The sequence below is a fragment of the Thermococcus sp. JdF3 genome (assembly GCF_012027495.1).
In the GTDB taxonomy this organism is placed as follows: Archaea; Methanobacteriota_B; Thermococci; order Thermococcales; family Thermococcaceae; genus Thermococcus.
Window position 1 is genome coordinate 1 of sequence record NZ_SNUK01000001.1, and the last position, 444,691, is coordinate 444,691.

The following is a 444,691-nucleotide window of genomic DNA, read 5'->3' on the forward strand; positions in this document are numbered from 1 at the left end:
TTCTTATCCTCGATGAACCCATGACCGGCCTCGACCCGACGGGGATAGCGGAGTTCAAGGAGATTATTAGAGAGCAGAAAAAGGCCGGGAGGACGGTGTTCTTCTCAAGCCACATTCTCGCGCACGTGGAAGAGGTTTGCGACACGGTTGGGGTAATAGTGAAGGGTAAGCTCCGCGTCGAGGACAACCTCGACAGCATCAAGCGGGAGTTCCTCAGGAAGGCTGGCTACACGATAGTTATTGAAACGAACAGGCCTGTGGACTGGAGTTCAGCGGAATTGAGCGTGAGTCCGCTCGGTGAGAATAAGTACCGCGTTGTTGCTTCGAGGGACGTTAGGGAGGAGCTTCATGACTTTGTGGCGAACCAGGGCGCGAAGATTCTAACAATGCAGGTCAAGGAGCCAAGCCTCGAAGAAATATTCCTCAAACTCGTCGGGTAGCCTTTGTTCCAATTTTTCTCGAGGTGATCCCATGGGCCGGGCTATCTCCCGCGCGCTCCTCAACTACCTGATAAACGGCCTAGGCGCATCGACCTCCCTCACCAGGAATCTCGCCTACATGGCCTTCCCGCTGGTGAGGGGCTTCGTCGTTCAGGAGAAGGTCAGGGAGCACGTTGCCGCCACCAGGGCCCTTGGGGCCGGCGACCTCCACATTCTCAGGAGGCATATCCTGAAGCCTGTAATTCCCTACGCCCTGAGCCACTTCAGCCTCCTGTTCCCAGGGTGGTCGCGCTCGTGGCGATACCAGTTCTCTGGCCGGCACGGTTCGTCCTTGGAATTTCATAAACTTTTTATGGTTTATTTTTAACCACTACTATGGGGAAGGGATTGAGCATGTACTGGATTGTTCGTCTGTACCTTAAAAGACTGGCAAACATCACATCTATCCTCTTTGTACTTGGGCTTGTTTACTATTCCCTCTCCCCCTCCACAACACCCGCCATGACGTACTCGCTGTTCATCTTCATTCTCGCTTTCCCGCTCTCTTCGATGGCCTTCAAAAACACCGTTTTTGAACTTAAGAACCCCGTATCGAGGATTGAATATTCCCTCGCCATGATGGTTTCATACCTTATTGCCCTTCTGATCCCTCTTGTTCCCCTTGCCCTCTCCAAACACTTTTTGAGCGCCGTTCTCGTAGTGGTTTCCGGAGTTTCCGCAGGTCTTTTCTTCGGGAGTATGGGTCTCGGCCCAAAACTCTCCCTGGCGCCGCCGATTCTGTTCATTCTCACTTTTGTCTCGCTCCTGAGACTCCCGCCACTCCTCTCGACCTGGAATCCACTCCTTTCCTCCTACCGCGGTGTTTCCTATCAGCTAATTTCAATTAGCATTTACTCCTCGCTCTACTTTGTCGTGATGAAAAAACGTGAATGGAGGGCTTGAAATGTGGCTGATTGGCTTGGAATTCAGGAAGTACCTGCACTCGAAGACCCTCTACGGCCTCCTTCTCATAGCGGTTCTCTACACCGTGAGCTTCTTCAGCGACCCGGACAAAGTCCTGACACCCGAGATGGTGGTGGGTAACTACACCTTCTTCATGGCCCTTTTCGGGGGAATTCTGATAGCGTTCCATGCGACTGAGATTCCGAGAGAGCCCCTCGTCCTGTCAAAGCCCGTTAGAAGGTTCTCGGCACTTCTCCAGCACTTTGGGGCGGTTGCGCTGCTCTCGGTGCTCTTTTCAGTAATCGCCATGCCCATCGAGTGGCACTACTACCCAAACGCCCACGCCGTTGAGCTCTCCGCCGTAGTTCTAATTCTCTTCCTTCTCGGCGTTTCTGCATTCTCCCTTCTGCCCGCTATTTTCCTCGGCAGGGAGCTTAGGATTCTCTGGTCGGTCGGAGTGGTGTTTCTCTTCTTGGGTGCGATGGCTGGGATATCCTCGCCAAACCTCGCCGAGAAGCTCCTCCTGCCTGTGCTTTCCCTCAGCGATGCCTTCCTGGACGGAACGCTGTCCTACAGCGATGCACTGACGGCAATTGCTTCGGTTGGGATTTACGTGGCCATCTCGGTTGCAGTGTTCGGCAAGAAGGATTTGCGGTGAGAAAAATGCGACTTGAAATCCAACAGCAGGGTCTTTGCCCGTTCTCTTCGTTTTGAAGGAGGAATACTCTCAAACTTAAAAACGTTTTGCAAACTTTAAGTTAAAAACCCGCTATTGGTTACAATTATCCGTGCAGAATAAACGGTGGTTTTTGGCCCCTTTCGTCACGATGGTGCTTCTGAGCGTGGGTTTCGCCCTGCTGTGGGAGGATGAGACTTCAGAGGGGGTGCTGGCATAATGGAGAACGGAAGAACGAAGAATGAGAGAATCAGATGGCTATCATCGTTGAGGTCATCTGGATCTCGGTCATCTTCCTTATCTTCTCGGTTATGAACTGGTCAAGGTCCTTGAGCGTGTCGGTTTCGACCTTTACGACAAGGTCGTACTCCCCGTAAACCACGTAGGCCTCCTTAACCTCCGGCATGGCCAGAAGCTTCTCCATAACTTCCCTTTCCTTTCCAGCGGCCGTCACCATCAAAATAAAAGCCGTCACCATGGCTATCACCAAAAGTATTTTATCTTCGGAGTATTTAAGCTTATCGAGGCATATGTTCGACCACTTGATAAGCGAAGCTCAATTGGGGCGGTTTTACTCCCGCCTGAAATCGCTTGGATTCGAGAAAATTCGACCCTACGCCAAGGGAACCACGAGTCTCATCTTCTGCGCCCGGTTGGATGAAAAAAACGTCATAATAAAGCTCCAGCGGCCGGACTCCCCGAGGCAGAACTTCGCCAGGGAGGCCGAAATTATCCGCGCGGTGGAGCCATTCGGAATAACCCCCCCGCTCGTGGCTTACGGCGTCTTTGAGGGCCTTGAGTACCTCGTCCGGGAGTTCGCAGAGGGGGAGGTAATCTTCCACGCGGACCTCGAAAAGCGACACATCTTTGAGATAGTTGAGAAAACTGCCCTGCTCGACAGGCTCGGTCTCGACCACGGCCAAATTCAGGGGGGAAAGCACGTAATAGTCGGCGAGAGGGTCTGGCTGATAGATTTCGAAAAGTCCGGCTGGAGGAAGCCGAAGAACCTCACCTCCGCGATGGCAATGGTGTTCCTGAACGACAACCACATCTCGCGCCGGGTTCGGAAGAAATTCGGGGTGGACCGGGCATTCCTGGGGGAGATGAGGGAGGAGGTACGAAACTATAAGAGAACCGGAAGGCTCTCAGGTCTTCTGGGCCTTCTTTCTAGACTTTAGCCTGTCTGCGTAGAGGGCCAGGAGGGGTATCGCCACCGCCATCGCTATCAGGCCCATCCTCGGATCCCAGAAGTAGTCAAAGACCAGTATCACGGCTACGGCTATCGCCATCATCAGGAAGAGGTCCCTGTCGAAGAGCCTGGACTTTGACAGGATGTTCTGCTGCCGGGTGACGTACGCGAGGTAGAGGGGTATCCCGACGGCGGCTATTGTCACCCCTGCGTAGGTTCTGAATGCCACGGAGATGAATATTCCCAGACCGAGTATTATTCCAACCCCCTGCTCCTCCCTCATGCTTCCACCTGACCCCCGCTATCGGTGATGACCTTTTAAACCTTCTCGCGTTTGTTACTGCGCACGATAGTTAAGTTTATATACTTTGGTGTCCATGATAGGCCGGTGATAGCGTTATGAGCAACATCGAATGGGATGAGAAGACCTTTTCTAGGTTTGCGTACCTGGGTGACCCGAGGGTGCGGGGGAGCTCCGTCGCCTACGTTCTCACCAAGGCCAACCTGCAGGAGGACAAATACGAGAGCACGGTGGTCGTTGAGGATCTTGAGACGGGGGCGAGGCGCTTCATCGAGAACGCCTCCATGCCGAGGATCTCGCCGGATGGAAAGAAACTCGCTTTCACGCGTCCCAACGGGGAGAAGAAGGCAACGGAGATATGGGTGGCAGACGTTCAGACTCTGAGCGCCAAGAGGGTTTTAACCATCAAGAACGTCCGCTCTGTGGAGTGGAACGACGACTCCAGGAGACTTTTAGTTGTGGGCTTCAAGAGGAGGGACGATGAGGATTTCGTCTTCGACGACGATGTTCCGGTCTGGTTCGACAGCATGGGGTTCTTCGACGGTGAGAAGACGACCTTCTGGGTCCTCGACACGGAGAGCGAGGAGATACTCGAGCAGTTCGAGAAGCCGCGGTTTTCGAGCGGAATCTGGCACGGCGATTCCATAGTCGTCAACGTCCCGCACAGGGAAGGTTCCAAGCCGGCACTCTTCAAGTTCTGGGACATCTACCTCTGGAAGGACGGAAGCGAGGAGAAGCTCTTCGAGCGCGTTTCTTTTGAGGCCATCGACTCCGACGGGGAAAGGATACTCCTGAGGGGCAAGGGGGAGAAGAGGTTCATCAGCGAGCACGGGTGGCTCTACATCTACGACGGCGAGCTCAGGCCCGTTTATGAGGGTCCGCTGGACGTCTACGACGCCAAGCTGGACGGGGGGAAGGTCTACTTCCTGACCCCCGATGCCGGCAGGGTGAACCTCTGGCTCTGGGACGGGAAGGCCGAGAGAATCGTTGCCGGCGACCACTGGGTCTACGGCTTCGACGTCCACGATGGCAGGGCAGTTCTGCTGATAGCGACCGCGACAAGGGTCGCCGAGCTCTACCTCTACGACGGCGAGCTGAAGCAGCTCACCGACTACAACGGGCCGATATTCGCCAGACTCAGGACCTTTGAGCCGAGGCACTTCCGCTTTAAGAGCAAGGACCTTGAGATAGACGGCTGGTATATTAAGCCGGAACTCAAGGATGACGAGAAGGCCCCGGTGATAGTCTTCGTCCACGGCGGGCCCAAGGGCATGTACGGGCACCGCTTCGTCTACGAGATGCAGCTGATGGCGAGCAGGGGGTATTACATAGTCTTCGTGAACCCGCGCGGCAGCGACGGCTACGACGAGGACTTCGCGCTCCGCGTTCTGGAGAGAACCGGTCTGGAGGATTTCGAGGACATAATGGCCGGAATAGAGGAGTTCTTCAGGCTCGAACCCCAGGCGGACAGGGAGAGGGTTGGCATAACGGGCATAAGCTACGGCGGCTACATGACCAACTGGGCGCTGACTCAGTCGGACCTCTTCAAGGCAGGGATAAGCGAGAACGGCATAAGCTACTGGCTTACCAGCTACGCCTTCTCGGACATCGGCCTCTGGTACGACCTTGAGGTTATAGGCCCGAACCCGCTCGAAAACGAGAACTACCGCAAGCTGAGTCCACTCTTCCACGCGGAGAACGTCAAGGCGCCGATACTCCTCATCCACTCGCTGGAGGACTACCGCTGCCCCCTCGACCAGAGCCTGATGTTCTACAACGTGCTCAAGGACATGGGCAAGGAGGCCTACATAGCCGTCTTCAGGCGTGGGCCGCACGGTCACAGCGTCCGCGGAAGTCCAAGGCACAGGGCCAAGCGCTACAGGCTCTTCATCGAGTTCTTTGAGAGGAAGCTGAGGAAGTACGAGGAAGGGTTTGATGTTGAGAAGATACTCAAGGAGGGCTAAGGCCTCTTTCTTTGAGCTTTTCTTTCAGCCTCTTTTCGCTTCCCCGGAAGTAGAAGAGGCACCACCCGTCTCTGCAGGCGATTTTGAACTCTCCATCAACGTCGTCGATGTCTCCTTTTAGTTGGGCTACCCCGACGAAGCAGCTCTTATCCCGCCAGATTTCGGGTTTCTCCGGCTTTAGAAGCCCCATGTAAAGGGCCTCTCTCATCGTCCAGAACTCGAAGGCGCAGCTGACGGTTCCGGAGCGGTGGTTGTGCTCTATGAGCTTCACCAGGAACCTGAGGTAGTCCCCGTCCCCGGGCAGGTGGTCCGGGTCGGGGAGGCTCCGGAGGATCTCTGGCGGCACGGGCTTTCCGTCCGCGTAGAGCCTCGCGGCGGTGTGGAACGGAACCCACCCGTCCACCGTCTCGATCAGCCTCACCCCCTCCCCCTCCGCCTCGGGCAGGAGTTCATCGAGGCGGCTGAACCCGGCATGAACGCCGAGCAGAATGCTCTCTCCGAGGTACTTTCCGAAGCAGTCCATGGGCATTCTCACTACCCTTTCGAAGAAGTAGTTCCTCTCGAAGGCCTCCGCAACGGCTTCAAAGGCCCGGAGGTTGCCCCGGTGAAGCACCCTGCTGGCCGAGACGACGAGCAGGGGGTGGAGCAGGTGCCTCCTCCTGTCCGTGACTATTACCGTCTTCACGGCCCGTCTTTTGAGTGAGGCCTTAAATTATTTTCCCCGGTCGTAACGTTCCACCTTATTCAAACCTGGTTACTCCTGTCCCGTTTTGACACGAAAGCGTTAAAAAGAGCATCCATCAACTGGGTTGCTACGTCAAATAATCCGGAGGTCTGCTCATGTCGGGAAAGAAGGGTGAGAAAAAGCTCTACTACCACGGCTTGAAGGAGCAGAAGAAGCTCGACGTTTCGAGGCTCAAATACCTCTCGATTCTAATCTCCGTCATCGGCGTTGCCGTTCTGCTCGTTGCCGCCCAGAGCGCCCAGGCACCGCTCGTCAGGGTGAGCGACGTCTACGGCAACTACCTGATGAACTACGCCGTCGTCAGGATAAACGGAACGGTCGTTACGGTTCCCTACGTCTCCCAGACCGGCGGAAAGCTTGGCCTCACCTTCACGGTGGACGACGGAACGGGGCAGATCGACGTCCGCGTTTACTCCCCGCTCGCCGACGAGATGATACGGAAGGGTCTCGTTCCCTTCCCCGGCGACGAGGTGACGGCCGAGGTTCAGCTCCGCGTGAGGGAAACCTACACCTACTCGATGCTTCAGTACCTCGACGGCCTGAATTTCCGCTCGAAACTCTACTCCGATAATCCGCCCATCGTCAAGTCCCTCAACGCCAACATGAGCGGCTCCTACGTGGCCGTCGAGGGCATCGTCACCGGGTTCTCCAACGTCAGTTCCGGGTACCTGATGACCGTCGATACCGGGGATTCCCTCGTTTCGGTGCTCGTTCCGAGGGTTCTGCTCGTCTTCAACAACCTCTCCGTCAAGGTCGGTGATACTCTCTACGCCCCGGGAATAGTCTACCTCTACAAGGGCACCTCACCGGAGATAGTCGTCAGGAACATCACCCGGCTGTCGATTACTCCCATCGAGGAGGCGCCGCTGGTGCCCATAGGCGAGGCACCCAACTATCAGGGAATGGTCATGGCCGTTGAGGGGACGCCCGCCGGAATAACCTATGAGAACGGCCGCTACGTGCTGACCATCACCGACGGCCGGGACTACCTCGACGCCCTCGTGCCGCGTGAAGTCCTCGCGAACCTCAACCCCTTCAACGCCTCCAGCGAGAGCACGGTCAAGGTTGCGGGAAGAATGGGGGACGACGGCAGGCTCGTCGCGGCTTACCTTGAAGTCGTCAGGCCGGTGAAGCCCGAGTTCAGGCCGATGGGGACGCTGACCACCGACATGCGCGGCTCGTTGGTGGCGGTGAAGGGCAACATCGAGGAGGTCGATAGAATAGGCTCGAACCTCAAGCTCGTCATCGACGACGGAACCGGAAGGCTGGACGTCTTCATACCCTCGGCCACCCTCGCCGAGCTGTCGAACGAGACGATGGCTCAGCTTAAGGTCGGCCTTGGGGTCGAGGTCGCCGGCTACCTCGAGGAGTACCGCGGAAAGCTCGAGGTGGTCGTTTACACCGGAGGTGGAATAAAGGCCCTCGGAGAGCCGCTCCCACCGGAGGAGATAGAGCTCCCGAAGGTCACCGCGGCTCAGCTCGCTGACTATGAGGGCCAGCTCGTGGACTTCGTCGGCTCCCTTGAGGGGGTGACCTACGCAAACGGCGCCTACTACCTCACCGTGGACGGCGTTAAGGCTTCGCTCCCGAGGGAGGCCCTGCTGAACATCAACCCGCTCGAGGCCGGAACCGGGAGTCAGGTCACGGTCAGGGGCCTGGTCGAGAGCTCAAGCCTCGTGAAGGGCGAGAACCTCACCGTTGAGGTGCCGATAGCCCCGATTCCTCTCAAGCCCGACGAGGTTACCCCCGAGATGGAGGGCCAGCTCGTCGCGGTCGTTGGTAAAGTAACCGACATGGCCAACCTCAGCGGCAACCTCAAGATAGTCGTCGGCAACCTTCCGGTCTTCGTGCCGAGGACGACCGCCAACGAGCTAACCTACGTCCCGGCCAAGGGCGACCTGGTGCAGATTGGAGGATACGTTGAAATCTACCGCGACGAGCCGGAGGTGGTGCTCTTCAACCCGGCCTCAATCGAGAAGATTGAGCAGGCTGGGCCCGTTGAGGGTACCGTCTCCGACCTGAAGACCGCAATGGAACCCCTCCTCCTGACGGTTACGTGGGACTCAATTGCCTACCAGAAACCCGACTACGCCTTGACTTTCCACGACTCCACCGGAAGCGCAACCCTGCTTGCCGAGCGCTCCCTCCTGCCCAACCCGCTGAGCGCGGGAACCGGGAGCGAGCTGAGAATCGTAGCGGATCCGCTCTCCGGCAGGATAACCGCGCTGAACGTCACGAGGGCCAAGCCGTCACCGCTGGTCAGGACCGGCTCGGTGGACCTCTCGATGAAGGGCAAAACCATAACCGTGAACGGAACGGTTTCGAGCCTCTTCACCCTCGGAAGCAACCTTAAGCTTACCGTAGATGACGGAAGCGGCGGAATAGCGGTCTTCATACCCGGCGGCGCCAACCTGAGCCTCGAGAAGGGTCAGAGCGTCACCATAGCCGGCTACGTGGACGAGTACGACGGCGAGGCTGAGGTTATAGTCTACGACCTCGATGCCGTGGTTATCGGGGAGGAACCCGTGGAGGGGATAGAGGAGATAACCGTCTCGGAGCTTTCCGGCGCCACCGGAAGGGGGAACCTCACCGTCACCTGGGACGGGCTGAGCTACGACAATGGCTACGTCATGAAGGTCCACGACGACACCGGAAGCGCTGAGCTCTCGGTTTCGAGGGAGCTCCTTCCGGACCCGAGGGAAGCGGGAACTGGAAGCACGCTGAGGATAACCTACGACGCCGACGCCGGTGAGGTGGTCTCGATAACCGTCGTTGGAGCGGTTCCGGCGGAGGAATTAAGGACGGGCGACGTCACCCTCGACCTCCTCGGGAAGACCGTGGTCGTTGAGGGAACCATCACGGACGTCTACACCGGCAGCACCTTCGTCAAGCTGACCATCGACGACGGAAGCGGGGAGCTGGTGGTCTTCATACCGAAGAGCGTGGTAGGGGACTTAACCTTCAGCGAGGGCCAGACGGTCAGGGTTGCCGGCTACGTCGCCGAGTACAAGGGGGTCGTCGAGGTGATCCCCTACAGGGCCGACTGCATCGAGGTGAGGTGATGGCCATGGTTCCCCTTTCAGACCTTTTAATCTGGTCCCTCGCGGGGGTGCTCTTCGGCGCCCTCATCTCCTGGATTCCGGGCTTCCACATATTCAACATAATGGCCCTGCTCGTTGCCGTCTTCGGCGTTGGCGAGCTGATGCCCGTCCAGGCCTTCCCCTTCTTCGCCATCGGCGCCATAGTCGCCTACGCCTACGTGAGCGCGATATCGAGCGTCTACTTCAGCGTCGCCGACGAGAGCGCCGTCTTCCTCCTCTTCCCGACTCAGCGCTACCTCCTCCTCGGCAGGGGCCACGAGGCGGTCCTGCTCTACCTCATCGGAGCGGTGGCGGGAACCCTCTTCCTCGTCCTTGGGGCCCTCTTCCTCTTCCCCAGGGTTCTCCCGCCCATCTACCAGGCCACGAGTCCGTACATCACTTACTTCCTCGTCGCCATAGTGGTCTTCATGTTCATGAGCGAGTGGCCCAAGGAGGGCGACCGCGGAAGAACACCCGCTGAGAGGCTCTGGCTGGCCTGGAGACAGATACTCGGCGGAATCCTGGTGTTCTTCCTCTCCGGCCTCCTGGGCTTCATAGTGATGAACACCAACCTCCTGCCGACGACGAGCGCCTACACCCGCCTTACCCCGATGTTCATAGGCTTCTTCGGAATGTCCTGGGTGATACTCAACATACTCTCCAACCCGCCGATGCTCGAGCAGGTTCCCGACGACAGGGTCGAGAGCAGCCTCTACAACACCCTCAAGGCCAGCTTCGGCGGCGCCCTCGGAGGAACAATAGCGGCCGTTTACCCGATAATCACCGGTGGAATGGGAGCTTTGATAGCGGGCCACATGACGAGCCAGCGCGGAGACGACGCCTTCATCATAAGCCAGGGCGTGAACAGGGTCATCTACTACGTCGGAGCCTTCACGCTCCTCTTCCTGCCCCAGCTGAGGCTCACGAGGGGAGCAGCGGCGTGGCTCGTCAGCTCCATCTACACCCCCAAGAGCTACGCGGAGTACCTGGCCGCGATAGGTGCCATACTGCTCAGCGCGGGCATAAGCTTCCTCTTCACCTATTACCTCTCCAGGTTCATGGCGAGGAGCTTCAACGTCGTCCACATCAAGAAGCTCTCCTACGTGGTTGCAGTGACGCTCGTCGTGATAAGCTACCTCCTCACCGGCCCGATGGGACTGGCGGTGCTCTTCGTATCGACGGCGATAGGCCTGATGGCGGCTGCCTTCAACACCAGGAGGAGCTACTGCCTCGGCGGACTCATCCTGCCCGTGCTCATCAGCATGACGGGCCACACCGGCTACTTCATGCACCTGCTCGGACTGGGGTGATGGAAGATGAGGGGATTCACCCACTACATCTCGGGCCTCGCGGCGGCGACCTTCTTCGCCGCCCTCGTCGGTGACCTTAGGCTGGGCATACTCATTCCGGTCATCGCGGCTGCTGCCGCTTACTTCCCCGACTTCGTGGACTTTAAGTTCGGAAAGTTCCTGGCCAGGAGGGACTACGAGATAGACCCCGCCCCCTGGGACGAGAAGAAGCACTACGCGCCGAAGCTCGTCAAGGTAAGCGAGCTGAGCGAGGAAAACCGCTACCAGTTCTTTGCCATCGAGGGAACGGTGAAGGATATACTCGCCAGGGGCTCCGGGAAGGTCTCCTACAAGGTCCTCCGCGAGGACGGAAGCGAGGAGACCGTCACGGAGGAGTACAACAGCATAGTCTTCACCCTCAACGACGGAACGGGGAAGATAACCGTCGAGGCCTTCGGCGACGACTACGAGTTCTTCGAGGAGGAGTTCGGAAAGATTGAGGAGGGCAAGAAGCTGCTTGTCTTCGGCTACGTCGATGTCGGAGAGGAGGGCCTCAAGCTCGTCGTCAGCGATGCCCCCCACCCGCAGGGCATAGCGGACACCATAGCGAGGGCCATCGAGGAGGCCTATCGCGAGGGCGAGAGGATAGTCAAGATACACAACATTCGCCTGCCCGGCGACGTTTACAGGCGCTTCCTGGTCCACCTCGATCCGCCCAAGAGGGAAGTCCGCGTCGAGATGGGGCCGATAGTAACCCCGGGCGGTGTCGCGATAGGCGGTGACGTTCCTGAGTACAGGAAGTACGGCGTGGCCAAGGTGAGCGTGCCCTTCATCAAGACCTACCCCAAGCCCACGAGGATAGACTCCTTTTCGGGCCCGGAGATAGCCTTCAGGAGGGCCCAGTTCAGGGGCAAGACGGTCGTCAAGGACAGGTTCCTGCCCTGGCACCACGGCTTCAGTCACTCCCTCACGATGGGCATGATAATAGGCCTCGTCGTCTTCGCTTTCTTCAAGCTGATCGGCTACGAGCACGCCACCGAGCTCGCACTCGCTTCGATGATAGGTCAGTGGCTCCACGTCTTCGAGGACCAGCTCGGCTTCATGGGGAGCAACCTGCTCCCGCCGATAACCAAGGACGTCGTTCCGGGCTTCAAGCTCGGCGAGAGCGGTAGTGGGCTTACCAACTTCTCAACGGCCTGGCTGATGATAGCCTTTATGATATGGAACTTCAACCGCTTCACCGACCCGAGGCCGATACCGATGAGCGACGCCAAGCTGCTGCTCCTCCTGGCCTGGCCGTCGATAATAGGCTTTGGAATAGCGATAGTCAAGAGCTTCAGGCTTAGAAGGGAGATCTCCGAGCTCATGGACTACTACACGAACCTCGAAGCCTTTGAGGAGATGGAGGAGGTCGGAGGGATTTAATTCTTCCCTCTTTTGTTTTCCGGTTTTCTCGCCACAACTCCAAGCGCTTCCTCCACCCTTCTAACCCCGACGAAGCCCGCTCTCCTCAGCCTCTCCATGACGCCCCTCTGCAGGTCCTTCCTCCGGTACTTCTTCCCGGGGTTGCCGACGTAGTGGAACAGCCTTCCGCCGGGTTTGAGAACCCTGAACAGCTCGCCGTAGAACTCCTCCGAGTAGAGCTGGCCCGCTAAAGAAAAGCGCGGCGGGTCGTGGATAACCACATCGAAGCTCTCGTCCTTGAACTTCTTCACGACCTCGAAAGCGTCGCCCTGAATCACCTGCACCTTCCCGCCGGTGAAGAGCTCCCTGCTCCAGGGGTTTATCCTCGCGAGCTCGAGCACGTTCGGGTCCTTCTCGATTGTTATGACGTATGCCCCTCTCTTTGAGGCTTCTATGGCCGTGTAGCCGAGTCCCATGCAGGTGTCGAGAACCGTTTCGCCCTCTTTCGGCTTTACCGCGTTCACCTTGTTCCTCGTGTCCTGGAGGGGGTTCACTTCCTTTGTCCTGTGCATTCTGATGCCGTTTATCTCAATCGTGGGCGGAATCGTCGGGACGAGCTTGTAGTAGTGCTCACCAGCTATGGCGGCTTTGTAAACGCCGTCCCTCACGAAGTAAACGCTCCCCTCGTCCCTCGCGATTTTCTCTGTGGTCTCCTTCGAGACTCGCGTTCCGTCGGGAAAGATGAACTCGTCGCCCTCCCCTTTTATCTCCCACGTCCTGTTGGTTTTTCTAAGGTCGAGGTTGAGCCTCGCTCCGCCCTCCGCGAAGAGCAGTCTTCTCGCGTCTCTCGCGGTCAGAAAGTAGAGTTCGTCCATAACTCCCACCGTGCAGTGCTGGGGACGGGGGGATAAAAACCTAACCCACGACCCGCTCAAAGACGCGCTCGAAGTTTTCGAAGGTTATCGCTTTAACCTCTTTCTCGCTGAGGGTCTCCGAGAGACTCTCTATCAGGTGTGGTATCCTCGATTCGTCCTCGAAGCCATCAACGTTCCTCCCGCTCCAGCCACGGAGGTAGTAAACGAAGTCGAAGCCGAGGCCAACGTGGCGGTAGCCGGCCAGGTCGACCAGGTACGTTATGTGCTCCACGTACCCCTCCAGCGTTGCCCGCTCCCGGTGGATAAAGCTCGGGATGGCAACTGCACCTATAACGCCGTCCCTCTCTGCTATCGCCTTTATCTGCTCATCCGTCAGGTTCCGCGGATGGTCGCACAGCCTCCTAGCGTTGGAGTGGGACGCTATTACCGGGAACGAAGTCACATCGAGGGCGTCCCAGAAGCCCCTGTCGTTGATGTGGCTGAGGTCGAGCACTATGCCAAGCTCCTCGGCCTTTCCGACGACCTCGACGCCGAAGTTGGTAAGCCCTCCGCCGGTTCTCTCAAAGACCCCGTCAGCTATGGCGTTTCTCAGGCTCCAGGTTAGAGTTAGAACTCTGAGACCGAGGCGGTGGAAGACCTCGAGGAGGTCGAGGCTCTCTCCGATGGGTTCCCCTCCTTCCAGGCCGAGCCAGAGGGCGACCTTTCTGTCTCCGATGGCATTTTTCATTCCATCGACGGTTGTGACCAGCTCAAAGCGCTCGCTCTCCCCGACGTCCTTAAGCAGGGAGTTCAGGACCTCAAAACCGTAGGCCGTTGCGTCTCCCCTTTTCTCCGGCCGCGTCCAGATGGCCATAACCCTGGCCCTAACCCAGGGACCGAAGAACCTCTCGAAGTTCCTCTCCAGCACAGGGCTCCTTCCGTTCATCCTCTCGTCGTGGATGAGCGTTGGCAGGTCTGAGTGGGCGTCGAATATCACAGCTTGCCCCCCCTCAGCGTCTCGATTTCAATGAGAGCTTCTTCCCTCACCTGGGGGTCCGGGATGTTGATTGCAAGTTTTTCGGCACTGTCGACATCTTCGTTGAGGGCCAGTTCGATGGCTATTGCCTTCATTGCCTCGCTCTTCTTTCGAATGTCCTTTATCTTTATGGCGAACGCCAGTGCCCTCTTGAGGCTTCCCAGCGCTGTGAGCAGTTTTGCTATCTGCTGAACGTTCGCCTCGGTGAAATGCGGATTCTGACAGCTCTCAAAGGCCTTATCCACAACGTCAAGGTACTCCGGGTTGTTCACCCTTTTCATCCACAGTGCTATCTCAAGTGCCCCTATGAGTCTAACTACGCCGCTGTAGTTTCTGTCCAGGATTGCCAGCGCGTAGTGATTCTTGCCCTCCAGGAGCGCCCGCCGAATCTGGGGGAGGCCAACGTCGTAGACGGTTTTCGTTAGCTCTATTTTCTTTTCAACTATGGCTGCCTGCTGGTTAACGTTGAGCTTATCGAATATATCAAAGGACATCTCGTAAAATTTTAGTGCTCTGCTGGAGGGTACGCTGTCTCCCGCCTTTTCCAGAAGTTCTGCAATCTTCAGCAGACAGTCTACTTTGAGGCGGTACGCCATTTCCGCGTTAATGGTGCTGTCAAAAGCGAGGTTAAAAACCTCCAGAGCCTGCTCCGAGTATCCAGAGAGGGCCATATGGTACGCAAGGAATGCCAGGGCTATTCCCTTCTCCGTGGTATCTTTCACCCCGTCCAGCTCCTCTATGGCGCTGTTAAAAAAGTCCGCCGCCTCATCATGATACTCCATTCTCCCTAGGGCGGAGGCTATCATCGAGTACCCCATAGCCCTGTCCGTTGGGTTATCCATTTTTTGTACTATGTACGTAGCATCATCAATTATGGTGGGTATCCAATCCGCCGGTCCTCCTTTGGAGTGTATCGTAATGGCCATCTGGGTCATGGCGTCCACTTTGTCCAGCGGGTCGTTGAGCTTTTCTATCTTATCCAGTGCCTCCTCATAGTAGCCCCGTTCTATCAGGGGAATAACATCCTCAAGCGTCGTCATACTAACTCTTTAATTCGCTCTAAATCCTTATAAATATTTGTTGATTATCCTGGGTGAGGAGTTATGCTGACGATAGCCCTGTACAACACCTACGACCCCAAGAGGCTCCATGAGGCCCACCTGCGCGCCATAGCCCGGGCTGGACCCATAGCGCATGCCTACGGCTTTCACCTGGCCCTGGTGGGCTTCCCCTTCGAGGGCAGGCCGGTCGATGTGGCGGAGGAGATAAGCGGCCACACCACGATAGGCGAGGGGGGCAGGTACCTCATGGAACTGGCGGAGGGGAACCGCTTTCACCTTCTGGACTTTCCCAGGCGGGGCTTCCCGCCGCAGTTCGGAACGCCCGTTGCCACCACCAGGAAGCCCGGTGCTGAGAAGGAGATAACGCCCATTGAGCTCGCCGAACGCGCCCTCCGCGGTGAGAGCTTTCTCCTCCTGGTGGGCCTTGGACGGCACGGCCTCCCCAAGGAAATCTTTAAGACCGCCCGCCACCACATGGACATAACTGGAAAAAGGGTGAGCCTCGAAACGTGCACCGCCATCGGTGCCATTCCCGCGAGGATAAGCACCCTCATGGAGGCTCTGAGATGGAAGACGGGTGGAAGAAAGATCTAGCATGGGTGCTGATAGCGGTCATAGTTGTCTTCATCTTCCAGTTCGGCCTTAAGGTTGCGCTCCACACTGACTCCCCCCTCGTCATAGTCGTTAGCGGCTCGATGGAGCCCGTCTTCTACCGCGGGGACGTCGTCCTGCTGAAGGGGATAAGCGAGGAGAACATCAACGATGTTCACATCAACGACGTCATCGTTTACAAGCGTCCCGGCTACGAGTATCCCATCATCCATCGCGTTAGGGAGATAAGCGAGGTGAACCTCGGCGGTAAGACCGAGAAGTGCTTCCTCACATGGGGCGACAACAACTGGGCGCCCGACCCCGAATACCCGACCCCCTACGGTATGGTGCCGTGCGTCCCGGCCTACGCCGTCGAGGACAAGGCCCTGCTGGTGCTCCCGAAGATAGGCCTCATTCCCCTTGAAATCAGGGAGAACCTGGGCCTGGGATGATGTGAGGGTAGGTGGCCGAGCGGTGCGATGAGGAACTAATCGGCCCCTGACCGGGAACTTTGCTCGGCGGAGGCGTGATCTAAATTCGTTTTTATTTTGTTAGAACATCCCTGACCTCCTCCCTGCCGTGAGGGGCGAGGGTTCCAGCGAATTAACCCCTCGCTAATGACGGGGAGGTTTGCGGGCCCATCGCCTACTCCCGTCGCCGGTTTCAGTTCAGCCCGCAGGCCCGGTCTCGGGCCCGTTACCCCTACCAGCAAGACCGGATTGGGGTTATCGCCAAGAGGCCACCCGACGGGTTTGAATCGCCCAACGGTGGACTTTGAAAGACGCCTTACGGCGTCAACCACTCCAAGATGGAGTGGTAACGTAAACCCCTCGTCTCATTGGGTTGTTCTTAGGTGGCCTCTTCGAGGCCGTGTTACTTGCAAGAGTTTAAAAGGGTTTCGGCATTCCAACGCACTTGGATATTTATTGCATCCCACCGCGGACGGCGAGGCTTTCAAAAGAAAAATGTAACCGCCGGGACTGGGGAGATGCCTCAGTTTTTCACCTCCACCTTAAACTCCCGCGCCTTTCTCTTCATTCTCCACTCCTCGATCTTCCTCACGAACGGGCAGCGGGAGCGCCAGCGCCAGTAGGCCCTTTTCAGTCCATCCAGCATTTTCATCGACCTAATACCCCCTTTTAATCTCCTCGAAGTACTCCAGGAGCGTCTCCGCTATTTCCTGGGACTCGATCCTAACGCTCACCTCGTGGTTCCAGTCCAGCGCGGCCTCGCTCCAGTTGTGACTTCCGATGTAAACCACCCCGCCGTCTATCACCACCATCTTGGTGTGGAGGGTTACCGCGGGGGAATCAAAGACCACGTCGACCCCGTTGGAGCGGAGGTAGTCGTAGGCCTTCCTGTTATCCTCGATGCTGTTTTCGAGTATCACGTGGACGCTCACGCCCCTCTTCCTGGCCTCCACCAGCGCCCTTATCAGGTCGTTGGCGTGATCGTAGCTATCGTTGGGATCGTACTTCATCAGGAACATAGTGACGTAAACGCTCTCCCGCGCACCCCGTATGTCCTCGATGAGGCTCCTGTAATACGCGTCGTCCACCAGCAGCTTCACAGGAGGAACGTTCTCCTCCCTTTTTGACTTCTCCAGCAGGCAGTCGCGGTACTTCGCGCTGAGCTCCTCCAGGCTCTCACTCGTCCTGTTCAGCGTCGCGTTCAAAAGCCTCAGGTTCTCCAGGCAGGCTGTTAAGTTTTTCCTTAGCTCCGTTTCGGCACCCTGGTTTACGATGTACTCAGTCTCAGTTACGGTGACGGTTTTCGTGATGGTCTCGGTTCTCTCCACCGGTACCGTCTTTTCGGTGGTGGCGGTTCCGACTGTTGAGGTGCTCCCGAGACAGCCCGCCACCGCGAGCATCGCTGCCACCAGTATGGCCGCTAGGTACACTTTTGATCGCATGAAGGGCCATAGGAAGCACCGCCTTAAAGCTTTAGCGGGTGAAACCTTTTAACGTCCCCGCCGTATCCCCTATGGTTGGGATGATGAGTCTGGAGCCCCCTGATCGGTGAGGAGGTTTCGCGGGGCTGACCGGGATGATAAGGGAACGCCTCTGTCGGGAGTACCTTGAGGAAATCGACCGGCTGGAGCGCTCGCTCCGGGAGCTGGAGGAGGAGCTTATAGAGCTGAGGATGCAGCTGAACCTCAAGGTGGACGAGGCCAACCGTCTGGCGATAGAGAATGCGAGCTTAAGGCACAGGGTTGAGATGATGGAGCGGCGCGAGAAACGGCTGGTCGAATTTCTCCGGAAGTTGAAGATCCCCCTGATATACATCGACGAGGAGCGGTTCGAGGACGTTGATGTGGACCTCGGTCCCGATTCGAAGGACTGAGGAAAACCTTAATAGCCCAACTTCCTTTTCTACTTCAGTTTAAGAGGTGAGGCTAATGAGCATGGACATGACCACGAGGATGTTTAAGGAAGAGGGGTGGATAAGAAAGCGGTGCCCCAAGTGCGGAAAGTTCTTCTGGACGCTCGACCCGGACAGGAAGACCTGCGGTGACCCGCCGTGTGACGAGTACTCCTTCATCGGAAAGCCTGGAATCCCGAAGAAGTACAGCCTGGAGGAAATGAGGGAGGCGTTCCTGAGCTTCTTTGAGAGAAAGGGCCACGGGAGGGTAAAGCGCTTCCCGGTTCTCCCCCGCTGGCGTGATGACGTTCTCCTCGTCGGGGCTTCGATCATGGACTTCCAGCCATGGGTCATAAGCGGTGAAGCGGACCCGCCGGCCAACCCTCTCACGATAAGCCAGCCGTCGATTCGCTTCACCGACATAGACAACGTCGGAATCACGGGCAGGCACTTCACGATATTCGAGATGATGGCGCACCACGCCTTCAACTACCCTGGCAGGCCGGTTTACTGGATGGACGAGACCGTTGAGCTTGCCTTTGAGTTCTTCACCCGGGAGCTTGGGATGAAGCCAGAAGACATAACCTTCAAGGAGAACCCCTGGGCCGGCGGAGGAAACGCGGGCCCGGCCTTCGAGGTGCTCTACCGCGGTCTTGAGGTTGCTACCCTGGTTTTCATGCAGTATAAGAAGGCGCCAAAGGACGCCGACCCGGCTCAGGTTGTGGAGATCAAGGGCGACTACTACGTCCCGATGGAGACGAGGGTCGTTGACACCGGATATGGCCTTGAGAGGCTCGTCTGGATGAGCCACGGGACGCCTACCGCCTACGACGCCGTCCTCGGCTACGTGGTGGAGCCGCTCAAGAAGATGGCAGGGGTTGAAAAGATAGACGAGAGAATTCTGATGGAGAACTCCCGCCTGGCGGGTATGTTCGACATCGAGGACATGGGCGACCTGAGGTACCTCCGCGAGCAGGTGGCCAAACGCGTCGGAATCAGCGTTGAGGAGCTTACAAAGGCTGTGAGGCCCTACGAGCTGATATACGCGGTGGCCGACCACACCAAGGCTTTAACCTTCATGCTCGCCGACGGCGTTATCCCGTCCAACGTCAAGGCGGGCTACCTCGCGAGGCTCCTGATAAGGAAGAGCATAAGGCACCTCCGTGAGCTCGGCCTCGAGGTCCCGCTGGCGGAGATAGTGGCCATGCACATCAGGGAGCTCTCGCCGACCTATCCCGAGTTCAAGGAGATGGAGGACGTCATTCTCGACATCGTCAACGTCGAGGAGAGGCGCTACCAGGAGACCCTCAGGCGCGGAAGCGACCTCGTGAAGCGAGAGGTGGCCAAGCTCAAGAAGGCCGGCAGGGATGAGATTCCGCTCGAAAGGCTCCTCCTGTTCTACGAGAGCCACGGACTGACGCCGGAGATCGTCGCGGAGGTGGCGCAGAAGGAGGGAATCAGGGTCGAGATCCCCGACAACTTCTACACGCTGGTCGCTAAGGAAGCGGAGAGGGCAGAGAAGAAGGCCGCCGCTGAATACGCCGTTGACTTCGAACTGGTCAAGGATCTCCCTGACACGAGGACGCTCTACTACGAGGATCCGTTCATGAGGGAGTTCGATGCCGAGGTTCTCAAGGTCATAGACGACTGGGTGGTGCTCAACCAGACCGCCTTCTATCCGGAGGGCGGCGGCCAGCCGTGCGACCTCGGTGAGCTCGAAGTTGAGGGGGAGAAGGTCGAGGTCAGGGACGTTCAGAAGATAGGCAAGGTCATCCTCCACAGGGTCGAGAGGCCGGAGCTCTTCAGGCCCGGTGCGAAGGTTCACGGAAGGATTGACTGGGACAGGAGAATCCAGCACATGCGCCACCACACCGGAACCCACGTCCTCATGGGTGCCCTCGTAAGGGTTCTCGGAAAGCACGTCTGGCAGGCCGGTTCACAGCTCCACACTGACTGGGCCAGGCTGGACATAAGCCACTACAAGCGCATAAGTGAGGATGAGCTCAGGGAGATTGAGAGGCTCGCCAACAGGGCCGTCATGGAGAACAGGAAGGTGACCTGGGAGTGGCTTCCGAGGACCGAGGCCGAGATGAAGTACGGCTTCCGCCTCTACCAGGGCGGTGTCGTTCCGGGAAGGACTATTAGGGTCCTTAAGATTGAGGACTGGGACGTCCAGGCCTGCGGTGGAACGCACCTGCCCAACACCGGCCTAATCGGTCCGATCAAGATTCTGAGAACCGAGCGTATACAGGACGGTGTTGAGAGGATAATCTTCGCCGCCGGAGAGGCCGCGGTTGACTGGATGCAGGAGACCGAGAGGCTTCTCAAGAGAACCGCCGAGACCTTCCGCGTCCCGCCCGAGAAGGTGCCGGAGACGGCCGAGCGCTTCTTCAGCGAGTGGAAGGAGGCAAGAAAGGAGGTCGAGAAGCTCAGGAAGGAGCTGGCCAAGCTCCTCGTCTACGAGCTCGAGGGGAAGGTCGAGAAGGTTGGGGAGGTTGAGTTCATCGGAGCCGTCGTTGAGGGCGCGATGGACGACCTCCGCGAGGCGGCCAACAAGCTCAGGAAGGAGAAGCGCGTCGTCGTCCTCATCAGCAGGGAGGGCCACTTCGTCGTTGCCGTTGGCGACGGCCTGGACGTAAAGGCCGGGGAGCTGGCCAGGGCAGTAACCTCAGTCGCCGGCGGTGGCGGTGGCGGAAGGAAGGAGCTCGCCCAGGGCAGGGTGAAGAACCCGCTGAAGGCGGAGGAGGCGATAGAGGAGGTTAAGAGAAGTCTCGGCTGAGCCCCCGTTCTTTCTTCCCTTCTTTTATCAGGGGAGTGATTTGCATCAAGGTCAAAACCCTCACCCGACAGGTCGTTGCTCTCTGCGGGGAACTGGGCCTTAGAGCCGTTCCGGAATACCGAACGCCCGACGGCACGAGGATAGACATAGCGATTCTTGATGGTGAGCGAAAGCTCCTCGCGATAGAGCTTGAGGCCTCCTTCAAGTGGTTCCCACAGAGGGTGCTCTACGATGTGGTCAAGGCCCACCGAGCGGGTTTCCCGGAGCTCTGGGTTGTCACACCCTTCCGAGGCAACCCTGGGTGGGTTCGGGGGTACGCTGAGGAGCTCGGGCTGACCCTCAGGATAATGGGAGAAGAGGAGGCAATTTCAAGGCTCAAGACTTGCTCTCCTTGCGGTACTTGATGTATATGACGTCCTCCGCATGCCACATGGGTATCTTGTCGCCGGTTATCAGTATTTCAGCCTGGCCCTTCTGGTAAACTATCTCCCTGGTAAGCTCCGGTGGGAGCTGGAACTGTACGTAAACTTCACCGGGGAGGCTGTCCTTCTCGACCTGGATTCTGAATTCGTCGCTGCCCCTGTAGCTCATATCTCCGTAGCGCACTAGGTATGAGGTTCCCTTGGGAAACGCTATCTTCAGCTCAAAGGAGTCCACGTGAGGCTCTATTCTCATGGTGAACAATCCGACGCCGTCCTTCGTTACGAATGTGACGCTTTGATTGTCAGTGTAAAATACCTCTTTGTACTCTATACTGGCGGGTGGTATCTGGGCAGTGTGGAACGCGTAGGCCACCAGGGCTACAGTGATGACCGCCATGATTACCAGTGCCTTGTTCACGAGTATCCCCCTCCATAAGACTCTTCCGGAAGGTTATTAACACTTTTGTGTAGGTGTTTACGAGGGCAAAATGAAACGTGTCGGTTTCAAAGCCCAGTCGGCTCGTCTATGAAGATAACCTCCACGTCAAACTTTTCTCTGAGGACCCGCATCAGAGCCTTGACTCCGAGAGTCTCGGTCTTGTAGTGGCCGGCGACGAGGACGCTCTGGGGCAGATCGATGGCCGTTAGATAATCCGCGTGGGTGAATTCGCCCGTTACGAGCAGGTCGATTCCCTTTCTGTGCGCCTCCTCAAGTGCGAAGGCCCCGGCGCCGCTCACGGCACCGACAGTTTTTATCTCCCTCTCCCCGAACTCGTAGGTTCTGACGGTCGTGCCGAGCTTCTCGGCGATTATCTGCGCCACCTTCTCGATCGACTGCAGCTCGTCGAACTCCCCATAGAAACCCACGCTCAGCCCCCTGTACTCGCCGAAGGGGCCCCTGGGCTCAATGCCGAGGAGGCGGAGCAGTTCGACGTTGTTGCCGACCCCGGGGTGGGCGTCGAGGGGCAGGTGGGCGGCGTAGAGGTTTATCCCGCTCTCCATGAGGGCCTTCAGGCGTCTGTAGTGTATCCCGGTGATGTATCCGAGGCCGCCCCATATCATGCCGTGGTGGACCACCATCATGTCGGCTCCGGCCTTTGCGGCCCTCTCGATTGTTCTTAGAGTGGTATCAACTGCAAAGGCGACCCTTTCGACCTCCGCCTTCCCCTCCACCTGGAGGCCGTTGCTCGACTTGTCGGGGTAAGCCTGAACGTTGAGGTATTCGTCAAGGAACGCCACCAGCTCGTCGCGGTTCATTCTTTTCCCCCCAGCATGTTTTTTATCGCGTTCTCATCCAGGGCTATAACGTTTCCGAATGTTTCATCTTCCCCCTGTGGGTTTATAATCTCTAATGTGTAGGACCTTTTCTTGTGCGTTTTCCTTTTGTTTTGAAGAAACTGTTAACCCGAGTTCCTTTCGATGAAGTTCATCCTGCCTCTGTTTTTAATAACTTCTTGAAATACTCCGGAAGTTATATAAATCCTTGATCCTTCGTGTCACCGTGTGGGAAGGAAGCTTTATAGTCGATTTATGGGATAGGATTTTTAGAGTACTCTCCAAGATATCTTGGTTCTACTTGGTTAAACGTTTTTATTTTGGAGGAAAAGTTACCCATGATTTCGTTGATAAATGGGTGCTCTCTAATACAATACTGTCTCTTCTGGGTGTTTTTGTCATTTATCTCGCACCTCTGCGCTGGATTGTTTATGTTCTCCTCGTCTACGGCTCAGTTCGTATCTTTGAGGTTATCGTATACCAAGTCAATGTTCTTCTCTTTGATCCATATAGGGCCTACAAGAGAGGTCGTGAGTACTCAATAAAGTCTCCTGTTCGAACGGTCGTACTTCTTCTTCACAACCTCCTTGAGATAATAGCGTGGTACGCTGTTATTTACATGGGTATTGTTGTCCTGAGCAATGGAACTTTAACTCATGGCCCAGGATTTTACTTTATGGGTAGTGCACTTTGCATGACAACGTTTGATCCCGCCATTAGTTCTGAAATATCCTCTGGAACTACCGTATCCCTTGTTAGAACCATCGCCTTCTTTGAAGTTGAAACAGGAGTAATCATGACGGTTATTTCCCTTGCACGATTCTTGGGCCTTCTTCCGGATGTCTCACCAAAATCAAAATTCAAAGGATAACGGCAAACCCTTTTAAAACCGAGCCTCAACTCCAGCCGAGAGGTGTTGAGATGGGTGAGGGTGAGTTTAGGAAGGCCGTTGAAGAACTCGCGAGACTGGTTATGTCAGGTGAGATAAAGAGTAAGGAGGAGCTCAACCGCTGGAAGATCAAGGTCTCGCGTAAGTATCATCTCTCAAAGATTCCCGGTAACTCGGACATCCTCAGGGCCATCCCGGAGGACAGGCGCGAGGAGTTCAGGGATCTGCTCAAGCGAAAGCCGACGAGGACGATAAGCGGCGTTGCGGTAGTGGCCATGATGACCAAGCCCTTCCCGTGCCCACACGGGCGCTGCATCTACTGTCCGGGCGGTCCGAGCGTTGGCTCTCCCCAGAGCTACACCGGAAGGGAGCCCTCTGCCCTGAGGGCCGTTCAGAGCGCCTACCATCCGTACATCATCATGATGCGTCGCCTAAAGCAGCTCACCGACATAGGCCACGACGTGGACAAGGTCGAGGTCATAATCCAGGGCGGAACATTCCCGGCCGTTGATCTGGACTATCAGGAGTGGTTCGTCAAGTGCGCCTTCAAAGCGATGAACGACTTCCCGCACTTCAGGGAGGTAGAAAACCTTGAGGAGAAGCTCGTCAGGCTGATAGTCCACAGTGATGAGTCCGTCTTGGAGGAGGATCCGAAGTTCAAGGAGGCCTGGGAGAAAACCCACGCAAAGCCCTACTACTACCTCGAAGACGAGCAGAGGAGGAACGAGAGGGCTAAGGTCAGAATGGTCGGGCTTACGATAGAAACGCGCCCCGACTGGGCCTTTGAGAGGCACATAGACAGGATGCTGAAACTCGGAACGACGAGGGTTGAGCTCGGCGTTCAGACGGTATTCAACTTCATCCACGAGAGGACCAGAAGGGGACACGGCGTCGAGGAGATAGTCAGGGCCACCCAGCTTTTGCGCGACGCGGGCCTTAAAATCAACTACCACATAATGCCGGGCCTGCCGGGAAGCAACTTCGAGAGGGACCTCTACACCTTCCGCGCCATCTTCGAGGATCCCCGCTTCCGCCCGGACATGCTGAAGGTGTATCCCACCCTGGTTACGGCAGATGCGCCGCTCTACCGCTGGTGGAAGGAGGGTAAATACCGCCCCTACCGCACGGAGGAGGCGGTGGAACTTCTCGTCGAGGCCTACAGGTTCTTCCCGAAGTGGGTTCGCGTGATGAGAATCCAGCGCGATATACCGGTTCAGCTCATCGTTGATGGGGTCAGGCACTCCAATCTGGGCCAGCTCGTCTTCAACGAACTCGTAAAGCGCGGGGTAAGGCCGAGGGAGATCAGGTTTAGAGAAGTCGGCCACATGATGGAGAAGTTCGGGGTTCAGCCCGAGGTCGAGCACATAAAGCTCCTCCGCGAGGACTACGATGCCGCCGGGGGAAGGGAGATATTCCTGAGCTTCGAGGACACAAAGAACGACGTTCTTATCGGCTTCATCCGCCTCAGGATTCCGAGTGAAAAGGCCCACAGGAAGGAGATAAACTGCTGTCCCTCCTCGATAGTCAGGGAGCTCCACGTTTATGGCCCTCTCGTCCCGATTGGGGGCAAGCCCAGGTACGAGTGGCAGCACAGGGGCTACGGAAGGGAACTGCTGGCGGAGGCCGAGAGGATAGCGAGAGAGGAGTTCGACGTGAAGAAGATGCTCGTTATAAGCGGCGTCGGTGTTAGGAACTACTACAGGAAGTTCGGCTACCGGAAGAACGGGCCCTACGTCGCCAAGAGGCTCGATAGGGGCTATGCGGACTTTGAGACGGGAGGCCACTTCGATGGACACCTGAACACATAGAAATGGAAAGAGGGATCAGCGCCTTCCGTATCTCCTCAGCAGGAGCCCCAGCACCAGGAGCGCTCCGAGGATTATGGCCAGCCCCAGGTACGTCTGACCGCTTCCCTTGCTCACGGTAACCCTGATGCTCGCTTCCTTAGTTTTCTGGTCGCTGATGGCGTTGACGGTGATGAGATAGTCCCCGGCATCCACGTTCTCGGGAACCGCCACCTCAATTGTGAACTCTACCTCGTCATCCCTCCCCAGGGAAGGCACTTTCCGCGGCTCCACCTTTACGTTCCATCCCTTGGGAGCCTTGACCTCCAGCCTGACATTGGTCAGCGGACTGGTGCCCGTGTTATATGCCCTGACCGTGGTTTTCGCCTCGTCTCCAGCGTCCACCTTCAAACTGTACCTTTCTAGAGTCACCGTCAGTCCGTAGCTGCCGGTCAGTTTTGCCGTGAGGTTTATCTCCCGCTCTTCCCCGCTCCCAGTTGAGACCACACGGAGGGTTGAACGGTACGTTCCGAGCTCCGCCGTGTCGGGGGGTATCAGGAGCACGTAAAACTGCTTTTCTTCCCCGGACCTGACGTATGCGCTGGTTATCCCCGTGCGTGAGGCCGGATCTTCCACCACCATTCCGCCCCAGTTCTGGGGCACACTTAGGCTCAGTGAGTACGTATCGTCCTCTGTTCCAAGATTCTTTAGAACCACGGTGTAGGTGAAGCTTCTCCCGAGCACCTGACTCTTCGACGGCTCAGGAACACTGATGTCCATGTAGTAAGGCAGTCTGCGCATGCTCACATAGAGCTCCTTTCTCCTGCCGGCCTTTATCTCAACGTTTTTCTCGACCTTGCGGTAGGATTCCTTTGAGATCCTCACTGTGTAGTGTCCCTCTGGAGCTTCGATTGAGGCGGTCCCATCGGAAAGTGTCTTTGCTTCCGTCACAGTCTTCCCGTCCCGAAGGAGCTCCACCTTGGCACCGGCCACGTAGGTTCCTGAGCCTTCATCCGTGACCTTGACTGAGAGGGTGCCGTTTTCACCGGCGTGGGTTTTGTTCACGTAGACTCCAAGCGTCTCCTCTGCATTCCCGGCCTTCACTTTAATTTCATACTCGCCGACGGATGCGTCGCTGGGCACGCTGACGACTACCTCTACCAGGGCCTCTCCTGAAACCTTAACTGCCCTCACAGGCTGTCCATCGGCCATGAATTTCGCATTCCAGCTCTCGGGGACTTCTGCGCTTAGCGGCAGTATGACGGGCGTTGAAGAACTTATGTGGAGCTGGAAGGACACCTTTTCACCGGCTTCAACTTCCTTTGCCGGATAGTTGCAGTAAATATCCACTCCACTCGCCTCAACGGTAACGATGAGCCTCAACTCGCTCTCCCCAGCGTGAAGGGTTACCGGGAATTTACCGGTTCTCCGGGAGGTTTTGACAGCAACGGTCACCTGGGTGCTCTCTCCCTGTTGGAGGTAAACTCCATTGATTTCCGAATCTCCTGCTGTTATCTTGGTATCCCATCCTGCAGGGGCATCTATGGAGAGGGGAATAAAGGCGTCCTTTCCCCTGTTCTTTATGGTTATGGTGAAGGTAACCTGTCCCCCGGGTTTGGTTATCTTGCTGGGGAACTGGGTTTCCAGTGCTATGTTGTCGGGGGGACTTTCTACGCGGATATCGTCGCCGGAGAGTATGATATGAACCGCACCCTCCCCTGGCTTAAGGCTGCCCGCCGTCATGTTCAGGCCTTCCGTAACCTTCACAGTGTCCCCGAATGAGAGAACATACGTGGTTCCGTTTATCCTGAAGGCGGCTTTCCCATCGCTTGAAAAGTCCGCGAACTCTATGGGGATCCCGTTGACCGTTACGCTCTGCCCCACGTGAAGGGTTAGGCTGATGGTTTCAGCGGACGCCGCGGGGACGGCCAGAAGGAGGAAAAAAAGGACCGCCGTGAGGGCCTTCTTCATCTCCATCACCTTATTTCCGCCCGTACGAATCCAAGATACGCCGCGACAAAGCCTATTATCAGATACGCCAGCAGGAAGACGATTTCCCTCTTGGCGAAGGACAGGCTCTCGGCCAGACTGTACGTTGGCTGTTCGGGGCCCTCAATTCCCGGGGAATACATCGCGTCCTCCCAGGACTGTGCGTGGGGATTGAGCACGTACACCGATATCTGCTGGAAGTCCGCCCTTGGGGACAGGCTGTTGACAGTTTCAACGATGTTAAAGTATTTCTTGCTCCACTCCTGTATCAGTTCGTCGTACTCCTCCCACAGCTTTTCCTGTGCCTGCAGTTCCTCCAGGGTCACGTTCTCGGAATAGTCCATGAACGCTTCCTGTGGGGGCTGGGGCTTTGGTCCCGCCATATGATTCGCCACGATCGGCGCCAGGGATTCAAACACCACCGTGACGGCCAGGAAGAGAACCAGGGCGTACATCAGGGCGCTGCCGCTGGACTTGGAGTGTGCCGAAAACGCAACGGCTATCCCGAAGAACACCAGCAGGTACAGGTAGGCGAAAAAGAAGTACACCGCCAGTCTGGTGATTGAAGTGCCGTCCACTGTGACCCCCATCCACATCAGCGTTCCTAGAACGACGAGGAACGTTATTACCACCGCCACCGCCAGTGTCATGGCGCCCCCGAGGAGTTTTCCTAGTATCACCTGATCCCTGTAGACCGGATGGCCCATGAGGACCTTGAGAGTCCTGTTCTCCTTCTCACGGGTTATCGCGTCAAAACCGAGTGCGAGGGCGAATATTCCCCCGATGAGTCCCAGGTAATATGTGACCCCCCACATGACGTCGTAGACCTTTGGACTTTCCCCTTCCATGCCCTGCCACGTCATCATGCCTGTCTTTACCTGTGCCAGTGCGAGCAGGGTTATGAGAAGCAAAAATCCAAACAGAACCAGAAAACGCCTGCTGGTCATATAGTCACGGAACTCCTTGCTCGCTATTGCCCCTATCATTCTTCCTCCCTCCCGTAAACCAGCTCGAGGAAGACCTCCTCCAGCGTTGGTTCATGCAGGTGAACATCGATGACGGTGTAGCCCATGCCCGTTAGTTCCTCTACCAGCTCCTCTCTGATGTCCCTGGATGCGTAGACGGTCAGTCTGTTGCTTCCCGCTTTGCGCCACTCTATCACTTCTGTGTTCAGGTCATTAAGAACGAGCGGCTGCTTTGTTTCCACCGTTATAAAGACCCTTCCCTCAATGAATTTCCGCTTTATCTCCTCCTGGCTGCCGCTTATGAGGAGTTTTCCCCCGGATATTATCCCTATCTCATCGCTTACCTCCTCGACCTCCGAGAGGATGTGGGATGAGAAGAATACCGTCTTTCCATCTTTCTTCAATCTGCGTATCAGTTCCCTCATTTCCACAGCGCCCCTGGGGTCAAGACCGTTGGTCGGTTCATCGAGGAAGAGAACCTCCGGGTCGTTTAGAAGAGCCTGGGCCAGCAGAAGGCGCTGCTTCATACCGGTGGAGAATCCCCCCACCTTTCTGTCCGCGGCGTCTTCGAGTCCCACAAGCTCGAGCAGTTCCCTTGCCCTTCTCCTGGCATCTTCTTTGGGAATCCTGTAGAATTTGGATATGTACATGAGGTTATCGAAGGCCGTCAGATTGGGGTAGAGTCCGCCCTCCGCGGGCATGAACCCGCTTATCCTTTTGACCTCCACCGGTTTTTCCTGAACGTCTATTCCTGCCACGTAGGCCCTGCCCTCCGTTGGCTGAATGAGGCCCAGGAGGAGAAGTATCGTCGTTGTTTTTCCCGCCCCATTTGGTCCCAGAAATCCGTAGACAGTCCCTTTTTTCACGGTTAGGTTCAGGCGATCCACGGCGGCAATGCCGTCATAAACTTTCGTGAGGTTTTCAGTTTCGATTATGTTCATCTTAATCACCCAACATAGTGGAAAGTTCACTTTAATATAAGCGTTTTGGTTTGGATGGGTGAAGGTAAACAATACTTATTTCGTGCGTTGTTTTTGTGATGCGTTGATTTGCTTTAGTGTTTCTCCTCAGCGCTGGGATAAAACCTTTTCAGTTCAGTAAACCTTTTAAGCACCGCTGAACAAGTATGGACCGGGGTGTGTTTGAATGGAGAAGGGTGGTAAACCCCGGATATCATATGAGACAACCTTCAGGATGAAGGTTCTCATCCTGACCCTCATCTTTGGAATCGCTATATTCATGATAGTCTATTACCCCATCATCTCCCACCAGGTCGACCCGTTTAAAGTGGAGTCCCCCAGGGGTCAGGTACTGCTTGCCCGGAACCTCTCCATTGCGGGAGTTACCTATACGAACGCAGTTCCGTTCACTGCCGAGAACAACGCCCTCGTCCTTGGGGGAAGCGATGAGCTGGACGATACCCTCACGATTACCGTGTCCACACCGCAGTGGTGCGTTGACCTGTGGGCGTGGGGAGGCTCGGCCAAGGGCTGGGTGAGGAAGTACGATTGTGCGGAGGAGCTTCAGCTGAGCAAGTACGCCTTCAATAGGGTTCCAACCCATGAGGCTAAGGAGATAGCCACATGGAACCTGGAGCCGGGCTATATCATCGTCTTCCACAAAAGCGGTCCGGTTCAGAAATATGAGTTCGTCAACTTCACCGTGACTTACGGGGGAGAGACAGATTGGGGAGCCTTCAAAGTGTCTGTTAAAAGCTCGTGAGGTGGTTTTTTATGAAACTCTCCTACGAAACCTCTTTTCGTCTTAAGGTTCTTCTCATAGCATCGCTATTCGGGCTGGTGATATTCTACATCGTGTACTATCCGATAATATCTTACAACCCGGTGCCGTACGGGGTTGCCTCGCCCAAGGGGCAGCTGCTGGTTATGGAGAACATGACGTTCGGCGATATGAGCTGGAAGAACGCCGTCGATCTTTACAACAACCTGGTTCTGAAGGGTGACGAGGACTACGGGGACTACGTGACTCTTGAGCTCAAGACCCCCGGCTGGTGCATGGACGTGGTCGTGTGGAGCGGGACTGCATATACGAGGAAGGCGGAATGCGTTAGGAAGGTCACGATATCCAAGTACACCTTCCGCATACCCCCCGGCTCCTACTGGTACCTCGACGGCTCCTATCACCTGATACTCTACAAGCCTGAAGGCGCTCCAGAGAACTACGAGCTGGTGAACTTCACCGTCACCTACGGCCCGAAGTCCGATTGGGGGGCCTTTAAGGCGACCTATCCAAAGGACTGATGGTCAAAAGAAGGGAACAGGAAAAGGAAGCGGTTTTGTTCTTTATCGTTTCTTTCGCTTTCCTGGCTCATGCCTGAGCCTCTGGCTTGTTCTTCATCGACCTCGCCCCGAGGGACAGTGCTATGAAGCTCGCACCGGCGACTATAAGCTCGATAGCCACGAAGATTCCTATGACCCACGGGCTCCATTCGGGCCAGTTGGCGAGTATCATGACTCCTATGAAGAAGTCGATGACGCCCGAGAACACCACTATGCCCCCGCCTTCGGTCTTGAAGCCCATGAGAACCTTAACGATACCGAAGATGAAGTACGCGCCGCCCAGTATGAACGTCAGGATCTGGGCCGAGAGGAGGGGCTCCTCCAGCATTGCCGCTCCGGCCAGGATGTAAAGGGCCGCCAGTAGAAGCTGGAGCATCCGCGTTCCTCCGCTCTCACCGCGGGTGAAGATGGCAACGGCTATGAGGATGACGCCACCGATTATCAGGAAAACCCCAAAGACCGCGATGCTGGCAAGGGTGACGAACGGGAGTATGCCGAGACCGACGATACCGAGAACGAGCAGAACGATTCCCAGGACCAGATACCACTGCCAGTGCGCCATCAGGCTGGCCACCTGCTTCCTGGCCATCTCTTCCCTGTACTCATCCGGGGTCATAGGCTTATTCTCCTCATCCCCGGCGGGTTCTTTAATCTCATCCATGGGTATTACCTCCAAACTCCTTTTTGCAAATGTAGTGTACATTTCAAACTCATAAAAACCTTTCGTCGAATAGTTTTCGGGAACATCCGGTGCATTTTTAACTGCTTTTTTGAATGGGATTATATGAGGTTCAAACCCAAACCCTTCAGGGAACCGGTACCCTTCAGGTGTCTCTACTGCCTCGACTGCTGCAGGGGGAGGCACGTCTATCTAACTCTAAATGATATAGAGAGAATAGCGAGGGCGGGTCACGACCCCCAGGACTTCGTGACATTCTCCGTTGAGGGGGACAAAATACGCTTCGTCCTCGCGGTGAGGGAGTGGGACCTGGGCTGCTTCTTCCACGACCCGGAGACCGGAAAGTGCCGTGTTCACGATGCGAACCCGATAATCTGCCGCATCTATCCGTTCATGGTCTCCCGCAGGCCCCTCGGTGTTGATGGAGAGATGCCCTTTGAGTACATGGGTCAGAGGCTGTGGCTCTACTACGACGAGAGCTGCCCGGGAATAAACGCGGAGGAGCCGGAAATAACTATAACGCCGGAGGAGATAGCTGAGCTGGGTCTTAGGTTCGAGGAAGAATTCCTGGGAACGGACATGGCGGGGTTCGCCGAGCTGCTCGATAAACTCGAAAGCTGACTCCTTTCCGCCCTGATGGGCGGGGCTTTCGGGGGAGGAAAAGTAAATATACATGTCTGGACGAACGTCTATTATGGCCGACTGGAAGTCCCACCTGCTGCCCGCTCTCTTTCTCCTTCATGGGGGGATTAACCTGATGTTCTACGGCTTTCCAGCGGTTATGTTCTCGGCGGTCATTCCTGCGAGCCTATACGGAAAGCTGGCCTGGGCTCTGCCCTTCCTTATACTCGGCTACTTTGCCCTCGGGATACTGGCTCTCTACCACCTCTTGATCCATAACGTCCGTAGGGGAAAGCTCCTTGGACTTTTGTATTTCGGCGCCGGGGCGCTGGGTTCGGCCGTGGTTCTCTCGGAGTCCCTTCACGAGATGCCCCTGCTTCCTGCCATTTTTGCTCTCTGGCTGGCGCTGTCCCTCCTCGGAATGCTCCTTCTTTTCCGTGGAATCGGGGTTTCGTGGAAGCTTTCGCTCGTGGCGATGACCCTCCTTGGCATATCTGCACTCGTCAGCGCCTCTACCGCACAGTGGGTCGTTGAGGACTACTACGCTCACGTCCACATAGGGGAAATTCCCGAGAACGCCACCGTTATTGTAGCCTACCCCGAAAACGTCAGTCCCCCGAACGGGACGGGCTAAGCTTTTAAGCTCGGTATCGAGGCTGGAATCATGGAGAGGGAACTCAGATACAGACGCGCCTCCTCGTGGGAGTACGATTTAATCCTCCGCGAGGCCGAGAAGTACGGCGAGCTCAGGCACCACTTCTTTGCCGTGGTTGAGGGGAAGTTCCGCGACGTCTACGCGGTAAACGAAACCCTCTGGGGGGAGCTTGAGAGACTTGAACTCAGGCCCTACGCCTACGGAACCTTCATCGGCACGATAAAGGTGGACAGAAACCTGGTCGAAAAGTTCTACCCCAACGTCGAGTTCTTCTACTTCGTTGACGTTCTGAAGAACTACGCCGTTCTAACACCCAGGGCCGGCTTTCTCTTCACGACAGGTAAGGATGTTCCCAGGAGCGGCGTAAGGAGGTACGACTGGCAGGGTACGAAGAAGCTGGTGATTTACGATGATAACGGCGTTGTTCTGGGCATTGGCAGGATAAACCCGGAGAGCAGGGGGAAGTTCCTGCTGAACGTGACCGACATAGGGGAGTTTCTGAGGAGAAAAAGATGGTCCCGCGTTTTTCATAAATTATAACTTCTTTGACGAATAAATATTTTTGTTTGCTGGAGAACTTTATATACTTTTGGCTATCTACAATACAATGAACACCTTGGATGGGGGTGGCACATACGAAAAAGCTCGTAAAACTAAGCTTGCTCCCCTGTCTCGTGAGTTTGGTTTCCATAGCCAGTGTGTCCGCGTGGACCTCAAAGACCGTCATCCCGTCGTCTGGATGCCGGAGAATGTACGACCACGATGCGGATACCCCTCAGTGGAGCCAAGATGAGTGGGTCTGGGCCAGCGTCTCTGGATGGCTGAACATCTGCGACGGAAGAATAACCGTCGATACTTCAACCGTGAAACATGTTGCGGACTGGTCCGGTGTCAAGGTGGACAGGTCCGGGGTACAGAGATACAGGGGAGCCAGGGTTTCTTTCACAAAGATACCCTACGAGAGGTATAACGGCGAGAGGGGAGTGGCTTTTGCATTGATTCCCCACTTCTACAAGCACTGACCTGGGTGACGTCGGGTGCGGACTAAAATAATGCTAACCTTGTATGTTTTGATTTTTTATCTGGGGGCCACTACAGTATCGGCCACAGCCCCAGCCTGGCTCACACCCGGGACTTACGCGACCTACGCGGTCGTCGTTCCGAAGGACGCGAGGTTCGGGATAAACAGCGTCATGGTCAAGCTTGACATGCTCAACGAGTGCTCCTTTGAGGCGCTCTATCCCTACCTCGTCAAGGCGGAGGGGCGGAACGTCTCGCGGGACGAGAACTACGTTACCGCCCTCTGGCCAACCGGAACCTCTTACCTCACCTTCAGGGTTCTCTCCGTGGACAACGACACGGCCAAAATCCTCGTCAGGCTTGAGCTCCACGACGTGGCGATTGAAAGGCCCGACCTCGCGAACGCGAGCGTGCTCGTGCTTTCCGAGGTTCTCACCCTCGACCTGAGAACCGGCATGTACGTTCGCAACGGCACGCCCGCCGGCAGGCCGAGTTTTTTCATCAACCCCTCCAATCCGCCGGACCCCGGCGCCGTCCTCCTGAACGTCACTGTTCCGGAAGGGGGAACCTGGCTGATGACGGTCAAAAACCTTAGCTACTCCCGCTACCGGGGCTTTGAAGTCCTGACACACCTGCGCACCTTCCATCCACCCTTCATCTACCTCGAATCCGACGTGGTGCAGTTCAACCTCCACGGCCCGGACTACAGCTTCTCCGGAGGCACGGCCTTTTCGGCCCTCTACGACCCCTCAACCGGTTTGATGATAGCGTCCGACATGTCCTCAACCCCTCCCGAACTCGTTCTCATGGGCGTGGTTGGCTCCACGATGGAGGACGTGAACGCCTCGCGGGCCCTCCGCAAACTCCTCGCCGAGAACTCCAACAGGCGCTGGCTCCAGGGCTGGAACCTCTACGCGACCAACGTGGAGTTTCAGGATGAACATCCCTTCGAGAGGCCCGGCAGTCCCCTCGTGTACTACTTTGCCCTCTCCGTCCTCATAGCCATCGCGGTCGGCATCAGGGACTTTTGGAGGTGGGTTCGATGAAAATCCTCCGCTGGGAGCTCGAAGACCCGCTCAACCTGGCGGTTTTCGCCTTCGGCTTCCTCCTCATTGGAACTTCCCTCTTCCTCAGGGGAATTCGGGTCTCAAATCACTTCATGGTATCCCCGCCGAGCGAGGACCTCATCAGGACTTTCTCCTGGAGAGCCATGGGCATCAGCGTTCCCCTCCTGTCCGATGAAGTTTACACCGCTTTTATGCTAACTGCAGTTCTCCTCTCCTCGCTCGTCCTGCGGAACGACAGGGACACGCGCTTTGCCCTCTCGCTCTACTCCCTCCCCGTAGAGAGAAAGAGGCTGGTTCTCTCCAAGGTTCTGGCGGTTTTCATAGTGCTCTTCACGGCCTCCTTCCTCCCGTTCATTCTGACGGTCACCTACATCTTCGGCGACACCGGGAACTTCCTTCTCACGGCCTTCCTCTCAAAGGGCCTGCTCCCCCTCTACCTGCTCTACTGGGCTTTGGCCGTTCTCTACGCGGTCGCGGTTTCCTCCCTTGTGGCGTTGATCTCTCCCAACACCTTCGTCTCAATAATGGCCGGGCTCGCCCTTCTTTACGTCCCGTACTCCCTGGGAGCATCTTCCCTGCCTCCGGCGGTTCTCAACACGGCGATATTCCACGCCTACACTTCAGGCGTTTCCCCTTCCGGCTGGCTCTCCGAGCTGGTCTCGTCCGCTTTCCTCTCCTGCGTTCTCCTCCCCGTTTTCCTCATCGCCCTGGCTCTCTACCTCGCGGAAAGGAGGGATGTCAGGTGAGGTTCATCAGGCTCATCCTCTTCCTCGTCGCGGCCTTCACGCTGGTGACGCTCGCCGTTCAGCACGTTGAGCTCTCAAAGCCCTACTCGGACTTCGCAGTGGAGGCATCGTGTGCTGTCGTCCCTTCCGCAAGGGTTCTTGTCCTCAACATGAACGGTCAGGGCAACTACTCGGTGGCTTTCTACGACCCGGTCGAGGGCAGGGTCATCTACTCCTCCTCCCTCCCTGGCCCGGGGAGGGCGGTCGTGGAGTTCAACCATTCCGGCCCCTACTGCGTTCTCGTTTCCTCGGAGGCACCGGCTTCCGTGGCAATCTCCGGCCGGGAGGGCTACCCGTCTTCGAGGGCCCTATCAATTGAGTACCTCGTGGGCGGCACCTCGGCGCTCCTCTTCGCCCTCCTGGGGGTGAGGAGATGATAATCCGTGCAAAGCACCTCACGAAGCGCTTCGGCCACGTAATCGCGCTCGACTCGGTGAGCGTTGGAATCGGCGAGGGCGTCACCCTGATCCTCGGGCCCAACGGTGGGGGCAAGAGCACGTTCCTGAACCTCTGCGCCGGAACTTACAGGCCGACGGCCGGGACGGTCAGGGTGTTCGGTGGCGACCCGTGGGCCGATGAGAAGGTTAGGGCAAGGTTCGGCGTCTCCTTCGACCCGCCGGCCCTTCCGAGACATAGAACGGGCCGCGAGTGGCTTGAGTTCCTGGCCGAAATCCGCGGGGGTTCAATCTCCGATATCGTTGAGGCTTTCTCCCTTGGGGGCTTTCTCGAGAGGAGGATTTCAACTTACTCGGCCGGCATGGCGAAGCGCCTGAGCATAGCCTCGGCCTTCGTTGGGGAGCCGGAGCTCGTTCTGCTGGATGAGCCGCTCGCGAACCTTGACTTTGACGCGATACCCGAAATTGCCGGCCTGCTGAGGCGTTTTGCCTCCGAGGGCGTCTCGATGGTTGCCGTTTCCCACATATGGAAGCCCTTCGTCGAGTTCGCCGACAGGGCAGTCGTTATAGCTGGAGGGGAGGTGAAGCTCGATGGTGATGTTGAGGAGGTTGTTTCTGCTCTCAGTCTTATTTAGCATGCTGTTCGTGCCTTTCGCGTCCCCAACGCCGGTTCTCTTTGAATTTGGTGGTCAAGTAAAGGTTGGGGATTTAAACGCGACTGCTCCGACCGTGCTGAACCTGAGCGCCGGCAGGTGGCCGGTTGAGCTGTCCGTCGGGAACGTCACCTTCATCTTTAACCTGAGCGTTGGCGATGCGCCCCTCGTGGTGGAGGTGAACGGGTCCCTTCTGAACGAATCCCTGGGCGGCTTCTCGACCGCGACCGTTTTCTTGGGGGGAAGAAAAGTCCCCACGCCGGAGTCCGAGGAAACACCATGTATACCTGCCCCCAACTGGACCGCTGGGGAAGGTGTGGACTCAGCGATGGGGCCATCAAAGCCCGTCCCGATGGAAACGGTTCTCTTCGCATCGTGCCGCGTGAGGGACTACCTCCTCCTTCCCAGCGGCCTTCCGGTGGTTGCCGAGTACGCAGGAGTTAAAAAATACTGCCTCGTCAAAATTTCGGCAAGTGAAGGCGGCTGGAGCTCCTACGGCGGCTGCTCCCGCCGGCCCATTGGGAGCGCGGTGGTTCCTCTCCCCGTGAGAATCCTCTCGAGACCGGCCAACGCCACCGTTTACGTCAACGACTTTCACCTTTTCGGGGAGTGGTTTACCCCGATGAGGCTCTACCTTCCATTTACCTCCGAGCTGAGCTCGTACAACGTCTCGCTCGGCGCCAACGGCTACCCCTTTGTCTCCGGCGTCGTGGTTTCCGCCGGGGGGAACATCACCCTTCACGCTGACCTCTCAGCGCTGTCGCGGGCGGTTTCGGTTCATCCGGAGGCCGGAACCCTCAAAGTCTCGACGAGGCCCTCCAACGCAAGTCTGGCGATTTTTGCGGGAAATCGGAAGGTTTTCTCCGGCAGGAGTCCGCTCAGGCTGGCCCTTCCTGCGGGTACCTATACCGTCAGCGCTTCCCTCGCCGGCTACGGAGGCGTCGTGAAGAACGTGACGGTTCCGGCCAACGGAAGCGTCTCGCTGAACCTGACCCTTAGCCCCCTGCCGGCTGAGCTCAACGTTGCCACGGTTCCTCCGGGAGCGGAGGTGAGGGTCGGGAACAGAACGTGCACCTCTCCCTGCTCCCTGAACCTGACTGCCGGTGTTTACAACGTTTCGGCCTCCCTTCGGGGCTACCTTCCAAATTCCACTCTTGTTCTACTGTCCCCGGGGGATTTACGGAACATTTCACTGCGGCTCGTACGGAGGCCTATCCTCAGAATCCTAACGTCGCCAGCAGGTGCCACCGTCACGGTTGGCGAAAAGAGGTGTGTCACACCCTGCAACATCTCCCTGATACCGGGTAACTACAGTGTGACCGTGGAGAAAGAAGGTTACGAGAAAGTCTTTCTCATGGTTTCCCTTCACGTTGGTGACGTGACCATGGTTAATGTTTCCCTGAGGGAAAGGCTTCCCCTCACGTCGTCATCCGAAACGGCCTCTCATGAAACCACCGGGACGGTGCCACGGTCTGTGGGGGGAGATTGGGAACCAGTGCTGGCAGTTCTTGCATTGCTAATTGTTGCGGCTCTGTTTATTAAAATACGGAGGGGAGGCTAATCCTGAGTCGGAACAGTTCCCTAATTCCCCGTAACTTTTTTAAGGTCATGCCCCCATGAACTAATTGATAACAAAAAGTAACTAAAGGGGGTGATGCCCGATGGTGGGGAGGGTGAGAACGGGCATCCCCGGGATGGACGAGGTTCTCCACGGAGGGATTCCGGAGAGGAACGTGGTTCTTCTCAGCGGCGGGCCGGGGACAGGAAAGACCATATTCAGCCAGCAGTTTCTGTGGAGCGGGCTTCAGAACGGCGAGCCCGGCATATACGTAGCACTGGAGGAGCACCCGGTTCAGGTTAGGCAGAATATGGCCGGGTTCGGCTGGGACGTGCGGAAGTACGAGGGGGAAGGCCTGTTTGCGATGGTGGACGCGTTCACAGCGGGTGTGGGAAAGAGCAGGGAGTACGGGAGGTACATCGTCCACGACCTGACGGATATCAGAGAGTTCATAGACGTCCTGAGAACGGCTATCAAGGACATCGGCGCCAGGAGAGTGGTGATAGACTCCGTCACTACCCTCTACATTAACAAGCCCGCGATGGCAAGGAGCGTGGTCATGCAGCTCAAGCGCGTTCTGGCAGGCCTCGGAGTTACGGGCATACTCGTGAGCCAGATAAGCGTTGGTGAGCGCGGCTTTGGAGGGCCGGGCGTTGAGCACGGTGTTGATGGCATAATAAGGCTCGACCTCGACGAGATTGACGGCGAGCTGAAGCGCTCGCTGATAGTCTGGAAGATGCGCGGAACTAGTCACAGCATGAGGAGGCACCCCTTCGAGATAACGGACAGGGGAATCGTCGTTTACCCGGACAGGGTTCTCATGAGGAAAACAGTTGTGGAGCTCGATTAAAAACGGGAGGGGGTGAGAGAATGGAGGTCCCGCTGAACCCCCTCGGGAGGGAGGAGATACACAGGCTTGAGAGCGTGCTCCTATTCGCTACCCTCTTCAGACCGGAGGTCATAGGGCTGATTAAGGATCCGGCAGAGAGGCTGACCTGGGTGGACAGCCTTGCCGTTGCCGCTGGAGCCATAGCGAGGGAGAAGGCGGGAATGACAGTAAGTGAAATCGCGGAGGAACTCGGCAGGACTGAGGCAACGATAAGGAAGCACCTAAAGGGCGAGACCAAGGCCGGTCAGCTCGTCAGGGAGACCTACGAGCTCATAAAGCGGGGCAGGCTCGACGAACTGGTCAGAAACATTGAGGTCCTTGCCGAAGGCGGCCGACCGGCTGGGCTTGAGGAGTGTGAGAAGCTTAGGAGGGAGAACGAGGAGCTTAGGGAGCGAATCATGGCCCTTGAGGAAAAGAACCGCGAGCTGGTTGCGAAGCTCGAGAACGTCAAGAGAATACTGGACGATGCATTGGACAGGGTAAAAGATATAGAAAAGCTTCTATGAGGCCTCTTATCCCTTCCCGTTCTTTCTGAGGGCCTCTTCCCACGTCATTATCATGTGGGTGTAGGTGTCGTCGTCCTCCTCTATTCCGCGCTTTATCTCCGAGACGTGGGCGTATTTGGCCTTGAACTGCTCGAGTATGTAATCGACGGCCTTCTCCGGGTCGGCCTTGGTGCCGCAGGTGTAGACGTCCAGGGCGGCATAGCCCCTCTCTGGCCAGGTGTGGACCGAGATGTGGCTTTCAGCGACTATGACGACGCCGCTGACGCCGGTCGGCGAGAATTTGAAGAAGTAGCTTGACTTGACCTCCATGTTGCCCACTTTAGCCGCGTCGAGGAATATCTGCCTTATTCTGTCAGCGTCACCTAGAACCTCAGGATCGCAACCGGCGGCCTCAACAACGTAGTGGAACCCGATGGTCTCTATCTCGCTCATGGTCTCTCACCTCTTGTTGCTCCTATTACGTACCCTTTTTAAAGTTAAGCCCTTGAGCGGGGAACTATGGGCGGGCCGTTCTGCCGTTGAACTGCTCTGAATTGGCCTGGAATGCATTGAACTGCTAAATTCTGGCTGTTATCGAAATTTTCCGAAAGCTCCTGGGGGATTGGGCTTAGTCCCGATTTGAAGGCTATTTCATGAATTAAGCCCCCTCTCCGCCCCCGTTTGGTCTGCTCATCGCTGGCCATTTTCAGGCATGAACCACTAATTTTAAAACTCATGCTTCCAACTAACGACAAGTTTTGCAAAAACTAACGACGGGGTGAAGCTATGTCGAAGCCTAAAACCAAGGGGAAGCCCACGGCCGGCGATGCCGTCAGGGCGAAGAAACAAAAAAGATTGAGCGTTTTGGCTCAGATGGAATACAGGAAGATGATCCTGTACCCACTGATGGTATTCCTAGTAGCTCTGATCCTTCTCGCGGTTAACTTCCCCACGCTTGGAATAGACCTCCAGGGTGGTGTGGTCGTCACCGCCTATGGAATCGATGCGAACCCCGATGAGCTCGCCAAGACCCTGAGCGCCCAGCTTGGGGCTGACGTGAGAGTCGAGAGCTTCACCAGCGTTGATACCAGCGGCATCAGGGTCTACGCTCCCGTCGGTACCGATCCAGCGGAGATAATAATGATACTGAAGCACGACTATCCAAACGCGGAGTACACCCACAGTGAGGTTCAGCCCACCTTCGGTAAAATCGCCCAGCAGCAGGGCATCAGGGCCCTTGTCTTCGCGTTCCTTGCAATGGCGGTGGTGGTCTTCCTGTTCTTCAGGAACCTCGTGCCGTCAATGACGATAATATTTTCCGCCCTCTCGGACATGGCAATAGCCGTCGCCCTCATGGGGCTCTTTGGCATCGAGCTGACAACGGCCACGATAGCGGCTCTGCTCATGCTCATAGGTTACACCGTTGACAGCAACATCCTCCTGACCACCAAACTCCTCCGGAGGAAGGAGGACACGCTTGACGAGGCGTATCTCAGCGCGGTCTCCACAGGATTCACGATGAGCACCACCACCCTCGGTGCCCTGCTCGTGCTCTGGATCATATCCACCAGCCAGACCATCGACAACATAGCCATCGTCCTCATCTTCGGTCTGCTCGCCGACTTCATGAACACATGGGTTCTTAACGCCGGCGTGCTGAAGTGGTACCTCTCAAACCCGGCAAGGGGTGGTAGCGAATGAAGAGACGAACCAGGAACCTTCTCCTCAACTGGAGGATAATCCTGCTCACCCTGTTCCTCGTGGGCTCCGTGGCTACTCTGGCCTTCAAACCCCTGACGTATGGAATCGATATATCCGGTGGTGTTGCCCTCGTCGCCCAGACGGAGCACCCCGTTGACAGTGATACGATGCAGCTCGTCGTCAGCTCGCTCCAGAAGAGGCTCAACACCCTTGGATTGAGGGACATCACCGTCGAGGCGCAGGGAGACCAGATAGTGCTTATCAAGGTCGCTAACGTGAGCACTGCGGAGGAAGCCAACCAGATAAAGTCCGTCATCGAGAGTCAGGGTGTATTCTACATGGAGTTCACCGGGACCGTGTTCGGAACCGGCGAGGACGTTGAGTACGTTGGAATATATCAGATAAAACCCGACAACAGCTGGGCCGTTCCGTTCAGGATCTCGAAATCCGCCGCCGAGAAATTTGCCGAGCTCGCCTACGGTAAGAAGGGCTGGCCGGTTGACATGTTCCTCGATCCCCCTGTTGACTCCCTGATGGTGGTTCCTGACTCGGTCTACAGGCTCATGAACAGCACGGACTTCAACGCCGAGGCCCCGGACGCCCCGACCCTCATGGAGAGGGTTGGCAGGGCCTTCAACGTAACCGTCGTCGCCTACGCCAACCAGAGTGCCGATGAGATAGCCAAACTCGCGGAGGACAAGGATAAGATAGTTCTCGTCGATGTCCCGCAGGACCTGCAGACCCAGCTCGAGGGAATGAACCTCACGGTTCGCTACGTTCCGAGGGCCCCCGGTGAGAGCGATCACTCCCTCGTGGTCAGGGTTCTCGGGCTCTACGGCCCCTACTCCTTAGGGGAGGGCCTCACGGTCGGTGAACCCCAGCAGGATGTTCAGATCACAGGAACCGCCCCTGACAGGCTCACGGCCGAGCAGGAGGCCAGCACCATCTACACCGTCCTCAAGAGCGGCTCGCTCCCGGTCAAGCTCAACGTCGTCGGCATGGAGTTCATATCCCCGCGCCTCGGTGAGAACTTCAGGACGCAGGCCCTCTACGCCGGCCTCGCCGCCCTGATAGCGGTGCTCCTGATCGTGTACTTCCACTACAGGAACTGGAGGATTGCCGTCCCCATCGCGAGCACCAGCCTCTTTGAGGTTGTAATAATCCTCGGCTTCGCCGCGCTGATAAACTGGAACCTCGACCTCCCGAGCATCGCGGGTATCATCGCGGCGATTGGTACCGGCGTCGATCAGCAGATAGTCATAACCGACGAGCTGCTCAGCGGCGAGAGGAGCACCAGGATAACCCGGCGCGCCAGCGTCCTCAGGAGAATGGGAAGGGCGTTCTTCGTCATCTTCGCCTCCGCGGCAACCACTATAGCGGCCATGAGCTTCCTGCTGGTGTACTTCGTCGGAACGCTCAAGGGCTTCGCCTTCACCACGATACTCGGCGTCCTCATCGGAATCCTCGTCACCAGGCCTGCCTACGCCGAGATGGCAAAATACCTGCTCGGTGAGGACTGATGTTCGTCGTGATAATGGGTGCCGGAAGGGTCGGCTTCCTCGTCGCCAAGATGCTCGAGGAGGACGGCCACGACGTCACCATAATCGAGATGGACAAGGCGAGGGCCAAGGAGCTCTCCCTCCTCATCAACGGCCTGGTTATCGAGGGCGACGCGACCGACCCGAAGACCCTCGAGGAGGCCAACATCAAGCAGGCGGACGCCTTCGCGGCGCTGACCGGCAAGGACGACGCCAATCTGCTGGCCTGCATACTGGCAAAGCACCTGAACCCCAAGGTGAAAACCTCCCTCAGGCTGGGGAACCCCAAGAACAGGCGCATCTTCGAGGAGGTAACCGACCTCAAGCGCTACTTCGACTTCGTCATCAGCCCCGAGGAAATAGCGGCGGAGTACATAAGCAGGAACATAGTCACGCCGGGCTTTGATCGCGTCCTCTTCCCGAAGGAGGGCGCCGAGATAGTCCGTTTCACCATCGACGAAAACAGCGAGATAGCGGGCAAGTACGTCCGCGACCTCAAACTGCCCAGGGACGCCCTCATGATAGCCGTTTACGACGAGAAGGGCAACCTGATAATTCCGTCCGGCGACACGAAGCTCCCCGAGCGGGGTCAGGTCATAGTCTTCGCCAAGAACAGCATACTGGACAGCGTGAAGGGTCTCCTCGAGAGGAGAAAACCAGACAATGAAAGTTAATATGACATTTTTTTCAACTTTCATGTCCACTTCTGTTCTTTCCTCGTCATATCTTTGGTGTGGGGGCCAAAAACTATTTAAACCGGTTAGGGAAGCCAAAAGCGACGTGTGAGGAAACCTGTTTTCAGGGTCATTGGGGGGCTAATCATGGAGGACGTCATCAAGCAGATTGTTGATGCAGAGAAGCAGGCCGAGGCACGCATTGAGAAGGCCAAGGAGGACGCCAGGGAGATAGTGCTTAAGGCCCGTGAGGAGGCCAAGCTTCTCGAGATGGAGATCATCCAGAACGCTGAGACTCAGGCCGAAGCCCTCGTTGAGAAGGCCCGCGCCGAAGGCGAGGAGGAGGCCAAAAAGGTTCTCGAGCAGGGAAACGTTGAGATAGAGGAGCTTAAGGTGAAGGCCACCAACAACTTTGAGAGGGCCATCTCGGCTGGTATAGCACTCGTGAGAGGGAGCTGACGATGTTCAAGCCTGAAGAGATGGTCAAAATAGAGGTCATCACGCTCAACCGCTATAAGGACAGTCTTCTCACCTATCTCCACGAGAACGGCGTGATCGAGATAAGGGAGCTCAGCGTTGACGTGGCTCAGAAGGACTCGCCGAACGAGTACCACAGGAAGGCCGCCTCGTACAGCATAACCATATCCAGGCTCGTCGATTTTCTCAAGGCGTATAAGAAGCAGACCGGTGGGGGCATAAGGGAGTTCATCTTCCCGAGTGAGAGGGCGAAGAAGAAGTACCGGTACGAGGGAGTGGAGAGGCTCATCAAGGACGTTGAGGCGTTCCTGGCCACGGTCGAGCCCGAGATAAAGGCGGTTGAGGGCAAGATAACCTCCACCCAGACCGAGATCGAGAGGATAAAGAACGACATCGCGATTCTTGAGCTGCTCTCGGCAATTAACCTCGACGTGTCCTACCTCAAATCGACGGACATGCTTGAAATCGTAGTCGGCACCGTGGACAGGAACAAGTTCAGGCCCCTCGTTGAGGAGGTCGAGAAGGCCACGGAGGGAAGGGCCGTCGTTGTCTCCAAGGAGTTCAAGGACAAGATTCTGGCGGTCTTCGCTTTCCTCAAGCGCGACTACGAGAAGGCCAACCCGATACTCGCCAAGTATTCCCTTGAGAGGCTCGAGGTTCCCGCGGGGGAGGGAACACCGAGGGAGCTCATAGCGGTTTACGAGGAAAAGCTCCGCGCCAAGGAGAAAGAGCTCGAGAGCGCCAGGAAGGACGCCGAGATGCTGGCAGAGAAGTACTACGACGACGTCGTCTTCTACCAGGAGCTGATGGAGAACGAGCGTGACAAATCCACGGTGCTTCCGATGCTCGCCAGAACCAACATGACGTTCGCCCTCGTCGGCTGGCTCCCCAGGGCCGATGTCCCCAGGGTTCTCGAGGGAATAAAGAGGGTTACCGAGAACAAGGCCTACATCAACGTCCGCGAGCCGAGTGCGGAGGAGCTTGACGAGATTCCGATAAAGCTCAGGAACCCCGGATGGGCCAGGCCCTTCGAGATGCTCACCGAGATGTACGGCGTTCCCAAGTACGACGAGATAGACCCGACTCCGATAATAACCTTCACGTACTCGTTCTTCTTCGGATTCATGCTCACCGACTTCATGTACGGTCTCATCATAGCCATAATCGCGGCGCTCCTCGTCAAGGGACACAAAAAGTTCAACGACGGCACCTACAAGTTCTCCTACACCCTGCTCATCAGTTCGTTCTTCACCATGATAATGGGTGCCCTCTTCGGCAGCTACTTCGGCAACGCCCTCGACCTGGCCGGCTTCACCGTCCCGCGCGTCTGGGACACCTTCCAGGACGCCCTCGTGGTGCTCCAGCTCGCCCTGGCGATAGGCATAGCCCACCTCTTCCTGGGCTACACCCTTGGCTTCGTGGTCAAGTTCAAGAACGGCGACAGGAAGGGGGCGGTGCTCGATCAGTTCTCATGGATGCTCATAATACTTGGAATAGTCACCCTAGTGCTCGGAAGCGGCAGCCCGAGCGCCGGAACGGTTGGCAAGGCCCTCTTCGGATTCGGCCTGGTGCTCTTCGCGATAGGGGAGATAGTCAACAACGGCGGGCTGGCGGTGCTGCTGATAATCTCGGACTTCTTCGGCTTCGTGGGAAGCTGGCTCAGCTACGCGAGGCTGATGGCGCTGGCCCTGGCGACGGCAGGAATAGCAATGGTCATCAACATCCTCGTGCAGATGGTCTGGGGCATAAGCATAGGCCCCGTTCCGATAGGAATGGTCATAGGTCTCATACTCTTTGCCGGCGGCCAGCTGTTTTCGGTCGCCATCAACGCCCTCGGAGCGTTCGTCCACTCGCTCCGTCTCCAGTACGTTGAATTTTTCGGTACGTTCTATTCAGGTGAAGGTAAACCCTTCGAGCCCTTCAGGGCAAAAAGAGAAGTTTCCGAGTTGGAGTTTGAAGCTTGAGGAGGTGTATGGAAGATGGACCCGATAGTTTACGTATCCCTTGGAGCCGCCCTTGCGGCCGGTCTCGCCGGAGCCGCTTCGGCCTTCGGTGTTGGTATAGCAGGTGCAGCAGCGGCAGGAGTCGTCGCCGAGGATGAGAAGAACTTCAAGAACGCCCTCATCCTTGAGGGTCTGCCAATGACCCAGAGTATATACGGCCTCATTACCCTGTTCCTCATCCTGATGGTCTCGGGAATCCTCGGTGGCGGCTTCAAGTTCACCGACCCGACCAACATGGACAACATCGTTAAGAGCGCCATACTCCTCGGTGCCGGTCTCGTGGTTGGCCTCACCGGCCTCTCGGCCATCCCGCAGGGTATCATCGCCAGCGCCGGTATCGGTGCCGTCGCCAAGAACCCGAAGACCTTCACCCAGGGAATCATCTTCGCCGCTATGGCCGAGACCATGGCCATCTTCGGTCTCGTCGGAGCCCTGATCATGATAGTTACCGGAGTCGGCTTCTGACTCCGTCCAAAACTTTCTTTATGGCAGCGAGGAGGAAGGAGGATGGATGGAGCAGAGCTGATCATTCAGGAGATAAACAGGGAAGCGGAGCAGAAGATACAGTACATCCTCAGTGAGGCCCAGAAGGAAGCGGAGCAGATCAGGGAGGAAGCGAGGAAGAGGGCCGAGGCCAGGGCAGAGTGGATAATGAGGAAGGCCCAGACTCAGGCAGAGATAGAGAAGCAGAGGATAATAGCCAACGCCCGCCTCGAGGTCAGGAAAAAGAGGCTCGCCGTTCAGGAGGAGCTCATCCAGGAGGTCATTACCGCGCTTCGTGAGAGGCTTGCGGAGCTTCCCGACGAGGAGTACTTCCCGATGCTCGTTGACCTTGCGGTTCAGGCGGTTGGGGAGCTCGGTTCCGAGAGCGTCGTCGTTCGCTCCAACGAGAGGACTCTGAAGCTCCTCTCAGAGAGGGCCGATGAGTTCAGAAAAGCCCTCGGCGAGAGGCTCGGCAGGGAGATTGAGGTGAGCCTCGGGGAGCCGGTCGGCACCATAGGCGGCCTCGTCGTTGAGACCCCCGACGGCGCCGTCAGGGTTGACAATACCTTCGAGGCCAGGATAGAGAGGTTTGAAGGCGAGCTCAGGGCGGAAATAGCCAAGGCTCTCTTCGGGTGAGGGCGATGGAACCAGGAGCGGTGAGCGGAATACTGGACACTACCCTTGCAGTGGTGTTCACGTGGGTAGGATACAAAACGGCCAGGATAATCTGGAAGTACACCCCCTACTCTTATCCCAACGCCAGGATAAGGGCGATGGAGGCGAAGCTCCTCACCGAGCAGAGGTTCAACGAGCTGGCGGAGAGCAGGACGCTCCAGAACTTCGTCGTCGGTCTTGAGGACACCGACTACAGGGATTACTTCGCCGATCTCTCCAGCTACGACGTTGAATCCATAGAGAGGGCCCTGGAGAGAGCCCTGGCCGGAACCTATGAGCTGATGATTAAAATCCTCCCGAAGAGGTCCGCCCCCTTCTTCAGGCTCATGCTTGAGGAGTGGGACGTCAGGAACGTGGCGAGCGTCGTTAAGGCCAAGCTGGCAGGAGAGCCGGCGGCGGACTACGTCATCGAAATCGGAACCATGCTCCCGAAGATCAAGGCCATCGCAGGGGCCAAGACCATGGAGGAGATACTCGTCGTGCTCGAGGGCACCCCCTACGAGGAGCCCTACCAGAAGCTCATCCTCGGGGAGATAACCCCCAGGGAGTTTGAGACCGAGCTCTACAGGATGCACTACGGCAAGCTGCTCAGCTACGCCCTCTCCAGGAAGGAGGATGAACGCATAATCCTTGAGGAGTTCGTCAGGCTGAGGATAGACAGACTGAACATCCTCACAGTCCTGAGGGCGAAGGCTGCAGGAATGTCTGCAGAGGACATCAGGCCCATGATCATCTCCGGTGGAAGCGTCAGGCTCGACCCGCTCCTGCACGTGGACGACCTCGGCATGGCGCTGGCGGAGCTGGACTCCACCAAATACGGCCAGGTCATCAGGGACGTCAGGGAGGATGTCGAGAGGGATCTGAGCGTCCTCGAGAGGGCCCTCGAGAGGCACATCCTCACGCGGGTGAACGAGCTCAACAGGTTCTACCCGCTCAGCGTGGCCGCACCGCTCGGCTACGTCCTCCAGAAGGAGCGTGAGGTCAGGAAGCTCAGGGCCATAGCCAAGCTCATCAGCGACGGCCTCGAGCCCGAGAGGATAAAGGAGATGGCGGGTGATGCCGCATGAAGATAGCCGTGCTCGGGGACAGGGACACGGCGCTGGGGTTCAGACTCGCCGGCGCCCATGAGGTTTATTCCTTTGAGGACACGCCTCTGGAGATTGAGAGGCTCAGGAACAAGCTCAGGGAGCTTATCGAGAGGGGCGACGTGGGAATAATACTCATAACGGAGAGGTTCGCCCAGAAGGTTGAGATACCCGAGGTTACGCTTCCGATCATCCTTCAGGTGCCGGACAAGTCCGGCTCTAAGCTGGGAGAAGAGGCAATTAAGGAGATAGTTAGGAGGGCAATTGGTGTTGAGCTGAAGAGGTGAAAGGAAATGGGAAGGATAATTCGTGTTACGGGTCCCCTGGTCGTCGCCGACGATATGAAGGGCTCCAAGATGTACGAGGTCGTTCGCGTCGGCGAAATGGGTCTCATCGGAGAAATCATCCGCCTTGAGGGTGACAGGGCCGTTATCCAGGTCTACGAGGAGACTGCAGGTATAAAGCCCGGCGAGCCGGTTGAGGGAACCGGTGCCTCGCTGAGCGTTGAGCTCGGCCCGGGACTTCTTACTGCAATGTACGATGGTATTCAGAGGCCTCTTGAGGCCCTCCGGGACCTCAGCGGAGACTTCATAGCCAGAGGTCTCACCGCCCCGGCCCTTCCGAGGGACAAGAAGTGGCACTTCACGCCCAGGGTCAAGGTCGGCGACAGGGTCGTTGGCGGCGACGTGCTCGGCGTCGTTCCCGAGACGAGCATCATCGAGCACAAGATCCTCGTTCCCCCGTGGGTGGAGGGTGAGATAGTCGAGATAGCAGGGGAGGGTGACTACACCGTCGAGGAGGTCATTGCGAAGGTCAAGAAGCCCGATGGAACCATCGAGGAGCTCAAGATGTACCACCGCTGGCCGGTTCGTGTTAAGAGGCCCTACAAGAACAAGCTCCCGCCGGAGGTTCCGCTCATCACCGGACAGAGGACCATAGACACCTTCTTCAGCCAGGCCAAGGGTGGAACCGCCGCCATTCCCGGTCCGTTCGGAAGCGGAAAGACCGTTACCCAGCACCAGCTCGCCAAGTGGAGTGACGCCCAGATCGTCGTTTACATAGGTTGCGGCGAGCGCGGAAACGAGATGACCGACGTCCTTGAGGAGTTCCCGAAGCTCAAGGACCCGAAGACCGGAAAGCCGCTCATGGAGAGGACCGTTCTCATAGCCAACACCTCGAACATGCCGGTCGCGGCGCGTGAGGCTTCCATCTACACCGGAATCACCATAGCCGAGTACTTCCGCGACCAGGGCTACGACGTGGCCCTGATGGCAGACTCCACCTCGAGATGGGCCGAGGCTCTCCGTGAGATTTCGGGTCGTCTCGAGGAGATGCCGGGTGAGGAGGGTTACCCGGCCTACCTCGCGAGCAAGATTGCAGAGTTCTACGAGCGTGCCGGCCGTGTCGTGACCCTCGGAAGCGAGGAGAGGATTGGAAGCGTTTCGGTCATAGGTGCAGTTTCGCCGCCCGGTGGAGACTTCAGCGAGCCGGTCGTTCAGAACACCCTCCGTGTCGTCAAGGTCTTCTGGGCGCTCGACGCAGACCTTGCTCGTAGGAGGCACTTCCCGGCCATCAACTGGCTCAGGAGCTACTCGCTCTACGTCGACGCTATCAAGGACTGGTGGCACCAGAACGTTGATCCGGAATGGAAGGCCATGCGCGACAGGGCCATGGAACTCCTCCAGAAGGAGGCCGAGCTCCAGGAGATCGTCAGGATCGTCGGTCCGGACGCCCTCCCGGACAGGGAGAAGGCGGTGCTCATCGTCACCAGGATGATACGTGAGGACTTCCTCCAGCAGGACGCCTTCGACGAGGTTGACACCTACTGCCCGCCGAGGAAGCAGGTCACCATGCTCAGGGTTATCCTCAACTTCTACGACAAGACCATGGAGGCCGTGGACAGGGGCGTTCCTGTTGACGAGATAGCCAAGCTCCCCGTCAGGGAAAAGATAGGTCGTATGAAGTACGAGCCCGAGCTTGAGAACGTCAGGGCTCTCATGGATGAGACGAACGCTCAGTTTGAGGAGCTCTTCAAGAGGTACGGGGCGTGATGTCGATGCCGGGAATGGAGTACTCAACCGTTAGCAAGATTTACGGACCGCTCATGATCGTCGAGGGTGTCAAGGGCGTCGCCTACGGTGAGGTCGTTGAGATAGAGACCGAGGGCGGAGAGAAGAGGAAGGGACAGGTCCTCGAGGCAAGGGAGAACCTTGCCATCGTCCAGGTCTTCGAGGGAACGAGAGACCTCGACGTCAAAACGACCCGCGTCCGCTTCACCGGAGAGACCCTCAAGGTTCCGGTCAGCATGGACATGCTCGGAAGGGTCTTCAACGGTATCGGAAAGCCGATCGACGGCGGACCGGAGATCATCCCGGAGGACAGGCGCGACGTCCACGGTGCTCCCCTCAACCCGGTTGCTCGTGCCTATCCGAGGGACTTCATCCAGACCGGTGTCTCGGCCATAGATGGAATGAACACCCTCATCCGCGGCCAGAAGCTGCCCATCTTCAGCGGTTCCGGTCTTCCGCACAACATGCTCGCGGCTCAGATAGCGAGGCAGGCAAAGGTCCTCGGTGAGGAGGAGCAGTTCGCCGTCGTCTTCGCGGCCATGGGTATCACCTACGAGGAAGCCAACTTCTTCAAGAAGAGCTTCGAGGAGACCGGTGCGATAGAGAGGGCAGTCCTGTTCCTCAACCTCGCGGACGACCCGGCCATCGAGCGTATCATCACCCCGCGTATGGCGCTGACGGTTGCCGAGTACCTCGCCTTCGACTACGACATGCAGGTGCTCGTCATCCTCACGGACATGACCAACTACGCCGAGGCCCTGCGTGAGATTTCCGCCGCCCGTGAAGAGGTTCCGGGCAGGCGCGGTTATCCGGGTTACATGTACACCGACCTGGCCACCATCTACGAGCGTGCCGGTCGTGTCAGGGGCAGGAAGGGTTCCATCACCCAGGTGCCCATCCTGACGATGCCGGACGACGACATAACCCACCCGATTCCCGACCTGACCGGATACATCACCGAGGGTCAGATAGTCCTCAGCAGGGACCTCCACAGGAAGGGTATCTACCCGCCCATTGATGTCCTTCCGTCGCTCAGCCGTCTGATGAAGGACGGTATCGGTAAGGGCATGACCAGGGACGACCACCCGCAGCTCAGCCAGCAGCTCTACGCCGCCTACGCGGAGGGCAGGTCGCTCAGGGACCTCGTCGCCGTCGTTGGTGAAGAGGCCCTCAGCGAGACCGACAGGAAGTACCTCAAGTTCGCCGAGCGCTTCGAGAAGGAGTTCGTCGCCCAGCGCTACGACGAGGACAGGAGCATCGAGGAGACCCTCGACCTCGGCTGGGAGCTCCTCGCCGAGCTTCCGGAGGGAGAGCTCAAGCGTGTCAGGAAGGAGTACATCCTCAAGTACCACCCCAAGTACAGAAAGAGGGAGGGCTGACCTCCCTTCAACCCTTAGGTGGTCGAGATGGCAGAGCTGCTCAACGTCAAGCCCACCCGTATGGAGCTCCTGAACCTCAAGAGGCGCATCAAGCTGGCCAAGAAGGGTCACAAGCTCCTCAAGGACAAGCAGGATGCGCTCATCATGGAGTTCTTCACGATATACGATGAGGCGCTCCGGCTCAGGGAGGAGCTTGGGAGGAAAATGGACGAGGCCTTCAGAGCCCTTCAGGCGGCGGAGATAGACATGGGAATGCTCCGTCTCAAGGAGATAAGCCTCAGCGTCGAGCCCAACAGGGAGGTCGAGATAAAGCGGAGGAACGTCATGGGCGTCCCGGTTCCCCTCATAGAGGCGGACTCCTTCAGAAGGAACACGAACGAGCGCGGCTACGCCTTTGTCTCCAGCTCCGCCAAGGTCGACCTCGCCGCCGAGAAGTTCGAGGAGGTTCTCGACCTGGCCGTCCGCCTCGCCGAGGTTGAGGAGACACTCAAGAGGCTCGCGAGGGAGATAGAGGTCACAAAGAGGCGCGTTAATGCCCTCGAATACATCATAATCCCCCGCATGGAGGCCACGGTGAAGTTCATCAAGCAGCGTCTCGACGAGATGGAGCGCGAGAACTTCTTCAGGCTCAAGAGGGTTAAGGCCCTCATCGAGGCCAGGACCCGGGCAGAGGGCTTCTGATGCTTTTTTATCCCATTCGTTTATGTAGGTAGCTGTGTAGGCAAATTGCTTAAATATTACCTCTTCGTAGTTCTCTTCCGGTGGTGGGGATGGGAGAGTACTTTATAGAACCCGGGCTTGATCCAAGGAAGGACCACGTTCTCTACCGTGATGATGAGCACCTCGTCGTCTATCTTGGAACCCAGGAGGGAGGAGAAGACGTTGATGTCAACAGCTATCTCATAGTAAGCAGAGGGAAGGGGATCCTCATAGACCCCGGAGGGTACAAGATTTTTTCGAAGGTTCTTGCCAACGCTTCCAAGTACATAGACCCGAGGGACATCGAGTACGTTTACATCTGTCACCAGGACCCCGATGTTGCGGGAAGCCTTCCCCTCTGGAGGGAGGTCAGCAACGCGCGGATAATAACCCACTGGCTCTGGACGAGGTTCCTGCCTCACTTTGGCTTTGAGGATGCTAGGGCCGTTACACACGAACTGCCCGACGAGGGAGAGTCGATTGCCTTTGGTGCAACGACCCTCGAGTTCATCCCCGCTCACTTCCTCCACAGTCCGGGCCACTTTACCATATACGACAGGAGGAGCAAGTTCCTCTTTAGCGGGGACATAGGCATAGCAATTCTCGATGATCCATACATCGTTGTTGAGAGCATGGAGCGGCATATACAGGCGATGAAACCAGTCCACGAGAGGCTGATGCCGACGAGCAGGGCCATAAAAGCCTGGCTCGATCGCGTCAGCTACCTTGACGTCGAGGCAATACTGCCACAGCATGGGGCGATTATACCGAAGAAGTTCATACCACGCTTTTACGACTTCCTGAGAAACCTCAAATGCGGTGTTGACCTCTACCGCTGAGGTGGTACCATGAACGTCAGAAGCATCGAGAAGGCATCGAGCGCGCTGGCCCAGTCCGTCCGTATAAAGACGTCCAGCCGGGAGTCCAGCAAAATCATAAACGAGCTGGCGGAGGAAATAAGCGGTCAGTTTATAGACAACAACATGGTGATAATTGAGAACATCGAGAAGCTATCCCAGGTGATGAAGGAGCTTGAAAGGTTTCAGGAGGAGTTTCTGCCTTTCTTCCAGCGCTTTGAGGTCTTTGCCAGAGAGTTCAATACCCTGGTTGAGAACCTTGAGTACGTTTCGAGGATAAGTGACTCGATAGCGGGTGTCGCCAAGCAAACGAACCTCGTTGCCCTCAATGCATCGATAGAAGCTGCCCGTGCTGGTGAAGCGGGTAGGGGCTTCGCCGTCGTCGCCGACGAGATTAGGAAGATGGCGGTTCAAACGATGAACCTCGCCAAGGAGATCAAAGACTTCAACACCCGCGTTATGGGCCAGCTCGAAACCCTCAGGGATGCCCTGGCAGTCATGGATAGGATCCGGGAGGGAACCGAAATACTCGGCAGGGACATCGAGACTATAGTGGAGATAAGCTCCGTTCTCGATGAGATTTCCAGGGAGCAGGAGGAAATAGTCAACGATATCAGACGGCTCAAAGGGATAGCCCTGGCCTTGAGGAAGTTCGCCGATATGCAGGACAGGTACAACAAAGAACTCGCTTCCCTCCTTCGGATGATGGTTAGTGAGTATGCAAAGGAGCAGGGGGAATTGGGTGAATCGTGAGGTGCTGGTTATGACAGAAAAGCTTTACTATTTGGATCCATATGTTAGGGAGACCACCGCGAAGATCGTTGAGGTTAAGAATTTGGGCAACGGTCTCGTGGAGGTTCTTCTGGACAGAACGATTTTCTACCCTGAAGGCGGGGGCCAGCCCTCCGATCGGGGACTCATAGAGGGAGACGGCTTTGTTATAGAGATTGCAAGGGTTAAAGAGCGGAAAGAAATCTGGCATGAGGGAACCCTCATCGGAAGGCTTCCGGGGGAAGGCGAGGAGGTACGGCTCAGATTGGACTGGGAGTGGAGATACGAGAACATGAAAAACCACACCGGCCAGCACATCTTATCGGCTGTTCTCAAGAGGCTTTACAACCTCGACACGACCGGATTTCAGATCTTCGAGAACTACAACAAGATTGAGGTGAACGGTGAACTCGACTGGGGGATGGTAACTGCTGCTGAAATAGAGGCAAACGGGATAATCTCGGAGGGAATTCCTGTCACGGTTGATGAGTTCAAGTACCTGCCGGATGATATAGCGGAGACCCTGAGGAAGCACGTGAGCAAGGTGACGGACAGGGTTCGGATAGTCACTATTGGGGACATTGACAGAACCCCCTGCGGAGGAACGCACGTGGAAAACACCTCCGAGATTGGCCTCATAAAGGTGCTTCGTTTCTATAAGAAGTCCCGGGACCTCTGGCGCATCGAGTTCGTCTGCGGGAACAGGGCTCTAAAACACCTGAACAGGCTTCTTGAAGATTACTGGAGGGCCCTGGACGAGATGCCCAACAAGAACCGCCCGCTGGTCGAGCGCGTGGGGGAGCTGAAGACTGAGATAGAACGGCTTGAAAGGGAGAAGGAGGGCCTTAGGAGGGAACTCTGGAGGTGGAAGGCCAGGGCGCTCCTGGAAGAGGCCAGGGAAATCGGTGGGGTGAGGGTGGTCTCGTACGTTGAGGACGCCCCCATGAAGGACGCCCAGGCCTTCGTGGTGTACCTCGTGGACAAGAATCCGAACACGGTGGCCCTGGTGGCCGGGGAGAACTACGTGATATTTGCCAAGAACGAGAACGTTGGGGCGGTCTCAATGAAGGAACTGCTCGGGGAGGTTCTGTCAGAGGCCGGTGGCGGCGGAGGTGGCAGTGAAGTGCTCGCGAGGGGGGGCGGCTTTGCAGCATCGCCGGGGGAGGTTCTGGAGCTGGCCCTTGAAAAATTGAGGGGGAAGCTTTCCCCCTGAACTCTACCCCCTCGACAGGAACCTCTCCTCCAGCTCACGGTTTATCAGGACGAAGGCGAGGGCGAATACCACGAGGGCGAGGCCGATTGGCACTATCATCCACCAGGCCATGCTGTATATCGCGTTCTGGCTGAGCACCATTCCCAGCATCGTTCCCCAGTTGAATCCGGGTGCGACCCTGAAGAAGCCCAGTATCGATATCAGCGCGATGACCTTGGGTGCGAAGAGCGAGAGCTGGTAGATTGAGTATGGCCCGACTATCCTCAGTATGTGCCTCCGGAGTATCCACTTCCTGTCGGCGCCCAGACTTTCGGCCGCGGCCACGTACTCCTTGTTGAGCTCTGTCCTGACTATAGCCCCCACGTTCCTGGCTATCTTCCCGAAGAGCAGAAACGCCAGCGCCGGCACGAAGGCCCACATGGGTATCGTTATCCTGGCGTTGTAGGACACGCTCCCGGTCAGGGGTATGAGGGCTATCATGAAGGGTATGACTGGGATTATTGTGGAGAGCTTCGATATGGAATCCACGGCCGTTCCGGCTTTTCCCCTAAGTGAGGCGGCGAGGCCGGCGAGCGTTCCAAGGGCCACAGCCACCACCGCCGTGAGGTAGACGAGGATTACCGTCTGCCTCGCCCCCCACAGGAATGCCGCACCGACGTCCCTGCCGTAGGTGTCGGTTCCCAGGATACCGTAGGTGGCTCCCACTATTTTGACCGTTGAGTTGATTGCTCCCTCAACGGTTATCGTGTAAACCCCGTGCTCCGGAACGACCTCTCCGCTCCGGTTCACGAAGAACAGCGGCTTCAGGCCCATTCTAAAGGCCGTGTCCTCCATTCTGAACTCCACTCCCCTGTCTTCAGCTATCTCCATCAGCACCTGCCACTGATAGGCGAGGGAGACTTCATCGGAGGTTCCCCTGTAGAACTGGTAGCTCTCCCCTGAGGGCGTCGTCACCGTTACCGTCACGGGCCTTCCCTCGGTTCTGTTGAACTTCACTATTATATCCTGGGGTGGCTTTGAGTACCTGAAGTCGTACTCGAAGGTCTGAAGGCCAGGCTGACTCTTTACAGGGGCCAGTTCCTCCGTTGGAGGCAGGCTCTTTCCGAAGAGGTTCACCCACGAGGGCGGAACGAGCTTGGGGTTGTCCTTCCAGTAGAGGCCGTTGTACCAGTTCTCTATCTTCTCCTCGTTCACGAAGTAGGGGGCGATGAACGCTGCGATGGTGTATATCACGATGATGGCCACTCCCAGCCTGAGCTTGCTGGTTCTCATTGCCTCTCCCCTCCCGAGCGCGGGTCCAGGTAGAGGTACAGGCCCTCCATCACCACGGCGTTGATGAAGTAGAACAGCATCATAACCGCCGTCGCGAAGAACAGGATCTCGGGTGCATAGGCAAAACCGAACCCGTCCCCAATGCGGGTCAGCCCGAATGAAATCGCCATCAGATAGCCGAGGCCGTGTATGTTGAATATAACCTCGATGAGCATCATTCCTGTCAGTATCTCCAGGAAGTTGTACGTCGTGAATGTCAGGAACGCCGGTAAAGCGGTTCTGAGGAGTTTGCGCATTATCCTCCCCTCTGGCAGTCCCCTCGCGACGTCGTAGAGCACGTGGTCGCCGTTGCGCTCGTTCACTATCATGTTCCTGACGTTGAACGCGTACTCCCACAGGCTCGAGAACACCAGCGTGAGCACCGGAAGGGCCAGGGCCCTGAGGTAGGTGCTCGTGGATAGGGTTCCGTGCACCTCCGCCCAGTTGATGGTGCCCTCGAAGTTGATGGGGAACAGGGAGAGCTTCCAGTAGAAGAGGAACAGGAACACCACGCCTATGAACCAGGAGGGCATGGCCGAGAGGGTTGGGGCCAGGACGGAGACCACCTTATCGATCCACCCCCGGTAGTAGCCTGCCCTCAGCCCCAGGAAAAGCCCTACCGCGAGGAGGAAGACCTCGGTCAGCACGAGGAGGGCGAAGCTCTTGACGACGAAGGTCTCCAGGCTCTCCCCCCTCACCTCCGGCGGGTCCCTCAGGAACTTCCATGTGGCGGAGAAGTAGCCGCCTATAGTGTCCAGCAGGCTACTGTCGTTTTTCGGGTAGAACTTGTAGACCTTTCCGAGGTCGTTCCTTTCAATCCGCAGTTCTCCACCCGCTATGATGGTTCCGACCACGAGAAGGGCGAGGAACAGGATTAAAAGATTCCTCGTGATTATCCTGGCAACGGCTCCGGCTTTAGCCATGTTCCCACCCGGAAGTGACATCGATGTACTCTTTAAAACATTTACGAACCTGAGTAATTTTCGTCCGGTAGAAGAAGGAAATATAAATCAACGGTTCCCGGAAAATTAAAGCGTCACTCCGGGAAGAGCGTATCAAGCCCCAATTTCCGGTATACGAACTTTTTCTGCTCCGCGGGTACCACAGGCCTTGAGGTTTCCTTCTCCGCCTTCTCCCTGTCCATGAGGCCGTAGCGAACCAGGGCGGCTATTCTGCGGTGCTCGAAGCTATGGCCGTGCTTCTCCCAGTAGCGCTCCAGGGCCGGACCGAGGACGAGGCAGTTGGTGGTGTAGCCAGGCAGCTCGGGGAACTCGAAGGGGAGCCTCTCCAGGATTTCAAGCCTCTCCTTCTCGGTCATCATGGAGAGGAGTCTTATCTGGGTCACCCCGCCGCTCATGAGCCTGTACGAGTGGTGGCCGAAGGGAAGCTCGTGGCCGGTGATGATGTACTTATAGCCGTTTTTGAGGGCGTACTTCCTCAGCTTCTCCATCGTTCTCCTGGAGCAGCGTCTGCAGGGCGATTCTGCCTTGAGAAGGGCCTCGCGGAAGATGTCGGAGTAGTCGTAGCGGAGAACCTTGAACGGAACGCCCAGCGCTCTGGCGGTTCTTTCAGCGTTCTCTATGGCCTCCCTTGCCATCAGGCCGTGGTCTATCATCACCGCCTCCAGCTTCGGGACCTTGTAGACCCCCTTTGCCAGATAGAGCGCCACGGTACTGTCCTTTCCGCCGGAGTAGGCAACGATTGCCCTGTCCACGTTCCTCATAATCTCCTCGAGCTCGGCGCGGATCCTTTCCCGGTCCACGGGGTGTCTCAGGTAAACCTGGCACTCCCTGCACACGGGCTTTCCGTCGATTACGTCTATCTTTGCCGTCCTCTCGTCGTGAATGCAGATTGAGCACTTGAGCATGATTGGAAGGGAGGGAAAGTTCTTAAAAGCTTTATCTGGGCAGTTTTGGCACCTTGGACTTGAGCTTCCCCGTGGTGTCCTTCGCCCTCTTCACGGTCTCGTCTGTCTTTTTCTTGCCCTTCTTCGTCGCGAAGAAGCCCACCGTGGCTATGGCATTCTGGAGGAGTATCCCTCTGTTGTTTCTGGCGATGAACCAGCCGAAGAGCAGACCGAATGCCAATCCGGAGAACCAGAGCGAGAGAATGAAGGTGTTGGCGCTCATACCGTTTGGACTGAGGGTTACGGAGAAAGCCTTGTAGGCGAGGGCAAAGGCGACGACGAAGATCGTTTCGAGCAGTATCGACAGCTTGGTCGCCATTCCGATTATTCCCAGAACCGTGCTGTCCTCGGTGTACTCCTCTATGACCCTCTGGTCGTGGAGGCCGTAGACTAGAGTCCTGGTTATGTTGGCCCCGCTCCTGAAGGCGAGGAAACCGAAGAAGGCCGCGCTCCAGCTGGCCCCCCAGAGCTTCCAGAACGCCCAGGCTCCAACGGCTATCCAGACAAGGGTGTAGAGTCTCTCGATGCCCTTCTTCTCGTTCTCAGGAACCTCGAGGCGGAGAACCTTCCTCCAGGCCATTCCCGTCAGGCTTCCAAAGGCCCGCATCAGCATCAGGGATAGGTTGATGAAGAGAAATGCCGTCAGGAAGAGGAATGCAAAGAGCTCCCGCAGCACGGGGTATCCCCCCTGTCCCTCTGGTTTTATTTTGCTCAGCACTTATTTAACGCTTCCCCTCAGCGCTTCAGGAACTCCTCCTCTATCTTCCTGCTCAGCGACACGAAGGAGAGCGCCAGAAGGCCTATGGAAACGCCCACCGGAACCACCTGCCACCACGCCAGCCTGTAGGTTGCTCCCTCCCTTATCGTCTGGCTCATTATGGTGCCCCAGTTGAAGCCCGGCACGATGTTGAAGAAGCCCAGGAGAGTTATGAACGCTATCGTTCCGGGGACGGCCAGGGCGAACTGGTAGATGGCGTAGGGCACCAGAACCCTTGAGACGTGCTTCCGGAGAATCCAGAGGGAACTCCCGCCGAGCGCCTTGGCCGATTCGACGTACTCCTTTCTGAGCTCCTCCTCGACCATCGAGCGGACGTTCCTCGAGACGTTTCCCATCATGAGAACTCCTACGATAAGGGCTATTGCGAGGGGGCTGGCCTTGATGACGTAGTTCTCGTCTATCGCCGCCACCAGGACCACCGCGGACACCGCCACCGGAAGAACCGGGGTTACCGTCACGAGCCGTGAGATGAAATCCGCTATCCTACCCACCCAGCTGGAGAGGACGCTCAGCGTTCCCAGAATCAGGGCCAGACCAACCGTTGCGAGGGAGCCGAGGATAGCTATGGTTATGGTTTCTCTCATTCCCCATATGAAGCCGGTCCAGACGTCTCTCCCGACGGTGTCGGTTCCCAGGAAGCCGTAGCTCTTTCCGAGCACCCTTATCTTCGGCTCTTTCTCCGGACCTTCGACCACTATCAGGTACCGCCCCTTCAGGAATTCCGGGTGATCCAGGCAGTCTTCGGTGGGCTTCGAGAATATTATGTTAAAGGCATCGTGGAACAGCAGGTTCCCGCCTTCGGGCGTCACGTTGCACTTCTCCTCGGCTATTCTGACGAACACGCCGGGGTTCTTGGAGAAGTGTATCTCACCGAAAACGTAGCCGTCCCAGAGGACGTATTCCCGCCCGTCTGGTCCGATTATCTTTATCCTCATCACTCCCGTCGAGTTCGGAATGAAGATTATGTCCGAGGGTGCGGAGGAGTAGTGGAAGTCGTAGGTGAAGACGAACTCTCCGGCCTGACGCTCCCCCTGGAGCCACTCCGTCCTCGGCAATCCTGCAAGCTCGCCGTACCATTCCGGGGGAACGCCTATCGGGTTAAGACGCCAGTAGCCCAGGTTGTCCCAGTTCTCAACGTCCTCGCGGTTCAGGGTGAGGGGGCCGATGATGGAGACGATGAGGAAGGAGACGATTATCACCACCGCCGCCGGGGTCGAGATGTTTCTCTCAAACATTCCGCCTCACCCTGGGGTCGAGCTTCAGGTAGAGGGCCTCCATAACCGTCGAGTTGATGAAGTATAGCAGAACCATGACGAGGGCGACGAAGAATATGTACCTGCCGTTGAAGGTGAACGTCTGTGTTATCTCGCCGCTGGGTGACGGGTGGTAGTTCTTTCCAGCGGAGCAGGCGAAGACGTAGCCTATGCCGTTCACGTTGAAGAGCTTCTCGACGGCCATCGCGTTTATCAGGAGGCTGAGGAAGTTGTAGCTTGTAAAGGTTAGGAAAGATGGAAGGACTGTTCTGAGGAGTTTTTTCATGATCCTTTTGTCGGGAAGGCCCTTGAGCACGTCCGCGAAGAAGTGCTCCTCGTGGGTTTCCCTCTTCACCAGGGTTCTCACGTTGAAAGCGTATATGACGACGTTGGCGAAGGTCAGCGTCAGGACCGGGAGGAGAAGGGCGTTCAGATAGGTGAAAACGCTTATCTCCCCGGTCGCCTTGGCGCGGGCGATGTAGTTCATGTAGTCTATCGTGGAAAGATCCAGCCGCCACCAGAGCGTCCACAGGAGAAATATTGCCCAGAACCAGCCGGGAATTGCGGAGAATATCGGTGCCAGTGTGGAAAGAACCTTGTCCCACCGGCCTCCCCGATAGCCAGCCTTCAAGCCCCAGTAGAGGCCCAGCAGGAACACCATGGCCATAGTCAGGAGGAGAACGATGAAGGTCGTCAGGATAGCCTTTTCCGGCGTCGTCATGAAGACCTCCTCGAAACTCTCCCTGGGGCTGGGGTTGTATATCCTGGCCTCCATGTCGCCCTGCTTCGCGACGATGACCGTTCCGTTCTTCCTGCTGAAGAGTGCGAACGAAAAGTTGGCGTACTCGTAGGTTTTTTCCAGGCTTTCTCTTATCCCCATCTTCCCTTCCACGGGAACGCCGAGCTTGTTCATCTCGATCGAGTTTATCTTGTGCTCGGCCTGGGCGATTAGGACACCCGTGATGACGAGAACAATTATTAGCAGTGTTACGTTCTCCAGGACTTTACCAATGAATCTCATTCCTGGAGCACCGTGGTAAAATACTCACCTCGCTTAAAAAGCTTTCCATCTGTGAATAAACCGAAAAATTTGGGCGTGTTTGGACATTTGATGTAAAAATAGTGATTGAGGTCATATTTTTCTTTTGAAAGCCTCGCCCCCATGTCAGGGCTGTCAGGCTCTCTCCCTCTTCATCGCCGGTGCGACGTCCCTGGCAACGCGCCTCGCGCTGAACAGCGTCAATGGATCCATCGTCCTGTAGATTGCGAGCTGACAGCCGCTTATGCGGACGTCTATGTACTTCTTTGCCTCCATCGCGGCCTTCAGGTAGTCCCTTACGCTCTCGGCCCGCTCGAAGTCGAGGCCGGCCTTTCTCAACCGCTCGACGTTCAGCTCGTGAATCGTGAGGGGCTGGAGCATCATCTCGTCTATTCCGAGGGAAGCCGCAAGCTCTGCTATCTTCGGTATGTCCTCGTTGTTTATGCCGGGCATGAATATAGTCCTCACAGCCGAGCGGACGCTCTTATCTCTTCCGACTATCCTCAAGGCGTTTACAACCGCATCGAAGGTGTCGGCGTTGGTAATTTTGAGGTGCTTTTCCCTCGTTGATGCATCGAGGCTTATCATCACGAGGTCGAAGTCGAGCTTCTCCCACAGCTCCTCGGTGAGAAGGGAACCGTTCGTCTGAAGATCGAGCCTCGCCTCGGGAAAGCGCTCGCGGAGTATCTTGTTCACTTCAACTATGCGCGGGCTTATGAGCGGCTCGCCGTACTGTGAAACGGTTATGGCGTATGGCCTCTCCCAGCCGTAGTAGCCGGGCTTTGGGGCCTTTCCGAGCTTCACCGCGACGTTTGAGTAGCAGAATATGCAGTCGTGGTTGCACGCCGGCGTGAGCTCGTAGCTCGGGTGGTGAACGGGATTGGGGTTGCTCAGATCGAGCCCCTGGCAGCCCTGACAGTGGGTGGGGAACTTCAAATCCATCACGAACTTCTTTAACAGCCTCGCCTCCTCGTTCTCGAGGATTTGCGGCTCCACTCCCATGCTCCTCGCGAACTCCTCCCAGCTCATCTTCTTCATTCTCTCACCGGCCGAAACAGAGAAAAGGGGTTTAAAAACCTGATTGGTCAGAGCAGTCCCCTGAGCTGGAAGCCGTCGAAAACCGGCCCGTCGCGGCAGACGAGGTACTTTCCAAGGTTGCAGGAGCCGCAGACACCGATTCCACACTTCATGTAGCGCTCCGCCGAAACCTGGACGTTCCTGTGGTCCATAACCCCCAGCACCGCTTTGAGCATCGGCTCCGGGCCGCAGGCGTAGACTTGGTCGAACTCGTTCTTTCTCTCCGCCAGCACGTCCGTTGGGAAGCCCTTTCTGCCAGCGGAGCCGTCATCGGTCGTGATTACCACTTCGTCCACGTAGTTCTCGATGTCCATCAGTGCCAGCTCCTCTCTGCTTCTTGCCCCGTAGAGGAGTGTTATCCTCTCAAATCTGCGCCGGTGCTGTTTTGCGAAGGCGTAGAGTGGTGGAATCCCTATGCCGCCGCCGATCAGGGCTATCTTCTCTCCCCTTGGCTCGAAGCCCCTGCCGTACGGCCCGCGGATCCAGAGGTGGTCTCCCTCAGCCAGCTCGAAGAGCCTCGACGTGAAGGGGCCAACGCGCTTGACGACTATCAAGTCCCTCCAGGCCAGGCTGAAGGGTTTTTCCCCGACTCCCGGGAGCCATGTCATTATGAACTGTCCGGCGGTAAATTCGAGCCTCTTATCGAAGCGGAAGGCTTTAACGTCCCTGGCAGCGTCCCAAACTTCCCTAAGTGTTACCCTTTCCAGCATTTATCCTGACCCCCTCCGGCTTTCCCACGATTTCATCTTCCTCCATAACAACCCTTCCTCTGAGAAGGGTCATCAATACCTTTCCCTTCAGCTTTCTTCCCTCCCACGGGCTCCATTTTGCCTTCGTGTAGAAGTCCTCCGGTTTAACCGTCCACTCCCTCTTGAGGTCCACCACGGTGAAGTCCGCGTCCTTTCCCACCTCAAACCCCTTGTTCCTTATTCCAAATATTCTAATTGGATTCGTGTGCATCTTTTCAACGATGTCGGAAAGCTCGAGCATTCCCCTGTTCACGGCGTCGAGGAGAAGCGCCACCTCCGTTTCCAGTCCCGGTATCCCCGCCGCCCCCGATTCCTTGTCCTCCGGCGTGTGGGGTGCGTGGTCGCTGGCTATGAGTGGAATGCGGGAAAAGTTCCTCCAGAGTGCCCTCCTATGTTCTTCGTCCCTCAGCGGAGGATAAACCCTGAGGAGCGGGTTCCCCTCGAAGTCCTTTCTCGTCAGAAAGAGATGGTGGGGAGTAACCTCGAAGCTTACCCACGGAAGGTTTCTCCGCAGTATCGCCTCGATTCCACCAGTAGTTGATACATGGCAGACGTTGAGGGGCTTCCCCAGCTTTTCTGCCGCGTTCAATGCCCTTTTTATTGCCCTGATTTCGGCTTCCGGCGGTCTTTCGGGATTTTGGGCGATAATTTCGGCGTCCTCCGCGTGGACGCTAACGATGCTTGGAGCGCAGGAGTAATCCCCTTCAAAATCCTCCGAAAAGACTCCCCCCGTTGAGGCCCCCATGAAGATTTTGTAGAAGTCCGCACCGGCCTTCACAGCATCCCCGCAGTTGTTTCTTATCAGAAAGCCCAGGGCGTAGTCAGCGTATGCGGTCCCCTCGAACAGTGCTTTCCTCCGTTCAAATGTCTTAACGTCCAAGACGGGCGGCTGGGTGTTGGGCATGTCGAAGACCGTGGTTATTCCCCCGTGAACCGCCGCCATCGTGCCAGTTTCGACAGTTTCTTTTTTTCTTTGGTCAAAATCCCTCAGGTGGACGTGCACGTCTATCAAGCCAGGGAGTATGACCTTTCCACGACCAATTTGAATGGTTTCTTCTCCCTTCAGCTCGCCCGTTGAGACGCGCAGGATCCTGCCGCCAGAAACCCCTATGCTCCCTTCTATCAGTTTCCCACCCGTCAGGAACTTCCCTTTCAGAACCAGGTCGTACATAGTGCCCGCTTGGGGGTGGATGCGTTGGCATTTTAAGTTTTTTGCCTCTCTCTGGGAGGGGGTGTCCTTCAAAAAGGCGGCTAACGATTTTTTGGGCTTTCTCCACGTTTGTGTGATCTTCTTTAGAAATTTTGTCTGATTTGCTGTTTTTTAGTGGTAGTACGTGGGTGTGCGATGGCACAATTGGCGCGAGGCCGTGTGATGGCTGTATTGAGGCTGATTGGCTCCATGTCCTCTTGTTTTCACCGGCGTTACTTTTACAAGAACGTAACCCTTAAATAGGCTTTCAATGTATATCCTCATGCCATTATACACCACATATGGCAATATTGCCAAAAAGTGAAGGAGGCAGTGGAGTATGAAGAAGGCTTTGGGATTGTTTATTATGGGCTTGATGTTGTTTAGTTTGTTTGCCGTCCACTCCGTCAGCGCGGCGGACTATACCCCGAAGGACATACCGCTGAACAGCGACGAGGCCAAGGCCCGCTTTAAGGCAGACCTCCAGTGGTACCTCAAGTACGGTCACTTTGTCATCAGCAACGGTCCGTACATCCTCTCGATGTACTCTCCCGAGAACCTTTACCTCAAACTTGAGAAGTTTAATGGAAAGAGGACTGTTTTCAATGACGACCCCAAGCTCCCGAAGGACGGTTACGCCGATGTTATCGAGTACCAGGGTGTCCAGAACGAGGAGACCATAATTCTCCAGGTCGCCAAGGGCGAGTTCGACGTTGGTCTCTTCGCCTTCGGTGCCAACAAGTACCAGGGTCTTGGAAGCGACGTCCTCGCCAACCTTAACCTCTACAAGAGCGCCAGCTCCTCCGTCGAGCTGAGCATCAACCCGTACAAGGACCCAGACCAGGACGCCCCGATCGTCACCGTCGGTGACAACGTTTACTTCAACCCGTTCGCCATCAGGAAGGTCAGGTTCGCCATGAACTGGCTCATCAGCAGGAACTACATCATCCAGAACATCTACCAGGGTAGCGGTGCCCCGGCCCTCAGCGGTATCACCCGAGCGACCCGGCCGCCAAGTACTTCGATCCCGTCTACGAGGCGCTCCACCTCACCGCCGACGGAAACGAGGACCTCGCCCTCAAGATGATAAGCGACGCCATGCAGGAGGCCGCCCAGCAGGTCGCCGCTGCCGGCCACACCCTCGAGAAGAAGGATGACGGCTTCTGGTACTTCGACGGTCAGCCGGTTGAGGTTAAGTTCGTTATCCGTACCGAGGACGAGAGGAAGGACATAGGCCTTTACATCTCCGACCTCCTCGAGAAGAAGGTCGGATTCAAGGTTGACAGGATGCTCCTCGACAGGCAGAAGGCGAGCGAGATCGTCTTCAGGAAGCCGATCAGCACCTACGAGTGGAACCTCTACACCGGTGGTTGGGGTGCCGGTGGTCTTGGAAGCATGTACCCCGACTGGCAGATCTACTACTGGTACTCCCCGCTTGGCTACTACCCGAACTTCAACGACCCGAGGCACCAGCCCGACGTCACCGTTGAGGACGCCCTCAAGTACATCGGTGACGGCAGCGTTACCGCCGGCCTGCAGAAGCTCGACACCAAGTACTACACCAGCGAGGAGAGCCTCGGCCCGATACTCAAGTGGACCACCAAGGAGATCGGTTACCTCCTCCTCATGACCCAGTACACCGACCCGGCCACCAACACCACCATAGTCCTCAACAACGCCGACCAGTACTGGGACCTCCAGAAGATCGGTATCACCATGGGTATCATGGACAGCGTCAGGATCTTCCTCGTTGAGAACTGGGAGTTCTACCCGGTTAACAAGGAGAGGGTTACCGACATCGTCAGTGACGACAGCATTGGTATCGCCAGCAGGTGGAGCCTCATGAGTGCCAAGACTCCGGACAAGCACCTCAAGGTTGCCCAGTTCGCTTCAACCGGTGCCCTCTTCATGAGCGCCATCAACCCGGTTGGAGGTATCACCGACGTTTACAGCACCAGGCTCTGGAACCTCATACACGACACCGGCGGTACCACCAACTTCGACGGTATCTACGTCCCGTACAGATGCAAGTGGACCCTTGAGAGGGGTGAGTTCACCGTTCCGGACGATGCCGTCATCTACAACCAGACCCAGGGCTGGATTGCCGCCCACGCCGGCGAGACCGCCAAGGTTAAGGTCACCGTCACCTGTGACATGGGTGACTGGCAGAACGGCGTGAAGATGACCGTTGATGACATCAAGTACTACATCGCCTTCTACTACGCCTGGGCATACAAGGACACCCCGGACGACCCGTACTACGACAGCGCCCTGAGTGACACTGCCGCCACCTACCAGACCTACCTCGGCTTCCAGTTCACCGACAACGGCTACGTGGTTTACGGTACCTACGTCCACCCGTTCGCCGATGACATTACCGCGAGCAACTACATCCTCTACCCGAGCATGCCGTGGGAGATGTACTGGGCCATGGGTGAGCTCGTCGCCAACGGCGACGCCTACGACGCCAGCAGCAAGTACTCCTTCAGCAGCAGCGGTGAGGGACTCCTCCAGCTCGACCTCCTCACCAAGCAGCACGTCGATGACCTCGCCAAGGTCATCCTCAAGATCTCCGGCCTCACCTGGGACGACATAACCAGCACCACGACCACCACCGAGACCGGCCCGAGCGTTACCACCCCAACAACCCCGACAACCTCGACTGAGACCTCAACCGGAGGCGGCAACACCACCACCTACGTCGTCGTTGGCCTGGTGATAATCGTCATCGCCGCGGCCGCCTGGTACTTCACCAAGAAGAAGTGAAGTAGTTTCGTTCTTTCCCCTATTTTTTGAATTTTACCTGCGTTTTTGACGGTTCTTTCCAGGCTCCATAGTGCACTTCTATGAAAATGTGCACATCTATGCAGTAAGATATATAAAGTCAGTTTTACAATGTTGAAAAAGATACATTAAACACGAGCAACCTACGTGGGGGTGAAAAAATGGGATATCTAAAGTACTTGGTGTTTAGAATTCTGAACGCCATCCTTGTTCTGCTGATTGTGACGTTTATTATCTCGGCACTCTTTGTTAAGGTTGCGGAACAGAGCAACCTGGCAAAGATGAACGATGAAATGATGCAATGGGACAGGACCACAGGTCAGAATATCCTGAGAACGCAGGGCCAGGACGCCTATGAAAAGGCGAAGGCCGAGCACGAGCAGTTCCTTCGTGAGAAATACGAGCTCAACCTTCCGTACTGGCAGAAGGTCTACAACAAGGCCATACGTACGCTGAAGCTTGATTTTGGAACCACCACCACGCCTATCTTCGGAACCAACAACGTCTCCGACATCATCAAGGTTGCCGTTCCGAGGAGCATCCTGCTCTTCACGACCGCGACGATAATAGTTATCATCCTGGGTATCTTCCTTGGAGTCAGAGCCGCCAGGCACGCCGGCAGTGTTTTCGACAGGGGTCTGTCCATCTTCGCACTGCTCACATACAGTCTGCCGATGTGGTGGACCGGAATGATGTTCCTTCTGATCTTCGCCTTCAAGCTCGGCTGGTTCCCGCTCAGCTCGATGTTTGACCCTCAACTCACCGGCTGGGAGCACGTTAAGGACGTTATCTACAAGCTCGCCCTTCCTGTAATCACCTACGTCTTCGTTGCCTTCGGCGGCTGGGCATGGACAACCAGGAACATCATGATAGGCACCCTCCAGGAGGACTTCATAATGGCCGCCAGGGCCAAGGGTGTCCCTGAGCACAAGATCATCTACGGTCACGCCCTCCGCGCCGCGGCTCCGCCGATAGTTACCATGATTATCTTTTCACTCCTCGGTTCGCTCGGCGGTGCCATCATCAGTGAGCTCGTCTTCAACTACCCGGGAATGGGCAGACTCTACTGGGTCGCCCTTCAGCAGAACGAGACCAACCTCCTCATAGGCCTGACGTACTTCTTCACAGTACTCTACCTTGCGGGAGTCGTCCTCGCCGACATGGTCTACGGATTCCTCGACCCGCGTGTCAAGGTCGGTGCTTCCTCCAAGATGTGAGGTGATTCACGATGAGATGGGTCGACGTCAAAGAAGGATTTAAGGAATTCCTTGAAGAGTTTAAGAGGGAGAAGACCGGTATAGCCGGCGTCCTTCTCCTCATCCTCCTCGTCCTCGTCGCGCTTACAGCCCCGTATACAACAATACCGGACCTCCCTGATAAGTGGAGGAGCTCAGCTTACTGGGAGGACAACCCCAAGAACGTTCCGCCGACCTGGTACAACATGTTCACCTCCCAGAAGCTCGTTCCTCAGGTATCTTACTACGGCGATGAGCTCTCGATCACCCACCCGAGCAACACTGAAATCCTGATCGAGGCCCCTTACAGCTTTTCGAAGGGCTACTACCTCGGCCCGCAGGGAATCATCATAAGGAACATAAACGTGACCCTGAACATGCCGTCCGAGGCTCCGACGTACAGCCTGTACCTTGAGAGGCCCGATGGAAAGACCGTTCCCCTCGTGGACAACAAGCCCCTCACGAGTTCCACCACCATAGCCGTCGGTAGGGACGCGGCGATCTCCGCCAACATCTACGTCTGGCTCGTGAACGTCACCGAGGGCAGGGAGCTTGACCCGTTCCAGGCCCAGATGGACCCGATAGTCATCATGAACATCAACACCCTCGTGTCCGCGGCCTTTGCCAAGGTTGAGCCTGGAATGAAGGCTGAGGACATCATAAACAACCCCGAGCCCCTCTGGGGCGACTACAAGCTCGTCCTCAAGATCGACAACCCTGCCCCCGACCAGAACAAGGTCGTCATCGATGACATAAAGATCACCTTCCTCGGAAGGAGCTACGGAACCATGGGTACCGACTACCTTGGAAGGGACCTCTGGGCAGGCATCATCTGGGGTAGCAGGGTCTCGCTCGTCATAGGTATACTCGTCTCCGTCCTCAGCACCGTCATAGGTCTTGTCTACGGAGTTACAAGTGCGTACCTCGGTGGAAACGCCGACGAGTTCATGATGCGTATCAACGAGATCTTCGCCTCAATACCGAGCCTGCCGATACTCATCCTCATCGGTGCCACGGTGGGACACGTGACCCTAATGTTCATAGTCCTGCTGCTGGTCATCTTTGGATGGATGGGAATAGCGAGGATCGCGAGAAGTATGGCCCTCCAGATCAAGGAGCAGACCTACATCGAGGCCGCCAAGGCCCTCGGTGCCGGCAACGGAAGGATCATCTTCAAGCACATACTGCCGCAGCTCCTGCCCTACGCGTTCGCCGTCATAGCCCTCAGCGTTCCGGGTGCGGTTATCGCCGAGGCTTCCCTGAGCTTCCTCGGTATCGGAGACCCGACGGCTGTTACGTGGGGACAGATACTCAACGCGGCTCAGGCGCAGGCGGCGACGACTAAGGGCTACTGGTGGTGGGTTCTCCCGCCCGGGCTCGGTATAGCTGTCGTCGGCCTGACCTTCGTCCTCATAGGTACGGCCCTCGATAAGATACTCAACCCGAGGCTCAGGAAGCTGTGAGGTGGTATAAATGGCCAAGAACGTACTCGAAGTTAAGAACCTCAAGATGTATTACTTCACCAACAAGGGTGTCGTCAAGGCCGTCGATGACCTCACCTTCAACCTCAGGAAGGGCGAGGTGCTGGGACTTGCCGGTGAGAGCGGATGCGGCAAGTCCTCCCTCGGTTTTACCCTTATGGGAATGCCCACCGCACCGGGTAAGATAGTCGGAGGCAGCATCAAAATCGATGGCAGGGAGATAGTCGGTCTCCCCGAGGACGTCCTCAGGAAGGAGGTCCGCTGGCAGAAGATAGCCATGATATTCCAGGGTGCCATGAACGCCCTCAACCCGGTTTACACCGTCGGTCACCAGATGATCGAGCCGCTCCTCCTCCACAAGGGCATGAGCAAGGACGATGCCATTGACAGGGCCCAGAAGTACCTTGAGCTCGTGGGTCTTGACCCTGAGATCGTCTACCGCTACCCCCACGAGCTCTCTGGAGGTATGAAGCAGCGTGTCATCATAGCCTCTGCCCTCCTGCTTGAGCCCGAGGTGGTCATAGCCGATGAGCCGACAACGGCCCTCGATGTCGTTGTCCAGGCCCAGATCATCAACCTCCTGAAGAGGCTCAAGAAGGAGCTCGGTCTCTCCATGATATTCATCACCCACGACCTCAGCATCCTCGCCGAGATCAGCGACCGCGTTGCCATCATGTACGCGGGCAAGATCGTCGAGATTGGAGACAGCGAGAAGATCTACTACGAGCCGGCCCACCCGTACACCCAGAAGCTCCTCTCAGCTATACCGAGGCTCCACGAGGACATTGAGAGGCTTGAGTTCATTCCGGGACAGCCGCCCAACCTCATCAACCCGCCGAAGGGATGCCGCTTCAACCCGAGGTGCCCATACGTTATGCAGGTCTGTAAGGAGCAGGAGCCCGAGCTGAAGGAAGTTGATAAGGACCACTACGCCGCATGCTGGCTGCTGTGAGGTGTGAGAAATGGCCGAGCCGGTACTTAAAGTTGAAAACCTCAAGAAGTACTTCCCCATCAAGAGAGGCTTCGTGGACACCATCAAGGGTGCCCCGCAGAAGAAGGTTCACGCCGTTGACGGCATAAGCTTCGAGATATACAAGCAGCAGGTCTTCGCCCTGGTTGGTGAGAGCGGCTGTGGTAAATCAACCACCGGAAAGCTCATCGTCAAGCTCCTCGAGCCGACGGACGGAAGGATATACCTCGAGGGCAACGACGTCACCCACGTCAAGACCAAGGAGGAGATACTCAACTACCGCAGGCACGTGCAGATGATATTCCAGGACCCGTTCAGTTCAATGAACCCGCGCTTCAGGATATTCGACATCCTCGAGGAGCCGCTGCTCATACACGGCATAGGCGAGACCAAGGCCGAGCGCGAGGAGCTCATCTACAAGGCCCTCGAGATGGTCAAGATAACCCCGCCAGAGGACTACGTCGGCAGATTCCCGCACATGCTCTCCGGTGGTCAGAGGCAGCGTGTGGCGATAGCAAGGGCCCTCATCCTCAACCCGACCTTCGTCGTCGCCGATGAGCCTGTCTCGATGCTTGACGTGTCCATCCGTGCTGAGGTCCTCGAGCTGATGAAGGAGCTCAAGGAGAAGATGGGCGTCACCTACCTATACATCACCCACGACATGTCCACCGCCAGGTACTTCGCCGACTGGATGGCGGTCATGTACCTGGGTAGGATAGTCGAGATGGGACCGGTCGAGAAGGTCATCGACAACCCGCTCCACCCGTACACAAGGGCACTGCTCTCCGCCGTTCCGGAGCCCAAACCGGAGCGCAGGAACGTCATCAAGGAGCTGCCCATCAAGGGTGAGGTTCCCAACGCCGTTGATATACCGCCCGGATGCCGCTTCCACCCGAGGTGCATCTACGCCCAGAAGGGACTCTGCGACGCCAAGCACCCGCAGCTCGTCGAGTACGAGCACAACCACTTTGCGGAGTGCCACCTCGTTGGCAAGTACTGATCTTCTTCTTTTCTTTACTCTGGGTGATGCCTATGGGAACGTTCAGGGATGCCATGGAGTACCCTCTTCTCAGGGCTGGCCTGATAATGCTCGTCCTCGCCCTCGTTATATCCGCGGCGGGTTTCTACCGCGTTGGCAAGGTCTATTCGGCCAGTGGAACCCTGGAGGAGGGAATGCACTACCTGGGTGATGATAAATTCGAGACTGAGTATCTGTACCACAACAGAACGCTGATCCTCTCCTCTTCGGGTGCCAACCTCTCCCTGATTCAGGGGACCGAAATGACCAACTACACGATTGTGAACCGCGAGATAACGCTCCACCCGAGCGAGAGACCGGTGATATACATTTTTAACGGGAGCGTGAACTATACTTACAGCGCGACGGCCGTTGACTACCCCTACGCCATCTACTCGGTGGTGGCCTTCGTGCTGATGCTGGTTGGGGTTGTTATGGCCTTCATGGGGTACTCCCAGCTGCTGAGGGATGTGAAGGAGGGTAGGAGATGAGGGAGCTTGATTACAGCGCCGTCATTGAGAGGATAACCGGGTTCATAAGGGAGAGCGTTGATGGAGCCGGCACCGATGGCGTCGTCGTGGGTATAAGCGGGGGCATAGACAGCGCCACCGTCGCCTACCTCGCCGCGAAGGCCCTCGGAAAGGAGAGGGTTCTCGGCCTGATAATGCCCTACTACGAGAACCGCGACCTTGACGACGCCAAGCTCGTCTGCGAAAGCCTGGGGATTGATTACAAAATAGTCAACATAAAGCCCATCGTGGACGAGTTCGAGAGGGCCGTTGGAGGGCTCGATACCAGGAGCAGGGGAAACGTGATGGCAAGGACGAGGATGGTGCTCCTCTACGCCCACGCCAACGCAATGAACCGCCTCGTCCTCGGAACCAGCAACAGGAGCGAGGTTCTCACAGGGTACTTCACGAAATGGGGCGACGGTGCGAGCGACTACGCTCCCCTCATAAACCTCTACAAGACAGAGGTCTGGGAGATAGCAAAGCTCCTTGGAGTTCCTGAAAGGATAATCGAGAAGAAGCCGTCGGCCGGCCTGTGGGAGGGGCAGACGGACGAGGACGAGCTCGGGATAAGCTACCGCCTCCTCGACGAGATACTCTGGCGCATGGTTGACCTTGGAATGGAGAAGGCTGAAATAGCGGGGGAGCTTGGAATAAGTGTCGAGAGGGTCGAATACGTCGAGAGACTTGTGAGGGGCAGCGAGCACAAGAGGCGCCTCCCTGTTGGCCCCGTCCTCTGAGGTGAGCCCATGAGGAGGGGATACCTCTTAGTTTTTCTTGCCGCGTCGAGCTGGGGCACCCTCGGCATATTCGCCAAGTACCTCGACGGCTTTGGCCTCAGTCCGTTCACGATGGTATTTTACCGCGTTCTCTTCGCGCTGATGCTCCTCGGTACGTACCTTGAGCTCAGGGGGATTGGACTGTCCCTAGAAAGGGAGAGGCTGAAGTTCTACGCCCTCTACGGATTCTTCAGCATCTTCCTCTTCTATACCCTCTACTTCTACACGGTGACCATCTCGTCAGTCTCCTTCGCGGTCCTTCTCCTCTACACCGCCCCGGTGTACTCGATAGTTCTGGGCAGGTTGATCTTCAAGGAACCCCTGAGGAGGGAGAAGCTCATCGCCCTCGTCATGGTCATGGCGGGCGTAGTCCTCGTCAACGGTTCCGGGGCCGGGTTCTCGACCAGGGCGCTCCTCTTCGGCCTCCTGACCGGACTGACCTACGCTCTCTACGGGGTTCTGGCCAAGCTCGCGGTGAGGAAGGAAGAACCCGAGAAGGCCCTCTTCTACACCCTCCTGTTTGGGCTCCTGTTTCTCCTCCCCTTCACTGACTTCAGCGTTCCAGCGGGGGCGGTTCCATATCTCTTCGCACTGGCGCTCTTCCCGACGTTCCTCGGCTACATCCTCTACAACCACGTGCTAAAGGAAGTTGAGGTCAGCAGGGCCAGCATAGTTGCCACCATAGAACCCGTGGTCGCCATAGTCCTGGCGTTCGTTCTCTTCGGCGAGAGGCTGAGTGCGGCACAGCTCGCCGGCGCCGCCCTGATCATAGGGGGCTCGGTGATAGTGCACATGGGGGAGAAGGAGGGGCCGGAGGAAGCCCGCTAGACGTGGAAGTACCTCTCGAGCTCCCACTCCGTCACCTTCTTTGTTTCCTGGGGAATGTCCCGTGAGGCCAGGTACTCCAGGTAGTCTTCCCACTCGCGTTCTTTGTGCTCCACGAAGTTCCTGTAGGCACCGCCCAGGGCCTCCCTGACGACCCGGTCCCTCTTCAGCTCGTCGAGCGCCTCCCCGAGACTTCCGGGCAGGGTACCTATCCCGAGTCCGGCCCTCTCGGAGTCTTCCATCTCGTAGACGTTTGCCTCGGTGTACGCCTCCGGCTCCAGCCTTCTTTTTATTCCGTCGAGTCCGGCCATTAGAACCGCCGCGAATGCCAGGTACGGGTTGGCGCTGGGGTCGGGACACCTGTACTCTATCCTGGCCCCGTTGCCCCAGAACGCGGGAACCCTTATCAGGGTGCTCCTGTTGCGGTAGCCCCAGCTGATGTACACGGGAGCCTCGTAGCCGGGGACGAGGCGCTTATAGCTGTTCACCGTCGGGTTCGTGACCGCCGAGAGGGCCCTCGCGTGCTTTAGCAGGCCACCAAGGAAGTGCAGTGCGGCCTCACTGAGGCCGTCCTCCCCGATGAACGCGTTCTCTCCGTCCCTCCAGAGGCTTATGTGGAGGTGCATCCCGTTCCCGGGAAATCCGTGGATGGGCTTGGGCATGAAGGTCGCGTATAGACCGCGCATCTCGGCTGTCGTTTTGACGATGTATTTGAAGCTGATCACGTTGTCCGCCGTTTTGAGGGCCTCATCGTAGCGGAAGTCTATCTCGTGCTGGGACTTCCCGACCTCGTGGTGAAGAACCTCCGGGACGAGGCCAAAGGCCCGCATGTAGAGCGCTATCTCCCTCCGCAGGGTGCGGGCCCTGTCGAGGGTGACGAGGTCAAAATAGCCCCCGCTGTCGGGTATCTTAAGCTCCCACGTTCCGTTCTTTTTGAAGAGGTAGAACTCTGGCTCCGGGCCGATGTATGCCCTGAAGCCCTCCTTTTCGAGTCTCTCGATCGCCGCTCTGAGCACCCCCCGCGGATCCGCACCGTAGGGGCTTCCGTCTTTGTAGATGTATCCGTAGACCCTCGCTATTCCCTCCCATGGGACCTCTGTATAGGTTGTTGGGTCGGGCTTCAGCACGAGGTCGCTGTCTTCTATCCTCTGAAAGCCGGATATGGATGAACCGTCGAAGGCAATACCCTCCGTCAGAACCTCTTCGTATCTGTCGGCGGGTATCTCCATGCCCTTTGGAACCCCGTTGATGTCGACGAAGACCAGCTGGACGAACCCCGGCGACCCGGCCCCATGACCAATTCCAACCGTGGAAATTTCGTTCATTTTTATCACCATTAACTGTTCTAACGTTCAATTTTCATGCCAGATTACTGAACGATTAATCGGATAAAAGCCTTTTCACAGGATTTTTGTCACTATGACGAGCGGATGTGCGGGACTTCCATCCTTTGACAGCAAAATGTTCATTCCGTTGTCAGAATCATATGAAATTTACATTTTAATGTCAAACAAAGCTTTTTGTGCTTCGGCCGTAGCCATAAACATGACAAAGGCGGAGGACATACTGAACAGGGAAATCGCGAGGATGAACCTTCACCTCCCCGCTCTCCGTCCCACCCTTTCCCAGCTCCTGGCGGAGGAGGAGCCCAGCGTTAGACTCCGCGACGGGAGCTATCACCACTTCCGGCGCTCCGAGCTTGAGTACCTGACGGGCCTGGTGGACGGTGATGAGTGCGAGCGCCTCAGGGTGCCCATAGTTCTGGAGATAAGCACCCTCCACAGGGGCTACTTCAGGGTCAGGGGGCGCGTGGAGGTCAAGGTCATAGAGAAAGTCCTTGGCACCTACAGCATCTTGGATGAGAAGGACGAGGAGCTTTACCCCCGCTACCTGCTCCCGAGGATCAGACGCGTTCTCCCGACCACCACAACCTACGCGTTCATAGCGGAGTGATGACCATGGACGAGGACACCAAGGTTCTCAGGGATTATCTGATCTTCACGGTGCCCCACGTCACCGTGCTGGCGGGGGCCATTCTGGGCGTCATGATGATCCTGGGGGTTCCCGTTACCCTCGCCCTGGGAATTTTTGCCAGCCTGTACGGTGCAATGCTCCTGATTCTTGGGATGATAATACGCCCCCACGTCTCAGGTATCCGTGCGTACTGGCTTTTTATTGCGTTCACTGTTTTTCTCATCCTCTCTGGGTGCTTTCTGTCCCTGTACGGTAGGTAAATTTATATCCAATTGTACTTAATAATGACCGGTGAGGTTCATGAAAAAGGCGGGCATTTTGCTGCTGTCCTTGATGTTGCTTTCCACCGCTCACCTTGTCTCTGCCCAATCTGGACTTGTGACATCGGACACGATTTCAATTGTGCGGGGCGACTACTCCGAGGGGGTGCTGACTCTCAAGAGCACCGTTGGATTCACCTATCATGTGGTCAGCTTCAGGGGCTTTCTGGTGTTTGATGAGAACATGAACCGTGTTAATGGGTTCAATTTTACGATCTCCCCGTCAGTGTTCACTGACTGGCAGGCGGGCGATACCCACACCGTGCGCTATCGGCTGGAGTGCCCGCGCAACGTCTCCCCCGGCAATTACACACTTCGGCTCAATTTTATTGCATCGACGCAAAACGGTCTCATATATGTTGTTCCGGTTGATGTGGCCCTTACCGTGATGGGCTCCCCCCTAAAGTTTGGCGACGTCGGGGCCTACGTTCAGGACAGGCCCGACTCATCCTACGTTCTGAACGGGGAGACCATAGTCGTTTTCTCCTACGTCACCAACATCGGTCACGGGAACGTCTCCGCGGTGGGGCAGGTCTCCCTGGTCCGGGATGGAAAAACCTACTTCTTCGAGAACAGGACGCTGACCTTCGTACCCGGGGACGGCCTCGTTCAGTTTGAGGTACCCGTCGGATACGACCTTTCCCCCGGGACGTACCGGCTCCACTATCTCCTCAGGTACGATGGGGGCACGTACGGGTACTCCAAAGACTTCCCCGTAAAGTTCGGGGTCACGCTGGTGGGGGTGTCCCTGAAATCCGACGAGGTGAAGGTGAACGAGGACAACAGGGCGTACGTGACGGTTCTCTCCGAGAGGCTCATCGGCATGAACCTGACGGTTGAGGCTTACAGGGACGGGGAGCTGATATCGAGGGCCGTGGAGCCAACGGAGATTGGAGGGGGTACAACGGTTCTCGAAGTTCCCCTCCCAACTAACGTGTCGGGCTCCATCACGGCCGTCATAAAACTGACCTTCGGTGAACGCCTGATCGGGGAAGGCAACGTTACCTACACCGTTTCAGCTCCCCCAGTGCTTGCAAACGTCTCCTACGAGAGAACTGCCAACGATGAGGTGCTCTTTAAGCTCGCCGTCGAAAACCCCGGGAACGGGAGTGTGAATGGCGTTCTCACCTACAGGATATCCTCGGACGACGGGGTACTGTACAAGGACTCCATAGAGGAATCCATACCCCCCGGGACCAGAGAGATAACGGTGAAGTTTGAGGTTCCGGTGGGGAAGACTGTCTACTACGAGTTTACCCTCATCGCAGCAGGGGAGACGAGCACCGCGAAGGGACAGCTCTACCTGGAGCCCCCCGAGCCGACGACCACGACTTCGTCCCCCACGCCCACGACCTCATCCACCTCACCATCGAACACCACGACTACCGGTGGTGGCGGTGGCTCCAGGGCCCCCTGGATCGGCCTCGTGGCAGTGGCTTTCATCCTCCTGGTGGTGGGTGCCTTCTACTACCTGAACCGCGCGGAGGGCACCCGGAAGAAGCGCGTCAGGCCAAAGCCCAAGAGGCGCTCCCCCCTGGGCAGGTTCAAGAGGCCCAAGAATCCGGAGTTTAAGGAGAACAAGGAGCTCCCCAGGAAGAAGTGAGCTTTCACTTTCTTTTTGTTTCGTTCGATGTCCCAAATGCCAACCTTTTTATTCCTGCTGTCCAAACTACTCACGGCGAGGGGGTCGGGGACTCTCGGGGTGCTCCCGAGGAAGTTCCGCCCACCTCACCGGGGCCGCGGTGCCGTGAGGCACTTCCCGAGAGGGAGGGCAACGGCGCAGAAACGACACGTCCCGGCGGGTATGGGGATGAAAGCGGCGAAGGGCCCGGCGACGGGCTCCGAGCTAACCCGCAGACGACCCGTCGGGGACCGGTGAAACGGCCGTCCCGCGGGGTGCAAGGCCGAGGGAGGGGCGATGAAGTCCCGGTGCGAGCCCCGTGGTAGGCCGCTCAGTCGAATGTCCCCTTGAGACAGAAGGCGGGCTACGATCCCCTCGCCCAAATCAAGTCCAGCGCCGATGCGAGAAGTATGAGCGTCCCTCCGGCAATCGTTTTTATTCCTGGAACTTCCCAAAAGATAAGAAGGGCGTAAACAACCGCGCTTAGCGGGTCAAGGTAGCTCAGCAAAGCCGCCTCGCTAACCTCCACCTCCTTTAGCCCGTCCATATAGAGGTAGAGGGCAAAAACCGTGTGAACGGCAACGAGAACCAGAACCGCCCACCAGACAGGTTCTCCAACGTCCGAGATGGCCACGATGGGGGCCAGGACGAGAGATGCCACGGCAAGCTGAAGGAATGTCAGGGTTTTCCCATCGATTTCTCTGAGGAACCTTCCCAGATTCGGTATCAGGGCGTAGAAGAAAGCCGCAGTCAGGGCGAGTAAGATCCCGACGAAATCCCTGTCTCCAAGGTCGATTCTCTGGCCGCTCATTATTAGTCCCACCCCTATGAAGGCCAGCCCGATGAGCCCCCACCTTTTCGCGCTCATCTTCTCTCCGAGGAAGCGCCAGGAGATCAGCGTTGCCAGGATTGGAGCGGCATAGTAAACGAGGACCGCGTTGGCTATCGTGGTGTAGTTGAAGGCAGTGAAGAGGAACGTCCAGTTGAGGGCAAGGGCAGAGCCGAGTGCCAGGAGGGGCTTCCATTTGGCCCTCAGGAGTGGGGGGAGCGATTGGAGCCATTCATTCTTCCCGACAAGGATGGCGAGGAGCAGGAGGGCGCCGAGGGAGACCCTAGCAAAAGCCACACCTAACCCGGACAGCCCCGAAAAGCGGCCGAATATCCCCACGCTGCCCCATATCAGCATCGCCGTGGCGATTTTTATCCTCCCGTTCACAGTGCATCCCCGTGCTCTTCCAGCCATTCTTCGTAGGCTTCCATGACCTCCTCCTTCCTGAACCTGGGGACGGCATCATCGAAGGGGTTAAACCTTTCGAGCTTTCTTTCATCCGAGCCGATGTACGTCGTCACGAGTCCGACCTTTGAGTGCAGGCTCGATGGGAGGCGGAGGATTCTCTTAACGTCCACCGTAACGCGCCCGTCGAAGTAGGCCTTGGAGAAGGTGCTCGAGAGAGAAAACAGCCTTGTCAGGGTTTTGTATCCTATTCCCCGCGGGAACGCGGTTAGGAGTCCCTTCCGCACGAAGCCCTCGTATATCCCATCCCTTCCCTCCAGGAGCTTCTCAACCTGGCCTTTTTTCAGGCCTATGTTGAACAGGTGGTTCTCGTTGACCCTCCTTATGAAATACCCGAATCTGAGCCGGAAGACCCTGTAATAGCCGGAGGAAAGCATTATCCTCCTGCTCTGGATATCATCGAAAGTTATCTCCTCCGCGGCACTGATGTAGGCCAGAACCTTTTCCCTGGCCTTGCCGTCGAGGGAGAGCGCCCAGTCGTCCAGAACGCGGATGTGGTAGCCCCTGCCGGAATAGACAACGTGGACATCCTCGAAGCCGAAGTCCTCCCTGAGAACCACGAGGGTGTCCCTCGCCAGCTCCTTCGCGTCCTCGAGACATATCGGGCACACACGGCCGTGCTCGTGGATGTGGGAGCACCTCCTCAGTGGCAGGTCCTTCGCGTCTATGTCGAAAACGAGCTCGGCCCCGAGCCAGCCCTCCATCCCCTTGGGCTCCTCGTAGAGGGCGACGCTGGAATAGGCGGCGTAGGGGGCGGTTGTCTTCACGTAGTCCTCCAGATCGCGGACGTCGAGAAAGACGTTCTTCCTGTCGCTCGGCCCCTCGCCGCTGTGGTCGAATCCAAACTCCCTGTTCTCAAGGGTCCTGACGATGAAATCGGGCAGCCTCTTCGCGCTCCATTCCCGTTTGTAGTAGAGCGCCCTCTCCTCCTTTGTCATCTCCCTGAGGAGCTCAGCCATTTTCCTCACCGCCCTCTTTGGTCCCTTCGTCAGGTTCTCCGCCCTTGTCTTCTCCATTCCTCCGGTTTTCGAGGTAGAGCTTCCTGAGGTAGTAGGTCAGGGGGTTCTTGATGTTCCTGCAGTCCCTGTCCGGCCGGCACAGCTCCGGCGCGTTGGCCCGTATCTTGGAGCAGTTGGGAGGGAAGTACCAGGTCGAGTTCCCGCTGTCCTCAAGGGTAGGGTTGTCCGTGAGGCCGAAGCCAAGGTGGTACCAGATGTTCTTTACCTCGTGGGGCTGGTCCTCGAAGAGGGGCGGTGAACAGCGGTTGCCCGCCTCAATGATCACGGGCAGTATCTCCCTCTCCACAACACCCAGGTCGCTCACGCAGTCTCTTATCCTGACGTCCCTCCGTGGCGGATTGGGGCAGAGGCGCGCGTAGCTCAGGAAGCTGGTCAGGAGAACGGTTATAGCGTAGTTCCTGAGGCCCGAGGGAACGCCGCCCAGGGCAATCTTGACGCACGGTGGGAACAGGTCGAAGCGCAGGGGCTGGGCCTCGGTACGGCCCATCCTCTCCAGCCTCTCCCTGTAGTGCTCCCGCGCTATTTCGCCGAGCTTCTCGTAGAGCCGGAGGTAGTAGTCGGGCAGCTCGTCCCTTATCTCGTAGAGCAGGTTCACCGCCCTGTCGAAGTTCCTCTCGAAGGAGCGCTTCCACAGCTCAATGGCGCCTTCCTCAGTGAGGTACGCGTATCCGTTCCTAACGTAGACATCTTTGAGGGAGCCCTCCCACAGCTCCAGGAACTTTGACAGGTGTATCCTGTATCCCAGCCGCAGCTTCCTCCTCTCGTCGGGGGACAGCTCTGTGTGGTGGGTTCTCTCGAGTATGGTTCTGTCCCTCTCGGGGATTTCGCCGCCGGGGACTGCCTCGAGGGGTGTGGAAACCCCCACGAGTGTTCCCCTCTGCAGTATCCTCCGGTGGTATATCCTCAGGTTGGCCTCCCTGACGACCTCCCTCTCAAGGCCGTACGGTGAGAAGGCCAGCGCTCCCAGGAGTGCGTAGAATGTGAGCAGATCCCGTATCCCCTCCAGCTCAAGGATGTCCTTGGGTATTTCCCCGGACTTTATCCAGCTAACCCTCTCGAGGGCGGCATCAACCCCAACGTACGACGGTATTATCATGAGCAGCTCGGTTATTCCACCGAACCCGTCTTTAACGAGCCGCCTGGCCTCGGGCCCGAATGGATCCAGCATGGCTTCACCTCTCCAGGGTATTGGTCTCGATTATTGTTGACGGGCAAAAAAATGTTTTGTTGGAACGGTATCCCGTTTCTCAGAGAATCTTTCCCATGAAAGAAAAATCTTGGACTTTATCCCACCAACGGCGGAGTGACGTGGGTGGAATTCCAAAAGTTTTATATTCTTTTCAATCCAGAAGTTATATTAGAGTGGGTGATCAGGTCAAAGCATTACCGACTAACGTTCAAGGGTGATTTAAATGGGGAGATACGCAGTGGAGAGGGTGAAGAGCGGCATCCCTGGCTTTGATGACTTAATTCAGGGGGGCCTCCCCAAGGGTACCACCGTCCTTGTCACCGGTCCAACTGGTAGCGGAAAAACAACTTTTGCCGTTCAGTTTGCATACAAAGGAGCCGAGTTGTATAACGAACCTGCCGTTATCGTTACCCTCGAAGAGAGGGCCCAGGATCTCAGAAAGGAGATGGCCACCTTTGGATGGGATCTTGAGAGGCTGGAGCGCGAGAAGAAGATCGCCATTGTTGATGGTGTAAGCGCGGTCGTTGGGCTTCCCTCCGAGGAGCAGTATGTGCTTGAGGGCAATCTCAACACCGAGGACTTTCTCCGTTACATCTACCGCGTCGTCAAGGCAATCGATGCCAAAAGGCTTGTGATCGACTCAATTCCATCCATCGCGTTCCGGTTGCATGATGAGTCCAGGATACGGGAGGTCCTGCTTCAGCTGAACACTATCCTCCTGGAGATGGGGGTTGCTTCAATACTGACCACTGAGGCTCCAGACCCCGGAAGGGGTAAAATAAGCCGCCACGGAATCGAGGAGTACATAGCAAGGGGGGTTGTCCTTCTTGATTTCGTCGAGAAAGAGGTCGAGCTGAAGCGCTATCTCCTGATAAGGAAGATGCGCGAGACCAAGCACTCGATGAAAAAGTACCCCTTTGAGATAACCGAGGAGGGCATAGTGGTCTACCCGAGCGGTGAGGTATACTGACTTTTTTATCTCCTCGGGCAGGGGGACTCTTTTCGAGAGGAAGGGGATGAAAGCCCGGAATCCTCACGAAGCCCCGCCCGCAGGGGCAGGGCGGTTCACTTCCCATTCCGCTCCAGCGGAAGGTTTTTAAGGTTCAGTGATTACGTCTAATCATGGTCACCAATAGAAGAGTGACTATTGTACTTACAGCCTGTCTTTTAGTAGTTTTGACTGCGCTTGCAGTGGTTGGGAATGAGCGGATTGAATCCGGCTCCTTTGTCGGGCTCTGCGTCCACTCGGGAGATGGCTTCTCTGTTCTGACTGACGGAAAGAGAAGCGTTGGAGTCTACGCTTCCCTGGAAGTCGGTAAAGTGTACAGAGTCACGGGAATCCAATTCAACTCTTCTTCGGGCATTAGACTGCGGCCGGAGAAAGTTGAGCCTGCGAAACCCACTTTCGCGCTTGATTCTCTGACCGGAGCGTACTGGCCCTCGAGGGGTCATTATCTACTGACGCCTGACCGGATAAGGCTGGCCCTTCCACTGAAAGCAGAAAAGGGCGAACTGGTAAAAGTGGACGGCCTCTGGTATCGCGGGAAGTTCTATCCCATCAATTTCACCGCCTTTGGTTTCCCAGCGAGGCCCTCCGATGGCATGCCCTGGATTTCAGAGGGGGTCATCCTTTACTCGGGCCGGAAAACCATCCTCTGGAACGGAAGCGAGGAGGTTGTGCTGTACCTCCCATACGGGATTGAGCTGGAGCCAGGCCAGAGGATTAGCGTCCTTGGCATAGCCCGGTTTTACTCAACGCTCTCGCTCCTCGTGGACTCCGGGGAGGATGTTCGGCTCCTCGGAACCGGGGAGAAGGCGCCCATCGGGAGTGCGGAAATTGGAGAGATTGCCACTGGCAACTGTACGGTAGTCGGTAAGGGTCGTTCCCTCAGGCTAAACTGCACTGAGATGAGGCTCTACGGCTTCCCGGCCAGGACGGGTGACGTTCTCCACGTTGAGGCCCTCCGGCGGAAATCATCCCTCCTGTGCCTGAACTGCACAGTCATCCTTCCGCGCGAGGAGCTTCCGAACGGTATCTGCCACTTTTTTCCAGGGAAGTTCACAAAGATATCCGGAAACGTCTCGTGGGTCAGGACCTACAAGAACGGCTTTGGTATAGCCAACGTTACGGAGGCAAACTGCTGGGTTATCCTTAAGCTCAGAAAGTCCCTCGGAGTTTCGGTTGAGATAAACGAAACCGTCACCGCCTACGGCTTCTTCACGACCTATCGCGGCATGCCAGCCTTTGAGGTTGCCTCGGGTGATGACCTGTGCTCAGGGAACTGCTGATTGGAATCGTGGGCGGCACTGTAAGCGGCGTTTCGCCGGGAATACACGTCAACACTTTGGGCGCTTTTCTATCTGATGTGGGAGTCCGCAGCAACCTCCTTCTGTTCGCCATGGGTCTGACCCACACTCACCTGGACGTCATTCCCTCCGCCTTTCTCGGTGTCCCCGACGAGGGCACAGCGCTTGGCATTCTGCCCGCACACAGGCTCGTGCTCAGAGGCAGAGCCAGAGAGGTCGTGAGAATCTCTCTATGGGCAAGTTTCCTGGCCGTCCTTCTGGCCTTTCCTCTTATGCCCCTCTACCTAAGGCTGGCTCCGCTCTACCACCCCCTGCTGGGGCGCTTTCTCGTCCTCATGCTTGCAGTTTTCCTGGTTCTCACGGAGAGGGGAGTAAAGCGGCTCTATGCCCTCTTTATCCTTCTTATCTCCGGCATCCTCGGAATCCTCACCTTCCGCCTCGGCCTCAGCCAGCCCTTCTACCATCTCTTCACCGGCCTCTTTGGAACACCGGTTATCCTGCTGGCCCTCCAGAACAGCGGTAAGTTTCCGGCCGCTCCGGGGGATGGCGACATCCTAATGGGGAGGAACAGCTTCCTCGGCTTCTCATTCCTTGGGACGGTTCTTGGAATGGTGGCTTCGCTGGTCCCTGCCTTTACCGCATCCCAGGCGGCCCTCATCGGGTCTTTCTTTTCGAAGGACGAGCGCTCCTTTCTAACGGTGGTCTTCTCAGTGAACACGGCCAACTTTCTCTTCGCATTTGCCAACTTCCTTGCCACGGGAAGGAGGAGAAATGGTATAGTCGCTTTGATGGACCCTCTTCCCGGGGGGTTACTCACTTTCTACCTTCTCGCGGCACTGTTCGTTTCAATAACGGTTCTCCTCTACGGCGGGCCTCTGGCTGACCTTATACTCAAACTCCTTGAGAGAATTCCCTATAAGCTCCTAAATGCCGCGGTTCTTCTCTTCCTTATCGTTCTCTCGTACGCCTTCGACGGATTCCTTGGCATTCTGGCGTTCGCTGGCGCCGCAATGACGGGCCTGCTGGCCGTTTTGCTTGGGGTTAAAAGGACAAACTGCATGGGGGTGCTGATGCTCCCCATAATAATCGGATAAGAAGGAAGAAGATCAGACAGATTTCTCCTTCATAACCTTCTGGAGTTCAGCGTAGTCGGTTACTATCCTCCTGCCGTCAAGCGTGGTGAAACAGGCCTTCTTGACCTTCATCTTCCTCATTTCAGTGTACTTCATCTCGGGCGGATCGTAAGAACCCGGCTCGACGACCTCGTCCTCGACAATGTATGTTTCCAGATCCGGCTGTCCGACGTACTTCCAGACCTCGTAGAAGGCCTCTGGCTCGAGGTGGATTTCGCCGTCAATCTCTATCCAATCCGCCCCGGTTTCTTCAAGAAACTCCTTCACTACCTCGAAGTGCATAGAATCACCAGCATAGTATAGGACGCTAAGGGTTATATACCTATCGCCGAACTTCCACCGGTGGTGAGAGATGGCGAAGGTTATAGTTGACGCTCAGGCTGCGAGAGCGATAGGCAAGGGTGCGATGATAGTTTTCAAAAAGGGAGTCGTGAGAACCGAGGGTGAGATAAGGCCGGGTGACATAGCGGAGGTCTACACGCGCGGGGGCAAGTTCCTGGGCAGGGGATTCATCAACCCGAACTCCAACATCATGGTCAGGCTCATAACCCAGGACGAGCACACAGAGGTCAACAAGGAGCTCTTCCGTGAGAGGATCAGGAGGGCCAACGAGTACCGCAAGAAGGTTCTCGGCTACGACAAGGCGTACCGCATGGTGTACGGCGAGGCGGACTATCTGCCAGGCCTCATAGTTGACCGCTTCAACGAGATCGCCTCCGTCCAGATTTCGAGCATCGGCATGGAGAGGTTCAAGCTCGACGTTGCCGAGGCCATAATGGAGGCCGAACCCGAGATTGAGACCGTCTTCGAGAAGAACACCGGGCGCTCAAGGAGGAGGGAAGGCCTACCCGAGATAGAGCGCGTCCTCCTCGGCAGGGAGAAGTACCGCACCATAATTGAGGAGGGCAGGGCGAAGTTCATCGTTGATATGCGCGGCCAGAAGACCGGCTTCTTCCTCGACCAGAGGGAGAACAGGATAGCCCTTGAGAAGTACGTCAAGCCGGGAATGAGGGTTCTCGACGTCTTCACCTACACCGGCGGATTTGCGATACACGCCGCCGTCGCGGGCGCTGACGAAGTTGTGGCCGTCGATAAGTCCCCCTGGGCCATAAACATGGTGAAGGAGAACGCCAAGCTCAATGGCGTGGATGACAGGATGAAGTACGTCGTGGGGAGCGCGTTCCAGGTCATGGAGGACATGATAAAGAGGGGCGAGAAGTTCGATGTCGTGATCCTCGATCCGCCGGCCTTTGTCCAGCACGAAAAGGACCTGAAGCGGGGCCTTCGCGCTTACTTCAACGTGAACTACGCGGGAATGCAGCTCGTTAAGGAGGGAGGGGTTCTGGTCACGGCATCGTGCTCCCAGCACGTCGATATGCAGGCCTTCAAGGACATGGTTATCGCGGCCGCCGCAAAGGCCGGCAAGTTCCTCCGTCTCCTTGAACCGTACCGGACGCAGGCCCCGGATCACCCCATACTGATGGCCTCGAAGGACACCGAGTATCTCAAGGCCCTGTTCCTCTACGTGGAGGATATCAAGTGATTCCGCTTCATTCGCGGCGTGGGACGATGAGGAGAAAGCACCTCCACTGAACCCGGCATCTGGATGATGAGAAAACGGGTCCGAGTCCCTAAGCCTTGAGGATTAGGCTGTGCCTCCACCTCGTTCCGACCCTGAAGCGTACGTCCCTGACGGAGTAGCCCAGTTCCTTTCCCTTTTCTTCTATGGTCTTTATCAGAGGCTTTTTGTCCGGAAGGAAGAGGGCAACCCTGCCGCCGGGCTTCAAATGATCCAGCGCCTCTTCGATTAACCTCACCGAGAAGGCCTCGCCGTGTTTCCCTCCACCGACGCCTTCCCTCTCCGTCAGAACCCCTTTCGTCGGCCTCTCGTAGTACGGCGGGGCTGAAAAAATCACGTCAAAGCGCTCGCCTTCAGGGATTACTCTCCGGATTATCCCGCCGTTGCTCCTGATGAGCTTAACTCCAGCGCCGTTCCGCTCGATGTTCCTCCTCGCGTACTCAAAGAACTCCTCATCAATCTCCGTCGCGGTGACGTCGCAGTTGAAGAGCATCTCTGCCATTAGCGCCATCATGGCAGTATGCCCCGTCCCTATCTCCAGAACCCTCTCGCCCCCGCGCAGGAAGGTCTTGAGGAATAGGTAGCGCGAGACGGGAGTTGTTACCAGCCCGCGCGGGTGGTATTCTATATCCAGCCCGAAGACTGCCTTCGCTATGGCTTTGTTGTAGAGTATCCTCGCTTCCCTGTTCGAGAGGTCGAGCCTGCCGCGTTCATCGAGGTAGTTTTTCAGCTCAGGGAAAAGCCTAGCCGCTTCCCTGACCGGCAGTCCGAGCTTTCCGTCCTTCCAGGTTGGCATGAAAAGGGTTGGGTGAGGGGCTTAAAAGTTCAACCCCTCGGGTCTTCGAGCCTCCCGATGAAGAGTATCAGCCCGCTCTCCCTGTCCACTATGAGGAACAGGAAGGGATGGTCTGCCCTGAAGACCTTGTACTCCTGCCCCTCTTCCCGGACAGAAACGACAGTGAACGTCACTGCCGTCGCGGCCGCCGCTTCGGTGCCGTTCTCGGCGACGCTGATGAAGGTCTTGTGGCGGACGTCGCTGATTGCAATTGGCTTTTCTGAGATGCCCGAGAAGTTCGCGTTGTCTGTGAACGCGCTCCTAATGCCCATCTCCCTGAGGACGTCGCTCAGCGGGTAGCTTTCCCTGAACTCGAACTTGGGAATGGCGACGCTGACGTTCTCGGGGTGCAGTTTCTCAAGGAGGTTCCCGATAAAGGCCGGGCTTAAGCCCCTCTCCACCCCGCTCAGTCCGTCCGTTTTCCTGGGCAGGATTATCACCATGGAGAAGCTGGAGTCCTCGTAGGGCATCTCAAGAACCTGCACTTCGTCGGTTTCCGCGTAGTTGAACTCTCCAAGCTGGTGCATCATGGGCACGGTGATTTTTTCTCCGGAGGGGAGCGTGAATCTCTCGTTCCGTGTGTCCTCCGGTCTGAACCTGCTCGACCAGTTGGCCCTGAAATAGACCGCGTTTGTTATTACCAGCCTCGTCAGGGGGTCGAGGTTGCCCACTATGTTCTCAATCTTTCCGTTGGTTTCCTCCCTCACCCATTCGTTGATGGCCCTCTCCGCACTCTCTGGGTCGTTCTGGAAGTCGAGTTCCCTCGCCTCTCCGAGGTAGTACCTACGGATAACGTCAACGTAGTCCTCCCTAACGGGATAGCCCCTCTGAACCCAGAGGGTGTTTGCCACGGTGAGTTTTATGCCCCCCGGCCTCTCCATGTTGAGCAGGAGTGTCCTGAAGGCCTCCCTCCGTTCGGAGTCGTTCGCCGGCAGATGGAGGACCAGGCCCATTTCCCTCGCGGTTTCTCCTCCGGCCCCTTCATATGCCATCGCCAGCGCCGTGAAAACGCTGAATGGGGATATGAGGACGTTTCCCTTCTCCCCTGAGAGCTTCAGATACAGTTCGGTGCCAAAGAGGTTGCTGGCGCTGACGAGGTTCATGGCTTCATCAGTCTGAACCGGGTTCAGAACGTCGCTGTCCGTTGGGTGTGGGGTTTTGACAGGGGAGTTCTCCGGGGCGGTTGGGGTTCCCTTTCCCCCGGCTATGCACCCCGAGGTGATGACCATTATGACGATAAGGACCGATACGAAACGCCTCATGAAGTTCACCACGATTACTCTCGGTGTGAAAATATAAACGTCTGTCGTTCGATTCAAACGGATTTGAAACAAAAGGGAGAGATCAGAGAAGAGCCAGGGCCGCCATGACCTTGGCGTCCTCGACTAGGTTCTTTATCCAGGCGTACTCGTTGGGCTGGTGGGCCATCTCGTCGAGCGTCGCCCAGACAACCGCGGGAATCCTGAGCTTCCTGAAGTATGCCGCGAAGGTTCCGCCTCCTATTCCGCCGACTTTGCCGTCCTTTCCGCGGAGTCTCCTCAGGGCCTCCCGGAGGAGCTTCACTATCTCGCTGTTCGGGTCCGTCGGCTCCGGGGCGTCCATGCGCTGGAGAACCTCGAATTCAATCTCCGGCAGGACTTTTCCATCGAACTCCCGCCTGTACTTCTCCCTGACCTCCTCGGCAAGCCTCTCGGCGTCTTTCAGGATATCGTCTATGCTGTACCTCGGCAGAATCCTGCAGTCGAAGACGACCTCGTGCTCGCCGGGCGCTATGTTCGGGCTGTCGGCCGGGCCGCGAACCATCGTCGGCTCGAAGGTGCTCTCCGGCGGGTCGAACAGCTCGTCCCTCTCGCCGTACTTCTCGTGGAGCAGTCTGTCGAGGTGGTAGGCGAAGTCGAGGGCGACGCGGTGGGCGTTCAGACCTTTGTCGGGCATGCTGGCGTGGACCTGCTTACCCCTGACCTTCACCCTGAGCCAGAGAATGCTCTTCTCGGCCACCTCGATGAAGGTACCCTCCTCGTTCCCGCCGTCCGGGACGAGAACGAGGTCGTCCTTGCGGAACAGCTCCGGGTGCTCCCTCATCAGCCACTCGACGCCGTACTTGCTTCCGGTCTCTTCATCGCTGACGAAGGCCAGAATGACGGTTCTCTTCGGCCTTATCCCGAGGTTCATCATGGCCCTGACCGCGTAGAGGCTCGCGACCAAACTCTGCCCGTTGTCCTCGCTTCCCCTGCCGTAGACCTTCCCGTCCTTGACGACCGGCTTAAACGGTTCCGTGACCGTCCACTTGCTTAAATCTCCGGGCGGTACAACGTCGATGTGGGTGAGTATCCAGAGCCTCGGGCTTTCCTCGCCCTTCTCACCGTAGTAGTACGCTAAAATGCTCGGCCTGACACCGTTCTTGGCCCTCTCGTCCGGCGCGTTGTAGACCTCAACTTTGTCGAAGGGCCAGTCCTTTATTATCTCAAGCAGCTTCTGGGCCTTGTCGTATTCGCCCTCGTAGCCGTAGTCCGGGCTTATGGCCGGAATTTTAATCAGTTCGACGAGCGTCTCGACCATCTCGTCCTGGAGCTTCTCAATCTCCTGCGAGACCTTCTCAAGGGCTTCGCTCATGGTTATCACCACCTTAGTCTAATTCATCCGTTCTTTTAAACTCAATCAAATACCTCTTCGCCAGCTCGAAAAGAAACGTCACCAGGCGCTCGTAGAGGGGCTCTGCGTCCTCTCCAAAGCGTGCCTTCAGAGCCTTCCCTATCTCCTTCACCGTTCTCCTGCCGTCACACAGCTCCCACGCGTAGGCCCCCATCTCGTCGAGCTCTATCTTCCTGTAGTCCCCGTGGAGCCTCCTGGCCAGAAAGTCAAGCTTTGAGTCCATGGGAATCAGGAGGTAGTACCTCCCCTCGATCTTCTTCAGTTCAATCTTCTCGTTGCGCACTGGCACGAGGTTCATGTACTCTTCCATGCCCATTCCTCCGGCGTTCAAAATTTAAAGATTGGGAAAGAAAAGGGGGAGTCACTTCCTCCTGCCCGTCATGTAGAGCCAGAGCGCTATTCCGGCAAGGAGGATAACTCCCAGGATGTTGCTGCTGAAGCCCGAGCTCGGGGCGACGCCTGCAACGATGAGGGCGGCGAAGAATATGCCCATGAGGGCCTCACCGGCGATGAGTCCTGCGGCGCCGAGGACGCCCGGGTCGGTCGGGTTCTCCCCTTCCTCGTTCCTGGACTTGGTGACGAAGTGCTTGACGAGACCGCCGATGAATATCGGAACGCCGAGGCTGAGCGGCAGGTAGATACCGACCGCGACCGGCATGACGGGGGTCCTGAACTTGGAGCCCTTCATGGCGAGTATCTCGTCGAGGATTATGAGGGCTATGGCTATTCCGGCGCCTATGTATATCATGTTCCACTCGAGGTTGCCGGTGAAGACACCCTCCGTGACCTTGGCCATGAGGAATGCCTGCGGGGCGGCGAGAGCGTTTTCCTTGGCGGTCGGGGTTCCCGCTATACCGTAGGCCTGGATGAGCAGGTTGAGCACCGGGGCCATGACGAGGGCGGCGAAGAAGGTTCCGACCATCTCGAAGACCTGCTGCCTCTTGGGGGTGGCGCCGACCATGTAACCGGTGGCGAGGTCCTGCATGGTGTCACCGGCTATGGCGGCGGCGGTACAGATAACGGCCGCGACGAGTATGGTTGCCGCCATGCCCTCCATCCCGCTGAGGCCGAGGGCCTTGAGGGCGAAGGCGGTGAAGAGCAGGCTCATGATGGTGATTCCCGAGACCGGGTTGTTGGATGAACCGACGACACCCGCGAGGTAGCCGGCTATCGAGCTTCCGAGGAAGCCGACGATGAGGAGTATCACCGCCATTATTGCCGCGATTCCCACCGAGCCGATGATGTGGAAGTAGAGCAGGAACAGCGGGACGACGAAGGCCGCTATGAGCATGAGGACATAGTTGAGCGGGAGGTCCTCCTCGGTTCTGAGGATTGTCTCACCGGACTGCTTCCTCTTGGCGACTTCAAGGCCGGCCTTGATACCCCTCCTTATCGGGTTCCTGAGCTTGATAAGGCTCCAGAGACCACCCACGACCATCGCGCCGACACCCATGTAGCGGATCTTGGTGCTCCATATGGTCCACGCGAGGTCAATCGGGCTGAGGTCGGTGTGGCCCATCTGGCCGGCGTAGATTGGGATGGCTATGAACCAGGCTATGGCGCCTCCGAGGAAGACGAGGAAGGCTATGTTGAGACCGACGATGTAGCCGACGGCTATGAGCGCCGCGGAGAGGTCGCTTCCGAAGTAGTAGACGCGGGAGCCGACCATCTTGGCGGCCTCGACGGTTCCCGACCAGAGGCCCGAGCTTCCGAAGAGCTTGAAGAGACCTCCGAAGATTCCACCGTAGAGTATCGGTTTGGCGTGGCTTCCTCCCCTCTCGCCGGCTATGAGGACCTCGGCGCAGGCCATACCCTCCGGGTACGGCAGCTTCTCCTCCGCTATGAAGGCCCTCCTGAGGACTATGGTGAAGAGGGCACCGAGGGAACCACCGAGGGCGGCGATTATGGTGACTATGTAGTACGGGAAGGTCGTGTAGTAACCGAGGACGACGAGGGCAGGGAACGTGAATATGACTCCAGCCGCGAGCGATTCTCCGGCAGATGCAGCGGTCTGCACCATGTTGTTCTCGAGGATGTTTCTGTCCTTGAAGGCGAAGAGTATTGCCATCGATATGACCGCCGCAGGGATACTGGCACTCACGGTCATACCTGCGTACATTCCAAGGTAGGCGTTTGCGGCGCCCATTATGATCGAAAGGACGATACCCAAAACAAAAGCCTTGATTGTGTATTCGGGCAATGATTTCTCCGGTGGTATGTACGGTTTCAACTCCATATTCGCACCTCCAAACGGTGACGTAGTAGTTGGACACATGAATCATTAAAAATGTTTTGTTGGGCTTCCTATTTTACAAATATCTGGAAAATTTTTGACTCTATCCTGTTCCATTTTGTGGTATGATTATTTGAGGGGGATGTACCTTTTTGACATTATGTTATATGCCATTCATATGACTTCCCTGTTATCTATTTGGGTGTTCATATGTTTCCATCCGTGCGGGGAAAGGGCAATGTCTTATATACTCCCTCTGTGATACCCCTATGTCTGCAGAAGAACACGGGGGTGGAGATTTGATAGAGATAACCTTCCTCGGTAGCGGCGGCGGCAGGTTCATCACCATAACGCAGTTCCGCTCCACCGGCGGCTTCCACATACGCGCCAGCAGGAACATCTACGTTGACCCCGGGCCCGGCGCCCTCGTGCGCTCCTGGCGCTACAAGCTCGACCCTAGAAAGCTCGACGTCATCTTCGTCTCCCACAGGCACGTGGATCACTGCAACGATACCGAGGTCATGATAGAGGCCATGACAGGCGGTGCACTCAAGAAGAGGGGTGTTCTCATAGCATCCAAGAGCGTCGTCTACGGCGACGAGACCCACACGCCGGCCGTCAGCAAGTACCACCTGGACGTGCTCGAGAGCATACACATCCCGGAGCCCGGAAGCAGGATAGCGATAGGCGATGAGGAGATGGTGATAACCCCGACCCAGCACTCGGACCCGACCACCATCGGCTTCCGCATGAAGAGCTCCCTGGGCGACATCTCGTACATCCCCGACACCGCCTACTTCGACGGCCTGACCGACTGGCACGACGGTTCGAGACTGCTCATCGCGGCGGTCACCAGGCCAAGGGACATGGGCATTCCGTACCACCTGAGCACCGACGACATCGTTATGATGCTTAAGAGGATGCGTGAGAAGCCCGAGGCCCTCGTGGTGAGCCACATAGGCATGAAGATGCACTTCGCGAATCCCTACAAGGAGGCCAAGTACATCGAAACCGTCACCGGCGTCAAGACCTACGTGGCCAAGGAGGGCTTCAAGGTCATGGTGGAAAGGGACGGCATAGCTGTGAGAACCCTGAGACCAGCGAGGTTCGTCTGAGGGAGTTCGATGGGCAAAAAGGCGCTCTCGTCGGTTTCAATTTTCTCCTTTCTGTTCAATACACTCCTTGGTGAATCCAACCTATCGCCCGACCCGCTGGTGCCGATGTTTGTCTACTGGCTCTACCTGTTCGGAGCTGGAGAAAAACCCCGCGTGGGGATTCTGGTCAGGGATTTTGCGATAATTATCCTCGCCGGTACTGCCGGCTGGATCATAGGGGCCCGCGTTTAAAGATGGAAAATGGGGCTCAGCCCTTCCTCATGGCTTCCTCTGTTGCCCTTCTGACGGTGCCGTAGGCCAGCTCGAATAGCTCATCGCGCCTCTTCTCGCTCGGTGCCTCGGCGACGACGCGAATCTTCGGCTCCGTTCCGCTCGGTCTGACTAGAACCCACGAGCCGTCCCTGAGGTTGAACCTGAAGCCGGAGATCGTCAGAACTTCCTTCACCTCACTGCGGAGAGCCTCCCCGAGGGCATTGTATGCCCTCTCCATCGCTTCTCTCTTGTGTTCGTCCGGGCATTTAACGTTCTTCTTGGTAAGGTAATAGGTTGGTATCTCCTCCCGGATTATCTGGGAGAGCGGCTTTCCGCGCTCGTCTATGAGCTTGAGGAGCAGCCCCATGGTCACGAAGCTGTCTATCCACGGCCCGAACCTCGGGTGGACCAGCTTCCACGGTTCTGCGGCAAATATGGCCCCGTAGCGCTTTATCCCATCGTGCGGCTGGCCGAGGGGGATTCTTACGACCCTTCCGCCTGCGTTCTCAACGACGTGGTCTATCCTTGAGCCGGTGTCGATGGAGACAACAACAGTCCCCCCGCCGTGTTCCTCCACGTAGAGCTTCGCGAAGAGCGCTATTAGGGTGTCCTCGTTCACGTACTGGCCCTTTTCATCGAAGACCGCTATCCTGTCGGCGTCCCCATCCTGGGCGATGACGAGGTCAACTCCAAGCTCTCTCGCCAGCTCCCCTAGGTAGGCTATGTTCCCGTACCTCGGTTCCGGTTTCCTTCCCGGGAAGTGGCCGTCAACGTGGGCGTTCACGCTCATCACTTTCGCTCCCATCTCGCGGAGCAGATAGGGGGCCAAAACGCTTCCCGCGCCGTTGGCACCGTCGTAGAGAACTTTGAGCTCGGTTTCGTGGTTCACGAATTCGAGAACGGCCCCTACGTAGTCGTCGATGACATCGATGGCTTTTACGGTCTTTATCTCACTCCAGGTGGCCTTTCTGAAGTTTCCGGAGAAAACCAGTTCCTCAAGCTCCCCCTCCTGCTCGACGTAGAACTCCGTTCCGTCGCCGTTGAAGACCTTTATTCCGTTGTCGGTCGGTGGGTTGTGGCTCGCTGTTATCATGACTCCCCCATCGCCGTGCTCCCGCGTCCCCCACGCTAGAGTCGGCGTCGGAATCAAACCGAAATCAAGAACCTCGGTTCCCGTCGAGAGAAGTCCCGAGATGAGGGCGCTCTGGAGCATTACGCTCGACGTCCTTCCGTCCCTCGCAACCGCCACAGTTTTCCCGTTGATGTACGTCCCAACTGCCTTTCCGAGGTTCATCGCGAGTTCGGGGGTGACCTTCTCCCACAGGGTGCCCCTAATTCCAGCGGTACCGAAGAGCTTCATAACACCACCGTGCTTAATTGGGAGGCGGTTTAAATACCTTTAGCGGAGTATATCGCCAGTCCCCTGAAGTTGGTGAGCCTCATAGTCCTCGGCATGGTGTCCCCGGTGAGCGGGAGGATGTAAACGGGGACGTGGAGTTTCCGCCCGAGCCCCAGGATGGGCCGCACTATCTCCGGGGTCGGCCTCACGGAGTAAAGCGCCGCGACCCCCTCGTAGAGTCCCACGTTTGGGCTGAAGAGGTCGTCCCTGACGGCGTTCAGGCCGAGCTCCACCGCCCTCTCGACTGACGCAGGGTTCCAGTCAACGGCCAGAACGTCGTAGCCCAGTTCCTTGAGTCTGAGCGCCACTTTGAACTGGAAGCCTATTCCAAGCTCGGCTATCCTGCCCTTCGGCACCTCCCTGGCCAGAAAATCGGCGAAGTCCTCTATACTCATGGAAAAAAAATAGGGAAGGGGATTTAAAAAGCTTCAGAATACAGCCTTTCCACTTCCCTTCTCGAAGACGTGGACTTTGCGCATGTCGAAGACCACGTCAACCTCCTGGCCCTCCACGACCTTGGACTCCGAGCGGAAGGCGCCGAGGAAGTTTATGTCGCCGACCCTCAGGTGGACTATCTTCTCGCTCCCCAGGTTCTCTATGATCTCCACCATGGCCCGCGCCATGTTCTCGCCCGGTATCTTTACCTGGGCGAACATTGCGTCGTAGAGGTCCTCAGGACGGATTCCGAAGGTAACCTCCTTTCCAAGGAGCCCCCTGTCCCTCAGAACCTCCGCCTGGTCGGGGAGGAGCTTCAGCCTGAACTCGCCGAAGTCGGCGAAACCGTCCTCCGTTATGGTGGCATCGATGAAGTTCATCGGAGGGGCCCCGATGAAGCCCGCGACGAAGGTGTTGGCGGGCCTGTTGTAGACTTCGTCGGGAGTTCCGACCTGCTGGAGCACACCCTGGTTGATGACCGCTATCCTGTCGCCCATCGTCATTGCCTCCACCTGGTCGTGGGTGACGTAGATGGTGGTGACTCCGAGCTGCTTCTGGAGCCTCTTCAGCTCGGCGCGCATCTTGACACGGAGCTTGGCGTCGAGGTTGCTCAGCGGCTCGTCCATCAGGAAGACGTGCGGTTTTCTCACTATGGCCCTTCCGAGCGCAACACGCTGTCTCTGACCTCCAGAGAGCTCCCTCGGTTTCCTCTTCAGAAACTCGGTGAGGCCCAGCATCTCGGCGACTTCCCTGACCCTTTCGTCGATCTCGGCCTTCGGGACCTTTCTGAGCTTGAGGGGAAACGCAATGTTGTCGTAGACCGTCATGTGCGGATAGAGGGCGTAGCTCTGGAAGACCATGGCTATGTCCCTGTCCTTGGGCGGGACGAAGATCCCCTTTTCGGGGTCTGCCACGAGCGTATCCCCTATGTACACCTGCCCCCTGCTCGGCTCCTCCAGTCCCGCTATCATCCTCAGCGTCGTCGTCTTTCCGCAGCCGCTCGGGCCGAGGAGTATCATGAATTCTCCATCCTTAACCTCGAGGTTCATGTCTTTGACGGCGGTGAACTCCCCAAACTGCTTCCAGACGTTGATGAGCTTGACTTCGGCCATTCTATCACCTCAAAAATTTGAAATGAAAGGTCAGCGCCGCCTCCTGACGAGGAGCGGCAGCAGGGCGAGTCCCACCAGGGCGGCAGGGCCGCAGATGCCGCCTCCACCGCTGGTGGTAGTTGTGGTGGGGCTTGATGTGGTCGTTGGGGTCGTGCTCGGACTGGTGGTAGTGGTCTGGCTCGGTGAGCTCGTCGTGGATGTGGTGCTCGAACTGCTCGTCTCGCTGGTGGTCTCGGTCGGGGTCGGCTCCTCCCCGCCGCTGCCCTCCACGAGGGGTATCATGAGGACGGTGGCGGGCTTCATGTCCTTTGCGTCGTAGCTGCTCAGCTGCTCCTCCTGGGTCGGACTGAAGTCCTCAGGAACGAGTTCGTCAATGACCCGGGGTGCCACACCGTTTATTACCGCGTCCGCCTCTGCCCCCCCGGCCTTCCACTGCTCCGCCTCAACGGCCACTGGTCTCCACTTGTCGGGGCCGTAGCCGTCCTGGGAGCCGGTGATGACGGCCCCATAGAGCCCGTACTCTCCAACGTTCGGCAGGTACTTCTTCGGAACCTTGACTATTATGGCGTTCCTGACGGGGTCAGCTGAAATCTGCATCTCGCCCTGGTAGACGGTTCCGTTCGGGAGGATAATGAGGTTTCCGTAGTCCCATCCCGCGATTCTGAGGGCCACGTCCCACGGGTGGTGCGGGTCGAGCTGGACGTTGCTTCCGGGCCCGTCCGGGAACATCTTTATCGCCGAGATGTTTCCGCCGTCTCTGAAGTCGAAGTACGCTTCGATTATCTGGAGGCTGAAGCCGTTTGGACCGTTCCACGGGTTGCCGCCGAGATCCCTGAAGTAGAATTCGAGGGTCCAGTCATCGTCGCCCTCAGTCATCTTGAACTTGAGGAGATCGAAGACTCCCGGCTTGAAGACCGCGTCCGTTGGGTAGGTGTAGGTTCCGGGCCCGTGGTCGTCCCCCTCGGGGTCGCTCACAACGATGCCCTGCTTGAGGAGCGGTAGGGCCCTGACGGTGGCGAGCTTCATGTCGTTTGCATCGTAGCTGCTCAGCTGCTCCTCCTGGGTCGGTTCAAAGCCCTGCGGAACCAGCTCATCAAGGACGCGCGGGGTCACGCCGTTTATGACCGCCTGCGGGTCTGCGCCGCCGAGCTTCCACTGCTCTGCATCCACTGCCACCGTTCTCCACTTGTCCGGGCCGTAGCCGTCCTGCGAGCCGACGAGGACGTCTCCCCAGAGGCCGTAGTCCTCGTTTATGGCAATGTACTTCTTCGGGACTTTCACTATCACCGCGTTCTTGACCGGGTCGGCCGAAATCTGCATCTCACCCTGGTAAACGGTTCCGTTCGGGAGGATGATGAGGTTTCCATAGTCCCATCCGGCAATCCTGAAGGCAACGTCCCAGGGATGGTTCGGGTCGAGGTTGACGTTGGCTCCGGGTCCATCCGGGAACATCTTTATGGCGGTGCTGTTGCCGCCGTCCTTGAAGTCCAGGTAGACCTCGATTATCTGGAGGCTGAAGCCGTTCGGTCCGTTCCAGGGGTTGCCTCCAAGGTCCTTGAAGTAGAACTCCATCACGTAGCTGTCGGTCTGCTCGAGCATCCTGAAGCGGAGAAGGTCAAAGGCCCCCTCGACGAAGACCGCGTCCGTTGGGTAGGTGTAGGTTCCGGGCCCGTGGTCGTCCCCTTCAGGGTCTGCGATGTCCGCTATCGTGACTCCCTTGACCTCGGTGGGGAGCTTGAGCTCGATGGGGGTGGTTATTGTTTCGAGCCGTCCGTCCTTGACGGTCGAGACCGCGAAGTAGAAGTCGCTCGGGTTCTTGATGTAATCGAAGGGCACGATGACTTCCACTCCGTCGTTCGTCTGCTCAACGGTTGCGTCTCCAAGCTTCTCGCTCTTCTCGTAGTCGGTGGCACCGTATATCTCAGCCTTTCCGTTCTCGTACACGACGTGCTTGGTTATGAGGAGACCGACGCTGTCGGCGGAGAACGGGAACATCGAGTACCTGAGCTCGCTCGGCCTCTCCTGAAGGAGTGTGAATGTGTTGCCGACGCGCTCATCCTTCTCCCAGATGCTCACCTCGAACCTGTCCAGGTTCCCCCTCACTAGGAAGTGGAGCCCATCGCCGTCGAAATAGACGCTCACGCCGTTTGCCAGCGGGGACATGCTCGAGTAGTTCTTCATCTCCCCCTCCTTGAGGCCGTCGAGGGCCCTGGTGACGTAGGGCTCACCGTCCGGGAAGTAGTTTCCAAAGAGGTAGCTCGGCGGCTCGACTCCGGCCAACTTGTACATCTCGTAGAGGTAGGTCTTCAGGTAGCGGTCGAAGGTGTAGTCCTGCCCGCTGTCCTGGTCGCTTCCGTACCACCAGAACCAGTCGCTCGCCTCGGCGCGAAGCAGATACTCGTGGGCCTTCTCCCAGTCCGCCTGGCTCATGCCGCTCCTGTGCTCCATAAGGGCCTTCCTGGCCATATAGAGCCAGTACCAGCCGTAGTTCTCCTGGGGCTCACCTATCCATGTGGAGAGGGTTCCGTCTATCCAGCTGCTCTCGGGCCACTGCATCTCCTCCTTGACCCCGACGGCGTCGTAGAGGTCGCCGAGGCTCTGAACCTTGAGGAGGGCGTTAACGTTGTCCCCCGTGAGGTCAAGGCGCTCCATCATCTGCGGTGTGAGCCTGTTTGCTTCATCGCCGTAGAGCTGGATGTATTCGCTCGGGGTGAGGGTTCTTATGAGTCCCTGCTCCTGGAGTTCGGTCAGCTTCTTGTAGAGCTCGGTGAGGAAGAGCTCCCCGTCGTAGGGGTAGTGCTCCCACGGGTTCTCGCCGTCGAGGGTGACCACGTAAACCAGCGAGCCGTCGTAGTTCTCCTTCTGGAGCTTGAGGAGCTCGTTCACGAAGTCCTCAACGGCCTGGTACTGGTTCATTCCGCCGTAGTTGAATCCCACGCGGTCGCTGAGAGCGTGGTCGCGCGGGAAGAGGTAGATCTTCTTTCCGTTGAACTCGGCCACCCAGGGCTTGTAGTAGTTCTCAACGGTGTTCTCGACGCCGAGCCTGTCAAGGACGAGCTGGTCGGTCATGACCCAGGTCCAGCCGTTGTCCGCGAGTGTCTCGAGGGTCTTGTCGTTGAGGGCGGACTCGGCGGCCCAGCCTCCCCTGGGAACTGCCGTTCCACCGCCGAGGTACTGCCTGTACAGCTCGTCCGCCCTCTTCACCTGGTCGTCGAAGTCGCCCTCCCAGCCGAAGTCGTTGAGTATCGGCCCTATCGGGTGGGCGTAGGGAACGACCGTGACCTCGACGTTGCCGTTGCCAAGGAGGAGGTTTATCCTCTCGTGCTCCTCGAAGGTGTGGTTGATGAGCCAGAGCTGGGCGTCGAGGACGGTTTTAACGTCCTCCCTGGTGTAGCCGCCCTCATCAACCTTCTTGTAGAGGTCCCTGAGGGCGGGGGTGTCCATTATGTATCTGTAATCTATCCAGGCGAGGTTGAATAGAACCGCGAGGTCGATGTAGTCCTGCTCTGTGAACTCGCCTGTGACCGCCGCCTTCTGCTCCTCGAGCGGCAGGTTGGCGTACTTGGCCTTGGCCTGCATCATCTTGTCCTTCAGCTCCGTGTAGCGATCCCAGGGGTCCCTTATCGGGTTGCCGCTGGGGTCGGTTATCGGCTCGCCGTTCCAGGGGATGGTGTGGTCGAAGAACCCTCCCGGCGCCTGCAGCATGAACCACTTCTCATCGACCGTCAGGGGCTCCCCGTTGGCTATCTTCTCGGTGATTATCTGGTAGGTGTCCTTCTTCCCGTTCATGTAGTCAGCGAGCTGGGCTATGAGCGAGCCCGATAAATCAATCGTGGCGTGAACGTCCGGATACTGGCTCAGGTAGTGGGCCATCTTCCAGTAGTTGTTTGCCGCGTGGAGCCTGACCCAGGGCCTGGTGTAGACGTCCTGGACCGGGTCGTAGTAGTAGGGCTGGTGCTGGTGCCAGACTATTATGACGTTGAGCGGCTTCGGCTCGGCCGCCCCAACGCCCTTGAAGCTTACTCCCATCAGGCTTCCAACCATCAAAAAGGCAAGGAAAAGGGCAGCAACCCTCCTCATATTATCACCTCACTCCTTGAGACCTCCAACTGTAAGACCGCTCCTTATGTAGTTCTGGGCGAGCATGAACGCCACGAACACCGGCAGGGCGAAGAGCAGTGCCGCGGCCGCGAAGTAGCTCCAGTCTATTCCCCTGCCTATGCCGCCCAGGAGAAGGTATATCCACACCGACAGCGGCTGGTGTGGCTCGGTCAGCAGCAGGCTTGCCAGGATGAACTCGGTCCATCCTCCGATAAACGCGAATATTGTGACCGTGGCTATTCCTGGCAGCGCCATCGGGAGGAGCACGTGCCTGATTATCTGGAGGTAGCTGGCGCCGTCCACCAGGGCAGCCTCGTCGAAGTCCGGGCTTATGGAGTCTATGTATCCCTTGAGCAGCCAGGTGTTGAAGGGAACGCTTCCGGCGGCATAGATGAAGGACAGCACCGGCAGCTTGTCGTAGAGGCCCAGCTTGACTATCATACCGTAGAGGGCTATAAGGCCCGCTATTCCGAGACCGCCCGCCACCTGCGTGAACATCAGGTAGAAGTAGAGCACGTGCTCCCTGCCGAAGAACTTCATGCGCGAGAATGCGTAGGCGGCTGGGACGACGAACACGAGCGTCAGCAGCACCGTTATTGTGGCTATGATGAGGCTGTTCTTGAGGTAGCCGAAGAACTTCGAGTTGACGAACTTCCCCACCCTCGTGAACCTGACGGTTCCGCTGTTCCTCGCAACGACGTACTTCTCCATCGGGCCCGAGACGTGGGTGCCCTCAATGGTTCCGCCCTTCAGCTCAACGTTCCTCATTATCGCGAAGCCCACAGTGCCGTCGTCGTTCATCCTTGTGAGGATGAAGAGTCCCTTGACCTCACCCTTCAGCTGTCCCTGAGCGTTGACGTCCGTTGAAACGTCGAAAACCAGGTTTTTCACAGGGATCTCAAACACCAGTCCTGTGAAGGGCCCGTATTTGACCTCGCCCTTTATCGTCCCTTCCAGCAGGTACAGCCTGCCGTCCTGAACGTGGGCGCTTCCCTCGAGGGTTCCTGTGAAGTTCTCCGAGAGTTTGCTTCCTGAGAATCCAAAGAGCACCTCCCTGTACGAGTCAAGGCTGACGTTTCGGGGGATAATGTGGAACTCCGTGGTTGCGAGCGTTGAGCCCGGGCTTATTGAGACGACGAAGATGTAGTAGACCGGGAAGAGTATGATAAACATGACGAAGATCGCCAGCAGGGTCAGGACAAAGCTCCTGACGACCTCCCCTTTGCGCCTTCCCATCATCCCTTGGCACCCTCCTGAAGCTTGGTTATCCTGACGTTAACGTACATGTACACGGCAAGCACGAGCGTGGCGATTATCATTATCGCCGCGGCCTTTCCGTAGTGGGGGCTGGCTCCGAAGGCCTTCCTGAAACCGTAGAGCAGTATGAACTTGTCCTCGAACAGGCCCGCGTTGTAGATGTAGGGCACCATGAAGTACTGGAAGCTCGCCGCGCTGGTGAGTATGGTGGCGAAGGCTATCGGTTTGCCGACTATCGGGAGGACCACGTGTCTCACCCTCTGCCAGTAGCTGGCTCCGTCTATTATCGCCGCCTCAACGAGCGTGTCAGGCACGGACTGGAGCGCCGCCGTGATGACGGTTATCATGAATGGGTACGCGAGCCACACCTCGATTATGTTGAGCGCGAGAAAGGCCCACATCGGGTCGTTAATCCAGTTGGGGAGGTTGTGAACCCCAAGGGATTTAAGCAGCTGGTTTATCGGCCCGAATATCGGGTCGAACATGAACTTCCAGACTGTAACGGAGAAGAGCAGCGGCAGCGCCCAGGGGATTATGAGGAGGGAGCGGTAGATCATTTTTCCCTTGACGTATCTGCTGTTGTAGAGCAGGCTGAGGATGATTCCCGCGAGAACCTTCAGGGTGACGCTGGTCACCACGAATATCCACGTCCACAGGAAGGCGCTCCTGAACGTTTCGTCGCCGAGTATCCAGCGGAAGTTCTCCAGACCAACGAACTGAAGCTGCGGGGCGTCCGGGGCCTGAACCGGAAAGTTGCCGAGCTGGGCGTTGGTGAATGCGAGATATATCGAGTATATTATCGGCCATAGGTTGAAAAACAGGAACGCTGCCATTCCAGGCAGGATTAGGAACAGAGCAATGGTCGTGGTCTTTTTCATTCCAATCCCTCCAAAAAGGTATGAAAAAGGAGAAAGGCTTCAGCCGTTCATGTTGTCGAGTATCTGCTGCTGGTACTTCTCGAGTATGGCCTTTATATCGGCGTTCTCCGGGTCCTGGAGTATCTCGTTGATTGCTCCATCGACGCCGCCCCAGACGGCGCCCATCTTCGGGCTCTTGGGCATCAGGTACGCGTGCTGAACGGCCTGCCCGAAGCCGTAGATAACGGGGTCGTTCTTGATGTCCGGGTCGTTGAGAACGGGGGTGAGAACGGGGATGTAACCGAGCTGGAGTGAGAGCTCCTTGATGACCTCTGGGGTGGTGGTGAACCACTTGACGAACTTCCAGGCGGCCTCCTTGTTCTTTATACCGGCCGCGAAGTAGATGTCCTTGACTCCACCGTACGGCCTTGGCCAGTACTCCTTGCCGTCCTTGGTTATCGGCGGGAGCGGGACGACGCCGAAGTCTATTCCGGCCTTCTTAACGTCGCTTATGCTCCACGGGCCGTTTATCATCATGGGAGCACGGCCCTCAAGGAATATGCTCTGCTGGGTTCCGTAGTCTGCGGTCGGGGCCATGTACGGCCAGATGTTCTGGAAGAAGAACTCGAAACCGTCTATCGTCTCGGGCTGGTCGAGACCGGGCATCTCACTCTGGTCGTCGAAGTAGTAGCCACCGAAGGCCTGGGCCCAGGCCGAGAGGAAGTAGGCGTTGAGCGGATACGCTATTCCGTACTTCTCATTGTCCGGGTCGTTGTACTGCTCCATTATCGCCTTCATTTCGTCGAAGGTCTTGGGCGGCTCGCTCACCATGTCCTTGTTGTATATGAGCGCGGTAGTCTCGGCCGCGAAGGGCATAGCGTAGTAGTGCCCCTTGTACTGCATGGCCTCTTGGGCCATCGGGGCGAAGCCGTTGAGGACGTCATCGGTGACGTAATCATCAATCGGCTCGAGCATGCCGGCCTCCGCGAACTTGCCTATCCAGTCGTGAGCCCAGATGAAGAGGTCCGGCCCCTGGCCGGTGGGTATGGCAGCCTTGAGGGCGCTCTCAAGCTCGGGCTTCTGCTCAAAGGTTATGGTGACGTCCGGGCACATGGCCATGTACTCCTCGGCGAGGCTCTGGAAGACCTCGAGTTCGTTGGGCTGCATGGCGTGCCAGATGACGACCTCCCCGCTTCCGCACTCCGTCTCGGGCGGGGTAGTGGTGGTCTCAGTGGGGCTCGGGCTGGAGGTGGTTGAACTCGGTGAGCTCGTGGTGGTCTCGGTTGGACTGGGGGAGCTGGTCGTCGTTGAACTCGGGCTCTCCCCTCCGGGGGATATACAGCCGCTGGCCACAACGCTGAGAACCAAAACCCCCACCAAAAGCAGGGCAAACAGTCCTTTCTTCATACCTTTATCACCCGCCTTGATTTTGGGTGATATAGTATCATCGACGGTGATATATATATCTTGCGCTTCTTTGATCAGAGTTGCTGGCCGTGCACATAGTTAGTCCTCCATGAAAAGAGTGGACCATAGGGGACGGGCCGGGGATGGGCTGTCTGTCCGTGGGGTGCCATCTGCCCCTTCCCCTCATCCCCCGGGAGAAGACGTCAGGGTGTCGTCACATGGAACACGCAGTCCTCAGGTTCCATCGAGTACCTGATCTCCACCCTGACCCGTTCGTCCCCGAGAACCCTCTCGTATATCATCGTGCGCCCCTGGAACCTTACGGGCACGAACTCGCCGAGCTGAAGCGCTCTGCTCCTCCTTCTGAGCCGTATCAGCCGTTTCGTGGTTTCGAAAATCTCAGTGTCCCACTTCCCCCTGTCCCATACCATGGACGCCCTCCCGGCACTCAGGCCACCGCCCAGCCGTCCTCTGAGTCCAATTTCATCGCCGTAGAATATCGATGGAATTCCCTTGTAGGTCATCAGGAAGGCCAGGGCGCAGAGGTATCTCCGCCTGTCCCCCACGAGGTCGAGGAAGCGTTCGGTGTCATGGTTGTCAAGGAAGTTGTACATCGCGTACTCCACGGGGCCCAGGTGGGCGCTCAGCAGCTCCAGGCCGTTGAGGAACTCCCCCGCGTCGATTTCACCCTCCGCGAAGAACCTGAGAATGAGCTCGTAGAGGGGGTAGTTCATGGTACCGTGGAATGCGTCGGGAACCCAGGGCCGGGGGTCGTCCATGACCTCCCCAACGAGGTACGCCTCCTCTGGCATGGCCTTCCGCATCTCCCTCCAGAGCTCCGGTGGAACGCCGTGAGCGACGTCCAGCCGCCAGCCGTCCGCTCCCCTCTCGAGCCAGTACTCCATTACCCCCCGGATGAACTTCCTTACCTCCGGGCTGTCGTGGTTGAGCCTCGGCATCAGCCACACCGAGTAGAAGCTCTCGTAGTTCCAGTCCAGGGATTTCATCCGCTGGTACCTCTCGATCCATGATTCTTCCGAATGCAGAATCCTCAGGAACTGCTCGGGAACGACGGGAAAGCCTGTTATGCGGTAGAACCCCCGGTACTTACTTCTTTCCCCTGCCCTCGCCACATCCTGGAAGTACGGGTGGAAGAAGCTCGTGTGGTGGAAAACCCCGTCGAGAATCAGCCTGATGTCCCGCTTTTTGAGTTCCCTCACCAGCTCCCTGAAGACCCCCCATCCTCCGAGCTTTCTGTCGATACTGAAGTAGTCGGTGACGTCGTAGCGGTGGTACGTCATGGACTCAAAGATGGGGGTGAGGTAGAGGGCGTTGACGCCGAGTTCTTCGAGGTGCCCCAGCCTCTTTATTATTCCGGCCAAATCGCCGCCGTGGGACTCCTCGCCCCTGAATGCCCTTCCCCTGGGCGTTCCGGGCAGGCCTCTCTCAAACCTGTCGGGCATTATCTGGTAAAAAACCCTCTCGTAGACCCAGCGGGGAGTTTCCGGGCGGTATGGAACGGCCCTGAATGGTCCCATTCTCTTTATCTGGCCTTTCCGCGTCTGAATCTCGAAGGAGTACTCCAGTTCGCCGTCTCCGGGCAGGACTGCCTCGAAGTACTCGAACAGCCCATCCCGGGCTTTTCTCCTCATCCCAACCATGCCCTCGCTTTCCGGGAGGACGAGGGTGGCCTTGGTGACTGCCCCCGCTTTCGCACTCAGGAGAACGTGGGTTCTTCCGGCAACGGTGTAGAGATAGGTCGCGCTCGGCGCGTGAAAGGGCCAGTCCCCACCGTCGATAACCGCGACGCTCGTTTCCCTTTCAAATTTGTACGAGAGCCTCCTGTAGACCTCCCGTCTGGGGTTTTCGGGGTCGGGGGTAAACTCGCCGTCGATGGAGAACGCGTAGTGCCAGATCCCCTCAGGCAGCTTTACAGCCGTCCTCCAGCGGTCCCCTTCCTTCCTCATCCTGAAGGAGCCTTCATTGAACGCGTTGAAGCTCCCGAGCAGGTACGCGTACTTTCTCCCTGGTCCCGCTGGAATCGAGAACTCGACGATCGCGACCCTCCCGAATTTCCGGTCCGGTTTGAACCCGAAAATTTTATACACTTTCATCACCCAAGATATCACCAGTGATGAATAAACTATCGCGAGTGAAACTTAAAAGATTGGAGGTCTCGGTATGAACGAAGAGGAAATAGTTGAAAAGCTTCAGAAGCTCGGTCTCACGAAGTACGAGAGCCTCGCATACATAACGCTCCTCAAACTCGGCCCGAGCAAGGCTACGGACATAACGAAGGAGAGCGGTATTCCCCACACGAGGGTTTACGACGTCCTCAGCTCCCTCCACAGGAAGGGGTTTGTTGACGTCATGCAGGGCTCCCCTCGCCTGTACAAGCCGGTCAACCCGGAGGTTGTTCTGGAGAAAATAAAGGAGGACTTCATAGAGGATGTTGAGAACCTCAAGGTTGCGTTTCTCGAGCTCTACCGCGAGGTTCACGGCGAGGATCTGCCCGAGATATGGACCATCCAGGGCTTTGAAAACACCGTTGAGCGCGCGGAGTACGTGATAAGGACCGCCAAGCACGAGGTTCTGATAAACACCCCCTTTGAGTTTCTCAAGCTGCTCAAGAGCGAGATACGCGCGAGGAAGGACATAGTCTTCGTCATAATCAGCAACTTCGATGAGATACCCGACTGGCTCAAGGGGAACAACATAATCCTCGCGAGGAGCGGGGGCGCCCCCTGGCTCATGGCCAGCTGGATAATCGGCGACATCGACTACGCCCTGTTCTTCGGTGCCCTCCCGAAGGACAAGAGGAGGGAGAAGTTCTACTCCTTCTGGGCCAAGAGCCCCAAGATAATCCAGAACTACATGCACTGGTTCTACACCATCTATCTCGACAACAGCGAGATAATCAAACCCCTCAACTATGCCGCGGCACCGAAGCCCCTCTCCCTCGTCAACATCAGGACGCTCATAACCGTCCTCAAGTACGTCGAGCTGCCGAGGAAGATCGAGGTCATCGGGAGGCTCGTTGACACGAAGGAGCCGGTGACCCTAGACGGGGAGATAACCGAATACGAGTACACCCCGCTCACCGCCAACATAACCGTGAATGCCGGCGGAAAGGAGTGGAAGATCGGCGGTATCGGCAGCTACTTCGAGGACGTCGAGGGCGAGAAGTTCATCCTCCTCGATTGAGCGGTTCTTTTCCTTCTTCATCTCCCATCCACTGGTTCATCAGGTAGGTGGTGTCAATGAGGATTCTTATCCTTGGGTTTGAGTACCTGCCCGTTAAGGTGGGCGGCCTTGCCGAGGCCGTGACGAGCATAGCCGAGGGGCTTGCCGAACTGGGAAACGAGGTCGTCGTTTTCACCCCCGACCACGGTAGAAACCTCGGCGAAGTCTTCGGCTCCTTCAGGGTTTCGGCCTCCGGCGGGGAGGTTTCGATAACCGTCAGAAAGCGTGAGCAGAACGGGGTGGTTGTCTACTCCCTCGGCGGGGGACTCCTCAGCGAGCCCGATGTTTACGGCCCGAGCTGGGAGGGCCTGCTCAGGAAAGCGGTTCTCTTTGGAAAGGCGAGCGTCGGGCTGATGAACGAGCTTATTGAAACCTTCAAGCCGGACGTAATCCACGCCCACGACTGGCACACCGTCTTTGCCCTCGGCCTCTTGAAGAAGTACTTCGGGACAAGGAGCGTCTTCACGGTCCACAGGCTCAACAAGGCGAAGATTCCAGCTCGCTACTTCGATGAAGCCAATCTCCCTGAACTCGCCCCCTACCCCGGGATAGACCCCGAGCATACCGCCTGCTACATCGCCGACATGGTCACGACAGTGAGCAGAAGCTATCTGTGGGAGGAGTGGAATTTCTTCAAGCACTTCGAGGGTAAGGTTACGCACGTCTTCAACGGTATAGACTGCTCCTTCTGGAACGAGGAGCTCATGGAGACGAAGGACCTTCCCAGGGAGGAGAGAAGGAGGCGCGTTCTGGAGCGCTTCGGCCTGAGCGATGGGAAGGCTTTCATGTTCATAGGACGCTTTGACAAAGCTCAGAAGGGCGTTGACACCCTCCTCCGGGCGATAGAGGTTCTCTCAGCCGACCCTGCCTTTAAAGAGATGAGGTTCATCATAATCGGCAAGGGCGATCCGGAGCTTGAGGCCTGGGCCAGAGCCGTGGGAAACCGCTTCCCCGAGAACGTCAGGGTGGTTACCGAGCTCCTCGGCAGGGAAACCGTCAGAGAGCTCTACGGTTCGGTGGACTTCGTGATAATTCCCTCCTACTTCGAGCCCTTTGGTCTGGTGCAGCTTGAAGCCATGTGCCTCGGCGCGGTTCCGATAGGAAGTGCCGTTGGGGGGATAAAGGATACCGTAATAGACCTCAACTCCGACCCGGAGAACGCCACGGGACTGCTCGTCCCCCCGAGGGACGCTTTCGCGTTGGCGAGGGCAATGGTTCTCGCCAAGGAGCTGGACGAGGGAACATTGAGAAAGCTCCGCGAGAACGGAAAGAGAAGGGCCAGAAACGACTTCACGTGGGAGAACGCCTGCGGGAGGTACATGAAAGTTTACGGGGGGACGGTTGACAGGGCTGTCCCGTTCCTCCGCTAGCGCCAGCCGTACCCGGCCAGGAACTTCCTTTTCAATCTTTTTATCGTTCCGGAAACACCGAGGGTTCTGAATATGGCCCTCGAACCGTTTATCTCCGTAACAAGCGTCATGGCGAAGCGCAGTTCCTCCACATGCTTCCTATCAACTCTGACGATTCCGGTCTGGCTCTTCTCGTCGAACTTGATGAACCAGGGCTTTGCCCTCGCCGAGCCGAGGGTTCCCAGCGCTGAGATGCTCGCATCCCATATGGCCCTCTTTATCTCATCCTTCTTAAACGGCCTCTCCCCGATGACCTGAAAGGCTATGTAGCGGTGCTTGTCCCTCAGGGTGGGCGGCAGGTACTTCGGCTTCTCCCTCATAGGCATCTGCACAACTTTGCCCGCCAACCTTTTTAAGCTCTCCCCCGCGTTTAGGGTTAGCGAGGTGAGTGGATGGTCTGGGAGACGCCTTACTTTTCATACGCTGTGAGAGAGCTTCCTAAGGGCTGTCAGCTCTGCGTCAGGGGTGAGAAGCTCGTCCTCTTCACAACCGGGGTCTGCCCGAGGGACTGCTTCTACTGCCCGCTGAGCGAGCACAGAATGGGCGATGTTGTTTACGCCAATGAGAGACCCGTCAAAAGCTTGGACGACGTGATCGAGGAGGCCCTTTTGATGGAGGCGAGGGGGACCGGCGTTACCGGCGGCGACCCTCTGACGAGGCTCGACAGAACGGCTGAGTATATCCGCGCCCTCAAGGGGGCCTTTGGCGAAAACTTCCACGTTCATCTGTATACGACGGGTGCCTTGGCGACCAAGAAGAACCTCGAAAAGCTCTACGATGCAGGTCTGGATGAGATACGATTCCACCCCGATCTGTTCAACCCGAACTCGAAGCTCTTCAGGATCGAGATAGAGAACATAAGGAACGCCTTCGACTTCGACTGGGACGTCGGCGGCGAAATCCCATCGATTCCGGGAGGGTTCGAGAGAATGAAGTGGTACGCGGAGTTTCTCGATGACCTTGGGGCTAAGTTCCTCAACGTGAACGAGCTGGAGTTCAGCGAGACGAACCTGAGGGCGATTCTCGACAGGGGGTACAGGCCAATAAGCGATGAGAGCGCGGCCATCAAAGGCTCCCTTGAGCTGGGCCTGAAGCTCCTCGAATGGGGCGAGGAGAACACCTCCCTGAGCTACCACCTGTGCACGGCCAGGCTGAAGGATGCGGTCCAGCTCAAGAACAGGCTGAGGAGGATGGCGAGGAACGTTGCAAGGCCCTACATGGAGATAACCGAGGACGGGACGCTCCGCTTCGGCATAGCGGAATACGATGACCTCGACGAACTCTACACGCTCCTCGTGGAGGAGGCCGAGGTCCCGCCTGAGTGGCTCTACATCAACCGCAAGAGGGGCAGGATAGAGATGCCGGAGGAGGTAGCGGTTGAGCTCGCCGAGGCTATCGAGGGCGACGTGAGGTTCTTCATCGTGGAGGAGTATCCGACGTGGGACAGGATAGAGGTGGAGAGGGTTCCACTGCCATAGCTCATTCCAGGGCGAGCTTTACGAGTGGATCCGTGAGGCTGTACTCACCGTTTTTCTCTTCAACCCACCCCATCTTCTTCAGGTTCTTCAACAGCTCATGGAGTCTCGGCTCGGGGGTTCTCATCTTCTTGAGCTCCAGGTAGTCGCGTATGAGGCTCCACCGGTTGTAACCCATAGCTATTGCTCTCAAGATTCCAATGTACCGCCTGCTCCTTTTCTCGAGCTCTGAGAGCTCGCCGAAGATGAGCCCTTTGGCAACCTCCAGCGTGGCGTTCATGGCCTCCTGGAAGCTCCCCTTCTCAAGGTATTTCGCCCCAAACAGGACGAGCCAGCCGGGGATTCCATCGAGTACCGATACTGCTTTTTCAATGTCCTCTTCGGATACCTCAACACCCGCCTCTTTGAAACCTGCCTTTAAGAACGCCTTCGAGGTTTCTCCATCGAAGGGCCTCACGTAAACCTCTCCCCCCACCCTGCCGTAGAGCGGGCTCCCGTAGTCACCTATGCCCAGGAAGTCGTGGAGCAGACCGACCTCTGAGCCCGTTAGCACTATTCTGAGGTTCGGCAGGCTGTCGTAGGCGTGAGCAAAGAGCGCCAGCAGCTCTTTTCCACCCCTTGAACCGTAGAACCGGAGGTACTGGGCTTCGTCAAAGGCGATGATGAACCTCCCGGTTTTCTCACCGACCTCGTTCAGCTCCCTGAAAATCTCCCTCAGCGATGCTCCCCTTGGCTCGACCTCAAGGAACCTCAGGTTCAGCTTTAGCCGGAACTTGGAGAGAACCCTCTGCATCAGAATTCCCTTCGACTGGAGTTCTCTCACGAGGTCTTCTCTAGCTATGTGCCCGCTCTCGGCATAGAGTTCCCTGCAGTCTATCAGGATCCCCGGGTTCTCGCTGAGGTACGCCCTGAGCAGGGAGCTCTTTCCAACGCGCCTTATGCCGAGGAGGAGCGTTAGGGGATACCTCTCAATGCTCCTCTCCAGCTCCCTAAACTCCTCGTCCCTGTCAAAAATCTCCTCTCTCCTGCTCTTCGGTCTCAGGTCGAACAGCACTTACGCCACCGTAAGTAACTTACGGGGGCATAAGTTATAAGGGTTTCGAAAAGGTTATTTACCTTCGGGAATATTAACCACCATGCGGGTCTTTGTCAGGGACTACCTCCTTCCCTGGGCATTCATTGTCGTCTTTTGGTTCGCCCTCTGGCTTATCGTCCCTCCAATGCGGGAACGCCTAAACGCCGTTAGCCTTCTAATCGTTTTCTTCCTCCTTGGAGTCTTCATCGCCGCTGCCCTTTACTTCGTAGGAAAAGCCCTTGAACGCTACGGCTACTCCCGCAATGACATAAGGCACCTTCCGGAGATAATCGAGAAAACCCACGGGAGGCTCTACCTTCCGAAAGAGGTGTTCAATATCGTCGGCGACGCCCTTGTCTTCTGGGGTATCTTTGCGTGGGCCCTTCTGGCGACGGGAGACCCAATGATGGGACTTCTAAGCGGAGTTGCAATGTTTGCTGAAATCATTGCCTTCTTCGTTCTCTTGGTCTCAATGGTCATCTGGGTTATTATCTTTCCCCATTCCCTCTACCGGCTCTTCACCGGGAGGGAGCCGGACAGGGGGCTTTTGATTGGGGTTCCCATAAAGCAGAACCTCCTCTGCACGGCAGTCCTCGTCGCGGTCAGGCTCATAGCGCTTCATTCAAACTATCCAGCGAGTGATGATTTTATTGGGAAGATGGTGGCATTTGGAAGGAACGCGGAGTTGGTGGTCGCTCTCCTTGAGCTTTCGGGCCTAAACTTTCTGTTCGGTATAATCGGCCTCTACGGGCCGAGAAAGGCTGGAAAGCTGACAGCGCTGGCATTGACTCTCATCGTCCTCGCGGAGCTGTGGGTTGCTTGGGGAATGCTCGTTGATAACCTTCACCTTTAAATAGTTCAGTGGGACGAAAATTGAAATACTATGTTTAAAAATGGCTTATTATTTCCCTAATTTTGTTGGCTAAATGTTTTCTAAATGCCCTTTTGTCTAGCACAATGAACGGAGAAGCATCCTCTCTGTTAACAAGACGGGATGTTATTCCCAGTTGGTTCATTTCGTTTAATACTGTTGCTATCTCATTTTCAGAAACTTCTAGGGCTCTAATGAGCTCTACGAAAGTGCTTCTTGCTGTAGATGGGTCTGTAACATCGGCAACTTTGGCGATGACATAATACATGGCAAGCCGCTGGGCATAGTACGCAAAGTGTTGAGGTGGGCTTGTTCTGGCTATGAAAAATTCAAAAACCTCTTGAGGAACTTTGTAAACCTCACTTGTTGGACGCCACCGGGAGTCGTATTCATAGTCCCGTATTGCAAGTCCGAGTCTTTCTAGTTCTTCAAAAAATCTAAGGGCAAAATCTCTAAGTGTTGTTTTAGACAAAAATCTGGTGAGAAGATACACAGATGGAGCATATCGAGCTGGAGCTGTTGTTAGATGAGATCTAACAACTGTTGAAGTTAGTTCTTCTACAAGGTTTTTCTTGCTCTTTTTTGGTTGATAAATTGCACCATCGTACAGTTTTTCTAAGGGATGAATCTCGTAAACAATCTTATCATTCCGAGATAGAGAACCTACCAGTGTCATCCATATCTCTGCCCCATGATCCTCTATGAGTCTATTTAATTCTCCATTGTGTTTTTGTATTAGACGATTGACAAGGGCACGACCAATAAGTATACTTCGTTCATTGGGCCGTAATATTAGTTTCCTGTCGTATCCCACTCCAACTCTCTCTGAGCTCGCTAACCTTAACTTTTCGAGAATGGTAATAACCTGTGGAGGCAAATTAACACTCTCGTATTCTCCTGGGATTCTCGCGGCAGGATTATATCCAACTCTTTGCTCCACTTGAAGCGATCCAGAGATATAAATTATTCGCAGGGCATCAAAAACGTCTTCAACGAAATTATCCAGTCCCAGCTCTTGTAGTTCATCCTCAACCTCACGGAGAACAGAGTTTTGAGTATTGACAATTTCAATAGCTGGCGTTTTTCTGTCCTCACGGGAAAAATACGGGTGCATTGGTGTTATTTTCAAGTCTTTACGTAGCTCATGTTCAAAAACATCTGGAGTGAGGACTTTTACTACCTCTCCATCAACAATGACTTTGCTAACATGTTTTGAGGGATTTAGTGTGACGATGTACTTGTAGGTGTATCCATTTAAGACAAGTTTTCTCGCATCTCTTGCGACATCTCCCTTATCAATTACTTCGACCCCTATAGTTACGGAGTCCTTTTTACCAACAACATCAACCCTTCCGTAACCCCCTTCGGGGAGGAGTGCAGGTTCTTCTTCCCTCGCGTTAAACCCATAAAACCTGAGAATATTCACAATGGTTCTTTTGACTTCATCATGGTGTGAATAGTTGTCCCTTATCATTTAGATCACCGTTGCTATATGTTACCGACTCCAACATTTTAACTTTTATGTATTTAGCCCTTGCTTGGCTTGTTCAAGATAATTATAATTCTCATCTCAACGGTGCTGTAGCTGAGAAGGGGATTAGCCACATGACGGTTATGAAGAATGAACAGTTTTTTAATATTTTTCCGGTAAACCACTATCGAGGTGATTGAGAATGAAGTTTATCATAGTGAAGAAGTTTAGGAACGCGGAGGAGGTTGAGGAATTCATTGGTAGCAACAATGAAGGGCATCCATCGGGGTTACTGAAACTCGCCATGTTCTTGGTGGGAAGCTTTGGTATTTCAAAACTCCCCTCGCTGAGTGATGCTGGCAGAAATCTCCTAGTTCTAATCTGGGGCGTTTTAATCTTCGTCTTGCTCCCCAAACTGTTGGATAGGAAGAAAGGGTAAAAAGTCAGTTTTCAACTCTCTCAATCCCTATCTTCGCCTGAACCTCTGGCCACTCGACGACGTAGCCCTTGGCTTCCCCGAAGCGAACTTCCACAGCTCTGGTCTCCTTCATCACGTAGTCGAGGTTCTCGCTGAGGAGCTCGCGGTTCTCGTCGGTGGTCTCTATGGTGACAACGATTCTGTCGTTCACGTCGAGGTCAAGCCTCTTGCGCATCTCCTGTATCCTCCTGACGAACTCCCTCGCGAGGCCCTCAGAGAGGAGCTCCCTCGTGAGGGTCTTGTCCACGAAGACTCTTCCGCCCTCGAACTCCTCGGCAACGAAGAAGTCCGGCAGCTTCTCCTCTATGCTCAGGTGCTCCCTGGTGAGGTGGAAGGTCTTTCCTTCAATCTCAACGTCCATCTCGCCCCTCTCGTAGAGCTCTCTGCCGTGCTCGTTTATCCACGCTATCACGAGCCTTGCATCTCCCTTGAACTCCGGACCGACCTTAGCGAAGTTCGGCTTTATGACGAGCTCCCTCTCTACCTTGCCAACGACGACCTCCTTGGCGTTGAGCTGGTCGCGGAGTATTCTGTTGAGTCTCTCGACGGCCTTCTTCACGGTCTCGTCCTCGGTTTCGACGATTATCCTCCTGACCGGGTAGCGGAGCTTTATCCTGGCCCTCTGTCTTGCGCTTGAGCCGGCCTCGACTATCCTCCTGACGTATTCCATCTCCCTCTCAAGTTCCTCGTCCCTGGTGCCCTCCTCGACCTTAGGCCAGTCGAGCAGGTGGACGCTCTCCACTCCGACGAACGGCCTCAGCATGTTCTGGTATATCTCCTCGGCTATGTAGGGCGTGAAGGGCGCCATGAGCCTCAGCAGGACGTCGAAGACCTTCCAGACGGTGTAGTATGCCGCCAGCTTGTCGGGGTCGTCGCCCTCGACCCACATGCGCTTCCTGATTAGGCGGACATACCACCTGCTGAGGTCCTCAACGACGAAGTGGTATATCGCCCTGGTCGCCCTTGTGAGTCTGAAGGTCTCTATGCCCTCGGTGACGTCGCCTATCAGCCCGTTAACCCTGCTGAGTATCCACCTATCCTCCTCGCGGAACGGAAGCTCCTCCGGCTTGAGCTTCGTCGGGTCGAAGTTATCCAGGCTCATGTAGGTGGCGCTCAAAACGTAGACGTTCCAGAGTATGTTGAGCATCCTCTTGACCTGAGCCAGGCCCTTCCAGCTGAACTTGAGGTTCTCCCAGGGGTTGGTGGCCCAGAGCATGTAGAACCTGAAGGGGTCCCTTCCCTCCTTCTGGACGACCTCCTCCGGCCTTATGATGTTGCCGAGGCTCTTGCTCATCTTGTCGCCCTTCTCGTCGAGGACGTAGCCGTGCATCGCCACGTGCCTGTAGGGGACGGTGTCGAAGGCTATGACGCTGGCCGCCTGCTGGGAGTAGAACCACTTGGTGACCTGGTCCTCACCCTCGACTATGAAGTCCGCCGGCCAGAGTTTCCTGAAGTTCTCCTCAGTTCTCGGGTAGTCGAGGGAAGCCCAGCTCGCTATTCCGCTGTCGAACCAGACGTCAACGACGTCTTTAACGCGCCTCATCTCCTTGCCGTTGACCTTTATGATGAAGGCATCGACGTAGGGCCTGTGCAGGTCCTCCGGGCCGAGCTTCTCTTCGATGACCCTGAGCTTCTCCTCGTAGCTCTCCGGGAGCTCTATTCTCTCGCTGTTAACCTCTATCGCGACGCTGAGCTCCACCAGCTCCTTAAACGAGCCGACGACGTGTATCTCGCCGTCCTCGCTCTGCCATATCGGGAGCGGTATGCCCCAGTAGCGCTGCCTGCTTATGACCCAGTCGCCCGAGTTCATGACGCCGTTATCGTAGCGCACCTTCACCCAGTCCGGATACCAGGTCACCTTCTCGTCGTTCTCCTTGATTATGAGGTCCTTAACCTTGCTGACCTTGAGGAACCACTGGTCGGTTGCCCTGAATATGAGCGGGGTCTTGCAGCGCCAGCAGTGGGGGTACTTGTGCTCTATCGTTCCGGCCTTCACGAGGTAGCCCTTGGCTTTGAGGTGCTCTATTATCTCCGGATCGGCATCCTTGACGTAGGTTCCCTTCCAGTGGCCCTCGGTGTAGCGCCCCTCGTCGTCGACCGGGCTGTATACCGGCAGGCCGTACTGTCTGCCTATCTCGAAGTCCTCCTCACCGTGGCCCGGGGCGGTGTGGACAAGGCCGGTACCCTCCCCCAGCGTCACGTGCTCGCCGAGGATTACGCGGTGGGCCCACTCGTACCCCTCGCGGAACTCCTTCTGGATCGGGTACTCGTCCATGAGGACGTGGACGTAGCGCACTCCCTCGAGCTCCTCGCCCTTGAACTCCTCAACTATCTCTCCCCTGACGCCGACCTCGCTCAGAACCCTCTCAACGAGGGCCTTCGCTATTATCCAGTACTCCTCTCCGTTCTCGGTCTCGACCTTAACCTTGGCGTAGTCGTAGTCTGCGTGAACGGTGACGGCGAGGTTGGCCGGGAGGGTCCAGGGCGTGGTCGTCCAGATGAGGAGGTACTCGTTCTCCCTGCCCTCTATCGGGAACTTGACGTATATGCTCGGGTCCTCCCTTATCTTGTACTCGCCGCGGACCTCGTGTTCAGCCAGGGCAGTCTCACATCTCGGGCACCAGTGGAGAACGCGCTTGTCCTTCTCAAGCAGGCCCTTCTCGTGGGCCCTCTTGAGCGTGAACCAGCCCGATTCGATGTACTCGTTCTTTATCGTCATGTAGGGGTTGTCCCAGTCCATCCAGACGCCGAGCTGCCTGAACTGTCCGGTCATCACTTTGAGGTTGTTGAGGGCGAACTCCTTGCACTTCCTGATGAAGTTGTCCACACCTATCTCGGTCTCTATGTCCTTCTTGGTCTTGAGCCCGAGGGCCTGCTCGACCTTGACCTCTATCGGAAGGCCATGCATGTCGAAGCCCGGCTGCCTGCGGACGTTGTAGCCCTGCATCGTCCTGAACCTTATCACCATGTCCTTGATTATCTTGTTCCAGGCAGTTCCGAGGTGTATTGCACCGCTGACGTAGGGCGGCCCGTCGAGGAAGTAGTACTTCGGGCCGTTCTGGCGCGCGGTCTTCACCTTCTCGTAGGTGTTGTTCTCCTCCCAAAAGCGCTCGACCTTTTCCTCAAGCTTCCCTGGGGTATACTCCCTAAACTCCGGTTCCTTTATCATGTCAAAACCCTCCAGAAATGATCTTTACGGCTGGCTAACCCAGAATAGGGGGCTTCAAGCAAGGGCCGCGAAACGGGCGAAGCGAAGGATAAAACACTCCCCCCTCATGGGCATCGGGGCAGAATTGGGAAGCGAGCTTATAAGGTTTTTGGGTGAGGTGCCCTTCCCGATGGACCTTGGTCACTTCTTCCGGGGTATTGTGGGGACCCCACCGGATTTTAAGGCAAGGACGATTTAAACCCGACGCCTCTTCATCTGGCTCACCTTTGCGCCTGCCCTCGTTCTTTATGACCTTTTCTCTCTTCAAGCTCGCCCTTTATGGCGGGGAGGAGGTCAGCTGAATCACGTAGTCTATGAACTTCCTGATCTCCTCGAGTTCCTCCTCGGGGATATCTTTGATTTTCCTATTCTTCGCCCTGTACGTCAGCAGCTTGAGGATGGCGAGCCTTCCGAGCGCCGTCCTGGTGCCTATCTCCCCTCCTTCCAGTCGTGCCATATTGCATTTGCTATGCCGTAGAACTCAGGGATGCTGTCAAGTCCCGGGTCTCCGACGTCTATGCCTCCGTTCCGAGGTACTTGTAGCGCTTCTCCCTTTCCTCCTTCGAAAGCTCCTTGGTTCTCCCCCTGATGTACGCGTGCACCATCGGTATCACCCGGGAGAATAGTTGCTCTCAGAATTTATTGACCTTTTATTCTTAAACTACCTGTTGTTGTCATTCACTCGCTGTTCCTGATCTCGTTCCATATCCCCGCCATTATCAGCGCCGCACCCAGGTAGCCCTTGGCGCTTAGGATTTCCCCTATAGTTAGAAACGCCGCAACGTGGCCGAATATGGGCTCCGCGGAGTAAATCAGCGCCGCCTTGTGCGCCCTCGTGTTCCTCTGGTGCTTCACCTGGAGTGTGAACGCTATCACCGTCGCGAAGACCGAGGTGTACAGGATTCCGGCCCATGGCAGGGGGTCCGTGGGGAACGTGAACGGCTCGGCGACGAGCGCAAAGGCCAGCGAAAAGACGAAGTTCCACGTTATCTGCCAGAAGGCCAGGCTGAGGTAGTCCTTCTCTCCAAAGCGCTGGACGAGCACTATCTGGAAGGCAAAACTCAGGGCGCACAGGACCGTGAGCATGTCGCCGTAATTGAAGTTCAGGCTCGCTCCGGAGATGAGGTAGAGGCCGGTGAGGGCTATTGCGAGCGAAGCGGCATCTCTAAGCTTGAGTCCATCCCCCAGCAGGAAGTAGGCTATGAAGGGCGTGAAGACGACGTAGAGCGAGGTTATGAAGGCGGAGTTCGAGGCCGTGGTGTACTTCAGCCCGACTATCTGAAAGCCGTGGCCGAAGAAGAGGGTCGTTCCCAGAATGAAGCCCTCCTTAAAGGTTTCCCTTCGGAGAACCTTCGAGCGGAAAATCAGCAGCATCAGGAGCGAGGCTATGCCGAAGCGGTACGCCAGAAAGAGTATCGGCGGCAGGTAGGCAAGGCTAACCTTCATGGCGGGGAAAGTGAAGCCCCATATCGCCGTGATGCCGAGGAGTACGAGCTCGGAGCGGTTCATCGAGCTAGGTTATCTGGGGGGTTTAAAAGATTACTCGCCCGGCCCGTTGACGCAGGACATGTTCATGGTGAGCAGGCTTTCCACGTACCCTGACTCAAGGTTTTCCTTTATTTTATCCGCTAAGGCTTTGAACTCCTCGGGGGTGAGCGGTCTTTTGGTCTTCAGCCACTTAATTTTCCCGTCGTTCTTATCGAGGATTACTATCTCCCCCTCCGTGATGAGGGGCACGTAGTTCATCTTTATCCCGTACAGCTCCTCAGCGAAGGTCAGCTTCGCCCTCATGAGCTCGAGGTAGTTCGCCAGGTCTTCGCCCAGAATCTTCCTGAATTCGCGCTCCATCTTCCCACCGGTCAAATCTCAATGCACAGGTTTATTAATCTATCGGGCACATATGGGTAAAAATGCTCTTTAATTTTTCCGAAATCCAAATAAGCGCCTGTGATGTATCACTCCCGGTGAGACAATGGAGATGAAGTACGCCCACCACTTCCACGCCTACCAGCCCGGCGACATCGTCTACGTTAAAGACGGTGACGGGGATAAACCCATAGAGTACAAGGAGAGAAAAAGCCCCGTTGCGATAAGAATCCGTGGAGAAGAAGTCCGGGGTGAGAACTGGACGAGGGCGATGCTCTATTCCTACGAGCACATAGCCGATACCCTCTCTCGCATGAAGGGCGTGAGCATAGACATCGAGCCCTTCACCTTCCTGATGCTCCTTCGCTATCATAAAAGCGCCTTTGAAGAAACCGTTGAACTTCTCCGGAGATTTGACGCCGTCCCTACAATGCCATTCCACCCGATAGTTCCCCACCTTGATGAGTTTGAGCAGAGAATCCTGGCGAGGGTCTCCTTTGACTTCTACGCCCCGCTGATGGGTGACCGGCCTGTAATCGGCTACTGGCTTCCCGAAGCGGTTATAACGAGAAGAACCGCCCAACTGGTTGAGTCATCGACGGACAAAAGGCTCGTCTTTCTCCTCGATGAGAGACAGCTCCTTTACGACTTTCCCCAGGCGAAGCACTCCTGCAACCGCTATTCAAGCTCCTTCGTCTTCGGAAGGGAATGGGGCATAAGCGACGCCTTCGCCTTCAATACGCTTGACGTTCCCGGCCTGATTAGAGAGACCCTCTCCTACCACGATGACCACAAGGAGAACCTCGGCGTTCCCTATCTAATCTTCACGGCCAGCGACCTTGAGAGCCTCCTCGGAAACCCTGCACAGCTCGACCGCTTCACCGCCTGGATGGAGGGACTTGAGAGAAACGGCGTCGAAAGGGTCTCCGCCATGGAGTTCGTAAGGAAGAAGCTCTCCGGTGAGTTCAAGCGCCTTGACGGCGAATGTTCCTTTGAGATGCCCGTTAAGGACCACTCCGCCTGGAGCGACTACTTCGATTTAAGCCTCGACGGGAAGACGAGCGATTCCCGGTGGCTTGGCTATAGACGGGCCGATGGGAAGGTTTTTGCGAGGGAAGTGGGCGGAAGGAAAATCTCCCAGCTCTGGAAGGTGGCCTTCACAGGGCTCTTCGAGGAGCTCAACAGGGCCGTGAGGCTTGGTGTTCTGAAAGGCCTCGCGGAGCTTGGGGCCGATAACGCTGAGGAGTTCCTCGTTCGCTACGCGAGGATTTTCTTCAGGGACTACTACGACCACTTTGACATGGAAACGTCTCTCGATTACGTCCTTGAACCCGTCTCCGGGGAGCGGAATGCCCTGAAGCTCGGCAGGATTTACTATCTTGCCCTCCTCGCCAACCACTCCTGCCCGCGCTTCTGGGAGAACCTGGATACGCGCGTTGCCTTCGGCAACGTCTCGGTCATGGCAAAGGCCCTCGTAGAGCTGATGGAGTACTTCGACGGCGATGAACTTCAGGGTCTCTTCATCGAGGCCTACCTCAAGCTCCTCAACTTCGAGAGCCTCTACCACCTCTGGGACCTCTCTGCTATGTCCTCCCTGGAGGGCTGGGAGACGGGTGAGAAGGCGTGGCTCGATGCGTTGAAACCTGAGGTTCCCAACAGCGGTTACAATGTCGTGACGAGGGCGGCCCTCTACGTTGGAAAGCGCGACCTGAGGGGCGAGCTGAGAGCGTTGATTGGGCACTACAACCTCGACTGGGCCGTCGCTGATACGGGCCACATCCCGGGCGAGGTTCACGGGGAGTGGGAGAACCGCGAGTGGTGTGAGCACCTGGGATGATATCCCTACCCTCTCCGGGACGTTTGGTTATTTAATTTTGTTGGCCTAATCTTTAAAACCTTGCTTACCCTATCAGAAACTACCGGAGACGGGGGGGATAGTGTTGGAGGAAAAGAAACGCCGTGAGGGGGAGTTGTCCCTTCTGGGGCCCGTGTTGATGAAGCTCGGTGGAAAGGAGTACCTGAAGCTCAAACGCATACTCGAGGACGCGGAGAGGAAGGGGATGGGAAAGAAGACCCTTCTTCTAGCCCTTCAGATTCCACTTCTCTCTGCTCAGGAAGAGGTAGGCTTCGTTCTCCAGCTCCTTCGGGACGTAGTCTAGGGTTATCCCGGCGTCCCTGATGTTTTCTCTAACGCTTTTACCCATGGCAACCTGGTTCTTCTCCAGGAGTTCGGGGATAACCTCAACTATTCCCTCCCTGACAACCTTTTCCGCGAAGAGTCTCTTTCCTATAATCCACACCCTATCGTTCTTCCGGTAGAAGTCCAGGCCCCGCTCTGTGAAGAACTCGGGTCCGGGCTTTATCGTTACCCTCCCACGCTCCCTCCTGTCAACCTCCAGCATTATGAACGCCCTGCCACTTTTACGCCCGACGTTCCAGCCGAGGACTTTGAAGCCCTCCCGTGAGAGGGCCCTCTCGAAGCCCCGCGCGCTCCTCTCCAGCTGGGGGAGCAGGATGTCATCCACCAGGTCCGGGGCCTGAAAGACCAGCGTCACGAGGTGGGTTCCCTTCCTCCTCAGTTCGGCGAGGTAGCTTCCGCTTTTCTGTCCCCGCGGAAAGAAGAACCCCTCGGATGGACCCTCCAGAAACTGGGCTGCTCTGAAGTAGAAAACCCCGTAGCGTTCCCAGCCCAGGTTTGCCGCGACGTTCCGCCTGGGGTCGACGGGGTCGATGACTATCAGAGGCCTGTCGGCCTCGGCCTCACGCCTGGCGGTTTTCATGGCCGTTTCGTGCTCCCGCTTGAGCCAGTTTCCAGGGTCTATTATCTTCTGCCTCAGCATGAAGTCGGCATTTTCAAGGACTCCGAGGAATGAACCGTACCTGATGACGAGGATCTCGGCTAAGTAACCGGAGAATCCGCGGATGTATATCTCGCTCCCGTAGGCGTTTATGCCCTTCAAAAAGCGCTTGAGGAGCCTTACCTCGTCGTTCCTGCCCCTGAGGTTCTCAAAAACCCAGCGGTTGTGGAGTATCGAGCGGTCTACGGCAGTCTTCACGTCCCTCCAGCTTTCCACGTCGTAGCAGGGAACGAGGTCGACCTTCACGCCCCTGTAACTTGCCCTCACGTAGGGATGTTCGGCGTAGGCGATTTCGTGGGAGTCGAGTCTCTCGGCGATGGTCTTGCCAAGTTCTAAACCTCTCTCCCGGAGCTCTCCCAGGGGAGTATCGAGGGGGAAAGCCAGGAAGAGGTCAACGTCGTGGTCGCCGGCCAGATAGGTGTCCTTCGCGAGGGAGCCGACGAAGTAGGGCTTAACGTCGAGGCCTAGGCTTTCGATGGTCTCCTCTGCTATGGCCTTCAGTTCCCTCATTAGGTCTTCCACGAAGGCCCTCTCCTCATCCGTTGGGCGTATTCTCGGAAGAATTTTTTGAAGAACGGCCTCGACGTCCATTCCCACACCTCACCCGGCCAGTTCGAACCTCGCGACGGTCTCGTAGATCGGGCCCTTCGGCGTGAGCGTGCTCTTCTTCAGCTCTATGGCTTCGACATCGAACTCGCCGAAGTCCTCGTTGGCGAGGTCTTTTAACGCCATCGCCAGTTCGAGCTTGTCCCTCACGAACTTAACCCTGCCTATGGTTATGTGGGCCACGAAGTCCTTGTCCTTCTTGAAGCCGAGCCTCCTCATCTCGCGCTCGACGTCGCTCGCTATAGCCTTAATCCCCTCGTCGTTCTCTATGCCCGCCCAGATGACGCGGACGTAGTTCGGGTTCGGGAAGACGCCGATGCCCTTAACGCGAACGCGGTGCTTTTTATGCTTCTTCGCTATCTCTCCCAAAGCTCTCTTGACCTCCTCCGCTGTTATTTCGTCAATCTCCCCGAGGAACTTGAGCGTGACGTGGAAGTTCTCCCTCTCGACGAACTTTATCTTGGCTGATTTGCTCCCTATCCTCTCCTGGGCCTTTAGCAGGTTATCTCGAACCTCGTCGCTGACCTCTATGGCTATGAACGCCCTCATATCACCACCGAGAAAAGTTGGGAGAGGGGGTTAAAGATGTTACTCCCTCACAACGACGGGGAACTCCTCCCAGGGGAAGACTATCCACTTGTCGGTGCGGAAGACGTAGAAGTCCGGAGCCACCTTCGTCCAGGGCTTCATGCTGAGGCAGGCGACCTTTACCTCCTTCGCCCCGGCCTTCTTGACCTCTTCGATGACGACTTCGAGGGTTTTTCCCGTGTCGCTGACATCATCGACGATGACGACCTTCTTGCCCTCCAGCGAGCCGTGGAGCGGGATGGTTATCTTCGGCTTCTCCATCCTCTCCTCGATGTCCTTGTAGAACTTGACGTCGATGACCTTGACCTCCAGATCGCCGAGGATGTGGCTGAGCCTCACGGCCGGGATGAGTCCGCCCCTCGCGACGCCGACGATAACGTCTGGCGTGAAGTTCTTTCTCAGCTCATCGGCGAGCGCGAAGATGGCCCTGTCAATCTGCCACCACGTGAGATAGACTTTGTCCATGACAACACCTCCGAATATCCAGTGTTTGGGTGAAACCTAATTAAGGCTTTCGTCTGAGTGGCAGAAGTTAAAACCTTTGGCTTAAAAATGATGTGTTGACACAAAAATGTTGAACAGAAAAATGGAATGAAACGGCTTCAGCTTATCACACACTTGCTCCATCCACACCTCGGGCAGGTGGCGCAGCCGCTCTCCATCTTCAGCTCCACCAGCTCCCCGTCCTTCTCATAGCACACCGGGCAGTACGCGATGCCCAGCAGTTCTTTTACCTTCTCCTCGGGGACATCGGAGGGTTCCGCGTGGTGGGGATGCTCGTGGGCCGGGGGTTTGGGCGCCGTGACGTGGGAGACCGAAAAGGTCAGGCCCGCGGGGGGGTCGGCCTTCTCCTTGCCGTTGGTCCCGTTGAGTATCGCCTCCACGTTGATGAACTTGGCCAGCCCCGGCTCCGCCTCGACGACGGTCCTGAGCCTCTCGACGGCGTAGCTGCTCGGCTTGGCCTTGACGCGCTGCTTCTTCTCTCCCTCGACGCTGTAGACCTGCACCGAGAGCGATCCGTCGCGGTAGACGGTTATGCCCTTGCATCCGAGCTTGTATGCCAGAAGATAAGCCGCCTTGACGTCCTCGACGGTGGCGTCGTTCGGCATGTTTATGGTCTTGCTGGCGCTGTCGGTAAGCCAGAGCTGGATGTTGGCCTGCGCCAGGAGGTGGTCGAGCCAGTGGATGTCCATGGAGGTTACGAAGACGCGCTGGAGGTCCTCGGGTATCTCCTCGAGACCCTGCACCGAGCCGTAGTTGTCGCTTATCTTCCTGAGTATCTCGTCGCTGTAGAGGCCGCGCTTCTTGAGTTCGGACTCGAAGACGGGGTCAACGTAGTAGAACTCGCCGACTGTGACGCTCTTCTTATAGACGAGGGCGAATATGGGCTCGATTCCGCTGGAGGTGTCGGCTATCATTGAAACCGAACCTGTTGGCGGACAGGTGGTGGTCATTCCGTTCCTCACACCGTGGCGCTTGATCTCCTCGGCCAGCTCGTCCCAGGGCAGGTTCCATATCTCGCGGTGGTAGAAGCCCTCAACCGGGAGCTCACCGTCCCTGTATCTGCTCTTCTCGTAGAGCGGGAAGGGTCCGCGCTTTTTGGCGGCTTCGACCGAGTATTTGTAGGCGTAGAAGGTGAGGTACTCGGTGGCCTTCCTCATGAAGTCGTAGCCCTCTTTGCTGTTGTACGCTATGCCGAGCTTGAAGAGCGCATCCGCTAAACCCATCATTCCGACGCCTATTCTCCTCGTGAGCTTGGTGTTCCTGTCTATCTCGGGGAGCGGGAAGCGGTTGACGTCGATGGCGTTGTCGAGGTACTTGGCGACCTTCTGAATGACGTAGGCGTACTCGTCCCAGTCGAAGTAGGGCTCTCCGTTCTCGTCGTACTTTACGAACTTTGCAAGGTTTATGCTCGCCAGATTGCAGGATTCGTAGTCGTAGAGCGGCTCTTCGCCACAGTTGTGGCTCATGAAGCCGTTGCTTATATAGCTGTGCTTTTCTGGAACTGTGAAGTCATAGACGAGTTCTTCACCAAGAATTTCAACGCTCTCGATAGTGACTACCGGTTCGTCCCTCTTGGTCTTCTTGAGGCTGAGCCTTTCCATTTTGTATCCTTCAAAGCCGATCTTCTCCGCAAAGAGCTTTCTGCTGTAGTTGGCTATGACGAGCTCGTGGTAGCCCTCGGCCTCGTAGGTTCTCTCCTCACCGTTCTTGGTGGTGTACTTGAACTCGCTTGGATACGGCCTCTCGTATATCTTGGACAGGATTCCGAAGAGTAGCAGGAGATCCTGGACGTCCCTGAGGAGCTCTCTGTCGCGGGAGGTCAGCCTTACGGCCTTGTCGTTATCCACGTAGCCGTCCGCACTGAAGAGTCCGCGGAGGAACGCTCCAATTTCCTTCGGCTTCAGCCTGAACACGATCTCCGGGACACGCTTCTCGTTGGTCTTGACGATGCTCTCCAGCCATTCGTAGGCCTTTCCGCGGACGCCGAGCTTAATCTGGTTGCCGTAGCGGTGCGGCTCAGCCTTTATCCCAAAGCGCTCGGCTAATATGTTCCTTATCTTCCACGCTACTTCCTCTTCCTTCTCGGCGTTGAAGTAGAACCAGGCGCGCTCATCATTGGTGTTGAGGTAGCCGTCGCCGATGAACCACCCGAGGACGAAGGCCAGATCCTCACCTATGCTCTCGCTTCCAAAGTCCTCCTCTATTTCAAACCTTGGAAGGAGTATCTTGTCTCCCGGTTTGAGGTCACCGATTTCCTTCCAGCCCTCCGGCGTCATCAGCCTGTGATCGAGAGTAGCGGTTATCTCGTAGCCCTCTTTGGTTCTTACCCTTGCGACGGTCTTCCTTCCAACCTTCCAGACGTAGGCCGGAACTGCAACGGGATCCGCTATTGTGAGTTCACCGCCGTGGGCTGTCCGATACTCAACCCTCTCTTTTCCTGGCAGCAAAACATCTATGGAATATGCGTAGGGTTCTCCGCCCTCGCTTATCCCTTCAACGGCAACTGCTTCCTTCCTTCCACGTTCCTTTGCAATGCTGAAGAGCTCTTCAGCCCTTATGTACCCCTCTGGAGTCAGGATTCTAGTGTTGCTGACCACACAGGGATTGGTCGCGCGGATTTTTTCGCCCTTTGCAGGCTCCAGAACGTTCCTCTTGTTTATGACGTCGAAGAACACCACACCGGGGTCTGCCTTCGCCCAGGCCATGAAGGCGAGCTCCTCAAACAGGCTCTTGGGGTCTATCTCCTTGACCTTCTCGCCCGTCCTCGGGTTGACGAGCGGGTAGCGCCTGCCCTCCTTGAGGGCCTCCCAGAAGTCCTCCCAGATGCCGACGCTTATGTTGAAGTTGCTCAGCACGTTCGTTCCGACGTTCTTCTCCTTGGCGTGGATGAACTTTTCTATGTCCGGGTGCCAGACTTCAAGGATGCCCATGTTGGCTCCGCGCCTCACTCCCCCCTGCTTGATGACGTCGCTGACGGCGTCGATGAGGTGCATGAACGAGACAGGCCCTGAGGCTGCTCCAGTTGTTGTTCCAACCAGATCGCCCTCGGGACGGAGCTTCGAGAAGTTGAGGCCCGTGTTATGGACGAAGACCATTCCATTCTCGCCGGCCAGGTAATTCTGGTAGTTCTCCACGGTGAGGTCGTAGAAGGTCTTTGGCTCATTTGTAGTGGTTATCCCCTTGACAACTTCGAGACCCTCGATGAGGTGGAGCATCCTCCCGACTTCTTCACTATCCGTCACGTCGTGGAGCTTTCTAAGCATCTTCACGAGAACAGCCTTTGAAACCCTTCCCCTAGTGTGCCACTGCCCAAGGGATATCTTCTCGTTCTCTATGATGGCCAGGGTCTGACTGCCGTTTGTCTTGAACTCTACGCCGTACTTTGTGGCCCATTGCTTAAACGCCTCAAAGTTGAGCGGGAGACCGAACGTTCCTCCCTTGTGTTTGCTTAGGAACTCTTCAAGTTTCTTTCTCTTCTCGGCGTTCTGGAGGTTCTTTCCTATAAGCTCGTGGAACCTGAGGAGCGATGAGTACTCTTCAACGTGAACCACGTAATCAACGCCGTCCTTTCTTGGTTTTGCCCTAATTCTAGCCTTTATCCCAAGGGAATTCAGGTAGTGTGTGATGTCCTCAATTAACTTTTTGTTTACCATACCGAGTTCAATGCCCGGCTTGCTGTTAATATGGCCTTCGGCATCAAAAAGGCCTGCTATGAACGATAGAACTGCATCGGGGCCGTGTTTGAGTATCTCTTGTGGGATTCCGTTCTCAATGCCCTCCAGAAGTTCCAGGTAGTGGGAGGTGATGTCCTTCGCCTTTATGTCGATGTAATAAATGTTCCTGTCCCTCTGAAGGCTGTATCTCTTTCCAAAGGTTTTTTCGAGGTAGTTGTTTATAATCTCGAAAGTTTCAGTCATGTAATCGTATATCCTCAGCCTGTCGTAGACGTACTCGTGCCCCTTAACGCGCGAGTGATGCTTGTCAAAGCTTCCGTCTCCCGCTATGAATCCAGCAAGCCAGTAGTCAAAGAGGAACTCGTAGTCCTCGCCGTTTGGCATTCCTCCCACTAGGATGTCCCCTTCCTTAAGTTCGTCTGCTCTCTTTTCAATGACATTAAAATCCGGTGTAATGACAAAGAACGGGTGCCACGGCGATGTTAGGATCTTCGTACCTTTGTTGGTCTTTATCTCGTACTTGGTCACTTCCTCTCCAAGCTCGTATCTCCAGAGGACGTTGACCTTTCCTTTAGTTACTCTCTTCGTTGTAGGGTCAAAGGATTTTACGTATATCGGAACATTCTCGACCTTTATTCCCCAGCGATTGTACTCGGGGTCGTAGAACTCTCCGAGGTCCCTGTAACGCTCGTACATATCGGCCATTGTGGTCAAGTGCTCCTCTCCCTCGTTCTCGAAGAGTATCTTGGCGTTCCCATCTACGCACCCGCCGCCCATCTTCTGTATCATGGCCACATCATGCGCCGCCTTCATGATGCTCTCCATGTCGTCCTCTATCGGCACTACAAAGCACGCCGAGAGCATTCCGAGCGGCCTGCCCGAGTTGATGAGCGCCGGGCTGTTGGGCATGAATATCTGGCCCGTCATCAGCCTGAAGTACTCCTCAACCTCGTCCTCGTAGCCGTCGAATGCGCCGTTCTCGAGCATTTTTATTACATCATCCACCGGTATCTTCATCTGGCCCTTCTCGGCCAGCTCGCGGTAGAGGTTGAGGAGCCTCTCGAAGTGGTATTTGTTGAGCCTGAACCTTCCAATGGAGAGCTTCCCGTCGTACTCCTCAAGCATGCCCATGTAGTGCTCCACCCTGCTCGGGTCCTGCTCGTGATTCCCCTCCTTGTCAAAAACGCGCTCGTCGTAGAGCAGGTCCGGAATGACTGAGAGAACCGCGACGCGCTCGAAGAGCTCCCTGGGGCTCTCAATTATCTCCCCCTTCTCGTTCTTTATCAGATAGCGTGAAGCAAGGACGCGGAGGGCGTTGATCGAGAAGCGCTTGTCTATCTCGTCCAGCCTGTCCTTGTTGAGTACCTTTTTCTTCTCCTCGCGTATCTCGGCCTTTCTCTTGCGGTAGAGGATGTAGGCCTTTGCCACGTCGAAGAGGCCGGCGCGCATGAGTTCGAGCTCGACTATGTCCTGAATGTTCTCTATGTGTGGGGTTTGGCCGTCGTACAGCTCGTTGACCCTTCTAACGACCCTTCTAACGACTTTGTTGAGGAGCTTCTCGTCGCGAACGCCGACTTCAAGCATTGCCCTCTGTATGGCCCACTTTATACGCTCTTTATCAAACGGGACAATTCTGCCATCCCTTTTCATCACTTTTTCAACTGGCATATAAACACCCCTGACATACAGTTATCTATCGTTGCCCCTGTTAGGAGAAGCATCAGCGTAGCCCTATGATGCGCAGGGTAAATATACCTTGCCCTTCTTCAGGTTGCCGGGGTGACGAATTTTGACTTCAAAATTTGCCCGGAGGGTGAAGGGATAGAAAAATGGATGTCGGATAATTTATCCGAATGTCAAAGGGTTTCGTAGACCAGTTTAAGTCGGTAGGCGTGTTTTAGCTCCTCCCCGGCCATCATTTTGAATATGTGTTCCAGGGAACCGTCCACGATCTGAGCGAGCTTTGTGTAGAGCTCGTAGGCGTGCTTCTCCCTCACGAGGGCGTCGAGCACCAGTTCCTCGAGGCTCTCGGGCTTTGCCCTCTCATCACCCAGCATCGGTTCGAGGGACAGGGAGTCGAGGTAGTCTATGACCGCGGTTCCCTTCAAACTGCCCTCCGCGAGCATTGCCTCGAGGGTTCTCCTGTGCCTCAGCTCCTCCTCGGCCATCAGCTGAAACGTCTCCACCAGATCGGGCCTCTCGAAGGCGGCGAAGGTCTCACCGAGCTTATGGAGGTTGTAGAGCTCGTTCTCCTGCCAGACCAGCCTCTCAAGAAGTTCCCCGAGTCTCATTCCGATGCCTCCACGAAGGTCTTCAGGTAGTCGAGGAGCTCCCTCACGCTCGGAAGGATGATGTTTGGGACTATGCCGGTTTTCTCAATATCTCCCGGTGTGTTTACGCCCGTCAGGACCATTACAGCTTTCATGCCGAAGCGTTTGGCGAAGACGATGTCGGTGTCGAGCCTGTCGCCGACCATCCAGATTTCATCAACGTCCCCGAACCCCCTCAGCCTCTCCCTGGCCGCTTCGAAGGCCGGTTCGTTTGGCTTGCCTATCACCGGCGGCTCCACACCCGTTGAGGCCCTCAACGCGGCTATTATCGCCCCTGCCCCTGGGTGGATGCCGTCCTCCGCGGGGTACGTGGTGTCGGGGTTGGTGCCTATGAACCCAGCGCCGTTCCTTACCGCCAGCGTGGCGTACTTGAGCTTCTCGTAGGTCAGCTCCGGGTCGAGCCCTACGACGACGTATTTGACTTCTTTCCATCCGCCACTTCTGGCTTCATCGACACCAATGATCCCCCATTCGAGGCGCTCCATCTCCCTGCGCAGCCCTTCCCCGCCGATGACGAAGATTTTTCCTGGTTTAAGGTGTTTTTCCATGTAGAGCCTCGTTGCCAGGCCGGAGGTTACTATCGCCTCCTCAGGGACGTCTATCCCCATCGAGATGAGCTTCTCCCGGTACATGGAGGGGTCCTTTGTGGAGTTGTTGGTGAGGAGGATGAACGGAACGCCCGTGTCCTTCAGGAATTCTATCAGCTCCCTGGCACCGTCAACCGGTTTGTTCCCCCTGTAGAGAACGCCGTCCATGTCGAAGATCAGGCTGATTTTTCTCCGCATGAAAAAAGAATGGAGTGGGGGTTTAAAAGCTCACTGCTCCGCGCTTACCGTCAGGTTCACCTTTACCCCGTCCGTCTGGCATTCGTTTCCAACGGTCTTGGGCAGGGCGAAGCGTATCCTTATCCTCATGGTTTGTCCCGGGGTTAAGGAACCCCTGAAGATTGGGATATTCTTCCCGCTCAGCCCGGCTAGGCTTACTCCAGCGGCCTCCTTCACAGTGTGCTCACCGTCTGGCCCCTCGACTGCCACTTCCGTTACAACCAGATTTTTGCTGAGCTCCCCCCTGTCGGGTGTATCGTCCACGGTCTTCTCCGATGGGGAAAGTTCCCCCGCCTCATAGTCCTGAACGTGGAACGTCAGAGACACCTTCGATACCGGCAGGTCTCCCCTGTTCTTCACAGTGAGGACTACGGTTTTTTCATCCCCCGGTTTTATGTCGGAGAACTCAAATGCCTTCACGTCCCTGTAGAACCTTGATCCGTCTTTGCTTATCCCTATCGAGAATTCGCCTGTTTCTATGGTTCCCCTGGACGTTACCGCGTCCGTAAAGAGCGCCTTTCCCGCGGTCGTGGCCAGGAGGGCGGCCAGGATCCCTAAAATAACGACGACCTTTGGTTTCATGCTGACCACCGATAATAGTTATCACTGGATTTTCGATGGAACCGCTTATAAGATTTTCTATTTTGGTGGGGAAAATGAGAATAATGTAGAGTCGTCAACCAACGCGGACGTTCAGTTTTAGGCTCTGGATGGTGCCGTTAACTGCCTCGAGAATCAGGTTCCTTGCGTCCGTATCGGCGTAGTTTCCGCTTGGCGGCGCTGGGGGAAGCTCTGGGGGTTTATCTTTGAAGAGGAGGAACCAGACCTGCCACTGGCCGGGCTTATCGATGCTGAAGGTGTAGTTGGTCTCGAACTGGGGCGTCCAGTTGCCTTCGATGTTGACCGGAACATTGGGGAGGGTCACGTTGAACCAGCCGGGCATGGGGTACATCTCGTGGATTAGGGTGGTGTTGGTCGTGTTGTCCCAGGTCAGGTTGACCAGCCAGATCTGGACGTAATAGGTCACATTCCTGCCCTCGTGATTCACTATGCCGATTATCACTGTTCCGTTCTCTCCGACGAATAGCTCCGTCGGGTAGTCGTCCGCTATACTCCCGGGTCCGAGGATGTAGAACTCTGTGAACGCTTCTCCCGGCTTGGGATGAGTTATGACGTAGGCGAGGGCTCCGATGGAGGTTATTATGGCGATTATCAGAATAACCGTCAGTGCTTTGTCGAGTTTGCTTGATTCCTCCCATTCGAGCTCTTTTTTAACCCTCTCCATGGTTATCCAGGGTATCCAGGGTTCTATCGCGGTCTCCCTGCGGTAGATCGCGGCGAGTGCAAACGCCGTGTTGAATGCTGTCAGGCTGACGAGGATGGGGGTGAGCCTTATGCCCCAGGGCGTGTAGTTGAGGGCCAGTCCTATGAGGGGAACGATGGCGATGCTGAGACCGAAGCTTAGGGCCAGCCTCTCAAGGCTGTCGAGCTCTTTTTTCTCGGGGAATAGTGCGGTTATGAAGACGTAGCCCGGGAAGAACAGAACGAACGCCAGGCCGAGGGCTTTTCTAACGATGCTGTCCGGAAAGAATGCGATGAGGAAGTCCAGGAACAACGAGAGGGCAATTATTGTGAGCGTGTCCCAGTGTTTTCTCCACTCCATTTCGTCCACCTGCTGCTTTTATGGTTTCAAGCATCGTGTTAGCCCGAGAGCACCTCGTAGACCTTCTTCAGCACTATCAGGGCGAACATGAATATCAGCAGCTCCACGATTGGTTTTATCTCTCCCTTCTTCTCCCTGCTGAGGAAGAGACCGCCCACCTCGAGCGTCACGAGGAGGCCTATCAGGGTGAGCGTTATGAACACGTCCACGGATTTGACCGCGAGGGCGCTGGTCAGGATCCACAGGGAGATGAACAGCACTACCCCGTCCTCTACATCCATTCTTCGACTCCCCCGAGCGTTCTGGCTCGCACTTCAATTCCGTACTCTTTCCGTTCGATGCTCTCGGTGACTGTGAGCCTGCCCGTGGCCTTGGCCAGGGAGAGCATTATCGAGGAGCAGACTGGACAGGCCACCTGGTCGCAGCCCTCTGGACTGCACTGGAACTCCGGTCTGACCACGATCCTGAACCCGCCGTCCACCTCCTCTATGTAGACGGTTTTGGCGAGGTTAAGCGCCCTCAGGACAGAGCCCGCGACGCTCTCCACCGTCTCGGCTCCCGTCCCGTCGAGGGGGCCCTCAAAGAAGTCCTCGAACTCCCTCACGAGCTCTAGCCCAGTGGGCCTTATTGAGAGACCCATCTCCCGTTCGTTGCTCACGTTCGTGAGGAAAACCGTCTCGCTGTCAAGCTTCCCGAGGCTGGGTTCGAAGTCCTCGCGCAGGGGAATGAAGGTTCCGCCCTCCGGGAGGTTCTCATAGGGGGGTATGTAGACGGCCTTTCCCTCCAGGCCGAGATCCTCGACCATCTTGAGGAGGAGCTTTCTGTAGGATTTCATGACCGCCTCGAAGCCCTCCCGGTGGACGTAGCCGGGGCTTTTGAACGTGAAGACCACGGCGCCGAGGAAGAGGCCCGCCAGCCCGATGTTTATGAGTCCCACATCTCCCCTGATTGCACCGGTGATGGCCGTTGCCCCGCCGATCACCGCGAGGAGGGCGCTTGCGGCGTTCTTTGCGTTGAGCTCCAGCTCCATCTGCTCACCTCTTTCATCTCCGGGCAAAAATTTAAAACGTTTACCAATCGACGGTGATTGGGGACAATGAGGCGGTTAATAATCCCTGCTGTAATAATCGGTCTGCTTCTTCTAACCTCGCCCCCTGGGCTAGCCCTGGAAAGGCAGGTGTCGGTTGAGGAGTCCCAACCCAGCGATGGTGGGATTTACGACTTTCTCTCCATCCTGATTGACCTTTCTGAGTCCCTAACCGGCGCGGTTCTCGATGAGAGCAACGCTTCGCTGGGATACCTTGAGAGGCTGGGGTTTGCGGTCAACGAGACCTCCCGTGAGGTGCTGCTCTACAGGGAGAGAGGGGTGAGCACGAGGCTCGATGAATACTTTCCCCCTTTCATTGATCTCTACAGGGGCGTGGACGATATTGTTGAGGGTCAGCTCAAGTTCATGGAATACTTTCCTCAGGTTAAAGAGGGTAACTCAAGCGCCTACCTCCCGGCGCTCCATGGTGTTGAGCTTGGAATGGAGGGGGTCTCCCGTGCCAGGGAAGCCCTGGGCGAAATAGCCGGACTCTCCTTCAGAACGTCCTCCGGCAACGTCACCCTGGACACGTCGGGACTGGCGGGGAACCTGGACGAAGTGGAGCGGCTGTTCGAACGCTATGAGGCCCTTCTCAGAAGGTATCAGCCCCCGGAGAGCCCGCTCGTTCTCTACGTTTCGGATGATACCCCTCCCATCGGCTCCAACGTCACCGTCTACGGAGTGGTCAGGGGAATGGGCTCGGTCACCCTCCACATGGTTTCCCCAAGCGGTTCCGAGGACATAGCCGGCGTTCTCGTCAGGGACGGTTCCTTCAGCAGGGCCTACACCCTCGGTGAACTGGGCCTTTACAGGGTCTTTGCCACGGGCTACCTCAACGGGAGCCCCGTCCGCTCCAACACCGTCGAGATAAACGTCACCCGCATTCCAACGAGAATAGTGGCCGGCAACGGGAGCGCCTACATAGGAAGGCCCTTCCAGGTGACCGCGGTTCTTCAGGATTACCTCGGCAGGCCGATTGCCGGGGAGACGGTCTTTGTGAGGGTTCCCGGCGGCACAACAACCCTGCGGACCGACCGGCTTGGCTACCTCCGCTTCAACGTCACCAGCGGTGCCGAGGGCGCCGTACACGTTGTCCTGACGTACCCGGGTTCCGGGCTTTACGGGCCGAGCCGGACGAACGTCTCCGTCCTCTTCACCCGGTATCCCCTCAGGATAACCCTGGGCGGGCCGGAGCGGGTTCGGGTCGGGCGGAACTTTACAGTTACGGTCAACGTGACTTCCGCTCATCCGGTTCCCGTCAGTATACTCGTCGACAACTCGACCTATGCAGTCGTGAACGCCTCGGCCCCGTTCAACGTCTCCGTGGTTCTCGATGATGCGGGAATGCACTCCATAGCCGCGGTTTTTTCGGGGGACTCACTCTACGCTCCCTCCCGCTCCAACGTTCTCTCGGTTGAGGCCGTTCCGGGACCGCCCTATCTGAAGTTTCTCCTGATGGTCGTCGTCATAGCTGGTGCGCTGCTCATCTACCGCAGGCTCTCTGGTGGAAAGGCCGAGGGGAAGGGCATCACCGACGAGGAGCTGGTGGCCCTTCTCCGTGCGGGCGAGGATGGAGGTAAAAAGCGCGGTAAGAGACTTAACGAGTACTACCGGCATGTGTACCTGCGGCTGCTGTCCCGCTACAACCTTCGGAGGAGTACCACACCAAGGGAGCTTCTGACGTTCGTCCGCGGGGAACCCTTCGAGGGGCATCTCACGTCTGCCACTGACTACCATGAGCGCTACACCTACGCGGGGAGGAGGCTCACCGCCGAGGAGATAGTGGACTTCATCCGCTCCACCGCCAACGTCCTCCTTAAGCTATTTGTGGGGGATGAGCTGTGAGGCGGGTAGTTTACGCGGTACTGCTGGTGGTCGGCCTGTTCCTCGTCATCGCCCCCCTCTCGATCCCGGTGTTCACCAGTAACACCCCGTTCAGCGTGCTCAACACCGGCTGGGACGGCTGTTCCAGGTTTGGAAAGCTCCTCTACGGTACCGCGGATGGGAAGATAGTACCGGTGTTCTCTCCCTTTGATTCCTTCGGGCTGTCCGGCAAAAGGGGAACACTCCTGATCATCGGTCCGGATATGGGATACAGCTCTGCGGAGATAGACGAGATACGGGAGTTCCTGAAGAACGGCGGTACGCTCGTGCTGATGGACGACTTCGGGACCGGGAACGAGATACTCTCCGGTCTGGGCCTGAGTGCCCGCTTTTCGAGCAAGCCCTACCGGGACGTGTTCTACTACAAAAACGAGAACTTTCCGGTTCTGGTAAGGATACTCGACCCGGCCCTAGCTGAGAACGTCAGCGGCGTTATCCTGAACGTGCCATCCGTTCTCCAGGGCGTTGGGGGTGAGATTTACACGAGCAAGGTGGCGGTAGTGGGGAGCGACTTCTCCCAGTATCCTGTTATGGCGGAGGTGGATTACGGTGATGGAAGGATAGTTCTTTTCTCGGACCCGAGCGTTTTCATAAACGATATGTACGGGCTGAATGAGAACTTTATACGGAACTTCGCCGACTACGCCTTTTCGGGGCCTGTCTACATCGACGAGGCCCACCATTCCAACTTCAACCTCTACCACAGGGGGTACATCACCGTAAGGAGGAGCGCGGACAGTGAGACGATTTTCTACGTCTTCCTGTTCGTTGCGCTCATTGCCCTCTTTGTGGAGAGCGGGCTTGCCTGGCTCGTGGCTGAAAAAATCCTGGCCCTGGTTTCCCGTGTCCTTCCGTCTGAGGCCGGCGAGCCCGTCGAGGCGGTGGTTCGGCGCCTCGCCGAGAGGGGGTACCGTGAGGATATACTCTTAAAGATGGTCCGCGAGATTGAGACGGGTAGAAAACTGGGTGGTGGAAAATGAAGGGTACCGACTTCCTTGAGAAGCTTAAGGATGAAATGCACAACGCCGTTGTCGGCAAGGATGACGTTATAGAGATGCTCGCGATAGCTCTCCTGGCGGAGGGCCACGTCATCCTTGAGGGAATCCCGGGGGTGGCCAAGACCACAATAGCCAAGAGCTTTGCCCAGGCCATTGGACTGAAGTTCTCCAGGATTCAGCTTACCCCGGATCTGCTTCCCGCGGATATAATCGGAACCGTCTACTACAATCAGAAGACGGGCGAGTTCAAGATAAAGAAGGGCCCCATCTTTGGCAACGTCGTGCTGGCGGACGAGATCAACCGCGCCCAGCCCAAGACCCAGTCCGCTTTGCTCGAGGCCATGCAGGAGGGGCAGGTTACCATAGAGGGCCGCACACTCAGGCTTCCCCGCCCGTTCCTGGTTATAGCCACGAAAAACCCCCTGGAGTTCGAGGGTGTCTATACGCTTCCGGAGGCCCAGCTCGATAGGTTCATGATCAGGGTTAAGGTGGGCTATCCCGACAGGGGGGAGGAGCTTGAGATGCTCCTGAGAAAGGACCGGGGTAAGTTCGTCGAGGTCAGGCAGGTCTTCACGGCCAAGCAGGTTCAGGCCCTCATATTTGAGGTCAGGAAGGTCGGTACAAGCGAGCCGGTTCTTGAGTACTTATACGAAATAATTTCGCGGACGAGGAGCGACGACAGGCTGCTCATCGGTGCCTCCCCCAGGGCTGGTGAGCATCTCCTCTACGCGTCAAAGGCCAGGGCATTCCTCCAGGGCAGGACGTACGTCATACCTGACGATATAAAGGCCGTTGCCGTTAACGTCCTGGCTCACAGGCTCATAGTGAGGGCCGAGTACGAGCTGGAGGGCCTCAAGCCGGAGACCGTCGTCAGGGAGATACTTGACTCCGTTGAGGTGCCTGTATGAAGAGGGAGGACGTGCTCTGGACGCTCGCGGGACTGGGCTTCGTTCACGGCTACCTCACTTCCAACGTCTTCAGCGCGATGTTCGGGCTGGGGTTAGTTGCGTACATTCTCCACCACGACTCTTCGTTCTCCCCCTCGGTGGAGGCCTCCGTTGAGGTTCCCGGGGAGGTGGAGGAGGGGGAGGAGTTCCGGATCAGGCTCCGGCTTAGGAACACCGGGGGCCCGGTGGGGGTGGAGGTCTTTAACGAGACTCCCCCGGAAGTCGAGTCCCGTCCGGTCTGGCTTTTCCTCGGTCGGGGGGAGTCCAGGGTCGTGGATTATCCTGCCCGGGCCTCCATGAAGGGCACCTACCGCGTCTCGACGGTCCTCCGCCTCTACGATCCGAGCGGCATGTACTTCGAGGAGATTCGGCTGGGGGAGGGGGAGCTGAGGGTCTACCCCTCGGTCGATTCGATCCGCGAGGCCGCGAGGGAGGAGGCCAACATTAGGATCGCCCAGAGGATGAAGAGGGATATCACCTCTGGTATCGACAGCATGGACATTCACGGCCTCAGGGAGTACTATCCCGGCGACGACCTCAGGAAGATAGACTGGAAGGCCAGCGCCAGGCTGGGCGAGCTGATAGTTAGGGAGTTCCTCCGCGAAACGGAAAGCCCGGTTTACATAGTTCTCGACGCCACCAGGGGTATGCGGCGGCGCGTGAAGAGGGCCAGGATAGATTACGCCACCAGCCTGGTTCTCTACCTCGCCACGCTCCTGGTGATGAAAAACCGCCGCGTCGGCCTGGTGGTGTACTCCGAGGACGGATTCAGACTCGTTCCCACCTCCGCGGGGAAGGAGCAGGTAAACCGCATTCGGAACGCCCTGGAGTTCAGACCTGCTGGAGGGAGGCCAGGCTTCAGGGCAAGGCTTGGCGAACTCTCCCCCAGAGGCAGGCGCTTCCTCTCGCGCATCTTTCCCCGCAGGAGGGCGGGCCTGGCGGAGGCTCTCCTGGGCATCAAGGAGCCGGCGCATCTCCTCTTAGTTACTGACCTCATGAGCGACACGTCCAGGCTCTACAGGCTGATCTCGATGCTGAAGAAAAAGCACACAATAGCCATCCTCTCGCCAAACCCGGTGCTCTTCCATGCCGGCCCCCTGGATGAGGAAACCCTTAAAATCCTCTACGAAAGGTACCTGGAGAGGGAAGAACTGATCAGGAAGTTCAACTCCCTGGTCCCCACTGTGGATCTCGGGCCTGAAGACTACGCTAGGGAAGTTGTGAGGGAACTGGGATGATGTGGCTCTTCGTTGCCCTCCTCGGCGGACTGGCACTGGGCGCCAGATCGGTTCTCCTGCTGCCCCTGGCCTACCTGGCCTCGTGGAGGCGGCGGGACTGGGGCCTGGCGATCTACTTTGTATTCGGTGTCCTGGTTCTCAACGAGGTGAGCATCGGAGACGTCCTCTCCTACGCGGCCGTTAAGGCGGCTTTCTTCCTCATCCTGCCATCCTTCATGGCCCTGCGTGAGATGATGTCAGGGGTGCACCCTCCCCGCCTCCCGAAGGACTACCGCGAGCTTAGGCCTGCGGTCGCAATTCCCGCCGCCCTGGTTCTCCTGGGGGTGGTGTATGAGCCACTCTTCATCGCGGGTGTCATCCTGCTCCTGGCACCGGGCACCGGCGTGGAACGCCTCAAATCCTCCTGGCCGCTTCTTGCGGCGATGGCCCTGCCCATCCTGGCGCTGTTTACTCTCCGGGTCCTGCGTAATGAGCTCTACACCCCGGAGACCCAGGTCGCCCTGCTGGCGGCGTTCTCTATCTTCGCCTTCCTGTGGCGCTGGAGGGAGAGAAAAAGGGTGGACTTCAGACTCTACGGGGAGTCGATGTGATCGAGGAGCTCCCTCACCGTCCTCTCCACGGATTTGTAGCTGTTCAGCCTGGGCTTCCACCCGGTTTTCTTCGCCTTCTCTATGCTCAATCTCATGAACTTGACGTCCCCCTTCCAGCCGCGGCCCCCATCGACGCCGCCTGTGAACCTGAAGGCCGGCTTCAGTCTCATCCCCTCGCTGACTATCTCCGCTATCTCTTTAACTGTAATCCAGTCGTCGTTGCCGAGGTTGTAGAAGTCGACGGTTTTATCGCTCTCCCTGAAGTGCTCAAAGACGTGGAGCATGCCATCGACCGTATCGCTCACGTGGAGGTAGCTCTTCCTCTGGGTTCCGTCACCGAGTATCTCGAGCTCATTGGGGTTTCTCCTGAGCTTGTTGATGAAGTCGTAGATGACCCCGTGGTTCGAGCGCTCCCCTATGATGTTGGCGAGGCGGAATATCAGCGCCCTGAACCCGAACGTGTGGGCGTAGCCGCTTATCAGGGCTTCAGCCGCGAGCTTCGCCCCGCCGTAGACGCTTATCGGCTCGAGCGGGGCGTAGTCCTCCGGCGTTGGAATTACAGATGCGTCGCCGTAGACGGTTGAGGACGAGGTGAAAACGAGGTATTTGGCGCTTGAGCCTCTCATCGCGTTGAGCAGGTTGTAGGTTATCAGTACGTTGGTCTCGTAGAGCAGCTCCGGGCTCTGGGAGCCTATTCTAACCTCCGGGTTCGCCGCAAGGTGGAATACAACATCAACGCCCTCAAGGGCCTTCTCAACGATTTCCCGGTTTCTCATATCCCCTTCGATGAACTCGAAGCGCTCATGGTTCAGCCACTTCCTTATGTTCTCCAGACTGCCCGCGCTGAGGTCGTCCAGAACCCTGACCTCCCATCCAAGCTCCATCAGCCTGTCCACCAGGTGCGAGCCTATGAAACCTGCGCCGCCCGTGACTAGAACATTCATGTCTATCACCAGACTCATTGATGTGGTTAGGCTCTTAAGCTTTGGGTTAATATGCACGTTCAGCGGAGCTTCATAACTGCTCTGGCATATGCGGGGGACACGAACCCGTAGCCCTCATTTAAGTATCCCCATTCGATGAGGGTTCTCAGCATCTCGTACACAGTCTGTCTGGAAACTCCCGTTCTGTGTGAGGCTTCCCTTATAGAGACTCCCCTGGCGTAGAGGGAGAGGGCCTTGAAGAGTGAGGTGTTTTTCTTGGGGAAACGCTCTTTGATAATATCGCGTATTTCCCTCCGCACTTGGGAGAAAAGACGCCCGTCAATCATGGACAGAATCCTGTCCCGTGGGTACCCCCTGCATCTAAACCTCCCGTAGAATGACAGAACTGCAGGCAGGCCTCCCGAAACCTCCGCGACATGGGCGACCTCCCGCATTGAAGGGCTGACCCCACATTCCGCCAGCCCCTCGTAGAGGTATCTTCTGCTGAATTCATCGGACCAGGGGGCGAGGTGAACGTGTCCGAACTCCCTGCCCACAAAATGTGTTCCTTTGGAAATATCCACGCTTCCCCATCCTATCTCCGAGGGATTCAAAAAGTGAAGTACCGCTTGGGGAGTCGGTCCGGTTACTATCAATCCTGGAAGATGCTTCCGGCTCCCTTTCTCATTTAGAGCGTCCCAGAGAACCCCGGTTAACAGGGCTGTTTCTCTCCCCAAGACATGAACGTTATCTAGTACAACAACACTCTGCTCCGGGAGCGTCGTCAGGAGCTTCCAGAAAAGAATCTGAGGGGGAAGGGTTTCCTGGGCTTTGAATGAGGATCGGTTTGTGACATCCAAGCTCTTCCTGAAGAGGAAAAGCTCCATCCGGCGTTTGACTGTCATTGGGGCCTTTCTGTAGGCTGTTTCCACCAGGCGTTCAAAGTTTCCAGCTGTTTTGACATCAACGTAGAGCGTCACGTACCCTTCAGTTTTTCGCAGGTATTCTGCGACGCTCTTTACCAGCAGGGTTTTTCCTGTGAACTTTGAGCCTGTGAGCGCAGTCCATGTTTTGCTTTTTATGTTCGCGGCGAGGGTTTCTATTTCTTCATCTCGACCTGCGAGGCAGTTCAACCTCTGCACTCTGGAAGTTGGGAAATACTTACACCCCATTATCCCGTCCTCCATGTCCTTGGGGTTCTTTTATGGGCACCCAGCGATGCCAGCGCCTCAGCATATGCCAGACACACAAAATCATAGGACCCGCTTGATGGGTCGTGTTCCATGTATCCCCAAAGGTGCATCTCTTCAAGCACAAGCTCTAGGGCCTTTCTCGTGTTCTCATCCAGACCAACCCGCCGCATAATTTCCTCAAAGGACAATTCTGGGTTTGCCCGCCAGATTTCAGCGTAGGTACTCAGAGCCCTTTCCATGTCTCGCTCTTGGATTCTCATTTCGTATGACTCCAAGGCCAGGGAGATAATGGAGTGGATTTCCTCGCGTACCCTGCTCTTGGCGTACTTCCTTATTCTGTCCATGCCATCCTTATGGGTTCCATTTTTCCGTCCGTTGATGTATGCCAGAACAAGGCCGGGAAGGCCCATTGAGTATTCGTAGACCTCGTCAACTTCAAAATTGGAAACATCGGGGATGTGGGTGCTTTCAAGATACGCCCGAACGGTTTCTTTCGGCCAGGGCCGTACCTCCATCTCTTTGAAATGCGTGGAAACGTTATGGCCCCTGATGCCCTCTGTCAGGTTAATCATCGACCCAGTAAGGATTATGGTGGGCAGTTTTCTCTTTGATCCAGCTTCATTTATTGCATCTGAAAGTGCGTTGAGGAACTGTTGAAGGGAATTTCCAAGGGCCTGCACCTCATCCAGGACTATCACACTTTTTTCCGGGAATTCCTGCAGTGTTTTGATTATGCCCCTTGTCACCGACTCCAGTGTGCCGAAAGATGCTCCCACCCCTACCTGGGAAACGGTGCCACTGATTCCCTGGAGTTCCTTCAGGCGGATTAATATTTTCCTGAAAATAGGCAGGGTGTCATGAATGCCTCTGCGCATGGCGTCTATACCTTCGGAACCGGAGGATGCTACACTTATGTACCCTCCACTATACCCATATTGAAATTTGAGGTAATCAACAACGGAATGCACTAAGGTGCTCTTACCAACTAGGCGGGGGCCGATTACCACCATCCACTGCTTTTTCCTGATGTGTTTTTTCAGGTATTCCACTTCACTCATACCATTTAGGTGCTCCTTAGGATCGTTTCTCCCCCCCACCAAACAGCCCAACTCAAGCACCGTATCTCCGACTTCGGGAATTGGACATCTCTTAAACCGATTATCCGTCAAGCTTTCCACCTACTTGACATGTCAAGTTAAAACTCTTATAAGGATTCCGTTCCAGTTTGGCTGCTATTTTGGTAATAACATCCAAATAATTCGGCAAATAATTCAAATTATGATGGTTTTTTGGGCATATAAATGACATAATTACACATCCGGATTTTTCGGCTGTGAGAATGTACCATGAAGGATTGTAAGTGCTGTGGAACCTTAATCTCTGCCGTGGTGATGTTCAATCTCATGTCAAAGACCCCGGGCGAGGTTCGCATCTCTAGAAATAATGCTTTCGAAAATTAAGTCTCCAACGAGAAAGCAACACTATTTTAAAGCCCAAAACAAATACCATATTCTGAAATGAAGCGGACAGTAAGGGTAAAACTCCAGCCTTCAAAAGACCAAGAAAAAGTCCTCATTGAATTAGCTGACACCGGCGCCAAAGTCTGGAATAGGGTAAACTACCTCCGGCGACAACTCTTCTTCCAAAAACAGCCCGTGGACTTTAACACGACCGAGAAAGCCATTTACGAGACATACAAGCGGGAAATCGGTTCCGCAACTGGATTATTCAGGTGTCCCGCAACGGGGCTTACCTTTAACGCTGACCCCGTTGGAACCCTCGCCATTCAGGGCAGGGAGGAGGTCAGTGCCTTGAGATCTATAGGAGGGAGGCGTTTGGAATACGATAACGGTTCATCTTGCCAGATGCCTGAAATTGTGGGGGTGAAACCGTGAAAGTCCTCATAATGGCCGGCGGCTACGCCACCAGACTGTGGCCCATAACCAAGGACAACCCCAAGGCCCTGCTTCCGGTCGGGAACAGGGTCATCCTCGACTACATCCTTGAGAACGTCATGGAGCTTGGGCTGGAAACCTACATCTCAACCAACCGCTTCTTCGAGGCCCACTTCAGGCCCTACGCCGGGAGGCACGGGGTGGGCCTCATAGTCGAGGACACCCTCCACGAGGAGGAGAAGCTCGGCACGATTGGGGCCATGAAGAAGGCCGTGGAGGAGCTCGGTTTAGATGACTACCTCATCATAGCGGGCGACAACCTCTTCTCCTTCTCCCTGACGGACTTTCTCAGGGCCTACGACGGCAGGACTCTCATAGCGGTCTACGACGTCGGCGATCTCGAACTGGCGAAGCGCTACGGCGTCGTCGTGCTGGAGGGTGACAGGGTCATCTCCTTCGAGGAAAAGCCCGCCCAGCCGCGCTCAACGCTCATAAGCACCGGCGTCTACGTGTTCCCGAAGGTCGTTATGGAGCGCATCGACGAGTACCTCTCGAACGGCAACCGCGATTCCCCCGGCTACTTCCTTCAGTGGCTCCTTGAGAGGGGCGAACCGATAAAGGCCTACCGCTTCTCCGAGTACTGGTACGACATAGGCTCGGCAGACAGCTACCTGGAGGCCCTCAAGACCCTCCTTCGGGAGAGCCACGTCGAGGAGATCCAGATAAGCCCCTACGCCAAGATAATCCCGCCGGTCGTCATAAAGAGGGGCGCGAAGATCCTGGGGCGCTCCATAATCGGTCCCTACGCCTACATCGGCGAGGGCTGCACCGTAGAGAACTCGGACATAAGCGACTCGATAGTCTTCAGGAACACGGTCATCAGGAACTCCACGATATGGCGCTCCATCATCGACGAGAAGTGCGAGATAAGGAACCTCGAGCTCAGGAAGAGCCTCGTCGGCGGGCACGCGAAGATACAGAGGGGGGAATAAGATCCCGCACGTTTCGGGTGGGCTTCTCAGCCTGCATTTGCATTTTTGGGGTGTTAGAAGAAGTGAGGAGTGCCCCGTCGGAAAGGCTGGAGTCAAGTTCCACTCTCTACAGACCTTCGCCATTAAATGCGATCCACGACCCCTCACGAATCATGGACGCGTTATCAGTTCCGGTCCGCAGCCGGGTGAAGCTTTCGCTTCAGTCTCCCCCGCGGGACACTCCTCAAATACCTATAGGGTCTTTAACTATATAAACCTTTGCTTTTAGTTAAAGCAAAATTTTTTTGAAACGATTCGAAATAATTCTGTCCCAGATGGGCCATTTCCCACGCTCAACGGGGTGGGTAACTCGTCCGGCGCGTGTGAAAACGATAGCGTTGCGCAACGCTTTTATTACTTTGCGATAGTAGTGAACTGGAGGATAAATTACGTGAGAGGGGAACTTTAATGGGATGGTGGTCGAGGTCTGAAATGGCATCCTTTCTTTACCGGAAACTCATCGAGCCGAAGTTCGCAGCCCCAATCATAGCCGTTATCGCCCTCGCCCTCAGGCTCATTCCAATGCGGTTCAGGTACCTCCTCGGCTACGACCCCTACTTCCACCTCGCCTACATCCGGTACGCGCTGGAGAGGGGCGAGTGGGTGAACTTCATCACCTACGCTGGAGGGCCGTGGGGGTACCAGATTTCCAGGTTCCATCCCTTAGGCCTCTGGATGACGCCCGCCTACTTTTATAAATTCCTCTCCCTCTTCGGCGTTTCGCTCTACAACGCCTTCAGAATAACGCCGGTCGTGTTCGGCGTCCTCACCGTGCTGTTCACGTACCTCGCCTTGCTGAGGCTCTACGGCAAAAGGGAGGCCTTTCTTTCAGCGTTCTTCCTGGCGGTGAGCTTCGGCCACGTCTTCCGCTCCATGGCCGGCTATTACAGGGGAGACAACTACATGCTCTTCCTCTACAGCGCGGCTCTCCTCGGGATGGCCCTGGCGCTCTCCAAGAAATCCCCCTCCTGGAGGTACAAAAGGCTGGCGTTCTACCTCCTTCCCGGGCTGTTTGCCGGCCTCTCCGCGGCCTTCTGGCAGGCTTACTATCCCATATTTGGTCTTCTCCTGGCCAACGCCGTTATGGTCTCCGCCGGCGCGTTCCTCCTGGGGAGGGACAGATACATCACGGACGGCATTGTCATGGCCCTCTCATCTGCCCTGGGTGCACTCATGGCTAACTGGCTCGGGGGCAGATTTGGCTACGGGATGGTTGCCTACAGCCGGTGGCTCGGGAAGAAGCTGGCGGAAGAGCTTGGAATGCAGTTCGGCTTTATAAAGGATCTCTTCCTGCTCATCTACGTAGAATATGCGGTGCCCCTGACCCTTCTGGTGCTGGTGGCCCTCCTTGCATTCTCAAAGTTCGTGAAGGAGAAGAAGGTCAGGGCAGCGATCGTGGCGATAGGTGCCGCGGTGACGCTGTGGGTTGGAATCAGGTACTACGGTGTGGTAAACGAAGCCCTGCTGAGGCTTTTCCCCGCCAGCCCGATATCCGAGACCCAGAGGACGACCTTGGGGGACTGGTGGGAGGCTTACGGCATCGCCGGACTGCTGGTGCCCCTTTTCACCTTCCGCTTCCTCAAACGGCCCAGGATGGGTGACTTCCTCCTCCTGGGCACCGCGCTCGTCATGATACCGATGGCAGTCGTCTGGACCAGGTTCCTCTTTATCGCATCCCTGGCTGTGGCCCTGATGACTGGTACTGGCCTGGTGGCCCTCTATGATACGGCGGGTGCTTTGATTGAGAGCCTCGGGGATGAGAATAAACGGAAATGGCTCTCCGCTGCCCTCTCCCTACTCCTGATTGGCGTCCCCCTGATATCGGCATACCAGGGAACCAGCACAACGCTGAGCGTCCACCCCTTCATGACAGGGGAATGGGAGTCCGCGCTGACTTACCTGGGTGGAATCTCCAACCCCAACGACGTCGTCATGACCTGGTGGGACCAGGGCCACTGGGTGACCTACTATTCAATGAGATCCCCTGTTGCACAGGGCGGACCCAGCGGGTGGGTGGCCAAGTATTACCTGGGACTGGTGAACGAGAAGGGCCTGATGAACCCGGGCGTTGACTACGTCATCGTCTCATACGACACGGTAATGAAGTTCGGGGCAGTGGTGGAGACGGCTGGAGTTGATCCGGGGAAGTACGCACTGGTTGTCCTCCGCAGGGAGGCCGCGTATGGAAACATCCTGGTCTTCTCGAACGGGCCGTACTCGCTGATGGCCGCTCCCGGTGAGGTCTGGGACGTCAAGGTGAACCTTGGCGGAAAAATTATTATTCCAAAGAGGGTTTTTGTTGAATCCGGAGGAAACCTTGGAGAGGTCCCCCTCTCGAGCAGGCCCACAGCCGATGTTTACGCCTACGTAAACATCAACTATGGCTACGCCGTAATAATGAACGGCAATGCCTTCAACACAACCCTTGCGAAGCTTATGTTCACCAAAGGGTACCCTGCTGACTACGATCAGGTCTATTCCGACGGTGGCATGGTGAAGATCTTCCGCTTTAAGCACCCAAACGTCGTCGTGACCGTGGGGAACGGTTCGGTAGTCCTCAGGTTCACCAACGCCACCGGAACCGGGATTGGAATCTACGGCTACCTCGGCAACGGCACTCTGGTCTTCAAGAAGTGGTACGGGGTTAAAGGAAAGGACGAGTTCCTCCTGCCCGATAACCTAAATGGAAGCGTTGTCATCCGCTACACCTACGTTCAGAAGAAGACCGTCCTTGACAGGGGAGTTTTCAGGATAGACGATGTTCTTTGTGGGGTGTGCGTGGACCGGTAAGCGCCCCAATTCCCCTCAGATGCGAAATCTTTATATATTCCCGGAGTTGCTTAATTAAATGTCATTAAATATCATTAAAACCGGAGGTGTTCGTGATGGCGGACGAGAAGAAGTACACAACCGTTTCTATACCCAAGCCCCTCTACGACAAGATTAAGGCCAGGATAGAAGGTACAGGGTTCACTTCGGTCTCGGACTACGTCACCTACGTCCTCCGCGAGGTTCTGGCAAGCCTCGAAGAGGAGGAGAAGGAGGAAGTCTTCACAGAGGAGGAGGAAGAGAAGGTCAAGGAGAGGCTTCGCGCCCTCGGCTACCTCGACTGAGGCCTTTCCTTTTTGAGGTGATACCATGGTCTCAAAGCCGCACGGAGGCAAGCTTGTCAGGAGACTCGTTGCCGAGAGAACCCGCGAGAGGATTCTGAGCGAGCAGCACGAATACCCGCGCGTCCAGATACAGCACGGAAGGGCCATAGATCTTGAGAACATCGCTCACGGCGTTTATTCACCTCTCAAGGGCTTCCTCACGAGCGACGACTTTGAGAGCGTCCTCGACCACATGCGCCTGAGCGACGACACGCCCTGGACGATCCCGATTGTCCTCGACGTTGGCGAGAGAACCTTCGACGAGGGCGACGCGGTACTCCTGTATTACGATGACCTGCCGATAGCTAGAATGCACATCGAGGAGATTTACACCTACGACAAGAAAGAGTTTGCCGTCAAGGTATTCAAGACTGACGACGTCAACCACCCCGGCGTCGCCAGGGTAATGAATATGGGCGACTACCTCGTCGGCGGTGAGATAGAGCTCCTCAACGAGCTCCCGAACCCCTTCGCCAAGTACACCCTCAGGCCGGTCGAGACGAGGGTTCTCTTCAAGGAGCGCGGATGGAAGACGATAGTGGCTTTCCAGACCAGGAACGTGCCGCACCTCGGCCACGAGTACGTCCAGAAGGCGGCACTCACCTTCGTAGACGGCCTCTTCATCAACCCCGTCCTCGGAAGGAAGAAGAAGGGCGATTACAGGGATGAAGTCATAATCAAGGCCTATGAGACGCTCTTCGAGCACTACTATCCAAAGAACGCGGCCACTCTCGCGACGGTCCGCTACGAGATGCGCTACGCTGGCCCAAGGGAGGCCATCCACCACGCGATAATGAGGAAGAACTTCGGTGCGACCCACTTCATCGTGGGAAGGGACCACGCGGGTGTCGGCGACTACTACGGGCCCTACGAGGCCTGGGACATGTTTGACAACTTCCCCGACCTGGGAATAACTCCGATGTTCATCAGGGAGGCCTTCTACTGCAGGAAGTGCGGCGGAATGGTTAACGCGAAGATATGCCCCCACGACAGGGAGTTCCACGTCCACATAAGCGGAACGAAGCTCAGGAAGATGATAATGGCCGGTGAGCAGCCGCCGGAGCATATGATGAGGCCGGAGGTCTTCGAGGTCGTGCGGAGCTTCGAGAACCCGTTCGTTGAGTGACTTTCCATTATTTTTGCGAGGTGAGTTAGGTGAACCTAATCGTCCACCACTGGGACACCGACGGAATAACCTCGGCGGCACTTTTGGTCAAAGCGCTTGACTTAGACGGGTTCACCAACATGACGGCACCGATAGGTGAGTTCCGCTTTGATGAAAGGATATGGGGGGCAATAGAAAAAGCCGAGAGGCTCTACGTTTTAGATTTCAACCTCCCGGGCGAGGTTGAGGATGTTAAGGTTCCGACCCTCTTCATCGACCACCACACCCAGCCGAGGATCAAAAATCCGCTCGTGGAGCAGGTGAACCCATCCCTCGAAGGCGAATACTACCCCTCATGCTCACTCGTCGTTTCAGAGCGCTTTGGGCTTTTCAACGCATGGACGGCCCTCGGAGCTGTGGGCGACACCGGGGAGAAGGCCTTTGAGCTGGAGAGGGTCAGAAAGCTTCTGGAAAGGGAGGGACTCTCGCGGGAAGATGCTTTAAGGCTCGTCGAGCTTATTGACTCGAACTACATCGCCATGGAGAGGGAAGCTGTAGAGGAGGCAGTTAGAGTGCTCCTGAGCCATTCGGTCAGGGAGCTCCTTGAATACGAGCCGTGGGTGAAGAAGGCAGAGGCGATCAGGGAGGCCATCGAGGGGGCGGTTTCGGGGGTTGACGAGCGGAACGGCTTCGCCATAGCCCGCTTCGAGAGCCCCTTCAACATCATCTCAAAGGTCGCCAGAAAGCTCGTCTGGAAGATGAACCATAGGGGTGCGGTGGTCATCAACGGGGACTTCCACGGAAAGGCGCAGGTGTACTTCAGAATCTCCGGAAAGGAAGCGGAGAGGATAAACATGGCCGAGGTCATAGAACGCGTTAAAGCCCTCGGAGCGAACGCGGGCGGCAAGAGGGAGGTCCTCGGCTGTGTCTGTGAGAGAAATAAAATCGAGGATGTGCTCGCGATCATCGAGGAATACCTGAGGTGAGGAGGATGGAGTTTGAAAGGAAGGTTAAGGAAGGTATGGAGCGTACGGAGAAAGTCCTCGTCATAGGCCTCGACTCCGCCCCGCCGGAGCTGCTGTTCAACCGCTTCCTTGACGACATGCCCAACGTGAAGAAGCTCCTCGAAAAGTCCGTCTACGGCCCGATGCAGACCGGCATTCCGGCGATAACCATTCCCATGTGGATGGTGATGGTTACTGGAAAAACGCCGGGCGAGCTCGGCCTCTACGGCTTCAGGCACAGGACCGGCTACAGCTACACCGACTACTGGATAGCCCACAGCAAAAAGGTCAAGGAGCCGACCGTGTGGGATTACCTCGGCGAGAGGGGGAAGAGGTCGATAATCGTTGGTGTGCCCCCAACATACCCGCCGAAGCCGATCAACGGCCACCTCGTGAGTTGCTTCATAACGCCAGACGCGAGCGTTGATTACACATACCCGAGGGAGCTGAAGGGCGAGATAGAGCGCCTTGTCGGGGAGTACATCTTCGACGTCCCCTTCAGGAGAGAAGCCAAGGACGAGGTCAAGGAAGGCATCTGGGAGATGACGGAGAAGCGGTTCGAGGTCATACGCTACCTCATTCAGGAGAAGGAGTGGGACTACTTCCACTTCGTCGAGATTGGCCTTGACAGGCTCCACCACGCCTTCTGGCGCTACTTCGACCCGAACCACCACCTCTACCCTGGCAAGTGGAACAGGTACGAGAACGTCATTCCAGACTATTACAGGCTGCTGGATAGGGAGATTGGGGAAACCCTCAAGCTCATAGACCTCGACGAGACGGCCGTGTTCATCGTCTCCGACCACGGAATAAAGGCCATGCACGGCAACTTTGCGGTGAACCAGTGGTTAGCGCAGGAAGGGCTGCTGAAGGTCAGGAACCCGGAGGTTCTCCACGACGGGAAGGTCAAGCGCTTCGAGAGCCTTGAGGTTGACTGGAAGGAAACCACCGCCTGGGGCTGGGGCGGCTACTACTCGCGCGTTTTCCTCAACGTCCTCGGAAGGGAGAAAGCTGGAAAGATACCGCTCTCCAGGTTCGAGAAGGTAAGGGACGAGGTTGCCGAGCAGATAAAGTCAATACGGGGCCCGAACGGCGAGAAATGGGACACGAAGGTGTTCTACCCTGAGGATATCTATCCGATAGCGAAGGGAAGCAAGCCGGACATAATGGTCTACTTCGACAACCTCAACTGGCGCGCGGCAGGAACCGTCGGCCACCCGAGCAATTACCTGCCCGAGAACGACACCGGGCCGGACGATGCCAATCACTCCGAGTTCGGAGTGTTCTCGATGTATCTGCCCGGCTTCGACGAGAGCAAAGCAACGCAGCTGACAATTTATGACTTCGCTCCAACCATGCTCAGGCTCTTTGGAATAGAGGAGCCTCTCGCCAGTATGCACGGAAGGAGCATTCTCTGACCTTCAATCTTTCACCTTCACAATTTACAATCACCGCTAGAGCGAGGTGGGTGGAATGGACGAGCTGAAGAACCTTGAGAATGGATTTACAATCTGGCTCACGGGGCCGAGCGGTGCTGGAAAGACTACTCTAGCTGTCAAACTTGCCAAGAAACTCAGAGAAATGGGCTACCGCGTTGAGATACTCGACGGCGACACCATAAGGAAGACCCTCTATCCGGACCTTGGATTTTCCAAGGAAGCTAGAGAGATGCACAACCGCGTCGTTATCCACATGGCCAAGCTCCTCAGCAGGAACGGGGTTATAGCGATAGTCTCGCTGATTTCACCCTACAGGGCCGTCAGGGAGTACGCGAGGAAGGAGATTGGGGACTTCATCGAGGTCTACGTCTACGCTCCCCTCGAGGTGAGAATCCAGCGCGACCCGAAGGGGCTGTACGCTAAAGCCCTCCGGGGCGAGATAAAGGGTCTGACCGGCTACGACGGCGTCTACGAGGAACCTGAGAACCCTGAGGTAAGGGTGGACAGCTCGAAGATGACGCCGGAGGAGGAGGTCGAGGCGGTCATAGCCAAGGCCAGGGAGCTCGGCTACCTGCCTTAAACTGGAGGTTAAGGCCTTGAACCCGCTGACCTTCGTTGGACTGGGCTTCCTCGTCGGCTTTCTCGTGGGCCTAACGGGGGTTGGCGGCGGGGCCCTGATGACCCCTTCCCTAATCTTTCTCGGCGTTGAACCCCTAACTGCCGTCGGAACCGACCTGCTATACGCCACCGCCACCAGAATCTTCGGCGTCTTCTTCCACGGGAGGAAGGGCAGGATAAGGTACGACATAGCGCTGAGGCTCTTTGCTGGCAGTGTTCCTGCGGTAGTCCTTGGCGGGATAATCCTCCGCGAGATAGACCGGAACGCCCTCAACGACTATCTTACCCTCCTCCTCGGGGCGATACTCGTCGTCAGCGCGGTTCTGAGCCTTCTCAAGGGTGAATTCCACGTCCCGGTAAGGCCGAGGTGGACCTACGTTTACCTTCTCGGCTTCATCGTTGGCCTGACGGTTCAGTTCACCTCCGTTGGTGCTGGCGTCATAGTCAGCTTCACCCTGATGAACGTCGCCAGGCTCGACCCGAAGGAGGTTGTCGGCGTTACGATAACCTACGGTCTGGCGCTTTCGGCCCTCAGCTTCCTGAATTACGCGGGGATGGGAAGCGTGGACTACAATCTTGCCGCCGCCCTGATCGCCGGCACCGTTCCGGGAGTTTATCTCGGTACCCACGTGAACCGGATCGCCGATAGAGAGAAGCTTAAAAGGGCCATAAACGTGATAATCCTGCTGATAGGACTGTTCACGCTGCTGAGCGAATAAATTATCCCGTTTGACTCCTTTCTTTGTTTTTGGTCCCATCTAACTTTTTCTTAAGCTCTCTTATAATTAGTTCTTTCTCTTTTAGTTCCTTTTGAAGGGTGATAATCTCCCTTTGAAGTTCACTAAGAATCATCCAGCACGTTATCCTGCCCTCGAATAGAATACGCTTCAATGGAAAATGCCTGTAGCCACGTCCGGAGAACTTTCCATCGATCTCCCCATGGACATCATCCAGAAACGCTCTCGAAAGAGCAGGCATGTCCGCCTGCCACGCCTGAAGGGCGTACAGCCTCTCCAATCCCAGCCGGGCCGCTTTGACTTCATCCACGACCTCTGCAGGGATGGGATATGCACTCTTGTTTTTCTCTTTGGCAAGGTGGTTAAGATAATCCCACCCCTGCTGGTTTATCCGGTAGAGGTACTTGTAACCACATGGGTATGTTTTTCCTTTTTTGTTTTTACAGTCTCTGGATACTTTCCTCCTCCGGAGAAAACCCATTCTGTAGAGTCTTCCAAGATCGTTTGAGATTATCTTTGGGCCCAGTCTTTTGAGGAGCCCAGGATCTTTTCGGCGTGGGAGCAGAATTGCCTGAAGGTCTGCAGAAACTGTGCGACTGTCAAATTCGTCATCGTGATACAACTCTGCGAGCAACCGCAACAACGTTCGGAAGTCCAAGAGCACATCGCCCAAGTTGGTCACCTGATCAAGTGATGACCTTCTGGGGTATTTATCTCCTTCAGAGGGGTTCAGGGATTCCCCGAGAAGTCGCGTGAAATTTTCACGCGAAGCATTTTCCTCGCGTGGCAAAAGATCCGATACAGTTGAAACTTGCAAAGGTCAGCTTTGTACATTTGGTCTCTACGCAGGGAACGCGCGATAAGTCTTCATGAATCAGGCCCCATATGAGATCTCAAAAGATGGAGAGAAACACCTTGCTGGTTCTGTTTTGCTGTATCATGTGTATCCTAAGCCTTATAAAGAAAAACATACAAAGCATACATCATGAGGGCCCCGATACTGAAGGAGAAAATACTGAGGGAGCTGGCAGTCAGGGAATACCTCCGTTAGGGAACTTGTTACTAGGTTTGAGGTTAACAGGCCTTATTTTTATTAGAGTTCTCAGATCACTGTAGAGCGATGGGGCAGTAGTCCTTGAGATGGGGAAAGTACGTGTCCTTAACAAAAGGGCCCTCCTCTATGTGTGGGGGGCAGAAAAGAGGAAGATTTCCAGGTCAAGCTCGCAAAACTTGTCTAAAAAACCAAAAGTGTTATATATAATACTTCCTAATTTTTGGACATGAAAGCCCTATCAAAAATCGAGGTTAGGGTACTTTTGAAACTTAGGGAGGAAAGGAGCATAACCGAGCTGGCCGGGGAACTGGGCCTGTCAATCTCCCGAACCTCAGCTCTCGTTGCATCCCTCGAAAGAAAGGATCTGATAAAGACTGAAAGAATGGGCAGGCATAAAACAGTATCGTTAAGCGATGCAAAAGCCGCGGAGCTTTTTAAGATGGTAGTTTTCAAGTTCCACCACATGTGCCTTGAGAACATCCTGACCGGGAAGAATCTCTCCCTTCTTGCGGTTCTCAAGGACACCCCGTTAAGTGCTTACGAGCTCTGCATAAAGAGCAACCTTTCGAGGAGCACCTTCTACCATGTAACTGGAAGGCTGTCCAATTACGGCATCATTGGAAAGAAAAATGGGGAGTATTTTCTGATTGAAAGGTATAGGTTGTTCCACGAGTTTGCCAGGGAATTCTATGAGCTGCAGAATTCCATCAAAGCGAGGGGGTTCTCCGCTGATTCTGTCGTGGTGTGGAGCGGGGTTGGGGAGTTCATTCTATCAACAGGTGAGTACAGGGGGAAAGACGTTGGAAACTTTCACCTAACTGGGCTTGAAAGGTTCGGTGATTTTGGAATGGAGCTTATTGGGACCGGGCAGTATCACTACTACTATTCTGAAAATGTAAAGAAACTTTCTCTGGAAGAGATCGTTGTGCATGCGCTGCTCATTGATTTTAATCCCCGGACGATTCTGTATTCAATCGTCCTTTTGCTAGCGTATAGGGATAAAATAGATCAGAAAACTCTTTTTAAACTCTGCAGGAAATACGATGTCAGCGTGAGCGGATTGTTGAAATACCTCGAAGGCAAAGAGGTTAACAAATACCCTTATCCATCCATGGAGGAAGTGAAAGAAATCTTCAAAATGTACTTTGGTGAAAGGAAGTGAGCGCGGTAACCAGGGAGAGGATAATATCCGAGCTCCATCTGCTTGAGGAGAAAGCCAGATTGCTGCACATTGAGCCCCTGCAGGTCTACTTGATTGGCGGTGGGAATTAGGGCTTTTACCTTCTGAGAGCGGGGGATAGGAAGGATTAGAAGGATTAGTTTGATGGAGCCCGAAAGAGTTAAAAAGATTAAGACTATACAAACCATTGGAAGCAGTGACCAATGTCAAAAATTTCACCCGCTCCCCTGTGAAGCCTGTCCGATGATAGGAGGGGGCGGATGAGCGGGTGTGTCCTTTGGCTCTTTTTAATGTTTTAATCCTCTTCTCCGGAGATTAACGTAATTATCCGCTACCGTTATCAGAATACTCCTCTGGATGTAATACTCCAGCTCTTTCTCAATTTGCTTCTGTGTTACGACATCTTTTTCTTTTTGTGCCTTCCATAGCTTTCGTTTTAGCTCCTCTATAGCCGGGGCGATATCTCCTTCCTTTACAATTGAAATCTGCATATCTTCAAATCTATCCACAACCGCTCTCCAGAGCTTGTCGTCCACCATAATTTCCAGTCCAAAACGGGCATGGTATTCAACATCCTCCCAGAAGTAGTGGTCGATTTTGGTGTGATATTTAATTTCGAGGTAGTATTTTTCCAGGGCTTTTTCCAGTTTGGGTTTGAATTCGTTTTTTAGGTATTGATTCCGGTTTCTTTTAACTTCCCTGAAATGTCTTATCCCCCTGAACTCCCTTACAATTTTGGGTAGATCATCGTAATCTGCTATTACAATTGCAGCTGCTTTGTTGCTTTCATCAATGGCGATTACAACCGGCATATGTGATCCATGGTTAATTGCATGGGAAATTTATAATAATTTCTTCGGAGGCCAGTTGGCTCACGGGGCTCTTTAGGTTGGCATTGCCTTTTAAAAGAGCTCTTATGCCGCTTCTGCCGTGCTGGCGGTTGTTTTATTTTCAATAATTCTGTGAATGAAGTGTGAGTCCGCTACCCTGTATCCCCAAACAATGCCGGTAATGTTCCCCCAATAACACGATAAGTTTTTATTTTCCTGGATAGTACTGACGGCGGTGGGAATCTGGCCCTTAGGGGGCTTAAAAGTGCAACAAAGGATATTGACGTTGTGGTAACAAACGGGGGACAGTACTCTCTTCTGGAGGCTCTCCTGGAAACTCCTGTACCAAAACTTCCAGTCTATTTGAGGCAGTACCGTTCTCAATGGGACTACACTCTGGGGATGAGCGCTAGATATATGCACCCCCTACATGAGTTTAACCTTGATGTTTTTGTCAGGAGAGTTCTTAACAGGCTGTACCTGTCTGAGAGCATGGTTTCAAGGGCTGAGGTTCCCGAAGATTTTGAATCCCACGAGTTCTTTAGAGTTTGTCTTGTTTCAAAAGAGGATATTTTCCTGTTTAAAAGTATAACTTCAATGGAACGGGTGAGGGACGTTGAGGATTTGATCGCACTTGTTGAAACCGGGCTGGACTATGGGATAATCATTCAGGAGCTTGAAAACCAGCTTTCCGGGGATGAGTCCCTTAAGGATTTAATCCCTTTAATGATGCACCGTGTTGGCCTTTTAATGGAGCAGATTGGGACTGTGAAAGGACTCATTCATCTTAGGGAATATTTGGAGGAAAATATGGGGTGACTCTCATGAGCGAGAGGCGAGCCAGCCCTGTAGAAGAGTGCTAAAGGGACAGGGATAGTTTTTGCTGGGTCTGTTTTGCTGTATCATGTGTATCCTAAGCCTTATAAAGAAAAACATACAAAGCATACATCATGAGGGCCCCGATACTGAAGGAGAAAATACTGAGGGAGCTGGCAGTTAGGGGGGATACCTCCGTTAGGGAACTTCTGGCCAGGTTTAAGGTTAACAGGCCTTATCTTTACAGAGTTCTCAGGTCACTGGAGAGCGATGGGGTAATAGTCCTTGAGATGGGGAAAGTACGTGTCCTTGACAAAAGGGCCCTCCTCTATGTGTGGGGGGCAGAAAAGAGGAAGATATTCCGAGTCATTAAGGGGGTGACTTTCAGGGTGAGGCCCAGGGAGGTCAGGGACTTTGTGGTGTTCTCTGGAACGTCAGCGCTTTGGGTTCTGGGAAAAGTTATGGAGCCGAGCTTTGGGACTGCGTATATTAGAGTGGAGCATTTTGAGAAGTTAAAACAAATTGGACTCAAACGCGAGGGGTATCCAATCAGGTTCTACTCATATGATGAAGGGGTTTTTAACTATACGGTGAACATACGGGGATACAGGCTGCCGGTGATTGAGCAGGTTATTGCCGATGCCCTTGGGGAGGGGGTGTATACGAGGGTCATTGAAGACGTGCTGGAGGAGATAGAATGGAAGAGATAGCGGTGAGAAGCTGGGACAATCCGATAATCAGGGAATCCCATGAGTGGATGCTGAAAGTTGGCAGGGGCTTGAAGGAAGAGCTTGTACTGGTCGGGGGCTGGGCCACCTATCTTCAAGCCCGGAAACTGGATAGCAGGGCTCTGCCGTCTCTGGATATCGATTTTGTTGCTTTGAGGGAAAATTTTGGGGCTATTGAAAAACATTTGCTGGCCAATAACTTCGTGCCGGTTAGTTTCAGGTATATCAAATATTATCGCGAGACCCTGGACGGGGAATTAAGGGAGATAAGCCTTGAAGAGTCCAAAGAGATTCCTCCGTACGAACTTAGAGAACTGTTTCTGGACATTTTGTGGGATGAAAAAGTGAGCCCGATGAGCTTTGCACATCCCTACGTTAAGGTGCTTTTTGAAAAGGAACTCTATGACGAAATTGGAGATCTTAGAGTAGCCCTTCCTGAGGTCATCCTGTCAATGAAGTTCCTGATAGAGAAAAACAAGTACAGGGGGCAGAAGCAGATAAAGGATCTGGTTGACATTTACGTGCTGGCCACTGCTCCCGGGGAGCTGGACTTCGGGATATTTAAACTGCTGTACTCCCATGAAAAATTCAACTTGGATTGGGTGATTCGATATTTCAAGGAGAATGAGGAGTTCCTGGCTTCAGTGGGGCGGGAACTGGGGATAATATTTGATAGGGAGGAGTTTTTATTCATCATCAACGAGCTGAAAGAGGCCTTGGGGGGATAACCTATGAGTGAGGCAAATCAAACCCTGTATGTTGCATGGGAAATAGTTATTTTTCTTTCAATAACTGAAAACTTATTAAGATCACACTCCATCAAAATGTTAGGTGAACTGGAACGTTTAAGATAGTCCGCCTCTGTCTGGAGAGCGGCTTACCCGAGCCCGAGTTTAGGGAGGAAGCTGGAGGTTTCGTTGTCCTTTTGAGGAAGGACATTTATACAAGGGATTACCTGAGAAAGCTGGGTTTAAATGAAAGGCAGATTAAGGCCGTGCTCTACGTGAAGGAGAATGGGAAGATCGGGAATAAGGAGTATCAGGAGTTGTTTAATGTTTCGAGACAGACGGCAACAAGGGATCTGAGTGATTTGGTTAGATTGGGAATTTTCAAACGTGTCGAGAAAGGGAAGTATAAGCTAAAGACTCACCGTGAGTCAAATATGAGTCAATCATGAGTCAAATGAGTCAAAAGGTGAAATCCCATGAGCGAGGCAAGCCAGGCACTGCAGAGGATTGCCAGGGGGACGGGGATCGTTTTTGCCGGGACTGTCATTTCAATGTTCTTCGGGTTTTTGAGCAGGGCGGTTATTGCGAGGTACTTTTCCACTGGAGAGTACGGTGTGTTCAACCTGGCATTGACCGTCCTCAACATCGCCCTTGTGATAGCTATGCTAGGCTTCCAGAACGCTTTACCGAGGGAGGTCGCGTTTTACAGGGAAAAAGAACCCTCGAAGGTTAGAGACTTGATTTCAACGGCCCTGGTGATCGTGGCATTGAACAGCGTAATCTGGACGGCCGTCCTCTTCGCCGGCGCGGGGGACATCTCCCGGCTCTTCGGCGATGAGAGGTTGGCGGGAGCGCTGAGGATAGTGGTCTTTGCCTTACCGTTTTGGGCGCTGACAGGGGTCATTATTTCGGTATCGAGGGGCTTTGGAAGGGTCAGGGAGCAGGTGTATTTTCAGAATATAATCTATCCACTACTGTTCATGGTCTTCGTTGCGGTCGGGGCATTTTTGAAGTTCCCGTTTGATTTTGTGTTTGCGGCTTACGTTATCTCATGGGGCCTGACGTTTCTGGCTCTGGTATTTAGTAGTTGGAAGGTTGATCTGCTTAAATTCACGATTTCATTGAGTTCAAAGCTCGGAAAAGAGCTGGTTAAATTCTCAGTTCCCCTCATGCTAACTGGTATTGCTGGTTTTGTAATGACGTGGACTGATACTTTGATGCTTGGTTATTACCTGGGTTCTGATGTTGTTGGTCTGTATAATGGTGCTGCCCCGATTGCCAAGCTTTTGCCGATATTTTTGAATTCTGCGGGGCTGATTTTTCCACCTTTGGTTACTGTCCTTTATGTTCAAGGAAAGCTTAAAGAAATGGGCAGGGTTTATCAGATACTGACCAAGTGGATATTTTTGGCTACTTTCCCATTATTTTCCCTGATCTTTTTATTCCCTGAGCCCACTATAAGCCTCTTCTTTGGAGCTAAGTATGTTTCAGCGGCTCCGGCACTTCAGATTCTGGCTTTGGGTTTTATGTTCCACACGTTTTTGGGGTTAAATGGATGGAGCTTAATTGTCATCGGGGAGAGCAATTTTATAATGTACTCCACATTAATTTCCGCAGTAATAAACGTTGTTTTGAACGCGCTCTTAATCCCAAGTTATAATATCGAGGGCGCAGCTATAGCCACTGCTGCCTCATATTTTGTAACAAATGTTTTGAATTCCCTCAGGCTTTATCAGAGGACTAAAATCCATCCCTTCAGCTGGAACTACGTTAAGCCGCTAGTTATTAGTTTTGTTTTGTTGGGATTGATTCAGAGCCTGCATTTGAAAGTGCCGAGTATATGGTATGCTATCCCGGTTTTGATTGTTTTTCTTGCAGTGTATATGTTCCTGGTTCTTTTGAGCAGGAGCATTGACAAGGAAGACGTTGAGCTATTTTTAGCGATAGAAAAGAGGTTGGGGGTTGATTTGAGAGTGATAAAAATAGTATTAAAGAGGTTTGTTTAGACCTTGCCCTTGAGTTTTAGGTTTTTTATTGCTTTTTTTAATCTTAAACTTTCAACGTCTCGTCTTTTTTTTGGTCTCTCTATTATTAGCCAAGGAACTTTTACCAAGGGGTTAATTCTAATACCTTTAGGATGACCATAGACGTTTATCGGGATTATCCGGTGCAAACGCTCACCAAATGCTTCTCCATGATCGGAGGTTATCACTATTTTCCCATCAAGTATTTTTACAAGTTTTTCGACATATTTAAGTGCTATCCTAAGGTTTTCACGATAAGCATGTTCAACAATATCTATTGGTAGCCTGCCTTCTGCAACTAAGTCCCATACAGTTCGGTCCCTCCATTGCATAACCCCATTCAACACAGCCTCTCGATGTTTAGAGAATCCTGTCTCTTCAGGCAATCTCAACGTCAAATATGGGAAGTGAGGTTGCATGAAATGTATTATAAAACGTTTGGTAGGATATTCTTTGAGAGCAAGTTTCGTGTATTCGTAGACTGTTCTAGGATGAACAGTATTCAGGTTATCATCCCAACCGTCTTTCCATACGGGTATTATCTTATAGAATTTCCCTTTAAGCAACATATCAACAAAAGGATTGGCAGTTATATACACAATGTTTTTAAATTTTCCCTCTCCAAAATTGTTTAGTAAAAATTCTGCTGTCATAGAACCTTTGGAAATCCTGTATTCAAGTTTCCCTTGAGTATAAAGTCTTGTTTTTTTTATTTCTTCTTTGAAGATATCAAAACGACATGCATCAAGAATTATCAAATGATTCCAATATTCCGACATCACAGAGAACCCTTTATTCGTTCTATAAACCAACGGGCCTACATGCCATACAAATACATTTTTCCACCAGTGAGGATCTGTGCCATATCTTTTGATTGTTGATAGTTTGCTTAGGTACTTCAACATATACACCCCCTACTCATTTATCACGCGGTTCTTTAGCACTATAGTAGATAGTCCATTTGAATATACTACACTATTCAGCTTTGACAGCTGGTGAAGAATTCTATCTACATCCCATCCAAGATATCTCTCCATTCCGGAAAGATACACTTTTTGCCCAACAGGCAAGATAACATAGTTTGCTTGCTTAATAGATATATTAATGTTAGGATATAAAAAATAATATATCCCACCATGCTCCCTAACACCGTTGCTCATGATGAAGAATATAGGGGGATAATAATTTTCCACATGAACATTCCATTCTTGTGGTGCAACACGAGCTGGGAAAGAGACTAAAAGCAATACGGTAAGGAAAAATACAGAGGATATCCTTGCTATTTTTGTGTCTTTTTTACTGAAATACCGAGCAACTAGAATTCCAACGATTAAAGACACAGCAAGGGCAGGCCTACCAATAAATTGCCCAAACGAAAATCCAAATACGAGAAGAAATACGCCAGCAGAGATAAAAAACGAAAATATTAAGATCCAGTAACCAAAAAATTCCCTTTTATATTTTTTCAGGAGATAAATAGCAAACAACAATAAAAATGCATTGTACAAAATATTAATTATGGAAGGTATATGAATATTCAGGGGCTTTATTGAGGACGATGTAACAACAGCCCCGCCTTCTGATTTGAATAGATGGAATATAATTTTGTCTATTTGTTGAAGATATACTAAAGGCATTTTTAGAATATAACTTGGGCCGAATGATGATATAAAAAAGATGCTATATGCAGTTAGTATAATGAGGAACACGGCTATCTGTGTTAAAATACGGGGTGCTGATTTAGAGTTGCCAGTGAGAAAAATATTTCTCCCATAGTAAAGTGTAAATGCAATGAGCAACATTAACATGCTCTCAGGATGTGTCACAACCGTCCCACAATAAACCAAAGAAAACAGTATAAAACCCTTTTCAGGCGAGATACTTGTATTTAGCATTATAATTAGTGCCGTTATAAGAAGTATCTGTCCAAAAAGCTGGGGAGAAAAATACTCAAAAGAATAAATAAAACCCTCCGAAAATAATATCAAGAGATACACGCCTACCCACCGTGAGCTTTTCCCCAAAGTGACCAAGAGTAGTAAAAACATGATAGTTAAAAGAACATACAGAAAAGATGCAAGCTCTATTCTTAGTGGTACCTTAACAAGAACACTAACTATGCCGACTATATATGAAAACCCCGGAAATGCACTATAATCAACGTGCCTTGCTAATTCGAAGTCTCTCCTAAGTAAAAGTGACGTAAGTTGTAACATTTTTATTACGTCGGGATTATTTGTTATATTTGGATAAAACGAAATAGGAACAGCAAGGAAAATAGACGCTCCAACAACTCCCGCAAGTGATATGCCTAAGTCTTTGAGAATCAATAGTCCCAGGATAATAACTATGAGTATCAGAAGTGAAGCAATGTAATATGTTTGAAGATGATAGTATATTCTGTAGTATTCCCTGAAGAGATACGTCCATACGGTTGTCATGTTAATAAACAGGAGAATTACTATCAATAATTTCCATAAGTCCCTCCTCATTATTGCCCATCTCCACTATGCTTGTTGTGTGTTTTTTCTTTGCTAGTTTTTTTGCATTGTGTCCGAGTCTTCTTCTTATTTTTGGGTTCTCTATTAGATATTCAATAGCCTTTATGAACTCTTCGTTTACGTCATCTACTATTATTGCATGTTTACCATTCACCAAATCCAAACCCTCAGCACCCTTCTTAGTCGTCACTATTGGAAGACCCACACACATATAATCAAGCATCTTAAGCTTAACACCAGCTCCTCTTTTAAGAGGGACAATTGCTATGTCACAGGAAGATAAGAATTCGTGAATATTATCAACAAAACCAAGTGAAAGAAAATTATCCTGCCTTAGCTTTGGGGATCCACTCCCGAAAACTACAAATTCACATTGGTATTTTATCTCTCTTGCTATGTACTCCTTTATAATACTCATGGCCTCCTTATTTGGTAGGTATCTATATGACCCATGAAAAACAATTTTCATGTTTTTGTTATTCTTTTCTCTCTTGACGTTTTGGCTATTTGATATTATGATTCTTGGCTGATTGATCTTTATTTTCTCAGGGAGTATTATGTATCGCTCTACAAACCTTTTTTTATCCATTTTTGAGATTGCGATAATTTTGTCTGCTTTAACAGCAAAAGTCTCAAATAAAGTAACGAAAGGGGATAGTACCCATAAAAATGTCACTTCATGTTCAAATACACTTTTTTCTGAATATCTGTCTGCTTCAACATTGTGTGCAATATAGATCATCTCAGCGTTTAATATTTTTGAAAGAATATACGTGCTAATTGCTCCGAAGGGACCATTTAAGGCTAGTTTTAACTTACGTTTTGCTTGCTTTACTACTCTAGCTAGTCTAAACAAGTAGGGGAAGTTTAGACCAAGCAATAAACTTCCTACACCTCCAAATGAAGGAAAGATATGACATAGTACTTTCTTATTGTTATTGTCAGACTGCTGAGAAGGTGTCAAAATTATTATTTTGTTTCCCTGTTTCAGAAAATCATCGATTATAAACCTAACATATACTTCTCCACCTTTTTTGGGATTTAAGATGTCCCCTCTAATGGGGCTGATTAGGATAACTGTCTCTGTCTCCTCCGACATACCAGCTATCACCCTCCACATAACCTTCTTCGTAACACATTGTCAAACCGATGATTTTTTGTAGCATAATAGTGTAATTGCGATGAACATTGATATTAATCTATCTATATTTATATATTTACTTTGAGCACAGATAAGTTCTTTAATATTCACCATGCAAAAAGAGGCAATAAGAAGATCTAGATTAACCATATTCATCCCAATTACCTCCAGCTTTCATTAATTATGTGCTCGATAACTGAAATTATTTCATTCTTGATTTCTTTCGCCTGTTCGAACTCTGCATTTCTTCTTTTATTCCAATTTGAGACAACATACTCAACAATAATTTTAGGATCTCTGGAATGAAGGAGTAGCTTCCTTCCTATTAAGTCTCTATCAATTGCAAGCAACGTCTTTCCCGGGAAAAAAGAAACTGCAGAGACCCCAAGTAGTGCTGCCTCTCGTGCCATTGTGCCAGAACCCGTTAGTACTGCACGTGAATAATAGGATAAATCTAATCCATTTAAGGGCTTAGGGGGGATGTATACGTTATAACCCCTTGCCAGTTGCTTTTCTGCTTTGTTTCTAGGAAGATAAATTATATTAATCCCCTCCTTATTAAATAATCTAAGTAATTCCGGAACAATTGACTCTTTCTCTAAAACATAGTGGGAGGCTAATGATTCCGGTCTCAAGACTATGTAATCCTCGAATGGTATCTTATTCAAGAAATCTGGATCTGGAGTGTAATCTGAAATTGAAACATGTTCTTTGTACCCAGGATAAGTAAGAAGATCCTGCCCAAAGAATTTAGAGAATTCCTCATAGGCTACTTCCGGAACAAGAACGTACTTGGCAAGTTTTTTTACTTTATTTTCTAATCTCTGAAATGTGCTCTGGGGAGCATTAAGTTTAACATCATTGTCTAAAATTATGATTGACGTCTTTCTCCGCAAGTATGCGCTAGGAATGGGCATAACATTTTCCATTGTTACAACAGCATCAAATTTCGGAGCACTCAATGCCAGAAGAGATGTTCTCATTCCAACGGATAACGCTTTTTTGATAGGATTGGAGGAGTCACTTAAAATAGGCTTGGCTTGAAAACCGAGAGACTGTAGCAATTCTGGAACTTCTCCGCGTCTCCAACAGGTTAATTGTATCGGATAGTTATCCTTAAGCTCCGAAATTATTGGTTTAAAAAATGGTATCTCCGCGGTATTTGCAATATCTATCCATATTTTGCCCGTCATGAAGCAAACCCCCATGTTATTTCAGAGGACTTCAAGTACTTGGTTGAAATATATAGAGTTGGCATCAGATAGATAGGCACAAAGCGGCTCCGTTTTATGAGCCTGCGCCACTCCACACCGTCGGGATTTATGAGGATTTTCTTTTTAGCCAGCCGTCCAAGTATTGCAGCCACAGAACTGTCAGGTCCCAAAAAATACATGACTTCAATATCCGTTTCATGTTTTGAGAGCATATATGCTGTGTTAAGAAAATCATTAATCGAGGGTATACTTGTGCTCTTGCTCTCAACCGCGGGAGAGTGAACCCTTATTATTCCTTTGTAGTCATCTTCAAAGAACTTACTGTCCTCATGCATTACGTAGAACTGGAAGTCTCCCCTCAGCCTCATGGTGAGCTCTTCTACAAAGGTCTCTGTTCCGCCATACTTTGATGGGATCCCCCTAAGCCCGATTACTGCAATATTGCCTTTGAGCACCTTATCACCCGGGGATAGCTTTTCATTGGTTTTTATCGTTTCTGTATGGTGTAATCCGCCTCATGTCTCTCCTCAAACTTGCCATACTCTTAAATATGTACCCCGTCACAAACCCGAATATCACCATGTTGATCCCTGTGATGACGAATATCGACGTCAAAGGTGCCAGCAGGTAATGTGTAACCCCCCTCTGCCATTCTTCAATCACGTAGAACCCCATGATAAACCCGACCAGCAGTGAGATGAACCCCAGGAGATAGAGGTATTTGCCGGGATTGTACCGTATCATGAGCTCGATTATAGTCCTCCCAATTCTCCAGCCGTCCTTTATCGGGTGAAGGTTTGCCTGTCCTTTCCTTTTCCGGTAGCTTATGGGCACCTCTGCAATCCGAAAGCCTTTGGCAATGGTCTCAACCGTCAGCTCGGTCTCTATCTCAAAGCCGTGTTTCTCCAGCTCCATGCTCTTGTAGAGTTCTTTGGTGAATGCCCTGTACCCGGTGAGGAGGTCATGAACTTTCACCCCGTACATGAACCGGAAAAGGGCGTTGAATATCTTGTTGCCTATGAGGTTAAGCTTGGTGAAAGCCCCGTCCTCGTAATTCTCCAGTCTATTCCCTATGACGTGGTCTGCTATGCCCCTTTCAATGGGCTGAAGAAGTTTCTCAACGTCCTTCGGATCGTAGGTGCCATCACCATCAATCATGACAATGACGGGAGTATCAATCATCTTAAAAGCTTCAGCAACAGCCTGCCCTTTGCCCTTGCCGCTCTGGAGAACGACGGTTGCACCCTTCTCTCTGGCTATCTCCCGGGTTCTGTCGGTGCTGTGGCCGTCTATCACAAAAATACTGGTATAACCCAATTCCCTGAACCCATCAATAACTTCTCCTATTCCATCTTCCTCGTTCTTGGTGGGGATGAGTATTGTAACATCTTTCGGAGAGAGCTTCTTCATTTGATTGCCTCCCAATTAACTGCGGTGCAGCCCGGAGTGATTTTAGCTTGCGGCGTTTCATGTACTTTGTTCTGTTCTAGGATTGTAGGCCGTTAGGGGTATGCTGTTATAATTGGCAACTCTTTAAATCTTAATAAGCTTTTCGCCATAACGAAGTTATGGACATTGAAAATCATTAAAATGGGGCGGTAATCTGCCGGGTACATAACTTTTGGGTGCTCCGGAGGCGTGAATAATCGTATTGATGGTCCCCGTGAAGCCGTGAGGTGCGGCTGTTCTCGGGTATAATAGCATCTGCCCTTAAATCTGTTCCTCTCACTGGAAGAATGTGAGAAGCACGTGCAGGCGGGCCCGGAGTGAAGTTCCACTCCTCGCAAACCTTTCCTTGCAATCGCGGTCCATGTTCCGTGTGGTCCATGAAACCACTTGGGTCTGGTTTGTTTCGGGGTAAAGCTTTCGCTTCGGTCTCCCCCGCACAGTGCTCCTCAAATACTCTTAGTGGTTTGGACTATATAAAGTTATGCTTTTATTTAAAGCAAAATTTTCGGCCAACTGCTTGCAATAACTTCATGAAATTGGGCATCTCGTCCGGTGGGTCATTCATGATGTGGCAGATCCCTTTCATGCGTGCGGTCCCGACTCTGCCTGCTCCGGAGACGGCCAGCGAACTACCGAAAACTTTTTAAACCCTCGCTCCTCCCTAATCTCGGACACGCCCCGGTGGTGTAGCCCGGTCAATCATGCGGGACTCTCGATCCCGCGACCCGGGTTCAAATCCCGGCCGGGGCACCAGAATCCTTCTCCTGGGCCCGTGGCTCAGCCTGGTCAGAGCGCCCGCCTGATAAGCGGGAGGTCCGGGGTTCGAAGCCCCGCGGGCCCACCATAACAGCCCTTGCTTGCGCAAGCGCTGGCGGAAGAACAAGTGCCTTTTCTAAGGTGCCCATTTTGGAGGGGTTTATCCTCCAGGGTGCCAGTTCTTAGAGTGTTTCACTCTCCAAAGGCGCCCTTCGGGCGCCGAAAAATAAAGGTGAAACGGATTTAAAGGTCTTGTTTGGCAGTTAAACCCTTATTGGGGTCAAAATTAAAGCTGCACGGCTGATCTTTTGCAAATTTGGGATCTTTGGTCAAGCTTTGTTAAAGCTTGTTCGCCTGCGCGACGTCGAGGGACGCCAGTCCCGCAGAGTTTGATCAAAGTTCGTGGCTCTTCTTGAAGTGCAATTCTTGGCGTGGTTTTCTCGCTTCAAAGCCAACGTTTTGGTGGGGAACCCTTTGATTTCATTGAACCCTTGGGGAGAAAAACCAAACCCCGAACACGAGAACGCAAAGAGCCACCAACTTTGGTGAAACTTTGCACTGCAAAGTTTCAGCGCTGGCGGAAGGGTAAGTGCGTTTTTCAATAACTTCGTTTTTGAGAGGTTTGCGCATTACATTTTTCTCCTTCAAGCCTCGCCCTTCAGGGGCGTGGAGGAGGTCAGTTAAGGCGAGAAAAATAACAAGATGGAGGTGCTGGGAAGGCCTTTGTAGTTAGGGGAAGCAGATAGAAAAGTTTAGGGATAGTGATGCACATACTATAAAAGGTCAGTGGAGTTCTCCAAAAAATTTTGCAAAAATGATAGACCATTATTAATGCTCTCCTCGGTTATGGCACCCCTGCGAACTTTGGTCTTTTTTGATTGGAGGTCTTTGAGGGGATAAATCTCAAAGCCCAGCCTGTCCCTAAAGTCTGTATCAAAAGTAAGTATCTTATTTATCCCCATTTTAATCATGAAATACGTAACCCAGGCATCAAAAAGATCAAATTCATTGCTAAATACAATGTTCCTGCCACTGTTTCCGTATTTTTGAGTTATACTTCTTTTAGTTTCTATTTTAGTTGCCAGGAATTCAAACTCAAAAAGGGAAACACTCAGAGCTATTAAGTAATCCGGATCTGTTTTGTTCTCCAGAAAATTAAATATCTCCTGCTTATCTTTTAGGTCATCTTTTCTACTGACGAGGGCCTCTACCTGCAGTGGGTTAAGCAATAGCACAAAATTTTTTGGAAACTTTAGACCCAGCTCCAGTATCCTCTCAAAAAAAGTTTTTGCGACTCTCTTTCCGTGTTTCTTTATTAGTTCATTCGTTGTTTCCCAAAGGGTTGGCCAGCCAATAAAAAGACAACATTATGGGAAGAGATAGGATTATCAAGAAACTCCCTGGATCTTTCATGATACTGGTCTTTTGGGTCACAGAGGGAAATTAGAAAGCTCGTGTCCACGTAATACCAATCATTTCTCTGGGCGTGATTAGATCCCATTAAATCCCCTCACCTTTAGAAACAATGCTAAAATAGACTAATCCCGTTGTCTTCAAGGTACTTTCTAAACTGTATGCTGCTTATTTTTTGAACTTCTTTTGCTTCTCTGTATATACTGGTATCCCTGAACATCCCCTTTGCTATTGCCTTTCGAAGGGTCGTATCTTTTTTGTGCATTCCCCCCACCACAGTTAGTTGGGGTTGAGAATATTTAAGCATTTCTTTCCTGTGCACATGGACAAAAATCGAAACAGCATGTCCGAGCTCCTAAAAACATAACTTGCTGACTTAACGGAAATACTTTCCGTTAGGTTTCTGTGCTTAACGAAACCTCATTAAGGATACTGACGAAAAAGTAGACATTATGCCCTCACGTACCGGGTATTCCTTCCTGAGCCGGTTCTTTTAACCAGGCCCAGCTTCCTGAGCCTGTCCAATCGCTCCAACACGGCAGGCTTTGAGAGACCCAGTGCATCTCCGAGTTCTGTACTACTTCTTGGCCTGCTCAGCAGTTCAAGGATTATTTTGTCCTTTTCGTCTAGCAGGGTCTCGGTTCTTTTCTTAAAAACAACTTCAAAGGCGTTTGCCTCGCTTTTGAATTCAACATCCACGAGACCATGCTTCTCGCACTCACTTTTAATCATCTTTATCCCATATCCGTATTTCTCAATATAGCCTGAATCGTAAAGAAGTTGGCTCAAAACCGGGTTTCTTGGTACGTGTTCTGGGTCGTCCAAGTCAACACCCGGCATGAGGCCGCCCGGATTCTTTATCAACAGTTTGTCAGGATAAATGAAAATCCTTACATCACTGGAAACGGCATAGTTCCTGTGGGCGAAGGCATTGATTATGGCCTCTCTGACGGCCCTGGGTGGGTACTCTGGAACCCGAATCCTTTTGGCTCCGAGTGTGACCTCGAACCACTTAAAGCTTCTCTCCAGCTCTTCAAAGAGGTCATCAATAACCTTCCAGACTGGTCCACGGAATTCTTTCACCGCCACTGGTTCATCTCCTTCAATATAGATTATTCTCCCTCTGGCATAGGGCATATCGTCCACGTCCGTAAAAAAGAGTACCCCTGCATTGGTTAGCTTTTTGTCTTTAACTGCCTTGATACTCCTCAAATAGCGCTCCCAATCTTCCCTAGGTATTTTCCTCCCCCTTGCCTTTTCCATGGCATTGAAGAACCACCATATGTATTCATCTTTTGCCTCATCCAGGGACTTTACTGGCACTTCGTCCCAGGTCAGTGCCCCAAGCTCCGCGGAGAGCATAACGATTTCCTGAATCGAGAGGGGCCTTATTGAATTGCCTATTCTTATGTATGCCACACCTCCGACCGTGCAGAGGTTTCTTGACTTGGGGACTTTTATAATCAGAAACTCCTTGTCCTCAAGCTTAATTATACTGGTTTCGACATTGACGGGCGGGATTATTGAGAGCAGTGCTTGTGAAATCTTCTCCCTGGCTTCTCTTGCGTCACATCCCACCGGTGTCCCGTCCTTTCGAATACCGATAATTATGTACCCTCCGTCGGCATTTGCTAGGGCACAAATTTCTTTGTGAATATCCTTGGTTGGTTTTTCCTTAAACTCGATTCTCTCACTTTCTCCCTCTGCGATTATCCTAAGGAATTCTTCCAGCTTCATGATTATCGTTAAGTTTAGTTAATCTTAAAAACTTAACGAAAGAGGGATTTTCGTTAAGTTAGCCAGGTTTACGAAACTTAACGAATGCGCATCTCTGGAGGCTGTTCTTTTGGTGGTTTCTTTTGTTGTGTTTGTGTATTTTTGCAGCCGTAAATTTTTTGAGGTCTTTGAGTATGATTTTGTTTTGGGGCCCTTTCCGTTGGGCCTGAAGGCTGATGACCTCCCGTTTGAGGCGGCCGGTGGCCCCAATGTGAACGGGAGTGAGAAGCCAACCGCACCAGTTGCAACAAATGCAACTGGCAGCGGAAACGGTTATCTCCCATCAACCTTGCCCGGTAACATTTTCAGTGCTGGCGGAAGGTTTGCGCGTGGTTCTGGGGACACTGTCCTTCAGAGATTATAAGACAGAAACCAGGTTAATCATCCATAACGGAAAGCTTGAAAACAGAAATGGCGTGTGGTTTGTCCCCCGTGAACTGTTCCTCCTGATGCTTTGAGCTTTTTTAGTTCTATTTATCCTGTCCGTATGGGAGGAGCCGGTGCTGTTGAGGTTTGGTTAACCCTCGCAACTTTTAATGTACTATTTTGGACATCCCCCATAATGGGGTGTGTCCAGACATGTAGTTTGATGTCCAGCCAAAGACGTCAATTGACGAACTGTTCGGGAGAAGAGCGGAGTATTTGATCTAGTCCGCTCAAGTCGACTAGACCATAAGGTTTTTATTCTGTTTGAACAGACTAGACTGTGGTGAGCACATTGGACGAGAAATTCCTGGAAACCTTTGTGAGACGCACCGTTGATACCGCCGATAGAACCCTCAAAAAGTACGCTTTTGCTCCTAACGGGAAAAAACGTCCGGAAAGAAAACTCCTCTCAAAACTGTCTCAAGAGGTTGAGTCTTTTCTTCAGAGTAAAGAAAATCGAGTTATTGTCCTCTACGGTCTCCGCGGTGTCGGGAAGACAACGATGCTGGCTCAGATCTACTTTGACCTTTTATCTAGAGTCCCCCGCGAGCGGCTGGTTTACCTCTCCCTGGACAGACTCTATCCCCTCGGCATCGGTCTAAACGACTTCATAATGGCCTATGAGCGCCTGATCGGCGAGAGGGTGGAAGAGTTCAGTGCGCCTACCTTTCTGTTCATCGACGAGGCCCATTACGATAGGAACTTTGGGACCACTGTGAAGGCACTTCACGACTCCGCGAACAACCTAATGATCATCGTTACAGGTTCCTCTTCCCTTCCATTGAAGCTCGACCCTGACCTAACACGCCGCGCCAAGAAGCTCAGAGTGCCACCGCTCACTTTCACTGAGTACCTTCTCCTAAAGAAGGGAGTTCCCATTCCGGAGAAGTTAAGTGATGCCCTGAAAGATGCTTTTCTCAGCTGTAATTTTACCGGGATCGAAAGCATACTGGGCGACGTTCTCCTGAAGTTCAGCGAGAAGGACGTTGAAGACTACCTCGTTCATGGTTCGCTTCCGGTCTACCTGAACTCCGAAAACCCCCTGGAGGACGCCTATGAGATTCTCAGGAAAATCATCGAAGTTGACCTCAGGCACGAGGGGCTGGGCGAAACAACCCGCGAAAAGGCCCTCGGCCTGCTCCTCCTGATGGCCTCCGGGGAGAGCCTGACCTATGACACAATTACCTCAACGCTTGGAATGTCCCGGGATGCCGTGGCCAAACTCCTGGAGAAGCTTGAAGACCTTGAAGTGATATTCCCCGTCAGGGCCTATGGCTCCATAGGTAAGGTCGCAAGGAAAACTCCCAAATACAAGTTCCTCGCCTCAATACTCAGGAGCGCGGTTCTCTATGAATTTGGCCTCTTTGAGAGGAACAGTAAGACGCTGGGTATGCTCCTTGAGGACGTGGCGGCGTTCTACCTCCATATCCTGGCAAGGGAAAAGCGGCTCCGCCTTCACTACGATGCCCAGAAGGGAGGGGCCGACTTCATCTTGAGTGGGAGGAAAATGGGCATTGTCGTTGAAGTTGGATGGGGGAAGAAAGGAACTAGGCAGGTTCTAAGAACAATGAAAAAGACCAACATGGACTGTGGTGTGGTCGTCCATAACGGAAAGCTTGAAAACAGAAATGGCGTGTGGTTTGTCCCCCGCGAACTGTTCCTCCTGATGCTTTGAGCTTTTTCGCAGTTCCCTTTATCCTGTTCGTATGAGAGGAGCCGGTGCTGTTGAGGTTTGGTTAACCCCTGCAACTCTTAATGTACTATTTTGGACGTCCCCCATAATGGGGGACCTCTCATTTCTCCGGAGCATTCACTGCTGAGGTGTCTCCCTAAAGAACAGAGGGACATAAGTTAAACCTCGGGGGGCGAGGGGGCGGAGCCCCCCAGATAATTCAAATACAACCGGGGTGCGGGGTAGAACCCCGCATCTCCCCATATCAGATGAGTGGTTATAGAATGTCATGTTCCGAAAATTTTATTAAGAAAATGACCACATTGGTCACTATATGCAGAAAAATTACTACCTTACAAAAACTGAACAGGACATAATGAGGGCGATACGAGGGGCCGATATAGTGAGTGCTGACGAGATTAGAGAACTCTTCCCAGGTCTCAGCCCGGAAATGGTTAGGAAGGTTCTTTCTAGCCTCTCAAGAAAGGGCTACCTCACGAGGCTGAAGAAGGGCCTCTATCTCGTTAACAAACAGCCAGGAAACCCCTCAATAAAAAACCCTTGCAGGATAGCCCTAGCCCTGTTCCCTGGATACATAGCCTTCTCTTCCGCCCTGAGGCTTTATGGTTTACTGGAATATGAACCGTTCACGATATTCGTGGCCACACCGGGAAAATCCGGTGAGAGAACCATTGGAGAGTACACTATCAAGGCCGTTGCCCTGGGAGAAAAGGCCACAGGAATGACGCTTAAGGATGGAATCTATACATCCACCGTCGCGAAGACGTTCTTCGACTGCTTCTACAAGCCTGCCCGCTGCGGGTGTTACCCTGAGATAACCAAGGCCCTCTACGAGGCCGAAAACCTCGACTGGGACGAGTTCTTGAGCTACTTCGAACGCTTCGCCAGCGACTCCCTCTGCCAGAGGACTGGCTACGTCCTGGAGCTCCTCAAAAACGAGTTGGGGGTCGACCTCCCGGAGAGAGTTCTTAACTATCTAAGGGGCAGGGTCAAAAGCTGGACGAAGCTCGTTCCAACTCTTCCCTCCCGCGGGAGGAGCATCAAGGAGTGGAAGGTGATAGATAACCTCAGAAAGGAGAAGATACTGGGGTGGGCGTATGGATGAGGAGATGCTCAGGTATCTGGCAGCGAAGACCGGGCTGGGCCTGAACTACATTGCCAAGGAGGAGAGGATTTCACTTCTGCTCACTCGGCTGTGGGAAATCTTCGGCGAGAAGGCGATACTCAAGGGAGGTACTGCCCTCAACAGGGTGTACCTCACAAAGATTGGAGCGGCAAGGTTTTCTGAGGACATAGACATTGACTATTTCAACGGCGACGTTGGCACGGCGGCCGATGAGATAAAGGAGGGCATGGGACTCATCGAAGGGTTTGAGGTTAAGGGGCCGAGAGTCTTACACAGAACATTTAGGTTCGATTGCTACTACGTGAACCCCCTTGGCAATAGAGACAGGGTCAAGGTTGAGTTCTACCTCAGCAGGCCGCCCTACGTTGAGGCCAGAGTTGAGCTGGTCAAATCCCCTTTTGTGAGTGAGTACCCGACCATGTTCAGGGTGTACTCCTTCGAAGACCTGATCGCCAAGAAACTCGCCGCCCTCTACAACCGCACCGAGGGCAAGGACATCTACGACTCCTTCCATGCACTCAACATGGAGTTTGAGAGGAAAAGGCTGGAGAATGCTTTGAAGCTCACCCTTGGATTCTACCACATCGATGAGGAGGACTTCCTGAATGGCCTGATTGAAAAGCTCGATTACGCAAAGAACAATGCCAGATACATCGGCAACTCCACCAACCACTTCATCCCCAGGAGCCTGCGCCCCAACTGGGAAGAGATGATAGAAAGCCTGAAGCTCAGAATTGAAGAACTTGGCCGGGTGATCCCTCTGTAGTTCACGCCTTTCCCAGAGAAAGGTTTATAAGCCAACCCCCGCAATGCCCACCAGTGATTAAAACCACCTTTCTTGGAGGTGTTCGCAGTGGAAGCCAAGTTCGAGATACCCGTATGCACATCATGCGGAAAGGAGATAACCCCCAGGGAGCACGCCACTCACTTCGTCTGCCCGAACTGTGGCGAGGAGATAATCTGGCGCTGCGAAAGCTGCAGGGTCCTCTCAGTCCCCTACAAGTGCCCCAAGTGCGGCTGGGAGGGGCCGTGAATTAGGAGGTGAAAAGGAATGAGCGACTTCAACCTCGTTGGCGTTATAAAGGTCATGCCAACCGACCCGGATGTGAACCTCGACGAACTCGAGGAGAAGCTGAAGGCCGTCATCCCCGAGAAGTTCGGCCTCGCCAAGGTCGAGCGCGAGCCGATCGCCTTCGGTCTCGTCGCCCTCAAGTTCTACGTCCTCGGAAGGGACGAGGAGGGCTACTCCTACGACGCCGTCGCCGATCTCTTCCGCGAGGTCGAGAACGTCGAGAGCGCGGAAGTTGAGACCGTCTCGAGGATCTGAATCCTCACATCTTTTCTCTATACTGTTATCACCCTTGAATGCGGTTTTTAGAAGAAACGCAAAACCACAATATTTTTAGTTTTTCAGCCGAAATGTGTTTGAGGGGAATCGTCTTAACTGACCATGCAAAGGAGAGACTTGGAGAAAGGGAGATTGACATTGAAGAAGTGGAGGCCATCGTAAATTCACCAAAGAGGCAGTTCTATGACCTGCGCTCGGGTCATTTTGTTGCGATTGGCCCGAGAAACGTCCCCAGCCACTGGCTGATAGTAGCCTACGATAAAAGAGACGATACTACTGAAGTGATAACCGTCATAGACACCAGCAAAAGCCTCGGCAAAATCATTGAGCGAAGATTATCATCCCGGAGGTGGGTGGAGTTATGAAAGTTAGGTATGACCCAAAGGCCGACATCCTCTACATCCTCATTCGGGAGGGCCCTGTGGCAGACACCGACGAGGTTGACGACGATGTGTGGTTTGAGTACGATGAGGAAGGAAACGTCGTTGGGATTGAAATATGGAACGCCGGCGAAAACGTTATCAGAAAGAGCCTTCTGGAGATAGAGCGCTATACAAAAGGGCTGAAGGGGGAAATAAAGGCTTAAAGCCCCAGACCCAGACTCAGCTTCGGCCTCTTCCACTCGTCCAGGACAGAGCGAAGCTCCTCGTTCTCGACCTTTGAGTAAAGCTCATCGAAGCGCTCCTTCGCACCGTCCTCTCCGGCCTTCCAGCGCGCCAGCTCGGCGATTGCCCTAAAGAAGTAAGCCGTATCGTCCTCGAAGAGCTCCGCAAAGGACTCCATGTTCTCCGCGACAACGCCGTAGGAGCCCTCGTTGAAGAGCCCCTCGATGAAATCCGTCAGCGTGTCGAAGACGAGGCCAAAAATCTCGTCGCTCACGTTTATGGCCTTGACGAGGGCGTCCCGTATGGCTCTGAAAGCCCTGCCGTACTCCTCCCTTCCGGCTAATATCTCAGCCTCGACCAGCCTGGCGTTTATCTCTATCTCGTCCTCCCTCGGGTTCCGGAGAACCTCGTTTATCAGTGCCTCCGCCGCGTCGTAGTCCCCGAGCTCGTACCTGAAGTGCGCCAGGTCGAGGAGGCTTATCATGTGGTTCTTCTCGTCCCGTATCCCCTCGAAGATCCCCCTCGCGCGCTCCATGAGCTCGATGGCCTTCTCGGTCTCGCCTATCTCGTCGTAGTTCACCGCCAGGTTCGCCAGCGTGAGCGCTATCTCCCTCTCGTTCTTCAGAACCTCCTCCTCGAGTTTGAGGAGCTCCTCGTAGGTCTCTATCGCCTTCTCCGGCATGCCGAAGTGCTCGTAGGCGTCCGCCAGGTAGTAGAGCGCGGTGGCGTACTCCTCGGGGTCATCCCTTTTCCTCTCGGCCACCCTCCTGTAGAGCTCGATTCCGGCCTCAGCGTCGTCGAGGTGCGCGTAAACGTGCGCAATCTCATGGAGCAGGTCGTAGGGGTCCTCGCACTCGATCACGGCTTCCCCGAGCCTCTTGAGCTCCCCTCTGAGGGTCTCTTCGTCCTCTATGGAGTCAATGTAATCGTCAAATAGCTCCAGGAGCCTCTCACAGTCCTTCGCAGTTAGGGCATTCTCCCATTCGGCCTTGATGTCGCCCATTTTCACATCACCTGGTTTCGGTTCGCCGAACGGGTTAAAAAGCTATGGTCGCCAGAAAATGTGTTTTATAGTCAAATATTGATTTAGCATTTTGTATGGATGACAATTATTTGTCGATACTTGTTTCAGTGGCTTCCTGTGTTGTCAGTTTGCCTGTCTAACCATCAATGGATGTCTGCCCAGCCTGTCATTTGGTACTAAAGCACAGGAAGATTTTGCAGAACTGACTATGGGTTCAAGGGGAAGTGTTATATCCTGCGTTTGTTTCCCCTGTTACTGGATAAATTATCCAGGTGACCGACATGGAGACCGTGAAGAAGGATGTAATCCACGAGTACGCGGGCTGGGGCAGTCTGGACGTTCTGGAGAATGCCAACCGCTATCCCGGTCCAACGGGCTTCTTCGCCTACGTGATGGAAGAAGCGCTCAAAGAGCACCTCTCGCTCATCCCAACGGGGGGCAGGGAGGCCCACTTCAGCGGCGATATCTACATCCACAAGCTTCCCTACAGTCTCTACATTCCCTACTGCACCGGCCACAGCACGGCCAGACTGCTTGAGAAGGGCCTCAAAACGCCGACGATCATCTCGAGGCCGGCCAAACACTTCGACACCTACGTCGACCACATAGCCAACTACCTCATAACCATGCAGCACTACTTCAGCGGCGCTCAGGCCCTCTCAAGCGTCGAGTGGTACGCGGGGCCGTTCGTGAGGAAAGAGGGCCTCGACAGGAGGAAGATACGGCAGAACATCCAGCGCTTGGTTTACAACCTCAACTACCCGAGCAGGGTGGGTATGCAGACTCCTTTTACCAACTTCACCGTGACGCTGGACGCGCCGAAGAAGATGCTCGAAGGCGACCACGCGATTTACGATGGCAAAAAGCTTGATCCGCTCGGAGAGTACGAGAGAGAAGCCAAGGAGTTCTTCATAGCCCTGACTGAGGTGCTTAGAGAGGGTGACGCGATAGGTCAGCCCTTCACGTTTCCTATCCCCACCCTGATGGTCACAGCTAAAATGCTCTGGGACGATCCGGAGGTCTTCGAGGCCGTCTTTACAACAGCCGCAAAGCGCGGGAGCTTCTACTGGCTCAACACCAACGTTGTGGACCCGGACGCAAGCTTCTCGATGTGCTGCAGGCTTGTAATAGATAAAAACGAAATGAAAGAGGTTTTTGGCTTTAATACGGGTGATACAAAAGAGCAATGGCTGAATGAAGTTGAGAGACAGCGCTTCGGTGGGCTCTGGGCGATGCCCGACGTCACTGGTTCAGTGAACGTCACGACGGTCAACCTTCCGAGGCTTGCACTCAAAGCCAATGGCGACGACGATAGGTTCTGGGAGGAGTACGGGAGGATCCTCGAAACCGTGAAAACGACCACCGACTGGTTCCGTGAGCGCTACGTGAGGCTGATAACGAACTACCGCCAGATGTATCAGATGATCCACCTCTACCTCGAGGAGTTCCCGAGCAGTCACTTCAACACAATAGGGATTCTTGGTTTGCCGGAGGCGGCTGCAATCTACCTCAACGAACCTGAACTCTGGACTGAAGGAACGAGGAAGGACTGGCTCAAAGCTGCGGAGCTGATGAAGGATATGGTCGAGTTCGCAACCGGGAAAGCGAGGGAGTGGATGAAAGAAAGTGGGACGCCGTGGAACGTTGAGGAAGTTCCGGGAGAGAGCGCTGCGGCAAAGCTTGCCATAAAGGACCTCAGGGAGTTCCCGGAGCTTGAGGAATACCTCAGCGACCCCGAGAATCCAATTTACTCAACCAGCATAGCGCCCTACTACGGCCCGCTTGAGCTGGGTGACAGGATACGCATAGAGGAAAAGGTTCAGAGGAGCTTCACCGGCGGGGTTATGATGCACATCTTCCTCGGGGAGGAGCCGGACCCGGAGGCACTGGTAAAGCTCACGAAAAGGCTCATGAGGACAGACCTCGTCTACTGGAGCTACACGCCGGCTGTGACGGTCTGCAACGAGTGCGGCCACTCAACTACGGGCCTTCACACCCACTGCCCGCGCTGCGGAAGCGAGAACGTCGAGATATGGAGCAGGATTATAGGCTACTACCGCCCGCTCAAAAACTGGAACCCCTTCAGGAAGAGGGAGTTCTGGACGAGGAGGCACTACACCTCCTGACGTCTTCTTTTCTCCTGGGGGTGATTCGATGCTCACAGGTGGCTGGAAAGCCGTCAGCATGGTGGATGTCCGCGGAAAGGTCACCTTTACGCTCTGGCTGTGCGGCTGTAACTTGAAATGCCCCTTCTGCCACAACTGGCGGATAGCTGAGGGAAAAGGCTGCTTCGAGCTGGAACGGGGGGCAATGCTTGAGGAGCTTGAGGTGAACTCCTTCCTCGTCGATTACTTCCACGTCACCGGTGGCGAGCCGCTGATGCAGTGGGCCGAGCTTTCATCGCTGTTAGCCGGTGTGAATGCCCTCGACGTTCCCGTCAGCCTCAACACCAACCTAACCCTCGTCGGGCCGCTCAAAAAACTCCTTAATGCCGGGCTCGTTGATCACATCGCGACCGACCTGAAGGCACCCCCGGCTGTTCTCTATGGCCTTCCCGGAGAAGCCAGCGAACGGCTCTGGAGGCTGTTCCTGAGGGGACTTGAGCTGGTATCCGACTACGGTCTTCCCCTTGAACTTCGCATTCCCGTTCCCAAGGGCTTTGACGTATGGCCATGGGTCGAGGAAGGGCTGGAACACATCGACACGGAGTTTTACGTCGTCCTTAATCCCCTTGCTGGAAAACCGCTGACGAATCCTCGCGACGAAACGTGGTGCTCTGCCCACTGCTGGCCGGAAGACGAAGTCAGAAAACTTGGAGAGAGGCTTGATGGGCTTGGTATTGAATTTCACGTAAACAGGTGGGATTAATTCTTTTCGTTTTGGTGTTATCAAAAACCATAAGTTGGGAACCTGCTGTTTTAAAAAGTGTTAAAAATCCGCAATATCTTTCCGGCTTTGTATTACTAAATTGAGAATTAGTAGCACAATGGCGGTGAGCACAATGAAATCCCGCGGAAAGACATTCACCCTGTTTTTGGTCGGCGTCTTGCTCCTCGCCGTCGTGGCGAGCGGATGTATAGGCGGCGGAACTACTACGACTACCACCACGTCCTCCTCCAGCCCAACGGAGACGGCTTCGTTCCCAACAACCACCACTGCCGCCCCCAAGTACCCGATAACCGTCACGGACTTCGCGGGGAGGACCGTCACCATAGATAAGCCGCCCGAGAGGGTGATAGTGCTCTCCGGCTACTGGGCGGAGATACTCTGCGTCCTCGGCGTCCAGGACAGGATAGTCGGCATAGGCAAGTACGTCCCCTACGACCCCTACCTCCCGGATGATGTGAAGAACAGGACCGTTGTTGGCAGCAACTTCAAGGGCCTCAACTGGGAGACCGTCGTCGGTTTGAATCCAGACCTCATAATAATCGACTGGTACGGCGGCAAGTACGCCGACGCCGAGACGATACAGAAGGCGGAAGAGCTCGGCATACCCGTCATAGCGCTCACTGCTAAGACCATCGAGGATAACGTGGAGGTTGTCGAGCTCCTTGGAAAGGTCTTTGATAAAGAAGAGAAGGCCGGTGAGCTGGCCGGATGGATGGAGGAGAAGCTCAGCGCCGTGAAGGAAACCGCCGCCCAGATTCCAGAGAGCGAGAGGAAGAACGCCCTCCTCATAAGTGCCCCCAAGGACATCGCGGGCCCGGTCACTGTCTACGCCAACGGAAGCGCGTGGGCTAGCATGGTGGAGCTCGTCGGTGCCCACAACTTAGCTTTCGACATGACCTTCAATACCCAGTGGCCCAAGCTCGACCTCGAGAAGATAATCGCCTACTGGGGCAACGACACGGACGTTTTAATCGTGACGTCATTCAGCCAGGACAGGCTTGAGGACGCCGTGAACGGCATTAAAAATGACTCAAGGTGGCAGGAAATCAAGGCCGTGAGGGAGGGACACGTCTACGGCATCCTCGCAGGTTCAAAGGGCTACCTCGACTGGGGCCCGAGGATAATAGTCGGCCTCTACCAGATGGCCAACATAGTCTACCCCGACCGCTACCAGAGCTGGGAGTCGGTCAGGGACGAGCTGATTGAGAAGTTCTACAGCCCGTTCTACCAGGGTGAGTGAGCATGAGGAAGGCCCTCCACCTTTCCTTTTTGTTCTCCCCGGTTCTTGCCCTCATCGTAAGCCTGTGTATAGGGACCTATCCAATTCCTCCCTCCGCCGTCGTGAGCATGGTGCTCCTTAAAGGGGCTCAGATCATCTCCGAAGTTTTGAAAACTTTAACCCTCGGGAAGGTATCCTTCTCCGTCACGATTCCCTACCCGAGCGTTTACCAGACCATACTCTTTGAGATACGCCTCCCCCGCGTCCTGATGGCCATGCTCGTCGGCTCGGCCCTTGCCATTTCGGGCGCCGTCCTGCAGGCCATATTCAGGAACCCCCTCGTCAACAGCTACATCCTTGGCATCTCTTCCGGGGCCGCCTTCGGCGCGGCTTTGGCTATAGGCCTCTCCGTTGGCGTGGGGGTGACTCCTTCAGCGTTCGCCTTCGCGCTCCTCGCGGTCTTCATAACGACCTCTCTGGCGAGGGTCGGCGGGAGGATAACCCCGGTCTCGCTCGTACTCGCTGGAATCATAGTCAACGCCTTCTTTTCAGCTTTAACGTCCCTCCTCAAGTTCCTCATGGAGCACGACAAGCTGGCGAGCATCGTCTACTGGCTCATGGGGAGCTTCGCCAACTCGGACTGGGGCTCGGTCAGGGTGGCCTTCCCGGTGATCCTCGTCGGCTGTTTCCTGATATATTCAATGCGCTGGCAGCTGAACGTGCTCTCCTTCGGTGAGGAGGCTAAAATCGTGGGTGTCGAGACCGAGAAGCTGAAGTTCGTCTTCATAGTCGTCGTCTCCATGATAACGGCCGTCTCCATAGCCTTCTGCGGTATAATCGGGTGGGTCGGGCTGATGATACCGCACATAGTCAGGATGGCCTTCGGTCCGGACCATAAGACCCTAATACCCCTGACGATAACCCTCGGGGCTTCATTCATGGCCTTAGCCGATACGCTCGCGAGGTCTGTGGCGACCTACGAGATACCGATCGGTATAATAACGACCCTCCTTGGAATTCCCTTCTTCGCTTACCTGCTCAGAAAAACGGGCGGTGGATGGGATGCTTGAGGTCAGAGGCCTGTCGTTCAGCTACGGCGATTTCAGCATCGAAGGGGTCACCCTCGAGGTGAAGGAAGGGGAAGTCGTGACGCTCCTCGGCCCCAACGGGAGCGGGAAGACCACCATACTGAAGGCAATCTACGGGCTGCTGAAGCCAAAGGAAAGGTGCGTCTTCATTGACGGGCGGGACTTCCATGAACTGCCCATCAGGGAGAGGGCCAAGTTGGCCGGCTACGTCCCCCAGTCCCACACGCCGCCCTTCCCCTACACGGTTCTGGACGTGGTCGTCACAGGTTTGGCTTCCCAGCTCGGTCCCTTTGAGAGCCCGAGAAAAGAGCACTATGAGAAGGCCCTCGAAAAGCTCAGGCTCCTCGGACTCGAGCGCTTTAAGGATAAACCTTACACCCAGCTGAGCGGCGGACAGATGCAGCTGATTCTGATAGCGAGGGCCCTCGTCCAGGAGCCGAGGTTTCTGCTCCTCGACGAGCCAACGGCTCACCTTGACTTCAAGAACCAGGTCAAAGTCCTCGGGATAGTCAAGAGGCTCGCGCGGGAGGAGGGCATCTCGGCCATTATGACGCTCCACGACCCCAATTTGGCCTCCCTCTACTCCGACAGGATAGCCCTCGTCAAGGAGGGCAAGATCAGGGCCGTCGGGAGGCCGCATGAAGTCCTGCGGGAGGAGATGCTCCGCGATGTCTACGGCGTCCCCGTGTGCGTCCTTGAGTTCGACGGCTTCAGGCTCATACTCCCCAGAACGGAGGTGATTCAATGATATGCTTCATCTTAGGATACGGCGCGAGGCCCCTGCCCCTGCTAAGGGAGATACTTGAGGAGGAGAGAATAGATGGGCTCGTGCTCACTGACCAGAACTGCGAGAGAGAGCTGGATAAAGTAGAAAAGTCGGATGTAATCTTCATCTACGCCCACGAGCTTCCTGAAATAGTGGAGGAGACGATTAAAGAAAGCAAGGCTAAAGTCATCGCCTGCGCCGGCCTGGAAAGCCTGACTACCGTCCCGGAGGAGGTTCTGATCAAGGCCAAGACCTACTACGTCCTCGGAGGCGAAAAGAACCTGAGAAACCTGGTCAGGTTCCTTGCGGGCCTCGCTGGAGCGGAGATTGATTACGAAGATCCCCAGGAGGTGCCGATGCACGGCATCTACCACCCTGAACTGGGCCTTTTTGAAAGCCTGGACGAATACCTGAAAGCCTACGGGAAGGAGCCCCTCATTGGAGTTCTCTTCTGGAGGAGCACCTGGCTCTACAAGGACTTCAGACCAATTGGAGAGCTCATCAGGGCCCTTGAGGAGGAAGGCTTTGGGGTAATCCCGGTCTTCACCTACGGAAAAGACTCAAGGACGGGGCTTGGAAGGGAGAAGAGCGAGGCCGTTGAGGAGTTCTTCATGAAGGGTGGGAAGCCGATTGTAGAAGCTTTGGTGAGCTTAATCTCCTTCGGCACGGTCGAGCTGAAGAACCTGCAAAGGCTCAACGTCCCGGTTTTTGCTCCGATAAGGTCCTACTACCAGTCCGTCGAGGATTGGAAGAAAAGCGAGAAGGGCGTTGACTACATGACTCAGGTCTATGGGGTGATAATTCCGGAAGTTGTGGGTGCAATTGAGCCGATTTTCATAGCCGGAACCAGAAACATTGAGGGCTACAAGGAGGGCGAGCCCTATGAAGAGCACATGAGGTACCTGGCCAGAAGGGTGAAGAAGTGGGTCGAGCTCAGGAAGAAGCCCAGGGATGAAGTTAGGATAGCAATCGTTCTGATAAACCCGCCGTGCAAAGGACTTGAGGCGAACGTCGCCGTTGGCCTCGGCCTGGATGTTCCCGAGAGCATCGTCAGACTTCTGCACAGACTCAAAGAAGAAGGCTACTGCGTTGGCGAAGACCTGCCGGAGAACGGTGAAGAGCTGATAAAGCTGATCCTGGAGAGAAAGGCGATAAGCGAGTTCAGGTGGACGAGCGTTGAGGAGATCGTCAAGAGCGGAGGGGCGATTGACTTCGTGGATCTGGAGGAGTACCTTGAGTGGTTCAACGAGCTGCCAGAGGACTTGAGGGAAAGAATCGTCTGGGACTGGGGAAGACCTGAGGATGTCTTGGCTGGAAAAGTTGACAAAGCGCTGGTCGGTATGGTTCACGACGGGAAGTTCGTCGTCCCGGGGATAAGGTTCGGGAACGTCTTCATAACCCCCCAGCCCAAGTTCGGCTGTGCCGGGGCCAGGTGCGATGGAAAGGTGTGCAGAATTTTGCATGATCCAAGGATAGTTCCACCGCACCAGTGGTGGGCCGTTTACAGGTGGATAACCAGGAAATTCAAGGCTGATGTAATGATTCACTTCGGAACCCACGGCTACCTTGAATTCAGGCCCGGAAAAGGCGTCGGGCTCTCCCCTTCATGCGTTCCTGAAGCTTCTTTGGACGACGTTCCTCACCTCTACGTTTACGCTGTCTCCAATCCAATGGAGGGCGTTATTGCCAAGAGGAGAAGCTACGCAGCGCTTGTAGACCACATCTATCCACCGATGGGGATGGCGGAGGTTCTGGATGATTTAGATTCTCTCCTAACCCAGTATACAAAGGCTAAGAACTTGGGAGACGAGGCAAGGAGAAGGAAGATTTACGAACAGATTCTTGAGAAGGCCACGGAAAACAGGGTGAGAATAGCGAACCCTGAAAATGAAGAGCAGACAATAGAGGAAATCCACCGCTACGTTGAGCTGATGAGGGGCTCCCAGATAAACCTCGGCCTTCACGTCTTTGGATACCCACCGAACGAACCCGAAAGATTGGCAGAATACGTTGCCACTGCAATGGCCTATGATTCCTACGCCGCTCCTTCGATTAGAAGAGTCATAGCTGGGGCAGTGGGCCTGGACTACGATGAGATGAAAAAGAACCCCTTGGGAACTACAAACGGGTTCACGAACAGGGAGCTTCTGGAGATTTTCCACAGGATAGCGGTCAAGAGCCTGGAGCGTTTGCTTAAGGGAGAAAGCTTTGAAGTCGTTGGGGAAGAAATTGAGAAGTTTGGATTTAAAGTCACGGAGAAAGAAAAGCTTGAAGAAACGTTTAGAAAAGCTCTTGACGTTGCAGAGAAAATAATTGAGTGTAAAAAGGAGCACGAGGGATTCTTGAAGGGACTGAGTGGAGAATACGTTGAACCCGGCCCCTCGGGCGCGATAACGAGGGGGAAGTTCGAAATTCTGCCAACGGGAAGGAACTCCTATGCAGTTGATCCAGGGACTCTGCCAACCAAAGCGGCGTGGCAGATAGGAGTCGAAACCGCGGAGAAACTCCTGGAGGAATACATGAAAAAGCACGGAAAATACCCGGAAAGCGTCGGGCAGGTTCTCTGGAGCATAGACGGCTATAAGGCGGATGGAGAGCAGATAGCCCAGATTCTGTACCTGATTGGAGTCAGGCCGGTTTGGAAGGGGGACGTGGTTGCCGGGCTTGAAGTCATACCTTTAGAAGAGCTCGGAAGGCCGAGGATTGACGTCCTGGTAAGGATAAGTGGAATCGTGAGGGACACGCTGCCGAACTATATCTACCTGATTGACGGGGCCATAGAGAAGGCCGTTACGCTGGATGAGCCCTTGGAGATGAACTATGTCAAAAAGCACTACGTTGAGCATATCAAAAAGCTCATTGAGCTCGGAAAGAGCTTTGAGGAAGCGCAGAGGTTCGCAAGGTTTAGGGTTTTCTCGGCCCCGCCAGGTGCCTACGGGGCTGGAGTGAATTTAGCGGTTGAATCATCGGGCTGGAGGAGTGACGAGGATTTGGCCAAGGTGTGGATTCAGTGGAGCGGCTACGCCTACGGAAAGGGTACCTTTGGCGTTGAAGCATATGACTCGCTGGTTCTGAGCCTAAAAGAGGTGGACGTAATCAACAGGAACCACATAAGCGATGAGCACGACCCGACTAACTGCTGCTGCTATTTTGCCCATCACGGAGGATTCAAGGCCGCAGTTGATGCCCTGGCCGGCAAGGACGCTGAAGTGGTTCAGACGGACACGAGGGACATAAGCGATACCAAAATCGTTGAGGTGAAAGTTGAGCTTGAAAGGGTCGTCAGGGCAAAGCTCCTCAACGAGCGCTGGATTGAGGAGATGAAGAAGCACGGCTACCGGGGGGCGAGCGAGTTCTCCAAGAAGATCAACCACCTATACGGCTGGGAGGCAACAACGAAGCTCGTTGAAGACTGGGTTTTTGACGAGATAGCAAGGAAATACGTTCTGGATGAAGAGATGAGGAGATGGTTCGAGGAGCACAACCCCTACGCCATCGAGGAGATTGCGAGAAGGCTGATTGAAGCCTATGAGCGCGGCCTGTGGGAGACGAGCGATGAGCTCATTGAAAGGCTCATGGAGGTTTATTCGGAAATTGAGGGAATCCTGGAGGAAAGCCTTGGTGAAGGGGAAGTCCAGGGCGGGACGATTGAAATTTACACGGCTGAAGACGACGAACACTGGAGTGAAAACATGAGGGAGGTGGAGGGAATATGGAGCCTCGTGAAAAACGATTAGTCTTCCCGTTCTCTGCAATAGTCGGGCAGGAAAAGGCCAAGCTGGCGTTGCTGGCCGTGGCCGTTAATCCGCTGATCGGTGGTGTCTTGCTTAAAGGAGATAAGGGAACGGGAAAATCGACCCTGGTTAGGGCATTAGCTAACGTTTTGCCCGAGATTGAAGTTGTGGCAGATTGCCCCTTCAACTGCAATCCGAGGAATCCTTTGGAGATGTGCGACAGCTGTTATGAGAGATATGAAAATGGGGAAGAGTTGCCCATAGCAAAGAGGAAGATGCGCGTTGTGGACCTGCCCTTAAGTGTTACGATAGACAGGCTCGTTGGAACCGTTGATGTGGAGCGCTTTTTGAAGGAGGGCAAAAAAGCTCTGCAGCCGGGAATACTCGCGGAAGCAAACAGAGGGGTCCTTTACATCGATGAAGTCAACCTCCTGGACGACTACATAGCCGATTCACTCTTAGATGCTGCAGCAATGGGATGGAACACGATAGAGAGGGAAGGGATCTCTTTCAGGCATCCGGCGAGGTTCATCCTGGTTGGAAGCATGAACCCTGAGGAAGGCGAGCTCAGACCGCAGATCCTCGACAGGTTCGGTTTATGCGTTGAAGTCTCAGCACCGATGAACCTGGAGGAGAGGATAGAGATAGTCAAGCGCGTTGAGGAGTTCCATGAAGACCCCACAAGCTTCTACAAAAAGTATGAGATCGAAGAGAAGAAGCTCACGGAGAGGATCGTTAAGGCAAGGGAGATTCTGCCGAAGGTCGAGATAAGCGACGATTTGCTGAAGCTTTTGGCTGAAACGGTCGTTAACCTGGGAATCAAAACCAACAGAGCTGAGATAGCCACGATAAAGACGGCCAAGGCAATAGCCGCCCTGAACGGAAGGAGAAGGGTCTCACTGGAAGAACTGGAAAAAGCTATGGAACTGGCTCTACCGCACCGCCTGAGGGACAGGCCGTTCCAAAAGCCACCTCAGATGCAGCCCCCAAAGCCTAAGGACGACAGCAAGCAGGATCACGACCACAAACACGAGCATAAGCATGAGCACAAGAAGGAAGAAAAAAATGAAAGGATGAACCAGGGGTCTCGAAGTCAGGGGATTGGAAATTTAGAGCAAAATTTTCGCTCAAGCGAAGCTAAAATCCCAAGGATAGAGAGCAAAAACTTTGATGGAGGCGGATTCACAGGATACCGCTCCTCGAGGGACGTCAGCGTTACAGTGGTAAACTTCCCCAAAGGCATTCCAGTTTCGTACATTCCACCTGTCAACGGCAGGATTAAGGACGTTGATTTCTACAACTCCCTGGTTTGGGCAGTTTTAAATGGCAAAAGGCCCCCAATAAAGCTCGATTTAAACGATATCCGCGTTAGGGTCAGGAAGGCAAAGGCACCAACGCTCTGGGTTCTGCTCCTGGATTCGAGCGGAAGCATGGCCGTGCAGAAGAGGATAAGCATCGCGAAGGGGATAGCTGAGAAGCTGGTTGAGAACGGCTACATCAAAAAGTCAAAGATGGCCCTGATCGTTGCGAAAGGTAACCAGGCGGAGATATTCGTTCCACCCACCAAGAACTACTGGGAAGTGCTTGAGAAGATAGAGAACGTTCCGACTGGAGGGAGGACGCCTTTAAGCTCCGCCCTCTACAATCTTCTGCTTTTGGCGAACAGGGAGAGGATGAAGGACCGGTCGGTCAAGGTGAGGGCCTTTCTAATAACCGACGGAAAGGCGAACGTACCGCTCTTTGGAAAGAGGATTAAGGAGGAAATAGTAGAGCTGGCCAGGGCGCTGAAAAAGAGGGATATTGAGCTCACGGTTTATGACACGAGAGGAAGGGGGATAAACCCGGGCCTGTCCCACGTTCCAATTCTGGAGCGGGTTGCTGGGGCGAAGGTGCACAAAGTTTAGCCCTCTGAATCGTTCTGTGGCTGGAAGAACGGCTGCACGGATGTATGATGGGAGGCTGGGCCGTCGGAGGCTTTGGATTTCTGAAACCCTTGTCCATTACGTACCGTGCAGCTCTGAGGTGATGCCAAGAAACCGAAAACTTTATAAATAATCCAAAGGAACGATAAAGCGGAAGCACAAATTGTAACTAAAACCTTTCACCCCTTAAAAACAAAAGCGGGCGGAGGTGAGGGGAGATGGCCCAGCTCGCTGGACAGCCGGTTGTTATTCTGCCTGAGGGGACTCAGAGGTACGTTGGTAGGGACGCTCAGAGGCTGAACATTCTGGCCGCCAGGATTATTGCTGAAACCGTTAGGACCACCCTCGGCCCGAAGGGTATGGACAAGATGCTCGTCGACAGTCTCGGAGACATCGTCATCACCAACGACGGTGCCACCATCCTCGACGAGATGGACATCCAGCACCCGGCTGCCAAGATGATGGTTGAGGTTGCCAAGACCCAGGACAAGGAGGCCGGTGATGGTACCACCACCGCCGTTGTCATCGCTGGCGAGCTTCTCAGGAAGGCCGAGGAGCTCCTCGACCAGAACATCCACCCGAGCATAATCATCAAGGGTTACGCCCTGGCCGCCGAGAAGGCCCAGGAGATACTCGACAACATGGCCAGGGAGATCGACGTTGAGGACGCCGAGACCCTCAAGAAGGCCGCGGTCACCTCTATCACCGGTAAGGCCGCCGAGGAGGAGCGCGAGTACCTCGCCGAGATAGCCGTTGACGCCGTCAGGCAGGTTGCCGAGAAGGTCGACGGCACCTACAAGGTCGACCTCGACAACATCAAGTTCGAGAAGAAGGAGGGCGGCAGCGTCAGGGACACCAGGCTCATCAGGGGCGTTGTCATCGACAAGGAGGTCGTCCACCCGGGAATGCCGAAGAGGGTTGAGAACGCCAGGATAGCCCTCATCAACGAGGCCCTCGAGGTCAAGGAGACCGAGACCGACGCCGAGATAAGGATCACCAGCCCGGAGCAGCTCCAAGCCTTCCTCGAGCAGGAGGAGCGCATGCTCCGCGAGATGGTCGAGAAGATCAGGGAGGTTGGCGCTAACGTCGTCTTCGTCCAGAAGGGCATCGACGACCTCGCCCAGCACTACCTCGCCAAGTACGGCATCCTTGCCGTCAGGCGCGTCAAGAAGAGCGACATGGAGAAGCTCGCCAAGGCCACCGGCGCCAAGATCGTCACCAACGTCCGTGACCTCACTGCCGAGGACCTCGGTGAGGCCGAGCTCGTTGAGCAGAGGAAGGTCGCCGGCGAGAACATGATCTTCGTCGAGGGCTGCAAGAACCCGAAGGCCGTGACCATACTCATCAGGGGCGGTACCGAGCACGTCGTCGACGAGGTCGAGAGGGCCCTTGAGGATGCCGTCAAGGTCGTCAAGGACATCGTCGAGGACGGCAAGATAGTCGCTGCCGGCGGTGCTCCGGAGATCGAGCTCGCCATCAGGCTCGACGAGTTCGCCAAGGAGGTCGGCGGCAAGGAGCAGCTTGCCATCGAGAACTTCGCTGAGGCCCTCAAGGTCATCCCGAGGACCCTGGCAGAGAACGCCGGTCTCGACCCGATCGAGATCCTCGTGAAGGTCATCGCCGCCCACAAGGAGAAGGGCCCGACCGTCGGTGTCGACGTCTTCGAGGGCGAGCCCGCCGACATGATGGAGAAGGGCGTCATCGCCCCGGTCAGGGTCACCAAGCAGGCCATTAAGAGCGCCAGCGAGGCTGCGATAATGATTCTCAGGATCGACGACGTCATCGCCGCCAGCAAGCTCGAGAAGGACAAGGGCGGCGAGGGCGGCAGCGACTTCGGAGGCGACCTTGACTGAAGGCCTTTAACTTCTTCTTTCCTTTCGACACCTCCGAAAAGCATTTTTAGTCCAATGAGAACTTTTCTTGTATGCCCTCCATTGAGGTAAGAGGCCTCTCCAAATGGTACGGCTCAAAAAAGGCCCTCAGCGACGTTTCCTTCACCGTGGAAGAGGGCGAGATAGTGGGAATAATCGGGCCAAACGGTGCCGGAAAGACGACGCTGATAAGGATTCTGAGCTGTCTCCTGAAGCCCGACTCCGGTGAGGTTAGGATTTTTGGAAGGAAGCACTGTGAAGCAAAAGACCTTTTCGCGCTCCTCCCACAGGACGTTAAGGCCCATTTCTACACGCTCACTCCGAGGGACTACGTCTATCACTACCTCAGGATGAGGGGGTTAAGCAGAAGTGAAGCCCTGCAAAGGGTCGATGAGGCCATGGAACTCTTGGGAATAGACTACGCGGACGAACCCATGTCCACCCTTTCCGGGGGCATGGTCAGGAGGGCCCTGCTGACCATGGTCCTCTCGGCCCATGCGAGGCTCTACTTCCTGGACGAGCCCACCGTTGGCCTGGACGTCGAGAACAGGCTCAACCTGTGGGAGGTTCTCCGGAAAAAGGCGGAGGAATCAACGATAGTCCTCACCGGCCACTACCTCAACGAGATATCGAGCGTCTGCGACCGCGTTCTCCTCCTGAAGGACGGCCAGGTGAAAGCCTTCGGAAGGCCCGAGAGGGTTGCGAGGGACTACCTGAGCGGTCTTCACTCGAAGATCGTCGCCTTTGAAGACGTTAAGCTTGAGGGCTTTCTCCTGAAAAAGGCCGGGAGAAATACCCACATCTACACCCGCTCCAAGCGTGAGGAGAAGGAGATAATGGAAGTCCTCGAAAGCTCAGGAGTGCCCTTCAGAAGGGAGAGTCTGACGATAGAGGACGTGTTCATCGCGGGTGGTCTCGATGATGGCGCTGATTGAGTACTACGCCAGAGCACTGACTAGGGGGAGGTTCTCCCTCATCAGCTTCGCGATTCAGCCGCTCTCCTTCATCTTCATAGTCTACGTCGTGAGCGGGGGCAGGTTCCTGAACACTGCCCTTGCTGGAGCGGTCGTCAGCTTCATAGTCGGGGTCGGCATAGCAGACCTGGCGATAGAACTCGTTGGAATGAAGACGCGTTCGAGGTTCTACGACATCCTCATGTCCCTTCCGGGAAGCGGCTGGAAGAAAGCCCTGGGAATTTCCATAGGTATGAGCGTTCCTGCCCTGCCCTATGTCCTTCTCCTCACGGTTCTCCTCCTCACGCGCCTTGGAGCCTGGGCAGTCCCCGGGATAATCCTCGGGATAATATCCCTCTGGCTGTGGAGCGCCGGGATAGGCTTCCTCCTTGGCGTGAGGATGAAGGAACCCGTTAGGACGATAAGGCTCTCGAACATACTCGTAACCGGTCTTACGGTGTTCCCGCCGGTTTACTATCCCCCCAGCGTTCTGCCCGATGGCCTTGCCAGAATCCTCATGCTCCTCCCAACGGTGAGCGCCTCACGGCTGATATCCGGGAACGGCGATCTGGGGAATCTCCTCGTGACGACCTTCTGGGGACTCACCGGCCTGCTCTTCCTGGCTAGATTCAGGGGGCTTGAGGGGTAAGCCCACCTATTTCCTCCTCCAACCTCTTCAGCTTCCCCTTGAAGCGCCTCACCTGGGAGTTGGCAATTCCAACGATTCTCTCGATGTATGCCTCATCGACCCAGAGCTCCCCGTCTGCTCCGAGCGGAACGTCCATCCTCTCGGTGGAGCGTATCTCAACGAGGAGCTTCTTGTGGCTCACGCTCTTGATGTTGCTGTACTTGAAGCCCAGCCCGATGGCGAGGTTGAGCAATCTAACCGCGTCCTCCATCGTCCTCGCGCCGACGTGAAGAATCGGACTCCTCACGAGGAACCAGAGCTGGCCCTTTGAGTGCTTTCCTATGGCTTCAAGGACTTCCTCGACGGAAACTTCCCTGTGCCACTTGCCGAGCCAGACGGAATTGACCTTGTCGCCGAAGTCTGGCATCTCCATGACCGAAATCCTGCCCGAGCACGAGGAGGTGGTGAAGTAGTTCTCAAGTGAGTTGATTTTCTCGAGAAGTGAGATGATGTCCCCGTCTACTTTTCCCTCTGCCAAAGCCTTCCTCAGGCCCGCCATTGCTTTAGCCTTCTGCTCGTCGAAGTTCTTCGTGTAGAGGAACATTCTTCACACCTGCCCGCCATTTTGACAGGGTGTACCCCCGGAACATGTTTCGGGGGTATCCATTAAAAAGGATTGTAGGGTGCGTCCCCATAGATTGACTGCATTCTGTCCCTGTCCTTTTTCCTGACTTTTTCGGCATCTTTTGGAACATCTATTGACGCTTCCGTCTCCGAAATCCCAAGAATTCCCCTCACGTGGTCTATGGATATACTTGCTGGTGGTTCGGTTAGTTCTTTTGCATCAACCACCGTCTCCCTCTCCTCTACAAACTCCACAAGCCTCTTGTAGGTCGGGTGGGCACTTAAAGTCGAGGAGTCGCCTATCAAAATCAGCTTCCTCTTAGCCCTCGTCAGCGAGACGTTCAAGCGCCTCAAATCCTTCAGGAAGCCCAGCTCACCCTTCCTGTTGGAGCGAACGAAGGAGAGAACGATTACCTCCTTCTCGCGCCCCTGGTAGCCGTCGACCGTCTTCACCTCAACTTCCTCCGGCAAAAGCGAGCGTATCAGGTCGCGCTGGTCGTCGTAGGGCGTTATGACCCCAACCCACTCCGGCCTGAGGCCGAGCTCTAGAAGTCTTTCAACTGCCCCTTTAACGAGCCCCGCCTCAAGCGGGTTCTCCCTGCTCTCGCTACCATACCTCTGCCTCTCGAAGCGGTCTTCTCTCTTTGACGTGTCTATGAAAACCAGCACGTTCTCTGGCTTGAGAACTTCTCCCCAGATATCGCCCCCATCAGGCGACTCCACGCCCAGATCCGCCAGCGTTATGCTCCTCACGCTCTCGTGGGCCTCTATCTTTCCACCGTAGAACTCCCTGCTCGGGAACTCCATCAGGCGCTCGTTCATCCTGTACTGGACGGTGAGCATCTCACTCTTTCCAGGATAGCGCTCGATCAGGCCCTCGAAGAGCGTCTTGCTAAGCTCCTTCGCCTTCTCACTGAGTATCGTCGGGGGCAGCTGTTTGTGGTCTCCAGCTAAAACGAACCGCCTCACCCTGTTGATTGGTATGAGGACGCTCGGTATCGTCGCCTGAGTGGCCTCGTCTATTACCGCGACATCGTAGGAGCCGTAGTCAACGACATCAAGGCCGGCAGAGGAGTTCGTCGTTAAAACAACGTCGGCATCGCGGATGATTTCCCTTGCGATTCTCTCCTCAAGCTTTCCGGCATCGTCGAAGGTCTTCTGAACCTGCCGGTTGATCTTGATCCACTCCGCCATCTCGCGGATCAAGCGGGCTGGAACACCCCTCGTCCCGATCCCTTTCGAGGCCAGCCTGAGGATTTCCCTGTCGCTCAGCCCGCGCCTGTACTTCGGGGACGGCTTAGTGAATGTGTCGCGCTTCTCAGCGAGGTTCTGGCCGATAACCCTCAACTCCCTCAGCTCGCCGTACAGCTCGTGCCGGGTTATGAGGTAAGCTAAGGTCGTCTCGTGGAGGCTCTTTGAGACCCTGCTCGGGTGACCGACGCGAACCACCTTAATGCCCGAATGGACCAGCCTCTCCACCAGGTTGTCCACGGCAACGTTGCTTTCGGCCGTTGCCAGAACCTTGTTGCCCCTCTCCACCTCCTGCCTTATCAGCTCGGCGAGAGTCCTCGTCTTGCCGGTTCCGAACGGGCCGTGAATCAGGAAGAAGTCGGGACTGCCCAAAGCCCTTGCCACGGCTTTCCTCTGGCTCGCGTTCAGGCTTCTGTCAAAGGGCGTGAACTCGACTTCCCCGCTCTCCTTGGGCTCCCTCAGACCGAGGTAAAGCTCCAGCGCTTTCCTCCCGCTCTCGCGAAGGGCCTCAAGGTTCTCAAGCCAGCGCTTGAAGGTTATGTCGTTGGCGTACAGGTCGATGCGGACTCCCTTCAAAGCCCACTCTGGAACGGTTTCCAAAGCCACGGTTATGAAGCGCTTCCCCTTCTCCACGACCGTTCCAACCAGGTCGCTCTTCAGCGGGTCTCGCCTGCTCACGACGACGAGGTCGCCAACGCTTATCTCCGTTTTTATCTCCCGGTCTCGGCCGTATTTCACCAGAAAGTAGCCCAGTTCCTCCCCAACGACCTTCCCGTTGAGTCCCAGAACGGCCCTCCCGACTTTCTCCCTCTCGCGCCCGCTCAGCCTTTTCATCTCCAGGCGCATGGCCTCTATCTCGGCCTTACGCTCCATCTCGACGAGTATCTTGAGGTGGGCAATAAATCTTTCAGGCTCCATTCTCTCCCCCAATCTGGGAGAAGAGAGGGAGTTTAAAAAGTTAGGTCAAAAAGGAAATGAAGAGGGTCTGTTCTGTCACTTCTTAGGAACAAGTGTTTCCTTTATAGTTCTGGGATTGAGCCACCTGAGCAGGTTAAGCCATGAACCGGCTTTGTCATTGGTTCCACTCCATCTCGAACCGCCGAAAGGCTGTCTGCCAACGATTGCCCCGGTGGGCTTGTCGTTTATGTAGAAATTCCCTGCCGCGTATCTGAGCATCTTTTCGGCCTTCACTATTGCATACCTATCTCTGGCGAAGATTGAGCCGGTGAGGCCATACGGTGAGGTTTCGTTGCACAGGCGGAGTGTCTCTTCGTATTTGTCGTCGTCGTAAACATAGACCGTCACAACGGGCCCAAATATTTCCTCGGTCATGAGCTTTCCTTTTGGATTCCTCGTGAGGATAACCGTCGGCTCGATGAACCAGCCCTTACCTGAGTCGTAGTGGCCTCCGTAGATAATCTCATACTCCTCGGGGTGTGCTTTGGCGTACTCTATGTACGACACGATTTTCTTAAATGCCCCCTCATCTATGACCGCGCCCATGTGGTTGCTCAAATCATCAACGGGGCCGTACTTGATTCTCGGCAGCTCCGCAAGGAGGCCCTCTCTAATGGCTGGCCACAGACTCTTTGGAACGTAAACCCTTGAAACGGCTGAGCACTTCTGACCCTGATATCCGAAGCCGCCACGAATTATGTTCGTCACAACTGCCTTCACGTCTGCAGAGCTGTGGACGAATATGAAGTCCTTCCCCCCGGTTTCGCCCACAATCCTTGGGATATTCTTGTATCCGGTGATGTTTTCGCTTATTCTCTTCCAGAGCTTGACGAGGGTTTCATGACTTCCAGTGAAGTGAAGCCCAGTGAAGTCAGGATGGCTTAGAACAACGTCGGACCATTTGCTTGGAAACGGTACGAAGTTTATAACGCCATCTGGGAGCCCGGCTTCCATGAGTATCTTCATTATTTCAAAGTTTGCAAATATCACCGAGCGGGAAGGTTTCCAGAGAACGACATTTCCAACCATCGCCGGCGCGGTTGGCAGGTTTCCTCCAATTGAGTAGAAGTTGAAGGGTCTGACCTCCTCCCTGCCGTGAGGGGCGAGGGTTGGCTAACCCCTCGCCAGTGACGGGGAGGTTTGAGGGGTCTCATTAAAGCCCAACTCAAAGCGGGCTTTCAGCCCCTCTGGCCGGGCCTCCGGCCAGTTACCCCTCCTCTGGGCGTAAAGACCGCTCAGATTTGGGGTTATCGTTTTTACCACCTTCTTCAAAATGTTAAACGCCCCAACAAGGTCAGCGTTAAAAACAAGCCCCGTTGCGCGACACTTAAACAATCCACGAACGAACCTCGCCCCCTCGTGGGGCTTCCCGCAGACAGGGCACGTTTGCGAAGTGAAAGCCTCACCAACAACCATAACTTCAATACCATACTCCTCAGCCACTTCCTTCAAGCGTTTAATGACCGTGTTAAACCGCCACACGTGAGAGAGGAGGAAATTCTGCTTTTTACCCTTACCAGAGTTTCGAGCTATGCCTCTTGGGTAGCCGACGACGATTTTAGAGACACCCAACTCGTAGAGCCTCTGGACTGTTCCCCTAACTGCGGTATTAATGTAGTGCTTTGCCTGAAGTTTAGCCCCCTCGTGCATTCTTTTGAGCCTTCTGCTCGTCTTCTGACCACTTTTATTGAGTTTTGACTGGTAGTCCGCAATCTTCCTCCTCCAGTAGAAGTCAATGCTTTTGAGAGGCCTCCCGTTTACGAGAAAGCTTTCTCCACTCTCGACATAAACTGCCATTAAATTGTTCACTCCAAGGTCAATCCCCGCTGAAAGGCCCCCCTTTGGTCTTCTCGGGAGCTTAACCCATTCCTCACCTTCAAGTTTCTCCTCCACCGTAAGGCTAACGTGAGCATACCACTTGCGTTTAACTTCGTCATAAGTTATTTCTAAACGTCCCTGCCTGCCCTTCAGGTGTATTCTTCCCTTGAACTGGATTTCCAAGCGTTTGAACTTGCCAAGGCCTTTGAGGATTAACCTGTTCCCCTCAATCCTGTACTGGTCGTTTCTCAGGACGATTAAGGGTTTCCGCCCTCCGTCTTCCTTGAGATAGTTCGGTGGTTTTGGTTTCAGCCAGTCGGGGAGTTCACCGTTCCGTTTTTTCCTGAGGAGTGAGAAGAAGCTTCTCCAAGCTTCTGCATTCTTTCTCGCTATTTGTTGGACTGTGGCTGAACCGATTTCTTTCTTAAACTCATCGTAAACGGTTTTTTCCGTCGTGTTGAAGTCCACGATTTGCCCTTGGAAGAACTGCTGCCGCCTGAGGTAGTTCACCCTATTCCAGACTTTGGCCCCACGGTCGGCTAACTGGAGGAGAATTTTCTCCTGCTCCTTTGATGGTTGAAGTTTGACTGTTACCGAACGCTTCATTTCAAGTTATGGTATGAATTTTAAGCTTTAAAAAAGTGTTGCTTTCCTGCTGAATGGCTGGTTGGGTTGATTATTGCATCCCCACCGTGAACGGAGAGGCTTTCAAGAGAAAAATGTAACTGCGAGTATGAATCCCTCTAAGGGACGCCAGTCAGTTCTGTTCATCTCCCCTGGCGCTTGGTCTGGCTGTTGCTCGTAGATAAATCTGATGTAGTAGGGGTTGAACCTCCAGAAATCAACAAGCTCGGCCAGGTCAATCTCTGCCTCGTAGGGGTTCTTTGAGAGGTTCATCATTATCGCTGCAATGTTTCTTTTCCTGTACTTCCCGGCAAGCAAATCTGCGGCCTTACGGAATATTGCAACCCGGTGGTACCAGTCCAGCCCGGACCAATCCTCCCATGCTGAAAGGGCACATTCTATTGCCTCTTTCAGCTCATCCTCTCCAGCTAAGTGAGCTTTTGCGAGCACAACATCCTGGTCGTGTGGGGCCCTTATCTCTATAACCTCTCCGGTTTTTATCTTCCTCCCTCCAATAATCAGGGGAATTTCTTCGGTCGTTTTCTTGATCCTTTCGATTTCTCTCAGAAGTTCCTCCCTTTCCTTTGTTCCGCTGGAGTAGCTCAGTATGCTGTCCATCTCATTTTTCGGCTTCTCAACTGCCCATATCATACCTCGCCACCTCATTCAATATCAAATTTAACCCCCTGTGCGAGAGGCAAGTCCCTGCTATAATTCACAGTTGCAGTCTGCCTCCTTGCGTAGAACTTCCACGCATCACCTCCCGCTTCTCTTCCGACTCCGGTGTCTTTCTCCCCTCCGAACGCTCCGCCTATCTCCGCTCCAGCAGTGCTCGTGTTTACATTGGCTATACCGCAGTCAGAATGGGCTAAGAAGTACTCCGCTTCCCTTAGGTCGTTCGTGAATATTGCAGAAGAGAGACCCTGTGGAACCGAGTTGTTGAGTTCAAGGGCCTCCTCGATGGTGGAGTACTTGAAGACATAGAGTATTGGAGTGAATGTTTCCTCATTTACTACCCTCATATCCGGGTGCGCTTCGATTATCGTGGGTATAACGTAACAGCCCTTTAGTCTCTTTCCGCCATAAAGAATCCTGCCCCCTTCTGCAACTGCCCTCTCTATGGCTCCCTCATACTTCTTAACGGCCTCTTCGTCTATTAGAGGCCCAATCAGCGTATCCGGCTCGAATGGATTGCCGATTTTTACGCCCTTGTACACTTTTATCAGCTTGTCCAAGAACTCGTCGTAGATTCTTTCATGCAGAATTAAGCGGCGGGTTGTTGTACATCTCTGTCCGGCAGTTGCGAGGGCTCCAAAAGCGACTCCCTTGAGCGCAATTCTCATGTCTGCCTTATCGCTGACTATAGCTGCGTTGTTCCCGCCGAGTTCGAGTATTACCCTTCCAATGCGCTTTGCAACCTTCTCATACACCTTTCTCCCTGTTGCGGTCGAGCCGGTGAAAGATATCAGCGGCAGCCTCTTGTCTTCTGCCATCCAGTTGCCGACGGTAGAACCTTTGCCAATTACAAGGAAGAATATTGGCGGAAGTCCGTGGCGCTCAAGGACGCTGTTGACGATTTTGGTGGTTGCTATTGCGGTCAGAGGTGCCTTCGTTGATGGCTTCCACACAACTACATCGCCGACTGCGGCCGCTATGAACGCGTTCCACGACCACACCGCACAGGGGAAGTTAAAGGCTGTAATAACACCTATCGGGCCGAGGGGATGCCACCTCTCGCAGAGAACGTGGTCTTTCCTCTCGCTCGCGATCGTAAGCCCATAGAGTTGCCGCGAAAGACCGACTGCAAAGTCTGCGATGTCTATCATCTCCTGGACTTCTCCCCTGCCCTCAGTCAGTATCTTTCCGACCTCAAGAGTAACCAGTCTTGCTAGTGCTTCCTTCTTTTGTCTTAGTTCGTCTCCAATCTCCCTGATAATCTGTCCCCTCTCCGGTGCGGGAATTTCGCTCCAGACATCAAATGATTCCTGCGCCTTTTTGATAACCATTTCATAGTCATCTCTCCCTGCGATTGCGACTTTTGCAATCTCTTTTCCATCTATGGGCGAATGAGAGGATATTAACTCCCTCCCATAGATGGGCATCCATTCCCCATAGAAGACTCCAGAATTGACCTCTGACAATTCCAATTTGCCTAATATATCCTTGGGCATCGGGTCACCCCCTGGGCCTCTGGTCGGTATAACTATCCCCACGAGGAATTTAAACATTTTGTGTAAACAAAAGCACTTAAGTTAAACAGAAGTGTTTGGCTATCACAAAAATATCTGAGAAATCTGAGGAGAAATCCGGGAAAGGTTAGATGTACTCCCACACCCCGTATTCTCTGTAGTTCCTGACTATTGTTTTTGTTGTGGTAAATTGTTCAATGGAGTAACCTATGCCTTCCCTTCCGATTCCGCTGTCTTTCATCCCTCCAAATGGATAGTATCCGATGCCGTGTCTCGGAAACTCGTTTATGAATACTGCCCCAACTTCAAGCCTTCTTGCGACTTTCCTTGCTCTGGCATCATTTGTGCTGAAGACTGCCGCATCAAGGCCAAAGCGGGAAGAATTTGCCAGCTCGACGGCTTCGTCTTCATTTTTGACCCTGACTAAAAGCGTCAGCGGGCCGAACACATCCTCTTGGAATGCCCTCAGCTTTGGAAGTGTCTCCTTTCTGACCTCGAGGAGAACCGGCCACACGTAGTTTCCCCTGCGCTTGAATTCTGTCAGTGGCTTTGCGCCTTTTCCAACGGCATCCCGATAGAGTTCTTCAATTGTCACTGCACTTTTCTCATCGATCAGCGGCCCCATTATGGCGTTTTCATCTTCGAGTGGATTTTTGGGATCAATCCCCCTGAGTCTCTCCACGAGCATGTCCTTGAGATTCTCATATATTTCCTTCTCTGCAAAGATTATCCTTATGGCATCGCATCTCTGCCCGGAGTAGCTTACCATTCCCTTGATGAGTTTTTCTACGGTTGTTTCGAGATCGGCGTCATCCAGAACTATTGCGGGGTCTTTTCCGCCGAGCTCCATGTGGTATGCCTTTATTCCCCCGGTTTTGAGAAGGTGCTCTCCAACCTCAGTGCTTCCCGTGAAGGTTATTGCCCTGATTCTCTTGTTTGCCACGACTCTATCCATGTCTCTGCCGGCTATGGTCAGAAGTGCAAAGCTCTCTCTTGGAAGCCCGGAGAGTTCGAGAACCCTTATGAATAAGAGCGGTGCAATCGGGTCAAGTGATGCAGGCTTAAGCAGAACGGCATTTCCGCTGAGCAGTGCTGGGATAACCTTTGCGGCGGATATGAAGAGGGGATAATTGTATGGACTTATGGCCAGAACTACCCCATAGGGCTCTCTCTTTACAATTCCTTCGCTTTCGAGGGTCTCTTCACTCCAGTCTCCGGGAATGTAGTCCCCCAGAAGTCTTCTTGACTCCATCGTTGTCTTTTCCAGACGTTCGATTGTTGCCATGACCTCACCCTTGGCATTGCTCAAGGGCTTTCCGGCGTCGAGCATTAACACCCTGGTGAAATCGTCGAATGCCTCTCTCATGAGCCGGGCAGCCTTTAAAAACGCCTTTATCCTTTTTTCTCCGGGAAAGTTTCTTATAGCCTCCCTTCCTTTTGTATAGACTGCATCAATGGCCTCCTCAAGTTGTTCCCCGTTCAGTTTTGAAACCCTTGCAATGACTTCATTGTTTATCGGACTTCTGACCTCGATGAAGCTCTCTCCAAAAACCCAGCCTCCTGCTGAATATGTAGCGAACTCCACCACTCCATCGTCTCCAATCCGGCATACCTCCTTAAAGATTTCGTGCTTCAGTTCGAACATAATATATCACCCGGAGAGATACATAACTAAAGGAATATTTAAACATTTTGCGTAAACAAATGGGATTACTTTAAATAGAATTGTTTTCGTAAACTCCTGGCCCAACGGACTTGTAGAAGCAAATGGACGCATTATCTAAATCTACGGAAAGACCTTGGCCTGTTGTGCTTTTCCTACCTGTGAAGATCTGGCTATTGAAGATCTGGCTATAATGACACCAACCCCTGCCTTGGAAGGCCGGGCTTTCAAAAGGAAAATGTAGAAGGCTGGAAGAGGTCAGCCCATGCGAGTTTCCTCACCGCTCGGACGAAACTTCCCTCATCATCCCGAAAGGAGTGGGGAAGAGGGGGTTAAAAAGCTAAGCCCTCTCGGAAGAAATCACCGAGACTATGTCCCTGTGGAAGGACTTTAGGGCCTTCCAGTGCCGCTCGTCAATCTCGTTGCTCCACGAGACCCTCTTGTAGAACCTTTCCAGGTCGTCGAGCAGGTACTCCAGGTACTCCCTGCGTCCCCTCTCCACGCCGATGCCGTTGCTCAAGAGCTTGCCCCTCAGAAACGGCATGACCTCCGACGGCCGGCCGAGAGCCGCCCAGAAGAGACCTTCCTTCAGGATTTCACCCAAAAGTTCTTCCAAACCAAAGCCACTTACCTCGGAAACCTTTTCCTTAGCGATGGGTTTGGTACTCCCCCCTCATGGTAATCACCGGTTCTAGGAGTGTTCGGGGGTATTTGTAATTTTTGGTGGAACTTTTGCCCATCTGGCAAAATAGACAAAAATTTGGGGATGTATTTGGTCTTATATCCAATTTACTGTCCGCTGAATGTCATTTGGTCAACAGGATGGTCGGGCGGTGCGGCGGGGAGCGGAAACCCTTAAAAACCCCTGCCAGGTTCATGTTAAAAAGGACGCGGAGGCGCGAGAAAAATGGGAAAATTTGAACACAAACTTGTTGATGCTATTAAGGGATACACCTTTGACGACGTTCTTCTGATACCGCAGGCGACCGAAGTCGAGCCCAAGGACGTTGACGTCTCGACTCGGATAACGCCGAACGTGAAGCTCAAGGTTCCGATTCTCAGCGCGGCGATGGACACCGTTACCGAGTGGGAGATGGCCGTCGCTATGGCCAGGGAGGGCGGCCTGGGAGTCATCCACAGGAACATGAGCATAAGCGAACAGGCCGAGATGGTTAGAAAGGTCAAGCGTGCCGAGCGCTTCATAGTCGAGGACGTCATCACCATAGGCCCCGATGAAACCCTCGACTACGCGCTCTTCCTCATGGAGAGAAACGACATCGACGGCCTTCCGGTCGTTGGTGAGGACGGCAGAATAGTCGGCATCGTTACCAAGAAGGACATAGCGGCCAAAGAGGGCAGCCTTGTCAGGGAGGTCATGACGGGCGAGGTCATAACCGTTGGCGAGGACGTCTCGGTTGAGGAAGCCCTTGATGTGATGGTGGCCAACCGGATAGCCCGCCTCCCGGTGGTCGATGAGAACGGCCGCCTCGTGGGAATAATCACGATGAGCGACCTCATGATGAGGAAGAAGTACAGGAACGCCGTTCGGGACGGGAACGGAGATCTGATAGTTGCCGCCGCGGTGGGTCCCTTCGACATCGAGCGCGCCCGTGCCCTCGACAGGGCAGGCGCCGATGTAATCGTCGTTGACACGGCCCACGCCCACAACCTCAAGGCCATAAAGGCCATGAAGGAGATAAGGAAAGCCGTCGATGCCGATTTGATCGTTGGAAACATCGCCAACCCCAAAGCGGTTGACGACCTCACCTTTGCCGATGCGGTCAAGGTCGGAATAGGCCCGGGGAGCATATGCACAACGAGGGTCGTCGCTGGCGTCGGCGTCCCCCAGGTCACCGCAATAGCCCTCGTGGCCGATAGGGCTCAGGAGTACGGGCTACATGTCATAGCGGACGGTGGAATCCGCTACTCCGGCGACATAGTCAAGGCCATCGCCGCTGGAGCTGACGCTGTCATGCTCGGCTCCCTCCTGGCCGGAACGAAGGAGGCACCGGGCAAGGAGGTTGTAATCAACGGCAGGAGATACAAGCAGTACCGCGGCATGGGTTCCCTCGGTGCCATGATGAAGGGAGGAGCGGAGCGCTACTACCAGAAGGGCCACATGAAGACCAAGAAGTTCGTCCCGGAGGGAGTTGAGGGAGTCGTACCCTACAAAGGACCGGTCAGCGAGGTTCTCTACCAGCTTGTTGGGGGACTCCGCTCTGGAATGGGCTACGTCGGTGCTCCAAGCATAGCCGAACTCAAGGAGAAGGGCGAGTTCGTGGTCATAACCCAGGCCGGCGTCAAGGAGAGCCACCCGCACGACATCTTCATCACCAACGAGGCGCCGAACTATCCGGTCGGGAAGTGATTCCCTCCCCTCTTTTTGAAAACCTTATAAGGCGTTTCTCCCAGTCCAGCTGGGGAGAGCTATGACCAGCGTTGGAATCATCGGAAGCGGTGCCGCGGGATTAACGGCGGCCGTAGCCCTGGCGAGACGGGGCTTCGACGTGACGGTCATCGGTAAGGGGATAAAGGAGAGCAACTCCTACCTCGCTCAGGCAGGGATAGCGTTTCCCATTCTCGACGGCGATTCTCCCAGGGCTCACGTTCTCGACACGATCAGGGCTGGCAAGTACCTCAACGATGAGGAGGTCGTGTGGAGCGTTGTGTCCAAGGCGAGCGAGGCCTACGAGTTTCTCCTCTCGATAGGTCTGGAGTTCGAGGCCAACGAGACCGAGGGGGGACACTCTTTCTCCAGGGTTTTCACGATTAAGAACGAGACCGGGAAGCATCTAATGAAGCTCCTTCACCTGGCGGCGAGGGAAGCGGGCGTTCACTTCGTCGAGGGCCTTGCCGAGGAGCTGGCCGTTCGAGACGGCAGGGCCTACGGGGTCTTCCTCGACGGCGAGCTCCTCAGGTTTGACGCCATCGTTATAGCTACGGGCGGCTTCGCCTCGCTCTTCAGGTACACGGCCGGTTCCCCCCTCAACCTCGGCACCCTCATCGGCGATGCCGTTATGAAAGGCGCCCCAGCGAGGGATTTGGAGTTCGTTCAGTTCCACCCGACGGGCTACATCGGAAGGAGGGGCGTCTTCCTCGTCAGCGAGGCCGTCCGCGGTGCCGGGGCAAAGCTGGTGACGGAAGACGGCGAGCGCTTCGTTAACGAGCTCTCCACGAGGGACATCGTCGCGAGGGCGATATACAACCAGATGAAGGCCGGTAAGAGGGTCTTCCTTGACGCGACTGGCATAGAGGACTTCAAGAGGCGCTTCCCCCAGATATACGCCTTCCTGAGAAACGACGGGCTGGATCCGTCAAAGGGCCCAATCCCCGTTTCCCCAATAGCTCACTACACCATCGGGGGAGTGGCGGTTGACCCCTGGTATCGTACGGGCATCGAAAATCTCTATGCGATAGGCGAGGCGATGAGCAACGGCTTCCACGGGGCGAACAGACTCGCCAGCAACTCGCTCCTCGAGTGCATCGTTTCCGGCCTCGAGGTGGCAAGAACCATCGCGAGGGACAGGCCGAGGTGCAGGGAGGTCAAGGAGCCGGCCTATCACGGCCACGAGCCTGGAGACGTTGACTCCCTCAGGGAGCTCCTCTGGGAGAAAGCCGGGATCGTCAGAAGCGCGAAAACGTTGAGAGAAGGCCTCAAGGAGCTTGAAAGCATCGAGGCCGACCCGAGGCTTAAGGTACTCGCGAGGGGAGTCCTCGAGTGCGCTCTCGCGAGGGAGGAAAGCAGGGGCGCCCACTACCGCGAGGACTTCCCCGTCATGAGGAAGGAGTTCGAGAGGCCGAGCTTCTTCGACGGTAGGTGCAGGCTCTAACCGCTTGTCTTTTAAGCTTTGACTTCAACTTCCATTGGTGATACCATGTCGAGGGCCATTGAAGCCGTGTACGAGAACGGGGTAATAAAGCCTCTAAAACCCCTTTCACTTCCCTCAAAGCGCATAGTAATTTACATCGAGGAGAAACGGTTCTCCGAGCTGATCGATGAGCTTGAGCTTGAGGCCAAGGAGGACGTTGACAGAACCTTAAACGCGGTGAGGGATAGAGATGAGGGTAGTTCTTGATACCAGTATCCTTGCTAAGGCGCTATTAAAACCCCGAAGGAGCCTCCCGCCCGAGGTCTACACTCGGGAATCGAACACTCACAAGAAGGCCAGATTGGTCGTCAAGCTCTGCGATGGTCACGATGTTATGTTTCCGAGGGCAGGATTGGTCGAAATTGCGAGTGTGCTCAAAAGAAACGGGCATGGAGCGGTTATATTGAAAGTCATTGAATCCATTTCAATTTCATATACCATCGTTGACGAGGACGAAATTTTTGAGAATGCCCTTGAAGTGGCATCTCTCACAGGAGCTTCAGGTTTTGATACCTACTTCATAGCCTTGGCGAAGTCCACGGATGCATTGCTTATAACTGATGATGTGAAGATGTCAAAGCATGCCTTGGCTGTGGGGATCAACGTTCTGCTTCTTAGAGAGGCCAGCGAGGAGCGCATCAGGGAAGTTTTGAAGCCTTAACCAAAGGTGTCCAAAAACCCTTTTAATCCCCCTCTTCTACCACAATCCAGGCGAGGTGAGAGTATGGAGAAGGAGACGCTCATAGCCGAGATTGAACGTCTCAAGGAAGAGAGGAACGCCATAATCATGGCCCACAACTACCAGCTCCCGGAGGTTCAGGACATAGCGGACTTCCTCGGCGACAGCCTGGAGCTCGCGAGGAAGGCTGTGAACGTTGATGCCGACGTCATAGTCTTCGCGGGAGTGGACTTCATGGCAGAAACCGCCAAAATCCTCAATCCGGAGAAGACCGTCCTCCTGCCGGCGAGGAGGGCAACCTGCGCGATGGCCAACATGCTGAAGGTCGAGCACATCCTCAGGGCCAAGGAGCAGTACCCGGACGCGCCCGTGGTTCTCTACGTAAACACCACCGCCGAGACCAAGGCCTACGCCGACGTTACGGTTACCTCCGCCAACGCCGTCAAAATAGTGGAGAAGCTCGATTCTGATGTCATAATCTTCGGTCCCGACAAGAACCTTGCGAGCTACGTGGCCAGGGTCACCGGAAAGAAGGTCGTCCCCGTCCCCGAGTACGGCCACTGCTACGTGCACAGGCAGTTCACCATTGAGGACGTTGAGAGGGCCAAAAAACTCTATCCGAACGCCAAGCTGATGGTTCACCCGGAGTGCGAGCCGGAGGTGCAGGAGAGGGCAGATATCATAGTCTCCACGGGCGGAATGATAAGGCGCGCACCGGAATGGAACGAGTGGGTGGTATTCACCGAGCACGAGATGGTTTACCGCCTTCAGAAGCTCTACCCGGATATTAAGTTCCACCCGGCTAAAGAAGACGCGGTCTGCATCGGCATGAAGGCGATAACGCTCAACCACATCTACGAGTCGCTCAGGGACATGAAGTACGAGGTTGAAGTTCCGGAGGATATAGCCGAGAAAGCTAAGAGGGCCATCGAGAAGATGCTGGAGATGAGTTAAGTCTGGAGGGAAAGATTCCACCATTTTTGTTAAGTAGGGAGGGAAACTTTTTAAGGATTTTTACCTCTTCATTTAACATGAGCCGCGAGGAAACGATAGCCCAAATTGTGATGGACTACCTCAATCTCAGCGTTGAGGGTGTCGAGCGGGAGCTGAGCGTTCCAGAGGACATCCGGATAAACAAGGCAATAACAATAATCGGCCCAAGAAGGGCCGGAAAGACATTTTACATCCTTCAAAAGTTTTCCAAACTGAGGAATGCCGGTAAAGCGGCCGTCTTCTTCCCCCTCGACGATGACAGAATATTCCCTCCAACGCCCGATGACCTTTCAACCCTCGTGAGGGTGTTCTACGAGCTCTTCCCAGATGCCGATGAGAAGTACCTTTTTCTCGACGAGATTCAGAACGTCCCCAACTGGGAGCTTTTCGTTAAGCGTGTCCTGGAGCGCGATGGGTTCAGGGTTTACTTGACCGGCTCCTCCTCAAAGCTCCTCAGCGGGGAGATAGCGACAGCCCTCCGCGGAAGGACGCTGACGTTTGAGATGATGCCCTTCAGCTTCCGGGAGTTCCTCAGGGCCAAGGGGATTGAGGTGGGCAGGTATCTCTCGACGAGAGAAGAGGCGGTTGTCAAGACCCTTCTGAGGGAGTATCTGGAGTTCGGCGGCTTTCCAGAGGTCGTTCTTATCGAGGACAGGTACCTAAAGCGGAAAACGCTTTCCGAGTACGTGGATGTGATGCTCTACCGCGACGTTGTTGAACGGCATGGGATAAAGAATCTAAAGGCGGTCAGGCTGTTCCTGAAGCTCCTCATAACGTCCTTTGCTAAGGAGTTCTCGGTGAACCGAACGGCCAGGTACATGAAGGGCATTGGCGTGGACGTCAGCAAGAACACCCTCTACAGCTACTTCGACTACTTTGAAGAAGCTTACATGGTCTTCCCGCTCAAGAAGTTTTCCTACAACCTGAAGGAGGTTGAGAAGAGCCTTCCAAAGGTTTACATCGTTGATACCGGCCTGATAAACGCCTACTCGCTTCGCTTTGGGGAGACCATCGGCAGGCTCATTGAGAACGCCGTTTTCCTTGAACTCAGAAGGCGCGAGAGGGAGCTCTACTACTTCAAGGACGAGCGTGGAAGAGAGGTTGATTTCCTCGTGAAGGAGGGAAAGGATATCCTGGAGCTCATACAGGTCAGTTATTCACTCGAAAGCCCTGAAACGTTCGAACGGGAGGTCTCGGCACTGCTGAGTGCCTCGGAGAAACTCGACTGCGAAAACCTAACGATAATAAACTGGGACAGAGATGACATCATTGAGGTCAGGGGGAAAAAGGTCAGGCTCGTCCCTCTCTGGAAGTTCCTGCTTGGAGGTGAGGGTGATGATAAATCTTAGTTATCTCCTGCAATTTATAGAAGAGGACGCCCCCTTCGGAGACGTCACGAGCGAGGCGGTCATACCTGAAGGAACGAAGGCCAAAGCAGTAATCATCGCGAAGGGGGAAGGAATAATAGCGGGAGTCGAGGAAGCCAAGGCCCTCTTCGAGCACTTCGGGGTTAAAGTGGATGTTAAGAAACGCGACGGAGAGGGAGTTAGGAAGGGTGATACCATCCTCGAGCTTGAGGGCAACGCGAGGGCAATACTTCTCGTCGAGAGGACGGCTTTGAACGTCATGGGCAGAATGAGCGGCATAGCCACCGAGGTCAGGAAGCTGGTCGAGAAGGTTAAAGCCGTAAACCCCAAGGTTCGGGTTGCAGGAACTAGAAAAACCCTGCTCAAGCCTATAGACAAGAGGGCGATACTCATAGGTGGCGGTGAACCCCACCGCTTCTCGCTGAGCGACGCGATACTGATAAAGGACAACCACCTCGCGCTCGTCCCGCTGGAGGAGGCGATAAAGAGGGCCAGGGCCTTCTCCGCCTACAAGGTCGTCGAGGTTGAGGTCGAGAGCCTTGAGGACGCACTAAAAGCCGCCAGGGCAGGGGCCGACGTCGTGATGCTCGACAACATGAGTCCGGCCGAGATAGCCGAGGTTTTAACTGTTCTCAAGCGGGAAGGGCTCAGGGAGAGGGTTAAAATTGAAGTCAGCGGTGGAATAACGCCAGAGAACATAACCGAGTACGCCGAGCTTGACATCGACGTGATAAGCCTCGGCTACCTGACGCACTCTGTGAAGAACTTCGACGTCAGCCTTGAGATAATTGGAAAGATATGAACGGGGATTTTTCGTCTTTTTCTGGTTTTTTCGAGGAGTTTTTTATTTCTCAGTGAACTTTCCGGGGCAGGGTTTATATTCAAGTTTTTCCTTGAATTTAATTGCAAGCCAAAACTTGAAAAGGTGAGGGAGATGGGAAGGCTCGACGTTATCGAGGCTAAGGGTACCGAGAGGCTCAAGAGGGGCTTTGCAAAGATGGTGAAGGGCGGCGTCATAATGGACGTCACCAACGCTGAGCAGGCGAGGATTGCGGAGGAAGCGGGTGCCGTCTCTGTCATGGCCCTCCACCGCGTTCCAGCTGATATCAGGAAGGCAGGTGGCGTTGCCAGAATGGCCCCGATAGAGAAGATTCAGGAGATAATGGACGCGGTTACGATTCCGGTCATGGCGAAGGTGAGGATCGGCCACGTGGCGGAGGCCAAAATACTCGAGGCCCTCGGTGTGGACATGATCGACGAGAGCGAGGTTCTCACGCCTTCCGACCCGTTCTTCCACATAGACAAGAGAGAATTTGCCGTTCCCTTCGTCTGCGGAGCCAGAAATCTCGGCGAGGCCGTCAGGAGGATATGGGAAGGCTCGGCCATGATCAGAACCAAGGGCGAGGCCGGAACCGGCAACATCGTCGAGGCGGTCAGGCACGTCCGCCTAGTCGCCGAGGGGATAAGGCAGATTCAGGCCATGACCGACGAGCAGGTCTACGGGGTTGCGGAGAAGTTCGCAGAGCCCTACCTCCGGCTTGCCCTCAACGTCAAGGAGATAGCCGGCCTCCCAACGAGGGTCCTTGAGAACGAGCCAATTTACGGCCACCACACCTACCGCGAGATTGTCGATGGCCTCTACAGGGTTCTCCTCGAGATAAAGAAGCTCGGCCGCCTTCCTGTTGTGAACTTCGCGGCCGGAGGAGTTGCAACGCCGGCCGATGCTGCCTTGATGATGCAGATGGGAATGGACGGCGTCTTCGTCGGCTCGGGAATCTTCAAGAGCTCCCAGCCCGAGAAGATGGCCAGGGCCATAGTCGAGGCCGTCAACCACTGGGACGAGCCGGATGTTCTCGTCGAGATAAGCAGGGAAATAGGGGAGCCGATGAAGGGTCAGGACATCGAAGAGCTCGAAGTCCGCCTTGAGGAGAGGGGCGTCTGAGTCCTTTTCAACTCTTTTGGAGGGGTTGAAATGGTCAAGGTGGGTGTCATAGGCCTCCAGGGCGACGTCAGCGAGCACATAGAGGCGAGCAAAAGGGCTTTGGAGAACCTCGGGGTTTCCGGCGAGGTCATCTGGCTCAGGAAGCCGGAACAGCTCGAGGAAATCTCTGCAATCATAATCCCAGGCGGCGAGAGCACGACCATCTCGAGGCTCATGGTGAAGAGCGGCCTCCTCGAGCCAGTCAGGAAGCTCGGTGAGGAAGGGCTTCCGATAATGGGCACCTGTGCGGGTTTGATAATGCTCTCGAAGGAGGTAGTCGGCGCCACTCCGGAGCAGAGGTTCCTCGAGCTTCTCGACGTCCGAGTTAATAGAAACGCCTACGGCAGGCAGGTGGACAGCTTTGAGGCGCCGATAAAGCTAGCTTTCAGCGAAGAACCCTTCCCCGGTGTCTTCATCCGCGCCCCGAGGATAGTAGAACTCCTCAGCGACAGGGTGAGGCCGATAGCCTGGCTCGGTGAGAGGGTCGTTGGCGTTGAGGGAGACAACATCATCGGCCTGGAGTTCCACCCCGAGCTGACCGACGACACGAGGGTTCACGAGCACTTCCTGCGGAAGGCCCTGTAAGCCGGAACCAATGCCAGCACAATGAAACTTGCGGGGCCGCATATTCCGGAGCTTTCGTTTTTCGCTCCTTTTTTATTGGATGCCTCGCCGCAAACAACATCCGAAGCGAAGCCGGACCCTTTCTGGAATTCTTGGAGCTGGAAAACCTTGAGCCTTTCCCCGTTGTTTGGATAGTAGAACAGGCGAAGGTCTTCTCTCTCCACGGGCGAGCCGTTGACATGGTAATCATAGGGGTAGTACAGTATAACTCCCTCTCCCACGATTGCTGAGGCAAAGCCTTTAATGTCTCCCCCAACTCTCAATGATGAAACGACCTTATCAACGACGTTTATCGGAACGGGGACAACGGCACTGCCGTTGGAGGCGTAGCCGTCTCCATAAACGTAGAAGCTTCCCATCGGAACGCCGTGCTCCATTGCGTAGTAAACCGGCGTCTTCTCAGGAAAACCCGAAAAGTTCGCCGGGTCCACGCTTTCTCCTATCCAGAACTTCCTGGCTTCCACTCTGCTTCCGTTCTGGAACTCAATTGAAAAGGCTTTTTTTCTGTAATACACAACAACGCGCGAGACTTCCCCCTGGGGAACGACAACGGAAGTCCCACCTATTAACCAGCACTTCCCATCCCGGACGCGGTAGGCCTCGACCCCGCGCGTGCTGTTTTCTGGAACGTAGAACTCCCTAAGGAATATCCACGAGCCGTTGTCGGGGATAATATAGGCTCCGTCGTTCACAGCACCTGCATTATCGCAGAAAAGGCAGGTGCGATAGAATGGGACAAGGGTTCCATTTGAGAAGTAGTAGAAATCGGCACCCAGCTCGCCGTTCTCACCTGCCCAGCGGTAGATGACAAACGCATCGCCTTTCCCTGGAACCACGACGAGCTGGGGGGCCGCGTAGTTGTTAACAAGCAGAATTTCTATTACAGCCAAAAATAGACAGATGAATTTTTTTGTTACCATCCCGGACACAGCCCCCGAACCGTGTCTATCACCTTGAGCTGGAGAAATTTTCCTACCCGACTTTATAAATTTTTTCCTGGTGATCTGAAATATTTTAACAAATTTTCATCAATTTTTGTCAGAAAGTTTTTATTTTTGCTGTCTATTTGTTTGTAGGTGGTATGATGAAGGAGCCCAGGACAGTCGTGTGCCCCTACTGCGGCTTTGGCTGCAGGCTTCTCGTTGATCCCAAGACGATGAAGGTTAAACCCCACCGCGGCGAGCCCAATAGGGGCAAGCTCTGCCCCAAGGGTCTCCACGCGACTGAGTTCGTTCTTTCCGGGGACAGGCTCAAGCGCCCCCTTAAGCGTGAGGGCTCTAGGATGAGGCCGATAAGCTGGGGGCAGGCCATCGAGGAGATAGCGGGTAAACTCCTCGAAATCCGCGAACTGTATGGGGCGGATGCCGTTGCCTTCATAGCCTCATCGAAGGTGAGCAACGAGGAGAACTACCTCCTCCAGAAGATTGCGCGGCTTTTCGGCACCAACAACATAGACAACTGCGCTCGTCTTTGCCACGAGGCGAGTGTTCATGCCCTCAAGATGACAGTTGGGGCGGGAGCACAGACCAACCCCTACGAAGACCTGGGGAGATTCGGGGTTATACTCATCTGGGGCTACAATCCTGCCGAGACCCATCCCGTTGTCATGGACTACATCCTGAGGGCCAAGAGGAACGGGGCGAAGGTAATCGTCGTTGACGTCAGGGAAACCAGGACAATGGCCTTCGCGGACTACAGCCTCGTTATTCGCCCGGGGACGGACATAGCCCTCGCAAACGCCATGATGAATGTCATAATCCTGGAGGAGCTCTACGACGAGGAGTTCATAAAGACCAGAACCTCTGGCTTTTCAGAGGTCAGGATGGCGGTGAGAAAGTACACGCCGGAGTACGCGGAGAAGGTAACCGGAATTCCGGCTGAAACGATCAGAGAAGTTGCGAGAACCTTTGCCCTCGCGGGAAGCGGCGCGATAATGTGGGGCATGGGGCTGACACAGCACGTTTCAGGCGTTGAGAACGTTATGGCCGTTATAGACCTAGCCCTGCTCCTTGGCTACATCGGCGAAAAAGGCGGCCTCTACCCGATGCGCGGTCAGAACAACGTTCAGGGCGCGGCATACATGGGAGCGCTGAGTGAGTTCCTGCCGGGCTACGTTCTGCTGACCGACGAGAGGTTCAGGAAGCGGGTGGCGAAGATATGGGGCGTGGAAGACCTTCCAACGGAGCGCGGGCTCTACCTCACGGAGCTCTGGGAGGCAATAGAGAGCGGCGACGTCAGGGCGCTCTACATAGTTGGGGAAAACCCTGCCGTCAGCGAGGCGGACTTCACCCGCGTTAGGGAAGCCCTCAGGAAGCTCGATCTCCTCGTCGTCCAGGATATTTTCATGACGCGCACAGCAAGGTACGCCCACTACGTTCTGCCGGCTTCAGCCTTTTGCGAGAAGGAAGGCTCGTACATGAACAGTGAGAGGAGGATTCAGTGGAGCCACAAGGTCTGCGAGCCAATGGGTGATTCGAAGCCCGACTGGGAAATACTGACCATGCTCGGCAAGGCCCTCGGTTTGCCCGGATTCAATTACTCAAGCGTTGAAGAGATCACCGCCGAGTACTTCCGCCTCTTCCCTTCGCTGGAGGAGAGGAGCGTCGACGAGCTGAATGTTGGGGATGGGATGTTCCTTCCGAAGAAGAGGCTCCACACCTGGGAGTTCGCAACCCCCGACGGGAAGGCCAGGTTCATCGCGGTGGAGCAGGTGCAGCCCTGGGAGAGGCCGGACTATGAGTATCCTTTCATCCTCACCACCATCAGGCTGATAAGCCACTACAACACCGGCGAAATGACGCTGCGCAGCCCCTCGCTCGTCAGGCTGATGGGAGAGCCCAGGGTGCTGATAAACAGGAGCGACGCGGAGAGGCTTGGAATTCACGACGGAGACTGGGTCGAGATCGAGACGAGGCGCGGGAAGATTAGAATGAGGGCCAAGCTTGGCCGGATTCCCTCAGGCGTCGTTGCTGTTCCATTCCACTTCAAGGCGAACAAAATAACGAGCCCTGCCCTGAACAAAGCTGGAACACCGGAGCTCAAGTTCTCGGCATGTAGGGTGAGGAAGCTCGGTGACAATCTTTAAAAAACCTTTTTTTAAACTATTACCCATGTCCAAGGTGATAGTTGCCCTCTACCGTGGGGACGTCCTAATACCCCTTGAAAAGCTTGACCTTCCCCCCGGTGTCAAGCTGAGGATAAGGATCGAAGGAGTGGAAGGACGGGACGAACTCAAGGAGCTCGGTTACCTGAAACTTCTCCAGGAGGGCGATGACGCTGAGGAACTCTTCGAAATTTAGGCAGGGCGACGTTGTCCTGCTCGAACTGCCATTTACTAACTACGTTGGGAGCAAGCTCCGGCCGGTTCTCGTGGTCAGCTCCGACGAGCTAAACGCCATAAGTGACGACATCGTTGTGATTAAAATCACGAGCCGGTCGCACTTCGCCGAGTTCCAGGTTGAACTCTCGTGAAAGGACCTCGTTTTAGGAAAGCTGAAAAAGAAGAGCTACGTAGACTGTTCGTCGGTCTTCACGGTCGAAAAATCGCTCGTGATAAAGTGCATAGCCAGACTCAGCGAGGAAAAACTCAATGAGGTCAAGGAGACGCTGAGGAGAACCTTTTCCCTCTAAAACCTGAAGGCCCACTCAGGATACTCTCCGGTGAGGCACGCCAGGCAGAGGCCTCTCCTCCCAACGGCTTTTTTCAGCCCTTCGACGCTGAGGTACGCCAGGCTGTCCGCTCCTATGGATTCCCTCACCTTCTCAACGCTTCCAAATGCCGCTATGAGTTCGTGTCTCGTCGGAATGTCCACCCCCATGTAGCACGGGTGCCTTATCGGCGGGGAGGCTATCCTGACGTGAACCTCCCTCGCGCCGGCCTTTCTGAGCATGGCGACGATGCGCTTCATAGTAGTCCCCCTGACGATTGAGTCATCGACCAGCACGACGCTCTTCCCCTCTATTACCTCCCTCACCGGCGAGAGCTTGAGCTTAACCTTCAGCTCGCGGTAGAACTGGCCGGGGGTTATGAACGTCCGCCCTATGTAGCGGTTCTTTATGAGACCCTCTGAGTAGGGAATCCCGCTGACCCTGGAGAAACCAAGAGCCGCCGCCCTCCCGGAATCCGGCACGGCTATGACAACGTCTCCGTCGGCCGGGCTCTCCCTGGCCAGCTCCTGCCCCATCCTGACCCTCGCGAGGTATACGTTTACACCGTCTATCGTGCTGTCCGGGCGGGCGAAGTAAATGTATTCAAAGACGCAGCCGTGGCGTTTTTCCGTGGCAAGGATGCGGTTTTCAATTTCATCCTCCGAGAGAAGAAAGACCTCCCCCGGCTTGACGTCCCTCACCTCCTCCACGAAGAGCCTCAACGCGGAATCCTCCGAGGCGAAATAGTGACCGTCCCCAACCCCGTAGCTGAGCGGCCTGAAGCCGACCGGGTCCCTGGCCACGAGTATCTTCCCGTCGAAGAGGAGGGCCACGGAGTAGGCTCCCTTTACCTCGCTGAAAACTTCCCGCATAGCCTCGAACTCGTCTCCAGTCTCGCGAAGGTGCCAGAGAAAAGAAATCCCCAGCAGCTCGGAATCTACCGAGTGCCTGAACTTAACTCCCAGCCGTTCGTAGTGCCTCCTGAGGGGAAGGAAATTCGTGAGAGTCCCGTTGTGGGCAACGGCTATCCTTTTCCCGCAACAGCCGGTCTCAAGTGGCTGGGTTTCGGTGGGGGAGCCGGAGGTCGAGTATCTGACGTGGGCTATCGCCGTGCTGGATTTGAGCTTTGCCAGCTCACCGTTCCTGAAGACCTCCGAGACGAGTCCCCTTCCAGCAACGGTACGTATACGGTGCTTCCACACGCTTATTCCCGCGCTCTCCTGCCCCCTGTGCTGCAGTGCTATCAGCGCGTAGTAGGCTTTTTTTGGAGCATTCTCGGCAACCGCTGCAAAGACGCCGCACTTCTCCCTCATGAGGAACCCCGCCAATTTTTTGACTTTAACATGTCAATAAGTATAAACTCTGACGCCGTACTTTAGCCGTTTTGTGTTTAAAAGCTTTGCCCATTGATTGACACTCACATGCCAAAATAAGCCTTAAATACTGAAAGATTTTACATAAAGATGGTGAAGTCCATGCAGGTTTATGAAGGTAAGGCCAAGAAGGTTATCCCTCTCGACGATGGAAAGGCCATTATGGAGTTCAAGGACGATGCTACGGCCTTCGATGGTAAAAAGAAGGGCCAATTTAAGGGCAAGGGCTGGCTCAACGCCCAGATCAGCGCGGTTCTTTTCAAAGTCCTTGAGGAGGGGGGCGTTAAGACGCACTTCATAGGCATCGCGGGTGACAACAGGCTCATCGTTGAGAGGCTCAGGATGTATCCCGTCGAGGTCGTGGTTAGAAACGTCGTTGCCGGAAGCCTGAAGAAGCGCCTTCCGCTTGAGGAGGGAACTGAGCTGCCGGAGCCGATAGTCGAGCTTTACTACAAGGACGACAGCCTCGGCGATCCTATGATAAACCACCACCACGCCAGGGTTCTCGGGATAAGCGAGAGCGAGATAAGGGAGATGGAGCGGATTGCCCTCAGGGTGAACGAGGTCCTCAGGGAGTACTTTGCCGAGCGTGGAATCATACTGGTCGACTTCAAGCTGGAGTTTGGAAAGAACGAGAGGGGTGAGATAATCCTCGGTGACGAGATAAGCCCGGACACCTGCCGCTTCTGGGACGCCGAAACCAGGGAGAGCCTCGACAAGGACGTCTTCCGCTTCGACAGGGGCGACCTCATCAACGCCTACGAGGAGCTGTACAGGAGGCTTACGGGGGCTTAGCCTCGTAGGTTATCCAGACGGTGTAGCAGCCCTTCGCGTCTTCCTCCACCACTATTTTCCTCAGCCGGATTCCGTACTCGCTTACGGCCTTTTCCACGACGGCCGGCAGGTTCTCAAGGAATGCCTTCCTCTTGACCGTGAACATCACCTCAATCACCCACATTAAGCACCTGCCTCAATGTTTTAAGCTGTTTCTCGCTCGGGCTTCTCTCATCAAGAACAAGGAGTAGCATTCCTCCGTAGAGTGTTACGTAGTCCGAGAGCGTGGCGAGGAACTTCATAAGGGAGCGGAAGTCGTCGTACATCATCAGATACTCCAGTCCCTCGATGACCACCACTCCGGTGACACCCTCGCGGTGAGCTTCAGCCAGATACGAGCGGGTTCTCTCGATTATCCTGTGGAGCTGGGTAGGCCCGATGTTTCCGGGTTCTTCAATGGTGGTAAGCGAGTGCACCTCCCATTTATCCGGCAGGTCTCTCTTTCTCGTGAAGGCCAGCACCGGGAACTCTGAAAGGGCCTCAATGTAGGACGCGAACCTGTCAGGGGGGACGATGAAAACTCCCTTCTTTATGACGTCCGGCCCGATGGTTTTTCCGACGTGCCTGAACCTCTCGGATAGGACGACTTGAAGGAAAGCTATAACTTCAAGGACGTTAAAGAAGGCTCCCAGCGTGAAGCCTATTGGGGCGAACCATTCCACGGGTCTGAGGAAGGGATAGTCCATCTTGTGAACTCCATGGAGGATGATGACGGCGCTGAGGAGAGTTCCGGAGCGTGGATAGAACCTCCGAACACTCCATAGAATAACACCCGCAAATGTGTAGAATATCCCTGAAATCCCGAAAGAGATGTATATGGGAACGGGTTTCGTGACGTAGCTTGCGTACAGGATTATGTAACTGGAAACCGTGAGGGGGAGTGTTAGGGCGACGAGTTTTAGGGAACGTGTCGAAACGCCTACGGCTTCCTCGTCAAGGAGAGACACGACTCCTCCGACGAGAAAGGAAACGCCAGCCGCATGAAACAGCGGAATACCCACTTCAAGTCCCGTGAAATCTGAAACTGTGGAGAGTGACGAGCTCAGAAAAAAGAGGGCCCAGAGCAGCAAAGAATCCCTCCGGTAGCGCCTCCAGTTGAGGAAAAGTGCCAATCCGGCGACCACCTTGAGGGAAAAGCTGAGGAGCTGACTTGTAAGGAGCAGGTTCATCCAAACCCCCATTAAAGTTTTTGGGTTTTCATGAATTAAAGCCTTACCCTGTAGTTCTCAACGATTATCCCCCGCTCCTCCCCCACCGTTCCGAGTTCAAAGCTCTTGAAGTGTTTGTTTAGGATTTCCAAAGCGGCCTCCTTCTCCCCCTGTGGGACCACCACGACGAAGCCGACCCTCATGTTGAAAACGCGGAACATCTCCTCCAGGGGGACGCCGTTCTCGTGGATCAGCCTGAATATCCCCTCGATTGGTGGCATCTTCAGCCTGAAGCCGTAGCCCGTGAGGCGCTTGAGGTTGGTCAGCCCGCCCCCGGTTATGTGTGCCAGCCCGTGAACCTCAACGCTTTCCAGCAGCTCAAGAACTGCCTTCACGTAAATCCTCGTTGGCTCCAAAAGCCACTCCCAGAGCTTCCTGCCCTCGTACTCGTAGTCGAGGCCGTATTTAGGGATTAGAAGCTTCCTTGCAAGGGTCAGGCCGTTGGAGTGGATTCCCGAACTGGCGATCCCGATGACGGCGTCGCCGGGCCTTATCTTCTCACCCGTGATGACCTTCTCTCTATCCACCACGCCGATGGCGGTTCCCGCCAAATCGAAGCCGTTTATCAAATCGGGCATAACCGCCGTTTCCCCGCCGACTATCGCTATTCCCGCATGTCTCGCCCCCTCGTGGAGGCCCTTCCCTATTTCCCCAAAAACCTTCTCGTTCGGCTCCTTTACGGCAAGGTAATCGACGAGGGCAACCGGCTCCGCCCCAACGCAGAGCAGGTCGTTCACGTTCATGGCTATCATGTCTATCCCTATCGTGTCGAACTTCCCAACGGCCTCGGCAACGAGCACCTTGGTTCCAACTCCATCTGTGGTCATCGCGAGGTAAAAGCTTCCGAAGTCGAGCAGGGCCGAGTAGTGGCCTATCCCGCTCGGCTCACCGGGTTTTCCTCTCCTGAACTCGAAGGTCGCCTTTGCGAGGTCTATGATTCCCCCGAGGGCCCTCGCAGTCTTTTCGTCATCAACTCCAGCCTGGGCGTAGGTGGGCATGAGCATCACCGCCGATAGTTCTCGAGCATGCTTAAAAGGTTTGCCGTGTTCATGCTAAATCCCATTAAAAAAGATTGAAAATTGAACATTTAACTGTCAATTAAGGCGCCTGAGCAGGGGCAACGCGCCCAGCAGGACGAGCAGTCCGGGCCCGCAGACCTTATTTCCTGCCCCCGACGGTGTTTTCGTCCTTCCAGTGCTCCCGGACGGCGGACTATGGGTTTCCCTTAGACCTACACTATTCGTGGTCTGTGTCCCCGGGGGTTTGCATACGAGCGGCCCAAGACTCATTGAAATTTTGAGGGGAGACGCAACTCCATTCTTGGGAACGAAGATTAGGGGGGCATCTTCGATGCCGCTACCTGCTGGAAGTCTCACCGGCGTTTCGCTGACGATAACAACCCCGTTACGGGCTCTAAAGGCCGTAAAATTCGCGCTGGAGGCATTTATGCTGCCGGGCAGCTGTAAAGCGTAGCGCCTCTCCCCGAGGGTGAAAGTTAGGGTTCCGCCTTTGAGTTCTACGGGAGTGCCCTTCAGGCCCTTATGTGGCAGCCTTATATGCGAGGCGTTTATTTCGCGGCCCTCACAGCTCTTGGTGACAGTCCCGTTGGAGTACTCCGTAACAACGCACCTTGAGACCCTCTCAATGCATCCATCGTCAAAGCGGTAAACCTCGGTTACCGTAACGTCCTTAAAGAGCGTAAAGTTGTGAGGTTCGCCGTTGATAGAGACGGTAACGTTTCTGTAGGGCACCTTAGCCTCTTCCACCCTAACAGCGTAGAGCGTCCCGTTTATAAAGCCCACGGGGGTGGTGTTGGTTAGGAGTGAATTAACGCTCCCGAGCAGGAATGCCTCTTTCCCATCGGTCAATATGTAGTAATTCCTGTTCGAATCCGGCAGGTCCAGTTTGCTCACCCATTCCCCGGCCACCATCTCGCACGTCCAGCTCACATGGCCAACCACGATTAGGAGCCAGCCGTTGACTTGGTGAACCGACTCGACAACGTAGGTCTCGGCAGGGGTGCAGTCCGCCGTTGCCGTGGGAAAAGAGAGCAACAACAGCAAAATGGAGAAAATCAACAGAGGTTTTGGATTATACATACTCCTCACCGAATCTTCTTGAAAATCCCTCCATTTCTCGAATGACATCAAAATCCACACTAAAGTAGTATGCCAGATTCCCGTATTTCCAGCCCAATGCGTCTTTTTGAGCGGTTATGTACTGGAAGGCTGTTTCTTTTGCATCATTTGTATATTGAATCAAGCACTCATGCGTAAATCTGGGGCCGCATCTTTCTATTAGAGATTCCCTGAAGTTTTCTTCAATGTGTGTTTTGGAGATGTAGTTATAGAGGAGACTTCTGTCTGCTTCCATTTCCATAAATACATTAAATGCATCATGCCTGTTTTTAAGAGACTCAAGGGTTCTAATCCATTCTACAAGCTTTTCATAGTTATATCTGTAAGTGTGTTTCCCATCTGAAATTATAGACTTTTGGTAATAGTTCGGTTGCACGAACACATAATCAAAGAACTCAAATGCTCCTGGGTACTTTCCCATAGGGAATATATTCGTTCCTGCAAGATTCAGCGTGCATGCGGATGGAATCCAGATGAACTCAAAACCATTGTTGTGAATGCTTTCTGCCATGTCTCTAATAATGCTGAAGGAAATCCCTGCCTGTTTTTGTATCTGGTCCTCTTTAAACATCCATGCATTTTCTAATGTCCAGTAGAACCCTTTGAGGTTCGTGTCGCTTGACGTCATAAAGTCCTCGATCCACCCGGCCCAATATGACCCCTCAAACCTGCCGGCAGTATCCCCCACTGGGCGCTTGCTGGGGTTGAAGAAAGGAATAGGGGCATAATAAGATATATCCATCTCATCTTGCAGATATCTGGAAAGATAGTGTGCATCTTCACGTCCATTTCCTGTATATCGTATATGCTTATAGGAAAACAGCACAACGGCAGAGTCAAAACCCAAGTTTCTGAACTCTCTTGCAGTGCCACTCATTCTTGACTTATACCCGGAGCCGTTCCACTTAACCCACCACAGACCAAACTTCGACATAAGGAATCACCAACTGCTAGTAGTTAATGACCATATAAAAACCTTCTGGTTAAACAAAACCATTAAAAACGTCCTAAAAGTTCCAAAATAGGTTGAAATTATGGCATAGTAATCCCTTACTCCTGCGTATTTGTGGAGAAGTGTGGAGTTGTTTGCCATTTTTCTGCATAAAAAATGGCCTAAAGGTTTAAAAATTAACAATTTAATGTTAATTTTAGTGCCTTCTCAGCAGGAGACCCGTCGTAGTGGCTAGAATTATGAACGCGGGCCCGCAGATTTTGCTGTTTTCTTTTGTGCTGGTGGGATGAGAGGGGGTGGTTTTGATTGGTGGGGTGTGGGGAGTGTCCGTTGAATTCGCCGTGACGTTCTCACCCGCTGATTTGGTCGTGTTCACGCTCGCCTTCTCACAGACGAACTTTTCCAGGCTCAAAACACTGGGAGGACGGACGGTTTTGTTCTCAACCGTAAAGAGTAGAGGGACCTCATCAATACTTACCCCTACCGGGACCTGGATGACTCCAGTGTTAATCAAGACAGCCCCCCGTTTTGCCATAAACGCTTCCAGCTTCAGATTTGAAGCGTTGACCCCCTCAGGGAGTGCGAGGGTGTAGCTTTTTCTTCTTAATGTAAAGTGGAGCCTTCCGTTCTCAATTCTTACGGGAGAGCCAGCGAGGGAAACGTTAGGAGGTTTAAAGGCAGAGGCGTTCCAGATGAATCCCCTGCAGGTGTTTATTTTTGTCCCGTTGGGATATGAAACGATTCTGCACGTTGAAACGTTTTCCAAGCAGGTTCCGTTGAACCTGTAGAGCGTCTTCACTATCACGTTTTTGAGAAGTGTGAAGTTGTGGGGTCTGCCTTCAACTGTAATGGTTATGTTTTGATATGGAACGCGGGTGCTGGTGACGGTTAAAACGTAGAGCGTCCCGCTCATAAACCCGACAGAAATTCTCTGCCCGATGCCGGTGCCTCCAAGCAGGATTGTTTTGTTCCCGTCGGTGAGGAGGTAGTACTCATCGGGTATGCCAACCAGCACCGGCGTCCATTCTCCTGCTATCATCTCGCAGGCATAACTGTTCTTGACAACTTCAATGAGGAGCCAGCCGTTGAAAGAGCTGATTGAATTTACAGAATAAAGCTCATACGACGAGCAATCCGCCGAAACGAGCGGAAGGGAGAAGAGCAGGAGAAATATTACCGCAAGTCCGGAAAAGTTCGTTTTCTTCACCTCCTGCACCTCCCTGCAGTAACGACCGCTGAAATTAGAGTGGCAAGAACGAGCAACCCCGATCCGCAGATGCCATCTTTGGTTTCTTTCGTGCTGGTTGGTGTTTTCGTTGTATTTGATGAGATTGTTGTTCTGTTAGGGGCGGTACTAGTCCCAGCGGTCGTGCTGGTGGATGTAGTCACGTTCGCTTTCTCGCAGACCGTCACGTTGGCTATCTTAACACTGTCTGGGAACCAGTAGCGTAGAAAGGGGGCGTTCGGCGGGACGAAGTCGTCCCTTGTAACGTTCATGTTAAGGTAAACGAGGGTGATGTTCTTCACGTGACCCTCCTTTTTGAGGAGGAAGTAAATCGGAAAAACGCTCGAATTGACGACTTCAGTGGGGCCAGGAGACCACCTCAGCGCGTTCTTGCTCATTGTGATCCACACGTCGCTCATATTTGCGTAGTCCCATTTTTTGAAGCTCGGGGACTGAAGCTCAATCCGCCAGCCATTTATCTCGTCGCTGATTTTTCCCCTTGGGAGCTTAAGCCAGCTAACATTGACCAGCCCAATGCATAAGTTTTTTGGATTGAAGAGGTAGATGCCATGGACATGAGTCATCGGAGGGTAGAACGTAAGGTTCAGGTACCAGCTCCCGTTTATGAAGCGCGCACCATTAAGAGAATGGCTGAGAATGTAGGGGTAAAGGGCCCTGAACTGGTCAAGGAGGGTGCTATAGTTTGGGTAAAGAGCTCTGAACGCAGGCGTGAAGTTGAGAATGTGGAGCTGGGAGTCATTGAAGTAGAAGAGATATTCCTCTCCCCCAAGAACCTCCCCGGTGGTTGCGTTGGCGCAGTTGATTCCCGAGAGGGGAGGACAGTATGGCTCGTAAGTGAGGATGAGGAGAGGGATAAAAGCGTCGCTTCCGTTGGAGATGACGGAGTACCGAACGTTATAGACGTAATCGACTGATTCAACTGAAACCACCGTTTTGGAAAAGAGGGTGAGGAAGAGGAACAGGATGACGATGGTTTTAAACGTACGGTTCATTGAGTTCCCTCCGGCAACGTTCTTGGAGTGCGTCTATCACTTTGAGGTCATTGCTGAAGTAGTAGGCCCGGTCCGATGGTTCCCATCCGATGTCGTGTAATGCCCTCATGTAATCCAGGGCATAGTTTATTGCTTTCCCATGCTCGTGCTCCTTGCAGTTTTCATAACAGGTTTTGAGGTTGCGGTCACACGTCATGTTTTCGGGGCATTTGGAGGAATACCCGCACGGAATGCCCCGGACGGTCCTGTCTGCTTCCATCTCTATTGAGACCGTTGTCGTGGAGTTGGGGTTTTGTTCTTTGATTTTCTTTGGGAGTTCTTCGTAAATCCAACGGATTTTCTCTACGAGTTTCTCGTAAGTGTAGGGCAAACCGTGGTTCCCCTTTTCATCGAGTGTTGGATACTGATAATAGTTTGGCTGGACGAAGACATAATCAAAGTAGCCTCCGATTTTGAGTATTCCATCAAAAGCATCCTTACGCAAGTATGTCACACCCCTGTTCCCAGTTGCTGGAATCCAGATTAGTTCCTGCCCGTGGTCGTGAACGTAGTTGGACATCTTTTGAATGAATTCCACAGACACACCGGTGCCATCATTGGGAGTAGTTTGAAGACAGCTCTCGTAACTCCAGTAAAAGCCGAGCCTGTTGCTGTCAACGACACTAAGGACACCGTCAATCCAGTCCTTCCAGTAGGAATTATTGAATCCCTCGGACGGGTTATCCCTCGGTTTTTTACTCTCGTACTTGTAGAAAGGGATCGGCACGTAGTAATTCATGCTGCCGATCCTTGATGAGAGCCACAAAGCCATGCGAAGCCCATCATCATAACCGTTTCCAGTATAGTTGATTCCCTTTCCTTCTCCACTGAGGAAGACTACCCTGTCAAAACCCCTGTTCTTGAACCACTGGACGGCTTCATCGTAAGAAGTTGGCCGTTTTCCTCCAAGGGTCATCCTCGAGGTGTAAGTTCTAAGATTCTCGTCCCATCGGACCCACCACAGACCAAACTTCAACATAAGGAATCCCCAACTGCCAGTAGTTAACAGCCAATATAAAAACCTTCTGGTTAAACAAAACCATTAAAAACGTCCTAAAAGTTCCAAAATAGGTTGAAATTATGAGAGTGGTAATCCCTTACTCCCGCGTATTTGTGGAGAAGTGTGGAGTTGTTTGCCATTTTTCTGCTTAAAAAGGCTTAAATATGGGCAATTTTTAACATTTTAACGTCAAAACTTGAGGTGATCCTTATGATTAAGCCCCGCGATGAGCTCGGAACTGCTATGACCGATTCTGCCCAGAAGATAGTGCTCCTCGGAAGCGGTGAGCTTGGAAAGGAGATAGCCATCGAGGCCCAGCGCCTCGGCGTGGAAGTTATCGCCGTTGACCGCTACGCCAACGCTCCGGCCATGCAGGTTGCACACCGCTCCTACGTCGGTGACATGAAGAACGCTGACTTCCTCTGGAGCGTCATCGAGCGCGAAAGGCCGGATGCGATAATCCCTGAGATAGAGGCCATAAACCTTGACGCCCTCTTCGAGCTTGAGAAGGACGGCCACTTCGTCGTCCCGAACGCCAAGGCCACGTGGATAGCGATGCACCGCGAGAGGACGAGGGAAGCCCTCGCGAAGGAAGCTAAAGTTCCGACCTCACGCTACGCCTACGCAACGACCCTCGACGAGCTCTACGATGCCTGCGAGAAGATCGGCTACCCCTGCCACACCAAGGCCATAATGAGCTCCTCGGGAAAGGGCTCCTACTTCGTGAAGGGCCCGGAGGACGTTCCGAAGGCCTGGGAGGTGGCCAAGATGGAGGCCCGCGGCAGCGCCGACAAGATAATCGTCGAGGAGCACATAGACTTCGACGTTGAGATAACCGAGCTTGCCGTCAGGCACTACGACGAGAACGGTGAGATCGTTACCACCTTCCCGAAGCCGGTCGGCCACTACCAGATTGACGGCGACTATCACGCGAGCTGGCAGCCGGCGGAGATAAGCGAAAAGGCCGAGCGCGAGGTTTACAGGGTAGCCAAGCGCATAACGGACGTCCTCGGCGGCCTCGGACTGTTTGGCGTTGAGATGTTCGTTAAGGGCGACAAGGTCTGGGCGAACGAGGTCTCCCCGAGGCCCCACGATACGGGCATGGTTACGCTTGCATCCCATCCTACAGGGTTCTCCGAGTTCGGACTCCACCTCAGGGCAGTCCTCGGCCTTTCGATACCCGGCGAGTGGGTCGAAGAGTATCGTCTGTTCCCGCTCCTAACGCCCGCAGCTACTCACGTAATCAAGGCCAACGTTTCAGGCTACTCCCCGCGCTTCCGCGGCTTGGTCAGAGCCATGAGCGTCCCCAGCTCGACGATTCGTCTCTTTGGAAAGCCTGAGGCATACCCTGGCAGAAGGCTGGGTGTTGCGCTCGCGTGGGACAGGGATGTGCAGGAGGCAAAGAGACGTGCCGAGATGGTGGCGCATATGGTTGAGCTTAGAACCCGGAGTTCAGAGTGGCACTCCCAGGATTATGAAAAAGCCGGTCATCTCTGCGGGCTCTAGCCCCTCCTCTCTTTGTTTAGGGTATGCACCAATGCATACAATCGGTCCAATAGTTTGGATAAAATCCGAAAAATTTAAATTTTAGTATTCCAACTACATGCGTCTGGTGTTTGCTGGAATAAGATGCTTGAATGATGGGCCGATTTAAATATATGGATGAAACAAGTCGTGTGGAATAATGCGTTGTGCGGGTTAAAATATTGGAATCGGGGGGTTTCCCCTCATTTCATTATATTTTGGCTACATTCTTCCCTTTTCGCGGTATTCCTCAAGCTTTTTTCTGAGCTTTTCATCCCCTAGCGCCAGAATCTCAACCGCCAGCAGGGCCGCGTTCTTTCCGTTGTCTATTCCCACTGCAGCAACCGGAACTCCGGGCGGCATCTGGGCTATGCTGAGGAGGGCGTCGAGGCCGTCGAGCTTCGCCGAAACGGGGACTCCTATAACGGGCTTAACTGTGTGGGCCGCTATCACACCCGGCAGCGCGGCGCTCAGACCTGCAATGGCGATGAAAACGTCGTAGTCTTTCCTGGCCAGCTCCTCAACCTTCTTCGGATTCCTGTGGGCCGAGGCGACCTCAACGTCGTACTCAACGCCAAACTCGTCGAGAACTGCCGTAACCTTCTCCGCTATATGGGAATCGCTCCTGCTTCCCATCACCACGAGCACCTTCATGGACTTCACCGGAGGAAGTTCACTTCGACCTTTATAAATTTTGTCATTTCAATGTAAAAACAAAGCTTAAAAACTTAAGTTTTTGACAAATACATGGTGAAGCTCATGAAGGTTCTGCTCGTTGGAGGCGGCGGTAGGGAGAACGCCATCGGTGAGGCGCTCGTGAGAAGCGGCGCCGAGCTGTACGTCGTTTCGAAGCACAGAAACCCCGGGCTGGCAAGGCTGGCAAAGGACTACGGTCTGGCCAGGGAAACGGATATCGAGAAAGTTATCGAACTCGCCAGGGGATGGGGAATAGAACTTGCCTTCATAGGCCCGGAGGCCCCCCTGGAGAGGGGGATCGTTGATGCGCTCGAGGAGAAGGGTATCCCTGCGGTGGGGCCGACCAGGGAAGCTGCACAGCTCGAGACCAACAAGGCCTTCGCTAGGGCCTTCATGGAGAAGTATGAGATTCCCGGCAGGAAGCTCTTCCGTGTCTTTGAGGACGTTACCGAGATGCGCTCGTGGATAGACGACTTCGGGAAGCCCGTCGTTGTGAAGCCCCTTGGCCTGACGGGCGGTAAGGGAGTTAAGGTCGTTGGCTACCAGTTGCGGGACAACGAGGAGGCCAAAGCCTACGCCGAGGAACTCATCAGGAGGGACGGTAAAGTCCTCATCGAGGAGCGCACCGACGGCGTTGAGTTCACCTTCCAGGTCTTTACGGATGGAAAGAAAGTGATTCCGATGCCCCTCGCCCAGGACTACCCCCACGCCTATGAGAACGACGAGGGGCCGATAACAGGGGGCATGGGCTCATACTCGTGCGCGAACGGCCTGCTGCCCTTCGTGACGCGCGAGGACTACGAAAAGGCCCTGGAGACGCTCAGGGCGACGGTCGAGGCGATGAGGAAGGAAGGAATCCCCTACAGGGGAATTCTCTACGGCCAGTTCATGCTCTCCAAAGACGGTCCCGTCATAATCGAGTACAACGCCCGTTTCGGCGACCCCGAGGCGATGAACGTCCTCCCGCTCCTCAGGACGGGCCTGCTTGAGATCGCTGAGGGAATCGTTGACGGCAACCTTGGGAAGGCGGAGTTCGAAAACAAAGCCACCGTCGTCAAGTACCTCGCACCGAGGGGCTATCCAACGAACCCGATTAAAGGCGTTAAGGTCGAGGTAGATGAGGAAGCCGTTGTTAAAGCCGGAGCGAAGCTCTACTACGCGTCCATTGATGAGAACTTTACGCTCCTCGGCTCGCGCGCCATAGCGGTCGTTGGAATCGCCGAAACCCAGGAGGGGGCGGAGAAGATAGCGCAGAGCGCCATCGGCCACGTGAAGGGTGAGCTCTTCTACCGCAGAGACGTGGGCACGAGGGAGAGCGTTGAGAAGAGGATTGGGCTGATGAGGGAGTTTGGAAAGGAGTTCGAGCCGAATTCATGCTGAGGTGGTTAACATGATAAGCCGCGAGGAAATTTTGGGAGTCCTTGAGAGGTACGACCCTGAGAAGATAACCGTCGGCGTCCTCGGAAGCCACTCCGCGCTGGACATAGCCGATGGAGCAAAGGAGGAGGGCCTTCCAGTTTTAGTTGTCGCCCAGAGGGGCAGGCACAGGACCTACGCCGAGTACTTCAAGCTGAGGAAGACGAGGGATAACCTAACCAAGGGCTTCATTGACGAGGTAATCGTCCTCGAGAAGTTTGCCCAAATCATTGACGTCCCGGAGGAGCTGGTAAGGAGGAACGTAATCTTTGTGCCAAACCGCTCCTTCGTGGTCTACACGGGCATAGACAGGGTGGAGAACGACTTCCGCGTTCCGCTCTTCGGGAGCAGGAACCTCCTCAGGAGCGAGGAGAGGAGCGAGGAGAAGAGCTACTACTGGCTCCTTGAGAAGGCCGGGCTTCCCTATCCGGAGCCCGTTAAGCCGGAGGAGATTGACGAGGTCGGCCTCGTCATCGTCAAGCTGCCGCACGCGAAGAAGAGGCTTGAGCGCGGCTTCTTCACGGCGGCAAGTTACAAGGAGTTCCGCGAGAAGGCGGAGAGGCTCATCAGGCTCGGCGTAATCACCGAGGAGGACCTCGTGAGGGCCAGAATCGAGCGCTACATCATAGGCCCGGTCTTCAACTTCGACTTCTTCTACTCGCCGATAGATGGGGAGATTGAGCTCCTGGGAATCGACTGGCGCTTCGAAACCAGCTTAGACGGCCACGTTCGCCTGCCCGCTTCCCAGCAGCTGACCCTGCCGGAGCACCAGTTCGAGCCTGAATACACCGTGACGGGCCACGCTTCCTCAACGCTCCGTGAGAGCCTTCTGGAGAAGGTCTTCGACATGGCCGAGCGCTACGTCAGGGCGACGCGGGAGTACTATCCACCCGGAATAATCGGGCCCTTTACGCTCCAGACGGCCGTTGACAAGGATCTCAACTTCTACATCTACGATGTAGCCCCGAGGACGGGCGGTGGAACCAACATCCACATGGCGATGGGTCACCCCTACGGTAACGCCCTCTGGAGGAAGCCGATGAGCACCGGAAGGAGGATTGCCCTCGAGATAAAGCGCGCGGTTGAGCTGGACGAGCTTGAGAAGGTGGTAACGTGAGGTGGTTGAAATGAAGTGGAAGGTTACCGTCATCGTTCGCCTCAAGGAAGGCCTCAACGACCCGGAAGGAAGGGTCATAGGAAACGCCCTCAGGAACCTAGGTTTTGCCGTGGAGAACCTTCGCGTTCCCAAGTACTTCGAGTTCGAGCTGGAGAGCGAGAAGCCTGAGCAAGAGGTCGAGGAGATGTGCAGAAAGCTCCTTGCCAACCCCCTGATCCACAACTACGAGTACAGCATCGAACCGGTGAGCTGAGATGGTTCGCTTTGCTGTGATAGCCTTTCCGGGAACCAACTGCGACTTCGAAACGGAGAGGGCCATACGAAGGGCCGGTGCAGAGGCCGAGCGCGTCTGGTACAGAGTCAATCTCAAGGACTTCGACGGCGTGGTTTTGCCCGGCGGCTTCAGCTACGCCGACTACCTCAGGGCCGGAGCGATAGCGGCGAGGCAGGGGATTATGGAGGAGGTTAAGGAGTTCGCCCGCGAGGGAAGGCCCGTTCTGGGGATATGCAACGGCTTTCAAATCCTTACTGAGGCCGGTCTTCTGCCCGGGGCTTTGAGGCCCAACAGGGTTCCGCGGTTCCTCTGCAGGTGGGTCCACCTCCGCGTTGAAGACACTGAAACGCCCTTTACTACCCTTTACGAGCCCGGCGAGGTTATCAGAATGCCGATAGCCCACGCGGAGGGTAACTACTACGTAGACGACCCCTCTAAGGTCAGAATCGTCTTCCAGTACAGCGACGAAAAGGGTAACGTAACCGAAAAAGCGAACCCAAACGGCTCGGTTCTCAACATAGCGGCCGTAGCCAACGAGGGGGGCAACGTCCTCGGAACCATGCCCCACCCGGAGCGCGCGAGCGACCGCTTTCTGGGTAGCGAGGACGGTCTGAGGCTCTTCAGGAGCATGGTGGAGTGGGCGAGGAGGTGATGGAATGTTTCCCCACGAAGAGACGCTCATCCGTGAACGCTTGAAGAGAGAGCCGAACGAGCTTGAGTGGGCCATGCTCGAAGTTATGTGGAGTGAGCATGCCTCATACAAGTCGAGCAGGCCGTGGCTGAAGCTCCTGCCGACCGAGAACGAGCACGTGATTCTGGGCCCCGGTGAGGACGCTGGAATAATCAGGTTTGACGATGAGACCTGGGTAGTCGTCGGAATCGAGAGCCACAACCATCCTTCAGCGGTGGAGCCCTACGGTGGTGCCGCCACAGGAGTCGGTGGAATCGTCAGGGACATACTCTGTATGGGTGCAAGGCCGATAGCTTTGCTTGACCCAATACGCTTCGGGCCATTGGAGAAGGAGCGGAACCGGTATCTCTTTGAGTACGTCGTCAAGGGCATAGCCGACTACGGCAACAGGATAGGTGTCCCAACGGTTGGGGGTGAGACTGAGTTCGATGATGGCTTAGATAACTACACGCTCGTCAACGTCGCCTGCGTTGGAGTTATGAAGCCGGAACACCTCGTCCACAGCTACGTCACCGAGTCCGGTCTCAAGCTCATACTCGTAGGCAACAGGACCGGCAGGGACGGGATTCACGGCGTCACCTTCGCCAGCGAGGAGCTGGGAGAGAACGCCGAGGAGGAAGACCGCTCCGCGGTGCAGATCCCTGACCCCTTCACTGAGAAGCTCCTCATAGAGGCCACCCTTGAGGCGGTCTACACCGGCAGGGTAAAGGCGCTCAAAGACCTCGGTGGGGGTGGCTTAACCTGCGCCGCCTCTGAGATGGCAGGAAAGAAGGGCTTCGGCGTGGTAATCTACGCTGACAGAGTTCCACTTCGCGAACCGGGAATGAGCGTTACCGAGGTAATGATTTCCGAAAGCCAGGAGAGAATGCTCTTCGCGGTTAGCGAAGCCGACGTCGATGCCCTCGGAAAGATTTTCGAGAAGTACGGCCTTGAGTGGACGGTTGTAGGGGAGGTCGTTGAGGAGCCGCGCTTTGTGATATACTGGATGGGGAGGAAGGTAGCGGACCTTCCGGTGGAACTCCTCGCGGATGTGCCGACGATAGAGTGGGAGATGAAGCCTTACAGCATCGAAAAGCCTGCTGAGACGCCTGACGTCCCCTTCGAGAGGGCCTTCAACCTCGTCTGGAGCAGCCCGAACGTCGTAAGCAAGCGCTGGGTCTGGCAGCAGTACGACCACGAGGTTCAGGGGAGGACCGTCCTCAAGCCCGGGAGAGACGCCGCCGTCCTGAAGCTCAACGACGAGTACGGCCTGGCCTTCGTTGCCGACGGAAACCCCCGCCACAGCCACCTCAACCCCTACCAAGGTGCGATGGGTGCCGTCGCTGAAGTCGTCAGGAACCTCGTGGGCGTTGGGGCTGAGCCATTAGCATTGGTGGACAACCTCAACTTTGCCTCGCCCGAGAGGCCCGAGGTTTACTGGAGCTTCGCCGAGACGGTGAGGGGGCTGGCCGATGCGGCTAAAGCCTTCGGTTTGGCGTACGTCAGCGGCAACGTCAGCTTCTACAACGAGATTTCCAACAGGCCGATAAAGCCGACCCCCGTCGTTGCCGGCCTTGGGAAGGTAAAGCTTGAGGAAATTCCGGAGATGGGGCTGAGCGGTGGGCTGCTCATAGGCGTCGTTGGGATAACGAAGGCAGAACTCGGCGGCTCGGAGCTGTTTGCGAGGCTCGGCGTCGAGGGAGGTTTCGCCCCAAGGGTGGATCTCCAGGAGGAAAAGGCCAACGCCGAGGGGATTCTGAAGGCTATACAGAAAGGTCTCGTTAGGGCGGTACACGATGTGAGCAGGGGAGGAATCGCCGTCGCTTTGGGAGAGATGGCTCTGGCAGGGAGCACGGGCTTTACGGTGGATTTCTCGAAGGTTTCGGCCGAAACATCAAACCCGGTCGAGGTGGCTTTCAGCGAGAGTCACTCCCGCTATATCGTGGCCTTCCCGGAGGAGAACCTCGATGCACTTAATGCCATCTTCAGGGACTTCGCCGTCATCGGAAGGGCCGGCGGAAAGGAGGCGGCCTTCCTCTGGGACGGAAGGGAGCTCCTCCGGAAGCCCCTCGAAGAGCTCAGGGCAATCCATGAGTCCCTGCCAAAGCTTCTGGGTGAGGAGGAATGAGGGTAGCAACCTACGCTTCACACTCTGCCCTCCAGATTTTGAAGGGGGCAAAGGACGAGGGTTTCGAGACGGTGGCCTTTGGAAACCCCCGCGTTAAGCCCCTTTACATGCGCTACTTCCCTGTGGCGGACTACTTCATTGAGGGAACCTATCCGGAGGAAGAGCTGCTTGAGCTCGATGCGGTAGTTATACCAACCGGTTCCTTCGTCGCCCATCTCGGAATCGAGCTTGTTGAAAAAATGCGCGTCCCCTACTACGGCAACAAAGAAGTCCTGAAGTGGGAGAGCGACAGGAACCTCGAGAGGAAGTGGCTCGAGAGGGCAAAGCTCCGCCTCCCGAGGGTCTACGATGACCCGGACGGGATAGACGGGCCGGTCATAGTCAAGCCCTTCGGCGCGGGCGGTGGAAAGGGCTACTTTTTGGCCAAGAGCCCCGGGGACTTCTGGAAGAAAGCCGAGAGGCTCGGCATCAGGGACAAGGAAGACCTTGGAAGGGTTCAGATTCAGGAGTACGTCCTCGGCGTCCCGGTTTATCCCCACTACTTCTACTCGAAGCTCAACCGTGAGCTGGAGCTGATGAGCATAGACCGGCGTTACGAGTCAAACGCCGACGCGATAGGCAGAATCCCGGCCAAAGAGCAGCTCGACCTCGAAATTAACACCAACTACACGGTGGTGGGCAACATACCGCTCGTTCTCAGGGAGAGCCTGCTGATGGACGTCATCGAGGCCGGCGAGAGGACGGTCAAAGCTGCCGAGGAGCTCATGGGCGGCCTGTGGGGCCCCTTCTGCCTGGAGGGGGTCTTCACCGAGGAGCTGGAATTCGTGGTCTTCGAGATTTCCGCGAGGATAGTGGCGGGAACGAACCCCTTCGTCCACGGCTCGCCCTACAGCTGGCTCCGCTATGACGAGCCGGTAAGCACGGGGAGGAGAATCGCGATGGAGCTGAAGCAGGGATTAGAGGAGGATCGGCTCGATGAAATTTTGACGTGAAACTGTCTAATTTCCGCTCGGATAGGTTTATAAATTGACGTCCGAATGGTTGGCAAAAGGTGGTGCTCATGTGGGAGAGGTTCATCGAGGAGAAAGTTGAGGAGATAAGGAATACGGTCGGTGACGGGAAGGCCATAATAGCGCTCTCCGGCGGCGTTGACAGCTCGGTCGCAGCGGTGCTTGCTTACAAGGCCATAGGCGATAGACTCCACGCCGTCTTTGTGAACACCGGCTTCATGAGGAAGAACGAGCCGGAATTCGTCGTCAGGACCTTCCGCGACGAGTTCGGGCTCAACCTGCACTACGTCGATGCCGGCGAGCGCTTTTTCAGAGAGCTCAAAGGCGTAACCGATCCGGAGGAGAAGAGGAAGATAATCGGCAGGGTCTTCATCGAGGTCTTCGAGGAGGTCGCAAGGGAGATTGACGCCCAGTTTCTCATTCAGGGAACCATAGCCCCGGACTGGATTGAGAGCAGGGGCAAAATCAAGAGCCACCACAACGTTGGAGGTCTGCCCGAGAGGCTCAACCTCAAGCTAATCGAGCCACTCCGCGACCTCTACAAGGACGAGGTCAGGGAGCTTGGCAGGGAGCTCGGCCTCCCGGAGAAGATATACAACCGCATGCCCTTCCCGGGGCCTGGTCTTGCCGTCCGCGTCCTCGGCGAGGTCACTCCGGAGAAGGTCGCCATCGTTAGGGAGGCAAACGCCATAGTCGAGGAGGAAATCGAGAGGGCCGGGCTGAGGCCCTGGCAGGCCTTCGCCGTTCTGCTGGGAGTGAAGACCGTCGGCGTTCAGGGCGACATAAGGGCCTACAAGGAAACGATAGCGGTTCGCGTCGTTGAGAGCCTCGACGGCATGACGGCAAATGCCATGAACGTCCCCTTCGAGGTCCTCCAGAGAATAGCCTTCAGGATAACGAGCGAGATTCCCGATGTTGGAAGGGTGCTCTACGACATCACCAACAAGCCTCCAGCAACGATTGAGTTCGAGTGAGAACCTTTATTTATTTTCAAGGGGAGTTTAAAACGGTGAGAGTATGGAAGTCATAGAAGCCGTCTACGAAGATGGGGTCCTAAAGCCCCTCAAAAAGCCCCACTTGAGGGAGGGGGAGAAGGTCAGGATAAAAATAATCGCGAGGGATATCGCGGAGTTCATCAGGACAGCAGAAGGAATCGAGAGGCCCAGAAAAGACCCCCTTCAAATGCTGAATGAGGTGAGGGAGCGTTGAGGTTCGTCCTCGATGCGTCGCTTCTCATCGATGCCTTTTCTATCTACGACGAAACGAGGCGGGAACTCGCGCTGGGGGTTTTCGATGCCATCAAGGATCACGAGCTCTACGCTCCCAGGATATGCCAGGTTGAGTTCGTGAACGTCCTGAGAAGATTCACACCGGAGGAAAACGTCAGGAAGTTCCTGGGGGTGTTTGATTTCATAACCCTCGTTGGGGAGTCCGAATTCTTTGAGACCGCCCTTGAGCTTTCCTTCAGGATTCACTCACGCGCAGCTGACTCCTGTTACATTGCAGCTGCAAAGACGTTGAATGCAGTTCTATTAACCAATGACCGCAGAATGGCCGAGAACTCTCGTGAGGTCGGTGTGTCAGCTTTTTATCTGCTTGAGGAGTCTAACGAGTTTTTCAAGCTCGTGGGGGTGAATGGATGATAGTCATAATGGACAACGGGGGCCAGTACGTCCACAGGATTTGGAGGACTTTGCGCTATCTGGGTGTCGAGGCGAGGATAATCCCGAACACAACGCCGCTTGAGGAGATAAAGGCGATGAAGCCCAAAGGCATAATCTTCTCCGGCGGACCGGACATAAACAGGACCGGCAACTGCTCCGCTGTTCTTGAGCACTACGAGGAGTTCAACGTCCCAGTCCTCGGCATCTGCCTCGGCCACCAGCTGATAGCGAGGCACTTCGGAGGGAAGGTCGGCAGGGGTGAGAAGGCCGAGTACAGCCTCGTTGAGATTGAAATAATCGAGGAGAACGACATCTTCCGCGGGCTTCCGGAGAGGCTCAGGGTCTGGGAGAGCCACATGGACGAGGTGAAGGAGCTGCCCGAGGGCTTCAAGCTCCTCGCGAGGAGCGAGACCTGTCCGGTCGAGGCCATGAAGCACGAGAGCCTTCCCATCTACGGCGTCCAGTTCCATCCAGAGGTTGCCCACACCGAGCACGGCTCCGAGATATACCGCAACTTTGCGGAGCTCTGCGGCGAGCTCTAGTCAGCTGGTCCATCCCCTCATCATCTTTTTTCGGCAGCGGGTTTGTTCATCATCCCGTCATTTTCAAATCCGTGTCGTTGTTTAAACGTTACTATTTACGATATCTGATTGCAAACACGAAAACTTTTTAAAATTCCGTGGGTTACTATTTGTGGTGATAGTGTGGGGCACACTGTGTACTACCGGATCGAGGTCTCGGATTGGGAGGGGTTCCGTGAGTTCATCGCCGGAATCTGCGGGGGGCTTGGGTTGGAGTTGATCCTGGGGGACGAGAGCATCCTGATCATTCCCGGGTGCCGCGGTGTCGAGCCGCTGGAGATCAGAAAAAAAGGCAGGGGATTCGTCAAGACGAACCTCATCGAGCCCTGCCACTCGCTCTACCTTCTCGTCCTTCACTCGGTTTCTTCCTTCGGCTCGGTTGAGCTCTGGGAGGACTGATCGAGGTAGACCTCCAGTATCCTTGAGGGTCTGGCGCTACGGAAGGCCCTGTCCTCAACCAGAACCTTCACCACTCTTCCCGGTTCGGCCTCCGGGACGGCTGGAAGCCAGTAGAGGCCGGGCTTGACGTTCGCCGCTATGTCGTCGTGGATGAATACCCTCACGAGATCGTTTCTGACCTCTTCAACGACGCCGTAGGTGTGGTCCCTTCCGAAGGTCGCCTTGAAGTAGTGGCGGAAGGCGAGAACCACTATGGCTATGGCAGAAACGTAGGCGTAGTGGTGGTAGATTTCTGGAGATGTGAGCCTCAGCAGGGAGTATCCAAGGAAGGCGAGGAAAGAGATGGTGGAGATTCCATAGTAAAAAACCCTGTACGGTTTTTCTTCGATGAGAAAGCTGCCGTGGCGGATGAGGACGTACCTCAGGTAGATGAAATACGGGACGGCCACTGACAGGACGTGGACGGGTTTCCCCCCGAGCAGAATTATCAGGAAGTTCGCGGCCAGGTATGCCATGAAGCAGAGCTGGAGGTGGAGGCTGATGAGTTCGTGGATTGTGAACGTCTTTGCCCTCATTATCCTGGAGGAAAGCGGAAATCTGGGAGGACTTTTTGAGGGAGTCGGAAACGCGAGTTTTCTAATTTTATTCCCCGCTTTTATCACCGCCTCCTCCGCCACTCTCCCTATGTCGTAGAGGGTATCCTCCAGGCTCATTATTTAACCCCCTTTTGCTTATTCACCGAACACAAGCAGCCTCGTTACCGAGTCGAGCTTAAAGCTGGGAACTTCAGTGGATACGGATTCTCCCTGTACATCACACTCTTCACCTTCTAGGGCGCATTTGAGGAAGTAGTAGGAGACGCTCGTATAGTCCGATGGAACGTTAGCGCCAAGGCTTGTGAGGGCCCCGAGCAGGGTCGGATCTATGTTGGAGTCCGGAATCATAAACGTCTCAAGCCCGACCGGCAGTTCAGCGGCGTAACCTAAATCGCTCCGGAACTGTCCTGAGAGGAACACGTAGTAGTTGTGGTTTTTCATACTTCCCTCGAACCTGTCCAGAATCGTGGGGTAGTACATTCCTGCACTGGAGTTGTCCGGGATGCCTATGTAACACCAGTTGAGGGTAAGCTCGTCAATGTCCTCCTCCCGCGTGGCGTTGTAGTAGCCGTAGGTCTCTCCGGGGAACGGTATGCGGCAGGGGGTTATCACCCTGGTGTAGAGGCCGTTCAGCTCCCTTACTATGAATGGGTCCTCAAATCCAACTATGCTCACGACGGAGTATATGTACTGATCCTTTCCCTGGGGCAGGTCTCCTGAGTACATCACGGTGCCGGAGCTATCCGTTATTGTGATGTTCTTCACCTTCACCCTCACCGCCACGTGAAAGGCATCCAGAGGCCCCACGGTAACTTCAATGTGATTCGCGACGAACTCATCCGGACTTGAGGGGGTTATTTCCAGCCCGATCGAGTGGAGATAATCGACGGTGTTTGAGAACCACGTCTTTAGGGTTATGTTCACCATCCCCTCCTGGGGCGAGCCTTCAATGGTGCCATCTATCATGAGGTTCTTCAGCTCGCGGGAAGCGTTGTCCACGAAGTCGTTGTTGATCACGTACTCGGTCAGGGTCAGGTAGGCCCTCTTGAAGCTGAGCTCCACGATGTTCTGAAGGTCATCCTGAATCCCGTTCACGCTGAAGTACTGTCTCTCCACGAGGGTTCTCTGGGACTGGGCGGTTATTATGTAGCTCGACGCCTGCTGGTAGGTGGCCGCCAGAAGGAGCAGCGGTATCGCCAGGAGCAAAACTGTGGCGTTGAGCAGGTAGCCCCTGCGCATCACTCACCCCTCCATATCCTGAGGGACACCTGTATGGCGCCTGCCGTTGCGGGGACGTTCTTCACTCCGATGGCCTTTCCTGCCAGGCCCTTCAGCTCAATGCGTATCGGGTTGTCCGCCGCTCCGGGCATTCTGTCCCTGTCAAGCTCTATCACGTCTTTTGGATAATCCTCCGCTCCGAGGTTCAGGAACAGGCGGTAGATGGCATCGTCAAGGGCGTAGTTCCAGGGGTTCAGATCCCTGGCTTCCAGGGGCATTGGGGTCTCGCTCGGCGGGCAGTTTCCGATGATGACGTTTCCCGAGTAGGTTTCGTCCCCAAGTTTGTAGTGGTAGGTCAGGTTGTAGCCGCAGGCGTTGTTCTGGGCGTAGCGTGTGAAGATTTTTCCATACGGGACGTAGCCCCTCAGGAAGTAGTGGACTATGGCGCGGCTCACCCAGGCCCTGAAGCCATAGTTAGCGTCCTCACTCTCAATTCGGAATGTGTTGGTTGAACCGTTCACCATTATGTTATCCGCCACCTTGGTGTATGCAACGCGTATGAGATACAAATCAAGAGGAAACCTGAGGAACTCACTCTGGTAAGGCCCTTCTTTGAGGATTATGCTCTTTGATAAATCTACCACTCCTGGAGTGTAGCTTATTCCCGTCCAAACGTCGACGTACCACGGGATTGCCTTATCTGGAAGATAGTAGCTGAAGTGCATCTCTGTATCGCTGTCTGAGCTGAGTTCGTGCGTTTCCTCTATCGGTATGGTGAATTTCGTCATCGTGACCCTCGAGGCGTAGGTTATGTTGATGTACGAGTCCGGGTAACCATAGAGAACTCTCCGGCTGTTCCACTCGGAGCGGTAATCCTGGCCGGCGTACCTAACTGACTTGGTTTCGTTGTCGTAGTAGGCATCCAGCATTATCACGAGGTTGAAGTTCCTCTTGCTGAGTTCTTCCAGGGTTGTGTAATTGGTAAGTTCCCCGAGGAGAGTGGCGTTGTCTATGGAGAGCGTCGTGTAGCCGCCGTCGAGGCCGGTCTTCTCGTATATGGGATTCAGGCCCGTCCCGTTGGAATAGTAAATCCTGACCTCGTGAACCCCTTCGACGGTGAGCTTAATGTTTATACCCGTAATGTTGCCCGGGACGAAGAGGGAGTTGAGGTAGTATATCCCGGTCCCCTCGCTCGTTACGTTGTAAAGCCTTACCAGGCCGGGGTCATCGACCTTCGGCGCTGAAGTCCTGTACTTCAGGTTTATCCAGCTGCCGCTTCCGAAACCCACTTCTCTGGCACTATCATACCTCGACACTTCCAGCTCGACAACATTGGTTGGTTTTATCTCATCGACGGGGATTGAAAGTTCGCCTTCGGTGTCACTCCAGACCATGTTGTTGAAGCGTATTTTGTCGAATGTATTCCACACCTTTCGTGTGTAAACGCTTAAAACCCCCTCAATGGGCGTGAGATCCTCCGGAAGCTCAACAGTGAAGTTCACGTCGAGGGTGTTGTCGGGGGAATCAGATCCAGAAGCATAAATGTACCATCCATACTCCCAACTCCACTTCCACGTTATCTCAACATAAACGCCGTCGCTGAGGGAAACATAAACCACATTGCCGTTCTGGTCTTCGTAGTAGACTTCGGTTACTTTGTACAGTTCAGTTGTACTTCCCTGAACATAAGACACGTGAAGATCCAATGTTTTCCAACCATCCGTCAATCTAACCCGTGTTACATGTCCCGAAAAGAAGTTTACCCAATATGAAACACTCCACCCGCTCAGGTCTTCGTCTATATCCACATTTCCCCTGCTGTAGCTTCCAATAATCCTGAAACTCCCAAACTTCACCTTACTGGGGTATCCACTGTAGGTACTGTAGAGTATGCAAAGAGTAGACACGGCTAGAGAACGCCCGTTATATGTTGCATAGGATACGTCCGGTTTTGGATCGGTACAGTATTCCCCTCCGGCCAGAACCCTCTGTATCCCGACGAGCTTCTCCTGGGAGGTTACCATCTTCGTGAGGTACGCCTTCGCCACGTAGCCCCTCGGCGTCTCGTTGGAGATGTATCCGCTGACCATAATGGTTGTGGAGCCAACGTCGCTCGCGTTCTTGTAGGAGTTGTCAAAGGTCAGGTAAGGGCTGGTGTAGTTGTTTATTATGAGCTGGTATTTGTAACCCTTCGCGATGTTGTCCAGGAGGTATTTCATTATGGCCTCGGCCCTCTGCCGGTACTCGGTCGAGTTCAGCGCCCAGTAGGTTGCCACTATCTGGAGCGGAGGCATCTGGGGACTCACGTACGTGAGGTCGAGCGTTCCGTCGTCCATCCAGTCCTCTATGGTTGTTGAGGGGACGAGATTGCTCAGAGGGACCGTTCTGAAGGTTTCCAGCAGGTTCTGGGCCACCTGCTTGTTTTCCCCCCGAATCTGGGTAAGGTACACGCCGGAAGCGTTTTCCGTTACTCCAATTATGCCCACCACTATGACAGTGATCAGCGTCAGGGCGAGGAGGGCATCCAGGGTGAATATAAAGCCCCGTCTCATGGCTCATCCCACACGTGGAGTCTTATTATCGTTGTATCTAGCCTCGGTTTGAGAGCCCATTTTAAATCATGGATGAATTCAATTTTTACATCTTCTTCCCTGTTCCATCCATCAAGAGAATAAAACCACATTCCTATGGTATCGCCGATTTGGGGATCTCCAAAAAGGTCTTTGACAGGTATGGAAATCGAGGTTGTAGTCCCTGAATATAGGACTATTTTTTCGTCCTCGCGAATCAGTACTGCCTTGAGGTTCTCTTCAGGTTTTTCCTTATAAATAAAAAGCCCCCTTGTTTTTGGACCCGAAATTATTACAAATGACATATTCCCCCCACTGTCAGGAACGTTTACCCTAAAGTATGCACTGTCCGGTAGAAAATTTCCAAGAGTTCCATAGACCATTGGTGTCTCGGCTGATGGGGGCGCTGAGAGGTTGTACTCAAGCCTCCCAACTGTTACTATTCTGCGTTCCATATTGATCCACGGAGAATTGTTCATGGAATTACTGATTATGTCCTGATCTTTAAAGATACTCCCATTTATTACTGCCCACCTGTACGTTGGTTCGTCAAGGGTTTCTAAGATTGACGCGAAGGTATACTCTCCCTTAATCTTGGGGGTCTGGTTATCATATGCAGAAACCGTCACGACAACATTTCCTTTTCCTGAGAACTTGAAGGAATACGGACAGCTACCTCCTCCAAAATTAATCTTGAAATTACTGACCTCTTCACCCGTTATATAGATGTCAACCACTGTCCCACTTGGGAGTTCCTTCACGTATTCATAATTGCCCCTCTTTGCAGTTAATGTAACGTCCTGAGCTAGGACAAATTTTACTCGATCCCCTTCTTCAAGGTCTATATTGTTGCCATTTTTTAGCGTGCATATCTCGTTATTGATGTACGTCCTGCCTTCCCTAACTATTTCTACATAGCTGACGGTAAACGCAGTGTTCCCGGGTTCTCCAGAGATTTCAAAGTTTATTCCAGGGGGGTTTCCGTTTGGGTTCGAGAAGGTCATGTTTTCAATGTAGACCCGTGGGAACCTCCCCTCAATGCTTATATTGAAACTTGAGACGAAGGTTTCTATCATGAAATCTTTCCATTCGGCAAGCCTCATGAGTTTTTCTTTAACATCATCTAAGGAGGAGTTAAGCGCCATAAGTTTTTCATAATCAATGGTGTGGGGCTCATCTGGACTCCTCAGTCCGATGACTTGGGCATCCTTGGCATGGATTTCCCAGTCCTCCGGCTCCCCCGGGCTTTTCGTCAGGACGTCGAGCATGTTGTCGGCTATGTTGGCCCTCTCGTACCATCCCACCATCGAGGCTATCTCGCTCCTCAGGCTCTCCGAGGTCGCCGAGACAGTACCGAGTATCATGATTACAAGAACTATTGATATGAGTGCGTCCATAGAAAATAGCTGGCCGCGTCTCACGATACCACCTCCGACGTCTCGCCGACGGTGACGTTGAACTCCACCAGCCTCCCCCCATAGTACAGGTGGCCGCCATCGAGCCGGAATCCCCTCACGTCTTTAAGGTACTCCCTGAAGAATCTCCCGAGGCCCTTGGCTATTTTGGAGTCCCTTGAGGAGTCCGAAGAAAGGTCATGCGTGAATTTTACGGTTATCGTAACTTTCTCATCGCTTTCAGAGGTTACGCCAAGTCCGGCGAACCTGAACCCCACGCTTCCGTATTCTGTGTAATTCTTTATGATATCATTCAACGCCTCGTACTCAGGTTTGTCGCTGATCACCCCTGTCTCGATGTAAACGGCGGCCTGGGCCGCGGCGTCCCTCACCGCCGCCAGCATAACGGAATCCCCGCTCTCCTGGGTGTAGAGCGGGATGATGACAACTACCCCCGCGAGGATTATCCCAACTATGAAGAGCATCTCGACTGAGGTTTGGCCCTTACGGCTTCTCACTAACCCTAACATCCATCCCACCGGCGGTCTCGTTGTACTGGCAGACTATCCAGAGTTCGTTATTTGAGGGGGTGAGGGTGACGGTGCTGTTGGAGATGAGCGGCACGGGAATCCTCTGGACGGTCGTGTATTTCCCCCCGTTGATCTCCGCCTCGACCTTCAGTTCGTTGGATGTCTCGTTCAGCGTGATCTCTAGGTACTCCCCGCTTTTCAGCTCGAAAGGAGGTGTTTTTTTAACCGCGAATCCATCGCCGGCCGCGTAGACCTTAACTATGGTGTCCCTCAGGTCTATGGCAAAGACCTTAACCTTGGTCGAGGTGTCGAGGTTTCTTGCCCCTTCCACCTCGTGGGTTGCGAGGCTTATCAGGCTGACCACGGTCAGCGTCATGAGGGTCACAGCAAAGAGAAGGTCGAGGCTCAGCTGTGCTTCTCTCATCTCACCCACCCGGGTTGATGTTTATCCTCAGCTCCTTGGCCGTTGTGTTGTATGACCACGAGTCGCCTCTGTCGGGGTTCCACTCGACGACGATTTTCAATTCGGAGGGCAAATCCGCTGGCTCCACGATTATACCGTATAGGGTGTACGTGGAGCCGCTTTTGGCCCCGCACTCCTTGGAGAACTGCCCACTGGGATTATCAATGGATATCTGGGAGAATGGAGGGGATGGTATTACCCCCCAGATTGAACTGTTATCGCTGAGCTTTTTTGAGTAGATTGCCGCGCCATGAAACACGTTCTTGTCGTCTCCGGTGGTGAGGGGTTCAAAGGGAGCCGTTTTGTTTGTGATGAACACGTAGGTGCCGGGTCTGCCCGACATGTTGCAGTACGTTATGAACACGGCGGGGTTCTCTACTCCGGATGCCCTCTCAACGTACCCGGCGTTCTTCAGGTAGGTCAGCTTAACGTAGGTCGTCGCCTTTGAGCCCGGCCCCTGGGCATACACCTGGCTTATGGTATTGGAGATGGCGTTCGCCAGGCTCTTCTCCTCGAGGGCAATCTGGATCCGCAGGTTCTCAACCGATGGTGAGCCCTCACTGAAGGAGACGTTCCTCACGGAGTATATCAGGAGGATTGTGAGCAGCCCGAAGATGAACAGGAACTCGAGGGATATCTGGGCCCTCCCGGTGTTGCTTTTCTTGATCATACCTCTCTCCCTCAAATGGTATATCCACGAACATCTATTTAATCGTTACTCTCCGGTTTTCCGACGTTTACAACGGCAAAAAGGCCGGTTCCGAGCCGTTTGGTTTCAACGCCGAAGTAATCCCCGCTGAATATCTTGAACCTGTATCTCTCCGGCTGAAGGGAGTGCTTTTCCACGAGTCCGGCCAGTTCGTCGATGAAGAACTGCGTCAGCTCGTAGTATACCAGGTCGAGCCTCTCGCGGGTGATGTCTCGGACGAAGAGGACAACTGGAAGTGCTGCCAGCCCCGCGATGAAGTACGGCTGCCCCAGGATTGCCGTTGCGGCTGCAGTGAAGGCGATCAGTGCCCCTGTAACGGCGTAGGCTATCTTTTCCCTCTTCCTTGCTTCCTTGATTTCCCTGACCTTTTCCTCCCAGATGTCGAGGAGTGCGGGGTTGTAGAAATCAAAGGCGGTGTGGCGCTTTCCCTTCGCTATCCTCTCCCTGATGAGGTCGTCCCAGTCGTCCCTGTAGTAGATGACCTCCCCGTGGAGCTTCGCCCGCTCGGCATCGAGGGAGGAGATAATCCTGATGATGTCCTCGGCGCTCTCGTGTGCTATGTGGGCGTAGACCTCCTTCTCGTCGAGGTCGAGGGCCACCTCAACGGAGTCTTTTATCGGCTCACTCATACTTCTCCCTCCTGAGCCTCTTGCTTACATCTTCGATGTCGGGGTACTCCCCGTCGGGGATTCCCTTGGCGTACACGTCATCGAAGTCGGGCAGGCCGCGTAAGAGCTCCTTCTTTTTGTTCTCCGCTTCCTCCTTTGCCTCCATGAAGGACTGGGCGTACCGCTTGGCGGTGATGATGATGTCCTCGATGCTCCTGCTCTCGTAGATGCCGCTGAGGAGCGTAACGACCTCGACCTCCCTCTCGCGCGGGTCAGGGTAGAAGCCGCGGAATATCTGCTTGCCCCTTATCTTGTTGGTGAGGTAGTTGAGCGCCTCGAATATGTCGGCGGCCTTCAGGGTCTCCGGCGGCCCGTGAATCGCGACCAGTCCGTACAGCGCGGATTCGATGTTCGCCTCAAGGTACAGGCCCTCGCTCTCGAAGGACCGGGTGATGAGTCTTGAAAGGCTTTTTATCTTGCCCGCGTCCGCCTTGGCGTAGCCGACCGTTGCAAAGCTTCCAAAGGCCTTGAGGACGAACTTCAGGTCGCTCGCGTCGAGGGTCTGTTCGCCTGGAACGTCAACCAGGGCCAAAAGGGACGCTATCCTCTCGACTATCGTGTAATTAATCCTCTCGTAGGCTTTGCTTATGTCGTCGCCCCCTTCCTTGAGCTTGTTGTTGTCTATGGCTATTATCGAGTCCGCTATCTTTGAGAGCTTGTCGATTGTTATCGCGGCGTTGATGGTGGGCCTTATCCCCTCCTCCTTGAGGGGGAGTGCACCGATGGCCACCACCAGGGAGTCAGGGTACTCCTCTTTGAGCGCCTCGGCCAGGACGGGCGTTCCTCCGGCGCCCGTTCCGCCGCCGAAGCCGAAGGTCAGGAAGAATATGTCGACATCCTCGTAGCCGATTATTGAACCTACCTTGCGCATGACGAGGGGCAAATCGCGCTTCATGGCCTCCCTGCCGAGTATCGGGTTCGCGTTGACCCCCTTGCCGCCGGTCAGGCTCTCGCCTATGAGTATCCTCCGCTCATGGGGGACATGCTTGAGGTACTCCAGGTCGCCCCTGGATGTGTTCACAGCGAGCGCCTCAAAATCGACGAGGGAAAAGAGGTCGGCGATTTTAGTCCCGCACTGACCGACCCCTATGATTAGAGCCCTCACTTCTCTATCACCCCGCGTCCAGGAGCTTTATCTCGTTGGGGTCAATGACGCCGTTTCCGTTGGAGTCCTTCGCCTCGAGCACCAGGTATTTTCCGTGGAAGTACTTGAAGAGGCCGGAGGTAAATATGAGCTCCACGGCCCCGCTGCTCTGCTCGTCGAAGAGAACCATCAGCACGTGGCCGTCCTGAGTCCTGCCGGGTATTATGACTATGGTGCTGGCCAGGGGGTATGTTCTGCCGTTTACCGTCACCAGCTGGCCCCTGACCTCGAGGGTCACCTCGCCGTTGTACTTCGAGACGTTGATGTCGTCGGGGGCGGCCAGGAAGATGTGGTTTCCATCCTCCACATTGGAAACCCCTTCCTTCAGATCCACACTCGACCCGAATTCCTCGAGTTGGGGCGCGATGGTCTCGGCGACCGCCCTGTATTCCCCGGCGTAGTGAAGTTCCCACAATCCGCCGCGGAGGGCGGTTATGGTCTCGTAGAGGGTTACTCCCGGCAGGAACTTGACGTCCTTAATGAACTCGAGGGCAAGGGCGGTGTCCACGGTCGTCTTCGTCCCGTTGTGGAGGTTGTCGATGACCCACTTTAGGGCGTCGTCCTTTACGTCGTATCCGAGGGCGTCCAGGACCTCCGCGGCCCGCACGGTGTACTCCATCGAACTCACTCCCGACGAAACCTCTCCCAGCATGTTTTCGCTTCTGCCAAAGTGCCCCCAGGAGCCGTCGTGGAGTCTCTGGGCCATCAGCCAGTCCGAGTGCGGGCCCAGCTTCTCAATATCTGTGATCCCCGTGAGGGACTCCAGAACTGTCACTGTGGTTGGGACGTTCTTTCCGACCATAACACTCAGCAGGTGGTTGAGTATTATGCCCCATCCGTCCGGGGTCACCGACAGGAGCCACTCCCTGGAGGCGTTGATGTCATCCCCCTTCGCGCCGAGCTCCAGCAGCAGGTCAAGACCCATCGCCGTTTCGTACGGCTGGGGTATGGAGAAGTACCCGGCCCACCTGCCAGGAAAGACCTCCAGAGAGCGTGTGAAGTTCAGGAGTTCCTCCTTTTCGTCGTCGCTCAGGTCGCCAAACTCCGCGAGAAGTTTGACTGTGTAGTAGTACTCTTCGGTCACGGTCCCGTGGAGTACCGCATCGTCCTTGGCGGCGGTCAGGTGTTCCCGCGCCCATTTTATGGCCAGATCAACACTTTCCGGCACGGGGGTGCATGTCTTCAGCGCCCGAACCGCGTAGTAGGTTGCCTTTGCTGATCCGTGGGTCCCGGTGTAGATTCCCCAGCTTCCGTCGGAGTTCTGGCTTTCGGCCAGCGCTGAACACAGCTCCCCCTTGGGGTTGGTGAAGTTTCCTGAGAGCCTGTCGGCCACGCTTGAGAACGCCATAACCGCGTAGGCGGTGGGGATGATGGAGTCCGTGTCATGGAATGGTCCCTCACTGCTGATTAGATAATACGTCCCGTTGTGGTTGCCGAGCAGTTCGAGAACCGTCAGCGCCTGGACGGTGTCAAAACTCAGCGGTTCGTAGAGAACCAGGGCGTAGGTGAGCATGGCCCTCTCCCTTTCGTTGAGTCCGTCAGAGGACAGGAGTTCCTTGCACCTCTCCAAATCCGCAGTCACGTTTCCGTAACCAACGGCTTTAAACGCTATGAGCCTGAGAGCCAGGTAGTCCGGCCTCAAATCCCCGGCCCTCTCCAGGTATTCGGCCCCGGCTTCAACCGCGATGCTGTTCTCGGGCGTTAAACCGATGTTCCCGAGTGCCCAGAGCGAGAGTGCGGTCGGGTAGAACTCCGTGGGGGAGTCCGCCAGATACCCCCATCCCTCCCCATTAAACGCTGTTAGAAGATACGTCCTGCCATCCCGTATTGCTATTTCAATGTCGTTTTCGCTGATTCCGGTATAGTATTCCTCCATAAGCTCTCTAACGGCTCCAAGGGCAATCAGAACAGTCGCAGTGTCCTGGGGAGTGCTCACCTCGCCCCGGTAGTGGCCCCAGCCCCCATCCGGGTTCTGAATCTGGAGAAGCTCCTTCGTGACGTTCGCTACGACGGAGAGCGCGTCTGTACTGTTCTGGGCCTTTCCGACGGTGGAAACGAGGGCAGTTAAAAGCAGGGCTTTTTCGGGGACTTCGTTTGTGTCCGTCACGGTGTATGTGATGAATCCAAGGGACTCATCTATTACACTTGCCGCACTGGCATAAGGGAGCACAAAGAGCATGAACAGAATTACGGCAGTTAACGTCCTCCTCATTCCCGTACACCTCTAACTATCCCCTAGGGGATGAAAATAAATAAACTTTTTCCATATCCCGGGGAATAAAAAGGAACGGAGGTCAGTGTTTTATGAATCTGCCGCCGATTCCGGTTCCGTGGGAATCGACGTCGTCGCGCATTATGAGCACGACCCTGCTCGGCTCGTACTCGTCCTCGATGTGGTAGCCCGGGAGGTGCTTGACGAGTTCCTCGGCGAAGGCCCTGATCTCCTCGTGCCTCGGCATGTTGTTGATGGTCAGCCTGTTGCGCGAGAAGCCGACGAACATGTAAGCTTTTGCCTCAACGAACATCGGGTTGGCGAGCTTAATCAGCTCCGCGTAGCCCTCTGGGTTGTGCATGTTCTCGTCCTTGACGAGGGTCAGCCTTATCACCGTCCTGGTCTGGGCGTCCTTCATGAGCCCCAGCGTCTCCTTTATCTTCTCCCAACCGTCGGGAATCATCGGGACGTTAACGCGGTTGTAGGTCTCAATGTCCGGGGCGGTGAGGGAGACGTAGAGCTGGCTCGGCAGCTTGTCCTCGTTCTTCATCTCCTCGAGCCTCTCCGGAACCGTTCCGTTGGTGACTATGAAGGTGGTGAATCCCCGCTTGTGGAACTCCTCCACCAGGTCGCCCATGTATGGGTAGAGCATCGGCTCACCGGAGAGGCTTATGGCGGCGTGCTTGGGGTTCCATGCCTCCTCGAACTTCTTCATGTTTATGCCTGGCATGCCCTTGTAGCCGACGAGGAGCTTTCTCTGGGCATTAATGCTTTCCTCAACGATGAAGGCCGGGTCGTCCCACGGCTCCGGGAGCTCCGTGCCGAGGAAGCCCTCCATCGGGCGCCAGCAGAATATGCAGTTGTGGGTGCACCATGCCGTAACCGGCGTCATCTGCAGGCAGCGGTGGGAGTGTATGTTGTAGAACTTCTGCTTGTAGCAGAAGCGGTCGTGCTTTATGCTCTCCTTGAGCCAGTGGCAGAGCTTCACCGAGCTGTGCCTGCCCACGAGCGCGTAGTGCTGCTTCCTGAAGAGGCTCGCTATCTCCTCCGGCATGTTCGGGTTGGACTTGAACGTTAACGCCATTAGCCTCACCTAATTCCTCTCTCCGGGTTGGCTTTGAACGAGCCTTTTAAAAAGGTGATGGGTCGGGTGTGTGGAGGATGCCGTTTCGCTGGGAATATTTTATTGTCGAAAAATATTTCGTCAATATGCGAAAACTTTAAAAGCGATCCGTTGATTCTACCTCCATGTTTGGAAACATAAAACCGCGCCAGGAGATTAAGGCAAGGGAGATTGAAATGGAGTTCTTCGAGGAGGACGGGGGCTTCCCGGAGAGGCCAAAGGTGAAGCTCCTCTTTGAGATCAAACGTCACCGCCTTGCATAGTGGCGTTTATCAACAGTATATCCTCAAAAAAGACGTGCACCCTAGCGGCTATTTTTCCCATCAAACCAACTTCCTCCAGCCTTCTCAGCGTTTCTTCCACCCCGGTTATCGAGCTCTGGACTATCTGGACGGTTCCGCCGGGTTTGAGATGTCCTGGAACCTCCCGAATGAACCGGTCGAGGACCTCCCTGCCGCCCTCGCCGCCAACCAGCGCCAGGTCTATCGGCTCCTCCGGCTCGCCGGGCAGGTAGGGGGCGTTGAAGGTTATCACGTCGAACTTCCCGTCAACCCTCTCAAACAGGTCGCTCACGCGAAACTCGACGTTTTTGATGCCGTTTATCCTCGCGTTCTCTCCCGCCAGCTCAACGGCCAGCGGATTGATGTCCACTCCCAGAACAAAGCGGGCTTTTCTCGCCATCAGGAGTGCTATAAGCCCCGTGCCTGTTCCAACGTCGAGGGCCCGGTCGCCCTCCCTAACCGCGAGGTTCTCCGCCAGAAGGAACGTGTCCTCCGCCGGCTCGTAGACCTGGGGGTGGAGCTTGAGCTCGATGCCGTAGTAGGCGGGCATGGTACCATCTGCCGCAACGTCTTTTTGAGGTTAACCCTTAAGGGGATGTAGAAAAGCCTGAGAAAGGAGAGGAATCACTTCCTCTTCCACTCGGTGTAGCCGCAGCGGCCGCAGCTCCAGCGGTCCTTGTGCTCGGCCATGAAGACGCCCGGACCGCAGCGCGGGCAGAACTTGCCCTTCCTCTTGACCTTTCCGCCCTGAACCTCGTAGAGCTTCCACTTCTGGCTGGTCTTCTTGCCCTTAGCCATCTAAACCACCTCACTCCTCCTCCTTCTGAATGAGGCCGTCCCTAACGAGGATGTATTCCGGCTCGATGTAGAGCATCCTCTCCTTGCTCTCGTAGGCCTTGGCGTAGCCCCTGCTGACGCGGCTGCCGAAGTAGCTCCTTATGTACTGGAGAACCACGGTCTCGGGGTTGAGGTCGAGCATGGCAACGAGCTTGCCCTTGACGTCGGCCCTGCTCGGGGTGGCCTCTCCCTCGTGGATGACATCGAAGTATATCTCCTTCCTTCCGAGGAGCTTGTTCTCCCTTATCTCGGTAACCTTAATCTCCATCGTGAATCACCTCCATCTTGGACATGAGCTTTCCACACTTGAGCTTGCATTCGGGGGTTACCTTTATAAGCACTACTCCCTCGTCCGGCTGGCCGTAGAGCACGAGGGTGCCCTCGGGGGCGTAGAGCACGGCGGGAATCGCCGCCAGGTCCTCCTCTCCGTACACCTTTATGTAAACACGCCTGCCCCTCGCGGCCAGTCCAAAGCCCTTTCTGATTGCGTTTAATAAAGCTTTCGTTATGGTTCCGGCCGGGTTCTGGACGGTCATCACGACCGCGCCTGGGTCTACGGAGGGATTGTAGGCTTTCCTCTTCGTCTTGTGGTCGTATATCGCCAGACTTGGCGATATACCAAGCTTGATGACGTTCTCGGTCACCACGTCGCCGACGGTGACGACGCGCCTGGCCCTCTCAAGCTCTCCCCTAATCCTGATGTACGGCTCGGGGATCTCCCCCCGGACGAGCTCTCCGAGGGGGTCTTTGAGCTCCCTTCTGAGCTCGGGGGTGAGTACGAACCTCATCATCTGACCCTTATGGCGTACTTTCCTGGGACCTCAACGCCCAGCTTCTGCGCTATCATCGACTTCTCGGGCTCGGTGATTATGACGAGGTCGAACCACTCGTCGCTGAGGTCCCTGCTGCCGCAGACCGGGCAGCGCTCCTCCGTGGTTATGTAGTGGCAGTGCCTGCAGGCGCGCTCCTTCGCCATTACTCCTCAGCCTCCCTGCGCTTTTCCTTTTCCACCCAGTCCCTCTTTCCGAGGCCCGGCTGGCGCATGGTGAGGCCTATCTTGTTCTCCCTGATAACGCGGCTCTTGACGCTTATGGCTATTATCCTCGCCCTCGCCTCGTCGCCGAGCTTGAGGATCCTGTTGGTCTCCTTACCGATGAACTGCTTGTTCTTCTCGTCGAAGACGACGTAGTCGTCCATGAGCTGGCTGATGTGGACGAGGCCGTCCATCGGGCCTATCCTGATGAAGGCACCGTACGGGGCGACGTCTATGACCTCGCCCTCCACGACCTCGTGCATCTCGGGCTTCCAGACGAGGACGTTGAAGACGACCTCGTGGTAGGTTGCCCCGTCACCGGGGACGATAACCCCCTGCCCGATGTCCTCAACGTCCATGACCGCCAGAACAACGCCCTCGTCGCGGTCGTAGATCCCTTCGTAGGCCTCACGAAGGACTATCTTGGCGGCCTCCTTGGGCTCCATGGTGAACATCCGGGGTGGAATCCTAACGACGTCCTTAATCTTGAGGAGCTTGTACATGCCTTAACCTCCTTGAGGGAATAAGGGGAAAAGAAATCACTCCTTCTTGCCGAACTTCTCCTTGTAGAGCTCGATGGCGCGGAGGATCTCCCTCTTGGCCTCCTCGGCGTTGCCCCAGCCCTCTATCTGGGTGACCTTGCCCTGAAGCTCCTTATAGCGCTGGAAGAAGTGGGCAACCTCATCGAGGAAGGCCTTCGGGACGTCGTCTATGTCCTTCCAGTCGTCGAAGTACGGGTCCTCAACGGGGACGGCGAGGACCTTCCAGTCCTTGTCGCCGCTGTCCTCCATCTTCATTATGCCTATCGGTCTCGCCTCTATGAGGGTGAGCGGGTAAACCGGCTCGCGCATGATGACCATGATGTCGAAGGGATCACCGTCGTCGTACCAGGTCTGCGGGATTATTCCGTAGTCCACCGGGTAGAAGAACGGGCTGTAGAGCACTCTATCGAGCTTTATAAGGCCTGTCTTCTTGTCGAGCTCGTACTTGTTCCTGCTTCCCTTCGGGATCTCTATGAGAGCGTAAACGACCTCTGGAACCTCCGGTCCGGGCTCAAGCTCGTGGAACGGGTTCATCTCTAACCACCTCTTACCTCTTTAAGAACTTCTAGCTTAGGCTTTCGAATAGGGCTTTTAAAGTTGTTGGTTAAGGAAATTGGAAAAAAGCGGGAGAAGAGGAAAGGCCTCAGTGGGCCTCCTTCCCTTCCCCTGGCAGGGGCTTCCTGTACTCGTAGATTATATCGCCATCTATGATTGCGTAAACGTCCTGGTTTTCCATGCGGTAGTGCACTATGGGCTTGTCCACGAGGTCGAACACCCGCTCTAAGTCTTTCACAGAGTCGAGATCCACCGGGTCAACGCTCCCCACTTCGCTCGGTTTGCCCTCAACTATAAACTTCCGGAGGTTCTTCAGCTCGTCCGGCTTCCGTTCCCATTTTGTGTATGCGAACCCTATGGGGGGGATGAGAAAGAGGGCCGCCATCAGGGGAAAGGTACTCCTGGCCGATGAGACAGGAACCTCTCTTCCAGCGAAGTTAACGGTGTTGGTCGTTGTGTTTACGTACCGGACGACCTTTTTGTTTTCCTTTTCGACCCCATCGAGCTTTATCAGTCCCGATACGTCCCGCACTACCTGGATTTTTTGCGTGAACTTTGTTCCGTCATCATTTTCCACTCTGACCGTGAGGTACACATCAACTTGAGCGCGGTGGAGTCCAGTTCCCTCCCGTACTACCATGAGATCCTCCTCGATTCTGCTCATGTTTATGAGTACCGGCACCGAGAATCTCCCGGTGAAGCTGCCTTTTTCGAGAGTTTCCGTTGTGTTCAGCAGGTTTATCCTGTTTTTGCCGGAGGTAACGTAGTACTCCCTGCTCATGGTCACGCTGTATATTCCTTTCTTTTCTGGCATTACCGCGTACGTGTACCTGCCGGCTATCGCGGAAGTTATCTCTGCGGGATAGTACTCCAAGCTGGTTCCGTCTTGATACACGGTTTCATTCGTAAAGAATCCCAAATGGGAGAGCCATCCCTTCTCGGAGTAGAGGGTTTCGTAAGTTGCCTCGGTAGTGGTTGGGTCCGTTGAATACGCCATTACGCTGTACACCCCAAACACTCCCGCCAGCATGAGAGAAACCGCGATGGCACCGAGTATGACTTTTCCCCTTTCAATCTTTTTCATATTCATAATCCTTCACCCCTCCTCAAAGGCCTCGACGGTTATCCCGTTGCTTCTTTCGATGCAGGTCGGGCAATGGGAGTTGTGATGGTTGCAACCGTCGTGGTGATGGCATCCGCAGGATTCCCATTCCCTCCAGTCATGGTTCTCGCAGCAGTCCCCAGTGGCCGGCATCTCCATGAGACATGCCCCGTAGTTCAGGGTGTACTCTCCCGGTTCTATCGTCGAGTAGAAGTATCCCGTGCAAGGGGAGCACAGCATCAGGTTGCTCACGTGTATCCTCATAGTCACGGTTTCTCCCCTCGTCACGTTGACCGCCCATAGAATCACCCCGGTGGCTCTGTGGTGTGTCCAGTCGTATAACTGTCCATCGGAGACCTCGACCTCATCTATGCTGAAGAACGCCGGGTTTACAAAGTCGAATATTAGGAACTCGCCATCTTCACCGTTGTTTCTGAAACTGAGCTCCATGACCCACTCCTGGGGAGTGTTCACTGGAAAGCTCTCATTGCCGCTTATGAGTCGCTTTGTGAGGATAAACTCCCTGGACGAGATATGTACCAGTATTGAACACGCCTCGATCCTGGCACTTCCCCCATCCCACTCCGCATAGATAGTCAGAGGAATCTCATAGGTTCCCTCTTCCGCGTATTCATCGCTCTCAATTCTGGCCTCGAAATCCGCGGACTCTCCGGGTTCCAGGCTTCTAATACTCCCGTTTACCTCTCCCGAAATCCCCTCCGGGAGTTCCGAGAAATCTGCCTCGATATGGACGTTTATCTCTCTGTCCATTAGGTTCTGGGCAGTCACCGCGATGAACTCGACGCCCTCCCCTGCCTCAAGGTCCACCTGGCTGCCTAAACAGCGATATGCCACGTAGGAATTCTCTCCACTGACGATTCCAACCGTTGTTGGTCTTTCGGCGATGTACGCTCTGAAATTTCCGCTTGAGCCCACTATGAGCAGAGCCCCCAATAAAAAGGTGACCAGAAGTAACAACGTCCTCATGCTTAACCATCTCCCATTACTTTGCTTAGAAGGCTTCTACGCCTAGTTCTGATTCTAATGACGTCCTCGTTCCCTACGTTTGCAAGGTAGTAGAAAACCAGGAGTATTCCGGTTATTTCGAGCGCGTACGCCGCTAATGGAAGGTACTGACTGACGCGATAGAGTCTCCCGACGAGCCATCCGGGGAGGATTGCCGGGTACGAATACACTGCTATTTCCTCGCGGTACACCCTTGTGTCGGTAGGCACTGAGACACTGAGTTTAATCTCGTGGAGGGAATTCCCTTGGAGCCTGAACGAGTCTTCGTTCAACAGAACCACGTTGTCGCCCTTCGGGACTATGAAGTAATGGAACGGATAGAGTGCCTTGTTCTCCACGCTCAGATTCCTCTCAAATGTGCTCCCCGGGAGGTACCATCCCTCCCTTTGACCCCCCGCAAGGGTTGAGGAGTACGTAAATGCCAGGGTACCCCACGACGCGACAGTCACGAACATGAAACCCATCACTATCAGGACGGATACCATTGCGTAGAGGGTTTTCATTTTGATTTTAACGACTCTCTTTTTCTTTCCCCCCCGCTTCTTTTCTCCCCCCTTGAACGTTAGGAAGGAGCCGAGAATTATTAGCACCACAACTACGTAGACGTTCGTCATTCTTTTTCTGGCGGATTCTATAAAACTGCCACCGCCCCTGATTACCAGAGGAGTCCCCCTGACCGTGATGACCTTCCCAACGATGTCCCCTTTTTCAACGGCCGGGTATATGTCATCCTGCTGATCCGTGGCAACGTTGTGGTCACCCTTGGTTATGTATCCCTCGTCAGTGACGGCAAACACCCTGTGAACGGTCCAACCGTCCCTTCTGTTGAACACGATTATATCGCCAACATCGGCGGTTTTTGAGAGGGGGTTGATGAAGAAGAGGTCGCCCCGGTTTATCGTTGGGGTCATGCTCTCGGAGTATGCGTAGGATACAAAAACCGGCCTGTTCAAGAAAAAGCCAACTATGGAACCGATGAGAAAGGTTAAGATGATAACGGTCAGCGTGAGTTCTATTAGCCTCTTCATACTAACACCCTCTAAACAAAAGGGGGGAAACCCCAGAGAAGGAAATCACTGCTGGCATGCTCCAGCCACGGCCTCTATACTCATCTGGAACTGGTACTGGCCGAGGGTTGAGTTGGTGTTGTCGAATATCATCCCTATCGGGACTGGGTCTCCGTGCTCGACGGTAAAGTGGATGTTGTTGTCGGGCCCAGCTATGGGTGCGTCGTAGGTTCCGGCAAAGATGAGCACGTCGTCGTGCTGGGTCTTTATGGTGACGCATATCGGGTAGCTCGTTTCGTTGTTCTCCCAGAGCTCGTTGCTTACGTGGAACATCTCCTCAAAGACGTACGTGGTGTTGGGGCTCATTCCTGTACCGCCGCCTTGCGGGTAGTTCGGGTTGTACTGGCTTATGTCCACGTAGAGCTTTCCAGCGTCGTAGGTAACGTAGGGCTGGAGTGCGGTCAAATCAATCAGCTCGTTGTCGTCAGAGACGACATCGAACGAAGCAGTCCTGTCGGCCGAGTAGTAACGGAAGTTTGCCCCGGCGCCGACGGCCAGGAGCATTCCGATCATCAATACAGCCAATCCAAATAGTTTGTTCATCTTTCACGCCTCCCTCACTGACCGCACTTTCCAACGAGCTCCGCCGGCTCGGTGCCAAGCCTGTAGGCCTGGATGTGTATCGTGCTGCTCTCTGTGTCACCTGGGGCTGAGTTGCCCACCGTGAAGTCCATGCCGACCTTTACGGCATCCCCCGAGCCTACAACGAAGCAGACGTCGTTCTTTGCCATGTCGCTGGCGTAGACAATTGCTCCAGTCTGGGCGTCATGGATGTCGTGGTCTGCGCCGTAGAACTGTATCGCCGTGTTGGCGTTGGTTATCCTGACGACTATCGTCATGTTGTCCTCCCAGAGGTCGTTGCTTACCTCAAAGACCTCGTCGAAGTTGTACTCCGAGTTCGGGCTGAGGCCCTGGCCGTAGCCGGGGTAGTTCGGGTTGTCCGGGCTGATGTCAACGACGAGAACGCCACCGTCGTTTATGTAAGCGTAGGGCTGGATGGGCGTCAGGTCAATGAGTTCATTATCATCGCTAACGATGTCCCAATGGACACTCCTGTCAGCGTTGTAGTCCCTGAAGTTGGCGCCAGCTCCCAGTACGAGACCGAAGGCCACCATCAGGCCAAAAATTCCAAGGGCAATATTCTTTCTCAATTTTTTCGCCTCCTAATATGGAGGCACTGTGGAACAGCAGCGAACAGTTATGAGCATTATGGTCTCACACCACGAACACTCAACACACTGTTTACTGGAACTCAACGCAGTGCCCCTTGCTGGCAACCATACATGCGGTTGCTCATTCACATCTTTGGAACGTTGGTGTATATAGTAAATTCCGAATTACTGGCGGGTAATGCATCATTACCCGCGTTAAAGCCATATTACAATTAGAACCGGGACAGTTTTAAGCCCCGACTGGCTAAATCAGCCTGCTTATCTTCCTGTGATGCACCACGCTAATGGCCAGGTACACGATGGCCGCAAGGAGCAGGGGCAGGTTTTTCAGATACCACCCTGCGGCTATGAATGTCAGCGAGGTACCCATGTAGAAGGCACTCCAGCTGATGTCGTGTTTGTTCACCACTTCCATGTAAACGGTAACATCGTCGGGTATTTTCAGGAGCGTAACGACGCCGTGATTGAACGCTATAACCCCCTCCCTCTCCAGTTTCGGGATGTGGGTCTGCACCAGGCTGACGTACACGCTTTTCCTGTGCCTTCTATCGGTGTCACCCTCTTTTTCGGCTATATATCCGACTATGTCCCGCAGTTCCGCATGACCGTCCCTCTCCTGCAGGAACTCTATCATGAGCATCCGTCTGTCGTTCCCGAGTATTGCAGTCGTTGCCCCCATGCTATCACCGTAACCTGTAGTGCTTGCGTTTATTCCCATTCGTGTAGAATGCTTCAACCTTTTTTTGCTCAACCATTTTCCTCAGGGTTCTCTCCACCTTCTGCCGCGTGCAATCAAGTCCCATCTCGTTGAGGAACCTGGTTATGAACGCTACGCTTAGTGAACCGTGAACCTTGAGCAGGTTGGTGATTTCACTCTCCAAGCTGATGGTGCTGTTCATGCCTTCACCTCCATGTTAGGCAATCGGTGTGTAACATCACTTTAAAAGTGGGATGACGTTCTATTTAAGGGTTCCTGAAAAGTTCGATTTTTGGATTTTCGGTAGTTCGATGGCTTATTCAGTTGATGTAGGCCCTAGAAGCAGATAAAACTGGCTTCTGTCTCCGTTCCCCCGACTTTCGAATGCCGTTTCTGCACGATTTTTTGGATATTTTACAACACTTTAGTTAATCTGCAGCAGAATATGAGCGATTTTTCTGCAATCTCGTGGAATCCCCTGATATTTAAAAAGGGACGCACACTCTAACAATGACATACAATACGCATTGGGGTGTAATTTGAAGTTCGAAACCAGAACCTGGGATAGGGGAGAAAGCGGGGTTCGAATATCTGGAGCCCAGTTGAATGGTAGCCCCGCGGGGATTCGAACCCCGGTCAAGGGATCCAGAGTCCCCTATGCTTGGCCGCTACACCACGGGGCTGCACCCGTTGATAGGTTCAGGGATGGATTTATAAATTTTATCCTTCCCCGGACTCCGTCGCAGGGCCTATAATCCTCCTCACCCAAAGTAGTAACGGCCCCTTCGGGTAATTTCACCGACAAGATGCGGCGGACCCATGTCGTTGAAGACTGGAACTGGAAAACAGACTTTTCCCTTCTTCCGGGGGAGGGAGTCCGCACTGTCCCGAAAACTACTTAAACATTTTTGGGTAGCCTAATCAGGTGAGGTCGTTGGAGGTAAGCAAGAGGGAAGAGGAATACCTCGAGACCATGTACATCCTTCATAAGAACAAGGGGATCATCCGCGTCAAGGACATCGCCAAGATGATGCGCGTCAAGCCGCCGAGCGTCGTCGATGCTCTGAAGAAGCTCTCGGATAAAGGGCTGGTGGAGTATGAGAAGTACGACAGGATTCTGCTGACGGAGGCAGGCAGGGAGATAGCCGAGGCAACCTACTCGAAGCACCTGCTCCTCACGCAGTTCTTCATTGACATCCTGGGCATCCCCCCCGAGATAGCCGAGCATGATGCCTGCCAGTTCGAGCACTACGTCAGCGAGATAACCGTCCAGAGGATACGGGAGTTTGCCCAGTACATACAGGAGCAGTGTCCCTACGTTCTCAAGCAGTTCATCAAAGAGAAGCTGGCCGAGAACGCGGAGTCCGAGTGATGTTCTCCCTTTTTGCTCTTCTTAAAAAAGAAGGAACTCAGAAGGCCCCGCCCAGGTAGGCGAAGTAGGCCAGGAAGATTATCGAGAGGGCGTACATCAGCGGGTGCACCTCGTCCCTCCTGCCGCTGAAGAGCTTGAGTATCGTGTAGCTGATGAAGCCGATGCCTATTCCGTCCGCTATCGAGTAGGTGTAGGGTATGGTTATGAGCACGAGGAAAGCGGGAATAGCCTCTGTGTGGTCTGCGAAGTTCACTTCCTTTATGGCGCTGAGCATGTAGTAACCCACTATGACGAGTGCCGGAGCCGTTGCAAAGGCCGGTATAGCCCCGGCCAGCGGCGCTATGAAGAGTCCTATTCCGAGGAAGAGCAGACCGGTAACAAGGGCCGTCATTCCGGTCCTTCCGCCCTCCTCTATACCCGCGGCGCTCTCGATGTAGGTTGTGACCGTCGAGGTTCCGAGGACGGCTCCGACGGTGGTGCCTATCGCGTCGGTGAGGAGTATCTTCTCGGCGTCGGGAACCTTTCCGTCCCTGGTTAGAAAGCCCGCCTTGGCGCTCAGACCGGTTACCGTTCCAAGGGTGTCAAAGAAGTCCACCATGAAGAAGGCGAAGATAACCCCGAGCGCCCCGACGTTGAGGAGCCCCTGTAGATCCATCTGCATGAAGGTGTAGCTTATGTCGGGCGTTGAGAAGAGCTGGTCCGGCCAGGGGGCTATCCCGGTGACCCAGCCGATGACGCTCGTGGCGAGGATTGAGATGAGCAGCGAGCCCTTGACGCGGAGGGAGATGAGAACCATCGCCAGGAACAGACCGAAGAAGAAGAGCAGTATCTTCCCGCTGGTCAGGGCGGCGGTGTTGAGGCCAGTGAACTGGAGCACCCCCGCGTCGTTCACCACGGCGGTGAGCAGGCCGACGTCGTTCAGGCCGATGAAGGTCAGGAAGAGGCCTATACCGGCACCTATCGCGTACTTCTGGCTTATGGGTATCGCGTGGATTACCGCGCTCCTGACCTTGGTGACGCTGAGGACTATGAAGATTAAACCTTCAACGAACACCGCAGCGAGCGCCACCCGCCAGTCGTAGCCCATTCCAAGGACAACGCTGTAGGCGAAGTACGCGTTCAGTCCCATTCCCGGCGCGAGGGCGAAGGGCTTCTTGGCGTACAGCCCCATGAGGATCGTTGCGAAACCAGCCGAGAGAGCGGTAACAGCTACGAGCGAGCTAAAAGCTTCTTTGCCCATGGCATCGCTGAGTATGGCTGGGTTCACGAAGAGAATGTAGGCCATGGTCATGAAGGTCGTAACACCCGCCAGAATCTCGGTTCTCATGTCGGTGCCGTGCCTATCAAACTCAAAGTAGTTCTCGAACCACCCCATGAGCTTCACCCCGTATTTGACTTGTTCCTGCCTAATAACTTGGTTTTTTAAAGGTTTTTTGACTGATAAATGTCAAAAGTAACAAGCGTTGGGTGGGTGATCGGATTCACGAACCTGGGGGGTGCTGAAAATGAGAGAAAATGAGAAGCCGCGATTTTGAGTGGCTACTGCTCAACGCTTCCGGCGGTGAAGGCTTCCGCGTAGGCTTTTACCACCGTTTCGTTGCCCATTATCATGAGGACCCTGACCAAGTCCATGCCCTTGACCTCGGCGAACTCCACGTAGAGGTACTGGCCCTCTTTGCGGTAGAGCTTGACGCTGAGCGGCCTGAAGTAATCGTTCTCAACGGGTTTTTTCTCCAGGGGGACTTCTTCAAATCCTGCCGCATTTATCGCGTCCCCGAGTTGGTCGATAACGGTCCCGATGGGACAGGTGCAGGCTCCCCTTATTGTGGTCTCCCTTTTCCCGCAGGTTGCCGGCTCCAGAAAGTTGTTCCACCCCCTACAGGCGAGGTTTTCCTGAATTACCCATGTTGTGTTGGCCTGGGGTATCACGTACGTGGCCAGGTACACCTTTCCCCCTGGCAGGAAGGGAGATTGTCTGTTAATGGCACACGGCTTGTTCCTCACCGTGGGGCAGAATGCTCCCGTGGCGTTTTCGGTGTTCCAAGTCACAAAGGCTACCTGGCTACCGGCTATCGCGCATTTGGGAGTTATCCCAATTCTTGAGGGCCAGTCCACACCGTACAAAGCTCCCGGGGGGTTCTCCGAGCTGACGTTTTTCGGGGAAAACTGGGGCATGATGGTTAGACCGTCGTTGTATTCCACGTACAGATTTCCCAGGGGACGCCTGACGCTCCAGCCGGCCCAGGCATTAACGGGGGTAAATTCCGGATTCATGCTGAGTTTGCAGGCGGACGTGTTCGGGTGTTCGGGCCAGGATCCCGCATTAACTTCTTCTAAGGGGCCACCGGCGCTTAGGGCCCTCGAGTAGGCCTCAACCACCCCCCGCTCCCTTCCCATTACCATGAGAACCCTGATTAGGTCCAGTCCCCTAACCCTCGCGAACTCGACGTAGAGGTAGCCTTCCGGCCCTTTGTACAGTCTGGAGGTGATGAGCTCAAAACAATTGTTTTCGCTGGTTTTTAGGCTCGATTCAATCTCAATGAAGCCTCCCTTCTCGATTCTCCCCAGTGTGGCTTTTATAACGTCTTCCCGGGAGCAGTTGCATTCAGCTACCGGTGTTTCTTCTCTGGTCCTATCTTCGGGGTAAACCCCGTACTCCCTAATCCTCCATATCGCCCCGGTGGTCGGTACTGCGTAGTGTGCCAGGTACACCTCGCCTTTGGGCATTGTGGCGTTCTCCACCCCGGAATATTCGGTGAACCCCACCACCGGCCGGTATGTTGTCCCCACGTTTTCTCCCTCAATGTGGAGCGCCCCCTTTGCCATGAAGCAGGGCGGCTCTATGCCCAGTGCAGACGGCCAGTCCTCCCTTTCCAGTCTATCAGTGTTCTCGAACAGAATCCTGTCATCAAAACCCCTTATTGTTCCGTTCATAACCTCCTCAACGCTCCAGTACCATGAGTTGGACGGTGTAAAATTGGGGGCGTAGGCTATGCTGCATTGGGGAAAGGGGGTGATACTGTCCTGTTCGTTTTCTGCGGTTGTATTATGGATCGCCATAAAAATGGAGAGGGAGATAATGGATATCGTTATGGCGGCCACAGTCTTCTTAGGGTCCAATTTTCTCCCTCCTCCTGGTTGGGTACACTGTTCCTGGCTTTCCGGCCGGTTCACCGTTACGGTTCCCCCAACGGTAACACCTATGGGCTTCCCAGTCCCAACTTGTGCTTTCAATTTGGGATTGCATTACAAAATATGCCGACAAATTATTTAATCCTTTCTATCACCAAAAGTGAAAACAAAGCCGGAACCAAGTTATGCCAGTTCGAACCATTACAAATATTATGGGTGTGAAACGGCACTTTGAAAAACCCTCTGGGCTTTTCACCCCAGCACCGAGAAGCTCCTCACCTCAACATATACTCGCTTCGGCATCTCCTCGACGCCGAAGGGCAGCTCATCGAGGAAGCGCTCCGCGAGGATTACCTTATCTCCAATCCCGAGCCTCAGCCTTATCCTGCCGGGCAGGAGTTCGTAGTCGAGAACCTCCGCCGCGTCGCCGGGTTTTATGTGGACACTCTCCGGCCGGAAGAAGACCCTGACCTTTCCTTCCCTCCCCACGTCGAAGCATAGGCTTTCGAGGCAGGCCCTTCCGTTCTCGGCTTTGAGCTCCAGTATGTTGCTCAGGCCAAGGAAGCGCGCCACGAACTCCGTCTTTGGAAGGTAGTAGAGCTCCAGAGGCTTTCCAACCTGCTCAACGTGGCCGACGTTCATCACCGCTATCCTGTCGCTTACCGCCATTGCCTCCTCCTGGTCGTGGGTGACGTATATCGTCGTTATTCCGAGCTCGCGCTGGATTCTCTTTATCTCCCCCCTCAGGCGCTCCCTTATCTTCGCGTCGAGGTTGCTCAGCGGCTCGTCGAGGAGCAGAACGTCAGGCTCCACAACGAGTGCCCTCGCGAGGGCCACACGCTGCTGCTGGCCGCCGCTCAGCTGCTCCGGATAGCGGTTTTCAAGCCCCTCCAGACCGACCAGCCGGAGCGCCCATCTCACCTTTCTTTCAATCTCGGCCTTCGGGAGCTTTTTCATCTCCAGCCCGAAGGCAACGTTCTTGAAGGCCGTCATGTGGGGGAACAGCGCGTAGTCCTGGAAGACTATGCCTATCCCGCGCTCGTAGGGGGGTAACTCGTTCACCCGCCTTCCGTCGAAGAGTATCTCTCCCCTATCAGGTCTTTCAAAGCCCGCTATCATCCTCAGCGTCGTGGTCTTTCCGCAGCCGCTCGGACCGAGGAGCGTGAGGAACTCGCCGTCCCTGACTTTCAACTCGCCTATCTCAAGCCGAAAATCTTCCCACTCCTTGACCACTCCCCTTAGCTCTACCCTCACCATACCTCCTCACCAACCCTTTCTATCACCATGAAGGCCAGAGTTGAGACGGCCATAAGAAGAACCGCCAGGGCGGAGGCTGAGCCGAACTGCCTCGCCCCGAGGAACTTGTATATCGCCACCGTCATGGTGGTGTATTCAGGTTTTGCCAGCATGTAGGTCGCCCCCAGCTCGGCTATGCTCATGGCGAAGGCGAATATCGCACCGACGATGACTCCACCGAGCGCCAGCGGAAGCTCCACCCTCAGGAAGGCCTTCCACTCCCTGGCTCCCAGGCTCATGGCCGCCTCGAAGAGGTTGGGCCTTATCTTCTTCAGGCTCGTGGAAACGGCGCGGAGGACGAAGGGATACGCTATCACCGTGTGGGCGGCGATGATTATCCAGGCGGTGAAGTACAGGGGCGTGGTGTGGAAGACCCTTATGTATCCCAGACCGAGGGTTATGGCGGAGCTGGCCAGCGGGAGCATGACGAGGACGTCGAAGAGCCTCTTTCCCCTGAAGTTCCAGCGGTGGAGGGCGTATGCTATCGGCAACGCCACGAGAACCGAGAGGATTACCGTGGCGAGGCCGAAGGTCAGGGAGTTCCTTATCGCGTCGAGCGTTGTCGCTCCGAACATCGGGTTGTACTCGGTCGAGAATATCCTCCTGTACCACTCCAGGCTCCACTGACCGCTGAAGCGCAGGGAGTCGTAGATAACGGCCAGGAGGGGGGAGACTATGAAGACGAAGACGATTAGGGAGTAGGTTCCAACGAGCAGTCCCTTGACGCTCAGCCAGTCGCGCCTCGTGAAGGGACGGGGCTTCCTGAAAACCCTCTGCTCCTCGCGCTTGGCGTAGCTGTCGAGGGCCCTGAGGTAGAGGTACATGAAGCCCATGCTGAGGAGTATCTGGATTATGGCCAGCGCCGAGCCGGTCTTGAAGTCGAGGAGGACCATTATCGAGGTGAAGATGTCCACCTCTATGGTGGCGTAGCGGTAGCCGCCTATGATAAGGGGTATGGAGAAGCTCAGGAAGCAGAAGACGAAGGTGAGCATCGCCGAGGCAAAAATCGCCGGGGATATCATCGGCAGGGTAACCTTGCGGAAGAGCGTCCAGCCCCTCGCCCCCAGGGCCATCGCCGCCTCCTCGTAGTGGGGGTTTATTCTCTGCCACAGCGACGAGACCATGCGTATAACTATCGGGAAGTTGTAGAAGGCGTGGGCGAGGAGGATTCCCTTCCAGGAGTAGAGGATTCCGGGGTCGCGGCCGATGAGTCCCGTGATTATCCCGCTCTTCCCGAATAGGAGAATGTACCCCAGGGCAACCATCACGCTGGGCATGACAAAGGGAACCGTCAGGACGGCCTTTATGACCCTCTTCCCGGGGAAGTCGTACCTGGCGAAGATGTACGCCCCGGGGAGGCCGAGGGCGAGCGTCAGCAGGGTTGAGGCTACGGCCTGCCCTATCGTGAAGAGGATGACCCTCCTGTGGTAGTCGTTTGCCAGGACGGCCGAGATGTGCCTGAGCGTGAATCCGTTCTCCCACAGGGCCGTTTTTAGTATGCTCGCTAAGGGAACGTAGAAGAAGACCAGCAGGAACGCCAGAGGAATTAGCAGGAAGAGCTTCGAAGGCTTCACCCTCATGGGCAAAACTCGGTTTTTGCTCTTTATAAGCGTTGATTGGGCAAGGTTGTTAAATCCGGCATGCTATTTATCACCGGTGATACCATGAAGGCCCCCGAGCTGGGAATAGAGATCGGACTTCACCCTCACGGAAAGAGGAACTCAATGGCGGACTTGGGCGTTAGAGTCGGCCACTCGACGATAATCGAGGGGGAAGACGTTAGGACAGGGGTTACCGTTCTCCTTCCACCGGTGAAGAACCCGTACAGGGAGAGGCTCTTTGCTTCAACTTTCATCATGAACGGCTTCTCAAAGCCCATCGGTTTTATCCAGGTGGAGGAGCTCGGCTACATTGAGACGCCGATAGCTCTAACAAACACCCTGAGTGTCTACACCGTGGCCAGCGCGATGGTCAAGCACATGATCGAGCTGAACCCGGAGCTGAGGAGCGTTTCTCCGGTCGTTATGGAGTGCAACGACTCCTACCTGAACAACATAAGGAAGCTCGCCGTTAAAGAGGAGCACTATTTCGAGGCCGTCAAAAGGGCCAAACTCGACTTCGAGGAGGGTTCGGTCGGAGCTGGGACGGGAATGAGCGCCTTCGAGTTCAAGGGCGGAATAGGCTCCTCCTCGCGGGTGGTGGAAATCGGCGGGGAGGAGTACACCGTCGCCTCGCTCGTCCTGGCGAACTTTGGGAGGCGGGAGGACCTGACGGTGGCCGGGGTTCCGGTCGGGCTCGAGCTGAGGGACTACCCGGGCAGGGGAGCCTCTGGAAGGGGGAGCATCTCCATCGTCGTTGCCACGAACGCGCCTTTGACCGCGAGGCAGCTCGGGAGGCTCGCCAAGAGGGCGGTGGTTGGACTCGCGAGAACCGGCGGCTACGCCTACCACGGTAGCGGTGACGTGGTTCTGGCCTTCTCCACCGCCCAGACCGTCCCTCTGGATAAGGAAGCTCATCTACTCAGCTTTCTGCCGGACAACGCTCTGAGCCGGCTCTTTAGAGCGGCGGCCGAGGCCACGGAGGAGGCTATAATCAACGCGCTCCTCCAGGCCAGAACCATCGAGGGAAACGGGCGTGTGAGGTACGCACTGCCCCCTGAGCGGGTTTTGAGGATACTCAAAAATTATGGAATGACTGGGCCAGGCCTCATATCTCCTCAATCTGAGTGATGACCTCCTTGGGGCTGCCCTTCAGAACCACCTTTCCGGCGGCTATGACCACCACCTCATCGGCAAAGCCGATAAGGGGACGCCATATATGGGATACTGCCACGATGTTCAACCCCTCATTCGCGAGCTTTCCGAGCGTCTCCGAGACCTCCTTTATCCCTTTGAAGTCGAGGTTTGCAAGGGGCTCATCCAAAAGGACTAACTTGGGTTTTCCGATGAAGGCTTGAGCCAAAGAAAGCCGCTTCAGCATACCCGCGGAGTACTCGCCAATCCGCCTGTCAAGAAAACCCGTAACCGAGAACATTTCAGCACTCTTCAGAACGTCGCTATCATCGGCTCCCTTGAACCTTGCAATGTAATCAAGCCACTCCCGCCCGGCCCTGTGCTTTGGGAGTGACGGCGGGTCAAAGGAGACTCCGAGCCTGGACTTGACCCCCTCGTTGCTCCACGGAGCCTCGCCGAGAACCTCAATCCTCCCCGAGCTTGGCCTGTAGAGGCCCGCGCACAGGTTCAGGAAAGTGCTCTTGCCCCCGCCATTCGGGCCGAGGATAAGGGTGAATCCCTTTCCGATCTCTACACTGACCGAGTCAAGGGCCACGAGCTTTCCAAAACGCTTGCTCAGGTTTTCTGCAGTGATCATCTTCTCCCCTCCCTAAAAAGCAGTAATGCGAGCAGTATCGCCGAAGTTCCGCCGATAAAGTATTTTATCTCCAAAATCCGCTTTGATGGGTACTTTGAAGTCATCCTGTACGCTAAGGTGACCGGGGCATAGTAACTCGTTACCTGAGCGAAATAATAACCGGCGTGCTCAATTTTTAAGTACCCGTTGAGCTGACCCTTTGGAGTCTCATTGAGGAGGAACCTGTTATCCTCTGGGTCGTAGAATGAAACGCTGTAATTCACGCCCTTTCCGGCGTTGGTCGTCACGCGAAGAACACCTGCTGAGGGAAGCACAAAACCTCTCTCCTGGCTTACAATGCCAGAGGTCGATGTCCTGAGGGCCTTCTCCTGGAGCGGAAATGAAAGGAGGGTGAAGAGCAGCAGGGCCAGGAGGAACGCTTTTATGAGCCTCACGAAACATCCCTCCACTCGCTCAGAACGAGCGTGAGTGATAGAACGACCAGCGGGAGCAGCAGGCCGGCGTAGAACGTCGTGTTGAAGAAAACGCTCAGCTTCTCTCCGGGATCCCAGAACACGGCGTGCGCCTTTACGAGTCCGTCGTTCAAAATCCTTGGGGGCAGGAAGTCCCAGTCAAGAATCTCCGGGATGTACATTACGGTAATTCCCCCCAGGATCGACGCGAACGTGCCGGGGCTCAGGAGAGCTATTAGGGACGACAGGGCCGACACGTACAGGGATGCTTCAAGCCAGTACATGAGGTGTGTAAGCAGATATCGCTGACCGAGCATTCCCTCCTTAATCATGCCGGGGCTGTCTCCGTAGGCGTAGATGTAGGCAACAAAAGCCGCACTGAAGGCTGAGAGGAAAAGGACGGTGAAGACCGTAATGAACTTTGCCAGGATAGCCTCGTAGTTCCTGATGGGAAGGGAGTAAACGCTCTTTGCAACCCTCGTGTCCCTGTCGTAGCGGATGGTAAGGGATGCAAGGAGAACGCCGGTAATGGCGAAGATTGCGGAGGACTTATCGGAGAGTCCAGGAAAAAGCATGGCCGTCCCCGCGGCCGCCTGCCCCCTGGCCATCTCCAGCCCCATGGGCATCACGTTCGCGTTAATGCTGAAAAGATTGGTGTAGAACGTCACCGCGAGCAGGATGAAGCTGAAAACAAATATGAGGGCCACGTAGGGGTCCTCCAATTCCCACTTCAGCTGTTCTTTGACGCGTCCCATTCGCTCACCTCCGCCTGAGCAGGATTGGGGTAATCCCAACGACTAAGGCGAGAACGAGGAGCTTGAGCTCCACTCCCTTGTCGGTGTCCAGCGGTGAAGCGCTGGAGGATGATTGATCACTTGAAGTTGAGGATGTTGGAGTAATCGCAGGCACACTGCTCGTCGTTTGCTCCTGTTTGATTTTTTCGAGGGTCAGCGTTACGCTGGCGTTCGCCCCGGCTTTCAGGTAAACTCCAGCACTCGCGTTCTCGTAGCCCTCCAGCGACGCAGTGACAACGTAGTGGCCGGGAGTTAGGGTTAGCCTGCAGGGACTGGCGCAGGTCTGATTCGTGACGCTAACCCTTGCCCCAGCCGGCTCTGTGTCAACAACCAGAACTGGGAGGCGCTTTAGGGCCACCTTTATAGTTCTGGACTTGTTTGGGGTGAGGAGTACGCTGAAGTTCTCCGCGACGTAGCCATTGGCCGAGACCAGAACCTGGTGCTCGCCCGGTGAAAGTGTCACGCTCGTGTTCTTGACCTGCTCGCCGTCGATGGCCACGGAGGCATTTTCGGGGGTGACGTTGAGGACGAGAGTCGCGGGGAGGGGCTTAAGTGTGAGGTTAATCTCTTCCCTCCCCGGGACGCTGAAGCTCCCGACGGCACCGCTGTCGTTGAGAAATGCCGTTACAGTGTAGCTCCCGGGGGGCAGGTAGAAGGTGCCCGGGGAAGTGCCCCTGACGAGGACGGTGCCGCTGATGACGAGCGATGCTCCCTCCGGGTCAGTCCTGACCTCCACGCGGTGAAGTTCCGCTTTCTTCTCCTCCACGCGAACCAGTTCGAGGGCGCGCTTGAGACTGTAGCTTATTTTGTACCTCTTCTCAGGCTTGAGCCGTATAACCGCCGTCAGGAGTGTGTGGTTGGTCCCGACGCTCAGGTTGTAGGTGTCGACCTTCCGAAGGTGGTCTATTCTAAGGGTACCCCCGTAGTAATCCACGGCGGTGACGTTGTAAATATCATGGGGAATCACGGGCAGTATTAGGGTGAAGGGGGTCACCATCGAGGCGGAGCTGACGTTGTAGAGATAGCCCTCCACGTAGGGCACATCAGAAGTTACTTTAACGGATGAGAGTGGGGGTATGAAGCTTGTGTTTTTGAGCGATATTCCGGAGGTTCCAAAGGGACCCACAATCGTGTAGAAGATGTACTCCAGCTTTCCGCTTATGTCCTGGGTACTGTCCCGCAGGTAACAGGGCATTATAGTGCCGTTGATGGTGAGCTTTGCAATGGTGTCCCCAGCGTCCTCCAGGGTCATCGGCAGGGGTTTGTCCGTGTAATAAAAGGGACTCCATACCCCTCCGCACCCGCGTATTCGGGGGTGGAGGCTTGGTGGGGAGTTGTACTTTGGGTAATTCTTCCACCGGTCGTACGTCACTTTAACGCCGAGGATCGTGAGGTTTCCCTCCACCAACTCATCAGGCTCAACTGTACTGAATTCCACCCTCACGAGTTTTGAAGCGTTGACGAAGACTTTGGCCTCAAGCTCAACCTGACCCTCCGCGGTCACAGTGTAGTTCCCTACCGGAAGGACGAGAGTTATTGGGGTGTTAAAAACTCCAACGCCGCGAACTTCAACCGTGAGGTTGTCCCCTTCTATCGTGAGGGCACCGTAAGCGGAGCTGGCCAGTGCTCCCTGTGTTGTGGGATTGAAGATGACAGCCAACAGCAACCCCATTAGGAGGAGCCTCTTCACTTTCTCCACCTCCAGATGAGTGATGCGGTGAGAACAATCAACCCAGCGAGCAGGTAGTACCTGAGACCTGTATCCGGAGCTCTTCCGGTACCCTCCTCTGGGAATTGAATGTTCGTTTCATAAAGAACGAACTCGTAAGGCCAGTACTCTCTGGAGAAGTCGATTTTATCGTTCATCTCCGCGGAGTAATGGTTAAAGATGTGCCCTTTCACCACGCCGAGGGTGTAGAGTTCGGGATATGGCAAGTCCCCAATTGAGACCGCCACGCCGGTGTCGATGTCATAGAGAGAGTCCATGCCAATGGACGAGCTCAGATAACCCTTTTTCTGGTAGAGTATTGGTTGCCTGTTTGATTTGACTCCTATCAACGGCGGGTGGAAGGTTTTAACGAAGGTGTGCACGAGCTTGCCCTGGGTGAAGGTTACGTTGCTCACCTCAAGGTCACCAACCAGCGTGAAACCGTGCCTCCTCAGTATTGATGCCTTGTAAAGCAAATCCCCCCTCTCCGGAAGGTTGTAGGGAAGGATGAAGAACGAAGGTCGACCTATTTTAGTGCCGTTCAAGTAATAGTATCCATCCGTCAAATTCAGGAAAAGCTCGCCCTTCAGGGTTAATGAATCAAGGGCACAGCGCAGGTCCGGCGTGAGGTTGTTCATTCTCAGGGTTATTAAAACAATCGCGGAAGAATTCGTCACGTTCGTGAGGTTAAACGTCACAAAAATCGAACCGAAAACGGACAAACCATAGAGAGGATAGTCACTACCTGAGTTCTCTATCCGGGCTTTGAGTTTTTGGCAGGATTGGGGACCATTTTTGAGCACGCCGATGAAAGCATTCAGGTTTTCATCAGGGAGCTTGTGAGGGGTGTAGAAGAGCATGTTGGGATAGCCTTCGTACTTCTCCTCCCCTGGCAGCACCGCGTACGTCACGTACGTCCCGTTTTTGAACCAGGATGGTGGAGTGAAGGCACTAACTTGGGGGGATAAGAGGAGGAAAATGAAGAGAAGCGAAAGAGCTCTGGCCTTCAAAGGTTCACCTCCTTGGCGTGGACGCCGGCCCAGACAAACTTAGAAGTGCCCCAGCTCTTCTCATCCACATCGTGGTCCCATACTTCTTTGCAGGACGATGTTGCTGTAGCCGCGGGAATCGGCGGTCTCCACGCTGACACCAGCCCGAAGAGGAGTCCCCCGAGCAGGAGAACTCCGAGCAATTTCCTCAACCTCATAGGTACCACCCCTGCCAAGCGGGCAGTTCTAACTCAGTTTTAACTATGAACAAAAGTATATAGATTTTTTCAGTAAACAAAACAATTTACGTTAACATAAATGGTTAAGAATATATAAGAATACCGTTGTCCTGTGGATACCAGCTTTTAATTGTCATAGTGTAACAGGGGGTGTTCCTGTGGGGCCCATATGGGGTCAAAAATTGGTTCTAACGTAATGCTTTAATGGAATAATGTTACTTTGAGTACGCATACCTGAGGCCATCGCGGTCTCCGGGGCACCTCTGATTTGGAAGCACGTCCAGGTTTCCGTTCTGTGTTACTCTGTTTTGTAGTTATTAATTGGAATATTCTAAATTGGCACTTAGATATCTCCTGAAAATAGAAATTCTTAAATATGCAATTTTTTCTTCAGATGTATGTGGTGATCGAAATGACCAGGGTTGTTTTCACGTTGGATGAGACCCTGACGAGCACGTACCACGACGTCCCCCTGCTGGACTTCCTCGGCTGTGCGCCCTACGACAAACTCCCCAGGTGGGTCTTCCGGGTAATGGACACCCAGCTCCCGGACGAAGACGGCATCTTAATCCAAGCGCCCTACGGCCTCCGGAAGGTCGAGGCGGCGCTCCTCAGGAATGGCTTCGGGAGGGACGAGGTAGTCGTGGCGCACCCAAGGAAGGTAGAGAGGTTCATAGGTGAGGACACGACGATAGTTTCCCTCTACGAGATGGACCCCCTCGGCCTCGGTCCTGTAAGCATGATGTTCACCAACGGCGGCCAGTGGAGGAACTACACCCGCGTTAAGTTCAGGGAACTCGTCGAGAGGATAAACGCGGTAAGGGAAAAGAAGAACCTGGACTTCAAGCTCGTTGTCGGCGGCCCTGGAGCGTGGCAGCTCGACCTCAGGAAGGACGAGAGGGAAATGCTGAGGATAGACCACGTCGTCATGGGGGAGGCCGACCACGTTGCTGGAAGGCTCTTCAGGGAGATAGAGGCCGGAAGCGCCGACGAGACGATAGTAATCAGGGGCTGGCCGAGGGTGGAGGAGATACCCACCATCGTGGCCCCCTCCTACAAGGGGCTCGTGGAGATCATGCGGGGCTGTGGGCGGGGCTGCCGCTTCTGCGAGCCCAACCTGAGGGTTGCGCGCTTCATACCCCTCGAGAAAATCGAGATGGAGATATGGCTCAACGTTAGGGCCGGGATAGACCACGCCTGGCTGCACAGCGAGGACATCTTCCTGTACATGGTCGAGGACAGGAGGAACTTCTACCCCAACGTAGATGCCGTGGTTGAGCTCTTTGAGACCGCAAGGAAGTACACAAGAAACGTGAACCCTACCCACGGAACCGTTGCGGCAGCGCTAGCTGCGCCGGATATGATAGAGGCCATCTCGGGCATCGTTGACGCCGGCCCGAACCACTGGGTCGGCATACAGGTCGGCTTCGAAACCGCCGCCCCGGAGCTCATCGGCAGGTACATGAACAACAAGATGAAGCCGTTCTCCCCCGAGGAATGGCCCTGGGTTCTGCTCAACGGAACCTACGTCTTCAACAGGAACTACTGGTTCCCTGCATACACGACGATACTCGGTCTGCCCGGCGACACGGACGAGTACGAGATAGAAACGGCCCGGCTGATTGTCACGATGGAGAGGGAACTCGAGGAGAAGCTCGGCGAAAGGGCACACTTCACAGTGACTCCCCTTGCATTCGTGCCCATGGGCCTTCTGAGGGGTGAGGAGTTCTACCGCATTGAGGACATGATAACCTACGGGCAGTTCCTCCACCTCTATTATGCCTGGAAGCACCTGGCGAAGGAGGTCATCAGGGGCCTACCCCAAGTCCTGAAGGGAAATCCGTTCCTCATACCCTTCTACCCGCTGGCCCGCCTCGGGGTGAGGGTCGTGCTGAGGCAGATAGAGAAGTGGGGGAGGAAGAAGGGCTACGAGGTCAGGCCGCTTGAACCCCTCGATTTGCACATCGATGTCGAGGAGCACAGGTGGTACAGCCGGCCGAGTCTGGTGGAGGCTTACTGAGCCCTTATCTCCTCGTACCTTTTCTTCATCAGGAGTGCATCGCCCTCGATGTTGGGACTCTCGCTTATAACGACGCCCTTAACGCGGAACTCCTTGAGAACCCTGAGCAGGTCCTCCCAGTTCATGTCGCTCTCCTGCAGGTTCAGGTGGTTTCTTTCGCCCTTTGCCGTGTAGTTTATACCGCTTATGTGGATGTGCATGTTGTCGAGCGCCTCCCTGCCGAGCCGGTCCTCCATGAAGCTCAGCATCTCGCGCCACTCTTCAAGGGAGTTGCATTTTCCTTTGTTCCTCGCATGAGCGTGGGCGAAGTCTATTGTCGGCAGAACCGTCTCAAGCTCCTCGCTGAGCTTTACAAGCTCCTTCAGGTCCCCGAACTGGGTTGGCTTTCCGGTCAGCTCGGGCCTTATCCAGACCCTGACGCCCCTGTCCATCAGCTCGCGCTCTATCGCCCTCAGCCCGTCCCTTATCCTGTCGTAGACCTTCGCCGGGTCCTGCTTGAGGTAGTAGCCCGCGTGGAAAACAATGCTCCATCCGCCGGCGTCGTGAAGCCGTTCGGCGCTTTGAATTATTCTCTTTTTGCTGGCCTCGACCTTGGCTTTCTCCGCTGCATTGAGGTTGATGTAGTATGGGGCATGGGCCGTCAGCAGGATATCGTGCTTTCTGGCGACGTATTTTATCTTCTTGGCCAGCTCGGGCTTGATGTTGACCCCCCGGACGAACTCCAGCTCCATCGCATCGAGGCCGAGGTTTCTCACGTGGACTATCCCATCTACAGTTGAGCGCTTTGGGGTTGAGATTGGTATTCCGGCCGTTCCGAAGCGCAGCCTGTCAACTTTAAACATGCTCACCACCTAAAAGAATTAGGGGAGCCTAATTCATAAACCTATCGCTCTATCGATTCGCCCAGGGCTGCTTCGAGCCTGGAAATTGCCCCGTCCAGCTCCCTCTCGAGGTGCTCCAGCTTGCTCCTGAGCTTTTTGAGCTCCGCCTCTCTTTCCTCAATGAGTCTTTGGAGCTCCCACAGCTCCTTTTCCATGCCCCTGGCACCTGTTAGAACTTCGTCGCGCCTCCCTTCCAGCTCCATCAGCCTTCCCCGTTCCTCCTCTATCCTCCGCGCCCTCTCCTCGAGGTTATCGATGAGCCACTCCGCGGTCTTTCGGTACTTCCCCTCCAGGCCGGGGTGTATCCTCTTCACGAGGGATATGAACTCCTCTGGCTTTCTGAGTGCGACGGAGCTGTCCCTGACGAATTCCTGGGCGATGGCCTCGTGCAGGCGCAGCCTCTTAACGGGCTTTTGGAGCTTCGAGGCCTTCGAGCGTACTTCCGTTTCTTCGCTCCGTATCCTGGCCGAGAGGCTCTTTATCTCCGTCTCCAGCTCTTCCAGGCCGTGCAGGCGGCGCGATTCCTCAATCTCCGCCCGCTTCTTCTTAGCCTTCTCCTGGAGCGCGCGGATCTCGTCCGTGAGTTCTTCAATGCTTCTCCGGAGGGTTTTCTCCTCCGATAGAATCTCCCGTATTCTGAGGTCCTCCAGCCCCTTCTCCACCAGCTCGTTGTAGTACTTCACGTAGTCCTCGTTCAGCTCCTTCAACAGGCGATTTATTGCGTAAACGTCCTTCTCGAAGAGGATTATTAGGTACCTCCCGTGCCCGACGTGGAGCTTCGCGAGGTCCGGGAGGCGCTTTCCCAGGTCGTCCATGTCGCCGATGCTCTCCAGGGCGTTCCTGAGGGAAGTGACGTAGCTCTTCCGCTCCGCGGTAACGATTTTCCTAATGTTGTCGTCAACGTTCTTCGGGATATCCTTCCGTTCAAGGGAGTCTATCCTCTTCAGGACCTCCCGAAGCTTTTTCTCCAGGCGTTTGTTGTACTTTTTTCTTATTTTCTCGGCCTCTTTTGCGGCCTTCGTTCTCCTCTTATCGTACTCATCAAGCGCTTGCTCCAGCCTCAACTCTCTCCCATCCCCTAACTTTTCCCCTCATGTAGATTCCAACAAGAACCGCCACCGCGACGTCCGCCAGTGCAAACAGGAGCTTCGTGAAGACCTCTATGTCGGAGAGCGTCAGTATGGCCATCGCGTAGCGGGTGGTGAGGTCTATCGTCACCCACAGGGCCGGCATCATGAGCAGCGTTGATGTGTAGTACCAGATGTGGTGGTCCTTCCTCAGGTAGGACTGTATCACCTTACCGGTTATCATGACAGCTACCCCTATTATCAGGGAGGGGTTGAGTGCGTTGATGTAGATCAGCATCGCGAGGAGCGGCGTTCCTGGATAACTGCCTATCAGCTCCAGGGAGTACTCCTCGAGCCGGAAATATGCGTTTATCGCACCTCCAATGATGATCAGCGCTCCGGCTATGACCGAGATGACGAAGACGAACTGCTTGGCTATGGTCTCACGGACGTTGAATCTGAAGCCCTTGGTGAAGAAGTAGCCGCCGATGAAGAGCAGTATCGTGCCGGTTATCGTGGCGGAGATTATCTTAACGCTCTCCGGATACCAGACGCCGATGAGGCGTGCTATCCCGTACAGCAGGAGTATCATTCCGGGAATGCCGAGGACTACCTTCGCCACCTCGGGGTCGCTCAGTATCTCCTTAAGGTAGCGGTAGATGATGTAGTATGTCGTCTCTATGCCCTCGCTCTGTTTGACCACGACGCGGTGGGAGCTTATTATGGGAACCTTTGAGGTTATTATCGGGAATATCTGCTCGTCCTCTGCCCCGTCGGTTACCGTTATGACTCCGTCGGCAGGGAACCTCTCGAGAACAAGCTCCAGCTGTCTGGCCAGCTCCAGGTCGCTCTTGACGCCCACCTTGGGGTGGCCGGTTATGAGGGCCACCTGAACGTCTTCGAACTCGTCGCTTTCGCGCAGCCCGTCGTAGAGCTTGACCGCTGCGTAGACCACGTTGGCGTCGCTGTCCTCGGGGTCCGCAAGGCTCAGCTTGAGAGCCGCATCTATGCAGGCGTCTCGCCCGATGACCGGCCCCTCAACACCGGCCTTCTGCCCGAAATCGTCGTCGCGGTCTATAGCGAGAATCAGTGCTTTAATATCAACCACCCCTCACCTTCTCCATCACGGATTTAACCTTGTCCTCCATGTGCCTCTCCCTGTCGCGCCGGTCGTCAATCCTGACGGTGGTTGAAACCCTTTCCGCCCCGAGCTTGAAGGTCAGCTCGTGGGCCTCCTCGATTATCTCGAATGCTTCCCTTACCGTTGGAACCTCTATGATCGTGGCCATCGGCGTCAGTTGATACTTAACCCCCTTCCTCTCTAAAAGCTTTACCACTTCCGCTACGTACCTGCTCAGGCTCTTCTCTCCGAGGGGGACGATAACGAACTCGACGATGACCATCTTCGACACCCGACTTAACTTTTTTCGGCAATCTTTTAAGGGTTGCGGGAAAGCTAAATAACCCCAAGTGCAACTCCTTTAGGGGTGAGACCGTGTACATGATCAGGGATGAGTGGGGGGAGTTCCTCGTCAGGCTCGCGAGAAAAGCCGTTGAGGAGTACGTCAGGAACGGCAGGACGATAAGGCCACCTGAGGACACACCACCTGAACTCTGGGAGAAGATGGGAGTCTTTGTGACGCTGAACAAACGCCATGCCCCGCCTCAGATGGCCCTGAGGGGCTGTATAGGCTTTCCCCTGCCGATTTACCCGCTGGTGGAGGCCACTATAAAGGCGGCAATCTACGCGGCCGTGGACGACCCGCGCTTCCCGCCGGTCAGGGAAAGCGAGCTGAACGATCTTGTAGTTGAGGTCAGCGTTCTGACACCGCCAGAACCCATAGAGGGGCCGCCCGAGGAAAGGCCGGGGAGGATAAAGGTCGGCCGCGATGGACTGATAATCGAGAAGGGCATCTACTCGGGTTTGCTGCTCCCGCAGGTGCCGATAGAGTGGGGCTGGGACGAGGAGGAGTTCTTAGCCCAGACCTGCTGGAAGGCCGGATTACCTCCAGACTGTTGGCTCGATGAGGATACGAAGGTCTACCGCTTTACCGCAGAGATATTTGAGGAAGAACGCCCCGGCGGCTCGGTGAGGAGGAAGCCGCTGGTTTAACTTTCTTACCTTGAATCCCAGTAGTCCTTCGGAAGGAGAACCAGCCCGGGAATTGGCCTGAAGTCATCGTCAAATGTAGCAAGACGTTTAACTCCGTTTTGGAGCATCGTTGCCACTATTCTCGCGTCGTGGGGGAGGAGGGAGTACTTCTTCATGGTGGCAATCGTTATGTAGACGTCCGCGTCCGTGAGGATTGCAACGTCCGCCTCTTCAATCAGCCCCATGACGAGTTCTATGGCCTCATCGATGACCTCCTGTCCCTCGGGAGTGTGGAGGCGCTTCTTGACCTCAAAACGGTTTTTCACTCCTTTAAGAGAAAACAGCTTGCGGATTATGACGTACACACTCTCATCGACGACGGTCTCGGAAGTTAAGAGGGGGTATCCTCCAGGACTTTCTCCGCGAATTCGGTGAGTTCAGTCTCAACGATGAGGTTTACGATAACGCTACTGTCCAAGAACGTCCCTGTATTCCTCAATGTACTCACGGAGCTCCCTCCAGGAGCCCTTTATCCTTCTTCTCCTCAGCTTTCTCGAAAAGTGGCCTGTCCGGAGCATGTTGGCCAATGCAAAGACCTCATCAAACTCCGAAACCATGCTTTCCATGTGTATGATTTAGGGGGCCCAACTTTTAACCCTTTCTCATCTTCGCTATAAAAAAGCTGTTGCAGTCGTGCCTGTGCGTCCACGCTCTAAAGACCTTCTCCCCTACCTCAAGGAAGCCCCTGTCGCCCCAGCTGAAGTCGTAGGGAACGAGCTCCAGTCCGGCCCTGTTTATCGCGAAGAGCACGTTCTCTTCGTCCTCGTCAACCCTTATGGAGCACGTCGAATACGTCATCTCGCCGCCGTCGCGGAGGTTCTCGTACGCGTTGCGGAGCATGTTGCGCTGGACGCTTATGATGCGCTTTATCTTCTCCTCGTTGAAGCGCCATTTTACCTCGGGGAACTGGCGGTAGGTTCCGGAGCTTGAGCACGGTGCATCGAGGATTATCTTATCGAACTTCTCCCTGTCCTTGAAGCTCTGGCCGTCCGCGTGAACCAGCTTGACGTTTTTAATGCCGAGAAGTTTCATCTTTTCCCTCATGCGCATGAGCCTGTCGTAAGAGTAATCCACCGCCACTATCTCACCGCGGTTCTCCATCAGAGCAGCAGCGTGAAAGGTCTTGCTCCCCGGCGCGGCCGCCAGGTCGAGGACCCTCTCACCAGGCTCCGGGGCCAGAACGTGGGCGACGTAAGCGCTCGCCAGATCCTGAATCACGAACTTCCCTTCCCTGTACCAGTCGAGCCTCGTTACGGGCGTTTTGTAGTCGAGAACCTTCAGGACATCGGGGACGGGGGTTCTTGCCGTCCTTACCCCGTTCTCCTCAAGATAATCGCGGAGGGAATCGACGTCCGTTTTCAGCGTGTTGGCCCGGACGTAATAGCGTTGCGGCCTGTTGTTGCTTAGGAGCAGGCGAACGGCTTCATCGTAGCCGAGGAGGTCTATCACGTACTCAACGTACCAGCGCGGGTGGGAGAAGCGGACGGAGAGCCACTCGATTCTGTCACGCTCCTTGAGCTTCTTGAGCGCCTTATCAACGTCGAACCTCTCTATCGAGTGCATGAGCGCGTTGACGAACTTTGCCCTGCTGAAGTCAAAGCGCTCCTTGACGACGCGGATTATCGAGTCTGTAGCTATTGCCGGCGGAACCCTTCTGAAGTGTATCTCAAAGGTTCCTATGCGGAGGAGATTAGCCAGGTAAGGGTCGAGATCTTCGACCTTTGAGCCTTTAAGCACAGAATTGATTATGAAGTCTATTTTAGCGCGCCACTTCTCTATCTCGAAGACGTAGGCGTGGGCCAATCCGCGGGCCTTGTCCCTGTCCCTGCCAGCTACCCGCTTAAAGACCCTCTCGAGGGCGTGCTTCGACGACAGCTCGCGCTCCTCAACCAGGCTTAAAGCGTCGGCCACAACTTCCTGAAAGCTCACCCTGTAAAACAGCTCCATGGACGGGGCTCTGAGCGGGAGTTTAAAAAGGTGGTGGTGTGTTTCTACTTTGTTCGCCGAAATACTTATTACCTTGGAACGTGGGATTAACGTGGTGGAGTCAATGAAGCTGAGCAGTGTGGTGGCCCTTGCGGTGTTGCTGATAGTCCTGGTTTCGGCCCTCCATCTCCACGTCCAGAGAGAGCGTTTGGACGCCTTTATTGAGGGGCAGAGGGACTGTGAAGGATCTTGGATCCATCTCGTCACCTTCTCCACGATGGTTGATATCCAGTTCCACTCCAAGAACGCAATAGAGGCGCTCAACTCGAATTCCACTGCCGTGTTTAACCTTTCCACCGTTGAACTTGAGGGTGATTTTCTGAGCCTCCTCAATCACTTAATCGAGACCGCGGATTACCTTGAACTGGACACGTTCAACGATTCGGTTCTTGTAATGGTCGATACTGGGCCGTGCCTGGATTTTCTAAACGTCTCAAGAACGGCTTTCATCAACGGAACTGCCAACGTCTCCGCCGTCCGTGAGGGATTAAACCTGATTCACGACTTTGCAACGGAATGGCGAGAGAACGGCGACTACCCCAGTGAAGAGCTTTTGAAAGCCAACGCCGAGCTTCAGCGGAAGTGCGGTGCCCTTGTTCCAAGAGTTGTGAGCCCTTGATTGTTGTTTTCTCCTCTTTTCTGATAACATCGATGGCGAAGTTTATTAGTTCTCAGTTCGATAATCAGGCAGGTGTTGGTCATGATCCTTGACGTTGATTACATCACCGAGAATGGAAAGCCCGTCATCAGGGTCTTCAAGAAGGAGAACGGCGAGTTCAGGATTGAATACGACCGCGAGTTCGAGCCCTACTTCTACGCGCTCCTCAGGGACGACTCTGCCATCGAAGAAATCAAAAAGATAACCGCGGAGAGGCACGGCAGGGTCGTTAAGGTTAAGCGCGCGGAGAAGGTGAAGAAAAAGTTCCTCGGCAGGTCTGTGGAGGTCTGGGTCCTCTACTTCACGCACCCGCAGGACGTTCCGGCAATCCGCGACAAAATAAGGAAGCACCCCGCGGTCATCGACATCTACGAGTACGACATACCCTTCGCCAAGCGCTACCTCATAGACAAGGGCCTAATCCCGATGGAAGGTGAGGAAGAGCTTAAACTCATGTCCTTCGACATCGAGACGCTCTACCACGAGGGAGAAGAGTTTGGAACCGGGCCGATTCTGATGATAAGCTACGCCGATGAAAGCGAGGCGCGCGTGATAACCTGGAAGAAGATCGACCTTCCTTACGTTGAGGTTGTCTCCACCGAGAAGGAGATGATTAAGCGCTTCTTGAGGGTCGTTAAGGAGAAGGACCCGGACGTGCTGATAACATACAACGGCGACAACTTCGACTTCGCCTACCTGAAAAAGCGCTGTGAGAAGCTTGGCGTGAGCTTTACCCTCGGGAGGGACGGGAGCGAGCCGAAGATACAGCGCATGGGGGACAGGTTTGCGGTCGAGGTGAAGGGCAGGGTACACTTCGACCTTTATCCAGTCATAAGGCGCACCATAAACCTCCCGACCTACACCCTTGAGGCTGTATACGAGGCGGTTTTCGGCAAGCCCAAGGAGAAGGTCTACGCCGAGGAGATAGCCACCGCCTGGGAGACCGGCGAGGGGCTTGAGAGGGTCGCGCGCTACTCGATGGAGGACGCGAGGGTTACCTACGAGCTTGGCAGGGAGTTCTTCCCGATGGAGGCCCAGCTTTCCAGGCTCATCGGCCAAGGCCTCTGGGACGTTTCCCGCTCCAGCACCGGCAACCTCGTCGAGTGGTTCCTCCTAAGGAAGGCCTACGAGAGGAACGAACTCGCTCCCAACAAGCCCGACGAGAGGGAGCTGGCGAGGAGAAGGGGGGGCTACGCCGGTGGCTACGTCAAGGAGCCGGAGCGGGGACTGTGGGACAATATCGTGTATCTAGACTTTCGTAGTCTCTACCCTTCAATCATAATCACCCACAACGTCTCGCCAGATACGCTCAACCGCGAGGGGTGTAGGAGCTACGACGTTGCCCCCGAGGTCGGTCACAAGTTCTGCAAGGACTTCCCCGGCTTCATTCCGAGCCTGCTCGGAAACCTGCTGGAGGAAAGGCAGAAGATAAAGAGGAAGATGAAGGCAACTCTCGACCCGCTGGAGAAGAATCTCCTCGATTACAGGCAACGCGCCATCAAGATTCTCGCCAACAGCCTTCTTCCCGGGGAGTGGGTTGCGGTCATTGAAGGGGGGAAACTCAGGCCCGTCCGCATCGGCGAGCTGGTTGATGGACTGATGGAAGCCAGCGGGGAGAGGGTGAAAAGAGACGGCGACACCGAGGTCCTTGAAGTCGAGGGGCTTTACGCCCTCTCCTTCGACAGGGAGTCCAAGAAAGCCCGCACAATGCCGGTGAAAGCCGTGATAAGGCACCGCTATGCCGGGGAAGTTTACAGAATAGCTCTCAACTCCGGAAGGAGGATAAGCGTGACGCGGGGCCACAGCCTCTTCGCGTACCGGGACGGCGAGCTTGTGGAGGTGACGGGGGAGGAGGTCAAGCCCGGCGACCTCCTGGCGGTGCCAAAGCGGATAACCCTCCCGGAGAGGAGGGAGAGGCTCAACATCGTTGAACTGCTCCTCGAACTGCCCGAGGAGGAAACGGCCGACATCGTCATGACAATTCCGGCAAAGGGTAGAAAGAACTTCTTCAGGGGAATGCTCAGAACCCTCCGCTGGATTTTCGGGGAGGAGAAGAGGCCGAGGGCGGCCAGGCGCTACCTGGAGCACCTTGCTGGGCTCGGCTACGTGAAGCTGAGGAAAATCGGCTACGGGGTGGTTGATAGGGAGGGACTGGAAAGGTACCGCGCGCTCTACGAGAGGCTCGTGGAGGTAATCCGCTACAACGGCAACAGGGGGGAGTTCATCGCCGATTTCAACGCGCTCCGCCCCGTCCTCCGCCTGATGCCCGAGAAGGAGCTTGAAGAGTGGCTCGTTGGGACGAGGAACGGGTTCAGGATAAGGCCGTTCATAGAGGTTGATTGGAAGTTCGCAAAGCTCCTCGGCTACTACGTGAGCGAGGGGAGCGCCGGGAAGTGGAAAAACCGGACCGGGGGCTGGAGCTACTCGGTGAGGCTTTACAACGAGGACGGGAGCGTTCTCGACGACATGGAGAGACTCGCGAGGGAGTTCTTTGGGGGCGTGAGGCGCGGGGGGAACTACGTCGAGATTTCAAAGAAGATGGCCTACATAATCTTCGAGGGGCTCTGCGGTTCACCGGCCGAGAACAAGAGGGTTCCGTGGCTTATCTTCACGTCCCCTGAGGAGGTCCGCTGGGCCTTCCTTGAGGGGTACTTCATCGGCGACGGCGACGTTCACCCGAGCAAGATGGTTCGGCTCTCCACCAAGAGCGAGCTTCTGGCTAACGGCCTCGTCCTGCTCCTGAACTCGCTGGGCGTCTCAGCGATAAAGCTCCGCCACGACAGCGGGGTTTACAGGGTCTACGTGAACGAGGAACTGCCCTTTACAGAGTACCGGAAGCGGAAGAACGCCTACTACTCCCACGTCATACCGAGGGAAGTGCTGGAGGAGACCTTCGGCCGGGCCTTCCAGAAGAACATGAGTCACGGGAAATTCAGGGAGCTGGTGGAAAGCGGGGAGCTCGACGCGGAAAGGGCCGGTAGGATAGGCTGGCTCCTCGACGGGGATATAGTCCTCGACAGGGTCTCGGAAGTCAGGAAGGAAAGCTACGAGGGGTACGTCTACGACCTGAGCGTTGAGGAGGACGAGAACTTCCTGGCGGGCTTTGGGTTCCTCTACGCGCACAACAGCTACTACGGCTACTACGGCTATGCCAGGGCAAGATGGTACTGCAGGGAGTGCGCCGAGAGCGTTACGGCATGGGGAAGGGAGTACATCGAAATGGTCATCAGAGAGCTTGAGGAAAAGTTCGGTTTTAAAGTCCTCTATGCAGACACAGACGGTCTCCATGCCACCATTCCTGGAGCGGACGCTGAAACAGTCAAGAAAAAGGCAATGGAGTTCTTAAACTATATCAATCCCAAACTGCCCGGCCTTCTCGAACTCGAATACGAGGGCTTCTACGTCAGGGGCTTCTTCGTCACGAAGAAAAAGTACGCGGTCATCGACGAGGAGGGCAAGATAACCACGCGCGGGCTTGAGATAGTCAGGCGCGACTGGAGCGAGATAGCGAAGGAGACGCAGGCGAGGGTTTTGGAGGCGATACTCAGGCACGGTGACGTTGAAGAGGCCGTCAGAATTGTCAGGGAAGTCACCGAAAAGCTGAGCAAGTACGAGGTTCCGCCGGAGAAGCTGGTTATCCACGAGCAGATAACGCGCGAGCTCAAGGACTACAAGGCCACCGGCCCGCACGTAGCCATAGCGAAGCGTTTGGCCGCCAGAGGTGTTAAAATCCGGCCCGGAACTGTGATAAGCTACATCGTTCTGAAGGGCTCCGGAAGGATAGGCGACAGGGCGATTCCCTTCGACGAGTTCGACCCGACGAAGCACAAGTACGATGCGGACTACTACATCGAGAACCAGGTTCTGCCGGCAGTTGAGAGAATCCTCAGGGCCTTCGGCTACCGCAAGGAAGACCTGCGCTACCAGAAGACGAGGCAGGTCGGGCTTGGCGCGTGGCTGAAGCCGAAGGGGAAGAAGAAGTGAGGAATTATCTGGTTTCTTTTCCCAGCATTAAATGCTTCCGACATTGCCTTATTTATGAAACTCCTGTTGTGCCTGAGTTTGTGCCAGAAAACAGCCTGTTCTGACGGCGCTTTTTCTTGCCAGGTCTCTTGAGTTTCGCAAGGGTCTTCTCGACCAGCTCAATGGTCTTGTCGTCATTGTTTTGGAGCCTAAGCACGGCCCTGATTAGGTTCTCCTTGTGGGTTTCGTCCAGGAAATCGTCCCGCAAAATGGCCCGGATTATCTGTCTCTTCGCGCGGTTATTCACTACCTCTTTGAAAGCATCATAATCCTCTCCGAGCGTCTGGAACTCCTTGTTCTTTTCACCATACCGGGGGTTGGAGAGGGTCTTGTCGTAATACTGAATGTGGTGATGGCGGTAGTGCGTGACGAGTGCGGCAATCCAGTAAGCGTACTCATCATCTGGAAAAACACTAAGTCTAAGGTAGGGGCTCCCTTCAACGAATGAGTTGCATATGGGGCAGTAAACCAAGAAACCGTCCGCGGGGAAGTCGTTTACAAGTGGCGCACTTGAGCGGAAAAACGATTTCACATACTTCAAGACGGCTTCAGCCTTTTGGTCGAATGTCAGCCTGTCCTTGGCGGCTTCTCCAAGTGGAGTGCTGAATTTCCCTAGAAAGTTTGCTTTTTCGGCAATTTCCTCTGCAATTTCGTAGAATGCAGTGCGGGCCATCCACGCCTCAACAAAGTCTTTCACCGTCAGTTCGGGGCCGAACGTCGCCTTGAGGTCTTTGAATTTCTCAATGTCCTCACAATCGGGGGCAAGGAGTAGCAAGTATTTCACGAGGGGGTGGTTCACGGTCGTGGTGTAAATTTCAGCGGTTCTGATTTTCTTTTTTCTGATTTTGCGGGTGGTGGTTCGTATGAACTTGCCCTTCCAGTCTTGATAATCGAATTTGAAGGTCCACCCGGGGACTTCATACTGGCGGTAATAGACAGGGATTCCTTCCTCAAGGACTTCCCGGAGGCATTGGAGTTTTTTGGTGGGGTTTTCACAGGATTTGCTCACTTGTGTGATTTCTCGTTCGATTGAATCTGTCCACTTGAGGGTGTAGGTCGAGACGGTGAGCGCGTATTCCGGGAGCGGGTCTTGAGGCTCCATTTTTCAGTCCTCCTCCGGCGAAGAAGTGGAACTCAAGCCGGGTGTTAGCTTATGTTCCCAACTCCTCCAGCACCTCCAGGATCCCCTCAACTCCCGGAACCTCGAAGCCCCTCTCGTGGATCTTTCTAACTTCCTCTGCCTCCGGGTTTATCCAGACCGCCCACATGCCGGCTCTCAGCGCACCCTCGAAATCCTCCGCGTAGGTGTCGCCGATGTGGATTGCCTCGTCCGGCTCGACCCCGAAGGCATCGAGCGGTTTTCTGAACATCTCGGGCATCGGCTTATACGCCAGAACCTCGTCGGCGAAGAAGGTTCCCTCAATGTAGTCCATCAGGCCGAACCTCTCGAGGAGGAGTCTCGTGTAGGAGCCGGGCCAGAACATCACGTTGCCCGTCACGGTAACCCTCAGGCCCTTTCTCCTGACGCCCTCCAGCGCCTCCTTCGCCCCGGGGAGAACTATCTCGTCCCCAACGTTGAGTGTTGCCCTCGCGGCGGCCCTCCTGACCAGTTCGACGTCTGTGCCGAGAAGCTCGGCCAGCATCTCCTGGCTCTCCTCCAGCGCCTTCTCGGGGTCCCCCTGAGTCCCGGCGCGCATGCGCTTTATCCTCTCGCGCGTGAGCATCATGCCCTCGACGACGTCTATTATGCACGCTCCCATCAGCCTGGAGAGCTCAACGGCCATGGCGTCGAGCATAACCTCTATGTCGAGGAGTGTGTTCCAGACGTCGAATGAGACGAGTTTCATCTTTATCACCAGTGAAAACTGGGAAGGGAACTTAAAAACTCAGCGCTCGGCAAAGGCGAGGTATCTAAGCCCCTCCATGAGCCCTGCCTCGCGCAGGACTGCTTTGAGGTTTCTGAACCTTGAGCGCATGACGAAGAGCTCGTAGAACCCTTCGAGGTTTCCCCAGTGGCCGTATGCTGAGAGGGCCAGGTACATGACCTCCTTTGGCTTGAGCTTCCTGCCGAGGCTCCCGTTGAGGGCCTCCAGTCCGGGCCTTATCCTCTCCAGCAGGCCCTCCCTCTCTATGAGGTGGAGCATCAAATCCTCAACGGTGGGTTTCTTCCATTCTACGGCCTCGTCTTCGAAGGGAAGGCCGATTATCAGCGGAACCACCTCGGTTTTCCCGACGCGGTAGCCAAGGGGCGTTTTTTCATGCCTGAACCCTGATAGCTTCCCCGCTATCGAGGCTAGAGCGGCGTCTCTGTTCTCATCGATGTCGATTGCAACGCCGAGTCTCTCGACGGTGAAGCCAAAAACGTCCATCACCCGGAGGAAGTTGCCGAGATTCCTTATCACCCCGGAGTTGCCCTCGCTTGGCAGCACCGCGATGTAGTACTCGTCCCTCTCGCGCTTCAGCAGGTCGAAGTTGTCGCGCTCAAAGACGCGCTCGATGAACCGCAGAGAGTACGGTGCTTCCCGGCTCTCCCTGAACTCGAAGAGCTTCTTGAAGACCGCCTTGAAGAACTTCGCATCTGTCTTCCCCTCGACGAAGAGCACCGAGGTCCTCGCGTTTCCCCCGGAAAAGCCACCGCGGACGTCGAAGTCGAGGTACTTCCTCAGCTCGTAGACCTCCTTCATGGTGAGGCTCTTCCCTGTGTCCGAGTATAGGAGGACGTTCTCCTCGCCCCGCCGGAACTTCCAAGCGATTAAATCAATAAGCTCAAGGCTCGCCGTGATGACGGTTTCCTTTCCGGTCAGGGAATCAACGAAGTCGATGAGTTCATCGCGGTTTTTCCTGTACTCTGGGAAGAGTATGGATTTTTCGTCTGCGAAGGCTTCCCACCTTTTTCCTGTTACGAGCCTCATTCACTTCACCATATCAACGGTTATTGCGCCTATCACAGCGAAGGTGCTTATAAGTATGGTAGCGTTGATGTATTGGCCAGGGGTGAAGTCGGCCAGGCCGTTTATCCCGTAGAGATATATCAGCCCAGCGGAGATGAAGTACGCTATCCCCGTGACGGTTAGGAGTCTTTTGGGGATGTGAAACAGCTCCTCCCTCTTCAGGTTCCCTATTCGGGATTTGGCGATGAACAGGTAGGCGACGCCGAGCGTCATCAGGAGTATAGCCAGCGAGCGCTCAACGGATATGTCCTTGGCTATCTCCCACAGCTCCGCCGTGAAGAGAAACGGAAGGGCGAAGGTTACGGCACCGATGATCTCCTGGGCAATGTCGTCCCATCCGAGCTGATCTGGAGCTTTTCTCTTCTCGTTCTCTTTTTTCAATTCCTGGATGCTGGAATACAGCTCCTCAAGTTGTCTCTCCATTTTGGTTCGCCTTTCGTTTTCAATCCGACGCTCAGGTTCGGGGTTCATCATCCCGTCAGCATTGGATTCACTCATCATCGCGGAGGTGTTTTTCTCAGGAAATATTATAAACATTGAGCTTTAATCTGAACCTGGTGATAAGAGGTATGAAAAATGTCCTAGTGGTTGTTACGGTCATCATGATTTTGGGATTGGCCATTGCGCCCATCAGCGCAGAGGTCGCATGGATTAACTCAGCCAACACAGTGATAGTCCTTCCAACCACTAAGATAGTTAACGGGACGCCTTTGCACATAGGGGAAGATGCGATAAGCGGGTCGAGATTGGGGGCGTTCCTTGTTCTTCAGGGGATAACCATTGGAAAGTACACCTCAGTCGCTTCTGTGCCGGTTGAATACCACAGCGTCCTTATCCCGGACGAAAACCAGGTTTACCTGTTGAACGAAGAGGATATGCCGGACGTGGGAATCAACGTCAGTGATCAGCCTGTGGGTGATGTGGTGGTTGTTCAGGTGAACTTCTCCCGTGTGGGGTTCAACCTGACTCGGGGCTCGGTGGAGTTTCTTGACAGGAGTGTTGAGGTGACGTTTAACGAGAACACGACCCCCCTCGACGTTGGTGAGGATTACAAGGTTGTATCAACCACCGTTGATGGGAAGGACACGATGTTTCTATACTCCCACGAGGCTGCTGATTCAAAACTCACGTCCCTCGGCGACTCGATAACGGTCGGCGGGTGGAAGCTCAAGCCTCTGGACATAAATATCAACGCCTCGAAGATGCTGGTTGAGCTAACGTATCCGAGCGGCATCATCAAGACTAAGGCCATGGCGCGGGGCAGGTATTACATCATGTACCTAACCGCCGATGGTGAGGAGGACTTCGAAGAATACGACAGTTATCCGGTCTCCAGGCTCAACGAACTCTTTGAAGCGGGAGCGGATAAAGTGTTCCTGTTTTCCCCGACTGACTTCTTTATTGGGGTAAGTGGATCCAAGACCGTCATCTATAGCTACGAATACTATGAGAAAGTTGGGCGGTATCAGGATGGGGATATCTACAGTGACCAGTGGGTCTGGGACATAGACCCTGAGCACGGGCTCTACACACTTTACCTGCACGTGGGTGGTGAGGGCTTCCCGCGGGTGTTCGTGGCTCCCGGACAGTCCCTCTCGATCCCGACGGGATGGAACTTGAGCATTGTTCCCTTCTTTGCCAAGAACGCCCAGGGGGATATCGTCGGTGTGAGTGGTTACCGTTTCGTGCGTAGGGTCTCCGTGGCCAAACAGGTCTCCATAACCGCCCCCAAGGTTCAGGCGACCGAGGATGTCTACTCCCTCATAATAAACGACACTCAGCTGACCGCCCTTCCAAGCGATAAAAACGTTATCATCGTGGGGGGCTGGGTCAGCAACAGCGCCTGGGCTCTCCTGGAGAGGGTCTACGGGAAGGATGTTGTGGATTCCATAAAGCGGGAGATACTGCGCAACGGCTACGTTGTGAAGAACCTTCCCAACCCGAACAACAGCAGGTACAGGGTCATAATACTGGCCGGCAGGACCCACGTGGAAACCGGTAAGGCGGTTGAGGAGTTCATGGCCAGCCAGTGAACTTTTTCATTCTATTGACTTTTTTGAACCCTTCAATAGTGGGGAGATGGATTTGGTGCCTTGATACGCATGGTTAACTGCACCCAACCTTTGGTTTGCGACAAGGTTATATACTCAAATCGCGGTCTGAACGTTCATGTCACTGCAGAACTATCGCGGGTTCGGAAGGGACGCATGGCTGCTCGTTGCCTACTCCTTCGCCTCCGCCTTCGGGGGCAACATAGCCTGGTTTATCTTCCCGTTCTACCTCAAATCGCTCGGCTTTGACTACACCAACATAGGCGTGGTCTTCTCGCTCTCAACGCTGGCCCAGGCAGCGGTTCTGTTGTTCTCAGGCCCATTCGGCGCGAGAGTGGGCTACAAGAAAACCGTCCTCCTTGGAGTGAGCATGATGTTCCTCGGGAGGCTCGCCCAGGTTCTCCACCCGACCCTCTGGATGCTCACCCTGGGCGGCGTCCTGATAGGGATAGGCATGGCGTTGGAGTCGCCTTCATTCATGGCACTGCTCAGCGGGGAGGTGGAGGACGGAAAGAGGCACTACCTGTTCAGTCTCTCCTCAGGAATCGGCACGATAGCCTCCGCCCTCGGAATACTCGTCGCGGGCTTTCTCTCGCGCTGGCTGAGCTATGGAGGAGTGTTCTCCCTGGTTCTCGTGGTCATACCTATTCGGTTCGCGATAGTTCTCTTCGTCAGGCCCGTGCTTGAGAGACACTCTCGCGGGCTGAACCTCGACAGGAGCCTTCTCATTAGAATAGGCCGCTTCGCACTTCCGGGGGCACTGATAGGTCTGGGTGCAGGAATAGCGATTCCCTACATGGGGCTCTGGTTCAACCAGCGCTTTGGAACGAGCCTGGAGAGTATCGGCTGGCTCTTCGCCTTCCAGCAGTTCATAATGGGGATCGGGATGTTCCTGCTGCCCATGATAGCCGACAGGTTTGGCAGTGTTAAGACCATCGTCTCCTTCAACGGGACGGCGAGCCTCCTCATAGGCGCCCTTCCGTTCTCGCCGGTGTTCCCAGTGGCGGCGGTCGTATACATCCTCAGGACGATACTGATGAACATAGTCAACCCGATATGGAACTCCTTCATGATGGGGTTCTTCGAGGAAGAGGAGCGCTCCACCGCGATGGCGCTTAACAGCCTGGCATGGACCGCGACCTTTGGGGTGGGCCAGTACGTGGGCGGCGTTCTCTTCGACATGTCCCTGGTCTGGCCGTTCCTGATAACCGCCTTCCTGTACAGCCTCTCGATGGTGGTATTCTGGGGCTTCTTTGGAAAGAAGGGGGGGTGAAAAAGAATAGGTATGGAGATTCAGAGCCTGAACTGTTCAACGTTCTGGCGAAGACGCTTGGCGATTTCCCTGAGTTTCCGGGCTTCGGAGCTGAGCGTCTCAATCTCTGCTCTCTGCTCCTGCATGGCGGAGTTAACCTCCTCCGCGCTGGCGGTGGTCTCCTCTGCACTTGCGGCAAGGTTTTCCAGGGCTTGGAGTGCTTTCTCAACCTCCTCCTGCGTCCTGATGGTCTGCTCCCTTATCTCCTCAACTTTGGTGCCAACGTTCCCTATCATTTCGGCGATGTAGCCGAGATAGCCCAGGCTCTCACTCAGGGTCTCCGTTGAACTGGCCACGTTCTTTACTCCCTTCTGGGTCTCTTCCACGGCTTTCTGAACTTTCTCGTCCATCTCATCTATGATGTCCCTTATCGTTTCCGCGGCGCTCTTGCTTTCCTCCGCCAGTCCCCTTATCTCCTGGGCAACGACCGCGAAACCTCTACCTGCTTCCCCCGCCCTTGCCGCTTCGATCGCCGCATTCAGGGCAAGGAGGTTTGTTTGCTCCGCAATGTTGCTTATGGTATGGGTTATCTCGCCTATGCGTTTGCTCATCTCACTGACCGCGTTAACTGCCTCCTCTATGAAGTCCATGGAGCGTTTAATGCTCTCAACGTCCCTAACCGCTTCGTCTCCCTTCTCTCTTCCTTCCTGTGCTATTCTGACGACTTCATCGATAGCCCTCTCGAACTCGTCCATGATGTTGGAGGTTTCTGAGGTGGTGTCCGAGACGAGGCGCATTCCTTCGGTTATCTCGTTTATGTGCTCCTGCTGGCGCTGGGCCTCAATGCTGACCTGTTCTATTGCTTCACTAACTTGGTTGGTCGAGTTTCTGACGTGGGTCGCGATATCCGCCAGTTCCCTGGCCTGCTCGTCCAGGGTTACTCCAATCTCCCTGATGTTTCCAATAAGGGCTTTCATCTTGGCTGAGGTCTTTTGGAGTGCAGTTATTATGTTCTGGAGGTCTCCCCGGGCCTTGGCGTCTATGGTGTAGTTCAGCCGGCCCTCAGCCATGGCTTCGAGCTTGTCGATAACCCCGTTGAGGGTGCCTATGACGTCGGCGGATATGGCCTCGAAAGCGGTTATCAGTTTTCCTATCTCATCGTCCCTGTGGGGGTAGTCTATCGAACCAACCACTTCCCTCGCATCCTCAAGCCTGCCCGCCGCTATGAACTCCGCCGCGTTCGTGAGCTGCGATATTGGCTGCAGCGCCCTCTTTAAATATCTAGCACTCAGGAGTACAAGCCCCCCTGCCACCAGTATTGTTACCGTCATCCCGTACAGGAGTTCCTTTGATGCGTCCGTCTTCGCCTCGTCCAGCGCGGTTACAAGCCCGCCGATGAGCTCATCCTCCGGCGCTATAGCGGCTATCGTCCAGTCTGTGGTTTTGCTCCTGGCGAATGAGATCACCATCTTTGTCCCATCCAGTTCTATTTCAACAACCCCATCCTCCGAGTTTTCCATTGCCCTAGCCAGTGCCGCGTATCTGCTGTCCTCAAAGACGTTCAGCTTTCCAACGACCTCCGGGTCGGGGTGGATTATGACGGTTCCATTGCGGCTGATGACAAAGAGGTATCCCGTTTTACCCACCCGGGTGTTCACTATTTCATTCGCCAGGTATGAGAAGTCAACGTCTATTCCAAGAACGCCCTTCACGGTCCCCTTGTACTTCACGGGGGTGACGTAGGTTATCACGGTCTTATTTGTTATTATGTCCGTGTAGGGCTCCATCCAGAACGCTCCCCGAGATACCGCCCCCTGGTACCAGGAGGACTTTGTGGCGTTGTACCCCTCGGGAAGTTCGGCTCGGGGGATTATTATTACTTTTCCGGTTTCATCGGCGTAGTAGGCGTTTATTATGTCGTCATTTGAGTTTTTCAAGTCCCCGAGTCTGCTGAAAATGCTTGCGCCGAAGATTGGGGTTCGTGAGTAGCCCGGTTCGACTTCGTCCTTCACGTAAAGCGATCCTATCGAGTTTGCATAGGAGTTCGTGACGACGATCAGCGGCCTGAGCCTTTCATCAATCGTCACGGCGTATTTCTGGCTCTCCAGAAGGGCTATCTGTTTTGCATGTTCTGCCAGGGTGGGGGCCACGTTTTCCTCTATCTTCTGCCCCATGCCGTCTATCGTCCTGAACTGGATTAGTGATGTTATTAGTATGACCATCAGGACCGTCCCGAGGAGTGCGGTGTAAAGCTTCTGGCGGAATTTCAATTCTATTCCCCCCATTGAGACATTTTACTATCTTGAGCCATCTTTCGGTTGCATTTTATCCCTAATTTCGTGTTCTTTTAAGCGCTTTGTGTAGGGTGGGGGGTAGGTTCTAACTGCGAACCGGTCGTTGAAAATTACGCATTTAGTTGGGGAGAGTGTTGATTAATGTTTTTAAGCTTCCCGGAGAACCCACCGCGGTGATGCTCATGGTGGTTAAGGACTGTCCCGAGTGCCACGGAACCGGGAAGGTTAAGGTTGGCGAGAAGGAGTGTCCCGTTTGCGAGGGCTGGGGTTACGTTCCTGCCGATTTCAAGGTTGGAGAGAAGCTGAAGGGCTATCGCAACCTCGACTACATCGGCGTTGAGGACGAGGTTGACGAGATACCCTGTCCCGAGTGCCACGGGAAGGGCGTCGTGCCGGTTTACGACACCTGCCCGACCTGCGGTGGGACCGGCCGCGTTCTGGCCTGCGACATCTGCGGTAAGGTGAAGGGGCCCTGGGAGCCCGGTATGGAAACCACCTGGGTCTGCCCTGACTGCATGCGTAAGTACAAGGTCGTTTACGTTCTCGACAAGACCTGCGACGTTGAGGACATTGAGATTGGGGGCGTTTACAAGGGCACAATCGACCGTGTCGAGCGCTTTGGCGTCTTCGTCAAACTCAATCCGCACGTCAGGGGTCTTATACGGAGGAAGGACCTCCTCGGCGGGAGGGATTACAAACCTGGAGACGGGATACTCGTTCAGGTTCTCGACGTAAAGCCGGACAGGGGCGAGGTAGACCTCATTGAATCCGCCCTCAAACACTACAAGGAGGTAGTCGTCAGAAAGGAGCTCCCGGTAACGCTCATCGGCGACCTCCGCAAGGACATGGCGGGCCAGACGGTCAGGCTTCGCGGCAAGGTCACCCAGATACAGGTCACCGGCGGGCCGACGGTCTTCACGATAACGGACGGAACGGGTATAACCTGGGCCGCGGCTTTTGAGGCTCCTGGAGTTAGGGCCTACCCCAACATAAATGTCGGAGACATCGTGGAGATAATCGGGAAGATAGCCTTCCACTCCGGCGAGATTCAGATCGAGACCAGCGACATGGCGAGGCTCTGGGGGCCGGAGGCTGCCGAGGTCAAGAGACGCATAGAGGAGGAGCTCGACAGGCGCGCCCAGCCCAAGGACGTGGGCTTTCTGGTTGAGAGTGAAGTGCTCGAGGCTTTGAAGCCGAAGATAATGAAGGCCGCATCCACGATACGCCGCGCCATCCTGGAGGGCAGGCCGATACTGCTGAGGCACCACGCCGACGCGGACGGCTACACCTCGGGCCTGGCCCTTGAGTACGCGATAGTTCCGCTCATCGAGGAGGTTTCTCCCGACTCGGGTGCCAGGTGGAAGCTCTTCAAGCGCAGACCGAGCAGGGCACCCTTCTACGAGCTGGAGGATGTCCTCAAGGACATAATCTTCATGATAGAGGACCACGAGAAGTTCGGCGACCCCTTGCCGCTTTTGGTTATTGTTGACAACGGTGGAACGAGCGAGGATATTCCGGCCTACAGGCGCATAAGGGCCTTCGGCGTTCCGATAGTGGTCATAGACCACCACGACCCGCGCGAGTGGGTGAGCGAGGACAGGGCGAAGGTGGACGACTACGTTGATGTTCACGTCAATCCGCACCACATAAAGCGCGGCTACTACGAGTTAACGGCGGGAATGCTGGCAACGGAAGTGGCGCGCTTCATCAACCCAGAAGTCGAGGACAAGATAAAGCACCTGCCTGCCATCGCTGGAACCGGGGACAGGAGTAAAGCTCCCGAGTTCTACCAGTACCTTGAGATAGCGAAGAAGGCCAAGGGCCTCGACGAGGAAGACCTCAAGAAGATAGCAGAGGTAATAGACCACGAGGCCTACTTCTGGAAGTTCATGGACGGGCACGGCATAATAGACGAGATTCTCCTCCTCACGGGCAACCTCCAGAGGCACCGCGAGCTGATAAACGCGATCTACCCGGAGGTCAGGGAGAAGCAGGAGAAGGCTTTGAGGGCTTCGCTGCCCCACGTCAAGAGCGTCGTCCTGCCAAACGGCATAAGGTTCAACACGATAGACATCGAGCTGTTTGCCCCGAAGTTCTCCTATCCAAGCCCCGGCAAGCTCTCCGGCCTAATTCACGACCACTTCAAGGAGAAATATGGTGAAGATGCCCCGATACTCACCCTCGCCTACGGCCCGGACTTCGCGGTTGTCAGGGCCGCGGACGGGATGGCGGCCTACAACTTCGACCTGAACGAGATAATCCCAAGGCTCCAGGAGGCCCTGCCGAGCGCTGGAATCGAGGGCGGCGGCCACAGCTACGCCGGCTCGATAAAGTTCTTCGAGGGCATGCGCAAGGAGGTGCTTGAGGAGTTCGCCAAGCAGGTGGTCAAGCTGAAGAAGGTCGGCTGAGGCCTTTCTTATTCTCCCCTCCTCCAATGCCAACCTTTTTAACATCGCCGACATAGGATTCATGAGCAATATCCGGAGGAATGTTGATGAAAATCGTTCTTGAGGTTACCTTCAGAATGGGCGGTGTTTCCTACCGCGGCCACCGCTGGGAGGGCGATGCCCTTGTTTTCGAGTTCGAGCGCCTTGGAGATGCCTTCATTCAGGTTCTCAGCAGGAGGAAGGTGGAGGAAGAGGTCGAGCGCGAGCCCTCGGCCGTGATCGTTGAGCTGAAGACCAAGGAGGGCGGGAAGATATTCGAGGCCGCCCTCGAAGGTGGCGTTTACAGAGCGAGGGAGCCTTAGGTTTTTATACCTCTCCCCCAATTCTCTACGGTGATGCCCATGTACATGGCGGAGTTCAAGCTTCGCTTTGGTGACAGGAAGTGGTACGTCAGGAGGCTCGTTGAAGCTTCGAGCGTTGAGGAGGCCGAGGAGAAGGCCAAACGCTATGCAGAGGCCATGAACCGCGGAGAGGTTAAATGGGAGTTCAGCTATGTTATTGAGTCTGGAAGGCCCCTCCTCATAGGCGACGAGGAGCTTGGGAAGCTCGGTGCTTGATTTTATCCCTTTTGTCGACCCTTTCTGACCTTTTCCTGATTTCGGGAGAAAAGCAAAGGGAAAGAGTTACTGCTCCCTCACGAAGGCCATTAGAACCATGGCAACGACGTTCATGGCCGCGGCGAAGGTGAACGCGTAGGCCAGGGAGTGGGAACTCCAGAGCCAGCCCGCTATCACCGAGGCGGGAAAGACGAAGACGCCGAAGACGGTGTGGTAGGCCCCTATTACCGTGCCCTTCTCGTATTCCCTCGCCAGGTCCGCCATGTAGGCCCTCGGAATCGTGTCCTCGATGGCGATGTAAATCCCGTAGAGGACGAAGGCGGCGATCAGTGTGTAGAAGTCCCTCGCGTGGGCAAAGGCCAGAGCCGCCAGAGCTGCAACTCCGAAGCCGAGGGTTATCATCCTCTTCTTGCCGAAGGTGTCGGAGTAAACCCCGAGGGGATAGGCCGAGAGGGCGTAGATTAGGTTGAAGAGGGCGTAGAAAGCTATGCTCTGGACGACCGAATACCCCAGCTCCTGGGCCTTCCACATCGTGAAGGCGTAGCTGTACCTTCCGAGGGCACCTATCGCCACCACCGCGAGGAAGAGCTGCAGGTTCCTGTTCTTCAGAGTGGATATGCCCTTTATCTTCCTCTTGACCTCACCGCCCCGGTCCTTCACGAAGAGGATTATAACGAACAGAGATATCGCCCCGGGAACGGCCGAGAGCAGGAAGATGTAGCGGTAGGCCGTTTCCGCGGGAAGACCATTCAGGAGCTCGATGAGTGCTATGGCAACGAGCGGCCCGGCGACGGCCCCGAGGGTGTCCATCATCCTGTGGAAGCCGAAGGACTTTCCGGTCTTCCCCTTCTCGCTCGACTCGGCTATCAGCGCGTCCCTGGGGGCCGTCCTTACCCCCTTGCCTATCCTGTCCACCGCGCGCAGAAGGAGGAAGTCCCACCAGTAGCGGGTGAATGCCAGGGCACCTTTGGCGAGGGTTGAGAGGGCGTAGCCCGCGAAGACGAAGACCTTCCTCTTTCTAAAGCGGTCGCTCACGTAGCCAAAGGCAACCTTGAACAGCGAACTCATGCTTTCTATCGCGCCCATAACGGAACCGCTGAGCAACTTTCCGGCGTCGAGAACCTCCATCAGGTAGCTCGGCATAACGGGCATTATCATCTCGCTGCTCATATCGTTGAGGAAGCTGACGATTCCGAGCAGGAAGACGTTCCAGCTTATTCCGGATATCTTCTTCTCCCTTTCCTCCATTCCTCATTCCCCCAGCAGTTCAAGGCAGAGTTCCCTCAGCCTCTCCTTGCCCTCGTCGAGGGTTCTCCGGCCGATTTCCGTTATCTCGTAGACCCTAACCCGTCTCCCACTCCGGACCTCCCAGTGGCTTTTGAGGAGGCCCTCCTCTTCCAGGGAGTGAAGGAGTGGGTACATGGTTCCTGGGCTGATGTGGTAACCGTGTCTCTCAAGTTCTTTCATCAGAAACGAGCCTGTAACTGGTTCTTCGCTCGCGTGGTGGAGTATGTGCAGGGTCAGGAAGTCGCGGTACTTCATATCGGACACCGATATCGAAATGCGATATTTGGGTTTAAAAAATTTTGGCTCATTCGAGCACGTGCTTCTCCAGAACGTAGCAGTGGAAGGTTCCCTCGAAGACTTTCTCGTCCCTCTCGTTGAAGACCTCTGCTTTCACCAGCTTCTTCCTCCGGGGGGACGTTCCGCCCCCCACACCCCCTCCGGACTCTTCTATAACCTCCGCCCTCGCCACGAGCCTATCACCGACCCTCACCGGCTTTAAAAACTTGACCTCTGCCTTTCCGAGCACAACCGTTGGCTCGTTGACGGCTAACATGGCCGCGTAGTCAGCCAAGCCAAAGGTGAAGCCGCCGTGAACCAGCCCGTACTCGTCGACCGCCATCTCTTTGACGGTCTCCATAAGAACTTCCGCGTAATTCTTCTCAATTTTCACGGGCTTTCCAACCAATCTTTCAGAGGTCAGCCTGTGAGTCATCTGCTCCATCGACATCACCGTTTAGAGTTCTCGCGAGTGCTTAAACATCTAACGGAGTTATGCAAAGGTTTATTTATTCCAGCTCCCTAAAAAAGTTAGGTGGTTGCGTGCACCCGATAAAACGCGCGGTTGAGTATAAGGGCTCGGTTGAGTTCACCCGGAGCGAGCTCGTTGGGATACTTGCCTTCAGCCTCCGCCTGATGGACGTGAAGGCCGCGAAGAAGCTTATAGCGAAGTCCCTGGAGGAGGGCCTCCTCGAGGAACTGGGAGGGGTCCTGGTGGTCAACAAAGCCCTGCTCGCGGAGGAGGAAGCCGAGGAGGACCTCTTCAACGAGATGGCGGCGCATATAGCCGGTTCTCTCGGCTGGGAGCGGGAGGAGGTCATCGAGGGCATCAAATCCATGCGCGAGCGCTACGGCGACCTCGACGAGAAGGTTCTGGCGTACCTCTTCGGCATGGACAAGGGCGTTGATATGTCGCGCTTTAAGGACCGGCTTGATGTTTAAATGCTTATTAACCCCCGTGCGAATTCTTTAACGGTGATGTCATGCCCGAGGAGGCTCTCATCATCGTTGACATGCAAAGGGACTTCATGCCCGGCGGGGCTTTACCTGTTCCGGAGGGCGACAGGATAATACCCCGGTGCAACCGCTACATCGAGGAGTTCCGGAGGAGGGGGGCTTTGATAGTCGCGACGCGCGACTGGCATCCCGAGAACCACGTCAGCTTCAGGGAGCAGGGTGGGCCGTGGCCGAGGCACTGTGTCCAGAACACGCCGGGCGCGGAGTTCGTCGTGGAGCTCCCGGCCGATGCGGTGATAATCTCGAAGGCGACGGAGCCGGATAAAGAGGCCTACTCCGGATTTGAGGGAACGAATCTGGTGGAGATACTGAAGAGAAACGGGGTGAAAAGGGTCTACGTCTGCGGCGTCGCGACCGAGTACTGCGTCAGGGCGACCGCCCTCGATGCCGTCAAGCACGGCTTCGAGACCTACCTCCTCCGCGACGCGGTGAAGGGAATCAACCCCCAGGATGAGGAGAGGGCTTTGAGGGAGATGGAGAGGGCCGGCGTGAAGGTTCTCTACCTGATATGACCCTTTTCCATTCTTTGAGGAGGACGAGGAGAAGGTTGAGCACTATCGGACCGATTATGAGGCCCTTCACCCCCATGGCCCAGGTTCCGCCTATCATCCCGATGAAGACGAGGGTCTCGTCGAGGTTCGCGTCCTTGGCGACCATCATTGGCCTTATCGTGTAGTCGGGCATCGGGGAGACCAGGAAGAAGCCGTAGAGCGCTATCCCCGCAGCGTGGAGATAAGAGCCGTTCATGGCGAAGTAGGCTGCTGCTATGGCCCATATCATCCAGCCCTCGAAGAGTGGGACGAAGGAGAACAGGAACGTTAGGAAGCCGGCCACTATCGCGGTGTAGAGGTCGGAGACCCCGAACAGGAGGAAGCCAAACGTCATCAGAATCCCTTTTATGACGTTCAAAACCAGCCAGGCCCTCACCAGCGCTCCGAGGGTCTTGTTGAGGCTTTCCAGGATTCTCTCACCCAGTTCGCGGTTCTTTCTCGGGAGAGACAGGTGAATCTGCTTCGAAATCTCCTCGGCGTATGCGAGGGAATGGTAGAACGTGAGCAGGAATACCAGGAGCTGGAGGATGTAGAGGGGGAGTGAGAGGGTTTCGTGGGATATGTACTCCGAGACCCTGGGTATCAGCTGGTCCGAGAAGCGCTCGAGGAAGGCGAGAACCTCGGGCGGCAGCGGCTGGCTCATCAGCCAGTCAAAGAAGTCGACGATGCTGTCGTAGAAGGAGGACGCTACCTTAACTGATATCATTAACAGCTCGAAGGTCACCACGCCTCCCAGGCCGACGGTTCCGACGGTGAGGGCCGCGGCGGACTTCTTCCTGCCCATCCTGCCACTCAGCCGGCGGTGGATTGGATACGCGGCGTAGGCGAGGACGATGCCAAAGAATATCGGGGTGATGAGGGGACTAACCGTTTCCCACGCGAGATACGCTATTATGAGAACCGCCGCCGTCCAGGCGATTAGTTCCGCCCTCATCGTCCCTCGACAGGTTTATTAGCCTCCCCCTTATAAATGCTGTGTGGTGAAGTGGATGGAAAAAGAGCTCGCCGAGAAGGTTTCGACCTATATAAATCGCGCGGAGCATTATGCCAAGGAAAGGCGCTTTCAAATGGCGCACGGGGCCTATGTGGACGCCCTGTACGCGATTGGGGCATACCTGATATACCGCGATATGGGGATACTCCTCCCGGCGGATCAGCTCATGGGAGTGCTGAGGAGCAGGTATCCCGAGGTTTACGATATCATAGCGCGCCACGCTGGGGCAACCCACGTTGATGAGGCAACGATAACCGCTTTAAGGGAGGACGTTGAGAGGCTCAGGGGAATGATGACTTTGCCGAGTCCTGAGGGGTGATGAGGTTCAGCGGCTGACCCTTCGACGACAGAAGCTCGCCTTCTCCTTTCCCCTCCTCCCTCCGGCACGCCTTCGCGGCATCCCTGAGTGTCTCTGCCAGTCCGGGGTTTCCGTGGAGCGTGATCACAATCGCGCCGCCGTCCGTTGGGTGGAACGTTATCTCTATGACGCCCGTGATTCGGTCGACGTCGATTCTCGAGGGCACCATCCTCACCAGGAAAGCATCCTTCTCCATTCGTCCCCATACCGCCGTTATCTCGATGAGTCCGTGGGAGTAGAAGATGTTCATGAATGGAAGCGGGTCTTCCGTTGGCGTCAGGGGGTGGGCCACCTCACCGTAAAAAACGGCCTTTCCCCGTGCCGTTCCCAGGTAGATAGACCCGCAAAGATCATCTATGTAACGACCCAAAGTTTCATAAACTACATTAACCGAGTCACCCAATGCTATCACCATGATATACTCTGTCGTGGGAGGTATATTGGTAATTGCCCGTTAACGGTGGTTTCCATGAGAGTTGTTGCAGCTGACACGGGTGGTGCACTGCTCACGGAGGACTATGAGCCTATTGGCCTGATAGCAACGGCGGCGGTGCTCGTTGGGAGGCCTTACAGAACCGCGGCGCTGAGCGTGGTTCGTTACGCGGATCCCTTCAACTACGACATGAGCGGAAGACAGGCCATCCGGGACGAAGCATTGCTTGCGGTCGAGCTTTCCAGGGAGGTAAAGCCCGACGTCGTTCACCTCGACTCGACGATAGGTGGGATAGAGGTCAGGAAGCTTGACGAACCGACGATAGATGCCCTGACGATTACCGACCGCGGGAAGGAGGTCTGGAAGGACCTGGCCAGGGACCTTCAGCCCCTGGCAAAGAAGTTCTGGGAGGAGACCGGAATTGAAATCATAGCCATCGGCAAGTCCAGCGTCCCGGTGAGGATAGCGGAGATATACTCCGGGTTATACACGGCAAAGTGGGCGATTGAGTATGCGCGGGAGAACGGCAAGGCCATCGTCGGCCTGCCGAGGTACATGAAAGTTGAAATCCGTCCTGGAAAAATCTACGGAGAGAGCCTCGACCCGCGCGAGGGCGGTCTCTTCGGCGAAGTTGAGGCGGAAACCGAGGGAATCGGCTGGGAGCTGTACCCGAACCCTCTCGTGAGGCGCTACATGGTTCTCGAAGTGTGGGGGGAGTGATACAAACTTTTTTAGTCGGTTATTCATTACTCCTTTTTGATGAAGGGGTTGGAAGTTCCCTTGTTGTATACGTTCGTGATACTTTTGAACGTTATCTTAATTTGGATTAAAACCACGGAGTTATTCTACTACTTTCATGACTGGTTTGATGCTGAAAATCTTGGGGGGCCGGATTATATGGATTCAGAAAACTGGAGGGCGGTTCTCAGGGGAGCGTTACTTCTCGCGGTTCCTGCGATACTTGTTATCTGGCTGTTCAATTTCGTAGATGATGTAATCGGCATCGTGGGGGGATTTGGAGTCGTGGTTTTGTATCAGCTTCTTCTCGATGCCATGGTCTCCGATGAAATAGAAAAATTAAGAAGGGAACGGAAAGATGGTTGGCGCTACGGCTGGTATTAGTCTAGCCTGCCCGGGAATTTCACAGCGTCGTTTGTCGAGGCCCCCCGTAGGCGCTTTATGGCCCTTGGGATGTAGAGGGAGTAAAGGGACGTTGGTGAATGACGTCATCGAGGTCAAAGGCGAGATAGCCTTCCTCCCTGAGTTCTTCTTTGCTCTCAAGCTCCCTCGCTATGATACCGAACCTGTAGTTTCCCCTCAACGGCAGAAGTTTTGCCTTCCTCTTTAGGGCTTTCAGAACCCTCCTCGCGTCCTTCGGGCTTAAGTCCCGCCATTTGACCTCAAAGAGGGCGATGTTCTCCCTATCGTATGCAACCACGTCTATCTCCTCGCCCTTGTGCCACCAGCGGCCGACGCGCTCCGGTTTAAATCCGGGGTCCAGCTTCTTCACAAATTCCCTCGCTATTCTCTCGTAGGTTCCGCCCACGAAAGCTGGAAACTCAGATTTAAAGCGCTCAAAGACCCTCTCCGGGTCTTCCTCAAGGGCGGTGTAGTTGTGATAGATAAACCTGAACCAGAAGTTGAAGAACTCGTCGCTTACCCTGTAGGCCACTTTCCTCGTCTTCAGCGGGTTCTCGGTGACGGGCACTTCCCTCGTGAGGTACTCGTAGTGGTTGGTCAGCTCGCTGAGGTACTTGCCAACCGTCAGTAGCTTCATGCCCGTTTTGTCGCTTATCTCCTTGGGCGTAACGTAGCCGAGGCTGACCGCTTCGAGGATTGAAAAGTAGGCCCTGTAGAACCTGCCGAACTCAAGTTTGAGGACGTTCAGGCCCTCTTCCCTGAGCGGGGCGAACTCGTCGAAGAAAAGCCTCCAGAGGGTCTCAACCGAGTCCCCGCTGTAATAACGTGGGACGTAGAGGAGATACCTCGGCATTCCTCCCAGGGCGGAGTAGAGCCCAACGAAGTCCCTCGGGTTTATATCGACCAGCGAGCGCACGAATCCCCAGGCCGTCCAGAAGTCAAAGGGTTTGAGTCTTATCCATTCATCAGCCCTGCCGAAGAGGGGTTCCTTTCTTTCCATGAAGATGCGCTTAATCATGCCGACGTACGAGCCCACCGCGATGAGCATGAGGTTGGAGCCGTCCTTCTTTTCGTCCCAGAGCCTCTGGAGGGAGGAGAAGAAAGACGGTTTAACGGTCCTGAAGTTCTGAAACTCGTCGAAGACCACCACGAGCTTTCTCTCGCGCGAGAATTCGAGGAGGAACTCAACCAGCTCCTCAAGGGATTTGAAGTCCAGCCTCACGTACGAAGGGAGGTAATCGGAAAGCCTTTCCTTCACCTCACGCGAGTATTCCTCAAGGAGGAGTGCCTCGTCCTTCTCACCCACGAAGAGGTAGAGGCCGGATTTATCCTTCAGGAACTCCCTGACAAGGGCGGTCTTCCCGACCCTTCGTCTTCCGTAGATGACGAGGAAGCTCGAACCGGGGAAAGAGTACACCTCGTTGAGCTTTTCAAGCTCGCGCTCCCTGTCGTAGAACATATTACCCACCGGGTATATTACTGAATTGGTAATATTTAAGGGTTGCGGGAAAGGAAAAGAAGGGGTGGACTAAGCCCCCTTCTCCAGCTCGCTCGGGAACTTAATCGCATCGAACGGACACGTCTGGTTGCAGACGCCGCAGCCGGTGCAGAGCAGGTTGTCAATCCTGACCTTGTTCGTCTCCGGGTCGTAGACTAAGGCAGGACAGCCGGTGAGGAGTATGCACGCCTTGCAGCCGGTGCACTTGTCCTCGATGACGAGCGGTATCTCTCCTATCTCCCCGCGCCTTATGACCGGAATGACGCACTCCTGCTTTGCTATTATCACCGCTGGCCCCTCGACCCCCATGGCCTCCTTTATGGCCTCCCTCGTGGCCCTGAGGTCGTAGGGGTCAACGGTCTTGACGTACTTCACTCCCAACGCCTTGACCAGCGCCTCGATGTCAATCTCGTTGAACTTCCTGCCGGTTTCGCTCCCGCCGGTTCCGGGGTGCGGCTGGTGGCCGGTCATGGCCGTTGTCCTGTTGTCGAGTATCATGACGAGAACGTTCAGGTTCTTGTAAACCGCATCAACCAGCGGCTGGATTCCGTTGTGGAAGAAGGTCGAGTCGCCTATCGTGGCGATTATCTTCTTGTCCATCACGACGCTCTGGCCGTTGGCAAGGCTTATGCTCGCGCCCATGACGAACTCGGTCCAGATGGCTTCAAGCGGCGGGAGGAGTGAGAGGGCGTAGCAGCCTATGTCCCCGTGTATCGGAACCGAGTAGCGGCCGAGCCTCAAATCCCTCAGCGCGTCCAGCGCGGCGCGGTAGCTTCCCCTGTGGGGACAGCCCGGGCACATTCCGGGTGGCCTCTTCGGGACAAGGCTTTCGGCGAGCTTTACCTCCTCCGGCTTCTCGTAGGTCTCCCCCTCCTCACCGATGAGCCTCAGGAGTGCGTTCCGGACGAGGCTCGGCGTTAGTTCGCCCTCAAGCGGTAAATGGCCGGTCCTCTTGCCGTAGATGGGCACGTTCAGCCCGGCCTCGTAGGCGGCAATCTTGACTTCCTCCTCAAGGAAGGGCGCACCGTCCTCGATAACTATCGCGAAGTCAACTCCCTTGAGGAACTCCACGACGAGCTTCCTCGGGAGAGGGTGGGGCGTTGAGAGCTTGAGAACCTTGAAGTCGCCGTCGAGCTTGGGCAGAACCTCGCGCACGTAGTTGTACGGCGCCCCCTCGACGATTATTCCAACTCTCCCGTTCCCCTCGACCCGGTTGAATTCCAACGCGTTGAACTCCTCCTCTATCTTAGCCAGCGTCTCGTTGAGCCACCTGTGCCTCTTCCTGTTGCCCTCCATGCTGGCCCTGACGTAGCGCTCTATGTCCTTCTTGAACTTCGGCTCGCGCTCAAGCTCAACGAACTCCCCCACCTCGACGTCGGCCGTCGTGTGGTTCACCCTCGTCGTCGTGCGGAATATTACCGGAACCTTGTAGCGCTCGCTCAGCTCGTAGGCGTAGATTATCAAATCGTGGGCCTCCTGGGGGTCGGCCGGTTCAAGAACCGGGAGGAGTGAGAGCTTGCCGTAGTAGCGGTCGTCCTGCTCCGTCTGGCTGGTGTGTGGGCCCGGGTCGTCGGCAACGAGGATTACGAGGCCGCCTTCAACGCCCGAATAGGCCAGGCTCATGAGGGGATCGGCGGCGACGTTGAGACCGACGCACTTCATTGTGACGAGCGTTCTTAATCCTGTGTAGGCGACTCCGGCGGCTTCCTCCAGGGCAACCTTCTCGTTGGGCGCCCACTCGGCGAAGACCTCCGGCTTCAGATGGGCTATCGTCTCGATAACCTCGGTTGAGGGCGTTCCGGGGTATCCCGTGGCAAAGACAACGCCGCTTTCGAGGGCACCGTAGGCGATGGCCTCGTTACCCATGAGGAGCTTCTTCTCTCGCTTCTTGGCCATGGACTCGACCGTGTCAGAAGGGTAGGTCTTAACTACCTCCATGTCACCACCGCTCAAACTTGTATCGAAGGGTTAAAACTCTACCTTCAGAAAAACCCCGGAAAAAACTGAAGAATCTTCGAAAATCATTATCGTTTTTTCTCGGTTCTTGATAATGGCAGGCCCATTGTGCGTCCGGAAGGAAGTCCCAGTCATGGTTCCGGGTGCGCGCCATTTTATGCCAGCGTGGCTATACCGATCCCTTTCGTCTCCGGTCATCGTAGAAGTACTTGCTGAATACCCTCGCCTGGGCGTCGAGTATTCTCCTGTTCATGAGGCTGCGGACGGCGACGAGGGCTATTATCAGGCCCCCAAAGAGAAGGCCGAGGTATTTTAATGCAACGTATGCCCAGATGCCGATGATCGCAAATATGCCCGCGACTATCATCCCGAAGATGGCAAGCAGTATTTTGTACCCGTACCTCTCCATGAAGAGGTCGAAGTCCACCCGGACCACCGTATGAATTTTATCTAATTCAATGTAAAAACCTTTCGGGAGGCTTAAATACTCCCCCCTATAACTAGGTACGTGGTGAAGATGAAGGTTCGTGAACTTTTGGAGATCCTGGACGAGACGATAGCGACGGTGAGGATAGCCATCGTTTCCAACCAGCAGAGGGCCTTTGAAAGTCCCCACACCAGCTACGAGTTCACTCAGAGGGCGATTGAGCTCCAGGAGGACCTCGACGATCTCCTGAAAGCCAGGGATGCCCTGGCAAAGCTCGACCCGGAGGACGATGTGGAGAACCACTACTCCAGGGAGGAGCTTGGGGAGTTTTTAAAGCTCCTGGAACTTCTCAGAAGCGCTGAACCGCACGCCTTCTAAGCCGGGGTGATGGTATGGACTTCCGGGAGCTTGAGGAAAGGCTCGTGGCCTTCCGAGATGCGAGGAACTGGGCTAAGTACCACGCGCCGAAAAACCTGGCCATATCGGCGGCTGTCGAGCTGGGCGAGCTTCTGGAGCACTTTCAGTGGGAGAGCGATGGGGAGGTCCTCGAAGCGGTGAAAGACCCGGCCAAAAGGGAAGCCATAGCCGACGAAATAGCCGACGTCGTGATTTACCTAACGTTACTAGCCCACGAACTGGGCATAGACCTCGACGAGGCACTTGAGCGGAAGCTGGAGAAGAACGGGGAGAAGTATCCGGTTAAATCCTGAAGGCTTTCCTCAGCCTCTCGACCTCTTCCCCGCTCAGCCTGTTCTTTATCCAGCGCTCCTTCATGCTGAGGTTCTCGTCCTCCAGGTTCAGAACCGCCTTCCTGATCCCTCCCCGGGGGTGAGCACAGTCACCTTCCCGGCGGGGAATCACGTGGAGGTGGAGGTGCTGAACGGTCTGGCCGGCGGCCCTGCCCAGGTTTATTCCGACGTTGAACCCGTCTGGCTTCAGTACCTGTGCCAGCTTCTCCATCGCCAGCTCCATGCCCCTGATCAGAGCGACCTTTTCTTCCTCGCTCAGCTCCCACCAGCTCTCAACGTGCCTCCTTGGAACCACCAGTAGGTGCCCCCTGCTCGCAGGGTAGGAGTCGAGGAGTATTCTAATCAGCTCGTCCTCGTAAAGGATTGTTCCGGGTCTTGCGCTGCAGAACGGGCACTCCATCGCCAACACCAAAGGCTTAAAACCGGTTCGGAATAAAAAGCTCCCGGTGAGTGCGGTGGACGATACCCTAGAGATTATGAGAAAGAGCTACCAGAGGTTCCTGGCCGTTGGGCTCGGTCTCATGCTGATCGCGTTCCTCCTGATGATATGGCAGCCGCTGGGCAGGCAGAACTCGCTGATACTGGCCGTGATAGTCTTCCTGGTGGCGTTTTTGCCGCTGGAGTTCGCACGCAGGATAGCGAGAAAGATGGCCCTCGTGGCTCTGAAGGGTGAATAGAAAAGCTTAATTAGACCGCCCGAGAATTACGGGAAGAGTGTGGAGGAGTGACGATAATCCCTAGAGGTGATGTAAAATGGCGTTTGTACCACCACAGGCAGGTTACGACAGGGCCATTACGGTTTTCAGCCCTGACGGAAGGCTCTTCCAGGTGAACTACGCCCGGGAGGCAGTGAAGAGGGGAGCCACCGCCGTCGGCGTCAAGTGGAAGAACGGCGTCGTCCTCGCGGTGGAGAAGAGGATAACGAGCAAGCTCATCGAGCCGAGCAGCTACGAAAAGATTTTCCAGATCGACGACCACATAGCCGCGGCCCCGAGCGGTATCATAGCCGACGCCCGCGTTCTGGTGGACAGGGCCAGGCTGGAGGCCCAGGTTTACAGGCTCACCTACGGCGAACCCGTTCCGCTCACCGTTCTGGTGAAGAAGATATGCGACCTCAAGCAGGCCCACACCCAGTACGGCGGTGTGAGGCCCTTTGGTGCCGCCCTGCTCATGGCTGGAGTGAACGAGGAGCCAGAGCTCTACGAGACCGACCCGAGCGGGGCTTACTTCGAGTGGAAGGCGGTGGCAATAGGCAGCGGCAGGAACACCGCCATGGCGATCTTCGAGGAGCACTACACCGACGACATAGACATGGGCGGGGCAGTGAAGCTCGCGATAATGGCCCTTGCGAAGACCCTTGAGGAACCGAGTGCCGATGGTATAGAGGTCGCATACATAACCACCGACGACAAGCGCTGGAAGAAGCTCTCCAGGGAGGAGGTCGAGAAGTACCTCTCAGAGATACTGGAAGAGGTCAGGGAAGAGGAAGTCGAGGAGAGGGAAGAGGACTACTCCGAACTTGACCAGAACTACTGAGGTGACGGGCGATGCCCATAAGTGTGGATAAAGCCGTCATCGCCCGTCTGAAGACGCACGGCGAGACGTTTGAGATACTCGTTGACCCCTACCTAGCGAGGGACTTCAAGGAGGGCAGGGACGTCCCGATAGAGGATGTCCTCGCCACCCCTTACGTTTTCAAGGACGCCCACAAGGGCGACAAGGCCAGCGAGCACGAGATGGAGAAGATATTTGGAACCAGCGACCCCTACGAGGTGGCCAAGGTAATCCTCCGCAAGGGAGACGTCCAGCTCACCGCGGAGCAGAGGCGGCAGATGATAGAGGACAAGAGGCGCTACATAGCGACGGTAATACACAGGCATGCGGTTGACCCCAGAACGGGTTTTCCCCACCCCGTTGACAGGATTCTCCGGGCGATGGACGAGGCCGGTGTCCACGTTGACCTGTTCAAGGATGCAGAGGCGCAGGTTCCCGGGGTCATAAAGGCCATAAGGCCGCTCCTCCCGATAAAGATGGAGATGAAGGTCATCGCTGTGAAGGTGCCCGGTGATTACGTCGGAAAGGCCTACGGGGAGATCAGGAAGTTCGGAAAGATAAAGCGTGAGGAGTGGGGAAACGACGGCTCGTGGATGTTCCTCATAGAGATTCCGGGAGGAATTGAGGAGGAGTTTTATGAGAAACTTAACGCCCTCACGAGGGGCGAGGCGGTAACTAAACTGATAGAGAGGAAGGGACTATGAGGCGGATTTTTGTAAAGAGTAGGGAACTTGTGGTCCCGGGCACTTTACTTGCCCAGGGGCCGTTTAAGAACGGAAGAGGGACCTTCAGGGAAGGCAACAGGATATACTCCACCGTCGTGGGGCTCGTTGAGATAAGGGGCGACACTATACGCGTTATCTCGCTCGAGGGGCCGTACATACCCGAGGTCGGCGACAACGTCATAGGGAAGATAGTGGACGTCAGGTTCTCCAACTGGACGGTTGACATAGGCGCCCCGTATCAGGCGGGCCTCCGCGTTCAGGACGCCACGGAGGAGCGCATCGACCTCGCAAAGACGGACCTGCGCAGGATATTCGACATAGGTGACATAATCTACGCCAGGATAAAGGCGTACAACGAGATAAATCAGATAGACCTCACCACGAAGGGCATGCCCTTCAGGGGCGGTCCCCTGCGCGGGGGGCAGATAGTGGAGATAACCCCCTCCAAGGTGCCCAGGCTCATAGGTAAGGGCGGTTCGATGATAAACCTCATCAAGAAGCTGACCGGCACGAGGATAATCGTCGGCCAGAACGGCTGGGTGTGGGTCAGCGGAAAGAACGAGGAACTCGAAAAGCTGGCCATCGATGCCATCCTCAAGGTGAACAGGGAGAGCCACACTCAGGGACTGACCGATAGGGTCAAGGAGCTTCTCATGACCCGGCTCCAGGAGCTCAAGGAGCGGGGAGTTATTGAGGAGATACCGCAGATTGAGGAACCAACCGCTGGAAAGGGTGAGGGAGAATGATGGGCAAGCCCGAGGATTTAAAGCTCATAGATGAGAACGGAAAGAGAGTCGATGGGAGAAAGAAGTACGAATTGAGACCCATTAAAATGGAAGTTGGTGTTCTGAAGAACGCTGATGGCTCCGCCTACGTTGAGTGGGGTAAGAACAAGATTCTGGCCGCGGTCTACGGGCCGAGGGAGATTCACCCCAAGCACCTTCAGAGGCCGGACAGGGCCATCCTGCGCGTCCGCTACAACATGGCACCCTTCAGCGTCGAGGAGAGGAAGAAGCCCGGCCCGGACAGGAGAAGCGTTGAGATAAGCAAGGTCATAAGGGGCGCCCTTGAGCCGGCGCTCATACTCGAGATGTTCCCCAGGACCTCCATAGACCTGTTCATTGAGGTTCTCCAGGCCGATGCGGGAACGCGCGTCGCTGGAATAACCGCAGCCTCACTCGCCCTCGCCGACGCGGGTGTGCCGATGAGGGACCTCGTTGCCGCCTGCGCCGCGGGCAAGATAGAGGGCGAGATAGTGCTCGACCTCAACAAGGACGAGGACAACTACGGTGAGGCCGACGTTCCGGTGGCGATAATGCCGCTCAAGAACGACATCACCCTTCTACAGATGGACGGGTACCTCACGAAGGATGAGTTCGTCGAGGCCGTGAGGCTCGCCATCAAGGGTGCCAAGGCGGTCTATCAGAAGCAGCGCGAGGCGCTTAAGGTCAAGTATCTCAAAATAGCCGAGGAGGTCGGTGGAGGTGAGTGAGATGGAGATAATGGCGGGCATAATGCGCGACCACATCCTCGCGCTCCTCAAGGAAGGCAAGCGCGTGGACGGCCGCGGCCTTGAAGACTACAGGGACCTCGAAATCAAGGTCAACGTCATCGAGAAGGCCGAGGGCTCCGCATGGGTCAGGCTCGGCAACACCCAGGTCCTCGTGGGCGTGAAGGTCGACATGGGAGAGCCCTTCCCCGACCTCCCGGACAGGGGCGTCATAACGACCAACGTGGAGCTCGTCCCCCTTGCCTCCCCGAGCTTTGAGCCCGGTCCGCCGGACGAGAACGCCATAGAACTCGCCCGTGTGGTTGACAGGGGTATAAGGGAGAGCCAGGCAGTCGAGCTTGAGAAGCTCGTCATAGTTCCAGGCAAGCTCGTCCGCGTCGTTTTCATAGACGTCCACGTCCTCGACCACGACGGCAACCTCCTCGACGCGAGCGGCATCGGCGCGATAGCGGCCCTGCTCAGCACCAGGATGCCGAAGGTGGTCTACAACGAGGAGACCGACGAGGTCGAGGTTCTCGACGAGTACGAGCCCCTTCCGGTCAGGAGGATACCGATACCGGTTACCATGGCCAAGATCGGTCCGAACATCCTCGTTGACCCTAACCTCGACGAGGAGCGCGTCATGGACGGCAGGATAATCGTGACCACCGACGAAAACGCCATGATATCCTCCGTCCAGAAGAGTGAGGGCGGTTCGTTCAAGCTCGAGGAGGTCATGTATGCGGTTGACACCGCGATAAAGAAGGCCGCCGAGATACGGGAGAAGGTTCTTGAGGCCGTTAAGGCCGAGTGACCTTTTCCCCTCTGGTGATTTTTATGGACCTTGTGGACGCCATCGCAGTGGCCGTGATGGTTCTTTTCACGCTCCAGTTTCTTGGACTGGCGGTTAGGGGCGGCTCAAAAAAGGAGCTCTTTCTGACCCTTGCGCTGTGGTCCATGAGCCTCGGTGTCTGGGTCATCTACAGCGCCTCCGTTGAGTGGGGATGGGACTTCTACGCGTACGTATCCCTGATGTTCGCCGCGGTCACGTTCCTCCTGAGCGTTTTTGGACTTTATCGGCTGCGTGAGGAGGAAGGACTGGGCGAATTTCAGAAAGAGATATAAACACAAATGCCCAAAATAATCCAGCCTTATGATTAATTGGGGGGAACGGTTATGGGATTGTTTGACAGCCTTAAGAAGAAGGACGAAAAGCCCAAGCCCAAGAAGAAGCCGCCGGCGGCGGTTAAGAAGAGTGTTACCGCTCCCAGGCGTGACATCGATGTCGTTCCTCTTGAGGAGGATGTTATTGCTAAGGAGATAGTCAAGCCCCAGATCAGGTACCTCAAGAAGATCGTCGTCACCAGCTACGCCGATCTTGAGAGGATATCCGAGGAGCTCCAGAACGGCAACATAGTTCTCGTTGACCTCACCCCGCTCGAGGTCAAGCCGGAGGTTCTTGAGAAGGTCGCGGAGCAGCTTAAGGGGATGGTCGGGGCCCTCGGCGGCCAGGCCGCTAAAATATGCAAGCACGAAATAAAGCTCATTCTCGTCCCGTCGGACATCAAGATCGCCAAGTGATTTCCTTTTTGGCCCTTTCTATCTCTGCCTACCATGGATTTATAAAGGGGTCGGTCCCTCTATTCTCCGGTGGTGTGAGATGACGGAAGGTGAGAAACCCAGGGTCGATGTGGGAGAGGCGGATGATATCCAGGTCATCTCTCTTGGGGACTGTCCGATCTGCGGCGGCAAGGGCACGCTCAAGGCCATGCAGTACATCCACGAAATACCCTACTTCGGCAGGGTCATGGAAAGCACGATATTCTGTGAGAAGTGCGGCTACAGGAACGCTGACGTTGTGATGCTGGAGGACAGGCCCCCGAAGCTCTACACGGTTCGCGTTGAGGAGGAGAAGGACCTCTTCACCCGCGTCGTCAGGAGCAAGAGCGGTACAATCGAGCTGGACGAGATTGGTGTCAAGATTGAGCCCGGCCCCGCGGCGGAGGGCTTCGTCAGTAACGTGGAGGGCGTTCTCGAGCGCGTTCGCGAGACCCTCCTCATGGCGAGGGAGTTCAAAAAGCAGGAGGGCGACGAGGAAGCGGTGCGCAGGGCGGACGAGGTGCTCGAGTACATCAACGCCGTTAAGGACGGCAAAAAGCCTCTGACGGTCAGGATAATGGATCCCCTCGGCAACAGCGCCCTCATCGGTGAGAAGGTGAAGAGCCGCCTGCTGACGCAGGAGGAAATCAATAGCCTCAGCCTCGGTCCCTACGTCACGGTCGAGCCCGAGGCTGGAGAGGACACCCCAGAGGAGAGCCCCGAAGGCGGCTCTTAGAGATAGACTGCCTCCCTCGACAGGAGGTCCTCGATAAGATCCTTTACCCACGCCTTTCGGCTTTTTCTTGAGAGGTGGATTATGCCCTCAACCTGAACCCCGTAGCGCTCCCTCATCTCCTCCCTGCTCATGGGCTCCTTAAAGAGGAACGGCCTCTCTATCGTGAAGGCATAGCCGTATCTCCTGATATACTGCCCCAGCCAGCGCTTTCCGTTTTCTCCGTGAACCAGGGTTAAACCGCTGGTCTCCCCGGTCATCTCCCACAGCGTGTCCAGGTCAGCCCTTATGACCTCCCCGACTTCGAAGCCCCCCGCAATGGTGCCCCTTCTTGTCAGGGTCTGTTCCTCGTGGAGGCCGAGCCTTCTCAGCGTGTCCCTGAGCTCGTAGGGGTTCCCCCTCGCCACGTAGAGAAAGACGGTGTCTCCCTCCCTGAACGCCCTGCTCTTCCTGAGCTCCACCGTTTTCAGTCCCCGAAATATCAGCTCCGCGTAGACCTGGTGGAGCGCTATCACGTGCTCCATGGTCTCACCGCCCGTTCTTGGGAAGAAAGCTTAAAAGGTTTGAGCAGGGCTTACTCTTTGGTGAAGTTAATGGGGTCAGAAGACTGAGGACCTTTCGGAAGGGCTACGCGTTCCTCCTTGTCGCTCTGTAATGGACTTTCTGGGGACCTTCCTGCTGGCCCCGGGCTTTGGGCTTTTCTCCTCTTCGATGGAGAGATGCCCTGTTATACTGGATGGCGGTGAATACAGGCTCTCGGCTGGAAAGAGGGGCTCCGTCTATGAGATGACGGTGCTGAGGGACGGTTCGCCTCTGTGGGGGAATGTCCTCGATTACGTCAGGCTTGGTGAGCTGGCCCTGGATACAGGAAGTGATTGGGTGGCAGTGGTCTCCAGGGAGAAAGAGGGGGAAGTCCCCTAAACCTTCAGTGCCGCCTTTATGATGTCGCTTACCACGCCGCTTGCCGTCTCCTTCAATCCCGCCCCTGCCCCCTTGATGACCAGCTCGCCGAGCAGGTCGGTTCTTATTACTGCGGCGTTCTCGTGGCTCTCAACTGCGAGGGGGCTTCCGGGCGGTACCTCCCGCGGCTCGACGACGACCCTTCCCCTCTCCACGGCGGCAACGAGCCTTATCGTCCTTCCGCGCTCCCGGGCCCTCCTCACCTCCCCGGATGTGACCTCCGCTATTCCCTTGACCGCTATATCGTCAAATGTTATCGGGTGGAATGCGAGACAGTGGAGGATTGTTGCCTTGTAGCCCGCGTCGATACCCAGGACATCGCCGCTTGGGTCTCTTTCAGCTATTCCGAGCCTTTGGGCAGTTTTTAGGGCCCTCTCGAAGTCCTGCCCCATCTCCATCTGGCTCAGAATGAAGGTCGTGGTGGCGTTGAGCACCGCCTCCATGCCTTCAATTGAGTCTGCGAGGATGCCCTCGCGCAGGAGGGTGATGATCGGCGTGCCCGCCATCACGGTGGCCTCGAAGAGGTACGGAAGGTCTCTTTTCTCGGCTTCCCCGATGAGGTCGGCGTAGTGAAAGGCCAGGGGCGGCTTGTTGCTCGTAACAATCCCTCTGCCATCCCTGAGTGCCGCCAGATGCCACTCGTGGGCGTTTTTGTCGTTGGTCACGTCCACGATTATGTCGGCATCTATTTCCCTCACGGCCTCCTTTGGTGTGAGGCTGTAAACCTCGTAGTCGTTGGTCCAGGAGGAGAGCTTTCCGAAGGTCTCCTTAACCGCGAGGACCTCGCGCAGATCCATCCCCTCGGGAAGCCACACCACCCCGCTCGTGTCCGCTACGCTCACGACCCTGAACTTCAGCCGGTACCTCTCGCGGAAGAACGCCTCCCTGCTGAGGAGAACGCGCGCGACTGCCCGTCCGACGTTCCCAAAACCGAAGAGCGAGAGCTTCACCTCTCTCACGCGCATCACCGTAAGAAGAGGGAGAAAAGGGGCTTAAATCCTTTCACTTGTTGAGGATCACTTTTATGATGTCCATGTCCCTGACGATGCCGACGAGCTCGCCCTCGCCCCGGATGACGGGCAGCTGCTCTATCTCGTACTTGACCATCTTCTGGGCGACGTCGTAGATGCTCATGTGCGGTGTCGCAACGACCAGCTCGCGGTTCATTATGTCCTCAACGGGCTTCTTCGGCAGCTGGAGCTCGGCCTTCTCGAAGAGGAGCGTCGGGTTGCTCTCGAGTATCCAGTCCTCCTCGCTCGAGGCGGAGAGGGCGGTGCTCTTCATGACGCGGATAACCTCGCTGTCCTTGAGGATGTCCGTCTCGTCCACCATTCCAACCAGGTTGCCTTCGTCGTCGATGACAGGGATGGCCATGGCGTTGCACAGGAGGAGGGCCTTGAGGGCGGCCTTGAGCGGTGTTCCCCTCCAGACAACACCCACGTTCTTCTGGTAGTAGTCCTCTATCGTCACGTTCTTCAGCTTCTCGTTCTTGGCGAGGTATCTGCGCACTATGTCGCCGACTGTTAGAACGCCTATAACCCTGTTCTCCTCATCAACGACGACGACACGCCTGTAGTCCATCTCCAGCATCGCCCTGACGGCCTTTTTGAGGTCGTCGTTGGGTTTGACTGCCGGCACGTCCCTCTTAACCAGCATTGCGAGCTGCTCCTCATCGGGGTGAAGCAGAACCCGCTTTATACTTATGATCCCAACGAGGGCCTTGGTGTTCTTGTTGATTACGGGAAATGACCTTACCTTATGCTTTCTGAAGAGCTCGAGGGCGTATTCCCTCGTGGCTGGAAGCTCTATAACCACCGGCTCCGAAGTCATCAAAGTCTTCACACGCATTTCCTTCACCACCGCTTTAAGTTAAAGCGCCCTCCTCCTATTTTAAGCTTTTCATTCAAAAATTGACAAAAAAGTGGGGGAGGGGTCTCAACCCGCCAGAACTGATAGGAAAACACCCGCAGCGACGGCGGTTCCTATAACGCCGGCAACGTTCGGCCCCATGGCGTGCATGAGGATGAAGTTGCCCGGGTCTTCCTCACTGGCCATCCTCTGGACGACGCGGGCGCTCATCGGGACCGCTGAAACGCCAGCCGCCCCTATCATCGGGTTTATCCTTCCTCCGGAGAGCTTCATCATGAGCTTTCCGAAGAGCACACCGCCGGCGGTGGCGCTGGCGAAGGCAACGATACCGAGGCCGAGGATCATCAGGGTCTCCTGTGTGAGGAAGCTGTCGGCCCTCATAGTCGAACCGACGCCGAGGCCGAGGAAGATGGTGACGATGTTCATGAGCTCCTCCTGGGCTGCCCTGCTGAGCCTCTCGACGACGCCGCTCTCACGGAAGAGGTTGCCTATCATGAGCATTCCAACGAGCGGGGCGGCGCTCGGAACGAGGAGGCCGATGACGATCATGCTGATTATGGGAAGATTATCTTCTCCCTCTTGGACACGGGCCTGAGCTGCTCCATGCGTATCTTTCTCTCCTCCCTGCTCGTGAGGGCCCTTATGATCGGCGGCTGAATCAGCGGGACCAGACTCATGTAGGAATAGGCCGCCACCGCCGTCGCTCCCAGTATCTCGGGCGCGAGCTTCGTGGTGAGGTATATCGTCGTCGGCCCGTCGGCGCCACCGATGATTCCTATGCTCGCCGCCTGGTGCAGGTTAAAGCCGAGGGCCAGAGCTGTGAGCATCGCTATGAACACGCCTATCTGCGCCGCCGCGCCCATGAGCGCCGTCTTCGGGTCGGCTATCATCGGCCCGAAGTCGGTCATGGCTCCCAGACCGAAGAATATCAGGAGCGGCACTATCTCCGTCCTGATGAGGGTGTAGTAGATTATGTCGAAGATGCCTGGAGGTCCGTACTGCTGGTTGAGGTAGCTCAGCGTTGCGAAGATGTTGTCCGCTATGCCCTCGGGCAGGTTAGGTGCTATGGGCCAGTTGGCCAGGTGGCCGAGCGGGATGTTCACCAGCACGGCGCTTATGCCTATCGGTAGGAGCAGGAGGGGCTCCATCTCGTAGCGTATGGCCAGGTAAACGAGGGCAAGGCCAACCGCTATCATCACCACGTTGCCCCAGCTGAGGTTGAGCAGCCCCATTCCCTGGAAGAACGCTATTATCGATTCCACCAGTCCCGCCATCTGTCCTCACCCGAGTTCTATCAGTGCCTGTCCGGTGTCCACGGTGTCGCCTTCCTTGACGAGGATCTTCTTAACCACTCCGTCCTTTGGTGCCGGAATTTCGTTCTCCATCTTCATTGCTTCTAGGACGAGGAGGCCCTGTCCGGTCTTAACCTCTTCGCCCTCTTTCACGAGTATTCTCAAAATTTTGCCCGGCATTGGGGCCGTCACGGCACCCTCCCCGGCGGGAGCGGGAGTCGGAGCCGCAGGGGCAACCGGAGCCGGAGCGGGGGCGGCCGTGGGAGCGGGAACGCTCGGGGCACTAGGGGCGCTCGCGGCGGGAACCGCGCTCAGGGCACCCACGTCGATTCCAAGCCCCTTCGCTTCAACGGTGTACTCCCTGTCATCAAAGGCGACCTTAAAGCGGCCGCCTCCGAGTTCCTCAACCTCAACCTCGTATTCAACACCATCGACGATGACCTTAACCTTCGCCATCTTCACCACTTCCCAATTTCATAGTTGAAGTCCTCAACTTCCTCCATCTGGCTCTGGACGCCGTAGAGGCGCCAGGCGTCTGAAACCTTTCTCCTGAATGGCAGGGGCCTGAGCTGGGCGGCCTTCTCGGCGGTGTACGCGAGAACCGCGGCGGTTACAACCGCGAGGTCCCTCGGCGGTATGGCGGGCTTCTCCTCCCTGGCCGCGGCGGTCGGCGCGGGGGCGGCGGGTGCCCCTGAGGGGGCCTCCTTCTCGACGAGTCTTCTCTCGCTCCAGCCAACCGCGTAGAGAACCACCGCCAGTACACTGAGCACCATGAAGACTATGGTAACTCCCAGCACCGTCAGGTTCAGGCCCTCCATGAACTCGCTCATTACCACCATGCTAACACCTCACAGGGGTATGTTGCCGTGCTTCTTCGGCGGCAGCTTGACGCGCTTGCTCTCGAGGGCCTCGAGTGCGAGGATTATCTTCGCCCTCGTCTCCGCGGGGTCTATGACGTCGTCGATGTAGCCCCTCGCGGCGGCGACGTACGGGTTGGCGAACTTCTCCCTGTACTCGGCTATCTTCTTCTGCCTCACTTCCTCCGGGTTTTCTGCCGCCGCTATGTCCTTCCTGAAGATGATGTTGGCCGCTCCTTCCGGTCCCATGACGGCTATCTCTGCGGTCGGCCAGGCAAAGACGAAGTCCGCGCCCAGGTGCTTGCTTCCCATGGCGAGGTAGGCACCGCCGTAGGCCTTCCTGAGGACGATGGTGACGAGCGGAACGGTCGCCTCTGCGTAGGCGTAGAGTATCTTCGCTCCGTGTCTGATGATTCCGCCGTACTCCTGCTGGGTTCCCGGCAGGTAGCCGGGGACATCGACGAGGGTAACTATCGGGATGTTGAAGGCGTCGCAGGTTCTCACGAAGCGGGCAATCTTGTCGGAGCTGTCGATGTCGAGAACGCCCGCGAAGTGTATCGGATTGTTGGCCACTATACCGACGGTCTGGCCGTTCATCCTTCCGAAGCCGACGACCGCATTCGGGGCGAAGTACGGGAGTATCTCAAGGAAGTCGGGGTTGCCGTTCTCGTCCCTGTCAACTATCTCGTAGATGACCCCCCTCACGTCGTAGCCCTTGTTCGGGTCGTCGGGAACTATGGAGTAGAGGTTCTCGGTCTTCCTGAAGGGCAGGTCGTTCGTCTTGACGCGCGGCGGCTTCTCCATGTTGTTGGAGGGCAGGTAGCTCACGAGGCGCCTTATAAGCGCCAGAACCTCCTCATCGCTCTTGCCTACGAGGTGAGCCTGTCCTGCCCTCTGGGCGTGCACCATCGCCCCACCGAGCTGGGTCGGGGTGACCTCGACGCCGGTGACTGCCTTAACGACCTGCGGCCCGGTGATGAACATGAAGCTCGCCGGGTTGTCCACCATGAGGATGAAGTCTCCTATCGCCGGGCTGTAAACGGCTCCACCGGCGCAGGGTCCCATGATGGCTGTGATCTGCGGAACAACACCGCTGAGAATCGTGTTCATCTTGAATATCTCACCGTAGCCCTTGAGCGAATCAACGCCCTCCTGAATCCTGGCACCACCGGAGTCGTTGAGGCCTATCACAGGCGCTCCCGCCTCGAGTGCCAGCTCCATGACGCGCTTTATCTTCGCCGCGTGCATCTCACCGAGCGAGCCGCCCATGACGGTGAAATCCTGAGCGAACACGAAAACGAGTCTTCCGTCGATGGTTCCGTAGCCGGTGATGACGCCGTCGGCGGGCAGCTCCTTCTTATCGAGGCCGAACTCCGTTCCGCGGTGCCTGACGAAGGCACCTATCTCGACGAAGCTTCCGGGATCCAGGAGCTTCTCAATCCTCTCGCGGGCGGTCAGCTTGCCCTTGGCGTGCTGCTTTTCAACGGCAGCCTCTCCGCCCATCTCAAGAACCTTTCTCTTCCTCTCATACAGCTCGTTGACCTTTTCCTCCATGCTCATGAGAACTCCCCCTGATGGCTTGGGTGCCCGGCACTTGTAGTTTGTAAAGTTTAAAAGGGTTTTCAAAACCGTTAGGCCTTCCAAAGAAGAAATGTGTACAATCGTACAAAAATTGGGTGAAAAAAGGTTCAGAGGTGCTGTATCGGCGTCTCGGCACCGCATGCCTCACACTTGAGGAAGTGGAAGCGGCCCTTCTTGATGATCTTGGTGTCCGGCGAACCGCAGACCGGGCAGATGACGTAGTCCCTGAGGTACTTCTTCATCTTGTTCGCTATGAGGTACGGTGTGAAGCGTCCCTGGAGGATCACGCGTCTGCCTTCGAGCGTTCCGGCCGTTGCCACCTCGCGCAGGATGAACTTGAGCAGGTGGTTGGGGTCGCGGTTCATGGCCTCGGCTATGTCCACGAAGTTCTCGATTATAGTCCTGTTTCCGGCTATTGTGACGGCCGCCGCGGGCACCTCGAAACGGGAAGTGTGATGCTTGACGTTCTCGGGGAGCTCCTCGTAAGCCTTATCGAGTAAACCTTCGAAATCGTAAAAGTCAACCTTCTTTTCGCTCATGCTCTCACCTCCATCTTAACTATCCGAAGGCGTTTATAACCTTTTGGCGTGGGACGAGAAATGGGAATTGAAAAGCGGGGCGGGGGGAGGGTTCAGAGGACGCGGTAGAACCCTGCCCGCGGCTCGTATATCCTGGCATCGCGCTTGAGGTCGTTCAGAAGCTTCCTCACGTCGTTCTCCGAGCCTATGCCGGCCTGCTTCGCCGCCTCGAGGACCCTGTCCTCCGGCGCCCCGAACTCTCCCTCGCTCTCAAGATTCTTTATGATGTCCATGAGCCTGTCGATCTTGTTTATCTTCTTGGAGCTCTTGCCGACCTCCAGTATTGAGATATCGAGCGTTCCCTCCTCGTCGGTGGCTATCTTTCGTATCATTTCCTCGATTATCTTTATCGCGGCCTTGGCGTCCTCCCTCGTCACGGTCTCGCTCAGACGCATCCTCGCGTGGGCCTCGCTCAGACGTATGAGGGCCTCCAGCTGCCTCGCCGTAACCGGAATCGGCTGAACGCCCTCCTCCTCGCCGGAGCGCTTGAAGCCCTTCCTCATCCTGACGTAGTAGCGCTTTATCTCATCCATCGCCTCCCTGCTGAGAACGGGGTGGACGTTCTTCCTCGCGTAGGCTATGTACTTCTTGAGCAGGTCGTAGGGTATCTTCGGCGTCACGACCTCGGCCTCTCCCCTGCGGACCTTGAGTATATGCTCCGCTATGCTCGCGTCGACTTTCTCGTCCGGCTCGTCCAGGAGGAGGAAGATTAGGTCGAAACGGCTCAGCAGTGTGGGTGGAAGGTCGAGCTGCTCGGGGAGGCTCTTGTGGCGGTTGAAGCGGCCGTACTTGGGGTTCGCGGCAGCGATAACCGTCGTTCTGGAGTTCAGGGTCGCCGTTATTCCGGCCTTGGAGATGCTTATCGTGTTGTGGAGAACCAGACCGTGGGAGACGAATAGGTGGTAAGGCTCGACGGTTACGTCGTAGACCCACTTCCAGCGGTCGTTGGGAACCTCCTTGACCTTGGTGACCATCAGGAAGTTCACGTTGCCGTTCCAGTACTCCATGAACCTCTCCAGATGCCCTTTGACCCCTCCGACCAGGTTCTTTACGAGGAGCCTTATGGTTGAGACCGCCCACCTGTCGCCCATCATGGCCCTCTTTTTGAGGTGACTGGCGGTTACCCCTGTGATGGCGTAAACCCTGCTCCTGGGCAGAAGTTCAACGGCCTCCGCCGGGTCGCTCTCGGCGAGGCTCTCCAGCAGGGTGATCCTCTCCATGACCCTGTTGAGGTACGGCCTGAGAACTTTCTCCCCGACCAGCGGCCGTGAGAGCTTTGCCCGTTCCTCCGGCAGCTGAACGACCCCGAGAACCCTCGCGGCCTTCTTGAGATGGCTCACTATTTCCTTTGGAAACCTTCTCTCGGAGATTTCAACAACGTACCTTCCGGCGACGCGCTTTACCCTCGAGACCGTTCCCAGGGAGTAGAGGTAGTCCTGGCGGTCCTCAGCGGTTTCACGCTCTTTGAAACGGCTCCCTTCCACCTCGGGCAGTTCCAGCGGATACCTCGAAACGCCGAGAACGATATCGCGGATTTCAATTTTCGCGGCCGGCTTCTCCTTTATCTCTCCGTCCTCCCACACCATTATCGGGTGCTCGGGGGTTACCGTTATCTCCCTGCCGTTGGAGAAGCGGAGCCTTATGAACTTCTCCGGGGCTTTGTGCCTGCTCACGCGGTCGGCTTTGACCTTCACTATTTCCTTCCTCTCAAGGTCGTAGGCGAGGAGGTAGATATCATCAACGGGCAGGATCTCGGTCCTTCTGCCGATTATCACTCTATCGTGGTTGGCCTCGATGAGCGAATCCACCAGCTCGCCTATCCTGACCTTCCTTCCGTCGGCTAAGAGAAGCTCGAAGTCGTGGTGGTAGCTCTGCTGCTCAAGCGCCTCGTGTATCGCGCTCCTGTCGCGGTCACTCATTTTGTCGAACTCGTCGATCAGTGCGAACCCGCCATCTGCCAGAACAAGAACACCCGCTTCGAGAACCCACGATCCGGTGAACTCGTCGCGGACGGCTGCGGCCGTGTTGTGGACGACGAAGCCGTTGGCGATGAAGCTGTGGGAGCCCTCGACGGTGAGGTCGTAGACGTGGTCGTAGGGCGAGGGTATGAACTCGGTGGTAACTTCAACCGGTCCGTTCTCCGTGATTACCACTCCGCTTATCTCTTCTGCTTTTTTCCAGCCGTCTGGAGTTAACAGCCGGGTTTCGGGCGTTACTATGATTCTACGGCCGTTTTTGGCATTTATGCGAACCAGTTTCTCCGGAGCCTTCAGTTTCCACAGGCGAAGGATTCTTCGCTTCCCGTCTTTGGTCTTTATGGTGAGTCCAAGGCGTTCGGCATCAACGCTTTCGTGATCCTCAACTGCTCCGGGTATAACCTTATCCACCAAGAACCCAATTTTCATGACTCCCATGTTGGTCTCAATAATCGAATCCGGCGCAACGCAGAGACCGGCCGCCGAACTACTCTTCCCACTCGTGTAAATTGCCCTCGGCGCTAAATTGGCGACATAACGGAGGATCTGGCTGTTGTGGACGAAGATGTCGTTGGCTATGAAGTTGTGGTGCTCGGGAACCTGGAGATCATAAACCCAGGGATGCTCTGGGTTGTACTCTTCGATTTCAACGACCCTGTCCCAGAAAATGTCCGACTCCTTGAGGAGCTCCCTAAGGTTTTCATCATCAGTCTCGGGGATTATAATCGGTTCGCTACCCTTCCTCGGCGTTGCGATGAAATCTCCAATCTTCAGCTCTTCCGCTTTCCTCGTCCTGAACTGTCCGTCCTCGAAGGTGAAAAACGGGTGGGTGGGTGTTACCCTTATCTCCCTCCCGCTCGCCGTCCTTATGCGGTACATCCGTTCGGGAGCGGTCCTCTTCCAGGCGATGTTGGCTCTAACCTTTCTGACCTTCAGTGTTTTAGCGTCGAGAGCGTACAGCTCAAGGTCAATTGGGGCGTAGAAGCCGTCGTCAACTTTTTTGAGGTTTCCTTCAGTCTTGGCCTTTTCTATGGCTTCATTAACTATCTCACCTACCTCTCTCAGACTTCCATCGGCAAGGATGACCTTTGTGTGGTAGTCAACACATTTTGCAACACCAGGATCTCCGACCAGCAGAACGTGGCTCTCTCCCCTTAGCTTCGTTCCATCGGGGAGCGTTCTCTGCACGCCGCCGAAGAGAGCGAGCGCTATGCCCTTCTTAACTGTCTTGTGGCCCCATATGGCAGGGGCTATGGAGTCAACGATGGCATCGACGATGTCCTTTCTCCTGGCCAGCTCGCGTATCTTCTGTTCGTCCTCAGGTGAGATTTCAAGCTCCTCTATCTCCTTGCTGAGCTGTTCTATGTGGTTCACCTCGAGAACCTTCTTGAATATCGGCCTCTTGTCCTTCTGCTCCAGGATAACGCGCAGGATTCCGGTAACTAAAACCCTGTCACCCGGCAGGGCCGTGTCCACCATGTCGTCGAGCAAGATCGCATCAACGAAGCGTGGCATCTGGCCTCCTTTGAGGCTCTCGGGCCTGTCCTGAAGACGGAAGCTCTGGAAGTTTATGAAACGGCTCTTCTCGACGTCGAGGTCAACGTTTCTGGAGCCGCAGGCGTCGCACTTGCTCGGCTTGACGATGTTCTCGTAGGGCCTCTGGAGACGGACCATCTCGTTGCCGCAGTCCTTGCAGACAAATACAGCCTTCTCAACGAAGGGCTTGACCTCACTCACACGTGTGATGATTCCGTCAACCTGGATGAGCCTGTTTATGTGCTCGCTCCCAAGCTCCTTGACGAGGAGCGTCTTGGGGAGGTTGTAGAACCTCGCATGGGCGGTAAACTCCTCCTTCTTCTCGATGGGGGGCTCCCTCAGGACTATCTGAATGGCATCCTCCGCTGCTAGAATACTTTCCTCAGGGTTTTCTATCAGCTCCGCCGCCAGTTCCGGGTCGAATGAGTTGAGGTGCGTCCAGTCTATCGCGAGCGACCGTCTGGGGGTCACCGTGAGCAGATCCTTCAGTTTGTTGAGGTAGACCTCCTTGCCCTCGTCGTCGACGTACTCCCTCAGAAAGCGCGCGTACCTCTCTATCATGTCCTCCCTGTCCATCACTCCTCACCGAGCCATTCGTTCCGTATCTTCGACAGCTGCAGGTATATCCTCCTCTCCTCCGGCGACAGGCGGGAGAGGAGTTCCAGGCTGTTGGGCCTCAGCCGCACCGCCTCGAGTATCTTTCTGAATCGTATCTGCTTGAGGTGCTCAAGCTTCTTCTTCAGGTTGGCCAGTTTGGTCAGCTTGATGTTTATGGTCTCTATGCTCTCGCCCGCGTTCAGCCTCACGTAGTTCTCGAGGTAATACATGTAGAACTCCGCCCTCTCATACAGCCCGGCCGGGAGGGACGTGAGGGGCTCGCTCTCCCTCTCCTCGGCTATGGCCCTGTCTATCTCTCCGATTACCTTATCAGTCTCGTCTATAACCTCGACCACCTTCGCTTCCCAGAGCTCCTTTGCCTTCCAATCCTCAACGAGCACGACGTCTCCGGCGCTCCAGTCCCCGAAGGGGCGGAGGATTTTAACGGGTATCACTGCCCTCCCCGTGAACATGACATCACCCTCTCGAATATACCCCTACCCCAGGATGCTCTTAAAGTTTGCCGAGAGATGGATAAGCCTATAAGCCCCGCCGCCCTATTCCAGCGCAGGTGAGAGCATGCTGATAGGTATAATGAGCGATACCCATGACAACCTCCCGGCAATCGCGAAGGCGGTCGAGCTGTTCAACGGAAGAAACGTTGAGCTGGTCATCCACGCGGGCGATTACGTTGCCCCATTCGTTGCCAGAGAACTCAAGAAGCTCCGGGCACCGCTCAGGGGTGTGTTTGGCAACAACGACGGCGAAAGGAAGGGCCTCTACGAGGCGCTGGGCATCTACGATGAGATACTCGAAATCGAGGCCGACGGAATGAAGATTGCCGTAACCCACGGCACCGACGAGCGCATCGTCCGCGCGCTGGCCAGGAGCAGGCTCTACGACGTTGTCATAGTCGGCCACACCCACCGCTATGAGATACGCGAGGTGGGCAGGACCATACTCGTCAACCCCGGCGAGGTCTGCGGCTACGTCACAGGGGTGAAGAGCGTCGCCCTGCTCGACACCAGGAAGAGGGAGGTGCAGATAGTCAACCTCGACACCGGGGAGCTCCTGGGCGCAATGAGCCTCTAAAGAGCGCCTCTAAAGCGCCCCTGGCTGGTTGCCGAGCTTCCTGCCTCTCGATTTTTGCCCGTTGAATCAGTCAGAAACTAACCGGCGATGGGTATGGAGGATATACTGATTCCGAAGGAAAGGCGCGACGCGGTTGTGCTGATAGGTGTGGATCGGTCCGGGAGCGTCGAGTTCATAAAGGTCTACGCGGTCAGCGAGGAGAAGGCAAAGCAGACCCTTGAGGAGTTCTTCAGCGCGAAGGGTCTGTTCCCCAGCGACTATCGCCTCGTGAGCAGGGGAAGCGAGGAAACCGCGGGGAAGGTGGCAATAACAACGCGGAGTGAGTCATCTCTGGGTGCATCCCTCTCGAGGCTTGGCCTCCGCCTGCTCTCGAACGGTGTGCTGTACCTTGAGGGGATCGATAGGGTCTACCAGTTCACCCTGGTGAGCGAGGACCTCTACCGCAGGATAACCTCCGAGAAAGCTGGAGGACGGGGCCTGGAATCTGAACCGCAGGCAATACTGCCGGAGGACGTTCTCTCCCTCGGCCTGGATACGCTCGTGGAGAACCTGCGGGGGATTGAGCTGGATGAACTCCTGCCAGAGGGCGCGGTTCTTCTGCGAGAACCCCCCGTCGATAGGGTCGCCGAGATTCTGGCGGAGGCGAGGGATTACCCGGTTGTGGTTGAGACGAAGGATGCCGGGAAATACGGATTCCTTGAGTTCCCGGTCGTACTCAGGCTCCCCCCTCTCTCGCCGGACGAGTTCGCCGCCGAGCTGTCGGCGATGCTCGGCTTCGAGGTCGGCGCGGGATACTTCCTTGACTACCCTCCTGAGAAGCTGGGCCTGAGGAACGCAAAGGCCCTCGCGCGCCTCGTCAGGGTGCTTGTGGAGAAGAGGGGTCTGGGCGAGAGGGAGGCCCTGGCCCTCGCGGTGCGGCTCAACCTTGGAGAGCCTTGAAGTATCGAATCACTGCCTCCCTGAATTGGGGATTGTTCTTTCCGAGGGCCGCGTTTATCAGTCCCCGGAGCTTTTCGTCCTCCGCGATGTAAACAAGCAGAAGCCCCCGGTCCGGGCTAAGCCCGTCGAGAAACTCCGTTCCTTTCAGCAGACCCTCACTGCTTCCGGTGGTTTTTTCAAGCTCCACTATCCTCTCGAGGTACGGTTCAACTTTCTTTCTCCTCGCCTCAAACTCCAGCCAGTCTATCGCCAGCCTCTCCCCGGGGAATATGTGGCGTCCGGGACTTTCTATATAGGGCCTGAGAACGTCCCCGAGCTTCGAGCCCAGCATCTTCCTCCGGAACCGTTCAATGGCCCTATAGTCGTTTTGAAGACGCTTCTTGTCCACGAGGTCGAGGGAGTCATAGAGTGCTATCCCCGTCAGGTAGCAGAGGGCGGCGAAGGGAATATTCGGAAGGGTAACCTCTTTCCTCCTTACCCTGACGAATTTTCCCTGTCTCCTCGCGGACCCCTCCAGGAGCATTCCCAGGGGATAGCTCATGCTCTTGATGCAGAACTCAAGTTCGTCCATACTCACACCGCCTGAAATTCGTTCCATGGAGTAAAAGCCTTTCGGCAAGGTTTTTAGCGGTCCCACCGAAACTAATAACGGTGAGAGGGGTGATAGTGATAGACGGTTCCTACGGTGAGGGTGGAGGGCAGATACTGAGGACCGCCATAGCTCTCTCCGTCATCACCGGAAAGCCCGTTAAAGTCGTCAAGATTCGCGCTAACAGGCCAAACCCCGGTCTAAGACCGCAGCACCTCCACGGAATTCTGGCCCTGAAGGAGCTGAGCGGCGCGAGGGTTAAGGGTGCTCAGGTTGGCTCGACCCTTCTTGAGTTCGTCCCTGGGGAGGCAAAGCCCCGGCGTATTCGTGTACCCATAAAGACCGCCGGGAGCGTAACCCTCGTTCTCCAGGCACTGCTGCCGGCGATGGCATTCATCGGTGGAAGCTTTGAGATAACCGGCGGAACCGACGTCCCCTGGAGCCCGCCGGTCGATTACCTGAAGAACGTAACGCTCTACGCCCTTGGGAAGATGGGGATTAAGGCCGGGATGGACCTCAAGAGGCGCGGCCACTACCCGAAGGGCGGCGGGCTGGTCACCGGAAGGGTCGAGCCCTGGGAGGAGAGGAAACCCCTGAAGGCCGTCGAGTGGGGTAGGATAGAGCGCTTCGCCGGGATAAGCCATGCCACCAATCTACCCCCCCACGTCGCCGAGAGACAGGCGAGGGTTGCCGGGGGAAGGCTCGGGGAGCTTTACAGCGTCCCAGTCGAGATAGAGACAGAGGTATCGCGCTCACTTGGGCCGGGAAGCGGTATCGTCCTCTGGGCGGAAACCGATTCGCTGAGGCTCGGTGGCGATGCCCTCGGAAGGCGCGGTAAACCTGCCGAAGTTGTCGGCAGGGAAGCCGCCGATGAGCTTCTCGACCAGCTGACCGGCGGAAAAGCGGTTGACAGGTTCCTCGGCGACCAGCTGATACCGTTCCTGGCCTTCGCCGGCGGCGAGATGGGGGTTGCAGAGGTCACCAGCCACCTCGTCACAAACGTCTGGGTTGTGGAGCAGTTTCTGGGCAAGATCTTCGAGGTGGAGGGAGAAATCGGTGAACCCGGAATTGTGAGGGTGGTGAAGCGGGCGGAGGTTTAACGCCAGCGTTGCGTGGCGAAGCGGTTAAATACAACCTCTTCCAAATCATCATCGGGTGCGGAAATGGAAGGCATTGAGTACATATATGACGAACACGGACGGATCAGGGGTGTTATCATCCCCCCGGAGCTGTGGGAGAAATTAAAGGGTGAACTCTTTGAGCCGTCGAGGTACAGGGGCATATACCGGGGTAAGAGAGAGATAGAGAAGAGCCTGAAGGAGCTGAGGGACGAATGGGAGAGGGGTTTCTAATTGACACGAACATTCTCATCTACTACCTCGCCGATGAGATACCCCCAGAGGAGCTTCCAAAAGTCGAGGACATCCTGAGAAGCAGTTTCAACGTCTCGATAATCACGAAAATCGAGTTTTTGGGGTGGAGGGGACATACCCCCGAAGGTTTTGAGAAGTCTAGGGAGTTCATCGGCTTTGCCCATGTTATACCCCTGACCGACGAGATAGCAGAGCTGGCGATTGAACTCAGGCGGAGAGGCAGAATAAAGCTCCCGGATGCTGTGATAGTGGCCACTGCCCTCCACCATGATTTAACACTCGTGACGAGGAACGTCAAGGACTTTGAAGGGATCGAAGGCCTCAGAATCTACAACCCCTTCGAAAAGGTCGATGCAAAGGATTAGCTCCCCTTCGCCTTCTTCATGCCGATTTCGACGCCTTTGGCGATGCTTTTTGGGGAGTTCCTTGTATCTTTCCCTGTAGCTTTTTCAAGATGTAGAGGCCGTAGAGTGTGAGTTCAGCTGACATAATTGAAAAAGCAAAGAACATAAACCCCGTAAATTCTGAAGAGACTTCGAGATCACTACAGATCCATTTCCCTCCCCCCGGAGGGTATAATACTGGGCGAAGCGGTTAAATACCGTGAGGCCAACATTAATCCGGTGGGATAATGGGAAAGAAGATAGTGGTTGAGCTTCCCTCAATGGTCAAGATACCCGATGAGGAGGTAGAGATGAGGGTCAAGATCGAGCTTGCGCTCCGTTTGTACGAGAGGGGCATACTGTCCTTCGGACAGGCTAGGAAGCTTGCCGGAGTGAGCAAGTGGGAGTTCATCGAACTCCTTGAGAAGGAGGGAAGAGGAATACCTTACGATGAAGAAGAGCTTGAAAGCGACCTCAAGGTTCTGGAGGAGCTCTCATGAGGGTTGCCGTGAACTCCTCGCCGCTGATATTCCTCGCCAAGCTTGGACTCCTTGATGTGCTTGGGAAACTCTTCGATGAGGTTTACGTAACCGACGCCGTTTACTGGGAGACCGTTGTCGAGGGCGCGGGGCGGGAAGAGGCGATATTGATTGAGAAGGCAGATTTCCTCAGGAGAGCCTCTGTGGAGAACCAGCACCTCGTAAAGTTCCTTCTGGAGCTGATAGACTATGGGGAGGCCGAGACGATAGCGCTGGCCATCGAGAGGAAACTCGATCTGGTCGTCCTGGACGATAAGGATGCCCGAAAGGTTGCGAGGGGCTTTGGCCTGAGGGTTACGGGGACGCTCGGAATTCTGCTCCTGGCGAAGAGACGGGGCCTGATTTCTGAAGTCGCCCCCTACATCGAGACGCTCAAAAAGCATGGCTTCAGGATCTCTGATGAAGTTGTCAAAAAGATACTGGAGAGCGCTGGAGAGAATTGGCACTGAAAATAGGGCTAAACAGAATTTTGATGACCTACTCCTCCATCTCCACCCCGTAGACCTTCCTCGGGTTCTCCACGTGGATCTTGTAAACGTCCTCCTCTGTGAATAAGCCGTTCTGAAGGAATGCCTTCGTTCTCTTCGGCACGGTCTTCGGCCCGAGAACAGCCCCGGGACGGCGCTTGTCGTCTATGTAGTCGGTCTCCATCATGAAGCGGTTGCCCTGCTCTATTGCCGCTTTGATGTTCTTCCTGCTCGCGATGATGCTCGGGAAGACTCCGACCTTCTCGGCCACCTTCACGAGGGGCGGCGAGAAGTGTTTGACGACCTTATACGGCTTTATTCCAACTTCCCTCACGTACTTCCCAAGCTCCCTGAACTTCTCCTCGTCGAAGCTCTCCGTGTGGAGCTGGACCGCGCAGTCGGCTTCCTTGGCAAGGCTCATCCCGTACTTCATCAGCTCGATGCTCGCCCCCCAGATTTCCTCGCTTACCTCGTAGTGGGGCCTGCCTATCTCGCCTATGGCTATGGCCTTTCCCTCCATGCACAGCCTCTGGGCGTATTCGAGTGCCTTCATGACCTCGTTTTTGGCGTATTCAAGACCCTTCTGCTCTGCCAGGTAGACAAACTCCGCGGGGTGTACGCCAACGACGGCATAGGCTTTAACCGGCGTTTCTCGGTTGATTCTCTCGACGAGCCCGATGTGGAAGTCCATCGCCTTCATGAAGTCCTCTGTCCTCAGCCCTGGAAAGCCGTAGTCGTGGGCCGTCTTGTAGACAACCACCAGGTGGGTTCCTCCTGCCCTGTGGAACTGCTTCACTGCCTCAAGGAAGAGCCCCTTGTAGGGGTCAACGTGGAAGTGGTCGTCCCAGATTATCATGCCATCACCTCACGACTGGTAAACTTCTATGATTTCACCCTCTTTGACCTTCAGCGTTCCCTCGAGAACCAGGGCCGCTTCGTCGTGCTCCACGACGAAATCTACCTTCCTGTTCTGGAGGTGTATCTCCCTCACGAGCGCTATTCCCCCACCCTTGAGCTTGTAGCCTGGGTATATGACGCCCTCAAGCACAACGCCGCCCAGAACCTGCTTTCCGAGGACGTATGTTACCCCAACCACCTGGAACCTGCCCGCGGGCTTTCGGGAGGCGATCTGAACGTCTCCCCTGTTTCTGGCCCTGCCGAACAGCCGGTCCAATATTCCCATGCTCTCACCTTGCACTCCCGTCCAGGTATGCTATCATGTCGCCGTCGACTATCTGGAGGGTAGGCCCCTTGACGAAGACGAGGGCGTGCCGCCTGTTCCGCAGCTGAATCCTTACGACGGTTGTGGCTATCTCCTCCAGCTCCGGTATCGGGTTGGTTCTGAGGGCGGAAACCACACTTCTGTTCAGTATGTAGAACGAGACATGGCTCTCGTCCCCAAGCCGCTCCTTTATGGCTCCGGTCATCATGTAGAACTCGCGTTTGCTTTCAAAGAATGCGAACAGCCTTTCTATGCCGAGGGTTATGTGTATGTATCTCTCACTGGGGGCGGCTTTTTTGAGGGCCGCTCTGTGCCGGCTTAGATACCTGGCGGCGTCGCTCTCTATGCCTATCCTCGCCACGACGTTTCCGATGCTCTTGACCCCGCCTGTTTTTATGACGCTGACGTCTGTAAAATCCTCGTCTATTCCAAGGAACCGGAGATGTTCCCTGACTACGTGAAGTGAGTCCAGGATGTCGTCCACGTAAACGGGTACCCCCTTCTTTCTTCCGTACTCTGCTATCAGACGGGTCATCAGAGCGGTCCCGTAGGGGGATTCGTTCTCCACCAGAATCACATCGCCGAAAAAGACGCTGTCCAGGTACTCATGGACCCTTTCCGTGGAAAGCATCGAGCATCACCTCCAGGCTCACCTCGTACTCCCTCCCCAGGAGTTCCCTCACCGGTGTCTTCAGGAAGGTGACCTTTGCACTGACCGGGGTGGGGGTTATCTCCACAACGGTGCTCGCTATGTACTCCAGTTCCGGCAGGGGGTTGAACTCCAGGGTTGAGGCCACCTCCGTGTTCATCAGGTACGCCGCCTTTCTCTTTGTGTTTCCGAGCATCTTCTGAAGTTCAGTTATGAACAGATAGTACTCCCTGGGGCTGTTGATGAAGGCAAAGAGCCTTTCCAGGCCGAGGACAATGTTTATGGAGTCGTTAATTTCGGCGAGTGCGTTTTTCATGGTCTCTTCGTACTTTTTTATGTAAACAAGCGGCTCCGAGCTGAACTCCACACTGGCTATTACGTTTCCAACGTTTATCCTGCCGCCCGATTTCACGACGAGTGCATCGTTGAAATCCTCCTCGATTCCCCAGAACCTGAGGTGCTTCTGGATCACATGGAGGGAATCAAAATTATCGTCTATGACTATCGGGACGTCCCTCTTCCTCCCATACTCCATCAGCAAAAGAACGAGGAACTCGGGTGCGTAGGATGGATGGTACTTCACGAGAACGCTCTCCCCTGACTGTACCATATCAACTATTCTGAAAAGCTCCTCGAGCTGCTCCATAGTTCTCACCGTTCAGAGTTTTACCATGGGATGATATAAACATTTTGGGAGAATCTGAGGTTTGTGCACTGGATTTGAGGTTTTAGACTAAATTAAAATAAAAAACAACGCTTCAGAGCTTCACCAGGTGCACTGAGCAGGAGATGCACGGGTCGAATGCCCTGACGGTCTCCTCGAGTCTCTGTATCATGGCCATCTCGTCAGCCTCGCCGTAGAGCTCCCTTGCCTCTTCCAGCAGGCTGGCCTCCATCATCGCGTGGTTCAGCGCGGTTGGGGTTATTATGTTAGAGTAAGCGACCTTGCCGTTGCCGTCTATCCTGTAGTGGTGTATCAGAACTCCCCTCGGCGCCTCCACGTAGCCTATTCCCTCACCCTCCCTGGCTTCAACAGGGACGTTCTCCCCTTTGATGCCCCTATCCAGAAGAACCTTGGCTATCTCGTTTGCCCTCTCAAGGGAGTAAACCAGCTCTATCGCCTGGGCGAGGTTGTTGTAGCTCACGTACCCTGTGGCAAGCTTGTCTCTGTGCTCCTCGAAGAGCCTCTTTGCCGTGGGAGTCAGCATGTCCGCCTTGAGGAGGAGTCTTGGGAGGGCGCCAACGAAAAATGGTTCCCCCTTATAGCGGCTCTGCTTTGCGAAGCTGTACACGAGGGAGCGCTCCTCTATCCGCTCGGTGTAGTGGAACTGTTCTCCCTCCTCCGATACCAGCTTTTCGCCCCAGAGGTAACCGTCGGTGGCGACGAAGTGTTCCGCCCGTGCGCCGTACGGGTCCAGCTGGGCGAAGAGCCTTACCGCCCTCCTGGCCAGCCTGAGGAGTGCCTCACTTTCCTTCTCCACCCTCTCAAGCTCTTCCACGGAGGGATACCTGCCGAAGCCGCCTGGCTTGACGTTTATACCGTGTATCTCCCGGCCGCCTACCAGCACCCTTATCCTGTTGCCGAAGGACTTGAGGGCCAGGCCTTCCTTCACAAGCTCGCCGTGTTTGGTCGCCATCCGTATAGCATCGGGATACCCAAAGACGTCGGGGGCAACGAGGAGGTATAGGTGCAGTGCGTGGCTTTCCAGCAGTTCGCCGATGAGTCCGAGCTCCCTGATGAGCTGAATCTCCTCCGGAACCTCCACGCCGAAGGCCCTCTCAATGCCCAGAACCGAGGCGACGCTGTGGGAGAGGTAGCAGATGGCACATATCCTCGCTTCGAGATCGGGCACGTCGTAGTAATGCCTGCCAAGGGTTAGAAGCTCGAAGAACCTCGGTCCCTCGATGATCTTAAGCCTGACGTCCTTTACCTCCCCGTCCTCTATGACGATCTCCGCCTTGCCGTTGCCCTCAACCCTCGTAAACTCGTGGAGTTCTATTATCATGGCTCCCACCTCGCGAAGGTCTTGAACTTCCTTATGATGTATTCGTCATCGTAGCCGAGCTCCCTGAGTACCTCGTATTCGCCCGCGGGGTTCACTTCTCCGGGCAGCGGACCGCGGCAGCCGATGCATCCCAGACCCGAGCGCACGCAGACCGCGTTGCAGCCGCCGTAGGTTATCGGGCCGAGGCAGGGGAGGCCCTTCTTCACCAGCACGCACTCGTATTCATTGAGCTTGCACTCGAGGCAGACGGGGTAGTCCTTCCTGACGGGCTCGATGCCCTTGGCGATGTCCAGGAGCACCTGATAGACCTCGTTCTTGTCGTAAGGACAGCCTGGGAGCGCGAAATCAACTGCCACATACTCCACCACCGGCTTTGAATCGAGGGCACGCATCGGATTGCCTTCATCTCCGTAAACGGCCTTCAGCTTTTCTCTGATTGGCAGCTCAACGCTGGCCTGAACCGAGCCGTGGGTTGCGCAGGTTCCGAGTGCTATCAGGTAATCGGAGTGGTTCCTCGCCTCCTTGAGCAGGTTCAGGTCGCGCTGGGTCGAGACTGTTCCGGTAACGAGGGCGACGTCGTAGTGGTTTCCCTCGCTCAGACTGGTTGCCATGTGGAACTCGGTTATCTCGTAGAACTCAAGGAGGTCGAAGAGCCTCTCGTAGAGGAAGAGCATGTTCAGGGCACAGCCACCGCAGTCGGTAAGCTCGAAAACCCCCAGCTTGAGCTTGTCCATCATATCAACCCCCTCGTGGAGAGAGCGTCCCAGTAGGTGAAGACCGGGCCGTCCTGGCAGATGTACTTCATGGAGACACTTGTTCCGACGACGCAGTGGCCGCATTTGCCGACTCCGCAGCGCATGCGCCTTTCAAGGGTCATGTAAATCCTGCCCGGTGAGAGCTTCCTGTCCAGGAGCTCCTTTATGACGAACTTGTACATGACCGGCGGGCCGCAGATGAGGGCGTATGCCCTGTTAACGTCAAACTCCTCTCCCCTGAAGAGGTCGGTAACGACGCCTCTGCAGACCCTGTCCGAGAACCCCTGCTCTAGGTAGATGCACGATGGGCTTTCGACCTCGTAGGCCAGCTTTACCGAGCAGTTCATGGCCTCACCGTGCTTGAGGAGGTGAATTATCTCGTCGCGGAAGAGTATGTCCTCGTAGGCCTTGGTTCCGTAGAGCAGCCAGACGTTCTCGTATTTGCCGGTGTCGATGGCGTACCAGAGCACCGAGCGGAGGGGAGCCATTCCAAGGCCACCTGCTACAAGAATCAGGTTCGAGCCCTCCATCTTTTCCATCGGGAAGCCGTTGCCGTAGGGCCCGCGGATTCCTACTACGTCCCCTTCTTTCATTTTGTGAACGAACTTGGTCATTCTGCCGACCTTTCTGATGCAGAGCTGGAGGTAGCCCCTCCTCGTGGGTGAAGAGCAGATGCTTATCGGGAACTCTCCGAAGCCGCGGATATCGACTATGACGAACTGCCCGGGCCTGAAGTCGAACTTGGCCTCGACCTCTGGGTCGAGGAAGCGCAGGGTGAAGAGTTTCTCCCTCGATGTTAAGTCCTTCACTTCGAGAATCCTTGCGTCGTACGTCTGGTACGGGTTCTCGCTCATTTCAGGGACCCCCTAACCTCCTCAAGAACTTTAACGTGCTCTATCTTCGCCGGGCAGAACTCGTCGCAGCGGCCGCAGCCGACGCAGTTGTAGCCCGAGGAGGGGTCAAAGTAGCTCTTGCAGTAGTAGCGGTGCCTGAAGCGGTCCAACCGCGTGGGCCTGAAGTTGTAGTTGCCCGCAACGAGCCCGTGGTTCTCCATGAAGCAGGAGTCGTAGCGTCTCTCGCGCACCGAGCTGTAGGCGTCCATCCAGCGGTCGCAGACCTCGTAGCAGCGGCAGGTCGGACAGACGAGGTTGCAGTTGCCGCAGGCGAGACATATTTCGGCGTACTTTTTCCACACCGGGCTGTTGTATGCCAAATCGAGCATGTCGGCGAGGCCCTCCTGCGGGACTTCCTTCTGGAAGGCCTTTGCACGTTTTTCTTCGAACTCCTTGAAGTTGGCGAGGTCTTCGTCGGTCACCTCCTCGAACAGCTCGCCGTTCTCCCAGACTATCTCGTGGCCGCGGACGCTTCCGATTCTGACCAGCCAGCCGTCGGGAAGCTCGTGGAGAAACAGGTCGAAGCCGTCCATTGCGAAGTGTGTCCCGAGGCTCTTGCAGAAGCAGTACTCGTCGGGCATACAGCTTATTCCTATTATTAAAGTCTTCTCGCGCCTGCTCTTGTAGTACGGATCGGCCGGCTCGTCGAGGTATACCCTGTCGAGTATCTTAAGACCGTGAATGTCACAGGAGTGGAGCCCGAAGAGAACCGTCGGTTCCGCTTCAAGGTTTTCTTCCCAGTGGCCGTTCTTCAGCCTGAGAATAGCCTCTTTGGGTCTGAAGAAAAACTTCTTCGGCGGAAGCATGGTTCTGTTGTAATCCAGGGCTATCTCCGCCGGGTCGTGCACTTCCTGGAAAGAATAGATGCCCCCTCTTTTGACCGGGGCATAAACACTGCCCCAGGCCTCAAGGGACTTGAAGAACTTCCCAAAGTTTTCGGAGGGCAGTTTTATATATCTCAAGGGCATCACCGCCTTAAATGGGATTACATTTTTAAGTTTGTAAAGAATTGATTTAAGAATTTTTCAAACGAATGGTTACCAACCAGATGTTACAAACTTGTACTTTAGTGCACGCTTATAAACATTAAAGTTGAGACTCTTTTGAGAAAATCCCGTGGTGATGCGAGATGGAAGCCTCGTTCGATTACATGCGCTCTTATCCGCCGGAACCGAGTTCCCTAATCCCTCTTCTCCAGAGAACCCAGGAGCGCTTTGGCTACCTTCCCAGGGAGGCCCTTGAAGAGATTGCGAACTACCTCGGGATTCCCCTCAGCAGGGTCTACGGGGTCGCGACTTTCTACGCCCAGTTCCGCTTCGAGCCCCTCGGGAAGTACGTCGTCAAGATCTGCCACGGAACTGCCTGTCACGTCAACGGTGCCGTCAACATAGCGCAGGCCATAACCGAGGAGCTCGGGATTGAGGAGGGTCAGACGACCGAGGACGGCCTTGTAACGCTGGAGCGCGTCGCCTGCCTCGGCTGCTGCAGCCTTGCCCCGGTGATAATGATAAACGAGAAGGTCTTCGGCAAGCTGAACCCTGACAAGGTGAGGAAGCTGATGAGAAAGCTCAGGGAGGGGAAGCTCGATGTCTGAAATCAAGGCCATAGCGGTCGGCATGAACTCCTGCGGTATAGCGGCTGGAGCCAAAGAGACGTACGAGGCGATAAAGGCCGAGCTTGAGAGGAGAAACCTTGATGTGAAGCTCAAGATAGTCGGCTGCGTTGGCATGTGCTACCGCGAGCCTCTCGTGGACATCATCACCGAGGACGAGATAATCACCTACGGCCACGTCGACCCGAAGAAGGTTCCGAGGATTATAGAGGAGCACGTCATTAATGGAAAACCCGTAGAGGAGTGGGTGGTCAAGCGCGACTGGTGGGAGAACGGGGAAAGAAAGACGTGGGACGTTGACGGCTACTTTGCCAAGCAGAAGAAGATAGTGCTCGAGAATTCGGGATACATTGACCCCGAGAACATCGATGAGTACATAGCTGCTGGCGGCTACGAGGCCCTCAAAAAGGCCCTCAAGATGGAGCCCGAGGAGATCATCGACGTAATCATGAAGTCAGGCCTGAGGGGAAGGGGCGGAGCGGGCTTCCCGACGGGGCTGAAGTGGAAGTTCGCCCGCGAGGCTAAGGGCGACGTCAAGTACATCGTCTGCAACGCCGACGAAGGTGATCCTGGAGCCTTCATGGACAGGAACGTCCTTGAGGGCGACCCGCACAGGGTAATAGAGGGCATGATAATCGGCGCCTACGCGATTGGAGCAACCAAGGGCTTCATCTACGTTCGCGCCGAGTACCCGCTCGCGATAAGGAGATTGAAGATAGCGCTGAAGCAGGCGCGCGAGATGGGATTCCTCGGCGAGAACATCCTTGGCTCGGGGTTCTCCTTCGACATCGTCATCAAGGAAGGTGCCGGGGCCTTTGTCTGCGGTGAGGAAACCGCTCTGATAGCCTCGATAGAGGGCAGGCGCGGAATGCCGAGGCCGAGGCCGCCGTACCCGGCTCAAAAAGGCCTCTGGGGCAAGCCCACGAACATCAACAACGTCGAGACGTGGGCAAACGTGCCGTGGATAATAAAGCACGGCTGGGAGGCCTACGCCTCAATCGGAACGGAGAAGAGCAAAGGAACGAAGGTTTTCGCCCTCTCCGGCAAGATAAAGCACGGCGGAAACGTCGAGGTTCCGATGGGCATGACCCTGAGGGAGATACTCTACGATATCGGCGGCGGGACGAAGACCGGTAAAAGAATAAAGGCCGTCCAGCTCGGCGGTCCTTCAGGTGGCTGTATCCCGGAGTACCTCTTTGACACTCCCGTTGATTACGAGAGCGTCAACGCAACCGGTGCAATAATGGGAAGCGGCGGAATGGTCGTCATGGACGAGGACACCTGTATGGTCGATGTCGCCAAGTTCTTCCTGGACTTTACCGTGAAAGAGTCCTGCGGGAAGTGCACCTTCTGCCGCCTCGGAACAAAGAGGATGTGGGAGATTCTGGACAAGTTCACCCAGGGCAAGGCCACCGAGGAAGACCTTGAGAAGCTCGAAAGGCTCGCCTACCAGGTCAAGGCCGGCTCTCTCTGTGGTCTCGGCCAGACCGCCCCGAACCCGGTTCTCACGACAATCCGCTACTTCAGGGACGAGTACATGGCCCACATCGAAGGAAAATGCCCGGCCAAGGTCTGCAAGCCACTCATAAGGTACGTTATAATCGCCGACAGGTGCACCGGCTGTACGGCATGTGCGATCTTCTGCCCGGTGAAGGCGATAAGCGGCGAGAGGCTCAAGCCCCACGTCATCAACCAGGACGAGTGCATCAAGTGCGGGACCTGCTACGAGGTGTGCCGGTTCAACGCCATCGAGATAGTCGATGCGGGGGGTGAGTGAGATGGTCAAAATCATAGTCAACGGTAAAGAGCTTGAAGCTCCCGAGGGAAAGCCGCTCATAGACTTCCTGCGTGAAATCGGGGAGCACATCCCGGGCTTCTGCTACACGAACGAACTCGACCCCTACGGCTCGTGCAGGCTCTGTCTCGTTTCAACGCCCAGAGGAGTGACAACCTCGTGCACGCTCAAACCAATGGAAGGGCTGAAGATAGAGACCCTCAGCGATGAAGTCGTCTCAATGAGAAAGACCGCGCTGGAGCTCATCCTCTCGGACCACTACGGCGACTGCATCGGCCCATGTCAGGATGGCTGTCCGGCGCACAGCGATGTTCAGGGCTACCTGGCGCTCATAGCGATGGGCAAATACCACGAGGCTGTTAAGCTGATGAAGGAGAAGTACATTCTCCCGGCGGTTCTCGGAAGGGTCTGCCCTGCCTTCTGTGAGGACGCCTGTCGGAGGAATCTCGTGGATGAACCTCTGGCGATAAGGCAGCTCAAACGTTTTGCCGCCGACTACGACCTCGAGCACGGCCCGTGGATGCCGGAGATACCGCCCTCGACCGGGAAGAGGATAGCCGTCGTCGGCGGGGGGCCAGCTGGCCTTGCCTGCGCCTATTACCTCAGGACCATGGGGCACGAGGTTACGATAATCGAGGCCATGCCCGAGCTCGGCGGAATGATGCGCTACGGGATTCCGCCCTACAGGCTCCCGAGGGACGTTCTCGACAAGGACATCGCGACAGTCATCGGGACGGGAATAGAGGTGAAGACCAACACCGCCCTCGGAAGGGACGTTACCCTTGAAGAGCTCCGCGAGAGCTATGATGCCGTCTTCCTCGGCGTCGGCGCCTGGAAGAGCAGAAAGATGGGAATTCCGGGCGAGGAGCTTGAGGGAGTTATGCACGGCATAGAGTTCCTCCGAAAGGTCAACACCGGCGAAAAGGTTGAGCTCGGCGAGCGCGTGGTAGTTGTCGGCGGCGGAAACACCGCGATGGACGTGGCGAGGACGGCTTTAAGGCTTGGAGCCAAGGTTACCGTCGTTTACCGCCGCTCAAAGGCCGAGATGCCCGCCAACGAGAGGGAAGTCGAGGAGGCGATGGAGGAAGGCGTTGAGTTCATGTTCCTCACCAACCCGGTCAGAATCCTTGGAGACGGCAGGGTCGAGGGAGTCGAGCTGGTGAAGATGAAGCTCGGCGAGCCGGATTCGAGCGGAAGGAGGAGGCCGATACCGATAGAGGGTTCGGAGTTCCGCGTTAAGGCCGACAACGTGATCCTCGCGATAGGCCAGTACTGTGACGAGGAGTTTCTAAAGGGCCTCGGCATCGAGGCGAAGCGCGGGAAGGCCCTCGTTGATGAGGTGACGCTGCAGACGAGCATCCCCGGTGTTTTTGCCGGTGGAGACCTCGTCCTCGGGCCCTCAACCGTCATCGAAAGCATAGCGACGGGGAGAAGGGCCGCGATAATGATAGACCTCTACCTCAAGGGCAAGCTCGATAAGGCAAAGGCGGTCCTCACCGAGCCGGAGAAGCACATAGAGGAGGTTCTCAGCGACGACGACCTGTATAGGGTTCTCTTTGACCTCAGGCCCTACAACCACTGGAAGAAGGTCACGGAGAAGGACTACGAGGACGTGGAGAGGCTTCCTCGGGCCAAGGTCAAGCTCCTCGAACCGGAAAGGAGGAAGAAGACCTTCGAGGAGGTCGAGCCGGCCTTGAGTGAGGAGGAGGTTCTGAAGGAAGCCCAGCGCTGTATGAGCTGCGGCTGTATGGAGGTCTTCCGCTGCAAGCTGAGGGAGTATGCCACGCTCTACGGTGCCGAACAGCACGCCTTTGAGGGCGAGGGGAACAAGTTCGAAATAGACGAGAGCCATCCCTGGGTGACGCTCGACAACAACAAGTGCGTCCTCTGCGGCCAGTGCGTCAACTTCACCCATGAGGTCGCTGGAGAGGGCGTCCTTGACTACCTGTTCAGGGGCTTTGCCACGAGAATCGGGCCTCCACTTGGAGAGAGCCTCGGAAACATGGAGGGCAGGTTCATCGGGGAGATGATTGACGTCTGCCCCGTTGGGGCCATAACCGAGAAGCTCCCCTTCGTCAAGCCCGGCCCGTGGAAGACGAAGCCGGTAAAGACCGTCTGCAACGGTTGTTCCTTCGCCTGCGAGATGAACGTTGAGGTCTACGACGGCATGCTCGTGAGGGCTTCGAGCATAGCTGACTCATGGAACAGGCATATCTGCGACCACTGCAGGTTTGACAGGCCCTGGGCCGAGGATTTAACCCAGCCGCTTCTCAACGGAAAGCCCGTAAGCTGGGAGGAAGCCAAGAAGTTCCTCGCCGAGAGGAGCTATGCCCTGATTCTGACGCCGGAACTCACCAACGAAGAAATTGCTTGGCTCAAGGAGTTCGCGGGGAGGAACGGTATTCCGATAGGCTCCACTGTCGAGGGCGGCCTCTCCACGGCTACCCTTGATGACATTAGAAACGCCAGGAGGGTTCTCCTGAAGGCCAGCCCGGAGAAGTTCCCGCTCCTCAGGATACTGCTGAAGGGCAAGGAAATCGTTGAGGAGAACTATGATCTGGCTGTGCTCGAGGGCCCGGCGGAGCCGCTCGAAGTGCCAACGCTGATCCTGCACGAAGGCGTCAACGCGGCCGGAATCATCAAGGCGGGCATCAGGGGAATCCCGGAGAGCGAAGCCTACGTGGTCATAGGCAGGCCGGCGAAGGAGCTACCTGGAGATGTCCTCGTGATTCCGGCCGGAGTGTGGGCAGAGAAGAGCGGAACCGTAACCAACGCCTTCGGAATGGAGCTGAAGATGGAGAGGGCGAGGGAAGGCTACTCTCCCCTCGAGCTTTTCTCGTGATTCTCTTTTCTCTTTGATTACTCCGCACTCACTCTCCCAACCCCGAACAGCGCCTCTGGGAATATCTTAATGTCCCCCTCCGTGTTCTGACCTCTTCCCCGCCCTGAAGGGCGAGGCTTTCAAAAGAAAATGTAAAGATGCGGTGAGGCCCTTATTCCGTAGTGGTCGAGGACGCCGCGGTGGCTGACTGGATTTTTAATGTTGTGGCGTTTTCAACTTCTAAAACCGGCTTTTCTCGTGAAAATATCCTAGAAAGTGGGGAAGGAGGGTTAAAGGCTTTTGGACGAAAATGGAACGGTCTCAGATCACCGCCGGAACGCCCGGAATCCTCGGAAACGGCTGGACTTCGGCTATGTGTTTCGCCCCCACCATGTAGCGGACGAGCCTTTCAACTCCTATCCCCGCTCCGGCGCTCGGCCTCAGCAGGCCGGCTTTAGCCACCTCCAGATAGGGCCTGAAAGCCTCGAGGCTTATGCCGGCTCTCCTCATCTTCCTGACGATGACCTCGTACTCCCACTCCCTCTCGCCGCCGCTCGAAACTTCACCGTAGCCCTCCGGCAGGTAGAGGTCGTAGTTCCTGAAGTGGCCGGGTCTTTCCGGGTCTTCCCTGTCGTAGAACTCCCTTTCGATGTCCGTGACCCAGAAGGGTTCCTTCATAACCCTGCTGGCCTCGTCCTCATCTCCGAACTCTGCCTTTATCTCCTCCAGCGTGAAGCGCTTGAAGGGCGGCTTAACCCTGGGCACCTCCCTCTCGAGCCCCCAGCCCCTGGCCTCCTTGAACAGTCCGCCTATAAGCCCCTCTATTAGGCCCATTACGTCGTCCATGCTCGCGCCGGCCATCTCAAAGTCCAGCTGGGTGAACTCGTAGGCGTGCCTGCCGTCGTCTGCCGAGCGACCTTCGAGCCTGATGTTGGGCGAGAGGACGAAGAGTCTATCGATGCCCATCGCAACCGCCATCTGCTTGTGGAGTATCATGCTGTGGGTCAGCCTCAGCCTGGAACCATAGACCTCGACTTCAGGCGGCTTCAGCGCCTCTTCTGCGGCCGGATCGGGCCAGAGGGGGTCGGTGATGGAGCTGAGCATCACTGGGAGCATCCACTTGAAGCCCTCACTCACCATGTATCCTGTCATATAGTCAATGACTCTCGTCTGAACTTCCATAACCGGTTCAATTTTTCTGGTCACAATTTGGAGAGCGTTCATATTTATCACCTAATTTTTGTCACTGACTTTCTCCTTTATGGCCTTTGTGCAAAAACTTTTGGATTTTGGGCAAAGTATGACATTTGATCCCAGTGCTTTTTGGATATATGACAGTATACTGGGCTTTATTTGACGTTCATCAGAGCCCTGCGGCGATAGCGTTATAACGCCGGCCGAGAACCCTGTATGGTGGTAAAACATGGGAGTGTACATATTCACGCCTGAGGACCTGATCCGCTACGGCGCCGCAACCGAGGAGCAGTTTGAGGTTCTGAAGAACGCGATTCTCTCCAAGAAGGACATCCTCGTGGTTGGTTCCAGCCGCTCCGGAAAGACCAAGCTGGTTGAGGCGCTGATGCACTTCATACCCGGCGACTGGAAGGTGGCCGTTATAACCGCCTACGGGGAGTTCAAGCCCTTCAAGCCGAACATCGTTGTGGTGGATACTCAGTTCGACAGCCAGCCCCTGGAGAGGCGCACCTCGGAGGTTATCTCAAAAATCAAGGCTCTGAACCCGGACTACGTCGTCATCGACACCATCCACACGGTAGATGTCGCGAGGATATTCCGCGAGCTTATAGACGACTACGCATTCATAGTGACCTCCCTCGCGCTGACCGACGACATAAAGGACGAGGTCAGGCACTGGCTCAGGATAAGCGGTGAGACCTTCGACAAGTTTGACGTAGTCGTCGAGCTCAAGAGGGACTTCAGAACCGGCAGAAAGAGCATAAACCGCATCTATGAGGTAAAGAACGGGGAGCTCAGGCCCGTTATTTAGAGCGTCCTTTCAGCCACTCCTTTACCTTTCTCCAGCCGTCATGGATTTCGTTTCTGACCTTCCTCTGCTGCTCTCTTGTGAAGTAGCCCTTCCTCCAGGCTGCGAACATCACCCCGTTGAATGCCAGGGTCGCCACTATTGCCAGGAAGAGGGAGTCGAAGGTTATGCCGGCCATCGAATACTGGGTTCTCCTGAACATTCCGAGGGCAACGTAGTCGTCCGGGGTCATGTGCCTCATGGGGAGCACGACCCTCTCCGTCCCGTTTTCGGGCAGGAGGGACAGCATGTGGTTCCAGGTAACCACGTAGACCTTCACGTGCGTCCCGTTGGCGGCGCAGTCGGGGACGACAGTGTTCTCCTCGATCCAGAGGCAGCTGCCGTTATCGAGGAGCTGTCCGTTGACGTTGGTGTGCCCGTAGGTCTGGAAGTAGAAGGTTCCGTTGTCCGGGTTCACCTGTACTACCTCTATGTCCTGCGTCGCCCCGCCGTAGACGAGGCCGCGGAAGAAGCGGTAGAGCTTGTCTATGAGCGAGTTGCTGAAGTACTCGTCCTCCCAGACGATGTAATAGTAGATGACGCCGTCGTAGTCCACCATGTAGAGGATTCCGACGGGCTTGTCGTCCGGGGCGGTGTAGACAACGGGGGTGTAATGGTCAACCTTATCGCTCTCCCCGGGCAGGTAGCCCTCCATGGAGTAGCCGCTCGAAGCTAAGCCGACGAACCAGAATATGAGGAAGTTGAGAACGAGCCACGTGGTTATCCACTTCTTCGAGACCATAACATTCACTAGGATAAAAAGAAGGGGGCTCAGCCCTTAAGCTTTTCTATGACCTCGCGGAGGTTGGCGAGCATTTCCTCGATGTCCTCGAAGGTCATATAGCCCATGTTTCCAATGCGGAAGGTCTTCTCGGCCACGCTTCCGTAGCCCTTGGCCAGCTCGAAGCCGCGCTCGCGCATCGCGTTGTAGACGTCGACACCCTTCATTCCTTCGGGGACGACGACGGCTGTAATGGTCGGGCTCTCGTAGCCGGGCTCGGCCAGGATTCCGAGGCCCATCTCCTTGACTCCCTCGCGTATCATTTCGCTCCTCTTCCTGTACATGTCGAGCCATTCTTTCTTTCCGCCCATCTTCTCGACTATCCTGAGGACAACGTTGAGGCCGAATATCTGCGGAAGCGGCGGGGTCGAGGGGGTTCCCTTCTTCTTGCCGTTGAACTTCTTGTAGAGCGGCAGGTCAAAGTACCAGCCGCGTTCGGGCATCTTCTCGGCTATCTCAAAAACGCGCTCGCTGACGGCGGCGACGGCCAGGCCGGGCGGGACGCCAAAGGCCTTCTGGGAGCTGGCGAATATCATGTCGAGGCCCCACTCGTCGAACTTTATGTCGGCACCGCCCATCGCCGAGACCGCATCGACGAAGAGCAGCTTGTCGTGCTCGTGAACGACCTTTGCCAGCTCGGGGAGCGGGTTGAGGACACCGGTTGAGGTCTCGTTGTAGGTTATGGTTACCGCAACGACGTCGGGGTTCTTTCTGAGGGCCTCGTCGAGCTCCTCCGGCTTGATTGCGTATCCCGGCTCCTTCCTCAGGATGACGGCTTCCCTGCCGTTGGCGTTGACGACATCGGCAAACCTGTCCCCAAAGGCGCCTATCGTCGTGACCAGGACCTTTCCTCCCCTTGGCACGGTGTTCCTGACGGCTGCCTCCATGAAGCCGGTTCCGGAGCTGGGGAACATTATTATCTCGCCTTTCTCGGCTTCAAGAAAAGCCTTGAGTCTGTTGAGGGTGTCAGTGTGAACCTCCTTGGCTTCGGCCGAGCGGTGGCTGAACATCTGAACGCTCATTATGGCGAGAACCTCGGGGAAACATGCGACGGGGCCGGCGGTAAAGAGCCTGTACTTCGGCTTGACGAGCTCGTAAACCTCCCTGTAGGCTTCTTCATACTCCATTTCGAACCTGAGTTCCATCAGCATCACCTCGGCGGGAGTTGAGCCGGGATCTATAAAAGGGTTCTCCCAGGCTTTGCGGGGGGTTTCTGAAGCTTTTTCTGTGGAGGATTGAAGGGTATGAAAAGCCTTCGACACCGCCAAGACTTTTAAAGCTTCACACTAACGTTTAGAAGGTGGTCTGATGGAACATAGACGCCTGGCTGGGATAGTCCTCCTCATAGTCTCTGCCTTCACCGGCACTATAGCCTTTCGCCTCGCCACTCCGGCGATAGCATTCTACACGCGCGACATACTCAAGGCCTCGATGCTCTCTGTCTCGATAGTCTCGATGTCGTTCGTGCTTGCAAGGGCATTTTCGTCCGTCTTTGGCGGGCTGATGCTCGAAAGGGGCAAGAGGCTCGTCTATATCGGCGCGGTGGCAATGATGGGAAACGCCCTGGCGGTTCAGCTCTACCCCCTCACCTCAACGTGGGTTCAGGTCGCCGGAATAAAGCTCCTTAACGGTTTCCTCAACGGTCTGAGCTGGCCGATGGCTCAGTTCGTCATAGCCGTGGCGACCCCGAAGGAGATAAGGGCGAGGGTGACGGCGGTGTACTTCTTCTTCGGCAGCATCGCTTCCCTCCTTGGAAACTATGTCTACGCCTATACTATAGACCTCGGCCTTGGGGGCCAGATGTGGATTTCCTCGGCCTTCTTTGTCCTCACGGGCCTGATAATGGTGGCGAGCTACGTCCTCCTCTACGAGAGAATAACACCGAGGAGAAAGAAAACTCCTGATGGAGAGAGGCCGAGCCTCGACCCGAAGCGGGTTCTAATCATCGCCTCGCTGATGGCGGTTATAGTCGCGTTCACATCTGGCGAGATAACCTACGTTTACGTCTCCGAGGCCCTGGGGATGGAGAAGGCGGAGACGGCAACGCTCATCGGCTGGGCGGGCTTTCTGGCCGCCATGCTGAGCTACTTCGCCTCCTGGGTCGCGGACGTGAGGAGCGAGAGGAGAATGGTTCGGCTCACCTCCCTGATGGCCGCGCTCTCACCGATCCTCGCGGCGATAAAAACCGCCCCAACGGTCTTCCTCGGGATCTTTCTGGCACTTTTCGCCTTCCAGAGCTTCAGACCGGTGTCGAGGAAGGTTCTCGCCTCCTACCATCGCTCATCGCTGGCGATTGGGGGTGTAAACGGAGTCCAGAACCTATCGACCTTCCTCGGGGGAATGCTGTTCGGCTTCGCCTACTCTCTGGGCGAGCTTCACGGCGTCGTAACGCTCAACCTCGCCCTGCTGACCTTCCTGCCCTTTTCAATCGGGCTGATCGTGGAGGGATTGAAGCTGCGTTCTGGGCTCGCCGTGGAGGATGCCCGCTAAACCCCCACTTCATGACGTTGTATAACAGTTGCTGAAATTACTTAGAAAAAGAAAAACCTAAAAGCATCAAATGATGTATAAATAATCGGGTGGGTCCATGAAAAAGGCAAAAATAATGCTTGGAATCGTTCTGATAATACTGTTGGTGTGCAGTGTGGCCGGGGCGTATCGTTTCTTTAGCAAGCCCGAGCGGGGTCTGTTAATCGAACTCCCCAGCCCCGACAGGACGATGGGCCGGAACGCTCTCGTCAGCTGGCTTCTTCCAAAGTACGAGTACTACCTCCAGGTTCAGGTGATGACACGGGAGGGTTTTAGAACGGTTTACCTTGGTAGCTCTCATGGAGAGGTGTTGATTCCGAGTTCGAAGCTCTCCAAGATACGGAGTGCCTGGAAGGACGTAAATCCGGCGGTTCTCGTTGACGTGTGGATCGTTGAACCCGAAACCGGGGAAGCGTACGAGGTGGGTACCTTCAGCACGAGGCTCACCGATGACTCGATCGGTGGTCTTCAGCACTTCGCTCCAAGCTTCTCCAGGGATGATCTTGATGATCTTCGTGTTTTTTCAAGGGAGGAGTCAGAGAGGATTCCCACCGTTCCTCCAACTAGAGGGTTTTTTGCGGGCTACCGCTGGAGGACCAAGAAGGAATACCTCAGAGAGGACGACTATCCGGGGGGCATGTATCTCCCGGTCCTGATACTGGACAACAGAAAAGGCAAGGCAACGGTTCTAGGGGCCTACAAAGTGGAGGTTCAGAAAAGCTCGTCCAGCTCATCGGGGCTTTCCATTGGTTTCTCGACCACCGTGATCAGGGGGTCGCGGTTGAGCAGTAAAAGTGAGTTAAGCATTGAGAACGGTCTGGAGAGCGGGGAGATACGGATCGAGGTGAAAAAGGGCAACGAGTTCATCAGGTCAATCATCGACGGGGAGGTTAAAAACGTCGGGTCCGGCCAGGTTGGACTTATAGCCATTAAGGGGGAGCCTTACATAGCCCTTCAGGTTCTCCAAAGGTGTTACGTAGATGAATTCAGGAAGAGGCACTGCTTTGACACAGACCAGGAGAGGGTGCTCATAACGGTTTCGGACGTGGAACGGGCCTACGACCCCGGAAGGAAGGCCTACCTTATCAAAACTTTCTCCTTCGTGAACCCCCCGAGGAGCGTTTATCCTGCGGGCAACTTTGAACGGCTCGTTAAAGAGAACGCAGAGATGAGGACGCTAACGACGCTCTACGGGGAAAACCAGGCCGGTAGATCCTCCCACATGGAGATTTTCCTGGACGAGTACGATACCTACTCGAACTCGTACGTTCCGTTGCTTGCCATGGCCGTTGCCTTCCAGCCCGAAGCATGGCCGGCTTTTATGATAGGTTTGAGCGCGGTTGGGGGAGTTTACATAACCAACGAGGAACATGAAAAGGCCTTTGGCGCCTTCACCATCGTGGATCAGTCCAGCGATGTTGAAACCACGGTCAAATACGTGGAGCTGAGGTATCACGTAAAGAATGCAAACCATAACACGAGGTTCCCCTTTGCATACCTGCTGTTCGGGTAGCGTCTTTTTTATTTTCCCTGCGTTTTCATTCTCACACCCGGTCAGGCGTTCCAAAACTTTTATAAAAGCGAGGTCAAGCTAAGTTTAGGCTTAGCTTACGCTCATTTGGAGGTGAGAGTATGGGACTGAGACCAGCCAAGATTGATAGGGACGTTGATAAGCCCGCTTACACGAGGAGGAAGTACATCCGCGGTGCGCCCGGTCCGAGAATAACGATCTTCGATATGGGCAACCTCTCAGCCGAGTTCGAGTACGAGGTGAGCCTTCACGCCGAGCAGGCCATGCAGATAAGGCAGAACGCCCTCGAGGCCATCCGTATCCAGGTGAACAGGTACCTCCAGAAGAACGTCGGTAGGAGCAACTTCCACTTCAAGATAAGGGTCTACCCCTTCCAGGTGCTCCGTGAGAACCCGATGGCTACCGGAAGGAAGGCCGACCGTTACGGAAACGGTATGCGCAGGCCCTTCGGAAAGCCGATAGGCCTCGCCGCTCGCGTCAAGAAGGACCAGAAGATCATCACCGTCTGGGTGAACGAGAACCACCTCAAGTTCGCCCTCGGCGCCATGCACAGGGCCAAGATGAAGCTGCCCTACAGCGCCTACTACAGGATCTACGACAGGGAAGGCAACGACATCACCAGCAAGGTTCTCTCGACCATGAAGCGCTGAAGTGCAGCGCTTGTCCTCTTCTACATTTTCATAACCTGTTGCGTTTGCGCCTCGATCCGATGGTTTTTTGCCATATGTTCATAATGATTATTAACGATGCCGTCCAACTTAGACTGGTGGGATGATGGTAAGCTCAGGTTTCAAGGCCATGCTTCTCAAGCTCGGCGTTCCGGAGGACAGGTTGACCGTTCTTGAGGGTAAGGGTGGAGTGATGGAGGGTGAATTCGAAGGCATCAGGTACGTTCGCTTTCGTGATTCTGCCAAGGGCTTCCGGCGCGGAACGGTTGTCTTTGATAATGGAGACGTTGTTCTGGGGTTTCCCCACATAAAGCGCGTCGTCCAGCTTGAAAAGGGTATAAAACGGGTGTTCAAGAACAAACCCTTCTACGTGGAGGAGAAGGTGGACGGCTACAACGTCCGCGTCGTCAGGGTTCGGGATAGGGTTCTCGCCCTCACAAGGGGAGGCTTTATCTGCCCCTTCACGACGGAGCGAATACTCGACTTCATAAACGAGGGGTTCTTCAGGGACTACCCAAACCTCGTCCTGGCGGGGGAGATGGCCGGGCCTGAAAGCCCCTACATCGTCGAGGGGCCGCCCTACGTGAAGGAGGACATCGAGTTCTTCCTCTTTGACATCCAGGAAAAGGGAACGGGGAGGAGCCTCCCGGTGGAGGAAAGGTATCGGCTGGCGGATGAGTACGGTATTCGTCACGTTGAGAGCTTCGGCCTCTACGACCGTTCAAAAATTGAGGAGCTGCATGAGCTAATCGAAAGGCTCAGCAGGGAGAGGAGAGAGGGCATCGTCATGAAAACGCCCGACATGAAGAGAATCGCGAAATACGTCACCTCCTACGCCAACATAAACGACATCCGGATAGGTTCCCACATATTCTTCGACCTGCCCCACGGCTACTTCATGGGGAGGATTAAACGCCTCGCCTTTTACCTGGCCGAGAGGCACGTCAGGGGTGAGGAGTTCGACGAGTATGCCAGGGCCCTTGGAAAGGCCCTTCTGAGGCCCTTCGTCGAGAGCATCCACGAGGTTGCCAGCGGCGGCGAGGTCGAGGAGGTCTTCACGGTGAGGGTGAAGAACATAAGCACCGCCCACAGGATGGTGACCCACTTCGAGAGGCTTGGAGTCAAGATACACATCGAGGACATCGAGGACCTGAAGAACGGCTACTGGAGGATAACCTTCAAGCGCGTCTATCCCGACGCCACGCGGGAGATGAGGGAGCTGTGGAACGGGCTGGCGTTTGTGGACTGATTTGAAGGAGTTTTGGGTACAGGGATCTGCTCTAAAGTGCAGGGAACCCCAGGGGATGGGGGGCCTCAACGGAAATCCTTAAATAGTTCACACACGATTATCATAATCATGAGTGAACTATTCGTGAACCGCACCCGGGAACTGGAGGCACTGAAGAAGGCTTACCTAAGTGAGCGGAAGGAGCTGATACTGGTCTACGGGCGCAGGAGGATAGGGAAGACCGAGCTCGTGAAGCGGTCGGTTGAAGGGATTCCGCACGTTTATTTCTTCGCCGAGGAGGCCCTCGAAGGTGAGAACCTATCGACTTTCAGGAGACTCGTCGGGAAGGCCCTTAAGAATCCCCTGATCGGCAGGGCCGAGCTCTCGTGGGAGGAGTTGTTCGAAATCCTCGACGGCTCCGGAGTGGTGGTTATAATAGACGAGTTCCCGAACCTTATCAGGCAGAACTCCGGGATGTTGTCAAAGTTCCAGAAAATCTGGGACGGCTCAAGGGGCCTGAAGCTTGTTTTAACCGGCTCCTCGGTTAGCGTGATGGAGAGTCAGGTTCTCGGCCACAGGAGCCCGCTCTACGGCAGGAGGACGCTCTCACTGAAGCTAAACCCCCTAAGTTTCTTCCACCTGAGGGAGTTCTTTCCCGACAGGGGCTGGGAGGAGCTGGTGAGGATTTACGGGATAACCGACGGCATTCCCGCGTACATCCAGGAGGTTCGCTTCAGGCTCAGTGCCGGTGAAAGGTTCGAGGAGGTCTTCCAGCCCAACAAGCCCCTCTTTGACGAGGCCGAATTCCTCCTGAGGAGCGAGCTGAGGGAGCCGAGGAGGTACTTCTCAATACTCAAGGCGATAGCCTTTGGGAAGACGAGGTTTGGGGAGATAGTGAGCTTCACCGGTCTGCCAAGCTCGACGGTTTCAAAGTACCTCGACAACCTGCAGGAGCTCCACATAGTCGAGGAGAGGCATCCCGTTGGCGAGTCCGGGCGGAGGAGGAACGCGAGGTACTACATAAGCGACCTGTACTTCACCTTCTGGTTCCGCTTCGTCTACCCCAACCGCTCCCAGCTCCTCGAGTACGGTCACATCGAGGGCTTCGAGGAAGACTACAACCGCTACCTCGGCTTCGTCTTTGAAAAGGTCGCCGAGCAGTTCCTGGTAAAGCTCAGCAAGTCCGGAAACCTGCCCTTCAGGTTCACCAAGGTTGGAAGGTGGTGGCGTAAGAACGAGGAGATTGACCTCGTGGCTTTGAACGAGCGGGAGAAGAAGGTGCTGTTTGTGGAGGTCAAGTGGAAGGATTTGAGGGAGAGAGAAACCATGGGGATTTTGAGGGACCTGGAGAGGAAGGCGGAACTGGTGGGTCTTGAAGATTGGGAGAAGGCTTGCGGGCTGGTGGCGAAGGAAGTTGGGGGCAGGGAGGAGCTTAGAGAGGAGGGCTACCTCGCCTGGGACCTGGGGGACTTCGAAAGGCTTATCTCCTCAAAGCTCGAAGTTTGAGGGGTGGTAGGTAATGCTGCTGACAGTTCATCAGCTCCCCTTTGATGTGGTGCACCTGCAGGCGCTCCTGTTTTCGATAATGCCGGTGCTGTTACAACGATAGACGTCCACCCCATAAAGCAAGGGATCCCTCTGGAACTGCAAGGAACCATAAGTAACTGGCACGGAGGAGAGCCTATATACGTGGTTGCAAGGGTCTTTGAGATCGGCCTCTACGCCTTCGCCCTCAAATGATAAGGGCCGGCAAGTTCGAGAGGGGGAGGGAGGTGGAGAAGCTTTGACCTGTCAAAGCTCCCGGAAGACCCTCTCCAGGACGGGGTCGGGGATGGTGTACCTTCCTTCCCTTTTCTCCACGTAGCCCGACTTCACGAGGTTTTCTAGCAGGGCCGAAAAGTTCGAGTCGTTCACGTAGCCCAGCTTCAGCGTGACGTAGTCCTTTATGTCCTTCCACCTTGAATAGCCGAGCGCCACCGCCTTCAAAATCACCCTGTATCTGGGGCTGTAGGCGAAGAGCCTCGAAAGCTCGCCATCTGCTATTGATTTGGCCTCCCTCAGAACCTCCTCAATGGCCTCCCCGTGTCTGAGCTTCCTCGTGACGCGGGTGTAGCCATAGAGGGCCAGCCAGCCGGGAATCCCGTCGAGTTTCTCCACCGCATCTTCGATCTCGCGCTCGCTTACCTCAACCCCCGCCTCTTCAAATCCCCTCCTCAAAAATTCGGCACTCAGCCCCGGTTCAAACCTTTCCAGGGCTATGTCGTGGTGGTACCTGCCGAAAAGGGGGGCATTTGGGTCGTCCGGCTTGAGGAAGTCAAAGAGAAGACCCACCTCCGAGCCGGTCATGATGAAGGTCAGGTTGGGCAGGTTGTCCACGGCGTAAGCTAAAATCCCATCGTACCTTGTGGCTCCCCCGAAACGCAGGTATTGAGCCTCGTCGAAGGCTATGACGACCCTCCCGGCCTTTTCACCGTAGTCGTTGAGAGCCTCAAGGAGTTCAGTTATTGAGAAATCCCGCGAAGTTATCTCGACCCTGAAGCCGGAAACGCTGACCCCGCGAACCCTCTCAAGGAAGGCCCTTGCCTCTTCGACCAGCCTCTTCTTCCCGCTCATCCCCGAGAGCAACATCTTTCCGATTACGTACCTGTTCACCGAGGAGAACTCCGAGTATGTTTTCCGTACGTCTATCTTGATTGAGGGGTTTGGGAGCTCGTTCAGCGCAACGTTCAGGAGAGAGCTTTTGCCGAGCCTTCTCAACCCTAGGAGAAGAACCAGCCTCTCCCCGCGCTCCACGGAGCTTTCAAGCTCCCCCAGCTCCACCTCCCTGTCGAACAGTTCTTCCCTCCGGGTCTTCGGGTATGGTGAGAACAGCATTAACTTGCACCCCCACAAGTTACTTGCACCCCTGCAAGTTAAAAGGTTTTCCATCAAACTTCGCGAAGGCGAAGTTTGCTTTGCAAAAAATTTGTATACCTCCAAACCCAAAAAAGGGTGGAACGGTTCGAAAGCCTTTTAAATAGTCTCCATAGACCCCACTTCAGCGTTAAAGTACCCACAGCAAAGGATGACGGAAAAATGGCCTGGCACATATTCATTCCAGATTCGCTCCTTGAAGAGACCGACGACCCGAAAATCAGGACGTACAAGGTTGGGCAGATAGCCAGGGCCGCTGCAATCTTCGGCGTCGAGCACGTGTGGATCTACAGGGCCGGCGGCAGGGACGGAAGGTTCATCAAGACGATCCTTGAGTACGCGGAAACGCCCCAGTACCTCAGGAAGAGGCTGTTCCCCCTCATGCCGGAGCTCAGATACGTCGGCGTTATCCCGCCGCTGAGAACACCCCACCACAAGCTCAAGGGCAAGCCCAGGGTTGGAGAAATCCGCGAGGGCTTTGCCTTCCGAAAGGGAAGGAGAACTTACGCGGACATCGGCCTCGACGACCTCGCCGCGGTGGAGGGCGACGTTGAGGGGCGCGCAACTTTCAGAATCGTCTCAGCAAGGCCTCTCAGGGTGATACCGGCGAAGCCAGAGGAGTACTGGGGGTACAGTGTGCATCTCACGAGGAAGTCACTGGCAAAAACACTTAAAAAGGCCAGGCTGGATTTGGCGATTGCCACCTCCCGGAGGGGGCGTGACGTTCGAGAGGTGAAGCTTCCCCCGCTCGAGGGGGAGGTCGGATTCGTGTTTGGTTCACCGAGGAAGGGCGTGATGGAGCTCCTCGGCGAGGAGGAATATGACTTTGATCTAATCCTCAACACCATTCCAAATCAGCGGACGGCCACCGTCCGCACCGAGGAGGCCGTGTTGGCCACACTCGCGGTGTTTAATCTCATAAGGAGGGATTGAGATGGGAAAAATACACAGGCCAAGGAGAGGTTCACTGGCTTACTCCCCGAGAAAGAGGGCTAGGAGTATAGTCCCAAGAATCAAGAAGTGGCCGAAGGACAGTGAGGTCAGGATGCTCGGTTTCGCCGGCTACAAGGCCGGCATGACCCACGTCCTTATGATCGACGACAGGCCAGGGCTTACCAAGGGCAAGGAGATCTTCATGCCGGTCACGGTGGTCGAGGTCCCGCCGCTCTTCGTCTACGGCATCAGGGCCTACAGGCAGGGCTACCTCGGTCTCGAGACCGCCACTGAGGTCTGGTTCCACGAGCTCAACGACCACGTTAAGAGGCGCATAAAGACCCTGCCGAAGAACTACGACGAGGACGCGTTCAAGGCCAAGCTTGCCCAGCTTGAGGAGCTTATCAACAGCGGCGAGATAGTTGACGTCAGGCTTCTCGTCCACACCCAGCCGTGGCTCATCAAGCTCAAGAAGAAGCCCGAGGTCATGGAGTACGCCATCGGTGGCGACGACGTCAGGGCCAAGTTCGACTACGCCAAGGAGAAGATAGGCAAGGAGCTCCGCGCGAGCGAGGTTCTCCACGAGGGCGAGCTCCTCGACGTCATAGCCGTCACCAAGGGTAAGGGAACCCAGGGCCCGGTCAAGCGCTGGGGTGTCAAGATACAGTTCCACAAGGCCCAGAGGGCTGGTAAGGGCAGGCACATCGGTAACCTCGGTCCGTGGCACCCGACCAGGGTCATGTGGACCGTCCCCCTCGCGGGTCAGATGGGCTTCCACCACAGGACCGAGTTCAACAAGAGGCTCATAGCCATAGGTGAGAACGGTGTTCTCAAGCTTGGTGACAAGAAGGAGATAGAGATCACTCCGAAGGGCGGCTTCCCGCACTACGGTGTCATAAGGAGCGACTTCCTCATGATACAGGGCACCGTTCCGGGAGCCTTCAAGAGGATCATCAGGGTCAGGCCGGCTATAAGGGCGCCGAAGAAGAGGCCGCCGGTTGAGAGGCCGCAGATAACCTACGTCAGTAGGGAATCCAAGCAGTGAGGTGAGATAGATGAAGGTTAAGGTTTTCAATCTCGAAGGCGAGCCTGTGGAGGAGATAGAGCTTCCGAAGGTCTTTGCCACTCCGTTCAGGCCCGACCTCATCAGGAGGGCTGTCATCGCCTCATGGACCCACAGGATACAGCCGCAGGGCAGGGACCCTATGGCCGGCAAGAGAAGGGTCACCGAGAACATCGGAAAGGGCCACGGAATGGCCAGGGTTGAGAGGATAAAGACCTCCCCGAGGTTCGCCGCCTTCGTACCCTTCGCGAGGGGTGGAAGGAGAACCCACCCGCCCAAGGTTGAGAAGGTCATATGGGAGGACATCAACAAGAAGGAGCGCAGGCTCGCCATAATGAGCGCGATAGCAGCTACGGCCAACTACGACCTCGTCAGGGCCAGGGGACACATCGTTGACAACGTCCCGCAGGTTCCGATAGTGGTCACCGACGACCTCGAGAAGGTCTTCAAGACCGCCCAGACCAGGGAGATATTCAAGAAGCTCGGCGTCTGGGACGACATAGAGAGGGCCAAGAGGAACACCAAGATAAGGGCCGGCAAGGGCAAGATGCGCGGAAGGCGCTACAAGAAGGCCAAGGGCCCGCTCATCGTTGTCGCCAAGAACGAGGGAATCGTCCAGGGAGCCAGGAACCACCCGGGCGTTGATGTCGTCACCGTTGAGAACCTTGGCGTTGAGCTTCTCGCTCCGGGCACCCACCCGGGAAGGCTCACGGTCTGGACCAAGGGCGCCATAGAGAGGCTTAGGGAGATTTACGGGTGATGAGAGATGGATCCGTACAAGGTTATCGTCAAGCCTGTCGTCACGGAGAAGGCCGTGGCCATGATCGAGAACGAGAACAAGCTCACCTTCATAGTTGACAGAAGGGCTACCAAGCAGGACATCAAGAAGGCCGTGGAAGCGATGTTCGATGTCAAGGTCGAGAAGGTCACCACCCTCGTGACCATGAAGGGCGAGAAGAAGGCCTACGTGAAGCTCAAGCCTGAGTACAGCGCAAGTGAGGTTGCTGCCAGGATAGGATTGTTCTGACGGGGTGAGTGAGATGGGAAAGAGTCTGATTCAGCAGAGGAGAGGTAAGGGAACCACGACCTTTAGGGCCCCCTCCCACAGGTACAGGGGTGCCGTCAGGTACGTTCCGCTCAACCTTACCAAGGAGAAGACCCTCGTCGGCAAGGTCGTCGAGATACTCCACGACCCGGGCAGGACCGCTCCAGTTGCCCGCGTCAAGTTCGAGAACGGCATGGAGAAGCTCATCATAGCTCCGGAAGGAGTCCTCGTCGGCGAAGAGATAGCCATCGGGCCGAACGCTCCGATCAAGATTGGCAACACCCTCCCGCTTGCCATGATACCGGAGGGAAGCTACGTCTACGACATCGAGGGAGTTCCGGGCGACGGCGGCAAGTACGTCCGCGCCGGCGGTGCCTACGCCCTTGTCGTCAGCAGGGAGAAAGACAAGGTCATAGTCCAGCTTCCGAGCGGTGAGCTCAAGCAGTTCAAGCCGGCCTGCCGGGCAACCATAGGTGTCGTCGCCGGCGGCGGTAGGCTCGAGAAGCCCATCGTCAAGGCGGGTAAGGCCTACTACATCGCCAGGGCCAGGAACAGGTTCTGGCCGAAGCCGAGGGGTGTCAAGATGAACGCCGTCAACCACCCGCACGGTGGTAAGGAGCACCACATAGGAAGGCCGAGCACCGTTTCGAGGCGCGCCCCGCCCGGAAGGAAGGTCGGTCACATAGCCGCGAGAAGAACGGGTAGGAGGAAGTGATGAAGATGGCGAGAAAGAAGGAGTTTAAGTACAGGGGTTACAGCTTCGAGGAACTGCTCAACATGTCACTCGAGGACTTCGCCAAGCTCCTCCCGGCCAGGCAGAGGAGGAGCCTCAAGCGCGGCCTCAGCCCGGAGCAGAAGAAGCTCCTCAGGAAGATCAGGCTTGCCAAGAAGGGCAAGTACAGCAAGCCGATAAGGACCCACAGCAGGGACATGGTTATACTCCCCGAGATGGTCGGCATGACCATCCACGTCTACAACGGAAAGGAGTTCGTCCCGATAGAGATCAAGGAAGAGATGATAGGCCACTACCTCGGCGAGTTTGCCCTCACAAGAAAGGTCGTCCAGCACGGCTCGCCTGGTGTCGGTGCGACCAGGTCATCGATGTTCGTGGCGGTCAAGTGAGGTGGTTTAGATGAGCAGGGGCAGGTTTTCCTACTCATTCCAAAATTTTGACCCAGAGAAGATGGCTCGTGCCAGCGGAAGGGACCTCAGGATATCCCCGAAGCACAGCGTTGAGCTCCTCAGGGAGATCAGGGGGATGATGGTCAACGACGCACTCAGGTACCTCGACGACGTCATAGCCCTCAAGAGGCCGGTTCCGATGAAGCGCCACAACGACAGCCAGGGCCACAAGCCGGGCAGGGGCTTCGGTCCGGGTAGGTACCCGGTCAAGGTCGCCAGGGCCGTCAAGAAGGTCCTCCTCAACGCCAAGAACAACGCCGAGCAGAAGGGCCTTGACCCGGACAGGCTCAGGATAATCCACGCGGCAGCGCACAGGGGCCCGGTCCTCAGGGGTTACATCCCGAGGGCCTTCGGAAGGGCCACACCGTTCAACGAGCAGACCACCCACATCGAGATAGTCGTTGAGGAGATTAGGAGGTGAGACTTTTGGCGATCGAGAGATACTTCATCAAGGAAAACGTTAGGGATATGCTCATCGACGAGTACCTCGAGAAAGAGCTCAGAAGGGCCGGCTACGGTGGAATCGACATCAAGAAGACCCCGCTCGGAACCAAGGTCACCATCTTCGCCGCCAACCCCGGCTACGTCATAGGCAGGGGCGGCAGGCGCATAAGGGAGCTCACCAGGATACTCGAGAGGAAGTTCAACCTCGAGAACCCGCAGATCGAGGTCGAGGAGATCAAGAACCCCTACCTCAACGCCAAGGTCCAGGCCGTCAGGCTCGCCCAGGCCCTTGAGAGGGGCGTCCACTTCAGAAGGGCCGCCTACTCGGCCATCAGGGCCATAATGAGGAACGGCGCCAGGGGCGTTGAGATTCGCCTGAGCGGAAAGCTCACCGGTGAGAGGGCTAAAAGCGTCAGGTTCTACCAGGGCTACCTTGCCAAGGTCGGAAATCCGGCCGAGACCCTCGTCAGCAAGGGCTACGCCCAGGCCAGGCTCAAGCTCGGTGTCATCGGTGTTAAGGTTTCCATCATGCCGCCCGACGCCAAGCTCCCGGACGAGATTGAGGTCATAGAGAAGCTCGTTGAGGAAGAGGTGAGCACCAATGAAGCCGAGTGAGATTAGGGAGATGAGCATCGAGGAGATCGACAAGAAGCTCAGGGAGCTCCGCCTCGAGCTCGCCAAGGAGAGGGGTGTGCTCACCATGGGGGCCTCCATAGAGAACCCCATGGTCATCCGCAACCTCAGGCGCGACATAGCGCGCCTGCTTACCATAAAGAAGGAGAAGCTTAGGGAGAAAAGGTGAGGTTCGGTGCCAAGGATTGTTAACCCTCTGGATGAGATGCTCTTTAAGGAGGTCCTGAAGGAGCAGCAGAGAATTAGAGTGTACATAGAGAAGGCCCGCTACGGAAAGCTTAAAACCATAATTGAGGGCATAGACGAGAAGGAGTTCGACCTGGATGATATAGCAAAGAAGCTGAAGGCGAAGCTGGCATGCGGCGGAACGGTAAAGAAGGGAAGGATAGAACTCCAGGGAGACCACAGAGAAAGGGTCAAGAAGTTGCTCGGAGACCTTGGATTTTCCGAGGACTTGATAGAAATCGAGTGAATCAGAAAAACATCATCTGGGGCGAGCTCATAGGGCTGAAAGCAAAAATTATAAGGGCATCTCATCCAGAGCTGGTTGGCATCGAGGGCTACGTCCTTGACGAGACGAGGAACACCCTCACCATCGGCGGTGAGAGGGTCTGGGTTATCCCGAAGGACGTGGCGGAGCTCGAGTTTGAAGTTGGCGGTAAAAAAATCCGAATCAACGGAAAGGAACTGATTGGAAGACCCGAGATGAGATTGAAGAAGAGGTGGCGAAAATGAGAGAGATTGGATTGAAGGTTCAGCCTCCCGCTGAGAAGTGTGACGATCCCCACTGCCCATGGCACGGACACCTCAGGATACACGGCAGGTACTTCGAGGGTGTCGTCGTCAGCGACAAGGGCAAGAAGACCGTCGTTGTCGAGAGGCGGCACTACCACTACCTCAAGAAGTACGAGAGGTACGAGCTCAGGAGGAGCAAGGTTCACGCTCACAACCCGGAGTGCATAGACGCCAAGGTCGGCGACAGGGTCCTCATCGCCGAGACCCGGCCGATAAGCAAGACCAAGAGCTGGGTTGTCGTTGCCGTCACCAAGAGGGCTGGCGAGAGGTGATATGAATGGCGAAGAAGGGTGCAGGTGCTACGAGAGGAATTAGCCCGGTCAGGCCGACTCGCGCTCTTCCGATAGGCGCTTACCTCAAGGTCGCCGACAACAGCGGCGCCAAGGTCGTCCAGATAATAGGCGTCGTCGGCTACAAGGGCACCAGAAGGAGGCTCGCCTCCGCTGGCGTCGGCGACATGGTCGTCGCCACCGTCAAGAAGGGAAGGCCCGACATCAGGCACCAGGTTGTTAGGGCCGTTGTCGTCAGGCAGAGGAAGGAGTACAGGCGCCTTGACGGCATGCGCGTTAAGTTCGAGGACAACGCGGCAGCGATAGTCACCCCCGAGGGTGTCCCGAGGGGAACCGAGATCAGGGGTGCCATAGCCAGGGAGGCCGCCGAGCGCTGGGTAAGGCTCGGCAGCATAGCGAGCATAGTGTTGTGAGGTGAGAAAGATGAAGTTGAAGACCAGGCAGCCGAGGAAGCAGAGAAGGTTCCTCTACAACGCTCCCCTTCACCTTAGGAGCAAGGTAATGGCCGCCACCCTGAGCGAGGATCTCAGGAACAAGTACGGCGTCAGGAGCCTCCCGATAAGGGCTGGCGACAAGGTCCGCGTGATGCGCGGAGACTTCAAGGGTAAGGAAGGGAAGGTCGTTGAGGTTGACCTCAAGAGGTACAGGATACACGTCGAGGGCGTTACCCACAAGAAGACCGACGGAACCGAGGTTTACTACCCGCTCCACCCGTCGAACGTTATGATAATCGAACTCAACCTCGACGATGAGAGGAGAGAGAAGATAATTAGTAGGAGGGCTGGTTGATGGCGAGGAAAGGCGCTAAGAGGCACCTTAAGAGACTTGCCGCTCCCACTCAGTGGTACATTTCAAGGAAGACCTACAAGTGGGCGGTCAGGCCGAGGCCGGGTCCGCACAGCATGAGGACCTCCATCCCGCTGCTCTACATAGTCAGGGACTACCTCGGCTACGCCAAGACCGCCCGCGAGGCGAGGAAGATACTCAACGAGGGCAAGATCCTCGTTGATGGCAGGGTTAGGAAGGACTACAAGTTCCCGGTCGGCATCATGGACGTCGTTTCAATCCCCGAGACCGGCGAGCACTACAGGGTCCTTCCGAACAGGATCGGCAAGCTCATACTCCACCCGATAAGCGAGAAGGAAGCCAACATCAAGCCGCTCAGGATCAGCAACAAGCGCATGGTTAAGGGGGCCAAGGTTCAGCTCAACCTCCACGACGGAAGCAACCACCTGGTCACCATGGACGAGAAGGACAGGTACATGACCGCCAGCACCGTTCTGATGAAGGTCCCCGAGAGGGAGGTCATCGAGGTTCTCCCGTTCGAGGTCGGTGCCTACGTCTTCGTTACCCAGGGTAAGAACGTCGCCAGGAAGGGTAAGGTCGTCGAGGTCAGGCAGTTCCCGATGGGATGGCCGGACGTCGTCACCATCGAGGACGAGAACGGGGAGCTCTTCGACACCCTGAAGGAGTACGCCTTCGTCGTTGGTAAGGAGAAGCCGGAGATTTCCCTTCCGTGAGGTGAGATAAGATGCAGATCAACAGAGAGGCTATCCTAGCGGACTGGGAAGCTCACCCGATGAGGAAGCCCAGGATCGCTAAGCTTACCATCAACATTGGAGTTGGCGAGAGCGGTGAGAGGCTCACCAAGGCTGAGACGATGCTGGAGGGGCTCGTCGGCCAGAAGCCGATAAGGAGAAGGGCCAAGCAGACCAACAAGGACTTCGGAATCAGGCGCGGAGAGCCGATAGCGGTGAAGGTCACCCTCCGCGGCAAGAAGGCCGAGGAGATGCTGAACAGGCTCCTCGAGGCCGTTGACAGGAAGCTCAAGGCGAGCAACTTCGACGAGCACGGCAACTTCTGCTTCGGAATCCAGGAGCACATCAACATACCGGGCGTTGAGTACGACCCGGAGATAGGCATCTTCGGTATGGACGTCTGCGTTACCCTCGACAGGCCAGGATACAGGGTTGCCAAGAGGAAGAGGCAGAGGAAGAAGCTCCCGACCAAGCACAAGCTGACCAAGGAGGAGGGTATCGTCTTCGCTATTGAGGAGTTTAAGGTCACCGTGGAGGGATTGTGAGATGGCGAAGGCTGACTACAACAAGAGGAAGCCCAGGAAGTTTGGGAAGGGCGCGAGAAGGTGCATGCGCTGCGGCCAGTACGGCCCGATAATCAGGATACACGGCCTTATGCTCTGCAGACACTGCTTTAGAGAGATAGCCCCCAAGCTGGGCTTTAAGAAGTACGAGTGAGGTGAGAGGAGATGACGTTGCTTGATCCGCTGGCGAACGCTCTCTCCCACATAACCAACAGCGAGAGGGTCGGTAAGGAGGAGGTTTACCTCAAGCCGGCTTCCAAACTCATGGGAGAGGTCCTCAGGGTTATGCAGGAGAACGGCTACATCGGTGAGTTTGAGTTCATAGACGACGGAAGGGCCGGCATCTACAGGGTGCAGCTCATCGGAAAGATCAACAAGGCTGGAGCGATAAAGCCGAGGTTCCCGGTCAAGGCCAGGGAGTACGAGGCCTGGGAGAAGAGGTTCCTTCCGGCCTTCGAGTTCGGTATCCTCATAGTCTCGACCTCCCAGGGCGTCATGACCCACAAAGAGGCCATCGAGAAGGGAATCGGCGGAAGGCTGATAGCCTACGTCTACTGAGGTGAGAGAGATGCCGATAGACGCGTGGGTAAGGGAAGAGGTTGAGATTCCAGAGGGAGTCGAGGTCACCGTTGAGGGGAACACCGTTAAGGTCAAGGGCCCCAGGGGCGAGCTCCAGAGGGAGCTCAAGTATCCGGGCGTTAGGATATTCACCGAGGACGGCAAGGTCGTCGTCTTCAAGGAGTTCCCGAGGAAGAGGGACATAGCCATAGCCAGGACCTTCAAGGCCCACATAGCGAACATGATCAGGGGAGTCACCGAGGGTTTCACCTACAGGCTCAAGATCGTTTACAGCCACTTCCCGATGACCGTCAAGGTTCAGGGTGACGAGGTCGTCATCGAGAACTTCCTCGGTGAGAAGAACCCGAGGAGGGCGAGGATCCTTCCGGGAGTTACCGTTAAGGTCTCCGGCCAGGAGGTCATCGTCGAGGGCATAGACAGGGAAGCGGTTGGCCAGACCGCGGCCAACATCGAGCAGGCTACCAAGATAACCAAGTGGGACAGGCGTGTCTTCCAGGATGGTATCTACATCGTTGAGAAGGCTGGTAAGCCGATAAAGTTCTGAGGTGTGAGAAATGAACGAGAAGGCGAGACTCCTTAGGATAAGGGCCAGGATCAAGAGGAAGAAGCCCCGCTTCCTTCGCCAGGAGTGGTGGAGGTTCCCCAAGTTCAGGAACGACCCGAAGTGGCGCAGGCCGAAGGGAATCGACAGCAAGATGAGGCTCAAGAAGAAGGGCAAGCCCCGCTCACCCAGCATAGGCTGGAGCTCCCCGAGGGCCGTTCGCGGTCTCCACCCGAGCGGCTACGAGGAGGTTCTTGTCCACAACGTCAGGGAGCTTGAGGCCATCGACCCGACCAGGCAGGCTGCGAGGATAGCGAGAACCGTTGGGGCCAGGAAGAGAGAGGCCATACTCGCCAGGGCCAAGGAGCTCGGCGTGAAGGTACTCAACCCGTGAGGTGAGGCTCATGCTCAGGATGCAGAGAAGGATTGCCGCTGATTTGTTGAAGTGCGGTGAGAACAGGGTCTGGATCGACCCGGAGAGGATTGACGACGTCGCCGCCGCCATAACCAGGGAGGACGTGAGAAGGCTCATCAACGACGGCGTCATCAAGAAGAAGCCCGTCAAGGGCCAGAGCAGGGCCCGCGCCAGGGTCTACCAGGAGGCCAGGAAGAAGGGTCGCCACAGGGGCCCGGGAAGCAAGAAGGGTAAGAAGACCGCCAGGATGGGCAAGAAGGAGCGCTGGATGATGACGATAAGGGCCCTCAGGAAGGAGCTCAGGAAGCTCAAGGCCGAGGGCAAGCTCGACGAGCACACCTACAGGCGGCTCTACATCCGCGCCAAGGGCGGCCAGTTCAAGAACAAGAGGCAGCTCTACCTGTTCATGCAGGAGCACGACATACTGAAGGAGTGAGGTGAGAGAGATGGCACACGGACCGAGGTATAGGGTTCCGTTCAGGAGAAGGAGAGAGGGTAAGACTAACTATCACAAGAGGCTCGCCCTCCTCAAGTCTGGAAAGCCCAGGCTTGTCGTGAGGAAGACCCTCAACCACCACGTCGCCCAGATAGTCCTCTACGACCCGAAGGGTGACAGGACCGTCGTTTCGGCTCACACCAGGGAGCTCATGAGGGACTTCGGCTGGAAGGGCCACGGCGGCAACACCCCGAGCGCCTACCTGCTCGGTCTCCTCCTGGGCTACAAGGCCAAGAAGGCCGGCATCGAGGAGGCTATCCTTGACATAGGCCTCCACCCGCCGACCAGGGGTTCGAGCATCTTCGCAGTCCTCAAGGGAGCTGTTGATGCGGGCCTGGACGTTCCGCACAGCGAGGAGATCTACCCCGAGGACTACAGGATAAACGGCGAGCACATAGCCAACTACGCCAGGGCCCTTAAGGAGGAGGACGAGGCCCTCTACAGGAAGCAGTTCAGCGGCTATCTCGTCAAGGGCCTCGAGCCCGAGAAGCTCCCCGAGCACTTTGAGGATGTTAAGGCTAAGATAATCGAGAAGTTTGAGGGGGCGAGAGAATGAGCGACCCGAGAGAGATGACCCAGCGCGTCCTTGAGGAGTGGGAGCCGAGGACCAAGCTCGGCAGGCTCGTCAAGGAGGGTCAGATAACTGACATTCACGAGATATTCCGCAAGGGCTACCAGATCAAGGAGCCGGAGATAGTTGACGTCCTCCTCCCGGAGGTCAACATGAGGGAGAACCAGGAGGTTCTCGACATAGCCCTCACCGTCAGGATGACCGACAGCGGCAGGAGGATCCGCTTCAGGGTTCTCGCTGCTGTGGGCAACAGGGACGGCTACGTTGGCCTTGGAATCGGCCACGGGAAGGAGGTTGGAATAGCCATCAGGAAGGCCATCAACTACGCCAAGATGAACATCATCGAGATCAAGCGCGGCTGTGGAAGCTGGGAGTGCAGGTGCAGGAGGCCGCACTCAATCCCGTTCGCCGTCGAGGGCAAGGAGGGTAGCGTTCGCGTCAAGCTCATGCCGGGGCCGCGTGGACTTGGACTGGTCATAGGTGACGTCGGCAAGAAGATACTCAGCCTCGCCGGCGTCCAGGACGTCTGGTCCCAGACCCTCGGTGAGACGAGAACCACCGTTAACTTCGCCAAGGCGGTCTTCAACGCGCTCTACAACACCAACAGCGTCGCCATCAAGCCGGAGGACATCGAGCGCTACGGCATAATCGTCGGAAGGGAGATGTCCACCAGCTTCCAGGTTGAGTGAGGTGAGAAAAGATGGCAAAGCTCGCACTCATCAGGCTTAGGAGCGGGATAAGGGCGAAGGGTGAGGTCAGGGACACCCTCGCCATGCTCCGCCTCCACAGGATAAACCACCTCGTCCTCGTCGACGACAACCCGAGCTACAAGGGAATGGTTCAGAAGGTCAAGGACTACATCACCTGGGGAGAGATCGACGCCGAGACCCTGGCCAACCTCATCAGGAAGAGGGGCAGGCTCATCGGCAACAGGCCGATAACCGACGAGTACGTTCAGGAGAAGCTCGGCATGACCATCGAGGAGTTCGCCAGGAAGGTTGTCGATGGCGAGATGAAGCTCACGGACCTCCCGAGCATCAAGCCCGTCTTCAGGCTCCACCCGCCGAGGGGCGGCCTCAAGGGCGGCAAGAAGCGCACCTTCAAAGAGGGCGGAGCGCTCGGCTACCGCGGCGAGAAGATAAACGAGCTCATTGAGAGAATGCTCTGAGGTGGCGAGAGATGATAAGGAGGAAGAAGAAGGTTAGGAAGCTCCGCGGAAGTCACACTCACGGATGGGGCTGCAAGAAGAAGCACCGCGGCGGTGGTAGCAAGGGCGGTAAGGGAATGGCCGGAACCGGAAAGAGGAAGAACACCAAGTGGACCTGGGTCATCAAGTACGCCCCGGACCACCTCGGAAAGCGCGGCTTCCACAGGCCCAAGGCCGTCCAGTACACCCCGAATACCATAAACCTCAGCGACATAGACGAGAACCTCGCCCTCTTCCTTGACATGGGTGTTGCCTACGAGGAGGAAGGGAAGGTCATAGTTGACACCACTCAGCTCGGTGTTGACAAGGTTCTCGGAACCGGCAGGCTCAGCAGGCCCCTCGTTGTTAAGGCCTACTACGTTACCCCGAAGGCCGAGGAGAAGATCAAGGCCGCTGGCGGCGAGGTTCTCCTCGCCTGATTCCCCTTTAATTTAACTTTTGGCGGGTGTTAATCATGGGGTTCAGAAACGTAGTGTTCGCGATTGAGAGGTACTTCCCGGAGGTTGAGCGGCCCAAGAGGCACGTGCCGCTTAAGGAAAAGTTCATGTGGACAGGGATCGTTCTGCTGCTGTACTTCATCCTCGCGGAGATTCCGCTCTACGGAATTCCCGCCCAGATCCAGGACTACTTTGCCACGCTCAGATTTGTGCTCGCGGGAAGGAGCGGTTCCCTCCTGACCCTTGGTATCGGTCCAATCGTCACCGCGAGCATTATCATGCAGCTTCTCGTCGGTTCCGAGATAGTTCACCTCGATCTCTCAAATCATGAGGATAGGAGATTCTACCAGGCCGCTCAGAAGCTCTTTGCCGTGTTTATGAGCTTCTTTGAGGCGGCTATATACGTATTCGCAGGTGCGTTTGGTAAGGTTGACATGGGACTAGGGGCGTTCCAGACAGTCACGACACCCGCCGGACAGGTTTACATAGGCCTGGGGTTAGGGATACTCATAATACTCCAGCTCGGCTTTGCCTCCGTCATGCTCATACTCCTGGACGAGCTTGTTAGCAAGTGGGGAATAGGAAGCGGTATCAGCCTGTTCATCGCGGCTGGTGTTTCCCAGACGGTCGTCACCAAGTCCCTTAACCCGTTCACTACCAGTCAGTACGTGGATCCCGTTACCGGTGGCCCCGCCATAATAGGTGCCATTCCAGCGTTCATACAGCACCTGTTCTACGGGGACCTGACCGGCGCGCTGTACAGGGGCACCCTGCCGGACATGATGGACGTCCTTGCCACCATAGTGGTGTTCCTCGTGGTCGTCTACCTCGAGAGCATGCGCGTGGAGATACCCCTCAGCTACGGCCGCGTCACCGTCCGTGGAAGGTACCCGATAAGGTTCATGTACGTCAGCAACATACCAATCATCCTGACCTTTGCTCTCTACTCCAACATCCAGCTCTGGGCCAGGCTCCTCAACAACTACGGCTACACCTTCCTCGGAACGTTTGATGAAAACGGCTACCCACTGACCGGCTTCGTTACCTACCTCTACCCGCCGAGGGACATCTACCACGTCATAGCCGACCCTGGAAGGGCCCTCGTCTACGCGCTGATGACCATATTCTGGGCCATACTCTTTGGATTCCTGTGGGTCGAGCTGACGGGCCTTGACGCCAAGAGCATCGCCAGACAGCTTCAGAGGGCGGGGCTGCAGATACCAGGGTTCAGGCGCGACCCGAGGATACTCGAGAGGGTGCTCAACAGGTACATCCCCTACGTTACCTTCTGGGGTTCGTTCACACTGGCGTTAGTCGCAGTGCTGGCGGACTTCCTGGGTGCCCTCGGTACCGGAACGGGAATCCTCCTTACGGTCGGTATCCTCTACAGGCTCTACGAGGAGATTGCAAGGGAGCAGGCCACGGAGATGTTCCCGGCACTCAGGAAATTCTTTACGAAGTGAGCCCTTTCTTTTCTTTCACAAAACCTTTTAAACTCGGTCCTGTTACTTTCTCCAGAAACCTTCCTGGGTGAGCGTGATGCCGTTTGTGGTCATGATAACAGGAATTCCAGGGGTGGGGAAGAGCACCATAACCAAACTCGCACTCAAGAAGTCCCGGGCCAAGTTCAGGCTCGTCAACTTCGGAGACCTGATGTTCGACGAGGCCGTCGGGGCGGGACTGGTGAGGCACAGGGATGAGATGAGGAAGCTCGACCCGAACGTTCAGAAGGAGCTTCAGATGAAGGCCGCGAGAAGGATAGTCGAGATGTCCCAGCGCGAGCCGGTCCTGATTGACACCCATGCGACGATAAGGACGCCCGTGGGCTACCTCCTCGGTTTTCCCAGGGAGGTTATTGAGGTCATAAACCCAAACTTCATCGTCATAATCGAGGCGGCACCGAGCGAGATACTCGGAAGGCGCCTGCGCGACCTGAAGCGCGACCGTGACGTGGAGACAGAGGAGCAGATACAGAGGCACCAGGACCTGAACCGCGCCGCCGCGGTCAGCTACGCTATGCACTCCAACGCGCTCATAAAGATAATCGAGAATCATGAGGATAAGGGCCTTCGGGAGGCCGTTCACGAGCTTGTTGAAGTACTGGATCTGGCGGTGGGAGAGTATGATTGAGGAGATATACACGTTCCTTGACAGCATCTTTGGGCCGATGATACAGGCCTACAACCCCATAGTGGTGGTTACGGTATCGGGAATCATACTGGGTTCCTTCTTCACCCTGCTGAACTATCTCCTAGTTGACCAGGAGAAGGTCAAGAGGCTTCAGAAGAAGAGCAAAGAGTTCCAGAAGAAGTACAAGGAAGCCCAGGCCGCGAAGGATGAGAAGAAGCTCAAAAAGCTTCAGCAGGAGCAGATGGAGCTCATGAAGCTCCAGAGCGAGGTCATGAAGGACACCATGCTCAAGGTCACCCTGCTTACGATGCCGATATTCTGGATATTCTTCGGCTGGCTCAGGAGATGGTACGTTGAGGTCGGTATCGTGAAGTCCCCCTTCGACTTTTTCCTCTTCGACTGGTTCCACGGCCTCTACCACTCCGCGCTCCCAGCGAGCGAGCTAGGCTACGTCGGCTGGTACGTTCTGACGTCAATGATAACCGGCTACGTCCTCAGGAAGCTCCTCGATATGGGTTAAATTTAAAAACGATTCCCTGAAAGGAAAGGCGAGGTGAGAAGAATGAAGCCGATGTACAGGTCAAGGTCATGGAGAAGGAAGTACGTCAGGACCCCTGGCGGAAGAACCGTCGTCCACTTTGAGAGGAGAAAGCCCAAGGTTGCCCACTGCGCCATGTGCGGCAGGCCGCTCAACGGTTTCCCGCGCGGCAGGCCCAGCGAACTCCGGAAGCTCCCGAAGACAGCCAAGAGGCCGGAGAGGCCCTACGCTAACCTCTGCCCGAGCTGCATGAGGAAGGTCATGAAGGCCCAGGTCAGGGCGGGCGTTGCCCTCTGATTTCGGATGAGGTGCTAATATGCCCAAGGGCTGCCTCGTTATAACCGTCAGCGGCCTGGCAGGCTCGGGAACGACCACCCTCTGCCGCAATCTCGCCAGGCACTACGGGTTCAAACATATCTACGCCGGGCTCATCTTCCGGCAGATGGCGAAGGAGATGGGCATGACTCTGAAGGAGTTCCAGGAGTACGCCGAGCTTCACCCCGAGATCGACCGCGAGGTTGACAGGAGGCAGGTGGAGGCAGCCAGGGAGTGCAACGTCGTTATTGAGGGCCGCCTCGCCGGCTGGATGGTCAAGGATGCGGACCTCAAGATATGGCTCGACGCCCCCATGATGGAGCGTGCAAGGCGCGTTGCCCGCCGTGAGGGAGTCTCCGTCGAGGAGGCCTTTGTGGGAATTGCCGAGCGCGAGAAGGGCAACAGGAAAAGGTATTTAAACCTCTATGGAATTGACATCGACGACAAGTCGATTTATGACTTGATTATTAACACTGCCCATTGGAATCCCGATGGCGTCTTCGCGATTGTGAAGGCCGCCATCGACCACCTATACCCCGACGGTGACGCGGGGTCGGGTGCAAACCCGGGCAACAAAAGATGAGGAGGTGGGATGAATGCCAGCTATGGAAGTCGGAAGGCTTGCCGTTATAATCGCCGGAAGGAGGGCCGGAGAGAAGGTCGTCGTCGTTGACGTCATCGACAGGAACTTCGTCCTCGTTACCGGCGCCGGCCTCAACAAGGTCAAGCGCAGGAGGATGAACGTCAAGCACCTCGAGCCCCTTCCGGAGAAGGTCAGCATCGAGCGCGGCGCCGACGACGAGGCCGTCAAGGCCGCCCTTGAGAGCGCTGGAATAAGCCTTGAGTGAATTGCAGGAGGCCTTCTGGCCTCTTCTTACTTCCTAACGCTTTTAAATTAAGTTTCCGAGATCCTTCTGGTGGGTTTCATGAAAACCGCACTGGTGACGGGTGCAACTGGTGGCATAGGGAAGCTTCTCGTTGAGGGGCTCGTCGGGAGGGGCTATAGGGTTGTCGGTGTGGCCAGGAACGAAGAAAAACTTCGTGAACTTCAGGAAAGACTGCAGGCTTTTGAATACATAGTTGCCGACCTGACTGCGGAGGACTTTCCCGGCACGATTTTGAAGGGGCTCGAGAGGCTCGGTGTGCAAAAGGTTGACCTTCTCATAAACAACGCGGGCCTTGCGGTAAGGAAGCCCCTTCTTGAGCACTCTGGGGCGGAGCTGGAGAATCTATTCCGGGTAAATACCCTTGCACCTGTGGAGCTTACAATGGCAGTCCTTCCCATGCTTCGGAAGGGTTCAGGGGTGGTGTTCATAATCAGCGGCGTGGCCTTCGTCAATGTGCCTGAGATTCCCTCCTACTGCGCCGCCAAGGGTGCACTCCACTACCTGGCAGTAAACCTTGAAAAGGAGCTCAAAGTGAGGGGAATTCACGTCATGAGGGTGTACCCCAAGCAGGTCAAAACCGGATTCTGGAACGGAAATGTTCCGAAGGGTTCGATAGAGCCGGAAAGGGTTGCAAGAGCGGTATTGAAGGGGCTTGAAAAGGGCAAGCGGGAGGTTTTCGTACCTGGCTATCTAAAACTCGTCAAGTACCTCCCGAACTGGCCGGTCTTTACCTATCGGTTTAAATATTAAGCTCAGGTTTATAAGGCCGTATCCCGAACTTAGGGCGATAACGCTCATCGGGTGATGCTCATGGCGAGGGACGAAGTGAGGAGGATCCTTCCCGCTGACATAAAGCGAGAGGTTTTGGTTAGGGACGAGAAGGCGGAGACGAATCCAAAGTGGGGCTTCCCGCCGGAGAAAAGGCCCCTGGAGATGCACATACAGTTCGGGATAATAAACCTCGACAAGCCCCCCGGGCCGACGAGCCATGAGGTTGTTGCCTGGATCAAGAGGCTCTTCGACCTGAACAAGGCCGGCCACGGTGGAACACTCGACCCCAAGGTCAGCGGTGTTCTTCCCGTCGCCCTTGAAAGGGCCACGAGGGTGGTTCAGGCTCTCCTGCCCGCCGGAAAGGAGTATGTGGCTCTGATGCACCTTCACGGCGACGTCCCTGAGAACAAAATCCGCGCCGTGATGAGGGAGTTTGAGGGAGAGATAATCCAGAGGCCGCCCCTGAGGAGCGCGGTCAAGAGAAGGCTGAGGACGAGAAAGGTCTACTACATCGAGATACTCGAGATAGATGGCAGGGACGTGCTCTTCCGCGTTGGAGTTGAGGCCGGAACCTACATAAGGTCGCTTATCCACCACATTGGCCTTGCCCTCGGGGTTGGAGCGCACATGGCCGAGCTGAGGAGAACCAGAAGTGGACCCTTCAAGGAGGACGAGACGCTGGTGACCCTTCACGACCTCATCGACTACTATCACTTCTGGAAGGACGACGGCATCGAGGAGTACTTCAGGAAGGCCATCCAGCCCATGGAGAAGGCGGTGGAGCACCTTCCCAAGGTATGGATAAGGGATTCTGCCGTTGCCGCCGTAACCTACGGCGCAGATTTGGCAGTTCCGGGAATAGTGAAGCTCAACAAGGGCATCAAAAGGGGCGACCTCGTTGCTGTCATGACCCTTAAAGACGAACTCGTGGCTTTGGGCAAGGCCACCATGACGAGCGGCGAGATGCTCCAGAGAAGCAAGGGAATAGCGGTAGACGTGGACAAGGTCTTCATGCCGAGGGACTGGTATCCCAAACTCTGGTGAGGGATTTGTCTCGACTCTCACTGCTTTTTGATGCCTTTTCTTCCCCGGTTGAGCCTCGAGGGGTAATGCTCCTCGTAAGGTTTGTCCTCCTCTGGTTCTGGCTCGATGTTCTGCTCTTTCTGCTCCTCGGTGTTCTTGAGTACTCCATCAGAAACGTTCTCAGTTCGGTGATACTCCTCCTCGTGTGGTTCGCGGCGGTAACTGTACCTAAGATTTTTGGAAAATCGAACTGGTTTGAAGACAATCCCGGTGCTGCGTATCTTTTTGCCGTTTTTCTGATGGCGCTGTTTGAGGAAACGCTGGTGACCATGAACGGCGGCGGGCTGGGAGGAAAGGCGACGAGCTTGGCGCACGACCTGACGATGGCCGTTCCGGTTTTCATAGGGATTGGAACGGGGCTTTACCTGGCCCATCGTATATTACCGATGTCGCGCGGTGAGTTCTTTCTCTTTGGAGCACTCTTTGGGTTCTTCATTGAGACAGTTTTGAACGGTGCCTGGAGCGGCTTGGTGCTGCTCGGCGGGGGTGCGATGGGTCTCTACGGCATAATACTATCGGCCCACACCCCGGAGATTGAGAATCCGGCACCGCTGGGGATTAAGAAGGTTCTAATCGTTATGTCACTCGGAACAGTGTTCATGCTCGCCGGGGCCGTTGCGGGGAACACCCTCTGGCGCTTGGCCGGGGGTTCACCTTTATAAACCCATCAACGAACCACCGCACATGAGCCACTACTACTCTGAAGAGCCCAACGTTCCGCTGAGGACGAAAACCGTAGAGGTCTGCATTAGAGGGGGCTGCTTTAAATTCATAACGGCCAGTGGTGTGTTCTCCTTCGGGAAGCTAGACCGCGGCACTGAACTGCTCGTGGAGAGCATGATACTCGATGAGGGTTGGCGCATCCTCGATTTGGGCTGCGGCTACGGGGCGATTGGGATAGTGGCTTCTCGCTTCGTTGAATACGTGGTGATGACCGACGTGAACAGAAGGGCCGTAAGCATGGCGAGGAAAAACTTAAAAATCAACGGCGTTAGAAACGCCGAGGTGAGGTGGGGAAGCCTCTACGAGCCCGTCAGGGGCGAAAGGTTCAACGCGATCATCACTAATCCCCCGGTGCACGCGGGGAAGGAAGTGCTGAGGGAAATAGTTATAAACGCTCCCCGGCATCTCAACGATGGAGGCCTCCTGCAGCTGGTGATTAAGACGAAGCAGGGGGCAAAGTATATTAAGGCTCTAATGGATGACCACTTCACCGAAGTGAGAGAGCTGGTTAAGGGGAGCGGCTACCGCGTGTATGCCGGGATCGCCTAGCCTGGGATGGCGCGGGCCTTGAGAGCCCGTGTCCGTATGGACACCGGGGTTCAAATCCCCGTCCCGGCGCCAAAATCCTCTCTGAAGGATTGAGATGGAGGTGTATTCGTAATGACGGACAACTTCAGACACATAGTCCGTGTAGCGGGAGTTGATTTGAACGGAAATAAGCAGCTGAGATGGGCCCTTACGGGCATCAGGGGTATCGGCATAAACTTCGCCACTATGGTGCTCAGGGTTGCAGGGATCGACCCGTACATGAAGACCGGTTACCTGACCGACGAGCAGGTCAAGAAGATTGAGAAGGTGCTCGAGGACCCGATCGCCCACGGTATCCCCGCCTGGGCCGTTAACAGGCAGAAGGACTACGAGACCGGCAAGGACATGCACCTCATCACCGCCAAGCTCGTCATGGCCTGGCGTGAGGACGTCAACAGGCTCAGGAGAATCAGGGCTTACCGCGGCATAAGGCACGAGCTTGGACTGCCGCTCCGCGGCCAGAGGACCAGGTCGAACTTCAGGCACGGCAGCACCCTCGGTGTGAGCAGAAGGAAGAAGTGAGGTGATGTAGATGGGAGACCCCAAGAGGCAGAGGAAGAGGTACGAGACTCCCTCTCACCCCTGGATTAAGGAGAGGCTCGACCGCGAGAGAGTCCTCATGAAGAAGTACGCCCTCAAGAACAAGAAGGAGCTCTGGAGGCACGAGACCCAGCTCAAGGAGTTCAGGCGTAGGGCCAGGCGCCTCCTTGCCGCCCGCGGCAGGCAGGCCGAGGTTGAGAGGACCCAGCTCCTCCAGAGGCTCAACAGGCTTGGCCTCCTTCCGGCCGATGCTGCCCTTGATGACGTTCTCTCCCTGACGGTTGAGGACGTCCTTGACAGGCGCCTTCAGACTCTCGTCTACAAGAAGGGCCTCGCCAGGACCATTGGACAGGCCAGGCAGCTCATAGTTCACGGCCACATCGAGATAAACGGCCAGATAATACGCTCTCCTGGCTACCTCGTCCTCAGGGAGGAGGAAGACACAATCACCTATTCAAAGACCTCTCCTTTCGCTAAGGAGAGCCACCCCGAGAGGATGGTTATTGAACAGGCTAAGCAGGGTGAGGCCTCATGAGCGAGCAGACCCAGCAGGTTAACCTCAAGAAGAAGGAGAAGTGGGGCGTTGCCCACATCTACTCCTCCTACAACAACACCATCATCCACATCACCGACCTCACCGGGGCCGAGACCGTCAGCAGGTGGAGCGGCGGTATGGTCGTCAAGGCTGACAGGGACGAGCCCTCCCCGTACGCGGCTATGATCGCCGCCAGGAGGGCCGCCGAGGAGGCCATGGAGAAGGGCTTCACCGGAGTCCACATCAAGGTCCGCGCCCCCGGTGGAAGCAGGAGCAAGAGCCCGGGACCGGGTGCTCAGGCCGCCATCCGTGCCCTCTCCAGGGCCGGCCTCAGGATCGGAAGGGTTGAGGACGCCACCCCGATTCCGCACGACGGCACCAGGCCGAAGGGCGGAAGAAGGGGCAGGCGCGTCTGATTCCCACAACTTCTTTTTTGGTGATGCCGATGGAGCCAAAGTTTCAGATTCTTGAGAAAAGGGAGGACTCGATTAAGTTCATCGTCGAGGGAGTTGATGTACCCTTCGCCAATGCCCTGAGGAGGACCATCCTCGCGGACGTCCCCACCTTTGCGGTGGATGAGGTTGAGTTCTTCGAGAACGATTCCGCCCTCTTCGACGAGATAATCGCCCACAGGGTGGGTATGATACCGCTCACCACTCCCCACGAGAGGTTCTCCCTCGATTCACTGGAGCTTGACGAGTACACTGTTACGCTCTCCCTCGAGGCAGAGGGTCCCGGAATGGTTTACTCCGGTGACCTTAAGAGCAGCGATGAGGGCGTGAAGCCCGCCAACCCCAACATCCCAATAGTTAAGCTTGCCGAGGGCCAGAGGCTTACGTTTAACGCCTATGCAAGACTCGGCCGCGGAAAGGACCATGCCAAGTGGCAGCCCGGCTTCGTCTACTACAAGTACCTCACCAGGATTCACGTGAGCAAGGAGGTCCCTGACTGGAAGGAGCTCAAAGAGCTCGCCGAGAGGCGCGGTCTTCCGGTGGAGGAGACCGGAGAAGAGCTTATCATAACGACCATTAAGGCCTTCTACCTCCCGAGGAAGTTTGAGGGTTATGAGGGGGACAGGATCCGGGAAGAGGTGGTGCCCGGTGCCTTTGTCTTCACCGTCGAGACCAATGGGGAACTTCCGGTTGAGGAAATCGTGACCATAGCCCTCAAAATCCTCATGAGGAAGAGCGATAGATTTATAAGCGAACTCCATAAATTAGCGTCCGACTGACGCGGGGGTAGCCGAGCCTGGCCAAAGGCGCGGGATTCAGGGTCCCGTCCCGTAGGGGTTCCGGGGTTCAAATCCCCGCCCCCGCACCAGTATTTACGCTCACCCCGTTGGACCTGTCGGTTTCCCACCTGCGAGAGAGCGTTAAGGAGGTATGTTCATGGTCAAGAGAACCGGACCCACTGACATCAACCTGAGGAGGCTCATCCGCTACCTCAGAAAGAAGTCTAACGAGGAAGGGGTTAAGATATGGAAGGACGTTGCCTGGCGCCTTGAGGGGCCCAGGAGGCAGAGGGCTGAGGTGAACGTCAGCAGGATCAACCGCTACACCAAGGACGGCGACACCGTCATCGTTCCCGGAAACGTCCTCGGTGCAGGAAAGCTCGAGCACAAGGTCACCGTTGCCGCCTGGAAGTTCAGCGAGACTGCCAAGAGGAAGATAGTCGAGGCCGGTGGAGAGGTCCTCACGATTGAGGAGCTCATCGAGAGAAACCCGAAGGGTAGTGGAGTAATCATAATGGAGTGATGGGCCATGAGGATAATTAACGCTGAAGGACTCATACTCGGAAGGCTCGCCTCGAAGGTCGCCAAGATGCTCCTTGAGGGCGAGGAAATCGTCATAGTCAACGCCGAGAAGGCCATCATCACCGGAAACCGCGAGGACATCTTCGCCAAGTACAAGCAGAGGACCGGACTGAGGACCAGGACCAACCCGAGGAAGGGTCCGTTCTACCCGAAGAGGAGCGACGAGATAGTCAGGAGAACCGTCAGGGGAATGCTCCCCTGGAAGACCGACCGCGGAAGGAAGGCCTTCAAGAGGCTCAAGGTTTACGTCGGCGTTCCGAAGGAGTTCGAGGGCAGGGAGCTTGAGACGATAAGCGAGGCCCACAGCTCGAGGATCGCAACCCCGAAGTACGTTACCGTTGGCGAGGTTGCCAAGTTCCTCGGTGGAAAGTTCTGAGGTGAGAGAAGATGAAGGTCATCCAGACTGCTGGTAAGAGGAAGACGGCCATCGCGAGGGCCACCATCAGGGAAGGAAAGGGTCGCGTCAGGATCAACCACAAGCCGGTTGAGATAATCGAGCCGGAGATAGCGCGCTTCACCATCATGGAGCCGCTCGTCCTCGCCGGAGAGGAGATAGTTGGCAAGGTTGACATAGACGTCAAGGTCGAGGGCGGAGGCTTCATGGGACAGGCCGAGGCCGCTAGGGTTGCCATAGCCAGGGCTCTCGTCGAGTGGACCAATGACATGAACCTCAAGGACAAGTTCATGAAGTACGACAGGACCATGCTCGTCGGCGACAGCAGGAGAACCGAGATGCACAAGCCCAACCGCTCGACCAAGGGTCCGCGTGCCAAGAGGCAGAAGTCCTACCGCTGACCGCTTTCCTTTAATATTCGGAGAAGGTGATACGGGTGATAGTCCCCGTCAGGTGCTTCACGTGTGGAAAGGTCATAGGAGATAAATACTACGAGTTTAAGGCCCGCGTTGGGAAGGGCGAGGATCCCGAGAGGGTGCTCGACGACCTCGGGATCGAAAGATACTGCTGCAGGAGGACCCTCCTCAGCCACGTCGAGCTCGTGGATAGCGCCATGAAGTACAGGGTGTATTAAAAACCGCACTTCTTGGGGGGCCGTGGGGTAGCTTGGTCTATCCTCCCGGCTTGGGGTGCCGGAGACCCGGGTTCAAATCCCGGCGGCCCCACCAAATGTTTGCAGTGGATGTTTGATGCGGAATGTGGAAGGCAGGGGTGGTAGTCATGTTTAAGTATACCCGCTTTGAGAAGGCCCGTATCATCGGAGCAAGGGCCCTCCAGATAGCGATGGGTGCGCCCATACTCATCGACGTCCCGGAAGGAATCACGCCGCTCGACGCCGCGATGCTCGAGTTTGAAAAAGGAATAATCCCGCTCACCGTAATAAGGCCGAGCTGATGAGAGATGACCGTGATAGAGAACGTGATCGGCAGGGTTGCGGTGCTCAAGGGTGGCAGATACTCCGTTGAGGTAGACGTTGTGACGAGCTCCGGCTTCGGCCGCTTTGCCGCGCCCGTGGACGAGAACCCGGGCCTTTACATAGCGGAGGCCCACCGGGCAGTCAGTGAGGTCGACGAGATAATAGGGCCGGAACTCATAGGATTCGACTCGAGCGAGCAGGAGCTCATAGACAGCTACCTCTGGGAGATAGACGGCACCGATAACTTCAGCCACATTGGGGCCAATACTGCGCTGGCAGTCTCGATGGCGGTTGCCAAAGCCGCTGCCAGCGTCAAGAGAATGCCCCTCTACAACTATATCGGTGGCACATTCACCACCGAACTTCCTGTGCCCATACTTGAGATTGCGAGCGGTGAGGCCTTCGACTACTACGTCATGGTCAGGGACCTCATGGAGATAACCGACGTCGTCGATGCGGTTAACAAGGTCCTTGAACATGCAGAGGCCGGAACGGTGGAGGCCTTCTCGAAGGCCACCGAGAAAGCAACCGACGAACTCGGCCTCGAGGTTGCCCTCGGCCTCGTGCAGAGGGTTCCAATGGATATGGAGGAAGTGCTCTCCGTAGTCGAGGACAACAACGTGGCCTACATAAAGCCCCTCGGCGATGAGGAGCTGTTCCTTGAGCTGATAGCAGGTACCCACGAGGTGTTCGTTGACGGCGAGCACCTCTTCCGCGAGAAGGACATACTGGACAGGCGCTACTACAATGCCCTATCGATAAAGCCGATAAACCTGGGCACGCTCACCGACTTATACAACCTCGTGAACGACGCGAAGTCGGAGAGGATAACCCCCATCCTCGCGGAGGCTCGCTACGAGTCCTCCGACGAGGCCCTGGCCCACGTAGCCGTGGGCCTTCGCTGTCCGGCGATGGTGCTCCGCAAGGATTCCATCGCCAAGCTGAACGAGTTGATTCGCATAGCCGAAGATTTGGGTGAAAGGGGTAGGATAATAACCTTTGAAGGATGAGGAGGTGTGAAAAATGGAGGAATACCTCGTTCCACTCGACCAGTACCTTGCCGCCGGTGTCCACATCGGAACCCAGCAGAAGACCCAGGACATGAAGAGGTTTATTTACCGTGTCAGGCAGGACGGCCTCTACGTGCTTGACGTCAGGAAGACCGACGAGAGGCTCAGGGTCGCCGGCAAGTTCCTCGCCAAGTTCGACCCCGAGAACATTCTCGCCGTCAGCGTCAGGCTCTACGGCCAGAAGCCGGTCAAGAAGTTCGGTGACGTTACCGGTGTCCGCTCGATACCCGGCCGTTTCCTCCCGGGAACCATGACCAACCCGCAGGTCAAGAACTTCATGGAGCCGGACGCCCTCATAGTCACCGACCCGAGGGCCGACCACCAGGCCATGAAGGAGGCCATCGAGATTGGCATACCGATAGTGGCCCTCGTCGACACTGAGAACTTCCTCAGCTACGTTGACGTTGCGATCCCGACCAACAACAAGGGTAGGAAGGCCCTTGCTCTCATCTACTGGATCCTCGCGAGGGAGATACTCTACAACAGGAAGGAGATCGAGAGCAGGGAGGACTTCAAGGTTCCGGTCGAGGACTTCGAGATGAGGATTATCAGGACCTGAGGGGAAGATTTTTAACGCCCCTCGCTTTACACTCCCTCGCGCGGGGGTGCCCGAGCCTGGCCAAAGGGGGCGGACTTAAGATCCGCTGCCGAAGGGCTACGCGGGTTCGAATCCCGTCCCCCGCACCAAAGCTTTAAAAGCCGAGTCGTGTAGGTGAAGACGGTTTAGGATCATGAGGTGATCACGATGGCGAGATTCCCCGAGGCTGAGGCCAGAATCTTTAGGAAGTACGTGTGCATGCGCTGCGGTGCCACTAACCCGTGGAAGGCCAAGAAGTGCAGGAAGTGCGGCTACAAGGGTCTCCGCCCGAAGGCGAGAGAGCCGCGCGGTGGAATGGGACGCTGAAGTCCCAATCTTTTGCTTCCTATTTCTACGCTTCTCAGTTCTATGCTTTTCTGGAGAACCCTTCAGAAACGCAAAAATTATTTGCGGGCGAGGTTGCCCCCTTCAGACACCTTTCAGCTTCTCAACCATGTCCTCAAGAAAAGCTATTCCATCCTCAAGGAGCCTCTCTCCCTCAGGGGTGAGCTTGTAGTACTTCCTGGAGGGTTTTCCCGTCTGGCTCTCCTGCCACTCCGCGGTAACGTACCCATCTTTCTCGAGCTTGTAGAGGACAACGTATGAGCTGACGGTCGCGGGCTCGAAGTTGAATGCCTCCCTTATCCTCTCTTTCAGTTCGTAGGCGTACATGGGCCTCTCCCGCAGTAGCCGGAGTATGTACAGCCAGAGAACCTCTTTAGTTATCTTGTTCTTGAGCCTTTCCATGGGGGTTGTCATGCTCTCACCCGACTTTTATGATCTGTAAATATTTTGGCTCCGTTTAATTTAAACGTTTTGGCAACAAGTTTTTATCCGATGAAGTGCAAGGATTTTAGGGTGGTAGAATGGAGTTCGACCTGAACGCTATGATGGGCGACATGGGAGTTGGGGCGGTGGTTGGGTTTGTAACCGGCTACGCCGTCAAAAAAATGATGAAGCTGGCACTTGCCCTCATCGGTGCCTACGTTGCCAGTTTGCTGTGGCTTGAACAGAAGGGTGTCCTCATAATCGATAAGGACAGACTCTTCAATCTCGTTGGCGACTGGACGCACGAAATAATGACCGCGAGCCAGAAGTTCATAGCTCTCCTGCCCGGTACCGCCGCTTTCGCTGGAGGCTTTGCGCTGGGATTCCACAAAGGTTAAAATCCGGCACCTGTTTATTATTTCCATGAGCTATGAACGTAGGGTCCTGCTACGTCACTCCCTGGCTTCCATAGTTGCCCTTGGAATAACGGGCCTCAGCAGGTTCCTGTATAGTGTAATAATAGCCAGACGGTTTGGTGTGGACGTTCTTGGAACGGCCAATTCACTCATCTCAAAGGCGTTTTTTGTGGCAATACCGCTGAGCTTTTTTGCGGTGGCCCTCGGTAAGTATTCCTCGGAGTTCCTTGGGAGGGATGACATAGATGCCGTGCGTTCCATTACCCTGCCCGCGTTTTTGATGCCCGTTATTGGATTGTTGCTCCTTCCGTTTAACATGTACCTTTCCCTGCTGGCTGTCTTCCGCGCCGTTCAGCTGACCTTTCGGAGCTTCCTGTACGGGATTCACCGGGGGGAGCACTACGCGTATGTGATAGTGGTCTCCTTCATTGGATTTGCCTTAGGATTCCTTGTTCCCGATGTCTTTGCGCCATACCTGGTTTTCCTGGGCGTTATAGCCTTTGTCTCCGCCGTGTACCTATGGGTCGCTGGCTTTGTGGTACGGCCTCGCTGGGAATACCTCAGGCTGATGGTTACGTATTCCTCTTTCGCTTTCTTGGGAACCCTGTCGGGGGTCTTTCTGGTTCAGGGACCCTACTTCATGAGCGAGCGTCTTCTTGGGTCTGAGGCTGCTGGAGAGGTGTCCGCTGTTCTCTCCGCAGTTTTTTTGCTGACGTACATCCCCCAGGTTCTTCAGTCCGCGATAATGCCGATGTTCTCGTATAAACACGGTCGGGCCGAGAGAGGATACGTTAAAAACCTGGCGGAGGAGGTTACGGAGTTTATAGTGTTAATCACTGGGAGTCTGGTTTTCATCCTCATGATTTTCGGCAGGGAAATTCTGTCAGCGGTCTTTGGATTTGAAATCGGCCCATCTTTCTACCTGGCCCTGATGGCCATTGAAATTTATGTGGCGTACAACCCAAGTATAGTGGCCCTCAACTCCACTGCCTACGTAAAACGCGGGACCCTGGTTTCTCTCCTTGGAGCGGGGGTGGCTCTCGTTTCATGGTTCCTTCTGGTGCCAGTTACGGGGTCTGTGGGTGTGATGGGGGGTCTTTTATTGGCGTATGCGACCATCCTTGCCGGCGTGGTTTATTACTCAAAGAGCTTGCTTGGGATCTCTCCCTATGTTTATCTTCCCCTCATTGCCGCACTGATTCTCCAGGCGAGTGTTTTCGTATCAAAGTACCTTCTCCTGATGGCGTTTGGAGTGTTCCTCTTTCTTGAGTTGCCAGTAGTCAGGTCTTTGCTTGAACTGATTCGTGGTGTTAGTTAAGTTTATAAGTTTTCGACGGTTTATACACTCTGCCACGGTGCGGGGGTTGCCGAGCCTGGTCAAAGGCGGTGGACTCAAGATCCACTCCCGCAGGGGTTCAGGGGTTCAAATCCCCTCCCCCGCACCACAGTTCCTTTTCAAGAACGTGTTCTGGCGCCTTTTGGAAAGTTCCCCACTTTGAAGGGTGTTGTTTGTTGAAAGAATTAAGCGGTGATAGGTTGCGCGCCTCCATATCAGGGGTCAAGATGGGGGTGTGAATTTTTGAATTCGGACTCAACGCAGAACAGGTTATGGCGGACCGGCGGGGATTCGAACCCCGGACCTGCGGCTTAGGAGGCCGCCGCCCTATCCTAGCTAGGCTACCGGTCCACTGCCCGCTATTCCCTCCAAGGGAAGGGTATTTAAAGTTTACGGTCTACTCGGGAGGGGGTGGGATACGGTGGACGAACTTGACCTAAGGATACTCTCACTGCTTCAGGAAAACGCCCGCCTGTCGTACCGTGAGATAGCGCGGGAGCTCAAAGTGGCCGTTGGAACCGTGTACAACCGCATCAAAAAGATGGAGGAGGAGGGTGTAATCAGGGGATTTGCCCCGATCCTTGACTACGAGAAGCTTGGCTTTGGGCTGACCGCGGTTATAGGTGTCAAGGCCCAGGGGAGGCGCATCCTGGATATAGAGCGCGAGATAGCCAAAAACGAAAGGGTAATGCTGGTCTACGACATAACCGGTGAGTTCGATATAGTCCTGGTGGCGAAGTTCAGGGACAGGGCAGACATGAACCGCTTCGTTAAGTGGCTGCTCTCTCTCGATGGGGTGGAAAAAACGAACACGAGCGTTGCGATGCAGGTGGTTAAAGAGGACACGAGGCTAAAGCTAACGGAGGACTAGAACCTCGTCCAGGAATCGCTTCGCAAAGTCGTCGAAGCTCTCAACCGGAAGGATGACTTCCTTCCCGTTGACTTTGCCCTCAAAAATCAGGTTTCTCGCCGTTATCTCCAGTATCTTTTTGAAGTCGGGGTTTTCCGCGATGGTGTTCCTGAGAACCCGCGTGAACTCTGCCTCCTCCGCGTGCCGCACCACTCCCTCTATGACCACCTCTTTCCCGCACTCTTCCTCGGTGCATCTGAATTTAAAAGGGAGGCCGGGTTCGACCTCCACCGGAATCGTCAGGCCGTCGGCGTTGTATATGAACACCTTCATGGGAATCACTCCAGCCTTATGAGGCTCTCCACGGGGATGCTGTACTCCTCACGCAGCCGCTCTATAACGTCCCCGACGCTTATGAGGAAGAACATCCCGACGGGCTTCGCCCCCGCCTGCCGGCACATCTCCAGGAGCGCCCTCTGCGTCTCGCCGCTCCTTATGACGTCGTCAACTATGAGGACGTTTTCGCCCTTCTTGAGGGCCCACTGCGGGAGGTACAGCGTCGTGACGCTTCCCGAGGCGCTCGGCACGTAGCTGACCTCGTAGAACTTCTCAACACCGACTTCCTTCTTCTTCTTGGCGTAGACAACATCGACGTTCAGCTCCCTCGCCACGTGGACGCCGAGGGCTATTCCGTCCGTTGCGGCTGTGAGGACCCTATCGACGTTCTTGTCCATGTACCTGCTCGCCACGTCCTCCGCTATGAGGCTCATCAGGGCCGTGTCGCTGAGGACGGGCATGTTGTCAAAGAACCCGTACTCGTCGAATTTTATCCTCTTCCTGACCTCCTCCTCTACGTTGATGTACGGGAGGAGCAGACTGAGGAGCTCCTTCGTTCTCTCGGCGCTCGGCAGGACCTTTCCCCTCACGTACCTGTTCAGCACGGTGATGGGGAGGCCGGTTATCTTGGAGAGCTCCTCGTAGGTGTAGGTCTTCTTGAGCAGTCTGAGCACCCTGACCAGTCTCAGCTTCTCCTGCACGGACTTCAGCTGACTCATGCTCTCACCTCCGGTGCCCCTGAATTAACAAGAAAATGTATAAATAGGTTTCGGTCACTCCCGGCTCTTCACAACTTTCCTGCGGTACTCTTCCACAACGTCGCCGTACTCCCTGAGGAGGAACCCCTTCGTCACGGGCTCCCCCTCGGGATGGTCGATGCCGGGGCAGAAGGAGTCCTGTTTGACGTAGATTTCCATCTTTTTTCCGTGCTTCACGAAGACGAATGGGTAGAGCCTGCACGCGAGGGGTCGGTGGTCGTAGATTTTGCAGCGCATGGTCTCGGGATCAAGGAAAACGCAGCCCCCGTCGAAGGGACGCTTTTTGAGGGCGTAGCTGAGGAACTTGTCCCCGCGGTAGAACATCTTATCGTAGTCCACGAATTCCCAGGCACTGTAGCCCAGTTCCTCTATCCTGGCTATATCCTCATCCCGGATGGGTATCTCCAGCTCGTAGCAGCATTTCCCGCAGTTTTCGAGGCACTTAAATTTAAAGGTGGGGTCGTGCTCGACCTCCAGGGTCTCGAGGTCGATGGTGGCGACCCACCGCCTCTCCAACCCCTCACCCCCTGTAGGAGCTCGCTATCAGCGTCTCCGTCATTTCGATGTTCTTTATCCTCCTCAGAACCTCGTCGTGGAACCTGTCCAGCTCATCTATGCTGCCGACCTCCACGCGGAGAATCAGGTCGTACTCCCCATAGACCCTGTATATCTCGTTTATCTTCTCGTTGCCCCGGAGTATCTCATAGACCTTCTCCTCGGTTCCGGGCTTAACAACAACCAGGACAAACGCTTCCATCATATTCCGAACCCCCCGAAGTTAAACCTCTTGGCCATCTTGGCCAGCTTCCTCTTGTCCATGCTCTTGAACATCTTCTTCATCTGATTGTACTGGTTGAGGAGCTCCCTTACTTCGGCGGTGCTGGTTCCCGAGCCGCGGGCTATGCGTTTGATCCTCGAGTAGTTGATTATCTCCGGGTGCTCGAGCTCCTCCTCGGTCATGGAATCCATGATTATCCTGTACCTCCGGAGCTTCTCCTCACCCACCCTGACGGCGTCATCCGGCAGGGAGTAGCCCAGTCCCGGGATCATCTGAAGAACCTGCTTCAGCGGTCCCATCTTCTGCATCGCCTCGAGCTGGGCGTACATGTCCTTCAGGTTGAACTTACCCTTGAGGAACTTCTCCAGGTCTTCCTCGCTGACGGCCTGCTGTTTCTGGAGCTCCTCGAGCTTCTCCAGAAGTCCCTCGATGTCTCCCATTCCCAGGAGCCGCGAAACAAAGCGCTTCGGGTCGAAGGCTTCGAGGTCGTCTATCCTCTCGCCAACACCGATGAACTTTATCGGGGCGCCAGTTGCGGCGACGGCCGAGAGGGCCCCACCCCCCTTGGCCGAACCGTCGAGCTTGGTGACTATTATCGAGCCTATTGGCGTTGCCTCTTTGAATGCCAGGGCCTGGTTATACGCCTGCTGCCCGATTGTTCCGTCTATGACAAGTATGACCTCGTGGGGCTTTATAGCCTGGCTTATCTGCTTCATCTCCTCTATAAGGCCGGACTCCTCCTTGTGCCTTCCTGCGGAGTCAACGATTATGACATCCACGTCCTTTTCCCTGAAGTATTCGACGCCCTCGCGGGCAAGTTTGACCGCGTCCTTCTCCTCGGGATCGCCGGAGACCTCTATTCCGTACGGTTCGAGGAGCTGCTTGAGCTGGTAGTAAGCGCCCGGACGCCAGGTGTCCGAGCAGACGACACCCACCTTATAGCCCCTCTTCTGGAGGTGCCTCGCAAGTTTCGCCACGCTGGTTGTTTTACCTGAACCCTGGATTCCAACGGTGAGCAGGACGGTGGGCTTCTCCTTCACCTCGAGGGGCTTGGCCTCCTTTCCGAGAAATTTGGTCAGCTCCTCGTAGACTATCTGGATTATGTGCTCCTTCTTTGAGGCTCCTGCAGGGGGCTCCTCCTCAAGGGCCCTCTTTTCTATGGTTTTGGTCAGCTGGAGAACGAGCCTTACGTTAACGTCCGCCTGGATGAGTGCCCTCTGTATATCTCGCACTACCTCCTTTATCGTCGCCTCGTCCACGGTCTTCGAGCGGGCGAGCTTTTTCAGGGCGCTGTTCAGTGCCTTCCCAAGCTTCTCTAGGGCCATTTTCTCTCACCGTAGTGATGGCGTCTCCAAAGTTTATAAACAGTTGGGTCGGTTCCCGGAACAATGCAATGTTCTAATGTGCGCTTTCTCCATAATCGGGAACGTCAGAGCAGATTTCATCGAACATATATGTGCATTTAACTACAAAGGCGGACGACGCTGCTTTTTTGAAGGAGTAAAGAACTCTAGAGGTCATTTGTGGAAATTTGCGGGCCGACAAAGCTTTTAAACCTCTACAGAACCATATATTACTGGGAATGGCGGAACGGAGGTGACACAGATGATGTGGATGGCCCATCTGTACGGGTACATGCTCGAGAGGGAGATGGAGAGGAGGAAGCGTAAGTCCATCCCCGAGGAGCTCGCGTACGTTGAAACGCTGAGGGCTTGATGGTTGAATCATCCCTCACTTTAATAAGGTGCGGTTCTATTTTTACCCCGGTGGTGTCATGAGGATTCACTACGAGTGCATTGCCTGTGCTGTTAATCAGGCTCAGAAAATAACAGAAATGAGTGCAGGAGACTTTGAAAAGCGCAGGAGGGCCATGCTTTTCGTGGCTGGAAAACTCGGTGAGCTCTTCGGAGAGGATTCTATTCCCGCGGTGAGCGGGGGCATGCTATTCCTTGAACTGTACCGCTTCCTTGGGGACGATGACCCGTTCAGCGGTTACAAGGAGACCTCCACAAAGCTGGCCCGAAGGGCGGCCGGGGATCTCGGGGTTCCCGGGGACTTCAAAACCGCCCTCAAGCTGGCGATAGCGGGCAACATCATAGACTTCGCCGTTGGCTACGACCCCTCAAAGATAGAGAAGGACATCATTGGAGTAACCGGGGAGGAGCTTAGCATAGACCACAGCGATGAGCTTCTCAGGGCGCTCGAGAACGCCGGGGTGCTGCTCTACCTCACCGATAACTGCGGGGAGGTGTACTTTGACAGGTTGTTGCTCAAGTTCATACGCGGGAGATTTCCTGGCCTGAGGATATACGTGGCCGCGAAGGACGGCCCAATAATCAATGACGCCACGGTCGGGGACCTGCTGGAGGCGGGGTTCGACGAGTTTGCTGGGGTCGTCTCCACGGGCTCCCGGCTCCCTGGTACTCCCCTGGAATACGCCTCCGAGGAGTTCCGGAGAATCTTCAACGCCGCCGACGTCATAATTGCCAAGGGACAGGCCAACTTTGAGACCCTGAGCGACTTGGGGGACAGTAGGGTGTTCTTCCTCCTCAAGGCCAAGTGCCCTCCAATCGCCCGCGAGCTTGGTGTCGAGAGGGGCTCACTGCTCTGTGTGAGGGGCGGAAAAATAGACGATTGACGATATTATCTTTGACGAATGTCTATTAGAAACCTTTTTATATTTTCAAGTGGTATATGCTCATGGTGATATCTATGACAACGATAATTCGGAAAGATGCGGAAAGGTTTTTGAGGGAGTTAAAGGCTCATTACGGCGATGCCTGGAGGATGCCGCGCAGTAACTACCTGTCCAAGCCAGATTTTGTTGTGGTCGACCCCAAGAGCGGCAAAAAGACAAAAGTAAGCTTCGTTTCCCTTGACGATGGTGAGGTCGTCGGTGTCGTTTACGACGACCTTGGCTGAACTTTCGCTTTTTGACTAATTGTGCCTGTTCTGTTTTGACCGTTGGAAACCATTAAATACTTCCGTGTCGTAAATTTTCCGGTGGAAATAATGGCGGCTGACGTTTATCGCGAGGCTCTGCGACTGGCCTCCGACATAAGGGATAAGTATCTGCGAGCGGTTACCTACGCTAAAATTGGGTACTACATGTATCGGGTTAAAGACCCCGAATACAAAAGCGCTTTTAAGTACGCCGTAAATGCCGCGTCCATAATAGAGAATCCCGTAGTGATGGCAAAGGCCCTCATAGAGATCGCATTCTATTTGAATTCGGTAAACCCCAAAACCGCGATGAAGGTGTTTCAGCAGGCACATGATGCGATTGTTGGGTTTCCCCAGCCTGTGAGGGATGACCTGCTTCTGGAACTTGTATCGAAACTTCTGAACCTCGAGCGGATTGACGATGCGTTCTTTTATGCCGGTGACATTAAGGATCAGGTAAAGCGGAACGACAGTTTGCTCAAAATACTCGGGGCGTACCTCCAACGTGGCAACATGCGCAGGGCCAGACTTGTCGTTGAGGGCATTGAGGGTGAACCGTGGCACTCCATCGCCGCGGTTGAGACCATAAAAACCCACCTCAAAAGGGAGGAGTTTGGAAGCGCGATCAGGGTGCTCTCGGAGCTTAAGAGCGAGTACTGGCTTGGAGAGGCGATGAGGGAAGTTGCGGTTCATCTCAAACACTCCGACGTTCCGAAGGCCACCTACGAGAAGTTCGTTGATATAGCGCTGTCTCTCTCGGGCGAGACAGGTTTTGATGTGCTGAAATCCCTTCTTGTTGGGCTGGGCAACCAGGGGGAACTGGACTTTGTGATGAACATCGTGGAGAAGCTTCCCCCGGAGCAGCGCTGGGCCGTCCTTGAGGGCATAGTGGAAACCTCACTCGACAAGACAGACGTCCTCTCCGGACTCCTTGACCGTGTCGAGGGGGAAGAGTTTGAACAACTGGCCGGACGCATAATGGTGGGACTTCTCTCAGGGAACATCGATCGGAGGTACGTTGACCTGGTCAGGAGGATTGGAGACGCGACTAAAGACGACGCGGTCCGGGTCAAAGTCGCCACGTACCTCTCCAAGCTTGGAGACTTTGACGGTGCATGGGAATTCGCCTCCCGCGTTCGCGGCCACTACCTCCGCTCGTTGGCCTTTGGCAGCATAGCCGTGGCGAAGCTCAATGCAGGGGATATAGACGGGGCCATTGACGCCGCCCTCGAGGTGAAGGACGCCAAGTGGGGCTCCTGGCTTCTCAGCGAGATACTGACGAAGATACTGGAACTCCAGACTGATGGTGAGGTTAGGGAGGACATTGAGGAACGGGCGGAGTACCAGAGGGGGCTCTGGGAAAAGGGCTAACGTTTTAAGACCGCCGCCCTTTCATCTTCCAGGTGATGCTATGCCGAGGATAGCCATTATTGGAGGTTCCGGAGTATACGACCCCAAGCTGCTTCAGAACGTCAGGGAGGAGTTCGTGAACACCCCCTATGGAAGGGTCAGGGTGAAGATCGGGGAGTACGACGGGGAGGAGATAGCCTTCCTCGCGAGGCACGGTGAGGGGCACAGCGTTCCACCGCACAAGATAAACTACCGCGCCAACATCTGGGCGCTCTACGAGCTCGGTGTGGAGAGGATTCTTTCCACGTCTGCCGTCGGCTCCCTCAACGAGGCCATGAAGCCGGGTGACTTCGTCGTTCTCGACCAGCTTCTGGACTTTACCAAGACAAGGCACTACACATTCTACGACGGTGACGAGAGCCCCCACGACAGGAAGTTCGTTGCCCACGTCGATTTCACCGACCCATACTGCCCCGAGCTCAGGAAGGCACTGATAACTGCCGCCAAGGAGCTTGGCTTTGACTATCACCCAACGGGCACCTACGCCTGCATGGAGGGTCCGAGGTTCGAGACTAGGGCGGAGATACGGGCGCTCAAGATACTCGGCGCCGATCTGGTCGGCATGACCCAGTGCCCCGAGGCCGCCTTGGCTAGGGAGCTGGAGATGTGCTACGCCAGCGTCGCCATCGTCACCAACTTCGCCGCCGGCATAAGCACTCAGAAGCTCACCCACACCGAGGTCGTCGAACTTATGGCCAAGAAGAGCGAGGAGATAAAGTACCTCCTCATGAAGTCCATCAAGTACATCCCGAAGGAGAGGCACTGTGGGTGTAAGGACGCCCTGAAGGGTGCGACCGGGGAATGACTCCCCTGCTATTTTTTCTTCATCGCTGAAACCTTCAGTACCCGCGTTTTGAACCAGAGGTTAACGAAAGGTTAAAATCCTTTGGTGTGTAAATATAGCCGAAAACCTTTAGGGGGGTCTAACATGAAGTACGATGTTGTTATCATAGGAGCGAGCGCCGGGGGCCTGACCACAGCGATCTCGGCCCGGAAGTTCTACCCCGACAAAAGCGTTTTGGTCATCAAGAGGGAAGATATCGCCATGATTCCATGTGGCATCCCGTACATCTTTGGCACGCTGAATAGTGTTGACGATGACATTCTCCCGGTCGAGAAGTTCCTGGAGCCTCTTGGCGTGGACATATTGACGGATGAGGTTACTGAGATCGACCCGAGGGCAAAGCTCGTGAGGACTGCCTCAGGGAAGGAGATCGCCTGGGAGAAGCTCGTCCTTGCGACCGGTTCAAAACCCGTGAAGCCGGAGTTCCCGGGCTCGGAGCTGGAGGGAGTCTACACCGTCCCGAAAGACTACCGCTACCTGAAGGAGTTCCGCGAGAGGGTTAAAACTGCGGAGCGGGTCGTCATCGTTGGCGGCGGCTTCATAGCCCTCGAGGTCGGCGATGAGATAAGAAAGCTCGGAAAGGACGTGACGATTCTCGTGAGGAGCAGGCTCCTGAGAAGCTCCTTCGATAGGGAGTTCAGCGAGATGGTCGCGGAACGGCTTGAGGAGAGGGGCATAAAGGTCGTCTATGGGCAGGTTGAGCGGATCCTTGGTGGGGAAAGTGTCGAGCGGGTGAGGCTCATCGACGGAAGCGAGCTCCCCGCGGACCTCGTTATATTCTCCATCGGCTACCGCCCGAACGTTGACCTGGCGGTCAAGGCGGGCCTCAAGGTTACGCGCTACGGCATCTGGACCGACGAATACATGAGAACCTCTCACCCGGACATCTTTGCCGTCGGCGACTGCGTGGAGCACAGGGACTTCTTCACGGGCAAGCCCTACGGTCTGATGCTTGCTTCGACCGCCACCTTCGAAGCCAGAATAGCCGGTGCGAACCTCTTCAAGCTTCAGATAGTTCGCGAGAACAGAAGGACGATAGGCGTTTACTCCACCCACGTTGCGGGACTCACACTGGCCGCCGCTGGGCTGACGGAGGAGGCCGCCAAGAGGGAAGGCTTCGAGGTCATAGTTGGCTATGGAAAAGGCCCCGACAGGCATCCGGCGAAGTTCCAGGACACCTCGATAGTGACGGTTAAGCTCATCTTCTCCCGCGACAGGGGAGCGATACTCGGGGCACAGATAGCTGGTGGAAAGAGCGTTGGTGAGATGATAAACATTCTCGCCCTCGCGATACAGAAGAGACTCACCGCGAGCGAGCTCTACACCCTCCAGATAGCGACCCACCCGCTCCTAACGGCTTCTCCTGTTGGCTACCAGATACTCCAAGCGGCTGAGGATGCGTTGGCGAAGCTGAGAACCTGAGGGGTCGTGCGGTTTCACTTCCCTTTTGTTTGCTCTATTTGGAGAACACTTGAGCAACGCGTTTGCCGGGATCGGGTTTTCTTAGAAGGTGATTCTGCGGACTTACGCCGGGAACAAAAGTCACCCGCGGGAAGCTCCACAAAAGACGCACATAATACCTGCCCGGAAAGCCTTGCCGGAGAATTGGAATGGTGCGGTGGCCGGGATTTGAACCCGGGCCAGCGGCGTGGCAGGCCGCTGTCCTAGACCAGGCTAGACTACCACCGCACTCCGCGGCCCGTTACATACTCACCTGCGGGTGATTTATAAATCTTTCGGTCCCGCGGGACGGTTAAATTTATAAAGCGTTCTCCGGAAGGTTTAGCTGGCAAGTGCCCCGGTGGCCTAGTCTGGATAGGGCGCAAGGCTGCGGACCTTGAGGTCCGGGGTTCGAATCCCCGCCGGGGCGCCACAATCCCTGTTCTAACCGCTGACGTGTTTCCCCGAATGTCCCTTCAAAAAAAGTTCACGACTTAATGAGTGAACCCTTCTCTATGCGTTTTCCCAGCTCGAAGAGGCTTTTTGAGGTTTTTCTCAGGCCATCATCGCCGGTACGTTTAGCCTCGTTCAGCATTTCAAACGCCAGGAACTTCAAAATCCTGCCGAGCTTCCATTCATCCGTGGCCCAGAGAAGGGTTCTTCTAAGGAAGTCCTCCCTCACACCCTTCCTCTTTGTGGCTTCGTAGATAACCAAAAGTCTGGTCGCGGGGTTGTACACCTTGGAGAGATAGTACGGTATCCTGTTTTCGTCCTCGGGGTGAACCCCGATTAGTGCTGCCCCCAGCATGTCCGCTCGCACCAGTTCCTCGAATATCTTCTCGGCGGTCTCAACGTTGCCCCTTTTGAGATACCTCATTCCAATCTCTTCCAGCAGGGCGCTTCTCATGGGCTCGGCCAGCCCCTTGGCGAGTTTCCTTGCCCCCTCGAGGTCTCCCCCATCGATGAGCTTGAGTATGTACTCTGAGACGTACTCGGTTTTCTCGGTATTTTCCCCCGCGAAAACCGGCTTTGGGGGGGTTCTGCCCTCGAGCCTTTTTTCAAACCGCGGTATTATTCCCATCTTCATTTCGCCTTTGATCGGCAGAATTTTGGCGCCCGGCATTATCTTTCCGTCCTTGTACGCCAGTCCGTACGGGAGGGGCTTCAGATCCTCGATGTCGCGGTCAGTGAGATCGAGCTCACTCAGCCTTACCTCTGAAACGCCTTTCTGTATGATGCTCTTTGCGAGGTAGTTGCTCACAGTCCTAAATGCCTTTTTCCGTGTGAACTGATTTGTTATCATCCTCGCCGCCTCGAGGGCTGCTTTGAAGTTCCCCGCCTTTGAAAATAAATACGAGAGGGAGCGCAGGGCCTCGTCTCTTATGGTGGGGGCCACGATTCTTTGGGCTATCTCCAGGGCCCTCTCGGGGTTTTCGGCGTAGGCCTCGGCCACCCATTTGAAGGCGTAGTCGCGCCAGTATCTGTCGGTTATGTCCTCTGCAATGTTTAGGGCCTCTTCTCGTTTTCTCTCTGCCAGCAGGCTTTTGACGGTGAGGAGTTTTGTGTCCATATCAACCCCTCAGCCCCGGGAACCAGACTTTCTTTCCTGCCCTCTCTTTCTCCTCGTCCCACTCCGCGAGTATCTTCACGGCCTCGCTGGCAACGAGGGCGGCCTCCTTCTCCCCGGCCTTTCCGAACTCGTTGGTTACTCTGTTGGCGAAGACGGAGCAGACGCAGCCGGCCCTCAGCCCGTAGATGCTGGAAAGTGTGTAGAGCGTCGCGGCCTCCATCTCGAAGTTGGTGACGTTGGCCTGCCTCAGGTCGTCCATTATGTTCTTCGCAAAGCTCGGGAAGTATCCCTTGAGTCCCGGCCTTCCCTGGCCGAGGTAGAAGCTGTCGGTCGAGGCGGTGATACCGATGTGGTAGCGCACGCCCAAAGTCTCCGCGGCCTCGATAAGGGCGAGGGTAACTTCGAGGTCCGCAGCGGCAGGATACTCAATGCGGACGTACTGCTTCGATGTCCCCTCAAGCCTCACGGCGGCCTTCGCTATAATCAGGTCTCCGATTTCCATTCCCGGCTGGATTGCACCGGTGGAGCCAACGCGGATGAATGTGTCCGCGCCTATCGCGGCCAGCTCCTCTACCGCTATCGCCGTCGAGGGGCCGCCTATTCCCGTCGAGGTCACGCTTATCGGCACGCCTTTGTACTTTCCGGTGTGCGTTCTGTATTCCCTGTGGAATGCTATCTCCCTCGCCTCGTCCCAGAGGGAGCTTATCTTTGGCACCCTCTCGGGGTCTCCCGGCAGGAGGACGTACCTCGAAACGTCCCCCGGCTTGCAGGCTATGTGATACTGATAACCCTCTTCCGTCTGGGGCCTCTCGGCTGAAACGAACTTCTCAACCATGGCAACCACCTTTTTATTCTCTGTGCGTTATGTATTGCCGCCGGAACCTAAAAACCCTTGGGTGGTACCATGCTCGTCTGTTCACACTGCGGAAAGGTGTACCCCGAGACGTTTCGCCTGACCTGTGACTGCGGCGGCACTCTGCTTGTGGAGAGGGACCACGTCGATTTCTTTGGTAGCCTCAGGCCCCATATTGATATGCGGCGCTACCTCAATTTCCTTCCGGTGGACGGGGATTACCTCCCTCCAGCAACGCCGGCGATAACCCCTGTGAGCGCCCTTCGGATCGGCCAAGTCAGTGGGTTCCTCAAGCTCGAATACCTCCAGCCAACCGGTTCCTTTAAGGACAGGGGCACCTACGTGACGGTGGCGAAGCTGAGGGAGGAGGGCATCACCGAGGTCGTCCTCGACAGCTCCGGAAACGCCGCCCTGAGCTTTGCCCTCTACGGCCTCGCTTCCGGGATCAGGGTTCATGGGTTCGTTTCCTACGATACAAGCCCCGGAAAGCTCTCACTCCTCCAGCGCCTTGGAGCGGTGATGCACTTCGTCGACGGTGACAGGATGGCCGTTCACAGGAGGGCAGTGGAGTTCGCGGAGCGGAGCGGTCTGACCTACGTCTCCCACTGGCTCAATCCATACTTCATCGAGGGTACGAAGACGGTCGCCTTCGAGACCTACGAGCAACTCGGCGTTCCCGACTACGTCCTATCGCCGGTGGGCAGCGGGACGCTCTTCCTTGGCCTTTGGAAGGGGTTTAATGAACTTAAGGACATGGATGAAATTGATAGGCTCCCAAGACTTGTGGCCGTTCAGGCTTCGGGCTACGAGAGCCTCTGCGAGCGCTCATCAATGAAGAACGACACTGCGGAGGGTATAACGATTCCTGAACCTCCCCGGCTTCATGAGATGAAGAGGGCACTTAAGGAAACCAGCGGCCTGTGCGTAAGTGTGGATGAGCTTGAAACAATAGGCGCGCTCAACTGGCTCAAAAGACATGGCTTCCTCGTCGAGCCGACCTCCGCGGTGGTTCTCGCGGCGCTCTGGAAGCTAATGGAATCGGGGAAGATTGAGGGCGGGTCAAGAGTGCTCCTCCCGCTTACAGGCTCCGGGCTAAAGACGGTTGAAGGTATTTAAGGATTGAATCCCAAAAATTGCTGGAGGTGAGAGAATGGCGGAGGTAAGGTATCCGGCTGTCGCAGGAAGCTTCTATCCCGCTGATGACGGCCTTATCAAGATGCTGGAGGAGTTCTTCAGCAACCTTGGCGGGGAGGGAAGCGAGAGACGGATCACGGCCGGAGTTGCACCGCATGCGGGTTATGTCTTTTCGGGCTACACGGCTTCGAGAACCTACAGGGCGATATTCGAGGACGGTCTTCCTGAAACGTTCGTAATCCTCGGCCCGAATCACACCGGCCTGGGCTCTCCGATAGCCGTCTACCCGGCCGGAAAATGGCGCACACCGCTCGGTGACGTCGAGGTTGATTCCGAGATGGCCAGAGCTATAGCGAAGCTCTCTGGCATAGCCGACCTCGATGAGCTGGCCCACAAATACGAGCACTCGATAGAGGTTCAGCTCCCGTTCATCCAGTACCTCAGCGAGCTCGCAGGGAAGGAAGTTAGAATAGTTCCGATAGCCCTCGGCATTCAGGACGAGGAGGTTTCCGAAGACCTCGGAAAGGCTGTCTTTGAGGCCTCCAGGGAGCTCGGCAGGGACGTTGTTGTGGTAGCGAGCACCGACTTCATGCACTACGGCCCAATGTACGGCTACGTGCCCTTCAGGGCGAGGGCCGACGAGCTTCCACATAGGATTAAGGAGTGGGACTTCCGCGTAATAAGGAGAATCCTCGACTTCGACGTTAAGGGCATGTTCAGGGAACTGAGGGAGATGAGCCACACCATGTGCGGGCCTGGAGGAGTCGGAACTGCCATCGTTTACTCCCGCCTTGCCGGAGCGCTTGAGACAGAACTGTTGCACTACACGACGAGCTTCGAGGTCAGCAGGAGCACCGATGCCATCGTCGGCTACGCGAGCATCGTGATGAGGAGGTGAGACCAAAAGCCACATAAACTTTCACTCCTCTTACATGGGGAGGGTCGAAAATGAGGGTTTTAGCTTCCGCTCCCGCCAAGATCATCCTCTTTGGAGAACACAGCGTCGTTTACGGTAAACCAGCGATAGCCGCAGCTATAGACCTCAGAACCTATGTGTGGGCAGGGTTCAACGATAGGGGTGCGATAAAGATAGAGGCCAAGGACATACGCGTTCCAGGCCTTACCGTCTCCTTCTCCGAGGACGAGATTTACTTCGAGAGCGACTACGGAAAGGCCGCTGAAGTCCTCAGCTACGTCCGCCAGGCCATAGAGCTGGTGAGGGAGGAGGCAGATGCGAACGGTAAGGGTGTAACCGTCTCGATAACCTCTCAGATTCCCGTCGGTGCAGGCCTCGGCTCGTCCGCTGCGGTGGCCGTCGCGACCATCGGTGCGGTCTCAAAACTTCTCGGCCTTGAGCTGACCAACGAGGAGATAGGAAAGCTCGGCCATAAGGTCGAACTCCTCGTCCAGGGGGCATCGAGCGGTATAGACCCAACGGTTTCGGCCATAGGCGGCTTCATCCACTACGAGAAGGGGGACTTCGAGCACCTGCCCTTCATGGAGCTGCCCATAGTCGTCGGCTACACGGGTTCGAGCGGTTCAACAAAGGAGCTCGTGGCTATGGTGAGGAGAACCTACGAGGAGATGCCAGAGGTTATAGAACCGGTGCTCGTTGCGATGGGCAAGATAGTCGAGAAGGCCCGCGACGTTATAACCTCTGACCTCGACGAGGAGCTCCGCTTCAGCCGGCTCGGAAGGCTCATGAACCTCAATCACGGCCTCCTCGATGCCCTCGGAGTTTCAACGAAAAAGCTCAGCGAGCTGGTCTACGCCGCGAGGGTTGCCGGGGCAATAGGAGCAAAGATAACCGGTGCAGGTGGCGGCGGCTGCATGTACGCCCTGGCCCCGGAGAACCAGAGCGAAGTTGCAACTGCCATAACGATAGCCGGCGGAACGCCGATGATAACGAGGATAAGCCGCGAGGGACTCAGGATAGAGGAGGTCCTGCCATGATAATCGTCAAAGTCGGCGGCAGCGTCTTCAGCAATAAGAAGGGTGAGCCCGAGAATTTTGACCATGAAACCGTCAGGAACATAGCGAAGGAGATAGCCAAGTTTTATCCCCGTGAGAACTTCATCGTCGTTCACGGAGGCGGGAGCTTCGGCCACCCTGAGGCGAAAAAATACGGTATACGTGACGGCCTCCCTGAGGACTGGGGGACCGCCAACTTCCGGAGGATAGGCTTCACCGAGACCCATCAGGCCATGCTCCGGGCAAACGCGAAGTTTATCCGGGAGTTCGTCGGAGAGAACCTGCCGGCCTTCTCAGTCTCCACGTCTTCAGTCTTCATAACCGAGAACGGCGAGGTCGCCTACGGAGACCTTGAGGTCGTGGAAAGGCTGCTGGAGCTTGGGTTCATCCCCGTTCTCTTCGGGGACGTCTCGATAGACCTCGCGAAGGGCATCGACATACTCTCCGGCGACCAGATCATTACCTACCTCGCCAAGATGCTTGAGCCGGACAAGGTTATCTTCCTCATGGACGTTGACGGAATCTACGACGGCAAGCCTGGCGAGGGAGGACTGATTCAGAGTCTCGGCAGAGGGGAGATAGATTCCCTCCTCGAAAGGCTCCACTGCACCGCCGCCGGAACCGACGTCACCGGGGGAATCTGCAACAAGCTGGAGGAAGCGAAGAAGATAGCGGAGCACTCAGAGGTCTGGTTTGTCAACGGGAAGGTTCCGGGAAGGCTGAGCGGGGCGATAAGGGGCGACGGCTTCGGCACGAGAATTAAAGGGTAACGCCTGCAAAGCGTAAACTTTTTATTTTCGTCCGGGTATTCACCACGGGGATTCGTGATGGGTAGAAAGGCTCTCGCCGTTGTACTTATCCTTGTGATCTTCGGATGGACGTTCCTCGGCATTGAAACGGCCGCCAGAATGGGCGCTCTGAACGACTTCATGGCCGGTCCGGAGGGCCTCTGGGTCACTGGCTCCGTTGTGGAGACGTCGAACGGGTCTGTACTCGTCATCGAGTGGCATCTCCAGAGAAAGCCCCTGGAGCGGCTCCTGAACGGTCGTGATTCGATGTTCCTGTTCTATCCTTTCGGCGTTTCCCTGCCTCACGGGATTTATAACTTCCTGTATGGCGTTCCCCGGGTGAATCTCACGGTTTACCCCTCGGGGAGGCTGGTAACTGGGAGTGAGATGGGATATGATATCTGGTATTACGATACCCCGGGCTTTGCCACGCCCCGCGTTGAGATGGTGAGGGCTTCATACCTCGTCCCCTCAAACGTGACCGGTGGCAGAATTGAGCTTCCTCTGCGGGCGATGAACTATTCCCGCTGTTCGGTTATCCCCGTTGTCCTGGTTTACTTCCATGAGACGGGTGGGCGTGAAGTCGAACCCGGTCACATCAGCACCCGCCTGACCATCCGCCCGGGGCCAGAATATCCCATTTTCGGCAACGGCACCATCGAGACGCTCTTCAACTTTAACGTCTCCAAATGGGTCGAGTTCACCTACTGGGAGAAACGCGGCGGCTGGGTCGAGGTTAGAGTCTTCAACGCGACACTCCCGTGTGAAGGTGGTTGATTGCCTTAACCCCCGCTTCCTTTATTCTGATGTGACGCGCCCTGAACACTGCCAGCATTCCGTCGGGTGGTGCTGTCAAAGTCTTGTTGCGGCTATTGCCGGGGCGGTTGAGAAATTCGGCTGTGCTCCAAAAACCTCTTAACCTTCTGCTCCGTTCTCTCTCCGGTGGTTGGAATGGAGGCTTTTGATAGGGAGGAACTCACTGTCATCAGGAAGTTTGAGCACATAGAGCACTGCCTCAAGAGGAACGTCCAGGCCCACGTTTCCAACGGTTTTGAGGATGTTCACTTCGTCCATATGAGCCTGCCCGAGATAGACAAGGACGAGGTTGATTTGAGCGTCGAGTTTCTCGGGCGGAAGTTCGATTACCCGATTTTCATAGCCGGAATGACCGGCGGAACGAGGGGCTCTCAGCTCGCGGGTAAGATAAACAAGACTTTAGCGAAGGCGGCCCAGGAGCTGAACATACCGATGGGCGTCGGAAGCCAGAGGGCGATGATAAGGAAGCCTGAAACCTGGGAGAGCTACTACGTCCGCGACGTAGCTCCAGACGTTTTCCTCGTCGGCAACCTCGGGGCACCGCAGTTCGCCGAGACGATGCCCGACAGATACGGGGTTGATGAGGCCCTGAAAGCGGTCGAGACCATTCAGGCCGATGCTCTGGCGATACACCTCAACCCGCTCCAGGAGAGCGTCCAGCCGGAGGGCGATACGCAGTACAGGGGCGTTTTGAATGCCCTGGCGGAACTCAAGGCTGAGTTCCCCTACCCGATTATAGCGAAGGAAACCGGTGCCGGCGTTTCGATGGAGGTTGCGATAAGGCTCGAGGGCATCGGTATAGACGGCATCGACGTCGGCGGCCTCGGTGGGACGAGCTGGAGCGGTGTTGAGTACTACAGAGCAAAGGACGAGATGGGCAGAAACCTTGCCCTTCGGTTCTGGGACTGGGGTATAAAGACTGCAATAAGCGTCGCCGAGGTTCGCTACGCCACTGACCTGCCGATTATAGCCACCGGCGGAATGCGCGACGGGATAACGATGGCGAAGGCTCTGGCGATGGGTGCTACGTTCGCCGGCGTTGCACTGCCCCTCCTCAAGCCGGCGGTGAAAGGCGATGTCGATGGAGTAATCAAAGTCCTCCAGCGCTATATCGAGGAGATTCGCAATGCGATGTTCCTCGTCGGGGCGAGGAACGTCGAGGAACTTAGGAAAGTTCCGCTCGTAATCACCGGCTTCACGAGGGAGTGGCTTGAGCAGAGGATTGACCTGAAGGACTATCTGCGGGCCAGGTAACGCATCTTTTAAGTTATCTTTTTAAACTCCATGTTGTATCTATCTTGGGGGCAATTATGGGGAGAGAATCAAGGGTCCGACTCATTGCAGACTTCATAGAGGGCTTTGCGCTCACATGTAACCCCTTTACGATGGCCCTTTCCGTTGCGGTATCCTTTATTGAAGCGATTATTATGAAGTTTAAAATCACCCCTCGGAGGAACGCTTTCTATCTCCTGGGTGCGTTGGTGGGGACCCTTTACTCCTACTATGCTGATGGAACCTGGTTCATGGAGTGGAGCGGAATCTGGTGGATGCCATTTGGTCTCATCTTAGCATCGCTGGTTGGGATACTTGTCGTGTGATACTTGGGAAGAGGAAGCCAGACTTGAAATGCACACCTTTTTAAACCCCTGCCCACAACTAAGACCAACGCAGCCCCACGCCTCAGGAGAGGCCTGGGGGCGTAAGGAGGAATAGACATGATAAAAATCTACACCATTAGCGGTTACGAGGAAGTCGGCAAGAACATGACCGCCGTCGGCTACTCCAACGGCGGCCGGGAAGAGGTCGTTATAATCGATATGGGGATAAGGCTCGACCGCGTTCTCATCCACGAGGACGTCAACATCCAGCAGTTTCCGGCCAAGGAGCTTCAGAAGCTCGGTGCCATTCCCGACGATTCCATTCTCAGGAACAAGAAGGTCGTCGCCATAACCTTCACCCACGGTCACCTCGACCACATCGGGGCCATCGGCAAGCTCGCGCCCCACTATCCCGACGTGCCCATATACGGAACGCCGTACACAATAAAGCTCGCCAAGAGTGAGGTCAAGAGCGAGCAGTATTTCGAGGTCAAGAACCCGATGTACGAGACCCAGTTCGGTGAGATAGTCCAGGTGAGCGAGAACCTGGCGATAGAGTTCGTGCAGATAACCCATTCGATACCCCAGGCGGCTATGGTCGTCGTCCACACGCCCGAGGGCGCGGTCGTCCACACCGGCGACTTCAAGTTCGACAACAACAATCCCCTCGGCGAGAAGCCCGACTACAAACGTCTCAAGGAGCTCGGTAGGGAGGGCGTCAAGGTTCTCATTCCGGAATCCACGCGCGTCTCCGAGCCGACCAAAACCCCGAGCGAGGCCGTTGCCCAGATGCTTCTGGAGGACTTCTTCCTCTACGAGGGCATGGAGGCGGACGGGCTGATAGCGACCACCTTCGCCAGCCACATCCCCAGGCTCCAGGAGCTCATATGGATAGCCAACAAGATGGGCAGGCAGGCGGTCTTCGTGGGCCGCTCCCTGGCCAAATACACCGGCATCGCCAAGCAGCTCGGGCTGATAAGAATGAAGGGCGCCCGCGCTGTCAGGAGCCCCAACGCCATAAGGAAGGTTCTCGCGGAGGTCTCGGGCGCGAGGGAGAATTACCTTCTCGTGGTCACCGGTCATCAGGGCGAGCCAGGGGCGGTCCTCACGAGGATGGCCAACGGCGAGCTCTACGACATCGGCAAGCGCGACACCGTTGTCTTCTCAGCCGGAACGATACCGAACCCGCTCAACAAGGCCCAGCGCTACGTCCTTGAGACCAAGCTCAAGATGAAAAACGTCAGGATGATAAAGGACCTCCACGTTTCGGGCCACGCCAGCAGGGAAGATCACAGGTACCTCATCAGGATGCTGAACCCGGAGAACATCGTCCCCGCCCACGGTGAGTTCAGGATGCTCACACACTACGCCGAACTGGCCGAGGAGGAGGGATACCTCATAGGCCGGGACGTTTTCGTGTCGCGGAACGGCTACCTGGTCGAGATAAGGTAGGGTAAAACTGATAAAGAGTTGCCCTATTTTTCCTTTAGGTTGCTTTCATCACTCACGGGGTGATATAATGGGGAAGTACGATGAGCTGTTCGCAAGGGTTAAGACCATGGCAAAGGACGTTGATGAGGTCATCTTTGAGCTTATCCCCGGGAAGGAGCCGAGGGCCCTCTACGACGCATCCAGACACTATCCGCTCGCCGGGGGAAAGCGCGTTAGGCCCTTCGTGGTTCTCCGTGCGGCCGAGGCCGTCGGGGGAGACCCGGAGAAGGCGCTCTATCCCGCGGCGGCGGTCGAGTTCATCCACAACTACTCCCTCGTCCACGACGACATAATGGACATGGACGAGCTGAGGCGCGGAAGGCCCACCGTTCACAAGCTCTGGGGCGTGAACATGGCCATTCTGGCAGGGGACCTCCTCTTCAGCAAGGCCTTCGAGGCCATCGCTAGGGCGGAGGTGAGCCCCGAGAAGAAGGCCCGCATTCTTGACGTTCTCGTCAGGACCTCCAACATGCTCTGCGAGGGACAGGCCCTCGACATCGAGTTCGAGACCAGGGAGGAAGTTACGGTCGATGAGTACCTCAAGATGATAAGCGGCAAGACAGGGGCGCTCTTTGAGGGCTCGGCCGAGATAGGCGCGATAGTCGGGACCGACAACGAGGAGTACATAAAGGCCCTTGCCAAGTGGGGAATGAACGTCGGGGTAGCCTTCCAGATATGGGACGACGTGCTCGACTTGATAGCCGATGAAGAAAAGCTTGGAAAACCCGTCGGAAGCGACATAAGGAAGGGCAAGAAGACGCTCATAGTCAGCCACTTCTTCAGCAAAGCCAGCGAAGAGGACAAGGCCGAGTTCCTGAAGGTCTTCGGAAAGTACGCCGGCGACGCCAAGGGCGACGCCCTCATACACGATGAGAAAGTAAAGGAGGAAGTCGCTAAGGCCATTGAACTCCTCAGGAAGTACGGGAGCATAGACTACGCGGCGGAATACGCCAAGAACCTTGTCAGGGAGGCCAACGAAGGCCTGAAGATACTCCCCGAGAGCGAAGCCAGGAAGGATTTGGAGCTGCTCGCCGAGTTCCTCGTCGAGAGGGAGTTCTGATGGGGGAGCTGAGGCTCTCGGATTATTCCTCCGACGTCGTTATTCTCTCTTTTCTGCTACTCGTCGTTTCGGCCCTGGCGGTGCCGTGGCTGGAGGTCTCGATAGGTTCCCCCGGTGATTTCCTTTACCTCCTTGTTCTACCTTGGGTGGTTCTCGTTCCGCTCCACGAAGGGCTGCATGCCCTTGTTGCCAGAGTTTTTGGTGCCAAGGTTCGGTTCGGAATTACCACCTTTGGAAGGCTCATCGTTGCCCCTTTCATAGCCATTGAAACTCCCCTTCGCGCGAGGGAATACGCCGTTGTCTCGCTTGCCCCGCTCCTCCTATCGGCCACCTTCCTGTCCTTGGCCTGGCTCCTCCGTTCTAACTTCTGGGCTCTCGCCTATGTCTTCAACACGGCTGGCATGGCGGGTGATTTCCTCATGGTCCTTTCGCTCCTCAGAATGCACCCCGATGCGAAAGTCTTCGACGATGGGACGACCCTCCGCTCCGATGCAGATGTCTCCCTCTCGTATCCGAGGTGGCTTTCAACTGCCCTGAGGGTCGCGATTCTTTTGCTCTTTCTCATGGTAATAATCATGGGCCGCGTTGAAGTCGTCGTTGAGAATGGTTAGGCAAGTTTTATAACATCACTCCCCCTAATTATCCTCTGGTGGACAGAATGAGTCATTCGAAGTGGAGAGTTCTCTACATAATGAGTGCCGCACTCTTCATCATGTTCATCGATACGACGATGATGAACGTCTCCATAAGCGCCCTCGTCGCCGACCTCAACACGACCGTGACGGGTGTCCAGAGCGCGATAACCCTCTACGCCCTTGTAATGGCGGCGTTCATGATAACAGGCGCGAAGCTGGCCGACATCTGGGGCACGAAGAGGGTCTTCTTCCGCGGGCTGGTCATCTACACGGTTGGAACGCTCATGGCGGCCCTCGCTCCAAACCTCGCCGTTCTTCTCCTGGGGTGGTCAATCCTGGAGGGCATCGGCGCCTCGATGATGATGCCCGCGACGGTCACCTATATAACGAAGGAGTACACCGGCAAGGACAGGGCCTTCGCCTTCGGCGTCTGGGGCGGCGTCGGCGGTGCCGCCGCGGCATTCGGTCCGATTATTGGTGGTTTCTTCACGACCTACATTACCTGGCGTCTCGGCTTCTTCATGGAGGCCTTCATCGCCGCGGCGATATTCGCCTACATGAAGATACTATCCGACTACAGGCCGGAGAAGGAGATGAAGCTCGACGTGGTCGGGGCGGTTCTGGTTGGTGTCGGCCTCTTCCTGCTCACCCTCTCAGTGCTCATAATGGACCCGCTCTCCAACCCGCCGGTTCTGCTCCTCATGGTGGCGGGTCTCGCTGTCCTCGTCGCCTTCTGGAAGTACGAGAAGCGCAGGAAGGAGCGGGGACTGGACGTTCTCATAGACGTGGACATCTTCAAGTCGAAGGTCTTCACAGCGGCCAACTTGGTGAGCATCTTCTTCCAGATAACCCTCGCGGGCATAATGTTCACGATTCCAGTGTTCGTCCAGCAGTACCTCCACTACAACGCCATCCAGACGGGTTTCGTCATAGTTCCGCTCTCGATAATGATGTTCATATTCTCCATGAGCGGCCAGAGGTTCGCGGGGTATCTCACGCCGAAGCAGATAATCCAGCTCGGCATAGCCCTCACCTTCGTCGGCCTCTACCTCGTCCTGCGCGTCCTCAAGCCCGGAGTTGAAGGGAGCGACTTCGCCCTCGGCCTGGCCCTCTACGGAACGGGCTTCGGGCTGATATTCTCCCAGATAACCAACCTGGCAATGATGGGGGCGAAGCCGGAGCAGCAGGCAGATGCTTCGGGGATATTCAACGCCCAGAAGCAGTTCGGCCTCTCCCTTGGAACGGCCTTCATCGGTGCCGTCCTCGTCCTCGGCATAATTCACAGCATCGCGAGGCAGATCTACGAGTCCGGCATCATCGAGGGGAGCAAGGAGCAGATAAAAGACGCTGTCATACAGTGGATACTCAAGATGCAGCAGGGCGAGCTGAACATCCCGCCCGAGTACCACGACATCGTGGTGAAGATGGTGAACACATCATTCATCGACACGATGAAGGTGGCGGTAATCTTTATGATTGGCATCCTCGTCATCAGCGCCCTGCTCTCCTTCCTCCTGCCGAAGGGGGAGAAGGCGGAGGTGACGGCAACGCCCGAGAATACTGAAGACGGGGAAAACGCGGAATGACTATTTCGCAAGCAGCCAGCCAATCGGTGGATGCTCCGCCCCTTCCCTCCACTTCTCATAGGCCCTATCCCACCGCTCCAGAAGTTTGGCACGCTTTTCTCCTCTTTTATCCGCTCCACGTACTCCCTTGGGATGTAGGCTAGATAGTGCGGCAGGCCCGGCTCAAAGGCTCCGCTTTCGATTATCCTCCCACCGGCCTTTTCCACCAGTTCCTTCAGCCTTTCCAGCCGGAGGTAATGCAGGTCATCCTTCTCGCCAAAGAGCGCCTCAAAGATACCCTCACGGGGGTTGTAGAGCTCAAGGTGTGCCTGACGCTCGTTGTTGGTTATGGGAAGACTCTCCGCTATGAAGACCTTCTCCGCGACCCGGAGCATCTCTGAGAAGACCCTAACCATCGTTTTCTCATTTTTCAGGCTTCTAACTCCATGAACGAGAACGGCTAAATCGAAGGCCTTAAATGGAAACGGCAGCTCCCTCGCATCGGCCTTGAGCGGGATTATCCTGCGCTTTAAGCCAGCCGCAGAGGTTATCTCCTCGAAGAAGCGCCATCTGCTCAGGTCCACGGCAACAACGCGGCCGGTTTCGCCGAGGGGGTAGGCGAGCGGGACAGTCGTTAATGCGTGCGCACCACAGCCGATTTCAAGACGTTCATTCCTTCCTCAGCGGTGCGTGCTGGAGGACGCGGAAGCGTTCAAGCATCTCCGTGCGGACCCAGTCGGGAGGTAGCGGCGGCTCGCTTCGGAGTGGAATTCTGGAGAGAACATCCTTCTTAAACGTTTCCTCGTCAGCGGGCATGGAAAACACCGAAAATGGCTAAAAGCCTTCCCTTTAAGGAGTTTTCTGAGAAAAGGTTTTACAGGGTGGGGTTGAATTAATGGTGGCCGGGAATTTTCGTGGTTCTTAACGGGAGTAAGGGATAAGACACTCTGCCGGGCTTTGCTGCCCGTTGCATCGTCATGCAACTCTTTTACTCGGGCTTCTTTCGACCAATTCTAAAAGCAAAATCAAACTCTGAATAAATTTGTACTTTGAAAAGAATAGAAGAATTTTTTACTAAAAGTAAAAGGAAGAATTTATAAGGATAAGTTGCTTTAGAAGATACTGCAAACAACTTAAAGGAAGTGAACTGGATGAAGTGGACGCCTTTGCTGGCGATCCTTCTCGGACTGCTGATGATTGGTGGTATGGTTTTTGCAGGCGCATTGCAGAACAACAGAGGTGGAATTTTTGAACCACCGTCTAAAGGGCAACCCCCAATTTCACCAACCCCTGGAAAAGAAGTTATCATAAAAACGTTTGTTGGGAAATCCAGTATGCACGTGGCAGAGCAGTTCCTTCAGAAGTACTGGGACAAATTAACTCTCAGAATAAATCTGGAGGAGTTTGGGGATTGTACTTTTATAGGAATAGCACTCAGACCCCTGCCGGGTGGTATGTACGCCCCGCTCTACTACTTTGCCAACGAGAGTTCCGGGTATGCCAGCCTGCGGATTCTGAACGAATCGTTTACTTCCGAGGCCACCAAGTTTGTAGACCTTCCACTCGGGGTAAAAGGGGCACTTGGAGATGAACCCCGCAGAGAATGGGACTCAATAGGTCGTATCAGCACGATAACCACTTCTCAGGATATCACAACATGGAGGGGAGACAAAGTCACTGTGTACAACAAACTGGGAGTGGACTTTTGGGTAACTGAGGCGAAAATGGGGTACTACTACTATGTGTACCTGAGCCATGAGGCAAAAGTGCCCAGTGAGAAAGATTTCCCAAAAGATTTCAGGGTAGCGGTAAAAGAAGTCAGGGAACGGGCCACTATTCTGAACCCCTCACGCGAACAGGCATATTTTGGAATTGGAAGCTTTAAACCCGAAGGCAGTGGCTCTTCATCCGAACCTACGGTTACGTGGGGCCTGAATGTTGGTATTGATACTACTGGGCTTCCAAACGCTGGAGCGGGATTCAGTGAAACCTATACTAAAGGACTTACGTTCAAATGGTACACCGACGATATTGATGCTAATAGAGATATCGAGTTTGAGTTTTATGGTCTGAATAAGAAAGAATGGCTGGGAAGCTCTCCAGCGTGGGGCCAGATATTTATAACACATCCAGTAGTTGTTCCCTTTGTGAAAAAAGGAACACCCTTCCACATGGTTGAGATGAAACTACGGGCTGAGGCAGACTTCATCTATGAAGAAACTAGGCCATACTGCGGTCTGGGATGTGGAACCTATACCGTCAAAAAAAGCACGAGTGCGCCGCCCATAGAGTTTACCGTCGAACTGTACCCCTGGTTCGTAAACAGGAAGTGATGGAGTTTTGATTTATATCTGTTTTTCTTTCTTGTTGGAGCTTCTAGTGTTGGGAGAATACAGGGATCCCCCCACAATTTGAGAAAAAAGTAAAAAATTACTCAACAAACACCGCCGGCTTCAGCGGCATCGCGGCCTTCTTCTTTCCTCCCTTGTCCTCCTCAGGGTTGATGATTATCTCGATGCCGAGCTCCTTCTCCATGAAGTCCTTGGCTTCCCTCAGGGCCTTCTCCTCGTCTATGCGCTTGACTTCGAAGGCCCTCTCCTTTATCAGCTTCTGGATGAGCTTGCCTATCTCCTTGCCGTGCTTCCTCATCTCCGGGTCTTTCATCAGCTCGGCCATGGCGCTCTTAAAGTCCCTCTTCTCCGCGACCACCTCGACGACCTTCCACTTCCACTCCGGGGCGGTGTAGACGTAGGCCCTCTTGGCGTCCTCTATCTTTGCCACGCGGATTATCTCCTTGATGTCCTCGATGAGGGCCTTGACGAACTCCTCCTCGGCCTCGATGGTTTCGTTCCACCACTCTGGAACCGGCTCCGGCCACTTCGCCAGGCTGACGAAGCCCTCTCCGCCCAGTTTCTCCCAGAGCTCCTCGCTGATGTGCGGGGTGAACGGGGCCATGAGCCTTACCCAGACCTCGGCGAGCTTCCTCAGGACGAAGCGCTTGGCCTTGTCGTCCCTGCCCTCGGTTCTCCTCATGTACCAGCGCAGGTCGTTGAGGACGCTGTAAAACGCCCACTGCACGGCCGTTCTCGTCCTGAACTCCTCGAGCGCCTGAGTAGCACCTTCTATGGCCCTGTTCAGCCTGTGCAGCATCCACTTATCGATATCCTTAAGGTCGGTCTCCTCAGCCTCATAGGTGGCGAACTCGTTTATCAGCTCGTAGAAGCGCTCGACCTGCCTGCGGAGCTTCCCAACCTCCTTCCTGCGCCAGTCGAAGTCGCTGTCGTGCTCGGCCAGGCCCATTATGTAGAGCCTGACGACGTCCGCACCGTTCTCCTCGATGGCGTCGATGAAGTTCAGCACGTTGCCCTTGCTCTTGCTCATCTTCGTTCCTTCGAGCGTTCCGAAGCCGTTCACCGCTATGCCCCTCGGCCAGTGCTCCTTCCTGAAAATCGCCGTGTGGTTGAAGATGAAGAACGTCAGGTGGTTCGGTATCAGATCCTTCGCCGAGCAGCGCCAGTCGAGCGGATACCAGTACTCGAACTCCTCCTTCATCTCGTGGATCGTCTCCGCCGGGATTCCGGTCTTCTCGGCCAGCTCCCTCTCCTTCTCCTCGCTGAACTCCTCCAGGAACAGGTAGTCGAAGAACTCCCTTGTGAGCTTCTCGGGGTCGAGCCTGCCCTCTTCCCTCAGCCTGTTCATCTGCCTGCTTATCGTGTAGTACGCCATGTAGATGGTCGAGTCGCTCAGGCTCTCGATGACCCAGTCGGGATCCCACGGGAGCGGCGTTCCCAGTCCAACCTTCCTCGCGCAGGCCTTCTTGTCGAGCCAGTCAACTATGGCCTCGAACTGAGTGCGCCTGCTCTCGGGGTAGATGGTCATGTTCGCGAGGGCCTCACGGGCCTTCTCCTTCCACTCGGGATTGCCGTAGTCTATGAACCACTGGTCGTGGATTATCTTGATGACCGCCTGGTTGCCGAAGCGCGAGACGACCGGCTTCTCGGCGAACTCGTACATTATCTCCGCGGTTCCCTTCTCCTGGAGCTCCTTGGCTATGAGGTCTTTGGCCTCCTGGACGGGCTTTCCTGCGTAGGGCTCGATCTTGAAGACTCCCTTGTGGTACTCGGCCTTGTAGATGTTCTTGGTGGCCTCTTCGAGCTTCTCAACGTCCTTCTGGCTCCTCACGCCGAGCCTCTCAGCCTCCTCAACCGCCGGGAAGTCGCCGTAGCCCTCGAGCTTTATAAGCGAGATGTAGCTTATCTCCTCAACCACGCGCGGGTCTATGTCGTATTTGAGCAGAATCTCGGTCTCCTTCTTCAAATCCTCCAGGGCCACGTGGTCGAAGGGCGCATGAGCCGGGACGCTCATAACGACGCCGGTTGCGTTGTCCGGGTCAACGAACTCTGCAGGCAGGATGATGACCTCGTCGCCGGTGACCGGGTTCTTCACGTACTTTCCGATCAGCCTCTCGCCCTTGAACTCCTCCGATACTTCAATCTCCCTGTCCTGGAAGGAGAGCTTGTAGGCTGCCTCCTTGCTAATTATCCACGTCTCCACCTTCTCGCCGCGCTTGACCTTTGCTTTGACGTAGGTGGCGTTGGGGTTCAGCCACATGTTGGTAACGCCGTAAACGGTCTCGGGCCTCAGCGTCGCAGCGGGCATGTAGATTTCCTCGCCGTCCTCCTCCAGGATGAACTTGATGATGACGTAGTCCAGTATCTGGACGTCTTCGCCCTCCATTATGTCGTGGTCCCCGAGGGCAGTTCCAACGACCGGATCCCATCTGACCCTGTGCGCTCCCTTAACGACCAGCCCCTCCTCCTTGAGCGTCCAGAACTGCCACTCTATGAACTTGCTGAACGGCGGGAAGAGGCTCGTCGTGTGGAACTCGCGGGTCCAGTCAACTGAGAAGCCGGCGCGTATGAAGGTCTCCTTTGCGGCCTTCATGAAGTAATTGACTATCTCCTTCGGGTCCTCGAACTTCCAGAGTATCTCCTCGGGGACTTTATAGACGTCGCGGTAGATGTGTATGGTCTTGGGATCGCGGTGCTTTATCCTCTCGGCGATTCCGACTATCGGGGCTCCTGTGATGTGCCACGCCATCGGGAAGAGGACGTTGTAGCCCTGCATGCGCTTGAAGCGCGCTATGACGTCGGGAATAGTGTAGGTTCTCGCGTGGCCGACGTGGAGGTGCCCCGAGAGGTACGGGAAGGCGACCGTGATGTAGAACTTCTTCTCCTTGGGCTTTTCATTCGCTTTCGGCTCGAAGGCCTTTTCCTCCAGCCAGCGCTTCTGCCACTTCTCCTCAATGGCTTTGAAGTTAAGCTCAGCCATGGTCATACCTCCTCAGAATTTTTTCAAAAGAGCGTGAGCGATACTCCAGAATAGGGGGGTTATCCGGGAAATCAGGCACGGTTGCGATTCGAGCGATGGAGAAGACACTCCCCCCTCATTGGCATCGGAGCGAGTAGGATTCCTGATATTTAAATCTTTTGGAATTCTCGGATGATGATTTGCCAACCGCGGCATGGATGTATCCACGGAAAGGAAAAATAAATGTGCTCGGGGCTCGCGTGGCATGTCTTCAGAGCCGGATAAGCTCCCTCTCCGCCCTCGTCAGCCTTTTTCCTCTTCCATCGTGAACGACGACGTCGTCCTCTATGCGAACACCACCCAGGCCCGGAACGTAGATTCCCGGCTCTATCGTGAAGGTCATACCGTTCTCCAGGGCCACGTTTCCGTCCGGGCCAATGTATGGCTCTTCGTGGACATCCAGCCCGAGTCCGTGCCCGGTTCTGTGGGTGAAGTACTCGCCGTAGCCGGCTTTCGCTATCGTCTCCCTCGCGGCTCCGTCCACCTCCCTTGCAAGAACACCCTCACGGACGGCCCGGTATGCCCTCTCCTGTGCCTCTTTGACGACTTCGTAAATCTCCACCAGCCTCTCGTCCGGCCGTCCAAGGGCGATGGTTCTCGTGATGTCCGAGCAGTAGCCCTTCCACTTCGCCCCGTAGTCGAGTATCACCAGGTCGCCCTTCCTGAGCCTCCTGTCCCCGGGCGCGTGGTGGGGGTTGGCGGCGTTCTCACCACTGGCCACTATCGGCTCGAAGGAAATCCCATCGCTGAGCTCCCTTATTGCCAACTCTATCTTCAAAGCCAGCTCCCGCTCGCGCATACCGAGCAGGTCCCAGCTCAGAATCTCATCGAAGGCCCTGTCCGCTGCCCTGGCGGCGTGTCCCATCATCTCTATCTCGTGCTTGTCCTTTCTCATGCGGAGCTCCCTCATGAGCGAGCTCAGGGGGTGGAACTCGAAGCTGCCGAGGTGGATGACTTTCATGAGCCAGTCGGCACGCATCGTGTCCTCTATGAGAAGTCTCCCGCCCGACAGGTGGAACTCCGCCAGGATCCAGGCGAGCTTGTCGTAGGGGTTCTCCCCGTCGCGCCAGAACGTAACCGGGAAGTTCCTGACGACGTTTTCGTAGAGGCTGGGGGCCAGGAGCCGGTAGTCGCCGCCGGCGCTCACAACCAGAACGGTGAGCCTCTCGCCGGCCTCGTGGATGTGGAGGCCCGTGAGGTAGTAGAGATTGGTCCCGGGACTGATCAGGGCACCGTCGAAGTTCCTTTCCTTCATGAGGGAAACCAGGTTGCTGAGCCGCATTTCATCACCGCTACCCATTATTCCGCAACCCTTAAAAACTCAACCTCGAACCCCGACCGACTGGGCGGGGCAAACCCGCGGGATGTTCCCGTAAGGGAGAACCACAAACAGGGAAGAGGTGAACGAGATGAGCATGTACAAGTACATTAGGGAAGCCTGGAAGAGCCCCAAGAAGAGCTACGTCGGGGATCTTCTCAAGGTCAGGATGATCAAGTGGAGGAGGGAGCCGGTCGTCGTCCGCGCCGAGAGGCCGACCAGGCTCGACCGCGCTCGCTCGCTCGGCTACCAGGCCAAGCAGGGCTACGTTATCGTTCGCGTCCGCGTCAGGAAGGGCGGAAGGAAGAGGCCCAGGTGGAAGGGCGGAAGGAAGCCGAGCAAGATGGGTCAGGTTAAGTACAGCCCGAAGAAGAGCCTCCAGTGGATCGCCGAGGAGAAGGCCGCCAGAAAGTTCCCGAACCTCGAGGTTCTCAACAGCTACTGGGTCGGCGAGGATGGAATGTACAGGTGGTTCGAGGTCATCATGGTCGACCCGCACCACCCGGTCATCAAGGCTGACCCCAAGATCAACTGGATAGCCGGCAAGGCCCACAAGGGTCGCGTCTTCCGCGGACTCACCAGCGCAGGCAGGAAGAGCCGCGGCCTGAGGAACAAGGGCAAGGGCGCTGAGAAGGTCAGGCCCAGCATAAGGGCCAACAAGGGCAAGGGCAAGTGATTTCCTCTAATCTTCTTCCGGTTTCTCAAGCTTTATCCTTTTGATTCCCAACTTGTCAAAGGCCTTGTCAGAGCTGATTATCGTCCCGCCGCACTTTGCCGCGTGGAGGGCATCGAAGGGATTTAGTCCGTGCTCCTTCATATAGTAGGCCGCCCTGAGGTAGGCCTCATCTTCGATGTCCGTCATCGCCATGACTGCGGCCATGAGCTTTACCGGGTCGAGGCTGAACCTCTTCGAGAGTATCAGGAGTTCCATTAATGTCGCCTCGGAGGTCGTTATCTGACCCCGGTACCTCTCGTAGATTTTCCTGGCGTTTTCCTTGAGCCAGTCGCTGGGTTTCAGCAGGGCAAGGAAAAGATCCGTGTCTGCGTAGACCATCTCACCCACCCGCGAGCCTCTCCGCCTCCTTTAGGATTTCCCTCCTCAGCTCTTCGATCGGAACGTCGGGGAGGTCCTTCCCGAGCTCTTCGAGTTCCTTTACCGGATCATCGGGCTTTGGGACTATGAGTATGCCATCATCGACCCTGACCAGGTAAACCTCCCTCGGTAGGTTTTCCCTGAGCTCCTTGGGGAGGTACAACCTTCCCCTTGAATCCACCCTTGCCAGCATTTTCCCACCATTAGCTGATTAGTGGGATTTTATTTAAGTTTTCCCCACCAACGCGCGCGGCAGTTACCTTTTAAAGCGCGGCATCGAATCAACCCCGGTGAGAGTGATGGTCAAGATAAGGGCGCACCACGTCAGGATAACCACCTTCATCCACGCCACCGAGGACGAGGACAAGGTTCTGGAGGCGATAGCGACCTTCATCCCCGAGGAGATAGATGAGGAGGACATAATCTTCGATATCGACGAGACCACGGGGTTCTTCGGCAACCCCATTAAGGTCGTCAACGTCGAGATAAAGCGGAGTAAGGCCGTTAGGCTGTTCATAGACTACTTCAAAGAGTTGCTGAGCGAGGAGGACAGGCGCTACCTCCTGGACCACCTTGATGAGAAGGTGGATGAGGAGGGAACCTTCTACGTCCGCTTCAACAAGCAGAAGGCCTACCTCGGCGAGCCTGAAATAGATGAGGGGTCGGACGTGGTGCAGGTCAGGGTAAAGGTCAAGGCCTTCCCGATGAGGAAGGAAGCAGTTGTGAAAGCCGTCAGGGAGTGGCTGGAGGAATGAGCGGGGAGGTTTTCTTCGGTGAATCGGGGGTGGAGGAGGTCTCCTTCTCAAGGAACTATTTCGTTGAGATGGACGTGAGGAGCGAGGAAGCCTACGAGCTGGCCAGTGAGTGGTTTGATGAGGTCGTGTTCACAAAAAAGCTCGTCCTCGAAGGCCCGCCCGACTGGAATGCCCTCAAGGAGGAGCTCAAACTGCTCCGCGAGAGGTACGGGAAGGTCGCCCTCCTGCTCGTTACAAGCAGGCCGGGTCTGATAAAGGAGGTAAAGAAGAGGAACCTCCGTGCCCTCCTCTACGTTCAGGGCGGCGATATGAGGGTGAACCGTCTTGCCATTGAGAATGGTGTTGATGCCCTCATAAGCCCCTGGTTCGGGAGAAAGGATCCGGGATTTGACCACACCCTCGCGGGAATGGCTGCCAGGAGGGGAGTCGCCATAGGGTTCTCCCTCGCGCCCCTGCTCTCTGCTGGCCCCTACGAGAGGGTTCAGATCCTCCGCTTCATGACGAAGACCTGGCAGCTGGTGGACAAATACGGTGTGCCGAGGTTCATCACGAGCTCCGCGGAGACGAGGTGGGAGGTTCGCGGACCCGGTGATCTGATGGGTCTCGGGAGAAACATAGGCATGGACGCCCCAAGGGCGAGGGCGAGCCTGAACTTCTATCCGAGGACGATACTGGCCGGACTCAGGGCCCCCACTGCCACCAGCCGTACCTGAGGACGAGGAACGCTATCCCGACCCCGAGAACCATCAGCACCAGTAAAATCGCAACCAGCTTCTTTCTGTTTTGGGCCTCCATGGGATCACCTTCTATTAACTTGGGTTCCGGATTATAAAAACCTTCCCGACGGTCGGACTGGAAACCCGTTTCCACCAATCACGGAGGCGTTAGGGCGGCGGAAATTTGTTCCGGAAATGTTATTAAGTTAGAATGCCCATTAATCCTGAGGTCCAATGCTGCGCCTTGAGGTCTACTGCGACGAGGGTGAGGGTGAGGGTGAGAAGGTCAGGGATGTTCTGACCAAGTGGAGTCTTCAGTTCTACGCCGAGGAAGTGCAGAGCAACGAGCACCGGGCGCTCAAATTCACCGTCCTCGTGCCGGATTTCGTGATTAACGACGTCGTCGACGAGCTGATGAAGGCTGTTGACCTTCGGAAGGGGCATTCATCGATAACCTGGGCCCCCGTCAGCGGGAAGTCCGTGAAGTACGCCAATTCCGTCAAATCGCTCAAAAAGTTCAAGCGCCGCTGGACCTTGGCGGCCATAGAGGGGCTCATCGAAAACGCCAACACCCAGGCTCGGGTTGATCCAATCCAGCTCACTCTCGGTGCCGTTGCCTCGATTATAGCCCTCTTCGGCCTCATCAACGACAGCATAGTCATGATAATCTCGGCCATGCTCCTCTCGCCGATTCTCGGCCCGCTCTACGGATTCTCCCTCAACATCGTCATGGGCAAGGGCAGGGATGCCCTCGACGCGGTTTCCTCCATTCTCAAACTCCTCGGCGTTATATTCCTCTCGGCCCTTGTGGTGTCCTTGATCCTCAATCTTGCTGGCTCGATGCCGGCGGAGCCGACCCACGAGATACTGTTGAGGGGCCAGTCGGGACTGGTTTACATACTCCTCGCGATAATCCTCGGCTACGCCGGAATAGTTGCCATAGTTAGCAGGATTCCCGAGATTCTGGCGGGGGTTTCGATAGCTGCCGCACTGGTTCCTCCAACGACGGTGGTTGGAATATCCCTCGCCATGGGCTGGTGGGACGTTTTCGGGGGCTCGCTTGTTCTGACAGTGGAGAACGTTCTCGGTCTTCTCAGCGGCTCTCTCCTCGGACTCTACGTCCTGAACGTCTCCCCCAGGAGCTACTACGAGAGGAGGGCTGCGAAGCTATACACGAAGAGGACGATGCTGGTGCTGGCCATCATGCTCGTCACTCTCGTCCTTGTGGAGCTCCTCAGCTAGGCCACTTCGGTCTGCTCATAGATTGGCTTTCCCTGCCGGTGCTTCACCAGGAGCCCGTAGAAGAACTCCTTGAGGTCGGGCCCCATCTCATCGTCCATGAGCAGGTCCGCCCTGCCGGGATACTCTCTCTCCGCCCTCGTTATCAGGAGGGCTATGGCTGGTGTCAGCTGCCCGAGGAGGATTTTAACGAGCTCGGGGTAGGCGTCTTCGTCTATCTCCTCGTCCGCCTCCATGCCGAGGTACACCACGAAGCCCTTCATCTGGACGGCGAGGACGAATTCGTTCTCGCTCAGCTCGAAGAAGGAGAAGTTGTAGCCCTTGGAGTCGGTCCTCGCGAGAAGGACGCCCCTTATTGAAACCGTCACTGGCTCCTCCTCGATCTCGAACACCAGGTCCTTGGCCAGCTCCCTCTGGGCTATTGCGTAGAGTTCCTCTATCGTCATGTGGCTACTTTCTCGGGCCCGAATAAAAGGGTTTCGCGTCACGTTTTTAACGATGACGTCCAAAGGAATTACGGTGGTGTCATGAAGATCACTCGCTTTGGCGTCTCCGTTCCCGACGAGCTGCTCGAAAGGTTCGACCGTATAATCGAGGAGAAGGGCTACGTGAACAGGAGCGAGGCAATACGGGACATGATGAGGGACTTCATAGTCCGGTACGAGTGGGAACAGGGTGAGGGTGAGGTCGCCGGCACGATAACCATGCTCTACAACCACGACGAGGCAGAAGTGGTCAAGGAGCTCCTTGACCTCCAGCACGACTACCTGAGCGAGATAATCTCCAGCATCCATGTCCACATGGATGAACACAACTGCCTTGAGGTCATCATAGTTAAGGGTAAGGCCAACAGGATAAAGGAGATAGCGGACAGGCTGCTGAGCCTCAAGGGTGTAAAGCACGGCAAGCTGGTGATGACTGGGACGGGGAAGGAGCTGGTTTAAATGAGGGCTTCTGGATGAGGATATTGAGCTTTCTGACGTCTCTGATCGTCATCCTTTCCTTTGTTCTCCCCTGGCTCAAGCCCCCCTCTGGGGAAATGACGTTCATCGCGATCTTCGATCAGGTCTGACCACCCCCATGCCTTTGGGGGCGGCTTCTGGTGGCTCTTCGCGGGACTGTTCCTCGTGCTCCCGGGCGTTTTTTGGAATATCCTGCTGGAGGCTCGGTCCGGGCATTGGGCTGGTAGGATGTTCCTCTTCACCACCGTGGCGTGGTACATGTACGGTGAGGGATTCGTGGATATAATCGGGGAGGGCTACCTTCTGGGACTCGGCGGCTTTGTGGCGGGGTTTTTCTTGGGCGGTGGCAAGTACCTCTAGCCCACAACCTCGACCACATCGCCGTTCCCAGGCGGCAGGGCGGACATGACGTCCTCCTCCCGGACCTTGTAGCCCCACTTTTCGAGGATGTGTTTTATCCTCTTCACCAGCTCGCTCTTCCTGAGTGGGCCGGGGCGGATCACGATGTATCTATTCGTGTGGGCTTTTATGGCATCAACCGGGGCGCAGACGATGAAGTCCTCGCCCTCGTAGTTGATTATACCGACGGCGAGCTTGAGCGGAAGCCCGTGGAGCCAGTTCCTCTTGCCGTAGACCATGAAGGCCCCCTTGCCCAGGTACTCGCCGCTCGGCGTCTGCTTGGTGACCTGGTTTGGATACGCCCAGTAGGCGTCCTCGCTGTAAACGCCCCTGCTCCATGCCTTGCTCATCGAAACCGCGAACTGGCAGGCCTCGAAGATGGTCTTTTCTCCCGCTTTTTGCCCCTCTTTGATGACGACGTGGGGGGCGCCGTAAACGTCGGCGTGGCAGTAGAGGTCGTTCTCGGTCATGTGTCTCTTTATGAGGATCTCGTTGGTGCCAGCGTCCTTACCTGCCAGAACAAGGAAGCCCTCGCTCGAAACGAACCAGCGGAACTTCTCGAACCACTTCTTCTTTCTCCTCTCAATTCTCTTAACGTTGAGCTCCTTCTTGAGTTCCTCCTCGATGAGCCTCTCTACCTCGTCCAGCTTCCTCTTCGTGTCCTCGTAGGCCTTAAGCGCTCCCTCGTGCTTGTGCCTGAACTTCTTGGCCTTTTCGTAGTACAGCTCGGCGTTCTCGCCTATGCTCCTGTTGAGGTAAAGCTTCACCTTCTTCCCCTCAATCTCCACCGTCACCGCCTTCTCCTTCGGGTCAATTCCCTTCACCATGAGCGCGACCCTGTTGCCGGCCTTCTTGCCCTCCTCTATCCTCCTCTTGAACTCGTCCCAGCCGAGGGTCTCCGTGGCTTTCCTGAACTCCTCTAGAAGCCTCTCTATGAGGGCGTAGTTCGCGTAGATCAGGTCTCCTATCTCCTGGTTGGCCTTCGCCCCCTCCTCGAAGCCTCTGAGCATCTCCTCCTGCTTCCTGAGCGTCATGAGAAGCTGTCTCTTCTTGGCCTCGAGCCTCTTCGTCTGCTCAATCCTTGCCTTCTCGAGGGTTATCTTTCCAAAGTACTCGTCGAGGGCCTCGCTGAAGGTGTTGAAATAGCGCTTCTCGAACCCCTCGTAGATCCTCAGCTCTATCGGAACGACGTCGTGCATGTTTCCGCCCTTGAAGACTATGTTGGGCCTCGGTTCATCGTTGAACGTGTTCATCATCGCCCCGTAGACCCTCAGTAGGTCGTCGTCGCTGAGTTCCTTAACCGGCGTCGTCTTGTCAAAGCCGGCCCGTATGGAGATCTCCTCGGCGTACATGCCCCCCATGTTGAGCTTCCTCGCCAGAGCGCGCACGAGCTCGAGTTCTTCCTCTTCACGCATAAGCTCGAGGAACCTCTCCCGCGTTACCTCGAGCGGGTTCTCCCTGGCGGGAGGATACTGGTATTCTGCCTTAGGCATTATCCTTCTGTCCTTGTACTCCTCGTAGCGAAGGGCCGCCAGTATTCTGTTCTCGGGATCCAGGAGGATCACGTTTCCCCTCCTGAAGAGCTCGCCGATGAGGGTGTAGTCCCCAACGCGAACCTTCACTATTCTGTCGAAGCCGTGCTGCTCTATCGCGTCTATGAACCCGCCGCTTAGGTGCTTCCTGAGGAGCATGGTGAAGCTCGACGGCTGCTTCGGCGCCTCCTTGACGTAGGTGGTCACGTGAAACCTCTTGCCTGCCTGGAGGATTAAGTCTGCTCTTCCTTCCTTTGTCCTGAGTTTTATCCTAATCTCGTCGCCGTCGTGATAGACCTTATCCACGCGAGAACCGACAAGCCACTGCAGTTCCCTCACGATGTAGCGGATATCAACGCTGCTCATCTCTTCCTTCATCCTCTCACCCCTTCCGGATTGTCCCTCTCCCCTTTAAACCTAACCGGTGTCCGCAAGTGTTCACACGCTCAACTCTGTTCCGAATAAGGTTAAATACTCCGAGTGCGATAACACTCCCGGTGATACACAATGAGAGGCTATTTCACCTTCGTCCTGCACACCCACCTTCCCTACGTTCGGAAGCACGGTAAATGGCCCTTTGGAGAGGAGTGGCTCTACGAGGCCATGAGCGAAACTTACCTGCCTCTTCTTATGGAGTTCGAGCGCCTCCGCTCCTCCGGGGTGAGGTTTCAGCTCGTGATCAACATAACCCCCGTTCTGGCAGAGCAGCTGGCCGACGACTACATCAAGGCCGAGTTCGAGAGGTACCTAACCCGGAAGATTGAGACCACCGAGGAAGACCTGAAATCGGGCAGGTACGACGAAAGGGCCGTCAAAGCCTCCCTCGACCACTTCAGGAAGGTCTACGACTACTGGAGGGCCATAAACGGTGACATCGTAGGAAAGTTCCGTGAGTTCCAGGATGCGGGGTACATCGAGGTGATAACCTCCGCGGCAACGCACGGCTATCTTCCGCTCCTCGGCAGGGACGAGGCGATAAGGGCGCAGCTGGCCAACGGCATAGCGACCTACGAAAAGCACTTCGGCAGGAGGCCGAGGGGAATATGGCTGCCCGAGTGCGCCTATCGGCCGGCCGGCGAGTGGGGACTGCCCGGTGGAAGGAGGGTTAAGCGGGCCGGCATAGAGAAGTTCCTCGAGGAGTTCGGGCTGGAGTACTTCTTCGTTGAGAGCAGGCTCATAGACGAGGGGCCTGTGACCGGGGGCTACGGTGAGGTTGTCCCCCACGGGGGTGAGAGGAGCACGCTGAGGCCGTACTGGATAAGGGGCTCCCGCGTGGCAGTCTTCGCCCGCAACCGGGAGACCGGCCACCAGGTCTGGAGCGCGCACTACGGCTATCCCGGCGACTTCTGGTACAGGGAGTTCCACAGGAAGGCACCAAAGAGCGGCGGCCAGTACTGGCGCGTGACGGGCAGGGACGTTGAGCTGGGTGAAAAGGACTTCTACGACCCCGAGAGGGCGATGGAGCGGGTTGAGGAGCACGCCAGGCACTTTGTAAGCCTGGTTGAGAGGCTCCTGAGCGAGTTCGGGGAGAAAACTGGGGAGAAGGGCATAGTGGTCTCACCATACGACACCGAGCTCTTCGGCCACTGGTGGTTTGAGGGGGTTAAATGGCTCGGGCGCGTTCTCGAGCTGATGACGGAGAGGGGAATAGTCACCACGACGCTCTCTTCCTACCTCGACAACTACACCGGCGGGAGGTACGAGATTGAACTGCCGGAGGGTTCGTGGGGGGCCAACTCCGACCACTCCACCTGGTGGAACGCGGAGACGGAGTGGACCTGGGAGCACGTCTACCGTGCTGAAGATAGAATGGTGGCACTGGCGAGTGCGTACTACGGAAAGGACAGGACCACCGGTAGAATCCTTGAACAGCTGGCCAGGGAGCTACTGATACTCGAAGCCAGCGACTGGGGGTTCCTCATAACCACGGGGCAGGCGAAGAAGTACGCCGAGCGCAGGATACTGCTCCACAGCAGGGAATTCCACAGGCTGGCCAACGAGCTGGTGAGGTACGTCAAAACTGGAGACTTCGACGTTAAGCTCCTCGAGGAGCTTGAGCGGCGCGACAATCCATTCAAACCTGTGGTGGTTGCTCACTACGTGAGCGAAAGTCCCCCGGAGGTTCCGGAATACGTCGAACCGCCCGAGGTTCCGCCCGAAAGGGACGAAGAGCCGGCTGAACGACCGGGGAAGGAGCTTCCGGAGAGGGCCTACGCCACCGCGGTAGTCAAGGAGATGGCAGTTAAGCCAGTAAAAAGGACTGTAGAGCGGGTGAAATCCAGTGGGATTGAGAGGCCCAGGCCGGCGAGAAAGAGAGACTCCGGCAGGGCCGGGAGCGACCTCCTGCGGATAAAGGGCATCGGGCCGAAGACGCTGGCAAAGCTTCGGGGCGCTGGGGTGTACACCACCCAAGACCTCAGGATGGCGGACATTGACGAACTGGCCAGAAAAACGCGCATTTCGCCAAAAAGGCTGAGGAAGTTCTTGGCCCAGATTTCCTGAATTCCCCTTTTGTTTCGTTTCGAAAGCCTTTTTTGAAGTTTCTACCAACTATCCATGTGGTTGCCATGAAAAAGGTTGAGGCCATTATCCGGGGAAACGATTTCGACCGCGTGAAGAACGCCCTCAAGCAGGTGGGCATCGTGCCCCTGACGGCCTATCCTGTACAGGGGAGGGGAGTTCAGGGGGGCGTCCCGCCCTACGACCTTCTGCCCAAGATGAAGCTCGAGATCGTTGTGAAGGACAGGGACCTTGAGAAGGTGATTGACGTCATCGTCAGGAACGCAAGGAGCGGAACACCCGGAGACGGGAAGATATTCATCCTCCCTGTGGAGGACGCGATCAGGATAAGGACAGGGGAGAAGGGCAACGAAGCCCTCTACTGAGGGCTTCTTTTTTTCACAGGAACGCGTGCCTGTGCCTGTAGAGCTCGACGAGGGAGCTGGCTATCAGGTATATCTCTACCGCAGAGAGTATGACGAGGAATATCAGATATCCCTGTGCAAAGGATACGCTCTTTCCCAGGTTCTCCGCTATTGTGCTCACTTGGTTGGGGTCACGAAGGGCACTCAGGGAATAGACTATCGCGTTGAAACCCACAACCAGGGGAATTGGGGCGGAGGCATATGCCAGCAGGAGTCCGGTGTAGCCCCTTCTCTGAAGGGACAGCATCGAAAGGATTATCGGGATGGCCAGGATGAGCGCGGTTATTGCGAAGAACTGATTGAGATACGCCCCCGTCAGGATGAAGAACGACGTCATTCCGAAGATGTATTTCCGGTATGCTCTCTTCAGCTCGGCGAGCTTCTTGGGAATGAAGTCGTAATCGGCCGACCTGGAGTACAGGAGGATCTTGTTCACTGCCTTCAGGTAGTTCTTTTTGCCCTCCTTTTCTATGGCCTTGTCCGTGCTCATCAGTTTGAGTTCCTTGGCTTTTTTGTAGAAGAACTCGGCCAGCTCCTCGTTGTCCTTTTCGACCCTTGAGGCAACCTCCCGGAAGTTCCCCGCGGCCTCCTCCAGGGATTTTTTGACTTTCGTCTTCTCCTTTTCACTTAGGCTGCCGAGCCTCTCGATCTTCTCAAGGGTTGATTCGAGAACGTCGGCTGTTTCAAGAAGTATTCTTTCGCTTTTCACCTATACCCCCCCAAAAGGAGAAAGAAAAAGGGTTTAAGACACTTCCCCTCTTTCCGCCTTGAGCAGCTTGTTGATGCTCCAGCCCATCATGGCGAATATTGCCAGCCACGCTATCAGCATGTAGATTATCCAGCTTTCCATTGTGATCACCTCAGACCCTTATGATGACCTCGTTCTTCTCGATCTCCTCGTTGTACTTGCGCTTGATGGAGTAGTAGCTCTCCACTGCACCGACGATCCACATGAAGATTATTGCCAGCCTGGCCGGCCACTCGAGGGTTGCTCCAACGAGGCTCTGGGCGGATCCTATCAGCGGTATCAGCAGGAGTACTGGGGCTATGTAGAGCAGTATCGGCTTGTACCATCCGGGGACTTTCATGTAGGCTCCCTGGTGCAGCTCCTTCCAGAAGTTGTCGGGCTTGAAGAGGTACACCGCCACTATGATGTCGAAGAGCGCCAGCAGCGTCAGCTGGAAGCTGACCCACGCGTCAACCTGGTCGAGGTAGCCGCTGATGTACACCACAGGAAGGCCCGCGATGAAGTAGAGCACGAGCACTACCCAGGTTCCGACCTTTCTCTTGATGTTGAGGTCCTCCTCGAGGAGGGCGGTGAGGTAGTTGTACATGGCTATGGCGGAGGTGAAGCCCGCGAACCAGAGGAGGAGGAACCACATTGCTCCGAAGAGCTTGCCTATGTCGCCCATGCTGACGAAGACGTTGGGCAGGCTGGTGTAGGAGAATCCAAGGCCGAACTTCTGGCCTATCCACGCGAGGGCCTCGCTCTTACCCTGGGCAAGAACCTCGGGCGGCACGATCTTGGGGGCGTAGGCAGTCGCCAGCGGGACGGCGAGTGAACCGCCGAGGACGACCTCCGCGAACTCGTTCAGGGAAACCGTTGCGAGACCGCTGAGGGCGACGTCGTCATCCGGACCGAGGTAGCTGGCGTAGTTCTGGATGATACCCATACCAAGGGACAGCGTGAAGAATATCTGTCCCGTGGCTGCCAGCATGACCGTCGCGAAGTGGTCCTTGAGGTACGCCCAGTTGGGGCTCCAGATGAACCTGAATCCGTCAATGGTGCTCCAGTTGGGGTCTATTGGTGAGCCGAGGACGAACACGTAGCCGACCATTATGATGGCGAAGACGTAGAGGAGCGGCATCATTACCTTAACCCAGCGCTCTATACCCTTGCTGACGCCCTGTCCGACGGCTATGGCGAGGAGGATAACGGTTATGCCCCAGAATAACATAACCTGGGCGTGGTTGCCGAGGTAGTTGCCGAAGAACTCTCCTGTGTTCTGGCCGAAGTAGGCGCCTGTGGCGCTGAAGTAGGAGTAAGCCGCGGACCAGCCGATGAGGTGGAGGTAGTAGCTGTTCAGGAGAACGGTTAGTGAGAAGGCCAGCATTCCGCTGATGACTCCCCACCACAGTGCGCTCTTTGGCTTAACGCGCTCCCTGGCCATGAGGTAGTACGTGGGACCGAGGGTACCGTGACCATACTTTCCACCGTAGCGACCGGCGACCCACTCAATCCACATCACTGGTATTCCCAGGAAGAACAGAGCTATAAAGTACGGCACCATAAAGGCTCCGCCACCGTTCTGGGCAACCTGCGTTGGGAACCTCACGAAGTTGCCCAAACCGACGGCGTTTCCAGCCATTGCTAAAATCAAACCAATCTTAGTTGCCCATTGATCCCTCTGTTGTTCCACAATATTCACCCCCGTTCTTAAATGTCCGGATCATGAAACCCCTGTGTATGGCTTTGGGGCATTATGTATAAGGCAAGGCATTCTATAAAAAGCTTTCTAATAGTTTTTTTCGACAAAAGACGATTTACTCAAGCGTTAAACTGTGGCAGTTCCTTTCTCGTCATTTCTTTAATGTGTTGAAAAAACCTTAATTTTGGCTTTGGCATTATGGCAATTATAGTGTCCAAATGCTGCAGAATGACAGATCATTCTCGGTGAATTTCCATCAAGTATTTAACCTCGTGATGCTACCCCTGGGATGGTGCCCGATGATTGGAACAAGAGTGAGCTGATGGGTGATGACCGACTTCTCGCTGAGGGCGCCGCATCCGAATCGTTCTGGGGTTTGGTGGGTTCTGTTTTGGGTTCATTGATGCAGTTTTGTGTTCTCCAATGTATAGAAAATCTTGGATGTACATCCCTCTTTTTGCCCGAAGATTTCGGGAGGGTTTTTCTTTCCGCCGAAAATTTCCGTACATAACTTTTTGTTTGAAATCAACCGTTCTCCTGCCTCCTTTATCGAAAGGTTTATATATGCAAATGCCTAAGAGTACCTCGCAAATTACCGAAACCCGAGGTGGTAAAGATGGTCGAGATTGACCCCTTTGAGATGGCCGTTCAGCAGCTCGAGAGGGCTGCCCAGTTCATGGAGATAAGCGAAGAGGCCCTCGAGTGGCTCAAGAAGCCCATGAGGATTGTTGAGGTCAGCGTCCCGCTCGAGATGGACGACGGTTCTGTTAAGGTTTTCACCGGTTTCCGCGTTCAGCACAACTGGGCCCGCGGTCCGACCAAGGGTGGTATAAGGTGGCACCCGGCCGAGACCCTCAGCACCGTTAAGGCCCTCGCCACCTGGATGACCTGGAAGGTCGCCGTTGTTGACCTCCCCTACGGTGGAGGTAAGGGTGGTATCATCGTCAACCCGAAGGAGCTCAGCGAGAGGGAGAAGGAGAGGCTCGCCAGGAACTACATAAGGGCCATCTACGACGTCATCAGCCCGTACACCGACATTCCGGCTCCTGACGTTTACACCAACCCGCAGATCATGGCCTGGATGATGGACGAGTACGAGGTCATCAGCAGGAGGAAGGGCCCGAGCTTCGGTATAATAACCGGTAAGCCGCCTGGCGTCGGCGGTATCGTCGCCAGGATGGACGCCACCGCCAGGGGCGCCAGCTACACCGTCCGTGAGGCCGCCAAGGCCCTCGGCATGGACCTCAAGGACAAGACCATCGCCATCCAGGGTTACGGTAACGCCGGCTACTACATGGCCAAGATCATGAGCGAGGAGTACGGCATGAAGGTCGTCGCCGTCAGCGACAGCAAGGGCGGCATCTACAACCCGGACGGCCTCAACGCCGATGAGATCCTCGAGTGGAAGAAGAAGAACGGCAGCGTCAAGGACTTCCCGGGAGCCACCAACATCACCAACGAGGAGCTCCTCGAGCTCGAGGTTGACGTCCTCGCCCCGAGCGCCATCGAGGGTGTTATCACCAAGGACAACGCCGACAAGATCAAGGCCAAGATCGTCGCCGAGCTCGCCAACGGTCCGACCACCCCGGAGGCCGACGAGATCCTCCACGAGAAGGGCGTCCTCATCATACCGGACTTCCTCTGTAACGCCGGCGGTGTTACCGTCAGCTACTTCGAGTGGGTCCAGAACATCAACGGCTTCTACTGGACCGTCGAGGAGACCAGGAAGAGGCTCGACGACAAGATGACCAAGGCCTTCTGGGACGTCTACAACACCCACAAGGAGAAGGCCATCCCGATGAGGGATGCCGCCTATGTCGTCGCCGTCCAGAGGGTCTACGACGCCATGAAGCACCGCGGATGGGTGAAGAAGTGATTTCTTCCCCTTTTTCTCTCTTAGAATTTCCCGAGCCTATCCCTGTAGAGCCTTTCTATGGCTTTCATAGCCGCCGCAACCATTATGCCGGTGAATATCATCCCCAGAAGGGGGAGGACAAAGGCCGCCAGGAACTTCGTGACGGCCGTCGTGGGGGTTATGTCGCCGTATCCAACGGTGTAGGCCGATATGAAGGCGAAATATATGCCGTCCCCGATACTGAGGCCTTCTTCCCTTGCTATCAGAACCCCCATGGCGGCTATTATCGCAAAGAGGCCGAGCAATATGCTCCTGACGTAGTAGAGAACCCCCAAAAATTCGCGGAAAAAGGTGCGAAAGCCAACGAGCTCGAAATCCTCTTCCATCCCCATGGTTTACACCTTGGCCCAGTACTCCTTCTCCTCAACCATCGCCCGTATCATTTCATCCTCATCCCTGAACATCGTCCTCCTTGATGGATTTTGCATGCCGTAGAACTCCATGAAAGGGCTTGGCCTCCTGTTGAACGGATAGTAGAGGTATATCGCCGCAAGCGTCCTGTACGCCTCGGCCATCTCGCTGATGACGCCGGCGGAGACGCCCTCCGCGTAGTGGTAAACCGCTATGGCCTTGCTGACATCGACGAGGTTGAAGTCCCTCTCGACGAGCTGGCGCCGCAGTATATCCGTGGCCTGCTCTATGTCCTCCCTGTCAAGCTCCTCCACCTGCTCTCCGTCCAGGAGGTGCTTTATCCTGATGCTTGTTATGGACGGGTCTCTGTTAACCTGGGCGTCGTACTCGGCGACCACCCACCAGTCGTCCAGCGCCCCCGGGTCGAGAACCGTGAAGTGCTCGCTGAGCTTGGAATAGAAGTCCCTCACGCGGTGGTAGTACTCCTCCTCGTGGCCCGTCATTGGATAGCTGAGATAGACGAGGGGTTTTTCGGCCTCGCGGAATATCAGGTCGAGGAAAACCTCATAGGGGTGCCTTATGCCGAACTGGAGGATGTAGCGAACTTCGATCCCCTCCTTTTTCAGCTCGTGTATCAGGGTTTTGACGTGGTTTATGGCATCCTCGCGCCACATGACCAGCGTTGTGAGCTTGATGTTCTCGGGATTCTCACCGAAGCGCTCGAACCACTCCGGGTCGTTGATGATGCGCCTCCTGACCGAGAGGACGTCGTCGAGGACTATTATGACACGGTTAGGCCTCAGGAGCTTCAGATTGCTGGTCGTGAACCCGATGACGCTTCCACTTCCCCACCGGAAGAGGCTCGGCGTTGAAACGAGATGGAACTTTTCCCCGCTTTCATCTATCTCCTTTCTTATTCTGTTGAAGGCCTCGTCCCGTATCTCGTTCATCAAATCCTGGTGGCTTATGGCGAAGTCTAGAACGTTCTTCCTCGTTATCTTGACGCCCAGCTCCTTTCCGACCTCCCTGATGTAGTCGAAGACGTGGTAGTAGGCGTAGCTCTCCCCGTCGGCGAGCTTCAGCGCCTCGGTTATGTACTCGTCACGCCCGTTGAGCGGCGGCCCGGTTAGGAGTATTATCTCCTTCATTTCACCACCCCACTGCATCTAAAAGGCCATTTTGGACGAAACCTTTAAATACTATTCCCCTAAAGTGGCGTTGTAGGGTTTTTCTGTTCTAAAAACATACCAGCAGGGGTGTTGTAATTGACTGAAAAGCTAAAGGGAACGACTACGGTCGGCATTGTATGTAAGGACGGCGTAGTCCTGGCAGCGGACAGAAGGGCATCGCTGGGCAACATGGTGCTCTCAGAGAACGTTACCAAGGTCTTCTGGATAGACGAACATCTGGCCCTGGCCGGTGCCGGCAGCGTCGGCGACATTCTCAGCCTCGTCAGGCTTCTGAGGGCCGAGGCCAAACTCTACCGGGCCAAGGTGGGTAAGGAAATGAGCGTTAAGGCCCTCGCGACCCTGACTTCTAACGTGCTTCACGGGAGCAGGTTCATGCCGTACTTTGGGTGGTTTCTCATAGCGGGCCACACCGGAAAGCCCGGGCTTTATTCGGTGGACATGGCCGGCGGGGTTACCGAGGACAGGTTCACGGCCGCCGGTTCAGGTATGGAGTTCGCCTTTTCGATACTTGAGGCGGAGTTTAAGGAGGAGATGACGCTGGAAGAGGGCGTTAAGCTCGCGCTCAAGGCAATAAAAGCCGCCACCAGAAGGGACGTTTTTACGGGCGGCGGCGTTACCCTCGTTACCGTTACGGATGAAGGATACAAAGAATGGAGCGAGGAGGAAATAAAGGGTCTTCTGGAATGAGGTGGTACAGGTGATAAGAAGAGAGACCTTCGTCGATGATATACTACGCGACATAAAAGCTGTAATAAGCCAGATGGTCCCGCCCGAGGCGAGGATAACCGACGTTGAGTTCGAGGGTCCCGAGCTGGTCATATACGTCAGGAACCCGGAGGCCATAATGCGGGACGGGGAGCTGATAAAGAACCTCGCCAAGGTTCTCAAAAAGCGCATAAGCGTCCGCCCCGACCCGGATGTTCTCCTTCCGCCAGAAAAGGCGGAGGACATGATAAAGACCCTGGTTCCCGCCGAGGCGGAGATAACCAACATAAGCTTTGACCCGTCCGTCGGTGAGGTCATCATAGAGGCCAAGAAGCCGGGTCTGGTTATCGGGAAGAACGGCGAAACCCTGAGGCTCATAACCCAGAAGGTTCACTGGGCGCCGAGGGTCGTCAGAACCCCTCCGCTCCAGAGCCAGACCATCTACTCGATAAGGCAGATACTCCAGGCGGAGGCGAAGGACAGGAGGAAGTTCCTCCGCCAGGCGGGCAGGAACATATACCGTAAGCCGGAGGTCAAGAGCGATTGGATACGCATAACCGGTCTGGGAGGCTTCCGTGAGGTCGGAAGAAGCGCCCTCCTTGTCCAGACCAACGAGAGCTACGTTCTGGTCGACTTCGGTGTCAACATAGCTGCCCTCCGCGATCCCAAGAAGGCCTTCCCGCACTTCGAGGCCCCGGAGTTCCGCTACGTCCTCGACGCGGGTCTCCTGGATGCCATCATCATAACCCACGCCCACCTTGACCACAGCGGAATGCTGCCCTACCTCTTCCGCTACAAGCTCTTCGACGGGCCGATATACACAACTCCTCCGACCCGGGATTTGATGGTTCTTCTCCAGCAGGACTTCATCGAGATTCAGAAGATGAACGGCGTTGAACCTCTCTACCGGCCCAGGGACATCAAGGAGGTCATCAAACACACCATAACCCTCGACTACGGTGAGGTCCGCGACATCGCTCCCGACATGCGTCTGACACTCCACAACGCCGGCCACATACTTGGCTCCTCGATAGTCCACCTCCACATAGGCAACGGCCTCCACAACATAGCCATAACCGGCGACTTCAAGTTCATCCCCACGAGGCTCTTCGAGCCGGCCGTCAGCAGGTTCCCGCGCCTTGAAACCCTCGTCATGGAGTCCACCTACGGTGGAAGCAACGACTACCAGATGCCCAGGGAGGAGGCGGAGAAGAGGCTCATAGAGGTTATCCACCAGACCATCAGGCGCGGCGGAAAGGTGCTCATTCCGGCCATGGCCGTCGGTAGGGCGCAGGAGATAATGATGGTGCTCGAGGAGTACGCCAGGATAGGCGGCCTTGAGGTTCCGATTTACCTGGACGGCATGATATGGGAGGCGACTGCCATACACACTGCCTATCCGGAGTACCTCAGCAGGCACCTGCGCGAGCAGATATTCCACGAGGGCTACAACCCGTTCCTCAATCCGATATTCAAGAGCGTAGCCAACTCACGCGAGAGGCAGGACATCATAGACTCCGGCGAGCCGGCCATAATAATAGCCACCTCGGGCATGCTCGTCGGCGGACCGAGCGTCGAGTACTTCAAGCAGCTCGCCTCGGATCCAAAGAACAGCATGGTCTTCGTGAGCTACCAGGCGGAGGGAACCCTCGGAAGGCAGGTGCAGCGCGGCCTCCGCGAGATACCGCTCGTCGGAGAGGGCGGAAAGACCGAGGTGGTCAACGTCAACATGGAGGTTCACACCATAGACGGCTTCTCCGGTCACGCCGACAGGAGGGAGCTCATAAGCTACATCGCGAGGCTCAGGCCCAGGCCGGAGCGCGTCATAACCGTCCACGGCGAGGCCCACAAGTGCCTCGACCTCAGCACGAGCATACACAAGAAGTTCGGCCTCTCAACGAGGGCCCCCAACAACCTCGACGCCATAAGGCTCAAGTGACAGCCTGGATTAAGAAGTGGTGAAAATGAAGGTCCGCTGTCCGGGCTGCGGGCGCCTCTATTCTTCCCTTATTCCCCCCGGGTGCTCCTGCGGTGAGCGTCTGGAGATATCCTACGATTACGAGAAAGTTGACCCGTCCGGGTGGCGGAACCGTGAACTCGGCGTCTGGAGATACAGGGAGCTTCTGCCGGACGTCCCCGAGGTCGTGAGCCTTCGGGAGGGGGGCACGCCCCTCATAAGGGCCAAACTCGGCCGCGAGCTTGGACTCAGCGTCTTCATCAAGGACGAGACCCGGAACCCCACCGGCTCCTTCAGGGACCGGCTCGCGACAGTCGCCGTCTCCCATGGCATGCCCCACGCAGAAAACGGCTTTGTGGTTGCCAGCAATGGGAACGCCGCTGCGTCCCTTGCCGCGTACGCTGCGAGGGCCGGCAGGTCCGCCTACACCGTCGTGCCGAAGCTCGTGGAGCAGGGCAAGCTCAATCAGATAGTGGCCCTCGGGGCGAAGATCATACGATACGGGGAGAGCGTGGACGAGGGCATAAGCTACGCGGAGGGGCTCGCGGAGGGCAAGGGGCTCTACAACGTCACCCCCGAGAGCAACCTCATCGGCCTGGAGGGTCAGAAGACGCTGGCCTTTGAGCTGTGGGAGGATCTGAATCCCACGCACGTGGTAGTCCCGACAGGGAGCGGCAGCAACCTTTACAGCATCTACAAAGGCTTTATGGAGCTCATTGAGGTGGGTGCGATTGACGAGATGCCGAAGCTGATCGCCGTTCAGGCCGAGAAGTGCTCGCCTATAGCGAGCGAGGTGCTGGGGGTCGAACCCCGGGCCGAGCCGACCAAGGCGCTGGCCCTCTACGTCAAGAGCCCCGTCATGAAAGAGCTCGCCCTTGAGGCTATACACGCCAGCGGGGGAACGGCGGTTCTCGTCGGTGAGGACGAGCTTGACCTGGGGCAGCGGCTCCTTGCACGTGAAGGGATATTCGCGGAGTACGCCTCCTCGGTTATCGTTCCGGCACTCCTCAAACTCGCTGAGGAGGGTTATTTCGAACGTGACGATAGGATAGCCCTTATAGTGACAAGTTCGGGCCTCAAGGGGCATTATTCAGAGAGCAGGGAGAAGTTCAGCGTCGGCGGAACCAAGCTCGAGATACTGAAGCTGCTGAGCGGGGGGAGCATGTACGGCTATGAGGTGTGGGAGGCGCTGGAGAAGCCTCTCAGGTACCAGGCAGTTTACCAGCACCTTCGCGAACTCGAGAGCATGGGGCTTATCGAGGAGACCCACAGAAGGGGAAGACGGGTCTATTACGGGCTGACGGAGAGGGGCAGGAGGTTCCTTGAGACCATGGGGTAGAAAGGTTTTAAAGCCCCTTTTAAAAGCTAGTCGTAGGTGAAGAATGTGAAACTGGCTATCGAGCATAAATTTTCACTCACGGTTTATCTCTGGGGGATCATAACGGGGTTAATCAGCGGAGTGGCCGCGGCAAAGATACAGTACGGGTGGCTCATAGGCCTGGCCCTGTACTTCGTCATCGACAGGTTCGTGCTCGCGGTCATCAAGGGGCTGCCGCCGGATATACCCGAGGAGCGGGCAGTGCTCAAGAAGGCCTTCTGGGGCTGGGCGCTGTTCTGGCTCTACTTCACGATGCTCAGCTATTCACTCATGATCAGCTTTACCCCGCAGTGTTACTCCAATCAGAGCCTGCTGTACAAGATGGTGGTGAACGGGAACGCCACCGTGACCTGTAACCTGACTTCCGTGGGGTGATTGTATGGAGGAACTCAAAAGGTCCGTCGCGAGGGAGGCGCTGAAGTTCATCGAGGACGACATGATAGTCGGCCTCGGCACCGGCTCGACCACGGCCTACTTCATCGAGTACCTCGGCAAGCTCATCATGGAGGAGGAGCTTGAGGACGTCTACGGCGTCCCGACTTCGTATCAGGCGAGGCTCCTGGCCCTCGAGAACGGCGTACCCGTTGTCGGCCTGGACGAGGTCGATGCGATTGATATAGCCGTCGACGGCGCCGACGAGGTTGACCCCCACCTCAACCTCATCAAAGGACGCGGTGCCGCCCTGACGATGGAGAAGATAATCGAGTACCGGGCAGGGACTTTCCTCGTCCTCGTTGACGAGAGCAAGCTCGTCGAGAGGCTTGGCCAGAGGATGCCCGTTCCCATCGAGGTCATCCCGGCTGCATGGCGCGCCATAGCGGAGGAGATAGAGGTCTTCAACGCCACCGCCGAGCTGAGGATGGCGAGCAAGAAGGACGGGCCGGTTGTTACGGACAACGGCAACTTCATCCTCGACGCCAGGTTCCACCGCATAGACGACCCGCTTGACCTGGAGATAGAGCTCAACAACATCCCGGGCGTCGTTGAGAACGGCATCTTTGCGGACATAGCCGACATAGTCCTCGTCGGCACGAGGGAAGGCGTCAAGAGGCTCGAGCGCTGAAGTTTTCCTTTCTGCCGCTCTGTTTTGGTTCTCCCGTTGTCGCCATCTTGCGTGTTCTAATATTTGGGCGCTTATTCAAAGAGAAACCACTCATGAACTTGCACTTCGGGGGGAGCTACAAACTTTGATGAACCTTTTCGCCAGAAAAGTTTCCTATGGTGGGGCCGCCGAGATTCGAACTCGGGTCCCCGGCTCCCGAAGCCGGAAGGATAGGCCAAGCTACCCCACGGCCCCACTGCCCGCTCTTAAGGACTTCGCAGTGTTTATAAAGTTTACGGATGTATTCAGGTGCACCGGAGGGAAGGGCGGTGAAGGTTTCTGTAATCATCCCGACGTACAATGAGAGAGACAACCTTGCGGAGCTTTTTGAAAGGATAGACGGGGCCCTGAAGGGCTACAACTACGAAATCATCGTCGTTGACGACGACTCCCCCGATGGGACATGGGAGTTCGCCGAGAGCCTGGCGGAGAAGTACCCGGTTAAGGTTATCCGCAGGACCGAGAAAAAGGGGCTCTCCTCCGCGGTTATCAGGGGCTTCAGAGAAGCCGCCGGCGACATCTTCGTCGTTATGGACGCCGACCTGCAGCACCCTCCGGAGGTTATTCCGGAACTCTTGAACGCCATTGAAAAAGGAGCCGACGTTGCCATAGCGAGCAGATACGTTCCTGGCGGCGGCGTTAAGAACTGGTACTGGTACAGAAGGCTCATATCGAAGGGCGCGATAATGATAGGCCGCCTGGCGCTTCCAAAGATACGGGACGTCAAGGACCCGGTGAGCGGCTTTTTCGCCCTCAGAAGGGAGGTCCTTGAGGGGATCGAGCTCAATCCAATAGGCTTCAAAATACTCATGGAGATTCTCATAAAAGGTAGATACAGGGAAGTCAGGGAGGTTCCCTTCACCTTCGGCCTGAGGCACGCCGGCGAGAGCAAACTGGGAACGAAGACCATGGTGAACTACCTCAAGCACGTTTACAGGCTCATGCGCTGGGAGGGTGAGCTTGACAGGCTCATCAAGTTCACCCTCGTTGGCCTCTCGGGTGTCGTCGTGAACGAGGGCTTTCTGTGGGCCTTCGTGAACTTCCTCGGCTGGGACAAGATACTCGCCAACATCCCGGCGACCGAGCTGGCGATACTCAACAACTTCACCTGGAACGACCTATGGACTTTCAGGGACCTCAAGAGAAAGCCCCTCTGGAGGAGGCTCGCCACATTCCACGTCGCTGCCCTCACGGGCGCCCTCGTTCAGTGGGTCATCTACGCGGGTCTTGTCTATCTGGGCATGAACTACCTCGTCGCGAACCTCATCGGTATAGTGGTTTCCTTCATCGTCCGCTTCATCGTTAACCGGCACGTTACGTGGGGCTGAGCTTGTGGCGGTTGCAAGAGTTTGTTCTTTTTCCAATTTAGCTGCCCACATGCTTAAATATACCCTCCGTTTATTACCCAATGGGAGGTGAGTCCGATGTACGTTGGTGAGCTCCTTAAGAGCCTCGATAGGGCCTCATCCGGCGTCCCCGGACTGGATGATCTAATCGGTGGGGGGTTTCTTCCGGGAAGAGTTTACCTCGTGGTCGGTCCCCCTGGTAGCGGTAAGACAACCCTGGGTATCCAGTTTTTGATGAGTGGGGTGAAAAACGGTGAGAAGGGTCTCTTCGTGTCTCTGTTTGAGAATCCCCAGCTGATAACTCAGGACATGCTCCGCTACAACTTTGGGCTGCTCGGTCATGTTCAGGCCAAAAAAATTGTTTTCAGTGACTTTGGGCAAATCCTGTTCGGGGCAGGTAGGAAGTTTGCCTGGGACGAACTCCTGAGGTCCCTGCTGGAGATAATCCGCAAAGAGGAAGCGAAGCGGGTTGTCATAGATTCATTCAATTCCCTGGAGTACTCGGTGGTGGATCCGGAGAACAAGAGGATGGCGCTGGGCAAGCTCATGCGCAAGCTGCATGAACTCGACGTGACGACACTTATAACCTCCGAAATGATGAGTTCCGAGAGCTATACCGATGAGTACTACCTCGCCGATGGTGTTATCGTCCTCCACCACTTCATGCGCAATTTCCAGATGGTGCGGGCGCTGCAGGTTCTCAAAATGCGCGGAGTTCCCCACGACAGCAACCTGAAAAGAATACGCTTTACGGAGGATGGCATCAGAGTTTATCCGGAGGCCCCGTTCTGAGGTGGTACCATGGGGAAGCGGGATGCAAAACGGCTCGTGAAAGAGGCCTATGAGTTCGGATACTTCGTGGGTTACAAAGGACACAGTGACTGGGCAGAATGGGTCAGAAGCACAAAGGAGGATCTGTACGCCCGCGCTGAGGAATTGGGTGTGTACCAGCTGGTCAAGGAGGCCTATGGCAGGGGCAGGATTGAGGGTGCCAAAAGGCGCGAGGAGGAGATACACTTAAGTCTCATTGAGAAGGGCAGGATAGAGGGTGAGCGGGAAGAAAAACCCCTTAAGCCTGCCCCTCCGGAGGAAGAGCGCACCGAAGAGGAAACAATGCGCGTTGAGTTCGCCAGGTTCATTGAAACGACGCGGATTCTCACGCCCCCCGACCTCCTTGACAGCCTGAGGTTTGTCAAACCTCCCAAGATGCTCCATCTGGGTGATAAGGAATGAGACGTTTCCTGAAGGAAGCCGAGGTTTTTGATCCGAACAACGTGCTGCACTACATCGCTGAGATAAGCCAGTTCCACCGCATACAGGGCTCGAAGGAGCTCCCTGAGGCGGTCCGCTTCATACTGGAGGAGCTCCGCATCTGGGGGATCGGCGCGAACCTCTACGAGGAGACCTACGACGGCGAGAGCAGGTACCTGACGCTCAAGTCGCCGATAGCCTGGGACGTCGTTAGGGGTGCCGTTGAGGTTCTCGGCAGGACCCTGACCACAGCGGGCACTCCCCTGGTGGTCATGGCCCATTCCCCCAGCGGGAGTGCAGAGGGTGAGGTCGTTCACGTTGCCCGGGAGGAGGACTGGAAAAAAGCGCGGGGCAGGATAGTACTGGTGGGACGCGAGTGGAGGGACGCCTACCGCAGGGCCAACGAGATGGGGGCGGTCGGCTTCATAGCCTACCGTGAGGGTACCGGGGAAGAGGTGCCCTACATAGGGCTCTTCCTCACAAAGGACGACCTTGAATGGGCCAGGATTCCCGCGGTGGCCGTCCCCGAGACCCTGGCCAGGAAAATCATCGGAAAGCTGAACTCGGGGGAGAGCGTGAGTGCGAGGATTGAGGTTGAGACGATGATAAACGAGCGCCAGGTCCTTCCGATCCTCTACGCCGAGATTGGGAGGCCGCCGTTCCTTCTGTTCACCGCCCACATCTGCCACCCGAAGCCGGGGGCGAACGACAACGCGAGCGGCAGCGCGATGCTGATGGAGCTGGCGCGCGTTCTGTCCCGCCTCTACGATGATTCATTCCGCTTTGGCTTCGCGTTTCTATGGGTTCCTGAATACTACGGAACGCAGGCATTCATCGAGCGCCACGCCGACGTGGGGAAGTACTACGCGGCCATAAACCTCGACATGGTGGCGGGCAGTCCGGACAGGGCCGGCTCGACGATAATGCTGGTTAGAACCCCCGTCTCCCGTTTCTCGGTGGTCTCGGGGATCCTCGAGTACTACCTCGACCTGGCGAACGAGGCTGGAAAAAGCTTCTCGGGGAGCCCGCTGCCCAGGCTCAGAGTGAAGAGCTTCCCGTACGAGATGGGCAGCGACCACGATGTCTTCAACTTCTTCGGAATCCCGGGAACGATGCCCATAACCTGGCCCGACCGCTTCTACCACTCCAGCGGGGACACCATCGATAAGGTCAGCAGGGAGAGCGTTGAGGTCATTGGGAGGGCCGTCCTCGCGACCGCCCTGGCCCTTGCGAAGGGTGATGGGGAGGAGCTCCAGCGCTTTGCGCGTGGATACGCCATGAAATACCTGGGTGAGCTATCGAGGGAGAGAAAAACGGACGAGGTTGAGCGCCTTGTGATGACGGGCCTCGCCAGGGACTCGCGGTTCCTGGGCATTGAGAGCGGCCACAGGTTTGAGCCGGAGCCCTGGCTGACATGGAAGGTCAGGGGCTTACTGTCGGAGCGCCTCATAAGGGAGGCCGACGAAAAGCTCGCCGAGGAGTTCGGTTCGCTGACCCGGGACCGGCGGGTTCTGGTACATCTCCATGAACTGCTGATGCTCGCGGAACTACTTCCCAGGGAGCGGGCCTTTGAGGCGCTCAGGGAGGAGTACGGGGAAATCGATGAAGAAAAGCTGGAAAAGCTCGTGGGAATCCTGGAGGCTGTGGGAATCGTGGAGCGGGCTTAGTTTCTGCTGGATTTGGAGCCGCTTTTCAACTCCTGCTCCAGCTCGTTTATTCTCTTTACGAGGCTCTGCTTGATGTTTTCAAGGACCTCGCTCGGGGAAACTGCGCTGTACGTGTAGCCGAGCCAGCCCTGCTCGATGAGGGTTCTCCTCAGAATGCCCCTCCGGTAGAGGCTGAGCACGTGCTCTCTGACCGAGCGTTCGCTTATCCCGAGCTCCCTCTGTATCTCTGTTATCCTCATAGGTTCCTTTTTGTCGAGCAGAAGCCGGTAAATCCTCAGTTCGGTCTTTTTGACCCCAAGGGAACGAAGCAGCGCCTCAAGCTTTTCGTAGACATCACTCATCCCGCTCACCTGATATGTCCATTTTCCCACCTATGAAGGATTATTTTCATATGGGTTATAAACTTTGCCCGCGATGTTTGGAACCCCTCATCGGAGGTTCACCCTGCCCAGGTAAATTCCCTCCGGGAGGAACAGCTCCACCGAGCCAACTCCTTTCAGAAACGGCACCATTCTTATTCCGTCCCCCACGTTGAAGCCCTCTATGAAAGGGTTTATCGTGGGCAGTATAAGGAACTTCCCGGAGCGGACGAAGACCTTTATCTTCCTCGAAACACCGCCCCTTTTGAGGGTGTACGCGGGATGGATGTGGCCGAGGTACGCCTCCTCGAACTCTACCCCGGGCAGTCCGGTGTGGCCGTGGAGGAAGAGCCTGTCGTCCACCAGCAGGTGGTCGGTCACCTCGACGTGGGGGAACTTCCCGGCGACCTCCTCTATCCTCCCGTCGTGGTTTCCCTTCGTCACAATCGTTGGAATTTCCCTGATGTCTGAGAAGAATCCCATGAGGAGGCGCTTCACAGTGAAGCTCATACCTATCGGCTCTTTAAGGTCTCCAAGGATTATCAGGAGGTCAGGGTCCGTTTCGGATATGAACCCGGCCAGCTGTTCCTCGAAGCGCGTTCTTACCCTCAGCCCGCGCGACAGCTCGAAACCTATGTGAGGATCCGCTATAAGAAGCGTCCTCCCGCGGGAGGTCTCAATCTCCAGTGAGAGGCTCTCGAAGTCCTTAAAAGAGTGCATGGAACCACCGAAAACGGTGGAGAAAAGGAGGAGCATCAGATGAGTCCGCGCTCCTTCCTGCGCTGCCTCTTGAGTCTCCTGACCCTCTTCTTGATCCACTTCCACCTCATTCTTCCCTTCTTCTTCCACTTCCTCGGGCGCCTCTTCATGATCATCACCCCTGAGTTTCTCTCAGGGGTTAGCTCCGGAGGTTCCTTTTTAAGCTTTTCCGTGGGGAAGGGTCGGTACTTTTCGTACGGCTAAAAAGGTGCATGGACACCCGTAAGCGGGGAAAACGGCACGGGAGAGAGGGTTTCCGGTTCTTCAATTTCTCGCCGGTTTGTGTCCTTGTTATGGCAAGTAGGAAGTCTAAAATGGGCGCTGGCATGTATGCGTTGCTGTTGATATCGCAATCATGTTTTGGTGCCGTTTGGAGTGATTTACATCCTGTTGCTGTGGTATGCTTCCTGGAAATCCATCCGCTAACCTTATCAACTTCTCAGCCCAACACCGAACGGTGATGGCATGAAGGTGGCTTACGTTCAGATGGAACCCGTTTTTCTAGAACCGGAAGCGAACTACTCCAGGGCAGAGGAGCTGATACGTGCCGCCGCCGACGAAGGCGCGGAACTCATCGTCCTTCCGGAGCTCTTTGATACGGGCTACAACTTCAGAAGCAGAGAGGAGGTCCTGGAAGTCGCGGGTCAGATACCCGACGGACCCACAACCCAGTTCCTCATGGAGCTCTCCAGAGAGCTTGGTGTCTTCATCGTCGCGGGGACCGCGGAGAAGGACGGGAGGGGAAGGCTGTACAATTCCGCGGTCGTTACCGGCCCAATAGGCAGCGGCTACATAGGCAAATACCGCAAGGTTCACCTCTTCTACCGTGAGAAGCTCTTCTTTGAGCCGGGGGATCTGGGCTTTCATGTTTTCAACCTCGGGATTGCAAAGGTTGGCGTTATGATATGCTTCGACTGGTTCTTTCCGGAGTCCGCGAGAACACTCGCCCTCAAAGGGGCCGACATCATAGCCCACCCCAGCAACCTGGTGATGCCCTACGCTCCCAGGGCGATGCCTATACGGGCCCTAGAGAACCGTGTCTACACGATAACCGCCAACAGGATCGGCGAGGAGTTTGGATTGAGGTTCATAGGTAAGAGCACGATAGCATCGCCGAAGGCAGAAGTGCTGGCGATGGGGAGTGAGGATGAGGAGGAGGTCGCCGTTGTTGAGATAGACCTCGGAATGGCAAGGAACAAAAAGCTCAACGAGATGAACGACGTCTTCAGGGACAGGCGCCCCGAGCACTATGCCCTGTGATTGGGTCTCTCCCTTTTCTTCTGTATTTGTATGCTGCATCATCGTACTGTTCTGATCACAAAACCCCATTTTTTGGAAAGTGATCAATACCTCTGTCAGCAGGTTCCGGATTTTCCAGTGGTGGAGCGGTGTATGTTGGAGATTTTACATCAATGGGCTCTGTGGGGGCTCCGCTTTCTGTTTGGGGGGCTGTTTCGAAAGGGTTTTAAGAATAAAAGCCGTAGAATGTCGATGGTGACGAAAATCAGGGGCTACATCCTTGTGGGGGTTCTCCTGCTGGTGGCACTGGGCGTGGGGCTGGCCGCCAATGCCGCGGTGTTCCTGCCTGGCGCAACGTATCAGAGGGGCTACTTTGGAGCAGGCGCACTTCAGGCCGAGCGGCTTCCCGCGGGCTCCCACGTGACGGGACACGTGAGGGCGGAGTACCCGTTCTCCGTCTACATCGTCACCTCTGAATCCGGTTATTTTGAGAACGTCACCGCTGGCAGTGTCATCCTCAGCTGGGAGAACGTGACGGAGGTTAACCTTGATCTTATCACGCAGGAGGGGGCAAGGTATCTCGTCGTAAAGAATGGGAACACGGGACAGGAGATAGAGATAGCGTTCAGCGCGGACCGCTGAAGTCATCGAGGACGAGCGCGGCGATGTCCTTTCTTGGGCGTTTGAAGTAGAGGACGTCTCCCACGCGCGTGAATCCGTGCTCCCCCGGCCGTATCAGTCTGGCCTCCCCGAAGAATATCCGCCCGATCGCCAACTGGGTCGCCAGGTCCCAGTGGTGGAAGTCGAACTCTCCCACTTTCTCAAATCCCGGCAGGAGGTAGTAGGCTCTTTTGAACGTCCCCCTTCTGACGTCGTATCCCTCGTGGACGGAGGCGAGGGTGTGGTTTTCTCCCTTGCTCTCGACGAAGAATTCCTTGTAGCCTATGCTGTATAATATCCTGTAAACCCTGTCGGTGTCCTCTACCATGAAGATCCCGTCCCCGCTCAGTGTTAGAGCGACGCCGGCGAATATCCTGACCGCGTCGAAGGGATCGAAGTGTATCATGGTGTTGCCAAAGAGCACCGCCACATCGTGTTCCTCCACAAGACCGGGAATTTTCCTCACATCTCCTTGAACTTTGGTGGGTATTGTGCTCAGACCTGCCGACTCGAGCCACTCGTGAACCCTTTCGAGGTCCTCGGCCCGGGCATCTAGGACGGTTAACCTGCTCGCTCCAGTGGCCCTGGCGGCGGCCGCTCCAGCTATGCCAGTGCCGGCGCACAGGTCAAGGATCCTTCCCCCTCTGGGGAGCTCCAGCTTTTCAAAGAACTCCGCCAGTTCCCTGAACCTTTTTCTCGCCCCCTCATTGTCCGGCTCCATATATGCCCTGGCGTAACGGTAGAGCCCTTCAAGGGACATGACATCACCACGGTAAAGAATGTGTGGAATTATTTAAATCCATCGGAATATGGATGTCGATAAAATCTTTGGGGTGTTAGTAGTAACCCTCCTCATACGCTCCTGTTAGGGCCGTGAATGCCGCGTAGAAGATAACACCGAGCGAGATTATGAGAAGGAACACGATGCCAAGCGGACCCAGTTCGTAACCGAGTGCCGCCAAGGCAACCTCCGCCGTTGTTAGGCCTGAGACAAGGGTCAGCGCCCTTGCGAACTTCCGTGCCATGATTCCGGAGAAACCGGGCGCCAGCTGGAAAACCAGCGGACGGGATGCGAGAACCGTCAGTGCAAGGAGCAGAAGGAGCGCCCCGCCGATGATCAGTGTGGTTTCCTTTGAAACGCTTCCCGTTGTGGAGAAAAGCGCAAAAATCCCGAGAAACGCCGCCTGGAGACCAATGTATGCCTTTAGATCTGGAGGCTCTATCTTTCTCCCCGGCCCTTTGGGGGCTTCCTTCGAGAGCTCCTCAAGCTCGTACTCGCGCTTTGCAGTCAGATAGGCGAGGAGCATGGTTGTTCCAAGGCCCAGGAGCAGGACAACCGCCAGCCACGCAAACGTCAGAAACGGCGAGAGGATTATAAGAAACACTCCGGTGAAGATCGTCCCGATTCCGGAAACGCGGTTGGCTTTTCTCCTTGCCCTCTCCGAGATATAGGTGTAGCCTATTCTGAACCCTATTCCAGGCTCGCCCTTTGAGGTGAGGGTAATAACTCCCGCGGCAATTATACCGAGGCCAACGAAGACCGCCCAGAGGATTCTGAGGAGCTCATACCCGTCCATCCACACCACCCGTAATCAGGCGGTAAATCCCTATGAGAACGGCGGCTATAAGGAGAACCCCCGCGTAGCTGACGGCCTTTCCGGAAGTGCGTCCCGCATTGTAGAGCACCGCGGTGGACATCACAACGATGACTCCGGCGCTCATCAGGGTCATGAGCTCCGCCCAGGCTTTTATTTTCCCCGGGTAGATGCGCATCCGCAGGGAGAATTCGGAGTTTTTTTGCGAGTAGCGTCAGGGCAAATGGCAGAAGCCACACGAGGGCGGGCAGTTCGAGCATGCCCCACAGCCTGTCCGAGAAAATATCCGGCGTTCCCGAGGACTCAAAGTGCACCGCGATGGTATCCGGGAGTTTATCCAACAGGGTCGCGGCCAGAAAGAGGTATGCACCGAAAAAGACAAGTTGCAGCAGTAGGTAAAACCCCACGGCCCCTTTCATTCTCCGGGGATTGAGAACAGACCCCTCCCCGGTGTTCATTGCCCATCGCCCTCCATCCTCTCCAGAGTCTCTGTTATCGCCCCTATCTCTGTCCTCAGCTCGCTCAGGACCTCCCTGCCCAGCTTCGTTAGGGAGTAGTACTTCCTCGGCCTCCCGCCGACCTCCGCCCAGGTGTCCTGGACGAGGCCGATCTTCCTCAGGCTCTTGAGGATGTCGTAGAGCGCCCCCTCGCTCGGCACTATCCTGCCGTCGCTCAGCTCTTCGAGCCTCTTTCTTATCGCATAGCCGTGAAGCTCATCCTCTCTCTCCAGGAGAAGGAGAACTAAGTAGGAGTAGAGCCCGGAGCGGAGGTCCTTCCTCAGCTTCTTCAGGGCTTTCTCCTTTCTGTCCATCAGCACGTCGCTCACCACAGGACTTCCTCTTCCTTCGGGAGTTCGAGTTTTGCCTTTGGAATCGTGTAGTACAGCAGACCCAGTGCGGCGATGGCGGTTATAAACTCTACCGCGTACATGGCCGGCGCGCTCTTCGTGAGCTGGTAGTAGGCCGCCAGCGAGTCTATGACCGTGTGGATTCCCACCATCGCCAGTAGGCCGCTCTTTCCGAACCCCTCCCTGTAGGCGTACGCGAGGTATATCCCGGTTCCCACGTGGAAGAGGACGACGAAGTAGCGCTCCACCATTGATGTGAGTGCCGTGCTCAGCGGGACGTCGAGCGGTTTTCCCGTTGCGAGCGCTCCGGCGAGGGCCGCTCCCGCTATAACGAAGACCTCCGTTATTCCGAAGCCCAGGCCGAGGAACAGCCCCGTGTTCAGGCTCTTTCCCTTCACCAGGAGGTACTTTGCGCCCTCCTGAAATATTCCCGCGGTGAGGCCGAACCATACCGAAACACCTACGGTGAACGCGGTTCCTCTCGCTATAACGTCGGCGTTGGACTTTATTCCCATTCCAAGGAGGGGAAGCTGCTGGACGGGGTTCTGAATGATTATCGCAATGAAGAACGCGGCCAAACCGAGGACGAACTCCCCCCACCTCTGCTTATCGAAGCCAAGAAAGTAAATCGTCGCCCATGCCAGCAGCCCGCCGAGTATTGGAAATGGAAGGAGGTACATGGTCACTCCTCCTCGATCCTCTCAACGACCACCGCCGTGCCGTAGGCGTATATCTCGGCCATGCCCGATGCCACCGCTGAGGTCATGAAGCGAACACCCACGACCGCATTGGCGCCCATGTCCTCGGCGTGGAGCTTCATCCTCCTCAGGGCCTCCTCCCTGGCCTCGGCGAGCATCTGGGTGTACTCCTGAACCTCGCCGCCCTTCAGGTTCTTGAAGAACGCCATTATGTCCCTCCCGACGTGGGTGGCCCGGACTATGCCGCCCCTCGCGAGGCCCTTCACCTCGACCACCCTGTACCCGGGCAGGCTTTCAGTGGTCGTTATGATGATGTCGTCCATACTTATCACCCCGATACATCGAACTCCGAGGTATAATTGACGTCCGGAGTATTTAAGGCTTTCTCCCTGTCTGAAACTTCGGAGTAAGGTCAATGAAAAATATGACCGTGGCTGTGCTCAGCGTTAGAGATATTGGGGCCGCCAGAAACAGGCCAACTGTGAGGCCAAACACCCCGGTGTTCGTTGCAATGAATGTGAGGGGTACCGAAATCAACGCCCCGATGGCGAGGTACTTAAGGGCATAGTCCAGGTATTCACCACCCTTCTTCGCCAGGTCCAGGCTCTCGATCAGTGCATCACGGAATTTGAGCCCGCGGATTGAGATTAGAAACGGTGTTCCGTAGATGGCGTAGAGAAAGATCATGAGCCCCAGAAAAGCAGGAAAGAACATGGATGGCAAGGCCATGAGGAAGAGGATCAGGAGCATCATAACGGTATACAGCACCAGGTTGAACTGGAGAAACTCGAGAAAGTCCCTCTCCGCGTTCTTGAGGAAGCTGCTGTCCTGCATAAGAACCTCGTCCCTTATGCTTCCGATGTGGCCTGCTTGGAGATAGCTCCCGAAGAGAACGAGGAGAGCCGTGAACATGAGGCCTTCAGGTGAAAACGTTGTACCGGATGCTCCCGCGGGCAGCGATACAAAGCTCCAGAGGGTCGGTAAGGGTTCGGGAAGCGGAAACCGAATTCCAAAATGAAAACCTTCCAAGTGTAGGATTCTGATGACTTTGTCGTAGTCCATCAGGCTCATCACGAGCGGCACCGGCAGGAGCCATTTGGTCTCTTCGAACTTTCCCCATGCCTCACCGAGGAGTCCAAGAAACTCTACCACGTTGTTCACCATTTCAGGTCAGGATTTTTTATTTTTAACTTTTTCCTATAGTACTGATGCCGATGGGCATTTAAAGGTTTCTCTGCTATGGACTCCGGTGGACTCAATGCATGAAGTTTCGAGTGGCGAGATACTGAAAATCCTACGAGAGCTCGGCGCGGAGAGAGTGCTCATTCAGACTCCTGAGGGGCTAAAGGGGGAAGCTCAAGCTCTCGCGGATTTCCTTGAGGAGAACGGAGTCGAGGCGATAATAAGCGGGGATATAAACTACGGTGCCTGCGACCCGGCCGATAGGGAAGCAAAGCTACTCGGCTGTGACGCGCTGATACACCTTGGCCACAGCTACATGCGCCTCCACTTGGAAGTTCCAACGATATTCGTTCCGGCCTTTGCGGCCGTTGATGTGGTCCCTTCACTCGAGAGGAACCTGGGTGAGATAAGGCGGCTTGGGAGAAGGATAGCCCTCGTCACAACCGCCCAGCACATCCACCAGCTTGACCGGGCGAGGAAGTTTCTGGAGAAAAACGGCTTTGATGTCCTTGTGGGTCATGGGGACTCCCGCGTCAGCTGGCCGGGCCAGGTTCTCGGTTGCAACTTTGCCGCGGCGAAGGTGGATGCCGGGGGGGTTCTATTCATAGGTGCCGGTTACTTCCACCCCATCGGCGTTGCTCTGGCAACCCGGAAGCCAACCCTCGCGGTCAACCCCTACTCCGGCGATGCCATCTGGATGGATAACGAGGCTGAGAGACTCATCAGGAGGCGCTGGGCACAGATAGCAAAGGCCATGGATGCGGAGCGCTTTGGCGTGATAACGAGCACCAAGAAAGGCCAGCTTCGCCTGGCGGAGGCGAAGCGCGTGGTTAGGCTCCTCCGCGAGCACGGGAAATACGCGAGGCTCATAGCCATGAACCACATCAGTTATCCCGCCCTCGAGGGCTTCGACTTCGATGCGTACGTCATCGTCGCCTGCCCGCGCGTTCCAGTAGACGACTACGAGAACTGGAGGAAGCCGGTGCTGACGCCGCCGGAGGTCGAGATACTCCTGGGCCTGCGCGAGGATTACGAATTCGACGAAATACTTGGGGCTGAAAGGAAAGCCGATGAACCGTTTGGATTGAGCGTGAAGTGATCCGTCATATCTCCCTGAGGCTTCTGAGAACGGTTAGTGCGTCTTCTTTGGTTCTTACCCTCACCTCAATGCCATTCTCGTCCGCTAGATCTTGAATCAGCTTTTTGGTTGGGAATTCGCCAAGAAAAACGGTCAGTGTACTGTAGATCTTTTCTGGTTTGCTCTCTTCTTCCAGCTCTTTCATGGCATATTCAACTCCCTCAATCATGGCACTTAGAAAGCTGTGTTTTCTCCGAAGGATTTTGATTATTTCCTCGGCCATGTTTGTTCACCGAGGTACCCCTCCAGGGCTTTTATCATATCTTCAATATCCGTTGATTCGACTGGGAGGTTGAGTTCCTTCACGAGGTCGTACATGAAAACCCTGGCTGCAAACTCCCCAAACAGCTCTTTGAGGGCATTGTAAAATGTGCGGGGGTTATCTTCGATTATTTCAATTCCCCGGCCGTATTTTGAATGTAGGTAAGCTGTTATCGTGGCCTCAAAAGGCTTTCCGAGTTTCTGCAGGATTTCCTTGGTCGTGGCGCTGACCAAAGCTGGCCCAACACGTAGCTTAGCCAATAGCTATCCCTCCGCGGGTTATTCTGAATTCCATGAGCACAGGCTTGTGGTCAGAGTGCCGGGATTTTAGAACGAATATATGGCGTTTCATGGACTCGCCAATCTTACGGGGCAGTTCGTATCCAAGAATTATTATGCTGTCCATTAGTGTGCTGAAGTCCGTTGAGGCCAGCCCCTGAGAGTTCTTGGGAACATGTGTTAGGATGAGGGTTATGTTGTTCTCTTTGGCCAGCAACTGCAGGTATCTAAGGGCCTTTATGAAGTCTCTCTCATCCATATGGCTTTTCATGGCTGAAAGAGAGTCTATAACAAGGATTTCTGAAGATGTTTCCTCCAGGAGTTTCTTTATAAGGGCGTAGTACTGCACGGGAGTTTTTGCCTCCGGGACAAGGGAGATTATACTGAAGTCATCGTCCAAACCGAGCTTGCGCATGGTTTCAAGTATTGCCCCGGGGGATTCCTCAAAGGTTATGTAGAGGACCTTTCGTCCCTGCCTGGACATGTTTGATGCAATCGTGAGGGCGAGTATAGTCTTACCGCTCCCGGTGGGTCCCGCTATCATGTTGATACTCCCTTGGTAAAGTCCCCCGCCCAGAAGGTCATCAAGGGCTGGAATTTCAGTTTTGAGCCGTTCGCTGGTGTTTATGGTTTTTCCGGTGAACTTTAGTTCTGGGACGGCAATGACATCAATTCCCTCCCTGATTATCACGTATTCGTAGGCGCTTTTGGTTATTTTCCTTCCGCGCATTTTTGGTATCGTAAGGTATCGTTTTATCACCTCTCCCTTCCGTTCCATCTCCAGGATTATCACACCGTCCACCACAAACTCTTCGACCCCAAAGCCGACCTTTTTCTCCCCGTATGGTATTTCATCTATCAGTATTGCCAAGGTGTTGAGCGCATTTACTATTCGTCCTATAATGGAATGGAGAAACGATCTTAGCATAACCTGCCCAAAAATCTGTCCCATAACCGTTACAGAATCAAAAACAACAATATCTGGCCGCCACTCTAGGAGATCCTTAATGAGAAAGTCAATGAATTCCTTCATTTCATCCTTTGGCATTGTTAGCATATCGTAGAATCTAAAGAGCCCCTGTTTTTCCATTTTTTCAAAATTGGCCCCGCTCTCCATGGCGTTCTGATAGAACTGCCTCTTGGTTTCTGCGAAGGATATATACGCTCCCTTAAGTCCCTTCTTCATGTTGTTATGGAGGACGTGTATGGCTAGATGAGTCTTTCCGGTTCCGGGATTTCCTGCTATTAATATGCTGGTACCCCGAGAGAATCCTCCGGATAGGGCTTTATCAAGACCCGGAATGCCTGTTGATATGAGCTCCATGTTCCCCCTCTTCTATTTGTGGATGCAAAAATATAAATACATTTCGTTAGAATTCCCGGGGACGAACTCACTGGAAGAATCTCCTGCCAATCTCTTCTCGTGGAGGGCGTTGATTTGCAGATTTGTGCCACTCTAATGGCCGGTTTGGATCCGTCGGGGTGTCTTCGGCAGGTGTCTCGCTGTGCGGGCACATGAGGAATACGTCGAGAAGCTACCCTTGAAGTTCGATGCATCCATAAAGCTGACCTCCGCCCCGCCCCAAAGGGCGAGGCTTTCAAGAGAAAGATGTAATGACTACCCATGGACGAGTCCCTTCCCCTTATCCGCCATGGCCTCGAGAATTCTAATCGCAAGCTTCTGATCCTCGTAGGGCGCCGATTTCTTAATCCTCTTAAGCTCCCCAACAAAGGGCCTGAAGAGCGCTACCCTGTCCGAAGGGGAAGATCTAACAAGCGCCTCAAGAACGAGCAACGCATCAAAGCGCGTCTCATCCCTGTCGAGGTACTCCGCGAGAACCGGGAGAACCGCCATTGCACTTTTATCGTCCCACTTTCTGTCGAAATAGTAGCCAAAGAACTCAAGGGCGGGGATGGCCTTTGACATATCCCTGGAGAGATAAAACTCCAGAAATTGCTCCACTATCTCGCCACCGTAGGGGGCCCGTGACGCCAGCACAGCGAGGGTTTTTACAGCCCTCATGCGCATCCACCTGTTCCTGGACAGCGCCAAGTTTATCAGCGGTCTCACGCCGGTTTTGAGCACGGACATCCATCTGGAATCGAGCCCCTCCGCGAGCTTGGAAAGGGCCCACAGGGCGTCCATCTTCTCAAATTTATCACCCTCCTCCAGCATACGGACGAGCTCGAAAACCAACTCGGGATTTACTCTGGACAGTTCAAGGAGCATCTCTTCGTCACCTGACGCAAGGGCGCGACTGAACTCTTCCCTCCGTCTCTTCGGAGATTTACCCTGCCCGGATGCACCGGTATGGAGCGAGGATGACGCGGCCTTTCTGCCCTTTCCCCTGAACCTGGAGAGGGTGGGGGGTTGGAGATACCTCTGGGCCTTCTTCTCGGGGGCTACCTCAGGATATTTCGGCCCCGGGAGAACCCTTTCGTTGATTTCCAGTGTCTCCTTTCCCATCTCCTCCAGAACCCCCGCAAGCCACTTCAGGATGTACGTGTCTCCGACGGCAAGGGCTAAATCCACCGCCTCGTAGAAGCGCTCGTGCACCAGAAGCTCGTGAAGTTTTTCCATAGCTTTTTTAGGATTTCTTGCGTAGTACTTCTTTATGGCCGCCCCAAGTTTTTCGGCCACAAGCTTCGCTTTCTCCCTTAGCTCAGGACTCTTTCCAAGGGCGAGATTTTTAACTATCGTAAGCGTTTTTACAACATCGTCAATAAATTCCTCCCTCAGCGGAAAGTTCGAGACCTCCAGAAGAATGTCCAGGGCGAAATCTGCCAGTGCAACATCCCTTTCAGACAGCATGTCCTGAACTTCAAAAAACACCGTCTTTAAGAGGGGCGTAGCCCCGGTGTATACACTGGTGTTCAGGAGAAGCCGAAGGCCCATTGCCTTTAAGCGCAGATTTTTTGAGCTTAGAAGCCTTGAAAGCACATCCATTAGGCGGGGAGTGTACGAAACAGCCTTCATGTTCACAATGACGGGGGGTATCTCGAGCAGAACAGCCTCGTTTCTGCGGCTTTTAGCGAGATTCTTAAGAGCATTGGCAAGTCTAATGAACGTGTCTGGATAGAGGGGGACTCCATGTACGAGCTTGGCCAGGACCTTCAGCGAGTGGATGGAGACTTCATCGTTGCCGCGTTCCATCACCAGGAGTATCTCATCCAAGAACCTCCGGATTAGAACCAGCTTTCTGACGTCGGGCATGGAGTCCAGCAGTTCTTCAAGCACCATAAGGGCCCGGAGTTTGATTTCGTTGTCTCCAGTCCGAAGGAGTTCAAACAGTGCCGTGAGTGCGGAGTCATCAGACAGCGTCATTTCAACTGCCTTTTTGATGTTCCATGATGCTAGGCA

The 444,691-nt window shown here is 55.5% G+C and carries 464 protein-coding genes, 12 tRNA genes, 1 other RNA gene and 6 pseudogenes (1 of these 483 cut by a window edge); 273 read left to right on the forward strand and 210 right to left on the reverse strand.

Translation table 11 applies throughout. The annotated features are described in order from the left end of the window. From E3E42_RS00005 to E3E42_RS00020, 4 genes are all read left to right on the forward strand, one after another. A partial coding sequence (locus E3E42_RS00005; protein WP_167902080.1) for a DUF4162 domain-containing protein occupies positions 1 to 440 on the forward strand: 440 nt, incomplete at its 5' end. Between the two features lie 31 nt (positions 441 to 471). Next, complete coding sequence (locus E3E42_RS11915; protein WP_240913579.1) at positions 472 to 807, forward strand: hypothetical protein; 336 nt, start codon at positions 472 to 474, stop codon at positions 805 to 807. 8 nt (positions 808 to 815) lie between these two features. Continuing rightward, a complete protein-coding gene (locus E3E42_RS00015; protein ID WP_167902081.1) occupies positions 816 to 1,382 on the forward strand; it encodes a hypothetical protein in 567 nt (188 codons plus the stop codon). Between the two features lies 1 nt (position 1,383). After that, complete coding sequence (locus E3E42_RS00020) at positions 1,384 to 2,040, forward strand: hypothetical protein (RefSeq protein WP_167902082.1); 657 nt, start codon at positions 1,384 to 1,386, stop codon at positions 2,038 to 2,040. A 268-nt stretch (positions 2,041 to 2,308) separates the two neighbouring features. Here E3E42_RS00020 and E3E42_RS00025 read toward each other — a convergent pair whose 3' ends face one another. Then, positions 2,309 to 2,536, reverse strand: coding sequence for an Lrp/AsnC family transcriptional regulator (locus E3E42_RS00025; RefSeq protein WP_014013114.1), 228 nt, complete (start codon positions 2,534 to 2,536; stop codon positions 2,309 to 2,311). A 52-nt stretch (positions 2,537 to 2,588) separates the two neighbouring features. On the opposite strand from E3E42_RS00025, the gene E3E42_RS00030 reads away from it, so the two are divergent. Further along, the gene (locus tag E3E42_RS00030) at positions 2,589 to 3,236 is read left to right on the forward strand and encodes a serine/threonine protein kinase (RefSeq protein WP_167902083.1); all 648 of its coding nucleotides are present in this window, start codon (positions 2,589 to 2,591) and stop codon (positions 3,234 to 3,236) included. Here the strand turns inward: E3E42_RS00030 and E3E42_RS00035 are convergent. Further along, positions 3,204 to 3,530, reverse strand: coding sequence for a hypothetical protein (locus E3E42_RS00035; RefSeq protein WP_167902084.1), 327 nt, complete (start codon positions 3,528 to 3,530; stop codon positions 3,204 to 3,206). The genes E3E42_RS00030 and E3E42_RS00035 overlap by 33 nt on opposite strands. Before the next feature lie 116 nt (positions 3,531 to 3,646). Between E3E42_RS00035 and E3E42_RS00040 the strand changes: the two genes are divergently transcribed. After that, the gene (locus tag E3E42_RS00040; protein WP_167902085.1) at positions 3,647 to 5,512 is read left to right on the forward strand and encodes a S9 family peptidase; all 1,866 of its coding nucleotides are present in this window, start codon (positions 3,647 to 3,649) and stop codon (positions 5,510 to 5,512) included. Here E3E42_RS00040 and E3E42_RS00045 read toward each other — a convergent pair. After that, on the reverse strand, positions 5,499 to 6,197 hold the full coding sequence (locus E3E42_RS00045; protein WP_167902087.1) for a hypothetical protein: 699 nt from the start codon (positions 6,195 to 6,197) through the stop codon (positions 5,499 to 5,501). The genes E3E42_RS00040 and E3E42_RS00045 overlap by 14 nt on opposite strands. A gap of 155 nt (positions 6,198 to 6,352) precedes the next feature. Between E3E42_RS00045 and E3E42_RS00050 the strand changes: the two genes are divergently transcribed. The 3 genes from E3E42_RS00050 to E3E42_RS00060 are packed head-to-tail and all read left to right on the forward strand — an operon-like array spanning position 6,353 to position 12,051. After that, a complete protein-coding gene (locus E3E42_RS00050) occupies positions 6,353 to 9,319 on the forward strand; it encodes an OB-fold nucleic acid binding domain-containing protein (protein WP_167902089.1) in 2,967 nt (988 codons plus the stop codon). Positions 9,320 to 9,324: 5 nt separating this feature from the next. Next, positions 9,325 to 10,647 carry a tripartite tricarboxylate transporter permease gene (locus E3E42_RS00055; protein WP_167902472.1) on the forward strand — a complete coding sequence of 441 codons (1,323 nt, stop codon included), beginning with the start codon at positions 9,325 to 9,327 and terminating at the stop codon, positions 10,645 to 10,647. 6 nt (positions 10,648 to 10,653) lie between these two features. Beyond that, the gene (locus E3E42_RS00060; RefSeq protein ID WP_167902090.1) at positions 10,654 to 12,051 is read left to right on the forward strand and encodes a metal-dependent hydrolase; all 1,398 of its coding nucleotides are present in this window, start codon (positions 10,654 to 10,656) and stop codon (positions 12,049 to 12,051) included. On the opposite strand, the gene E3E42_RS00065 is transcribed toward E3E42_RS00060, so the two are convergent. The 3 genes from E3E42_RS00065 to E3E42_RS00075 are packed head-to-tail and all read right to left on the reverse strand — an operon-like array spanning position 12,048 to position 14,960. Continuing rightward, complete coding sequence (locus E3E42_RS00065; protein WP_167902473.1) at positions 12,048 to 12,905, reverse strand: methyltransferase domain-containing protein; 858 nt, start codon at positions 12,903 to 12,905, stop codon at positions 12,048 to 12,050. The two genes, E3E42_RS00060 and E3E42_RS00065, sit on opposite strands and share 4 nt — an antisense overlap. 40 nt (positions 12,906 to 12,945) lie before the next feature. Beyond that, on the reverse strand, positions 12,946 to 13,881 hold the full coding sequence (locus E3E42_RS00070) for a dipeptidase (protein ID WP_167902092.1): 936 nt from the start codon (positions 13,879 to 13,881) through the stop codon (positions 12,946 to 12,948). Next, complete coding sequence (locus E3E42_RS00075; RefSeq protein ID WP_167902094.1) at positions 13,878 to 14,960, reverse strand: hypothetical protein; 1,083 nt, start codon at positions 14,958 to 14,960, stop codon at positions 13,878 to 13,880. The genes E3E42_RS00070 and E3E42_RS00075 overlap by 4 nt, the downstream gene beginning before the upstream one ends. A 63-nt stretch (positions 14,961 to 15,023) precedes the next feature. Between E3E42_RS00075 and E3E42_RS00080 the strand changes: the two genes are divergently transcribed. Together E3E42_RS00080 and E3E42_RS00085 are read left to right on the forward strand one after the other, a co-directional pair. Further along, positions 15,024 to 15,575, forward strand: a complete 552-nt coding sequence (locus E3E42_RS00080) for a DUF531 domain-containing protein (protein WP_167902096.1) — start codon at positions 15,024 to 15,026, stop codon at positions 15,573 to 15,575. Then, positions 15,548 to 16,024, forward strand: a complete 477-nt coding sequence (locus E3E42_RS00085) for a signal peptidase I (protein WP_167902098.1) — start codon at positions 15,548 to 15,550, stop codon at positions 16,022 to 16,024. The genes E3E42_RS00080 and E3E42_RS00085 overlap by 28 nt, the downstream gene beginning before the upstream one ends. 541 nt (positions 16,025 to 16,565) lie before the next feature. Here E3E42_RS00085 and E3E42_RS12065 read toward each other — a convergent pair. Together E3E42_RS12065 and E3E42_RS00090 are read right to left on the reverse strand one after the other, a co-directional pair. Next, positions 16,566 to 16,694, reverse strand: coding sequence for a hypothetical protein (locus E3E42_RS12065; RefSeq protein ID WP_255453630.1), 129 nt, complete (start codon positions 16,692 to 16,694; stop codon positions 16,566 to 16,568). Between the two features lie 4 nt (positions 16,695 to 16,698). Then, positions 16,699 to 17,484: a phospholipase D-like domain-containing protein gene (locus tag E3E42_RS00090; RefSeq protein WP_240913581.1), complete on the reverse strand. Its 786-nt coding sequence runs from the start codon at positions 17,482 to 17,484 to the stop codon at positions 16,699 to 16,701. A 134-nt stretch (positions 17,485 to 17,618) separates the two neighbouring features. Here E3E42_RS00090 and E3E42_RS00095 point away from each other — a divergent pair, with 134 nt between their 5' ends. From E3E42_RS00095 to E3E42_RS00105, 3 genes are read left to right on the forward strand one after another with little or no spacing between them, the layout of a single operon-like run. Beyond that, positions 17,619 to 17,915, forward strand: a complete 297-nt coding sequence (locus E3E42_RS00095) for a hypothetical protein (RefSeq protein WP_167902100.1) — start codon at positions 17,619 to 17,621, stop codon at positions 17,913 to 17,915. Between the two features lie 55 nt (positions 17,916 to 17,970). Further along, positions 17,971 to 20,712, forward strand: coding sequence for an alanine--tRNA ligase (alaS, locus tag E3E42_RS00100; protein WP_167902102.1), 2,742 nt, complete (start codon positions 17,971 to 17,973; stop codon positions 20,710 to 20,712). Between the two features lie 35 nt (positions 20,713 to 20,747). After that, complete coding sequence (locus tag E3E42_RS00105; protein ID WP_167902103.1) at positions 20,748 to 21,116, forward strand: hypothetical protein; 369 nt, start codon at positions 20,748 to 20,750, stop codon at positions 21,114 to 21,116. Here E3E42_RS00105 and E3E42_RS00110 read toward each other — a convergent pair. Next, a complete protein-coding gene (locus E3E42_RS00110) occupies positions 21,088 to 21,552 on the reverse strand; it encodes a hypothetical protein (RefSeq protein WP_167902104.1) in 465 nt (154 codons plus the stop codon). The genes E3E42_RS00105 and E3E42_RS00110 overlap by 29 nt on opposite strands. Before the next feature lie 86 nt (positions 21,553 to 21,638). Further along, positions 21,639 to 22,391 (reverse strand): Nif3-like dinuclear metal center hexameric protein, encoded by a 753-nt coding sequence (locus tag E3E42_RS00115; protein WP_167902107.1) that lies wholly within the window; start codon positions 22,389 to 22,391, stop codon positions 21,639 to 21,641. A gap of 244 nt (positions 22,392 to 22,635) precedes the next feature. On the opposite strand from E3E42_RS00115, the gene E3E42_RS00120 reads away from it, so the two are divergent. Together E3E42_RS00120 and E3E42_RS00125 are read left to right on the forward strand one after the other, a co-directional pair. After that, positions 22,636 to 23,280 (forward strand): hypothetical protein, encoded by a 645-nt coding sequence (locus tag E3E42_RS00120; RefSeq protein WP_167902108.1) that lies wholly within the window; start codon positions 22,636 to 22,638, stop codon positions 23,278 to 23,280. Positions 23,281 to 23,330: 50 nt separating this feature from the next. Continuing rightward, positions 23,331 to 25,106: a tRNA uridine(34) 5-carboxymethylaminomethyl modification radical SAM/GNAT enzyme Elp3 gene (locus tag E3E42_RS00125; protein ID WP_167902109.1), complete on the forward strand. Its 1,776-nt coding sequence runs from the start codon at positions 23,331 to 23,333 to the stop codon at positions 25,104 to 25,106. A gap of 15 nt (positions 25,107 to 25,121) precedes the next feature. Here E3E42_RS00125 and E3E42_RS00130 read toward each other — a convergent pair whose 3' ends face one another. Genes E3E42_RS00130 through E3E42_RS00140 form a run of 3 tightly spaced genes read right to left on the reverse strand, consistent with a single transcriptional unit; the run spans position 25,122 to position 28,977 of the window. Continuing rightward, positions 25,122 to 27,059, reverse strand: a complete 1,938-nt coding sequence (locus tag E3E42_RS00130; protein ID WP_167902111.1) for an NEW3 domain-containing protein — start codon at positions 27,057 to 27,059, stop codon at positions 25,122 to 25,124. Beyond that, positions 27,059 to 28,057 (reverse strand): ABC transporter permease, encoded by a 999-nt coding sequence (locus E3E42_RS00135; RefSeq protein ID WP_167902112.1) that lies wholly within the window; start codon positions 28,055 to 28,057, stop codon positions 27,059 to 27,061. Before E3E42_RS00135 ends, E3E42_RS00130 begins: the two co-directional genes overlap by 1 nt. Continuing rightward, positions 28,054 to 28,977, reverse strand: a complete 924-nt coding sequence (locus E3E42_RS00140; RefSeq protein WP_167902475.1) for an ABC transporter ATP-binding protein — start codon at positions 28,975 to 28,977, stop codon at positions 28,054 to 28,056. Before E3E42_RS00140 ends, E3E42_RS00135 begins: the two co-directional genes overlap by 4 nt. A gap of 205 nt (positions 28,978 to 29,182) precedes the next feature. Here E3E42_RS00140 and E3E42_RS00145 point away from each other — a divergent pair, with 205 nt between their 5' ends. Together E3E42_RS00145 and E3E42_RS00150 are read left to right on the forward strand one after the other, a co-directional pair. After that, positions 29,183 to 29,758: a hypothetical protein gene (locus E3E42_RS00145; protein ID WP_206205920.1), complete on the forward strand. Its 576-nt coding sequence runs from the start codon at positions 29,183 to 29,185 to the stop codon at positions 29,756 to 29,758. A gap of 11 nt (positions 29,759 to 29,769) precedes the next feature. After that, positions 29,770 to 30,297 (forward strand): hypothetical protein, encoded by a 528-nt coding sequence (locus tag E3E42_RS00150; RefSeq protein WP_167902113.1) that lies wholly within the window; start codon positions 29,770 to 29,772, stop codon positions 30,295 to 30,297. A 67-nt stretch (positions 30,298 to 30,364) separates the two neighbouring features. On the opposite strand, the gene E3E42_RS00155 is transcribed toward E3E42_RS00150, so the two are convergent. Further along, positions 30,365 to 30,997, reverse strand: a complete 633-nt coding sequence (locus E3E42_RS00155; RefSeq protein WP_167902114.1) for an HdeD family acid-resistance protein — start codon at positions 30,995 to 30,997, stop codon at positions 30,365 to 30,367. Between the two features lie 123 nt (positions 30,998 to 31,120). Here E3E42_RS00155 and E3E42_RS00160 point away from each other — a divergent pair, with 123 nt between their 5' ends. The 11 genes from E3E42_RS00160 (at position 31,121) to E3E42_RS00210 (ending at position 39,164) form a co-directional block, all read left to right on the forward strand. Beyond that, entirely contained in the window at positions 31,121 to 31,636 is a 516-nt protein-coding gene (locus tag E3E42_RS00160; protein ID WP_167902115.1) for a YkgJ family cysteine cluster protein, read from the forward strand. A 73-nt stretch (positions 31,637 to 31,709) separates the two neighbouring features. After that, positions 31,710 to 32,270 (forward strand): hypothetical protein, encoded by a 561-nt coding sequence (locus E3E42_RS00165; protein ID WP_167902116.1) that lies wholly within the window; start codon positions 31,710 to 31,712, stop codon positions 32,268 to 32,270. Between the two features lie 30 nt (positions 32,271 to 32,300). Continuing rightward, a complete protein-coding gene (locus tag E3E42_RS00170; protein ID WP_167902117.1) occupies positions 32,301 to 32,831 on the forward strand; it encodes a PUA domain-containing protein in 531 nt (176 codons plus the stop codon). Between the two features lie 134 nt (positions 32,832 to 32,965). After that, on the forward strand, positions 32,966 to 33,313 hold the full coding sequence (locus E3E42_RS00175) for a hypothetical protein (RefSeq protein ID WP_167902118.1): 348 nt from the start codon (positions 32,966 to 32,968) through the stop codon (positions 33,311 to 33,313). Between the two features lie 15 nt (positions 33,314 to 33,328). Beyond that, positions 33,329 to 34,357, forward strand: coding sequence for a hypothetical protein (locus E3E42_RS00180; RefSeq protein ID WP_167902119.1), 1,029 nt, complete (start codon positions 33,329 to 33,331; stop codon positions 34,355 to 34,357). Continuing rightward, positions 34,354 to 35,124, forward strand: a complete 771-nt coding sequence (locus E3E42_RS00185) for an ABC transporter permease (protein ID WP_167902120.1) — start codon at positions 34,354 to 34,356, stop codon at positions 35,122 to 35,124. The genes E3E42_RS00180 and E3E42_RS00185 overlap by 4 nt, the downstream gene beginning before the upstream one ends. Continuing rightward, complete coding sequence (locus tag E3E42_RS00190; protein ID WP_167902121.1) at positions 35,121 to 35,540, forward strand: hypothetical protein; 420 nt, start codon at positions 35,121 to 35,123, stop codon at positions 35,538 to 35,540. The genes E3E42_RS00185 and E3E42_RS00190 overlap by 4 nt, the downstream gene beginning before the upstream one ends. Then, a complete protein-coding gene (locus E3E42_RS00195; RefSeq protein ID WP_206205921.1) occupies positions 35,537 to 36,193 on the forward strand; it encodes an ABC transporter ATP-binding protein in 657 nt (218 codons plus the stop codon). The genes E3E42_RS00190 and E3E42_RS00195 overlap by 4 nt, the downstream gene beginning before the upstream one ends. Beyond that, positions 36,150 to 37,772: a PEGA domain-containing protein gene (locus tag E3E42_RS00200; protein ID WP_167902123.1), complete on the forward strand. Its 1,623-nt coding sequence runs from the start codon at positions 36,150 to 36,152 to the stop codon at positions 37,770 to 37,772. The genes E3E42_RS00195 and E3E42_RS00200 overlap by 44 nt, the downstream gene beginning before the upstream one ends. A gap of 100 nt (positions 37,773 to 37,872) precedes the next feature. Continuing rightward, positions 37,873 to 38,619: a KaiC domain-containing protein gene (locus E3E42_RS00205; RefSeq protein WP_167902124.1), complete on the forward strand. Its 747-nt coding sequence runs from the start codon at positions 37,873 to 37,875 to the stop codon at positions 38,617 to 38,619. Between the two features lie 20 nt (positions 38,620 to 38,639). Further along, a complete protein-coding gene (locus E3E42_RS00210) occupies positions 38,640 to 39,164 on the forward strand; it encodes a hypothetical protein (RefSeq protein ID WP_167902125.1) in 525 nt (174 codons plus the stop codon). 6 nt (positions 39,165 to 39,170) lie between these two features. On the opposite strand, the gene speD is transcribed toward E3E42_RS00210, so the two are convergent. Further along, the gene (gene speD, locus E3E42_RS00215) at positions 39,171 to 39,596 is read right to left on the reverse strand and encodes an adenosylmethionine decarboxylase (protein ID WP_167902126.1); all 426 of its coding nucleotides are present in this window, start codon (positions 39,594 to 39,596) and stop codon (positions 39,171 to 39,173) included. 333 nt (positions 39,597 to 39,929) lie between these two features. On the opposite strand from speD, the gene E3E42_RS00220 reads away from it, so the two are divergent. The 15 genes from E3E42_RS00220 to E3E42_RS00290 all read left to right on the forward strand — a co-directional run bounded on the left by E3E42_RS00220 (position 39,930) and on the right by E3E42_RS00290 (position 54,767). Further along, positions 39,930 to 40,844 carry a protein translocase subunit SecF gene (locus E3E42_RS00220; RefSeq protein WP_167902127.1) on the forward strand — a complete coding sequence of 305 codons (915 nt, stop codon included), beginning with the start codon at positions 39,930 to 39,932 and terminating at the stop codon, positions 40,842 to 40,844. After that, positions 40,841 to 42,364: a preprotein translocase subunit SecD gene (locus E3E42_RS00225; RefSeq protein ID WP_167902128.1), complete on the forward strand. Its 1,524-nt coding sequence runs from the start codon at positions 40,841 to 40,843 to the stop codon at positions 42,362 to 42,364. The genes E3E42_RS00220 and E3E42_RS00225 overlap by 4 nt, the downstream gene beginning before the upstream one ends. Then, complete coding sequence (locus E3E42_RS00230) at positions 42,364 to 43,056, forward strand: TrkA family potassium uptake protein (RefSeq protein WP_148883032.1); 693 nt, start codon at positions 42,364 to 42,366, stop codon at positions 43,054 to 43,056. The genes E3E42_RS00225 and E3E42_RS00230 overlap by 1 nt, the downstream gene beginning before the upstream one ends. A 147-nt stretch (positions 43,057 to 43,203) precedes the next feature. Beyond that, positions 43,204 to 43,515, forward strand: a complete 312-nt coding sequence (locus E3E42_RS00235; RefSeq protein WP_167902478.1) for a V-type ATP synthase subunit H — start codon at positions 43,204 to 43,206, stop codon at positions 43,513 to 43,515. A 2-nt stretch (positions 43,516 to 43,517) separates the two neighbouring features. Next, positions 43,518 to 45,497, forward strand: coding sequence for a V-type ATP synthase subunit I (locus E3E42_RS00240; protein ID WP_167902129.1), 1,980 nt, complete (start codon positions 43,518 to 43,520; stop codon positions 45,495 to 45,497). A gap of 15 nt (positions 45,498 to 45,512) precedes the next feature. Beyond that, positions 45,513 to 46,001 carry a V-type ATP synthase subunit K gene (locus tag E3E42_RS00245; RefSeq protein ID WP_014788773.1) on the forward strand — a complete coding sequence of 163 codons (489 nt, stop codon included), beginning with the start codon at positions 45,513 to 45,515 and terminating at the stop codon, positions 45,999 to 46,001. A 42-nt stretch (positions 46,002 to 46,043) separates the two neighbouring features. Next, positions 46,044 to 46,655 carry a V-type ATP synthase subunit E gene (locus E3E42_RS00250; protein ID WP_167902130.1) on the forward strand — a complete coding sequence of 204 codons (612 nt, stop codon included), beginning with the start codon at positions 46,044 to 46,046 and terminating at the stop codon, positions 46,653 to 46,655. Positions 46,656 to 46,660: 5 nt separating this feature from the next. Then, a complete protein-coding gene (locus E3E42_RS00255; protein WP_167902131.1) occupies positions 46,661 to 47,761 on the forward strand; it encodes a V-type ATP synthase subunit C in 1,101 nt (366 codons plus the stop codon). Then, on the forward strand, positions 47,758 to 48,066 hold the full coding sequence (locus E3E42_RS00260) for a V-type ATP synthase subunit F (protein WP_167902132.1): 309 nt from the start codon (positions 47,758 to 47,760) through the stop codon (positions 48,064 to 48,066). Before E3E42_RS00255 ends, E3E42_RS00260 begins: the two co-directional genes overlap by 4 nt. Before the next feature lie 6 nt (positions 48,067 to 48,072). Further along, positions 48,073 to 49,830 (forward strand): ATP synthase subunit A, encoded by a 1,758-nt coding sequence (locus E3E42_RS00265; RefSeq protein WP_167902133.1) that lies wholly within the window; start codon positions 48,073 to 48,075, stop codon positions 49,828 to 49,830. A gap of 5 nt (positions 49,831 to 49,835) precedes the next feature. Further along, positions 49,836 to 51,227 carry an ATP synthase subunit B gene (locus E3E42_RS00270; RefSeq protein WP_148883778.1) on the forward strand — a complete coding sequence of 464 codons (1,392 nt, stop codon included), beginning with the start codon at positions 49,836 to 49,838 and terminating at the stop codon, positions 51,225 to 51,227. 27 nt (positions 51,228 to 51,254) lie between these two features. Next, the gene (locus E3E42_RS00275; RefSeq protein ID WP_167902134.1) at positions 51,255 to 51,908 is read left to right on the forward strand and encodes a V-type ATP synthase subunit D; all 654 of its coding nucleotides are present in this window, start codon (positions 51,255 to 51,257) and stop codon (positions 51,906 to 51,908) included. Positions 51,909 to 51,997: 89 nt separating this feature from the next. Then, complete coding sequence (locus E3E42_RS00280; RefSeq protein ID WP_167902135.1) at positions 51,998 to 52,765, forward strand: MBL fold metallo-hydrolase; 768 nt, start codon at positions 51,998 to 52,000, stop codon at positions 52,763 to 52,765. Between the two features lie 9 nt (positions 52,766 to 52,774). Then, positions 52,775 to 53,536, forward strand: coding sequence for a methyl-accepting chemotaxis protein (locus E3E42_RS00285; RefSeq protein WP_167902136.1), 762 nt, complete (start codon positions 52,775 to 52,777; stop codon positions 53,534 to 53,536). Between the two features lie 10 nt (positions 53,537 to 53,546). Then, a complete protein-coding gene (locus E3E42_RS00290) occupies positions 53,547 to 54,767 on the forward strand; it encodes an alanine--tRNA ligase-related protein (RefSeq protein WP_167902137.1) in 1,221 nt (406 codons plus the stop codon). Positions 54,768 to 54,770: 3 nt separating this feature from the next. On the opposite strand, the gene E3E42_RS00295 is transcribed toward E3E42_RS00290, so the two are convergent. The 9 genes from E3E42_RS00295 to E3E42_RS00335 form a co-directional block, all read right to left on the reverse strand. Continuing rightward, the gene (locus tag E3E42_RS00295; RefSeq protein ID WP_167902138.1) at positions 54,771 to 56,039 is read right to left on the reverse strand and encodes an ABC transporter permease; all 1,269 of its coding nucleotides are present in this window, start codon (positions 56,037 to 56,039) and stop codon (positions 54,771 to 54,773) included. Continuing rightward, entirely contained in the window at positions 56,036 to 57,001 is a 966-nt protein-coding gene (locus tag E3E42_RS00300; protein ID WP_167902139.1) for an ABC transporter permease, read from the reverse strand. The genes E3E42_RS00295 and E3E42_RS00300 overlap by 4 nt, the downstream gene beginning before the upstream one ends. Before the next feature lie 113 nt (positions 57,002 to 57,114). Next, a complete protein-coding gene (locus E3E42_RS00305; RefSeq protein ID WP_167902140.1) occupies positions 57,115 to 57,945 on the reverse strand; it encodes an ATP-binding protein in 831 nt (276 codons plus the stop codon). Positions 57,946 to 57,976: 31 nt separating this feature from the next. Further along, a complete protein-coding gene (locus E3E42_RS00310; protein WP_167902141.1) occupies positions 57,977 to 58,660 on the reverse strand; it encodes a hypothetical protein in 684 nt (227 codons plus the stop codon). A 59-nt stretch (positions 58,661 to 58,719) separates the two neighbouring features. Beyond that, positions 58,720 to 59,997: an ABC transporter permease gene (locus E3E42_RS00315; protein ID WP_167902142.1), complete on the reverse strand. Its 1,278-nt coding sequence runs from the start codon at positions 59,995 to 59,997 to the stop codon at positions 58,720 to 58,722. Further along, positions 59,990 to 61,036, reverse strand: coding sequence for an ABC transporter permease (locus tag E3E42_RS00320; protein ID WP_167902143.1), 1,047 nt, complete (start codon positions 61,034 to 61,036; stop codon positions 59,990 to 59,992). Before E3E42_RS00320 ends, E3E42_RS00315 begins: the two co-directional genes overlap by 8 nt. Positions 61,037 to 61,189: 153 nt before the next feature. Next, positions 61,190 to 62,092 carry a radical SAM protein gene (locus E3E42_RS00325; protein ID WP_167902144.1) on the reverse strand — a complete coding sequence of 301 codons (903 nt, stop codon included), beginning with the start codon at positions 62,090 to 62,092 and terminating at the stop codon, positions 61,190 to 61,192. Positions 62,093 to 62,139: 47 nt separating this feature from the next. Further along, positions 62,140 to 62,841 carry a dihydroorotate dehydrogenase electron transfer subunit gene (locus E3E42_RS00330; RefSeq protein WP_167902145.1) on the reverse strand — a complete coding sequence of 234 codons (702 nt, stop codon included), beginning with the start codon at positions 62,839 to 62,841 and terminating at the stop codon, positions 62,140 to 62,142. Next, complete coding sequence (locus tag E3E42_RS00335; protein ID WP_167902146.1) at positions 62,819 to 64,051, reverse strand: dihydroorotase; 1,233 nt, start codon at positions 64,049 to 64,051, stop codon at positions 62,819 to 62,821. The genes E3E42_RS00330 and E3E42_RS00335 overlap by 23 nt, the downstream gene beginning before the upstream one ends. A gap of 394 nt (positions 64,052 to 64,445) precedes the next feature. On the opposite strand from E3E42_RS00335, the gene E3E42_RS12120 reads away from it, so the two are divergent. From E3E42_RS12120 to E3E42_RS00375, 9 genes are all read left to right on the forward strand, one after another. Further along, the gene (locus E3E42_RS12120; protein ID WP_370519553.1) at positions 64,446 to 65,156 is read left to right on the forward strand and encodes an ABC transporter substrate-binding protein; all 711 of its coding nucleotides are present in this window, start codon (positions 64,446 to 64,448) and stop codon (positions 65,154 to 65,156) included. Next, the gene (locus E3E42_RS00340) at positions 65,153 to 66,835 is read left to right on the forward strand and encodes an LPXTG cell wall anchor domain-containing protein (protein ID WP_370519554.1); all 1,683 of its coding nucleotides are present in this window, start codon (positions 65,153 to 65,155) and stop codon (positions 66,833 to 66,835) included. Before E3E42_RS12120 ends, E3E42_RS00340 begins: the two co-directional genes overlap by 4 nt. Positions 66,836 to 67,014: 179 nt before the next feature. Beyond that, positions 67,015 to 68,070, forward strand: a complete 1,056-nt coding sequence (locus E3E42_RS00345; RefSeq protein WP_167902147.1) for an ABC transporter permease — start codon at positions 67,015 to 67,017, stop codon at positions 68,068 to 68,070. 11 nt (positions 68,071 to 68,081) lie between these two features. Further along, positions 68,082 to 69,551 (forward strand): ABC transporter permease, encoded by a 1,470-nt coding sequence (locus E3E42_RS00350; protein ID WP_167902148.1) that lies wholly within the window; start codon positions 68,082 to 68,084, stop codon positions 69,549 to 69,551. 10 nt (positions 69,552 to 69,561) lie between these two features. Then, complete coding sequence (locus tag E3E42_RS00355; protein WP_167902149.1) at positions 69,562 to 70,521, forward strand: ABC transporter ATP-binding protein; 960 nt, start codon at positions 69,562 to 69,564, stop codon at positions 70,519 to 70,521. 10 nt (positions 70,522 to 70,531) lie between these two features. Beyond that, on the forward strand, positions 70,532 to 71,539 hold the full coding sequence (locus tag E3E42_RS00360; protein WP_167902150.1) for an ABC transporter ATP-binding protein: 1,008 nt from the start codon (positions 70,532 to 70,534) through the stop codon (positions 71,537 to 71,539). Between the two features lie 26 nt (positions 71,540 to 71,565). Beyond that, on the forward strand, positions 71,566 to 72,048 hold the full coding sequence (locus E3E42_RS00365) for a hypothetical protein (protein ID WP_240913582.1): 483 nt from the start codon (positions 71,566 to 71,568) through the stop codon (positions 72,046 to 72,048). Beyond that, complete coding sequence (locus E3E42_RS00370) at positions 72,045 to 72,806, forward strand: NAD+ synthase (protein ID WP_167902151.1); 762 nt, start codon at positions 72,045 to 72,047, stop codon at positions 72,804 to 72,806. Before E3E42_RS00365 ends, E3E42_RS00370 begins: the two co-directional genes overlap by 4 nt. 9 nt (positions 72,807 to 72,815) lie before the next feature. Next, on the forward strand, positions 72,816 to 73,673 hold the full coding sequence (locus E3E42_RS00375; protein WP_167902152.1) for an EamA family transporter: 858 nt from the start codon (positions 72,816 to 72,818) through the stop codon (positions 73,671 to 73,673). Here the strand turns inward: E3E42_RS00375 and glnA are convergent. Continuing rightward, positions 73,670 to 74,995, reverse strand: a complete 1,326-nt coding sequence (glnA, locus tag E3E42_RS00380) for a type I glutamate--ammonia ligase (protein WP_167902153.1) — start codon at positions 74,993 to 74,995, stop codon at positions 73,670 to 73,672. The genes E3E42_RS00375 and glnA overlap by 4 nt on opposite strands. A 220-nt stretch (positions 74,996 to 75,215) precedes the next feature. Here glnA and E3E42_RS00385 point away from each other — a divergent pair, with 220 nt between their 5' ends. The 4 genes from E3E42_RS00385 to rnpB all read left to right on the forward strand — a co-directional run bounded on the left by E3E42_RS00385 (position 75,216) and on the right by rnpB (position 77,964). Then, entirely contained in the window at positions 75,216 to 75,623 is a 408-nt protein-coding gene (locus E3E42_RS00385; RefSeq protein ID WP_167902154.1) for a DUF61 family protein, read from the forward strand. Further along, on the forward strand, positions 75,623 to 75,904 hold the full coding sequence (locus tag E3E42_RS00390; RefSeq protein WP_240913583.1) for a hypothetical protein: 282 nt from the start codon (positions 75,623 to 75,625) through the stop codon (positions 75,902 to 75,904). The genes E3E42_RS00385 and E3E42_RS00390 overlap by 1 nt, the downstream gene beginning before the upstream one ends. 40 nt (positions 75,905 to 75,944) lie before the next feature. After that, complete coding sequence (locus E3E42_RS00395; RefSeq protein ID WP_167902482.1) at positions 75,945 to 77,567, forward strand: hypothetical protein; 1,623 nt, start codon at positions 75,945 to 75,947, stop codon at positions 77,565 to 77,567. Between the two features lie 75 nt (positions 77,568 to 77,642). Further along, an RNA gene (gene rnpB, locus E3E42_RS00400) (RNase P RNA component) lies at positions 77,643 to 77,964 on the forward strand. Here rnpB and E3E42_RS00405 read toward each other — a convergent pair. The 3 genes from E3E42_RS00405 to priL are packed head-to-tail and all read right to left on the reverse strand — an operon-like array spanning position 77,950 to position 81,066. Then, positions 77,950 to 78,801: a DMT family transporter gene (locus E3E42_RS00405; RefSeq protein ID WP_370519555.1), complete on the reverse strand. Its 852-nt coding sequence runs from the start codon at positions 78,799 to 78,801 to the stop codon at positions 77,950 to 77,952. The two genes, rnpB and E3E42_RS00405, sit on opposite strands and share 15 nt — an antisense overlap. After that, positions 78,798 to 79,838: a DNA primase catalytic subunit PriS gene (gene priS / locus E3E42_RS00410; protein WP_167902156.1), complete on the reverse strand. Its 1,041-nt coding sequence runs from the start codon at positions 79,836 to 79,838 to the stop codon at positions 78,798 to 78,800. Before priS ends, E3E42_RS00405 begins: the two co-directional genes overlap by 4 nt. After that, complete coding sequence (gene priL, locus E3E42_RS00415; RefSeq protein WP_167902157.1) at positions 79,831 to 81,066, reverse strand: DNA primase large subunit PriL; 1,236 nt, start codon at positions 81,064 to 81,066, stop codon at positions 79,831 to 79,833. The genes priS and priL overlap by 8 nt, the downstream gene beginning before the upstream one ends. Before the next feature lie 244 nt (positions 81,067 to 81,310). On the opposite strand from priL, the gene E3E42_RS00420 reads away from it, so the two are divergent. The 3 genes from E3E42_RS00420 to E3E42_RS00430 all read left to right on the forward strand — a co-directional run bounded on the left by E3E42_RS00420 (position 81,311) and on the right by E3E42_RS00430 (position 84,488). Beyond that, a complete protein-coding gene (locus E3E42_RS00420) occupies positions 81,311 to 82,057 on the forward strand; it encodes an ATPase domain-containing protein (protein ID WP_167902158.1) in 747 nt (248 codons plus the stop codon). A 152-nt stretch (positions 82,058 to 82,209) separates the two neighbouring features. Then, a complete protein-coding gene (locus tag E3E42_RS00425) occupies positions 82,210 to 83,376 on the forward strand; it encodes a hypothetical protein (RefSeq protein WP_167902159.1) in 1,167 nt (388 codons plus the stop codon). Next, positions 83,358 to 84,488: a tripartite tricarboxylate transporter permease gene (locus E3E42_RS00430; RefSeq protein ID WP_167902160.1), complete on the forward strand. Its 1,131-nt coding sequence runs from the start codon at positions 83,358 to 83,360 to the stop codon at positions 84,486 to 84,488. The genes E3E42_RS00425 and E3E42_RS00430 overlap by 19 nt, the downstream gene beginning before the upstream one ends. Positions 84,489 to 84,500: 12 nt before the next feature. Here the strand turns inward: E3E42_RS00430 and E3E42_RS00435 are convergent, their stop codons facing one another. Then, a complete protein-coding gene (locus E3E42_RS00435; protein WP_167902161.1) occupies positions 84,501 to 84,809 on the reverse strand; it encodes a DUF5748 family protein in 309 nt (102 codons plus the stop codon). Between the two features lie 70 nt (positions 84,810 to 84,879). On the opposite strand from E3E42_RS00435, the gene E3E42_RS00440 reads away from it, so the two are divergent. Further along, on the forward strand, positions 84,880 to 86,070 hold the full coding sequence (locus tag E3E42_RS00440) for a class I SAM-dependent rRNA methyltransferase (RefSeq protein WP_167902162.1): 1,191 nt from the start codon (positions 84,880 to 84,882) through the stop codon (positions 86,068 to 86,070). Positions 86,071 to 86,158: 88 nt separating this feature from the next. On the opposite strand, the gene E3E42_RS00445 is transcribed toward E3E42_RS00440, so the two are convergent. From E3E42_RS00445 to E3E42_RS00465, 5 genes are all read right to left on the reverse strand, one after another. Continuing rightward, positions 86,159 to 86,902 (reverse strand): methyltransferase domain-containing protein, encoded by a 744-nt coding sequence (locus E3E42_RS00445; RefSeq protein ID WP_167902163.1) that lies wholly within the window; start codon positions 86,900 to 86,902, stop codon positions 86,159 to 86,161. A 29-nt stretch (positions 86,903 to 86,931) separates the two neighbouring features. Continuing rightward, on the reverse strand, positions 86,932 to 88,203 hold the full coding sequence (locus E3E42_RS00450; protein ID WP_167902164.1) for a serpin family protein: 1,272 nt from the start codon (positions 88,201 to 88,203) through the stop codon (positions 86,932 to 86,934). Positions 88,204 to 88,285: 82 nt separating this feature from the next. Beyond that, positions 88,286 to 89,554: a M20 family metallo-hydrolase gene (locus E3E42_RS00455; RefSeq protein ID WP_167902484.1), complete on the reverse strand. Its 1,269-nt coding sequence runs from the start codon at positions 89,552 to 89,554 to the stop codon at positions 88,286 to 88,288. 13 nt (positions 89,555 to 89,567) lie between these two features. Beyond that, entirely contained in the window at positions 89,568 to 89,903 is a 336-nt protein-coding gene (locus E3E42_RS00460) for a PqqD family protein (RefSeq protein ID WP_167902165.1), read from the reverse strand. A gap of 51 nt (positions 89,904 to 89,954) precedes the next feature. Further along, a complete protein-coding gene (locus tag E3E42_RS00465; protein ID WP_167902166.1) occupies positions 89,955 to 91,829 on the reverse strand; it encodes an OPT family oligopeptide transporter in 1,875 nt (624 codons plus the stop codon). Positions 91,830 to 92,125: 296 nt separating this feature from the next. Between E3E42_RS00465 and E3E42_RS00470 the strand changes: the two genes are divergently transcribed. Then, positions 92,126 to 92,941, forward strand: coding sequence for an MBL fold metallo-hydrolase (locus E3E42_RS00470; protein ID WP_148882990.1), 816 nt, complete (start codon positions 92,126 to 92,128; stop codon positions 92,939 to 92,941). Positions 92,942 to 92,950: 9 nt separating this feature from the next. Further along, positions 92,951 to 93,172, forward strand: a complete 222-nt coding sequence (locus E3E42_RS00475; protein WP_167902167.1) for a hypothetical protein — start codon at positions 92,951 to 92,953, stop codon at positions 93,170 to 93,172. 16 nt (positions 93,173 to 93,188) lie between these two features. Here E3E42_RS00475 and glmM read toward each other — a convergent pair whose 3' ends face one another. The 8 genes from glmM to E3E42_RS00515 all read right to left on the reverse strand — a co-directional run bounded on the left by glmM (position 93,189) and on the right by E3E42_RS00515 (position 105,875). Continuing rightward, positions 93,189 to 94,553 (reverse strand): phosphoglucosamine mutase, encoded by a 1,365-nt coding sequence (gene glmM / locus E3E42_RS00480; protein ID WP_167902168.1) that lies wholly within the window; start codon positions 94,551 to 94,553, stop codon positions 93,189 to 93,191. 29 nt (positions 94,554 to 94,582) lie between these two features. Then, positions 94,583 to 94,987: a UPF0146 family protein gene (locus E3E42_RS00485; RefSeq protein ID WP_167902169.1), complete on the reverse strand. Its 405-nt coding sequence runs from the start codon at positions 94,985 to 94,987 to the stop codon at positions 94,583 to 94,585. A 33-nt stretch (positions 94,988 to 95,020) separates the two neighbouring features. Then, positions 95,021 to 96,139 carry an ABC transporter ATP-binding protein gene (locus E3E42_RS00490; RefSeq protein WP_167902170.1) on the reverse strand — a complete coding sequence of 373 codons (1,119 nt, stop codon included), beginning with the start codon at positions 96,137 to 96,139 and terminating at the stop codon, positions 95,021 to 95,023. Between the two features lie 30 nt (positions 96,140 to 96,169). Beyond that, complete coding sequence (locus E3E42_RS00495; protein ID WP_167902171.1) at positions 96,170 to 100,219, reverse strand: glucodextranase DOMON-like domain-containing protein; 4,050 nt, start codon at positions 100,217 to 100,219, stop codon at positions 96,170 to 96,172. Positions 100,220 to 100,228: 9 nt separating this feature from the next. Then, positions 100,229 to 101,479: an ABC transporter permease subunit gene (locus E3E42_RS00500; protein WP_167902172.1), complete on the reverse strand. Its 1,251-nt coding sequence runs from the start codon at positions 101,477 to 101,479 to the stop codon at positions 100,229 to 100,231. Further along, on the reverse strand, positions 101,476 to 102,375 hold the full coding sequence (locus E3E42_RS00505) for a carbohydrate ABC transporter permease (protein ID WP_167902173.1): 900 nt from the start codon (positions 102,373 to 102,375) through the stop codon (positions 101,476 to 101,478). Before E3E42_RS00505 ends, E3E42_RS00500 begins: the two co-directional genes overlap by 4 nt. Positions 102,376 to 102,414: 39 nt before the next feature. Beyond that, positions 102,415 to 103,761 (reverse strand): extracellular solute-binding protein, encoded by a 1,347-nt coding sequence (locus E3E42_RS00510; RefSeq protein ID WP_167902174.1) that lies wholly within the window; start codon positions 103,759 to 103,761, stop codon positions 102,415 to 102,417. A 203-nt stretch (positions 103,762 to 103,964) separates the two neighbouring features. After that, positions 103,965 to 105,875, reverse strand: coding sequence for an alpha amylase N-terminal ig-like domain-containing protein (locus tag E3E42_RS00515; RefSeq protein ID WP_206205922.1), 1,911 nt, complete (start codon positions 105,873 to 105,875; stop codon positions 103,965 to 103,967). Between the two features lie 67 nt (positions 105,876 to 105,942). On the opposite strand from E3E42_RS00515, the gene trmBL1 reads away from it, so the two are divergent. Beyond that, entirely contained in the window at positions 105,943 to 106,965 is a 1,023-nt protein-coding gene (gene trmBL1 / locus E3E42_RS00520; RefSeq protein WP_058939353.1) for an HTH-type sugar sensing transcriptional regulator TrmBL1, read from the forward strand. A 56-nt stretch (positions 106,966 to 107,021) separates the two neighbouring features. Then, positions 107,022 to 108,374: a glycogen synthase gene (locus E3E42_RS00525; RefSeq protein WP_167902175.1), complete on the forward strand. Its 1,353-nt coding sequence runs from the start codon at positions 107,022 to 107,024 to the stop codon at positions 108,372 to 108,374. On the opposite strand, the gene E3E42_RS00530 is transcribed toward E3E42_RS00525, so the two are convergent. Next, complete coding sequence (locus E3E42_RS00530; RefSeq protein WP_167902488.1) at positions 108,371 to 108,733, reverse strand: ribonuclease P protein component 2; 363 nt, start codon at positions 108,731 to 108,733, stop codon at positions 108,371 to 108,373. The genes E3E42_RS00525 and E3E42_RS00530 overlap by 4 nt on opposite strands. A 72-nt stretch (positions 108,734 to 108,805) precedes the next feature. Here E3E42_RS00530 and E3E42_RS00535 point away from each other — a divergent pair, with 72 nt between their 5' ends. Next, entirely contained in the window at positions 108,806 to 109,891 is a 1,086-nt protein-coding gene (locus E3E42_RS00535; RefSeq protein ID WP_167902176.1) for a radical SAM protein, read from the forward strand. Position 109,892: 1 nt separating this feature from the next. Here the strand turns inward: E3E42_RS00535 and E3E42_RS00540 are convergent, their stop codons facing one another. Then, complete coding sequence (locus E3E42_RS00540) at positions 109,893 to 110,942, reverse strand: ATP-binding protein (protein WP_167902177.1); 1,050 nt, start codon at positions 110,940 to 110,942, stop codon at positions 109,893 to 109,895. 82 nt (positions 110,943 to 111,024) lie between these two features. Between E3E42_RS00540 and E3E42_RS00545 the strand changes: the two genes are divergently transcribed. Then, positions 111,025 to 111,816, forward strand: a complete 792-nt coding sequence (locus tag E3E42_RS00545; RefSeq protein ID WP_167902178.1) for a hypothetical protein — start codon at positions 111,025 to 111,027, stop codon at positions 111,814 to 111,816. Positions 111,817 to 111,850: 34 nt separating this feature from the next. On the opposite strand, the gene E3E42_RS00550 is transcribed toward E3E42_RS00545, so the two are convergent. Next, on the reverse strand, positions 111,851 to 113,308 hold the full coding sequence (locus E3E42_RS00550; protein ID WP_167902179.1) for a hypothetical protein: 1,458 nt from the start codon (positions 113,306 to 113,308) through the stop codon (positions 111,851 to 111,853). 199 nt (positions 113,309 to 113,507) lie between these two features. On the opposite strand from E3E42_RS00550, the gene E3E42_RS00555 reads away from it, so the two are divergent. Then, positions 113,508 to 113,744, forward strand: a complete 237-nt coding sequence (locus E3E42_RS00555; RefSeq protein ID WP_167902180.1) for a hypothetical protein — start codon at positions 113,508 to 113,510, stop codon at positions 113,742 to 113,744. 4 nt (positions 113,745 to 113,748) lie between these two features. On the opposite strand, the gene ileS is transcribed toward E3E42_RS00555, so the two are convergent. From ileS to E3E42_RS00575, 4 genes and pseudogenes are all read right to left on the reverse strand, one after another. Continuing rightward, on the reverse strand, positions 113,749 to 116,952 hold the full coding sequence (gene ileS, locus E3E42_RS00560; protein ID WP_167902181.1) for an isoleucine--tRNA ligase: 3,204 nt from the start codon (positions 116,950 to 116,952) through the stop codon (positions 113,749 to 113,751). Between the two features lie 247 nt (positions 116,953 to 117,199). Further along, positions 117,200 to 117,596: pseudogene (locus tag E3E42_RS00565) on the reverse strand (hypothetical protein); the annotation flags it as partial. A 73-nt stretch (positions 117,597 to 117,669) separates the two neighbouring features. Next, positions 117,670 to 118,500 carry a DMT family transporter gene (locus E3E42_RS00570; protein ID WP_167902182.1) on the reverse strand — a complete coding sequence of 277 codons (831 nt, stop codon included), beginning with the start codon at positions 118,498 to 118,500 and terminating at the stop codon, positions 117,670 to 117,672. Between the two features lie 30 nt (positions 118,501 to 118,530). After that, positions 118,531 to 118,839 carry a hypothetical protein gene (locus E3E42_RS00575; RefSeq protein WP_167902183.1) on the reverse strand — a complete coding sequence of 103 codons (309 nt, stop codon included), beginning with the start codon at positions 118,837 to 118,839 and terminating at the stop codon, positions 118,531 to 118,533. 124 nt (positions 118,840 to 118,963) lie between these two features. Between E3E42_RS00575 and E3E42_RS00580 the strand changes: the two genes are divergently transcribed. Together E3E42_RS00580 and E3E42_RS00585 are read left to right on the forward strand one after the other, a co-directional pair. Continuing rightward, positions 118,964 to 120,694 (forward strand): glycoside hydrolase, encoded by a 1,731-nt coding sequence (locus tag E3E42_RS00580; protein ID WP_167902184.1) that lies wholly within the window; start codon positions 118,964 to 118,966, stop codon positions 120,692 to 120,694. Between the two features lie 103 nt (positions 120,695 to 120,797). Continuing rightward, positions 120,798 to 121,016 (forward strand): hypothetical protein, encoded by a 219-nt coding sequence (locus tag E3E42_RS00585; RefSeq protein WP_167902185.1) that lies wholly within the window; start codon positions 120,798 to 120,800, stop codon positions 121,014 to 121,016. On the opposite strand, the gene cca is transcribed toward E3E42_RS00585, so the two are convergent. The 10 genes from cca to E3E42_RS00635 all read right to left on the reverse strand — a co-directional run bounded on the left by cca (position 120,939) and on the right by E3E42_RS00635 (position 132,934). Further along, positions 120,939 to 122,306, reverse strand: a complete 1,368-nt coding sequence (gene cca, locus E3E42_RS00590; RefSeq protein ID WP_167902186.1) for a CCA tRNA nucleotidyltransferase — start codon at positions 122,304 to 122,306, stop codon at positions 120,939 to 120,941. The genes E3E42_RS00585 and cca overlap by 78 nt on opposite strands. 9 nt (positions 122,307 to 122,315) lie before the next feature. Beyond that, positions 122,316 to 122,870: an RNA 2',3'-cyclic phosphodiesterase gene (gene thpR / locus E3E42_RS00595; RefSeq protein ID WP_167902187.1), complete on the reverse strand. Its 555-nt coding sequence runs from the start codon at positions 122,868 to 122,870 to the stop codon at positions 122,316 to 122,318. A 39-nt stretch (positions 122,871 to 122,909) separates the two neighbouring features. After that, a complete protein-coding gene (locus tag E3E42_RS00600; protein WP_167902188.1) occupies positions 122,910 to 123,374 on the reverse strand; it encodes a phosphoribosyltransferase in 465 nt (154 codons plus the stop codon). 137 nt (positions 123,375 to 123,511) lie between these two features. Continuing rightward, positions 123,512 to 128,755 (reverse strand): vitamin B12-dependent ribonucleotide reductase, encoded by a 5,244-nt coding sequence (locus E3E42_RS00605; protein ID WP_167902189.1) that lies wholly within the window; start codon positions 128,753 to 128,755, stop codon positions 123,512 to 123,514. Between the two features lie 188 nt (positions 128,756 to 128,943). Beyond that, complete coding sequence (locus tag E3E42_RS00610) at positions 128,944 to 129,378, reverse strand: ferritin family protein (protein ID WP_167902190.1); 435 nt, start codon at positions 129,376 to 129,378, stop codon at positions 128,944 to 128,946. Then, a complete protein-coding gene (locus E3E42_RS00615; protein WP_167902191.1) occupies positions 129,375 to 130,202 on the reverse strand; it encodes an HAD-IIA family hydrolase in 828 nt (275 codons plus the stop codon). The genes E3E42_RS00610 and E3E42_RS00615 overlap by 4 nt, the downstream gene beginning before the upstream one ends. Before the next feature lie 30 nt (positions 130,203 to 130,232). Further along, on the reverse strand, positions 130,233 to 130,823 hold the full coding sequence (locus tag E3E42_RS00620; protein ID WP_167902192.1) for a TasA family protein: 591 nt from the start codon (positions 130,821 to 130,823) through the stop codon (positions 130,233 to 130,235). Positions 130,824 to 130,917: 94 nt separating this feature from the next. Continuing rightward, on the reverse strand, positions 130,918 to 131,904 hold the full coding sequence (locus tag E3E42_RS00625) for a DUF1616 domain-containing protein (protein WP_167902193.1): 987 nt from the start codon (positions 131,902 to 131,904) through the stop codon (positions 130,918 to 130,920). 38 nt (positions 131,905 to 131,942) lie between these two features. After that, complete coding sequence (locus E3E42_RS00630) at positions 131,943 to 132,185, reverse strand: hypothetical protein (RefSeq protein WP_167902194.1); 243 nt, start codon at positions 132,183 to 132,185, stop codon at positions 131,943 to 131,945. Next, on the reverse strand, positions 132,176 to 132,934 hold the full coding sequence (locus tag E3E42_RS00635; protein ID WP_167902195.1) for a hypothetical protein: 759 nt from the start codon (positions 132,932 to 132,934) through the stop codon (positions 132,176 to 132,178). The genes E3E42_RS00630 and E3E42_RS00635 overlap by 10 nt, the downstream gene beginning before the upstream one ends. Positions 132,935 to 133,000: 66 nt before the next feature. Between E3E42_RS00635 and E3E42_RS00640 the strand changes: the two genes are divergently transcribed. Genes E3E42_RS00640 through E3E42_RS00660 form a run of 5 tightly spaced genes read left to right on the forward strand, consistent with a single transcriptional unit; the run spans position 133,001 to position 138,648 of the window. Further along, positions 133,001 to 134,836, forward strand: a complete 1,836-nt coding sequence (locus E3E42_RS00640; RefSeq protein ID WP_167902196.1) for an Ig-like domain repeat protein — start codon at positions 133,001 to 133,003, stop codon at positions 134,834 to 134,836. Further along, positions 134,833 to 135,855, forward strand: a complete 1,023-nt coding sequence (locus tag E3E42_RS00645; protein WP_167902197.1) for a DUF4350 domain-containing protein — start codon at positions 134,833 to 134,835, stop codon at positions 135,853 to 135,855. Before E3E42_RS00640 ends, E3E42_RS00645 begins: the two co-directional genes overlap by 4 nt. Then, the gene (locus E3E42_RS00650; protein WP_167902198.1) at positions 135,852 to 136,781 is read left to right on the forward strand and encodes a MoxR family ATPase; all 930 of its coding nucleotides are present in this window, start codon (positions 135,852 to 135,854) and stop codon (positions 136,779 to 136,781) included. Before E3E42_RS00645 ends, E3E42_RS00650 begins: the two co-directional genes overlap by 4 nt. Further along, positions 136,778 to 138,058 carry a DUF58 domain-containing protein gene (locus E3E42_RS00655; protein ID WP_167902199.1) on the forward strand — a complete coding sequence of 427 codons (1,281 nt, stop codon included), beginning with the start codon at positions 136,778 to 136,780 and terminating at the stop codon, positions 138,056 to 138,058. The genes E3E42_RS00650 and E3E42_RS00655 overlap by 4 nt, the downstream gene beginning before the upstream one ends. Beyond that, the gene (locus E3E42_RS00660) at positions 138,055 to 138,648 is read left to right on the forward strand and encodes a hypothetical protein (RefSeq protein WP_167902200.1); all 594 of its coding nucleotides are present in this window, start codon (positions 138,055 to 138,057) and stop codon (positions 138,646 to 138,648) included. The genes E3E42_RS00655 and E3E42_RS00660 overlap by 4 nt, the downstream gene beginning before the upstream one ends. On the opposite strand, the gene E3E42_RS00665 is transcribed toward E3E42_RS00660, so the two are convergent. The 3 genes from E3E42_RS00665 to E3E42_RS00675 are packed head-to-tail and all read right to left on the reverse strand — an operon-like array spanning position 138,630 to position 141,942. Further along, positions 138,630 to 139,592 carry an NAD-dependent epimerase/dehydratase family protein gene (locus E3E42_RS00665; RefSeq protein WP_167902490.1) on the reverse strand — a complete coding sequence of 321 codons (963 nt, stop codon included), beginning with the start codon at positions 139,590 to 139,592 and terminating at the stop codon, positions 138,630 to 138,632. The genes E3E42_RS00660 and E3E42_RS00665 overlap by 19 nt on opposite strands. A 59-nt stretch (positions 139,593 to 139,651) precedes the next feature. Continuing rightward, a complete protein-coding gene (locus E3E42_RS00670) occupies positions 139,652 to 140,758 on the reverse strand; it encodes a helix-turn-helix domain-containing protein (RefSeq protein ID WP_167902201.1) in 1,107 nt (368 codons plus the stop codon). Beyond that, entirely contained in the window at positions 140,743 to 141,942 is a 1,200-nt protein-coding gene (locus E3E42_RS00675; protein ID WP_167902202.1) for an ATP-binding protein, read from the reverse strand. Before E3E42_RS00675 ends, E3E42_RS00670 begins: the two co-directional genes overlap by 16 nt. A gap of 339 nt (positions 141,943 to 142,281) precedes the next feature. Here E3E42_RS00675 and E3E42_RS11920 point away from each other — a divergent pair, with 339 nt between their 5' ends. The 9 genes from E3E42_RS11920 (at position 142,282) to E3E42_RS00720 (ending at position 151,727) form a co-directional block, all read left to right on the forward strand. Next, positions 142,282 to 142,659 carry a hypothetical protein gene (locus E3E42_RS11920; protein WP_240913584.1) on the forward strand — a complete coding sequence of 126 codons (378 nt, stop codon included), beginning with the start codon at positions 142,282 to 142,284 and terminating at the stop codon, positions 142,657 to 142,659. Beyond that, complete coding sequence (locus E3E42_RS00685) at positions 142,656 to 143,651, forward strand: NDP-sugar synthase (RefSeq protein WP_167902203.1); 996 nt, start codon at positions 142,656 to 142,658, stop codon at positions 143,649 to 143,651. Before E3E42_RS11920 ends, E3E42_RS00685 begins: the two co-directional genes overlap by 4 nt. A 471-nt stretch (positions 143,652 to 144,122) precedes the next feature. Continuing rightward, positions 144,123 to 146,480 carry an STT3 domain-containing protein gene (locus tag E3E42_RS00690; RefSeq protein ID WP_240913585.1) on the forward strand — a complete coding sequence of 786 codons (2,358 nt, stop codon included), beginning with the start codon at positions 144,123 to 144,125 and terminating at the stop codon, positions 146,478 to 146,480. 95 nt (positions 146,481 to 146,575) lie between these two features. Next, positions 146,576 to 146,803, forward strand: a complete 228-nt coding sequence (locus tag E3E42_RS00695) for a ribbon-helix-helix domain-containing protein (protein ID WP_054834271.1) — start codon at positions 146,576 to 146,578, stop codon at positions 146,801 to 146,803. Between the two features lie 25 nt (positions 146,804 to 146,828). Further along, entirely contained in the window at positions 146,829 to 147,968 is a 1,140-nt protein-coding gene (sat, locus tag E3E42_RS00700) for a sulfate adenylyltransferase (protein WP_167902206.1), read from the forward strand. A gap of 29 nt (positions 147,969 to 147,997) precedes the next feature. Further along, positions 147,998 to 148,933: a DHH family phosphoesterase gene (locus tag E3E42_RS00705; RefSeq protein WP_167902208.1), complete on the forward strand. Its 936-nt coding sequence runs from the start codon at positions 147,998 to 148,000 to the stop codon at positions 148,931 to 148,933. A 5-nt stretch (positions 148,934 to 148,938) separates the two neighbouring features. Beyond that, entirely contained in the window at positions 148,939 to 150,369 is a 1,431-nt protein-coding gene (locus E3E42_RS00710; protein ID WP_167902210.1) for an alkaline phosphatase family protein, read from the forward strand. 55 nt (positions 150,370 to 150,424) lie between these two features. After that, on the forward strand, positions 150,425 to 150,970 hold the full coding sequence (gene cysC, locus E3E42_RS00715) for an adenylyl-sulfate kinase (RefSeq protein ID WP_240913586.1): 546 nt from the start codon (positions 150,425 to 150,427) through the stop codon (positions 150,968 to 150,970). Positions 150,971 to 150,986: 16 nt separating this feature from the next. Beyond that, positions 150,987 to 151,727 (forward strand): sulfite exporter TauE/SafE family protein, encoded by a 741-nt coding sequence (locus E3E42_RS00720; protein WP_167902212.1) that lies wholly within the window; start codon positions 150,987 to 150,989, stop codon positions 151,725 to 151,727. A 1-nt stretch (position 151,728) separates the two neighbouring features. On the opposite strand, the gene E3E42_RS00725 is transcribed toward E3E42_RS00720, so the two are convergent. Next, on the reverse strand, positions 151,729 to 152,418 hold the full coding sequence (locus tag E3E42_RS00725; protein WP_167902214.1) for a hypothetical protein: 690 nt from the start codon (positions 152,416 to 152,418) through the stop codon (positions 151,729 to 151,731). Positions 152,419 to 153,025: 607 nt separating this feature from the next. Here E3E42_RS00725 and E3E42_RS00730 point away from each other — a divergent pair. Then, positions 153,026 to 153,961 carry a helix-turn-helix domain-containing protein gene (locus tag E3E42_RS00730; protein WP_240913587.1) on the forward strand — a complete coding sequence of 312 codons (936 nt, stop codon included), beginning with the start codon at positions 153,026 to 153,028 and terminating at the stop codon, positions 153,959 to 153,961. Positions 153,962 to 154,266: 305 nt separating this feature from the next. Here E3E42_RS00730 and E3E42_RS00735 read toward each other — a convergent pair whose 3' ends face one another. Then, on the reverse strand, positions 154,267 to 154,791 hold the full coding sequence (locus E3E42_RS00735) for a hypothetical protein (protein WP_167902216.1): 525 nt from the start codon (positions 154,789 to 154,791) through the stop codon (positions 154,267 to 154,269). A 306-nt stretch (positions 154,792 to 155,097) separates the two neighbouring features. On the opposite strand from E3E42_RS00735, the gene E3E42_RS00740 reads away from it, so the two are divergent. The 5 genes from E3E42_RS00740 (at position 155,098) to E3E42_RS00760 (ending at position 159,087) form a co-directional block, all read left to right on the forward strand. After that, positions 155,098 to 155,628 (forward strand): hypothetical protein, encoded by a 531-nt coding sequence (locus E3E42_RS00740; protein WP_167902218.1) that lies wholly within the window; start codon positions 155,098 to 155,100, stop codon positions 155,626 to 155,628. A gap of 131 nt (positions 155,629 to 155,759) precedes the next feature. Beyond that, positions 155,760 to 156,335, forward strand: coding sequence for a winged helix-turn-helix domain-containing protein (locus tag E3E42_RS00745; protein WP_167902220.1), 576 nt, complete (start codon positions 155,760 to 155,762; stop codon positions 156,333 to 156,335). After that, a complete protein-coding gene (locus E3E42_RS00750) occupies positions 156,323 to 157,081 on the forward strand; it encodes a hypothetical protein (RefSeq protein WP_167902221.1) in 759 nt (252 codons plus the stop codon). The genes E3E42_RS00745 and E3E42_RS00750 overlap by 13 nt, the downstream gene beginning before the upstream one ends. 197 nt (positions 157,082 to 157,278) lie before the next feature. Next, on the forward strand, positions 157,279 to 157,530 hold the full coding sequence (locus E3E42_RS00755) for a DeoR family transcriptional regulator (protein WP_240913588.1): 252 nt from the start codon (positions 157,279 to 157,281) through the stop codon (positions 157,528 to 157,530). 27 nt (positions 157,531 to 157,557) lie between these two features. Next, positions 157,558 to 159,087, forward strand: a complete 1,530-nt coding sequence (locus tag E3E42_RS00760; RefSeq protein ID WP_167902222.1) for a flippase — start codon at positions 157,558 to 157,560, stop codon at positions 159,085 to 159,087. Here the strand turns inward: E3E42_RS00760 and E3E42_RS00765 are convergent. The 6 genes from E3E42_RS00765 to aglJ all read right to left on the reverse strand — a co-directional run bounded on the left by E3E42_RS00765 (position 159,084) and on the right by aglJ (position 165,371). Beyond that, positions 159,084 to 160,007 (reverse strand): hypothetical protein, encoded by a 924-nt coding sequence (locus tag E3E42_RS00765; RefSeq protein WP_167902224.1) that lies wholly within the window; start codon positions 160,005 to 160,007, stop codon positions 159,084 to 159,086. The two genes, E3E42_RS00760 and E3E42_RS00765, sit on opposite strands and share 4 nt — an antisense overlap. Positions 160,008 to 160,019: 12 nt before the next feature. Continuing rightward, positions 160,020 to 161,597: a hypothetical protein gene (locus E3E42_RS00770; RefSeq protein ID WP_167902226.1), complete on the reverse strand. Its 1,578-nt coding sequence runs from the start codon at positions 161,595 to 161,597 to the stop codon at positions 160,020 to 160,022. Further along, positions 161,548 to 162,726 carry a glycosyltransferase family 4 protein gene (locus E3E42_RS00775; RefSeq protein WP_167902228.1) on the reverse strand — a complete coding sequence of 393 codons (1,179 nt, stop codon included), beginning with the start codon at positions 162,724 to 162,726 and terminating at the stop codon, positions 161,548 to 161,550. The genes E3E42_RS00770 and E3E42_RS00775 overlap by 50 nt, the downstream gene beginning before the upstream one ends. A gap of 182 nt (positions 162,727 to 162,908) precedes the next feature. Beyond that, on the reverse strand, positions 162,909 to 163,940 hold the full coding sequence (locus E3E42_RS00780; protein WP_167902229.1) for a DUF354 domain-containing protein: 1,032 nt from the start codon (positions 163,938 to 163,940) through the stop codon (positions 162,909 to 162,911). Further along, positions 163,937 to 164,416, reverse strand: coding sequence for a DUF1972 domain-containing protein (locus E3E42_RS00785; RefSeq protein WP_370519557.1), 480 nt, complete (start codon positions 164,414 to 164,416; stop codon positions 163,937 to 163,939). The genes E3E42_RS00780 and E3E42_RS00785 overlap by 4 nt, the downstream gene beginning before the upstream one ends. Positions 164,417 to 164,438: 22 nt before the next feature. Then, the gene (gene aglJ, locus E3E42_RS00790; protein ID WP_167902230.1) at positions 164,439 to 165,371 is read right to left on the reverse strand and encodes an S-layer glycoprotein N-glycosyltransferase AglJ; all 933 of its coding nucleotides are present in this window, start codon (positions 165,369 to 165,371) and stop codon (positions 164,439 to 164,441) included. A gap of 714 nt (positions 165,372 to 166,085) precedes the next feature. On the opposite strand from aglJ, the gene E3E42_RS00795 reads away from it, so the two are divergent. After that, positions 166,086 to 166,163: transfer RNA gene (locus E3E42_RS00795), tRNA-Glu, on the forward strand. Positions 166,164 to 166,176: 13 nt separating this feature from the next. After that, positions 166,177 to 166,254: transfer RNA gene (locus E3E42_RS00800), tRNA-Ile, on the forward strand. Positions 166,255 to 166,939: 685 nt separating this feature from the next. On the opposite strand, the gene E3E42_RS00805 is transcribed toward E3E42_RS00800, so the two are convergent. The 3 genes from E3E42_RS00805 to E3E42_RS00815 all read right to left on the reverse strand — a co-directional run bounded on the left by E3E42_RS00805 (position 166,940) and on the right by E3E42_RS00815 (position 169,316). Further along, positions 166,940 to 167,401 carry a hypothetical protein gene (locus E3E42_RS00805; protein WP_167902232.1) on the reverse strand — a complete coding sequence of 154 codons (462 nt, stop codon included), beginning with the start codon at positions 167,399 to 167,401 and terminating at the stop codon, positions 166,940 to 166,942. Between the two features lie 293 nt (positions 167,402 to 167,694). Next, positions 167,695 to 167,853: a hypothetical protein gene (locus E3E42_RS00810; protein WP_167902234.1), complete on the reverse strand. Its 159-nt coding sequence runs from the start codon at positions 167,851 to 167,853 to the stop codon at positions 167,695 to 167,697. Positions 167,854 to 168,029: 176 nt separating this feature from the next. Next, positions 168,030 to 169,316, reverse strand: coding sequence for a helix-turn-helix domain-containing protein (locus E3E42_RS00815; protein WP_167902236.1), 1,287 nt, complete (start codon positions 169,314 to 169,316; stop codon positions 168,030 to 168,032). A gap of 748 nt (positions 169,317 to 170,064) precedes the next feature. Here E3E42_RS00815 and E3E42_RS00820 point away from each other — a divergent pair. From E3E42_RS00820 to E3E42_RS00850, 7 genes are all read left to right on the forward strand, one after another. Further along, positions 170,065 to 171,456 (forward strand): ATP-binding protein, encoded by a 1,392-nt coding sequence (locus tag E3E42_RS00820; RefSeq protein ID WP_370519558.1) that lies wholly within the window; start codon positions 170,065 to 170,067, stop codon positions 171,454 to 171,456. Between the two features lie 331 nt (positions 171,457 to 171,787). Beyond that, positions 171,788 to 172,579, forward strand: a complete 792-nt coding sequence (locus tag E3E42_RS00825; RefSeq protein WP_167902238.1) for a type IV toxin-antitoxin system AbiEi family antitoxin domain-containing protein — start codon at positions 171,788 to 171,790, stop codon at positions 172,577 to 172,579. After that, on the forward strand, positions 172,572 to 173,366 hold the full coding sequence (locus tag E3E42_RS00830) for a nucleotidyl transferase AbiEii/AbiGii toxin family protein (protein ID WP_167902240.1): 795 nt from the start codon (positions 172,572 to 172,574) through the stop codon (positions 173,364 to 173,366). Before E3E42_RS00825 ends, E3E42_RS00830 begins: the two co-directional genes overlap by 8 nt. A gap of 87 nt (positions 173,367 to 173,453) precedes the next feature. Then, positions 173,454 to 173,633 (forward strand): zinc finger domain-containing protein, encoded by a 180-nt coding sequence (locus tag E3E42_RS00835; protein WP_012572828.1) that lies wholly within the window; start codon positions 173,454 to 173,456, stop codon positions 173,631 to 173,633. A gap of 18 nt (positions 173,634 to 173,651) precedes the next feature. Further along, the gene (locus tag E3E42_RS00840) at positions 173,652 to 173,927 is read left to right on the forward strand and encodes an elongation factor 1-beta (RefSeq protein WP_014012768.1); all 276 of its coding nucleotides are present in this window, start codon (positions 173,652 to 173,654) and stop codon (positions 173,925 to 173,927) included. A gap of 98 nt (positions 173,928 to 174,025) precedes the next feature. Next, positions 174,026 to 174,313, forward strand: coding sequence for a DUF4258 domain-containing protein (locus tag E3E42_RS00845; RefSeq protein ID WP_240913589.1), 288 nt, complete (start codon positions 174,026 to 174,028; stop codon positions 174,311 to 174,313). Further along, on the forward strand, positions 174,310 to 174,534 hold the full coding sequence (locus E3E42_RS00850) for a DUF2283 domain-containing protein (protein WP_167902242.1): 225 nt from the start codon (positions 174,310 to 174,312) through the stop codon (positions 174,532 to 174,534). The genes E3E42_RS00845 and E3E42_RS00850 overlap by 4 nt, the downstream gene beginning before the upstream one ends. Here the strand turns inward: E3E42_RS00850 and E3E42_RS00855 are convergent. Further along, positions 174,531 to 175,556: a tetratricopeptide repeat protein gene (locus tag E3E42_RS00855; RefSeq protein ID WP_167902243.1), complete on the reverse strand. Its 1,026-nt coding sequence runs from the start codon at positions 175,554 to 175,556 to the stop codon at positions 174,531 to 174,533. The genes E3E42_RS00850 and E3E42_RS00855 overlap by 4 nt on opposite strands. 302 nt (positions 175,557 to 175,858) lie before the next feature. On the opposite strand from E3E42_RS00855, the gene E3E42_RS00860 reads away from it, so the two are divergent. The 10 genes from E3E42_RS00860 to E3E42_RS00905 all read left to right on the forward strand — a co-directional run bounded on the left by E3E42_RS00860 (position 175,859) and on the right by E3E42_RS00905 (position 190,668). Next, positions 175,859 to 177,703: an anaerobic ribonucleoside triphosphate reductase gene (locus tag E3E42_RS00860; RefSeq protein ID WP_167902244.1), complete on the forward strand. Its 1,845-nt coding sequence runs from the start codon at positions 175,859 to 175,861 to the stop codon at positions 177,701 to 177,703. A 28-nt stretch (positions 177,704 to 177,731) separates the two neighbouring features. Continuing rightward, on the forward strand, positions 177,732 to 178,445 hold the full coding sequence (locus E3E42_RS00865; protein WP_167902245.1) for an anaerobic ribonucleoside-triphosphate reductase activating protein: 714 nt from the start codon (positions 177,732 to 177,734) through the stop codon (positions 178,443 to 178,445). A 133-nt stretch (positions 178,446 to 178,578) separates the two neighbouring features. After that, positions 178,579 to 179,706, forward strand: a complete 1,128-nt coding sequence (locus E3E42_RS00870) for an ABC transporter substrate-binding protein (RefSeq protein WP_167902246.1) — start codon at positions 178,579 to 178,581, stop codon at positions 179,704 to 179,706. A gap of 2 nt (positions 179,707 to 179,708) precedes the next feature. Next, complete coding sequence (locus tag E3E42_RS00875; RefSeq protein WP_167902247.1) at positions 179,709 to 180,755, forward strand: iron ABC transporter permease; 1,047 nt, start codon at positions 179,709 to 179,711, stop codon at positions 180,753 to 180,755. Continuing rightward, positions 180,748 to 181,521 carry an ABC transporter ATP-binding protein gene (locus tag E3E42_RS00880; RefSeq protein ID WP_167902248.1) on the forward strand — a complete coding sequence of 258 codons (774 nt, stop codon included), beginning with the start codon at positions 180,748 to 180,750 and terminating at the stop codon, positions 181,519 to 181,521. The genes E3E42_RS00875 and E3E42_RS00880 overlap by 8 nt, the downstream gene beginning before the upstream one ends. Continuing rightward, complete coding sequence (locus E3E42_RS00885; RefSeq protein ID WP_167902249.1) at positions 181,518 to 185,276, forward strand: cobaltochelatase subunit CobN; 3,759 nt, start codon at positions 181,518 to 181,520, stop codon at positions 185,274 to 185,276. The genes E3E42_RS00880 and E3E42_RS00885 overlap by 4 nt, the downstream gene beginning before the upstream one ends. Then, positions 185,252 to 187,177, forward strand: coding sequence for a VWA domain-containing protein (locus tag E3E42_RS00890; RefSeq protein WP_167902250.1), 1,926 nt, complete (start codon positions 185,252 to 185,254; stop codon positions 187,175 to 187,177). Before E3E42_RS00885 ends, E3E42_RS00890 begins: the two co-directional genes overlap by 25 nt. Before the next feature lie 236 nt (positions 187,178 to 187,413). After that, positions 187,414 to 189,048: a thermosome subunit beta gene (thsB, locus tag E3E42_RS00895; RefSeq protein ID WP_167902251.1), complete on the forward strand. Its 1,635-nt coding sequence runs from the start codon at positions 187,414 to 187,416 to the stop codon at positions 189,046 to 189,048. A 71-nt stretch (positions 189,049 to 189,119) separates the two neighbouring features. Continuing rightward, positions 189,120 to 190,001 (forward strand): ABC transporter ATP-binding protein, encoded by an 882-nt coding sequence (locus tag E3E42_RS00900; RefSeq protein ID WP_167902252.1) that lies wholly within the window; start codon positions 189,120 to 189,122, stop codon positions 189,999 to 190,001. Next, on the forward strand, positions 189,985 to 190,668 hold the full coding sequence (locus E3E42_RS00905) for a multidrug transporter (RefSeq protein WP_167902253.1): 684 nt from the start codon (positions 189,985 to 189,987) through the stop codon (positions 190,666 to 190,668). Before E3E42_RS00900 ends, E3E42_RS00905 begins: the two co-directional genes overlap by 17 nt. Here E3E42_RS00905 and E3E42_RS00910 read toward each other — a convergent pair. The 8 genes and pseudogenes from E3E42_RS00910 to E3E42_RS00945 form a co-directional block, all read right to left on the reverse strand. Continuing rightward, the gene (locus E3E42_RS00910; protein ID WP_167902254.1) at positions 190,649 to 191,251 is read right to left on the reverse strand and encodes a hypothetical protein; all 603 of its coding nucleotides are present in this window, start codon (positions 191,249 to 191,251) and stop codon (positions 190,649 to 190,651) included. The two genes, E3E42_RS00905 and E3E42_RS00910, sit on opposite strands and share 20 nt — an antisense overlap. 62 nt (positions 191,252 to 191,313) lie before the next feature. Beyond that, the gene (locus tag E3E42_RS00915) at positions 191,314 to 193,440 is read right to left on the reverse strand and encodes an IGHMBP2 family helicase (protein WP_167902255.1); all 2,127 of its coding nucleotides are present in this window, start codon (positions 193,438 to 193,440) and stop codon (positions 191,314 to 191,316) included. A 75-nt stretch (positions 193,441 to 193,515) separates the two neighbouring features. After that, positions 193,516 to 194,547 (reverse strand): annotated as a pseudogene (locus E3E42_RS00920) (aldehyde dehydrogenase family protein); the annotation flags it as partial. Between the two features lie 45 nt (positions 194,548 to 194,592). After that, entirely contained in the window at positions 194,593 to 195,903 is a 1,311-nt protein-coding gene (locus E3E42_RS00925; RefSeq protein ID WP_167902256.1) for an RNA-guided endonuclease TnpB family protein, read from the reverse strand. 102 nt (positions 195,904 to 196,005) lie between these two features. After that, complete coding sequence (locus E3E42_RS00930) at positions 196,006 to 196,572, reverse strand: aldehyde dehydrogenase family protein (RefSeq protein ID WP_167902257.1); 567 nt, start codon at positions 196,570 to 196,572, stop codon at positions 196,006 to 196,008. A gap of 11 nt (positions 196,573 to 196,583) precedes the next feature. Beyond that, positions 196,584 to 198,092: an aldehyde dehydrogenase family protein gene (locus E3E42_RS00935; protein WP_167902258.1), complete on the reverse strand. Its 1,509-nt coding sequence runs from the start codon at positions 198,090 to 198,092 to the stop codon at positions 196,584 to 196,586. Between the two features lie 145 nt (positions 198,093 to 198,237). Continuing rightward, on the reverse strand, positions 198,238 to 199,755 hold the full coding sequence (gene gapN / locus E3E42_RS00940; RefSeq protein WP_167902259.1) for an NADP-dependent glyceraldehyde-3-phosphate dehydrogenase: 1,518 nt from the start codon (positions 199,753 to 199,755) through the stop codon (positions 198,238 to 198,240). 358 nt (positions 199,756 to 200,113) lie between these two features. Further along, on the reverse strand, positions 200,114 to 200,389 hold the full coding sequence (locus E3E42_RS00945; protein ID WP_206205923.1) for a hypothetical protein: 276 nt from the start codon (positions 200,387 to 200,389) through the stop codon (positions 200,114 to 200,116). A gap of 291 nt (positions 200,390 to 200,680) precedes the next feature. Between E3E42_RS00945 and guaB the strand changes: the two genes are divergently transcribed. The 9 genes from guaB to pdxT all read left to right on the forward strand — a co-directional run bounded on the left by guaB (position 200,681) and on the right by pdxT (position 209,247). After that, positions 200,681 to 202,141, forward strand: coding sequence for an IMP dehydrogenase (guaB, locus tag E3E42_RS00950; RefSeq protein WP_167902260.1), 1,461 nt, complete (start codon positions 200,681 to 200,683; stop codon positions 202,139 to 202,141). Between the two features lie 61 nt (positions 202,142 to 202,202). Beyond that, positions 202,203 to 203,603: an L-aspartate oxidase gene (locus E3E42_RS00955; protein ID WP_167902261.1), complete on the forward strand. Its 1,401-nt coding sequence runs from the start codon at positions 202,203 to 202,205 to the stop codon at positions 203,601 to 203,603. Between the two features lie 45 nt (positions 203,604 to 203,648). Then, positions 203,649 to 203,849 carry an antitoxin family protein gene (locus E3E42_RS00960; protein WP_167902262.1) on the forward strand — a complete coding sequence of 67 codons (201 nt, stop codon included), beginning with the start codon at positions 203,649 to 203,651 and terminating at the stop codon, positions 203,847 to 203,849. Then, positions 203,833 to 204,303, forward strand: coding sequence for a type II toxin-antitoxin system VapC family toxin (locus E3E42_RS00965; protein ID WP_167902263.1), 471 nt, complete (start codon positions 203,833 to 203,835; stop codon positions 204,301 to 204,303). Before E3E42_RS00960 ends, E3E42_RS00965 begins: the two co-directional genes overlap by 17 nt. A gap of 63 nt (positions 204,304 to 204,366) precedes the next feature. Next, a complete protein-coding gene (nadA, locus tag E3E42_RS00970; RefSeq protein WP_167902264.1) occupies positions 204,367 to 205,275 on the forward strand; it encodes a quinolinate synthase NadA in 909 nt (302 codons plus the stop codon). Between the two features lie 77 nt (positions 205,276 to 205,352). Then, entirely contained in the window at positions 205,353 to 206,663 is a 1,311-nt protein-coding gene (locus E3E42_RS00975) for an ATP-binding protein (protein ID WP_167902265.1), read from the forward strand. Next, a complete protein-coding gene (gene nadC / locus E3E42_RS00980) occupies positions 206,650 to 207,483 on the forward strand; it encodes a carboxylating nicotinate-nucleotide diphosphorylase (RefSeq protein WP_167902266.1) in 834 nt (277 codons plus the stop codon). The genes E3E42_RS00975 and nadC overlap by 14 nt, the downstream gene beginning before the upstream one ends. Positions 207,484 to 207,615: 132 nt before the next feature. Continuing rightward, positions 207,616 to 208,623 carry a pyridoxal 5'-phosphate synthase lyase subunit PdxS gene (gene pdxS / locus E3E42_RS00985; protein ID WP_167902267.1) on the forward strand — a complete coding sequence of 336 codons (1,008 nt, stop codon included), beginning with the start codon at positions 207,616 to 207,618 and terminating at the stop codon, positions 208,621 to 208,623. A 30-nt stretch (positions 208,624 to 208,653) separates the two neighbouring features. Then, positions 208,654 to 209,247: a pyridoxal 5'-phosphate synthase glutaminase subunit PdxT gene (gene pdxT, locus E3E42_RS00990; protein WP_167902268.1), complete on the forward strand. Its 594-nt coding sequence runs from the start codon at positions 208,654 to 208,656 to the stop codon at positions 209,245 to 209,247. Here the strand turns inward: pdxT and E3E42_RS00995 are convergent. After that, the gene (locus E3E42_RS00995) at positions 209,217 to 210,206 is read right to left on the reverse strand and encodes a CGP-CTERM sorting domain-containing protein (RefSeq protein ID WP_167902269.1); all 990 of its coding nucleotides are present in this window, start codon (positions 210,204 to 210,206) and stop codon (positions 209,217 to 209,219) included. The two genes, pdxT and E3E42_RS00995, sit on opposite strands and share 31 nt — an antisense overlap. 164 nt (positions 210,207 to 210,370) lie before the next feature. Here E3E42_RS00995 and fdhF point away from each other — a divergent pair, with 164 nt between their 5' ends. The 3 genes and pseudogenes from fdhF to E3E42_RS11925 all read left to right on the forward strand — a co-directional run bounded on the left by fdhF (position 210,371) and on the right by E3E42_RS11925 (position 212,916). After that, positions 210,371 to 212,371: a formate dehydrogenase subunit alpha gene (fdhF, locus tag E3E42_RS01000; RefSeq protein ID WP_167902504.1), complete on the forward strand. Its 2,001-nt coding sequence runs from the start codon at positions 210,371 to 210,373 to the stop codon at positions 212,369 to 212,371. A gap of 25 nt (positions 212,372 to 212,396) precedes the next feature. Beyond that, on the forward strand, positions 212,397 to 212,585 hold the full coding sequence (locus E3E42_RS01005; RefSeq protein ID WP_088863898.1) for an antitoxin family protein: 189 nt from the start codon (positions 212,397 to 212,399) through the stop codon (positions 212,583 to 212,585). Continuing rightward, positions 212,557 to 212,916, forward strand: a pseudogene (locus tag E3E42_RS11925) (type II toxin-antitoxin system PemK/MazF family toxin). Before E3E42_RS01005 ends, E3E42_RS11925 begins: the two are co-directional and overlap by 29 nt. On the opposite strand, the gene purF reads toward E3E42_RS11925, so the two are convergent. Next, a complete protein-coding gene (gene purF / locus E3E42_RS01015; protein ID WP_167902270.1) occupies positions 212,913 to 214,247 on the reverse strand; it encodes an amidophosphoribosyltransferase in 1,335 nt (444 codons plus the stop codon). The pseudogene E3E42_RS11925 and the gene purF overlap by 4 nt on opposite strands. A 162-nt stretch (positions 214,248 to 214,409) precedes the next feature. Between purF and purC the strand changes: the two genes are divergently transcribed. Further along, the gene (purC, locus tag E3E42_RS01020) at positions 214,410 to 215,102 is read left to right on the forward strand and encodes a phosphoribosylaminoimidazolesuccinocarboxamide synthase (RefSeq protein WP_304940796.1); all 693 of its coding nucleotides are present in this window, start codon (positions 214,410 to 214,412) and stop codon (positions 215,100 to 215,102) included. On the opposite strand, the gene E3E42_RS01025 is transcribed toward purC, so the two are convergent. The 8 genes from E3E42_RS01025 to E3E42_RS01060 all read right to left on the reverse strand — a co-directional run bounded on the left by E3E42_RS01025 (position 215,089) and on the right by E3E42_RS01060 (position 222,695). Then, entirely contained in the window at positions 215,089 to 215,259 is a 171-nt protein-coding gene (locus E3E42_RS01025; protein WP_167902079.1) for a hypothetical protein, read from the reverse strand. The genes purC and E3E42_RS01025 overlap by 14 nt on opposite strands. After that, positions 215,252 to 216,322, reverse strand: a complete 1,071-nt coding sequence (locus E3E42_RS01030) for a DUF835 domain-containing protein (protein WP_167902272.1) — start codon at positions 216,320 to 216,322, stop codon at positions 215,252 to 215,254. The genes E3E42_RS01025 and E3E42_RS01030 overlap by 8 nt, the downstream gene beginning before the upstream one ends. Positions 216,323 to 216,345: 23 nt before the next feature. After that, positions 216,346 to 217,347 carry a phosphoribosylformylglycinamidine cyclo-ligase gene (purM, locus tag E3E42_RS01035; protein ID WP_167902506.1) on the reverse strand — a complete coding sequence of 334 codons (1,002 nt, stop codon included), beginning with the start codon at positions 217,345 to 217,347 and terminating at the stop codon, positions 216,346 to 216,348. Between the two features lie 96 nt (positions 217,348 to 217,443). Continuing rightward, on the reverse strand, positions 217,444 to 218,496 hold the full coding sequence (locus E3E42_RS01040; RefSeq protein ID WP_167902273.1) for a hypothetical protein: 1,053 nt from the start codon (positions 218,494 to 218,496) through the stop codon (positions 217,444 to 217,446). After that, positions 218,441 to 219,421: a DUF4855 domain-containing protein gene (locus tag E3E42_RS01045; protein WP_167902274.1), complete on the reverse strand. Its 981-nt coding sequence runs from the start codon at positions 219,419 to 219,421 to the stop codon at positions 218,441 to 218,443. The genes E3E42_RS01040 and E3E42_RS01045 overlap by 56 nt, the downstream gene beginning before the upstream one ends. Before the next feature lie 214 nt (positions 219,422 to 219,635). Next, the gene (locus tag E3E42_RS01050; RefSeq protein ID WP_167902275.1) at positions 219,636 to 220,655 is read right to left on the reverse strand and encodes a hypothetical protein; all 1,020 of its coding nucleotides are present in this window, start codon (positions 220,653 to 220,655) and stop codon (positions 219,636 to 219,638) included. Beyond that, the gene (locus E3E42_RS01055) at positions 220,643 to 221,677 is read right to left on the reverse strand and encodes a hypothetical protein (protein ID WP_167902276.1); all 1,035 of its coding nucleotides are present in this window, start codon (positions 221,675 to 221,677) and stop codon (positions 220,643 to 220,645) included. Before E3E42_RS01055 ends, E3E42_RS01050 begins: the two co-directional genes overlap by 13 nt. Continuing rightward, positions 221,661 to 222,695 (reverse strand): DUF4855 domain-containing protein, encoded by a 1,035-nt coding sequence (locus E3E42_RS01060; RefSeq protein ID WP_167902277.1) that lies wholly within the window; start codon positions 222,693 to 222,695, stop codon positions 221,661 to 221,663. The genes E3E42_RS01055 and E3E42_RS01060 overlap by 17 nt, the downstream gene beginning before the upstream one ends. Before the next feature lie 231 nt (positions 222,696 to 222,926). On the opposite strand from E3E42_RS01060, the gene purT reads away from it, so the two are divergent. Beyond that, a complete protein-coding gene (purT, locus tag E3E42_RS01065) occupies positions 222,927 to 224,222 on the forward strand; it encodes a phosphoribosylglycinamide formyltransferase 2 (protein WP_167902278.1) in 1,296 nt (431 codons plus the stop codon). Between the two features lie 240 nt (positions 224,223 to 224,462). Here the strand turns inward: purT and purE are convergent, their stop codons facing one another. After that, the gene (purE, locus tag E3E42_RS01070) at positions 224,463 to 224,894 is read right to left on the reverse strand and encodes a 5-(carboxyamino)imidazole ribonucleotide mutase (RefSeq protein WP_167902508.1); all 432 of its coding nucleotides are present in this window, start codon (positions 224,892 to 224,894) and stop codon (positions 224,463 to 224,465) included. A 105-nt stretch (positions 224,895 to 224,999) separates the two neighbouring features. Between purE and purD the strand changes: the two genes are divergently transcribed. The 11 genes from purD (at position 225,000) to E3E42_RS01125 (ending at position 234,195) form a co-directional block, all read left to right on the forward strand. Further along, positions 225,000 to 226,316 carry a phosphoribosylamine--glycine ligase gene (gene purD / locus E3E42_RS01075; protein WP_167902510.1) on the forward strand — a complete coding sequence of 439 codons (1,317 nt, stop codon included), beginning with the start codon at positions 225,000 to 225,002 and terminating at the stop codon, positions 226,314 to 226,316. Between the two features lie 10 nt (positions 226,317 to 226,326). Then, entirely contained in the window at positions 226,327 to 227,469 is a 1,143-nt protein-coding gene (locus E3E42_RS01080) for a formate--phosphoribosylaminoimidazolecarboxamide ligase family protein (protein ID WP_167902279.1), read from the forward strand. Between the two features lie 10 nt (positions 227,470 to 227,479). Continuing rightward, a complete protein-coding gene (purS, locus tag E3E42_RS01085; protein WP_167902280.1) occupies positions 227,480 to 227,722 on the forward strand; it encodes a phosphoribosylformylglycinamidine synthase subunit PurS in 243 nt (80 codons plus the stop codon). 1 nt (position 227,723) lies between these two features. Then, the gene (gene purQ, locus E3E42_RS01090) at positions 227,724 to 228,395 is read left to right on the forward strand and encodes a phosphoribosylformylglycinamidine synthase I (RefSeq protein WP_167902281.1); all 672 of its coding nucleotides are present in this window, start codon (positions 227,724 to 227,726) and stop codon (positions 228,393 to 228,395) included. A 4-nt stretch (positions 228,396 to 228,399) separates the two neighbouring features. Then, positions 228,400 to 230,541: a phosphoribosylformylglycinamidine synthase subunit PurL gene (gene purL, locus E3E42_RS01095; protein ID WP_167902282.1), complete on the forward strand. Its 2,142-nt coding sequence runs from the start codon at positions 228,400 to 228,402 to the stop codon at positions 230,539 to 230,541. Further along, positions 230,538 to 231,533 (forward strand): formate--phosphoribosylaminoimidazolecarboxamide ligase, encoded by a 996-nt coding sequence (locus tag E3E42_RS01100; RefSeq protein WP_167902283.1) that lies wholly within the window; start codon positions 230,538 to 230,540, stop codon positions 231,531 to 231,533. The genes purL and E3E42_RS01100 overlap by 4 nt, the downstream gene beginning before the upstream one ends. 68 nt (positions 231,534 to 231,601) lie before the next feature. Next, positions 231,602 to 232,525: a glutamine-hydrolyzing GMP synthase gene (gene guaA / locus E3E42_RS01105; RefSeq protein WP_167902511.1), complete on the forward strand. Its 924-nt coding sequence runs from the start codon at positions 231,602 to 231,604 to the stop codon at positions 232,523 to 232,525. Between the two features lie 43 nt (positions 232,526 to 232,568). Then, positions 232,569 to 232,760, forward strand: coding sequence for an antitoxin family protein (locus E3E42_RS01110; RefSeq protein WP_167902284.1), 192 nt, complete (start codon positions 232,569 to 232,571; stop codon positions 232,758 to 232,760). Then, complete coding sequence (locus tag E3E42_RS01115; RefSeq protein ID WP_167902285.1) at positions 232,757 to 233,194, forward strand: type II toxin-antitoxin system VapC family toxin; 438 nt, start codon at positions 232,757 to 232,759, stop codon at positions 233,192 to 233,194. Before E3E42_RS01110 ends, E3E42_RS01115 begins: the two co-directional genes overlap by 4 nt. Then, positions 233,191 to 233,757 (forward strand): GMP synthase subunit A, encoded by a 567-nt coding sequence (locus tag E3E42_RS01120; RefSeq protein ID WP_167902286.1) that lies wholly within the window; start codon positions 233,191 to 233,193, stop codon positions 233,755 to 233,757. Before E3E42_RS01115 ends, E3E42_RS01120 begins: the two co-directional genes overlap by 4 nt. A 162-nt stretch (positions 233,758 to 233,919) precedes the next feature. Beyond that, on the forward strand, positions 233,920 to 234,195 hold the full coding sequence (locus tag E3E42_RS01125) for a TonB-dependent receptor (RefSeq protein WP_167902287.1): 276 nt from the start codon (positions 233,920 to 233,922) through the stop codon (positions 234,193 to 234,195). Here the strand turns inward: E3E42_RS01125 and E3E42_RS01130 are convergent. The 11 genes from E3E42_RS01130 to twy1 all read right to left on the reverse strand — a co-directional run bounded on the left by E3E42_RS01130 (position 234,150) and on the right by twy1 (position 246,783). Then, positions 234,150 to 234,908, reverse strand: a complete 759-nt coding sequence (locus E3E42_RS01130) for a DUF2101 family protein (protein ID WP_167902288.1) — start codon at positions 234,906 to 234,908, stop codon at positions 234,150 to 234,152. The two genes, E3E42_RS01125 and E3E42_RS01130, sit on opposite strands and share 46 nt — an antisense overlap. 18 nt (positions 234,909 to 234,926) lie before the next feature. After that, positions 234,927 to 236,030 (reverse strand): hypothetical protein, encoded by a 1,104-nt coding sequence (locus E3E42_RS01135; protein WP_167902289.1) that lies wholly within the window; start codon positions 236,028 to 236,030, stop codon positions 234,927 to 234,929. After that, positions 236,030 to 238,561 carry a hypothetical protein gene (locus tag E3E42_RS01140; RefSeq protein WP_167902290.1) on the reverse strand — a complete coding sequence of 844 codons (2,532 nt, stop codon included), beginning with the start codon at positions 238,559 to 238,561 and terminating at the stop codon, positions 236,030 to 236,032. Before E3E42_RS01140 ends, E3E42_RS01135 begins: the two co-directional genes overlap by 1 nt. Next, positions 238,558 to 240,000 (reverse strand): hypothetical protein, encoded by a 1,443-nt coding sequence (locus tag E3E42_RS01145; protein ID WP_167902291.1) that lies wholly within the window; start codon positions 239,998 to 240,000, stop codon positions 238,558 to 238,560. Before E3E42_RS01145 ends, E3E42_RS01140 begins: the two co-directional genes overlap by 4 nt. After that, positions 239,997 to 240,491 carry a class III signal peptide-containing protein gene (locus E3E42_RS01150; RefSeq protein WP_167902292.1) on the reverse strand — a complete coding sequence of 165 codons (495 nt, stop codon included), beginning with the start codon at positions 240,489 to 240,491 and terminating at the stop codon, positions 239,997 to 239,999. The genes E3E42_RS01145 and E3E42_RS01150 overlap by 4 nt, the downstream gene beginning before the upstream one ends. After that, a complete protein-coding gene (locus E3E42_RS01155; protein ID WP_167902293.1) occupies positions 240,478 to 240,927 on the reverse strand; it encodes a hypothetical protein in 450 nt (149 codons plus the stop codon). Before E3E42_RS01155 ends, E3E42_RS01150 begins: the two co-directional genes overlap by 14 nt. A gap of 1 nt (position 240,928) precedes the next feature. Then, positions 240,929 to 241,636, reverse strand: coding sequence for a class III signal peptide-containing protein (locus E3E42_RS01160; RefSeq protein ID WP_167902294.1), 708 nt, complete (start codon positions 241,634 to 241,636; stop codon positions 240,929 to 240,931). Between the two features lie 38 nt (positions 241,637 to 241,674). Further along, entirely contained in the window at positions 241,675 to 242,304 is a 630-nt protein-coding gene (locus E3E42_RS01165; protein ID WP_167902295.1) for a hypothetical protein, read from the reverse strand. Then, entirely contained in the window at positions 242,297 to 243,448 is a 1,152-nt protein-coding gene (locus E3E42_RS01170; protein ID WP_167902296.1) for a cell division protein FtsZ, read from the reverse strand. Before E3E42_RS01170 ends, E3E42_RS01165 begins: the two co-directional genes overlap by 8 nt. A 7-nt stretch (positions 243,449 to 243,455) precedes the next feature. Next, positions 243,456 to 245,699, reverse strand: coding sequence for a hypothetical protein (locus E3E42_RS01175; RefSeq protein WP_167902297.1), 2,244 nt, complete (start codon positions 245,697 to 245,699; stop codon positions 243,456 to 243,458). Between the two features lie 82 nt (positions 245,700 to 245,781). Next, a complete protein-coding gene (gene twy1, locus E3E42_RS01180; protein ID WP_167902298.1) occupies positions 245,782 to 246,783 on the reverse strand; it encodes a 4-demethylwyosine synthase TYW1 in 1,002 nt (333 codons plus the stop codon). Between the two features lie 164 nt (positions 246,784 to 246,947). On the opposite strand from twy1, the gene E3E42_RS01185 reads away from it, so the two are divergent. Next, a complete protein-coding gene (locus tag E3E42_RS01185) occupies positions 246,948 to 247,085 on the forward strand; it encodes a hypothetical protein (RefSeq protein WP_167902299.1) in 138 nt (45 codons plus the stop codon). Here E3E42_RS01185 and E3E42_RS01190 read toward each other — a convergent pair. The 15 genes from E3E42_RS01190 to E3E42_RS01260 form a co-directional block, all read right to left on the reverse strand. Continuing rightward, positions 247,063 to 247,653, reverse strand: a complete 591-nt coding sequence (locus E3E42_RS01190) for a HemK2/MTQ2 family protein methyltransferase (RefSeq protein ID WP_167902300.1) — start codon at positions 247,651 to 247,653, stop codon at positions 247,063 to 247,065. The genes E3E42_RS01185 and E3E42_RS01190 overlap by 23 nt on opposite strands. 74 nt (positions 247,654 to 247,727) lie before the next feature. Then, complete coding sequence (locus E3E42_RS01195; RefSeq protein ID WP_014012712.1) at positions 247,728 to 247,901, reverse strand: 30S ribosomal protein S27ae; 174 nt, start codon at positions 247,899 to 247,901, stop codon at positions 247,728 to 247,730. Between the two features lie 10 nt (positions 247,902 to 247,911). Next, positions 247,912 to 248,208 carry a 30S ribosomal protein S24e gene (locus E3E42_RS01200; RefSeq protein WP_167902301.1) on the reverse strand — a complete coding sequence of 99 codons (297 nt, stop codon included), beginning with the start codon at positions 248,206 to 248,208 and terminating at the stop codon, positions 247,912 to 247,914. Next, positions 248,198 to 248,728 (reverse strand): GTP-dependent dephospho-CoA kinase, encoded by a 531-nt coding sequence (locus E3E42_RS01205; protein WP_167902302.1) that lies wholly within the window; start codon positions 248,726 to 248,728, stop codon positions 248,198 to 248,200. Before E3E42_RS01205 ends, E3E42_RS01200 begins: the two co-directional genes overlap by 11 nt. Continuing rightward, complete coding sequence (gene spt4 / locus E3E42_RS01210) at positions 248,728 to 248,916, reverse strand: transcription elongation factor subunit Spt4 (protein ID WP_167902303.1); 189 nt, start codon at positions 248,914 to 248,916, stop codon at positions 248,728 to 248,730. Before spt4 ends, E3E42_RS01205 begins: the two co-directional genes overlap by 1 nt. Then, positions 248,916 to 249,476 (reverse strand): DNA-directed RNA polymerase, encoded by a 561-nt coding sequence (locus E3E42_RS01215; RefSeq protein WP_167902304.1) that lies wholly within the window; start codon positions 249,474 to 249,476, stop codon positions 248,916 to 248,918. Before E3E42_RS01215 ends, spt4 begins: the two co-directional genes overlap by 1 nt. 36 nt (positions 249,477 to 249,512) lie before the next feature. Next, positions 249,513 to 250,049: an inorganic diphosphatase gene (locus E3E42_RS01220; protein WP_058938328.1), complete on the reverse strand. Its 537-nt coding sequence runs from the start codon at positions 250,047 to 250,049 to the stop codon at positions 249,513 to 249,515. Positions 250,050 to 250,158: 109 nt separating this feature from the next. Further along, positions 250,159 to 251,160, reverse strand: a complete 1,002-nt coding sequence (locus E3E42_RS01225; RefSeq protein ID WP_167902305.1) for a DUF5305 family protein — start codon at positions 251,158 to 251,160, stop codon at positions 250,159 to 250,161. Positions 251,161 to 251,166: 6 nt separating this feature from the next. Further along, positions 251,167 to 252,159: a hypothetical protein gene (locus E3E42_RS01230; RefSeq protein ID WP_167902306.1), complete on the reverse strand. Its 993-nt coding sequence runs from the start codon at positions 252,157 to 252,159 to the stop codon at positions 251,167 to 251,169. Positions 252,160 to 252,161: 2 nt separating this feature from the next. Next, positions 252,162 to 253,226, reverse strand: a complete 1,065-nt coding sequence (locus E3E42_RS01235) for a signal peptidase I (RefSeq protein ID WP_167902307.1) — start codon at positions 253,224 to 253,226, stop codon at positions 252,162 to 252,164. A gap of 45 nt (positions 253,227 to 253,271) precedes the next feature. Continuing rightward, on the reverse strand, positions 253,272 to 253,808 hold the full coding sequence (locus E3E42_RS01240; protein WP_167902308.1) for a DUF1102 domain-containing protein: 537 nt from the start codon (positions 253,806 to 253,808) through the stop codon (positions 253,272 to 253,274). A 14-nt stretch (positions 253,809 to 253,822) separates the two neighbouring features. Continuing rightward, a complete protein-coding gene (locus tag E3E42_RS01245; protein ID WP_167902309.1) occupies positions 253,823 to 254,416 on the reverse strand; it encodes a DUF1102 domain-containing protein in 594 nt (197 codons plus the stop codon). Positions 254,417 to 254,681: 265 nt separating this feature from the next. After that, on the reverse strand, positions 254,682 to 255,116 hold the full coding sequence (locus E3E42_RS01250; protein WP_167902310.1) for a hypothetical protein: 435 nt from the start codon (positions 255,114 to 255,116) through the stop codon (positions 254,682 to 254,684). Positions 255,117 to 255,120: 4 nt separating this feature from the next. Then, positions 255,121 to 255,336, reverse strand: coding sequence for a hypothetical protein (locus E3E42_RS01255; RefSeq protein ID WP_167902312.1), 216 nt, complete (start codon positions 255,334 to 255,336; stop codon positions 255,121 to 255,123). A gap of 405 nt (positions 255,337 to 255,741) precedes the next feature. Continuing rightward, positions 255,742 to 255,817, reverse strand: a tRNA-Gln gene (locus E3E42_RS01260). 251 nt (positions 255,818 to 256,068) lie between these two features. Between E3E42_RS01260 and E3E42_RS01265 the strand changes: the two genes are divergently transcribed. Then, positions 256,069 to 256,506: a metal-dependent transcriptional regulator gene (locus E3E42_RS01265; RefSeq protein WP_167902512.1), complete on the forward strand. Its 438-nt coding sequence runs from the start codon at positions 256,069 to 256,071 to the stop codon at positions 256,504 to 256,506. A 37-nt stretch (positions 256,507 to 256,543) separates the two neighbouring features. On the opposite strand, the gene E3E42_RS01270 is transcribed toward E3E42_RS01265, so the two are convergent. From E3E42_RS01270 to E3E42_RS01285, 4 genes are all read right to left on the reverse strand, one after another. Beyond that, on the reverse strand, positions 256,544 to 257,881 hold the full coding sequence (locus tag E3E42_RS01270) for an NCS2 family permease (RefSeq protein ID WP_167902314.1): 1,338 nt from the start codon (positions 257,879 to 257,881) through the stop codon (positions 256,544 to 256,546). Positions 257,882 to 258,045: 164 nt separating this feature from the next. Then, complete coding sequence (locus E3E42_RS01275) at positions 258,046 to 259,626, reverse strand: hypothetical protein (RefSeq protein WP_167902316.1); 1,581 nt, start codon at positions 259,624 to 259,626, stop codon at positions 258,046 to 258,048. Between the two features lie 264 nt (positions 259,627 to 259,890). Further along, complete coding sequence (locus E3E42_RS01280) at positions 259,891 to 260,895, reverse strand: ABC transporter ATP-binding protein (protein ID WP_167902318.1); 1,005 nt, start codon at positions 260,893 to 260,895, stop codon at positions 259,891 to 259,893. Beyond that, on the reverse strand, positions 260,889 to 262,514 hold the full coding sequence (locus tag E3E42_RS01285) for an iron ABC transporter permease (protein ID WP_167902319.1): 1,626 nt from the start codon (positions 262,512 to 262,514) through the stop codon (positions 260,889 to 260,891). Before E3E42_RS01285 ends, E3E42_RS01280 begins: the two co-directional genes overlap by 7 nt. Before the next feature lie 84 nt (positions 262,515 to 262,598). Between E3E42_RS01285 and E3E42_RS01290 the strand changes: the two genes are divergently transcribed. After that, positions 262,599 to 263,663: a P1 family peptidase gene (locus tag E3E42_RS01290; protein WP_167902320.1), complete on the forward strand. Its 1,065-nt coding sequence runs from the start codon at positions 262,599 to 262,601 to the stop codon at positions 263,661 to 263,663. On the opposite strand, the gene E3E42_RS01295 is transcribed toward E3E42_RS01290, so the two are convergent. From E3E42_RS01295 to E3E42_RS01320, 6 genes are read right to left on the reverse strand one after another with little or no spacing between them, the layout of a single operon-like run. Further along, entirely contained in the window at positions 263,641 to 264,303 is a 663-nt protein-coding gene (locus E3E42_RS01295) for an ABC transporter ATP-binding protein (RefSeq protein ID WP_167902321.1), read from the reverse strand. The genes E3E42_RS01290 and E3E42_RS01295 overlap by 23 nt on opposite strands. After that, a complete protein-coding gene (locus E3E42_RS01300; protein WP_058939963.1) occupies positions 264,300 to 264,737 on the reverse strand; it encodes a hypothetical protein in 438 nt (145 codons plus the stop codon). The genes E3E42_RS01295 and E3E42_RS01300 overlap by 4 nt, the downstream gene beginning before the upstream one ends. Beyond that, positions 264,734 to 265,510 (reverse strand): ABC transporter permease, encoded by a 777-nt coding sequence (locus E3E42_RS01305; protein ID WP_167902322.1) that lies wholly within the window; start codon positions 265,508 to 265,510, stop codon positions 264,734 to 264,736. Before E3E42_RS01305 ends, E3E42_RS01300 begins: the two co-directional genes overlap by 4 nt. 4 nt (positions 265,511 to 265,514) lie before the next feature. Next, positions 265,515 to 267,239, reverse strand: coding sequence for a PEGA domain-containing protein (locus E3E42_RS12125; RefSeq protein ID WP_167902323.1), 1,725 nt, complete (start codon positions 267,237 to 267,239; stop codon positions 265,515 to 265,517). Beyond that, positions 267,236 to 268,267: a hypothetical protein gene (locus E3E42_RS01315; RefSeq protein ID WP_167902324.1), complete on the reverse strand. Its 1,032-nt coding sequence runs from the start codon at positions 268,265 to 268,267 to the stop codon at positions 267,236 to 267,238. The genes E3E42_RS12125 and E3E42_RS01315 overlap by 4 nt, the downstream gene beginning before the upstream one ends. Next, positions 268,264 to 268,464, reverse strand: coding sequence for a hypothetical protein (locus tag E3E42_RS01320; RefSeq protein WP_167902325.1), 201 nt, complete (start codon positions 268,462 to 268,464; stop codon positions 268,264 to 268,266). The genes E3E42_RS01315 and E3E42_RS01320 overlap by 4 nt, the downstream gene beginning before the upstream one ends. 433 nt (positions 268,465 to 268,897) lie before the next feature. Between E3E42_RS01320 and E3E42_RS01325 the strand changes: the two genes are divergently transcribed. After that, positions 268,898 to 270,505 carry a radical SAM protein gene (locus E3E42_RS01325; RefSeq protein WP_167902326.1) on the forward strand — a complete coding sequence of 536 codons (1,608 nt, stop codon included), beginning with the start codon at positions 268,898 to 268,900 and terminating at the stop codon, positions 270,503 to 270,505. Here the strand turns inward: E3E42_RS01325 and E3E42_RS01330 are convergent. From E3E42_RS01330 to E3E42_RS01345, 4 genes are read right to left on the reverse strand one after another with little or no spacing between them, the layout of a single operon-like run. Then, entirely contained in the window at positions 270,499 to 271,347 is an 849-nt protein-coding gene (locus E3E42_RS01330) for a deoxyribonuclease IV (protein ID WP_167902513.1), read from the reverse strand. The genes E3E42_RS01325 and E3E42_RS01330 overlap by 7 nt on opposite strands. A gap of 41 nt (positions 271,348 to 271,388) precedes the next feature. Beyond that, complete coding sequence (locus E3E42_RS01335; RefSeq protein WP_167902327.1) at positions 271,389 to 272,450, reverse strand: hypothetical protein; 1,062 nt, start codon at positions 272,448 to 272,450, stop codon at positions 271,389 to 271,391. Continuing rightward, positions 272,428 to 273,561, reverse strand: a complete 1,134-nt coding sequence (locus tag E3E42_RS01340) for a DUF373 family protein (RefSeq protein ID WP_167902328.1) — start codon at positions 273,559 to 273,561, stop codon at positions 272,428 to 272,430. Before E3E42_RS01340 ends, E3E42_RS01335 begins: the two co-directional genes overlap by 23 nt. Beyond that, on the reverse strand, positions 273,554 to 273,856 hold the full coding sequence (locus tag E3E42_RS01345) for an MTH1187 family thiamine-binding protein (RefSeq protein WP_167902514.1): 303 nt from the start codon (positions 273,854 to 273,856) through the stop codon (positions 273,554 to 273,556). The genes E3E42_RS01340 and E3E42_RS01345 overlap by 8 nt, the downstream gene beginning before the upstream one ends. 92 nt (positions 273,857 to 273,948) lie before the next feature. On the opposite strand from E3E42_RS01345, the gene E3E42_RS01350 reads away from it, so the two are divergent. Continuing rightward, the gene (locus tag E3E42_RS01350; protein ID WP_167902329.1) at positions 273,949 to 274,566 is read left to right on the forward strand and encodes a TIGR00296 family protein; all 618 of its coding nucleotides are present in this window, start codon (positions 273,949 to 273,951) and stop codon (positions 274,564 to 274,566) included. Positions 274,567 to 274,571: 5 nt separating this feature from the next. On the opposite strand, the gene E3E42_RS01355 is transcribed toward E3E42_RS01350, so the two are convergent. From E3E42_RS01355 to E3E42_RS01365, 3 genes are read right to left on the reverse strand one after another with little or no spacing between them, the layout of a single operon-like run. Further along, positions 274,572 to 274,973, reverse strand: a complete 402-nt coding sequence (locus E3E42_RS01355; protein ID WP_370519572.1) for a PIN domain-containing protein — start codon at positions 274,971 to 274,973, stop codon at positions 274,572 to 274,574. Positions 274,974 to 275,012: 39 nt separating this feature from the next. Beyond that, positions 275,013 to 275,171: a hypothetical protein gene (locus E3E42_RS01360; protein WP_167902331.1), complete on the reverse strand. Its 159-nt coding sequence runs from the start codon at positions 275,169 to 275,171 to the stop codon at positions 275,013 to 275,015. 25 nt (positions 275,172 to 275,196) lie between these two features. After that, positions 275,197 to 276,552: an RsmB/NOP family class I SAM-dependent RNA methyltransferase gene (locus tag E3E42_RS01365; protein ID WP_167902332.1), complete on the reverse strand. Its 1,356-nt coding sequence runs from the start codon at positions 276,550 to 276,552 to the stop codon at positions 275,197 to 275,199. Positions 276,553 to 276,655: 103 nt separating this feature from the next. On the opposite strand from E3E42_RS01365, the gene E3E42_RS01370 reads away from it, so the two are divergent. Together E3E42_RS01370 and E3E42_RS01375 are read left to right on the forward strand one after the other, a co-directional pair. Beyond that, entirely contained in the window at positions 276,656 to 277,210 is a 555-nt protein-coding gene (locus E3E42_RS01370; protein WP_167902515.1) for a hypothetical protein, read from the forward strand. Between the two features lie 81 nt (positions 277,211 to 277,291). Further along, positions 277,292 to 281,233, forward strand: coding sequence for a DNA polymerase domain-containing protein (locus E3E42_RS01375; protein ID WP_167902516.1), 3,942 nt, complete (start codon positions 277,292 to 277,294; stop codon positions 281,231 to 281,233). 52 nt (positions 281,234 to 281,285) lie between these two features. On the opposite strand, the gene E3E42_RS01380 is transcribed toward E3E42_RS01375, so the two are convergent. From E3E42_RS01380 to E3E42_RS01395, 4 genes are read right to left on the reverse strand one after another with little or no spacing between them, the layout of a single operon-like run. Continuing rightward, positions 281,286 to 282,374, reverse strand: coding sequence for a hypothetical protein (locus E3E42_RS01380; protein WP_167902333.1), 1,089 nt, complete (start codon positions 282,372 to 282,374; stop codon positions 281,286 to 281,288). 49 nt (positions 282,375 to 282,423) lie between these two features. After that, entirely contained in the window at positions 282,424 to 283,119 is a 696-nt protein-coding gene (locus E3E42_RS01385) for an HAD family hydrolase (protein WP_167902517.1), read from the reverse strand. A 39-nt stretch (positions 283,120 to 283,158) separates the two neighbouring features. Beyond that, entirely contained in the window at positions 283,159 to 284,184 is a 1,026-nt protein-coding gene (locus E3E42_RS01390; RefSeq protein WP_167902334.1) for a DUF3226 domain-containing protein, read from the reverse strand. After that, the gene (locus E3E42_RS01395) at positions 284,185 to 284,646 is read right to left on the reverse strand and encodes a DUF2391 family protein (protein ID WP_240913591.1); all 462 of its coding nucleotides are present in this window, start codon (positions 284,644 to 284,646) and stop codon (positions 284,185 to 284,187) included. A gap of 134 nt (positions 284,647 to 284,780) precedes the next feature. On the opposite strand from E3E42_RS01395, the gene E3E42_RS01400 reads away from it, so the two are divergent. Further along, complete coding sequence (locus E3E42_RS01400) at positions 284,781 to 286,256, forward strand: S-layer protein (RefSeq protein ID WP_370519562.1); 1,476 nt, start codon at positions 284,781 to 284,783, stop codon at positions 286,254 to 286,256. Between the two features lie 136 nt (positions 286,257 to 286,392). Then, a complete protein-coding gene (locus tag E3E42_RS01405; RefSeq protein WP_167902336.1) occupies positions 286,393 to 287,547 on the forward strand; it encodes an MFS transporter in 1,155 nt (384 codons plus the stop codon). 20 nt (positions 287,548 to 287,567) lie between these two features. Here E3E42_RS01405 and E3E42_RS01410 read toward each other — a convergent pair whose 3' ends face one another. Beyond that, positions 287,568 to 289,796 (reverse strand): methyl-accepting chemotaxis protein, encoded by a 2,229-nt coding sequence (locus E3E42_RS01410; RefSeq protein ID WP_167902337.1) that lies wholly within the window; start codon positions 289,794 to 289,796, stop codon positions 287,568 to 287,570. Positions 289,797 to 290,002: 206 nt separating this feature from the next. Between E3E42_RS01410 and E3E42_RS01415 the strand changes: the two genes are divergently transcribed. The 3 genes from E3E42_RS01415 (at position 290,003) to E3E42_RS01425 (ending at position 292,824) form a co-directional block, all read left to right on the forward strand. Beyond that, positions 290,003 to 292,228, forward strand: coding sequence for a DHH family phosphoesterase (locus E3E42_RS01415; RefSeq protein ID WP_167902519.1), 2,226 nt, complete (start codon positions 290,003 to 290,005; stop codon positions 292,226 to 292,228). An 86-nt stretch (positions 292,229 to 292,314) separates the two neighbouring features. Beyond that, positions 292,315 to 292,569, forward strand: coding sequence for a hypothetical protein (locus tag E3E42_RS01420; RefSeq protein WP_167902338.1), 255 nt, complete (start codon positions 292,315 to 292,317; stop codon positions 292,567 to 292,569). Positions 292,570 to 292,608: 39 nt separating this feature from the next. After that, positions 292,609 to 292,824, forward strand: coding sequence for a hypothetical protein (locus E3E42_RS01425; protein WP_167902520.1), 216 nt, complete (start codon positions 292,609 to 292,611; stop codon positions 292,822 to 292,824). 66 nt (positions 292,825 to 292,890) lie between these two features. On the opposite strand, the gene E3E42_RS01430 is transcribed toward E3E42_RS01425, so the two are convergent. Genes E3E42_RS01430 through E3E42_RS01440 form a run of 3 tightly spaced genes read right to left on the reverse strand, consistent with a single transcriptional unit; the run spans position 292,891 to position 294,832 of the window. Further along, positions 292,891 to 294,072, reverse strand: coding sequence for an MFS transporter (locus tag E3E42_RS01430; RefSeq protein WP_167902339.1), 1,182 nt, complete (start codon positions 294,070 to 294,072; stop codon positions 292,891 to 292,893). A 3-nt stretch (positions 294,073 to 294,075) separates the two neighbouring features. Next, positions 294,076 to 294,366, reverse strand: coding sequence for a PadR family transcriptional regulator (locus tag E3E42_RS01435; protein WP_167902521.1), 291 nt, complete (start codon positions 294,364 to 294,366; stop codon positions 294,076 to 294,078). A gap of 49 nt (positions 294,367 to 294,415) precedes the next feature. Next, positions 294,416 to 294,832: a PaaI family thioesterase gene (locus E3E42_RS01440; RefSeq protein WP_167902341.1), complete on the reverse strand. Its 417-nt coding sequence runs from the start codon at positions 294,830 to 294,832 to the stop codon at positions 294,416 to 294,418. Positions 294,833 to 294,930: 98 nt separating this feature from the next. Here E3E42_RS01440 and E3E42_RS01445 point away from each other — a divergent pair, with 98 nt between their 5' ends. Next, entirely contained in the window at positions 294,931 to 295,329 is a 399-nt protein-coding gene (locus E3E42_RS01445; protein ID WP_167902342.1) for a DUF2240 family protein, read from the forward strand. Between the two features lie 41 nt (positions 295,330 to 295,370). After that, complete coding sequence (locus tag E3E42_RS01450) at positions 295,371 to 295,916, forward strand: nicotinamidase (RefSeq protein WP_167902343.1); 546 nt, start codon at positions 295,371 to 295,373, stop codon at positions 295,914 to 295,916. On the opposite strand, the gene E3E42_RS01455 is transcribed toward E3E42_RS01450, so the two are convergent. Next, positions 295,843 to 296,889, reverse strand: a complete 1,047-nt coding sequence (locus E3E42_RS01455; RefSeq protein ID WP_167902344.1) for an AI-2E family transporter — start codon at positions 296,887 to 296,889, stop codon at positions 295,843 to 295,845. The genes E3E42_RS01450 and E3E42_RS01455 overlap by 74 nt on opposite strands. Before the next feature lie 55 nt (positions 296,890 to 296,944). Between E3E42_RS01455 and E3E42_RS12130 the strand changes: the two genes are divergently transcribed. Next, positions 296,945 to 297,268, forward strand: coding sequence for a hypothetical protein (locus E3E42_RS12130; protein ID WP_167902523.1), 324 nt, complete (start codon positions 296,945 to 296,947; stop codon positions 297,266 to 297,268). Here E3E42_RS12130 and E3E42_RS12135 read toward each other — a convergent pair. Further along, positions 297,231 to 297,677 (reverse strand): hypothetical protein, encoded by a 447-nt coding sequence (locus E3E42_RS12135; RefSeq protein ID WP_240913592.1) that lies wholly within the window; start codon positions 297,675 to 297,677, stop codon positions 297,231 to 297,233. The genes E3E42_RS12130 and E3E42_RS12135 overlap by 38 nt on opposite strands. Positions 297,678 to 297,776: 99 nt before the next feature. On the opposite strand from E3E42_RS12135, the gene E3E42_RS01470 reads away from it, so the two are divergent. Then, on the forward strand, positions 297,777 to 298,460 hold the full coding sequence (locus E3E42_RS01470) for a DUF4152 family protein (RefSeq protein ID WP_167902345.1): 684 nt from the start codon (positions 297,777 to 297,779) through the stop codon (positions 298,458 to 298,460). 39 nt (positions 298,461 to 298,499) lie between these two features. Next, on the forward strand, positions 298,500 to 298,862 hold the full coding sequence (locus E3E42_RS01475; RefSeq protein WP_167902346.1) for a hypothetical protein: 363 nt from the start codon (positions 298,500 to 298,502) through the stop codon (positions 298,860 to 298,862). Positions 298,863 to 298,917: 55 nt separating this feature from the next. Here the strand turns inward: E3E42_RS01475 and E3E42_RS01480 are convergent, their stop codons facing one another. The 3 genes from E3E42_RS01480 to E3E42_RS01490 form a co-directional block, all read right to left on the reverse strand. Then, positions 298,918 to 300,339 carry an ATP-binding protein gene (locus tag E3E42_RS01480; protein WP_167902526.1) on the reverse strand — a complete coding sequence of 474 codons (1,422 nt, stop codon included), beginning with the start codon at positions 300,337 to 300,339 and terminating at the stop codon, positions 298,918 to 298,920. A gap of 69 nt (positions 300,340 to 300,408) precedes the next feature. Next, positions 300,409 to 302,316: an indolepyruvate ferredoxin oxidoreductase subunit alpha gene (iorA, locus tag E3E42_RS01485; protein WP_167902347.1), complete on the reverse strand. Its 1,908-nt coding sequence runs from the start codon at positions 302,314 to 302,316 to the stop codon at positions 300,409 to 300,411. A 187-nt stretch (positions 302,317 to 302,503) separates the two neighbouring features. Beyond that, the gene (locus E3E42_RS01490; protein ID WP_370519563.1) at positions 302,504 to 302,770 is read right to left on the reverse strand and encodes a hypothetical protein; all 267 of its coding nucleotides are present in this window, start codon (positions 302,768 to 302,770) and stop codon (positions 302,504 to 302,506) included. Positions 302,771 to 302,851: 81 nt separating this feature from the next. On the opposite strand from E3E42_RS01490, the gene E3E42_RS01495 reads away from it, so the two are divergent. Next, positions 302,852 to 303,139: a hypothetical protein gene (locus E3E42_RS01495; protein WP_167902528.1), complete on the forward strand. Its 288-nt coding sequence runs from the start codon at positions 302,852 to 302,854 to the stop codon at positions 303,137 to 303,139. 14 nt (positions 303,140 to 303,153) lie between these two features. Further along, positions 303,154 to 303,471 carry a nucleotide pyrophosphohydrolase gene (locus E3E42_RS01500; protein WP_167902348.1) on the forward strand — a complete coding sequence of 106 codons (318 nt, stop codon included), beginning with the start codon at positions 303,154 to 303,156 and terminating at the stop codon, positions 303,469 to 303,471. Here E3E42_RS01500 and E3E42_RS01505 read toward each other — a convergent pair. After that, positions 303,461 to 303,910 (reverse strand): HIT family protein, encoded by a 450-nt coding sequence (locus E3E42_RS01505; RefSeq protein ID WP_167902529.1) that lies wholly within the window; start codon positions 303,908 to 303,910, stop codon positions 303,461 to 303,463. The genes E3E42_RS01500 and E3E42_RS01505 overlap by 11 nt on opposite strands. 46 nt (positions 303,911 to 303,956) lie before the next feature. On the opposite strand from E3E42_RS01505, the gene E3E42_RS01510 reads away from it, so the two are divergent. The 9 genes from E3E42_RS01510 (at position 303,957) to E3E42_RS01550 (ending at position 309,613) form a co-directional block, all read left to right on the forward strand. Continuing rightward, positions 303,957 to 304,187, forward strand: a complete 231-nt coding sequence (locus E3E42_RS01510; protein WP_370519564.1) for a hypothetical protein — start codon at positions 303,957 to 303,959, stop codon at positions 304,185 to 304,187. 76 nt (positions 304,188 to 304,263) lie between these two features. Next, positions 304,264 to 305,046, forward strand: coding sequence for an archaeal proteasome endopeptidase complex subunit alpha (psmA, locus tag E3E42_RS01515; RefSeq protein WP_167902349.1), 783 nt, complete (start codon positions 304,264 to 304,266; stop codon positions 305,044 to 305,046). An 11-nt stretch (positions 305,047 to 305,057) separates the two neighbouring features. Beyond that, the gene (locus tag E3E42_RS01520; protein ID WP_167902350.1) at positions 305,058 to 305,768 is read left to right on the forward strand and encodes a ribosome assembly factor SBDS; all 711 of its coding nucleotides are present in this window, start codon (positions 305,058 to 305,060) and stop codon (positions 305,766 to 305,768) included. Beyond that, a complete protein-coding gene (gene rrp4, locus E3E42_RS01525; protein WP_148882810.1) occupies positions 305,765 to 306,535 on the forward strand; it encodes an exosome complex RNA-binding protein Rrp4 in 771 nt (256 codons plus the stop codon). The genes E3E42_RS01520 and rrp4 overlap by 4 nt, the downstream gene beginning before the upstream one ends. Next, the gene (gene rrp41 / locus E3E42_RS01530) at positions 306,532 to 307,281 is read left to right on the forward strand and encodes an exosome complex exonuclease Rrp41 (protein ID WP_014012606.1); all 750 of its coding nucleotides are present in this window, start codon (positions 306,532 to 306,534) and stop codon (positions 307,279 to 307,281) included. Before rrp4 ends, rrp41 begins: the two co-directional genes overlap by 4 nt. A 1-nt stretch (position 307,282) precedes the next feature. After that, positions 307,283 to 308,092, forward strand: coding sequence for an exosome complex protein Rrp42 (gene rrp42, locus E3E42_RS01535; RefSeq protein WP_139680111.1), 810 nt, complete (start codon positions 307,283 to 307,285; stop codon positions 308,090 to 308,092). 23 nt (positions 308,093 to 308,115) lie between these two features. Continuing rightward, a complete protein-coding gene (locus E3E42_RS01540) occupies positions 308,116 to 308,403 on the forward strand; it encodes a hypothetical protein (RefSeq protein WP_167902351.1) in 288 nt (95 codons plus the stop codon). Positions 308,404 to 308,454: 51 nt separating this feature from the next. Beyond that, positions 308,455 to 308,859, forward strand: a complete 405-nt coding sequence (locus E3E42_RS01545; RefSeq protein ID WP_167902352.1) for a cell division protein SepF — start codon at positions 308,455 to 308,457, stop codon at positions 308,857 to 308,859. A 79-nt stretch (positions 308,860 to 308,938) separates the two neighbouring features. Next, on the forward strand, positions 308,939 to 309,613 hold the full coding sequence (locus E3E42_RS01550) for a ZPR1 zinc finger domain-containing protein (RefSeq protein WP_167902353.1): 675 nt from the start codon (positions 308,939 to 308,941) through the stop codon (positions 309,611 to 309,613). On the opposite strand, the gene E3E42_RS01555 is transcribed toward E3E42_RS01550, so the two are convergent. Then, positions 309,610 to 310,134, reverse strand: coding sequence for an ASCH domain-containing protein (locus E3E42_RS01555; RefSeq protein WP_167902354.1), 525 nt, complete (start codon positions 310,132 to 310,134; stop codon positions 309,610 to 309,612). The two genes, E3E42_RS01550 and E3E42_RS01555, sit on opposite strands and share 4 nt — an antisense overlap. Positions 310,135 to 310,264: 130 nt before the next feature. On the opposite strand from E3E42_RS01555, the gene E3E42_RS01560 reads away from it, so the two are divergent. Next, positions 310,265 to 310,531: a hypothetical protein gene (locus E3E42_RS01560; RefSeq protein WP_167902355.1), complete on the forward strand. Its 267-nt coding sequence runs from the start codon at positions 310,265 to 310,267 to the stop codon at positions 310,529 to 310,531. Here the strand turns inward: E3E42_RS01560 and E3E42_RS01565 are convergent. From E3E42_RS01565 to E3E42_RS01605, 9 genes and pseudogenes are all read right to left on the reverse strand, one after another. Then, entirely contained in the window at positions 310,528 to 311,529 is a 1,002-nt protein-coding gene (locus E3E42_RS01565; protein ID WP_167902531.1) for a homoserine dehydrogenase, read from the reverse strand. The two genes, E3E42_RS01560 and E3E42_RS01565, sit on opposite strands and share 4 nt — an antisense overlap. Before the next feature lie 43 nt (positions 311,530 to 311,572). After that, a complete protein-coding gene (locus E3E42_RS01570; RefSeq protein WP_167902533.1) occupies positions 311,573 to 312,418 on the reverse strand; it encodes a CBS domain-containing protein in 846 nt (281 codons plus the stop codon). Positions 312,419 to 312,505: 87 nt separating this feature from the next. Beyond that, positions 312,506 to 313,713, reverse strand: a pseudogene (locus E3E42_RS01575) (sodium ion-translocating decarboxylase subunit beta). A gap of 6 nt (positions 313,714 to 313,719) precedes the next feature. Further along, positions 313,720 to 314,187 carry a biotin/lipoyl-containing protein gene (locus E3E42_RS01580; RefSeq protein ID WP_167902356.1) on the reverse strand — a complete coding sequence of 156 codons (468 nt, stop codon included), beginning with the start codon at positions 314,185 to 314,187 and terminating at the stop codon, positions 313,720 to 313,722. Between the two features lie 2 nt (positions 314,188 to 314,189). Further along, positions 314,190 to 314,561 carry an OadG family protein gene (locus E3E42_RS01585; RefSeq protein ID WP_167902534.1) on the reverse strand — a complete coding sequence of 124 codons (372 nt, stop codon included), beginning with the start codon at positions 314,559 to 314,561 and terminating at the stop codon, positions 314,190 to 314,192. Positions 314,562 to 314,579: 18 nt separating this feature from the next. Continuing rightward, a complete protein-coding gene (locus tag E3E42_RS01590; RefSeq protein WP_167902357.1) occupies positions 314,580 to 316,148 on the reverse strand; it encodes a carboxyl transferase domain-containing protein in 1,569 nt (522 codons plus the stop codon). A gap of 128 nt (positions 316,149 to 316,276) precedes the next feature. Continuing rightward, positions 316,277 to 316,708 (reverse strand): translation initiation factor IF-2 subunit beta, encoded by a 432-nt coding sequence (locus E3E42_RS01595; protein WP_139680118.1) that lies wholly within the window; start codon positions 316,706 to 316,708, stop codon positions 316,277 to 316,279. A gap of 92 nt (positions 316,709 to 316,800) precedes the next feature. Beyond that, positions 316,801 to 320,835, reverse strand: coding sequence for an MCM2/3/5 family DNA replication licensing factor (locus E3E42_RS01600; RefSeq protein ID WP_167902358.1), 4,035 nt, complete (start codon positions 320,833 to 320,835; stop codon positions 316,801 to 316,803). Further along, positions 320,835 to 321,329, reverse strand: coding sequence for a hypothetical protein (locus E3E42_RS01605; RefSeq protein ID WP_014012591.1), 495 nt, complete (start codon positions 321,327 to 321,329; stop codon positions 320,835 to 320,837). Before E3E42_RS01605 ends, E3E42_RS01600 begins: the two co-directional genes overlap by 1 nt. 106 nt (positions 321,330 to 321,435) lie before the next feature. Between E3E42_RS01605 and E3E42_RS01610 the strand changes: the two genes are divergently transcribed. Next, complete coding sequence (locus tag E3E42_RS01610) at positions 321,436 to 321,948, forward strand: metallophosphoesterase (RefSeq protein ID WP_167902359.1); 513 nt, start codon at positions 321,436 to 321,438, stop codon at positions 321,946 to 321,948. An 87-nt stretch (positions 321,949 to 322,035) separates the two neighbouring features. Beyond that, positions 322,036 to 322,887 carry a hypothetical protein gene (locus tag E3E42_RS01615; RefSeq protein WP_370519566.1) on the forward strand — a complete coding sequence of 284 codons (852 nt, stop codon included), beginning with the start codon at positions 322,036 to 322,038 and terminating at the stop codon, positions 322,885 to 322,887. Here E3E42_RS01615 and E3E42_RS01620 read toward each other — a convergent pair. Next, the gene (locus tag E3E42_RS01620) at positions 322,868 to 323,458 is read right to left on the reverse strand and encodes a hypothetical protein (protein WP_167902361.1); all 591 of its coding nucleotides are present in this window, start codon (positions 323,456 to 323,458) and stop codon (positions 322,868 to 322,870) included. The two genes, E3E42_RS01615 and E3E42_RS01620, sit on opposite strands and share 20 nt — an antisense overlap. A gap of 89 nt (positions 323,459 to 323,547) precedes the next feature. Here E3E42_RS01620 and rtcA point away from each other — a divergent pair, with 89 nt between their 5' ends. From rtcA to E3E42_RS01645, 5 genes are all read left to right on the forward strand, one after another. Further along, a complete protein-coding gene (rtcA, locus tag E3E42_RS01625) occupies positions 323,548 to 324,576 on the forward strand; it encodes an RNA 3'-terminal phosphate cyclase (RefSeq protein WP_167902536.1) in 1,029 nt (342 codons plus the stop codon). Positions 324,577 to 324,639: 63 nt separating this feature from the next. Beyond that, positions 324,640 to 324,828 (forward strand): hypothetical protein, encoded by a 189-nt coding sequence (locus E3E42_RS01630; protein WP_167902362.1) that lies wholly within the window; start codon positions 324,640 to 324,642, stop codon positions 324,826 to 324,828. Continuing rightward, entirely contained in the window at positions 324,810 to 325,214 is a 405-nt protein-coding gene (locus E3E42_RS01635) for a type II toxin-antitoxin system VapC family toxin (protein WP_167902363.1), read from the forward strand. Before E3E42_RS01630 ends, E3E42_RS01635 begins: the two co-directional genes overlap by 19 nt. A 266-nt stretch (positions 325,215 to 325,480) precedes the next feature. After that, positions 325,481 to 325,732: a UPF0175 family protein gene (locus E3E42_RS01640; protein ID WP_167902364.1), complete on the forward strand. Its 252-nt coding sequence runs from the start codon at positions 325,481 to 325,483 to the stop codon at positions 325,730 to 325,732. Then, the gene (locus tag E3E42_RS01645; protein WP_206205927.1) at positions 325,729 to 326,220 is read left to right on the forward strand and encodes a DUF3368 domain-containing protein; all 492 of its coding nucleotides are present in this window, start codon (positions 325,729 to 325,731) and stop codon (positions 326,218 to 326,220) included. Before E3E42_RS01640 ends, E3E42_RS01645 begins: the two co-directional genes overlap by 4 nt. Before the next feature lie 28 nt (positions 326,221 to 326,248). Here E3E42_RS01645 and E3E42_RS01650 read toward each other — a convergent pair whose 3' ends face one another. From E3E42_RS01650 to shyB, 8 genes are all read right to left on the reverse strand, one after another. Next, positions 326,249 to 327,094 (reverse strand): TatD family hydrolase, encoded by an 846-nt coding sequence (locus E3E42_RS01650; RefSeq protein ID WP_167902365.1) that lies wholly within the window; start codon positions 327,092 to 327,094, stop codon positions 326,249 to 326,251. Between the two features lie 9 nt (positions 327,095 to 327,103). Then, entirely contained in the window at positions 327,104 to 327,421 is a 318-nt protein-coding gene (gene pbp11 / locus E3E42_RS01655; RefSeq protein ID WP_167902366.1) for a tRNA-binding protein Pbp11, read from the reverse strand. Between the two features lie 4 nt (positions 327,422 to 327,425). After that, positions 327,426 to 328,091 (reverse strand): DUF257 family protein, encoded by a 666-nt coding sequence (locus E3E42_RS01660; RefSeq protein WP_167902367.1) that lies wholly within the window; start codon positions 328,089 to 328,091, stop codon positions 327,426 to 327,428. Then, positions 328,066 to 328,755: a DUF257 family protein gene (locus E3E42_RS01665; protein WP_167902538.1), complete on the reverse strand. Its 690-nt coding sequence runs from the start codon at positions 328,753 to 328,755 to the stop codon at positions 328,066 to 328,068. The genes E3E42_RS01660 and E3E42_RS01665 overlap by 26 nt, the downstream gene beginning before the upstream one ends. Before the next feature lie 112 nt (positions 328,756 to 328,867). Continuing rightward, positions 328,868 to 330,115: an NAD(P)-dependent hydrogenase/sulfhydrogenase 2 subunit alpha gene (gene shyA, locus E3E42_RS01670; protein WP_167902368.1), complete on the reverse strand. Its 1,248-nt coding sequence runs from the start codon at positions 330,113 to 330,115 to the stop codon at positions 328,868 to 328,870. Further along, positions 330,112 to 330,852 (reverse strand): NAD(P)-dependent hydrogenase/sulfhydrogenase 2 subunit delta, encoded by a 741-nt coding sequence (gene shyD, locus E3E42_RS01675; RefSeq protein ID WP_167902369.1) that lies wholly within the window; start codon positions 330,850 to 330,852, stop codon positions 330,112 to 330,114. The genes shyA and shyD overlap by 4 nt, the downstream gene beginning before the upstream one ends. Then, complete coding sequence (gene shyC, locus E3E42_RS01680) at positions 330,849 to 331,724, reverse strand: NAD(P)-dependent hydrogenase/sulfhydrogenase 2 subunit gamma (protein WP_167902370.1); 876 nt, start codon at positions 331,722 to 331,724, stop codon at positions 330,849 to 330,851. The genes shyD and shyC overlap by 4 nt, the downstream gene beginning before the upstream one ends. Beyond that, entirely contained in the window at positions 331,721 to 332,725 is a 1,005-nt protein-coding gene (shyB, locus tag E3E42_RS01685) for an NAD(P)-dependent hydrogenase/sulfhydrogenase 2 subunit beta (protein WP_167902539.1), read from the reverse strand. The genes shyC and shyB overlap by 4 nt, the downstream gene beginning before the upstream one ends. Before the next feature lie 167 nt (positions 332,726 to 332,892). Here shyB and nuoE point away from each other — a divergent pair, with 167 nt between their 5' ends. The 3 genes from nuoE to E3E42_RS01700 are packed head-to-tail and all read left to right on the forward strand — an operon-like array spanning position 332,893 to position 338,012. Beyond that, positions 332,893 to 333,357, forward strand: coding sequence for an NADH-quinone oxidoreductase subunit NuoE (nuoE, locus tag E3E42_RS01690; protein ID WP_167773839.1), 465 nt, complete (start codon positions 332,893 to 332,895; stop codon positions 333,355 to 333,357). Continuing rightward, entirely contained in the window at positions 333,350 to 335,152 is a 1,803-nt protein-coding gene (gene nuoF, locus E3E42_RS01695) for an NADH-quinone oxidoreductase subunit NuoF (protein WP_167902371.1), read from the forward strand. Before nuoE ends, nuoF begins: the two co-directional genes overlap by 8 nt. A 1-nt stretch (position 335,153) precedes the next feature. Further along, complete coding sequence (locus tag E3E42_RS01700) at positions 335,154 to 338,012, forward strand: NAD(P)-binding protein (RefSeq protein WP_167902372.1); 2,859 nt, start codon at positions 335,154 to 335,156, stop codon at positions 338,010 to 338,012. A 300-nt stretch (positions 338,013 to 338,312) separates the two neighbouring features. On the opposite strand, the gene E3E42_RS01705 is transcribed toward E3E42_RS01700, so the two are convergent. Beyond that, positions 338,313 to 339,215 carry an asparagine synthetase A gene (locus E3E42_RS01705; RefSeq protein ID WP_167902373.1) on the reverse strand — a complete coding sequence of 301 codons (903 nt, stop codon included), beginning with the start codon at positions 339,213 to 339,215 and terminating at the stop codon, positions 338,313 to 338,315. Positions 339,216 to 339,414: 199 nt separating this feature from the next. On the opposite strand from E3E42_RS01705, the gene E3E42_RS01710 reads away from it, so the two are divergent. Beyond that, positions 339,415 to 339,996, forward strand: a complete 582-nt coding sequence (locus E3E42_RS01710) for a Flp pilus assembly complex ATPase component TadA (RefSeq protein WP_167902374.1) — start codon at positions 339,415 to 339,417, stop codon at positions 339,994 to 339,996. Here the strand turns inward: E3E42_RS01710 and E3E42_RS01715 are convergent. Continuing rightward, a complete protein-coding gene (locus E3E42_RS01715; protein ID WP_167902540.1) occupies positions 339,989 to 340,774 on the reverse strand; it encodes a hypothetical protein in 786 nt (261 codons plus the stop codon). The genes E3E42_RS01710 and E3E42_RS01715 overlap by 8 nt on opposite strands. Positions 340,775 to 340,803: 29 nt before the next feature. After that, positions 340,804 to 341,958 carry an alanine--glyoxylate aminotransferase family protein gene (locus tag E3E42_RS01720; protein ID WP_167902541.1) on the reverse strand — a complete coding sequence of 385 codons (1,155 nt, stop codon included), beginning with the start codon at positions 341,956 to 341,958 and terminating at the stop codon, positions 340,804 to 340,806. A 163-nt stretch (positions 341,959 to 342,121) separates the two neighbouring features. Between E3E42_RS01720 and E3E42_RS01725 the strand changes: the two genes are divergently transcribed. The 5 genes from E3E42_RS01725 to E3E42_RS01745 all read left to right on the forward strand — a co-directional run bounded on the left by E3E42_RS01725 (position 342,122) and on the right by E3E42_RS01745 (position 348,275). Continuing rightward, on the forward strand, positions 342,122 to 343,303 hold the full coding sequence (locus E3E42_RS01725) for an MFS transporter (protein WP_167902375.1): 1,182 nt from the start codon (positions 342,122 to 342,124) through the stop codon (positions 343,301 to 343,303). Positions 343,304 to 343,400: 97 nt separating this feature from the next. Continuing rightward, positions 343,401 to 344,855: a hypothetical protein gene (locus tag E3E42_RS01730; RefSeq protein WP_167902376.1), complete on the forward strand. Its 1,455-nt coding sequence runs from the start codon at positions 343,401 to 343,403 to the stop codon at positions 344,853 to 344,855. 119 nt (positions 344,856 to 344,974) lie between these two features. Beyond that, the gene (locus E3E42_RS01735; RefSeq protein WP_167902377.1) at positions 344,975 to 345,523 is read left to right on the forward strand and encodes a 50S ribosomal protein L16; all 549 of its coding nucleotides are present in this window, start codon (positions 344,975 to 344,977) and stop codon (positions 345,521 to 345,523) included. A 124-nt stretch (positions 345,524 to 345,647) separates the two neighbouring features. Beyond that, positions 345,648 to 346,790, forward strand: coding sequence for an RNA ligase (locus E3E42_RS01740; protein WP_167902378.1), 1,143 nt, complete (start codon positions 345,648 to 345,650; stop codon positions 346,788 to 346,790). 108 nt (positions 346,791 to 346,898) lie between these two features. Further along, positions 346,899 to 348,275, forward strand: coding sequence for an ATP-binding protein (locus E3E42_RS01745; RefSeq protein ID WP_167902379.1), 1,377 nt, complete (start codon positions 346,899 to 346,901; stop codon positions 348,273 to 348,275). Between the two features lie 285 nt (positions 348,276 to 348,560). Here E3E42_RS01745 and E3E42_RS01750 read toward each other — a convergent pair whose 3' ends face one another. Then, on the reverse strand, positions 348,561 to 349,643 hold the full coding sequence (locus tag E3E42_RS01750) for an ATP-binding protein (protein ID WP_167902380.1): 1,083 nt from the start codon (positions 349,641 to 349,643) through the stop codon (positions 348,561 to 348,563). A 201-nt stretch (positions 349,644 to 349,844) separates the two neighbouring features. Here E3E42_RS01750 and E3E42_RS01755 point away from each other — a divergent pair, with 201 nt between their 5' ends. The 51 genes from E3E42_RS01755 (at position 349,845) to E3E42_RS02005 (ending at position 375,681) form a co-directional block, all read left to right on the forward strand. Next, on the forward strand, positions 349,845 to 350,615 hold the full coding sequence (locus E3E42_RS01755) for a putative RNA uridine N3 methyltransferase (RefSeq protein ID WP_167902381.1): 771 nt from the start codon (positions 349,845 to 349,847) through the stop codon (positions 350,613 to 350,615). A 1-nt stretch (position 350,616) separates the two neighbouring features. Continuing rightward, positions 350,617 to 351,660: a 50S ribosomal protein L3 gene (locus E3E42_RS01760; protein WP_167902382.1), complete on the forward strand. Its 1,044-nt coding sequence runs from the start codon at positions 350,617 to 350,619 to the stop codon at positions 351,658 to 351,660. Between the two features lie 10 nt (positions 351,661 to 351,670). After that, positions 351,671 to 352,438 carry a 50S ribosomal protein L4 gene (gene rpl4p, locus E3E42_RS01765; RefSeq protein ID WP_167902383.1) on the forward strand — a complete coding sequence of 256 codons (768 nt, stop codon included), beginning with the start codon at positions 351,671 to 351,673 and terminating at the stop codon, positions 352,436 to 352,438. 6 nt (positions 352,439 to 352,444) lie between these two features. Further along, on the forward strand, positions 352,445 to 352,705 hold the full coding sequence (locus tag E3E42_RS01770) for a 50S ribosomal protein L23 (RefSeq protein ID WP_148882785.1): 261 nt from the start codon (positions 352,445 to 352,447) through the stop codon (positions 352,703 to 352,705). A 13-nt stretch (positions 352,706 to 352,718) separates the two neighbouring features. Next, positions 352,719 to 353,438, forward strand: a complete 720-nt coding sequence (locus E3E42_RS01775) for a 50S ribosomal protein L2 (protein ID WP_167902384.1) — start codon at positions 352,719 to 352,721, stop codon at positions 353,436 to 353,438. Positions 353,439 to 353,443: 5 nt separating this feature from the next. Then, the gene (locus E3E42_RS01780; RefSeq protein WP_167902542.1) at positions 353,444 to 353,845 is read left to right on the forward strand and encodes a 30S ribosomal protein S19; all 402 of its coding nucleotides are present in this window, start codon (positions 353,444 to 353,446) and stop codon (positions 353,843 to 353,845) included. 10 nt (positions 353,846 to 353,855) lie between these two features. Beyond that, the gene (gene rplV, locus E3E42_RS01785) at positions 353,856 to 354,326 is read left to right on the forward strand and encodes a 50S ribosomal protein L22 (protein WP_167902385.1); all 471 of its coding nucleotides are present in this window, start codon (positions 353,856 to 353,858) and stop codon (positions 354,324 to 354,326) included. A gap of 5 nt (positions 354,327 to 354,331) precedes the next feature. Next, positions 354,332 to 354,964, forward strand: coding sequence for a 30S ribosomal protein S3 (locus E3E42_RS01790; protein WP_014012555.1), 633 nt, complete (start codon positions 354,332 to 354,334; stop codon positions 354,962 to 354,964). Then, a complete protein-coding gene (rpmC, locus tag E3E42_RS01795; RefSeq protein ID WP_014012554.1) occupies positions 354,951 to 355,151 on the forward strand; it encodes a 50S ribosomal protein L29 in 201 nt (66 codons plus the stop codon). Before E3E42_RS01790 ends, rpmC begins: the two co-directional genes overlap by 14 nt. A 36-nt stretch (positions 355,152 to 355,187) precedes the next feature. Then, on the forward strand, positions 355,188 to 355,454 hold the full coding sequence (gene yciH / locus E3E42_RS01800; RefSeq protein ID WP_206204241.1) for a stress response translation initiation inhibitor YciH: 267 nt from the start codon (positions 355,188 to 355,190) through the stop codon (positions 355,452 to 355,454). Then, entirely contained in the window at positions 355,340 to 355,717 is a 378-nt protein-coding gene (locus E3E42_RS01805; RefSeq protein ID WP_148882783.1) for a ribonuclease P protein component 1, read from the forward strand. Before yciH ends, E3E42_RS01805 begins: the two co-directional genes overlap by 115 nt. Beyond that, positions 355,714 to 356,049 carry a 30S ribosomal protein S17 gene (locus E3E42_RS01810; RefSeq protein ID WP_167902386.1) on the forward strand — a complete coding sequence of 112 codons (336 nt, stop codon included), beginning with the start codon at positions 355,714 to 355,716 and terminating at the stop codon, positions 356,047 to 356,049. The genes E3E42_RS01805 and E3E42_RS01810 overlap by 4 nt, the downstream gene beginning before the upstream one ends. Before the next feature lie 5 nt (positions 356,050 to 356,054). Beyond that, positions 356,055 to 356,480, forward strand: coding sequence for a 50S ribosomal protein L14 (locus E3E42_RS01815; protein WP_058937898.1), 426 nt, complete (start codon positions 356,055 to 356,057; stop codon positions 356,478 to 356,480). A gap of 10 nt (positions 356,481 to 356,490) precedes the next feature. After that, positions 356,491 to 356,856 carry a 50S ribosomal protein L24 gene (rplX, locus tag E3E42_RS01820; protein WP_167902387.1) on the forward strand — a complete coding sequence of 122 codons (366 nt, stop codon included), beginning with the start codon at positions 356,491 to 356,493 and terminating at the stop codon, positions 356,854 to 356,856. After that, positions 356,856 to 357,587, forward strand: coding sequence for a 30S ribosomal protein S4e (locus tag E3E42_RS01825; protein WP_167902388.1), 732 nt, complete (start codon positions 356,856 to 356,858; stop codon positions 357,585 to 357,587). The genes rplX and E3E42_RS01825 overlap by 1 nt, the downstream gene beginning before the upstream one ends. Before the next feature lie 11 nt (positions 357,588 to 357,598). Beyond that, positions 357,599 to 358,150, forward strand: a complete 552-nt coding sequence (locus tag E3E42_RS01830; RefSeq protein WP_148882780.1) for a 50S ribosomal protein L5 — start codon at positions 357,599 to 357,601, stop codon at positions 358,148 to 358,150. A 1-nt stretch (position 358,151) separates the two neighbouring features. Further along, entirely contained in the window at positions 358,152 to 358,322 is a 171-nt protein-coding gene (locus E3E42_RS01835; RefSeq protein WP_014012546.1) for a 30S ribosomal protein S14, read from the forward strand. 11 nt (positions 358,323 to 358,333) lie between these two features. After that, positions 358,334 to 358,726, forward strand: a complete 393-nt coding sequence (locus E3E42_RS01840; RefSeq protein WP_014012545.1) for a 30S ribosomal protein S8 — start codon at positions 358,334 to 358,336, stop codon at positions 358,724 to 358,726. A gap of 10 nt (positions 358,727 to 358,736) precedes the next feature. Further along, on the forward strand, positions 358,737 to 359,291 hold the full coding sequence (locus E3E42_RS01845) for a 50S ribosomal protein L6 (protein WP_167902389.1): 555 nt from the start codon (positions 358,737 to 358,739) through the stop codon (positions 359,289 to 359,291). A 10-nt stretch (positions 359,292 to 359,301) separates the two neighbouring features. Continuing rightward, complete coding sequence (locus tag E3E42_RS01850; RefSeq protein WP_167902390.1) at positions 359,302 to 359,682, forward strand: 50S ribosomal protein L32e; 381 nt, start codon at positions 359,302 to 359,304, stop codon at positions 359,680 to 359,682. A gap of 10 nt (positions 359,683 to 359,692) precedes the next feature. Then, entirely contained in the window at positions 359,693 to 360,139 is a 447-nt protein-coding gene (locus tag E3E42_RS01855) for a 50S ribosomal protein L19e (RefSeq protein WP_167902391.1), read from the forward strand. Positions 360,140 to 360,149: 10 nt separating this feature from the next. After that, positions 360,150 to 360,755 (forward strand): 50S ribosomal protein L18, encoded by a 606-nt coding sequence (locus tag E3E42_RS01860; protein WP_167902392.1) that lies wholly within the window; start codon positions 360,150 to 360,152, stop codon positions 360,753 to 360,755. Further along, positions 360,752 to 361,459 (forward strand): 30S ribosomal protein S5, encoded by a 708-nt coding sequence (rpsE, locus tag E3E42_RS01865; protein WP_148882776.1) that lies wholly within the window; start codon positions 360,752 to 360,754, stop codon positions 361,457 to 361,459. The genes E3E42_RS01860 and rpsE overlap by 4 nt, the downstream gene beginning before the upstream one ends. A gap of 11 nt (positions 361,460 to 361,470) precedes the next feature. Then, positions 361,471 to 361,938 (forward strand): 50S ribosomal protein L30, encoded by a 468-nt coding sequence (locus tag E3E42_RS01870; RefSeq protein WP_167902393.1) that lies wholly within the window; start codon positions 361,471 to 361,473, stop codon positions 361,936 to 361,938. A gap of 11 nt (positions 361,939 to 361,949) precedes the next feature. Then, positions 361,950 to 362,396, forward strand: coding sequence for an uL15 family ribosomal protein (locus E3E42_RS01875; RefSeq protein ID WP_167902394.1), 447 nt, complete (start codon positions 361,950 to 361,952; stop codon positions 362,394 to 362,396). A gap of 35 nt (positions 362,397 to 362,431) precedes the next feature. Continuing rightward, a complete protein-coding gene (secY, locus tag E3E42_RS01880) occupies positions 362,432 to 363,877 on the forward strand; it encodes a preprotein translocase subunit SecY (RefSeq protein ID WP_139680158.1) in 1,446 nt (481 codons plus the stop codon). Between the two features lie 76 nt (positions 363,878 to 363,953). After that, positions 363,954 to 364,544 carry an adenylate kinase gene (locus E3E42_RS01885; RefSeq protein WP_167902395.1) on the forward strand — a complete coding sequence of 197 codons (591 nt, stop codon included), beginning with the start codon at positions 363,954 to 363,956 and terminating at the stop codon, positions 364,542 to 364,544. Further along, positions 364,537 to 365,064: a DUF106 domain-containing protein gene (locus E3E42_RS01890; RefSeq protein WP_167902396.1), complete on the forward strand. Its 528-nt coding sequence runs from the start codon at positions 364,537 to 364,539 to the stop codon at positions 365,062 to 365,064. Before E3E42_RS01885 ends, E3E42_RS01890 begins: the two co-directional genes overlap by 8 nt. 42 nt (positions 365,065 to 365,106) lie before the next feature. Continuing rightward, a complete protein-coding gene (locus E3E42_RS01895) occupies positions 365,107 to 365,379 on the forward strand; it encodes a 50S ribosomal protein L34e (RefSeq protein ID WP_167890260.1) in 273 nt (90 codons plus the stop codon). Positions 365,380 to 365,398: 19 nt separating this feature from the next. Continuing rightward, positions 365,399 to 365,980, forward strand: a complete 582-nt coding sequence (gene cmk, locus E3E42_RS01900) for a (d)CMP kinase (protein ID WP_167902397.1) — start codon at positions 365,399 to 365,401, stop codon at positions 365,978 to 365,980. A 13-nt stretch (positions 365,981 to 365,993) separates the two neighbouring features. Further along, positions 365,994 to 366,245 carry a 50S ribosomal protein L14e gene (locus tag E3E42_RS01905; RefSeq protein ID WP_167890261.1) on the forward strand — a complete coding sequence of 84 codons (252 nt, stop codon included), beginning with the start codon at positions 365,994 to 365,996 and terminating at the stop codon, positions 366,243 to 366,245. Between the two features lie 78 nt (positions 366,246 to 366,323). Next, a complete protein-coding gene (locus E3E42_RS01910; protein ID WP_167902543.1) occupies positions 366,324 to 367,034 on the forward strand; it encodes an SDR family oxidoreductase in 711 nt (236 codons plus the stop codon). A gap of 60 nt (positions 367,035 to 367,094) precedes the next feature. Continuing rightward, positions 367,095 to 368,099 (forward strand): RNA-guided pseudouridylation complex pseudouridine synthase subunit Cbf5, encoded by a 1,005-nt coding sequence (locus E3E42_RS01915; protein ID WP_167902398.1) that lies wholly within the window; start codon positions 367,095 to 367,097, stop codon positions 368,097 to 368,099. A gap of 65 nt (positions 368,100 to 368,164) precedes the next feature. Further along, positions 368,165 to 368,800: a hypothetical protein gene (locus tag E3E42_RS01920; RefSeq protein ID WP_240913593.1), complete on the forward strand. Its 636-nt coding sequence runs from the start codon at positions 368,165 to 368,167 to the stop codon at positions 368,798 to 368,800. A gap of 22 nt (positions 368,801 to 368,822) precedes the next feature. Beyond that, on the forward strand, positions 368,823 to 369,410 hold the full coding sequence (locus E3E42_RS01925) for a class I SAM-dependent methyltransferase (protein WP_167902400.1): 588 nt from the start codon (positions 368,823 to 368,825) through the stop codon (positions 369,408 to 369,410). Then, positions 369,396 to 369,482 (forward strand) — tRNA-Ser (locus E3E42_RS01930). The genes E3E42_RS01925 and E3E42_RS01930 overlap by 15 nt, the downstream gene beginning before the upstream one ends. A 39-nt stretch (positions 369,483 to 369,521) precedes the next feature. Beyond that, positions 369,522 to 369,971: a 30S ribosomal protein S13 gene (locus tag E3E42_RS01935; protein ID WP_139680165.1), complete on the forward strand. Its 450-nt coding sequence runs from the start codon at positions 369,522 to 369,524 to the stop codon at positions 369,969 to 369,971. 10 nt (positions 369,972 to 369,981) lie between these two features. Further along, positions 369,982 to 370,524: a 30S ribosomal protein S4 gene (locus E3E42_RS01940; protein WP_167902401.1), complete on the forward strand. Its 543-nt coding sequence runs from the start codon at positions 369,982 to 369,984 to the stop codon at positions 370,522 to 370,524. Beyond that, a complete protein-coding gene (locus E3E42_RS01945; RefSeq protein ID WP_139680167.1) occupies positions 370,521 to 370,940 on the forward strand; it encodes a 30S ribosomal protein S11 in 420 nt (139 codons plus the stop codon). Before E3E42_RS01940 ends, E3E42_RS01945 begins: the two co-directional genes overlap by 4 nt. 29 nt (positions 370,941 to 370,969) lie before the next feature. Further along, positions 370,970 to 371,755: a DNA-directed RNA polymerase subunit D gene (locus E3E42_RS01950; RefSeq protein ID WP_167902545.1), complete on the forward strand. Its 786-nt coding sequence runs from the start codon at positions 370,970 to 370,972 to the stop codon at positions 371,753 to 371,755. A gap of 1 nt (position 371,756) precedes the next feature. After that, positions 371,757 to 371,844, forward strand: a tRNA-Leu gene (locus E3E42_RS01955). Positions 371,845 to 371,912: 68 nt separating this feature from the next. Continuing rightward, entirely contained in the window at positions 371,913 to 372,278 is a 366-nt protein-coding gene (locus E3E42_RS01960; protein WP_167902402.1) for a 50S ribosomal protein L18e, read from the forward strand. A gap of 6 nt (positions 372,279 to 372,284) precedes the next feature. After that, positions 372,285 to 372,713: a 50S ribosomal protein L13 gene (rplM, locus tag E3E42_RS01965; protein ID WP_058938242.1), complete on the forward strand. Its 429-nt coding sequence runs from the start codon at positions 372,285 to 372,287 to the stop codon at positions 372,711 to 372,713. A gap of 11 nt (positions 372,714 to 372,724) precedes the next feature. Further along, the gene (locus tag E3E42_RS01970; RefSeq protein ID WP_058938241.1) at positions 372,725 to 373,132 is read left to right on the forward strand and encodes a 30S ribosomal protein S9; all 408 of its coding nucleotides are present in this window, start codon (positions 372,725 to 372,727) and stop codon (positions 373,130 to 373,132) included. Positions 373,133 to 373,167: 35 nt separating this feature from the next. Beyond that, positions 373,168 to 373,365 carry a DNA-directed RNA polymerase subunit N gene (locus tag E3E42_RS01975; protein WP_167902403.1) on the forward strand — a complete coding sequence of 66 codons (198 nt, stop codon included), beginning with the start codon at positions 373,168 to 373,170 and terminating at the stop codon, positions 373,363 to 373,365. A gap of 16 nt (positions 373,366 to 373,381) precedes the next feature. Continuing rightward, positions 373,382 to 373,459, forward strand: a tRNA-Pro gene (locus E3E42_RS01980). 52 nt (positions 373,460 to 373,511) lie between these two features. Beyond that, positions 373,512 to 373,685: a DNA-directed RNA polymerase subunit K gene (locus E3E42_RS01985; protein ID WP_014012520.1), complete on the forward strand. Its 174-nt coding sequence runs from the start codon at positions 373,512 to 373,514 to the stop codon at positions 373,683 to 373,685. A gap of 6 nt (positions 373,686 to 373,691) precedes the next feature. Then, entirely contained in the window at positions 373,692 to 374,717 is a 1,026-nt protein-coding gene (locus E3E42_RS01990) for a hypothetical protein (protein WP_167902404.1), read from the forward strand. A 13-nt stretch (positions 374,718 to 374,730) separates the two neighbouring features. Beyond that, entirely contained in the window at positions 374,731 to 375,336 is a 606-nt protein-coding gene (gene rpsB, locus E3E42_RS01995; RefSeq protein ID WP_167902405.1) for a 30S ribosomal protein S2, read from the forward strand. 40 nt (positions 375,337 to 375,376) lie between these two features. After that, positions 375,377 to 375,464: transfer RNA gene (locus E3E42_RS02000), tRNA-Leu, on the forward strand. 58 nt (positions 375,465 to 375,522) lie between these two features. Further along, on the forward strand, positions 375,523 to 375,681 hold the full coding sequence (locus E3E42_RS02005; protein ID WP_014012517.1) for a 50S ribosomal protein L40e: 159 nt from the start codon (positions 375,523 to 375,525) through the stop codon (positions 375,679 to 375,681). Between the two features lie 102 nt (positions 375,682 to 375,783). Here the strand turns inward: E3E42_RS02005 and E3E42_RS02010 are convergent, their stop codons facing one another. After that, entirely contained in the window at positions 375,784 to 376,113 is a 330-nt protein-coding gene (locus E3E42_RS02010; protein WP_167902406.1) for a PadR family transcriptional regulator, read from the reverse strand. A 107-nt stretch (positions 376,114 to 376,220) separates the two neighbouring features. On the opposite strand from E3E42_RS02010, the gene E3E42_RS02015 reads away from it, so the two are divergent. From E3E42_RS02015 to E3E42_RS02025, 3 genes are all read left to right on the forward strand, one after another. Then, positions 376,221 to 376,520, forward strand: coding sequence for an FUN14 domain-containing protein (locus E3E42_RS02015; protein ID WP_058938237.1), 300 nt, complete (start codon positions 376,221 to 376,223; stop codon positions 376,518 to 376,520). Between the two features lie 25 nt (positions 376,521 to 376,545). Then, a complete protein-coding gene (locus tag E3E42_RS02020) occupies positions 376,546 to 377,856 on the forward strand; it encodes a lipopolysaccharide biosynthesis protein (protein WP_167902407.1) in 1,311 nt (436 codons plus the stop codon). 39 nt (positions 377,857 to 377,895) lie between these two features. Further along, a tRNA-Leu gene (locus E3E42_RS02025) sits at positions 377,896 to 377,983 on the forward strand. A gap of 164 nt (positions 377,984 to 378,147) precedes the next feature. Here the strand turns inward: E3E42_RS02025 and E3E42_RS02030 are convergent. Next, positions 378,148 to 378,225: transfer RNA gene (locus E3E42_RS02030), tRNA-Arg, on the reverse strand. A gap of 70 nt (positions 378,226 to 378,295) precedes the next feature. Here E3E42_RS02030 and E3E42_RS02035 point away from each other — a divergent pair. Then, entirely contained in the window at positions 378,296 to 378,745 is a 450-nt protein-coding gene (locus E3E42_RS02035; protein ID WP_058938207.1) for an Lrp/AsnC family transcriptional regulator, read from the forward strand. On the opposite strand, the gene E3E42_RS02040 is transcribed toward E3E42_RS02035, so the two are convergent. From E3E42_RS02040 to E3E42_RS02060, 5 genes are read right to left on the reverse strand one after another with little or no spacing between them, the layout of a single operon-like run. Beyond that, a complete protein-coding gene (locus E3E42_RS02040) occupies positions 378,731 to 379,057 on the reverse strand; it encodes a hypothetical protein (RefSeq protein ID WP_167902408.1) in 327 nt (108 codons plus the stop codon). The two genes, E3E42_RS02035 and E3E42_RS02040, sit on opposite strands and share 15 nt — an antisense overlap. Positions 379,058 to 379,062: 5 nt before the next feature. Next, positions 379,063 to 379,779, reverse strand: a complete 717-nt coding sequence (locus E3E42_RS02045; protein ID WP_058938205.1) for a phosphoribosyltransferase family protein — start codon at positions 379,777 to 379,779, stop codon at positions 379,063 to 379,065. Positions 379,780 to 379,833: 54 nt separating this feature from the next. Next, positions 379,834 to 380,334, reverse strand: a complete 501-nt coding sequence (locus tag E3E42_RS02050) for a YkgJ family cysteine cluster protein (protein ID WP_167902409.1) — start codon at positions 380,332 to 380,334, stop codon at positions 379,834 to 379,836. 4 nt (positions 380,335 to 380,338) lie between these two features. After that, on the reverse strand, positions 380,339 to 380,578 hold the full coding sequence (locus tag E3E42_RS02055; RefSeq protein WP_167902410.1) for an Lrp/AsnC family transcriptional regulator: 240 nt from the start codon (positions 380,576 to 380,578) through the stop codon (positions 380,339 to 380,341). Then, complete coding sequence (locus E3E42_RS02060; RefSeq protein WP_167902411.1) at positions 380,575 to 381,921, reverse strand: signal recognition particle protein Srp54; 1,347 nt, start codon at positions 381,919 to 381,921, stop codon at positions 380,575 to 380,577. Before E3E42_RS02060 ends, E3E42_RS02055 begins: the two co-directional genes overlap by 4 nt. 449 nt (positions 381,922 to 382,370) lie before the next feature. Between E3E42_RS02060 and E3E42_RS02065 the strand changes: the two genes are divergently transcribed. The 5 genes from E3E42_RS02065 to E3E42_RS02085 all read left to right on the forward strand — a co-directional run bounded on the left by E3E42_RS02065 (position 382,371) and on the right by E3E42_RS02085 (position 387,215). After that, complete coding sequence (locus tag E3E42_RS02065) at positions 382,371 to 383,234, forward strand: damage-control phosphatase (RefSeq protein WP_167902412.1); 864 nt, start codon at positions 382,371 to 382,373, stop codon at positions 383,232 to 383,234. Positions 383,235 to 383,308: 74 nt separating this feature from the next. Beyond that, on the forward strand, positions 383,309 to 383,518 hold the full coding sequence (locus E3E42_RS02070; protein ID WP_167902546.1) for a hypothetical protein: 210 nt from the start codon (positions 383,309 to 383,311) through the stop codon (positions 383,516 to 383,518). A 90-nt stretch (positions 383,519 to 383,608) separates the two neighbouring features. Continuing rightward, positions 383,609 to 384,910 (forward strand): hypothetical protein, encoded by a 1,302-nt coding sequence (locus E3E42_RS02075; protein ID WP_167902547.1) that lies wholly within the window; start codon positions 383,609 to 383,611, stop codon positions 384,908 to 384,910. A gap of 40 nt (positions 384,911 to 384,950) precedes the next feature. After that, positions 384,951 to 385,754: an S-methyl-5'-thioadenosine phosphorylase gene (gene mtnP, locus E3E42_RS02080; RefSeq protein ID WP_167902413.1), complete on the forward strand. Its 804-nt coding sequence runs from the start codon at positions 384,951 to 384,953 to the stop codon at positions 385,752 to 385,754. Positions 385,755 to 385,877: 123 nt separating this feature from the next. Further along, positions 385,878 to 387,215 carry an NAD(P)/FAD-dependent oxidoreductase gene (locus E3E42_RS02085; RefSeq protein WP_167902414.1) on the forward strand — a complete coding sequence of 446 codons (1,338 nt, stop codon included), beginning with the start codon at positions 385,878 to 385,880 and terminating at the stop codon, positions 387,213 to 387,215. A 189-nt stretch (positions 387,216 to 387,404) separates the two neighbouring features. On the opposite strand, the gene E3E42_RS02090 is transcribed toward E3E42_RS02085, so the two are convergent. Then, positions 387,405 to 387,482, reverse strand: a tRNA-Gly gene (locus tag E3E42_RS02090). A gap of 106 nt (positions 387,483 to 387,588) precedes the next feature. Between E3E42_RS02090 and E3E42_RS02095 the strand changes: the two genes are divergently transcribed. Beyond that, a tRNA-Arg gene (locus E3E42_RS02095) sits at positions 387,589 to 387,666 on the forward strand. A gap of 54 nt (positions 387,667 to 387,720) precedes the next feature. Here E3E42_RS02095 and E3E42_RS02100 read toward each other — a convergent pair. Together E3E42_RS02100 and udp are read right to left on the reverse strand one after the other, a co-directional pair. Continuing rightward, positions 387,721 to 388,803: a tol-pal system YbgF family protein gene (locus E3E42_RS02100; RefSeq protein ID WP_167902415.1), complete on the reverse strand. Its 1,083-nt coding sequence runs from the start codon at positions 388,801 to 388,803 to the stop codon at positions 387,721 to 387,723. A gap of 1 nt (position 388,804) precedes the next feature. Beyond that, positions 388,805 to 389,638 carry a uridine phosphorylase gene (gene udp, locus E3E42_RS02105; protein WP_167902416.1) on the reverse strand — a complete coding sequence of 278 codons (834 nt, stop codon included), beginning with the start codon at positions 389,636 to 389,638 and terminating at the stop codon, positions 388,805 to 388,807. A 69-nt stretch (positions 389,639 to 389,707) separates the two neighbouring features. On the opposite strand from udp, the gene E3E42_RS02110 reads away from it, so the two are divergent. From E3E42_RS02110 to E3E42_RS11945, 11 genes are all read left to right on the forward strand, one after another. After that, positions 389,708 to 390,772, forward strand: coding sequence for a pyridoxal-phosphate dependent enzyme (locus E3E42_RS02110; RefSeq protein WP_167902417.1), 1,065 nt, complete (start codon positions 389,708 to 389,710; stop codon positions 390,770 to 390,772). A 34-nt stretch (positions 390,773 to 390,806) separates the two neighbouring features. After that, positions 390,807 to 391,688: an MEMO1 family protein gene (locus tag E3E42_RS02115; RefSeq protein WP_167902418.1), complete on the forward strand. Its 882-nt coding sequence runs from the start codon at positions 390,807 to 390,809 to the stop codon at positions 391,686 to 391,688. A 50-nt stretch (positions 391,689 to 391,738) separates the two neighbouring features. Then, on the forward strand, positions 391,739 to 392,743 hold the full coding sequence (locus E3E42_RS02120; RefSeq protein WP_167902419.1) for a mevalonate kinase: 1,005 nt from the start codon (positions 391,739 to 391,741) through the stop codon (positions 392,741 to 392,743). Continuing rightward, complete coding sequence (locus E3E42_RS02125; protein WP_167902420.1) at positions 392,740 to 393,531, forward strand: isopentenyl phosphate kinase; 792 nt, start codon at positions 392,740 to 392,742, stop codon at positions 393,529 to 393,531. Before E3E42_RS02120 ends, E3E42_RS02125 begins: the two co-directional genes overlap by 4 nt. 57 nt (positions 393,532 to 393,588) lie before the next feature. Then, positions 393,589 to 394,326 (forward strand): hypothetical protein, encoded by a 738-nt coding sequence (locus E3E42_RS02130; RefSeq protein ID WP_167902548.1) that lies wholly within the window; start codon positions 393,589 to 393,591, stop codon positions 394,324 to 394,326. A 174-nt stretch (positions 394,327 to 394,500) separates the two neighbouring features. Then, positions 394,501 to 395,619, forward strand: coding sequence for a type 2 isopentenyl-diphosphate Delta-isomerase (fni, locus tag E3E42_RS02135; RefSeq protein ID WP_167902549.1), 1,119 nt, complete (start codon positions 394,501 to 394,503; stop codon positions 395,617 to 395,619). A gap of 461 nt (positions 395,620 to 396,080) precedes the next feature. Continuing rightward, entirely contained in the window at positions 396,081 to 397,415 is a 1,335-nt protein-coding gene (locus tag E3E42_RS02140; RefSeq protein ID WP_167902421.1) for an RNase J family beta-CASP ribonuclease, read from the forward strand. A gap of 67 nt (positions 397,416 to 397,482) precedes the next feature. Further along, on the forward strand, positions 397,483 to 398,514 hold the full coding sequence (locus E3E42_RS02145; protein ID WP_167902422.1) for a polyprenyl synthetase family protein: 1,032 nt from the start codon (positions 397,483 to 397,485) through the stop codon (positions 398,512 to 398,514). Next, positions 398,514 to 399,125: a DUF3267 domain-containing protein gene (locus E3E42_RS02150; RefSeq protein WP_167902423.1), complete on the forward strand. Its 612-nt coding sequence runs from the start codon at positions 398,514 to 398,516 to the stop codon at positions 399,123 to 399,125. Before E3E42_RS02145 ends, E3E42_RS02150 begins: the two co-directional genes overlap by 1 nt. A 47-nt stretch (positions 399,126 to 399,172) precedes the next feature. Continuing rightward, a complete protein-coding gene (locus E3E42_RS02155; RefSeq protein ID WP_167902550.1) occupies positions 399,173 to 400,735 on the forward strand; it encodes an MFS transporter in 1,563 nt (520 codons plus the stop codon). Between the two features lie 236 nt (positions 400,736 to 400,971). Continuing rightward, on the forward strand, positions 400,972 to 401,115 hold the full coding sequence (locus tag E3E42_RS11945; protein ID WP_240913594.1) for a hypothetical protein: 144 nt from the start codon (positions 400,972 to 400,974) through the stop codon (positions 401,113 to 401,115). On the opposite strand, the pseudogene E3E42_RS11950 reads toward E3E42_RS11945, so the two are convergent. After that, positions 401,086 to 401,373, reverse strand: a pseudogene (locus E3E42_RS11950) (class I SAM-dependent methyltransferase); the annotation flags it as partial. The gene E3E42_RS11945 and the pseudogene E3E42_RS11950 overlap by 30 nt on opposite strands. Positions 401,374 to 401,383: 10 nt before the next feature. Then, positions 401,384 to 401,539, reverse strand: coding sequence for a hypothetical protein (locus E3E42_RS11955; protein ID WP_240913595.1), 156 nt, complete (start codon positions 401,537 to 401,539; stop codon positions 401,384 to 401,386). 326 nt (positions 401,540 to 401,865) lie between these two features. Here E3E42_RS11955 and E3E42_RS02165 point away from each other — a divergent pair, with 326 nt between their 5' ends. After that, complete coding sequence (locus E3E42_RS02165) at positions 401,866 to 403,047, forward strand: hypothetical protein (protein WP_167902551.1); 1,182 nt, start codon at positions 401,866 to 401,868, stop codon at positions 403,045 to 403,047. 97 nt (positions 403,048 to 403,144) lie between these two features. On the opposite strand, the gene leuS is transcribed toward E3E42_RS02165, so the two are convergent. Both leuS and E3E42_RS02175 read right to left on the reverse strand, forming a co-directional pair. Beyond that, complete coding sequence (gene leuS / locus E3E42_RS02170; RefSeq protein WP_167902424.1) at positions 403,145 to 406,045, reverse strand: leucine--tRNA ligase; 2,901 nt, start codon at positions 406,043 to 406,045, stop codon at positions 403,145 to 403,147. Positions 406,046 to 406,295: 250 nt separating this feature from the next. Next, positions 406,296 to 407,366 (reverse strand): Xaa-Pro peptidase family protein, encoded by a 1,071-nt coding sequence (locus E3E42_RS02175; protein ID WP_167902425.1) that lies wholly within the window; start codon positions 407,364 to 407,366, stop codon positions 406,296 to 406,298. 127 nt (positions 407,367 to 407,493) lie between these two features. On the opposite strand from E3E42_RS02175, the gene E3E42_RS02180 reads away from it, so the two are divergent. After that, the gene (locus E3E42_RS02180; RefSeq protein WP_167902426.1) at positions 407,494 to 408,078 is read left to right on the forward strand and encodes a 50S ribosomal protein L15e; all 585 of its coding nucleotides are present in this window, start codon (positions 407,494 to 407,496) and stop codon (positions 408,076 to 408,078) included. Between the two features lie 6 nt (positions 408,079 to 408,084). Here the strand turns inward: E3E42_RS02180 and E3E42_RS02185 are convergent, their stop codons facing one another. Continuing rightward, entirely contained in the window at positions 408,085 to 408,456 is a 372-nt protein-coding gene (locus E3E42_RS02185; RefSeq protein ID WP_167902427.1) for a type II toxin-antitoxin system VapC family toxin, read from the reverse strand. Position 408,457: 1 nt separating this feature from the next. Further along, a complete protein-coding gene (locus tag E3E42_RS02190) occupies positions 408,458 to 408,688 on the reverse strand; it encodes an AbrB/MazE/SpoVT family DNA-binding domain-containing protein (protein ID WP_167902428.1) in 231 nt (76 codons plus the stop codon). A gap of 106 nt (positions 408,689 to 408,794) precedes the next feature. On the opposite strand from E3E42_RS02190, the gene E3E42_RS02195 reads away from it, so the two are divergent. The 3 genes from E3E42_RS02195 (at position 408,795) to E3E42_RS02205 (ending at position 411,208) form a co-directional block, all read left to right on the forward strand. Further along, positions 408,795 to 409,250, forward strand: coding sequence for an RNA-binding protein (locus E3E42_RS02195; RefSeq protein ID WP_167902552.1), 456 nt, complete (start codon positions 408,795 to 408,797; stop codon positions 409,248 to 409,250). Continuing rightward, positions 409,247 to 409,963 (forward strand): Ribonuclease P protein component 3, encoded by a 717-nt coding sequence (locus E3E42_RS02200; RefSeq protein WP_167902429.1) that lies wholly within the window; start codon positions 409,247 to 409,249, stop codon positions 409,961 to 409,963. The genes E3E42_RS02195 and E3E42_RS02200 overlap by 4 nt, the downstream gene beginning before the upstream one ends. Before the next feature lie 237 nt (positions 409,964 to 410,200). Continuing rightward, positions 410,201 to 411,208, forward strand: coding sequence for a TIGR00341 family protein (locus E3E42_RS02205; protein ID WP_167902430.1), 1,008 nt, complete (start codon positions 410,201 to 410,203; stop codon positions 411,206 to 411,208). On the opposite strand, the gene E3E42_RS02210 is transcribed toward E3E42_RS02205, so the two are convergent. Continuing rightward, positions 411,205 to 411,651, reverse strand: coding sequence for a hypothetical protein (locus E3E42_RS02210; RefSeq protein ID WP_167902431.1), 447 nt, complete (start codon positions 411,649 to 411,651; stop codon positions 411,205 to 411,207). The two genes, E3E42_RS02205 and E3E42_RS02210, sit on opposite strands and share 4 nt — an antisense overlap. Before the next feature lie 81 nt (positions 411,652 to 411,732). Between E3E42_RS02210 and nikR the strand changes: the two genes are divergently transcribed. Beyond that, a complete protein-coding gene (gene nikR, locus E3E42_RS02215) occupies positions 411,733 to 412,149 on the forward strand; it encodes a nickel-responsive transcriptional regulator NikR (RefSeq protein ID WP_058938165.1) in 417 nt (138 codons plus the stop codon). A 246-nt stretch (positions 412,150 to 412,395) separates the two neighbouring features. Next, the gene (locus E3E42_RS12075; RefSeq protein ID WP_255453628.1) at positions 412,396 to 412,527 is read left to right on the forward strand and encodes a hypothetical protein; all 132 of its coding nucleotides are present in this window, start codon (positions 412,396 to 412,398) and stop codon (positions 412,525 to 412,527) included. Here E3E42_RS12075 and rqcH read toward each other — a convergent pair. Then, positions 412,524 to 414,476, reverse strand: a complete 1,953-nt coding sequence (rqcH, locus tag E3E42_RS02220) for a ribosome rescue protein RqcH (protein WP_167902432.1) — start codon at positions 414,474 to 414,476, stop codon at positions 412,524 to 412,526. The genes E3E42_RS12075 and rqcH overlap by 4 nt on opposite strands. A gap of 129 nt (positions 414,477 to 414,605) precedes the next feature. On the opposite strand from rqcH, the gene E3E42_RS02225 reads away from it, so the two are divergent. Further along, the gene (locus E3E42_RS02225) at positions 414,606 to 416,600 is read left to right on the forward strand and encodes a 1,4-alpha-glucan branching protein (protein WP_167902433.1); all 1,995 of its coding nucleotides are present in this window, start codon (positions 414,606 to 414,608) and stop codon (positions 416,598 to 416,600) included. A gap of 65 nt (positions 416,601 to 416,665) precedes the next feature. Then, positions 416,666 to 416,983 carry a P-II family nitrogen regulator gene (locus tag E3E42_RS02230; protein WP_167902553.1) on the forward strand — a complete coding sequence of 106 codons (318 nt, stop codon included), beginning with the start codon at positions 416,666 to 416,668 and terminating at the stop codon, positions 416,981 to 416,983. 13 nt (positions 416,984 to 416,996) lie between these two features. Here the strand turns inward: E3E42_RS02230 and E3E42_RS02235 are convergent, their stop codons facing one another. Then, on the reverse strand, positions 416,997 to 417,731 hold the full coding sequence (locus tag E3E42_RS02235) for an alpha-glucosidase (protein WP_167902434.1): 735 nt from the start codon (positions 417,729 to 417,731) through the stop codon (positions 416,997 to 416,999). 151 nt (positions 417,732 to 417,882) lie between these two features. Continuing rightward, positions 417,883 to 419,442, reverse strand: coding sequence for a sodium-dependent transporter (locus E3E42_RS02240; protein WP_167902435.1), 1,560 nt, complete (start codon positions 419,440 to 419,442; stop codon positions 417,883 to 417,885). A 625-nt stretch (positions 419,443 to 420,067) separates the two neighbouring features. Here E3E42_RS02240 and gdhA point away from each other — a divergent pair. Then, entirely contained in the window at positions 420,068 to 421,327 is a 1,260-nt protein-coding gene (gene gdhA, locus E3E42_RS02245; RefSeq protein ID WP_167902436.1) for a glutamate dehydrogenase, read from the forward strand. Between the two features lie 20 nt (positions 421,328 to 421,347). Here gdhA and E3E42_RS02250 read toward each other — a convergent pair whose 3' ends face one another. Both E3E42_RS02250 and E3E42_RS02255 read right to left on the reverse strand, forming a co-directional pair. Further along, positions 421,348 to 421,698, reverse strand: coding sequence for a potassium channel family protein (locus tag E3E42_RS02250; protein WP_167902437.1), 351 nt, complete (start codon positions 421,696 to 421,698; stop codon positions 421,348 to 421,350). Positions 421,699 to 421,701: 3 nt separating this feature from the next. After that, positions 421,702 to 422,865, reverse strand: a complete 1,164-nt coding sequence (locus E3E42_RS02255) for a hypothetical protein (RefSeq protein WP_167902438.1) — start codon at positions 422,863 to 422,865, stop codon at positions 421,702 to 421,704. A gap of 117 nt (positions 422,866 to 422,982) precedes the next feature. On the opposite strand from E3E42_RS02255, the gene psmB reads away from it, so the two are divergent. The 5 genes from psmB to rpiA are packed head-to-tail and all read left to right on the forward strand — an operon-like array spanning position 422,983 to position 428,010. Further along, a complete protein-coding gene (gene psmB / locus E3E42_RS02260; protein ID WP_167902439.1) occupies positions 422,983 to 423,594 on the forward strand; it encodes an archaeal proteasome endopeptidase complex subunit beta in 612 nt (203 codons plus the stop codon). Positions 423,595 to 423,604: 10 nt separating this feature from the next. Further along, complete coding sequence (locus tag E3E42_RS02265; RefSeq protein ID WP_167902440.1) at positions 423,605 to 425,551, forward strand: beta-CASP ribonuclease aCPSF1; 1,947 nt, start codon at positions 423,605 to 423,607, stop codon at positions 425,549 to 425,551. 25 nt (positions 425,552 to 425,576) lie between these two features. Next, complete coding sequence (locus tag E3E42_RS02270) at positions 425,577 to 426,908, forward strand: pyridoxal-phosphate dependent enzyme (RefSeq protein WP_167902554.1); 1,332 nt, start codon at positions 425,577 to 425,579, stop codon at positions 426,906 to 426,908. Between the two features lie 36 nt (positions 426,909 to 426,944). Next, positions 426,945 to 427,322: a hypothetical protein gene (locus E3E42_RS02275; RefSeq protein WP_370519569.1), complete on the forward strand. Its 378-nt coding sequence runs from the start codon at positions 426,945 to 426,947 to the stop codon at positions 427,320 to 427,322. A 4-nt stretch (positions 427,323 to 427,326) separates the two neighbouring features. After that, positions 427,327 to 428,010: a ribose-5-phosphate isomerase RpiA gene (gene rpiA, locus E3E42_RS02280; protein ID WP_167902441.1), complete on the forward strand. Its 684-nt coding sequence runs from the start codon at positions 427,327 to 427,329 to the stop codon at positions 428,008 to 428,010. Positions 428,011 to 428,166: 156 nt separating this feature from the next. Here rpiA and E3E42_RS02285 read toward each other — a convergent pair. Further along, positions 428,167 to 428,244 (reverse strand) — tRNA-Pro (locus E3E42_RS02285). Positions 428,245 to 428,288: 44 nt separating this feature from the next. Here E3E42_RS02285 and E3E42_RS02290 point away from each other — a divergent pair. The 4 genes from E3E42_RS02290 (at position 428,289) to E3E42_RS02305 (ending at position 432,313) form a co-directional block, all read left to right on the forward strand. After that, a complete protein-coding gene (locus E3E42_RS02290) occupies positions 428,289 to 429,377 on the forward strand; it encodes a glycosyltransferase family 2 protein (RefSeq protein ID WP_206205928.1) in 1,089 nt (362 codons plus the stop codon). 96 nt (positions 429,378 to 429,473) lie between these two features. Beyond that, entirely contained in the window at positions 429,474 to 430,187 is a 714-nt protein-coding gene (locus E3E42_RS02295) for an ATPase domain-containing protein (RefSeq protein WP_167902442.1), read from the forward strand. A gap of 9 nt (positions 430,188 to 430,196) precedes the next feature. Continuing rightward, complete coding sequence (locus E3E42_RS02300; protein WP_167902443.1) at positions 430,197 to 430,628, forward strand: hypothetical protein; 432 nt, start codon at positions 430,197 to 430,199, stop codon at positions 430,626 to 430,628. Continuing rightward, positions 430,625 to 432,313: a DUF4910 domain-containing protein gene (locus E3E42_RS02305; RefSeq protein WP_167902444.1), complete on the forward strand. Its 1,689-nt coding sequence runs from the start codon at positions 430,625 to 430,627 to the stop codon at positions 432,311 to 432,313. Before E3E42_RS02300 ends, E3E42_RS02305 begins: the two co-directional genes overlap by 4 nt. Here the strand turns inward: E3E42_RS02305 and E3E42_RS02310 are convergent. Continuing rightward, positions 432,310 to 432,654, reverse strand: a complete 345-nt coding sequence (locus tag E3E42_RS02310; protein WP_139681618.1) for a transcriptional regulator — start codon at positions 432,652 to 432,654, stop codon at positions 432,310 to 432,312. The two genes, E3E42_RS02305 and E3E42_RS02310, sit on opposite strands and share 4 nt — an antisense overlap. A gap of 87 nt (positions 432,655 to 432,741) precedes the next feature. Then, positions 432,742 to 433,392 (reverse strand): metallophosphoesterase, encoded by a 651-nt coding sequence (locus tag E3E42_RS02315; protein ID WP_167902445.1) that lies wholly within the window; start codon positions 433,390 to 433,392, stop codon positions 432,742 to 432,744. A 504-nt stretch (positions 433,393 to 433,896) separates the two neighbouring features. On the opposite strand from E3E42_RS02315, the gene E3E42_RS02320 reads away from it, so the two are divergent. Then, complete coding sequence (locus E3E42_RS02320; protein WP_167902446.1) at positions 433,897 to 434,691, forward strand: nitrilase; 795 nt, start codon at positions 433,897 to 433,899, stop codon at positions 434,689 to 434,691. A 231-nt stretch (positions 434,692 to 434,922) separates the two neighbouring features. Beyond that, a complete protein-coding gene (locus E3E42_RS02325) occupies positions 434,923 to 435,312 on the forward strand; it encodes a multidrug transporter (protein WP_206205929.1) in 390 nt (129 codons plus the stop codon). Here the strand turns inward: E3E42_RS02325 and E3E42_RS02330 are convergent. The 8 genes and pseudogenes from E3E42_RS02330 to E3E42_RS02360 form a co-directional block, all read right to left on the reverse strand. Next, complete coding sequence (locus E3E42_RS02330; RefSeq protein WP_167902447.1) at positions 435,296 to 436,090, reverse strand: methyltransferase domain-containing protein; 795 nt, start codon at positions 436,088 to 436,090, stop codon at positions 435,296 to 435,298. The two genes, E3E42_RS02325 and E3E42_RS02330, sit on opposite strands and share 17 nt — an antisense overlap. A 76-nt stretch (positions 436,091 to 436,166) precedes the next feature. After that, on the reverse strand, positions 436,167 to 436,907 hold the full coding sequence (locus E3E42_RS02335; RefSeq protein ID WP_167902448.1) for a hypothetical protein: 741 nt from the start codon (positions 436,905 to 436,907) through the stop codon (positions 436,167 to 436,169). Further along, the gene (locus E3E42_RS11960; protein WP_240913596.1) at positions 436,894 to 437,103 is read right to left on the reverse strand and encodes a hypothetical protein; all 210 of its coding nucleotides are present in this window, start codon (positions 437,101 to 437,103) and stop codon (positions 436,894 to 436,896) included. Before E3E42_RS11960 ends, E3E42_RS02335 begins: the two co-directional genes overlap by 14 nt. Before the next feature lie 73 nt (positions 437,104 to 437,176). Then, positions 437,177 to 437,383 (reverse strand): annotated as a pseudogene (locus E3E42_RS12140) (DUF1648 domain-containing protein); the annotation flags it as partial. Continuing rightward, the gene (locus E3E42_RS02345) at positions 437,380 to 437,742 is read right to left on the reverse strand and encodes a PadR family transcriptional regulator (protein WP_167902450.1); all 363 of its coding nucleotides are present in this window, start codon (positions 437,740 to 437,742) and stop codon (positions 437,380 to 437,382) included. The gene E3E42_RS02345 and the pseudogene E3E42_RS12140, both read right to left, overlap by 4 nt. Positions 437,743 to 437,747: 5 nt before the next feature. After that, positions 437,748 to 438,452, reverse strand: a complete 705-nt coding sequence (locus tag E3E42_RS02350) for a YhfC family intramembrane metalloprotease (RefSeq protein WP_167902451.1) — start codon at positions 438,450 to 438,452, stop codon at positions 437,748 to 437,750. A gap of 2 nt (positions 438,453 to 438,454) precedes the next feature. Further along, a complete protein-coding gene (locus E3E42_RS02355) occupies positions 438,455 to 438,793 on the reverse strand; it encodes a heavy metal-binding domain-containing protein (RefSeq protein WP_058939392.1) in 339 nt (112 codons plus the stop codon). A 52-nt stretch (positions 438,794 to 438,845) separates the two neighbouring features. Continuing rightward, entirely contained in the window at positions 438,846 to 439,631 is a 786-nt protein-coding gene (locus tag E3E42_RS02360) for a hypothetical protein (RefSeq protein WP_167902452.1), read from the reverse strand. 97 nt (positions 439,632 to 439,728) lie between these two features. Between E3E42_RS02360 and dph2 the strand changes: the two genes are divergently transcribed. Beyond that, the gene (gene dph2, locus E3E42_RS02365) at positions 439,729 to 440,751 is read left to right on the forward strand and encodes a diphthamide biosynthesis enzyme Dph2 (protein ID WP_167902561.1); all 1,023 of its coding nucleotides are present in this window, start codon (positions 439,729 to 439,731) and stop codon (positions 440,749 to 440,751) included. Between the two features lie 4 nt (positions 440,752 to 440,755). Here the strand turns inward: dph2 and E3E42_RS02370 are convergent, their stop codons facing one another. The 4 genes from E3E42_RS02370 to E3E42_RS02385 form a co-directional block, all read right to left on the reverse strand. Continuing rightward, positions 440,756 to 441,013, reverse strand: a complete 258-nt coding sequence (locus tag E3E42_RS02370; RefSeq protein WP_167902453.1) for a hypothetical protein — start codon at positions 441,011 to 441,013, stop codon at positions 440,756 to 440,758. Continuing rightward, on the reverse strand, positions 440,998 to 441,312 hold the full coding sequence (locus E3E42_RS02375; protein WP_167902454.1) for a NitrOD5 domain-containing protein: 315 nt from the start codon (positions 441,310 to 441,312) through the stop codon (positions 440,998 to 441,000). Before E3E42_RS02375 ends, E3E42_RS02370 begins: the two co-directional genes overlap by 16 nt. Further along, entirely contained in the window at positions 441,305 to 442,654 is a 1,350-nt protein-coding gene (locus E3E42_RS02380) for an ATPase domain-containing protein (protein WP_167902455.1), read from the reverse strand. Before E3E42_RS02380 ends, E3E42_RS02375 begins: the two co-directional genes overlap by 8 nt. 294 nt (positions 442,655 to 442,948) lie before the next feature. Beyond that, a protein-coding gene (locus E3E42_RS02385) for a hypothetical protein (protein WP_240913597.1) crosses the window boundary here: on the reverse strand, positions 442,949 to 444,691 show its 3' portion. 99 nt of this gene lie beyond the right edge of the window; 1,743 of the gene's 1,842 nt are visible here — the last part of the coding sequence; the start codon falls outside the window, past its right edge; the stop codon is at positions 442,949 to 442,951.

Bases quoted from the DNA above. Each gene is read 5' to 3' on its own strand.
- E3E42_RS01415 (WP_167902519.1), top strand. From the start codon at position 290,003: ATGGTGGTTAAGGACTGTCCCGAGTGCCACGGAACCGGGAAGGTTAAG.
- E3E42_RS01505 (WP_167902529.1), bottom strand. From the start codon at position 303,910: ATGGAGTGCCCGTTCTGCAGCGCAAGACCCGGAACAATCCTTTACGAG.
- E3E42_RS01370 (WP_167902515.1), top strand. From the start codon at position 276,656: ATGAAGCTGAGCAGTGTGGTGGCCCTTGCGGTGTTGCTGATAGTCCTG.
- E3E42_RS01610 (WP_167902359.1), top strand. From the start codon at position 321,436: ATGCTGATAGGTATAATGAGCGATACCCATGACAACCTCCCGGCAATC.
- E3E42_RS00340 (WP_370519554.1), top strand. From the start codon at position 65,153: ATGATAAGCGACGCCATGCAGGAGGCCGCCCAGCAGGTCGCCGCTGCC.
- purM (WP_167902506.1), bottom strand. From the start codon at position 217,347: ATGCCCACCTACGCCCAGGCTGGAGTTGATGACGAAAAGACTGCGAGG.
- E3E42_RS02350 (WP_167902451.1), bottom strand. From the start codon at position 438,452: ATGTACCTCCTTCCATTTCCAATACTCGGCGGGCTGCTGGCATGGGCG.
- E3E42_RS02115 (WP_167902418.1), top strand. From the start codon at position 390,807: ATGGCGGAGGTAAGGTATCCGGCTGTCGCAGGAAGCTTCTATCCCGCT.
- E3E42_RS01320 (WP_167902325.1), bottom strand. From the start codon at position 268,464: ATGAGGTTGAGGAAATTGCTCGGAGTTCTCCTGCTCGGGGGACTCCTC.
- rpsE (WP_148882776.1), top strand. From the start codon at position 360,752: ATGAGCGACCCGAGAGAGATGACCCAGCGCGTCCTTGAGGAGTGGGAG.
- pbp11 (WP_167902366.1), bottom strand. From the start codon at position 327,421: ATGGGAATATTGGACCGGCTGTTCGGCAGGGCCAGAAACAGGGGAGAC.
- rplX (WP_167902387.1), top strand. From the start codon at position 356,491: ATGAAGTTGAAGACCAGGCAGCCGAGGAAGCAGAGAAGGTTCCTCTAC.
- E3E42_RS02205 (WP_167902430.1), top strand. From the start codon at position 410,201: ATGCTGCGCCTTGAGGTCTACTGCGACGAGGGTGAGGGTGAGGGTGAG.
- E3E42_RS00870 (WP_167902246.1), top strand. From the start codon at position 178,579: ATGAAATCCCGCGGAAAGACATTCACCCTGTTTTTGGTCGGCGTCTTG.
- E3E42_RS02070 (WP_167902546.1), top strand. From the start codon at position 383,309: ATGACAACGATAATTCGGAAAGATGCGGAAAGGTTTTTGAGGGAGTTA.
- E3E42_RS00510 (WP_167902174.1), bottom strand. From the start codon at position 103,761: ATGAAGAAAGGACTGTTTGCCCTGCTTTTGGTGGGGGTTTTGGTTCTC.
- E3E42_RS02290 (WP_206205928.1), top strand. From the start codon at position 428,289: ATGTATTCAGGTGCACCGGAGGGAAGGGCGGTGAAGGTTTCTGTAATC.
- E3E42_RS00465 (WP_167902166.1), bottom strand. From the start codon at position 91,829: ATGGAGTTGAAACCGTACATACCACCGGAGAAATCATTGCCCGAATAC.
- E3E42_RS00305 (WP_167902140.1), bottom strand. From the start codon at position 57,945: ATGCTCAAGTGCTCAATCTGCATTCACGACGAGAGGACGGCAAAGATA.
- E3E42_RS00360 (WP_167902150.1), top strand. From the start codon at position 70,532: ATGGCCGAGCCGGTACTTAAAGTTGAAAACCTCAAGAAGTACTTCCCC.
- E3E42_RS00710 (WP_167902210.1), top strand. From the start codon at position 148,939: ATGGAGTTTGAAAGGAAGGTTAAGGAAGGTATGGAGCGTACGGAGAAA.
- E3E42_RS01710 (WP_167902374.1), top strand. From the start codon at position 339,415: ATGGGAGTGTACATATTCACGCCTGAGGACCTGATCCGCTACGGCGCC.
- E3E42_RS01730 (WP_167902376.1), top strand. From the start codon at position 343,401: ATGAAAAAGGCAAAAATAATGCTTGGAATCGTTCTGATAATACTGTTG.
- purQ (WP_167902281.1), top strand. From the start codon at position 227,724: ATGGTTCGCTTTGCTGTGATAGCCTTTCCGGGAACCAACTGCGACTTC.
- E3E42_RS02040 (WP_167902408.1), bottom strand. From the start codon at position 379,057: ATGAAGGTGTTCATATACAACGCCGACGGCCTGACGATTCCGGTGGAG.
- E3E42_RS01715 (WP_167902540.1), bottom strand. From the start codon at position 340,774: ATGGTCTCGAAGAAGTGGATAACCACGTGGCTCGTTCTCAACTTCCTC.
- E3E42_RS02130 (WP_167902548.1), top strand. From the start codon at position 393,589: ATGGGTAGAAAGGCTCTCGCCGTTGTACTTATCCTTGTGATCTTCGGA.
- E3E42_RS00230 (WP_148883032.1), top strand. From the start codon at position 42,364: ATGTTCGTCGTGATAATGGGTGCCGGAAGGGTCGGCTTCCTCGTCGCC.
- psmA (WP_167902349.1), top strand. From the start codon at position 304,264: ATGGCGTTTGTACCACCACAGGCAGGTTACGACAGGGCCATTACGGTT.
- E3E42_RS00375 (WP_167902152.1), top strand. From the start codon at position 72,816: ATGAGGAGGGGATACCTCTTAGTTTTTCTTGCCGCGTCGAGCTGGGGC.
- E3E42_RS01720 (WP_167902541.1), bottom strand. From the start codon at position 341,958: ATGGAACTCAGGTTCGAAATGGAGTATGAAGAAGCCTACAGGGAGGTT.
- rrp41 (WP_014012606.1), top strand. From the start codon at position 306,532: ATGATGGGCAAGCCCGAGGATTTAAAGCTCATAGATGAGAACGGAAAG.
- rplM (WP_058938242.1), top strand. From the start codon at position 372,285: ATGAGGATAATTAACGCTGAAGGACTCATACTCGGAAGGCTCGCCTCG.
- E3E42_RS00115 (WP_167902107.1), bottom strand. From the start codon at position 22,391: ATGAACCGCGACGAGCTGGTGGCGTTCCTTGACGAATACCTCAACGTT.
- E3E42_RS01550 (WP_167902353.1), top strand. From the start codon at position 308,939: ATGACGGAAGGTGAGAAACCCAGGGTCGATGTGGGAGAGGCGGATGAT.
- yciH (WP_206204241.1), top strand. From the start codon at position 355,188: ATGCTCTTTAAGGAGGTCCTGAAGGAGCAGCAGAGAATTAGAGTGTAC.
- E3E42_RS01855 (WP_167902391.1), top strand. From the start codon at position 359,693: ATGCTCAGGATGCAGAGAAGGATTGCCGCTGATTTGTTGAAGTGCGGT.
- speD (WP_167902126.1), bottom strand. From the start codon at position 39,596: ATGAGCGAGATAGAGACCATCGGGTTCCACTACGTTGTTGAGGCCGCC.
- E3E42_RS00275 (WP_167902134.1), top strand. From the start codon at position 51,255: ATGGCAGAGCTGCTCAACGTCAAGCCCACCCGTATGGAGCTCCTGAAC.
- E3E42_RS00245 (WP_014788773.1), top strand. From the start codon at position 45,513: ATGGACCCGATAGTTTACGTATCCCTTGGAGCCGCCCTTGCGGCCGGT.
- E3E42_RS00615 (WP_167902191.1), bottom strand. From the start codon at position 130,202: ATGCGGAGAAAAATCAGCCTGATCTTCGACATGGACGGCGTTCTCTAC.
- E3E42_RS00485 (WP_167902169.1), bottom strand. From the start codon at position 94,987: ATGAGTATAGAGGACTTCGCCGATTTTCTGGCCAGGGAGGTGCCGAAG.
- shyC (WP_167902370.1), bottom strand. From the start codon at position 331,724: ATGAGCGAGAACCCGTACCAGACGTACGACGCAAGGATTCTCGAAGTG.
- E3E42_RS00280 (WP_167902135.1), top strand. From the start codon at position 51,998: ATGGGAGAGTACTTTATAGAACCCGGGCTTGATCCAAGGAAGGACCAC.
- E3E42_RS00205 (WP_167902124.1), top strand. From the start codon at position 37,873: ATGGTGGGGAGGGTGAGAACGGGCATCCCCGGGATGGACGAGGTTCTC.
- E3E42_RS00905 (WP_167902253.1), top strand. From the start codon at position 189,985: ATGATGGCGCTGATTGAGTACTACGCCAGAGCACTGACTAGGGGGAGG.
- E3E42_RS00125 (WP_167902109.1), top strand. From the start codon at position 23,331: ATGGGTGAGGGTGAGTTTAGGAAGGCCGTTGAAGAACTCGCGAGACTG.
- alaS (WP_167902102.1), top strand. From the start codon at position 17,971: ATGAGCATGGACATGACCACGAGGATGTTTAAGGAAGAGGGGTGGATA.
- E3E42_RS00620 (WP_167902192.1), bottom strand. From the start codon at position 130,823: ATGAAACCAAAGGTCGTCGTTATTTTAGGGATCCTGGCCGCCCTCCTG.
- rrp42 (WP_139680111.1), top strand. From the start codon at position 307,283: ATGGAGATAATGGCGGGCATAATGCGCGACCACATCCTCGCGCTCCTC.
- E3E42_RS01815 (WP_058937898.1), top strand. From the start codon at position 356,055: ATGGCGAAGAAGGGTGCAGGTGCTACGAGAGGAATTAGCCCGGTCAGG.
- E3E42_RS01755 (WP_167902381.1), top strand. From the start codon at position 349,845: ATGGCCTGGCACATATTCATTCCAGATTCGCTCCTTGAAGAGACCGAC.
- E3E42_RS00855 (WP_167902243.1), bottom strand. From the start codon at position 175,556: ATGGGCGACATCAAGGCCGAATGGGAGAATGCCCTAACTGCGAAGGAC.
- E3E42_RS00850 (WP_167902242.1), top strand. From the start codon at position 174,310: ATGAAAGTTAGGTATGACCCAAAGGCCGACATCCTCTACATCCTCATT.
- E3E42_RS02100 (WP_167902415.1), bottom strand. From the start codon at position 388,803: ATGGACACAAAACTCCTCACCGTCAAAAGCCTGCTGGCAGAGAGAAAA.
- E3E42_RS00735 (WP_167902216.1), bottom strand. From the start codon at position 154,791: ATGCCGGTTGTAATCGCCATTGATGAAAGCAACAAAGCAGCTGCAATT.
- secY (WP_139680158.1), top strand. From the start codon at position 362,432: ATGGGGTTCAGAAACGTAGTGTTCGCGATTGAGAGGTACTTCCCGGAG.
- E3E42_RS00665 (WP_167902490.1), bottom strand. From the start codon at position 139,592: ATGAATGTTCTAGTCACGGGCGGCGCAGGTTTCATAGGCTCGCACCTG.
- aglJ (WP_167902230.1), bottom strand. From the start codon at position 165,371: ATGAAGAAGCTCTCTCCGAAAGATGTTACAATACTCATCCCCACCAAG.
- E3E42_RS00060 (WP_167902090.1), top strand. From the start codon at position 10,654: ATGAGGGGATTCACCCACTACATCTCGGGCCTCGCGGCGGCGACCTTC.
- E3E42_RS02250 (WP_167902437.1), bottom strand. From the start codon at position 421,698: ATGGGGATGGAAGAGGATTTCGAGCTCGTTGGCTTTCGCACCTTTTTC.
- E3E42_RS00130 (WP_167902111.1), bottom strand. From the start codon at position 27,059: ATGGAGATGAAGAAGGCCCTCACGGCGGTCCTTTTTTTCCTCCTTCTG.
- E3E42_RS00880 (WP_167902248.1), top strand. From the start codon at position 180,748: ATGCTTGAGGTCAGAGGCCTGTCGTTCAGCTACGGCGATTTCAGCATC.
- E3E42_RS01885 (WP_167902395.1), top strand. From the start codon at position 363,954: ATGCCGTTTGTGGTCATGATAACAGGAATTCCAGGGGTGGGGAAGAGC.
- E3E42_RS01705 (WP_167902373.1), bottom strand. From the start codon at position 339,215: ATGAACGCTCTCCAAATTGTGACCAGAAAAATTGAACCGGTTATGGAA.
- E3E42_RS00475 (WP_167902167.1), top strand. From the start codon at position 92,951: ATGGGCAAAAAGGCGCTCTCGTCGGTTTCAATTTTCTCCTTTCTGTTC.
- E3E42_RS01915 (WP_167902398.1), top strand. From the start codon at position 367,095: ATGGCGAGGGACGAAGTGAGGAGGATCCTTCCCGCTGACATAAAGCGA.
- E3E42_RS00780 (WP_167902229.1), bottom strand. From the start codon at position 163,940: ATGACGGGCAAAATATGGATAGATATTGCAAATACCGCGGAGATACCA.
- E3E42_RS00505 (WP_167902173.1), bottom strand. From the start codon at position 102,375: ATGAAAAAGACCACGACCATTGCTCTGTTCCTAATCCTGCCTGGAATG.
- priS (WP_167902156.1), bottom strand. From the start codon at position 79,838: ATGGCTGAGCTCCTCAGGGAGATGACAAAGGAGGAGAGGGCGCTCTAC.
- E3E42_RS01780 (WP_167902542.1), top strand. From the start codon at position 353,444: ATGGCGAGAAAGAAGGAGTTTAAGTACAGGGGTTACAGCTTCGAGGAA.
- E3E42_RS01195 (WP_014012712.1), bottom strand. From the start codon at position 247,901: ATGGCTAAGGGCAAGAAGACCAGCCAGAAGTGGAAGCTCTACGAGGTT.
- E3E42_RS01750 (WP_167902380.1), bottom strand. From the start codon at position 349,643: ATGCTGTTCTCACCATACCCGAAGACCCGGAGGGAAGAACTGTTCGAC.
- nuoF (WP_167902371.1), top strand. From the start codon at position 333,350: ATGTCTGAAATCAAGGCCATAGCGGTCGGCATGAACTCCTGCGGTATA.
- E3E42_RS01735 (WP_167902377.1), top strand. From the start codon at position 344,975: ATGGGACTGAGACCAGCCAAGATTGATAGGGACGTTGATAAGCCCGCT.
- E3E42_RS01385 (WP_167902517.1), bottom strand. From the start codon at position 283,119: ATGAAACTCGTCTCATTCGACGTCTGGAACACACTCCTCGACATAGAG.
- E3E42_RS01130 (WP_167902288.1), bottom strand. From the start codon at position 234,908: ATGAGCCTGGAGGATACCCTCTACGACATAGGGAGAGTGGCGGAGGAG.
- E3E42_RS00545 (WP_167902178.1), top strand. From the start codon at position 111,025: ATGCGGGTCTTTGTCAGGGACTACCTCCTTCCCTGGGCATTCATTGTC.
- E3E42_RS01745 (WP_167902379.1), top strand. From the start codon at position 346,899: ATGAGTGAACTATTCGTGAACCGCACCCGGGAACTGGAGGCACTGAAG.
- E3E42_RS00815 (WP_167902236.1), bottom strand. From the start codon at position 169,316: ATGAAGCTGGAAGAATTCCTTAGGATAATCGCAGAGGGAGAAAGTGAG.
- E3E42_RS01175 (WP_167902297.1), bottom strand. From the start codon at position 245,699: ATGAGGAGGACGTTAACTGCCGTAATTCTGTTCATGCTCTTTGTGCTC.
- E3E42_RS01925 (WP_167902400.1), top strand. From the start codon at position 368,823: ATGAGCCACTACTACTCTGAAGAGCCCAACGTTCCGCTGAGGACGAAA.
- E3E42_RS02300 (WP_167902443.1), top strand. From the start codon at position 430,197: ATGGGGAAGCGGGATGCAAAACGGCTCGTGAAAGAGGCCTATGAGTTC.
- E3E42_RS00420 (WP_167902158.1), top strand. From the start codon at position 81,311: ATGGGGAGATACGCAGTGGAGAGGGTGAAGAGCGGCATCCCTGGCTTT.
- E3E42_RS00240 (WP_167902129.1), top strand. From the start codon at position 43,518: ATGTTCAAGCCTGAAGAGATGGTCAAAATAGAGGTCATCACGCTCAAC.
- E3E42_RS00300 (WP_167902139.1), bottom strand. From the start codon at position 57,001: ATGGCTAAAGCCGGAGCCGTTGCCAGGATAATCACGAGGAATCTTTTA.
- E3E42_RS00165 (WP_167902116.1), top strand. From the start codon at position 31,710: ATGGCCGACTGGAAGTCCCACCTGCTGCCCGCTCTCTTTCTCCTTCAT.
- E3E42_RS01540 (WP_167902351.1), top strand. From the start codon at position 308,116: ATGGACCTTGTGGACGCCATCGCAGTGGCCGTGATGGTTCTTTTCACG.
- E3E42_RS01640 (WP_167902364.1), top strand. From the start codon at position 325,481: ATGGGAAAGAAGATAGTGGTTGAGCTTCCCTCAATGGTCAAGATACCC.
- E3E42_RS01165 (WP_167902295.1), bottom strand. From the start codon at position 242,304: ATGAGTGAGCCGATAAAAGACTCCGTTGAGGTGGCCCTCGACCTCGAC.
- E3E42_RS01005 (WP_088863898.1), top strand. From the start codon at position 212,397: ATGTCCAAGGTGATAGTTGCCCTCTACCGTGGGGACGTCCTAATACCC.
- E3E42_RS01205 (WP_167902302.1), bottom strand. From the start codon at position 248,728: ATGAGGTTCGTACTCACCCCCGAGCTCAGAAGGGAGCTCAAAGACCCC.
- E3E42_RS01960 (WP_167902402.1), top strand. From the start codon at position 371,913: ATGGTCAAGAGAACCGGACCCACTGACATCAACCTGAGGAGGCTCATC.
- E3E42_RS02380 (WP_167902455.1), bottom strand. From the start codon at position 442,654: ATGGAGCTCATATCAACAGGCATTCCGGGTCTTGATAAAGCCCTATCC.
- E3E42_RS01120 (WP_167902286.1), top strand. From the start codon at position 233,191: ATGATAGTCATAATGGACAACGGGGGCCAGTACGTCCACAGGATTTGG.
- cysC (WP_240913586.1), top strand. From the start codon at position 150,425: ATGGACGAGCTGAAGAACCTTGAGAATGGATTTACAATCTGGCTCACG.
- E3E42_RS01325 (WP_167902326.1), top strand. From the start codon at position 268,898: ATGACCAGGGTTGTTTTCACGTTGGATGAGACCCTGACGAGCACGTAC.
- E3E42_RS01240 (WP_167902308.1), bottom strand. From the start codon at position 253,808: ATGAACAAACTATTTGGATTGGCTGTATTGATGATCGGAATGCTCCTG.
- E3E42_RS00975 (WP_167902265.1), top strand. From the start codon at position 205,353: ATGAGCCGCGAGGAAACGATAGCCCAAATTGTGATGGACTACCTCAAT.
- E3E42_RS00695 (WP_054834271.1), top strand. From the start codon at position 146,576: ATGGCGGACGAGAAGAAGTACACAACCGTTTCTATACCCAAGCCCCTC.
- E3E42_RS00135 (WP_167902112.1), bottom strand. From the start codon at position 28,057: ATGATAGGGGCAATAGCGAGCAAGGAGTTCCGTGACTATATGACCAGC.
- E3E42_RS00015 (WP_167902081.1), top strand. From the start codon at position 816: ATGGGGAAGGGATTGAGCATGTACTGGATTGTTCGTCTGTACCTTAAA.
- E3E42_RS01840 (WP_014012545.1), top strand. From the start codon at position 358,334: ATGACGTTGCTTGATCCGCTGGCGAACGCTCTCTCCCACATAACCAAC.
- E3E42_RS01425 (WP_167902520.1), top strand. From the start codon at position 292,609: ATGTACATGGCGGAGTTCAAGCTTCGCTTTGGTGACAGGAAGTGGTAC.
- E3E42_RS00080 (WP_167902096.1), top strand. From the start codon at position 15,024: ATGCTGACGATAGCCCTGTACAACACCTACGACCCCAAGAGGCTCCAT.
- E3E42_RS01725 (WP_167902375.1), top strand. From the start codon at position 342,122: ATGGAACATAGACGCCTGGCTGGGATAGTCCTCCTCATAGTCTCTGCC.
- E3E42_RS02180 (WP_167902426.1), top strand. From the start codon at position 407,494: ATGAGCATGTACAAGTACATTAGGGAAGCCTGGAAGAGCCCCAAGAAG.
- E3E42_RS00860 (WP_167902244.1), top strand. From the start codon at position 175,859: ATGGAGACCGTGAAGAAGGATGTAATCCACGAGTACGCGGGCTGGGGC.
- E3E42_RS01630 (WP_167902362.1), top strand. From the start codon at position 324,640: ATGGAAGGCATTGAGTACATATATGACGAACACGGACGGATCAGGGGT.
- E3E42_RS01830 (WP_148882780.1), top strand. From the start codon at position 357,599: ATGCAGATCAACAGAGAGGCTATCCTAGCGGACTGGGAAGCTCACCCG.
- E3E42_RS02270 (WP_167902554.1), top strand. From the start codon at position 425,577: ATGAAGGTCCGCTGTCCGGGCTGCGGGCGCCTCTATTCTTCCCTTATT.
- E3E42_RS01295 (WP_167902321.1), bottom strand. From the start codon at position 264,303: ATGATCACTGCAGAAAACCTGAGCAAGCGTTTTGGAAAGCTCGTGGCC.
- E3E42_RS01495 (WP_167902528.1), top strand. From the start codon at position 302,852: ATGAAGGTTCGTGAACTTTTGGAGATCCTGGACGAGACGATAGCGACG.
- E3E42_RS01140 (WP_167902290.1), bottom strand. From the start codon at position 238,561: ATGAGACGGGGCTTTATATTCACCCTGGATGCCCTCCTCGCCCTGACG.
- E3E42_RS01990 (WP_167902404.1), top strand. From the start codon at position 373,692: ATGACCGTGATAGAGAACGTGATCGGCAGGGTTGCGGTGCTCAAGGGT.
- E3E42_RS00385 (WP_167902154.1), top strand. From the start codon at position 75,216: ATGACAAAGGCGGAGGACATACTGAACAGGGAAATCGCGAGGATGAAC.
- E3E42_RS00200 (WP_167902123.1), top strand. From the start codon at position 36,150: ATGGTGATGTTGAGGAGGTTGTTTCTGCTCTCAGTCTTATTTAGCATG.
- E3E42_RS02295 (WP_167902442.1), top strand. From the start codon at position 429,474: ATGTACGTTGGTGAGCTCCTTAAGAGCCTCGATAGGGCCTCATCCGGC.
- glnA (WP_167902153.1), bottom strand. From the start codon at position 74,995: ATGAACGAAATTTCCACGGTTGGAATTGGTCATGGGGCCGGGTCGCCG.
- E3E42_RS01330 (WP_167902513.1), bottom strand. From the start codon at position 271,347: ATGTTTAAAGTTGACAGGCTGCGCTTCGGAACGGCCGGAATACCAATC.
- E3E42_RS01250 (WP_167902310.1), bottom strand. From the start codon at position 255,116: ATGGGGGCAACGACTGCAATACTCGGGAACGACAGACGGATGCTCATG.
- purL (WP_167902282.1), top strand. From the start codon at position 228,400: ATGTTTCCCCACGAAGAGACGCTCATCCGTGAACGCTTGAAGAGAGAG.
- E3E42_RS01390 (WP_167902334.1), bottom strand. From the start codon at position 284,184: ATGAGGCTCGTAACAGGAAAAAGGTGGGAAGCCTTCGCAGACGAAAAA.
- E3E42_RS01595 (WP_139680118.1), bottom strand. From the start codon at position 316,708: ATGAGCGAAAAGAAGGTTGACTTTTACGATTTCGAAGGTTTACTCGAT.
- E3E42_RS00965 (WP_167902263.1), top strand. From the start codon at position 203,833: ATGAGGGTAGTTCTTGATACCAGTATCCTTGCTAAGGCGCTATTAAAA.
- E3E42_RS00195 (WP_206205921.1), top strand. From the start codon at position 35,537: ATGATAATCCGTGCAAAGCACCTCACGAAGCGCTTCGGCCACGTAATC.
- thpR (WP_167902187.1), bottom strand. From the start codon at position 122,870: ATGAGGGCGTTCATAGCCATAGAGGTCAGCGACGAGGTTCGAGATAAC.
- E3E42_RS01760 (WP_167902382.1), top strand. From the start codon at position 350,617: ATGGGAAAAATACACAGGCCAAGGAGAGGTTCACTGGCTTACTCCCCG.
- E3E42_RS00250 (WP_167902130.1), top strand. From the start codon at position 46,044: ATGGATGGAGCAGAGCTGATCATTCAGGAGATAAACAGGGAAGCGGAG.
- E3E42_RS00075 (WP_167902094.1), bottom strand. From the start codon at position 14,960: ATGACGACGCTTGAGGATGTTATTCCCCTGATAGAACGGGGCTACTAT.
- E3E42_RS01910 (WP_167902543.1), top strand. From the start codon at position 366,324: ATGAAAACCGCACTGGTGACGGGTGCAACTGGTGGCATAGGGAAGCTT.
- E3E42_RS02065 (WP_167902412.1), top strand. From the start codon at position 382,371: ATGAGGATTCACTACGAGTGCATTGCCTGTGCTGTTAATCAGGCTCAG.
- sat (WP_167902206.1), top strand. From the start codon at position 146,829: ATGGTCTCAAAGCCGCACGGAGGCAAGCTTGTCAGGAGACTCGTTGCC.
- E3E42_RS00295 (WP_167902138.1), bottom strand. From the start codon at position 56,039: ATGAGAACCAGCAAGCTCAGGCTGGGAGTGGCCATCATCGTGATATAC.
- rpsB (WP_167902405.1), top strand. From the start codon at position 374,731: ATGGAGGAATACCTCGTTCCACTCGACCAGTACCTTGCCGCCGGTGTC.
- E3E42_RS00325 (WP_167902144.1), bottom strand. From the start codon at position 62,092: ATGAAGAAGATGAGCTGGGAGGAGTTCGCGAGGAGCATGGGAGTGGAG.
- E3E42_RS00140 (WP_167902475.1), bottom strand. From the start codon at position 28,977: ATGAACATAATCGAAACTGAAAACCTCACGAAAGTTTATGACGGCATT.
- E3E42_RS01360 (WP_167902331.1), bottom strand. From the start codon at position 275,171: ATGGAAAGCATGGTTTCGGAGTTTGATGAGGTCTTTGCATTGGCCAAC.
- E3E42_RS01615 (WP_370519566.1), top strand. From the start codon at position 322,036: ATGGGTATGGAGGATATACTGATTCCGAAGGAAAGGCGCGACGCGGTT.
- E3E42_RS01590 (WP_167902357.1), bottom strand. From the start codon at position 316,148: ATGAGCATGGAGGAAAAGGTCAACGAGCTGTATGAGAGGAAGAGAAAG.
- ileS (WP_167902181.1), bottom strand. From the start codon at position 116,952: ATGATAAAGGAACCGGAGTTTAGGGAGTATACCCCAGGGAAGCTTGAG.
- E3E42_RS00650 (WP_167902198.1), top strand. From the start codon at position 135,852: ATGAAGGGTACCGACTTCCTTGAGAAGCTTAAGGATGAAATGCACAAC.
- E3E42_RS01305 (WP_167902322.1), bottom strand. From the start codon at position 265,510: ATGGGACGCGTCAAAGAACAGCTGAAGTGGGAATTGGAGGACCCCTAC.
- E3E42_RS02005 (WP_014012517.1), top strand. From the start codon at position 375,523: ATGGCGAGATTCCCCGAGGCTGAGGCCAGAATCTTTAGGAAGTACGTG.
- E3E42_RS00910 (WP_167902254.1), bottom strand. From the start codon at position 191,251: ATGTTCCTCTACACGAAGAACTTCGACGAGCAGAAGGCTAAAGCAATG.
- E3E42_RS01470 (WP_167902345.1), top strand. From the start codon at position 297,777: ATGAGAGTTGTTGCAGCTGACACGGGTGGTGCACTGCTCACGGAGGAC.
- pdxT (WP_167902268.1), top strand. From the start codon at position 208,654: ATGGTCAAGGTGGGTGTCATAGGCCTCCAGGGCGACGTCAGCGAGCAC.
- mtnP (WP_167902413.1), top strand. From the start codon at position 384,951: ATGCCGAGGATAGCCATTATTGGAGGTTCCGGAGTATACGACCCCAAG.
- E3E42_RS00090 (WP_240913581.1), bottom strand. From the start codon at position 17,484: ATGCGATCAAAAGTGTACCTAGCGGCCATACTGGTGGCAGCGATGCTC.
- E3E42_RS00960 (WP_167902262.1), top strand. From the start codon at position 203,649: ATGTCGAGGGCCATTGAAGCCGTGTACGAGAACGGGGTAATAAAGCCT.
- E3E42_RS01080 (WP_167902279.1), top strand. From the start codon at position 226,327: ATGATAAGCCGCGAGGAAATTTTGGGAGTCCTTGAGAGGTACGACCCT.
- E3E42_RS01285 (WP_167902319.1), bottom strand. From the start codon at position 262,514: ATGAGGGTGAAGCCTTCGAAGCTCTTCCTGCTAATTCCTCTGGCGTTC.
- E3E42_RS02175 (WP_167902425.1), bottom strand. From the start codon at position 407,366: ATGCGGCTCAGCAACCTGGTTTCCCTCATGAAGGAAAGGAACTTCGAC.
- cmk (WP_167902397.1), top strand. From the start codon at position 365,399: ATGCCCAAGGGCTGCCTCGTTATAACCGTCAGCGGCCTGGCAGGCTCG.
- E3E42_RS01045 (WP_167902274.1), bottom strand. From the start codon at position 219,421: ATGTCGAAGTTTGGTCTGTGGTGGGTTAAGTGGAACGGCTCCGGGTAT.
- E3E42_RS11945 (WP_240913594.1), top strand. From the start codon at position 400,972: ATGCAGGTCATCCTTCTCGCCAAAGAGCGCCTCAAAGATACCCTCACG.
- guaA (WP_167902511.1), top strand. From the start codon at position 231,602: ATGTGGGAGAGGTTCATCGAGGAGAAAGTTGAGGAGATAAGGAATACG.
- E3E42_RS00530 (WP_167902488.1), bottom strand. From the start codon at position 108,733: ATGAGGGAGAAGCCGAAGTACCTGCCGCCCACCCTGAGGGACAAGCAC.
- E3E42_RS01635 (WP_167902363.1), top strand. From the start codon at position 324,810: ATGGGAGAGGGGTTTCTAATTGACACGAACATTCTCATCTACTACCTC.
- E3E42_RS01430 (WP_167902339.1), bottom strand. From the start codon at position 294,072: ATGGAGGAAAGGGAGAAGAAGATATCCGGAATAAGCTGGAACGTCTTC.
- E3E42_RS00345 (WP_167902147.1), top strand. From the start codon at position 67,015: ATGGGATATCTAAAGTACTTGGTGTTTAGAATTCTGAACGCCATCCTT.
- E3E42_RS02230 (WP_167902553.1), top strand. From the start codon at position 416,666: ATGAAAAAGGTTGAGGCCATTATCCGGGGAAACGATTTCGACCGCGTG.
- E3E42_RS01060 (WP_167902277.1), bottom strand. From the start codon at position 222,695: ATGTTGAAGTTTGGTCTGTGGTGGGTCCGATGGGACGAGAATCTTAGA.
- E3E42_RS02120 (WP_167902419.1), top strand. From the start codon at position 391,739: ATGAGGGTTTTAGCTTCCGCTCCCGCCAAGATCATCCTCTTTGGAGAA.
- E3E42_RS01395 (WP_240913591.1), bottom strand. From the start codon at position 284,646: ATGGAGAGACAACTTGAGGAGCTGTATTCCAGCATCCAGGAATTGAAA.
- E3E42_RS00235 (WP_167902478.1), top strand. From the start codon at position 43,204: ATGGAGGACGTCATCAAGCAGATTGTTGATGCAGAGAAGCAGGCCGAG.
- E3E42_RS01040 (WP_167902273.1), bottom strand. From the start codon at position 218,496: ATGTCATTCGAGAAATGGAGGGATTTTCAAGAAGATTCGGTGAGGAGT.
- E3E42_RS01660 (WP_167902367.1), bottom strand. From the start codon at position 328,091: ATGCTTTCCACGGAAAGGGTCCATGAGTACCTGGACAGCGTCTTTTTC.
- E3E42_RS02305 (WP_167902444.1), top strand. From the start codon at position 430,625: ATGAGACGTTTCCTGAAGGAAGCCGAGGTTTTTGATCCGAACAACGTG.
- E3E42_RS02010 (WP_167902406.1), bottom strand. From the start codon at position 376,113: ATGACAACCCCCATGGAAAGGCTCAAGAACAAGATAACTAAAGAGGTT.
- E3E42_RS00605 (WP_167902189.1), bottom strand. From the start codon at position 128,755: ATGCCAGTTGAAAAAGTGATGAAAAGGGATGGCAGAATTGTCCCGTTT.
- rplV (WP_167902385.1), top strand. From the start codon at position 353,856: ATGAGCAGGGGCAGGTTTTCCTACTCATTCCAAAATTTTGACCCAGAG.
- thsB (WP_167902251.1), top strand. From the start codon at position 187,414: ATGGCCCAGCTCGCTGGACAGCCGGTTGTTATTCTGCCTGAGGGGACT.
- E3E42_RS00450 (WP_167902164.1), bottom strand. From the start codon at position 88,203: ATGAGGCGTTTCGTATCGGTCCTTATCGTCATAATGGTCATCACCTCG.
- E3E42_RS00330 (WP_167902145.1), bottom strand. From the start codon at position 62,841: ATGCTGGAAAGGGTAACACTTAGGGAAGTTTGGGACGCTGCCAGGGAC.
- E3E42_RS00315 (WP_167902142.1), bottom strand. From the start codon at position 59,997: ATGTTTGAGAGAAACATCTCGACCCCGGCGGCGGTGGTGATAATCGTC.
- E3E42_RS01850 (WP_167902390.1), top strand. From the start codon at position 359,302: ATGAACGAGAAGGCGAGACTCCTTAGGATAAGGGCCAGGATCAAGAGG.
- purS (WP_167902280.1), top strand. From the start codon at position 227,480: ATGAAGTGGAAGGTTACCGTCATCGTTCGCCTCAAGGAAGGCCTCAAC.
- E3E42_RS01770 (WP_148882785.1), top strand. From the start codon at position 352,445: ATGGATCCGTACAAGGTTATCGTCAAGCCTGTCGTCACGGAGAAGGCC.
- E3E42_RS00995 (WP_167902269.1), bottom strand. From the start codon at position 210,206: ATGGTAACAAAAAAATTCATCTGTCTATTTTTGGCTGTAATAGAAATT.
- E3E42_RS01860 (WP_167902392.1), top strand. From the start codon at position 360,150: ATGGCACACGGACCGAGGTATAGGGTTCCGTTCAGGAGAAGGAGAGAG.
- E3E42_RS00390 (WP_240913583.1), top strand. From the start codon at position 75,623: ATGACCATGGACGAGGACACCAAGGTTCTCAGGGATTATCTGATCTTC.
- E3E42_RS00270 (WP_148883778.1), top strand. From the start codon at position 49,836: ATGCCGGGAATGGAGTACTCAACCGTTAGCAAGATTTACGGACCGCTC.
- E3E42_RS01950 (WP_167902545.1), top strand. From the start codon at position 370,970: ATGGAGCCAAAGTTTCAGATTCTTGAGAAAAGGGAGGACTCGATTAAG.
- E3E42_RS00055 (WP_167902472.1), top strand. From the start codon at position 9,325: ATGGTTCCCCTTTCAGACCTTTTAATCTGGTCCCTCGCGGGGGTGCTC.
- E3E42_RS02045 (WP_058938205.1), bottom strand. From the start codon at position 379,779: ATGAGTCAGCTGAAGTCCGTGCAGGAGAAGCTGAGACTGGTCAGGGTG.
- E3E42_RS01805 (WP_148882783.1), top strand. From the start codon at position 355,340: ATGCGGCGGAACGGTAAAGAAGGGAAGGATAGAACTCCAGGGAGACCA.
- E3E42_RS01665 (WP_167902538.1), bottom strand. From the start codon at position 328,755: ATGGAGCAGCTCGAGGAGCTTTTCAGAATAGTTGATATGGTACAGTCA.
- E3E42_RS00065 (WP_167902473.1), bottom strand. From the start codon at position 12,905: ATGGACGAACTCTACTTTCTGACCGCGAGAGACGCGAGAAGACTGCTC.
- cca (WP_167902186.1), bottom strand. From the start codon at position 122,306: ATGGACGTCGAGGCCGTTCTTCAAAAAATTCTTCCGAGAATACGCCCA.
- glmM (WP_167902168.1), bottom strand. From the start codon at position 94,553: ATGAAGCTCTTCGGTACCGCTGGAATTAGGGGCACCCTGTGGGAGAAG.
- E3E42_RS02355 (WP_058939392.1), bottom strand. From the start codon at position 438,793: ATGGACGACATCATCATAACGACCACTGAAAGCCTGCCCGGGTACAGG.
- E3E42_RS02150 (WP_167902423.1), top strand. From the start codon at position 398,514: ATGGGGGAGCTGAGGCTCTCGGATTATTCCTCCGACGTCGTTATTCTC.
- E3E42_RS00030 (WP_167902083.1), top strand. From the start codon at position 2,589: ATGTTCGACCACTTGATAAGCGAAGCTCAATTGGGGCGGTTTTACTCC.
- E3E42_RS00435 (WP_167902161.1), bottom strand. From the start codon at position 84,809: ATGCACTTCGAGGTAGTGAAGGAGTTTCTTGAAGAAACCGGGGCGGAT.
- E3E42_RS01560 (WP_167902355.1), top strand. From the start codon at position 310,265: ATGGACTTTCTGGGGACCTTCCTGCTGGCCCCGGGCTTTGGGCTTTTC.
- E3E42_RS00775 (WP_167902228.1), bottom strand. From the start codon at position 162,726: ATGTGGAGGGTGATAGCTGGTATGTCGGAGGAGACAGAGACAGTTATC.
- dph2 (WP_167902561.1), top strand. From the start codon at position 439,729: ATGCATGAAGTTTCGAGTGGCGAGATACTGAAAATCCTACGAGAGCTC.
- E3E42_RS00185 (WP_167902120.1), top strand. From the start codon at position 34,354: ATGAAAATCCTCCGCTGGGAGCTCGAAGACCCGCTCAACCTGGCGGTT.
- E3E42_RS00865 (WP_167902245.1), top strand. From the start codon at position 177,732: ATGCTCACAGGTGGCTGGAAAGCCGTCAGCATGGTGGATGTCCGCGGA.
- E3E42_RS00630 (WP_167902194.1), bottom strand. From the start codon at position 132,185: ATGGATGTAGAGGACGGGGTAGTGCTGTTCATCTCCCTGTGGATCCTG.
- E3E42_RS00170 (WP_167902117.1), top strand. From the start codon at position 32,301: ATGGAGAGGGAACTCAGATACAGACGCGCCTCCTCGTGGGAGTACGAT.
- E3E42_RS00355 (WP_167902149.1), top strand. From the start codon at position 69,562: ATGGCCAAGAACGTACTCGAAGTTAAGAACCTCAAGATGTATTACTTC.
- E3E42_RS00915 (WP_167902255.1), bottom strand. From the start codon at position 193,440: ATGGAGCCTGAAAGATTTATTGCCCACCTCAAGATACTCGTCGAGATG.
- E3E42_RS00155 (WP_167902114.1), bottom strand. From the start codon at position 30,997: ATGGATGAGATTAAAGAACCCGCCGGGGATGAGGAGAATAAGCCTATG.
- E3E42_RS01230 (WP_167902306.1), bottom strand. From the start codon at position 252,159: ATGAGGACGTTGTTACTTCTGGTCACCTTTTTATTGGGGGCTCTGCTC.
- E3E42_RS00600 (WP_167902188.1), bottom strand. From the start codon at position 123,374: ATGGACAAAGTCTATCTCACGTGGTGGCAGATTGACAGGGCCATCTTC.
- E3E42_RS01970 (WP_058938241.1), top strand. From the start codon at position 372,725: ATGAAGGTCATCCAGACTGCTGGTAAGAGGAAGACGGCCATCGCGAGG.
- E3E42_RS00460 (WP_167902165.1), bottom strand. From the start codon at position 89,903: ATGGAAGAGTACATGAACCTCGTGCCAGTGCGCAACGAGAAGATTGAA.
- E3E42_RS01420 (WP_167902338.1), top strand. From the start codon at position 292,315: ATGAAAATCGTTCTTGAGGTTACCTTCAGAATGGGCGGTGTTTCCTAC.
- E3E42_RS01875 (WP_167902394.1), top strand. From the start codon at position 361,950: ATGATAAGGAGGAAGAAGAAGGTTAGGAAGCTCCGCGGAAGTCACACT.
- E3E42_RS01215 (WP_167902304.1), bottom strand. From the start codon at position 249,476: ATGTACAAGCTCCTCAAGATTAAGGACGTCGTTAGGATTCCACCCCGG.
- E3E42_RS00495 (WP_167902171.1), bottom strand. From the start codon at position 100,219: ATGAGGAGGGTTGCTGCCCTTTTCCTTGCCTTTTTGATGGTTGGAAGC.
- E3E42_RS01185 (WP_167902299.1), top strand. From the start codon at position 246,948: ATGTTTGGAAACATAAAACCGCGCCAGGAGATTAAGGCAAGGGAGATT.
- E3E42_RS00290 (WP_167902137.1), top strand. From the start codon at position 53,547: ATGACAGAAAAGCTTTACTATTTGGATCCATATGTTAGGGAGACCACC.
- E3E42_RS00730 (WP_240913587.1), top strand. From the start codon at position 153,026: ATGAAAGCCCTATCAAAAATCGAGGTTAGGGTACTTTTGAAACTTAGG.
- E3E42_RS02225 (WP_167902433.1), top strand. From the start codon at position 414,606: ATGAGAGGCTATTTCACCTTCGTCCTGCACACCCACCTTCCCTACGTT.
- E3E42_RS00690 (WP_240913585.1), top strand. From the start codon at position 144,123: ATGGCATCCTTTCTTTACCGGAAACTCATCGAGCCGAAGTTCGCAGCC.
- gdhA (WP_167902436.1), top strand. From the start codon at position 420,068: ATGGTCGAGATTGACCCCTTTGAGATGGCCGTTCAGCAGCTCGAGAGG.
- E3E42_RS01200 (WP_167902301.1), bottom strand. From the start codon at position 248,208: ATGGAGATTAAGGTTACCGAGATAAGGGAGAACAAGCTCCTCGGAAGG.
- E3E42_RS00260 (WP_167902132.1), top strand. From the start codon at position 47,758: ATGAAGATAGCCGTGCTCGGGGACAGGGACACGGCGCTGGGGTTCAGA.
- E3E42_RS00050 (WP_167902089.1), top strand. From the start codon at position 6,353: ATGTCGGGAAAGAAGGGTGAGAAAAAGCTCTACTACCACGGCTTGAAG.
- E3E42_RS01985 (WP_014012520.1), top strand. From the start codon at position 373,512: ATGTTTAAGTATACCCGCTTTGAGAAGGCCCGTATCATCGGAGCAAGG.
- E3E42_RS01905 (WP_167890261.1), top strand. From the start codon at position 365,994: ATGCCAGCTATGGAAGTCGGAAGGCTTGCCGTTATAATCGCCGGAAGG.
- E3E42_RS00160 (WP_167902115.1), top strand. From the start codon at position 31,121: ATGAGGTTCAAACCCAAACCCTTCAGGGAACCGGTACCCTTCAGGTGT.
- gapN (WP_167902259.1), bottom strand. From the start codon at position 199,755: ATGTTCGAACTGAAGCACGAAATCTTTAAGGAGGTATGCCGGATTGGA.
- E3E42_RS02015 (WP_058938237.1), top strand. From the start codon at position 376,221: ATGGAGTTCGACCTGAACGCTATGATGGGCGACATGGGAGTTGGGGCG.
- E3E42_RS00525 (WP_167902175.1), top strand. From the start codon at position 107,022: ATGAGGATTCTTATCCTTGGGTTTGAGTACCTGCCCGTTAAGGTGGGC.
- E3E42_RS01365 (WP_167902332.1), bottom strand. From the start codon at position 276,552: ATGGAGCTGTTTTACAGGGTGAGCTTTCAGGAAGTTGTGGCCGACGCT.
- shyA (WP_167902368.1), bottom strand. From the start codon at position 330,115: ATGATAATAGAACTCCACGAGTTTACGAGGGTTGAGGGCAACGGCAAG.
- E3E42_RS02110 (WP_167902417.1), top strand. From the start codon at position 389,708: ATGCTCGTCTGTTCACACTGCGGAAAGGTGTACCCCGAGACGTTTCGC.
- E3E42_RS00580 (WP_167902184.1), top strand. From the start codon at position 118,964: ATGGAGATGAAGTACGCCCACCACTTCCACGCCTACCAGCCCGGCGAC.
- E3E42_RS00040 (WP_167902085.1), top strand. From the start codon at position 3,647: ATGAGCAACATCGAATGGGATGAGAAGACCTTTTCTAGGTTTGCGTAC.
- E3E42_RS12065 (WP_255453630.1), bottom strand. From the start codon at position 16,694: ATGAAAATGCTGGATGGACTGAAAAGGGCCTACTGGCGCTGGCGCTCC.
- E3E42_RS01810 (WP_167902386.1), top strand. From the start codon at position 355,714: ATGAGAGAGATTGGATTGAAGGTTCAGCCTCCCGCTGAGAAGTGTGAC.
- E3E42_RS02145 (WP_167902422.1), top strand. From the start codon at position 397,483: ATGGGGAAGTACGATGAGCTGTTCGCAAGGGTTAAGACCATGGCAAAG.
- E3E42_RS00255 (WP_167902131.1), top strand. From the start codon at position 46,661: ATGGAACCAGGAGCGGTGAGCGGAATACTGGACACTACCCTTGCAGTG.
- E3E42_RS01235 (WP_167902307.1), bottom strand. From the start codon at position 253,226: ATGAAGAGGCTAATAGAACTCACGCTGACCGTTATCATCTTAACCTTT.
- rpl4p (WP_167902383.1), top strand. From the start codon at position 351,671: ATGAAGGTTAAGGTTTTCAATCTCGAAGGCGAGCCTGTGGAGGAGATA.
- shyD (WP_167902369.1), bottom strand. From the start codon at position 330,852: ATGATGGACAAGCTCAAGCTGGGGGTTTTCGAGCTTACCGACTGCGGT.
- E3E42_RS01475 (WP_167902346.1), top strand. From the start codon at position 298,500: ATGAAGGGGTTGGAAGTTCCCTTGTTGTATACGTTCGTGATACTTTTG.
- E3E42_RS00425 (WP_167902159.1), top strand. From the start codon at position 82,210: ATGGTCACCAATAGAAGAGTGACTATTGTACTTACAGCCTGTCTTTTA.
- fni (WP_167902549.1), top strand. From the start codon at position 394,501: ATGGAGGCTTTTGATAGGGAGGAACTCACTGTCATCAGGAAGTTTGAG.
- E3E42_RS01110 (WP_167902284.1), top strand. From the start codon at position 232,569: ATGGAAGTCATAGAAGCCGTCTACGAAGATGGGGTCCTAAAGCCCCTC.
- purE (WP_167902508.1), bottom strand. From the start codon at position 224,894: ATGAAGGTGCTCGTGGTGATGGGAAGCAGGAGCGATTCCCATATAGCG.
- E3E42_RS12120 (WP_370519553.1), top strand. From the start codon at position 64,446: ATGTTGTTTAGTTTGTTTGCCGTCCACTCCGTCAGCGCGGCGGACTAT.
- E3E42_RS00145 (WP_206205920.1), top strand. From the start codon at position 29,183: ATGGAGAAGGGTGGTAAACCCCGGATATCATATGAGACAACCTTCAGG.
- E3E42_RS00825 (WP_167902238.1), top strand. From the start codon at position 171,788: ATGCAGAAAAATTACTACCTTACAAAAACTGAACAGGACATAATGAGG.
- E3E42_RS01775 (WP_167902384.1), top strand. From the start codon at position 352,719: ATGGGAAAGAGTCTGATTCAGCAGAGGAGAGGTAAGGGAACCACGACC.
- E3E42_RS00395 (WP_167902482.1), top strand. From the start codon at position 75,945: ATGAAAAAGGCGGGCATTTTGCTGCTGTCCTTGATGTTGCTTTCCACC.
- E3E42_RS02155 (WP_167902550.1), top strand. From the start codon at position 399,173: ATGAGTCATTCGAAGTGGAGAGTTCTCTACATAATGAGTGCCGCACTC.
- E3E42_RS00750 (WP_167902221.1), top strand. From the start codon at position 156,323: ATGGAAGAGATAGCGGTGAGAAGCTGGGACAATCCGATAATCAGGGAA.
- E3E42_RS02200 (WP_167902429.1), top strand. From the start codon at position 409,247: ATGAGCGGGGAGGTTTTCTTCGGTGAATCGGGGGTGGAGGAGGTCTCC.
- E3E42_RS01700 (WP_167902372.1), top strand. From the start codon at position 335,154: ATGGTCAAAATCATAGTCAACGGTAAAGAGCTTGAAGCTCCCGAGGGA.
- E3E42_RS01895 (WP_167890260.1), top strand. From the start codon at position 365,107: ATGAAGCCGATGTACAGGTCAAGGTCATGGAGAAGGAAGTACGTCAGG.
- E3E42_RS00020 (WP_167902082.1), top strand. From the start codon at position 1,384: ATGTGGCTGATTGGCTTGGAATTCAGGAAGTACCTGCACTCGAAGACC.
- E3E42_RS00575 (WP_167902183.1), bottom strand. From the start codon at position 118,839: ATGGAGCGCGAATTCAGGAAGATTCTGGGCGAAGACCTGGCGAACTAC.
- E3E42_RS00875 (WP_167902247.1), top strand. From the start codon at position 179,709: ATGAGGAAGGCCCTCCACCTTTCCTTTTTGTTCTCCCCGGTTCTTGCC.
- E3E42_RS00365 (WP_240913582.1), top strand. From the start codon at position 71,566: ATGCCTATGGGAACGTTCAGGGATGCCATGGAGTACCCTCTTCTCAGG.
- E3E42_RS00640 (WP_167902196.1), top strand. From the start codon at position 133,001: ATGAGGCGGTTAATAATCCCTGCTGTAATAATCGGTCTGCTTCTTCTA.
- E3E42_RS02330 (WP_167902447.1), bottom strand. From the start codon at position 436,090: ATGTCCCTTGAAGGGCTCTACCGTTACGCCAGGGCATATATGGAGCCG.
- E3E42_RS01100 (WP_167902283.1), top strand. From the start codon at position 230,538: ATGAGGGTAGCAACCTACGCTTCACACTCTGCCCTCCAGATTTTGAAG.
- E3E42_RS01620 (WP_167902361.1), bottom strand. From the start codon at position 323,458: ATGGACGAACTTGAGTTCTGCATCAAGAGCATGAGCTATCCCCTGGGA.
- E3E42_RS01270 (WP_167902314.1), bottom strand. From the start codon at position 257,881: ATGGGGTGGTTCGAGAACTACTTTGAGTTTGATAGGCACGGCACCGAC.
- E3E42_RS00035 (WP_167902084.1), bottom strand. From the start codon at position 3,530: ATGAGGGAGGAGCAGGGGGTTGGAATAATACTCGGTCTGGGAATATTC.
- rrp4 (WP_148882810.1), top strand. From the start codon at position 305,765: ATGAGGCGGATTTTTGTAAAGAGTAGGGAACTTGTGGTCCCGGGCACT.
- E3E42_RS12075 (WP_255453628.1), top strand. From the start codon at position 412,396: ATGTTCCTCTTCACCACCGTGGCGTGGTACATGTACGGTGAGGGATTC.
- E3E42_RS00550 (WP_167902179.1), bottom strand. From the start codon at position 113,308: ATGATAAGGGACAACTATTCACACCATGATGAAGTCAAAAGAACCATT.
- E3E42_RS01380 (WP_167902333.1), bottom strand. From the start codon at position 282,374: ATGGAGCCTCAAGACCCGCTCCCGGAATACGCGCTCACCGTCTCGACC.
- E3E42_RS01645 (WP_206205927.1), top strand. From the start codon at position 325,729: ATGAGGGTTGCCGTGAACTCCTCGCCGCTGATATTCCTCGCCAAGCTT.
- E3E42_RS00025 (WP_014013114.1), bottom strand. From the start codon at position 2,536: ATGGTGACGGCTTTTATTTTGATGGTGACGGCCGCTGGAAAGGAAAGG.
- E3E42_RS02125 (WP_167902420.1), top strand. From the start codon at position 392,740: ATGATAATCGTCAAAGTCGGCGGCAGCGTCTTCAGCAATAAGAAGGGT.
- E3E42_RS02075 (WP_167902547.1), top strand. From the start codon at position 383,609: ATGGCGGCTGACGTTTATCGCGAGGCTCTGCGACTGGCCTCCGACATA.
- E3E42_RS00150 (WP_167902113.1), top strand. From the start codon at position 29,770: ATGAAACTCTCCTACGAAACCTCTTTTCGTCTTAAGGTTCTTCTCATA.
- E3E42_RS02315 (WP_167902445.1), bottom strand. From the start codon at position 433,392: ATGCACTCTTTTAAGGACTTCGAGAGCCTCTCACTGGAGATTGAGACC.
- E3E42_RS01920 (WP_240913593.1), top strand. From the start codon at position 368,165: ATGCTCCTCGTAAGGTTTGTCCTCCTCTGGTTCTGGCTCGATGTTCTG.
- rpmC (WP_014012554.1), top strand. From the start codon at position 354,951: ATGAAGCCGAGTGAGATTAGGGAGATGAGCATCGAGGAGATCGACAAG.
- E3E42_RS01600 (WP_167902358.1), bottom strand. From the start codon at position 320,835: ATGGACAGGGAGGACATGATAGAGAGGTACGCGCGCTTTCTGAGGGAG.
- E3E42_RS00225 (WP_167902128.1), top strand. From the start codon at position 40,841: ATGAAGAGACGAACCAGGAACCTTCTCCTCAACTGGAGGATAATCCTG.
- E3E42_RS02310 (WP_139681618.1), bottom strand. From the start codon at position 432,654: ATGAGTGATGTCTACGAAAAGCTTGAGGCGCTGCTTCGTTCCCTTGGG.
- E3E42_RS01160 (WP_167902294.1), bottom strand. From the start codon at position 241,636: ATGATCAAGAAAAGCAACACCGGGAGGGCCCAGATATCCCTCGAGTTC.
- pdxS (WP_167902267.1), top strand. From the start codon at position 207,616: ATGGGAAGGCTCGACGTTATCGAGGCTAAGGGTACCGAGAGGCTCAAG.
- E3E42_RS00220 (WP_167902127.1), top strand. From the start codon at position 39,930: ATGTCGAAGCCTAAAACCAAGGGGAAGCCCACGGCCGGCGATGCCGTC.
- twy1 (WP_167902298.1), bottom strand. From the start codon at position 246,783: ATGGCGTTAACGTTCAAGTCCAACCCGAACATGCCGGAGGAGATAGCG.
- E3E42_RS00350 (WP_167902148.1), top strand. From the start codon at position 68,082: ATGAGATGGGTCGACGTCAAAGAAGGATTTAAGGAATTCCTTGAAGAG.
- E3E42_RS00770 (WP_167902226.1), bottom strand. From the start codon at position 161,597: ATGAGGAGGGACTTATGGAAATTATTGATAGTAATTCTCCTGTTTATT.
- rqcH (WP_167902432.1), bottom strand. From the start codon at position 414,476: ATGAAGGAAGAGATGAGCAGCGTTGATATCCGCTACATCGTGAGGGAA.
- E3E42_RS01740 (WP_167902378.1), top strand. From the start codon at position 345,648: ATGGTAAGCTCAGGTTTCAAGGCCATGCTTCTCAAGCTCGGCGTTCCG.
- E3E42_RS11920 (WP_240913584.1), top strand. From the start codon at position 142,282: ATGAAGCGGACAGTAAGGGTAAAACTCCAGCCTTCAAAAGACCAAGAA.
- E3E42_RS00210 (WP_167902125.1), top strand. From the start codon at position 38,640: ATGGAGGTCCCGCTGAACCCCCTCGGGAGGGAGGAGATACACAGGCTT.
- E3E42_RS00655 (WP_167902199.1), top strand. From the start codon at position 136,778: ATGAAGAGGGAGGACGTGCTCTGGACGCTCGCGGGACTGGGCTTCGTT.
- E3E42_RS01870 (WP_167902393.1), top strand. From the start codon at position 361,471: ATGGCAAAGCTCGCACTCATCAGGCTTAGGAGCGGGATAAGGGCGAAG.
- nuoE (WP_167773839.1), top strand. From the start codon at position 332,893: ATGGAAGCCTCGTTCGATTACATGCGCTCTTATCCGCCGGAACCGAGT.
- E3E42_RS02210 (WP_167902431.1), bottom strand. From the start codon at position 411,651: ATGACGATAGAGGAACTCTACGCAATAGCCCAGAGGGAGCTGGCCAAG.
- E3E42_RS00955 (WP_167902261.1), top strand. From the start codon at position 202,203: ATGACCAGCGTTGGAATCATCGGAAGCGGTGCCGCGGGATTAACGGCG.
- fdhF (WP_167902504.1), top strand. From the start codon at position 210,371: ATGAAGGAGCCCAGGACAGTCGTGTGCCCCTACTGCGGCTTTGGCTGC.
- E3E42_RS00635 (WP_167902195.1), bottom strand. From the start codon at position 132,934: ATGGAGCTGGAGCTCAACGCAAAGAACGCCGCAAGCGCCCTCCTCGCG.
- E3E42_RS00490 (WP_167902170.1), bottom strand. From the start codon at position 96,139: ATGGCCGAAGTCAAGCTCATCAACGTCTGGAAGCAGTTTGGGGAGTTC.
- E3E42_RS00935 (WP_167902258.1), bottom strand. From the start codon at position 198,092: ATGCCCAAGGATATATTAGGCAAATTGGAATTGTCAGAGGTCAATTCT.
- E3E42_RS02255 (WP_167902438.1), bottom strand. From the start codon at position 422,865: ATGAAGGAGATAATACTCCTAACCGGGCCGCCGCTCAACGGGCGTGAC.
- E3E42_RS00760 (WP_167902222.1), top strand. From the start codon at position 157,558: ATGAGCGAGGCAAGCCAGGCACTGCAGAGGATTGCCAGGGGGACGGGG.
- E3E42_RS00610 (WP_167902190.1), bottom strand. From the start codon at position 129,378: ATGAGACTCGGGGAACTTCTTGAGAGGCTGGTCTGGCAGGAGAACGAG.
- purF (WP_167902270.1), bottom strand. From the start codon at position 214,247: ATGAGGGAGAAGTGCGGCGTCTTTGCAGCGGTTGCCGAGAATGCTCCA.
- E3E42_RS01825 (WP_167902388.1), top strand. From the start codon at position 356,856: ATGGCGAGGAAAGGCGCTAAGAGGCACCTTAAGAGACTTGCCGCTCCC.
- rpiA (WP_167902441.1), top strand. From the start codon at position 427,327: ATGGAGGAACTCAAAAGGTCCGTCGCGAGGGAGGCGCTGAAGTTCATC.
- E3E42_RS00500 (WP_167902172.1), bottom strand. From the start codon at position 101,479: ATGATGGGAAGGCGCAAAGGGGAGGTCGTCAGGAGCTTTGTCCTGACC.
- E3E42_RS01890 (WP_167902396.1), top strand. From the start codon at position 364,537: ATGATTGAGGAGATATACACGTTCCTTGACAGCATCTTTGGGCCGATG.
- E3E42_RS01480 (WP_167902526.1), bottom strand. From the start codon at position 300,339: ATGTTCTACGACAGGGAGCGCGAGCTTGAAAAGCTCAACGAGGTGTAC.
- E3E42_RS01935 (WP_139680165.1), top strand. From the start codon at position 369,522: ATGACGGACAACTTCAGACACATAGTCCGTGTAGCGGGAGTTGATTTG.
- E3E42_RS01220 (WP_058938328.1), bottom strand. From the start codon at position 250,049: ATGAACCCGTTCCACGAGCTTGAGCCCGGACCGGAGGTTCCAGAGGTC.
- E3E42_RS00745 (WP_167902220.1), top strand. From the start codon at position 155,760: ATGAGGGCCCCGATACTGAAGGAGAAAATACTGAGGGAGCTGGCAGTT.
- nadC (WP_167902266.1), top strand. From the start codon at position 206,650: ATGATAAATCTTAGTTATCTCCTGCAATTTATAGAAGAGGACGCCCCC.
- E3E42_RS01280 (WP_167902318.1), bottom strand. From the start codon at position 260,895: ATGGTGAGGGTAGAGCTAAGGGGAGTGGTCAAGGAGTGGGAAGATTTT.
- E3E42_RS00660 (WP_167902200.1), top strand. From the start codon at position 138,055: ATGATGTGGCTCTTCGTTGCCCTCCTCGGCGGACTGGCACTGGGCGCC.
- E3E42_RS00455 (WP_167902484.1), bottom strand. From the start codon at position 89,554: ATGAGCGAAGCCCTTGAGAAGGTCTCGCAGGAGATTGAGAAGCTCCAG.
- nikR (WP_058938165.1), top strand. From the start codon at position 411,733: ATGAAGATCACTCGCTTTGGCGTCTCCGTTCCCGACGAGCTGCTCGAA.
- E3E42_RS00285 (WP_167902136.1), top strand. From the start codon at position 52,775: ATGAACGTCAGAAGCATCGAGAAGGCATCGAGCGCGCTGGCCCAGTCC.
- E3E42_RS00515 (WP_206205922.1), bottom strand. From the start codon at position 105,875: ATGAAAGTGTATAAAATTTTCGGGTTCAAACCGGACCGGAAATTCGGG.
- E3E42_RS00535 (WP_167902176.1), top strand. From the start codon at position 108,806: ATGGTCTGGGAGACGCCTTACTTTTCATACGCTGTGAGAGAGCTTCCT.
- E3E42_RS01255 (WP_167902312.1), bottom strand. From the start codon at position 255,336: ATGAACAGCACCATCAGCTTGGAGAGTGAAATCACCAACCTGCTCAAG.
- E3E42_RS01545 (WP_167902352.1), top strand. From the start codon at position 308,455: ATGGGATTGTTTGACAGCCTTAAGAAGAAGGACGAAAAGCCCAAGCCC.
- E3E42_RS02085 (WP_167902414.1), top strand. From the start codon at position 385,878: ATGAAGTACGATGTTGTTATCATAGGAGCGAGCGCCGGGGGCCTGACC.
- E3E42_RS01225 (WP_167902305.1), bottom strand. From the start codon at position 251,160: ATGAATATGAAAAAGATTGAAAGGGGAAAAGTCATACTCGGTGCCATC.
- iorA (WP_167902347.1), bottom strand. From the start codon at position 302,316: ATGGAGGTAGTTAAGACCTACCCTTCTGACACGGTCGAGTCCATGGCC.
- E3E42_RS02165 (WP_167902551.1), top strand. From the start codon at position 401,866: ATGAAGTGGACGCCTTTGCTGGCGATCCTTCTCGGACTGCTGATGATT.
- udp (WP_167902416.1), bottom strand. From the start codon at position 389,638: ATGGTTGAGAAGTTCGTTTCAGCCGAGAGGCCCCAGACGGAAGAGGGT.
- E3E42_RS02190 (WP_167902428.1), bottom strand. From the start codon at position 408,688: ATGCTGGCAAGGGTGGATTCAAGGGGAAGGTTGTACCTCCCCAAGGAG.
- E3E42_RS01585 (WP_167902534.1), bottom strand. From the start codon at position 314,561: ATGAGCGAGTTCATGGAGGGCCTGAACCTGACGGTGCTGGGAGTTACC.
- E3E42_RS02140 (WP_167902421.1), top strand. From the start codon at position 396,081: ATGATAAAAATCTACACCATTAGCGGTTACGAGGAAGTCGGCAAGAAC.
- E3E42_RS00445 (WP_167902163.1), bottom strand. From the start codon at position 86,902: ATGCCAACCTGGAAGGACGGAAAGCTCGGACTGCCGGTCAGGGAAGCG.
- leuS (WP_167902424.1), bottom strand. From the start codon at position 406,045: ATGGCTGAGCTTAACTTCAAAGCCATTGAGGAGAAGTGGCAGAAGCGC.
- E3E42_RS11915 (WP_240913579.1), top strand. From the start codon at position 472: ATGGGCCGGGCTATCTCCCGCGCGCTCCTCAACTACCTGATAAACGGC.
- E3E42_RS01940 (WP_167902401.1), top strand. From the start codon at position 369,982: ATGGGAGACCCCAAGAGGCAGAGGAAGAGGTACGAGACTCCCTCTCAC.
- E3E42_RS01555 (WP_167902354.1), bottom strand. From the start codon at position 310,134: ATGGAGCACGTGATAGCGCTCCACCAGGTCTACGCGGAGCTGATATTT.
- purC (WP_304940796.1), top strand. From the start codon at position 214,410: ATGCAGGTTTATGAAGGTAAGGCCAAGAAGGTTATCCCTCTCGACGAT.
- purD (WP_167902510.1), top strand. From the start codon at position 225,000: ATGAAGGTTCTGCTCGTTGGAGGCGGCGGTAGGGAGAACGCCATCGGT.
- E3E42_RS01190 (WP_167902300.1), bottom strand. From the start codon at position 247,653: ATGCCCGCCTACTACGGCATCGAGCTCAAGCTCCACCCCCAGGTCTAC.
- E3E42_RS01570 (WP_167902533.1), bottom strand. From the start codon at position 312,418: ATGCGTGTGAAGACTTTGATGACTTCGGAGCCGGTGGTTATAGAGCTT.
- E3E42_RS00570 (WP_167902182.1), bottom strand. From the start codon at position 118,500: ATGAACCGCTCCGAGCTCGTACTCCTCGGCATCACGGCGATATGGGGC.
- E3E42_RS00840 (WP_014012768.1), top strand. From the start codon at position 173,652: ATGAGCGACTTCAACCTCGTTGGCGTTATAAAGGTCATGCCAACCGAC.
- E3E42_RS01375 (WP_167902516.1), top strand. From the start codon at position 277,292: ATGATCCTTGACGTTGATTACATCACCGAGAATGGAAAGCCCGTCATC.
- spt4 (WP_167902303.1), bottom strand. From the start codon at position 248,916: ATGGCGAAGGAGCGCGCCTGCAGGCACTGCCACTACATAACCACGGAG.
- E3E42_RS00830 (WP_167902240.1), top strand. From the start codon at position 172,572: ATGGATGAGGAGATGCTCAGGTATCTGGCAGCGAAGACCGGGCTGGGC.
- E3E42_RS01520 (WP_167902350.1), top strand. From the start codon at position 305,058: ATGCCCATAAGTGTGGATAAAGCCGTCATCGCCCGTCTGAAGACGCAC.
- E3E42_RS01405 (WP_167902336.1), top strand. From the start codon at position 286,393: ATGTCACTGCAGAACTATCGCGGGTTCGGAAGGGACGCATGGCTGCTC.
- E3E42_RS02320 (WP_167902446.1), top strand. From the start codon at position 433,897: ATGAAGGTGGCTTACGTTCAGATGGAACCCGTTTTTCTAGAACCGGAA.
- E3E42_RS01135 (WP_167902289.1), bottom strand. From the start codon at position 236,030: ATGCGCAGGGGCTACCTGCTCAACGCCACAGTTTTGCTCCTGGCGATA.
- E3E42_RS02185 (WP_167902427.1), bottom strand. From the start codon at position 408,456: ATGGTCTACGCAGACACGGATCTTTTCCTTGCCCTGCTGAAACCCAGC.
- E3E42_RS00555 (WP_167902180.1), top strand. From the start codon at position 113,508: ATGAAGTTTATCATAGTGAAGAAGTTTAGGAACGCGGAGGAGGTTGAG.
- E3E42_RS00320 (WP_167902143.1), bottom strand. From the start codon at position 61,036: ATGAGATTCATTGGTAAAGTCCTGGAGAACGTAACACTGCTAATAATT.
- E3E42_RS01945 (WP_139680167.1), top strand. From the start codon at position 370,521: ATGAGCGAGCAGACCCAGCAGGTTAACCTCAAGAAGAAGGAGAAGTGG.
- E3E42_RS01845 (WP_167902389.1), top strand. From the start codon at position 358,737: ATGCCGATAGACGCGTGGGTAAGGGAAGAGGTTGAGATTCCAGAGGGA.
- E3E42_RS00095 (WP_167902100.1), top strand. From the start codon at position 17,619: ATGATAAGGGAACGCCTCTGTCGGGAGTACCTTGAGGAAATCGACCGG.
- E3E42_RS02335 (WP_167902448.1), bottom strand. From the start codon at position 436,907: ATGGACGGGTATGAGCTCCTCAGAATCCTCTGGGCGGTCTTCGTTGGC.
- E3E42_RS01500 (WP_167902348.1), top strand. From the start codon at position 303,154: ATGGACTTCCGGGAGCTTGAGGAAAGGCTCGTGGCCTTCCGAGATGCG.
- E3E42_RS01835 (WP_014012546.1), top strand. From the start codon at position 358,152: ATGGCGAAGGCTGACTACAACAAGAGGAAGCCCAGGAAGTTTGGGAAG.
- E3E42_RS00925 (WP_167902256.1), bottom strand. From the start codon at position 195,903: ATGAAGCGTTCGGTAACAGTCAAACTTCAACCATCAAAGGAGCAGGAG.
- E3E42_RS00890 (WP_167902250.1), top strand. From the start codon at position 185,252: ATGGAGCCTCGTGAAAAACGATTAGTCTTCCCGTTCTCTGCAATAGTC.
- E3E42_RS01440 (WP_167902341.1), bottom strand. From the start codon at position 294,832: ATGGAGCAGATGACTCACAGGCTGACCTCTGAAAGATTGGTTGGAAAG.
- E3E42_RS01155 (WP_167902293.1), bottom strand. From the start codon at position 240,927: ATGAGAGAAGCACAGCTGAGCCTCGACCTTCTCTTTGCTGTGACCCTC.
- E3E42_RS02055 (WP_167902410.1), bottom strand. From the start codon at position 380,578: ATGATGGAAGCGTTTGTCCTGGTTGTTGTTAAGCCCGGAACCGAGGAG.
- E3E42_RS01450 (WP_167902343.1), top strand. From the start codon at position 295,371: ATGCCCGAGGAGGCTCTCATCATCGTTGACATGCAAAGGGACTTCATG.
- E3E42_RS01650 (WP_167902365.1), bottom strand. From the start codon at position 327,094: ATGATAATCTGGGACGACCACTTCCACGTTGACCCCTACAAGGGGCTC.
- E3E42_RS00625 (WP_167902193.1), bottom strand. From the start codon at position 131,904: ATGGAGTGGAGAAAACACTGGGACACGCTCACAATAATTGCCCTCTCG.
- E3E42_RS02020 (WP_167902407.1), top strand. From the start codon at position 376,546: ATGAGCTATGAACGTAGGGTCCTGCTACGTCACTCCCTGGCTTCCATA.
- guaB (WP_167902260.1), top strand. From the start codon at position 200,681: ATGGGAAAATTTGAACACAAACTTGTTGATGCTATTAAGGGATACACC.
- E3E42_RS02325 (WP_206205929.1), top strand. From the start codon at position 434,923: ATGGTGACGAAAATCAGGGGCTACATCCTTGTGGGGGTTCTCCTGCTG.
- E3E42_RS01605 (WP_014012591.1), bottom strand. From the start codon at position 321,329: ATGTTCACGGGGAGGGCAGTGATACCCGTTAAAATCCTCCGCCCCTTC.
- E3E42_RS01435 (WP_167902521.1), bottom strand. From the start codon at position 294,366: ATGAAGTACCGCGACTTCCTGACCCTGCACATACTCCACCACGCGAGC.
- E3E42_RS01580 (WP_167902356.1), bottom strand. From the start codon at position 314,187: ATGGCGAAGGTTAAGGTCATCGTCGATGGTGTTGAATACGAGGTTGAG.
- purT (WP_167902278.1), top strand. From the start codon at position 222,927: ATGATTAAGCCCCGCGATGAGCTCGGAACTGCTATGACCGATTCTGCC.
- priL (WP_167902157.1), bottom strand. From the start codon at position 81,066: ATGCTGGATCCATTCGGGCCCGAGGCCAGGCGGCTCGTTAAAGACGGG.
- E3E42_RS00440 (WP_167902162.1), top strand. From the start codon at position 84,880: ATGGCGAAGGTTATAGTTGACGCTCAGGCTGCGAGAGCGATAGGCAAG.
- E3E42_RS01345 (WP_167902514.1), bottom strand. From the start codon at position 273,856: ATGGTCATCGTCGAGTTCGTTATCGTCCCCCTCGGAGAGAAGAGCCTG.
- E3E42_RS01290 (WP_167902320.1), top strand. From the start codon at position 262,599: ATGAAGGCCCCCGAGCTGGGAATAGAGATCGGACTTCACCCTCACGGA.
- E3E42_RS12130 (WP_167902523.1), top strand. From the start codon at position 296,945: ATGGAAAAAGAGCTCGCCGAGAAGGTTTCGACCTATATAAATCGCGCG.
- E3E42_RS02195 (WP_167902552.1), top strand. From the start codon at position 408,795: ATGGTCAAGATAAGGGCGCACCACGTCAGGATAACCACCTTCATCCAC.
- E3E42_RS11960 (WP_240913596.1), bottom strand. From the start codon at position 437,103: ATGCGCATCTACCCGGGGAAAATAAAAGCCTGGGCGGAGCTCATGACC.
- E3E42_RS02060 (WP_167902411.1), bottom strand. From the start codon at position 381,921: ATGGCCCTAGAGAAGCTTGGGAAGGCACTGAACAGCGCCCTGAAAAAG.
- E3E42_RS01455 (WP_167902344.1), bottom strand. From the start codon at position 296,889: ATGAGGGCGGAACTAATCGCCTGGACGGCGGCGGTTCTCATAATAGCG.
- E3E42_RS00885 (WP_167902249.1), top strand. From the start codon at position 181,518: ATGATATGCTTCATCTTAGGATACGGCGCGAGGCCCCTGCCCCTGCTA.
- E3E42_RS00335 (WP_167902146.1), bottom strand. From the start codon at position 64,051: ATGTACGACCTGGTTCTGAAAGGGAAGTTCCTGACGGGTGGGAAACTG.
- E3E42_RS00370 (WP_167902151.1), top strand. From the start codon at position 72,045: ATGAGGGAGCTTGATTACAGCGCCGTCATTGAGAGGATAACCGGGTTC.
- E3E42_RS00900 (WP_167902252.1), top strand. From the start codon at position 189,120: ATGCCCTCCATTGAGGTAAGAGGCCTCTCCAAATGGTACGGCTCAAAA.
- E3E42_RS01055 (WP_167902276.1), bottom strand. From the start codon at position 221,677: ATGAACCGTACGTTTAAAACCATCGTCATCCTGTTCCTCTTCCTCACC.
- nadA (WP_167902264.1), top strand. From the start codon at position 204,367: ATGGAGAAGGAGACGCTCATAGCCGAGATTGAACGTCTCAAGGAAGAG.
- trmBL1 (WP_058939353.1), top strand. From the start codon at position 105,943: ATGAACGAAGAGGAAATAGTTGAAAAGCTTCAGAAGCTCGGTCTCACG.
- E3E42_RS01030 (WP_167902272.1), bottom strand. From the start codon at position 216,322: ATGGGGGTTTGGATGAACCTGCTCCTTACAAGTCAGCTCCTCAGCTTT.
- E3E42_RS00670 (WP_167902201.1), bottom strand. From the start codon at position 140,758: ATGGAGGACGGGATAATGGGGTGTAAGTATTTCCCAACTTCCAGAGTG.
- E3E42_RS00085 (WP_167902098.1), top strand. From the start codon at position 15,548: ATGGAAGACGGGTGGAAGAAAGATCTAGCATGGGTGCTGATAGCGGTC.
- E3E42_RS00265 (WP_167902133.1), top strand. From the start codon at position 48,073: ATGGGAAGGATAATTCGTGTTACGGGTCCCCTGGTCGTCGCCGACGAT.
- E3E42_RS02370 (WP_167902453.1), bottom strand. From the start codon at position 441,013: ATGGCCGAGGAAATAATCAAAATCCTTCGGAGAAAACACAGCTTTCTA.
- E3E42_RS00930 (WP_167902257.1), bottom strand. From the start codon at position 196,572: ATGATATGGGCAGTTGAGAAGCCGAAAAATGAGATGGACAGCATACTG.